The organism is Clostridium fermenticellae (assembly GCF_003600355.1).
GTDB lineage: Bacteria > Bacillota > Clostridia > Clostridiales > Clostridiaceae > Clostridium_AV > Clostridium_AV fermenticellae.
Map to the genome: position 1 here is coordinate 115,343 of NZ_CP032416.1, position 461,373 is coordinate 576,715.

414 protein-coding genes, 13 tRNA genes, 7 rRNA genes, 8 pseudogenes, 4 riboswitches and 3 other annotated features (2 of these 449 only partly in view) are annotated in these 461,373 nt (G+C 32.4%); of the genes and pseudogenes, 384 read left to right on the forward strand and 58 right to left on the reverse strand.

Annotated features, from left to right (window positions below; genetic code table 11):
• Positions 1–136, forward strand: partial view of a hypothetical protein gene (locus D4Z93_RS00575; protein WP_119969848.1) — the final stretch only. Its footprint begins 452 nt before the window's first position; the window shows 136 of its 588 coding nt (coding positions 453–588); its start codon lies beyond the left edge, outside the window; it ends in the stop codon at positions 134–136.
• Between the two features lie 112 nt (positions 137–248).
• Complete coding sequence (locus D4Z93_RS00580; RefSeq protein WP_423243037.1) at positions 249–1,088, forward strand: YhfM domain-containing protein; 840 nt, start codon at positions 249–251, stop codon at positions 1,086–1,088.
• Positions 1,089–1,118: 30 nt separating this feature from the next.
• Here the strand turns inward: D4Z93_RS00580 and D4Z93_RS00585 are convergent, their stop codons facing one another.
• Positions 1,119–1,310, reverse strand: coding sequence for a hypothetical protein (locus D4Z93_RS00585; RefSeq protein WP_119969849.1), 192 nt, complete (start codon positions 1,308–1,310; stop codon positions 1,119–1,121).
• 241 nt (positions 1,311–1,551) lie between these two features.
• Between D4Z93_RS00585 and D4Z93_RS00590 the strand changes: the two genes are divergently transcribed.
• The 3 genes from D4Z93_RS00590 to D4Z93_RS00600 all read left to right on the forward strand — a co-directional run bounded on the left by D4Z93_RS00590 (position 1,552) and on the right by D4Z93_RS00600 (position 4,636).
• The gene (locus tag D4Z93_RS00590; RefSeq protein WP_119969850.1) at positions 1,552–3,657 is read left to right on the forward strand and encodes an anaerobic ribonucleoside triphosphate reductase; all 2,106 of its coding nucleotides are present in this window, start codon (positions 1,552–1,554) and stop codon (positions 3,655–3,657) included.
• The gene (nrdG, locus tag D4Z93_RS00595) at positions 3,654–4,181 is read left to right on the forward strand and encodes an anaerobic ribonucleoside-triphosphate reductase activating protein (protein WP_243105960.1); all 528 of its coding nucleotides are present in this window, start codon (positions 3,654–3,656) and stop codon (positions 4,179–4,181) included. Before D4Z93_RS00590 ends, nrdG begins: the two co-directional genes overlap by 4 nt.
• A 62-nt stretch (positions 4,182–4,243) precedes the next feature.
• A complete protein-coding gene (locus D4Z93_RS00600) occupies positions 4,244–4,636 on the forward strand; it encodes an ArsR/SmtB family transcription factor (protein WP_279220942.1) in 393 nt (130 codons plus the stop codon).
• 95 nt (positions 4,637–4,731) lie between these two features.
• On the opposite strand, the gene D4Z93_RS00605 is transcribed toward D4Z93_RS00600, so the two are convergent.
• Positions 4,732–5,364 carry an MBL fold metallo-hydrolase gene (locus tag D4Z93_RS00605; protein ID WP_119969851.1) on the reverse strand — a complete coding sequence of 211 codons (633 nt, stop codon included), beginning with the start codon at positions 5,362–5,364 and terminating at the stop codon, positions 4,732–4,734.
• Positions 5,365–5,800: 436 nt separating this feature from the next.
• Positions 5,801–6,023: a binding site (T-box leader), on the forward strand.
• 94 nt (positions 6,024–6,117) lie between these two features.
• Here D4Z93_RS00605 and ileS point away from each other — a divergent pair.
• The 18 genes from ileS to D4Z93_RS00695 all read left to right on the forward strand — a co-directional run bounded on the left by ileS (position 6,118) and on the right by D4Z93_RS00695 (position 29,277).
• The gene (gene ileS / locus D4Z93_RS00610; protein WP_119969852.1) at positions 6,118–9,228 is read left to right on the forward strand and encodes an isoleucine--tRNA ligase; all 3,111 of its coding nucleotides are present in this window, start codon (positions 6,118–6,120) and stop codon (positions 9,226–9,228) included.
• Positions 9,229–9,375: 147 nt separating this feature from the next.
• The gene (locus D4Z93_RS00615) at positions 9,376–10,377 is read left to right on the forward strand and encodes a LacI family DNA-binding transcriptional regulator (RefSeq protein WP_119969853.1); all 1,002 of its coding nucleotides are present in this window, start codon (positions 9,376–9,378) and stop codon (positions 10,375–10,377) included.
• Between the two features lie 76 nt (positions 10,378–10,453).
• Positions 10,454–11,050: a DedA family protein gene (locus D4Z93_RS00620; protein WP_119969854.1), complete on the forward strand. Its 597-nt coding sequence runs from the start codon at positions 10,454–10,456 to the stop codon at positions 11,048–11,050.
• Between the two features lie 201 nt (positions 11,051–11,251).
• Positions 11,252–15,331: an AAA domain-containing protein gene (locus D4Z93_RS00625; protein ID WP_119969855.1), complete on the forward strand. Its 4,080-nt coding sequence runs from the start codon at positions 11,252–11,254 to the stop codon at positions 15,329–15,331.
• Between the two features lie 113 nt (positions 15,332–15,444).
• Positions 15,445–17,031 carry a sigma 54-interacting transcriptional regulator gene (locus D4Z93_RS00635; RefSeq protein ID WP_243105961.1) on the forward strand — a complete coding sequence of 529 codons (1,587 nt, stop codon included), beginning with the start codon at positions 15,445–15,447 and terminating at the stop codon, positions 17,029–17,031.
• 18 nt (positions 17,032–17,049) lie between these two features.
• Positions 17,050–17,223, forward strand: coding sequence for a helix-turn-helix domain-containing protein (locus D4Z93_RS13395; RefSeq protein ID WP_279220966.1), 174 nt, complete (start codon positions 17,050–17,052; stop codon positions 17,221–17,223).
• Between the two features lie 434 nt (positions 17,224–17,657).
• A complete protein-coding gene (gene prdC / locus D4Z93_RS00640) occupies positions 17,658–18,959 on the forward strand; it encodes a proline reductase-associated electron transfer protein PrdC (protein ID WP_119969856.1) in 1,302 nt (433 codons plus the stop codon).
• A 21-nt stretch (positions 18,960–18,980) separates the two neighbouring features.
• Positions 18,981–21,062: a D-proline reductase (dithiol) proprotein PrdA gene (prdA, locus tag D4Z93_RS00645; protein WP_119969857.1), complete on the forward strand. Its 2,082-nt coding sequence runs from the start codon at positions 18,981–18,983 to the stop codon at positions 21,060–21,062.
• A 15-nt stretch (positions 21,063–21,077) separates the two neighbouring features.
• The gene (locus D4Z93_RS00650; RefSeq protein WP_119969858.1) at positions 21,078–21,332 is read left to right on the forward strand and encodes a CBO2463/CBO2479 domain-containing protein; all 255 of its coding nucleotides are present in this window, start codon (positions 21,078–21,080) and stop codon (positions 21,330–21,332) included.
• Positions 21,332–22,057 carry a D-proline reductase (dithiol) protein PrdB gene (prdB, locus tag D4Z93_RS00655; protein WP_119969859.1) on the forward strand — a complete coding sequence of 242 codons (726 nt, stop codon included), beginning with the start codon at positions 21,332–21,334 and terminating at the stop codon, positions 22,055–22,057. The genes D4Z93_RS00650 and prdB overlap by 1 nt, the downstream gene beginning before the upstream one ends.
• Positions 22,058–22,158: 101 nt before the next feature.
• Complete coding sequence (gene prdD, locus D4Z93_RS00660; RefSeq protein WP_423243038.1) at positions 22,159–22,902, forward strand: proline reductase cluster protein PrdD; 744 nt, start codon at positions 22,159–22,161, stop codon at positions 22,900–22,902.
• Between the two features lie 21 nt (positions 22,903–22,923).
• Positions 22,924–23,403 carry a glycine/sarcosine/betaine reductase component B subunit gene (locus D4Z93_RS00665; RefSeq protein ID WP_119969861.1) on the forward strand — a complete coding sequence of 160 codons (480 nt, stop codon included), beginning with the start codon at positions 22,924–22,926 and terminating at the stop codon, positions 23,401–23,403.
• Positions 23,400–24,407 carry a proline racemase gene (locus D4Z93_RS00670; RefSeq protein WP_119969862.1) on the forward strand — a complete coding sequence of 336 codons (1,008 nt, stop codon included), beginning with the start codon at positions 23,400–23,402 and terminating at the stop codon, positions 24,405–24,407. The genes D4Z93_RS00665 and D4Z93_RS00670 overlap by 4 nt, the downstream gene beginning before the upstream one ends.
• A 39-nt stretch (positions 24,408–24,446) precedes the next feature.
• A complete protein-coding gene (locus tag D4Z93_RS00675) occupies positions 24,447–25,346 on the forward strand; it encodes a sulfite exporter TauE/SafE family protein (RefSeq protein WP_119969863.1) in 900 nt (299 codons plus the stop codon).
• Positions 25,347–25,431: 85 nt separating this feature from the next.
• Positions 25,432–25,659 (forward strand) — a binding site (T-box leader).
• Between the two features lie 157 nt (positions 25,660–25,816).
• The gene (locus tag D4Z93_RS00680; RefSeq protein ID WP_119969864.1) at positions 25,817–26,692 is read left to right on the forward strand and encodes a sulfite exporter TauE/SafE family protein; all 876 of its coding nucleotides are present in this window, start codon (positions 25,817–25,819) and stop codon (positions 26,690–26,692) included.
• Positions 26,693–26,780: 88 nt separating this feature from the next.
• Positions 26,781–27,845, forward strand: a complete 1,065-nt coding sequence (locus D4Z93_RS00685; RefSeq protein WP_119969865.1) for a mannose-1-phosphate guanylyltransferase — start codon at positions 26,781–26,783, stop codon at positions 27,843–27,845.
• A gap of 168 nt (positions 27,846–28,013) precedes the next feature.
• On the forward strand, positions 28,014–28,532 hold the full coding sequence (locus D4Z93_RS00690; RefSeq protein WP_119969866.1) for a ferritin: 519 nt from the start codon (positions 28,014–28,016) through the stop codon (positions 28,530–28,532).
• Positions 28,533–28,596: 64 nt separating this feature from the next.
• On the forward strand, positions 28,597–29,277 hold the full coding sequence (locus D4Z93_RS00695) for a flavin reductase (protein WP_119974170.1): 681 nt from the start codon (positions 28,597–28,599) through the stop codon (positions 29,275–29,277).
• Between the two features lie 79 nt (positions 29,278–29,356).
• On the opposite strand, the gene D4Z93_RS00700 is transcribed toward D4Z93_RS00695, so the two are convergent.
• Positions 29,357–30,757, reverse strand: coding sequence for a L,D-transpeptidase family protein (locus D4Z93_RS00700; RefSeq protein WP_119969867.1), 1,401 nt, complete (start codon positions 30,755–30,757; stop codon positions 29,357–29,359).
• Positions 30,758–31,160: 403 nt separating this feature from the next.
• On the opposite strand from D4Z93_RS00700, the gene D4Z93_RS00705 reads away from it, so the two are divergent.
• The 5 genes from D4Z93_RS00705 to D4Z93_RS00725 all read left to right on the forward strand — a co-directional run bounded on the left by D4Z93_RS00705 (position 31,161) and on the right by D4Z93_RS00725 (position 36,773).
• Positions 31,161–31,988, forward strand: coding sequence for a 5'-methylthioadenosine/S-adenosylhomocysteine nucleosidase family protein (locus D4Z93_RS00705; protein WP_119969868.1), 828 nt, complete (start codon positions 31,161–31,163; stop codon positions 31,986–31,988).
• Positions 31,954–32,964, forward strand: a complete 1,011-nt coding sequence (locus tag D4Z93_RS00710; RefSeq protein WP_119969869.1) for an SPL family radical SAM protein — start codon at positions 31,954–31,956, stop codon at positions 32,962–32,964. Before D4Z93_RS00705 ends, D4Z93_RS00710 begins: the two co-directional genes overlap by 35 nt.
• A 47-nt stretch (positions 32,965–33,011) precedes the next feature.
• Positions 33,012–33,893: a DMT family transporter gene (locus D4Z93_RS00715; protein WP_119969870.1), complete on the forward strand. Its 882-nt coding sequence runs from the start codon at positions 33,012–33,014 to the stop codon at positions 33,891–33,893.
• Positions 33,894–33,998: 105 nt separating this feature from the next.
• The gene (locus tag D4Z93_RS00720; protein WP_119969871.1) at positions 33,999–35,381 is read left to right on the forward strand and encodes a radical SAM/SPASM domain-containing protein; all 1,383 of its coding nucleotides are present in this window, start codon (positions 33,999–34,001) and stop codon (positions 35,379–35,381) included.
• 105 nt (positions 35,382–35,486) lie between these two features.
• On the forward strand, positions 35,487–36,773 hold the full coding sequence (locus D4Z93_RS00725; protein WP_119969872.1) for an ABC transporter substrate-binding protein: 1,287 nt from the start codon (positions 35,487–35,489) through the stop codon (positions 36,771–36,773).
• A gap of 141 nt (positions 36,774–36,914) precedes the next feature.
• Here D4Z93_RS00725 and D4Z93_RS00730 read toward each other — a convergent pair whose 3' ends face one another.
• On the reverse strand, positions 36,915–38,033 hold the full coding sequence (locus D4Z93_RS00730) for a glycosyltransferase family 4 protein (protein WP_119969873.1): 1,119 nt from the start codon (positions 38,031–38,033) through the stop codon (positions 36,915–36,917).
• A 171-nt stretch (positions 38,034–38,204) separates the two neighbouring features.
• Here D4Z93_RS00730 and D4Z93_RS00735 point away from each other — a divergent pair, with 171 nt between their 5' ends.
• The 4 genes from D4Z93_RS00735 to D4Z93_RS00750 are packed head-to-tail and all read left to right on the forward strand — an operon-like array spanning position 38,205 to position 41,239.
• Positions 38,205–39,212, forward strand: a complete 1,008-nt coding sequence (locus tag D4Z93_RS00735) for a CotS family spore coat protein (protein ID WP_119969874.1) — start codon at positions 38,205–38,207, stop codon at positions 39,210–39,212.
• A gap of 22 nt (positions 39,213–39,234) precedes the next feature.
• Positions 39,235–39,441 carry a hypothetical protein gene (locus D4Z93_RS00740; RefSeq protein ID WP_119969875.1) on the forward strand — a complete coding sequence of 69 codons (207 nt, stop codon included), beginning with the start codon at positions 39,235–39,237 and terminating at the stop codon, positions 39,439–39,441.
• 24 nt (positions 39,442–39,465) lie between these two features.
• A complete protein-coding gene (locus D4Z93_RS00745; RefSeq protein ID WP_119969876.1) occupies positions 39,466–40,221 on the forward strand; it encodes a spore coat protein in 756 nt (251 codons plus the stop codon).
• A 13-nt stretch (positions 40,222–40,234) separates the two neighbouring features.
• Positions 40,235–41,239, forward strand: coding sequence for a CotS family spore coat protein (locus D4Z93_RS00750; protein ID WP_119969877.1), 1,005 nt, complete (start codon positions 40,235–40,237; stop codon positions 41,237–41,239).
• A 62-nt stretch (positions 41,240–41,301) separates the two neighbouring features.
• Here D4Z93_RS00750 and D4Z93_RS00755 read toward each other — a convergent pair whose 3' ends face one another.
• Entirely contained in the window at positions 41,302–42,429 is a 1,128-nt protein-coding gene (locus D4Z93_RS00755) for a glycosyltransferase family 4 protein (protein ID WP_119969878.1), read from the reverse strand.
• A gap of 115 nt (positions 42,430–42,544) precedes the next feature.
• On the opposite strand from D4Z93_RS00755, the gene D4Z93_RS00760 reads away from it, so the two are divergent.
• The 12 genes from D4Z93_RS00760 to spoIIR all read left to right on the forward strand — a co-directional run bounded on the left by D4Z93_RS00760 (position 42,545) and on the right by spoIIR (position 56,449).
• A complete protein-coding gene (locus D4Z93_RS00760) occupies positions 42,545–43,558 on the forward strand; it encodes a CotS family spore coat protein (protein WP_119969879.1) in 1,014 nt (337 codons plus the stop codon).
• 141 nt (positions 43,559–43,699) lie between these two features.
• Positions 43,700–44,560, forward strand: a complete 861-nt coding sequence (yabG, locus tag D4Z93_RS00765; protein WP_119969880.1) for a sporulation peptidase YabG — start codon at positions 43,700–43,702, stop codon at positions 44,558–44,560.
• A 204-nt stretch (positions 44,561–44,764) separates the two neighbouring features.
• Positions 44,765–45,001: a Veg family protein gene (locus D4Z93_RS00770; RefSeq protein WP_119969881.1), complete on the forward strand. Its 237-nt coding sequence runs from the start codon at positions 44,765–44,767 to the stop codon at positions 44,999–45,001.
• 314 nt (positions 45,002–45,315) lie between these two features.
• Positions 45,316–46,875: a DUF3794 and LysM peptidoglycan-binding domain-containing protein gene (locus tag D4Z93_RS00775; RefSeq protein WP_119969882.1), complete on the forward strand. Its 1,560-nt coding sequence runs from the start codon at positions 45,316–45,318 to the stop codon at positions 46,873–46,875.
• 161 nt (positions 46,876–47,036) lie between these two features.
• Positions 47,037–47,849 carry a cyanophycinase gene (locus D4Z93_RS00780; protein WP_119969883.1) on the forward strand — a complete coding sequence of 271 codons (813 nt, stop codon included), beginning with the start codon at positions 47,037–47,039 and terminating at the stop codon, positions 47,847–47,849.
• Positions 47,850–47,902: 53 nt separating this feature from the next.
• Positions 47,903–50,533: a cyanophycin synthetase gene (gene cphA / locus D4Z93_RS00785; protein WP_119969884.1), complete on the forward strand. Its 2,631-nt coding sequence runs from the start codon at positions 47,903–47,905 to the stop codon at positions 50,531–50,533.
• Positions 50,534–50,717: 184 nt separating this feature from the next.
• Entirely contained in the window at positions 50,718–51,560 is an 843-nt protein-coding gene (gene ispE, locus D4Z93_RS00790) for a 4-(cytidine 5'-diphospho)-2-C-methyl-D-erythritol kinase (protein WP_119969885.1), read from the forward strand.
• A gap of 124 nt (positions 51,561–51,684) precedes the next feature.
• Positions 51,685–51,879, forward strand: coding sequence for a CLC_0170 family protein (locus D4Z93_RS00795; protein ID WP_119969886.1), 195 nt, complete (start codon positions 51,685–51,687; stop codon positions 51,877–51,879).
• A gap of 29 nt (positions 51,880–51,908) precedes the next feature.
• The gene (locus D4Z93_RS00800; RefSeq protein ID WP_119969887.1) at positions 51,909–53,369 is read left to right on the forward strand and encodes a spore germination protein; all 1,461 of its coding nucleotides are present in this window, start codon (positions 51,909–51,911) and stop codon (positions 53,367–53,369) included.
• A gap of 16 nt (positions 53,370–53,385) precedes the next feature.
• Positions 53,386–54,486 carry a GerAB/ArcD/ProY family transporter gene (locus D4Z93_RS13400; protein WP_243105963.1) on the forward strand — a complete coding sequence of 367 codons (1,101 nt, stop codon included), beginning with the start codon at positions 53,386–53,388 and terminating at the stop codon, positions 54,484–54,486.
• Positions 54,483–55,661: a Ger(x)C family spore germination protein gene (locus D4Z93_RS13405; RefSeq protein ID WP_243105964.1), complete on the forward strand. Its 1,179-nt coding sequence runs from the start codon at positions 54,483–54,485 to the stop codon at positions 55,659–55,661. Before D4Z93_RS13400 ends, D4Z93_RS13405 begins: the two co-directional genes overlap by 4 nt.
• 143 nt (positions 55,662–55,804) lie before the next feature.
• Positions 55,805–56,449 (forward strand): stage II sporulation protein R, encoded by a 645-nt coding sequence (spoIIR, locus tag D4Z93_RS00810; protein ID WP_119969888.1) that lies wholly within the window; start codon positions 55,805–55,807, stop codon positions 56,447–56,449.
• A 20-nt stretch (positions 56,450–56,469) separates the two neighbouring features.
• Here spoIIR and D4Z93_RS00815 read toward each other — a convergent pair whose 3' ends face one another.
• Positions 56,470–57,717 carry an MGDG synthase family glycosyltransferase gene (locus tag D4Z93_RS00815; RefSeq protein ID WP_119969889.1) on the reverse strand — a complete coding sequence of 416 codons (1,248 nt, stop codon included), beginning with the start codon at positions 57,715–57,717 and terminating at the stop codon, positions 56,470–56,472.
• A 223-nt stretch (positions 57,718–57,940) separates the two neighbouring features.
• Between D4Z93_RS00815 and ypeB the strand changes: the two genes are divergently transcribed.
• The 6 genes from ypeB (at position 57,941) to rho (ending at position 65,007) form a co-directional block, all read left to right on the forward strand.
• Positions 57,941–59,308 carry a germination protein YpeB gene (gene ypeB, locus D4Z93_RS00820; RefSeq protein WP_119969890.1) on the forward strand — a complete coding sequence of 456 codons (1,368 nt, stop codon included), beginning with the start codon at positions 57,941–57,943 and terminating at the stop codon, positions 59,306–59,308.
• A gap of 152 nt (positions 59,309–59,460) precedes the next feature.
• A complete protein-coding gene (locus D4Z93_RS00825) occupies positions 59,461–60,441 on the forward strand; it encodes a tRNA 4-thiouridine(8) synthase ThiI (RefSeq protein WP_119969891.1) in 981 nt (326 codons plus the stop codon).
• Positions 60,442–60,472: 31 nt separating this feature from the next.
• Entirely contained in the window at positions 60,473–60,889 is a 417-nt protein-coding gene (locus D4Z93_RS00830; RefSeq protein WP_119969892.1) for a YwiB family protein, read from the forward strand.
• Between the two features lie 122 nt (positions 60,890–61,011).
• Positions 61,012–61,314, forward strand: a complete 303-nt coding sequence (locus D4Z93_RS00835) for a ribose-5-phosphate isomerase (protein WP_119969893.1) — start codon at positions 61,012–61,014, stop codon at positions 61,312–61,314.
• A gap of 301 nt (positions 61,315–61,615) precedes the next feature.
• Positions 61,616–63,217, forward strand: a complete 1,602-nt coding sequence (locus D4Z93_RS00840) for a CTP synthase (protein WP_119969894.1) — start codon at positions 61,616–61,618, stop codon at positions 63,215–63,217.
• Between the two features lie 281 nt (positions 63,218–63,498).
• On the forward strand, positions 63,499–65,007 hold the full coding sequence (rho, locus tag D4Z93_RS00845) for a transcription termination factor Rho (protein WP_119969895.1): 1,509 nt from the start codon (positions 63,499–63,501) through the stop codon (positions 65,005–65,007).
• Between the two features lie 73 nt (positions 65,008–65,080).
• On the opposite strand, the gene rpmE is transcribed toward rho, so the two are convergent.
• Positions 65,081–65,299, reverse strand: coding sequence for a 50S ribosomal protein L31 (gene rpmE / locus D4Z93_RS00850; protein ID WP_119969896.1), 219 nt, complete (start codon positions 65,297–65,299; stop codon positions 65,081–65,083).
• 473 nt (positions 65,300–65,772) lie between these two features.
• Between rpmE and D4Z93_RS00855 the strand changes: the two genes are divergently transcribed.
• The 28 genes from D4Z93_RS00855 (at position 65,773) to mreB (ending at position 90,290) form a co-directional block, all read left to right on the forward strand.
• Positions 65,773–66,717, forward strand: a complete 945-nt coding sequence (locus D4Z93_RS00855; RefSeq protein ID WP_119969897.1) for a DUF1385 domain-containing protein — start codon at positions 65,773–65,775, stop codon at positions 66,715–66,717.
• Positions 66,710–67,585, forward strand: a complete 876-nt coding sequence (gene prmC, locus D4Z93_RS00860) for a peptide chain release factor N(5)-glutamine methyltransferase (protein WP_119974172.1) — start codon at positions 66,710–66,712, stop codon at positions 67,583–67,585. Before D4Z93_RS00855 ends, prmC begins: the two co-directional genes overlap by 8 nt.
• 92 nt (positions 67,586–67,677) lie before the next feature.
• Positions 67,678–68,751 (forward strand): peptide chain release factor 1, encoded by a 1,074-nt coding sequence (gene prfA / locus D4Z93_RS00865; RefSeq protein ID WP_119969898.1) that lies wholly within the window; start codon positions 67,678–67,680, stop codon positions 68,749–68,751.
• 260 nt (positions 68,752–69,011) lie between these two features.
• The gene (locus D4Z93_RS13410) at positions 69,012–69,398 is read left to right on the forward strand and encodes a hypothetical protein (protein WP_243105965.1); all 387 of its coding nucleotides are present in this window, start codon (positions 69,012–69,014) and stop codon (positions 69,396–69,398) included.
• Positions 69,399–69,533: 135 nt separating this feature from the next.
• On the forward strand, positions 69,534–70,196 hold the full coding sequence (locus tag D4Z93_RS00875; RefSeq protein WP_199798419.1) for a ZIP family metal transporter: 663 nt from the start codon (positions 69,534–69,536) through the stop codon (positions 70,194–70,196).
• A 70-nt stretch (positions 70,197–70,266) separates the two neighbouring features.
• On the forward strand, positions 70,267–71,319 hold the full coding sequence (locus tag D4Z93_RS00880) for an L-threonylcarbamoyladenylate synthase (RefSeq protein WP_119969900.1): 1,053 nt from the start codon (positions 70,267–70,269) through the stop codon (positions 71,317–71,319).
• Positions 71,320–71,338: 19 nt separating this feature from the next.
• Positions 71,339–71,797, forward strand: a complete 459-nt coding sequence (locus tag D4Z93_RS00885) for a low molecular weight protein arginine phosphatase (protein WP_119969901.1) — start codon at positions 71,339–71,341, stop codon at positions 71,795–71,797.
• A gap of 71 nt (positions 71,798–71,868) precedes the next feature.
• The gene (gene rpiB / locus D4Z93_RS00890) at positions 71,869–72,318 is read left to right on the forward strand and encodes a ribose 5-phosphate isomerase B (RefSeq protein WP_119969902.1); all 450 of its coding nucleotides are present in this window, start codon (positions 71,869–71,871) and stop codon (positions 72,316–72,318) included.
• A 15-nt stretch (positions 72,319–72,333) separates the two neighbouring features.
• Positions 72,334–72,963, forward strand: coding sequence for a uracil phosphoribosyltransferase (gene upp, locus D4Z93_RS00895; protein ID WP_119969903.1), 630 nt, complete (start codon positions 72,334–72,336; stop codon positions 72,961–72,963).
• Between the two features lie 106 nt (positions 72,964–73,069).
• Complete coding sequence (locus D4Z93_RS00900; protein ID WP_119969904.1) at positions 73,070–73,558, forward strand: deoxycytidylate deaminase; 489 nt, start codon at positions 73,070–73,072, stop codon at positions 73,556–73,558.
• 53 nt (positions 73,559–73,611) lie between these two features.
• Complete coding sequence (locus tag D4Z93_RS00905) at positions 73,612–74,640, forward strand: MraY family glycosyltransferase (protein ID WP_119969905.1); 1,029 nt, start codon at positions 73,612–73,614, stop codon at positions 74,638–74,640.
• Positions 74,641–74,697: 57 nt separating this feature from the next.
• A complete protein-coding gene (wecB, locus tag D4Z93_RS00910) occupies positions 74,698–75,846 on the forward strand; it encodes a non-hydrolyzing UDP-N-acetylglucosamine 2-epimerase (protein ID WP_119969906.1) in 1,149 nt (382 codons plus the stop codon).
• A gap of 212 nt (positions 75,847–76,058) precedes the next feature.
• A complete protein-coding gene (locus tag D4Z93_RS00915; RefSeq protein ID WP_119969907.1) occupies positions 76,059–77,237 on the forward strand; it encodes an acetyl-CoA C-acetyltransferase in 1,179 nt (392 codons plus the stop codon).
• Between the two features lie 455 nt (positions 77,238–77,692).
• Entirely contained in the window at positions 77,693–78,067 is a 375-nt protein-coding gene (locus D4Z93_RS00920; RefSeq protein ID WP_119969908.1) for an ATP synthase subunit I, read from the forward strand.
• A gap of 14 nt (positions 78,068–78,081) precedes the next feature.
• The gene (locus D4Z93_RS00925) at positions 78,082–78,771 is read left to right on the forward strand and encodes a F0F1 ATP synthase subunit A (RefSeq protein WP_119969909.1); all 690 of its coding nucleotides are present in this window, start codon (positions 78,082–78,084) and stop codon (positions 78,769–78,771) included.
• A gap of 30 nt (positions 78,772–78,801) precedes the next feature.
• A complete protein-coding gene (atpE, locus tag D4Z93_RS00930; protein WP_119969910.1) occupies positions 78,802–79,047 on the forward strand; it encodes an ATP synthase F0 subunit C in 246 nt (81 codons plus the stop codon).
• Positions 79,048–79,110: 63 nt separating this feature from the next.
• Entirely contained in the window at positions 79,111–79,590 is a 480-nt protein-coding gene (locus D4Z93_RS00935; protein WP_119969911.1) for a F0F1 ATP synthase subunit B, read from the forward strand.
• Positions 79,591–79,592: 2 nt separating this feature from the next.
• Complete coding sequence (locus D4Z93_RS00940; protein WP_119969912.1) at positions 79,593–80,126, forward strand: F0F1 ATP synthase subunit delta; 534 nt, start codon at positions 79,593–79,595, stop codon at positions 80,124–80,126.
• A gap of 16 nt (positions 80,127–80,142) precedes the next feature.
• Positions 80,143–81,657, forward strand: coding sequence for a F0F1 ATP synthase subunit alpha (atpA, locus tag D4Z93_RS00945; protein WP_119969913.1), 1,515 nt, complete (start codon positions 80,143–80,145; stop codon positions 81,655–81,657).
• Between the two features lie 27 nt (positions 81,658–81,684).
• A complete protein-coding gene (atpG, locus tag D4Z93_RS00950; RefSeq protein WP_119969914.1) occupies positions 81,685–82,536 on the forward strand; it encodes an ATP synthase F1 subunit gamma in 852 nt (283 codons plus the stop codon).
• Between the two features lie 12 nt (positions 82,537–82,548).
• Positions 82,549–83,940: a F0F1 ATP synthase subunit beta gene (atpD, locus tag D4Z93_RS00955; RefSeq protein ID WP_119969915.1), complete on the forward strand. Its 1,392-nt coding sequence runs from the start codon at positions 82,549–82,551 to the stop codon at positions 83,938–83,940.
• A 119-nt stretch (positions 83,941–84,059) separates the two neighbouring features.
• A complete protein-coding gene (locus tag D4Z93_RS00960; RefSeq protein ID WP_119969916.1) occupies positions 84,060–84,455 on the forward strand; it encodes a F0F1 ATP synthase subunit epsilon in 396 nt (131 codons plus the stop codon).
• A 249-nt stretch (positions 84,456–84,704) separates the two neighbouring features.
• Entirely contained in the window at positions 84,705–85,415 is a 711-nt protein-coding gene (locus tag D4Z93_RS00965; protein WP_119969917.1) for a YwmB family TATA-box binding protein, read from the forward strand.
• A 23-nt stretch (positions 85,416–85,438) separates the two neighbouring features.
• On the forward strand, positions 85,439–86,698 hold the full coding sequence (murA, locus tag D4Z93_RS00970; RefSeq protein WP_119969918.1) for a UDP-N-acetylglucosamine 1-carboxyvinyltransferase: 1,260 nt from the start codon (positions 85,439–85,441) through the stop codon (positions 86,696–86,698).
• A 149-nt stretch (positions 86,699–86,847) separates the two neighbouring features.
• Positions 86,848–87,903 (forward strand): stage II sporulation protein D, encoded by a 1,056-nt coding sequence (gene spoIID / locus D4Z93_RS00975; RefSeq protein ID WP_243105966.1) that lies wholly within the window; start codon positions 86,848–86,850, stop codon positions 87,901–87,903.
• Positions 87,904–88,009: 106 nt separating this feature from the next.
• Positions 88,010–88,735 carry a M23 family metallopeptidase gene (locus D4Z93_RS00980; RefSeq protein ID WP_119969919.1) on the forward strand — a complete coding sequence of 242 codons (726 nt, stop codon included), beginning with the start codon at positions 88,010–88,012 and terminating at the stop codon, positions 88,733–88,735.
• A 171-nt stretch (positions 88,736–88,906) separates the two neighbouring features.
• Positions 88,907–89,161 carry a sporulation transcriptional regulator SpoIIID gene (gene spoIIID, locus D4Z93_RS00985; protein ID WP_119969920.1) on the forward strand — a complete coding sequence of 85 codons (255 nt, stop codon included), beginning with the start codon at positions 88,907–88,909 and terminating at the stop codon, positions 89,159–89,161.
• A 100-nt stretch (positions 89,162–89,261) separates the two neighbouring features.
• Positions 89,262–90,290 carry a rod shape-determining protein gene (gene mreB, locus D4Z93_RS00990; RefSeq protein ID WP_119969921.1) on the forward strand — a complete coding sequence of 343 codons (1,029 nt, stop codon included), beginning with the start codon at positions 89,262–89,264 and terminating at the stop codon, positions 90,288–90,290.
• A gap of 38 nt (positions 90,291–90,328) precedes the next feature.
• On the opposite strand, the gene yyaC is transcribed toward mreB, so the two are convergent.
• Positions 90,329–90,868, reverse strand: coding sequence for a spore protease YyaC (gene yyaC / locus D4Z93_RS00995; protein ID WP_119969922.1), 540 nt, complete (start codon positions 90,866–90,868; stop codon positions 90,329–90,331).
• Between the two features lie 123 nt (positions 90,869–90,991).
• On the opposite strand from yyaC, the gene D4Z93_RS01000 reads away from it, so the two are divergent.
• From D4Z93_RS01000 to D4Z93_RS01075, 16 genes are all read left to right on the forward strand, one after another.
• Complete coding sequence (locus tag D4Z93_RS01000) at positions 90,992–91,594, forward strand: hypothetical protein (protein WP_119969923.1); 603 nt, start codon at positions 90,992–90,994, stop codon at positions 91,592–91,594.
• Positions 91,595–91,757: 163 nt separating this feature from the next.
• Positions 91,758–91,833: transfer RNA gene (locus tag D4Z93_RS01005), tRNA-Thr, on the forward strand.
• Between the two features lie 5 nt (positions 91,834–91,838).
• Positions 91,839–91,924: transfer RNA gene (locus D4Z93_RS01010), tRNA-Tyr, on the forward strand.
• A gap of 8 nt (positions 91,925–91,932) precedes the next feature.
• Positions 91,933–92,008: transfer RNA gene (locus D4Z93_RS01015), tRNA-Val, on the forward strand.
• 51 nt (positions 92,009–92,059) lie between these two features.
• A tRNA-Tyr gene (locus D4Z93_RS01020) sits at positions 92,060–92,145 on the forward strand.
• A gap of 48 nt (positions 92,146–92,193) precedes the next feature.
• Positions 92,194–92,297, forward strand: a riboswitch (SAM riboswitch).
• Between the two features lie 74 nt (positions 92,298–92,371).
• Positions 92,372–93,547, forward strand: a complete 1,176-nt coding sequence (gene metK, locus D4Z93_RS01025; RefSeq protein WP_119969924.1) for a methionine adenosyltransferase — start codon at positions 92,372–92,374, stop codon at positions 93,545–93,547.
• A gap of 136 nt (positions 93,548–93,683) precedes the next feature.
• A complete protein-coding gene (recD2, locus tag D4Z93_RS01030; protein ID WP_119969925.1) occupies positions 93,684–95,954 on the forward strand; it encodes an SF1B family DNA helicase RecD2 in 2,271 nt (756 codons plus the stop codon).
• On the forward strand, positions 95,911–96,903 hold the full coding sequence (locus D4Z93_RS01035) for a hypothetical protein (protein ID WP_119969926.1): 993 nt from the start codon (positions 95,911–95,913) through the stop codon (positions 96,901–96,903). The genes recD2 and D4Z93_RS01035 overlap by 44 nt, the downstream gene beginning before the upstream one ends.
• Positions 96,876–97,556 (forward strand): ComF family protein, encoded by a 681-nt coding sequence (locus tag D4Z93_RS01040; RefSeq protein WP_119969927.1) that lies wholly within the window; start codon positions 96,876–96,878, stop codon positions 97,554–97,556. The genes D4Z93_RS01035 and D4Z93_RS01040 overlap by 28 nt, the downstream gene beginning before the upstream one ends.
• A gap of 396 nt (positions 97,557–97,952) precedes the next feature.
• Positions 97,953–98,027, forward strand: a tRNA-Asn gene (locus D4Z93_RS01045).
• A 272-nt stretch (positions 98,028–98,299) separates the two neighbouring features.
• The gene (locus D4Z93_RS01050; RefSeq protein ID WP_119969928.1) at positions 98,300–99,691 is read left to right on the forward strand and encodes a glycine--tRNA ligase; all 1,392 of its coding nucleotides are present in this window, start codon (positions 98,300–98,302) and stop codon (positions 99,689–99,691) included.
• Positions 99,692–100,135: 444 nt separating this feature from the next.
• Entirely contained in the window at positions 100,136–101,515 is a 1,380-nt protein-coding gene (gene murD, locus D4Z93_RS01055) for a UDP-N-acetylmuramoyl-L-alanine--D-glutamate ligase (RefSeq protein ID WP_119969929.1), read from the forward strand.
• A gap of 521 nt (positions 101,516–102,036) precedes the next feature.
• Positions 102,037–103,549 (forward strand): 16S ribosomal RNA (locus tag D4Z93_RS01060).
• A 449-nt stretch (positions 103,550–103,998) separates the two neighbouring features.
• A 23S ribosomal RNA gene (locus D4Z93_RS01065) occupies positions 103,999–106,899 on the forward strand.
• A 161-nt stretch (positions 106,900–107,060) separates the two neighbouring features.
• Positions 107,061–107,177: ribosomal RNA gene (rrf, locus tag D4Z93_RS01070) — 5S ribosomal RNA — on the forward strand.
• 16 nt (positions 107,178–107,193) lie between these two features.
• A tRNA-Asn gene (locus D4Z93_RS01075) sits at positions 107,194–107,268 on the forward strand.
• A gap of 121 nt (positions 107,269–107,389) precedes the next feature.
• Here the strand turns inward: D4Z93_RS01075 and fsa are convergent.
• Complete coding sequence (gene fsa, locus D4Z93_RS01080; protein ID WP_119969930.1) at positions 107,390–108,037, reverse strand: fructose-6-phosphate aldolase; 648 nt, start codon at positions 108,035–108,037, stop codon at positions 107,390–107,392.
• Between the two features lie 425 nt (positions 108,038–108,462).
• Here fsa and rrf (D4Z93_RS01085) point away from each other — a divergent pair.
• From rrf (D4Z93_RS01085) to disA, 18 genes are all read left to right on the forward strand, one after another.
• Positions 108,463–108,579, forward strand: a 5S ribosomal RNA gene (gene rrf, locus D4Z93_RS01085).
• Between the two features lie 6 nt (positions 108,580–108,585).
• Positions 108,586–108,662, forward strand: a tRNA-Ile gene (locus D4Z93_RS01090).
• Between the two features lie 5 nt (positions 108,663–108,667).
• Positions 108,668–108,743: transfer RNA gene (locus D4Z93_RS01095), tRNA-Ala, on the forward strand.
• A 271-nt stretch (positions 108,744–109,014) separates the two neighbouring features.
• Positions 109,015–110,527: ribosomal RNA gene (locus tag D4Z93_RS01100) — 16S ribosomal RNA — on the forward strand.
• An 87-nt stretch (positions 110,528–110,614) separates the two neighbouring features.
• Positions 110,615–110,690: transfer RNA gene (locus D4Z93_RS01105), tRNA-Ala, on the forward strand.
• 3 nt (positions 110,691–110,693) lie between these two features.
• Positions 110,694–110,770: transfer RNA gene (locus tag D4Z93_RS01110), tRNA-Ile, on the forward strand.
• A gap of 248 nt (positions 110,771–111,018) precedes the next feature.
• Positions 111,019–113,919 (forward strand): 23S ribosomal RNA (locus D4Z93_RS01115).
• 98 nt (positions 113,920–114,017) lie between these two features.
• Positions 114,018–114,134: ribosomal RNA gene (rrf, locus tag D4Z93_RS01120) — 5S ribosomal RNA — on the forward strand.
• Together the 16S, 23S and 5S rRNA genes with 6 tRNA genes alongside form the textbook arrangement of a ribosomal RNA operon.
• A 17-nt stretch (positions 114,135–114,151) precedes the next feature.
• Positions 114,152–114,226, forward strand: a tRNA-Asn gene (locus D4Z93_RS01125).
• Between the two features lie 227 nt (positions 114,227–114,453).
• Positions 114,454–116,535 carry an elongation factor G gene (fusA, locus tag D4Z93_RS01130; protein WP_119969931.1) on the forward strand — a complete coding sequence of 694 codons (2,082 nt, stop codon included), beginning with the start codon at positions 114,454–114,456 and terminating at the stop codon, positions 116,533–116,535.
• A gap of 139 nt (positions 116,536–116,674) precedes the next feature.
• Complete coding sequence (locus D4Z93_RS01135; RefSeq protein WP_119969932.1) at positions 116,675–116,914, forward strand: hypothetical protein; 240 nt, start codon at positions 116,675–116,677, stop codon at positions 116,912–116,914.
• A gap of 70 nt (positions 116,915–116,984) precedes the next feature.
• The gene (locus D4Z93_RS01140) at positions 116,985–117,929 is read left to right on the forward strand and encodes an ROK family protein (protein WP_199798420.1); all 945 of its coding nucleotides are present in this window, start codon (positions 116,985–116,987) and stop codon (positions 117,927–117,929) included.
• 380 nt (positions 117,930–118,309) lie between these two features.
• Positions 118,310–118,774 (forward strand): CtsR family transcriptional regulator, encoded by a 465-nt coding sequence (locus tag D4Z93_RS01145; RefSeq protein ID WP_119969934.1) that lies wholly within the window; start codon positions 118,310–118,312, stop codon positions 118,772–118,774.
• A 23-nt stretch (positions 118,775–118,797) separates the two neighbouring features.
• Positions 118,798–119,316 (forward strand): UvrB/UvrC motif-containing protein, encoded by a 519-nt coding sequence (locus tag D4Z93_RS01150; protein ID WP_119969935.1) that lies wholly within the window; start codon positions 118,798–118,800, stop codon positions 119,314–119,316.
• 16 nt (positions 119,317–119,332) lie between these two features.
• Positions 119,333–120,361, forward strand: a complete 1,029-nt coding sequence (locus D4Z93_RS01155; RefSeq protein ID WP_119969936.1) for a protein arginine kinase — start codon at positions 119,333–119,335, stop codon at positions 120,359–120,361.
• A gap of 22 nt (positions 120,362–120,383) precedes the next feature.
• Positions 120,384–122,828 (forward strand): ATP-dependent Clp protease ATP-binding subunit, encoded by a 2,445-nt coding sequence (locus tag D4Z93_RS01160; RefSeq protein WP_119969937.1) that lies wholly within the window; start codon positions 120,384–120,386, stop codon positions 122,826–122,828.
• Between the two features lie 207 nt (positions 122,829–123,035).
• Positions 123,036–124,391, forward strand: coding sequence for a DNA repair protein RadA (gene radA / locus D4Z93_RS01165; RefSeq protein WP_119969938.1), 1,356 nt, complete (start codon positions 123,036–123,038; stop codon positions 124,389–124,391).
• A 15-nt stretch (positions 124,392–124,406) separates the two neighbouring features.
• Positions 124,407–125,465, forward strand: a complete 1,059-nt coding sequence (gene disA, locus D4Z93_RS01170; RefSeq protein WP_119969939.1) for a DNA integrity scanning diadenylate cyclase DisA — start codon at positions 124,407–124,409, stop codon at positions 125,463–125,465.
• A gap of 53 nt (positions 125,466–125,518) precedes the next feature.
• On the opposite strand, the gene D4Z93_RS01175 is transcribed toward disA, so the two are convergent.
• Positions 125,519–125,923: a nucleoside triphosphate pyrophosphohydrolase family protein gene (locus tag D4Z93_RS01175; protein ID WP_119969940.1), complete on the reverse strand. Its 405-nt coding sequence runs from the start codon at positions 125,921–125,923 to the stop codon at positions 125,519–125,521.
• Positions 125,924–126,410: 487 nt separating this feature from the next.
• Here D4Z93_RS01175 and D4Z93_RS01180 point away from each other — a divergent pair, with 487 nt between their 5' ends.
• The 63 genes and pseudogenes from D4Z93_RS01180 (at position 126,411) to rpsI (ending at position 170,439) form a co-directional block, all read left to right on the forward strand.
• Entirely contained in the window at positions 126,411–127,520 is a 1,110-nt protein-coding gene (locus D4Z93_RS01180) for a PIN/TRAM domain-containing protein (protein ID WP_119969941.1), read from the forward strand.
• Between the two features lies 1 nt (position 127,521).
• Positions 127,522–128,235, forward strand: a complete 714-nt coding sequence (gene ispD / locus D4Z93_RS01185; protein WP_119969942.1) for a 2-C-methyl-D-erythritol 4-phosphate cytidylyltransferase — start codon at positions 127,522–127,524, stop codon at positions 128,233–128,235.
• A gap of 157 nt (positions 128,236–128,392) precedes the next feature.
• The gene (cysS, locus tag D4Z93_RS01190; RefSeq protein WP_119969943.1) at positions 128,393–129,790 is read left to right on the forward strand and encodes a cysteine--tRNA ligase; all 1,398 of its coding nucleotides are present in this window, start codon (positions 128,393–128,395) and stop codon (positions 129,788–129,790) included.
• A gap of 44 nt (positions 129,791–129,834) precedes the next feature.
• Complete coding sequence (locus tag D4Z93_RS01195) at positions 129,835–130,275, forward strand: Mini-ribonuclease 3 (protein WP_119969944.1); 441 nt, start codon at positions 129,835–129,837, stop codon at positions 130,273–130,275.
• Positions 130,259–131,002 carry an FAD-dependent thymidylate synthase gene (gene thyX / locus D4Z93_RS01200; protein ID WP_119969945.1) on the forward strand — a complete coding sequence of 248 codons (744 nt, stop codon included), beginning with the start codon at positions 130,259–130,261 and terminating at the stop codon, positions 131,000–131,002. The genes D4Z93_RS01195 and thyX overlap by 17 nt, the downstream gene beginning before the upstream one ends.
• A gap of 42 nt (positions 131,003–131,044) precedes the next feature.
• Positions 131,045–131,797 carry a 23S rRNA (guanosine(2251)-2'-O)-methyltransferase RlmB gene (gene rlmB / locus D4Z93_RS01205; protein ID WP_119974176.1) on the forward strand — a complete coding sequence of 251 codons (753 nt, stop codon included), beginning with the start codon at positions 131,045–131,047 and terminating at the stop codon, positions 131,795–131,797.
• Between the two features lie 16 nt (positions 131,798–131,813).
• On the forward strand, positions 131,814–132,326 hold the full coding sequence (locus D4Z93_RS01210) for an NYN domain-containing protein (protein WP_119969946.1): 513 nt from the start codon (positions 131,814–131,816) through the stop codon (positions 132,324–132,326).
• Between the two features lie 76 nt (positions 132,327–132,402).
• Positions 132,403–133,044, forward strand: a complete 642-nt coding sequence (gene sigH / locus D4Z93_RS01215; RefSeq protein ID WP_119969947.1) for an RNA polymerase sporulation sigma factor SigH — start codon at positions 132,403–132,405, stop codon at positions 133,042–133,044.
• Between the two features lie 70 nt (positions 133,045–133,114).
• A tRNA-Gly gene (locus D4Z93_RS01220) sits at positions 133,115–133,189 on the forward strand.
• Positions 133,190–133,194: 5 nt separating this feature from the next.
• Positions 133,195–133,270: transfer RNA gene (locus D4Z93_RS01225), tRNA-Thr, on the forward strand.
• A 72-nt stretch (positions 133,271–133,342) separates the two neighbouring features.
• Positions 133,343–134,536: an elongation factor Tu gene (tuf, locus tag D4Z93_RS01230; protein ID WP_119969948.1), complete on the forward strand. Its 1,194-nt coding sequence runs from the start codon at positions 133,343–133,345 to the stop codon at positions 134,534–134,536.
• A 182-nt stretch (positions 134,537–134,718) separates the two neighbouring features.
• Positions 134,719–134,868, forward strand: coding sequence for a 50S ribosomal protein L33 (gene rpmG / locus D4Z93_RS01235; RefSeq protein WP_119969949.1), 150 nt, complete (start codon positions 134,719–134,721; stop codon positions 134,866–134,868).
• Between the two features lie 42 nt (positions 134,869–134,910).
• Entirely contained in the window at positions 134,911–135,141 is a 231-nt protein-coding gene (gene secE, locus D4Z93_RS01240) for a preprotein translocase subunit SecE (RefSeq protein ID WP_119969950.1), read from the forward strand.
• Positions 135,142–135,188: 47 nt separating this feature from the next.
• Positions 135,189–135,710, forward strand: a complete 522-nt coding sequence (gene nusG, locus D4Z93_RS01245; RefSeq protein WP_162920226.1) for a transcription termination/antitermination protein NusG — start codon at positions 135,189–135,191, stop codon at positions 135,708–135,710.
• A gap of 56 nt (positions 135,711–135,766) precedes the next feature.
• A complete protein-coding gene (rplK, locus tag D4Z93_RS01250; protein WP_119969952.1) occupies positions 135,767–136,192 on the forward strand; it encodes a 50S ribosomal protein L11 in 426 nt (141 codons plus the stop codon).
• Positions 136,193–136,245: 53 nt separating this feature from the next.
• Entirely contained in the window at positions 136,246–136,935 is a 690-nt protein-coding gene (rplA, locus tag D4Z93_RS01255) for a 50S ribosomal protein L1 (RefSeq protein ID WP_119969953.1), read from the forward strand.
• Between the two features lie 34 nt (positions 136,936–136,969).
• Positions 136,970–137,105 (forward strand) — a sequence feature (ribosomal protein L10 leader region).
• A gap of 33 nt (positions 137,106–137,138) precedes the next feature.
• Positions 137,139–137,639: a 50S ribosomal protein L10 gene (gene rplJ, locus D4Z93_RS01260; protein WP_119969954.1), complete on the forward strand. Its 501-nt coding sequence runs from the start codon at positions 137,139–137,141 to the stop codon at positions 137,637–137,639.
• A gap of 42 nt (positions 137,640–137,681) precedes the next feature.
• On the forward strand, positions 137,682–138,050 hold the full coding sequence (rplL, locus tag D4Z93_RS01265; protein WP_119969955.1) for a 50S ribosomal protein L7/L12: 369 nt from the start codon (positions 137,682–137,684) through the stop codon (positions 138,048–138,050).
• Positions 138,051–138,393: 343 nt separating this feature from the next.
• Complete coding sequence (rpoB, locus tag D4Z93_RS01270; protein ID WP_119969956.1) at positions 138,394–142,131, forward strand: DNA-directed RNA polymerase subunit beta; 3,738 nt, start codon at positions 138,394–138,396, stop codon at positions 142,129–142,131.
• A gap of 17 nt (positions 142,132–142,148) precedes the next feature.
• Positions 142,149–145,685 (forward strand): DNA-directed RNA polymerase subunit beta', encoded by a 3,537-nt coding sequence (rpoC, locus tag D4Z93_RS01275; RefSeq protein ID WP_119969957.1) that lies wholly within the window; start codon positions 142,149–142,151, stop codon positions 145,683–145,685.
• A gap of 112 nt (positions 145,686–145,797) precedes the next feature.
• Positions 145,798–146,037 (forward strand): ribosomal L7Ae/L30e/S12e/Gadd45 family protein, encoded by a 240-nt coding sequence (locus tag D4Z93_RS01280; protein ID WP_119969958.1) that lies wholly within the window; start codon positions 145,798–145,800, stop codon positions 146,035–146,037.
• A 103-nt stretch (positions 146,038–146,140) separates the two neighbouring features.
• Positions 146,141–146,518, forward strand: a complete 378-nt coding sequence (gene rpsL, locus D4Z93_RS01285) for a 30S ribosomal protein S12 (RefSeq protein ID WP_119969959.1) — start codon at positions 146,141–146,143, stop codon at positions 146,516–146,518.
• Positions 146,519–146,673: 155 nt separating this feature from the next.
• Positions 146,674–147,144 carry a 30S ribosomal protein S7 gene (rpsG, locus tag D4Z93_RS01290; protein ID WP_119969960.1) on the forward strand — a complete coding sequence of 157 codons (471 nt, stop codon included), beginning with the start codon at positions 146,674–146,676 and terminating at the stop codon, positions 147,142–147,144.
• Positions 147,145–147,228: 84 nt separating this feature from the next.
• A complete protein-coding gene (gene fusA, locus D4Z93_RS01295) occupies positions 147,229–149,298 on the forward strand; it encodes an elongation factor G (RefSeq protein WP_119969961.1) in 2,070 nt (689 codons plus the stop codon).
• Between the two features lie 50 nt (positions 149,299–149,348).
• Complete coding sequence (tuf, locus tag D4Z93_RS01300) at positions 149,349–150,542, forward strand: elongation factor Tu (RefSeq protein ID WP_119969948.1); 1,194 nt, start codon at positions 149,349–149,351, stop codon at positions 150,540–150,542.
• Positions 150,543–150,919: 377 nt separating this feature from the next.
• Positions 150,920–151,228, forward strand: a complete 309-nt coding sequence (rpsJ, locus tag D4Z93_RS01305) for a 30S ribosomal protein S10 (RefSeq protein WP_119969962.1) — start codon at positions 150,920–150,922, stop codon at positions 151,226–151,228.
• A gap of 87 nt (positions 151,229–151,315) precedes the next feature.
• Complete coding sequence (rplC, locus tag D4Z93_RS01310) at positions 151,316–151,945, forward strand: 50S ribosomal protein L3 (RefSeq protein ID WP_119969963.1); 630 nt, start codon at positions 151,316–151,318, stop codon at positions 151,943–151,945.
• 26 nt (positions 151,946–151,971) lie between these two features.
• Positions 151,972–152,592 carry a 50S ribosomal protein L4 gene (gene rplD, locus D4Z93_RS01315; RefSeq protein ID WP_119969964.1) on the forward strand — a complete coding sequence of 207 codons (621 nt, stop codon included), beginning with the start codon at positions 151,972–151,974 and terminating at the stop codon, positions 152,590–152,592.
• Positions 152,592–152,885 carry a 50S ribosomal protein L23 gene (gene rplW, locus D4Z93_RS01320; protein WP_119969965.1) on the forward strand — a complete coding sequence of 98 codons (294 nt, stop codon included), beginning with the start codon at positions 152,592–152,594 and terminating at the stop codon, positions 152,883–152,885. The genes rplD and rplW overlap by 1 nt, the downstream gene beginning before the upstream one ends.
• A 58-nt stretch (positions 152,886–152,943) precedes the next feature.
• Positions 152,944–153,777 carry a 50S ribosomal protein L2 gene (gene rplB, locus D4Z93_RS01325; protein ID WP_119969966.1) on the forward strand — a complete coding sequence of 278 codons (834 nt, stop codon included), beginning with the start codon at positions 152,944–152,946 and terminating at the stop codon, positions 153,775–153,777.
• 78 nt (positions 153,778–153,855) lie between these two features.
• The gene (gene rpsS, locus D4Z93_RS01330; protein WP_119969967.1) at positions 153,856–154,140 is read left to right on the forward strand and encodes a 30S ribosomal protein S19; all 285 of its coding nucleotides are present in this window, start codon (positions 153,856–153,858) and stop codon (positions 154,138–154,140) included.
• Positions 154,141–154,162: 22 nt separating this feature from the next.
• A complete protein-coding gene (gene rplV, locus D4Z93_RS01335) occupies positions 154,163–154,498 on the forward strand; it encodes a 50S ribosomal protein L22 (protein ID WP_119969968.1) in 336 nt (111 codons plus the stop codon).
• A 17-nt stretch (positions 154,499–154,515) separates the two neighbouring features.
• The gene (rpsC, locus tag D4Z93_RS01340) at positions 154,516–155,187 is read left to right on the forward strand and encodes a 30S ribosomal protein S3 (protein ID WP_119969969.1); all 672 of its coding nucleotides are present in this window, start codon (positions 154,516–154,518) and stop codon (positions 155,185–155,187) included.
• Positions 155,188–155,204: 17 nt separating this feature from the next.
• Entirely contained in the window at positions 155,205–155,648 is a 444-nt protein-coding gene (gene rplP, locus D4Z93_RS01345) for a 50S ribosomal protein L16 (RefSeq protein ID WP_119969970.1), read from the forward strand.
• Entirely contained in the window at positions 155,638–155,850 is a 213-nt protein-coding gene (gene rpmC / locus D4Z93_RS01350; protein WP_119969971.1) for a 50S ribosomal protein L29, read from the forward strand. Before rplP ends, rpmC begins: the two co-directional genes overlap by 11 nt.
• Positions 155,851–155,876: 26 nt before the next feature.
• The gene (gene rpsQ / locus D4Z93_RS01355; RefSeq protein ID WP_119969972.1) at positions 155,877–156,131 is read left to right on the forward strand and encodes a 30S ribosomal protein S17; all 255 of its coding nucleotides are present in this window, start codon (positions 155,877–155,879) and stop codon (positions 156,129–156,131) included.
• Positions 156,132–156,162: 31 nt separating this feature from the next.
• Positions 156,163–156,531, forward strand: coding sequence for a 50S ribosomal protein L14 (rplN, locus tag D4Z93_RS01360; protein ID WP_119969973.1), 369 nt, complete (start codon positions 156,163–156,165; stop codon positions 156,529–156,531).
• A 24-nt stretch (positions 156,532–156,555) separates the two neighbouring features.
• Positions 156,556–156,873 carry a 50S ribosomal protein L24 gene (gene rplX, locus D4Z93_RS01365; protein WP_119974177.1) on the forward strand — a complete coding sequence of 106 codons (318 nt, stop codon included), beginning with the start codon at positions 156,556–156,558 and terminating at the stop codon, positions 156,871–156,873.
• A gap of 22 nt (positions 156,874–156,895) precedes the next feature.
• Positions 156,896–157,441, forward strand: a complete 546-nt coding sequence (rplE, locus tag D4Z93_RS01370; RefSeq protein WP_119969974.1) for a 50S ribosomal protein L5 — start codon at positions 156,896–156,898, stop codon at positions 157,439–157,441.
• A 12-nt stretch (positions 157,442–157,453) separates the two neighbouring features.
• Positions 157,454–157,639: a type Z 30S ribosomal protein S14 gene (locus tag D4Z93_RS01375; protein ID WP_119969975.1), complete on the forward strand. Its 186-nt coding sequence runs from the start codon at positions 157,454–157,456 to the stop codon at positions 157,637–157,639.
• Between the two features lie 30 nt (positions 157,640–157,669).
• Complete coding sequence (gene rpsH / locus D4Z93_RS01380; RefSeq protein ID WP_119969976.1) at positions 157,670–158,068, forward strand: 30S ribosomal protein S8; 399 nt, start codon at positions 157,670–157,672, stop codon at positions 158,066–158,068.
• Between the two features lie 25 nt (positions 158,069–158,093).
• Positions 158,094–158,636 (forward strand): 50S ribosomal protein L6, encoded by a 543-nt coding sequence (gene rplF / locus D4Z93_RS01385; protein WP_119969977.1) that lies wholly within the window; start codon positions 158,094–158,096, stop codon positions 158,634–158,636.
• A 20-nt stretch (positions 158,637–158,656) separates the two neighbouring features.
• Positions 158,657–159,016 (forward strand): 50S ribosomal protein L18, encoded by a 360-nt coding sequence (gene rplR, locus D4Z93_RS01390; protein WP_119969978.1) that lies wholly within the window; start codon positions 158,657–158,659, stop codon positions 159,014–159,016.
• A 17-nt stretch (positions 159,017–159,033) separates the two neighbouring features.
• Complete coding sequence (gene rpsE, locus D4Z93_RS01395; protein WP_119969979.1) at positions 159,034–159,531, forward strand: 30S ribosomal protein S5; 498 nt, start codon at positions 159,034–159,036, stop codon at positions 159,529–159,531.
• A 13-nt stretch (positions 159,532–159,544) separates the two neighbouring features.
• On the forward strand, positions 159,545–159,724 hold the full coding sequence (gene rpmD, locus D4Z93_RS01400; protein ID WP_119969980.1) for a 50S ribosomal protein L30: 180 nt from the start codon (positions 159,545–159,547) through the stop codon (positions 159,722–159,724).
• 22 nt (positions 159,725–159,746) lie between these two features.
• Positions 159,747–160,187, forward strand: a complete 441-nt coding sequence (rplO, locus tag D4Z93_RS01405) for a 50S ribosomal protein L15 (protein ID WP_119974179.1) — start codon at positions 159,747–159,749, stop codon at positions 160,185–160,187.
• Positions 160,188–161,474 (forward strand): preprotein translocase subunit SecY, encoded by a 1,287-nt coding sequence (gene secY, locus D4Z93_RS01410; RefSeq protein ID WP_119969981.1) that lies wholly within the window; start codon positions 160,188–160,190, stop codon positions 161,472–161,474.
• A gap of 21 nt (positions 161,475–161,495) precedes the next feature.
• Positions 161,496–162,146 carry an adenylate kinase gene (locus D4Z93_RS01415; protein ID WP_119969982.1) on the forward strand — a complete coding sequence of 217 codons (651 nt, stop codon included), beginning with the start codon at positions 161,496–161,498 and terminating at the stop codon, positions 162,144–162,146.
• Positions 162,146–162,465: pseudogene (locus tag D4Z93_RS01420) on the forward strand (type I methionyl aminopeptidase); the annotation flags it as partial. The gene D4Z93_RS01415 and the pseudogene D4Z93_RS01420, both read left to right, overlap by 1 nt.
• Before the next feature lie 22 nt (positions 162,466–162,487).
• Positions 162,488–162,769 carry a KOW domain-containing RNA-binding protein gene (locus D4Z93_RS01425; protein ID WP_162920227.1) on the forward strand — a complete coding sequence of 94 codons (282 nt, stop codon included), beginning with the start codon at positions 162,488–162,490 and terminating at the stop codon, positions 162,767–162,769.
• Between the two features lie 7 nt (positions 162,770–162,776).
• Positions 162,777–162,995 carry a translation initiation factor IF-1 gene (gene infA, locus D4Z93_RS01430; protein WP_119969985.1) on the forward strand — a complete coding sequence of 73 codons (219 nt, stop codon included), beginning with the start codon at positions 162,777–162,779 and terminating at the stop codon, positions 162,993–162,995.
• A 16-nt stretch (positions 162,996–163,011) separates the two neighbouring features.
• Positions 163,012–163,125 (forward strand): 50S ribosomal protein L36, encoded by a 114-nt coding sequence (rpmJ, locus tag D4Z93_RS01435; protein WP_021122033.1) that lies wholly within the window; start codon positions 163,012–163,014, stop codon positions 163,123–163,125.
• A 123-nt stretch (positions 163,126–163,248) separates the two neighbouring features.
• Positions 163,249–163,620, forward strand: a complete 372-nt coding sequence (gene rpsM, locus D4Z93_RS01440; protein WP_119969986.1) for a 30S ribosomal protein S13 — start codon at positions 163,249–163,251, stop codon at positions 163,618–163,620.
• A 23-nt stretch (positions 163,621–163,643) separates the two neighbouring features.
• Positions 163,644–164,042: a 30S ribosomal protein S11 gene (gene rpsK / locus D4Z93_RS01445; RefSeq protein ID WP_119969987.1), complete on the forward strand. Its 399-nt coding sequence runs from the start codon at positions 163,644–163,646 to the stop codon at positions 164,040–164,042.
• Between the two features lie 19 nt (positions 164,043–164,061).
• Positions 164,062–164,682 carry a 30S ribosomal protein S4 gene (rpsD, locus tag D4Z93_RS01450; protein ID WP_119969988.1) on the forward strand — a complete coding sequence of 207 codons (621 nt, stop codon included), beginning with the start codon at positions 164,062–164,064 and terminating at the stop codon, positions 164,680–164,682.
• A gap of 63 nt (positions 164,683–164,745) precedes the next feature.
• On the forward strand, positions 164,746–165,693 hold the full coding sequence (locus tag D4Z93_RS01455; protein ID WP_119969989.1) for a DNA-directed RNA polymerase subunit alpha: 948 nt from the start codon (positions 164,746–164,748) through the stop codon (positions 165,691–165,693).
• A 50-nt stretch (positions 165,694–165,743) separates the two neighbouring features.
• Positions 165,744–166,085, forward strand: a complete 342-nt coding sequence (gene rplQ / locus D4Z93_RS01460; RefSeq protein WP_119969990.1) for a 50S ribosomal protein L17 — start codon at positions 165,744–165,746, stop codon at positions 166,083–166,085.
• A 141-nt stretch (positions 166,086–166,226) separates the two neighbouring features.
• Entirely contained in the window at positions 166,227–167,072 is an 846-nt protein-coding gene (locus tag D4Z93_RS01465; RefSeq protein ID WP_119969991.1) for an energy-coupling factor transporter ATPase, read from the forward strand.
• Positions 167,057–167,926, forward strand: a complete 870-nt coding sequence (locus D4Z93_RS01470) for an energy-coupling factor transporter ATPase (protein ID WP_119969992.1) — start codon at positions 167,057–167,059, stop codon at positions 167,924–167,926. Before D4Z93_RS01465 ends, D4Z93_RS01470 begins: the two co-directional genes overlap by 16 nt.
• Positions 167,923–168,729: an energy-coupling factor transporter transmembrane component T family protein gene (locus D4Z93_RS01475; protein ID WP_119969993.1), complete on the forward strand. Its 807-nt coding sequence runs from the start codon at positions 167,923–167,925 to the stop codon at positions 168,727–168,729. Before D4Z93_RS01470 ends, D4Z93_RS01475 begins: the two co-directional genes overlap by 4 nt.
• On the forward strand, positions 168,729–169,463 hold the full coding sequence (gene truA, locus D4Z93_RS01480; RefSeq protein ID WP_119969994.1) for a tRNA pseudouridine(38-40) synthase TruA: 735 nt from the start codon (positions 168,729–168,731) through the stop codon (positions 169,461–169,463). Before D4Z93_RS01475 ends, truA begins: the two co-directional genes overlap by 1 nt.
• 121 nt (positions 169,464–169,584) lie before the next feature.
• The gene (gene rplM / locus D4Z93_RS01485; protein ID WP_119969995.1) at positions 169,585–170,019 is read left to right on the forward strand and encodes a 50S ribosomal protein L13; all 435 of its coding nucleotides are present in this window, start codon (positions 169,585–169,587) and stop codon (positions 170,017–170,019) included.
• Positions 170,020–170,046: 27 nt separating this feature from the next.
• Positions 170,047–170,439, forward strand: a complete 393-nt coding sequence (gene rpsI / locus D4Z93_RS01490; protein WP_119969996.1) for a 30S ribosomal protein S9 — start codon at positions 170,047–170,049, stop codon at positions 170,437–170,439.
• 125 nt (positions 170,440–170,564) lie between these two features.
• Here rpsI and D4Z93_RS01495 read toward each other — a convergent pair whose 3' ends face one another.
• Positions 170,565–171,098, reverse strand: a complete 534-nt coding sequence (locus D4Z93_RS01495) for a LexA family protein (RefSeq protein ID WP_162920228.1) — start codon at positions 171,096–171,098, stop codon at positions 170,565–170,567.
• A gap of 415 nt (positions 171,099–171,513) precedes the next feature.
• Here D4Z93_RS01495 and D4Z93_RS01505 point away from each other — a divergent pair, with 415 nt between their 5' ends.
• From D4Z93_RS01505 to D4Z93_RS01555, 11 genes and pseudogenes are all read left to right on the forward strand, one after another.
• Positions 171,514–172,383, forward strand: a complete 870-nt coding sequence (locus D4Z93_RS01505) for a HipA domain-containing protein (protein ID WP_119969998.1) — start codon at positions 171,514–171,516, stop codon at positions 172,381–172,383.
• Between the two features lie 17 nt (positions 172,384–172,400).
• A complete protein-coding gene (locus D4Z93_RS01510) occupies positions 172,401–173,114 on the forward strand; it encodes an HIRAN domain-containing protein (protein WP_119969999.1) in 714 nt (237 codons plus the stop codon).
• A 390-nt stretch (positions 173,115–173,504) separates the two neighbouring features.
• Positions 173,505–173,923: pseudogene (locus D4Z93_RS01515) on the forward strand (YnfA family protein).
• Between the two features lie 98 nt (positions 173,924–174,021).
• On the forward strand, positions 174,022–174,780 hold the full coding sequence (locus D4Z93_RS01520) for a sulfite exporter TauE/SafE family protein (RefSeq protein ID WP_119970000.1): 759 nt from the start codon (positions 174,022–174,024) through the stop codon (positions 174,778–174,780).
• A 203-nt stretch (positions 174,781–174,983) separates the two neighbouring features.
• Positions 174,984–175,691, forward strand: coding sequence for an N-acetylmuramoyl-L-alanine amidase CwlD (gene cwlD / locus D4Z93_RS01525; protein WP_119970001.1), 708 nt, complete (start codon positions 174,984–174,986; stop codon positions 175,689–175,691).
• A 110-nt stretch (positions 175,692–175,801) separates the two neighbouring features.
• Positions 175,802–176,761: a GntR family transcriptional regulator gene (locus tag D4Z93_RS01530; protein ID WP_119970002.1), complete on the forward strand. Its 960-nt coding sequence runs from the start codon at positions 175,802–175,804 to the stop codon at positions 176,759–176,761.
• A 153-nt stretch (positions 176,762–176,914) separates the two neighbouring features.
• A complete protein-coding gene (locus tag D4Z93_RS01535; protein ID WP_119970003.1) occupies positions 176,915–177,757 on the forward strand; it encodes a fumarate hydratase in 843 nt (280 codons plus the stop codon).
• Positions 177,758–177,776: 19 nt separating this feature from the next.
• A complete protein-coding gene (locus tag D4Z93_RS01540) occupies positions 177,777–178,334 on the forward strand; it encodes a Fe-S-containing hydro-lyase (protein ID WP_119970004.1) in 558 nt (185 codons plus the stop codon).
• A gap of 98 nt (positions 178,335–178,432) precedes the next feature.
• Complete coding sequence (locus tag D4Z93_RS01545; protein ID WP_119970005.1) at positions 178,433–179,146, forward strand: tetratricopeptide repeat protein; 714 nt, start codon at positions 178,433–178,435, stop codon at positions 179,144–179,146.
• A gap of 58 nt (positions 179,147–179,204) precedes the next feature.
• A pseudogene (gene ptsP, locus D4Z93_RS01550) lies at positions 179,205–180,820 on the forward strand (phosphoenolpyruvate--protein phosphotransferase).
• A gap of 79 nt (positions 180,821–180,899) precedes the next feature.
• Positions 180,900–182,132, forward strand: a complete 1,233-nt coding sequence (locus tag D4Z93_RS01555; RefSeq protein ID WP_119970006.1) for a tetratricopeptide repeat protein — start codon at positions 180,900–180,902, stop codon at positions 182,130–182,132.
• 372 nt (positions 182,133–182,504) lie between these two features.
• Here the strand turns inward: D4Z93_RS01555 and D4Z93_RS01560 are convergent, their stop codons facing one another.
• A complete protein-coding gene (locus tag D4Z93_RS01560; protein ID WP_119970007.1) occupies positions 182,505–183,887 on the reverse strand; it encodes an FAD-binding oxidoreductase in 1,383 nt (460 codons plus the stop codon).
• A gap of 391 nt (positions 183,888–184,278) precedes the next feature.
• Here D4Z93_RS01560 and trxA point away from each other — a divergent pair, with 391 nt between their 5' ends.
• Together trxA and D4Z93_RS01570 are read left to right on the forward strand one after the other, a co-directional pair.
• Positions 184,279–184,596 (forward strand): thioredoxin, encoded by a 318-nt coding sequence (gene trxA / locus D4Z93_RS01565; RefSeq protein WP_119970008.1) that lies wholly within the window; start codon positions 184,279–184,281, stop codon positions 184,594–184,596.
• Between the two features lie 11 nt (positions 184,597–184,607).
• Complete coding sequence (locus D4Z93_RS01570) at positions 184,608–185,471, forward strand: NAD(P)/FAD-dependent oxidoreductase (protein WP_119970009.1); 864 nt, start codon at positions 184,608–184,610, stop codon at positions 185,469–185,471.
• Positions 185,472–185,510: 39 nt separating this feature from the next.
• On the opposite strand, the gene D4Z93_RS01575 is transcribed toward D4Z93_RS01570, so the two are convergent.
• Positions 185,511–186,044 (reverse strand): cell wall hydrolase, encoded by a 534-nt coding sequence (locus D4Z93_RS01575; RefSeq protein WP_243105967.1) that lies wholly within the window; start codon positions 186,042–186,044, stop codon positions 185,511–185,513.
• Between the two features lie 2 nt (positions 186,045–186,046).
• A riboswitch (cyclic di-AMP (ydaO/yuaA leader) is annotated at positions 186,047–186,180 on the reverse strand.
• Positions 186,181–186,395: 215 nt separating this feature from the next.
• Between D4Z93_RS01575 and cdaA the strand changes: the two genes are divergently transcribed.
• Genes cdaA through D4Z93_RS01590 form a run of 3 tightly spaced genes read left to right on the forward strand, consistent with a single transcriptional unit; the run spans position 186,396 to position 190,031 of the window.
• Entirely contained in the window at positions 186,396–187,244 is an 849-nt protein-coding gene (gene cdaA / locus D4Z93_RS01580; RefSeq protein ID WP_119970010.1) for a diadenylate cyclase CdaA, read from the forward strand.
• Positions 187,214–188,443, forward strand: coding sequence for a CdaR family protein (locus tag D4Z93_RS01585; protein WP_119970011.1), 1,230 nt, complete (start codon positions 187,214–187,216; stop codon positions 188,441–188,443). Before cdaA ends, D4Z93_RS01585 begins: the two co-directional genes overlap by 31 nt.
• On the forward strand, positions 188,433–190,031 hold the full coding sequence (locus tag D4Z93_RS01590) for an NAD(P)/FAD-dependent oxidoreductase (protein WP_119970012.1): 1,599 nt from the start codon (positions 188,433–188,435) through the stop codon (positions 190,029–190,031). Before D4Z93_RS01585 ends, D4Z93_RS01590 begins: the two co-directional genes overlap by 11 nt.
• Positions 190,032–190,377: 346 nt before the next feature.
• Here D4Z93_RS01590 and D4Z93_RS01595 read toward each other — a convergent pair whose 3' ends face one another.
• Together D4Z93_RS01595 and D4Z93_RS01600 are read right to left on the reverse strand one after the other, a co-directional pair.
• Positions 190,378–191,016 carry a hypothetical protein gene (locus D4Z93_RS01595; protein ID WP_119970013.1) on the reverse strand — a complete coding sequence of 213 codons (639 nt, stop codon included), beginning with the start codon at positions 191,014–191,016 and terminating at the stop codon, positions 190,378–190,380.
• On the reverse strand, positions 191,013–191,516 hold the full coding sequence (locus D4Z93_RS01600) for a flavodoxin family protein (RefSeq protein WP_119970014.1): 504 nt from the start codon (positions 191,514–191,516) through the stop codon (positions 191,013–191,015). Before D4Z93_RS01600 ends, D4Z93_RS01595 begins: the two co-directional genes overlap by 4 nt.
• A 482-nt stretch (positions 191,517–191,998) precedes the next feature.
• On the opposite strand from D4Z93_RS01600, the gene D4Z93_RS01605 reads away from it, so the two are divergent.
• From D4Z93_RS01605 to D4Z93_RS01675, 15 genes are all read left to right on the forward strand, one after another.
• Positions 191,999–192,979 carry an asparaginase gene (locus tag D4Z93_RS01605; RefSeq protein WP_119970015.1) on the forward strand — a complete coding sequence of 327 codons (981 nt, stop codon included), beginning with the start codon at positions 191,999–192,001 and terminating at the stop codon, positions 192,977–192,979.
• A gap of 20 nt (positions 192,980–192,999) precedes the next feature.
• The gene (locus D4Z93_RS01610) at positions 193,000–193,458 is read left to right on the forward strand and encodes an Lrp/AsnC family transcriptional regulator (RefSeq protein ID WP_119970016.1); all 459 of its coding nucleotides are present in this window, start codon (positions 193,000–193,002) and stop codon (positions 193,456–193,458) included.
• A 14-nt stretch (positions 193,459–193,472) separates the two neighbouring features.
• Positions 193,473–195,110, forward strand: a complete 1,638-nt coding sequence (gene aspD / locus D4Z93_RS01615; RefSeq protein ID WP_119970017.1) for an aspartate 4-decarboxylase — start codon at positions 193,473–193,475, stop codon at positions 195,108–195,110.
• Between the two features lie 412 nt (positions 195,111–195,522).
• A complete protein-coding gene (locus D4Z93_RS01620) occupies positions 195,523–196,185 on the forward strand; it encodes a nucleotide-binding protein (protein WP_119970018.1) in 663 nt (220 codons plus the stop codon).
• 101 nt (positions 196,186–196,286) lie between these two features.
• Positions 196,287–196,496, forward strand: coding sequence for a 4Fe-4S dicluster domain-containing protein (locus D4Z93_RS01625; RefSeq protein ID WP_119970019.1), 210 nt, complete (start codon positions 196,287–196,289; stop codon positions 196,494–196,496).
• Between the two features lie 21 nt (positions 196,497–196,517).
• Positions 196,518–197,588 (forward strand): 3-methyl-2-oxobutanoate dehydrogenase subunit VorB, encoded by a 1,071-nt coding sequence (locus D4Z93_RS01630; RefSeq protein ID WP_119970020.1) that lies wholly within the window; start codon positions 196,518–196,520, stop codon positions 197,586–197,588.
• Complete coding sequence (locus D4Z93_RS01635) at positions 197,588–198,337, forward strand: thiamine pyrophosphate-dependent enzyme (RefSeq protein ID WP_119970021.1); 750 nt, start codon at positions 197,588–197,590, stop codon at positions 198,335–198,337. The genes D4Z93_RS01630 and D4Z93_RS01635 overlap by 1 nt, the downstream gene beginning before the upstream one ends.
• 1 nt (position 198,338) lies before the next feature.
• Positions 198,339–198,866, forward strand: coding sequence for a 2-oxoacid:acceptor oxidoreductase family protein (locus tag D4Z93_RS01640; RefSeq protein ID WP_119970022.1), 528 nt, complete (start codon positions 198,339–198,341; stop codon positions 198,864–198,866).
• Between the two features lie 207 nt (positions 198,867–199,073).
• Positions 199,074–200,426 carry a phosphoglucosamine mutase gene (gene glmM, locus D4Z93_RS01645; RefSeq protein ID WP_119970023.1) on the forward strand — a complete coding sequence of 451 codons (1,353 nt, stop codon included), beginning with the start codon at positions 199,074–199,076 and terminating at the stop codon, positions 200,424–200,426.
• A gap of 138 nt (positions 200,427–200,564) precedes the next feature.
• Positions 200,565–201,026 carry a hypothetical protein gene (locus D4Z93_RS01650; RefSeq protein ID WP_119970024.1) on the forward strand — a complete coding sequence of 154 codons (462 nt, stop codon included), beginning with the start codon at positions 200,565–200,567 and terminating at the stop codon, positions 201,024–201,026.
• Complete coding sequence (locus D4Z93_RS01655) at positions 201,023–201,679, forward strand: accessory gene regulator ArgB-like protein (RefSeq protein WP_119970025.1); 657 nt, start codon at positions 201,023–201,025, stop codon at positions 201,677–201,679. The genes D4Z93_RS01650 and D4Z93_RS01655 overlap by 4 nt, the downstream gene beginning before the upstream one ends.
• Position 201,680: 1 nt before the next feature.
• A complete protein-coding gene (locus tag D4Z93_RS01660) occupies positions 201,681–201,821 on the forward strand; it encodes a cyclic lactone autoinducer peptide (RefSeq protein ID WP_119970026.1) in 141 nt (46 codons plus the stop codon).
• An 87-nt stretch (positions 201,822–201,908) separates the two neighbouring features.
• Positions 201,909–203,783, forward strand: a complete 1,875-nt coding sequence (locus tag D4Z93_RS01665) for a PAS domain-containing sensor histidine kinase (protein WP_119970027.1) — start codon at positions 201,909–201,911, stop codon at positions 203,781–203,783.
• A gap of 552 nt (positions 203,784–204,335) precedes the next feature.
• Complete coding sequence (locus tag D4Z93_RS01670) at positions 204,336–205,388, forward strand: cell wall-binding repeat-containing protein (protein ID WP_119970028.1); 1,053 nt, start codon at positions 204,336–204,338, stop codon at positions 205,386–205,388.
• A 946-nt stretch (positions 205,389–206,334) separates the two neighbouring features.
• Entirely contained in the window at positions 206,335–210,138 is a 3,804-nt protein-coding gene (locus D4Z93_RS01675) for a cell wall-binding repeat-containing protein (protein WP_119970029.1), read from the forward strand.
• Positions 210,139–210,358: 220 nt separating this feature from the next.
• Here the strand turns inward: D4Z93_RS01675 and D4Z93_RS01680 are convergent, their stop codons facing one another.
• Complete coding sequence (locus tag D4Z93_RS01680; RefSeq protein WP_199798400.1) at positions 210,359–212,035, reverse strand: acetolactate synthase large subunit; 1,677 nt, start codon at positions 212,033–212,035, stop codon at positions 210,359–210,361.
• A gap of 254 nt (positions 212,036–212,289) precedes the next feature.
• Positions 212,290–213,249 carry an L-lactate dehydrogenase gene (locus tag D4Z93_RS01685; protein ID WP_119970030.1) on the reverse strand — a complete coding sequence of 320 codons (960 nt, stop codon included), beginning with the start codon at positions 213,247–213,249 and terminating at the stop codon, positions 212,290–212,292.
• A 151-nt stretch (positions 213,250–213,400) separates the two neighbouring features.
• Here D4Z93_RS01685 and D4Z93_RS01690 point away from each other — a divergent pair, with 151 nt between their 5' ends.
• Positions 213,401–214,549 carry a TolC family protein gene (locus D4Z93_RS01690; RefSeq protein ID WP_119970031.1) on the forward strand — a complete coding sequence of 383 codons (1,149 nt, stop codon included), beginning with the start codon at positions 213,401–213,403 and terminating at the stop codon, positions 214,547–214,549.
• A gap of 40 nt (positions 214,550–214,589) precedes the next feature.
• Complete coding sequence (locus D4Z93_RS01695; protein ID WP_119970032.1) at positions 214,590–215,753, forward strand: TolC family protein; 1,164 nt, start codon at positions 214,590–214,592, stop codon at positions 215,751–215,753.
• Positions 215,754–215,796: 43 nt separating this feature from the next.
• Here the strand turns inward: D4Z93_RS01695 and D4Z93_RS01700 are convergent, their stop codons facing one another.
• Positions 215,797–216,282 (reverse strand): C-GCAxxG-C-C family protein, encoded by a 486-nt coding sequence (locus tag D4Z93_RS01700; RefSeq protein WP_119970033.1) that lies wholly within the window; start codon positions 216,280–216,282, stop codon positions 215,797–215,799.
• Between the two features lie 89 nt (positions 216,283–216,371).
• Here D4Z93_RS01700 and D4Z93_RS01705 point away from each other — a divergent pair, with 89 nt between their 5' ends.
• From D4Z93_RS01705 to rfbD, 20 genes are all read left to right on the forward strand, one after another.
• Complete coding sequence (locus D4Z93_RS01705; RefSeq protein WP_119970034.1) at positions 216,372–217,331, forward strand: TDT family transporter; 960 nt, start codon at positions 216,372–216,374, stop codon at positions 217,329–217,331.
• 172 nt (positions 217,332–217,503) lie between these two features.
• Positions 217,504–219,351 carry an O-antigen ligase family protein gene (locus tag D4Z93_RS01710; RefSeq protein WP_119970035.1) on the forward strand — a complete coding sequence of 616 codons (1,848 nt, stop codon included), beginning with the start codon at positions 217,504–217,506 and terminating at the stop codon, positions 219,349–219,351.
• 96 nt (positions 219,352–219,447) lie between these two features.
• Positions 219,448–220,830: a tyrosine-protein kinase domain-containing protein gene (locus D4Z93_RS01715; RefSeq protein WP_119970036.1), complete on the forward strand. Its 1,383-nt coding sequence runs from the start codon at positions 219,448–219,450 to the stop codon at positions 220,828–220,830.
• A gap of 1 nt (position 220,831) precedes the next feature.
• The gene (locus D4Z93_RS01720; RefSeq protein WP_119970037.1) at positions 220,832–222,109 is read left to right on the forward strand and encodes a glycosyltransferase family 4 protein; all 1,278 of its coding nucleotides are present in this window, start codon (positions 220,832–220,834) and stop codon (positions 222,107–222,109) included.
• On the forward strand, positions 222,097–222,804 hold the full coding sequence (locus D4Z93_RS01725) for a nucleotidyltransferase family protein (protein WP_119970038.1): 708 nt from the start codon (positions 222,097–222,099) through the stop codon (positions 222,802–222,804). Before D4Z93_RS01720 ends, D4Z93_RS01725 begins: the two co-directional genes overlap by 13 nt.
• Positions 222,801–223,880 (forward strand): GHMP family kinase ATP-binding protein, encoded by a 1,080-nt coding sequence (locus tag D4Z93_RS01730; RefSeq protein ID WP_119970039.1) that lies wholly within the window; start codon positions 222,801–222,803, stop codon positions 223,878–223,880. Before D4Z93_RS01725 ends, D4Z93_RS01730 begins: the two co-directional genes overlap by 4 nt.
• A 13-nt stretch (positions 223,881–223,893) precedes the next feature.
• Positions 223,894–224,475: a D-sedoheptulose 7-phosphate isomerase gene (gene gmhA, locus D4Z93_RS01735; RefSeq protein WP_119970040.1), complete on the forward strand. Its 582-nt coding sequence runs from the start codon at positions 223,894–223,896 to the stop codon at positions 224,473–224,475.
• 1 nt (position 224,476) lies between these two features.
• Positions 224,477–225,037: a D-glycero-beta-D-manno-heptose 1,7-bisphosphate 7-phosphatase gene (gmhB, locus tag D4Z93_RS01740; protein WP_119974185.1), complete on the forward strand. Its 561-nt coding sequence runs from the start codon at positions 224,477–224,479 to the stop codon at positions 225,035–225,037.
• Positions 225,038–225,057: 20 nt separating this feature from the next.
• Complete coding sequence (locus D4Z93_RS01745) at positions 225,058–226,179, forward strand: glycosyltransferase (protein ID WP_119970041.1); 1,122 nt, start codon at positions 225,058–225,060, stop codon at positions 226,177–226,179.
• A complete protein-coding gene (locus tag D4Z93_RS01750) occupies positions 226,179–227,384 on the forward strand; it encodes a hypothetical protein (protein WP_119970042.1) in 1,206 nt (401 codons plus the stop codon). Before D4Z93_RS01745 ends, D4Z93_RS01750 begins: the two co-directional genes overlap by 1 nt.
• Positions 227,385–227,487: 103 nt before the next feature.
• Positions 227,488–228,378 carry a glycosyltransferase family 2 protein gene (locus D4Z93_RS01755; protein WP_119970043.1) on the forward strand — a complete coding sequence of 297 codons (891 nt, stop codon included), beginning with the start codon at positions 227,488–227,490 and terminating at the stop codon, positions 228,376–228,378.
• A 52-nt stretch (positions 228,379–228,430) separates the two neighbouring features.
• Positions 228,431–229,756 (forward strand): glycosyltransferase, encoded by a 1,326-nt coding sequence (locus D4Z93_RS01760; protein WP_119970044.1) that lies wholly within the window; start codon positions 228,431–228,433, stop codon positions 229,754–229,756.
• An 87-nt stretch (positions 229,757–229,843) separates the two neighbouring features.
• Complete coding sequence (gene wecB / locus D4Z93_RS01765) at positions 229,844–230,911, forward strand: non-hydrolyzing UDP-N-acetylglucosamine 2-epimerase (RefSeq protein WP_119970045.1); 1,068 nt, start codon at positions 229,844–229,846, stop codon at positions 230,909–230,911.
• Positions 230,912–230,976: 65 nt separating this feature from the next.
• Positions 230,977–232,158, forward strand: coding sequence for a glycosyltransferase (locus tag D4Z93_RS01770; protein ID WP_119970046.1), 1,182 nt, complete (start codon positions 230,977–230,979; stop codon positions 232,156–232,158).
• A gap of 42 nt (positions 232,159–232,200) precedes the next feature.
• On the forward strand, positions 232,201–233,901 hold the full coding sequence (locus D4Z93_RS01775; protein ID WP_119970047.1) for an asparagine synthetase B family protein: 1,701 nt from the start codon (positions 232,201–232,203) through the stop codon (positions 233,899–233,901).
• A 12-nt stretch (positions 233,902–233,913) separates the two neighbouring features.
• Complete coding sequence (locus D4Z93_RS01780) at positions 233,914–235,179, forward strand: oligosaccharide flippase family protein (protein WP_119970048.1); 1,266 nt, start codon at positions 233,914–233,916, stop codon at positions 235,177–235,179.
• A 126-nt stretch (positions 235,180–235,305) separates the two neighbouring features.
• Complete coding sequence (gene rfbB / locus D4Z93_RS01785) at positions 235,306–236,355, forward strand: dTDP-glucose 4,6-dehydratase (RefSeq protein ID WP_119970049.1); 1,050 nt, start codon at positions 235,306–235,308, stop codon at positions 236,353–236,355.
• Between the two features lie 100 nt (positions 236,356–236,455).
• Positions 236,456–237,019: a dTDP-4-dehydrorhamnose 3,5-epimerase gene (gene rfbC / locus D4Z93_RS01790; RefSeq protein ID WP_119970050.1), complete on the forward strand. Its 564-nt coding sequence runs from the start codon at positions 236,456–236,458 to the stop codon at positions 237,017–237,019.
• A gap of 127 nt (positions 237,020–237,146) precedes the next feature.
• Positions 237,147–238,007, forward strand: coding sequence for a glucose-1-phosphate thymidylyltransferase RfbA (rfbA, locus tag D4Z93_RS01795; RefSeq protein ID WP_119970051.1), 861 nt, complete (start codon positions 237,147–237,149; stop codon positions 238,005–238,007).
• A 265-nt stretch (positions 238,008–238,272) separates the two neighbouring features.
• Positions 238,273–239,154 carry a dTDP-4-dehydrorhamnose reductase gene (gene rfbD, locus D4Z93_RS01800; protein WP_119970052.1) on the forward strand — a complete coding sequence of 294 codons (882 nt, stop codon included), beginning with the start codon at positions 238,273–238,275 and terminating at the stop codon, positions 239,152–239,154.
• On the opposite strand, the gene D4Z93_RS01805 is transcribed toward rfbD, so the two are convergent.
• The 4 genes from D4Z93_RS01805 to D4Z93_RS01820 all read right to left on the reverse strand — a co-directional run bounded on the left by D4Z93_RS01805 (position 239,141) and on the right by D4Z93_RS01820 (position 240,773).
• Positions 239,141–239,737, reverse strand: a complete 597-nt coding sequence (locus tag D4Z93_RS01805) for a sigma-70 family RNA polymerase sigma factor (protein WP_119970053.1) — start codon at positions 239,735–239,737, stop codon at positions 239,141–239,143. The genes rfbD and D4Z93_RS01805 overlap by 14 nt on opposite strands.
• A gap of 386 nt (positions 239,738–240,123) precedes the next feature.
• On the reverse strand, positions 240,124–240,267 hold the full coding sequence (locus tag D4Z93_RS01810) for a YvrJ family protein (RefSeq protein WP_119970054.1): 144 nt from the start codon (positions 240,265–240,267) through the stop codon (positions 240,124–240,126).
• 12 nt (positions 240,268–240,279) lie between these two features.
• Positions 240,280–240,498, reverse strand: a complete 219-nt coding sequence (locus D4Z93_RS01815) for a DUF2922 domain-containing protein (protein WP_119970055.1) — start codon at positions 240,496–240,498, stop codon at positions 240,280–240,282.
• A 50-nt stretch (positions 240,499–240,548) separates the two neighbouring features.
• On the reverse strand, positions 240,549–240,773 hold the full coding sequence (locus D4Z93_RS01820) for a DUF1659 domain-containing protein (RefSeq protein ID WP_119970056.1): 225 nt from the start codon (positions 240,771–240,773) through the stop codon (positions 240,549–240,551).
• Between the two features lie 133 nt (positions 240,774–240,906).
• Here D4Z93_RS01820 and D4Z93_RS01825 point away from each other — a divergent pair, with 133 nt between their 5' ends.
• From D4Z93_RS01825 to D4Z93_RS01845, 5 genes are all read left to right on the forward strand, one after another.
• The gene (locus D4Z93_RS01825) at positions 240,907–242,352 is read left to right on the forward strand and encodes an undecaprenyl-phosphate glucose phosphotransferase (protein ID WP_119970057.1); all 1,446 of its coding nucleotides are present in this window, start codon (positions 240,907–240,909) and stop codon (positions 242,350–242,352) included.
• A gap of 92 nt (positions 242,353–242,444) precedes the next feature.
• Entirely contained in the window at positions 242,445–243,053 is a 609-nt protein-coding gene (locus tag D4Z93_RS01830) for a hypothetical protein (protein ID WP_119970058.1), read from the forward strand.
• Between the two features lie 139 nt (positions 243,054–243,192).
• Positions 243,193–244,266, forward strand: a complete 1,074-nt coding sequence (locus D4Z93_RS01835; protein WP_119970059.1) for an FAD:protein FMN transferase — start codon at positions 243,193–243,195, stop codon at positions 244,264–244,266.
• Between the two features lie 22 nt (positions 244,267–244,288).
• Complete coding sequence (locus D4Z93_RS01840; protein ID WP_119970060.1) at positions 244,289–245,404, forward strand: THUMP domain-containing class I SAM-dependent RNA methyltransferase; 1,116 nt, start codon at positions 244,289–244,291, stop codon at positions 245,402–245,404.
• Between the two features lie 154 nt (positions 245,405–245,558).
• Positions 245,559–246,737, forward strand: a complete 1,179-nt coding sequence (locus tag D4Z93_RS01845) for a zinc ribbon domain-containing protein (RefSeq protein ID WP_119970061.1) — start codon at positions 245,559–245,561, stop codon at positions 246,735–246,737.
• Positions 246,738–246,816: 79 nt separating this feature from the next.
• On the opposite strand, the gene sdaAA is transcribed toward D4Z93_RS01845, so the two are convergent.
• Genes sdaAA through D4Z93_RS01860 form a run of 3 tightly spaced genes read right to left on the reverse strand, consistent with a single transcriptional unit; the run spans position 246,817 to position 249,744 of the window.
• Positions 246,817–247,689: an L-serine ammonia-lyase, iron-sulfur-dependent, subunit alpha gene (gene sdaAA / locus D4Z93_RS01850; protein WP_119970062.1), complete on the reverse strand. Its 873-nt coding sequence runs from the start codon at positions 247,687–247,689 to the stop codon at positions 246,817–246,819.
• Positions 247,690–247,691: 2 nt separating this feature from the next.
• Positions 247,692–248,375: an L-serine ammonia-lyase, iron-sulfur-dependent subunit beta gene (gene sdaAB, locus D4Z93_RS01855; RefSeq protein ID WP_119970063.1), complete on the reverse strand. Its 684-nt coding sequence runs from the start codon at positions 248,373–248,375 to the stop codon at positions 247,692–247,694.
• A 31-nt stretch (positions 248,376–248,406) separates the two neighbouring features.
• Positions 248,407–249,744, reverse strand: coding sequence for an amino acid permease (locus tag D4Z93_RS01860; protein WP_119970064.1), 1,338 nt, complete (start codon positions 249,742–249,744; stop codon positions 248,407–248,409).
• 547 nt (positions 249,745–250,291) lie between these two features.
• Here D4Z93_RS01860 and D4Z93_RS01865 point away from each other — a divergent pair.
• The 6 genes from D4Z93_RS01865 (at position 250,292) to D4Z93_RS01890 (ending at position 255,578) form a co-directional block, all read left to right on the forward strand.
• Positions 250,292–250,861 (forward strand): hypothetical protein, encoded by a 570-nt coding sequence (locus D4Z93_RS01865; protein WP_119970065.1) that lies wholly within the window; start codon positions 250,292–250,294, stop codon positions 250,859–250,861.
• A 41-nt stretch (positions 250,862–250,902) separates the two neighbouring features.
• Positions 250,903–251,565 carry a YARHG domain-containing protein gene (locus D4Z93_RS01870; protein WP_162920229.1) on the forward strand — a complete coding sequence of 221 codons (663 nt, stop codon included), beginning with the start codon at positions 250,903–250,905 and terminating at the stop codon, positions 251,563–251,565.
• Between the two features lie 285 nt (positions 251,566–251,850).
• A complete protein-coding gene (locus D4Z93_RS01875; RefSeq protein WP_119970066.1) occupies positions 251,851–252,822 on the forward strand; it encodes an HlyD family secretion protein in 972 nt (323 codons plus the stop codon).
• A gap of 19 nt (positions 252,823–252,841) precedes the next feature.
• Entirely contained in the window at positions 252,842–253,495 is a 654-nt protein-coding gene (locus D4Z93_RS01880) for an HlyD family secretion protein (protein WP_119970067.1), read from the forward strand.
• A 12-nt stretch (positions 253,496–253,507) separates the two neighbouring features.
• Positions 253,508–255,121: a DHA2 family efflux MFS transporter permease subunit gene (locus D4Z93_RS01885; protein ID WP_199798401.1), complete on the forward strand. Its 1,614-nt coding sequence runs from the start codon at positions 253,508–253,510 to the stop codon at positions 255,119–255,121.
• A complete protein-coding gene (locus D4Z93_RS01890; protein ID WP_341466776.1) occupies positions 255,078–255,578 on the forward strand; it encodes a MarR family winged helix-turn-helix transcriptional regulator in 501 nt (166 codons plus the stop codon). Before D4Z93_RS01885 ends, D4Z93_RS01890 begins: the two co-directional genes overlap by 44 nt.
• A gap of 329 nt (positions 255,579–255,907) precedes the next feature.
• Here D4Z93_RS01890 and D4Z93_RS13415 read toward each other — a convergent pair whose 3' ends face one another.
• Positions 255,908–256,336, reverse strand: a complete 429-nt coding sequence (locus D4Z93_RS13415; RefSeq protein WP_243105968.1) for a hypothetical protein — start codon at positions 256,334–256,336, stop codon at positions 255,908–255,910.
• A 132-nt stretch (positions 256,337–256,468) separates the two neighbouring features.
• Here D4Z93_RS13415 and D4Z93_RS01900 point away from each other — a divergent pair, with 132 nt between their 5' ends.
• From D4Z93_RS01900 to D4Z93_RS01915, 4 genes are all read left to right on the forward strand, one after another.
• Positions 256,469–257,125, forward strand: coding sequence for a DUF2953 domain-containing protein (locus tag D4Z93_RS01900; protein ID WP_119970069.1), 657 nt, complete (start codon positions 256,469–256,471; stop codon positions 257,123–257,125).
• A gap of 2 nt (positions 257,126–257,127) precedes the next feature.
• Positions 257,128–257,493 carry a GerW family sporulation protein gene (locus tag D4Z93_RS01905; RefSeq protein ID WP_119970070.1) on the forward strand — a complete coding sequence of 122 codons (366 nt, stop codon included), beginning with the start codon at positions 257,128–257,130 and terminating at the stop codon, positions 257,491–257,493.
• Between the two features lie 113 nt (positions 257,494–257,606).
• Positions 257,607–257,900 (forward strand): SoxR reducing system RseC family protein, encoded by a 294-nt coding sequence (locus D4Z93_RS01910; protein WP_119970071.1) that lies wholly within the window; start codon positions 257,607–257,609, stop codon positions 257,898–257,900.
• A gap of 287 nt (positions 257,901–258,187) precedes the next feature.
• On the forward strand, positions 258,188–258,967 hold the full coding sequence (locus D4Z93_RS01915) for an Mrp/NBP35 family ATP-binding protein (protein WP_119970072.1): 780 nt from the start codon (positions 258,188–258,190) through the stop codon (positions 258,965–258,967).
• 499 nt (positions 258,968–259,466) lie between these two features.
• Here the strand turns inward: D4Z93_RS01915 and D4Z93_RS01920 are convergent, their stop codons facing one another.
• Positions 259,467–260,393 (reverse strand): response regulator, encoded by a 927-nt coding sequence (locus D4Z93_RS01920; RefSeq protein ID WP_119970073.1) that lies wholly within the window; start codon positions 260,391–260,393, stop codon positions 259,467–259,469.
• Between the two features lie 171 nt (positions 260,394–260,564).
• Here D4Z93_RS01920 and D4Z93_RS01925 point away from each other — a divergent pair, with 171 nt between their 5' ends.
• Complete coding sequence (locus tag D4Z93_RS01925; RefSeq protein ID WP_119970074.1) at positions 260,565–261,263, forward strand: arginase; 699 nt, start codon at positions 260,565–260,567, stop codon at positions 261,261–261,263.
• Between the two features lie 78 nt (positions 261,264–261,341).
• Here the strand turns inward: D4Z93_RS01925 and D4Z93_RS01930 are convergent, their stop codons facing one another.
• Positions 261,342–262,601, reverse strand: coding sequence for an Ig-like domain-containing protein (locus tag D4Z93_RS01930; protein ID WP_119970075.1), 1,260 nt, complete (start codon positions 262,599–262,601; stop codon positions 261,342–261,344).
• A gap of 162 nt (positions 262,602–262,763) precedes the next feature.
• Here D4Z93_RS01930 and D4Z93_RS01935 point away from each other — a divergent pair, with 162 nt between their 5' ends.
• The 4 genes from D4Z93_RS01935 (at position 262,764) to D4Z93_RS01945 (ending at position 264,115) form a co-directional block, all read left to right on the forward strand.
• A complete protein-coding gene (locus D4Z93_RS01935; protein ID WP_279220967.1) occupies positions 262,764–263,033 on the forward strand; it encodes an RNA-guided endonuclease TnpB family protein in 270 nt (89 codons plus the stop codon).
• A 240-nt stretch (positions 263,034–263,273) separates the two neighbouring features.
• Positions 263,274–263,444, forward strand: coding sequence for a hypothetical protein (locus tag D4Z93_RS13125; protein WP_162920231.1), 171 nt, complete (start codon positions 263,274–263,276; stop codon positions 263,442–263,444).
• Between the two features lie 8 nt (positions 263,445–263,452).
• On the forward strand, positions 263,453–263,806 hold the full coding sequence (locus D4Z93_RS01940) for a hypothetical protein (protein WP_119970077.1): 354 nt from the start codon (positions 263,453–263,455) through the stop codon (positions 263,804–263,806).
• 87 nt (positions 263,807–263,893) lie between these two features.
• Positions 263,894–264,115, forward strand: a complete 222-nt coding sequence (locus tag D4Z93_RS01945) for a YdbC family protein (protein WP_119970078.1) — start codon at positions 263,894–263,896, stop codon at positions 264,113–264,115.
• 294 nt (positions 264,116–264,409) lie between these two features.
• On the opposite strand, the gene D4Z93_RS01950 is transcribed toward D4Z93_RS01945, so the two are convergent.
• Positions 264,410–264,781 carry a hypothetical protein gene (locus D4Z93_RS01950; protein ID WP_119970079.1) on the reverse strand — a complete coding sequence of 124 codons (372 nt, stop codon included), beginning with the start codon at positions 264,779–264,781 and terminating at the stop codon, positions 264,410–264,412.
• 820 nt (positions 264,782–265,601) lie between these two features.
• Here D4Z93_RS01950 and dcm point away from each other — a divergent pair.
• Entirely contained in the window at positions 265,602–266,789 is a 1,188-nt protein-coding gene (gene dcm, locus D4Z93_RS01955) for a DNA (cytosine-5-)-methyltransferase (RefSeq protein ID WP_243105969.1), read from the forward strand.
• Between the two features lie 32 nt (positions 266,790–266,821).
• Here dcm and D4Z93_RS01960 read toward each other — a convergent pair whose 3' ends face one another.
• The gene (locus D4Z93_RS01960; RefSeq protein ID WP_119970080.1) at positions 266,822–267,982 is read right to left on the reverse strand and encodes a type II restriction endonuclease; all 1,161 of its coding nucleotides are present in this window, start codon (positions 267,980–267,982) and stop codon (positions 266,822–266,824) included.
• Positions 267,983–268,237: 255 nt separating this feature from the next.
• Between D4Z93_RS01960 and D4Z93_RS01965 the strand changes: the two genes are divergently transcribed.
• Entirely contained in the window at positions 268,238–268,906 is a 669-nt protein-coding gene (locus D4Z93_RS01965; RefSeq protein WP_119970081.1) for an HhH-GPD family protein, read from the forward strand.
• Positions 268,907–269,242: 336 nt separating this feature from the next.
• On the opposite strand, the gene D4Z93_RS01970 is transcribed toward D4Z93_RS01965, so the two are convergent.
• The gene (locus tag D4Z93_RS01970) at positions 269,243–269,554 is read right to left on the reverse strand and encodes a hypothetical protein (protein WP_243105970.1); all 312 of its coding nucleotides are present in this window, start codon (positions 269,552–269,554) and stop codon (positions 269,243–269,245) included.
• 1,286 nt (positions 269,555–270,840) lie between these two features.
• On the opposite strand from D4Z93_RS01970, the gene D4Z93_RS01980 reads away from it, so the two are divergent.
• The 20 genes and pseudogenes from D4Z93_RS01980 to D4Z93_RS02075 all read left to right on the forward strand — a co-directional run bounded on the left by D4Z93_RS01980 (position 270,841) and on the right by D4Z93_RS02075 (position 293,136).
• Positions 270,841–271,668: a YihY/virulence factor BrkB family protein gene (locus tag D4Z93_RS01980; RefSeq protein WP_119970083.1), complete on the forward strand. Its 828-nt coding sequence runs from the start codon at positions 270,841–270,843 to the stop codon at positions 271,666–271,668.
• 248 nt (positions 271,669–271,916) lie between these two features.
• The gene (locus tag D4Z93_RS01985; protein WP_119970084.1) at positions 271,917–272,267 is read left to right on the forward strand and encodes a DUF6514 family protein; all 351 of its coding nucleotides are present in this window, start codon (positions 271,917–271,919) and stop codon (positions 272,265–272,267) included.
• A 112-nt stretch (positions 272,268–272,379) separates the two neighbouring features.
• Entirely contained in the window at positions 272,380–272,796 is a 417-nt protein-coding gene (gene acpS / locus D4Z93_RS01990) for a holo-ACP synthase (RefSeq protein ID WP_119970085.1), read from the forward strand.
• Complete coding sequence (locus D4Z93_RS01995) at positions 272,756–274,255, forward strand: NAD(P)H-hydrate dehydratase (RefSeq protein ID WP_119970086.1); 1,500 nt, start codon at positions 272,756–272,758, stop codon at positions 274,253–274,255. Before acpS ends, D4Z93_RS01995 begins: the two co-directional genes overlap by 41 nt.
• A gap of 122 nt (positions 274,256–274,377) precedes the next feature.
• Positions 274,378–274,980 carry a germination lipoprotein GerS-related protein gene (locus D4Z93_RS02000; RefSeq protein ID WP_243105971.1) on the forward strand — a complete coding sequence of 201 codons (603 nt, stop codon included), beginning with the start codon at positions 274,378–274,380 and terminating at the stop codon, positions 274,978–274,980.
• 356 nt (positions 274,981–275,336) lie between these two features.
• Entirely contained in the window at positions 275,337–275,657 is a 321-nt protein-coding gene (locus D4Z93_RS02005; RefSeq protein WP_119970087.1) for a CopG family ribbon-helix-helix protein, read from the forward strand.
• Positions 275,617–275,967 carry a type II toxin-antitoxin system PemK/MazF family toxin gene (locus D4Z93_RS02010; protein WP_119970088.1) on the forward strand — a complete coding sequence of 117 codons (351 nt, stop codon included), beginning with the start codon at positions 275,617–275,619 and terminating at the stop codon, positions 275,965–275,967. Before D4Z93_RS02005 ends, D4Z93_RS02010 begins: the two co-directional genes overlap by 41 nt.
• Before the next feature lie 118 nt (positions 275,968–276,085).
• Positions 276,086–276,910: a transketolase gene (locus tag D4Z93_RS02015; RefSeq protein WP_119970089.1), complete on the forward strand. Its 825-nt coding sequence runs from the start codon at positions 276,086–276,088 to the stop codon at positions 276,908–276,910.
• Positions 276,910–277,854, forward strand: coding sequence for a transketolase family protein (locus D4Z93_RS02020; protein ID WP_119970090.1), 945 nt, complete (start codon positions 276,910–276,912; stop codon positions 277,852–277,854). Before D4Z93_RS02015 ends, D4Z93_RS02020 begins: the two co-directional genes overlap by 1 nt.
• A gap of 223 nt (positions 277,855–278,077) precedes the next feature.
• A complete protein-coding gene (gene ftsE, locus D4Z93_RS02025) occupies positions 278,078–278,764 on the forward strand; it encodes a cell division ATP-binding protein FtsE (RefSeq protein WP_119970091.1) in 687 nt (228 codons plus the stop codon).
• Positions 278,754–279,644: a permease-like cell division protein FtsX gene (ftsX, locus tag D4Z93_RS02030; protein WP_119970092.1), complete on the forward strand. Its 891-nt coding sequence runs from the start codon at positions 278,754–278,756 to the stop codon at positions 279,642–279,644. The genes ftsE and ftsX overlap by 11 nt, the downstream gene beginning before the upstream one ends.
• A 153-nt stretch (positions 279,645–279,797) precedes the next feature.
• Entirely contained in the window at positions 279,798–280,967 is a 1,170-nt protein-coding gene (locus tag D4Z93_RS02035; protein ID WP_119970093.1) for a S41 family peptidase, read from the forward strand.
• Positions 280,968–281,070: 103 nt separating this feature from the next.
• Positions 281,071–282,378 carry a PDZ domain-containing protein gene (locus D4Z93_RS02040; protein WP_119970094.1) on the forward strand — a complete coding sequence of 436 codons (1,308 nt, stop codon included), beginning with the start codon at positions 281,071–281,073 and terminating at the stop codon, positions 282,376–282,378.
• Positions 282,379–282,380: 2 nt separating this feature from the next.
• Positions 282,381–284,369: an excinuclease ABC subunit UvrB gene (uvrB, locus tag D4Z93_RS02045; protein ID WP_119970095.1), complete on the forward strand. Its 1,989-nt coding sequence runs from the start codon at positions 282,381–282,383 to the stop codon at positions 284,367–284,369.
• A 90-nt stretch (positions 284,370–284,459) separates the two neighbouring features.
• Positions 284,460–287,281 (forward strand): annotated as a pseudogene (gene uvrA / locus D4Z93_RS02050) (excinuclease ABC subunit UvrA).
• A 98-nt stretch (positions 287,282–287,379) separates the two neighbouring features.
• On the forward strand, positions 287,380–287,817 hold the full coding sequence (locus D4Z93_RS02055; protein WP_119970096.1) for an FHA domain-containing protein: 438 nt from the start codon (positions 287,380–287,382) through the stop codon (positions 287,815–287,817).
• A gap of 50 nt (positions 287,818–287,867) precedes the next feature.
• A complete protein-coding gene (locus D4Z93_RS02060; protein ID WP_119970097.1) occupies positions 287,868–289,070 on the forward strand; it encodes an FtsW/RodA/SpoVE family cell cycle protein in 1,203 nt (400 codons plus the stop codon).
• Positions 289,071–289,072: 2 nt separating this feature from the next.
• Positions 289,073–290,509, forward strand: coding sequence for a peptidoglycan D,D-transpeptidase FtsI family protein (locus D4Z93_RS02065; protein WP_119970098.1), 1,437 nt, complete (start codon positions 289,073–289,075; stop codon positions 290,507–290,509).
• 21 nt (positions 290,510–290,530) lie between these two features.
• Positions 290,531–291,427 carry an OB-fold nucleic acid binding domain-containing protein gene (locus tag D4Z93_RS02070; protein ID WP_119970099.1) on the forward strand — a complete coding sequence of 299 codons (897 nt, stop codon included), beginning with the start codon at positions 290,531–290,533 and terminating at the stop codon, positions 291,425–291,427.
• A 368-nt stretch (positions 291,428–291,795) separates the two neighbouring features.
• Positions 291,796–293,136, forward strand: coding sequence for an MFS transporter (locus tag D4Z93_RS02075; RefSeq protein WP_119970100.1), 1,341 nt, complete (start codon positions 291,796–291,798; stop codon positions 293,134–293,136).
• A gap of 403 nt (positions 293,137–293,539) precedes the next feature.
• On the opposite strand, the gene D4Z93_RS02080 is transcribed toward D4Z93_RS02075, so the two are convergent.
• The 4 genes from D4Z93_RS02080 to D4Z93_RS02095 all read right to left on the reverse strand — a co-directional run bounded on the left by D4Z93_RS02080 (position 293,540) and on the right by D4Z93_RS02095 (position 298,050).
• On the reverse strand, positions 293,540–295,486 hold the full coding sequence (locus tag D4Z93_RS02080) for an FtsX-like permease family protein (protein WP_119970101.1): 1,947 nt from the start codon (positions 295,484–295,486) through the stop codon (positions 293,540–293,542).
• Positions 295,479–296,246 carry an ABC transporter ATP-binding protein gene (locus tag D4Z93_RS02085; protein ID WP_119970102.1) on the reverse strand — a complete coding sequence of 256 codons (768 nt, stop codon included), beginning with the start codon at positions 296,244–296,246 and terminating at the stop codon, positions 295,479–295,481. The genes D4Z93_RS02080 and D4Z93_RS02085 overlap by 8 nt, the downstream gene beginning before the upstream one ends.
• A gap of 114 nt (positions 296,247–296,360) precedes the next feature.
• Complete coding sequence (locus tag D4Z93_RS02090) at positions 296,361–297,377, reverse strand: sensor histidine kinase (protein ID WP_119970103.1); 1,017 nt, start codon at positions 297,375–297,377, stop codon at positions 296,361–296,363.
• A 1-nt stretch (position 297,378) separates the two neighbouring features.
• Positions 297,379–298,050: a response regulator transcription factor gene (locus tag D4Z93_RS02095; RefSeq protein WP_119970104.1), complete on the reverse strand. Its 672-nt coding sequence runs from the start codon at positions 298,048–298,050 to the stop codon at positions 297,379–297,381.
• A gap of 684 nt (positions 298,051–298,734) precedes the next feature.
• On the opposite strand from D4Z93_RS02095, the gene cbiM reads away from it, so the two are divergent.
• The 22 genes from cbiM (at position 298,735) to D4Z93_RS02205 (ending at position 329,002) form a co-directional block, all read left to right on the forward strand.
• A complete protein-coding gene (gene cbiM / locus D4Z93_RS02100; protein WP_119970105.1) occupies positions 298,735–299,736 on the forward strand; it encodes a cobalt transporter CbiM in 1,002 nt (333 codons plus the stop codon).
• 13 nt (positions 299,737–299,749) lie between these two features.
• On the forward strand, positions 299,750–300,544 hold the full coding sequence (locus D4Z93_RS02105) for an energy-coupling factor transporter transmembrane component T family protein (RefSeq protein WP_119970106.1): 795 nt from the start codon (positions 299,750–299,752) through the stop codon (positions 300,542–300,544).
• A 4-nt stretch (positions 300,545–300,548) separates the two neighbouring features.
• The gene (locus D4Z93_RS02110) at positions 300,549–301,277 is read left to right on the forward strand and encodes an energy-coupling factor ABC transporter ATP-binding protein (protein WP_119970107.1); all 729 of its coding nucleotides are present in this window, start codon (positions 300,549–300,551) and stop codon (positions 301,275–301,277) included.
• A gap of 445 nt (positions 301,278–301,722) precedes the next feature.
• Positions 301,723–302,331 (forward strand): metal-dependent hydrolase, encoded by a 609-nt coding sequence (locus tag D4Z93_RS02115; RefSeq protein ID WP_119970108.1) that lies wholly within the window; start codon positions 301,723–301,725, stop codon positions 302,329–302,331.
• An 18-nt stretch (positions 302,332–302,349) separates the two neighbouring features.
• On the forward strand, positions 302,350–304,203 hold the full coding sequence (uvrC, locus tag D4Z93_RS02120) for an excinuclease ABC subunit UvrC (RefSeq protein WP_119970109.1): 1,854 nt from the start codon (positions 302,350–302,352) through the stop codon (positions 304,201–304,203).
• A 118-nt stretch (positions 304,204–304,321) separates the two neighbouring features.
• Positions 304,322–305,248: a UDP-N-acetylmuramate dehydrogenase gene (murB, locus tag D4Z93_RS02125; RefSeq protein ID WP_119970110.1), complete on the forward strand. Its 927-nt coding sequence runs from the start codon at positions 304,322–304,324 to the stop codon at positions 305,246–305,248.
• Positions 305,249–305,462: 214 nt separating this feature from the next.
• Positions 305,463–306,347, forward strand: a complete 885-nt coding sequence (gene rapZ, locus D4Z93_RS02130) for an RNase adapter RapZ (protein ID WP_119970111.1) — start codon at positions 305,463–305,465, stop codon at positions 306,345–306,347.
• Positions 306,344–307,675 carry a gluconeogenesis factor YvcK family protein gene (locus tag D4Z93_RS02135; RefSeq protein WP_119970112.1) on the forward strand — a complete coding sequence of 444 codons (1,332 nt, stop codon included), beginning with the start codon at positions 306,344–306,346 and terminating at the stop codon, positions 307,673–307,675. Before rapZ ends, D4Z93_RS02135 begins: the two co-directional genes overlap by 4 nt.
• 12 nt (positions 307,676–307,687) lie before the next feature.
• Positions 307,688–308,641 (forward strand): DNA-binding protein WhiA, encoded by a 954-nt coding sequence (gene whiA, locus D4Z93_RS02140; protein ID WP_119970113.1) that lies wholly within the window; start codon positions 307,688–307,690, stop codon positions 308,639–308,641.
• A 9-nt stretch (positions 308,642–308,650) separates the two neighbouring features.
• Positions 308,651–309,949: a DRTGG domain-containing protein gene (locus D4Z93_RS02145; protein WP_119970114.1), complete on the forward strand. Its 1,299-nt coding sequence runs from the start codon at positions 308,651–308,653 to the stop codon at positions 309,947–309,949.
• Between the two features lie 486 nt (positions 309,950–310,435).
• Positions 310,436–312,487, forward strand: a complete 2,052-nt coding sequence (locus D4Z93_RS02150; RefSeq protein WP_119970115.1) for a sigma-54 interaction domain-containing protein — start codon at positions 310,436–310,438, stop codon at positions 312,485–312,487.
• Between the two features lie 574 nt (positions 312,488–313,061).
• Positions 313,062–313,967, forward strand: coding sequence for a bifunctional enoyl-CoA hydratase/phosphate acetyltransferase (locus D4Z93_RS02155; protein WP_119970116.1), 906 nt, complete (start codon positions 313,062–313,064; stop codon positions 313,965–313,967).
• A gap of 64 nt (positions 313,968–314,031) precedes the next feature.
• On the forward strand, positions 314,032–315,816 hold the full coding sequence (gene iorA, locus D4Z93_RS02160) for an indolepyruvate ferredoxin oxidoreductase subunit alpha (RefSeq protein WP_119970117.1): 1,785 nt from the start codon (positions 314,032–314,034) through the stop codon (positions 315,814–315,816).
• A gap of 1 nt (position 315,817) precedes the next feature.
• Complete coding sequence (locus D4Z93_RS02165) at positions 315,818–316,387, forward strand: indolepyruvate oxidoreductase subunit beta (protein ID WP_119970118.1); 570 nt, start codon at positions 315,818–315,820, stop codon at positions 316,385–316,387.
• Between the two features lie 69 nt (positions 316,388–316,456).
• The gene (buk, locus tag D4Z93_RS02170) at positions 316,457–317,524 is read left to right on the forward strand and encodes a butyrate kinase (protein WP_119970119.1); all 1,068 of its coding nucleotides are present in this window, start codon (positions 316,457–316,459) and stop codon (positions 317,522–317,524) included.
• A gap of 9 nt (positions 317,525–317,533) precedes the next feature.
• The gene (locus tag D4Z93_RS02175; RefSeq protein WP_119974194.1) at positions 317,534–318,730 is read left to right on the forward strand and encodes a pyridoxal phosphate-dependent aminotransferase; all 1,197 of its coding nucleotides are present in this window, start codon (positions 317,534–317,536) and stop codon (positions 318,728–318,730) included.
• A 169-nt stretch (positions 318,731–318,899) separates the two neighbouring features.
• Complete coding sequence (locus tag D4Z93_RS02180) at positions 318,900–320,243, forward strand: amino acid permease (RefSeq protein ID WP_119970120.1); 1,344 nt, start codon at positions 318,900–318,902, stop codon at positions 320,241–320,243.
• A gap of 105 nt (positions 320,244–320,348) precedes the next feature.
• Complete coding sequence (locus D4Z93_RS02185; protein ID WP_119970121.1) at positions 320,349–323,822, forward strand: DNA polymerase III subunit alpha; 3,474 nt, start codon at positions 320,349–320,351, stop codon at positions 323,820–323,822.
• Between the two features lie 264 nt (positions 323,823–324,086).
• The gene (gene pfkA / locus D4Z93_RS02190; RefSeq protein WP_119970122.1) at positions 324,087–325,046 is read left to right on the forward strand and encodes a 6-phosphofructokinase; all 960 of its coding nucleotides are present in this window, start codon (positions 324,087–324,089) and stop codon (positions 325,044–325,046) included.
• 338 nt (positions 325,047–325,384) lie between these two features.
• Positions 325,385–327,142, forward strand: a complete 1,758-nt coding sequence (gene pyk / locus D4Z93_RS02195) for a pyruvate kinase (RefSeq protein ID WP_119970123.1) — start codon at positions 325,385–325,387, stop codon at positions 327,140–327,142.
• Entirely contained in the window at positions 327,139–327,831 is a 693-nt protein-coding gene (locus D4Z93_RS02200) for a DUF554 domain-containing protein (protein ID WP_119970124.1), read from the forward strand. The genes pyk and D4Z93_RS02200 overlap by 4 nt, the downstream gene beginning before the upstream one ends.
• A 781-nt stretch (positions 327,832–328,612) precedes the next feature.
• Positions 328,613–329,002: a DUF1540 domain-containing protein gene (locus D4Z93_RS02205; protein ID WP_119970125.1), complete on the forward strand. Its 390-nt coding sequence runs from the start codon at positions 328,613–328,615 to the stop codon at positions 329,000–329,002.
• 6 nt (positions 329,003–329,008) lie between these two features.
• Here the strand turns inward: D4Z93_RS02205 and D4Z93_RS02210 are convergent, their stop codons facing one another.
• The gene (locus D4Z93_RS02210; protein ID WP_119970126.1) at positions 329,009–329,332 is read right to left on the reverse strand and encodes a DMT family transporter; all 324 of its coding nucleotides are present in this window, start codon (positions 329,330–329,332) and stop codon (positions 329,009–329,011) included.
• Positions 329,333–329,813: 481 nt separating this feature from the next.
• Here D4Z93_RS02210 and rlmD point away from each other — a divergent pair, with 481 nt between their 5' ends.
• Both rlmD and D4Z93_RS02220 read left to right on the forward strand, forming a co-directional pair.
• Complete coding sequence (rlmD, locus tag D4Z93_RS02215) at positions 329,814–331,250, forward strand: 23S rRNA (uracil(1939)-C(5))-methyltransferase RlmD (RefSeq protein ID WP_119970127.1); 1,437 nt, start codon at positions 329,814–329,816, stop codon at positions 331,248–331,250.
• Positions 331,251–331,571: 321 nt separating this feature from the next.
• Entirely contained in the window at positions 331,572–332,084 is a 513-nt protein-coding gene (locus D4Z93_RS02220; protein ID WP_119970128.1) for a helix-turn-helix domain-containing protein, read from the forward strand.
• A 265-nt stretch (positions 332,085–332,349) separates the two neighbouring features.
• On the opposite strand, the pseudogene D4Z93_RS02225 reads toward D4Z93_RS02220, so the two are convergent.
• The 3 genes and pseudogenes from D4Z93_RS02225 to D4Z93_RS02240 form a co-directional block, all read right to left on the reverse strand.
• Positions 332,350–333,258: pseudogene (locus tag D4Z93_RS02225) on the reverse strand (recombinase family protein); the annotation flags it as partial.
• 266 nt (positions 333,259–333,524) lie between these two features.
• Positions 333,525–334,136 (reverse strand): annotated as a pseudogene (locus D4Z93_RS02235) (DUF2800 domain-containing protein); the annotation flags it as partial.
• On the reverse strand, positions 334,126–334,449 hold the full coding sequence (locus D4Z93_RS02240; protein ID WP_119970130.1) for a DNA ligase: 324 nt from the start codon (positions 334,447–334,449) through the stop codon (positions 334,126–334,128). The gene D4Z93_RS02240 and the pseudogene D4Z93_RS02235, both read right to left, overlap by 11 nt.
• A 1,200-nt stretch (positions 334,450–335,649) precedes the next feature.
• Here D4Z93_RS02240 and D4Z93_RS13420 point away from each other — a divergent pair.
• From D4Z93_RS13420 to D4Z93_RS02285, 10 genes are all read left to right on the forward strand, one after another.
• Positions 335,650–336,099: a hypothetical protein gene (locus D4Z93_RS13420; RefSeq protein ID WP_243105972.1), complete on the forward strand. Its 450-nt coding sequence runs from the start codon at positions 335,650–335,652 to the stop codon at positions 336,097–336,099.
• Positions 336,100–336,204: 105 nt separating this feature from the next.
• Positions 336,205–336,510: a hypothetical protein gene (locus D4Z93_RS13425; RefSeq protein ID WP_243105973.1), complete on the forward strand. Its 306-nt coding sequence runs from the start codon at positions 336,205–336,207 to the stop codon at positions 336,508–336,510.
• A gap of 23 nt (positions 336,511–336,533) precedes the next feature.
• A complete protein-coding gene (locus D4Z93_RS13670; RefSeq protein ID WP_423243042.1) occupies positions 336,534–336,761 on the forward strand; it encodes an ABC-three component system protein in 228 nt (75 codons plus the stop codon).
• Positions 336,761–336,985 carry an ABC-three component system middle component 7 gene (locus tag D4Z93_RS13630; RefSeq protein WP_119970131.1) on the forward strand — a complete coding sequence of 75 codons (225 nt, stop codon included), beginning with the start codon at positions 336,761–336,763 and terminating at the stop codon, positions 336,983–336,985. The genes D4Z93_RS13670 and D4Z93_RS13630 overlap by 1 nt, the downstream gene beginning before the upstream one ends.
• On the forward strand, positions 336,976–338,634 hold the full coding sequence (locus D4Z93_RS02260) for a DUF2326 domain-containing protein (RefSeq protein WP_119970132.1): 1,659 nt from the start codon (positions 336,976–336,978) through the stop codon (positions 338,632–338,634). Before D4Z93_RS13630 ends, D4Z93_RS02260 begins: the two co-directional genes overlap by 10 nt.
• On the forward strand, positions 338,618–338,854 hold the full coding sequence (locus D4Z93_RS02265) for a helix-turn-helix domain-containing protein (RefSeq protein ID WP_119970133.1): 237 nt from the start codon (positions 338,618–338,620) through the stop codon (positions 338,852–338,854). The genes D4Z93_RS02260 and D4Z93_RS02265 overlap by 17 nt, the downstream gene beginning before the upstream one ends.
• On the forward strand, positions 338,847–340,352 hold the full coding sequence (locus D4Z93_RS02270; protein ID WP_119974195.1) for a type I restriction-modification system subunit M: 1,506 nt from the start codon (positions 338,847–338,849) through the stop codon (positions 340,350–340,352). Before D4Z93_RS02265 ends, D4Z93_RS02270 begins: the two co-directional genes overlap by 8 nt.
• Positions 340,342–341,490, forward strand: coding sequence for a restriction endonuclease subunit S (locus D4Z93_RS13430; protein WP_119970134.1), 1,149 nt, complete (start codon positions 340,342–340,344; stop codon positions 341,488–341,490). The genes D4Z93_RS02270 and D4Z93_RS13430 overlap by 11 nt, the downstream gene beginning before the upstream one ends.
• A gap of 122 nt (positions 341,491–341,612) precedes the next feature.
• Positions 341,613–342,602: a site-specific tyrosine recombinase/integron integrase gene (xerA, locus tag D4Z93_RS02280; protein ID WP_119970135.1), complete on the forward strand. Its 990-nt coding sequence runs from the start codon at positions 341,613–341,615 to the stop codon at positions 342,600–342,602.
• Positions 342,603–342,615: 13 nt separating this feature from the next.
• A complete protein-coding gene (locus D4Z93_RS02285; RefSeq protein WP_119970136.1) occupies positions 342,616–343,173 on the forward strand; it encodes a restriction endonuclease subunit S in 558 nt (185 codons plus the stop codon).
• On the opposite strand, the gene D4Z93_RS02290 is transcribed toward D4Z93_RS02285, so the two are convergent.
• The gene (locus D4Z93_RS02290) at positions 343,170–343,751 is read right to left on the reverse strand and encodes a restriction endonuclease subunit S (RefSeq protein ID WP_162920232.1); all 582 of its coding nucleotides are present in this window, start codon (positions 343,749–343,751) and stop codon (positions 343,170–343,172) included. The genes D4Z93_RS02285 and D4Z93_RS02290 overlap by 4 nt on opposite strands.
• Before the next feature lie 107 nt (positions 343,752–343,858).
• Here D4Z93_RS02290 and D4Z93_RS02295 point away from each other — a divergent pair, with 107 nt between their 5' ends.
• The 5 genes from D4Z93_RS02295 (at position 343,859) to D4Z93_RS13130 (ending at position 349,809) form a co-directional block, all read left to right on the forward strand.
• On the forward strand, positions 343,859–346,999 hold the full coding sequence (locus D4Z93_RS02295) for a type I restriction endonuclease subunit R (protein WP_119970138.1): 3,141 nt from the start codon (positions 343,859–343,861) through the stop codon (positions 346,997–346,999).
• A gap of 4 nt (positions 347,000–347,003) precedes the next feature.
• Positions 347,004–347,264, forward strand: coding sequence for a DUF262 domain-containing protein (locus D4Z93_RS02300; protein WP_119970139.1), 261 nt, complete (start codon positions 347,004–347,006; stop codon positions 347,262–347,264).
• A complete protein-coding gene (locus D4Z93_RS02305) occupies positions 347,261–348,118 on the forward strand; it encodes a GIY-YIG nuclease family protein (RefSeq protein WP_119970140.1) in 858 nt (285 codons plus the stop codon). The genes D4Z93_RS02300 and D4Z93_RS02305 overlap by 4 nt, the downstream gene beginning before the upstream one ends.
• Positions 348,119–348,763: 645 nt before the next feature.
• A complete protein-coding gene (locus tag D4Z93_RS02310) occupies positions 348,764–349,666 on the forward strand; it encodes a UPF0236 family transposase-like protein (RefSeq protein WP_162920233.1) in 903 nt (300 codons plus the stop codon).
• 5 nt (positions 349,667–349,671) lie between these two features.
• Entirely contained in the window at positions 349,672–349,809 is a 138-nt protein-coding gene (locus tag D4Z93_RS13130) for a hypothetical protein (protein WP_162920234.1), read from the forward strand.
• A 17-nt stretch (positions 349,810–349,826) separates the two neighbouring features.
• Here the strand turns inward: D4Z93_RS13130 and D4Z93_RS02315 are convergent, their stop codons facing one another.
• Positions 349,827–350,378 carry a TetR/AcrR family transcriptional regulator gene (locus D4Z93_RS02315; protein ID WP_119970142.1) on the reverse strand — a complete coding sequence of 184 codons (552 nt, stop codon included), beginning with the start codon at positions 350,376–350,378 and terminating at the stop codon, positions 349,827–349,829.
• A 134-nt stretch (positions 350,379–350,512) separates the two neighbouring features.
• On the opposite strand from D4Z93_RS02315, the gene D4Z93_RS02320 reads away from it, so the two are divergent.
• The 5 genes from D4Z93_RS02320 (at position 350,513) to D4Z93_RS02345 (ending at position 354,502) form a co-directional block, all read left to right on the forward strand.
• Complete coding sequence (locus tag D4Z93_RS02320) at positions 350,513–351,151, forward strand: oxygen-binding di-iron domain-containing protein (RefSeq protein ID WP_119970143.1); 639 nt, start codon at positions 350,513–350,515, stop codon at positions 351,149–351,151.
• 576 nt (positions 351,152–351,727) lie between these two features.
• Positions 351,728–352,159: a flavodoxin family protein gene (locus D4Z93_RS02330; protein ID WP_119970145.1), complete on the forward strand. Its 432-nt coding sequence runs from the start codon at positions 351,728–351,730 to the stop codon at positions 352,157–352,159.
• A gap of 325 nt (positions 352,160–352,484) precedes the next feature.
• A complete protein-coding gene (locus D4Z93_RS02335) occupies positions 352,485–353,051 on the forward strand; it encodes a flavodoxin family protein (RefSeq protein ID WP_119970146.1) in 567 nt (188 codons plus the stop codon).
• Between the two features lie 413 nt (positions 353,052–353,464).
• A complete protein-coding gene (locus D4Z93_RS02340) occupies positions 353,465–353,908 on the forward strand; it encodes a GNAT family N-acetyltransferase (protein ID WP_119970147.1) in 444 nt (147 codons plus the stop codon).
• Positions 353,909–353,983: 75 nt separating this feature from the next.
• Complete coding sequence (locus D4Z93_RS02345) at positions 353,984–354,502, forward strand: GNAT family N-acetyltransferase (protein WP_119970148.1); 519 nt, start codon at positions 353,984–353,986, stop codon at positions 354,500–354,502.
• 105 nt (positions 354,503–354,607) lie between these two features.
• Here D4Z93_RS02345 and D4Z93_RS02350 read toward each other — a convergent pair whose 3' ends face one another.
• Positions 354,608–355,186, reverse strand: a complete 579-nt coding sequence (locus tag D4Z93_RS02350) for a TetR/AcrR family transcriptional regulator (protein WP_119970149.1) — start codon at positions 355,184–355,186, stop codon at positions 354,608–354,610.
• Between the two features lie 297 nt (positions 355,187–355,483).
• On the opposite strand from D4Z93_RS02350, the gene D4Z93_RS02355 reads away from it, so the two are divergent.
• The 3 genes from D4Z93_RS02355 to D4Z93_RS02365 all read left to right on the forward strand — a co-directional run bounded on the left by D4Z93_RS02355 (position 355,484) and on the right by D4Z93_RS02365 (position 358,580).
• The gene (locus D4Z93_RS02355; RefSeq protein ID WP_207666744.1) at positions 355,484–356,572 is read left to right on the forward strand and encodes a hypothetical protein; all 1,089 of its coding nucleotides are present in this window, start codon (positions 355,484–355,486) and stop codon (positions 356,570–356,572) included.
• A 178-nt stretch (positions 356,573–356,750) separates the two neighbouring features.
• The gene (locus tag D4Z93_RS02360) at positions 356,751–357,956 is read left to right on the forward strand and encodes an MFS transporter (protein WP_119970151.1); all 1,206 of its coding nucleotides are present in this window, start codon (positions 356,751–356,753) and stop codon (positions 357,954–357,956) included.
• Positions 357,957–358,118: 162 nt separating this feature from the next.
• Positions 358,119–358,580, forward strand: coding sequence for a GNAT family N-acetyltransferase (locus D4Z93_RS02365; protein ID WP_119970152.1), 462 nt, complete (start codon positions 358,119–358,121; stop codon positions 358,578–358,580).
• A gap of 36 nt (positions 358,581–358,616) precedes the next feature.
• Here the strand turns inward: D4Z93_RS02365 and D4Z93_RS02370 are convergent, their stop codons facing one another.
• Positions 358,617–359,393, reverse strand: coding sequence for a sulfite exporter TauE/SafE family protein (locus D4Z93_RS02370; RefSeq protein ID WP_119970153.1), 777 nt, complete (start codon positions 359,391–359,393; stop codon positions 358,617–358,619).
• 161 nt (positions 359,394–359,554) lie between these two features.
• On the opposite strand from D4Z93_RS02370, the gene D4Z93_RS02375 reads away from it, so the two are divergent.
• The 8 genes from D4Z93_RS02375 to D4Z93_RS02405 all read left to right on the forward strand — a co-directional run bounded on the left by D4Z93_RS02375 (position 359,555) and on the right by D4Z93_RS02405 (position 366,125).
• Positions 359,555–360,145 (forward strand): TetR/AcrR family transcriptional regulator, encoded by a 591-nt coding sequence (locus tag D4Z93_RS02375; RefSeq protein ID WP_119970154.1) that lies wholly within the window; start codon positions 359,555–359,557, stop codon positions 360,143–360,145.
• A 179-nt stretch (positions 360,146–360,324) separates the two neighbouring features.
• Positions 360,325–361,458, forward strand: coding sequence for an L-dopachrome tautomerase-related protein (locus D4Z93_RS02380; protein ID WP_119974197.1), 1,134 nt, complete (start codon positions 360,325–360,327; stop codon positions 361,456–361,458).
• Positions 361,459–361,820: 362 nt separating this feature from the next.
• Positions 361,821–363,074 (forward strand): transposase, encoded by a 1,254-nt coding sequence (locus tag D4Z93_RS13435; RefSeq protein WP_119970155.1) that lies wholly within the window; start codon positions 361,821–361,823, stop codon positions 363,072–363,074.
• Between the two features lie 416 nt (positions 363,075–363,490).
• Positions 363,491–363,613 carry a hypothetical protein gene (locus D4Z93_RS13580; protein ID WP_279220944.1) on the forward strand — a complete coding sequence of 41 codons (123 nt, stop codon included), beginning with the start codon at positions 363,491–363,493 and terminating at the stop codon, positions 363,611–363,613.
• Positions 363,614–363,817: 204 nt separating this feature from the next.
• Positions 363,818–364,573, forward strand: a complete 756-nt coding sequence (locus D4Z93_RS02390; RefSeq protein ID WP_119970156.1) for a C1 family peptidase — start codon at positions 363,818–363,820, stop codon at positions 364,571–364,573.
• 252 nt (positions 364,574–364,825) lie between these two features.
• Positions 364,826–365,062 carry a DUF2164 domain-containing protein gene (locus tag D4Z93_RS02395; protein WP_119970157.1) on the forward strand — a complete coding sequence of 79 codons (237 nt, stop codon included), beginning with the start codon at positions 364,826–364,828 and terminating at the stop codon, positions 365,060–365,062.
• Positions 365,063–365,276: 214 nt separating this feature from the next.
• Positions 365,277–365,540, forward strand: a complete 264-nt coding sequence (locus D4Z93_RS02400; RefSeq protein WP_119970158.1) for a hypothetical protein — start codon at positions 365,277–365,279, stop codon at positions 365,538–365,540.
• Positions 365,541–365,567: 27 nt separating this feature from the next.
• The gene (locus tag D4Z93_RS02405) at positions 365,568–366,125 is read left to right on the forward strand and encodes a hypothetical protein (RefSeq protein ID WP_199798403.1); all 558 of its coding nucleotides are present in this window, start codon (positions 365,568–365,570) and stop codon (positions 366,123–366,125) included.
• 133 nt (positions 366,126–366,258) lie between these two features.
• Here D4Z93_RS02405 and D4Z93_RS02410 read toward each other — a convergent pair whose 3' ends face one another.
• Positions 366,259–367,137, reverse strand: a complete 879-nt coding sequence (locus D4Z93_RS02410) for a LysR family transcriptional regulator (RefSeq protein WP_119970159.1) — start codon at positions 367,135–367,137, stop codon at positions 366,259–366,261.
• Between the two features lie 86 nt (positions 367,138–367,223).
• Here D4Z93_RS02410 and D4Z93_RS02415 point away from each other — a divergent pair, with 86 nt between their 5' ends.
• Both D4Z93_RS02415 and D4Z93_RS02420 read left to right on the forward strand, forming a co-directional pair.
• A complete protein-coding gene (locus tag D4Z93_RS02415) occupies positions 367,224–367,802 on the forward strand; it encodes a prolyl-tRNA synthetase associated domain-containing protein (RefSeq protein ID WP_341466777.1) in 579 nt (192 codons plus the stop codon).
• A gap of 71 nt (positions 367,803–367,873) precedes the next feature.
• The gene (locus D4Z93_RS02420; protein WP_119970161.1) at positions 367,874–368,401 is read left to right on the forward strand and encodes a methylated-DNA--[protein]-cysteine S-methyltransferase; all 528 of its coding nucleotides are present in this window, start codon (positions 367,874–367,876) and stop codon (positions 368,399–368,401) included.
• 16 nt (positions 368,402–368,417) lie between these two features.
• On the opposite strand, the gene D4Z93_RS02425 is transcribed toward D4Z93_RS02420, so the two are convergent.
• Positions 368,418–369,809 (reverse strand): amino acid permease, encoded by a 1,392-nt coding sequence (locus D4Z93_RS02425; RefSeq protein WP_119970162.1) that lies wholly within the window; start codon positions 369,807–369,809, stop codon positions 368,418–368,420.
• A 114-nt stretch (positions 369,810–369,923) separates the two neighbouring features.
• Positions 369,924–370,014: riboswitch (glycine riboswitch) on the reverse strand.
• Between the two features lie 191 nt (positions 370,015–370,205).
• On the opposite strand from D4Z93_RS02425, the gene D4Z93_RS13585 reads away from it, so the two are divergent.
• On the forward strand, positions 370,206–370,340 hold the full coding sequence (locus tag D4Z93_RS13585) for a hypothetical protein (protein ID WP_279220945.1): 135 nt from the start codon (positions 370,206–370,208) through the stop codon (positions 370,338–370,340).
• Positions 370,341–370,450: 110 nt separating this feature from the next.
• On the opposite strand, the gene D4Z93_RS02430 is transcribed toward D4Z93_RS13585, so the two are convergent.
• Complete coding sequence (locus D4Z93_RS02430; RefSeq protein WP_119970163.1) at positions 370,451–370,888, reverse strand: MarR family winged helix-turn-helix transcriptional regulator; 438 nt, start codon at positions 370,886–370,888, stop codon at positions 370,451–370,453.
• 321 nt (positions 370,889–371,209) lie between these two features.
• On the opposite strand from D4Z93_RS02430, the gene helD reads away from it, so the two are divergent.
• From helD to D4Z93_RS02445, 3 genes are all read left to right on the forward strand, one after another.
• The gene (gene helD, locus D4Z93_RS02435) at positions 371,210–373,459 is read left to right on the forward strand and encodes an RNA polymerase recycling motor HelD (RefSeq protein WP_119970164.1); all 2,250 of its coding nucleotides are present in this window, start codon (positions 371,210–371,212) and stop codon (positions 373,457–373,459) included.
• Positions 373,460–373,600: 141 nt separating this feature from the next.
• A complete protein-coding gene (locus tag D4Z93_RS02440; RefSeq protein ID WP_119970165.1) occupies positions 373,601–375,826 on the forward strand; it encodes an ABC transporter ATP-binding protein in 2,226 nt (741 codons plus the stop codon).
• Positions 375,823–377,679: an ABC transporter ATP-binding protein gene (locus D4Z93_RS02445; RefSeq protein ID WP_119970166.1), complete on the forward strand. Its 1,857-nt coding sequence runs from the start codon at positions 375,823–375,825 to the stop codon at positions 377,677–377,679. Before D4Z93_RS02440 ends, D4Z93_RS02445 begins: the two co-directional genes overlap by 4 nt.
• Positions 377,680–377,967: 288 nt before the next feature.
• Here the strand turns inward: D4Z93_RS02445 and D4Z93_RS02450 are convergent, their stop codons facing one another.
• A complete protein-coding gene (locus D4Z93_RS02450) occupies positions 377,968–378,357 on the reverse strand; it encodes a thioesterase family protein (RefSeq protein ID WP_119970167.1) in 390 nt (129 codons plus the stop codon).
• Positions 378,358–378,567: 210 nt separating this feature from the next.
• Here D4Z93_RS02450 and D4Z93_RS02455 point away from each other — a divergent pair, with 210 nt between their 5' ends.
• Both D4Z93_RS02455 and rd read left to right on the forward strand, forming a co-directional pair.
• Positions 378,568–379,113: an NADH peroxidase gene (locus D4Z93_RS02455; RefSeq protein WP_119970168.1), complete on the forward strand. Its 546-nt coding sequence runs from the start codon at positions 378,568–378,570 to the stop codon at positions 379,111–379,113.
• Positions 379,114–379,204: 91 nt separating this feature from the next.
• Positions 379,205–379,366, forward strand: a complete 162-nt coding sequence (gene rd, locus D4Z93_RS02460) for a rubredoxin (RefSeq protein WP_119970169.1) — start codon at positions 379,205–379,207, stop codon at positions 379,364–379,366.
• A 56-nt stretch (positions 379,367–379,422) separates the two neighbouring features.
• Here rd and D4Z93_RS02465 read toward each other — a convergent pair whose 3' ends face one another.
• Positions 379,423–379,749 (reverse strand): LiaI-LiaF-like domain-containing protein, encoded by a 327-nt coding sequence (locus D4Z93_RS02465; RefSeq protein ID WP_119970170.1) that lies wholly within the window; start codon positions 379,747–379,749, stop codon positions 379,423–379,425.
• Positions 379,746–380,240: a hypothetical protein gene (locus D4Z93_RS02470; protein ID WP_119970171.1), complete on the reverse strand. Its 495-nt coding sequence runs from the start codon at positions 380,238–380,240 to the stop codon at positions 379,746–379,748. Before D4Z93_RS02470 ends, D4Z93_RS02465 begins: the two co-directional genes overlap by 4 nt.
• A gap of 226 nt (positions 380,241–380,466) precedes the next feature.
• Between D4Z93_RS02470 and D4Z93_RS02475 the strand changes: the two genes are divergently transcribed.
• Together D4Z93_RS02475 and D4Z93_RS02480 are read left to right on the forward strand one after the other, a co-directional pair.
• Entirely contained in the window at positions 380,467–381,168 is a 702-nt protein-coding gene (locus D4Z93_RS02475; RefSeq protein ID WP_423243039.1) for a response regulator transcription factor, read from the forward strand.
• On the forward strand, positions 381,152–382,675 hold the full coding sequence (locus tag D4Z93_RS02480; protein WP_119970173.1) for a sensor histidine kinase: 1,524 nt from the start codon (positions 381,152–381,154) through the stop codon (positions 382,673–382,675). The genes D4Z93_RS02475 and D4Z93_RS02480 overlap by 17 nt, the downstream gene beginning before the upstream one ends.
• Positions 382,676–382,701: 26 nt before the next feature.
• Here the strand turns inward: D4Z93_RS02480 and D4Z93_RS02485 are convergent, their stop codons facing one another.
• Positions 382,702–383,094 carry a carbonic anhydrase gene (locus D4Z93_RS02485; RefSeq protein ID WP_119970174.1) on the reverse strand — a complete coding sequence of 131 codons (393 nt, stop codon included), beginning with the start codon at positions 383,092–383,094 and terminating at the stop codon, positions 382,702–382,704.
• A gap of 189 nt (positions 383,095–383,283) precedes the next feature.
• Here D4Z93_RS02485 and D4Z93_RS02490 point away from each other — a divergent pair, with 189 nt between their 5' ends.
• From D4Z93_RS02490 to D4Z93_RS02515, 6 genes and pseudogenes are all read left to right on the forward strand, one after another.
• Positions 383,284–384,366 (forward strand): Ldh family oxidoreductase, encoded by a 1,083-nt coding sequence (locus D4Z93_RS02490; RefSeq protein WP_119970175.1) that lies wholly within the window; start codon positions 383,284–383,286, stop codon positions 384,364–384,366.
• 221 nt (positions 384,367–384,587) lie between these two features.
• Positions 384,588–386,443, forward strand: a pseudogene (locus D4Z93_RS02495) (APC family permease).
• A 149-nt stretch (positions 386,444–386,592) separates the two neighbouring features.
• Positions 386,593–387,618, forward strand: coding sequence for a tRNA (adenosine(37)-N6)-threonylcarbamoyltransferase complex transferase subunit TsaD (gene tsaD, locus D4Z93_RS02500; RefSeq protein ID WP_119970176.1), 1,026 nt, complete (start codon positions 386,593–386,595; stop codon positions 387,616–387,618).
• A gap of 368 nt (positions 387,619–387,986) precedes the next feature.
• Positions 387,987–391,424 carry a pyruvate carboxylase gene (locus tag D4Z93_RS02505; protein WP_119974199.1) on the forward strand — a complete coding sequence of 1,146 codons (3,438 nt, stop codon included), beginning with the start codon at positions 387,987–387,989 and terminating at the stop codon, positions 391,422–391,424.
• Positions 391,425–391,571: 147 nt separating this feature from the next.
• Positions 391,572–392,681 (forward strand): M20 family metallopeptidase, encoded by a 1,110-nt coding sequence (locus tag D4Z93_RS02510; RefSeq protein ID WP_119970177.1) that lies wholly within the window; start codon positions 391,572–391,574, stop codon positions 392,679–392,681.
• Positions 392,682–392,846: 165 nt separating this feature from the next.
• Positions 392,847–395,774 (forward strand): insulinase family protein, encoded by a 2,928-nt coding sequence (locus D4Z93_RS02515; protein ID WP_119970178.1) that lies wholly within the window; start codon positions 392,847–392,849, stop codon positions 395,772–395,774.
• A gap of 193 nt (positions 395,775–395,967) precedes the next feature.
• On the opposite strand, the gene D4Z93_RS02520 is transcribed toward D4Z93_RS02515, so the two are convergent.
• Positions 395,968–397,758, reverse strand: a complete 1,791-nt coding sequence (locus D4Z93_RS02520) for a carbon starvation CstA family protein (RefSeq protein WP_119970179.1) — start codon at positions 397,756–397,758, stop codon at positions 395,968–395,970.
• Between the two features lie 321 nt (positions 397,759–398,079).
• Here D4Z93_RS02520 and D4Z93_RS02525 point away from each other — a divergent pair, with 321 nt between their 5' ends.
• From D4Z93_RS02525 to D4Z93_RS02540, 4 genes are all read left to right on the forward strand, one after another.
• Positions 398,080–399,723: a LytS/YhcK type 5TM receptor domain-containing protein gene (locus D4Z93_RS02525; RefSeq protein ID WP_119970180.1), complete on the forward strand. Its 1,644-nt coding sequence runs from the start codon at positions 398,080–398,082 to the stop codon at positions 399,721–399,723.
• Positions 399,723–400,490 carry a LytR/AlgR family response regulator transcription factor gene (locus D4Z93_RS02530; protein WP_119970181.1) on the forward strand — a complete coding sequence of 256 codons (768 nt, stop codon included), beginning with the start codon at positions 399,723–399,725 and terminating at the stop codon, positions 400,488–400,490. The genes D4Z93_RS02525 and D4Z93_RS02530 overlap by 1 nt, the downstream gene beginning before the upstream one ends.
• Before the next feature lie 62 nt (positions 400,491–400,552).
• Positions 400,553–400,954, forward strand: coding sequence for a bacteriohemerythrin (locus D4Z93_RS02535; RefSeq protein ID WP_119970182.1), 402 nt, complete (start codon positions 400,553–400,555; stop codon positions 400,952–400,954).
• A 26-nt stretch (positions 400,955–400,980) separates the two neighbouring features.
• Positions 400,981–401,271, forward strand: coding sequence for a thiamine-binding protein (locus D4Z93_RS02540; RefSeq protein ID WP_119970183.1), 291 nt, complete (start codon positions 400,981–400,983; stop codon positions 401,269–401,271).
• Positions 401,272–401,293: 22 nt separating this feature from the next.
• On the opposite strand, the gene D4Z93_RS02545 is transcribed toward D4Z93_RS02540, so the two are convergent.
• Positions 401,294–403,207 carry an ABC-F family ATP-binding cassette domain-containing protein gene (locus D4Z93_RS02545; RefSeq protein ID WP_119970184.1) on the reverse strand — a complete coding sequence of 638 codons (1,914 nt, stop codon included), beginning with the start codon at positions 403,205–403,207 and terminating at the stop codon, positions 401,294–401,296.
• Positions 403,208–403,533: 326 nt separating this feature from the next.
• On the opposite strand from D4Z93_RS02545, the gene D4Z93_RS02550 reads away from it, so the two are divergent.
• From D4Z93_RS02550 to D4Z93_RS02600, 11 genes are all read left to right on the forward strand, one after another.
• The gene (locus tag D4Z93_RS02550) at positions 403,534–404,166 is read left to right on the forward strand and encodes a redox-sensing transcriptional repressor Rex (RefSeq protein ID WP_119970185.1); all 633 of its coding nucleotides are present in this window, start codon (positions 403,534–403,536) and stop codon (positions 404,164–404,166) included.
• A 186-nt stretch (positions 404,167–404,352) separates the two neighbouring features.
• Positions 404,353–405,132 carry a short-chain-enoyl-CoA hydratase gene (locus D4Z93_RS02555; RefSeq protein ID WP_119970186.1) on the forward strand — a complete coding sequence of 260 codons (780 nt, stop codon included), beginning with the start codon at positions 404,353–404,355 and terminating at the stop codon, positions 405,130–405,132.
• Positions 405,133–405,144: 12 nt separating this feature from the next.
• Positions 405,145–406,287, forward strand: coding sequence for an acyl-CoA dehydrogenase (locus D4Z93_RS02560; protein WP_119970187.1), 1,143 nt, complete (start codon positions 405,145–405,147; stop codon positions 406,285–406,287).
• A 13-nt stretch (positions 406,288–406,300) separates the two neighbouring features.
• A complete protein-coding gene (locus D4Z93_RS02565) occupies positions 406,301–407,080 on the forward strand; it encodes an electron transfer flavoprotein subunit beta/FixA family protein (RefSeq protein ID WP_119970188.1) in 780 nt (259 codons plus the stop codon).
• Positions 407,081–407,101: 21 nt separating this feature from the next.
• Positions 407,102–408,103, forward strand: a complete 1,002-nt coding sequence (locus D4Z93_RS02570) for an electron transfer flavoprotein subunit alpha/FixB family protein (RefSeq protein WP_119970189.1) — start codon at positions 407,102–407,104, stop codon at positions 408,101–408,103.
• A gap of 47 nt (positions 408,104–408,150) precedes the next feature.
• Positions 408,151–408,999, forward strand: coding sequence for a 3-hydroxybutyryl-CoA dehydrogenase (locus D4Z93_RS02575; RefSeq protein WP_119970190.1), 849 nt, complete (start codon positions 408,151–408,153; stop codon positions 408,997–408,999).
• A gap of 274 nt (positions 409,000–409,273) precedes the next feature.
• A complete protein-coding gene (locus tag D4Z93_RS02580; RefSeq protein ID WP_119970191.1) occupies positions 409,274–410,164 on the forward strand; it encodes a sulfide/dihydroorotate dehydrogenase-like FAD/NAD-binding protein in 891 nt (296 codons plus the stop codon).
• The gene (gltA, locus tag D4Z93_RS02585) at positions 410,165–411,556 is read left to right on the forward strand and encodes an NADPH-dependent glutamate synthase (RefSeq protein ID WP_119970192.1); all 1,392 of its coding nucleotides are present in this window, start codon (positions 410,165–410,167) and stop codon (positions 411,554–411,556) included. It begins immediately after the preceding gene.
• 69 nt (positions 411,557–411,625) lie between these two features.
• Positions 411,626–412,537, forward strand: a complete 912-nt coding sequence (locus tag D4Z93_RS02590) for a DNA-3-methyladenine glycosylase family protein (protein WP_119970193.1) — start codon at positions 411,626–411,628, stop codon at positions 412,535–412,537.
• A gap of 735 nt (positions 412,538–413,272) precedes the next feature.
• Complete coding sequence (locus D4Z93_RS02595) at positions 413,273–414,754, forward strand: 4Fe-4S dicluster domain-containing protein (RefSeq protein WP_119970194.1); 1,482 nt, start codon at positions 413,273–413,275, stop codon at positions 414,752–414,754.
• 130 nt (positions 414,755–414,884) lie between these two features.
• Complete coding sequence (locus D4Z93_RS02600) at positions 414,885–415,577, forward strand: TVP38/TMEM64 family protein (protein ID WP_119970195.1); 693 nt, start codon at positions 414,885–414,887, stop codon at positions 415,575–415,577.
• A gap of 11 nt (positions 415,578–415,588) precedes the next feature.
• Here the strand turns inward: D4Z93_RS02600 and D4Z93_RS13675 are convergent, their stop codons facing one another.
• Both D4Z93_RS13675 and D4Z93_RS02610 read right to left on the reverse strand, forming a co-directional pair.
• On the reverse strand, positions 415,589–416,230 hold the full coding sequence (locus tag D4Z93_RS13675) for a TIGR01906 family membrane protein (RefSeq protein ID WP_119970196.1): 642 nt from the start codon (positions 416,228–416,230) through the stop codon (positions 415,589–415,591).
• 229 nt (positions 416,231–416,459) lie between these two features.
• Positions 416,460–417,953, reverse strand: coding sequence for an ISLre2 family transposase (locus tag D4Z93_RS02610; protein WP_119970197.1), 1,494 nt, complete (start codon positions 417,951–417,953; stop codon positions 416,460–416,462).
• Positions 417,954–418,343: 390 nt separating this feature from the next.
• Here D4Z93_RS02610 and groES point away from each other — a divergent pair, with 390 nt between their 5' ends.
• The 5 genes from groES to guaA all read left to right on the forward strand — a co-directional run bounded on the left by groES (position 418,344) and on the right by guaA (position 424,618).
• Positions 418,344–418,628, forward strand: coding sequence for a co-chaperone GroES (gene groES, locus D4Z93_RS02615; RefSeq protein WP_119970198.1), 285 nt, complete (start codon positions 418,344–418,346; stop codon positions 418,626–418,628).
• A gap of 59 nt (positions 418,629–418,687) precedes the next feature.
• Positions 418,688–420,322: a chaperonin GroEL gene (gene groL, locus D4Z93_RS02620; RefSeq protein WP_119970199.1), complete on the forward strand. Its 1,635-nt coding sequence runs from the start codon at positions 418,688–418,690 to the stop codon at positions 420,320–420,322.
• A 117-nt stretch (positions 420,323–420,439) separates the two neighbouring features.
• Positions 420,440–421,183: a prepilin peptidase gene (locus tag D4Z93_RS02625; RefSeq protein WP_119970200.1), complete on the forward strand. Its 744-nt coding sequence runs from the start codon at positions 420,440–420,442 to the stop codon at positions 421,181–421,183.
• Between the two features lie 178 nt (positions 421,184–421,361).
• Positions 421,362–421,459, forward strand: a riboswitch (purine riboswitch).
• Between the two features lie 113 nt (positions 421,460–421,572).
• Positions 421,573–423,027, forward strand: a complete 1,455-nt coding sequence (guaB, locus tag D4Z93_RS02630) for an IMP dehydrogenase (RefSeq protein ID WP_119970201.1) — start codon at positions 421,573–421,575, stop codon at positions 423,025–423,027.
• 58 nt (positions 423,028–423,085) lie between these two features.
• Positions 423,086–424,618, forward strand: a complete 1,533-nt coding sequence (gene guaA, locus D4Z93_RS02635) for a glutamine-hydrolyzing GMP synthase (RefSeq protein ID WP_119970202.1) — start codon at positions 423,086–423,088, stop codon at positions 424,616–424,618.
• Positions 424,619–424,698: 80 nt separating this feature from the next.
• On the opposite strand, the gene D4Z93_RS13635 is transcribed toward guaA, so the two are convergent.
• The gene (locus tag D4Z93_RS13635; protein WP_341466778.1) at positions 424,699–424,818 is read right to left on the reverse strand and encodes a small, acid-soluble spore protein, alpha/beta type; all 120 of its coding nucleotides are present in this window, start codon (positions 424,816–424,818) and stop codon (positions 424,699–424,701) included.
• A gap of 768 nt (positions 424,819–425,586) precedes the next feature.
• Positions 425,587–426,138, reverse strand: coding sequence for a hypothetical protein (locus tag D4Z93_RS02645; protein ID WP_119970204.1), 552 nt, complete (start codon positions 426,136–426,138; stop codon positions 425,587–425,589).
• An 802-nt stretch (positions 426,139–426,940) separates the two neighbouring features.
• Between D4Z93_RS02645 and D4Z93_RS02650 the strand changes: the two genes are divergently transcribed.
• The 3 genes from D4Z93_RS02650 (at position 426,941) to D4Z93_RS02660 (ending at position 431,082) form a co-directional block, all read left to right on the forward strand.
• Complete coding sequence (locus D4Z93_RS02650) at positions 426,941–427,420, forward strand: NADH-quinone oxidoreductase subunit NuoE family protein (protein WP_119970205.1); 480 nt, start codon at positions 426,941–426,943, stop codon at positions 427,418–427,420.
• Positions 427,421–427,492: 72 nt separating this feature from the next.
• On the forward strand, positions 427,493–429,328 hold the full coding sequence (locus D4Z93_RS02655; RefSeq protein ID WP_423243043.1) for an NADH-ubiquinone oxidoreductase-F iron-sulfur binding region domain-containing protein: 1,836 nt from the start codon (positions 427,493–427,495) through the stop codon (positions 429,326–429,328).
• A 29-nt stretch (positions 429,329–429,357) separates the two neighbouring features.
• Positions 429,358–431,082, forward strand: coding sequence for an NADH-dependent [FeFe] hydrogenase, group A6 (locus D4Z93_RS02660; RefSeq protein ID WP_119970207.1), 1,725 nt, complete (start codon positions 429,358–429,360; stop codon positions 431,080–431,082).
• 70 nt (positions 431,083–431,152) lie between these two features.
• Here D4Z93_RS02660 and D4Z93_RS02665 read toward each other — a convergent pair whose 3' ends face one another.
• On the reverse strand, positions 431,153–432,325 hold the full coding sequence (locus D4Z93_RS02665; RefSeq protein ID WP_119970208.1) for a SpoIIE family protein phosphatase: 1,173 nt from the start codon (positions 432,323–432,325) through the stop codon (positions 431,153–431,155).
• Positions 432,326–432,353: 28 nt separating this feature from the next.
• On the reverse strand, positions 432,354–432,605 hold the full coding sequence (locus tag D4Z93_RS02670) for a (2Fe-2S) ferredoxin domain-containing protein (protein ID WP_119970209.1): 252 nt from the start codon (positions 432,603–432,605) through the stop codon (positions 432,354–432,356).
• A gap of 277 nt (positions 432,606–432,882) precedes the next feature.
• Between D4Z93_RS02670 and D4Z93_RS02675 the strand changes: the two genes are divergently transcribed.
• The 20 genes and pseudogenes from D4Z93_RS02675 to brxL all read left to right on the forward strand — a co-directional run.
• Positions 432,883–433,302 carry an epoxyqueuosine reductase gene (locus tag D4Z93_RS02675; protein WP_162920236.1) on the forward strand — a complete coding sequence of 140 codons (420 nt, stop codon included), beginning with the start codon at positions 432,883–432,885 and terminating at the stop codon, positions 433,300–433,302.
• Between the two features lie 92 nt (positions 433,303–433,394).
• The gene (locus tag D4Z93_RS02680) at positions 433,395–434,138 is read left to right on the forward strand and encodes a hypothetical protein (RefSeq protein ID WP_119970211.1); all 744 of its coding nucleotides are present in this window, start codon (positions 433,395–433,397) and stop codon (positions 434,136–434,138) included.
• Between the two features lie 162 nt (positions 434,139–434,300).
• Positions 434,301–435,653 carry a glucose-6-phosphate isomerase gene (locus D4Z93_RS02685; RefSeq protein ID WP_119970212.1) on the forward strand — a complete coding sequence of 451 codons (1,353 nt, stop codon included), beginning with the start codon at positions 434,301–434,303 and terminating at the stop codon, positions 435,651–435,653.
• 11 nt (positions 435,654–435,664) lie between these two features.
• Positions 435,665–436,108: a YaiI/YqxD family protein gene (locus tag D4Z93_RS02690; protein WP_119970213.1), complete on the forward strand. Its 444-nt coding sequence runs from the start codon at positions 435,665–435,667 to the stop codon at positions 436,106–436,108.
• A gap of 69 nt (positions 436,109–436,177) precedes the next feature.
• Positions 436,178–438,181, forward strand: coding sequence for a triple tyrosine motif-containing protein (locus D4Z93_RS02695; RefSeq protein ID WP_119970214.1), 2,004 nt, complete (start codon positions 436,178–436,180; stop codon positions 438,179–438,181).
• Positions 438,182–438,290: 109 nt separating this feature from the next.
• Positions 438,291–438,962, forward strand: a complete 672-nt coding sequence (locus D4Z93_RS02700; RefSeq protein WP_119970215.1) for a lytic transglycosylase domain-containing protein — start codon at positions 438,291–438,293, stop codon at positions 438,960–438,962.
• Positions 438,963–439,070: 108 nt separating this feature from the next.
• Positions 439,071–439,787 (forward strand): pseudouridine synthase, encoded by a 717-nt coding sequence (locus tag D4Z93_RS02705; RefSeq protein ID WP_119970217.1) that lies wholly within the window; start codon positions 439,071–439,073, stop codon positions 439,785–439,787.
• A gap of 250 nt (positions 439,788–440,037) precedes the next feature.
• Positions 440,038–440,346 carry a YerC/YecD family TrpR-related protein gene (locus tag D4Z93_RS02710; protein WP_119970219.1) on the forward strand — a complete coding sequence of 103 codons (309 nt, stop codon included), beginning with the start codon at positions 440,038–440,040 and terminating at the stop codon, positions 440,344–440,346.
• 139 nt (positions 440,347–440,485) lie between these two features.
• Positions 440,486–442,735, forward strand: a complete 2,250-nt coding sequence (pcrA, locus tag D4Z93_RS02715; protein WP_119970221.1) for a DNA helicase PcrA — start codon at positions 440,486–440,488, stop codon at positions 442,733–442,735.
• Positions 442,736–442,751: 16 nt separating this feature from the next.
• A pseudogene (locus tag D4Z93_RS02720) lies at positions 442,752–443,687 on the forward strand (NAD-dependent DNA ligase LigA); the annotation flags it as partial.
• A 126-nt stretch (positions 443,688–443,813) separates the two neighbouring features.
• Complete coding sequence (ligA, locus tag D4Z93_RS02725) at positions 443,814–445,790, forward strand: NAD-dependent DNA ligase LigA (protein ID WP_119970224.1); 1,977 nt, start codon at positions 443,814–443,816, stop codon at positions 445,788–445,790.
• Between the two features lie 436 nt (positions 445,791–446,226).
• Complete coding sequence (locus D4Z93_RS02730) at positions 446,227–446,820, forward strand: DUF1819 family protein (RefSeq protein ID WP_119970226.1); 594 nt, start codon at positions 446,227–446,229, stop codon at positions 446,818–446,820.
• 44 nt (positions 446,821–446,864) lie between these two features.
• On the forward strand, positions 446,865–447,443 hold the full coding sequence (locus tag D4Z93_RS02735; protein WP_119970228.1) for a DUF1788 domain-containing protein: 579 nt from the start codon (positions 446,865–446,867) through the stop codon (positions 447,441–447,443).
• A 57-nt stretch (positions 447,444–447,500) separates the two neighbouring features.
• The gene (gene brxC, locus D4Z93_RS02740; protein ID WP_119970230.1) at positions 447,501–451,124 is read left to right on the forward strand and encodes a BREX system P-loop protein BrxC; all 3,624 of its coding nucleotides are present in this window, start codon (positions 447,501–447,503) and stop codon (positions 451,122–451,124) included.
• 85 nt (positions 451,125–451,209) lie between these two features.
• Positions 451,210–455,040, forward strand: a complete 3,831-nt coding sequence (pglX, locus tag D4Z93_RS02745; protein WP_119970231.1) for a BREX-1 system adenine-specific DNA-methyltransferase PglX — start codon at positions 451,210–451,212, stop codon at positions 455,038–455,040.
• Positions 455,041–455,059: 19 nt separating this feature from the next.
• A complete protein-coding gene (locus D4Z93_RS02750) occupies positions 455,060–456,013 on the forward strand; it encodes a DUF2971 domain-containing protein (RefSeq protein WP_119970233.1) in 954 nt (317 codons plus the stop codon).
• A 23-nt stretch (positions 456,014–456,036) separates the two neighbouring features.
• Complete coding sequence (locus tag D4Z93_RS02755; protein WP_119970235.1) at positions 456,037–456,282, forward strand: hypothetical protein; 246 nt, start codon at positions 456,037–456,039, stop codon at positions 456,280–456,282.
• A 462-nt stretch (positions 456,283–456,744) separates the two neighbouring features.
• A complete protein-coding gene (pglZ, locus tag D4Z93_RS02760) occupies positions 456,745–459,288 on the forward strand; it encodes a BREX-1 system phosphatase PglZ type A (protein ID WP_119970236.1) in 2,544 nt (847 codons plus the stop codon).
• An 18-nt stretch (positions 459,289–459,306) separates the two neighbouring features.
• A complete protein-coding gene (locus D4Z93_RS02765; RefSeq protein WP_119970237.1) occupies positions 459,307–459,795 on the forward strand; it encodes a hypothetical protein in 489 nt (162 codons plus the stop codon).
• 12 nt (positions 459,796–459,807) lie between these two features.
• A protein-coding gene (gene brxL / locus D4Z93_RS02770) for a protease Lon-related BREX system protein BrxL (RefSeq protein WP_119970239.1) crosses the window boundary here: on the forward strand, positions 459,808–461,373 show its 5' portion. 465 nt of this gene lie beyond the right edge of the window; the window shows 1,566 of its 2,031 coding nt (coding positions 1–1,566); its start codon is at positions 459,808–459,810; the stop codon falls past the right edge of the window.

Consider the following 461,373-nt stretch of genomic DNA (forward strand, 5'->3'; position numbering starts at 1 on the left):
TAATGGGTATGAATATTTTTTAAATCAAGATGGTAAATTTTTAAGATTTTCGTTTTTTACAAAAAAGGATAATTTTAAGGAGGATATGCCGATTATATTTGAAAATATAGTTAAAACACTACATTGTAGTAATTAAACAAAAAAATCCACTTCAGTATAAATGTGTGCAGTGGATTTTTTTATATATAAATATGCTATAATTAATATAAAATAATTAAGATACTTTATAATTCAGGAGGTAGCAGTAGTTGCATATAGGAATTAAAAAATTAAATAAGATTTTTTTATGTATATCTTTGATAGCGTGTTTATTGCTGTCAGGTTGTAGTAGTGTTCATGAAGCAGAAATTAAGTTAGGTATTAAAAATAATGATTTTGAATATATAAAGGACAATAAAGTGCAGAAGATAGTTATACAGAGTACTAGAGATGAGGGATTTAGATTTACACTTGAGGATAAAAATGCAATAGAAGATTTATATGATATTTTATCTAGTGCAAAATCCGTAAAAAATAAATCCTCACTTAAATCTGATTACATATTTGAAATATATCAAGGAAATAAAATTCATAAATTTAATTATATTGCAGGATTAGATAAAAGAGATCAGGGCAATCTGTATGGAGATAATAAGGTGTTTGCTGTATCTAAAAGGATAGATAACAGTATTATTCAAAACTTTTGGACAATTAAAGAACCGAAAAATTTTAATGATGTTTATTATAATTCCATAATAAGTGCAATAGATGATTATATTAAATCCCAGAAAAAACAAGGTAAGTCTATTGGCATAAATTTAAATGATGATGTAGAGGTTGCAAAATATATATTATCGATAGATATGGAAAGTTTTAAAAGCGATTTGAAAAGTAAGCTTAAAAATGTTGAGATTATAAGTAAGGATAAGCAAAGTTATGATATTGTAGCTACTATAAAAACTGAGGGTTATAAACTAACACTATATAAGGGCATAGTTACATTTTGGGATAAATCAAATAAGAGTGAAAAAAAATATTATATATATGACAAATATGAAAATGCACATTGGAATATTAAGGTTACAGATAGTAAACCGAGTAATTTTTAATTTATAGAGAGTGGAGTTATCATAACTAAATTATGATAACTCTCCTTTTAATATATGGTTGTCATTGTCATTTTTCATATTACATAAGGTTGGATTTATATTCACAGTACTGCCTATAGTACAATTTGAAGGAAGATGAGCCAGACCTATTTGTATTGTTCTGTTGTCTTGTAATGCTACAAATGCTTCACTTATATTCATATCTATAACTTTTCCGATCATTTATATCACCTCATTAGTTAGTCTTTCATTTTTTGTAGTGATTATTCAGGTAATTTGTTTCTATGAAAAATATAAATATCAAATCTTAATCTATAGCAAAAATCAATAGAATAACGAGATATGTAAAAGTAAATCCGTGTAATATATAATGAGTACTAATTTAAAAATTGCTTAAAAATTTTTTCCATAGTATAATATCAACGTAATAAACACAATATATTGTGGATAGGAGGTATTTAATATGCTATATGTTGTGAAAAGAGATGGCAGGAAGGTTGAATTTGATCCTGGGAAAATAAGAAATGCTATAAAAGGTTCTTCAGAGGAAATAGGATATGATCTCAAAGAAAGTGATTTTATAGACTTAACTCAAAAGGTTATAAAGAGGATAGAGGAACTTAACATAGATGAAATCGAAGTTGAAAACATACAAAATATAGTCGAAGATACTTTGATGAAAAATGATTATAGACAAATAGGAGTTGCTTATTCAAATTATAGAAAAGAAAGAACTGAGATAAGAGAAATAAAATCTGATTTGATGAAGGTTATAGAAAAAATAGGTGTAGAAACCGATAGAGATAATGCTAATGTTGGAAATAATTTTAGTTCTAAATTACTTAGAATAGCTAGTGAATCAAATAAGTGGCATAACTTAGCATCTATGCCCAAGTATTTGGCTAAAGCACATGAAAATGGAGATATTTATTATCATGATCTAGATAGTTATAATCTTACTATTAATTGTCTCCATATACCAACTAAAGAAATACTAGAAAGAGGATTCAATACAGGATATGGAACTATAAGAAAACCAAGGAGAATAGAATCTGCTGCTGAATTGTCTTGTATATTATTACAGTCAACTCAAAATGATATGTTTGGAGGCCAGAGTCATCCAGACTTTGATAATGATATGAGTGAATTTGTTGAACCTACAAGGGAAGAAATAAGGAATGAATTATTAGAGGTTGGCGTTAGTGAAAATATAGAAGAATTAGTTGATAAAAAACTTGAGAAAACAGTACATCAGGCAATGCAGGGGATAGTATATAATTTAAATACTATGCATTCACGTGCTGGTTCACAGGTCCCATTTTCATCAGTTAACATAGGAGTGCCAAATTCTAAAGATGCCGCCCTCATATGTGAAGTGTTTTTAATGGAATATGAAAAAGGACTTGGCAAGGGAGAACAACCTATATTTCCTAATATAATATTTAGAGTAAAAGAAGGGGTTAATAAAAACCCTGAGGATCCTTATTATTACTTATTTAAGTTAGCATGTAGGGTTGCTGCTAAAAGAATGAATCCAACTTTTATGAATTTGGATGCAGATTTTAATAAATACTACTATGATAAAGGAATATTACCAGCTACCATGGGATGCAGAACATATGTGATGTCGAATATAAATGGAGAAGCTGGTACAAAGGGAAGGGGGAATATTGCGCCTACTACTATAAATCTTCCTAGGCTTGGAATAATTGCAAAAGGTGATGTAGATAAATTTTTTAATTTGTTAGATGCAAAACTTGATATGGCTAAAGAATCACTTATCCATAGATATAATGTATTAAAAAGATTGAGGGTTAAAGATCTTCCATTTGTTGTAGGCCAAGGGCTTATGAAGGGATCTGAAGATTTAAAGCAGAATGATTCAATAGAACCAGTACTTAAGCAGGGAACTTGGGCAATTGGATTTATAGGTTTAGCCGAAACATTAATTGCCTTAACAGGACATCACCATGGAGAAACTAAAGAAGCTAGAGAACTCGGATTTAAGATAATATCATACATAAGAGAATATGTTGATAAAACTACAGAAGAAACTCACTTGAATTGGAGCTGTTATGCAACTCCGGCAGAAGGTCTTAGTGGAAAGTTTATAGTTCAGGATAAAAAAATATTTGGAGAACTCAAAGGGATAACTGATAAAGATTATTATACTAATTCATATCACATACCGGTAAGTTTTCCTATATCTATAAAGGATAAGATAGATATAGAGGCTCCTTATCATAAATTATGTAATGGTGGACATATAAGTTATGTGGAGTTAGATGATTATCCTTCTCAGGAAACAGTAATGGATATATTGAAGTATGCTTATACTACCAATATAAATTATTTGGGGATTAATTTTCATATAAGATATTGCAAGAATTGTGGGACATATCTTCATGGAGAAACTGAATGCCCTAAATGTGGGAGCAGTGATATACAGGGAATTTCAAGAGTTACAGGATATCTTTCATTGGATGAGAGGTTTGGATCAGGAAAGTCAGCAGAAAGATCAGATAGATTGTCACATTCTAGTCAGAAAAAGGTGTATGAAAGAATATGAAAACTCAAATGAAACAAACTAAAACTATAAGATTGGCAGGAATATCTTATGAAAGTCTTGTAAACGGACCTGGAATGAGGAGAGTATTTTTTTCTCAGGGGTGTAAACATAATTGTAAAGGTTGCTTTAATCCATCAACACATTCATTTGATGACGGAGAGTTAAAAGATATGGATGAACTTGTTAATGATATAAAGCAGAATCCAATACTTCACGGAGTGACATTTTCTGGAGGAGATCCGCTTGAACAGGCAGAAGAGTTTGCCTATATGGGTGAAAAAATAAAAGAATTAGGTCTTGATATATGGTGCTATACTGGATACAAATTTGAATATATTTTTGAAAATAGATTTGAAATAAAAGGTTGGAATAGACTCCTAAATTGTATAGATGTACTTGTTGATGGAAGATTTGAAGAAAAAAAATATAATCCTAAACTTAAATTCAGAGGATCCTCAAATCAAAGAATTATAGATGTGAAAAAAACTCTTAAATCTAAAAGTATTCAAATATTAAATTATTGAAAAAAGTTTAATTCACATATATAATTACATATGAATGTATTTTCATGTGTAGGAGTGATAAGATGAAAGAAGATATGAATAACATAGAAGTTTGTGATTGCAGTGGATGTGATGATTGTGACTGTAATGAAATTCATGAAGATTGTATAAAATGTGTTAGAGACAACATGCTTGAAGAAGAAACATTTTTAAAATTATCAGATTTATTTAAGGTACTCGGGGATAATACTAGAATAAAAATAATATATGCACTTTTTAAAAAGGAATTATGTGTTTGTGATATTGCACAAGTCCTAAGTATGAGTCAATCATCAATATCTCATCAGCTTAGAATCTTAAAATCTGCACATTTGGTAAAATTTAGGAGAGAAGGAAAAGTAGTTTATTATTCTTTGGATGATGAACATATATTCCAATTATTTAATGCAGGACTTGAACACATTCAACACAATTAGTCAAATCGTGGTAAGTGAATTTATATAAATACTGGTGAACTAAAGATATATAAATATCTTTGATTCAGCAGTATTTTATTTTGTTTCTAATATATTTATTTATAGTTTAAAATTTTAACTATATTTATTCCGCTAAGAGGCCCATTTAATACAAGAGTATTACTATTAACTCTTTCACCATTTTTCATATATAGTAGGAAATTTTCAAGGCCGTCTAATTTAAATGAAAGTAAGGGAGTTTTATAGTGCATGGGTATTAATATGTGACTCTTAACTAATTTTGCTAATTCCGAAGCTTCATGTCCATCTATTGTATAATTTCCTCCGATAGGTATAAGCAGTACATCAATGTTTCCTAATTTATTTATTTCATCGCTTGAAAGAATATAACCAAGGTCACCGAGATGGCATATTCTATATCCATCCATTTCAAAAATAAAGATTGTATTTTCCCCTCTTTTTGCACCCTTTACCTTATCATGATATGATTGAAGACCAGTTATTTTTATATTACATAAGTTGAAGCTGCCTGGTTTGTCAATTATATTATCATATTTCAAATTATCGACATAATCATGATCAAAGTGATGATGGCTTATTGATACTATGTCGACTTTTTCATTGCAGCACTCGTAACCAACTGTTTCATCAAATGGATCAGTAAGTATTTTTCTACCATTGGAGTCTTCTAATAAAAACGAAGAGTGTCCAAGCCATTTAATTATCATAAAATCACTCCTAACTTTTTAGGTAAAATCTATATAGGGTTTGTAACTGAAAGCTTAACTTATGCTCCGGCCGGGACTTTCAAAATATGTCACGTAAAAAATTTCTAGTAAGTCTAAGCTTGCATTCATAAAAATCTAAGCAGATTATATAAACTCGCTTTACTTAAACATATATAATCTACTAAGATTTTTAAGAACGCTTCGCTAAGACTTACTACAAAATTTTTTAATGTGCCTTAATTTTAGAAATCCCGGTCTACGCATAAGTTAAACTTAGAATTATAAATCCTATAATTGTATTTTAAATTTATATTATAATTATAAACATTGAATGAGAAAATATATACAATTATCGGTATTAAAAGCTTTAATTTTTAATTATTAAAAAAAATTGACAAGAAAAAAAGCTTATAATATAATGAAGAAAAGTTATAATTATAATATGTTGAACAGGAAAAGTATTTAAGGTAAATTACTTATAGAGAGTGGAGATGGTGAAAAACCACAGGATAGCCTTAAAGAAAATCACCTGGGAGTTGGGAAACTGAATATGCATTTATATTTAGTAAGTTTCTTCGTAATCCTGCGTTTAAGGATAGAGTATACTTGTACTTGAATTTTACCCATAGGTGGTATAGCGAATAAACTTCGTCCTATTTTGGATGGAGTCTTTTTTATTTAAAGTATTATAAATAACAAAAGAGGTTAAAATAGTAAAATATTACATATATGATTAGAAAGGGGCAGGTTTACATGTACAAAAAAGTTGATAATAACACAAGTTTTGTTGATATGGAAAAAAACGTATTGAAATTTTGGAATGATAAACAAATTGTAAAAAAGAGTTTCAATTTAAATAAAGGTGGAAAGTATTTTACTTTTTATGACGGCCCACCGACAGCAAATGGAAAACCACATGTAGGTCATATTTTAACAAGAGTTATAAAAGACTTAATACCAAGATATAAAGTTATGAAAGGATACCAAGTTTTGAGAAAGGCTGGATGGGATACTCATGGGCTTCCAGTAGAACTTGAAGTTGAGAAAGCTCTTGGTATATCTGGAAAGCCTCAAATCGAGAAGTACGGTGTGGAAAAATTTATTAAAAAATGCAAAGAAAGTGTTTTTACTTATGTAAGTGAATGGAAGGAAATGTCTGAAAGGACAGGATTCTGGGTTGATATGGAAAATCCATATGTAACATACCATAATGATTATATAGAGTCAGTGTGGTGGGCCTTAAAACAAATTTGGGATAAAGGGCTTTTATATAAAGGAGATAAGATAGTGCCATATTGTCCTAGATGTGGAACAGCATTGTCATCACACGAAGTGTCTCAAGGATATAAAGAAGTAAAAGAAGTCTCTGTATATGTAAAATTCAAGTTAAAGGATCAAGATAAATATATGCTTGCATGGACAACTACACCCTGGACTTTACCAAGCAATGTAGCTTTGGCAGTTAACAAAGCATATGATTATGTTGAAGTAGTTAATAATGGGGAACATTTAATATTGGCTGAAGCATTACTTAGTAAACTTGAGGGAGAATATGAAGTAGTTAGAAAATTTAAGGGAGAAGAATTAGTTGGCCTAGAGTATGAACAAATGTTCAATTTTGCGCAGCCAGAAAAAGATAAAAAGGCGTTTTGTGTTGTTCATGCAGATTACGTAACTCTGACAGATGGTACCGGTATAGTCCATACTGCACCTGCTTTTGGTGAGGATGACAGTAATACAGGGAAAAAATACAATCTTGCGTTTATAAATCTAGTAGATACACAGGGACGTTTTGTTGATGCTGTTACAGACTGGAAAGGCATGTTTGTAAAAGATGCGGATCCTAAGATTGTTAAATATTTAGAGGAAAAAGGTATACTATATAAAGCAGAAAAATTTAAACATTCATATCCATTTTGCTGGAGATGTGATACTCCATTATTGTATTATCCAAGAGATACCTGGTTTATAAGAATGTCTGCTTTAAGGGATAAATTAGTTAAGAATACTAATAACACTAATTGGTATCCAGATAATATAAGAACGGGAAGATTCGGAAACTTTGTTGAAAATGTAATAGACTGGGGTTTAAGTAGAGAAAGATACTGGGGTACACCACTTCCTATATGGCAATGTGAATGTGGCCATAAGGAGTGCATTGGAAGCATAAAGGAATTAAAAGAAAAAGGTATAAATGTTCCAGAAAATATAGAACTCCATAAGCCATATATAGATTCAGTTAAATTAAGATGTCCGCATTGTGGAAAAGAAATGACAAGAACAAGTGAAGTCATAGACTGCTGGTTTGATTCAGGTTCAATGCCTTTTGCTCAGCATCACTATCCATTTGAGAATAAAGAAGTATTTGAAAAGAATTTTCCTGCACAATTTATATCAGAAGCAGTTGATCAGACTAGAGGATGGTTTTATACATTAATGGCTGTATCAACAGTATTGTTTGATAAAAGTCCATTTGAAAATTGTGTGGTATTAGGCCATGTACTTGATAAATATGGACTTAAGATGTCAAAACATAAGGGGAATGTACTAGATCCTATGATAGTTCTTGAAAATGAAGGAGCTGACGCATCAAGGTGGTATTTTTATACAGCAAGTGCACCATGGCTTCCATCTAGATTTTATGAAGAAGCAGTACAAGAGAGTCAAAGAAAATTTTTGGGCACTCTTTGGAATGTATATTCATTTTATGTACTTTATGCTGAAATAGATAAATTTAATCCACTTGATTATGATAACTTCGTAAGCCAAAATGTAATGGATAAATGGATAATTTCAAGATTAAATTCATTAATAAAAGAAACAGAAGACCATTTGGATAATTATAGAATAACTCAGGCAGCTATTAATATAGGCGATTTTGTAGATGAGCTTTCCAACTGGTATGTAAGAAGAAATAGATCGAGATATTGGAGTGAAAGCTTAACAGATGATAAAATAGGAGCTTATGTAACTTTATACAAGGTACTTGTTACACTAGCTAAGATTTCAGCTCCATTTGTACCATTTATGACTGAAGAATTGTATCAAAGTCTTGTAGTAGCACTTGATAAAGATGCACCTGAAAGTGTTCATCTTTGCAAATGGCCAGAATATGATGAAAGAGTTGTAGATAAGCAATTAGAAACCGATATGGAAGAAGCATATAGAATAGTTAAGCTTGGAAGAAGTGCGAGAAATTCTGCCAACATCAAAAATAGACAGCCGCTTTCTGAAATGCTTGTAAGTGTAAAGAACCTTCCAGAATATTATGGTGACATAATAAAAGATGAGTTAAATATAAAGAAAGTAGTGTTTAATGCTGACTTATCAAAATACGTCAATTTTGATATAAAACCTAATTTACCTGTACTCGGAAAGAAATATGGTAAATTAATACCAGCTATAAGAAAACAAATATCATCAATGAACCAAATGGAATTAGCTCAGAAGATAAGAAATAGCGAGATGGTATTAATATATGTTAATGATATTGAGATAGAACTTAATGAAAATAATTTACTTGTGACTATGCAGGGATTAGAAGGTTTTGCATTTGCTGGTGAGGATAATGTTGGAGTAGTTCTAGATACAAATATAACACAAGATTTAAGAGAAGAAGGCGACTTAAGAGAGATCTTAAGTAAAATTCAGAATATGAGAAAGGAAAGTGGATTTGAAGTCGCTGACAAGATAAAACTTTATATTAATGGTAATAATGGATTAGAAGCTGTAGTTAAGAAATTTGAAGATAGGCTCAAAAAGGAAACCTTAGCAGTTGAGGTAATATATAACGAGAATAAGGATTACAGTAAATGTAAAATAAATGGTGAAGAACTTGGGATGCTTGTAGAAGTAGTTAAATAATATATTTAAATATTAAAGATGCGTGTAAAACTTAATTGCATTTACATGCATCTTTTAAGTTTATATAAATAATTTGGTAATAAACTTGTAATAAACAGCTTTTATAAGTATAATAATTTAAAAGAACACAGGTAGGAGTTGATAAAATTGCCAGCATCAATAAAAGACGTTGCTAAAGAAGCAGGAGTTTCTATTGCTACAGTATCAAGAGTTTTGAATGATGTAGACGTTGTAAATGAAGAAACTAAAAAGAAAGTATTAGAGGCTATAGATAAATTAGGATACAGACCTAATATAGTTGCAAGAAGTTTAAAAACACAAAAAACTAAAACAGTTGGAATAATAATACCAGATATATCAAGTCCTTTCTATCCCGAGATAGTAAGGGGAGCTGAAGATGTATCAAATATATATGATTATAACATGATGCTTTGTAATACAGATTTGGATTTCGAGAAAGAAATGGAATATTTAAGAGTTCTTAAGGAAAAAATGGTTGATGGAGTTCTTTATATGAGCAGTTCTCTTAAAAGCAATATATTAGAACTTATAAATAAACTTCAGATTCCTATGGTTATGGTTGAAACTACAAGTGAAGAGGGAAATATTCCAAGCGTAACTATAAATAATAAGCAGGCAGCAGAGGATGCCGTAGAGTATCTCATAAAAAAAGGAAGCAATAATATAGCTTACATAGGAACGGATAAGGATGAGATAAATGCCAGGGCATTAAGATATAAGGGATATCGATCCGCACTTAAAAATAATAATTTAACATTTAATGAAGATATAACTTGCTTTGGTGGTTTAAAAGCTAAAGATGGATACGAAGGTATGAAGAATATACTGGAGAAAACACAAAACATAGATGGAGTTTTTTGTACTGGCGATGAAATTGCTATGGGAGCAATAAACTTTTTAAGAGAAAAAAATATAAAGGTTCCAGAGGATATAAATGTTATAGGTTTTGATAATATTTACTCGGCTGCAACATTTTATCCTAAACTTACAACTGTTGCTCAACCTATGTATGATATGGGATCAGTTGGTATGAGAATGCTCATAAAGATTATAAATAAACAAGATCTTGAAAATCAAAATTATGTTCTGAAGCATGAAATAATAGAAAGAGATTCTTGTCGAAAATAATCTGAGATATTTAATATCATAGATTGTATGGAATGTTTATGGTAAATTTATAAGATGGGGTACGGTAAGGCAAAATATGGTAGAGAGTTTAATAAACTTAGTAATTTTTATATTAGATAAACTCGGATATGCAGGTGTATTCTTAGGTATGGCCCTGGAGAGTGCTTGTATTCCTATTCCAAGTGAAGCAATACTGCCATTTGGAGGATATTTAAGCTATACTGGTAGACTAAATTTAATTTCTACTATAATTATAGGAACGCTTGGTGGTACATTTGGTTCAATTGCTGCCTATTATCTTGGCAGATTAGGTGGGAGACCTTTAGTTGAGAAGTATGCAGATAAGTTAAGGTTGTCAAAATCAAAGATAGAAAAAAGTGATCAGTATTTTAATAAATATGGAGATAAGATAGTCTTTTATTCAAGACTTTTACCCATAATAAGGACTTTTATATCATTACCTGCGGGTATAAGTAAGATGGAATTTAAAAAGTTTACTGTATATACTTTTTTAGGTTCCCTACTTTGGAGTATTGTACTCGGATATGCGGGTTATAAGATGGGTGAAAATTGGATGAAAATTCATTCGCTATTTCATATAGCAGATATACTTGTAGTATTATTTATAATTGGATTTGTTATATATAAAATCGTAAAGAGATATAAGAAATAAAACATATGAGAGGTTTATCATTAGTCGATGATAAACTTTTTTGTATGTTTTTAGTTATGAATTATATAAAATAAGCTCTAAAAAGGGTGTCATTTAAATGTGAAATATGTTTAACGATTTTTTTGAACATCACACATATTAATGGTATAATTTAACATAAAAGGTAATATATTTATAAGTTATATATGTGGGGTGGAAAAAATGGATTACAAGGGTAGAATTAAAGACATATTTTCTTATCTTTTAAGTATAAAAAATTTGAATGAAAAAATTATAAGAAACGCGTATGAGTATGAAAAGATGTATTTTGAATATGACATATTGTCAATGGATGGGTGTACCGTAAACAGAAATCCAGATGTAGAATGGTGGCTTGAAGTAAATAAAAAATCTAAACAATTATATGATCAATTTTTTAAAACATATCTGGAAATGGAGAAAAATGGACAAGATATAGAGATTATATGGGGACATGGGCTTATTGTTTGGAAAATTAATGATCAAAAAATAATACACCCGGTAATAACTACTAGACAAAAATTAGAATTTAATGCTAAGGACAAGAGATTCAGATTGACTCCAAGTTCAAAGACGTCATTGGAAACAGGTATATTTGAAGGATTGGATCTAGTGAATTTACACAGTGTAATTCAGATGGAAAGTGAAATCAATAGTACAAATTTAGACCCTAGGAATATGAGTGATATTAAGGATATACTTCACGAGCTTGTATTTTATTTGAATTCTAATGGAAAAGTTGATTTAGGCAAATCATCAATTGAAAAGATAAGAATATCAAACTGTCCTGTAATATATGATATTCCTGTGATCATAATAAGAAAAAATACTATGAGGCTTTGGCAGAGGGAAATAATAAATGTAATAAATGAAATAGATAATGGGTACCCAATACCAGAGACTGTTAAGGCACTTGTATATGATAAGAAATTAGATCAGAGTAAAAAGGATCTTGATGATTGGAAAGATGTATCAAAGGATTTATTATTCCCGTTGTCATCAAATTATGAACAAAATCAGATAGTAAAAAGACTATGTGAAAATTATGGAGTTGTTGTTCAAGGACCACCAGGGACTGGAAAAAGCCATACTATAGTAAATTTGATATGCCATTTACTTGCTCATGGCAAGAGAATACTTGTAACTAGTCAAACGGATAGAGCACTTAAGGTACTTGTAAACAAAATACCTGATGATATAAAACCCTTATGCATAAATGTTTTGGGAAACGATTCAAATTCAATGAAGGAATTAAATGATTCAGTTAGGAATATAACGGATAATCTTTCTATTGAACCAGATAAATTACGCAATGATATTAAGGATTTGAAGGAGGAACTGGGTAAATGTACCGAAAAGCAGAGTGCACTTTATGAAAGACTTAAAGAGTTAGAAAGGGCTGAAAATAAAAATATACAGATTGAAAATCAGAACTATAGAATAATGGATGTATCAAAATGGGTTAGAAATAATAAAGATAAACTTGGAGTTATAGAGGATGATATAAAGTATAGTAAACTGCTTCCTATTTCAGAAAAAAGATTTAATGAATTGGTGTTATTAATGAATGATATAAGTAGGAATGACAAGGAAGAATATGACGGTATCAAAATTATGCTAGATAAGTTACCGGATATAAATACTATATGTGATAAGATGAAAAAACTAGATGAATTAAATGATAATCTAAAGGAATATAGAAGAGCATTAAGGGATTGGAGAATTCCAGATAAATATAAAATTGATTATAGTTCGATTATGGATATTCTACGTGAATCTGAAGATAAAATGAGTAAGATGGAAAATGGGGATATGAAGCATATAATGAAACTTCATTATGAAAGTAAGATATCACATGATAAGTTTCTGGATCTCGTATTTAAATTTAATAATTATATGGCTACACTGGGAAAATTAAAACATAAACTTAGTAATAATAGGGTTGAGATACCCAATGATATTGATGTTAAAAAAATTGGAGATGATTCTAATAATGTGTATGATTACTTAAATTCTAGGGGGAAGCCGGGAAGAATATTTAAAATGATGCATCCCGATTTAAATTATATATTTGAAGACTGTAAAGTCAATTTTAAAAAAATTGAGAATATAGAGCAGCTTTCAATACTCAGAATATTTATAAAAGAACAGCATGTAATGAAGGAAATAGAAATTTTATGGAATGATTTCGCAAAAGACTATAATCTGGAGGTTATAGATTGCAGCAAGGATAAAATGAGTATAGTAAAACTTGAACAAAAAATTAAGGAATTTAATGATATTGTTGATTGGGATATGAGATATAAGAATAGGATAATAGCTTTATTTGGAAGAATATCTATACCTCAAAATTTGGATTGGCACAAAAAGCAAACTTACTCTTATTTGATAGAGAGTATGGAGTGTATAAAAAAAATAGAGGATTATAATGAACTTAAGTCATATATGGAAATTCTTAAGAAGATAATAATATCTACAAAAAAAATGGACAATCTTTATAAGGCAATTGATAATTATGATATAGATGAAGTGAAAAGGTTATTTAGAAGGATAGAATATCTAAAAAGTATAAAAGGAAAGGTCGGGATATTAGAAGAGATTTTTAAGGATTTAAAAAAAGAATGTCCAATTACTTTAAGTAAATTATTAAAGAACTGGAAGATTAAAGCTCGAAACTTCGATGAATTGAATGAGGAATGGAAATGGGCAAAGTGTAATTGTTTAATTAAAAATATATATAAAATAAATCCTGAATTTATTGAGAGTGAAATAGAAGAACAGAAACAAAAAGAAAAATTGATTGTAAATGAACTAGTTGCTAAAAAAACATGGTATAATCAAATTCTTAAAACTACTGAGAGTGAGAAGAGAAGTTTATTTGCATGGATGCAGGCTGTTAAAAGAATAGGAAAAGGTACCGGTAAAATGGTCTCTCAATATAGAAATATAGCTCAAAATGAGATGGAAAAATGTAAAGATATAATTCCGGTTTGGATAATGCCGTTAAATAGGGTAATAGAAAATATAAGATTATCAAGAAGATTATTTGATGTGATTATATTTGATGAGAGCAGCCAAAGTGATATATTTTCTATATGTGGACTTATGCGTGCTAAGAAAGCTATAATTGTTGGAGATGATAAACAAATAAGTCCTGAGACAGTTGGAATAGATCAAACAGTTATACAAGGGCTGATTAGTAAATATCTTAAGGATATCCCTCAGAGTGAATGGTTTGATTTACAAACAAGTCTTTATGATACAGCGCTTAGGGTATTTCCAAATAGGCTTATTTTGAAAGAGCATTTTAGATCAGTTCCTGAAATAATAGGATTTAGTAATCAATTGTGTTATTCAAGAGAGATAAAACCTCTAAGATATCCAAATCAGTATGAAGCATTTGAACAGCCTATAGTTACAGTTAAGGTGAATGGATATAGAGATGAAAATAAACCTATAAATATTAAAGAAGCGGAGGCGATTTCAAATAAAATAGCAGAATGTTGTAATGATTCAAAATATAATGGCATGACAATGGGAGTTATATCGCTTCTTGGAGATGTGCAAAGTGATGTTATAGAAAATTTGGTAAAGCAGAAAATTGGAGAAGAGGAGATGATAAATAGGAGGTTAATATGTGGAGATGCATATTCATTTCAAGGAGATGAAAGAGATGTAATGTTCTTATCGATGGTAATATCAGATAATGTTAAATTTGCTCCATTAACAAGGGAATCTGATATGAGGAGGTTTAATGTTGCATCTAGCAGAGCTAGAGATCAAATGTGGTTGTTTTATTCTGTAGATCTTAATAATTTAAATAAATCATGTGTTAGATATAATTTTTTAAATTATTGTTTAAATTACAAAAAAATAAATAAAACTTCCCAAAAGGTAGAATACATTTTTCAGTCAAAGTTTCAAAAAGATGTCTATAATATGTTGATTGATGAAGGGTATTTTATAACACCTCAGGTTCAAGTAGGGGAATATAAAATAGATCTTGTAGTAGAAGATGAAAAAAGTAGAATGGCAATAATCTGTGATGGAGATGCTGCAGGTGATGGGCTAGATTGGAGGTCAAGTATAGAAAGACAACTTAATTTGGAAAGACTTGGATGGAAATTCTGCAGAATAAGAGGAACAGAATTTTATTATAATCCACAGAAAGCCATAGATAAAATATGTAAGAAATTAAAGTTTGCACAAATACGAAAATCGCCAAATAGTAAAATTATTTCTAAGGATCTTAAAGTAGTGTAAAATATATTACAATAACATCTATTTTTAATCTATAATAAGAATAGATGTTATTTTATTTTTATAGGCTAAACTTAATTTTATCTCTTATAGTATAAGAAGGATAGGTGATTTTAATGGGTATTTCTGAATTGGTATATAAAGTAAAAGATATAATGATTAAAGACTTTTTAATGGCAAATCCTGATGATAGCATTGAAATTGTTATAAATAAGATGCTAGGTGCTTTAAGGAGAGAGGTATTAATTGTAGATACGAATAATAAATTAAGAGGAATATTCACATTAAATGATGCTTCTAAAGTAAAGAAAATAGATAAATCATTGGACATACCTGTTAAAAAGGTTGCTTGTAAAAATGTTATAATTATAAGTCCTGATGATTCGACAAGGTATGCCCGTGATTTAATGATAAAAAACAAGATAAGTATACTTCCAGTTGTTGAGGACGATCATATTGTTGGTATAATTACTAATAATAAATTAAAAGATGCAGTTTATTTGAAAATGAATGAGTTGTTTGATCTTCAAGATAATATATTTGATAATCTGCATGAAGCAGTGTGTATATGTGATAAAAACGGTGTAGTAAATTATTGGAATAAAAGTTCTGAAAAGTTATATGGGATAGGAACTGATCAAATTGTGAATAATGATATAAGTAAATTTTTTCCGAATGCATTGATTTTAGAGGTTATAAACACGAGAAAACGAATAGATAATGTTTATCATGAACCTGTAAAAGGCAAAGGTGTAATATTGAGTGCCGTACCAATATATAATTCTGATGAAGAGCTTATAGCTGTTGTTTCTACTGATAGAGATATAACTGATGTTATAGATTTGACTAGAGAATTAGAGAATGAAAAAACAAAGGTTGAATTTTTAGAAAGTGCTTATAAGAATGAGATTTCTCTCAATTATAACTTTTCATCTATAATTGGTAAAGATAAGAAAATAATTGATGCAATTGCTATAGCACAAAAAGTAGCTCCAACATCTACTAGTGTTCTTATAACAGGTAAAAGTGGAACAGGGAAAGAAGTGTTTTCAAAAGCAATACATGCAGCAAGTGGGAGAAAGGGGAATTTTGTTCCTATAAATTGTAGTGCTATACCAGAAAGTTTATTTGAGAGTGAGTTGTTTGGATATGTGGGAGGAGCATTTACAGGAGCGGTTAAGAAAGGTAAGATAGGTAAATTTGAGTTAGCGGATAATGGAACCTTATTTTTGGATGAAATTGGTGACATGCCATTGGAAATGCAGGTAAAATTATTAAGAGTACTACAAGATGGTGTTGTAAGTAGATTAGGCAGTGAAAAGACTATAAATACAAATACTAGAATTATTGCTGCTACAAATCAGGATTTGAAAAAATTAATAAATGAAGGTAAATTTAGAGAGGATTTATTTTATAGGCTGGCAGTGGTTCAAATACAACTTCCTGAACTCAAGGACAGGAAAGAAGATATAAAAGATCTAACTAATTTATTTTTACAACAGATTTCAAAGCAGGAAGGAATATCTATAAATAAAGTTAACGATGAAGTATATAATATATTGACTAATTATAAATGGGAGGGAAATACAAGAGAATTAAGAAATGTGATTCAGAGAATGGTTGTTCTATCCGATAGTGGACAGATAAATGTAAATTCTATACCAAAGTATATTTTGGATAATGCATATGAGGTACGAGGATGAGATAAAGATGGTTTCGACCTGGAAAAGACGGTTGAAAAAGTTGAGAAAAAAACTATATTGGAGGTTATGCGCATGGTAAATGGAAACAAACGAAAAGCTGCGGATATGTTGAATATAAAGAGAAGTACTTTATATTATAAATTGGATAAGTACAATATAAATTCTAATAATTTGTATTATACAAATAAATAATTTTTTAACAACTTTTTACTTAAAAGTTATTTATATATTAAAAATCTCAGACTGCTGATAAATAATATTATCAATAGCATGAGATTTTTTGCTTTGTAAGATTTTGAATTTTATATGTGTCAGATTTTTGACCTTATAAATATCTTTTAACACATTGAAATAGAACGATATGTCAAAAAAAACTACACATACGTCAGAAAAATGTACATTAAAAACGAATATAGAATAATTTTATCAGATTATACTACATAAAGGAAAGCAGCTATTTGTATAATTTATAAGGATTTGTGTGATAATAAATTAGTATATAATCCTATTGGCATAAATATTGCTTGATAAATAGCAGAGGCTTATAAGATAGAGTTTAGAAGCTTGTTTATTAACAAACATATGAAAGGAGGTAGCTGCATTTTTAGTTTCATGCAGCGTATATTATGGGAAAAATATTTAATTTTCCTTTAAAAATGCATGTAGGAGCTCCTGATGTACCGATAGTTAAAGAAGGCCAAGAGGTTAAGAGAGGCGAATGTATTGCTGAACCTAAAGGACTTGGAGCAAAGATACACAGCAGTGTTTCAGGGAAAATTTCAAGAGTAACCGATAGTGAAATATTGGTTGAAGCATCAGATAATCAACCAAAAGATTATGTGAAGATTAAAGAATGTAGTAGTGTAATTGATTCAGTGTATGAGGCGGGAGTTGTAGGGGCTGGTGGTGCCGGATTTCCAACCCATATTAAGTTAAAAGCAGATATTCCTGATGGTTATATTATTGCTAATTGTGTAGAATGTGAACCTGTTTTAAACCATAATATAACAATGCTGGAGGAGAATCCAGAACTAGTTATAAAAGGCATAGAATATGCTATGGAGGCAACTGGTGCTAAAAAAGCCTATATAGGCATAAAAGGTATACATGAAAAAGCTATATCTTCTATAAAGAAAGAATTAATGGACAGAAAAGATATCTTGATAAAAGAGTTAGAAGATATTTATCCAAAAGGAGAAGAACGAGCACTTATACATGGAATATTTGGAGAATGGCTCAAGCCAACTCAGCTTCCACTTGATGCAAAGTGTGTTGTTTTGAATGCAGAAACTCTTAAAAATATTACAAGAGCTGTTGAAGATAGAAAACCTGTAATTGACAAAGATATAACAGTTGCAGGAAAACTCAAGAGCGGTACAGATTCCAATATATTTTTTGATGTACCTATAGGTACAAAAATAGAAAATCTTATTAATGAATGTGGCGGTATAGATGGCGAATATGGTGAACTTTTGATTGGCGGACCTTACACAGGAAAGGCACAAGAGATAGAATCTGCTACAGTTACAAAAATATCAGGTGGAGCAATTGTTACAATACCGTTCCCAGAGTATGATGGCCCAATTGGACTTCTTGTATGTGCCTGTGGTGCAAATGAAGAAAGATTAAGGGATGTAGCAGGTAAGATGCATTCAAAAGTTGTTGGAGTTCAAAAGTGTAAAAATGTAGAAGTTATAAAAGGCTCCAATAAATGCAAGACTCCAGGAGACTGCCCGGGACAGATAGCAGCAGTCATGAATTTAAAGAAGTCTGGTGCAAAAAGACTTTTAATTTCAAATTGCAGTGATTGTTCTAATACAGTTATGTGCTGTGCCCCAAAATTAGGGCTTCCAGTATATCATCATACAGATCATGTATTTAGAACAGTTGATCATACATTAACTAGAAGATTACCAATGGATGATTAAGAAAAAAAGGAGGTTTTAAGAATGTCAATGAGTGCTGAGCATGCAGAACAGTTAAAAAATGAAGTAGCTGTTGTATGCTGTAGAACAGAAGAGGGAACAATACTCTCAGCAGAAAATTTGGAAGATCCAGATATATTTCCTGATATGGTAGATTCCGGATTGCTGACAATACCTGAAGATTGCTTAAAGGTTGGTGAAGTTATAGGCGCAAAATTAACAAAAACTATAGATTCATTAACACCATTAACTCCAGCTATTGTGGAAGGAACTAAATCTATTGAAGCAGATTCTACTCCAAAAGAGGAAACACTTCATGAGGGAGATCAAAAAGCTGTCTTAAAGTATAATAAAAAGGCAGGAGAGACTATTTCAGCTAGTGATTTGGAAAATCCAATGAATTTCGAAAAACTTGAAGATTCTCTTCTTATAAAATTAGGAGATGAGGTTTTATCAAGAGAGGAAGCTATTGGTAAAGTAATAGCTATTGATACACCGGCATTGACTCCAGTAACTCCGGACATATTGGAAGGATATGAAGGAGAGAAAGCTGCAGAGGAATTACAGACAGAAGGAATTATGGCAGGTGGCACTTTAAAAATAAAAATAGCAGAAGGTAAGGGAATTGACATTGAATTACCTTTGGGAACAATGGGAAGTGCAGCATCTAAAATGAAGCTTCCTGCAGTTGCAAAGTCTAAAGAAGTACCAGATGTTAAGGAAAATGTGGCTGAACCTAAGGAAAAGGTCATAAGATCACTCACAAGGAAACATTATAAGATAGATAAAGTAGAATTTGGACCAGAAACAAAAATAGAAGGAACAACGCTTTATATAAGAGAGAATGTTTGTGATGATGCTGTTAAGGTAAGCGATCTCGTAAAGGATATAAAAATTGATATAATTACCCCGGATAAATATAACACTTATAGTAATACAATAATGGATGTTCAGCCAATAGCAACTAAAGAGGGAGACTCAAAGCTTGGAGCTGGAACAACAAGAGTATTAGACGGAGTTATAATAATGATTACCGGAACTGATGAAGATGGAGTTCAGATTGGAGAATTTGGTTCATCGGAAGGTATACTTGAAGAAAATATCCAATTTGGAAGACCAAGTTGTCCTGATAAGGGAGAAATATTTATAAAAACTAATGTTACAATTCAAGCTAAAACAAATATGGAAAGAAGAGGCCCTATTGCAGCGCATACTGCTACTGATACTATAACTCAAGAGATAAGGGAAGCTTTAAAGAAACTTGAAGATGATTCTCTTGTTGTAAACACAGAATTACTTGAGCAGAAGAGAAGACCTGGTAAAAAGAAGGTTGTAATAGTTAAAGAGATAATGGGTCAGGGAGCTATGCATGATAATTTTATACTTCCAGTTGAACCAGTTGGAGTACTTGGAGCAAAGCCAAATGTTGACCTAGGAAATGTCCCTGTAATGTTGTCACCACTTGAAGTTGTTGATGGAGGAATTCACGCTTTAACTTGTATAGGACCTGCATCAAAAGAATGTTCCAGACATTATTGGAGAGAACCTCTTGTTCATGAAGTTTTGAGTGATCCAGAATTAGATCTTTGCGGAGTATTGTTTGTAGGAAGTCCTCAAATAAATACTGAAAAATTCTATGTATCTGAAAGAATGGGTATGGTTGTTGAGGCACTAGATGTAGATGGTGCAATAGTCACAACAGAAGGATTTGGAAATAATCATATAGATTTTGCAAGTCATTTGGATCAAATAGGCCAAAGAGGAATTCCTTGTGTTGGTATGTCATTCTGTGCAGTGCAAGGTGCTTTAGTTGTTGGAAATAAGTATATGAAATACATGGTAGATAATAATAAATCTGAAGCCGGTATTGAAAACGAAGTTTTAGGTTGTAACACATTGTGCAAAGAAGATGCTATAAGAGCAATAGAAATGTTAAAGTCTGCTATGACAGAAGAAGAAGTAAAGACTGCCGAGAGAAAATGGAATGCTAATGTTAAAGAAAATAACCTTGAGCTTATAGAGGAAACTAAAAAGGTTGAAATTAAAAGGGCAGAAAATGAAAAAGCCGTTCCAATGAGCCAAAAAAGGCGTGAAAAATATTCTTAAAAAGCAGGCGAATTTATGGATCTCAAATATGGAGATAAAATAATAGAAATGCAGGGCATAATTGTTGAAGTAACAGATGGCTCTGTTGGGATAGATTTGAAAGGAAGACTTGGATATTTGTCAGTACCTTTGAGGATGCTTATAACAGATTATCCATTAAAGGTTGGGCAAGAGATAGGATTTAAAATGAGTTTCCCGGAAGTTTTATCTGGAGAGGCAAATGAAAAGTATGTAAGTAATATAAAAATCAGAAAGGAAGGTAGAAAATAATGAGCTTAGAAGTTGTTAAGGGATTGCAGTCAGAAATTTTTGTTCCTGTAACACCACCACCTGTTTGGGCTGAACCTAAAAAGCCACTTAAAGATATGAAAATAGCCATAGCTACAGCAGCTGGCGTACATTTAAAATCAGATAAGAGATTTAATTTAGCAGGTGATTCTACATTCAGAAAAATACCAGGTAATACACCATCAAGTGAATTAATGGTTTCTCATGGTGGTTATGATAATAGTGATGTAAATAAGGACATAAATTGTATGTTCCCTATAGACAGAGTAAGAGAACTTGTAGAAGAAGGATTAATAAAAGAAATAGCACCAACTCTTATAGGATTCATGGGAGGCGGCGGAGATCAGCAAAAGTTTAGAGAAGAAACTGGTCCGGCTATTGCTAAAATACTCAAAGATGAAGGAGTAGATGGAGTTATAATGACCGCTGGATGAGGAACCTGCCACCGCTCTGCAGTTTTGGTGCAGAGAGCAATAGAAAAGGTAGGTATACCTACTGTAATTATAGCAGCTTTACCACCAGTAGTTCGACAAACAGGAACTCCAAGAGCAGTTGCTCCACGTGTTCCTATGGGTGCTAATGTAGGTGAACCTAATAATCCAGTAATGCAAAGGGATATAGTAAGAGCTACATTAGAACAATTGATTGCTATAAAGACTCCTGGAACTATAGTTCCACTTCCATTTGAATATATAGCTAAAGTTTGATTTTATTTAAATATAGTTATAAGCCTTTTTAGGCTTATAACTATAAGATTTATTTTTTTAAGATTGTGATGTGATGATATTTAATGGAGAGTTGTAAAAAAATGAGGAGACTCGTTATAAAATGTTTTCATATAGATAAAGTGGAATTTTCGGAAAAGACTTATATACATGATAAGACCTTGTATATAAATAGTAAAATTCTAGATAATAAAAATATAAACTATGACTTAATAAAATCTATAAAAATTGACATAATAAATCCTGATAATCATGATTTATTTGTAAACTCTATTTTAGATTTCTCACCGATAGCGACAAAAGTATTGGGAAGATTGGGTGAAGGTATAACTCATGTACTTACTGGAGTTATGACAATGCTTACAAGTGTGGATGAAAATGGAATTCAAGTTGCTGAGTTCGGTTCATCGGAAGGCATATTGAAAGATCAAGTGTTTTTTGGAAGAGCAGGAACTCCTGATAAAACAGATATATTAGTTCATATAGATGTTACACTTAAAGCTGGAAAAGGAGCTAATAGATCTGGTCCAATGGCAGCGCATGAAGCTTCTGATATGATAATTCAAGAGATAAGAGATTTTCTTAAAAAAGTAAATGGAAGATTGTGTGATGAAAAACATGAATATTTTGACACGATCGATTCTAGTAAAAAAAAGATAGTTATTGTCAAGCAAGTTGCAGGACAAGGAGCTATGTATGATACTGGCTTATTTTCACGAGAACCAGGTGGTTTTACGGGATGCAGATCTATTATAGATATGGGGAATATGCCTGTAGTACTTAGCCCGAATGAATATAGAGATGGAGCACTTAGAGCTATGAATTAAGGTTAGGAGGACAGATATTATATGGGAATAGGACCTTCTACTAAAGAAACAACTTTACATCACTTTAGAGATCCTTTACTTGATGTTGTTTCTAATGATAACGATATCGACCTGCTTGGTGTAATAATAGTAGGTACACCACAGGAAAATCAGGATAAAATTTTTGTGGCACAGAGAGCAGCAGCATGGATAGAGGCTATGAGAGCAGATGGAGTTATAGTATCAATAGATGGATGGGGAAACAGCAATATTGATTTCGCATCATTAATACAAGAAGTTGGGGAAAGAGATATTCCTATAGTTGGAATGAGTTTTGTTGGAACTCAGGCCCAATTTGTTGTAACTAATAAATATATGGATACTATAGTTGATTTTAACAAATCTAAGGACGGTGTAGAAACTGAGGTTGTTGGAGAAAATAATATAGTTGAACTTGATGCAAAAAAAGCCTTAGCCTTTTTAAAATTAAAAATGAACAGAATTGGAGGAGAGAGAAAATGAAAATTGAAAAAAGCATATTTGCAGTTGATTCACATACGATGGGAGAAGCAACAAGGGTAGTAGTTGGAGGAGTGCCTAGCATTCCAGGAAAAACTATGCCGGAGAAAAAGGAATATCTGGAAGAACATATGGATTATTTGAGAACTTCAATAATGCTTGAACCGAGAGGACATAATGAAATGTTCGGATCAATTATAACACAGCCAACTATGGATGAAGCTGATCTTGGAGTTATATTCATGGACGGCGGCGGATATTTAAATATGTGTGGACATGGATCAATAGGAACAGCGACAGTAGCAGTTGAAGAAGGAATAGTACCTGTAGAGGAACCTGTTACAACTGTAATGCTTGAAGCACCGGCCGGACTTGTGAAAGCTAAAGTAAAAGTTGAGGATGGAAAAGCAAAACAGGTTTCACTGGAAAATGTACCTGCATTTTTATATAAGAGAGATATTGAAGTTGAGGTACCCGGTATCGGGAAAGTAAGAATGGATATATCTTTTGGCGGAAGTTTCTTTGCAATAGTTAAAGCAGAAGATCTGGGAGTAGAAATATGTCCCGCAAATTCACAAAAATTAATTGAAGTAGGCATGAATGTTATAAAAGCAGTTAATGACCGGGTTGAAATACAACATCCGACTCTATCACATATAAAGACAGTAGATCTTTGTGAAATTTATGGACCTGCAAAAAGTCCGGATGCAACTCTTCAAAATGCCGTAGTGTTTGGACAAGGACAACTGGATAGATCACCTTGTGGAACCGGAACAAGTGCTAAACTTGCAACACTCTACGCAAAAGGGAAATTAAAGATTAATGAAAAATTTGTGTATGAAAGTGTTTTAAAAACAAAATTTGTAGGCAGAGTATTAAAAGAAACAAAGGTTGGAGATTATGATGCTATAATTCCAGAGATAACGGGAGCCGCTTATGTAACAGGGCACAATCAATTATTTATAGATCCAGATGACCCGCTTAAACATGGATTTATATTGAAGTAAAAGAGTAACAAGACTATATAAATAAAAGGAGGGTTCCCGATGGTAAAAATAGTATTATTTACAATATTACTAGTAATGGTAGTATGTTTTGCATTTATATTCTTCAGGGATTATATAAAGACCGGTAAAGAAAACAAACTGGAAAAATCAAATTTTTTTGCCTTAGGTGCGGTTGGGTTTTTAACAAATTTCTTCGATACTCTGGGAATAGGAAGTTTTGCGCCTACTACCGCTTTACTAAAATTTTTCAAGTTATCAAAAGATAGAACTTTACCCGGAACTTTAAATGTATCATGCACTATACCGGTAGTAATAGAGGCACTTATATTCATAACAGTCATCAAAGTAGATCCCCTAACTTTATTTTTAATGCTTGCAGCAGGTGCTGTAGGCTCGGTAATCGGGGCGGATATAGTTTCAAAATTAGATGAAAAGAAAATAGAAGTTGCGATGGGAGCAGCACTGGTTATAGTAGCACTTGTAATGCTGGCTTCACAACTTAAACTTATGCCATCAGGAGGGACACAAGTAGGTCTTACTGGCTGGAAGCTTATTGTAGCTATAGCAGGTAACTTTATATTAGGTGCACTTATGACACTTGGAATAGGGTTATATGCACCATGTATGGCATTAGTTTTTGCCCTTGGAATGAGTCCTAGAGTAGCATTTCCTATAATGATGGGTTCCTGTGCATTTTTAATGCCGGTTGCATCTGTCAAATTTGTAAGAACAGGATCATATGACAGGAAGGCTTCGTTAGCTATAACAATATTTGGTGTTGTTGGAGTGCTAATTGCAGCATATATAGTAAAGTCACTTCCATTAAATATTTTGACATGGCTGGTAATAGTAGTTATTTTCTATACTGCAGTTACGATGTTTATGTCTGCAAATAAAAAAAGAAATGCAGGAAGTCAGGGTGAAAAGGCAGAATCATAAAATTTGAGGTTAAAATATTAACAAATATCGAGCAAATTATTTACAATCCTTTTTTTATATGATATAATAAAACACGCTATTATATTTAAGTATGAAGAAAAGGAAAAGTAAGAATACTAGTCTTTCTTAGAGAGGAAATAATGGTGAAAATTTCTAAGGACTGTTTCCGAACCTGCCTTGGAGTTTTGTATTGAAGTTGTATATTTATCAGCGTAAGATACAACGGAAAGTTTCCGTTAAATTAGAGAGAGTATGTTCTTTTTAAGAATATACTAATCAGGGTGGTACCGCCGATATGACCTCGGTCCCTTATTTGGGATTCGAGGTCTTCTTATACATTTTTATTAGACAGTTGTATACTCAATATACTAATATATACAATTGAGTGAAAATTTTTTATATACAGTTAATTAATGCTTTAATTTACAATACTTACAAACTAAAATACTTAAGGGAGGAAGAAATTAGTTATGCTTAAAGTTTTATTAATTTTACTTGCTATATTTGCAATATATTTTCTAGGTATATTTATAAAGGATTATAGGTATAAAATTAAAAATAATCGAGTTGATGATAAAAAATTTTTTACATTTGGATTAATAGGGTTCATAGTTAACTTTTTTGATACGCTCGGAATAGGGAGTTTTGCTATATTTACTGCAATACTTAAAAATTTTAAACTTACTCATGACAGAACCATACCGGGAACATTAAATGTTGCTTGTGCGATACCGGTTGCAGTAGAAGCGCTTGTATTTATAAATGTAATAAAAGTTGATGTTTTTTCATTGATACTTATGATTATTGCAGCTACACTTGGAGCTGTACTCGGGGCTGGTTTTGTATCTAAATTAGATGAAAGAAAAGTTCAGATTGGGATGGGAACGGCACTTCTTGTAGTTGCATTTATAATGTTTGCCGGGCAAGTGAATTTAATGCCATCTGGTGGAAATGCAACATCATTGTCTGGTGTAAAGTTGTGCATAGGACTTGTTGGAAATTTTATTTTTGGAGCGTTTATGACACTTGGAGTAGGTATATATGCACCATGTATGGCTTTGGTATTTGCTCTTGGAATGAGTCCTAGAGTAGCTTTCCCTGTGATGATGGGATCATGTGCATTTTTAGAAATAGCTGCTTCTATTAAATTTGTAAAAGAAGGAGCGTATGATGTTAGAGTACCGCTTCCTGTTATGATATTTGGTTCTATAGGTGTCCTTATAGCCGCGTATATAGTGAAACAATTGCCTCTTTTTATACTAAAATGGGTGGTTATAGTTGTTATAATTTATACATCAATAATTATGTTTATGTCTGCTTTCAAAAATACTAAGAATGAAGCGTAGTATTAAAATAGTAAAGTACTCTTCACATTTAATATGAATTAAACATATTATAACAATATAACAAGCATTTATATTTGGAGTGAAGTCATTGTTATATGCGCTAATTCTTGCTGGTGGAAAGGGAACAAGATTATTTCCATTATCAAGATCTAAGAATCCAAAGCAATTCTTAAAAATCATTAATGGCAAGAGTTTTTTAAGAAATACAGTTGATAGAATATTTCCTCTAGTTGATAAAAGTAATATTTATGTTGTGACAAATAAGGATTATATAGAAAAAGTTTATAAGGAGCTTCCCGATATCTCAAAAGATAATATATTTTCTGAACCGGAAAATAAAGAGACAGCAACTTGTATAGGATTTTCGGCAGTTAAATTGCTCAAAAAAGATAAAGATGCGATGATGATAGTTTTACCCTCCGATCATTATATTCATGATCAAAAGGTGTTTATAGATACAATTTCTCAGGGAGTTCAAATTGCTGAGAGAAGAAGGGGAATGGTAACTATAGGAGTAAAACCTACAAGACCAGAGACTGGATATGGATATATTGAAATGGGAGAAAGGATAAATGGTGACATTGCAACCTTCAAGGTCGAGAGATTTTTGGAGAAACCTAATATTGAAGTCGCTAAAGATTTATTAATAAAAGGAACATATCTTTGGAATAGTGGTATGTTTATATGGAGGGCAGATGTTTTTTTAAGAGAAATGCAAAAATATCTGCCTAAAATGTATAAGAGTATGATTAAGATATATGAGAGTATAGGTACAGAATCAGAAGCAGATGCTATATCAAATCAATATAGCATAATAGATGGGATATCTGTAGATTTTGGTATAATGCAGAGAACACGAAAGGCATATGTTATAAAGTGTGAATTCCTGTGGGATGATATAGGAACGTTTGCAGCTTTGGGGAGGTTTTTAAAAGAATATAGGGGAAATAATGTATCTGGCAATACATTTTTGGATTCGAGTCAAAATTGTATTGTGTTTGGTAAAGATAGATTAATCATAGCATTTGGTATAAAGGATTTGATTATAGTGGACACCGGTGATGTACTGTTAGTAATGGACAAAAACAAAGATCAGGAAATAAAATATCTTGTTAATCTATTAAGTGAAGATGGATTAGAAGGATATTTATAGTAAGTTAAACCTTTCATAAAAAACATGAAAAAGCCAGGCTTTTTCATGTTTTTTTGATTTACAGGAAACATTGAATATTTATAGAAAACATGTTAGAATATTATAAATTATTAGTAATAACCATTCTGGTTAATACTAATTAAATATCTTAGGAAGAAGGTATGTTTTATGTTAAGTGACAGACTTGTTGAAGCTATAAATGAACAAATAAATTTTGAGATGTACTCGGCGAATATATATTTTGCTATGCAGGCATACTGTGATTCTATTGATCTGGATGGATTTGCTAATTTCTTCAAAGTGCAGATTCAGGAAGAAAACTATCATACATCCAAATTTTATGATTTCTTAAAGACAATGGGAGCAAGAATAAAAATAGGTGCAATAGAAGGGCCTAGTAATGAATATAGCTCAATAAACGAGATATTTAGAATTGGTTTGGAACATGAAAAGAAAGTTACCTCCAGAATCTATAATTTAATGGATATGGCAACTGAAGAGAAAGAACATGCAACCATAAGCTTATTGAAATGGTTTATAGATGAGCAGGTAGAAGAAGAAGATACATTTAATAAACTTATTAAGAAGTTAGATAGAATAAAAGAAAATCAAGCAGGTATATATATGTTAGATACAGAATTACAAGCGAGAACTTTTGTTCAACCAACAGCTACAAATGGTAACTAATTTAATTAAGGGATAGGAGGATAGTACTTACATTTGATTTACACGGTAAGTATTGATAAATTTTATGATTGATAATAAGGCATTTTACAAATTAAGTTATGGTCTCTATGTTGTTAGTTCTATTGCAAGTGGTAGAAAAAATGGTCAAATAGCTAATACGGTTTTTCAGATAACATCAGATCCATTAACTGTTGCTGTTAGTATAAATAAATCAAATCTGACTCATGAATACATACAAAGGAGCAGACTTATAGGTGTATCTGCATTGTCGGAGAAAACACCTATTCCGTTCATAGGAAGATTTGGATTTAAATCAGGAAGGGATATAGACAAGTTTGATGGAGTAGATTTCAAAATGGGAGAAAGCGGAGTCCCTATAGTATTGGAAAACACAACATCATATTTTGAGCTGCAAGTTGAAAAAGAGGTAGATACTTCAACTCATACAATATTTATATGTAAGGTGTTAAATGCTGAAGTTATTGATGATTCTAATGCAATGACTTATAAATATTATCAGGAAGTAAAGCAGGGAAGAGTTTCTAGGCCTTCCGTAGAATCTGACGTAAAGACTTCTGATGGAAAGTCTAAGTATATGTGCCAAATATGCGGATATATATATAATCCGGCAGTTGGTGATGAAACTTCAGGGATAGCAGCTGGAACGGCATTTGAAGATTTGCCTAGCAACTGGCAATGTCCTGTTTGTAAAGTTAGTAAAGATGAGTTTAAAAAAATAGATTAGATCACTACTAAAAAAACATCTTTTTGGATCAATATTAAAGTCCAAAAGGATGTTTTTTATTGCTTATATATTTTTACTGTTAATAGTAACAAACAACAGGGGTACCAGCATCGATATTATTGTATAGAGTTTGTGCCAAATAATATGGGGCATTTACACATCCATGTGAACCCGATGTTAGATATATATTTCCTCCAAAGGAACTTCTCCAACTTGCATCATGTATGCCTATTCCTCCATTAAAAGGCATCCAAAAATTAACTGGAGAAGCATAACCTTCACCCTTTAGGGTTGCATTTCGCTCTTTATATTTTAATCTGTACACCCCGGCTGGAGTTGAAGTATTTAAACTCATATTGCCAGTTACAACATCACCTTGAGTTACTAGAGATCCTTTCTTATAGAACCATAAATGCTGGTTTACCATATCTATTTCAACATAAGTATTTCCAATATCATCTGAACTGTGTGATGCTGCAGTTTGGAGATATATGGGTTCTCTTGTAACAGTCCTTCCATTTTTTATATCATCAATTAATTTCTGAATATCTTCACTTGAATTAATATCCCATCCGTAATCTCCACCACCTATGCTTATTGTATTGCCAGAGGTTGTAACGAAATTTCTTGTTTTGCCAATTGTTTCATAGTTACTAAATAACTTGCGCATATATTTTGTTAATATGCTGTTGTCAAAAACAACTTCATAGTTATCATCAACATTAAGCCACTTATTTATTTTTGAGCCATCTATAACTTCCTTTTTATCACCGAAAGTATATATTATTTTTGATGAAACATACTTATTAAGAATATTCTTTATTTCTGAAGTCTTTTTTGATTTCACGGTATATTTTGGTTTCAGATAACAGTTTGTCGAATCTAGGTTTAATGTTGTAGTGCCAGTAGACAATGCATTTACAATATTCTTATATAAGACATCTTTATCTATCTTGTTACCATTTACTTCATTTAATACCACATATCCTGTGCTGGAATATTTAAAACTCGGATTTTTGGGTTCGATTATATTTTTACTATCTAAACAAGATAAGTTGTTAATTTTTTCCTGAAGTAGTTTATTACTATATATAATATTGGCTTTAAGTTTAGAGTTTTTCGAATCTAATGCTCCAAATATCCAATTGAAACTACCCTGCTTGTCTTTAAGTCTCTTAAATTCATCGTTTGAACTGAGTTTTAAATTAATTTCAGTTGATGTGATTTGCTCAGTTTTTCCACTCTTTTCTTTTAAACTTAGTTTATATGATTCCATTTGGGAAGTCATTTGTTTAGCTGCTTCTTTAATAGTCTTAGCTGAAACATTTACGCAGTTAATTTCAGTTCCAAAATAAAAATGAGTCCTAAAATATGTTGCCATTCCCAAGTATATAACAAGAAGAGTGCATATTATGCTTCCTACTATAACCTTGTTATTTTTATTTTTTTTCTCCTTTTCAGTTTCTGCGTCATTTTCCATGATACCCATCCCTTCTGACTTGCGATAAAATTTTAGAAGTTAATTTTTGTATTTTAATATTAATAAAATCCATGTTTAATTATAACATTAGATTACCAAATAATTAAATAAAAAATATATTAAATTTTTAGTTTATAGGAAGAAAATGAATTTTTTATTATGAAAAATATAATCACCTGCAAATATTAAGTATTTACTTAATATTTGCAGGCGGTTACATATTTTTAAAACAAATACTTTCCTACTTTATTTTACATTATTCTGGTTTTAATGTCCACATTTATTTGTAAATTTTTGAAAGTTAAATTATATTAATGGCGAAAATAATCGACTCATTTTTAACTTTTTAATGTCTTTTTGCAGTATTATAGATTAAACTATTAATATAAAAGGAGGTAGTTTGATGATATACATAATGACAGCAATGTATTACGAAGCACGGCCGCTTATAAAGACTTTTGGATTAAAAAAAGACTTGAATTATGATAAGTTTCAAGTTTTTAGAAACGATGATGTAGTTCTTATAATAAGTGGGGTAGGTGCTGTAAAGGCATCAATTGCAGTAACGTATATTCTCACTTCTTTAAGAAGAGATATATTAGATGACGATATTTTTATAAACTTTGGTATTTGTGGTTCGGCTTATAAGAAGAATGGAATTGTAATATGTAATAAGATAACTGACCATTGTACTGGAAGATCATATTATCCTGATATGTTGTTTAAGCATCCATTTTTAGAAGGAGAAATTGAAACCTTTCCTAATGTGATTAATGAAAGAAGAGATATGGAAAGTGATTTTGTAGATATGGAGGCATCCGGAGCTTTTCAAGCGGCTTCTTTATTTTTTTTAACTTGTCAGATGCATTTTATAAAAATAATTTCAGATTTTCTTGTTACGGATAATATAACAGGTAATAGCGTAGAGAAATTAGTAAATGATAATTTAGATGATTTTGTTAAATGGCTTAATTTAAGAAGAAATATATGTTTAAAAGAAAAGAAGATATTGACTAATTATGAAAATGTATATATAGAAAGTATTAGTCATAATTTGAATATTACAGATAGCATGAAACATGAATTTGTAGATTTATGTATTGATTATAAAATAAGATCTCATGATGATTTAAGCGGAGTTCTTGAATTATTTGAAAAATACAAGTGTCAATCTAAAAGGGAAGGGAAGATTTATTTTGGAAAACTCAGATCAAAGCTTATGGAATTGTAATTTTTCTCATATATATGTTGAGAAAGACGCTGTTAATAATGTAAATACAAAAACGATATTAAGATATTTTAAAGATGCTAATAAAATATACATAGACAGCTATAAAGAAATTTTTAATAGATCTCATCAAAGTTTTAATATTCAGAAGAAAAGTATTAATTTAATACTTGCAATAAAAAAGGATAATTTTATATATAAAGGCGCAGATGTATGTGAAAACTTTGGAAATAAGTATTTTTATTACACATCTTCAATAATGAATTGTATATATAATTGCGAATATTGTTATCTCAAAGGAATGTATCCTTCTGCTAATATTGTAATATGGGTTAATGTAGATGATACTTTTAAAGAGATATCGGAAATTTTGAAACAACATCCGATGTATATATGCATATCATATGATACTGATTTACTTGCACTTGAAACTGTAACATCCTTTGTGAATATGTGGATAGATTTTGCGAAAGATAGAGATAATTTAAAGCTTGAACTCAGGACTAAGAGTTCAAATTTTAATTCAATAGCGAATATTAAGCCTATAAAAAATATGATTATAGCATGGACACTTTCACCCGAATATATAATTGAAAGATTTGAAAAAGATACTCCATCCTTCAAGAAAAGGATTAGCAGCATAAAGATGGCGATAGATATGGGATGGAAGGTCAGAATTTGTTTTGATCCATTGATATATGTTGATAATTGGAGAGAAGTATATTCAAATTATTTGAATGAGTTGTTCAATTTAATACCTGCTGAGAAAATATATGATATAAGTATAGGTGTATTTAGAATATCAAAAACCTACTTTAAAAATATGAAGAAGCAGCATAGAAATTCTTATATACTTGCGTATCCGTTTGAATATACCGATGGTGTATATAGTTATAGAGAAAAAGATAAAAATGAACTTGTTGATTTCGTATACAATTTGTGTAAAAAGTATGTGAATAACTGCAAGATATATGTATAATAAAAGTTGTGTATTTAATTTTAGGGTATCGAGGTGATGTAATTAAAATGACGATGAGATCAAAAGCCGATTTAAGTTTATTATCCATTACAGTGTTTTGGGGTGCTAGTTTTCCAATAACAAGTGTTATATTGAAATATGTACCACCATATTCGCTTATGGTATTGAGATATCTTGCGGCAGGAATAATGCTCCTTATAGTAATTTATAAAAAATTTAAAAGTATGGATATTAAAATAATAAAGGCGGGAATATTAATAGGCATATCTTTATTTTTAGGATGTGCGCTTCAATTTGTTGGACTTGTTTACACAACTCCAAGTAAATCGGCATTTATAACAGGACTCAATGTTGCAATTGTTCCTGTAATTTTGGCATTTAAGCTAAAGAAATTACCAGATATGAAAACAACACTAGGAATTATATTATCTATAAGTGGACTTGCCTTTATATCCTTAAATGCTGGTGGCCCAATAAACTTGGGTGATTTTTTAACTCTACTTTGTGCAGTAGCATTTGCAGTTCAGATAATACTTGTAGATTCATATGTAAGAGATGCGGATCCACTTGTAATTACATGTATTCAGTTTCTTACTATTGGTATACTTTCAATTCCGCCTTCGATTTTTATTGAGCACTTTAGTGTTACATTTAATCGGTTTTCTGTTATAAGTTTACTGTTTATGATATTTTTTTGTACTATAGCTGCATATGGAGTACAGAATAAAATGCAGAGATATACAAGCCCTACTCATGCAGCAATAATATTTTTAGCAGAACCAGTATTTGGAGCTATAACATCTGTCTTTATAGGTGATAGTTTGACAGGAAAAACTTTAATTGGCTGTATAATGATTCTTGCCGGAATGGTTGTTATAAATTTGAAGATAAAAATGCCTCAGCTGAAATTAAATAAAGATAATAATTGATGAACGCTATTTCTTTAATAGCGTTTTCTTCATACATGTGGAATACTTCTCATATAATATTATAAGTAGAATTTAATACATAACTATTTATTAGGGGGAGTATATATGAAGGTTACAGAAAAAATAGAAAGAACAGCCAGAGAGGTTCTGATAAAAAAGGCAGTTGATCTATTAAGTAAAGATCCAGAAAAGAATGTTCATAAGTTGATTGAACTGGTAAAAAAATATGTTTATAAGGACGAAGATAATTTAAGTAGGGTAAAAGTGGTTGAAGATTTATATGATAATAATCCTCCTACAAATCAATTTATAAATAATATTTTAAAAACAACTGATATTAATTGTATGAAGAAATTTTTTATAAATTTTCTTGCTAATTCAGCGTGGTATGGAATGCCTAAAAGAGAAAAGTTTTTTGATAAAACTGGTATAAAAACACCATATGTAATACTTATAAGTCCTTCAATGAGATGTAATTTAAGATGTGGTGGCTGCTATGCGGCTAATTATAGTAAGGAGGACGATATACCTTTTGAGGAACTCGATAGAATTATAGGTGAGGCTAGGGAACTTGGCATATATTATTTTATAATCTTAGGTGGAGAACCGTTTATCAATAAATATATGCTTGATATATATAAAAAATATAGTGATTGTATGTTTACTCCATTTACAAATGGAACCTTATTTAATAAAGAACTTGCAGATAAGATTAGGGATCTTGGAAATGTTGTTCCTATGTTTTCACTTGAAGGTTTTGAAAAGGAAACTGATATGAGAAGAGGCAAAGGTGTATTTAATCAGGTAATGAAATCTATGGATTTACTTAAAGAAAGGGGAGTATTATTTGGAGTATCTACTGCAACAGGTAGGAATAATATAGATGCTGTAACTTCTGATGAATTTATAGATATGCTTATAGAAAAAGGTGCTAAGATGAGTTGGTACTTCATATTTATGCCAGTTGGCAGAGATCCTGATGTAAATATGATGCTCACACCTGAGCAGAGAATATATTTAGGAAAAAGAATTAGAAAGATAAGAAGTAGCAAACCGTATTTTGCAATAGATTTCTTTAATGATGCACCATACGTAGGAGGATGTATAGCTGGTAAGTATTATTGTCATATAAATTCTCATGAAGATGTTGAACCATGTATATTTAGTCATTTTGCAGCTGATAATTTAAAAGGAAGAAAGCTTGTTGAAGTATTTGATTCTAAGTTTTTCAAAGAACTTAGAAGTAGGCAGCCATATAATAAAAATTTATTACTTCCTTGTATGATGATTGATAATACAAATGTAATAAGAGAAGTAATAGAAAAAACAGGAGCAAAACCTACAGATGATGGAGCAAGAATGATGATATCAGACAAAAAGTTTCAAGATGAGCTTAATAATCTGGCTTATGATTTTAAACCTTATGCAGAAAAATCATGGAAAGAAGATTTTAATTGTAAAGGTAATTATAAAATGTCCAAGGGTTAATAAAATAGGATGATTAAAACATCCTATTTTATTTTTTATTGATTTTTTAAGTCATATGGTATATTTTATTAGTGTATTCTAATTAATAATTTTAGGAGAAATTTTATGATAAAAAGTAGAAGAATTCTTAAGTTAATAAATTGTTTTATTTTAATAGTCATTTTGACTTCATGTAGTAATATGAATACATCAAGTAGTAAGAGTAAAAAATTGACCGGTAAACTTACTATATTAACTGATAAAAGATATGAACCAATACTCAAACTGGCAGCGAATAACTTTGAGAAAGAGAATAAAAAGGTTAATATAGAAATAAAAACTGATGACAACTTATATAATGATTTAGAATCCAATATAAAGGCTAAAGATAAATCTATAGATATAGTGTCTGTTGAGGATCCTTATATAAAATATTATATAAGCAAATATATGAATTCATTTTTGAATGTTTCAAGTGATATATCATATTATAGTAGTAACATTATAAAGCATCAACTAAATAATGTTACTATAAAAAATAAAGTTTATGGATTTCCGTGGAGTACATCTCCAAGAGTAATAATTTATAGAAAAGATATTTTCAAGCGAGAAAATATAAATGTTGATGATATAAAAACCTGGGATGATTATATCGTATTAGGACAAAAAGTAACTTATGATACCGGTAAACAATTTTTAACCAATGTAAAAGATATTGATAATAATATGTATTTAGTTTTCGCAAATCAACTTGGTACATCTTATTTTAATAGTGATGATAAACTCGATCTTGATTCCAGTATTTCCATCAAAGCTGCCGATATGTTAAAAAAACTATATTCTGAGAACATATTATTTGATTTGAAATCAAGAAAAGAATCAGTACAATCTATTTTAAATGGAAATAGTGTATCTATGATAGCTGATTCACAATACATAAGTTATATAGAACGTAACTTTCCAGGTTACAAAGGTAAACTAGGAATAATGAAATTACCTGCATTTGAACCTGGTGGAAATAGAGATGTTTCGGTAGGTGGGTCTAATTTGCTTATAAATAATTTGGGTAAAAATGTTGATCTTGCAAAGGAATTTTGTAAGTTCTGTATAAGTGATGATCATACAATAATTGATTCTATGAAAAACTATGGATATTTTCCCGTATTCTTTAGAGATTATAACTTAGTTGAATTTAATAAAAATGATAGTTATTTCAATCAAAATATATGGCAGATACTTGGTAGAACTGAGAAAGGTAGTTTCCCTATAAATTATACACAAAATTTTATAAATATAAGACAAGAATGCAGTGAGGCTTTGAGTTCTGATAACTTAAAAGATAAACAAGCAAAAGACATATTGGATTCTCTTAAGAAAAGTCTGGAGGAAGGTAAGACTATAGAAAATAGATGAGTAAAAAATTATAAAACGTTTACAAAAACTAAAAATTAGTATATAATATTTCTGTAAGGGATTAATCATAGGGATTTTTTAACATACATGGATTGAGTCTTTTGATTGGGAACGGTAGCAATCAAGAGACTCTATTCGTATTTACATAATTAAAATATTCTCGTATGCTTTTAAAGTTTTTTCAGCTGTTTTTTTCCATGAAAATTTTGAGGATTGTTTTAGTGCTTTAGTTTTCATTTCTATCAATAAATTATTATTATTTAGCAGAACTTGAATTGATTTTGCTATTGAATCTAAATCAAATGGATCCACAAGCATCCCACCGTCGCCTATTACCTCTGGTATAGATGATATATTAGAGGATACAACAGCACATCCACAGCTCATTGCTTCGAGTGGAGGAAGCCCAAAACCCTCATAAGTTGATGGATATACGAATAAATCACATGCATTGTAGAATATTGGGAGATCATCCTCTGGAACAAAACCAACAAATTTCACAAAATCATTTATATTTAATTCGCTGCACAATTTTTTCAATATATCTGATTCATCGCATAATTTCCCTACTACAACCAAATTGTATTGTTCCGTTAAATTCCTATATATTTTTGAAAATGCTTTTATTAGTGATTTTACATTTTTTCTGGGACTAAAGCCACCTAAATATAATATGAATGGTTTATTTATATTATATTTTTTTGAGACAAATTCTCTGCATTTAATATTGTTCATGACTTTATATTTTGTGTCAGCAGCTAGAGGAATTACAAAGATTTTATTATCATCAATTGGAAAGAACTTAAGTATATCATTTTTAGAATATTCAGATACCGTTATTATCCCATCAGACATTTCTATTATATTTGGCATTTCTTTTAAAAATTTATTTAAGTATCCTCTGCCTACTGTTTCGGGGAGTATATATGGTATTAGATCATGTACTGTAACTACTTTTTTACATGTGATATTTTCAGAAATATCAATGCCATTCTGAGGAACATGATAAATATCTATATTTTCTTTTTTTAAATTAGTCGGTATATAAAAGTCTTCAAAGAATTTATGGTGTTTTTTAGAAGTCATTAAAATTTTTGTGTTAGATTTATCGATCTGATTATAGTTATCGCCAGACCAATATATATGATAATAATTTTCTGTATGTTCTTCAACCATATGTTTCAAAATTTTATCAGTATAAGTACCTATACCGGTACCATTATACCAATTGACACCTCTCGCATCTATGGCAATTCGCATAAATAATTTACCTCCATATCAAATAAGCATTAAAGGATTTAATGTACTAAAATTAGTAAAGTTCTAATTATAATATATATTATTAAGTTTTATTATAAAGTGTGCCATTTGGAACATACGTATGTATTAATTCATATACTACATATATAGTGATATTCTGGAGGAAGAAGGTTGCAGTTTGATGATGTAGAGCAGGTTCTTGAGAAGTATTATGATAAAGATGTCACTTCTATAGAAAAAATTAAAAATGTTTATAAAGTATGTTGTAATGATAAAAAATATTGCTTAAAAGTAATAAACTATAATTTTGGGCATTTTTTATTTATTATTTCCGTGATAAAACACCTTCAACAAAATAATTTTAAATATATACCTGAAATAATAAAAACTAATGAAAATAAAGATTATGTTTTCATTTCTAATAAATATGCATATCTTACTCTATGGATAGAATCACGGCATTGCAATTATGAAAATCCAATAGATATGATTATTGCAGCATCAAAATTAGCAGAACTTCATGATAAAAGTATTGAGTTTGAAGTTACTGACGATATGAATCCTAGAATTGGTTGGTTTAAATGGATTGAAACATTTAAAACTAGAAGGTATGAGATATTGGATTTTAAAGAGAAGATACTAAAAAAAGAGGATAAATCCGAGTTTGATATTCTGTATCTTGGTATGATGGATCATCAGCTTGATATAGCAACTAGTTCGATAGATAACCTTATAAGAAGCGATTATATAGAATGCATGAGTCAGGAGATAGAAGCTAAAGGATTTTGTCATCATGATTTTGCCAATCATAATATACTCATAAGTTCAGATGGAAAAATAAATGTAATAGATTTTGATTATTGTATACTTGACAGTTATTTGCATGATGTAGGCAGTTTACTTGTAAGAATGATGAAGGGTGGTAAATGGAGCATAAATAATGCACTTTTTATACTTGATGCTTATAATGTTTCGAATAGAATTAGACAAAATCATATACCTATATTGTCAGCTTTTATTGAATTTCCTCAGGATTATTGGCAAATAGGAATTCAGTATTATTGGGAAAAGCAGCCATGGAGTGAGGAGAGTTTTATAAAGAGGCTAAAAAAGATAGATACTGATGATGAGAATAAACAGGATTTTATAAAAAAATTTAGTTTTACAAAGTATAATTGATATTTTTAGGAGTGTGAAGAATATGTCTCATAAAAAGCATGATTATAAGTATCATGAGAATGATTTTGATAAAATAGATATTGAGGAATACGATAAGGAGCTTGACAGTTTAAAGAAAAGTGTAAAACTGCTCGAAAGGTTTAAGAAGAGAAATAAGGAGATAGTGAAACTTCAAAGAAAAAAACGAGAGATAATAAAGAACATCAATAGCAAAAGGAAGTCTAGATGAGGTTTCAAGAGGAGGTAAAAAGGTATGTTTAAAGATACAACGTGGGCATTTACAGAGTACCTCAATTTAAAAAACATAGAATGTACAGAGAATTTAAATATACCAGAAATAATTGATAATCGCATAATAGAGAGTCAGGTGTATGCTATAGCAGAATTTAATATAAGAACTTTGGGATACGATGAGGATATGAATAAAAAACTTAAGAGTAATGTTGGCAATATTATAGAGAGGAATAAGATATATATTAAAAGATTAAAAAGATTTTTAAATAAGCTTAAAGAGAAGCGTCCTAAAAGTGAATTTGAAAATAAATTATATAAAAATGGACTTGAGTGTCTTGATAGGGGCAGCAAGTGTATAGATATAATATATCAAAGCGATTATATAGGACTTATAAAGAGAAGTATGTATAGAAAGGAAGTATGCCTTGGGAGTACGTATTATAATAATTTAAACATAGATGCTGATGGAAAAATAAGAATAAGGTCTTTAGAAAAATGTTGTTATGATATGGTAGAAACTGATATAGTTTATTTTTTGAACAAACTTAAAAAAATGGACTCCAAAGTAAACTTGGTAAAATTAATAGATGATTTCTGTAATATGGAATCATTGGACAAGAGAAGCTTTAAATTCATATCAGCTCTTTTATCCTATCCATATTATTCTATGAAGTATTACAATAAATTTATAATTAATGCAGAAGATTACAGCGAGTTAAAAAGTCTTAAAAGTCTTTCGAGAGCAATCAAAAAGGATAGATATAACCTGATTTAGAGGGGTGTTTATAATGTTAGGAAAGAAATACTTATCAGAATATGATCTGTGTATAGATTTATTCAATAAATTTGACTTGAATGTGATTGATGTGGTTCCCGTAAGGAATGTATATATGGCATCTACAGATAAAGGAAATAAGATACTTAAAAAGGTTGAATATACAATAGAAGAACTTAAATATATAGATGACTTATTAAACTATATAAGAAATAAATTTGATAGAGTGATTAGTTTTGTGAGAAATAAAGACGGTAAAATTTATACGATATGGAACGGAGATATGTACTGCATTATGGATGTTGTACAGGGTAGTGAATGTAATTTTAGCAATCCTGTAGATATATCTATTGCAGCTAGGGCTCTTGGAGAAATGCATGCGGCCTCTGAAGGATTCAAGACTAGTCTATCTAATAAATACAATAATGGTAAATTAATCGATGATTTTAAGCGAAGAGTACAGGAAATGGATTTTTTTAAGAGTATAGCAATGTCACATGAAAGAAAAAATGAATTTGATGAAATGTTTTTAAAAAATGAAGAATATTATATAGATGAAATAAAGAATTGTGTAAGTCTTTTAGAAGATTCTTGTTATTATAAACTATGCAGTGAGGAAGATAAGGTTGTAGTGTGCCATCATGATCTGGCACATCATAATATATTAATACGTAATGAAAAAGCTTACTTTATAGATTTTGATTATGCTATTATAGATTTAAAGATACATGATTTATGCAATTTTATAAGTAAAGTGATAAAAAATTTCTGCTTTGATATTAATAAAGCGGATACCATAATAGAAAATTATTGTATCACTAATTCGTTGAATAAAAGAGAATTAGAAGTTTTATATGCGATGTTTACTTTTCCAGAAGACTTTTATTCGATATGCAAGGATTATTATACGAGACGAAAAGATTGGGGAGAAGATATATTTCTAAGTAGATTTAAAAAGAAAATATTATATAAAGAAGATAGGGAGGAATTCTTAAGGAATTTCAGAAAATTAATTTAATAAAGAATATAATAAAAACCTTTAAGTACTAAAAACTAAATGGATACTTAAAGGTTTTACGTTTATATCTTATTAAATACTTCATGATACGCCTTAAGGGTGTCCTCCGCAGTTTTTTGCCATGTTAACTCTGAGGCTCTAACTAAACCGGCTTTGATTAGTTTACTTTTAAGTTTGTGATCAAGTATTATTTTTAAAATTGAATCACTTAAAAGATCCGTATTATTTGGATCTACTAGTAAAGCACCTCCATTTGTAACCTCTGGAATTGAAGTAGTATTTGATGCGATTACGGGTATACCACATGACATAGCTTCAATTGGAGGAAGACCAAATCCTTCATAAAAGGATGGATATACAAATAGTTCAGCTGCATTGTATAAACAAGGTAGATGTTCTATTGATATAAAACCCGGGAAAATAACTTTATCATCAAGATTAAGCTCATGTACTCTTTTTTTATATATATCATAAGATAATCCTTTTTTCCCTGCTATCACAAGTTTTATTTTATTCTTATATCTGTTGGAAAATATACTGAAGGCATCAATTAAACCTAATATGTTTTTCCTGGGGCTGAAGCCGCCAACATAGAGTATAAAATCTTCATCTATTGAATAAAATTTCTTAATAATATTTTTACTGTATGATTTATCAATTGGTTTGTATATATCTTCTGCAGCAAGATGAGTAACATATATTTTGTCAGATGGAAAGTTAAAAGTTTTTACTATGTCATCTTTTGAGTAATTTGACACAGTAATTATTCCGTCACAATCATCAAAAATTTGTGGTATTTTTTCTCTAAATATTTTAAGATAATTTTTACTGACGGTTTCAGGCATTTTATATGGTATTATATCGTGTAGAGTTATAATAAAACTGCAATTTTTATCCTCTGGTAGTCCTATACCGTTCTGGGGAACATGATATATTTGTATATCTTTATCCTTTAAAATATTTGGGACATTAACTTCATCCCAAAAGTTATTTTTTTTATCATCAATGATGGCATTAACACAAAAATTATTTCTTAGAGATATGTTATAGGTACAATTTTTAGGTGAGAACAATAAGTATTCATTTATATTATCGATTTTATTAAGATAATTGATTAATTGATAAGTGTAAGTACCTATTCCTGTACCTCTATACAATTTTGCTGCTCTACTGTCAATCCCAATTTTCATAAAAATATTCCTTTCAAATTTGTGTTACATTCTATTATATTAAATAATATTTCAAAGTGTTAATATCCTTCTAAAATATAACGGTATTTCATATAAATATATAGGGGTGATTAACATGATGAGAGAGTTTGAAATAGAAAGACAATTTGGAGTTAAAATTGAAAGTATGCGACCTAATAAAGGGGTATATCTTTTAAAGACAAATATAGGAACCAAATGTTTAAAGAAAATAAATTATGGAGTTCAAAAACTTCTATTTGTATATGGTGCCAAGGAGCATTTGATAAAAAGTGGTTTCAATAAGGTCGATAAATATTCTTTAAACATTGAAGGGAAACCATTTGCACTTGTAAATGAGGATATATATACTCTTTCTGAATGGATAGATGGGAGAGAGTGCGATTTTAAAAACAATGATGACCTTACAAAAGCTGCAGGATGCCTGGCGGATATGCATTTAGCATCAAAGGGATACGAACCACCGGAAAATAGTAAATTAAAGACAGACCTTGGAAGATGGCCTACTCTCATGGAAAAGAGAATACGAGCACTTGATAAGATGAGAGATATGAGTAGAAGAAAAAACAATAAGGGAGATTTTGATTTAAATTATATACGTAATGTAGAATTTTATAAACAATTAGGTAAGAGAGCAATGGCTGTATTAATAAATTCAAAGTATATGGATTTATGTGAGATTGCTGAACAAGAAAAGTCTTTTTGCCATCATGATTTTACTTATCATAATATAATAATTGATAAAAATGATGATGTAAATGTAATAGACTTTGATTATTGTAAGAGAGAGCTTAGGGCTTATGATATATCTGCGTTTATGATGAAGGTACTAAAGAGATCAGATTGGAATATAGAATGTGCTAAACTGATACTTGATTCTTATAATAGTGTGAGCGAACTTGAGGATGATGAGTATAGAATAATATTTGCATTTTTGCTATTCCCTCAGCGTTTTTGGAGGCTCGCAAATAGATATTACTATAATGAAGTCAATTGGGCGTCCAATACTTTTAACAATAAAATGGAGGAATTGATTTCTGAGAAAGAAAAATATATTAATTTTATTGAACAGTTTAAAGAATTGTACAATCAAAAAGAAGAAACAATATAGTATAAGAAATAGATATATGGTAAATACATGAATCTATAAGTATTTATCATGTGTCTATTTTATGTTTTTATAAAATCACTATTTTATGTAGTATATCATAGTATGGATAATGAGCTTATATTTAAGTGGAGAGGATGATATATGAAAATAGGTGACATAGTAGTGCGAAAATCTTATGGGGAAGATATAACTTTTAAAATTATTGATATTATATATTCTAAAAAAAACACAATATATACTTTGAAAGGCATGAATCTTAGAATAATTGCAGATTCTCCAGAGGAAGATCTTAAGGTGGTTTCAGAAGAATCACTTACAAAGTATGAGCGATTATCTAACAAAAAAGTAGATAACTCAATTAAAAATATTTTGATGACTAGAGGGAATATAAAAAAAAAATTTAGAACTGTAAAAGAAACACAAAATAATGAGTTAGCGTTTGGAAGACCAGGTAGGATACTACATGTAGACGGTGATTCAGACTATTTAGATATATGCCTAAAGGTATATAAACAATTAATGCTTGAAGTAATTGGGCAGACTGTAAAGGAAGAAGATCAAGCAAAAACTGTTTTAGAATTAGTAAAAAAATTCAGACCGGATATAGTCATAATTACAGGCCATGATTCAATTATAAAAGGAACAACAGATTACATGAATATAGATAACTATAAAAACTCAAAATTTTTTGTTGAAACTGTATCAGCACTTAGAAATTATGAGGCGAATTATGATGATTTAGTTATATTTGCAGGTGCATGTCAATCATGTTATGAAGCCATACTGGATGCAGGTGCAAATTTTGCTAGTTCCCCAAGCAGGGTATTGATTCACTGCTTGGATCCCGTTTTTTTATGTGAAAAGATAGCATATACAAATATAAGCAATGTTGTTTCAATACAAGAAGCCCTAGAAAATACTATAACAGGCACAAAAGGAATCGGAGGCTTACAAACTAGAGGCAAATATAGAGAAGGATTTCCAAAGTCATCTTATGCTTAAAATTATAATAAGTATTAAAAAACTGTATATATGAGAAAGTATAAGGGAATAATACTTTATGTGGTATTAATCTAAATATTTTAGACCGTTTACAAAAAATTAATATTGACAAAACAATTTGTTAAATGTAAAATATAAAGTTTAGTTGACATTATATATATTAGGATATATAATATAAAATGTGGAAAGAGGGTGTTTAGATATATGCAGAGAGGAAATGTATTGGCCCTAATAAGAAAAGATATTGAAGGCCATGTTGGCGACAAAGTAACTTTAAAAGCAAATGGTGGTAGGAGAAAGGTATTTGTCAATAGTGGAATAATTGAGAAAGCTTATCCTAGTATATTTGTAATTAGGTTGGAAAATGACACCCAAAGGAAGGTCACCTATAGTTATTCTGATGTTTTAACGAAGACAGTACAACTGGTATTTTCAGCGTAAAGTTGGTACTTATTAGTACCAATTTTTTTGCTTTTAGATAAAAGAAAGATGGTGGGTATCCATCTTTCAACTATGGTATAAAAGGGTATTGAGAATTTATGAGAGGTTATATGGTCAACAACCACTCTTATAATATGTCAAAATTCATCAAATGTCAATATAGATAGATACTATAATATCAAGTTATTGGAAAATCTATAGATAACACTTTCAATTAAATAATCCTATAAATAATTTTTTATCATATTTACTTATAAAAGTATATATAAATAAATAGTAGTAGGTCTTTAATTGAAGGGAGATGCAATGTATACATGGATATAGTTAAAGAGAATATAGAATGTGAACAATTGCTGGGTGAAAATTTTTGCGATACGGTTGTTAAATCTGAATATGTAATACCGGATACTAATCCGGATGTAAGTGAAATTTTAATGCTGAAATCGAAGCCTCGTATTACTAATACTGAGGTTATGAAGGGAAAGGTTTTTATTGAAGGAGAAGTTGAATATACAATATTATATTCAGCCAAGGAAGAGGAGGAAGGTACAGGAATATATGGAGTAACATATTCGGGTAAATTTGCTAATTATGTTGAACTTCCAGAAGTAGACTATAGGATGCATTGTGATTCGAGTTGCTATATAGAGCATATGGAATGCATGGTGGTAAATGAAAGAAAGGTATCTATAGAAGGTATTATAAAGCTTAAAGCAGAGGTATATAAGAATTATGACTTTGAGGTTATAAAGGATGTTACGGGTTCTGAAGATGTTCAAATGCTTAAAAATCCAGCTGCAGTGGATAAAATAATGGGTACGGTATCGGGTGATCTTGTGGCAAAATGCAGTATAAAGGTTCCAATAGAAAATCCACAGATAGGAAGTATACTTGAAAATGATGTTAAGCTTCATAAAAAAGAAGTAAATATAATGGAAAACAAGGTAACTGTGAGTTTATACGCGTTAGTCTCTATATTGTACAGAGGAAAGGATACAAAGGATTTGGTTTATATGAGTGAGGATGTTCCTATATCGAAAGAATTGGATTTAGATGGTGTAAATCCATCTATGGAAAGCTATACTGATTTTAGAATTGATGCTGTAGAATATGATGTAAAAGAGGATGACCTTGGAGAGGATAGGATTATAGATATAGAAGCTTTGATAAAATCTGATACAAAGGTTATGTGCAAACAGGAGCTTGATATAATACAAGACGCATATTCACCTACAATATTTATGGATATGACTAAAAAAGATTATCAATTGAATGTAATGCATGGACAATCTACCTATCAGGATATAATAAAGGAAGATATAGAAATTGACAGTAACATGCCTAAGGCGTCAAAAATAATTATGTGTGATGCAGATGTATCTGTTACGGATAAAAAGTTAGTAGAAGATAAAGCAGTTGTTGATGGTGTATTGAATGTAAGAATATTATATAAGGCAAATGATGATGAAAAAGAATTCTATACAGTAAATGAAGAGATACCATTCAGTTGTGGGGTGGAGATACTTGAATGTAAAATAGACATGCAGTGCATAGCAAAGGTTTCGCTCGAAAGTATAGAAGCTTTTATAGAACTTGATAGAATAAGTGTGAAGGCAATAGTTAATGTTTATGCTAGAGTAAACTACTCAACTCATAGGGAATTTTTAGTTGATATAGTCCCAAAAGAAGAGGGAATACCTGAAAAGAAGGCTAGTTTAACTATATATGTTGTGGAGCATGGAGATACTCTTTGGAAGATAGCTAAGAAATATTATACTACAGTAGATTTATTGGTAAAGCTGAATGAAATAGAAGATCCCGATATTATAAAGGTCGGAGATAAACTCATAATACCGGGACGAGCAATTATATAGCTTAAAATTTGAAACGAGTTTTAATTATGTGTATAGCTAATTAAAACTCTATTTTTTTGCATTTAATAGTTCAAGGGCGCATTTTACAAGGCATATCGTCATGTATAATTATTAAAAGTATGGTAAAAATAAAGAATATCTATATGAAAGGATGTTGAACTTTGGATGAAAGAATCGAAGGCAATTTAATAATAATTGGTGGGGCTGAGGATAAAAATGGAAGTAAAACTATACTTAATGAAGTATGCAGTAAGATAGATAAAGAGAATGGAATACTTGTAGTTGCAACAGTGGCTTCAGAACTTCCTGAAGAACTGGGAGATGAGTATAAAAAAATATTTCAAGCATTAAACGTAAAGAATGTTGAAATATTAACTATTAGAAATAGGGAGGATTCTTATGATTCAAATAATATAAAAATTATAGAAGGTGCCTCACTTGTCTTTTTTACGGGAGGAGATCAACTCAGAATAACCAGCCTAATAGGAGGGACTCCTTTATATAAGAGCATACAGACGAAATATAATGAAGGTTGTATTTTTGTTGGTACTTCTGCAGGAGCGTCTGTTATGAGTGATACTATGATAGTAACAGGTCTTGATGATGAATCACCAAGAAAATGCACATTAAAAATGGCACCGGGATTAGGACTTATTAAGGGAGTTATCATAGATCAACATTTTGCTCAAAGAGGGAGAATAGGAAGGCTTATGGTAGGTATTGCTGAGAATCCGGAAAGTCTCGGTATTGGTATAGATGAAGATACAGCCATAGTAGTAAACAGTAAAGCTGAATTCAAAGTTATTGGTTCAGGTGCTGTCTATATAATAGATGGAAGCAGTATAGAACATAGTAATGTATCTGAACAGTATCCGGATGATATATTGTCCATTTTTAATGTCAAACTACACATACTTAAAAGCGGTGATCTGTACAATCTGAATCTAAAAAAGTGTTATAACGGTCTTAGATAATAAGAGTAACAAATTATATAGTTAACTGTAAGAGGAGGAAAACACATATAAAAATGAAGATTGAAAATTTTAGAGTTTATAGTGGTAGAAATATATATTCACATAAAAAGTGCATAAAGTTATGTGTGGATTTAGAAGGATATAGTAATATTGCTACTAAGGATATAAATAATTTTAATGATAGGTTATTACAGATAATACCTGACCTTAAGGAACATAGATGTGGTATAGATGAAAGAAATGGATTTGTAAAAAGGTTAAATGAGGGAACATATCTTGCGCATGTTTGTGAGCATATAATATTAGCAATTCAAAATTCGCTGGGAATTGATGTTGCCTATGGAAAGGCACGAGAGATAGATGGCGATAAGTATTATATTATATTCCAATATATATATAAAAATACTGCGGTGGAGTCTGCCAAAGTTGCAGTGGAACTAATAAATTCATTAATATGTGGTAAATATTTCAATACCGAAATGTATAGAAAGATGTTGAAGGATACTTTAAAAGGTGAGGAGCTTGGACCTAGTACAAAAGCTATAATAGATGCGGCCAGGAGAAAAGGTATTCCGGTGATGAGACTTGGAGATGAGGGAAGCATTTTTCAATTAGGCTATGGTAAATACAGTAGAATTATAGAGGCTACTATAACTAGTAATACAAAGGCAACAGCTGTAGATATATCATGTGATAAAATTCAAACTAAAGAAATACTGTATAATCAATGTTTACCTGTAGCAAGAGGAGGCGTGGTGAAAAATCCCTTAGAACTTTTATTTAAGGCGGAAAAAATAGGATATCCGGTAGTCTTAAAACCGAGATATGGAAACCAGGGTAAAGGTGTATATGTTAATATAAAAAATGAAAAAGAACTTATCAGCATATATTCTAGATTAAGCAAAACGTATGATCAAATAATAATAGAGGAGAATATAGAAGGAAAAGACTATAGAGTATGTGTTATTGATGGAAAAGTTGTAGCTGTTGCTGAGAAGATATTACCGTGTGTTATAGGTGATGGAGTAAGAACTGTAAGACAACTCATAGAAAAATTGAATAGGGATGATAAAAGAGGAGAAGGTCACGAAAAACCCCTTACAAAAGTTAAAATTGATAATGAGCTTAAGGCCTGTATATCAAGGAATGGATATATTTTAGATGACATACTTAATAATAAGCAAAAACTCGTATTAAGAGAAAGTGCGAATTTATCAACTGGAGGAGAGGCCATTGACTGCACAGATGATATATCACAAGAAAATATTGAAATATGTGAAAGAGCAGCAAAAGCTATTGGTCTTGATATATGTGGAATAGATATATGCTGCAGGGATATACAGAATTCTTTAAATGAAGGTGGTGCAATAATAGAAGTGAATGCAGCACCTGGAATTAGAATGCATCATTATCCAAGCACAGGTAAAAGCAGAGATGTGGCTGGAGCTATAGTTGATATGTTGTTAAAGGATATACCTAAAGATGGTATGCCAGTGGTTTCTATTACAGGTACAAATGGAAAAACAACTACCACAAGGCTTATAGGTCATGTCCTAAAATTGAAGGACTATCATGTTGGAATGACAACTACTGGTGGAGTTTATCTAGATGATAAATGCATAATTAAAGGAGATACTACAGGTTATGATAGTGCTGTTTCTGTACTTACCAATAAAGATGTTGATGCGGCAGTACTTGAAACTGCAAGGGGAGGGATAATAAGACGCGGACTTGCCTACGACCTGGCAGATGTTGCCGTTATAACTAATATTACTGAAGATCATTTAGGTATAGATGGCGTGAATACAATGGAAGATTTAGCTTATGTTAAATCACTTGTTGGTGAGGCTGTGAAGAAAGATGGATATGTAGTAATGAATGCCGATGACAAGATGAGTATGACTATAGTAAATAATATAAAAAGTAAATTAATTATGTTTTCCAAGGATAAATATAATTCTGCCCTCAGGGAGAATATAAGACTTGGTGGATATGGTGTATACGTGAATAATGAAACTATATATATAGAAAAGGATAATGAAGTGCTCCCAATAATAAATGTTGGTGATATAAAGATTACTCTGGGTGGTAAGTTAGAGTATAATATAGAAAATTCAATGGCTGCATGTGCAGCTCTTGTAGGGCTTGATGTTGATTATGATACTATAAAATTAGGTTTTAAAACATTTGAGTGTGATGGAAGGTTTAATCCTGGAAGATTTAATATGTATAATGTAAATGGCATCAAGGTTATTTTGGATTATGGTCATAATATAGCAGGATATAAAGCTGTTATTTCAGGATTAAATAATTTGGAACATAGGAGGCTAATTGGTATTATAGGTGTACCGGGTGATAGAACAGACGAAAGTGTAAAAAAGGTAGGAGAAATATCTGGAGAAAGTTTTGATCGGATATATATAAAAGAAGATAAGGATAGAAGAGGAAGAAAAGAAGGAGAGATAGCAGATATACTTAAACTTGGAGTATTAAATTCAGGTTTTGATAAAGATAATCTAGAAATAATTTTAGATGAAAAATCTGCTCTCGAAAAAGCAATAGACAATTCTAAAGAGGGTGACTTAGTTATAGTATTTTTCGAAAGATCTGAACCACTTATTGATCTTATAAGAAATAGGATTAAAGGTTCTAAATTAAAAGCAGAATCACAGGCTGTAGTTTAGAAATTTGATCAATTAATTAAAATTAAACATTATAATCTAAATTAGAAGCTATATTATAGGATTGAATTATATCTTATTATATGGCTTTTATTTTAATCTTGTATTATAATACTTACGTCAGTTAGTATAAATAAAAGTATTTATTATATTTTAGATGAATAATTTTTTAATTTGGAGGAAGAAAATGATAATAAAGGCTTTTGCTAAGGTTAATTTGTCTTTAGATATAGTTGGAAAAAGAAAAGATGGATATCATCTTTTAAAAACTATAATGCAGCAAGTTGAATTATATGATGTTATAGATATAAATAAATCCGATAAGGGAATAACTCTGACGTGTAATAAGAGTTATTTACCAACTGATAATAAAAACTTAGCTTATAAGGCTGCAGAACTTTTTTTGAATACGTATAATATTAGTTCAGGAGTAACAATAGATATTAAAAAGTTTATACCAGTATCAGCTGGGCTTGCAGGAGGTAGTACTGATGCTGCTGCTGTACTTAAAGGTATCAGAAGACTTTATAAACCTGAAATAAAGAATGATAAGCTCGCAAGTTTAGGCCTTAAAATAGGAGCTGATGTACCATATTGTTTAACAGGTGGAACAGCATTATGTGAAGGTATAGGAGAGAAGGTAATGCAGCTTAAGAAATTTAGAAATAAAATATTGGTTATAGTAAAGCCGCCATTTGGGACATCCACGGCAGAAGTATATAAAAAATTTGATCTAAGCAAATTAAGAAAACATCCTAATACAGACTTATTATTAAAATGCATTGAAAAAGATAATATGAAAGTACTTGCTAAGAATTTGGAAAATGTTTTGGAGAATGTAACTTTAAATAAGCATACAATAATAAAGAATATAAAACAACAAATGATTAAAGATGGGGCACTTGGAAGCCTTATGAGTGGCAGTGGGCCTACTGTATTCGCGTTTTTTGACGATATGCTTAAAGCACAGATGTGCTATGACGGAATGAGTAAGAAATATAAGGATGCTTTTATAACACGAACAATATAATAACTTTATGTAATGATTAGAGTCTTTGAAAAAATTTCAAAGGCTCTTTTGAATTATCACTTAACGCATAAATAAGTACGTTAATGCAAAGAATAAATTGAGAATATATGTGAGGAGTTTTTCGATGAGAATATTACATTTATTTGACAAGTATTTCTTAATATTGATGGTTATACAGGGAGGTCTTCTGGGGTTAATAGATTATGCAAAATTCAAAAGAGATGATAATTTTAAACTTGCTATAAGGGCAAAATTTGTTGGAATAGTTTCCATATTAGTTGCTATAATACTTTATTTAATAACAAATTTTATTTATTAGTGATATGTCATGACTAGGAAGTGATAATTTTGAAGGAAAATATTAAAGATGAAATTTCAGTAAACATTGATGAGAATAAGGAATATTTAAAAAAGGTGTTTGAAGGAAGTTCAGATACAGTCCTCAGACAATTTTATATTGGAAAATTCAAAGCCACTTTGACTTACATAGATGGTATGAGTGACAAGATACTTCTGGATGATTATATAATGGAAAATCTGATGCTTTTAGTAGATAAAGTTGAGGATGTCAAGAGCATAAAGGATACATTGCTTACAGTTACAGACCTTAGAGAAAGTGATAAGTTAAGCCAGGGAATAAATGCAGTTCTTTCTGGTGACACCCTTATGATGATAGATGGTTTGGATGTTTGCTATATTATAGCAACACGTGCATGGGCCAGTAGAAGTGTAGGAGAACCATCAGGTGAAACAACAATAAGAGGAGGTAGAGATGGGTTTACTGAAACCATAAGGTTTAATACAGTTTTGTTAAGAAGAAGAATAAGAGATACCAGGCTTAAACTAAATCTGAAGAGTATGGGAGTTAGATCAAAGACAGATGTTGTAATAGCATACATAGATGATATTGTAGATAAGGATATTTTAGATGAATTAAATTCTAGATTATCTAAAATAAACATAGATGCCATTTTAGATAGCGGATATATAGAACAACTTATAGAGGATGATAAATGGTCTATATTTCCTCAAATACAGAGTACGGAAAGACCAGATGTAGTGGCAGCTTCTTTATATGAAGGCAGAATTGCTATATTAGTGGATAATTCCCCATTTGCACTTATAGTACCAAGCACGTTTCATAGCTTTTTTCAGTCACCCGATGATTACTATCAAAGATGGATATATAGTTCGGCAGTTAGGATTATAAGATTTATTTCTATATTTATATCCCTCCTTATGCCAGCTTTATATGTGGCGGTTAGTTCATTTCATACATCTATAATTCCTGCTCAACTAACCTATTTTATAGCATCAACAAGAGAAGGAGTCCCATTTCCGGCGTTTGTAGAAGCAATTATCATGGAGGGAAGTTTAGCATTTTTACTTGAGGGTGTGGCTAGACTTCCAAAGGCTGTAGGTTCAACTGTAGGAATAGTAGGAGGACTTATAATAGGGCAGGCAGCGGTAAGTGCCGGGATAGTGAGCCCAATAATGATAATAATAGTATCTATTACAGCACTTACGAGTTTTACTACACCAAATTATGGAATGGCCTATGCCCTTAGAATTCTACGCTTTTTTTTAATTATAATGGCTGCAGTAACAGGACTTTATGGAATAATAGTAGGATTGATATTTATACTAATTCATCTTGTAAGGCTTAAAAGTTTTGGAATATCTTATCTTTCTCCGTTAGTAAAATATAATTCCAGTGACTTTAAAGACATGATTATAAGAGCACCTATTGAATACTTTAAGAAAAGACCTAATTATATGAAAACGCAGGATAAGATAAGACAAAGATAGGGGTGAAAATTAAATTATGCAAAGTATAGAATCTGTAAAACAGCATGGCTTATTTACAACTATTGTTGTTGCAATAATTGGCGTATCATCATTTTCTTATCCGCGAGAGGTCGCAGGTGCTGTTGGCACTAATGGTTGGATTATAGCAATAATAGAAGGTTTAATATGGTACATTATAGCATATATGACTTATAGAGTTATTGAAATTAACGACTATAATAGTTTTTATGATATATCAATAAATAATTTTGGAAAGATAATTGGATTTTTAGTCAGTATATTTTTTATAATGTATAATTTGGCTATTATATCTATTCAGATGAGGATGTTCGTTGAAGTATTAAAAATGTATCTGCTTGAAAAAACTCCTACGGAATTTATATTAATAGTAACTATACTTACCGGTGAATATATCATAAGATCAGATATTAGTTCCCTGGTAAAGTTTAATGAAGTGGCATTTTTGATTATGTCGTGTGCAATAATATTTGTAATGGTATTCAGCTTAAATAAAGCTGATTTTACAAATGTATTTCCAATACTGACCAGCAAACCAGTTGATTATATAAGAGCTTTTTGTACTACTATGTTTAGTTTTGCGGGAATACAGATATTATATTTAGTTTGTCCTTTTGTAAAAAATAAAAAAATCATACCTAAGACTATATTTAAAGGTATAGGATATGTTGTTGGATTTTATGTGTTTTTGGTGGTATTTACATTAGCAATACTTACAAAAGAACAAGTTAAGGTGATTTTATGGCCCACTATAGCTATGGTAAAATGCATAAATATACAGGGAGCATTAGTAGAAAGATGGGATGGAGTAATCATGTCCTTATGGGTTTTATTTTATTTTACAAACTTCGTAAATATATATTATTTAATATGTGATATAACCAGAGATGCATTAAAACTTAAAGATATAAGATTTTCATTAGTATTAATAGCACCTTTAATTTACTGTATTGCTATATACTATCCTAATGTAGTCAGTGTGCATAGTGCATTTGCAAGGGCCAATAATATATTTGGAATTATAGGACTCATTGTGATACCTATATTATTTTATTTAATTTCAATGTTTAAGGCAAAAAAGAAGGTGACAAATAAATGAAAAAAGTCTGCAGGGTTATTTGTTTACTGCTTATCGCAATTGTATCGACTGGATGCTGGGATAAGGTTGAAATAAATCAAAAAGGTTTTGTATCCGTAATGGGGATAGACTCGGGGGATGATATAGGCAAGGATAAAGAATTAAAAAAACTTAATCCTAATGAACCATATACAGGAATGGATTTAAAAAGGATACATGTAACATTTGGATTACCTGATATAAGTAAACTGGGACCGGAAAAAGGAGGAATTGGTGAAGATAATTATATTGATTCGGATGCATATTCTATGCAAGATGCTATAAGTAAAGCTAGTAATAAAACTAGTAGAGAAATTACATTTACTCATATAAAACTTCTTATGATAGGAAGCAATCTTTTAACATATCCTGAAACATTTAAAGAAGTGATTGATTATCTTCAAAGGCAACCAGCATTAGATAGAATGATGTATGTATGTGTGGCCCAAGGCAAGGCTGAGGAGTTTGTAAAATACAAACCGACAACAGAAAAAAGTTTAGAAAACTATATGGTTGGATTAATTGAAAATAGTCGTAGAAATAATACCTTTGTAATTGTAACCTTGAATGATTTTTTGAAACTGCTTGATCAAAATGGCAATTCGATATCACCAAGTTTCGAGATGGATAAGGATAAAAAGGAACTTAAAGTTTCGGGATCGGCAATAATTAAGAATTATGGTCTTAAAGGTTTTTTAACAAACAATCAAACTTCAAATATAAAGATTTTAAGAGGTGAATTTAAAGGCGGTACAAAAGTTGTATATAAAAATGGCCATCCTATAGATTTTGAAGTGGATAACTCAAGGAGAAAGATAATTGTCAAAAATACGAATAATAAATTAGTATTTTATATAAATGTAAATTTAGAGGGAGAGATAAAAGATTCTTATATGAAAAATCAACTGTTTTCAGCTAATAATTTAAGTACATTAGAAGATAACTTTAATAGATCAATACAGAAGGAGTGTGAACAAACGGTACAAATAACTCAGGATCAGTTTCAGGTAGATCCTATAGGTTTTAGAGAATATTTAGAAAAATATTATCCTAGGCTTTGGAGTCAAGTTGAAAATGATTGGGATAATGCATATAAAAATGCTGAAGTACATGTTGTTATAGATTCAAAAATTAGAAGAATAGGGGCTGTGAAATAAATATACTAAATTATATTTAAATGAATATAATTGAAAAAAATGTTAATAATACTAATATATTCAAGTAGAATTAAAATGGCCAAAAAAGTCTATATGTACAAGCTTGTAAACAATTTGAGAATCAGAGTTTGGGGGATTAAACAATGAGAAGGGTATTAAATATTTTTATATGTGTTATTATAAGTATTCTAGTTGTATTTGGATGCGCATTTGAAGGTAAAGCAAAAAGTCAAAATTTACAAAAAGATATAGCTTCCAAAATAATAAGGTTTCATGTAATAGCGAACAGTGACCTCGGAAATGATCAGCAGCTTAAATTAAAAGTACGGGATAAGGTATTACAGTATATACAACCAAAACTTAAGGGTTCTAAAAATATATATGAGTCGAGAAAAATATTACTTGCTAATAATGATGAGATAAATAAAATTGCAAATGATGTTGTTAAAAAGAATGGATATAATTATGAAGTTAAAACTATGTTATCACATGAAAATTTTCCAGTGAAAACGTATGGTAATATTACTCTTCCCCAAGGGAGATATGAAGCATATAGAATAATTATAGGAAGTGGAAAAGGACATAACTGGTGGTGTGTAATGTTTCCTCCATTATGTTTTGTTGATATAACTAAAGGAGAAGTATCGTATGAGGAAACAGAGAAGGATATGAGAAAGGTTTTAACTGATGAAGAGTATAAATCGATAGATAATAAAATAAATTCCACAGATAAAAGTATAAAAATTAAATTTAAATTATTAGAAATAATTAGAAGCAGGGGAATCTAGTAAGCTAAATACTGGATTCCTTAACTTTGTACAAAAATTTTACTTGCTGTTTTTATAAAATAATTCTCAACAGATTTAAAAAAAGTTTTTACTGAATTATCTTTAGATGGATTTTTATTTGGAGTCTCTACTGTAATTTTATTTGGTTTATTATGCATTAAATATTTGATTAATTTTACTATATCATTGCCGCTATTTGGTTTAGCAAACTTTTCACAATTATCTTTCATGGTTCTGAGCCTATTTGGCGAATTAAGAAGATTTTCTATCTTACTTTTACATGTATTTATATCACATATATTTATTGCTAGATTATTTTTTATAAGAAATTCTGCATTTTTTTCTTCATGGCCGGGTATTGGAGAAAAAATACCCATTGGTATTTTGCATATTAAAGCCTCTGTTACAGTAAGTCCTCCTGGTTTAGTCAATAATAGATCGCTAGCCTGCATATATTTATTTACTTTATTGGTAAAACCTATTATACGAATTTCTTTTGAAAATGCTTCTTTAGATTTTAATAAATCATCATATAGTTTCTGATTTTTACCGGTTATAACTATAATTTGTATATCCATTATAATCTTATCAAGTTGTTCACATATATCCTTAATTTTACCCATTCCTAAGCTTCCGCCCATAACGAGTATTGTAGATTTATTTTTATCTAGTTTTAATTCATGTAATGTATCATCCCTGTCGAATTTTTCCATAAAATCAGATTCAACCGGTATTCCTAAATTATATATTGTATCTTTGGGAATACCTCTTGATATCATTTCGTCTATCATGTCTTGATTTGATACGACATATGCGTCAATATTTGGATGAAGCCATGATGTATGAGGATAATAGTCTGTAATTATTGTGATGCACGGTGTCATTATATTATGTTTCTCTTTCATTATTGAGTCCATTTCAGTGGGAAATGGATGTGTGGATATTATCATATCAGGATTAAACTCTGATACTAATGGAGCCAATTTATAGGTCATAATCTTATTAAATTTTGAACTTATAGTAGAAGCAATTTTATTATAGTCTCCTTCAGAGTATGTATATATTTTGCCATATAATGCTGGAGTAATCTTTAAACTCTTCAAATAACTTCCAATAACAACTTTGTCTATTATTGGATTTATATATTTTAATGTATCAATAATTTTAATATCAGAATTAGGAACTTCTGATTCAATATAATTTCTTAATGCTTCCGCGGCATGGCCATGACCACCACCAGCAGAAACGGAAAGAATTAATATTCGCATTAAATCACCTTCTGGTTAAGTATGTAATAACATTATATAAGATATAAAGACAATAATAAACTAATTTAACAAACAATTAAGAAAAAATTAATATGAGAGTTCATATTTTTATTATTATTATGGATAAGATATGACGGATTAATGTATAACAAAGTAATTAAATATAGATAATATAAGTAATTTATGACTTTTGATAGCAATATAAATAGGAGGAGTATATATTATGAAGTTTTTTAAAAAAAGGATAGTTTATACTTTGATAGTTACACTTATAGTGGTATTTTCCAGCACATTTGCAATACTTATGACATTAGAAAGAACAGATTATAGGAATTATTTACAGGCTGAATATAGCAGAAATATGTATGATTTAATAAATTCGGTTCAAAATATAAGAATAAGTTTAGGAAAGGCAGCTGTAATAGGATCCAATGAACAAAATATAATTACATTTGACAATATATTCAGATATTCAAGTATGGCTAATGATAAATTACATTCACTGCCTATAACGGAACAAGAATCAGGATCAACAAGTAAATTTTTATCTCAGGTAGGTGATTTTTGTTATAGTTTAGCAAAGGTATCATCGGAAGGAAAAGAACTTACGGATAAGGATTATGCGACTATAGATAGGCTTAAAAATGAATCATTTTCTTTGGAACAGCAGCTTAAAAACATACTTGATCAGATAAACAAGGGGAATGTAAGATGGGGCGAAATAAGGAAAAATACTAGTTCAGTTCTTGCTAGCAATCAGGGTGAGCTTTTAGATCAAAAGTTTGCGACTATACAAAAACAGGTAACTGACTATCCTGCATTAATATATGATGGCCCATTTTCAGATAATACTATAAGCGCAGAACCAAAGATAAATTCGCAAAAAGAAGTTTCGAGTAAAGAGGCAGAAAATATAGCTAAAAATATTGTAGGAAAAAATAAAGTAAAAAGTATAAAGTTGGATAACAGTCAGGGCAATGAAAAAATAAACACATATAGATTTTCAATTTCAGATAAAAATGAAAAAAATACTAAGTCAACTGTATGTGAAATAACTAAAAAGGGTGGCAAAGTATTGTACTTGATTAATGATAGGGCGATTGGGAATAAGTCAATTGATGCGAATAAAGCCGTTACTATAGGCAGTAAATATTTGGAGGACATAGGATATAAGAATATGGTACCAACATATACTATGAATTATGGAACATCGCTTGTTATAAGCTATGTTTATAAACAACAGAACATAATTATATATCCAGATCAAATAAAACTTAAAGTAGCGTTAGATAATGGAGAAATAATAGGAATTGAATCACAAAAATATCTTATATCACATGAGGAGAACAGAAATATAGTTCTTCCTAAAGTAACACGAACTCAGGCGAAATCAAAAGTTGGTAAAAAACTCAAAATATCTAGTGAAAGACTTGCAATCATTCCAACTGAAGATAATAGAGAACTTTTGTGTTATGAATTTTCAGGAGTGTATGAAAATGACCAATATATTGTGTATATAAATGCTGAGACAGGTAAAGAACAGAAAATACTTCAGATTATAAATACGCCTAATGGATCATTGGCAATGTAAATAAACAGGGGTTTACAGTTGAAAGCTTAACTTATCCTCCGGATTGTATTTTCAAAATGCGTCCCATAAAAAATACATTTAAATATTATTTGTAAATAATTTATGTTATAATTTATAACATAAATTTATTTACAAATAGAAAGGTGATAGTGATGACAAAGGCACTTGCGATGATGTCGGGAGGATTAGATAGTACTTTGGCGGCTAAGCTCATAAAGGACCAGGGCATAGATGTACTCGGTTTATGCTTTAAATCATACTTTTTTGGACCTAAAAATGCGGTTAGAATGGCAAAACAAATTGATGTACCGTTAAAGGTTGTGGATTTTTCAAAGGAACATTTTGAAATGGTTAAGAATCCCAAACACGGATATGGAAAAAACATAAATCCATGTATAGATTGTCATGCGATGATGATGAGATATGCGGGGAATCTTCTTAAAGAGTATGATGCTCAGTTTATTATAACAGGAGAAGTATTAAATCAAAGACCCATGTCTCAAAATAAATCTTCGCTTGATGTAGTAAGAAAAGAATCTGGATTTAGTGATAAGATATTAAGGCCGTTATGTGCTAAGAATTTAAAGCCTACAGAAATGGAATTGAACGGAATGGTCAATAGAGAAAAGCTTTTGGACATATACGGAAGAAGCAGGAAAGCTCAAATGGAATTAGCAGATAGGTGGGGAGTAAAGGATTATCCATCTCCAGCCGGCGGATGTAAATTAACTGAACCTAATTATGCTAAAAGGTTAAGAGATCTATTAAGATATAATGAAATGCCAAATGAAAATGAATTGGAGTTACTCAAATTTGGCAGACATTTTAGAATATCTGAAAATGCTAAAATTATATCTACAAGAACACATGATGAAGCAGATGAGATAAATGAATTTTTAACGGAAAATGAGTTAATATTTTTTGCAGATGATTTTAATGGGTCAATGATAATAATATATGGCAAACCTACCGAAACTGATATCGAATTGGCTGCAAAAATAACTGGCAGGTATTGCAAAGGAAAAGACGAGGATAGTATTAATGTCAAATATGGATTTTTTAAGCATGAATTAGACAACCATATTGAGATAAAACCTGGAGTTGATGAAGAAATATGCAAATATATTATATAATATATCTTATATAATCTGAGGGTGGTTATTGTTGAAGAAAAGAGCAATTATAACAGTTACAAGTAAACAAACTAAAAATGATGATGATGTAGTTGAATCAGTTACTCCAGGATATTTTTATAGGAAAAGTGACATTTATTATGCCGTATATAAAGAAACAAAAATATCCGGTATGGATGGGACAACTACAATACTTAAAATATCTGATAAAAAGTTACTTTTAATTAGAATCGGTAAAACAACAGCTAAGATGGAGTTTGAAGAAAACAGGGAAAATGTTTCAATGTATAATACTTCATATGGCACTATAGAACTTAAAATAGATACAATTAAATATGAATCTGAAGTTACCGGGGATGGAGGAAATGTGACAATTGATTATAGAATAAGTGCAGCAGATCAGAGTCCTCAATATACGAAATTGTTTATAAATATAAAAGTACAGTGAGAAATTGTTTTTCACTGTACTTTTACTTGTAGACTTTATAATTCCAAACCCTATAAGTTTATAATTTTTAAAAGTGGATATTATTACAGCTAGGATAATTATTAATATAGAAGGTGATAATATTGAAGGGATATTTTGAGGATAAAGGTGTAAAATATGAAAGAATAATAGAAATATTATGTAGGTATAAAAATATAGGCAGAGGAGAACTTATGGAGATATTGAAGGATAAAGAATGTAAATATCTATTATTTTTGCTTGTAAAGAAATACAGATGTTGTGATATGAATATGCTTATTAGAGATTTCCCTGATATGGATAAAAAAAATATGAAGAATAGTATGAGAAAAGCAGAAGAGAAGTTGCTTATAAATAAAAGAATACGTGACATGTATTTTGAAGCAGAAGAGTTGATTGAAAAGTAAACTCGGTCAAGAAATATGGCTATTAATTTTAATTAAAAGTAAAAAAAAGTAGCATAAGAAACAAAAATATGTTAATATATTAAGTATGTTTTGACACAAAAAAATACCATTATATTTACTAAGGGTAATTTTTATTATAAATCTATTTGGACTTTCTGTCAATAATAAACAGAATAATTAGGATTTTTTTGCTAAACATTAATTTATATATATGCAGCATTCTAAAATTCAAATGAAGTTTATTTTTAATATACAATTTAGGGGGTGAAGACTGCTTTAATTTAAGAAAGCAGGATTTTTTATGAGTACAAAATATATATTTGTTACCGGAGGGGTAGTATCTTCTTTGGGAAAAGGGATAACGGCAGCTTCTTTAGGGAGACTTTTAAAAAATAAAGGACTTAAAGTTTCAATACAGAAATTTGATCCATATATAAATATAGATCCGGGAACAATGAGCCCATATCAGCATGGAGAAGTTTTTGTTACGGATGATGGTGCAGAAACTGATCTGGATTTAGGACATTATGAGAGGTTTATAGATGAAAATCTTGGGAAAAACAATAATGTAACTACGGGGAAAATATATTGGTCAGTAATCTCCAAGGAGAGAAAGGGTGATTACTTAGGGGGAACAGTTCAAGTTATTCCTCATATAACCAATGAAATAAAATCTAGAGTTTATAGAGTTGCCAAAGAAAGAGATATAGATGTTGTAATAACAGAAATTGGGGGAACAATAGGTGATATAGAGTCGTTACCGTTTCTTGAGGCTATAAGACAGATAAAATATGATGTCGGTACAAACAATGTATGTTTTATACATGTAACATTGGTCCCTTATTTGGGAAAATCCGGAGAACTGAAAACTAAACCAACACAGCATTCTGTAAAGGAACTAAGAGGAATAGGCATTCAGCCTGATATAATAGTATGCAGATCTGAGAAACCTTTATCCGATGAACTTAAAGGTAAAATAGGCTTATTCTGTAATGTAGATGGTGATTCAGTAATTCAAAATCTGGATGCAGAAAATTTGTATGAAGTGCCTTTAATGCTGCACAAAGAGGGCTTAGATGATTTAGCCTGTAACAAACTAGGAATTATCTGTAAAGAGAGCGATAATACTGAATGGTCAGATATGGTTACTAAAATAAAAAGTCTATCAAAGACTGTAACAATAGGTTTAGTTGGGAAATATGTTGAACTTCATGATGCATATATTTCAGTAGTAGAGGCATTAAATCACGGTGGATATGTAAATGATGCAAATGTAAAAATAAAATGGATAAATTCTGTAGATATTACTAAAGACAATGCAGAAGACTATCTTAAAGACGTAGATGGAGTACTAGTACCTGGAGGATTTGGTGACAGAGGAATAGAAGGTAAAATAGAAGCAATCAGATGGGTTAGGGAAAACAATATACCATTTTTGGGGATATGTCTTGGAATGCAGTGTGCTGTAATTGAATTTGCACGTAATGTTTTAGGGTATAAAGGAGCACATAGTTCGGAGATAGATCCTGATACAGAATTTCCTGTAATAGATCTTATGCCAGATCAAAAAGATATAGATGAAAAGGGAGGAACTATGAGACTCGGCTTGTACCCTTGTAAGTTATCTAAAGATACAAACTCATATAATGCGTATGAAGAAGAGATAATATATGAAAGACACAGACATAGATATGAGTTTAACAATGAGTATAGAAAAGCACTTGTAGATGCTGGACTTAATTTGGCTGGGATGAGCCCTGATTCAAAGCTTGTTGAAATAATTGAAATTGAAGGACATCCATGGTTTGTTGGAGTACAGTTCCATCCTGAGTTGAAATCAAGACCTAATAGACCACATCCGCTTTTTAGAGAATTTATAAAAGCATCTTTGAATAATAAATAAATCAATTAGATATATGGTGTTTTAAATGTCACCATATATCTTTACCTTAATTTACTTTTCTACAAATTCATATTTGCTTAAACTCATCCCATTTATTTCAGAATAATAAAGCAAGATATATGATACGGAAATTATGTGTTATAAACTAAAGAATTTTAGTAAGTTTTATGGATTAAATTAAAAAAAAGGGGTATAATGTATTTTAATAATGTAGCCTTTCAAAAAATTCTTTAAATATTCCCCAAAAGGTTATATAAACTAAATAATGTGAGGTGTTATTGTTGGGTAATAACGATATTGAAAGTATGACGTTAGCGCAATTAAGAGAAATTGCAAAAGGTTTAGGGGTTAGGAATATTTCTAAATATAGAAAGTTAGAGTTAATTGAGGAGATAAAAAAAGTATCTCCAGCTTACATAGAAAAAGATGGTATAGTACTTAGGGAAAAGATAACTTCTAAAATTGATATTGAAAATAACGATAAAAATGATGATGATAAAAAAGATACCAGCATTTCAAAGACTGAAATACATACCATAAAAAATCATAACAATAATAGTAATCGAGAAAAAAATAAACAACAAAGAGAAAATGAATATGTAAAAAATAATGAAGAAGATAAAAAAGAGAAACTAAAAGAAATGATAAATGAATCTGATTCAGCAAAAGGCGTATTAGAAATAATAGAGAATAATAATTATGGTTTTTTAAGAGGCAAAAATTATCTAACTGGACCAGATGATATATATGTATCCCCTTCGCAGATAAGAAGATTTAATCTGAAAACAGGTGATGAAGTTCAGGGAAAAGTTAGAACACCAAAAGAAGGAGAAAAATTCAAGGCTCTTTTGTATGTTGAAAAGATTAATGGAGAAAATCCCGAAAAAGCAGTTGGAAGAAGCCCTTTTGAAACTCTTGTTCCAATCTATCCAAATCAGAGATTAAGATTAGAGACTAGTCAATCAGACTTATCCACAAGGCTTATGGATATAATATCCCCGATAGGAAAAGGACAAAGGGGAATTATAGTTGCACCGCCTAAAGCTGGTAAAACAACTCTTCTAAAAAAGATAGCCCAAAGTATATCTAGAAATCATCCTAAAGTTAAATTAATAGTTGTTTTGATAGATGAAAGACCGGAAGAAGTTACTGATATGCAAAGATCTATAAAAGGAGAGGTAATTTATTCTACATTTGATGAAGAACCGGAACACCATACTAAAGTAGCGTATATGGTACTTGAAAGAGCTAAAAGGATGGTTGAACAGGGACAGGATGTAATCATATTATTAGATAGTTTGACTAGATTATCCAGAGCATATAATTTAACTATAACTCCTACTGGAAGAACTTTATCAGGAGGACTAGATCCAGGAGCCTTAATAATGCCTAAGAAATTCTTTGGAGCTGCAAGGAATATAGAACAAGGCGGAAGCCTTACTATATTGGCCACAGCGCTTATTGAAACTGGAAGTAGAATGGATGATATGATATTTGAAGAATTTAAGGGTACTGGAAATATGGAAGTACACTTAAATAGAAAACTTCAAGAAAGAAGAATTTTCCCTGCTATAGATATATACAAATCTGGAACTAGAAGAGATGATCTTCTATTGAAAGATCCGATGGAGAAAGAGGCAGCATTCAATATAAGAAAAGTTTTATATGATGAAAATAATACTCAAAATGTAACGGAGCAGCTTATAAATTTTCTCTCAAAGACTAAAGATAATGAGGAACTTGTTAATTTAATTAGTAAAATGGACATGAGCAAATCAAGTAACAATTAATTAATAAAAATAAAACCTGTCCTTATTAAATAAAGGACAGGTTTTATAACAAGATTAAATAAAATTTTTAATCTTATTTTGTGTCTTCAGCAGTTAGATTAAATTTCTTCATAAATTTATCAACTCTTCCGCCAGCATCAACAATCTTCTGTTTACCAGTGAAGAATGGATGGCATTTAGAACATATTTCCACTTTTAACTCTTTCTTTGTAGAACCAGTTGTAAAAGTGTTTCCACATGCACACTTAACTACCGCATCATGATAGTATTCTGGATGTATGCCTTCTTTCATGTTTTTCACCTCTTTCAAATAAAAACAAACAAAATTTCACACATTTACTAATTAACCATTGTATTATAGCACAATGTAAAATATTAAGTCAATAATGATTAATTACTGTCCATCAATACTTTAATACGTATTATTTGTTTGTTAAAATATATAGGAGCAAAACAATTATATAGGGTTTGTAAGTTTCAAGCTTAACTTATACTTCAGCTGACATTTCCAAAATTCGTCACGTAAAAAATTTCTAGTAAGTCTAAGTTCGTATTTATAAAAATCTAAGTAGATTTTATAAACTCGCAGGCTTAAACATATAAAATCTACTTAGATTTTCAAAAATACTTCACCAAGACTTACTAAAAAATTTTTTAATGTGTCTGCATTTTGGAAATGTCAGCTTACGTATAACTTAATCTTGGAATTACAAACCCCATAATAAAAGTTTAATATGAGATTTAAAAGAAAGATAAGGTGGTTGAATGACTAGAAAAACTTCGGTTGGTGGTCAAGCGGTAATTGAAGGTGTGATGATGAGAGGTGTTAATGGTACAGCTGTTGCCGTAAGAAAATCAGATGGTGAAATAGAAATAAAAAATGAGAAGGACGTACCATGGTCTAAAAGGAGAAGTTTTTTTAAGTTCCCAATAGTAAGAGGATTTGTTTCATTAATAGAATCACTTATAATAGGGATAAGGACTTTAAATTATTCGGCGTCTTTTTTTGACGAGGAAGATGAAGAACCTGGAAAATTTGAAATATGGTTCAAAAATGTATTTGGGGATAAGAGCGATAATATAATTATGGGGATAATGTTTTTAGTATCTTTGGGAATAGCCATTTCAATATTTTTTATATTTCCAACTTTTGCTGCTGGCATTTTTAAGAGAGTCCATCTCTATAATCCTATACTTCTTAATATAATTGAAGGAATTATTAGAGTAGGTATATTTTTGGTGTATATATACTTGATAGGCAAAATGGAAGATATAAATAGGGTTTTTGAGTATCATGGAGCTGAGCATAAAACTATATTTTGTTATGAGAATGAAGAAGAACTTACTCCAGAAAAAGCGAAGAAATTTAAAAGATTTCATCCCAGATGTGGGACAAATTTTTTATTTTTAGTTATGATAGTAAGTATAATATTATTTTCATTAACAGGTTGGCATTCGCTCTGGCAGAGAATACTTTATAGGATTATCCTTTTGCCGGTAGTTTCAGGAGTTACATATGAAATAATAAAATGGATGGGTAAGAGTAATAGTCTTTTGTCTAAAATAACATCATATCCTGGATTACTGCTTCAAAGACTTACTACGAGGGAACCTGATTTACAACAGTTAGAAGTTGCCATAGCAGCTTTAAAAGCAGCTGAAGGTATAGAGGATGGATTACAAAAAGGAACTGGAGAAAACTATGAGTAGACAAGTAACAAGTATAGCAAAATTATTAAAATATGGATATGAAACTTTAAGGAAAAGTAAAATAGACAGTTATGCGTTAGATACTGAACTATTGCTGGGAAAGGTTATTGGCAAGGATAGATTGTTTATACTGCTTAATGGAAATTATGAAGTGGATAACAGTGCTGCTGAGGAATATTTTAAACTCATAGACCTTAGAAGGGAAAGGATGCCTGTTAAATATATTTTTGGCAAATGCGAATTTATGGGGCTTGATTTTTATATTAAAGAGGGAGTATTGATACCGAGACCTGATACTGAGATTCTAGTCGAGCAGGCCATAAAAGAAATAAAAAAGAATAATTTTGAAAAGATATGTGATGTATGCTGTGGAAGTGGTATAATTGGCGTATCCATTGGCAAGTTTATAGATGATACTAAAATTGTGTGTACAGATATATCAGATATTGCCATTGATGTTACAAAAATAAATATTGATATGTTTAATTTGGGTGAAAAAGTATCTGCAAAGAAAGGGGATTTACTTAAAGGCTTTATAGAAGATAATTCGAAATTTGACCTGGTAGTTTCAAACCCACCCTATATAAGGATGAAAATTATACCAGAGCTTATGAGGGATGTAAGAGATTATGAACCTTATATTGCCCTATGTGGCGGTGAAGATGGACTGGACTTTTACAGGAAGATAACAGAGCAAAGTAAGAAAGTTTTAAATGATTCCGGAATGCTTATATATGAGATAGGATATGATCAAAGATTAGCTGTTTGTGATATATTAAGAGAGAATGGATTCCGAAATATAAATTGTATAAAGGATTTAGCAGGTGAGGACAGAGTTGTAAGCGCCCGGTACTCTGCACATAATTAAAATCTAAAAAATATAAGCAGGTTATTTGTTTGACAGGAGTAATATGATATAATTATCTATTGTGAATATATTGATACGGAGTGATAAAAAGTATGTTAGAAAGACTTAATTTTATAGAAAGTAAATATGAGGAGTTATCTGTAAAAATAAGTGATCCTACAGTTATGGCAGATCAGAAGGAATGGCAGAAATTGTGTAAGGAACACGCTGATATGGAGATAATAGTGACACAATTTAGGATATATAAAAAAGCACAACAGGATCTAGAAGCAGATAAGGAAATGTTAAGGGATAATATAGACAAAGAATTGAAAGAAATGTGTCAGGAAGAGATAAAGGATCTTGAGGAAACTGTTAAAGAAAAGGAAAATGAACTTAAGATATTACTTTTGCCTAAGGATCCTAATGATGACAAGGATGTTTTTGTTGAAATAAGAGCAGGTGCAGGAGGAGAAGAAGCGGCTTTATTTGCGGCAAATCTTACAAGAATGTATACAAGATATGCTGAGCGTAAGGGCTTTAAAATAGAGACTATAAGCATAAATGCAACTGATCTTGGTGGATTTAAGGAGATTGTATTTATGATAAAGGGAAAAGGAGCTTACAGCAGGTTAAAATATGAAAGCGGAGTACATAGAGTTCAGAGGGTTCCAGATACTGAATCAAGCGGACGAATTCATACATCAACGGCTACAGTAGCTGTGCTGCCAGAAGTTGATGATGTTGATATAGAGATAAGTTCAAATGATATCAGAATAGATGTATTTAGAGCATCAGGACATGGTGGACAATGTGTTAATACTACTGATTCCGCTGTAAGAATTACACATTTACCTACGGGAATAGTTGTATCATGTCAGGATGAAAAATCTCAGCTTAAAAATAAAGAGAAGGCAATGAAAGTTCTTAAATCAAGGTTATTTGATAAAGCAGAAGCTGAAAGAAGTGCAAGTATAGCCGAAGATAGAAAAAGTCAAGTGGGAACAGGAGACAGAAGTGAGAGAATAAGAACTTATAATTATCCTCAAGGAAGAATAACTGATCATAGGATAGGACTTACATTATACAAATTGGATTCATTCTTAGACGGAGATATAGATGAGGTTATAGATGCCCTTATTACTGCAGATCAGGCTGAAAAGATGAAAAATATAGGCAGGGATTAGTTTACATTATATTAAAGTCCGGAAAAGAGGGAGAACATGGATATAGATAAAGCTATCAAAAAACAAAAAAAATCATATGAGAGGTTTATGATATCTATGTGTTTAATTTTTTTTTTATTCTACCCGTTGTTTTTATACTTTCTAAAAAGTTTTATATATTTTATATATTATATTTAATATTTTTAGAAGTTTTAATACTTTTATATATGATCATAAGAACTAGTAAGGAAGCTCTAAAGTATAGATATGATGGGTATAGATTGAAAATTATACTTGGTATAACCTCAAAAAATATAAATATTATTTGTGATAAAGTCGTGTTTGTACATGTAGAAGAAGACGATGAGACTCATGACAGTGGAGATTTTAAAATAATCTTGATTGCTCTGTCTAAATTTAGAAGTGATAGAATGCTCCCTATTGATGAAAGGTTTTTAAAAAAACATGCTTATATAGCGCAAAAATATTATAAGCTTAAAACTAATTTTCTGGAAAATAGCTATTATTATACTATTATAAAAAGGGGAAAATTTAAAAAATATCCCTTATTGGATCTGATCTATCACTCATGTGTTTATGCCGATTTTAGTGAAGAAGCGATAGATACAATAAAATACTATAGAGATAATTCTAAAACCCATAATTAAAATGTCATATATGAACTCATATAACAATAAATATGTTATATGAGTTTATACAGTAATTTTTAATAAGGTGGTTTTTTGGGAAAGGATATTGGAAGTATAGTAGTTATAGGCAGTGTAGTTTCTTTAACGGGTACGATGATAGGTGCTTTTTTAGGTACAATACTAAAAGAGCCATCTAAAAAAATGCTTGGCACTATTATTGGTTTTGCAGCTGGACTTATGATGTCAGTTGTGGTTTTTGATTTAATACCGGAAGCCCTGACTAAATGGGATTTTGTGCAGACGTTAGTTTGGTGTATACTAGGTATTGGAATTATTATAATAATTGATAATGGAATAAAAATAGATAATATGAATACACATATTAAAGTTGCATTTATGACAGGTTTGGGACTTATGATCCATAATTTCCCTGAAGGTATGATAATGGGATGTGGTTTTGCAGCAGGAGGCAGTCTTGGAATAAAAATGAGTCTCATCATTGCAATACATGATATACCAGAAGGCATTGCAGTGGCTGCACCACTTATTGCATCAAAGGTCAAAGCTCCAAAAGTACTTTTGTATGCATTTATAACGGCCTTCCCTACGGCTATTGGGGCATGGATTGGAGCGTACATAGCTAACATATCATTAAATGTATTAGGGGCATGTCTGTCATTGGCATCGGGTATAATGCTCTATGTAGTGTGTGGAGAAATGATTCCTGAATCATCAAGATTATGGAATGGAAGAGCAAGTACATTAGGAATATTAACAGGAATCATAGTAGGACTTATAATGGTTAATGTATTTTAATATACCCATTGTGATGTGTATCGCAATGGGTTGTTTCAAATTCATATAAAATCAAAAGGTGGGGATAGTAATGAACACAAAGATAATTATGCTTAAAGAGGGAAGTTTAGATAAAAGTATGATAAAAGAGCCGGCTGAGTCGATAAAGAAAGGAAAACTTGTAATATTTCCAACAGAGACTGTTTATGGTTTGGGAGCAAATGCATTGGATTCTGATGCAGTTAAAAAGATATTTGAAGCAAAAGGAAGGCCTCAAGATAATCCTCTTATAGTTCATATATCTGACTTTGATGAAATAGAGCCTTTAGTTAGTAGTATACCGGATGTTGCAAGGAAACTTATGAATGAATTTTGGCCTGGACCTATGACTATGATTTTGCCAAAGGCTAATATAATACCTGATACAACAAGTGCATCGCTTCCAAGCGTTGGAATACGAATGCCATCTAATATAGTAGCAAGAGAGTTGATAAAGCAGGCAGGCGTTCCTATAGCTGCTCCATCAGCTAATATATCTGGCAGACCAAGTCCAACTGATGTTGAAAGATGTATTGAGGATATGGATGGAAAGGTTGACTATATACTTGGTGGAGAAATGTGTGATATAGGAGTGGAATCAACAGTAATAGATTGTACAGTAGATCCTATATGTGTATTAAGACCTGGCGGTATAACGATTGAAATGCTTAAAAGGATTGATAAAAATGCGTATATTGATCCAGCTATAATGAAAAAACCTGGTAAAGATTTTAAGCCAAAAGCACCAGGGATGAAATATAGGCATTATGCACCTAAAGCACATGTTAAAATTATTAATGGGGATTTGCAAAAAACTATTGCAAAAATCAACGAAATGATGCAAAATTATATAGATGGAAATAAAAAGGTAGGAGTTATGGCTACTGATGAGACAAAATTATTATACAATAATGGGCTTGTGAAATCTCTTGGAAGTAGAAAAGATATGCTTAGTATATCTAAAAATCTGTTTGAAACTCTAAGGAGTTTTGATGATGATAATGTTGATATAATATTGTCTGAAGGATTTGAGGAAATCGGTGTTGGTGTAGCTGTAATGAATAGATTAAAAAAATCAGCTGGCTTTGATATACTAACAGTTTAATCTTAAAAGGAGGTAGAAAATGAAGAACATACTATTTGTTTGTACAGGTAATACTTGTAGAAGTTGTATGGCAGAGGCTATTTTTAATTATTTTTGTGATATAAGTGGTTTTAAAGCTATTTCTGCTGGTTTATTTGTTATAAATGGTAGTACGACCTCCAAAAATGCAGCTGAAATTATAAAAAATAATATAAAAGAAGACATAAGGAATAGAAAAGCAGTTCAAATAAACAGGAATTTATTAGAAACCTCTAAACTCGTTTTCACAATGACATCAGGTATAAAAAATATATTAAGAGAAGATTTTGCTAGGTTTAAAAACAAAATATTTACGTTAAATGAATATGTTTCAGTGCATAGTGATATTATAGATCCATTTGGAAGTAATATTGAGGCATATGCAGAAACTTATGATCAATTAGTTTATAGTATAAAGTTATTACTGCAAAAGTTAAAAGGAGAAGCAGGCATTTTTTGATGCTACTATCTTCTTTTTTTGTGGACTTATAATCATTATCATAAATTTAATATTATTTGGAGGTGTTTTATATGAAAATCGCGTTAGGCAGTGATCATGCAGGATTGCCATTGAAAAAAGAGATAATAGACCATTTACATGATATAGAAGCTGAATTTGAGGATTTTGGAACCTTTACAAGTGAATCATGCGATTATCCTGATTTTGCATTAAAGGTGGCAGAGGAAGTTTCAAAGAAAAATTTTGAGTTTGGAATTTTGGTTTGCGGAACAGGAATAGGTATTAGTATAGCAGCTAATAAAGTGCCAGGTATAAGAGCTGCATTATGTAGTGATACCTTTAGTGCACATGCATGCAGAGAACACAATGATGCAAATATTCTCGCTCTTGGACAGAGGGTAATAGGCCCAGGCCTTGCACTAGATATAGTTGATATATTTTTAAATACCAAATTTCAAGGTGGAAGACATGAGAGAAGAATAGGCAAAATAACTGATATTGAAGATAAATATTTTAAGTAATTGGAGGAGAATAATATGAGTAAATTAACACAAATATCACACCCATTAATATTACATAAGTTATCACTAATAAGAGATAAGAATACAGGTTCCAAAGATTTTAGAGAACTTGTAGAAGAAGTCGCAATGCTTATGGCGTATGAGGTAACTCGTGATTTGCAGCTTGAAGAGGTTGAAATCGAAACTCCTATATGTAAAACTAAGTGTAAAATGCTTTCAGGAAAAAAAGTTGCTGTAGTTCCAATATTAAGAGCAGGACTAGGTATGGTCGGTGGAATGATAAAATTGATTCCAGCGGCTAAGGTCGGACATATAGGATTATACAGAGATGAAAAGACATTAAAACCAGTAGAATATTTTTGCAAACTTCCACAGGATATAGAAGAAAGAGAAATAATAGTTACAGATCCTATGCTTGCAACTGGTGGATCTGCGGCAGATGCTATAACATTACTTAAAAAAAGGGGAGCTAGAAATATAAGATTAATGTGTCTTATAGCAGCACCAGAAGGAATTAAACATGTAATGGATACACATCCGGATGTTGATATATATGTAGCTTCAGTGGATGAAAAATTAAATGACAATGGATATATAGTTCCTGGACTTGGTGATGCTGGTGATAGATTGTTTGGAACTAAATAAAAACAGCGATTATTCGCTGTTTTTATTTAGTTATAGAATCAGTCTTTTAATTATATGGTATTTGGTATAGAATAAATAAAGGATTAAAGTGTTTTTGGAGGGTATTATGCAGAGAATTGATAAAAAAAATTATTATTTAGATATATGTGAGACAATACTGGAAAGAGGTACGTGCCTTAGAAGAAATTTTGCAGCCATAATAGTGAAACATGACGAGATAATATCTACAGGTTACACAGGTGCCCCTAGGGGTAGAAAAAATTGTTCTGATATTGGATACTGTAAGAGGGAAGAATTAAAAGTGCCCAGAGGTACAAGATACGAACTTTGTAGATCTGTTCATGCAGAGCAGAATGCAATTATATCTGCAAGGCGGCAGGATATGCTAGATTCAACAATTTATCTTGTTGGAAAGGAAAATAAGACTCAAGAATATGTACATAATGCGTCTCCATGTTCATTGTGCAAGAGGTTTATAATAAATGCTGGTATTAAGAAGGTTATAATAAGGGAGTCAAAGACTGATTACAGAGAGATAGATGTTAGTGAATGGATTGAAAATGATGAATCATTAACAGGAGAAACTGTATATTAAGAAAAATTAATTTCATTAGGCACAATCTTTGATTAGTTAGAAGGATGATTTATATGGATAATTTATATATTTTGGCAGCTTTCGCAGTAGTATTTTCTGCACTGTTCACTCCCATAGTTAAAAGAATTGCTATATCAATAAATGTAATTGATGTACCAAAGGATGATAGAAGAGTGCATAAAAAACCAATTCCATTACTTGGAGGACTAGCGATCTATTTTTCTTTTATATTTACAATTATTTTAAAAGCAGGAGCACTTACATCTCAAGAAAAGGGAATAATTATAGGAGCTACTATAATAGTTATAGGTGGTTTTTTAGATGACAAATTTGATTTAAAACCATGGCAAAAACTATTATTTCAGCTTGGGGCATCAATAGCGCTGATACTATATGGAGTAATGATATTTCGTATAACTAATCCTATAGCGAATTCTAATCTATATATAAATGTAAAAGTATTTTCTATACCACTTACTATTATATGGGTAGTTGGAATTACAAATGCTCTTAATCTTATCGATGGACTTGATGGTCTGGCAGCTGGAGTAGCATTTATATCATGTATAACAATACTTATAATAGCATTATTAAATTCAAGAATAGAAGCTTCTGTACTTACTAGCATATTAGCTGGTTCTATTTTAGGATTTTTGCCTTATAATTTCAACCCGGCATCTATATTTATGGGGGATACTGGGGCACAACTATTAGGATTTTTATTAGCAGCAATATCAATAGAAGGGGCCGTTAAATCTGCTGCAGCATTTGCTATAGCAGTTCCAATTCTCGCACTTGGCATACCAATCTATGATACACTTTTTGCTGTAATAAGAAGAAAGATAAATGGTAAACCGATAATGCAGGCCGATAAGGGACACCTTCATCATAGATTGCTTGCTATGGGACTTAGCCAAAAACAGGTTGTGATGATAATGTATTTTATAAGTGCAGTACTTGGAACATTTGCGGTAATAGCTATGCAGGTAAATAGTCAGAGGTCATATTTTTTGCTTTTAATAGTTATGATTATATTGATAATTACAGCGTGGAAATGCGGCTTTTTTAAGCACAGGGAATAGATTATGAAAAATTTTTTAGTTGATGATTTTATTTATGTATAAGATGGAGGTAATTGTATGGATAGAATTAAAATAATAACAATATTCGGAACCAGACCTGAGGCTATAAAGATGGCTCCACTAGTAAAAAAAATGAGAAAAAAACCATGTATAGAAAGTAAAATATGTGTAACTGCACAGCATAGACAGATGTTGGATCAGGTACTTAATTTATTTGATATAGAACCTGACTTTGATCTAAATGTAATGAAGGATAAACAGAGTCTTACGGGAATAACAAGCAGAGTACTGATTGGACTAGAGGAAATATTCAAAAGTGAAAAACCTGATCTGGTTTTAGTTCATGGCGATACAACAACAACGTTTGCAGGAGCACTGGCTGCCTTTTATCAAAAAATTAGAGTTGGTCATGTTGAAGCTGGACTTAGAACATATGATAAATATTTTCCATTTCCAGAGGAGATGAACAGAAAACTTACGGGAGCTATAGCAGATATGCACTTTGCGCCGACTTTGGGATCAAAGCAAAATCTTTTAAGGGAAGGTGTAAATGAAAATAATATATATATAACAGGGAATACAGTAATAGATGCTATGGAATTTACGGTAGATAATAATTACACATTTAACAATAAAGAGTTAAATAATATTAAATTTGATAGAAGAAAAGTTATAATGGTAACAGCGCATAGACGTGAGAATTGGGGAGATGGTATTAAAAATATCTGTAAGGCACTTAAAAGTATTATAGAAGAAAATAAGGATACGGAATTAGTATATTTGGTTCATTTAAATCCTGTTGTGAGGGATACTGTTTATAGTATACTTGGTAATGTAGATAGGGTTCACTTACTTGAACCACTTGATACAAAGGAAACTCATAATTTAATGAATAAGTGCTATATGATTATGACTGATTCTGGTGGACTCCAGGAGGAGGCCCCACATCTTGGTAAACCTGTATTGGTACTTAGAAATGTTACGGAAAGACCGGAAGCGGTAAAAGCCGGGACTGTAAAACTTGTAGGAACAGATTTTAATAAAATAGTTGAATGTGCAAATGAACTCATAAGAGATAAGGATGAATATCAAAAAATGAGTAGAGCAATAAATCCATATGGAGATGGCAAGGCTTCATCTAGAATCGTAAAAGCTATATTACAATATTTTAATATTGAGCATGGAGAATTTAAAGAATTTAACTAGAGGCAATGCTTCTAGTTTATATTTTTTAATTTTTTAAAAAAGTTTGTCTTATTTTTAACAAAAACATTGATAAAAATTTAATTATCAAGTATAATTAAGTAGTAGAGAAAAGGTTACCAATTAAAGATTTTACTTTTAATTAACAATATTTATCGATTAATTATATATTACTTTATCATGTAAAAAAATTTTATTTTTAGGAGGATTTTTTTATGAAAGATGTAGTTATAGTAAGTGCTGTTAGAACAGCAATAGGCAAATTTGGAGGAACTTTAAAAAATACACCAACAACAGAGCTTGGATCAATAGTAATAAAAGAAGCTATAAAAAGAGCTGGAATTAAACCAGGTGATGTCGACGAGGTAATGATGGGAAATGTGCTTCAAGCAGGAGAAGGACAAAATCCAACTAGAATAGCTTCATTAAGAGCAGGAGTACCAGATACAGTACCAGCTTTCACTCTTAATAAATTATGTGGATCAGGAATGAGAACAGTTATATTGGCAGCCCAAGAAATAAAAGCAGGTGACGGAGATGTATTTGTAGTAGGTGGAATGGAAAATATGTCAAGAGCACCATATATACTTACAGGAGCTAGATGGGGTTATAGAATGGGCGAATCCAAGATATATGACCATATGTTAGCTGATGGATTATTCGATGCAATTAACAATTATCATATGGGAGTGACTGCAGAGAATATAGCAGAACAATGGCATATAACTAGAGAAGATCAGGACAAGTTCGCCCTGGAATCTCAGAAGAAATCTCAAGCAGCCATAGAAGCAGGAAGATTTAAGGATGAAATAGTTCCAGTAACAATAAAGAATAGAAAGGGAGATATTGTATTTGATACAGATGAATTCCCTAGATTTGGTTCAACATTAGAAGCACTTGCAAAATTAAAACCATCATTTAAAAAAGATGGAACGGTTACAGCTGGAAACTCATCAGGTATAAATGATTCAGCAGCAGCATTGGTTGTTATGAGTGCTGACAAAGCGAAAGAATTAGGTGTTAAACCACTTGCTAAAATAGTATCATATGGAACAGCAGGATTAGATCCAAAGATAATGGGATATGGTCCATATTATGCAACTAAAAATGCACTTGCTAAAACAGATTTAACAATAGACGACATGGAATTGATAGAATTAAATGAAGCATTTGCATCTCAAAGTTTGGCAGTTTCAAGAGATTTAAAACTTGATATGAGTAAAGTTAATGTAAATGGAGGAGCAATATCACTTGGTCATCCAGTAGGAGCATCAGGAGCAAGAATATTGGTAACATTACTTTATGAAATGGAAAAGAGAAATTGCAAGAGAGGACTCGCAACTCTTTGCATAGGTGGTGGAATGGGTGCTGCCACAATAGTTGAGCGTTTATAGGCTTAACATATTACAGCATAATAACAAATGATAAAACAAAGTAGACACATATTTATATTTTAGTGTCTGCTTTGTTTTTGTATGTGATTTAATTAGAATATAATAAAAAAAATTGAATGATACTTTTAAGTTAAATTAGGTAGTATTGAGTAGAAAATACAAGAAATATGAAATATAAAATAAAAGAAAACGTTTTTGTAAAGTATATGAAAATCAGAAAAAACTTGCTATAATATACTTGTTTGATCATAAATTCTGAAAAATATAATATTTATATAAAATTTATAGTTTTGTTAAGCATTTGATATAATATATTATAATAAAGCGGTTAAAATAAAAAAAGGTAGGTATTTTAACAAAAAATTAAACTTTTAGATTATATTTTAAAGATATATAATTATTATCAACCATTTTTATAGATAAGATAAAAAAACTTCTTTTCGGAGGAAATGACTTTGAACAAGGATATTTTGAGTATGGTAAAGGGCGTTGCTACAATTAATATTATAATAGGAATTATACTAACAGTTATTGTACAGATAATATTTAAAAGATATGGTCTCTTTGTGCTTGTTGGAATGATTATAGCAATACTTAATTTCTTTATAAATTGTGTGTTAAGTGATTTTGTTACAACAAAATTACAACATATTTCTGCAATTTTTTATACTGCAAATTTTATTTTGAGAGTTGTATTAGCAGCTGGAATAGGGTATCTTATATTTGAGTACAATAAATATAATTTGGCAGCATACCTATTTGGATATACTTCCCACATTGTGGGATTATATATATACACAAGCTTTAAAAATAGTCATAATAATCTATAAAAGGATGTGATGAAGTGGAAACTTTCGAGCCATTGTTTACAATAGCTATTGGAGGATTAAAAATAGGTATAACCTCCAGTATTATTGTCCAATGGATTATAATTATTGCTTTATTGATATTAGCGAAGTTTTTTACTGCTAATATGAAAAAAATACCTAATAAAAAACAAAGCGGTGTTGAAATTCTTGTTGGATTTCTAAATAATTTTGTTAAGGGAAATATGGGAGAAGAATATGTAAATTATATTCCCTATATCGGAACTTTAGGAGTATACATTATTGTCATGAATATTGTTCCGGCATCATTTGGAATAGCAGCACCAACAGAAGATTTAAGTGTAGCAGCAGGATTGGCTATTATAAGTTTTGTACTAATTCAGACTAATGCAATAAAAAAAGGTGGAGTTAGAGGCTATTTGTTAAAGTATGCTCAGCCCGCTATACCATTATTACCACTCAACATTATAGAGAGGATAGTTCTTCCTGTATCATTGAGTCTCCGACTTTTTGGAAATATGGTTGCTGGAGCTGTAATTATCTCCATGGTATATAAAGGATTGGCAGGTATGGCTTGGTTTAGCCAATTTATAATACCAATTCCTTTACATGCTTTCTTTGATTTATTTGATGGCTCAATACAAATGATAGTATTCGTTATGTTAACAATGATGAATATAAAAGTAGTAGCAGAAAATGAATTTTAATATTATTTTATTTAAGGAGGATTTTTTATTATGAATTTGGATGCACAATCATTTATAAAAGGTATGGCAGCAATAGGTGCAGGTTTAGCTGCTATTGGATGCTTAGGTGGAGGTATTGGAGTTGGTACTGCTGCTGGTAAGGCAGTTGAAGGAGTTTCAAGACAACCAGAGGCAAGTGGTAAAATATTAAGTACATTCTTTGTAAGTGCAGCTTTATCAGAGGTAACAGCTATCTATAGTTTACTTATAGGTCTTATTTTGGTATTTAAAGTTTGATTTGAATCAGTCAGTATGCCCTCATCGGTTTACATATTTTTAGAGGGGAGGATTAAAAGTTAGATGAAAATCGATTTAGGAACGATTATTATAACTATAATAAATTTCGGTATATTGTATCTTATCCTGGCGCATTTTTTCTTTAAACCTGTTAATAATGTTTTAGATAATAGAACTGAAGAAATTACCTCGAAAATCAAAAATGCTGATGATAATGAAAAGAAATCTCAACAGTTGTTAGCACAGCATCAGGAATTACTTAAAGATTCAAAAAAAGAAGGCAAGGGTATAGTAGCAGAATATAGAAATAAAGCGCAGAAAACTTCTGATGACATAATAAAAGATGCTGAACGCGAGGCTCAACTTATTATATCCCGAGCTAAAACAGAAGCTAAAAGAGAGAAAGAGAAAGCAGAAGCCGAAATAAAAGGTCAAGTCGTAGATCTTGCTGTGTTGGTTTCTTCAAAAGCATTAGAAGAATCAATAGATAATGATCAGCACAGGAAGCTTATTAAAGATTTTATAGCTAAGGTAGGTATCTAACTATGCATGAATATTTAGATAGAAGATACGCTCTTGCACTTTATAAGGTAGCGGAGGAAAAAGGACAGGTTAATGAATATTTGCAAGAACTAGAAGATGTAGTAGCTGCTATACATGCAAATGAAGATTTTTCAAAACTTATGAAACACCCTCAAGTAAGTACTTCAAATAAAAAGAAATTATTTGAGGCAGCTTTTAAAGGTAAAGTAAGTAATGATGTATTATCGTTCTTATTACTTTTAATAGAAAAAGGAAGGATTTCAGAGCTTGATGGTAAGCTTCTTGAATTCAAGAAGATTAATCTTGAAAGAAATAATACTGTAGTAGCTAAGGTTAAAACCGTTGTTCCATTATTAGAAGATGAAAGAAATTTATTAAAGGATAAACTTCAACGAAAATATTCTAAGAAAATTATTTTGAGAGAAGAAATTGATGAGGGTATAATTGGTGGAGTTTATGTTCAAGTAGATAATGAAGTAATAGATGGAACAGTAAAATCAAAAATTCAGGAAATGAAAAAATTAATGCTTAAATGAGGATAGAGGTGAGCCTATGAACATAAAACCTGAAGAAATAACTTCAATCATAAAAGAAGAAATACAAAAATATGAGAAGAAAATAGAAACTGTTGATTCAGGTACAATAATAGAAATTGGCGATGGTATAGCCAGAGTTTATGGTTTAAATAACTGTATGGCTGGAGAACTTTTAGAGTTCCCAAATGATGTTTTTGGTATGGCTCTAAATCTCGAACAAGATAATGTAGGTTGCGTTATATTAGGTTCAGAAGAGGGCATAAAAGAAGGCGATATAGTTAAAAGAACTGGAAAAGTTGTTGAAGTTCCAGTAGGAGATGAAATTATAGGTAGAGTTGTAAACTCACTTGGAGAGCCTATAGATGGCAAGGGACCAATTAAAGCTGATGAAACAAGACCAGTTGAGATAAAGGCTCCTGGTGTTATTGAAAGACAGTCAGTTAAACAGCCATTACAGACAGGTTTAAAGTCAATAGATTCGATGATACCAATTGGAAGAGGGCAAAGAGAATTAATAATAGGAGATAGACAGACGGGTAAAACGGCCATAGCTATAGATACTATTATTAACCAGAAGGGAAAAGATGTAATTTGTATATATGTTGCTATAGCTCAAAAACAATCTACTGTAGCAAACATAGTAAATAATCTTACAGAAGCTGGTGCTATGGATTATACGATAGTTGTGTCATCTTCTGCATCCGAGACAGCACCACTTCAATATATAGCCCCATATTCTGGATGTACTATGGGCGAATATTTTATGCATAAAGGAAAAGATGTACTTATTATATATGATGATTTGTCTAAGCATGCTGTTGCTTATAGAACAATGTCATTATTACTCCGTAGACCACCAGGAAGAGAAGCTTATCCTGGAGATGTTTTTTACTTGCATTCAAGACTTCTTGAAAGAGCAGCAAAACTTTCAGATGAATTAGGTGGAGGATCACTTACAGCCCTTCCTATAATAGAAACTCTTGCAGGAGATGTAACTGCATATATTCCAACAAATGTTATTTCAATAACAGATGGTCAAATATTCCTTGAATCTGAGTTATTTAATGCCGGTCAAAGACCTGCAGTTAATGCTGGTATATCTGTATCCAGAGTTGGTGGTAATGCGCAAATTAAAGCTATGAAGCAAGTTTCAGGAACATTAAGACTTGATCTTGCTCAATATAGAGAACTTGCTTCATTTTCACAATTTGGATCAGATCTTGATAAAGAATCATTAAGAAGGCTTGAAAAAGGTAAAAGGCTTACAGAAATATTGAAACAAAAACAATATTCACCAATGTCTGTTGAAAAACAAGTAATAATATTGTTTGCTGGTGTAAATAATTATCTTAATGATGTACCTGTAGAGAGAATTAAGGAGTTCGAAGAAGAATTCTTAGAATATGTTGATACTCATCATAAAGACATACCAGATGAAATAATTGAAAAAAAGGTTTTATCGGATGAGTTGACTAAAAAACTCGTAAATGTAATAAGTGAATTCAAAAAAATATTTTTAGCAGAGGCTTAAGCTTAAGGCTTCTGCGGGAGGTGAAATATGGCCGGAGGAGGACTTGTTGCAATAAAGAGAAGAATAAGGTCCATATCTAGTACTCAAAAAATAACAAAAGCCATGGGACTTATTGCCACCTCTAAACTCAGAAAAGTCAGAAAAAAACTAGAGGTAAATCAGAAATATTATGATGCTTTTAACCATATAGTGAATGATCTTGTAAAAAATATTGAAGATCGTAATATTTATGTTCACGGTAATGGAAGCAAAAAGAAGCTTTATATCACATTAAATTCTGATTCAGGACTTTGTGGCGGGTTTAATGCTAATATAGTTAACACAGCTGCCCCTATTATTTTAGAGGATAAAGAGAACAATCTTCTTATTTCGGTTGGACAAAAGGGAAGAATGTATTTCAACAGGATGAAGTGTGAAACTATATCAGAGTATGTAGATATACCAGATATTCCTACTTTAAAGGAATCTAGTACAATAACATATAAAATATTAGATATGTATAGGAAAGGTGAAGTTGGAGAGGTATATATTATATATACAAAGTTTCATTCAACTGTAAAACAGGACATTACAGTTGAGAAAATACTTCCTTTGGAAAATAAGGATGAGGAATCTCCTAATCACTTTGTAAAGTTTGAGCCTTCTATTAACCAAATGATAGAAGATGTAATAGTTATGCACTTAAAACAACAAATATTAAATTTTATGTTTAATTCGAAAGTTAGTGAACAAGGTTCCAGAATGTCAGCTATGGACGGAGCTACAAAGAATTCAAATGATTTGTTGGATAAATTGAATCTTAAATATAATAGAGAGAGACAAGGTGCAATAACTCAAGAGATAACTGAAATAGTTAGTGGAGCAGAGGCTCTAAAGTAAGGAGGGACATTAATGCCAAATATAGGCAAAGTTGTTCAGGTTATAGGACCTGTAATAGATATAAAATTTGATACAGAAAACCTTCCTAATATATACAATGCCTTAGAAATAGACATGAATGATGGTAAAAAACTTATTGCTGAAGTAGAACAGCATATTGGTGATGATATAGTAAGAACTATATCAATGGAAGGGACAGATGGCCTTGAAAGAGGAGTAAATGCTGTTGATACGGGAGCGCCAATAACTGTTCCAGTTGGCAAACCAGTTTTAGGAAGGTTATTCAATCTTTTAGGTCAGCCAATTGATGAGGCTGGCAGTGTAGAGGCAGATATAAAATATCCAATTCATAGAAATGCACCAACATTTGAAGAACAATCTGTTGAACCACAGATGTTTGAAACAGGGATAAAGGTTATAGATCTTATAGCTCCGTATCAAAAAGGTGGTAAGATTGGATTATTTGGTGGCGCAGGTGTTGGCAAAACAGTTCTCATTCAAGAACTTATAAATAATATAGCTACTGAACATGGAGGTCTTTCCGTATTCACAGGTGTTGGAGAAAGAACAAGAGAAGGAAATGACCTTTACTATGAAATGAAGGAATCAGGTGTTATAGATAAAACTGCCCTGGTATTTGGGCAAATGAATGAGCCACCTGGAGCTAGAATGAGGGTTGCACTTACAGGACTTACAATGGCTGAATATTTTAGAGATCAAGGTCAGGATGTTCTTTTGTTTATAGATAATATATTCAGATTTACTCAAGCTGGTTCTGAAATTTCAGCATTACTTGGAAGAATTCCTAGTGCTGTTGGATATCAGCCGACACTTGCAACTGAAATGGGTGCTCTTCAAGAGAGAATTACTTCAACAAAGCAAGGATCAATTACATCTGTTCAGGCTGTATATGTACCTGCAGATGACTTCACAGATCCTGCTCCAGCAACTACATTTACACATCTTGATGCTACAACTGTTTTATCAAGATCTATATCAGAACTTGGTATATATCCTGCAGTTGATCCGCTAGAATCAACTTCAAGAATATTGGATCCAAGAGTTGTAGGTGAAGAACACTATGAAGTAGCTTCAAGAGTTAAGAATATACTTGAAAGGTACAGAGAGCTTCAAGATATAATAGCAATACTTGGTGTAGATGAACTTTCAGAATCTGATAGATTAGCGGTTGTAAGAGCTAGGAGAATTCAAAGATTTTTATCACAGCCATTTGCTGTTGCAGAACAATTTACAGGAATGAAAGGTAAATATGTTCCAATAAAAGAAACTATAAGAGGTTTCAAGGAAATACTTGATGGTAAATATGATGATTTACCTGAACCTGCATTCTTATTTGCCGGAAGTATAGATGAGGTTGTAGAAAAAGCTAAAACTATGGAATAGATTTAGCTAATCAATTATGGAGTTAGACATGTATTTGTCTAACTTTATAATATAGAGAATAAATTATTATACTTTTTGAGTTAAGTGATATAATTTAATTTTGTAAGAAGGGGATTAATATGGCGGATGCTTTAAAATTAACTATAAATACTCCGGAAAAGAATTTTTATACTGGAGAAGTAGTTGAAATACTAACTGATAGTAGTCAGGGACGTATAGGAATTTTAAAAAATCATATACCTTTGGTAACAACTCTAGTGCCTAATATTACGGAAATCGTTGATAAGGATGGTAAAAAAATTAAAGCATTCACTTCGACAGGTATATTAGAGGTGAAGGATAACTCGGTAAATTTTTTATGCGATTCCTGCGAATGGCCCGATGAAATAGATTTTAATAGAGCTGAGGAAGCCAAGGAGAGAGCTGAGAATAGGTTAAAAGAGAAAGATAATGTTGATGTAAGAAGAGCAGAGTTGGCCTTGTCAAGAGCATTGGCAAGAATTAGTCTAAAATAATATGAATAAATAAAAGTGACATGAAATTAATTGTTTCATGTCACTTTTATTTATTCATATATTTCTTAAAGGCACATTTTATGTTTATAAGTTATATATTATTAGTGAGGAAATTAAAAATTAAAAAATATTACTACCCAAATAGTGAATTCTTATACTGAATATTAAAAATATATATGGTCATAATTTAAACAAAGGATGTTTGGGGGTGAGGTGACTCTATATTAAGTACCAATAGAGTTGTTAGTTATGTGGAAAAAGGGTAAATCATTTATAATTATAATTCTATCAATCTTTTTAGTATTTTTATTTGATGGATTTTGCAGTAAAAGTAAAATCTCCAATAGTAATATTTTATTCGATGAAATTTTAAAATCTACTAAGAGTACGGTTCAGGAGTGTGATGTTACAGCAAGTTTTGAAACAAGTTCAAATGGTGAAAGTATGTGCCAGACTATTTTTAAAACATTAAGTCAGAAGAAAGATTATAGTATTAACATAACCCAAAATAGAGAAATGTACCGTATAGAATTTAATAAAAAAAATGAGAATGGCTACATACAAAGTATAAAATATGGAAAATATAATATTATAACCATAGATATTGATGAACTGGTAAATAGGAATAAACTTGATGATCTAAAGACACGAATTAAAGATAGCTTAAAAGATGAAGAAGAAAGTGTAAAGTATTTTGAGTGTATAAAAGCTAGACTTGCAGATTATGAAACTATCGGTAAATGTAATTCGCAGGTGCTAAAATTGTTAAGATCTTATAATATTTATGATGTAGATACAGTAGATTTAGGAAATGGTTATACGTCAACTGCTTATACCGGTTTATGTAATAATGTAACTAAAATTAATAATAAATTGATAGATTTTAATTACAGCGTATGCAGATATTATTCAGGAAGTTATATGATTATTGCTACACCCGAAATAATTAAGACGTATTAGCAATTGTAGAATGGAGGATAAAAATGGATAAAATTTTGATAAGGGGAGGAAAAAGATTACGAGGAGAAGTAAATATAAGTAGTGCCAAAAACTCCGTTTTACCACTTATTGCAGCAACATTGTTAAGTGGAGATAAGTGTATTATAGATAATGCCCCTATGTTGGATGATGTATTTGTTATAAATGATTTATTAAGAAGTATAAATGCTGATGTAAAAATAGATGAAAAACTTCAAAGGGTAACCATTGATACCTCAAATATAAACAGATGTGAGCCAAATGGCGAATTAGTTAGAAAAATGAGGGCATCTTTTTTGATTATGGGCCCTATGATATCAAGATTCGGAGGATTTAAATTATCACTTCCAGGTGGATGCAATATAGGAACTAGACCAATAGATTTACACTTGAAGGGGTTCAATGCACTTGGAGTAAAAGTTAATATAGGTCATGGATATGTAGAGGCTTATGCTGATAGACTTAAAGGTGATAAGGTATACCTGGATTTTCCATCTGTTGGTGCTACTGAAAATATAATGATGGCAGCTGTTATGGCAGAAGGGGAGACAATAATAGAAAATGCAGCTGAAGAACCTGAAATAGAGGATTTAGGTAATTTCTTAAATAGTATGGGAGCTAATATAACAGGAGCAGGCAGTGGCAATATTCATATATATGGTGTAAGAAATTTAAAAGGAACAACCTATAAGCCAATATACGATAGAATTGAGGCAGGAACATTTATGGCTGCGGCAATAGCAACCAGAAGTAAGATAAAGATAAATGGGATAAAAGAAGAACATTTAAAACCAATAATAGCTAAACTTGCAGAAGCGGGAGTGTATATAAAAGTTGATGGAGAAAGTTTGATTATAGATGCTGATAGAAAGTTGAAAGCTATAGATATAAAAACTATGCCATACCCGGGTTTCCCTACGGATATGCAATCTCAAATGGCTGCAGTATTATCTACAGTTGAAGGCACAAGTATAATCACTGAGACTATATTTGAAAATAGGTTTATGTATGCGTCTGAAATGAAAAGAATGGGAGCCAATATAAAAATAGATGGCAGAAGTGCCATTATAGAAGGTGTACCCAAACTTACAGGAGCAGAGGTAAGAGCAACAGATTTAAGGGCAGGTGCAGCACTTATAATTGAGGGATTATCAGCTGAAGGAGAAACTCAAGTCTTAGATATATATCATGTTGATAGAGGTTATGTCTCTATAGAAGAAAAATTAAAAAAGCTGGGTGCAGATATAGAAAGAGTAAAACAGTAAGTTAGTATATAATTGTGTTCATATTAAATATTGGAGAAGATTAATAATGTGGTCTTCTCTTTTTTTATTTAGTAATATTTGAGTAGATACACAAATAAAATATAAGTAGATTTTCTATAAAAGCAAAGTATAAGATGATGGAGGTGAATATGATAAAAGTTTATGGAACTATACATATAAAAAGAATATTGATGATGATAGTTGCATGTGTGATATTAACCTTGGTTGGATCATTCATTATATTAGATTTTAGTTCCGCGAGTACTGATATTGCAAAATCTGTACCTGATTTTTTTATTAAGTCAAAGGATATAATATTTAATAATAATCAGTCATACAAAATAAATGTATATATGGAGAAGCAGAAGAAGATTCAAGCTATGGATTTAGAAGAGTATGTTACTGGAGTTGTTTGTGCAGAGGTACCGGCTAATTTCAATGTTGAGGCATTAAAAGCACAGGCAGTAGCTGCAAGGACCTTTGGAGCAGCACATATGGAGAGCTTAGGAGGTCAAAAATATAATAGCAATACAGGTGCAGATGTTTGTGATAGTGTTAAGTGTCAAGTATTTATGACTAAAGATGACAGATTCAAGTCATGGCCACAAAGTAAAAGGGAAGAATACTGGAATAAGATAAGTGATGCAGTAAAAGATACAAAAGGAGAAATACTGACATATAAAGGTGAATTAGTTATGGAACCTTATTATTTTTCATCTAGTAGTGGAAAGACAGAAGATGCAAAGGATGTGTTTTCGAAAGATGTACCATATCTAAAAAGTGTCAGTAGTTTGGGAGAACAAAATTCTTATAAATATAGAACTAGTGTAATATTAAGTTATTATGATTTTGTAAATAAAATAAATAGATCACATAGTAGATCAAAATTATCTGTAAATAATGTTAAGAATTCTGTATTTATAAAAAATAGGGATGAAAGTGGTTATGTAAAGGACATAAATGTAGGAAGTATAATACTCAAAGGGAGTCAATTTAGGAGTGCACTTGGATTAAATTCAGCTAATTTTGTAATACAATTTGAAGATAGGTATGTAAAAATAATTTGTACAGGATATGGACATGATGTTGGTATGAGTCAATCTGGAGCAAATGTCATGGCTGCGATTGGTAAAAGTTATAAACAGATACTAACTCATTATTATACAGGGGTAAATATAAATACTATACAGAAAATAAAGCCATAGGCTTTATTTTTTTGTCAAAAAATATCGCAAAAAAAGTATTAAAAATATATATAAAATATGTATTAATTAGTAATCTCTGGACAAACTAGAAATAGGAGGTGTTAGTATGAATAAAAATTTTCCAAATAAGGTAGTAAATTTCTTGAAAAAGGAGGGCTTTTACGTAATATTATTTGTTTGTTTGTGCATAGTTGCTGTAGTAGCTGCTGTAACTGTAAAAGATAGTAAACATTCAAACACTTCATCTGTCCAGCAAAGTAATGTAGCCCAAAATAACAATTTATCAAAGAAGACGGCTAAATCACAAGAAAAATCTTCAATGGGTTATGATAATGCTCTTCAGGTTAAAAAGTCTGCTAATTCGCAAAGCCAGAGTAAATCATCAAAAAGTAATTCACAAAGTGTATCTAAGACTGTTAGAACTTCATTTGAAAAACCTGTAAACGGAACATTGGCAAGGGGATATTCGGGAGATCCTGTGTATTGGGATTCTACAGCAAGTTATAGGCCTAATTTAGGATATGACTTAAAATGTGATCTGGGTACACCTGTTATGGCTGCTATGAATGGTAAGGTAGAAGAAGTTAATACTTCTACACAAGATGGAGTAGAGGTTATAATAGATCACCAAAATGGATTAAAGACTGTTTATTCAAATTTAGATCCTAAAGTTAAGGTTTCTAAAGGTCAAACTGTAACAGCAGGCACAGTTATAGGTTCGGTAGGAAAAACTACTCTTAGATCAGCCTATGAGAAATATGGAGATCATCTGCATTTTGCAGTTTTAAATGGAAATAATTTTGTTGATCCAGGTAAATATATTAAGTATTAATGGAGATTTTATATTTTAACTTTAGTTCATAGTATGATTTCTATGAACTAAAGTTAAATCCCGTAAAATTCATTTAAAATATGTAAATGAATATAAAATGGGGTTTAAAGATGAATTTAAGAATTTAAAAGAGCATATTTATAAATATAGAAGGTTAAGGAGGTAGCACTTTTGAAAGATTACATTGAAGAAAGAGTTTTAGAAGTTGCTAAGTATATCATAGGTTCAAAAGCTACAATAAGAAAGACAGCCAAAGTTTTTGGAGTAAGTAAAAGTACTATACACAAAGATATGACAGAAAGATTGCCCAAAATAAATCCTCAAATTGCAAAGGAAGCTAAGTCAATTTTAGATTATAATAAAGCTGAAAGGCATATAAGGGGTGGAAAAGCAACAAAAATGAAATATAAGGCTATTGAAGGTTAAAAACATTCCTATTATAATTATATTTAGTGAATTATAATAAAATTAGACAACTTTTTTATTAACATAAAATATCGTTTTAGAGTGGGAGTGAAAAAAGGGAATGTTTTTTAGTATAGGAACAGATATGGGCATAGATTTGGGTACGGCTACAGTGTTAGTTTATATTAAAGGAAGAGGAGTAATTTTAAAGGAACCTTCAGTAGTTGCTATAGAAAGAAGTAAAAACAGAGTATTGGCTGTCGGAGAAGAAGCATGGAATATGATAGGAAGGACTCCTGGAAATATTGTTGCAATTCGTCCTTTAAAAGATGGTGTTATATCTGATTATGATGTAACAGAAAAGATGTTAAAATATTTTATTTCGAAAGCTTGTGGAACTAAAAAAATGTCTTCACCAAGAATTGTTGTTTGTGTACCTTGCGAAGCTACAGAGGTTGAAAAGAGAGCTGTAATTGATGCAGCCAAAAATGCAGGAGCTAAGAAAGTGTTTTTAATTGAAGAACCATTGGCAGCAGCTATTGGAGCTGGACTAGATATAACTAAACCAAGTGGAAATATGGTTATAGATATTGGAGGAGGAACTACAGATATAGCGGTTATTTCTTTGGGTGGTATAGTTGTTAGATCATCTATAAAGATTGCTGGGGATAAATTTGATGAAGCTATCATCAAATTTATAAAGAAAAAGCACAAATTAATGATTGGAGAGAGAACTGCAGAGGATCTTAAAATAAACATAGGTTCTGCCTTTAAAAAAGAAGAAGTGACTATGGAAATAAGAGGAAGAAACTTGGTTACAGGTCTTCCCAAAAATGTTGTTGTGTCGTCTGATGAAATGAGAGAGGCTCTAAAAGATGCAGTTAATGCAATATCAGAAACTGCTCACGCTGTGTTAGAAAGAACTCCTCCAGAACTTGCAGCGGATATAGCTGAAAAGGGAATAGTTATGACAGGAGGAGGAGCTTTGCTAAGTGGTTTGGACACTCTGATAGAAGATTCAACTAAAGTACCAGTACAAGTGGCAGAAGAAGCCGTATCTTGTGTGGCTTTGGGAACTGGGAAGGTGCTGGAATATTTAGATAAGATGGAAGTTACATTTATAGGTGACGATATAACTCTAATAGATTAAAAGAAAAGTAAAATTCTTATATAAGAATTTTACTTTTTTTATAATGAGGATTTAGTATTATCGTAAAGATAGTATGAGTGTATAACAGAATGATATATCTCTTTAGCTATATTTAGAACTAAGTTTAGGCGTATAGTATTATTGTTGAATATTTTAGTATTGTAATTAGAACCAACTATTCCTATAATTGATGCGTCTCCAATTTCTGGTAGAGTTTTTCCTATGCCTTTTCCGGGATGAATAGGATAATCACGAGCTTGAATTTCTCCCATGCTTGATTCATCACCAAGGCATGCATCAATACCTATTATGTTATTGTAGGGATGAAGGGATTTGATTTTACTAAGCTTTTTTTGAATGTTTAGAGCATGTATAGGTTTTTCAATGGTACCATATACAGGTAAAGGGAAAGAACTAAATTTTAATAATGTGCCGACTAGTGGACCTAAGCAGTCGCCTATACATTTATCAGTTCCAACACATACTATTATTGAATTTTTGTTTATATAATCTTTTAGAAAGTCGGCTATTTTGTAATAACATAATGGATTTTTGTAACTAGATCTCACTTCATTCACAAACATACCTCCTGATAGATAATTCATCACTTATTTATATGATTTTAACAGTTTAAATATTATAAATATTGAATAAAAAATATTTATATGACGATAATGTGTAAATGACACGGAGGGATTAATATGAATAAAAAGATATTATCATTGATTATAATTTTGTGTACTATAATATCTGTGTTTATAATAAGACATACACCAAAGATAGATATCAATAATAATTTTATAAGTAATAGAATTAAAGTATTTTATTATAATCATCACAAACAGAAAGATGATGAAGGTAATAAAATGCAAAAATATTCATACCTCTTTACGGATACATCTTTTTTAAAAATGGGTGATGATTTTAAAAAAGGTAAATTGGATGAATTAGGACAAAAACTTGAAAGTGATAAGAAGGAGTTTTTTAAAGAGAATACTAAGAATATCAATATAGCAAATTTGTCAGATGTAAGTGACCTTTCAGCAAATCAGTTATCAAATAATAATGAGAGCAGTAAGTCTATTTCACATTCAAAGGTACAACAGAAATTAACTAATATTGACAAAGAAAAATTGCTTGCAATATCCGATAAATTATCAGCAATTGACTATGAGAAAGCCAGGAAATTGATTAATAGTAGTAAAATTAGTGATAATATAGAAGCTGTAAAATTATTAAAACAAAGATTATCTGATAGCGATTATGAGGAAATTAAGAATATATATGAAAAATTAAATATGTAATTTGAGGTACATATATGCAATATAGAGTAAATTAACGTAAGGTAGAGAAATTATAATATATTATCAAATAAATAGGACAATACACAGTTGAATTTGAAATCACAACAGAGTATACTGTTTGTTGTTGACGTTAGTGAAATTGAATAGTTTAAATGGTTTATATGCTGGCATAGCTCAGTTGGTAGAGCAACTGACTTGTAATCAGTAGGTCGAGGGTTCGAAGCCTTCTGCCAGCACCATATGTGGAGGAATTCCCGAGCGGCCAAAGGGGGCAGACTGTAAATCTGTTGTCATTCGACTTCGATGGTTCGAATCCATCTTCCTCCACCATAGAACTAGGGCGCATAGCTCAGCTGGGAGAGCATCTGCCTTACAAGCAGAGGGTCACAGGTTCGAGCCCTGTTGTGCCCACCACTATTGTTTTTATTAAAGAATAGTACAAAAAGATATTGTATTGTTAATTATGGAGGAATTCCCGAGCGGCCAAAGGGGGCAGACTGTAAATCTGTTGTCATTCGACTTCGATGGTTCGAATCCATCTTCCTCCACCATAAAGACACTAAATGTGTTTTATTTTTGTATAATCATTAAATATTTAACTCTTATCAAGAGAGGCGGAGGGAAATGGCCCGATGAAACCCGGCAACCAGCGTATAGGCTAAGGTGCCAATTCCTGCAGTATTATAAATCTGCAAGATAAGAGAGTTGTTAAGTAATTTAACCTCTTCTTATTGAAGAGGTTTTTTATTTTCTATGAAATTGGAGGGATGATTTAAAATGAAAAGACTATTTACATCTGAATCAGTTACAGAAGGACATCCAGATAAAATGTGTGATCAAATTTCAGATGCTATTCTCGATGCTATATTGGAAAAGGACCCTAATGGTAGAGTTGCTTGTGAAACAGCGACAACTACGGGGATGATTTTAGTAATGGGGGAAATATCAACTGATTGTTATATAGATATTCCAAAGGTTGTAAGAAAAACTGTAAAAGAGATAGGATACACTAGGGCAAAATTTGGATTTGACTGTTCAACATGCTCTGTAATAACATCGATTGATGAACAGTCATCAGATATAGCACTTGGCGTTGATGAATCATTGGAAGCTAAAAAGGGTAAAATGGATAAAATAGAGGCTATAGGAGCTGGAGATCAGGGAATGATGTTTGGGTTTGCAACAAATGAGACTCCAGAATATATGCCAATGCCCATTTCTTTGGCTCATAAGCTTTCAAGAAAGTTAGCTGAAGTTAGAAAAAATGGTATTTTAAATTATTTGCGACCAGATGGAAAAACACAGGTTACTGTTGAATATGATGATGATAAGCCTGTTAGAATAGATACAATAGTTGTATCAGCTCAACATGATCCTGATGTTTCACATGATCAGATAGAAAAAGATATTATAGAGAAAGTTATAAAGCCTGTTATATCACCTGAATTTTTAGATTGCAATACTAAGTATTTTATAAATCCAACTGGAAGATTTGTAGTTGGGGGTCCGCAGGGTGATTCAGGACTTACAGGTAGAAAGATAATAGTTGATACTTATGGTGGATATGGAAGACACGGCGGTGGTGCTTTTTCAGGAAAGGATCCAACTAAAGTCGATAGATCAGCTGCTTATGCAGCTAGATGGGTAGCTAAAAACTTGGTTGCTGCCGGAGTTGCTGATAAGCTGGAAATACAGCTTGCATATGCAATAGGAGTTGCACAGCCAGTTTCCATAACTGTTGATACATTTGGTACATCAAAAATACCAGAAGATAAAATTGTTGATATAGTTGAAAAGGTATTTGATTTGAGACCTGCAGCTATAATAAAAGAATTAAATTTGAGAAGACCTATATATAAACAAGTTGCTGCTTATGGTCATTTTGGAAGAACTGATATAGATTTACCTTGGGAAAAGTTAGATAAAGTTGCCCAGATAAGAAGATATATCTAATATAATTTTTGAGTTTGAAGAGGATTTAGTCTGATAGAAAATCTATTAGGCTAAATCCTTTAATAATATATATTATATTTACATAATTTAATGATATAATTATTGATAAATAAATAATACATTTAGGAGAGATTGTATGCAGGAGTTACAAGGTAATATTGACAGCATACTTTTTCAAAGTAACAAAGATGGATATGTAGTTGCAAAATTTAAAGAAAAAGTTAAATGTCGATGTATCACAATAGTTGGATATATACCATATATTACAGAGGGTGAGAGTTTAAAACTAAATGGAGAATGGATTACTCATCCGCACTTTGGAAGGCAGTTTAAAGTTGAGACATGTGAACAAATTGTCCCGGATTCTAAACTTGGTATTGAAAGATATCTTTCATCTGGGGTTATATCAGGTATAGGCCCGGTAACGGCAAGAAAGATTGTTGAAAAGTTCGGAGAAAACACTTTAGAAGTTTTGGATAGTGATATAGGAAAACTTCGCGAAATAGAAGGGATAGGAGAGAAGAAAATACAATTAATATGCAATTCCTATTCTAAACAAAATGAAATTAGAAATCTTATAATTTTTTTCCAAAATTATGGGATCAAGGTCAATCAGTGTGTCAAAATACACAAACAATTTGGAAATGATTCTATACGAATAGTCAAGGGAAATCCATATATTTTAACTGAAAAGATACCAGGGATAGGATTTAAAACAGCTGATAAAATAGCAAGAAGTACCGGGATACAATTAAATTCTCCTTTTAGAATACAAAGTGGTGTAAATTATATAATTAATAATTTTTGCGGATTGGGTAATACTTATATGCCCTTTGATCAACTTGTCAATAAGTCTATAGAATTTTTGGGGGTATCGAGAAAAGAAATTGAGGAAAATATCTACGAGAATTCAGCAAATGGAAAGATAAAATTGGAAGATGCTAATGGGAGAATATGTGCATTCACTCTTCCATATTATTATTGTGAAATGAATGTTACGAGAAAAATACTTTCTTTAGTATTGACTAAATATGAGGATATCAAGATTGATGTAAATGTTGAAATAGAAAAGTTTGAGAGAGATCATGGCGTTGAATTTGCAAGTTCTCAAAAAGAAGCTATAAATGGTGCTTTTAAAAATGGAGTAGAGATAATTACAGGTGGACCAGGCACGGGAAAAACAACCATTATAAATGCGATAGCTCAGATATTTGAAGAAATTAATTATAAAGTATTTATGGCTGCTCCAACTGGAAGAGCTGCGAAAAGGATGAGTGAAGCGACAGGAAGAGAAGCTAAGACAATTCATAGATTACTTGAGATGGGAATAAATGAAAATCAAGACGATGCATTATATTCGCGTGGTGAAGGAACACCTTTAGAATGTGATGTTTTAATAATAGATGAAGCTTCAATGATAGATATAATACTTATGAGCAATCTTCTGAAGGCAATTTCAATAGGCACAAGATTAATAATAGTTGGAGACGCAGATCAGCTTCCATCAGTTGGACCGGGTAATGTTCTTAGAGATTTAATAGAAAGTAAATGTGTAAAAATTGTAAGACTTAAAGAAATATTTAGACAGTCACGTGAAAGCTTAATAGTTGTGAATGCACATAAGATTAATAATGGAGAGATGCCTTTACTAAATAAAAAAGATAAGGACTTTTATTTTATAAGATGCAGTGAACCGGAGAACATATTAAATACATTGATACAACTTGTGGATAAAAGGCTTCCCAATTTTAATAAGACATGGGATAAAATGAAACATATTCAAGTACTGTCCCCTATGAGAAAGGGAATTCTTGGAGTAAATAATTTGAATTTAAAACTTCAGGAAATACTTAATGCAAAAAGTAAAATGAAGAAAGAAAAAGAATTTAGAGACATTACATTTAGAGTAGGTGACAAGGTTATGCAGATAAAAAATAACTACTCATTAAAGTGGACCAGGGTATCAGGAAATGGCGAACATGAAGGAGTGGGGGTATTCAATGGAGATGTTGGTTATATAGATGATATAGATGATGATAAAAATACTATATCTGTGATATTCGATAATGAAAAAAGAGTGATATATGATAATCTATGCTTTGATGAACTTGAACTTGCATATGCTATGACTATACACAAAAGTCAGGGAAGTGAATTTCCAGTTGGTATTATGCCTGTATTTATGGGGCCTCCCTTACTTATGAATAGAAATCTATTGTATACGGCTATAACTAGGGCAAAACAAATGGTGGTACTAGTTGGAAATTTAAGGGCTTTGAAATTCATGATAAGCAATGATAAAAGTTTTGAGAGATATTCTTTATTAAAATATAGAATAATGGATATAATGGAGAGTGGATTAGATGCCAATGTACCAGAAACTGAATTTGAGCAAACAGAAAAATAGAATTAGTGAATATATACTAGATTGGAGTACTAAAAATGGAAAAGTTCTAAATGTAATATCTCCGCCTTATAATTCAGTTGATATATTTATAAATGTTATATTATTTCATATATTTAATAATAAAAGAGTTATATATATTACTGACGAAAAGTGCGAAAATTTAAATATTATTAAGAGTTTAAAATCATATTTAAATGTAAAAACTATAAATAAATTGTTTAAAATATGTTGTTTCTATAATGCTGTAAATATTTCAGAAAATTATGATTTAATAATTTATGATAGTATAAGTACATTCTTATCACATAATAAAGATGAAATATATAATTTAATTTATAAATTATCAAATCATCATAGTAAAGTTATATTGTACTCTATAGAGGATATGTTTAATATTGGAAGCAAGATTGTTTTTCCGGCAAGGGATGATGAAAAACCATTGATTGAACCGAGGACTGTACTTACGAGAATTGACATAACTAGTGATATACCATTCCTTATATACGATTATTTGAAGTGTTCTATTATGTCTTCTAGAAAGGTTATAATATGTATTCCTGATAATTATAATATAGAGAGGATATATAGATATATATATAAATATTGCAGTAATATGACCCGGAATATAACATGTGTACATAAAATACATGATAGTAAAGTTATAGAAAATTTCAATAAATTTAAAAGAGGAGTATATATAACTGACAATTTTGATATATTTGATTATAGTATACAAGGTTCGGATGCAATAGTCTATTTCTCGGATAATTCTAAGTTTGACTATAAGAAATTAGTATATATTTGTGCAGCCGTAAATAGAAATAGAAAAAATTTAGAAGGAGAGGTTATATTTTTAGCTAATGAGGAAACATATGATATGGATAAGGCTAAAGATATAATGAGAAGTTTTAATAAAATAGCATGGGAACAGGGATTATTAAAAATTTAAAGTTTTTAAAAGAATGTTTATTATCAGTTATATATGCATCTGAGCAAAAATGTATTGTTTGTAATAAAGAGTTATATAATGACAGATTTATATGTTCTGAGTGTAGAGAGGATATAAAATTATGTAAAAATGCTTTTTGTATAAAAAAAGATGGTATGAGGTATGAAGTTTACAGTGCAGCATATTATTCAAAAACGGTAATGGAACTTATTATTTCTTTGAAATATAAAAATAATTTTGATTCTGGCAGGCTTTTAGCGAGTTATATGATAAATATTATAAAGCTTAATAACATACAGTTTGATTATATAACTTATGTTCCAATGACAAAAGCATCACTGAAGGACAGAGGATATAATCAAAGCAAATATATCTCGAAGATTATCTCTGATGAAATCGACATACCTGTAATCAACTGCTTGAAAAAAATAAAGTCGACAAAGGATCAAATAGGGCTCGGTGGTGTACAGAGATGGGCTAATATGAAAGATAGTTTTAAATATATAGCAAGATATGATATAGAAGGTAAGAATATCCTGGTAATTGATGATGTCATAACTACTGGTGCTACAGCGTATTATTGTGCAGAGCAGCTTACTATAAATGGAGCCAGAAAAGTTAGTATATTGACTGCTGCAAAAAGTAGAGTATAATCTTATTTATGAGTTAGGTTTGTGGTTGAAAGTCGATGCTAGTCGCAGGCGAAGCGATCCACGTAAGTTAAATAAAATGTTTAATGAGCATGGTGCGGTTTAGAAGTAAGTCCTGCCGTCTAAAGGCGAGAGAATAAATAGTGAGAGGTTAAATCCGGGTAGCAAAAATTCCAGCAGGCGAGTGTGGGGTCAAAGACCAGGTCAACTGATTCATGGATGCACTAGCGGTGCAGAATTAGCAGTCTTTTTTGAGGCTGCTATATTTATGCAGAATTAAAAATTCCCGACCTGCTCCATTTTATTGTTTTCACTAATCCATAGAGTTTTATGATAATTATAGTAAAAAAGTATATTGCATTATTGAAAATTCATGGTATAATAATATATGTAAGTTGTTCCGCGATAGCTCAACGGTGGAGCATTCGGCTGTTAACCGAAGGGTTGAAGGTTCGAATCCTTTTCGCGGAGCCATTTTTATTTTTTTGATAAATTTAATTGACAATTATAAATTTAATGTTAAAATATAAATAATTAAATATTTCGTGATGATAAAGAATAGTAATTATAATGTCTTTGAAGAGAGATTGTGGTTGGTGTGAACAATTAAGGCCTTATTTTGAATGGAACTTTTGAATGATATAAATGAGAGCAGGACTCATGTCAAAAAGGGTGGAACCGCGGAAAGAGTTTTCGTCCCTTAAGATAAGGGTCTTTTTTTTATATAATTTTAGGAGGTATTAGTAATGAAAAGTAAGAAGACTATGGATAAAGTAGTAGCTTTGTGTAAAAATAGAGGATTTGTATATCCTGGATCAGACATATACGGAGGACTTGCAAATACTTGGGATTATGGCCCTATGGGAGTTGAATTAAAGAACAATGTAAAAAAGGTATGGTGGCAGAAATTTGTTCAGGAAAGTAAATATAATGTTGGTATAGATGCGGCCATATTGATGAATAAAGAGGTGTGGGTTGCGTCTGGTCATGTTGGAAATTTTTCAGACCCCCTTATGGATTGCAAAGAGTGTAAAACGAGATTTAGAGCAGATAAATTAGTTGAAGAGCATATGACAAAAAGAGGAATAGAAAAGGCTAGCGCTGATGGATGGAGTAATGAAAAACTAAAAAAGTATATTGATGATAATAATATTAATTGCCCAAGTTGTGGGAAACACAATTTTACAGATATAAGACAATTTAATCTTATGTTTAAAACTTTTCAGGGTGTAACTGAAGATTCTAAATCAGAGACATTTTTAAGACCTGAAACGGCACAGGGCATATTTGTAAATTTTAAAAATGTTCAAAGAACAACAAGAAAGAAAATACCATTTGGTATAGCTCAAATAGGAAAATCATTCAGAAATGAAATAACTCCAGGAAATTTTACTTTTAGAACAAGGGAGTTTGAACAAATGGAGATAGAATTCTTCTGTAAACCGGGAACTGATCTCGAATGGCATGATTACTGGAAAAAGCATACCTGGGATTTTTTACTAGGGCTTGGTATTAATAAAGAAAATATAAGATTTAGAGATCATGAAAAAGAAGAACTATCGCATTATAGTAAAGCAACTTCGGATATTGAATACTTGTTTCCATTTGGCTGGGGAGAATTATGGGGTGTCGCTGATAGAACTGATTATGATTTGAAACAACATCAGGAACATTCAGGAAAAGATATGACATATCTTGATCCAACTACTAATGAAAGATATATACCATATTGTATAGAACCATCGGTTGGAGCGGATAGAATTGTTCTTGCGTTTTTGGTAGATGCATATGATGAGGAAGAACTAGAAGGAGGAGATGTGAGAACAGTTATGCATTTACATCCAGCTATAGCTCCATTTAAGGCTGCAATACTTCCACTTACTAAGAAATTATCTGATAAGGCATCAGAACTTTATGATGAACTTAGACGAGATTTTAGTGTTGATTATGATGAGGCAGGAAGTATTGGAAAAAGATATAGAAGAGAAGATGAAGCTGGAACTCCTTATTGTATAACAGTAGATTTTGACACGTTAGATGATAATACTGTTACAGTTAGAGATAGAGATACTATGGAACAGTTTAGAATTAAAATAGATAAGATAAAAGATTTCTTAAAAGAAAAAGTGGAATTTTAGTATTAACAGTCTGCCAAAACATTAGTGTTATATTTGGCAGACTGTTCTTATATAGGGTTCATAAATGAAAGCTTAACTTAGACTTGTAAACCATATAATTAAAAAAGAATTCAAAAAATAAAATTACCGGATTTAAAAATCCGGTAAAATAGGGTTTAATCATGGGGATATGTTATATGTTTAATTAAAACTTGGGGAATTATATTAATGTTTCCTTACGGCACAAATTTATTATAGCACATAACTTCAACAAATTTCAACAATATATATGTATTTGTTAAATTAAATATTTTCTAATAATTTTGATTTGACAATATTATATTATAAAAAGTGTCTAAAATCACTTTATATGTTGTACTAATTATAAATATTTAAACATTAATACAAAGTGGTATAATTAAATAGTAAATTTAATGAATATTAATGTCTTGGAGGGCTTATATAATGAAGGATAGCTTTATGGATTTTAAAAAGTTTGTAAAAGGAAAAAAGGTAGCTGTAGTTGGTATAGGAATTAGTAATAAACCCTTGATAGATTTATTATTAAATCTAGGTGCAGATGTCAGTGCATTTGATAAAAAAAATAAAGAACAATTAGGAAAAACGGCGGAAGAACTTAGTAAAAAAGGTGTTAATCTAGTTTTAGGCAACAGATATTTGGAAAAATTAAAGGATTTTGAAGTGATATTTAAAACACCTTCTATGAGAATAGATATGCCGGAACTTCAAGAGGCAAAGAGATCAGGTGCGTATATAACTTCCGAAATGGAGGAGTTTATAAGGTATTGTCCTGCTAAAATATATGGAGTTACAGGTAGTGATGGAAAAACAACTACAACAACTTTGATATATAATATTTTAAAAGAGCAGGGATACAAAACGTGGGTAGGGGGAAATATAGGAACACCTTTATTTAGTAAAATAGAACAAATAAGTAGAGATGATAAAGTAGTACTTGAATTGTCAAGTTTTCAATTAATGACAATGAATGTATCACCGGAAGTTTCAATTGTAACAAATCTGAGCCCTAATCATTTAGATATGCATAAAAATATGGATGAATATATTAATGCTAAAAAGAATATATTCAAATATCAAAAAAAGAATGATTTACTTATTTTGAATAAGGATAATAAAATTACAAATTCCATGACTGATGAAGCAAAAGGAAGATTAATGAAGTTCAGCATAAGGCAAAAGATTGATTATGGTGCTTATTTTGAAAGTGAGAAGTTGTATATAAATAATAAAGAAGTTTGTGAACTAAAAGATATAAAATTAAAGGGTATGCACAACGTTGAAAATTTATTGGCGGCATTTTGTGCTGTAAATGAAGATGTTGATATTGCAACTATGAAAAAAGTAGCTGCTTCATTTGCTGGAGTAGAACATAGATGTGAATTTGTTAGAGAACTAGATGGAGTAAAGTATTATAATGATTCGATTGCTTCGAGTCCTACTAGAACACTAGCTGGGTTAGTTGCATTTGACAGACCGGTAATTTTAATTGCAGGTGGATATGACAAGAATATACCATTCGAACCTTTGGCGGAAAAAGGATATGAGTATATAAAGACCTTGGTTTTAGTCGGAAATACTAAGAATAAGATAAAGGCCAGTTTTGAGAAAGTTATTGAAGATAAAAAAATCAAACTACCTATTTTAATGGCTGATGATTTTGAGGATGCTGTTTTAAAGGCGAGACAAAGTGCCAAAGGTGGGGATATAGTTACATTATCACCTGCTTGTGCAAGTTTTGATTTATTTCCAAACTTTGAGGTTAGGGGAAATAAATTTAAAGATATAGTTAATCATTTGGATTAATTGATAATGAAAATAAGGATTTATAAGTAAAATTTCTATATTATTTTTAGGGCTGATTTTTAAATTAGCCCTATATTTTTGATAAATATATCGTAAACTCAACATGGAGTGTCAATATGTAAAAAAATTAGGTATTAATAGAGAATTAAAGAATAATATATATAATTTTAGTTAATAATATGTTTGAAATGCTCATAAGTTAATAAAAGATGATAACATATTTAATGTCGCTTGAGGGAAGCTCAAGTGGTGGTCAGGAAAAGTTTTTAGAATAATTTTTAGTTGTATATAATGAAAGTTAAAATAATTAAAAAAATTTAAAAAATTTCTTGACAGTTTAGAGAGTACATGGTAAGATATATAAGTCGCTTGGATGAAGCGGCGATGAACCTTGAAAATCAAACAGAGAAGAGTAAAAATAAACCAGCAATTCTTTTGAAAGCTGTTTTAACAGCTTGAAAGTAAAGTAAATGAGCTTAAGTTGAACTCAAAACTCTGAATAAGAGTTTTATATAAGAAATTAAATTGAGAGTTTGATCCTGGCTCAGGACGAACGCTGGCGGCGTGCTTAACACATGCAAGTCGAGCGAGAGAAATCCCTTCGGGGATGGATCTAGCGGCGGACGGGTGAGTAACACGTGGGCAACCTGCCTCAAAGAGGGGGATAGCCTCCCGAAAGGGAGATTAATACCGCATAATGTTGTTTTACTGCATAGTAAAGCAACCAAAGGAGTAATCCACTTTGAGATGGGCCCGCGCCGCATTAGTTAGTTGGTGAGGTAATGGCTCACCAAGGCGACGATGCGTAGCCGACCTGAGAGGGTGATCGGCCACATTGGAACTGAGAGACGGTCCAGACTCCTACGGGAGGCAGCAGTGGGGAATATTGCACAATGGGCGGAAGCCTGATGCAGCAACGCCGCGTGGGTGATGAAGGTTTTCGGATTGTAAAGCCCTGTCTTTTGGGACGATAATGACGGTACCAAAGGAGGAAGCCACGGCTAACTACGTGCCAGCAGCCGCGGTAATACGTAGGTGGCGAGCGTTGTCCGGATTTACTGGGCGTAAAGGGTGCGTAGGCGGATATTTAAGTGGGATGTGAAAACCCCGGGCTTAACCCGGGGACTGCATTTCAAACTGGATATCTGGAGTGCAGGAGAGGAAAGCGGAATTCCTAGTGTAGCGGTGAAATGCGTAGAGATTAGGAAGAACACCAGTGGCGAAGGCGGCTTTCTGGACTGTAACTGACGCTGAGGCACGAAAGCGTGGGTAGCAAACAGGATTAGATACCCTGGTAGTCCACGCCGTAAACGATGAGTACTAGGTGTAGGAGGTATCGACCCCTTCTGTGCCGCAGTAAACGCAATAAGTACTCCGCCTGGGAAGTACGATCGCAAGATTAAAACTCAAAGGAATTGACGGGGGCCCGCACAAGCAGCGGAGCATGTGGTTTAATTCGAAGCAACGCGAAGAACCTTACCTAGACTTGACATCCCCTGAATTACCTGTAATTAGGGAAGCCCTCCGGGGCAGGGAGACAGGTGGTGCATGGTTGTCGTCAGCTCGTGTCGTGAGATGTTAGGTTAAGTCCTGCAACGAGCGCAACCCCTATCATTAGTTGCTACCATTAAGTTGAGCACTCTAGTGAGACTGCCCGGGTCAACCGGGAGGAAGGTGGGGATGACGTCAAATCATCATGCCCCTTATGTCTAGGGCTACACACGTGCTACAATGGTGAATACAGAGAGATGCAAACCCGCAAGGGTGAGCCAAACTTTAAAATTCACCTCAGTTCGGATTGCAGGCTGAAACCCGCCTGCATGAAGCTGGAGTTGCTAGTAATCGCGAATCAGAATGTCGCGGTGAATGCGTTCCCGGGCCTTGTACACACCGCCCGTCACACCATGAGAGTTGGCAACACCCGAAGTCCGTGGGGTAACCGTAAGGAACCAGCGGCCGAAGGTGGGGTTAATAATTGGGGTGAAGTCGTAACAAGGTAGCCGTAGGAGAACCTGCGGCTGGATCACCTCCTTTCTAAGGAGTCGTAAGATAGGTAACTCTATCTTAAAGACCGGTTTATACTTACTCTGTTTGATTTTGAGGGGTTAAAAACCTGAACGGTTTTTAACGGGTAATTTAGCTAAATGTAGTTTGGCGTTAAAATTACACCGGGCCGTAGGCTTAAATCTATAAGGTTTTTAACAGATAGCAGATGTTATCTGTCATCATTCTCATATTGTTCTTTGAAAACTGCACAGAGAAGAAAGTTAAAGTAAAGTTATTACTTTGTAAAATTGATTAAAGATTCTTAATTATTTGATATATATTAATGTATATTATTATTAATTAACCAGTAAAAATTGATAGAGACGGGTAGCTTGCGGAAAATGTCGGGCGAAGAGCGGAGCTTACTTAGGTAAGTGAGTGTCTGAGCGAAACATTTGACAGAAAGATACGGAGTTTATAGCAATTTTTACTTAAAAGGTCAAGCTACAAAGGGCGCATGGTGAATGCCATGGCACCAGGAGTCGAAGAAGGACGCGATAAGCTGCGATAAGCTTCGGGTAGGCGCAAATAGCCTGTGATCCGTAGATTTCCGAATGGGGCAACCCACATGACTAACGTCATGTACTGTAAACTGAATTCATAGGTTTATAGAGACACACCCGGGGAACTGAAACATCTAAGTACCCGGAGGAAGAGAAAGAAATATCGATTTCTTTAGTAGCGGCGAGCGAAAGAGAATGAGCCCAAACCAGGAACTTGTTCCTGGGGTTGTGGATAGATCACAATTACTTTTATTCTTTAATTGAAGAGAGCTGGAAGGCTCTGCCACAGAAGGTAAAAGCCCTGTAAGTAAAAAAGAATTTTAGTTAGATCTATTCCAGAGTACCACGAGACACGTGAAACCTTGTGGGAAGCTGGGAGGACCACCTCCCAAGGCTAAATACTACCTGGTGACCGATAGTGAAGCAGTACCGTGAGGGAAAGGTGAAAAGAACCCCGGAAGGGGAGTGAAATAGAACCTGAAACCGTGTGTCCACAACCGGTCGAAGCACATTTAAGTGCGACGACGTGCTTTTTGTAGAACGAGCCAGCGAGTTACGGTATGTAGCAAGGTTAAGTACTTATGGTACGGAGCCGGAGGGAAACCGAGTCTGAATAGGGCGACTAGTTGCATGCTGTAGACCCGAAACCGGGTGACCTATCCATGGACAGGATGAAGCGGAAGTAAAATTCCGTGGAGGTCCGAACCGCGTTGGTGTTGAAAAACCATGGGATGAGCTGTGGATAGCGGAGAAATTCCAATCGAACCCGGAGATAGCTGGTTCTCCTCGAAATAGCTTTAGGGCTAGCGTCGGGACTGAGTAATGGAGGTAGAGCACTGAATAGGCTAGGGGCTTTAAAAAGTTACTGAACCTTATCAAACTCCGAATGCCATTTACTTGTATCCCGGCAGTCAGACTGCGAATGATAAGATCCGTGGTCAAAAGGGAAACAGCCCAGATCATCAGCTAAGGTCCCAAAGTGTAAGTTAAGTGGTAAAGGATGTGGGATTTCTAAGACAACTAGGATGTTGGCTTAGAAGCAGCCACTCATTTAAAGAGTGCGTAATAGCTCACTAGTCGAGAGATCCTGCGCCGAAAATGTCCGGGGCTAAAACTTACCACCGAAGCTATGGACTCGTAAGAGTGGTAGAGGAGCTTCCTGTATGGATTGAAGCCGTACCGTAAGGAGCGGTGGACCGTACAGGAGTGAGTATGCTGGCATAAGTAGCGAGAAATAAGTGAGAATCTTATTGGTCGAAAACCTGAGGTTTCCTGGGGAAGGCTCGTCCTCCCAGGGTTAGTCGGGACCTAAGCCGAGGCCGAAAGGCGTAGGTGATGGACAATTGGTTGATATTCCAATACCGCCAGTTTGCGTTTGACAGATGGGATGACGCAGGAGGATAGGATGTGCACACTATTGGATGTGTGTCTAAGCACTTAGACGTGCCCGGAAGGTAAATCCACCGGGATTAGTTAAGGTGTTACAGGGATCTCTTTTTAAGAGAGAAGTATCCGGTTCCACGCTGCCAAGAAAAGTCTCTATGGAGTAAACCGGTGCCCGTACCGCAAACCGACACAGGTAGGTGAGGAGAAAATCCTAAGACCATCGGAAGAATTGCTGTTAAGGAACTAGGCAAATTGACCCCGTAACTTAGGGATAAGGGGTGCCATCTTTATTGATGGCCGCAGAGAATAGGCTCAAGCAACTGTTTAGCAAAAACACAGGTCTCTGCTAAAGCGTAAGCTGATGTATAGGGGCTGACGCCTGCCCGGTGCTGGAAGGTTAAGGGGAATACTAAGCCGTATGGCGAAGGTATGAACTTAAGCCCCAGTAAACGGCGGCCGTAACTATAACGGTCCTAAGGTAGCGAAATTCCTTGTCGGGTAAGTTCCGACCCGCACGAATGGCGTAATGATTTGAGCACTGTCTCAACAGCAAATCCGGCGAAATTGTAGTGCAAGTGAAGATGCTTGCTACCCGCAGTTGGACGGAAAGACCCCGTAGAGCTTTACTGCAGCTTAGCATTGAGTTTCGGTATTGTCTGTACAGGATAGGTGGGAGACTTAGATACCCGGGCGTCAGCCCTGGTGGAGTCACCCTTGGGATACCACCCTGACAGTACTGGAATTCTAACCGGAGGCCATTTATCTGGTCACGGGACATTGTTAGGCGGGCAGTTTGACTGGGGCGGTCGCCTCCTAAAATGTAACGGAGGCGCCCAAAGGTTCCCTCAGAACGGTTAGAAATCGTTCGCAGAGTGCAAAGGCAGAAGGGAGCCTGACTGCGACACATACAGGTGGAGCAGGGACGAAAGTCGGGCTTAGTGATCCGGTGGTACCTCGTGGGAGGGCCATCGCTCAACGGATAAAAGCTACCTCGGGGATAACAGGCTGATCTCCCCCAAGAGTCCACATCGACGGGGAGGTTTGGCACCTCGATGTCGGCTCGTCGCATCCTGGGGCTGAAGTAGGTCCCAAGGGTTGGGCCGTTCGCCCATTAAAGCGGCACGCGAGCTGGGTTCAGAACGTCGTGAGACAGTTCGGTCCCTATCCGCTGCGGGCGCAGGAAATTTGAGAGGAGCTGTCCTTAGTACGAGAGGACCGGGATGGACTGACCTCTGGTGTACCAGTTGTTCCGCCAGGAGCACGGCTGGGTAGCTATGTCGGGACGGGATAAACGCTGAAAGCATCTAAGCGTGAAGCCCACCTCAAGATTAGATTTCCCATAGCGTAAGCTAGTAAGACCCCTTGAAGAACACAAGGTTGATAGGTCAGAGGTGTAAGCATAGCGATATGTTCAGCTGACTGATACTAATAGGTCGAGGGCTTGACCAATTACTTTTCTTAATCAATTTCTTCTATCTTTACTGTGCAGTTTTGAGAGAACAATCTCAATTAGCCGGGATTTATTTATAAACCTCCGGTTAGTATAAATTTTATTAGAGTTTTAGTCAATGCATATTTATCTAAATCAAAGATTTAGAAGCAATCAGTAATCTGGTGGTTATTACATAAAGGTAACACTCCTTCCCATACCGAACAGGTAGGTTAAGCTTTATTGTGCCGATGGTACTTCAGGGGCAGCCCTGCGGGAGAGTAGGTCACCGCCAGGTATAAAACTTATATTGTTCCGCGATAGCTCAACGGTGGAGCATTCGGCTGTTAACCGAAGGGTTGAAGGTTCGAATCCTTTTCGCGGAGCCATTTTTATTTTTTGTGAAAATTTTTTATCTTTATAGAATAAGAAAATTCCCAAATAGTTGCTATTTGGGAATTTTTAGTATGTTTTATGTTAATTCAAAATTGAGAGACTTTTGTACGGAAATTATTTATTAAAAGCTTCCTTCCAGTCTTTCATAAATTTCTCTATTCCTTGATCAGTTAAAGGATGTTTGATTAATTGTTTTATGATTTTATAAGGTACAGTAGCAATATGTGCACCATAAATGGCAGCATTAACGACATGCATAGGATTACGTATACTTGCTGCTATTATTTGAGTTTTTATTTCATGAACTTTAAATATAGTACATATCGAAGATATTAGATCCATGGAATTATCAGATATATCATCAAGTCTTCCAAGAAATGGGCTAACATAAGAAGCCCCCGCTCTAGCAGCCAATAGTGCTTGACCAGCTGAAAAGATAAGTGTTACATTTGTCTGTATACCTTCTTTTGATAAAACTTTTACAGCTTTTAACCCTTCCTCAGTCATAGGTATCTTTACGACCATATTTTTATGAATCTTTGCTATTTTTCTGCCTTCCTTTATCATTCCATCTGCATCTGAAGCTATAACTTCTCCACTTATAGGACCATCAACAATAGAAGTGATTTCTTTTATTACCTCATTAAAATCGCGTCCTTCTTTTGCTATTAATGAAGGATTCGTAGTAACACCACAAATAATCCCCATGTCATTAGCTTCTTTTATTTCTTCTACATTTGCCGTATCTATGAATAGTTTCATAAAATTGCCTCCTTGTTATTCTGATTAAAGTTTTGTCTATAATCAAAATAACAGAGATAATAAGTAAATTTCAACTATAATATAAGGGTAAATTATAGCTGAAATCTGTTTTAAAGTATTATTTAATAGTTTCTCTTATGATATCTCGTAAATTTGTATTTTAATTTTACTATTCTAATGAAGGAATTAATTCAACTTTAGTATAGTAAGAGGAATAACAACTTTATCTGATGTATTAAAAGATGGGCAGAACAATATAGAAAAGGCTGTTGAAAATATAATGAAGCTCATTAATTTGGTATGATATACTTAGAAACTAAATATGACTAAAAATATAAAAAACTATTGACAAAGTAATATTACGCTAGTATAATTCTTAATTGTAGCCAATCGGGTTTTATAGATAGACTACATTGTGACATATATCTGGTGATTATTACATAAAGGTAACACTCCTTCCCATATCGAACAGGTAGGTTAAGCTTTATTGTGCTTATGGTACTTCAGAGGAGACTTTGTGGAAGAGCAAGTCGTTGCCGGATTAGTATGGATCTTTAGCTCAGTTGGTTAGAGCAACCGGCTCATAACCGGTCGGTCCGGGGTTCGAATCCCTGAAGGTCCACCAAATATGGGGGTATAGCTCAGTTGGGAGAGCATCTGCCTTGCACGCAGAGGGTCAAGAGTTCGAGTCTCTTTATCTCCACCATAAAAGATGAGGAAAATTTACTTTCCTCATCTTTTTTATACTAAAAAATAATATGTGAAGTTCTATTTTGTCTAAAATGTTTTCTTGACAGTATAAACTTAGTATGGTATTATATTAATCGTTGTAAATGTTAGTGAACCTTGAAAATCAAACAGAGAAGAGTAAAAAATAAACCAGCAATTCTTTTGAAAGCTGTTTTGGCAGCTTAAAAGTAAAGTAAATGAGCTTAAGTTGAACTCAAAACTCTGAATAAGAGTTTTATATAAGAAATTAAATTGAGAGTTTGATCCTGGCTCAGGACGAACGCTGGCGGCGTGCTTAACACATGCAAGTCGAGCGAGAGAAATCCCTTCGGGGATGGATCTAGCGGCGGACGGGTGAGTAACACGTGGGCAACCTGCCTCAAAGAGGGGGATAGCCTCCCGAAAGGGAGATTAATACCGCATAATGTTGTTTTACTGCATAGTAAAGCAACCAAAGGAGTAATCCACTTTGAGATGGGCCCGCGCCGCATTAGTTAGTTGGTGAGGTAATGGCTCACCAAGGCGACGATGCGTAGCCGACCTGAGAGGGTGATCGGCCACATTGGAACTGAGAGACGGTCCAGACTCCTACGGGAGGCAGCAGTGGGGAATATTGCACAATGGGCGGAAGCCTGATGCAGCAACGCCGCGTGGGTGATGAAGGTTTTCGGATTGTAAAGCCCTGTCTTTTGGGACGATAATGACGGTACCAAAGGAGGAAGCCACGGCTAACTACGTGCCAGCAGCCGCGGTAATACGTAGGTGGCGAGCGTTGTCCGGATTTACTGGGCGTAAAGGGTGCGTAGGCGGATATTTAAGTGGGATGTGAAAACCCCGGGCTTAACCCGGGGACTGCATTTCAAACTGGATATCTGGAGTGCAGGAGAGGAAAGCGGAATTCCTAGTGTAGCGGTGAAATGCGTAGAGATTAGGAAGAACACCAGTGGCGAAGGCGGCTTTCTGGACTGTAACTGACGCTGAGGCACGAAAGCGTGGGTAGCAAACAGGATTAGATACCCTGGTAGTCCACGCCGTAAACGATGAGTACTAGGTGTAGGAGGTATCGACCCCTTCTGTGCCGCAGTAAACGCAATAAGTACTCCGCCTGGGAAGTACGATCGCAAGATTAAAACTCAAAGGAATTGACGGGGGCCCGCACAAGCAGCGGAGCATGTGGTTTAATTCGAAGCAACGCGAAGAACCTTACCTAGACTTGACATCCCCTGAATTACCTGTAATTAGGGAAGCCCTCCGGGGCAGGGAGACAGGTGGTGCATGGTTGTCGTCAGCTCGTGTCGTGAGATGTTAGGTTAAGTCCTGCAACGAGCGCAACCCCTATCATTAGTTGCTACCATTAAGTTGAGCACTCTAGTGAGACTGCCCGGGTCAACCGGGAGGAAGGTGGGGATGACGTCAAATCATCATGCCCCTTATGTCTAGGGCTACACACGTGCTACAATGGTGAATACAGAGAGATGCAAACCCGCAAGGGTGAGCCAAACTTTAAAATTCACCTCAGTTCGGATTGCAGGCTGAAACCCGCCTGCATGAAGCTGGAGTTGCTAGTAATCGCGAATCAGAATGTCGCGGTGAATGCGTTCCCGGGCCTTGTACACACCGCCCGTCACACCATGAGAGTTGGCAACACCCGAAGTCCGTGGGGTAACCGTAAGGAACCAGCGGCCGAAGGTGGGGTTAATAATTGGGGTGAAGTCGTAACAAGGTAGCCGTAGGAGAACCTGCGGCTGGATCACCTCCTTTCTAAGGAGTCGTAAGATAGGTAACTCTATCTTAAAGATCGGTTTATATTTATCTGTTTGATTTATATTGTTCACAATTCTAATATATGGGGGTATAGCTCAGTTGGGAGAGCATCTGCCTTGCACGCAGAGGGTCAAGAGTTCGAGTCTCTTTATCTCCACCATGTGGGCTTATAGCTCAGCTGGTTAGAGCGCACGCCTGATAAGCGTGAGGTCGATGGTTCGAGTCCATTTAAGCCCACCATTTGTTCTTTGAAAACTGCACAGAGAAGAAAGTTAAAGTAAAGTTATTACTTTGTAAAATTGATTAAAGATTCTTAATTATTTGATATATATTAACATATATTATTATTAATTAACCGGTAAAAATTGATAGAAACGGGTAGCTTGAGGAAAATGTCGTGCAAAGGGTGGAGCTTACTTATGTAAGTGAGTATCCGGGCGAAACATTTGACAGAAAGATACGGAGTTTATAGCAATTTTTACTTAAAAGGTCAAGCTACAAAGGGCGCATGGTGAATGCCATGGCACCAGGAGTCGAAGAAGGACGCGATAAGCTGCGATAAGCTCCGGGTAGGCGCAAATAGCCTGTGATCCGTAGATTTCCGAATGGGGCAACCCGCATGACTAACGTCATGTACTGTAAACTGAATTCATAGGTTTATAGAGACACACCCGGGGAACTGAAACATCTAAGTACCCGGAGGAAGAGAAAGAAATATCGATTTCTTTAGTAGCGGCGAGCGAAAGAGAATGAGCCCAAACCAGGAACTTGTTCCTGGGGTTGCGGGTAGATCACAATTACTTTTATTCTTTAATTGAAGAGAGCTGGAAGGCTCCGCCACAGAAGGTAAAAGCCCTGTAAGTAAAAAAGAATTTTAGTTAGATCTATTCCAGAGTACCACGAGACACGTGAAACCTTGTGGGAAGCTGGGAGGACCACCTCCCAAGGCTAAATACTACCTGGTGACCGATAGTGAAGCAGTACCGTGAGGGAAAGGTGAAAAGAACCCCGGAAGGGGAGTGAAATAGAACCTGAAACCGTGTGTCCACAACCGGTCGAAGCACATTTAAGTGCGACGACGTGCTTTTTGTAGAACGAGCCAGCGAGTTACGGTATGTAGCAAGGTTAAGTACTTATGGTACGGAGCCGGAGGGAAACCGAGTCTGAATAGGGCGACCAGTTGCATGCTGTAGACCCGAAACCGGGTGACCTATCCATGGACAGGATGAAGCGGAAGTAAAATTCCGTGGAGGTCCGAACCGCGTTGGTGTTGAAAAACCATGGGATGAGCTGTGGATAGCGGAGAAATTCCAATCGAACCCGGAGATAGCTGGTTCTCCTCGAAATAGCTTTAGGGCTAGCGTCGGGACTGAGTAATGGAGGTAGAGCACTGAATAGGCTAGGGGCTTTAAAAAGTTACTGAACCTTATCAAACTCCGAATGCCATTTACTTGTATCCCGGCAGTCAGACTGCGAATGATAAGATCCGTGGTCAAAAGGGAAACAGCCCAGATCATCAGCTAAGGTCCCAAAGTGTAAGTTAAGTGGTAAAGGATGTGGGATTTCTAAGACAACTAGGATGTTGGCTTAGAAGCAGCCACTCATTTAAAGAGTGCGTAATAGCTCACTAGTCGAGAGATCCTGCGCCGAAAATGTCCGGGGCTAAAACTTACCACCGAAGCTATGGACTCGTAAGAGTGGTAGAGGAGCTTCCTGTATGGATTGAAGCCGTACCGTAAGGAGCGGTGGACCGTACAGGAGTGAGTATGCTGGCATAAGTAGCGAGAAATAAGTGAGAATCTTATTGGTCGAAAACCTGAGGTTTCCTGGGGAAGGCTCGTCCTCCCAGGGTTAGTCGGGACCTAAGCCGAGGCCGAAAGGCGTAGGTGATGGACAATTGGTTGATATTCCAATACCGCCAGTTTACGTTTGACAGATGGGATGACGCAGGAGGATAGGATGTGCACACTATTGGATGTGTGTCTAAGCACTCAGACGTGCCCGGAAGGTAAATCCACCGGGATTAGTTAAGGTGTTACAGGGATCTCTTTTTAAGAGAGAAGTATCCGGTTCCACGCTGCCAAGAAAAGTCTCTATGGAGTAAACCGGTGCCCGTACCGCAAACCGACACAGGTAGGTGAGGAGAAAATCCTAAGACCATCGGAAGAATTGCTGTTAAGGAACTAGGCAAATTGACCCCGTAACTTAGGGATAAGGGGTGCCATCTTTATTGATGGCCGCAGAGAATAGGCTCAAGCAACTGTTTAGCAAAAACACAGGTCTCTGCTAAAGCGTAAGCTGATGTATAGGGGCTGACGCCTGCCCGGTGCTGGAAGGTTAAGGGGAATACTAAGCCGTATGGCGAAGGTATGAACTTAAGCCCCAGTAAACGGCGGCCGTAACTATAACGGTCCTAAGGTAGCGAAATTCCTTGTCGGGTAAGTTCCGACCCGCACGAATGGCGTAATGATTTGAGCACTGTCTCAACAGCAAATCCGGCGAAATTGTAGTGCAAGTGAAGATGCTTGCTACCCGCAGTTGGACGGAAAGACCCCGTAGAGCTTTACTGCAGCTTAACATTGAGTTCCGGTATTGTCTGTACAGGATAGGTGGGAGACTTAGATACCCGGGCGTCAGCCCTGGTGGAGTCACCCTTGGGATACCACCCTGACAGTACTGGAATTCTAACCGGAGGCCATTTATCTGGTCACGGGACATTGTTAGGCGGGCAGTTTGACTGGGGCGGTCGCCTCCTAAAATGTAACGGAGGCGCCCAAAGGTTCCCTCAGAACGGTTAGAAATCGTTCGCAGAGTGCAAAGGCAGAAGGGAGCCTGACTGCGACACATACAGGTGGAGCAGGGACGAAAGTCGGGCTTAGTGATCCGGTGGTACCTCGTGGGAGGGCCATCGCTCAACGGATAAAAGCTACCTCGGGGATAACAGGCTGATCTCCCCCAAGAGTCCACATCGACGGGGAGGTTTGGCACCTCGATGTCGGCTCGTCGCATCCTGGGGCTGAAGTAGGTCCCAAGGGTTGGGCCGTTCGCCCATTAAAGCGGCACGCGAGCTGGGTTCAGAACGTCGTGAGACAGTTCGGTCCCTATCCGCTGCGGGCGCAGGAAATTTGAGAGGAGCTGTCCTTAGTACGAGAGGACCGGGATGGACTGACCTCTGGTGTACCAGTTGTTCCGCCAGGAGCACGGCTGGGTAGCTATGTCGGGACGGGATAAACGCTGAAAGCATCTAAGCGTGAAGCCCACCTCAAGATTAGATTTCCCATAGCGTAAGCTAGTAAGACCCCTTGAAGAACACAAGGTTGATAGGTCAGAGGTGTAAGCATAGCGATATGTTCAGCTGACTGATACTAATAGGTCGAGGGCTTGACCAGTTACTTTTCTTAATCAATTTCTTCTATCTTTACTGTGCAGTTTTGAGAGAACAATCTCAATTAGCCGGGGTTTATTTATAAACCTCCGCAATCAGCAATCTGGTGGTTATTACATAAAGGTAACACTCCTTCCCATACCGAACAGGTAGGTTAAGCTTTATTGTGCCGATGGTACTTCAGGGGCAGCCCTGCGGGAGAGTAGGTCACCGCCAGGTATAAAAACTTATATTGTTCCGCGATAGCTCAACGGTGGAGCATTCGGCTGTTAACCGAAGGGTTGAAGGTTCGAATCCTTTTCGCGGAGCCATTTTTATTTTTTGTGAAAATTTTTTATCTTTATAGAATAACTAGAATAATTTTACATAGTTATAGAATTAAGAAATAATATCTTATTCTATAACTTTTTATTTTTATAATATAAAAAAATTAATAATAATTTAATCTAATAATTTAGAAAATTTAATTAACTTAACAGGATTTTCAATATTAAAATAGAATTATATATCTAAGTGAAAGTAAGAGGAGGAATTACTCATGAAAAATTATGCAACTGGAAATTTAAGAAATGTAGGTGTAATAGGTCATAGTGGTTCAGGTAAAACTACTTTAACAGAAGCTATACTTTATTATACAGGAGGAACCGATAGATTTGGTAGAACAGAAGATGGCAATACTATTAGTGATTACGATACTGAAGAGAAAAAGAGAAGGATTTCTTTGGCTACATCAATAATACCATGTGAATGGAATGATATAAAAATTAATTTGGTTGATATGCCAGGATATTTTGACTTCGTGGGCGAGGTATATGAAGGATTAAAAGCTGTTGATGTAGCACTAATTGTTGCATCAGGTGTTTCTGGAGTACAGGTTGGAACTGAAAAGTCATGGGATTATGTAAATGAATATAAACTTCCTCGAGCATTTTATATAAACAAACTTGATAGAGAAAATTCCAATTTTGATAAAGTATTTTCACAGTTAAAAAGTAAATTTGGAATGTCAGTTATTCCTGTACAGTATCCTATAGGAAGTGAGGAAAGTTTTATAGGTGTTGTAAATATAATATCAGGAAGAGCACGAGTATTTGATAAAGACAGTAATTTTATGAAGGAGGTTAAGATACCTAAAGAACTTGTACCTAAGATTAAAGATTGTAAAAATATGCTTATTGAAGCTGTTGCGGAAACGGACGAAAAGCTTTTAGATAAATATTTTGAAGATGGGAGCTTAACAGATGATGAGATATACTCAGGCCTTATAAATGGGTGTGCAAATGGTGATATAGCGCCAGTTATGTGTGGTTCTGCTGTAAAGTCTATCGGAATTGAAACATTGATTGAGGATATAGTAGAATGTTTTCCTTCTCCAGAAAAATCATCAATTTTAGATGGATATGCTGATGATAATTTAAAAATGGAAGTTAAGATAGATGATAAGGCACCTCTGTCTGCTTTTGTATTTAAAACTATAGCTGATCCATTTGTAGGTAAACTTTCTCTTTTTAGAGTTATCACCGGTAAGATGAAATCAGATTCAATGGTATATAATTCTAATAAAGAGAAAAGTGAAAAAATAGGAAGCATGTATTACTTAAAGGGAAAACAGCAGATACAAACGGATGAAATTATAGCTGGAGATATAGGAGCGGTTTCAAAATTACAATTTACTTCTACAGGAGATACATTATGTTCTAAAGAGGATGCCATTGTTTTTAATAATATAAATTTTCCACAATCTGTAATATCCATGGCAGTAATACCTAAATCAAAAAACGATGAAGATAAGATATCAAATGGCCTAAATAAACTTGTTGAAGAAGATCCGACCTTTAAAGTATCACAAGATGTGGAGAATGCTGAAACTATAATTTCGGGTCTTGGTGAGACACATCTAGATGTAATAGCATCGAAACTTAAAGGCAAATTTGGAACTGAAGTTGAACTTAGATATCCTAAAGTCCTCTATAGAGAAACTATTAAAAAAGTATCGGATGTCCAAGGAAAACATAAAAAGCAGTCAGGTGGACATGGTCAATATGGTGATGTAGTGATAAAATTCGAGCCAAGGAATGATGGTGAGACAGATCTTATGTTCGTTGATAAAGTAGTAGGAGGAGTTGTCCCGAGACAGTATATACCAGCAGTCGAAAAAGGATTAAAGGATTGTGTAAAACATGGAGTGCTCGCAGGATATCCGGTTATAGGGCTCAAAGCCACACTACATGATGGTTCGTATCATTCAGTTGATTCGTCCGAAATGGCTTTTAAGGTTGCATCTTCGATAGCATATAAAAAAGGACTTGTGGCAGCAGAATCAATACTTTTAGAACCAGTAATGCATGCTGAAATAGTAGTTCCAGATGAATATATGGGAGATATAATAGGAGATATAAATAAGAAAAGGGGTAGAGTTTTAGGAATGGAGCCATGTGGCAAGGATCAAAGAATAATAGTGGAGGTTCCACAGGCAGAGATGTTTAAATATGCTACAGATTTGAGATCAATGACCCAAGCCAGGGGGAATTTTACAATGAGATTTGAAAGATATGAAGAGGTTCCAGAAATTGAAGCAAATAAAATAATAAATAGTACTGAATTAAAAATTACTGAATAGACTATAAAAGACACTATTATGATTAAATAATTCTAATAGTGCCTTTTTTTAGAGTTATAAATTGTTGAATATTTTAATAATATATAACGGAAAATAATATTATATTTAAATTGAAATTTCATATTTGAGGAGATGCTTTATGTCACAATACCAAATAAATATAAATGGCAAAATACGTCTAATGGACTACAGCAGTATTGACGATTATATGGCTATAGTTAATGAAAATGATAATCTTATAGTAACCTTAGATAGCGAAAATGATAGTGATGTCAACATGATTTATAAAATATTAGAAAAAAATAATTTTAATACGACACGAATGTCAAAAGGATCCAATGGTAGATATTATATAAATGCTAATAAGAAATATTTATAGAAGTAATATTAATTTATAGTATAATAAATAAAAGTCGACTTTTTAGAGTTGGGGGAATAACAGCATGAGTATAAATAGTTATGTAGTTGGCGTAGATCTAGGAGGAACTAGAATTAGGGGGGCAATTGCTGATAATAAAGGAAATATATTAAGTAAATATAAGATGGATACGAATTCACAGAAAGGCTCTGATGAAGTGTTTAAAAATATAAAGCTTGTTATTGATAATGTCATTCAAAATTCGAATAGCAAAATTATAGATATAGAATCTATATCAATAGCGGCTCCAGGGCCAATTGATATAAATAAGGGAGTTATTCTAAATACGCCTAACCTGCCATTTGAAAATTTCAATATTGTAAAGAAGATTCAAGATGCTTATGGAATAAGGACTTACCTTGAAAATGATGCCAATGCAGCTGCAATTGGTGAATTTATGTTTGGATCAGGAAAAGGAAGCAAAAATATGATTTATATAACTATAAGTACAGGCGTAGGTGGAGGAGCAGTTCTAGATGGGAAACTTTATCATGGAAGCAGCTATAATGCACTTGAAATAGGACATATGACTATTATTCCGGATGGTCCTAAGTGTAATTGCGGAAATTACGGTTGTCTTGAATCTCTATCATCTGGAACAGCTATAAGAGATCAAGCACTGAAATTTATAAGAGATGGTAAAGATACTTCCCTTTTAAAATATGATATAATTACCTCTGCTGAAGTTTTTAAGGAAGCTGAAAATGGAGATAAGATCTCCAAGGATATATTAGATAGAAGCCTTAATTTTTTAGGAATAGGGGTAGCTAATTTAGTTACCATGTTTAACCCTGATGTTGTAGTAATAGGCGGAGGTGTATCAAGGGGTGGAAAAATAGTTTTTGATAAAATTAGAAATGTGGTAAATAAGAGATGCTTTTTACCAATGTCTAAAACGTGTAAAATAGTAAAGGCAGGTTTAGGTGACGATAGTGGATTGATAGGGACAGTGGCGATTGCAATGATGCAAATTTAATAGGGTTTATAAATGAAAGCTTAACTTATACTCCGGCCGGGATTTCCAAAATACGTCACGTAAAAAATTTCTAGTAAGTCTAAGCTTACGTTCATAAAAATCTAAGCAGATTATATAAACTCGCTGCGCTAAGACTTACTACAAAATTTTTTAATGTGCCTAAATTTTAGAAATCCCGACCTGTGCATAAGTTAAGCTTAGAATTACAAACCCTATATTAAATAGAAGAAAACATCTAATGTATGATATATAAATGAATATAATTTTAAATTTTAAAATTATACTGCTGAATTTAGTAACATATATGTATTGAAATTATATAGTAAAAATAATATCATGTAATTAAGGTCAAAGAAAGGCAAAGTCAAGAAGGTGTTTTTATGGCAAGATTATCAGATGTAATAGAAGATTTTATAAAACAGATGATGGATGATAATAATGAAAGTGAACTTCAAATAGTTAGAAATGAACTTGCAAATTATTTTAGTTGTGCCCCTTCACAAATAAATTATGTCCTTACAACTAGGTTTACTGCAGATAAAGGGTATTACGTAGAAAGCAGAAGGGGTGGTGGAGGCTGTATAATAATCAGAAAGGTAGAATTAAATGACAATCAATCACTTAGTGAAATTATAAATGATAAAATTGGAGATAATATAACATATAATTCTGCCCTTCGAATAATAAGTGGATTATTTGAATCAGAAATTATAACTAAAAGAGAATTTTATATATTAAAGGCAGTTATAAATGACAGAACTTTAAGTTCATTTCAGGAAAATAAAAATCTGTTAAGAGCAAATATATTAAAATCAGCAATGTTAGTATTATTAAGTGACATATAACTTTATTTTTAAGAGGTGATATTATGCTTTGTGATTTTTGTAAAAAAAATGAAGCTACTGTTCATATAACAAGAGTAATAAATGGAGTCAAACAGGAATTTAATTTATGTGAAAAATGTGCACATGAAAATACAGAATTTAATTTTGTTCCCCAGGTAGATTTTTTTTCATCACCATTTACTTTCCAGAATGTATTAAGTGGAATGATGGACTATATATCTAATTCTAATAATGCAACTCAACGTAATTTTAATGTTACTTGCAGTAAGTGCAATTTAAACTTTGAAGAATTTAAAAGAACGGGATTACTTGGGTGTAGTGATTGTTATAAGAATTTTGGTTCAACTTTGATTCCTGTGATAAAAAGAGTACAGGGGAATTTAGAACATACGGGTAAGATACCTAAGAGGATAGGCAATAATATTATATGCAGAAAGAAAATAGAACAACTTAAACATGAACTGCAGAAATGTATAGAAAATGAAGAATATGAAGAGGCAGCTAAAATTAGAGATGAAATAAAAGAAATCAATAAGAAATAGGTGGTGACGGATTGTTATGGAGAATTGGATCAATTCAAATAGAACTGAGAATAAGCTTGTATTAAGTAGTAGAATAAGGCTTGCTAGAAATATTGGTGCAGTCCCATTTCCACACATGTTAAATGAAGAAAAGGGAAAAGAGATAGTAAATTTAGTAGAAGATGCTTTTTATAAATCTCAGATTATGAAAGATAAATTTACTACGAAATATTTGTGGGAAAGTGATCCTGCTTCTAATAGAGTATTTTTTGATAAACACCTTATAAGTAAAAATCTTTTAGATAATAGCTCAAAAGGTGCATTTATATTAGATGATGATGAAACTACTAGTATTATGATAAATGAGGAAGATCATATAAGAATTCAATGTATAACTGCCGGTTTTAATTTAGAAGGGGCATATGATTATTCAGATAAAATAGATGATTTATTAGAGCAAAACTTAAACTATGCATTTGATGAAAAACTCGGATATCTAACTGCTTGCCCTACAAATATTGGAACTGGTCTTAGAGCATCTGTTATGATACATCTTCCCGCATTGTCTATTAGCAACAAGATAGCAGGCATATTAAATGCAATAAGTCAAGTTGGTATGACTATAAGGGGACTTTATGGGGAAGGTTCTAAAATTTACGGAAATATTTATCAGATATCAAATCAAATAAGTCTTGGATTGGATGAAAGAGAAATAATAAATAATTTAAGTGGCGTCGTAAATCAGATTATAAATGAGGAAGTTATTGCCAGGGATACTATTTTTAAGACTTATAAGTATAATATAGAAGACAGAATATATAGAGCACTGGGGATATTAAAATCGGCTGTACTTCTAAACTCGGATGAATGTCTTAGGTTTTTATCTGATGTAAGGTTAGGAGTAGAAATGGGAATAATTAAGGACGTTGATTTGATTATGTTAAATAAATTATTGGTAAAAACTCAATGCCTTTTGATAAATGATTCAAAGCTTCAAAATTCAACTGAGGAAAAGAAAAGTTTTGATAGAGCAAAAATGGTTAGGGAAACTTTAATTAAAAAGTAGTTAAAAGGAAGGTGAAAAGATTATGATGTTTGGAAGATTTACTGAAAGAGCTCAAAAAGTATTGTTTTATGCACAAGAGGAAGCTCAAAATCTTAGACATGGATATGTTGGAACTGAGCATATACTTTTGGGAATATTAAGAGAAGATGGCATAGCTGAAAAATTAATGAGTAATATAAATATAACTGTGGATGATGTCAGAGGTTTAATAGAAGAATATGAAGGAAAAGGGGATATGGATTTATATAAAAATGAAATACCCCTTACTCCTAGAACAAAAAGGCTTCTTGAGTTAAGTTTGTTTGAAGCTCGCAATTTAAACCATAATTATATAAGTCCAGAGCATATATTACTTGCACTTATAAGAGAGGGCGAAGGAGTTGCCTTTACAATTCTAAATAATCTTGGAGCTGATTTTGATAAGCTTAGAAAAGATCTTATAGATGTACTTTCTGGTGAACAAAATACATCAGCTGGAGATGTAAATAAGAATGCAGGTGAACCTACTCCTACACTAGATCAATTTGGAAGAGATTTAACCAATATGGCTAAGGAAGGAAAACTTGATCCTGTAATAGGCAGAGATAAGGAAACGCAAAGAGTACTTGAAATATTATGCAGAAGGACTAAAAATAATCCATGTCTTATAGGAGATCCTGGAGTTGGAAAAACTGCTATAGCTGAAGGACTAGCTCAAAAGATTATATCTGGTAATATACCTGAAATTTTGAAGGATAAAAGAGTTGTGACTTTAGAGCTTTCGTCAATGGTTGCTGGTTCAAAATATAGGGGAGAATTTGAGGAAAGATTAAAGAAAGTTATGGCTGAAATAAGAAAATCAGGCGATATAATATTATTTATAGATGAAATTCATACTATAATAGGAGCAGGAGCAGCTGAGGGAGCAATAGATGCATCTAATATATTGAAACCTGCACTAGCAAGAGGAGAAATTCAGTGTATTGGTGCTACAACTATAGATGAGTACAGGAAATATATAGAAAAGGATTCAGCCCTTGAAAGAAGATTTCAGCCTATAGTAGTAGGTGAACCAACTAAGGAAGAGGCTGTGCTGATTTTAAAAGGGCTTAGAGATAAGTATGAGGCACATCACAGAGTAAAGATAACGGATAAGGCAATAGATGCAGCAGTTAATTTATCAGATAGATATATAACAGATAGATATTTGCCAGATAAAGCTATAGATCTAATGGATGAGGCAGCAGCTAAACTTAGAATTGAAAATTTGGTTGCTCCACCTGATTTGAAGAATTTAGAGTCTGATCTTAATAATATAACTAAAGAAAAAGAAGATGCTATAAGAGTTCAGGATTTTGAAAAAGCTGCAAAACTTAGAGATAAAGAAAAAGGAATGAAGAGTAAACTTGAGGATTTAAAGAAAAATTGGAAGACAGAAAAACAAGTATCGGCTCTTACTGTTGGAGAGGCGCAGATAGCAGGAGCAGTATCTAGATGGACTAATATACCAGTAGAAAAACTTACTGAAAAAGAATCAGAAAAATTATTAAAACTTGAGGAAATACTTCATAATCGAGTTGTGGGGCAGGATGAAGCCGTAAAATCTATAGCAAGAGCTGTAAGGAGAGCAAGAGTTGGATTAAAGGACCCTAATAGACCAATTGGGTCGTTTATATTTTTAGGACCTACAGGAGTTGGAAAGACTGAACTATCTAAAGCGCTTGCGGAAGCTATGTTTGGCGATGAAAATAATATGATAAGAGTAGATATGTCCGAGTATATGGAAAAGCATACAGTCTCAAGACTTATTGGATCACCTCCAGGATATGTTGGATTTGAGGAAGGAGGACAGCTTACAGAAAAGGTAAGGAGAAACCCTTACTCTGTAGTATTGTTTGATGAAATAGAGAAAGCTCATCCGGATGTATTTAATATATTACTTCAAATACTTGAAGATGGAAGACTTACCGATGGAAAAGGAAAGACTATAAATTTTAAAAATACTATAATAATTATGACTTCCAATGTAGGAGCATCTACTATAAAGAAGCAGAAATCTATGGGATTTTCGCTTGATGATAACTCAGCATTTATGGATGAATATGAAAAAATGAAGGATAATATTATGGAAGAACTCAAAAGATCCTTTAGACCTGAGTTTTTAAATAGAATAGATGATATAATAGTATTCCATCAACTTCAGGAAAATGATCTTCAAAAAATTGTCAAACTAATGTTAAAAACAGTTACTAAAAGACTTAAGGAACAGGATATAACGCTCGAATTTAGTGAAGACTCTCAGAAATTCCTTGCTGAGAAGGGAACTGACTTAACCTATGGTGCACGACCTTTAAGGCGTGCTATAACAAAAACTGTGGAGGATAAACTCTCAGAGGAAATGTTAAAGGGAAATGTTAAAAGAGGCGACACTGTTAAGGTGAAAGTTAGTGATAGCAATAATTTAGAGTTTATAAGTTGCGATAATTAATATTTATACTATCAAATCCATTATAATTTTTATGGGTTTGATAGTATTTTTGTGATTTTAAATTAATAGGTTTAAATAAAGCTAAAAATAAATTATAATAAAGGAAATATTTTTTTAAATTTTGATTATTATTAATATTTGATTATTATTAATAATAGAAGAAAATACAATAGATAATATTAAATTTAGCGATAGGTGGTAGGTTTAATGGCAAAGAGCAAAAGTGTTTTTGTTTGTCAGGAGTGTGGATATGAATCATTAAAGTGGCTTGGAAAATGTCCCAATTGTAATACATGGAACAGTATGGTGGAAGAAGTTAAAGAAGAAAAGATTTCTACGAAGCAGAGTGTAATTCTTAATAATGAACCACGTAGTATAGTAAGTATTAAATCAGGTGAATATGAAAGATTAGATACTGGAATATCTGAGTTAAACAGAGTTTTAGGAGGAGGAATAGTTAAAGGATCTCTTACTTTGATCTCAGGAGCACCTGGAATAGGGAAATCAACTCTTCTTCTGCAGGCAGCCAATAACATTGCGGGTAGATATGGTAAAGTTCTATATGTATCAGGAGAAGAATCTGAGGAACAGATAAAAATGCGTGGAGATAGATTAAATGTTCTATCAAAAGACCTTTACGTAATTTCAGAAACCAATATGGATAAAATAAAAGAACATATAACAAATACTAATCCTGTATTTGTTATTATAGATTCAATACAAACACTTTTCAAACAATCAATGACTTCAGCGCCGGGAAGTGTATCTCAAGTACGGCAAAATTCAAACGATATTATGAGTATAGGCAAAACTCAGAATATACCGTTTTTTATAGTAGCACACATAACTAAACAAGGAGAATTAGCAGGACCTAGGGTTTTAGAGCATATGGTTGATACTGTACTTTCCTTTGAAGGCGAGAGAACTCAGGAATTTAGAATTCTTAGAACAATAAAAAATCGTTTTGGTAACACTAGTGAAATTGGTGTATTTGAGATGTCGCAAGAGGGCCTTAAACAAATATTAAATCCGTCAGCTGTTTTTTTAGAAGAAGCGGGCTTTCAAAAAGAAGGCTCTATTGTAATAGGTGTAATTGAAGGAACAAGACCAATACTTGTTGAAATACAAGCTCTTGTAACTGAAACTAAGGCAGTTATGCCAAGAAGAACGGCTGTTGGTGTGGATAATTTACGACTTAATTTAATACTAGCAGTTTTAGAAAAAAAATTAAGAGTTTACTTCTACAATTGTGATGTTTATGTTAATGTAGTAGGAGGATTAAATATAGAAGGAACATTTGGTGACCTGGGATTGGCATTAGCTCTTTTGTCAAGTGTAAAGTCAAAGGCTATTTCACTTGAAAGGCTTATTGTAGTTGGGGAGATAGGTCTTACAGGAGAGGTTAGGCCTGTGACATTTTGTGATAGGCTGGTAAATGAGGCAGAAAAGATGGGATTTAAAAATGCTATAATACCATACAGAAATAAGGATAGAATAAAAAATAAGAATATTGACGTCATTAGTGTATCTTCCTTGGTTGAAGCAATAAATAAAGTTTTTTAGTATAGGGTGATAATATTGAGATTAGAAAAGGATAAAGAACTTAAGAGTATTCTTAAACTTTTGGCACCGGGAACTCAACTTAGAGATGGACTTGAAAATATATTAAGAGCTAAAACTGGTGGACTAATAGTACTAGGTGATAGTGAGCAGATATTAAAGATAGTGGATGGTGGGTTTAAGATAAATTCTGAATATAGTCCATCATATATATATGAACTTGCCAAAATGGATGGTGCAATAGTTTTAAGTAGTGATTTAAAGAGAATAATTTGTGCAAATGCACAGCTTATACCAGAATCAAATGTGCAAACTTTTGAAACTGGTACCAGGCATAGAACAGCAGACAGAGTTGCGAAACAGATAGGAGCAATAGTTATTGCGATATCGCAAAGAAGAAATATAATAACGGTATATAAAGGAAACATCAAATATGTACTTAGAGATAGCAGTGTTATTTTGGCGAAAGCGAATCAGGCGCTTCAAACTTTGGAAAAATATATATCTGTATTAGACAGAGTTGTTGTTAATCTTAATGTACTTGAATTTCAGGATCTAGTTACATTATTTGATGTTATGACAGCAATTCAGAGAACGGAAATGGTTATGAGGATAGTTTCAGAAATAGAAAGGTATATATGTGAACTCGGAAATGAAGGAAGGCTTATTTCAATGCAGCTTAATGAATTGATAAGAAGTGTTGAAGAGGATGGAATATTTTTAATAAGGGATTATTGTCAGGACAACATGGCTTATGATGAAATATATAAAAATATTCAGAAGATGACATCAGAAGAAATATTGAATTTAGATTATATATCTAGAGCTTTAGGGTATATAGGGGTTCCGCTTGTTGATACTCTGATATCTCCAAGGGGTTATAGGATGTTGAATAAAATACCGAGGATACCTTCAACTGTAATAGAAAACCTTGTGAAAAATTTTAAGCAATTAGAAGGAGTAATGAATGCCACATACGAACAGCTTGATAATGTTGAAGGTATAGGAGAGGCAAGAGCAAGAGCCATAAAGAATGGTTTGAGACGTTTAAGAGAACAAATAATGATTGACAAATAAAGTAGTAATTAGCACAAAGTGTTTATTTGTGCTAATTTGAGTTTTGAAAAATATCATCTGAAAGTATATTTACCGAGAGTGTTCATCTTATCATATTCCTTAAGTATAATGTCAAATAAATTTAAATTTAAAATATTACATAGGGATGTAAGATAAAATAAATTATTACCTATCTCTCTTTCTAATATATCTCTGCAATTATCACAAAGTTTTCCGTCTACATGTGATTTGAGATATTTTTTCAAATCTTTAATATCCATATCCTCTTTACCAGTTGGAAAGTATTGTTTAACAGCATTTACTTTTATACATCCGCAATTTGTAACTGATTTGGCAATTGCCCTATTAATTCTTCCATTAGATTCCTGAAATTTGGTCATTATATCAATAATACTCTTATGTCTGAGTAACGATTCATCTACTGCATTTTGAAAGTCATCAAAAATTACATCTTTCATCAGGTTCAACTCCTTATAAAGATTTAAGTTATTATCACAAGTTAATTATAATTTTTTTTAGATAATTTTGTCAATAAAGTATAGTACAATTTTGAATTCAATTTATATAATAAAACAATATAAAATTTATTAATAGGGGGATGAATGGAGTAATTGATAATAAGAATAAGAAATCCATTCAAAAATTGTACATATATTATTTATTATAATAATTGTAATATAAGAATGGAAATTTAGTGGCAGGAATTTACTGTTAATGTGTTATAATGGGAGAGTATTAAATAAATCCACGGAAGATTAGGGAAAAGTATTTTAAACTCTTTTAGATTAAAGCCAATAAAATGATGATTAAAATGAGCGGATTAGGTAAATAATTTATTAAATAGTTGGAGTTTTATTGAAAAGTTCAACTTATTAATATATATTAAGTATTGACGGATTTAAAATACAAAAATTGTTAATAATTAGAATAGAGGAGGTGAGGCTGTTGCTTAAGAAAGTTTTAAGAGGTCTTTTTACAATTATAGGTGCAATATTAGGATACCTTTCTGGTAATGGTATAATTCATACAAGCTATTTTGAAAGACTTGGATATTTTAGCAATAGTCCTATAAAAACATTATTATTTTTAATTTTGTGTACAGTTTTATTTGGAATTATTTTATTTCTGTTATCCCCCTGGATTAATCTTGCTATAACAAAGACTATGGATTATATAGAGAGAAGTCTACAAAAATTGCCAGCAACAGAGATACTAGCTGGAACATTGGGTGCAATAATTGGACTTGTTATTTCAGCTTTATTTGTAAATGTACTATCAAAAATTCCAGTCATAGGTGCACTGTTAGCTGTGCTTGTAGCAATACTTATGGCAGTTCTTGGGGCCAATATTGCGATAAAAAGAAGAGACGAATTGATATCGATGCTTTCAAATATAACATTGAAGAGAAACGTTACAGTTAAAGATAAGGAAAAGAAGAGCAAAGTTCAATATAAGGGTGATCCGAAGGTATTAGATACATCTGTAATAATAGATGGCAGGATATTTGATATTTGCCAGACTGGATTTGTTGAAGGTACATTAGTAATACCTAATTTTGTACTAGCAGAGCTTAGACATATAGCCGATTCTTCCGATGGACTTAAACGTAATAGAGGAAGAAGAGGATTAGATGTACTTAATAAAATTCAAAAAGAACTTAATGTGGATGTAAAAATATATGAAAAAGATTTTCCAAATATAGCAGAGGTAGATAATAAATTGTTAAAATTAGCGCAAGTTTTAAATGGCAAGGTTATAACTAATGATTATAATTTAAATAAAGTAGCAGAATTTCAGGGTGTACCTGTTTTAAATATAAATGAATTAGCAAATGCTGTAAAACCAGTAGTTCTTCCTGGAGAAGAAATGAAAATACAGATAGTTAAAGATGGTAAAGAATCTGGACAGGGAGTTGCTTATTTAGATGATGGTACAATGATAGTAGTTGAAGGCGGAAAAAAGCATATAGGTAAGACAAAAGATGTAATAGTTACTTCTGTATTACAGACAGCTGCTGGAAGAATGATATTTGCCAGACAAAAAGGTGAGGTGTAATATGAAAAAGAATTATGCCATTGTTTTGGCAGCTGGGAAAGGTACGAGAATGGGAAGCCGTGTAAATAAGCAGTTCTTAAATTTAGATGATAGGCCTGTCTTGTATTATTCACTACATGAATTTTCCAAAAATAAACTTATTCATGGGATAATTTTAGTCTGCGGAGAAGATAAAATAGAATACTGCAGAGAAAATGTAATAAAAAGATTTAAAATAGGCAAAATAGTAGATATAGTTAAAGGTGGTACTGAAAGGCAAGATTCAGTATTAAATGGTTTAGATGCAGTACCAAGTCATGAATGTAATATAGTTTTAATTCATGATGCTGCAAGGCCATTTGTGGAAGACAATATTATAAAAAATGGTATAAAGTATGCAGAAAGGTATGGAGCAAGTGCCTGTGGAATTAGGCCTAAAGATACAATAAAGATAGCAGATAAGCTTGGTTTTTCATTAGGTACTCTTGATAGAAGTAAGCTTTTCTGTGTTCAGACGCCACAGTGTTTTAATTATGATATGATTCTTGACTGTCATAGAAAATTAAAAGAAGATGGAATAAAGGTTACAGATGATACAGCTGTAATTGAGCACTATGGGAACAAAGTTTACTTGTATGATGGAAGTTATAACAATATAAAGATAACTACACCGGAGGATATGATTATAGCAAATAGTGTAATTGAAAAATATCAATCTCTTACTTTGAATGTATGATTTAAATATTATTTTAAGGTAAGAGATTAATTTGTTAAGTATATACTTATCTAAATTACTCTTAAATAAGTTATAATAATATGTTAAAATATTTAAGAGATTATTTAATTAATAATAAGCATGTATAAATATTATACGTGATAAGGGGGAAATACTGATGAAAGTTTTTAATACAATGACTAGAAAAAAAGAAGAATTTATTCCCTTAAAAAAAGGGCAAGTGTCAATGTATGTATGCGGCCCGACTGTATATAATTTTTTCCATATAGGTAATGCGAGGACATTTGTAGTATTTGATACAGTAAGAAGATATTTTGAATATAGAGGGTATAAAGTTAAATTTGTTCAAAATTTTACTGATATAGACGACAAAATGATAAAGAGGGCAAATGAAGAAAATATAACAGTAAAACAATTAGGGGATACATTTATAAAGGAATACTATAAAGATGCAGATGATCTTAATATAGAAAGAGCCACAGTAAATCCTAGAGCAACTGAGTATATAGACCAAATAATAGAGTTTGTATCTGATCTTATAGATGGAGGGTACGCTTATGATGTAGATGGTGATGTGTATTTCAGTACTAAGAAGTTTAAGGAATATGGTAAATTATCAGGACAGAATTTGGATGAACTCCAATTAGGGGCTAGAATAGATGTTGACAGTAGAAAGAAAGATCCTATGGATTTTGCAATATGGAAAAAGCAAAAAGAAGGAGAACCAGCATGGAAAAGCCCATGGGGTATGGGAAGACCCGGATGGCATATAGAATGTTCATGTATGGCTTATAATTTACTTGGAGAAACAATAGATATACATGCAGGTGGGGCAGATCTTGCATTTCCTCATCATGAGAATGAAATAGCTCAAAGCGAGGCAAGAAGCGGAAAGAAATTTGCAAATTATTGGATGCACTCAGCATTTATAAATGTAAACAATCAGAAGATGTCAAAATCACTTAATAATTTCTTTACTGCTAGAGAAATATTAGAAAAATACGATGCTGATGTTTTAAGGCTATTTATGCTTTCAGGGCATTACAGAACTCAAATTAATTTTAGTATGGAGCTTTTGGATTCCACAAAGTCAGCATTAGATAGGTTGTATAATGCTATAACAAATTTAGAAAGTTTGTTATCTAAAGCGGTTGTCAATGATTTATTAGAATGTGAAAAAGAATATGTTAAATCATTGGATGAATATAAGAAAAAGTATATAGAAAAAATGGATGATGATTTTAATACTGCAGATGCTATATCTGTAATATTTGATTTGGTTAAGGATATAAATACGAATGTTAATATAAATTCCTCAAAAGAACTCATGCAATATTGTTTGAACTTAATAAGAGAGTTAGGATCTCCTTTAGGTATTCTTCAAAAAACTAAAAAGGGGAATATTGAGGATGAAATTAAAGAATTAATAGATAAGAGAGAACAAGCTAGAAAAAATAAAGATTGGGCCCTTTCAGACAAGATAAGAGACGAATTAAAAGAGCAGGGGATAATATTAGAAGACACACCAAATGGAGTTAGATGGAAGAAAATGTAGTTATTTCTGTGCCATAGATTGATAGAATAGATTGGAGAAGTTAAATGAATTTTTCTTTAATAAAAGGTAAATTAACAAAAAAGGATATTTTGAATTTAAGTCCTCTTGTCCTTGCATTTGTTGGAGATTCAATATATGAGGTTTTTGTAAGAACATATCTTGTTGAAGAGAACACAGAAATGTCAGTACACAAATTACATGTAAGGACAATAGAATTTGTTAAAGCACATGCTCAGAGTGAATTTATAAAGAAAATACAAAGTGAACTCACAGAAGAAGAGTTATATATATTTAAGCGGGGAAGAAATGCTAAGTCTGGTACAGTGCCTAAAAATGCAGATGTGAGGGAGTACAGACTGGCAACTGGATTTGAAACTCTCGTAGGATTTTTATATCTAATGGAAGAAGAAGAGAGATTAAACTATCTGATGAATCGTGTAGTAGACTTAAAGATATCGGAGGGGAAAAATGAAACTAAAAGTTAAATTGATTGAACATACGCCTAATCCAGAGAAAGTTGTGGCTGAGGCGGCAAAATTATGTTATAGTCCTGTTGGAATAGATGAAATTGAGCAGAATTTAACAGATGAAAAAGTAGAGAAATTTTTAAATAGGTTAATGTCATATGGTCATGAGTCTGTAGTTGAGCATGTTTCTTTTACATTTGCAGTTGAAGGTGTTTCACGAAGCTTGACTCATCAACTTGTAAGACATAGAATAGCATCCTATTCGCAGCAAAGCCAAAGGTACGTCAGGCTTAATAAATTTGATTACATAATACCACCTGAAATAGAAAATGATGAAAAAGCCAGGGAAACATTTATAAAGACTATGGAGCATATAACACAATCATATGTTGAGTTATCGAACATATTAAAAAATAAATATATTGATCAAGGAATAAAAGCTAAAGATGCTGAGAAAAAAGCAATTGAAGATGCCAGATATGTATTTCCAAATGCATGTGAAACTAAAATTATAGTGACAATGAATGCGCGAAGTTTGTTTAACTTCTTTAAGCATAGATGCTGTAATAGAGCACAATGGGAAATAAGAGAACTAGCTTATAATATGTTTCTTGAAGTAAGGAAGGTTGCACCAACATTATTTAAATATTGTGGACCATCTTGTGTGAATGGCTCATGTTCTGAAGGCAATATGACATGTGGTAAAATTGAGGAAGTTAGAGCTAAGTATAAAGAAGGTGAGTAATTGCAGAAGAAAAAGGTATTTAGAAGTAGTAAATCTGAAGATATGAAAAATGATTCATTTAGGGAGGATATGATTGAAGGAAGGAACGCTGTAATTGAAACACTGAAATCAAATAAAACCATAGAGCAATTGTTTGTTGCAAATGGAGAAATCTCAGGTTCTATAAATACTATATTAAAGTTGGCTAAAGAGAAGAAAGTAGTAGTTAAACGCGTTGATAGAAAAAAACTGGATAGATTATCTCAAACAGGTTCACATCAAGGGGTAATAGCACAGGTTACTCCATACGAATATTGTGATATATATGATATATTAGATTTTGCTTCTCAGAAATCAGAGAATGAATTTATAATAATTTTAGATCAAATAGAAGATCCACATAATTTGGGTTCCATAATAAGAACTGCTGAAACATGTGGAGTACATGGAATTATAATACCTAAAAGGAGAAATGTAGGAGTGACTCCAATTGTTTATAAGACATCAGCAGGTGCTGTGGAACATATGAGAATAGCCAAAGTTTCAAATATAAATAGTACTATAGATGAGCTGAAGGAACATGGTATATGGATTTATGGGGCAGATATGAAAGGTGAAAATTATTGCTTTGAGTCTAAGCTAAATGGGCGGATAGCTTTGGTTATAGGTAGTGAAGGAAGAGGAATATCCAAGCTTACTAAAGAAAAATGTGATGTGCTTTTAAAAATACCTATGGTTGGAAAGATATCGTCTTTAAATGCCTCTGTCGCCGCTGGTATACTTATGTATGAAACTTTAAAGCAGAGAATAAAATAGGGTTATGTGATGTAAAGTGAAAAATATTTTTGTAGATGGATATAACGTTATAAATAGTTGGTCTGAGTTAAATAAAATAAAAGAATATAGTTATGAATCCTCAAGGAACAAGCTTATAGAAATTTTGAGTAATTATGCGGTGTATAGGAATTATAGAGTTTTTATTATTTTTGATGCACATATGGTAATTGGAAGCATAGAGAAAAAGGAAAGAGTCAATAATAATGTAATGGTAGTTTTTACTAAAGAAGGAGAGACAGCGGATAGCTTCATTGAAAGGACTGTAAATGATATAGGACGTTCAGTTGAGGTATGCGTTGTGACATCTGACTCACTTGAACAGCAAGTTATTTTTGGACGTGGAGCAATTAGAATGTCATCGATAGAATTTTATAAAGAAGTACAATCAACTCGAGTTAATATACAAAAAAGAATTCATAAAGGGTATTCAAAGAAAAAATTTGAATTAAAAGATTCAATTGATACGGATATACTGGAAAAACTTGAAAAAATTCGGAGAAGCGAGTGAAAATCTATTGACTGTTAATTTATTTCTAAGTATAATCAGTATTGTATGATACATTCTTGACTTGGAGGGGATTACCTTGAGTAAAAAAGGTTGTGCTAGTAAAAAAGTTTCCTCCTTTGGAGATGAAGTAGACGAGGAAGTTGTTATAAAGGCTAAAAATGGAGATGTTAAATCTCAAGAATATCTGATTAATAAATATGAAAATTTCGTAAAAGCGAAGGCAAAATCCTATTTTTTGATTGGAGCAGATAAAGAGGACATATATCAGGAAGGAATGATAGGATTATATAAAGCAATAAGGGATTTTAGAACCGATAAATTGTCTTCTTTTAAAGCTTTTGCTGAATTATGTGTAACAAGACAGATTATTACTGCCATTAAGACGGCTACACGTCAGAAACATATTCCTTTAAATACTTATATATCTTTAAATAAACCTATATATGATGAAGAATCGGATAGGACTCTTTTAGATGTATTATCTGAAGCGAAAGTTGCTGATCCAGAGGAATTGATCATAAGTAAAGAAGAAATAAGCCACATACATACTGAAATCGGAGAGGTATTATCTAATTTAGAAATGGAAGTTTTAATGTCTTATCTTGATGGAAAGTCATACCAGGAAATTGCGTGTGACCTGGATAGGCACGCTAAATCTATAGACAATGCTCTCCAAAGAGTTAAAAGAAAACTAGAAAAATGTCTAAGTGATAAATAATTGTATATTGACAAAGGATTATACTTGTATTAAAATTGATAATCGGTATATAACTTTTAAACTATTATAAGCAGGAGTAGTTCAGTGGTAGAACACCAGCTTCCCAAGTTGGCTGTCGCGGGTTCGAGTCCCGTTTCCTGCTCCAAAATTGCCCATGTAGCTCAGTTGGTAGAGCGTCACCTTGGTAAGGTGGAGGTCACCGGTTCAATCCCGGTCATGGGCTCCAGTAAAATAAATTTGCAAAACACTAGGGTGAGTTTACTTAAACCAAAAGTTAATAATTTAGGGAGGAATAAAAATGTCAAAACAAAAATTTGAAAGAAATAAGCCACATGTAAACATAGGAACAATAGGACACGTAGACCACGGAAAGACAACATTAACAGCAGCAATAACAACAGTTTTATCAAAAGAGGGAAAAGCAGCAGCAACAAAATATGATGAAATAGATAAAGCACCGGAAGAAAAAGAGAGAGGAATAACAATCAATACAGCACATGTAGAGTATGAGACAGATAAAAGACATTATGCACATGTAGACTGCCCGGGACATGCTGACTATGTAAAGAACATGATAACAGGAGCAGCACAGATGGATGGAGCAATCCTTGTAGTAAGTGCAGCAGATGGACCGATGCCGCAGACAAGAGAGCATATATTGCTGGCATCAAGAGTTGGAGTTGACTATATAGTAGTATTTTTAAATAAAGCAGATCAGGTAGATGACCCGGAATTAATAGAATTAGTAGAGATGGAAGTAAGGGAATTATTGAACGAGTATAACTTTCCTGGAGATGACGTTCCAATAATAGTAGGAAGTGCGTTAAAGGTATTGGAGAATCCAGATGACCCGGAAGCAACGAAATGTATACATGAGTTAATGGATGCAATAGACAGCTATATACCGACACCACAGAGGGCAACAGATAAACCATTCTTAATGCCGGTAGAGGATGTAATGACAATAACAGGAAGAGGAACAGTAGCAACAGGAAGAGTAGAGAGCGGAATATTAAAAGTAGGAGACGAAGTAGAATTAGTAGGACTTAAAGAAGAAAAGACTAAGACGGTAGTAACAGGAGTAGAGATGTTCAGGAAGACATTAGACCAGGCAATGGCAGGGGATAATATAGGAGCATTGTTAAGAGGAATACAGAGAGATGATATAGAGAGAGGCCAGGTACTGGCAAAACCCGGTACAGTACATCCGCACAAGAAATTTGTAGGTCAGGTATATGTACTAAAGAAAGAAGAAGGCGGAAGACATACACCATTTTTTAATGGATACAGACCACAATTTTATTTCAGAACAACAGATGTAACAGGATCAATAAAATTACCGGAAGGAACAGAGATGGTAATGCCGGGAGATCACATCAATATGGATGTTGAATTAATAACACCGGTAGCAATGGATGAAGGATTAAGATTTGCAATAAGAGAAGGCGGAAGAACAGTAGGTTCAGGCGTCGTTACTACAATTGTTGAGTAATTGAATTTATAGGACTGGGTTTCTAGACCTAGTCCTTTTAAAAATCATTTACTGTGTATATTTAGGACAATTTTATTGACATATAAGCTGACTTATGATAAATTATCTAAGTGATGCACAATTATGAGAGATTAAAATATTAATATAAATATTATATATGTAGTTTTCAGGAGGTGTAAGAAATGAGAACAAAAGTAACATTAGCTTGTACGGATTGTAAACAGAGAAACTACAATACAATGAAAAATAAGAAAAATGATCCAGATAGGTTAGAAATGAAAAAATATTGTCCTTTTTGCCATAAACATACATTACATAAAGAGACTAAGTAGTCCTTTAGAGTCATAAATAAAATTTAGAGGATGTGAACAAAAATGGCTGTAGATAATAATGTAAAAAAAGTTAAAGGTTCAGCAGCGTCCGGCAGTGGTTTTATTGGCTTTTTAAAGGAATTGTTATCAGAACACAAAAGAATAACTTGGGCATCTAAAGATAAAGTAAAGAAAGCCACGATTACGGTTATGATATTTTGTGTCGTATGTATTGTAATTGTAGGTGTATTAGATTTTGGTTTTAATAATTTATTTAAACTTGTTTTTAAATAAAATTAAAAAAGGAGGGAGGAAGGGAATTAGTTCCCATTCCTTATATTATGGCAGATAAAGCTAGATGGTATGTAGTTCATACATATTCTGGTTATGAAAATAAAGTAAAGGCTAATCTTGAGAAAATCATAGAAAATAGAGAACTCTATGATTGTATAGACGATATTCAAGTTCCTATAGAAGAACAAGTAGAAGTAAAAGATGGGAAAAAGAAAATCACGCAGAAAAAGATATTTCCAGGATATGTTTTAATACACATGATAATGACAGATGATTCTTGGTATGTTGTCAGAAATACTAGGGGAGTTACAGGTTTTGTTGGGCCAGGATCGAAACCTGTACCACTTACAGATCAAGAAGTTGAGTCTATGGGCATAAAAGAAAAGGTAGCCAATATAGATATTGAGATTGGTGAAAATGTTAAAGTAAAATCTGGTCCGCTTGAAAATTTCCCAGCAGTTGTCCAGGAGATAAATACTGAGAAGAGAAAGATAAAAGCTTCAGTTAATATGTTTGGCAGGGAAACTCCTGTTGAACTTGATTTTAATCAAATAGGAAAATTAGATTAATTTACAAAAGTGGAAGGACAAAAGTCCATATTACCACATCATAGGAGGTGTAAAACATGGCTAAAAAAGTAGTAGGAATGATTAAACTTCAACTTGCAGCAGGAAAAGCAACTCCAGCACCACCAGTTGGTCCAGCACTTGGTCAGCATGGTGTTAATATTATGGGTTTCTGTAAAGAATTTAATGCTAAGACTGCTAGTCAAGCTGGATTAATAATACCAGTAGTAATAACTGTATACCAGGATAGATCTTTTAGTTTTATACTGAAGACTCCACCAGCAGCAGTATTACTAAAAAAGGCAGCAGGAATCGAAAGTGGTTCTGGTGTTCCGAATAAACAAAAAGTTGCTAAAGTTACTAAAGATCAATTGAAGCAAATAGCTGAAACAAAAATGAAGGATTTAAATGCTGCTTCAGTTGAAACTGCTATGAAAATGATAGCAGGTACAGCAAGAAGTATGGGAATAACTGTAGAAGAATAATTTTTAAATTAGTGGGAGGCATAAAACCGTTAAAACCACAAGGAGGATTTAAAATGGGAAAAAATTATAAAGAAAGTGTCAAATTAATTGACAAAAATACATTATATACTCCATCAGAAGCTGTGGAGCTTGTATTAAAAACATCAAAAGCTAAATTTGATGAAACTATAGATTTAGCTTTAAGACTTGGTGTAGATCCAAGACATGCAGACCAACAGGTTAGAGGAGCAGTTGTACTTCCTCATGGAACTGGTAAAAAAGTAAGAGTCTTAGTATTTGCAAAAGGTGATAAAGCAAAAGAAGCTGAAGATGCTGGAGCTGATTATGTAGGGGCTGAAGAATACGTACAAAAAATTCAAAAAGAAAATTGGTTTGATTTTGATGTCGTAGTTGCAACTCCAGATATGATGGGTGTTGTTGGTAGATTAGGTAGAGTTTTAGGACCTAAGGGATTAATGCCAAATCCAAAGTCTGGTACAGTTACTTTTGAAGTTGCCAAAGCAATAGATGAGATTAAAGCTGGTAAGGTTGAATATAGAGTTGATAAAACTGCTATAATTCATGTTATGATAGGAAAGAAATCTTTTGAAGCTAAAAAGTTAGAAGAAAATTTCCACACATTAATGGATGCTGTAGTTAAAGCTAAACCAGCAGCAGCGAAAGGACAGTATTTGAAATCAGTAGTAATTTCAAGTACAATGGGACCTGGAATAAAAATAAATCCAGTTAAAGTTTTAGATTAATATTGACATATGTTATAGATTTGTATATAATCTTAACAGTTTAGTAAATATTCCATAGACAGTAGGTGCGAAAGCATAAAGGATTATCCAACCTACCGAGGATTCCAATAGACATATATTTTGAAATGTTGGTCTCTTCATGTTTATGGAGGGACTTTAAATTTTGTATAAAACAGTTTAAACTGTGAGGAGGTGGACACACAGTGGGAAAAAACAGAGAATTAAAAGAAGCAAAGGTTTTAGAAATAAAGGGAAAAATGGAAAAGGCTAAGAGTATTGTTATTTCTAAGTATCAAGGCTTAACCGTAGAAGAAGATACTACACTTAGAAGAAATTTAAGAGAAGCTGGTGTTGAATATAAAGTTTATAAAAATACTTTAGGTACATTAGCAGCAAAAGAGTTAGGTTATGAAGGATTAAATGATCTTCTTGAAGGACCAGTTTCAATTGCGTTTGGATATGAAGATCCTACTGCTCCAGCAAGAATTCTTAACGAATTTGCAGAAGACCATAAAAAATTAGAATTAAAAGGTGGAATAGTTCAAGGAGAATTCTTTGATAAGGATAAGATTATACAACTTGCAAAGATTCCGCCAAAAGAAGTTCTTATTGCAAAACTTCTTGGAAGCTTCAAAGCTCCATTATCAAAAGTTGTTTATTTATTAAATGCTATAAAAGAACAAAAAGAATCTCAAGAAGCATAATTTTGTATATTTAATGAAAGGAAATTTTGGAGGTGCCAATAAATGAATAAGGAAGAAATAATTCAAGCTATAAAAGATATGAGCGTTTTAGAATTAAATGATTTAGTAAAAGCATGTGAAGAGGAATTTGGAGTAAGTGCAGCTGCTCCAGTTGCAGTTGCAGGTGCTGCTGCAGGTGCTGCAGGCGCTGCAGAAGAAAAAACTGAATTTGATGTAGTATTAACAAGTGCTGGATCAGAAAAGATCAAGGTTATAAAAGCAGTTAGAGAAATAACTGGATTAGGATTGAAAGATGCTAAAGCATTAGTTGATGGAGCTCCTAAGACATTAAAAGAAGCTATAGCAAAAGATGAAGCAGAGGCTATGAAGTCAAAACTTTCAGAAGTTGGAGCTACTGTTGAATTAAAATAATAACCTTTAAAATTAAGAGACACTTTAAAAAAAGTGCCTCTTTTTTAAAATATAAAGTAAATAATTTGTACATTAAAAGGGTTGTTTATTATATTGCTGTGAAATTAAATATGTTTCCTGTTATTATTTTAGTACTCTAATATATGTTGACAGTATAATTAAATTGTGATAAAATAATAAATTGCATTGATTAATTGTAAAATTTATGTTTATTTTAAATTGAAAATTGTATTAATTATGCAAAATAGGTTATAATAATTTGATAGCAGTGAAATTAACCCAGAAATACATTTTAAAGTATGTGTTTTTGGTTATTTTTAGTTTATGCAAGGGGTGAAAGTCAATGGTACATCCTGTCCAAGTTGGTAAAAGAACAAGAATGAGTTTTTCTAGGCTTAATGAAGTGGCGAAAATGCCAAATTTGATTGAAGTTCAGTTAGATTCTTATAATTGGTTTCTGAACGAAGGTCTACAGGAAGTTTTTGATGATATTAATCCTATTCAAGATTATACAGCAAATTTAAATTTGGAATTTGTTGGATACAAACTTGATATGGATAATATCAAATATTCTGTTGAAGAGTGTAAAGAGAGAGATTCGACTTATGCAGCACCATTAAAAGTAAAGGTTATGTTACTTAACAAGGAAACTGGTGAAGTTAAAGAACAAGAAGTATTTATGGGAGATTTCCCTCTTATGACAGAACAAGGAACCTTCATTATAAATGGAGCTGAGAGAGTAATTGTAAGCCAGTTAGTTAGGTCGCCAGGTGTATATTACGATATGACAATCGATAAAACAGGGAAAAAACTTTTTTCATCGACGGTTATACCAAATAGAGGTGCATGGCTTGAATATGAAACAGATTCTAATGACATAATATATGTAAGGATAGACAAAACGAGAAAATTGCCTATAACTATTTTGATTAGAGCAATGGGCTATGGAACGGATGCTGAAATAGTTGATTTCTTTGGTGAAGATGAAAGATTAAAGTCTACTATAGAAAAAGATAATACAAAGACTCGTGAAGAGGCATTACTTGAAATATACAAGAGATTAAGACCGGGAGAACCTCCTACTGTTGATAGTGCACAGTCGCTTATTGAATCTCTATTTTTTGATGCAAAAAGATATGATTTATCAAGGGTAGGAAGATATAAATTTAATAAAAAACTAGCTTTATATCTTAGGATAATGAATAGAATATCAGCTTCTGATGTTGTCAATCCACAAACCGGTGAAATAATGGTTCAAAAAGGTGAAAAGATAACTAGAGAAAATGCACTTCAAATACAGAACTGTGGTATTAATGCAGTTGATATTGAACTTGAAGATAGAACAGTTAGAGTTATAGGAAATCACTTTGTTGACATACATAAAATTGTCAATTTTGACATTTCTGATTTAAATATAAAAGAACTCGTCTATTATCCAGCTTTAAAGGAAATATTGGATAATTATAGTGATGAAAATAGTATAAAGAATCAAATAAAGAAAAATATACATTCCCTAATACCAAAACATATTATAAGAGATGATATATATGCAACTATAAGTTACGAATTGGGACTTGTATACGATGTTGGTCATACTGATGATATTGATCATCTTGGAAATAGAAGACTTAGATCTGTTGGTGAACTACTTCAAAATCAGTTTAGAATAGGACTCTCTAGAATGGAAAGAGTGGTTAAAGAGAGAATGACTATTCAAGATCAAGAGGTAATAACACCACAGGCATTAATAAATATAAGACCTGTAGCAGCAGCTATTAAAGAATTTTTTGGTAGTTCACAGCTCTCACAATTCATGGATCAAACTAATCCTCTATCAGAACTTACTCATAAGAGGAGATTATCTGCTTTAGGACCGGGTGGACTTTCCAGGGAGAGAGCTGGATTTGAAGTTAGAGATGTTCATCATTCACATTATGGAAGAATGTGTCCTATAGAAACTCCAGAAGGACCAAATATAGGGCTTATAAATTCATTGGCAGCATATGCAAAGGTAAATGAATATGGTTTTATAGAGGCACCTTATAGATTAATTGATAAGGAAAATGGAGTAGTAACAGATAAAATAGTTTATATGACTGCAGATGAGGAAGATCAGTATTTGATTGCGCAGGCGAATGAGCCTATAGATGAGGATGGTCATTTTGTAGATAATAAGGTTACAGTAAGAGATAAGGAAGATGTCATTGTTGTTCCTCCAAAAGATGTAGATCTTATGGATGTTTCTGCAAGGCAGATGGTTTCTGTTGCAACTGCAATGATACCGTTTCTCGAAAATGATGATGCTAGCCGTGCACTTATGGGGTCTAATATGCAGCGTCAAGCTGTGCCTTTATTGAAGCCCCAGGCTCCTATAGTTGGTACTGGAATAGAATATAAAGCAGCAGTAGATTCAGGGGTATTACCTAAGGCTAGAAATGCAGGAACAGTTGTATTTGTAGGTTCTAATGAAGTAAGGGTAAAAAGAGATTCTGATGGAAGTATAGATACGTATAGGCTACTTAAATTTAAGAGATCCAATCAAAGTTCATGCATAAATCAAAGACCTATAGTTTCTAAAGGAGAACGAGTAGAAAAAGGTACTGTAATTGCTGATGGACCTTCCACAGATCTTGGAGAAATAGCATTAGGAAAGAATATTAGAATGGGATTTATAACATGGGAAGGTTATAATTACGAAGATGCCATGTTAATTTCTGAAGAATTGGTTAAAGAAGATGTATTCACATCGATTCATATAGAAGAATATGAAGCAGAGGCAAGAGATACCAAACTGGGACCTGAAGAAATAACAAGAGATATACCTAATGTTGGCGAAGATGCATTAAAGGATATAGATGACAGAGGAATAATAAGAATAGGTGCGGAGGTTAGAGCTGGAGATATACTTGTTGGTAAAGTTACTCCAAAAGGAGAGACCGAACTTACAGCTGAAGAAAGATTGTTAAGAGCCATATTTGGTGAAAAGGCAAGAGAAGTAAGAGATACCTCACTTAGAGTTCCGCATGGAGAATCAGGAATAATTGTAGATATAAAAGTATTTACAAGAGAAAATGGGGATGAACTCCCTCCAGGAGTAAATAAATTAGTTAGATGTTATATTGTTCAAAAGAGGAAGATATCGGTTGGAGATAAGATGGCAGGAAGACATGGTAATAAAGGTGTTATTTCGAGAATATTACCAGAGGAGGATATGCCTTTCTTACCAGATGGAAGACCTCTTCAGATATGTTTAAACCCATTAGGAGTGCCTTCACGTATGAACATTGGTCAGGTACTTGAGGTTCATTTAGGCTGGGCAGCGGCAGAAATGGGATGGCATATAGCAACACCAGTGTTTGATGGAGCAACTGAAGATGATATACTTAAATGTCTTGAAAAAGCAGGATATGATAAAGATGGTAAAACTGTATTGTATGACGGAAGAACAGGAGAACCTTTTGATAGTCGTGTAACTGTAGGATATATGTATATATTAAAACTTGCTCATTTAGTCGATGATAAAATACATGCGAGGTCAACAGGACCGTATTCATTAGTTACTCAGCAGCCACTAGGAGGTAAAGCCCAATTTGGAGGACAGAGATTTGGAGAAATGGAGGTATGGGCACTTGAAGCATATGGTGCAGCTCATACACTTCAGGAAATATTGACGGTTAAGTCTGATGATGTAGTAGGTAGAGTTAAAACCTATGAAGCTATTGTTAAGGGAGAAAATATACCTGAACCAGGAGTACCTGAATCATTTAAAGTTCTTATAAAGGAACTTCAGGCATTATGTCTTGATGTTAAAGTGTTAAATGATGATAATGAAGAGATAAAACTTAAAGAATCTGTTGAAGACGATATGGAAGATTTGGATGTAAATATAGAAGGAAATGAAGATTCTAATGATTCTAATGATTCTAATGATTCCAATGATTCTTCTAAGCAATTGCAACATCCAGACGGATATGGTCAATCTGATGAAAATGATGGTGAATTAGATCTCGATTATGATGATTTATCTTTAGATGATATTCAGAATAATTTAGAAATAGATGATTTTAATGACGAACATTAGGAAGGGAGGATGTACCCTTGTTTGAATTGAATAATTTTGATGCATTGCAAATAGGGCTAGCTTCGCCTGAAAAGATAAGAGAATGGTCAAGAGGTGAAGTAAAAAAACCTGAGACAATAAATTATAGAACTCTAAAACCTGAAAGAGATGGTTTATTTTGTGAGAGAATTTTCGGGCCTATAAAAGATTGGGAATGCCATTGTGGAAAATATAAAAGAATAAGATATAAAGGCATAGTTTGTGATAGGTGTGGTGTTGAAGTTACAAAGGCAAAAGTTAGACGTGAGAGAATGGGGCATATAGAACTTGCAGCCCCTGTATCTCATATATGGTATTTTAAAGGTATACCATCACGTATGGGATTAATTTTAGATATGTCACCAAGGGCATTAGAAAAAGTGCTTTATTTTGCTTCATATGTTGTTTTAGATCCTAAAGAAACACCGCTTTTGAAGAAACAGCTTTTGAATGAAAAAGAATATAGAGAAGCAGTGGATAAATATGGTGATGATAGTTTTTCAGCAGGAATGGGTGCCGAATCAATTAAAAAACTATTAGAAGAAATAGATCTTGATCAGCTTTCGGATGACTTAAAGAAGGATTTAAAGACTAGTACAGGGCAAAAAAAAGTAAGAATAATAAGAAGATACGAGGTTGTGGAATCATTCAAAAAGTCGGGAAATAGACCTGAATGGATGATTATAGATGTAATACCTGTAATTCCTCCTGATTTAAGACCTATGGTTCAGCTTGATGGTGGAAGGTTTGCAACATCAGATTTGAATGATTTGTATAGAAGAGTTATAAATAGAAATAATAGACTTAAGAAGTTATTAGATTTAGGAGCACCAGACATAATAGTAAGAAATGAAAAAAGAATGCTTCAAGAAGCAGTTGATGCTCTTATAGATAATGGAAGAAGAGGAAGAGCTGTAACTGGTCCCGGAAATAGGCCTTTAAAATCTTTATCAGATATGCTTAAAGGTAAACAAGGAAGGTTCAGACAGAATTTGCTTGGAAAGCGTGTTGATTATTCAGGACGTTCAGTTATAGTTGTTGGGCCGGAACTTAGAATGTATCAGTGTGGACTCCCAAAAGAAATGGCACTTGAACTATTTAAGCCATTTGTAATGAAAAAGTTAGTAGAAAGTGGATTATCTCACAATATAAAAAGTGCTAAGAGAATGGTAGAGAGAGTACAACCACAAGTATGGGATGTATTAGAAGATGTTATAGCAGATCATCCAGTATTATTAAATCGTGCACCTACGCTTCATAGACTTGGAATACAAGCATTTCAGCCTGTACTTGTAGAAGGTAGAGCAATAAAATTACACCCGCTTGCTTGCACAGCATATAATGCTGATTTTGATGGCGATCAAATGGCAGTGCATGTTCCATTATCAGTTGAGGCTCAAGCAGAAGCTAGATTTTTAATGCTTGCTGCACATAATATACTCAAACCATCAGATGGTAAGCCAGTAGTAGTTCCTACACAGGATATGGTGCTTGGTTCTTATTATTTAACAATAGATAAGGATAATGTAAAAGGTGAAGGTAGAATGTTCTCGTCCCCGGATGAGGTGATTATGGCATACCAATTGAAGCAAATAGATATACATGCTAAGATCAAAGTTAAGTTGACTAAGATTAAGGATGGAGAGAAAATTACTGGAATAATAGGAACAACTCCAGGTAAAATTATATTTAATGAATCAATTCCTCAAGATTTAGGCTTTGTAGATAGAACTATACCTGAGAATGAGTTCAAATTAGAAATAGATTTTCTTGTCGCAAAGAAGAATTTAGGAAAAATTATAAATAAATGTTATATGAAACATGGAGCAACTCAAACATCTATAATGCTTGATAAAATAAAAGCAAAGGGATATCATTATTCAACGATAAGCGCTATAACAGTTTCAACTTCAGATATGGTGGTTCCAGAAGCCAAGAAAACTTTACTTGCAGATGCAGATGCAGCTGTTGATAAAATTGAAAAAATGTACAGAAGAGGTTTTATATCAGAAGATGAAAGATATGAAAGAGTTATAGAGAAATGGACTAAGACAACCGAAGATGTAGCAGATGCTCTAATGGAAAATCTCGATAGATTCAATCCTATATTCATGATGGCAGACTCAGGAGCCAGAGGTTCAAAGAGTCAGATAAAACAGTTAGCAGGCATGAGAGGACTTATGGCTAATCCATCGGGTAAGATTATAGAACTCCCTATCAGGTCATCTTTCAGAGAAGGACTTGATGTTCAGGAATACTTTATATCTACACATGGCGCTAGAAAAGGAAATGCAGATACAGCACTTAAAACAGCGGATTCTGGATATTTGACAAGAAGGCTTGTTGATGTAAGCCAGGATGTTATAGTAAGAGAAGAAGATTGTGGAACTCATAATGGATTTGAAGTTTCGGAGATAAAAGAAGGAAATGAAGTTATAGAAAGTTTAGCAGAAAGGCTTACAGGAAGATATTCTGCAGAGGATATAATAGATCCTAATACAGGTGAAGTTGTAGTTCCAGGTGATACTTATATGGATATGAAGCTTGCTGAAAAAGTTGAAAAGACTGGTTTAAAAAAGGTAAAGATAAGATCAGTATTTACATGTAAATCCAAGCATGGTGTTTGTGCAAAATGTTATGGAATGAATATGGCAACTGCTCAAAAGATAAATATAGGAGAATCAGTTGGTATAATAGCAGCTCAAAGTATTGGAGAACCTGGTACTCAGCTTACGATGAGAACATTTCATACAGGTGGTGTTGCAGGATCTGATATAACTCAAGGTCTTCCAAGAGTTGAAGAATTATTTGAAGCAAGAAAACCAAAAGGTCTTGCTATAGTAAGTGAAGTTTCAGGCGTAGTAAGGATGGAAGAAACAAAGAAAAAGAGAACTGTAGTAGTTGTAACTCAAAGCGGTGAAGAAGTAACATACGATATACCATTCGGATCAAGACTTAAGGTATCTAATGGAGATGAAATAAATGCTGGAGATGAAATAACAGAAGGGTCCGTTAATCCACATGATATATTAAGGATAAAGGGTGTCCAGGGAGTTAAAAATTATCTTTTATCTGAAGTACAAAAAGTTTATAGATTACAGGGTGTTGATATAAATGATAAACACCTTGAAGTAGTAATAAGACAGATGACTAGAAAGATAAAGATTGAAAGTCAAGGAGATACTGAACTTCTTCCTGGAACTATGGTAGATATGTTTGATTTTGAATCCGAAAATGAAAGAATTGAAGCAGAAGGTGGAGAACCAGCTGAAGGGAGAGTTGCTTTACTTGGAATAACTAAAGCAGCACTTGCTACAGATTCATTCTTATCGGCAGCATCCTTCCAGGAAACTACAAGAGTACTTACAGATGCAGCTATAAAAGGCAAGGCAGATCCACTTTTGGGTTTGAAGGAAAATGTAATTATAGGAAAATTAATACCGGCTGGTACCGGGATGACTAGATACAGATCAGTAAAGATAAGTACTGATGGTGAGGAAGAAACAAAGCAATTGAATGATGAAATACAGGCTTAGAATTTAATTTATTGACATAGTAGTTTTAAAATGATAAAATACATCTGTGTGTTTTTTGACAGGGCAAAGTTTAAAGCTTTGACCCTGTAGTTATTGTAAGGAGGGACGTTTTATGGTTTCAAGACTTGAAGGCGATAAAGTTATTGGTATAAAACAGACAATTAAAGCTATAAAGAATTGCGAAGTGAAGACTGTTTATATAGCTAAAGATGCTGATGAAAAGTTAATAAGACCGGTTATTAATTTAGCTGAAGAAAATGCCCTTAAAATCATATATGTACCTACAATGAAGGAACTAGGACATTTATGTGCGATAGATGTAGGTGCATCAACAGTTGCTATTTTAAAGTAACACTAGCTTAAGTTTATATCATTAATTTAATATAAAGTTTATTATTCAGTTATACATCTTAATATAAGTTTTTATGTATAACATTTGATGAGGAGGTGTAGCTATGCCAACTATTAGCCAATTAGTAAGAAAAGGTAGAAAGACAGCAAGTGCTAAATCAACAGCACCAGCACTAAAAGAATGTCCTCAAAAAAGGGGAGTTTGTACAGTAGTAAAAACTACAACACCTAAAAAGCCTAACTCAGCTCTAAGAAAAATTGCAAGGGTTAGATTAACAAATGGTTTTGAAGTTACTGCTTACATACCGGGAGTAGGACATAACTTACAAGAACACAGTGTTGTTCTTATAAGAGGAGGAAGAGTTAAGGATCTTCCAGGTGTTAGATATCACATAGTTAGAGGTGCATTAGACGCAGCAGGAGTGGCTAACAGATTACAATCAAGATCAAAATATGGTGCAAAAAAACCAAAACAAAAATAATGCTTTGGTAATTTAAGTTGAAAATAGTGCTATGTCTTCAGCATTTATATATAGATTTTTGCAGAAGTACAGAGCACTTTACGGTAATTTTATATTCTTTATGATTATCGAGTACCGATGAACTTAAATTTAAAAATGTTAAGGAGGGAAGAAAAGTGCCAAGAAAAGGACATATACCTAGGAGAGATGTATTACCAGATCCAATGTATAATAGTAAAGTTGTTAGCAAATTGATAAACAACATAATGCAGGATGGTAAAAAAGGAGTAGCACAAAAAATATGCTACGGTGCTTTTGAATTAATTAAACAGAAGACTGATAAAGATCCAATGGAAGTATTTGAGGCAGCAATGAATAATGTAATGCCATTACTTGAAGTAAAAGCAAGGAGAATAGGTGGTGCTACATATCAGGTGCCAATAGAAGTAAGACCTGACAGAAGACAGACTTTAGGAATCAGATGGATTCTTGGAGCAGCAGCTAAAAGAGGAGAGAAATATATGAGAGAAAGACTCGCTTCTGAACTTATGGATGCAGCTAATAATACGGGTGCAGCTGTAAAGAAGAGAGAAGATACTCATAAAATGGCTGAAGCTAATAAAGCTTTTGCACATTATAGATATTAATATTCAAAACTGTTTTGGGTTATGCCAAAGCAGTTTTGTCAAATTTTAAATCCTAAACTTTACTTTTTAGAGGAGGAAGATTAAGTGGGAAGAGAATATCCATTAGAAAAATACCGCAACATTGGAATAATGGCACATATTGATGCCGGAAAAACAACTACTACTGAACGTATACTTTTTTACACAGGAAAGACTCATAAGATAGGAGAAGTTCATGAAGGTGAAGCCACCATGGACTGGATGGTTCAGGAGCAGGAAAGAGGTATAACAATAACTTCTGCAGCGACTACTTGTATGTGGAAGGATCATGTAATAAATATAATAGATACACCAGGACACGTGGATTTTACGGTAGAAGTTGAAAGATCACTTAGAGTTTTGGATGGTGCGGTTACAGTATTAGATGCAAAGGGTGGTGTTGAACCACAAACTGAGACTGTATGGAGACAGGCAGATAATTACAAAGTACCTAGAATGGTATATGTAAATAAAATGGATTCAACGGGTGCAGATTTTTACATGTGTGTAAACATGTTAAGAGATAGATTACATTGTAATGCAGTTCCAATTCAAATTCCAATAGGTGCAGAGGATAAATTCAAAGGAATTGTAGATCTTATTGAGAATGAAGCTATTATATATGAAGATGATCTTGGAACTGTTATGGATGAAGTTGAAATACCAGATGAATTAAAAGATAAAGCAGCTGAATATAGAACAACTTTAGTTGAAGCTGTAGCTGAACAAGATGAAGAATTAATGATGAAATATCTTGATGGTGAAGAGTTAACTGCAGATGAAATTAAATCTGTTCTTAGAAAAGCTACTATTTCAAATGAAATAGTTCCAGTTGTTTGTGGATCATCATATAAAAATAAAGGTGTTCAGCCAATGATAGATGCAGTTATTGCTTATATGCCATCACCACTGGATATACCACCAATAAAAGGAACAGTTCCTGATACTGATGAACCAGCAGAGAGACCTGCATCTGACGATGAACCATTGGCAGCATTAGCATTTAAGATTGCAACTGACCCATTTGTAGGTAAGCTTGCTTTTACTAGAATTTACTCAGGAATAATGAAGAGTGGTACATATGTATATAATTCAACAAAGGGTAAGAAAGAGAGAATAGGCAGATTAGTTAGAATGCATTCAAATCACAGACAAGAGGTAGAAGAACTTAGAGCCGGTGAATTAGGTGCAATAGTTGGTTTAAAGGAAACTTCAACAGGTAATACTCTTTGTGATGAAGAAAATCCAATCATACTTGAAAGTATGGAATTTCCAGAACCAGTTATACGTGTAGCTATAGAACCAAAAACAAAGGCAAGTCAGGAGAAAATGGGTATAGCTTTAGCAAAACTTGCAGAGGAAGATCCTACATTTAAAACATATACCAATCATGAAACTGGCCAGACAATTATAGCAGGTATGGGAGAACTTCATCTTGAGATAATTGTTGATAGACTACAAAGAGAATTCAAAGTAGAATGTAATGTTGGTGAACCACAGGTTGCATACAAGGAAACAATTAGAAAAACTGTTAAAGCTCAAGGTAAATTTGTAAGGCAGTCTGGTGGACACGGTCAGTATGGTGATTGTTGGATAGAAATGATACCGACAGAAGAAGGATATACATTTGAAAATGCAATTGTTGGAGGAGCTATTCCAAAAGAATATATTCAACCAATTGATAATGGTATACAAGAAGCCTCTAAAAGTGGTATTGTAGCCGGATATCCTGTTATTAATTTCAAAGTCAAATTATATGATGGATCATATCATGATGTCGATTCATCAGAAATGGCATTTAAAATTGCTGCTTCAATGGCATTTAAGAATGCTATGGGTAAAGCAGATCCAGTTTTGCTTGAACCTATGATGAAAGTAGAAGTTACAACACCAGAAGAATATATGGGTGATGTAATGGGAGATATTAACTCTAGAAGAGGTAGAATAGAGGGAATGGAACCAAGATCAGGTGCACAAGTGATTAGAGCATTTGTTCCACTTTCAGAAATGTTTGGTTATGCTACTGTTTTGAGATCAAGAACTCAAGGCAGAGGAAATTATTCAATGGAATTTGATCATTATGAAGAAGTTCCAAAGAGCATACAGGAAAAGATAACTGGAGATAAAAATAAATAAGTAACAAATTAATTTATATATAACGATTAAGTTATTAGGGAGGAATAAAAATGTCAAAACAAAAATTTGAAAGAAATAAGCCACATGTAAACATAGGAACAATAGGACACGTAGACCACGGAAAGACAACATTAACAGCAGCAATAACAACAGTTTTATCAAAAGAGGGAAAAGCAGCAGCAACAAAATATGATGAAATAGATAAAGCACCGGAAGAAAAAGAGAGAGGAATAACAATCAATACAGCACATGTAGAGTATGAGACAGATAAAAGACATTATGCACATGTAGACTGCCCGGGACATGCTGACTATGTAAAGAACATGATAACAGGAGCAGCACAGATGGATGGAGCAATCCTTGTAGTAAGTGCAGCAGATGGACCGATGCCGCAGACAAGAGAGCATATATTGCTGGCATCAAGAGTTGGAGTTGACTATATAGTAGTATTTTTAAATAAAGCAGATCAGGTAGATGACCCGGAATTAATAGAATTAGTAGAGATGGAAGTAAGGGAATTATTGAACGAGTATAACTTTCCTGGAGATGACGTTCCAATAATAGTAGGAAGTGCGTTAAAGGTATTGGAGAATCCAGATGACCCGGAAGCAACGAAATGTATACATGAGTTAATGGATGCAATAGACAGCTATATACCGACACCACAGAGGGCAACAGATAAACCATTCTTAATGCCGGTAGAGGATGTAATGACAATAACAGGAAGAGGAACAGTAGCAACAGGAAGAGTAGAGAGCGGAATATTAAAAGTAGGAGACGAAGTAGAATTAGTAGGACTTAAAGAAGAAAAGACTAAGACGGTAGTAACAGGAGTAGAGATGTTCAGGAAGACATTAGACCAGGCAATGGCAGGGGATAATATAGGAGCATTGTTAAGAGGAATACAGAGAGATGATATAGAGAGAGGCCAGGTACTGGCAAAACCCGGTACAGTACATCCGCACAAGAAATTTGTAGGTCAGGTATATGTACTAAAGAAAGAAGAAGGCGGAAGACATACACCATTTTTTAATGGATACAGACCACAATTTTATTTCAGAACAACAGATGTAACAGGATCAATAAAATTACCGGAAGGAACAGAGATGGTAATGCCGGGAGATCACATCAATATGGATGTTGAATTAATAACACCGGTAGCAATGGATGAAGGATTAAGATTTGCAATAAGAGAAGGCGGAAGAACAGTAGGTTCAGGCGTCGTTACTACAATTGTTGAGTAATTGAAATTTAAAATTGATCTATATTTTACTCATTAGCTAGCAAAGAGTTTGTATTAGAAAAGGAAGGAGAAATCCTTCCTCTTTTTTAATAAGATATAATTTTGTTATTAAATTATTTATAAGAATAAAAATTACCTTGTCAAAAATAAAAAATTAGTGTATAATTAAGGAGTTGTAATGTGATAACAGCGATGAGGCAAGAGGTTGCCGGGCTTCCGGGTAATTCTTGGCTGAGTATGTTAAGGTCTTTGAACCTGACGACGGTTATGCTATAAATGAGCTTTTGTGGTTGTATTTATGAAACACCCGGAACAGTTTATAGAACCAATCCGCTGTTGTACGTAAGAAGCAAGCGTGCATGAAAAGGAGGGAATAATATGGCAAAACAAAAAATAAGGATAAGATTGAAGGCTTTTGATCATAATATCCTGGATCAATCTTCAGAAAAAATTGTAGAAACAGCAAAAACTACAGGAGCTAAGGTGGCAGGACCAGTTCCACTACCAACAGAAAAAGATATTGTTACAATATTAAGAGCTCCACACAAATATAAGGATTCAAGAGAACAGTTTGAAATAAGAACTCACAAAAGATTAATAGACATAATAAGTCCTTCACCAAAAACTGTTGATGCGCTTATGAGACTTGATTTACCAGCAGGCGTTGATATTGAAATAAAACTATAATTAAAGTTGTAATAGATATGATACTATTACTGACTATTATGATCATATGCATGTATGATCCGCTAATATGTTGAGGAGGTGTAAAGTATGAAAAAGGGAATACTAGGAAAAAAACTTGGTATGACACAAATATTTGATGAAAATGGAAAAGTAGTTCCAGTAACAGTAATTGAAGCAGGACCTTGTGTAGTGGTTCAAAAGAAAACTGTTGAAAAAGATGGTTATGATGCTGTGCAAGTTGCTTATGCAGATGTAAGGGAAAAACTTTTAAATAAACCTAAGAAAGGACACTTTACAAAAGCAGGTGTTGCTTTCAAGAAATTTATAAGAGAATTTAGGTTAGAAGATATAGAAGGCTATGAAATCGGCCAGGAGATAAAGGCAAATGTATTCGAAGTTGGAGAAAAAGTAGATGTATCTGGAGTTTCAAAAGGTAAGGGATTTCAGGGCACAATAAAGAGATGGAATGCACATAGAGGACCTATGTCTCATGGTTCTAAATTCCATAGAGCTGTTGGATCAATGGGAGCATCATCAGATCCATCAAGGACATTTAAAAGCAAGAGAATGCCAGGACATATGGGAAATGTTAATACGACAGTATTAAATCTACAAATTGCAAAAGTTATGCCGGAAAAAAATATTATCTTGATAAAAGGTGGAGTACCGGGACCTAATAAAGGATTTGTAGTAATAAGAAATACAGTTAAAGCCTAATAATTTGGTAGAAAGGAGGATGCAGAATGCCTACAGTAGGATTATTTAATAAAGAAGGTCAAAGAATTGGAGATGTTCAACTTTCAGATAAAGTATTTGGAGTTGAAGTTAATCAGTATGCACTACATCAAGTAGTTGTTGCATTACTTGCAAACAAAAGACAGGGAACTCAATCAGCTAAAACTAGATCAGAAGTGTCTGGAGGCGGAATCAAACCTTGGAGACAAAAAGGTACTGGTAGAGCAAGACAAGGATCAATAAGGGCACCACAATGGATTCATGGTGGCGTTGTTTTTGCTGCAAAACCAAGAGATTATAGAATCTCAGTTCCAAAATCAATGAGAAGGGTTGCGATGAAATCAGCTCTTACAAGTAAAGTACAGGATCAGGAATTAGTAGTTGTAGATATTTTGGAGTTAGAAGCCCCAAAGACAAAAGAAATGGTAAAGATGCTTGATGCATTTGATGCTAAAAAAACTTTAATAGTTACAAAGAATTCAAATGAAAATGTATATAAATCAGCAAGAAATATTAAAAATGTATCAGTATTACCAGTAAATAATTTAAATGTCTATGACCTATTAAAATATGATAAACTCGTAATTACTAAAGAAGCTGTATCACAGATTGAGGAGGTGTATGCATAATGAAATTAACAAATTATGATATCATAAGAAGACCAATCGTAACTGAAAAGAGTATGGCTTCAATGAATGATAAGAAATACACCTTTATAGTTGACATACATGCTAATAAATCTATGGTAAAAAGAGCGGTTGAGGATGTATTTGGAGTAAAAGTACAGGAAGTCAAGACTGCAAGATACATAGGTAAGAATAAAAGAGTAGGTGTACACTTCGGAAAGAGGCCAGACTATAAAAAAGCAATTGTAAGATTGACTAAAGATAGTAAAGGCATAGAATTCTTTGAAGGAATGTAACTAATAAAAAGCAGGGTATTGGTTAGAAGCCAGATAAGCTAAAAAAGGAGGGAATACCATGGCAATTAAAGGATTTAAACCTACAACCCCTTCAAGAAGACAGATGACAGTTAATACATTTGAGGAAATAACTACAAGTGTACCTGAAAAATCACTTCTTGTTGCATTAAAGAGAACGGGTGGTAGGAATGCAAATGGAAAAATAACTGTTCGTCATATAGGCGGCGGTGCAAAGCAAAAATATAGAATTATAGATTTTAAGAGAACAAAAGATGGAATACCTGCAAAAGTATCTACAATAGAATATGATCCAAATAGATCGGCTTACATAGCACTTGTAGTATATACTGATGGAGAAAAGAGATATATTATTGCTCCAAATGGTTTGAAAGTTGGAGACGTTATAGTATCGGGACCAGATGCGGATATAAAAATAGGAAATTGTCTTCCAATAAAAAATATACCGGTTGGTACAATAATTCACAATATAGAATTATCAATTGGAAAAGGAGCTCAACTTGTTAGATCAGCGGGAAGCTCAGCACAACTTATGGCTAAAGAGGGAAATTATGCTACATTAAGATTACCAAGTGGAGAAATGAGATATGTTAGAATCGAATGCAGAGCAACTATTGGAACTGTTTCAAATCTAACACATGAGATTGTTAATCTTGGTAAGGCAGGAAGAAAGAGACATTTAGGAGTTAGACCTACAGTTAGAGGTTCTGTCATGAACCCTAATGACCATCCACATGGTGGTGGTGAAGGTAAGTCACCTGTTGGACACCCAGGACCACTTACTCCATGGGGTAAACCAGCACTCGGATACAAAACTAGAAAGCATAAGAAGTATTCAGATCGATTCATTATTAAGAGAAGAAATACTAAGTAGAGATAAATAGTATGAAGAGAATTTTTGATTCTCTTCACTTAACTATTAATTACATTGTTTGAAGGGAGGCCAACATAATTGAGTAGATCAGTAAAAAAAGGACCTTTTGTCCATGAAGGACTTTTAAAGAAAATAAATGAAATGAATAAAAGTGGCCAGAAAAAAGTTATAAAAACTTGGTCAAGAAGTTCAACTATATTCCCACAGATGATAGGTCATACAATTGCAGTACATGATGGAAGGAAGCATGTTCCTGTATATATATCAGAGGATATGGTAGGACATAAATTAGGAGAATTCGTTTTAACTAGAACATTCAGAGGACACGCAGGTAAAACTGAAAAAACATCTTCTGTAAAATAACCTAGGAAGGAGGTAATATACGATGGAAGCTAAGGCTATAGCTAAATATGTAAGAATGTCCTCAATGAAAGTAGGGATTGTTCTTGATTTGATAAGAAATAAAGATGTAAATGAAGCTTTTGCTATATTAAAATATACTCCCAAAACTGCGGCTGAGGTAGTAAATAAAGTATTAAAATCAGCTGTTGCGAATGCAGAGAATAATTTAAACTTAGATGTAAATAAATTGTATGTTGCTGAGGCATATGCTTGCCAAGGTCCAACATTGAAAAGATTTAGACCACATGCTCAAGGCAGGGCTTTTAGAATAAAAAAGAGAAGTAGTCATATAACATTAGTTGTTAAGGAAAGAGATTAAAAAAAGGAGGGAATTTGATGGGACAGAAAGTACATCCACATGGTCTAAGAGTTGGAGTAATAAAAGACTGGGATGCTAAATGGTATGCAAACGGTAAAAAATTTGCAGATAATTTAGTAGAAGACAATAAGATTAGAAAATTTGTAAAGGCTAAGACTTCTGCAGCTGGAGTTTCAAGAATACAAATTGAAAGAGCTGCAAAAAGAATTAAGTTAAATATATTTACTGCAAAACCTGGTATGATTATCGGAAAAGGTGGCCAGGGAATTAATGCACTTAAATCAAGCCTTCAGAAGTTAATAGGTAACAGAAACATATTAATAAATATTGTGGAAGTTAAGAGTGCAGAAGCAGATGCTCAGCTTATGGCTGAAAATATAGCAAGACAGCTGGAGAAGAGAATTTCATTCAGAAGAGCAATGAAACAAACAATTCAAAGAGCAATGAAGCACGGAATTAAAGGAGTTAAAACTTCTTGTTCAGGAAGACTTGGAGGAGCAGAAATTGCAAGGACTGAACAATATCATGAAGGAACAATTCCATTACAGACATTAAGAGCGGATATCGATTACGGATTCGATGAAGCAAATACTACCTATGGAAAAATAGGAGTTAAAGTATGGATTTATAAAGGAGAAATTCTTCCTACTAAAAAAGTTGTACAGAATAAGGAAGAGATTGAAGCGTAGAAAGGAGGAACAGCGTAATGTTAATGCCTAAGAGAGTAAAACATCGTAAGGTTCAACGTGGTAGGATGAAGGGCAAAGCTACAAGAGGCAATTTTATAGCATATGGTGATTTTGCACTTCAAGCTACAGAATGTGGATGGATTACTAATAATCAGATAGAAGCGGCCAGAATAGCTATAAATAGATATGTTAAAAGGGGAGGAAAACTTTGGATAAAGATTTTCCCGGATAAGCCAGTAACTGAAAAACCTGCTGAAACTCGTATGGGTTCTGGTAAGGGTTCACCAGAGTATTGGGTATCAGTTGTAAAACCAGGAAGAGTTCTGTTCGAAATAGCAGGTGTTAGTGAAGTTGTTGCAAGAGAAGCAATGAGACTTGCATCACATAAATTACCTATAAAGACTAAGTTTATAACTAAGAAAGATTTTGAAGAAATGGGTGGTGAAACCAATGAAGGCTAAAGAATTGCAAGAATTAAAACAAAGCAGCCCTCAGGATTTACAAGCGAAGTTAGGTGATCTTAAATCAGAATTATTTAATTTAAGATTTCAATTAGCTACAGGCCAATTGGAAAACCCAATGAGAATAAAAGAAGTTAAAAAATCCATAGCCCAAATTAAGACCATCCTCAGAGAAGAAGAGTTAAGGGCATTTGAACAGTAGTTTTCAGTTTGAAAGGAGGTTATCTTGTGGAAAGAGGTAATAGAAAGACAAGGATAGGAAGAGTTGTATCTGATAAAATGGATAAGACTATAGTAGTTGCTGTTGAAACAAAAGTACGTCATCCTCTATATGGAAAAACAGTTAATAAAACTACTAAGTTTAAGACTCATGATGAAAAAAATGAAGCAAAAATTAATGATAGAGTTTTAATAATGGAAACTAGACCGTTATCTAAAGATAAAAGATGGAGACTTGTAGAAATCGTCGAAAAAGCTAAATAGTTCGAAAAAGCTGAAAGGAGGATAATACACTATGATTCAGCAGCAGACGGTATTAAAGGTTGCAGATAATTCTGGTGCTAAGGAAATTATGTGCATAAGAGTATTAGGTGGTTCCAAAAGGAAATGGGGAAACATTGGTGATATAATAGTTGCTAGTGTTAAAGGTGCAACACCAGGCGGTGTTGTTAAAAAAGGTGAAGTTGTTAAAGCAGTTATAGTAAGATCTGTTAAAGGTGTAAGAAGAACGGACGGTTCATATATAAGATTTGATGAAAATGCAGCTGTTATAATAAAAGATGACAAACAGCCAAGAGGAACTCGTATCTTTGGACCAGTAGCAAGAGAGCTAAGGGATAAGGATTTTACAAAAATATTATCGTTAGCACCTGAAGTTTTATAGAATAAGGAGGTGGCCATAATGGCAATAGCGAAGTTACATGTAAGAAAAAAAGATAAAGTAATGGTTATTTCTGGTAAAGATAAAGGAAAAATAGGCGAAGTTCTCAGCGTTATTCCTAAATCAGGTAAAGTTGTTGTTAAAGATGTTAACATAGTGTCAAAACATCAAAAACCTAACAAAGCCAACATGCAGGGTGGAATAATAAAAAGAGAAGCTCCTATTTATAGTTCGAAAGTAATGTTATACTGTGACAAATGTAAGTCTGTTACAAGAATAAGCCATAAAATTTTAGAAGATGGAAGCAAAGTTAGAGTATGTAAAAAGTGCGGAGAAACATTCTAATCTTTGAAAGGAGGGCAAGTCAATGATGGTAAGATTACAAGAGAAGTATGATAAAGAAATAATCCCAGCTATGATGAGTAAGTTTGAATATAAAAACGTAATGGAAGTACCAAAATTGGAAAAAATAGTTATAAATATGGGCGTTAGTGAAGCTAAAGAAAATGTAAGAGTTTTAGAAGCTGCTGCATCAGATTTAGCCACAATAACAGGACAAAAACCAATTTTAACTAGAGCAAAAAAATCAGTTGCTAATTTTAAGATAAGACAAAATATGCCAATAGGCTGTAAAGTTACATTAAGAAGACAGAAAATGTATGAATTTGCGGATAAATTAATGAATGTTGCCTTACCAAGAGTAAGAGATTTCTCAGGAGTTTCGGATAAATCTTTTGATGGAAGAGGAAACTATTCATTAGGAATTAAAGAACAATTAATATTCCCTGAAATTGAATATGATAAGATTGATAAAGTAAGAGGTATGGATATAATATTTGTTACTACTGCAAAGACTGATGAAGAGGCAAAGGAATTATTAAAATTCCTGGGAATGCCATTCACTCATAAATAAGGAGGGAAAATTGTGGCACGTAAGGCTTTAATAGAAAAGTGGAAAAAAGAACCGAAATATTCAACTAGAGCTTATACAAGATGCAGAATATGTGGAAGACCGCACTCTGTATTAAAAAAATATGGTATATGCCGTATTTGTTTTAGAGAACTTGCATATAAAGGTGAGATACCTGGATGCAAAAAAGCTAGTTGGTAGAACAGATTGTTATGAAAGGAGGCACAATAAATGGTAATGACTGATCCGATTGCAGATTTACTAACACGTATAAGAAATGCAAATGTAGTTAAACATGAGACTGTGGAGATACCTTCTTCCAATATAAAGAAGGCTATTTTAAATATAATGCTTCAAGAAGGATATATAAAAAATTTAGAGGAATATAAAGATGGCTGTGTTAACATGGTAAGACTTTCAATGAAATATGGTCATGGTAATGAGAGAGTTATAACTGGTCTTAAGAGAATATCAAAACCAGGATTAAGAGTTTATTGCAGAAAAGAAGAGATTCCTAGAGTATTAAATGGTTTAGGAATAGCCATAATATCTACTTCAAGAGGAATTGTTACAGATAGAGAAGCAAGAAAATTAGGAGTAGGCGGAGAAGTACTTTGTTACATATGGTAGATAACAAAAAGCAGGAGGTGTAATTATGTCAAGAATAGGAAAACTTCCTATAGCTATACCAAATGGCGTAACTGTAGCAGTAACACCAGACAACGTTGTTACTGTTAAAGGATCCAAAGGTCAACTTGAAAAGGCTATGAGCAAAGAAATAAAAATAGCTGTTGAGGACAATTCAGTAGTAGTTACAAGAGATAATGATGAAAAAAGTGTAAGAGCACTTCATGGATTAACAAGATCATTAATAAATAATATGGTAATTGGAGTAACTGAAGGATACCAAAAAACTTTAGAATTAGTTGGAGTAGGTTATAGAGCACAGATGCAGGGCAAAAAATTAGTTATGAACCTCGGATATTCACATCCAATTGAAATTAAAGAAGTAGCTGGTATAACATACACGACTCCAAACACTACTACAGTTGTTGTAAGTGGTATAGATAAGGAATTAGTTGGTGCTGTTGCAGCAGATATAAGGACTTGGAGAAAACCAGAACCTTATAAAGGAAAAGGAATTAAGTATGCAGGAGAATTTATAAAACGTAAAGAAGGTAAAACTGGTAAGAAATAATAGAAGGGAGTGTGTACTCTATGTTTAATAAACAGGATAAAAATAAAACTAGAGTAAGACGTCATCTAAGAGTTCGTAAAAAGATCTTTGGAACAACAGAGAGACCAAGGCTTTCAATTTACAGAAGTGATAAGAACATATATGCTCAGATTATAGATGATATAAATGGAGTAACTTTAGTTTCTGCTTCAACTGTGGAAAAAGATTTTACTGATAAAGGGAATAATAAAGAAGCTGCAAAAAAGGTTGGAGAAAGTATTGCAAAAAAAGCTTTAGAAAAAGGAATTAAAGAAGTAGTCTTTGATAGAGGCGGATACTTATATCACGGTAGAGTACAAAGCCTTGCGGAAGGTGCAAGAGAGAGCGGTTTACAATTCTAAAAGAAGGAGGGAAATAAATGAGAATAGATCCTAGCACTTTAAATCTTAAAGAAAAAGTTCTATTTATAAACAGAGTTGCTAAGGTTGTTAAAGGTGGTAGAAATTTCAGATTTAGTGCCCTTGTAGTTGTTGGAGACGAAAACGGACATATTGGGGTAGGAACTGGTAAATCTATTGAAATACCTGAGGCAATTAGAAAAGCAGTAGATGATGCAAAAAAGAAATTAATAGAAGTTCCAATAGTAGGTACAACTGTACCACATGATATAGAAGGTTGTTTTGGTACTGGAAAAGTACTTATAAAGAAATCTGTAGAAGGTACTGGAGTTATAGCAGGAGGTCCTGCTAGATCTGTACTTGAGCTTGCAGGTTTGAAAGATGTCAGAGCTAAATCTTTGGGTTCTAATAATCCAAGAAATATGGTAAATGCTACTCTAAACGGTTTGTCTAGATTAAGAACAGCTGATCAAGTTGCCAGCTTGAGAGGGAAAACCGTTGAAGAGATTTTAGGTTAGGGAGGAATGAACCTTGGCTAAAATTAAAATAACTTTGTCCAAAAGCTTAATAGGAAGAAAAAAAGATCATATTGCTACTGTTAATGCTTTAGGATTAAAGAAAATAGGAAAAACAGTTGAACATGAGGATACTCCTCAAATCAGAGGTATGATAAATAAAGTTAGCTATCTTTTAAATGTAGAAGAAGCATAAGTAGAGGAGGTGTATGATAGAGATGAAACTTCATGAATTAAAACCAGCAGCTGGATCAAGAAAAGCACCAAAAAGGATAGGAAGAGGTACTGGTTCAGGATTAGGAAGAAATGCTGGTAAAGGTGAAAAAGGACAGAAGGCTAGATCCGGCGGTGGTGTAAGATTAGGTTTTGAAGGAGGCCAAATGCCTTTATTTAGAAGGCTTCCTAAGAGAGGATTTAAAAATCCATTTACTAAAGAATTTTCGGTCATAAATATTGATAGATTGAATGTATTTGATGAAGGTACAGAAGTAACACCAGAGTTATTATTATCAAAGGGTATCGTAAATAAATCCAAAAATGGTGTTAAAATACTTGGAAACGGTGAAATTGAAAAAAAACTAACAGTTAAGGCAGCAAAATTTTCAAAGTCGGCTGTAGAAAAAATTGAAGCAGCTGGAGGAAAAGTTGAGGTGATATAGGTGCTATCAACTTTGCGTAATACATGGAAAGTTCCTGAATTAAGAAAGAGAATAGTATTTACATTACTTATGATAGCAATTTTCAGGATGGGAAATTTTATTCCTGTTCCTGGAATTGATACTTCAAAGATTGCAAATTTAACTAAGAGTGGATCTTTATTTGGATTTTATGATTTGATATCAGGTGGTGCATTTAGTAGATTTAGCATATTTGCAATGGGAGTAGTTCCATTTATCAATTCTTCTATTATATTTCAATTGCTTCAGGTCGCTATTCCAAGATTGGAACAGTTATCTAAAGAGGGAGAAGAAGGAAGAAAGAAGATGCAGGAGTATACAAGATATGCTTCAGTACCACTGGGAGTAATTCAGGCATTTAGTACATATGTTATAATAAGTAAATATAATGCCCTCCAAAATCCATCAAGTAAGTTAAATATATTTATCATAATACTTACATTAACTACTGCTTCAACTTTCTTGATGTGGTTAGGTGATAGAATAACAGACAAAGGAATAGGAAATGGTGTTTCACTTTTAATTTTCTTTAACATTATTTCTAGATTTCCATCTACGCTTTATCAGTTAGTACAATTACAAAATGCAGAAACTGTTGATTTCATACAATTAATATTATTCATTGTAGCTGTGGTTGCATTACTTATATTAGTTGTAATTACCAGCTTATCTGAGAGAAGGATACCTGTTCAATATGCAGGAAAGATGGCAAGTGGTGGTAGATTGTATAAAGGTCAGTCCACCAATATACCAATAAATGTAAATGGAGCAGCTGTTATTGGAATAATATTTGCAATTTCAGTTATGCAGTTTCCAATCACAATTGGTATGTTTTGGCCAGATTCAGCTTTCTATAAGTTTGTGACTACAAGTCCATTCAGCCCGTTTAAAGAGAGCACTTGGCAGTATGCAATACTATACTTTGTGTTGACTATATTCTTTACGTGGTTTTATACAGAGGTAACATTTAAACCTGATGAGATGGCAGAGAATATGCATAAGTCTTCAGGGTTTATACCTGGCATAAGACCAGGAGAACCTACTGCAAACTATATAGAAAGTGTTCTTGCTAAGGTTTCAATAATAGGTGGAGCTTTTGCGGGTGTAATAGCTATAGCGCCTATATTGGCAGCGACGTATACCAATTTTAAGGATATATACTTTGGTGGAACTGGACTTCTTATCATAGTGAATGTTGCACTTGAAACTATGAGGCAACTAGAATCTCAATTGGTAATGCGTCATTATCATGGATTCTTGAAGAGTTAATATTTATTGGAGATGATGCAATTGAAAATGGTTTTGTTGGGTCCTCCAGGAGCTGGAAAAGGCACACAAGCAAAATTAATTAGCGAAAAGTATTCTATACCGCATATATCTACAGGCGATATTTTTAGAAAAAATATTTCTGAAAAAACTAAACTTGGTATTGAGGCAAAGAAATATATGGATAATGGTCAGTTAGTACCAGATAAAGTTACTATAGATATAGTTAAGGATAGATTAACAGAAGATGATTGTAAAGAAGGATTCCTACTAGATGGTTTTCCAAGAACAGTTAAACAGGCAGAAGCACTAGATGAATTTTTAAATAGTGCTGATGGTAAAATAGATGCAGCATTGCTTATAGATGTTGCAGAAGAGTTTATTTTAGAGAGAATGACGGGAAGAAGAGTTTGCTCATCTTGTGGAGCAAGTTATCATATAAAGTTTAATCCTTCTAAAATAGATGGAAAATGTGATCTTTGCAATGGTGATTTGATACAAAGAAAAGATGATACAGAAGCAACTGTTAAGGAAAGATTGGATGTTTACAGTAAACAAACTCAACCGCTTATTAATTATTACAAAAATCAAAATGTACTGCTTAAAATAGAAGGAACAAAAGAAATAAGTGAAGTATTTGATGAGATATGTAATTCATTAAAGGCGATTAAGTAATGATAATACTTAAAGATGATAATGAGATAGAATTTATGAGGCATGCAGGTAAGGTTGTTGCTGATACCCTACTTAAATTAGAAGAGGTAGTAAAACCTGGAATAACGACTGCGAAATTGGATAAAATAGCAGAAGAGTATATTAAAAATCAGGGAATAAACCATCTTTTAAAGGTTATCTTAAATGGTTATCAAAGAGATGCAGCAAGAACTTTTCCTGTAGGTAATATTACAAAAAAGGCACAAAAGCTTATAGATGTAACTAAACAGAGTTTTTTGAAAGTGCCAAAATGGCTATTGCCGGTAATAAACTAACTGAAAATTAATAGGAGTGATATTTTGGTGAAAAGTAATAGCTGTTTGGGAAAAGTAGTTTATTCAAAGGCAGGTCGTGATTCTAACAGATTTTTTATAATAGTTGGTATTTTAGATAGCAACTATGTCTATATATGCGATGGAGATCTTAGACTTATAGAAAATCCTAAGAAGAAAAAGATTAAACATTTAACATTTACAAATTCAACTGCAGAAGATATAAAAGATTTGTTACTATCGGGAAAGAAGATCAGCAATGCTATGATAAGAAAATTTTTGCAGTCTTACGACAACAATAAGGAGGTTTGATTACCTTATGTCAAAAGATGATGTTATAGAAATGCAGGGTACTGTTTTAGAGGCATTACCTAATGCAATGTTTGAAGTTAAGTTAGAGAGTGGACATAAAATATTAGCGCATATATCAGGTAAACTAAGAATGAACTTTATAAGAATTCTTCCTGGCGATAAAGTTACTGTGGAATTATCTCCATATGATTTGACAAGAGGAAGAATAACTTGGAGAGCAAAGTAAATAAGGAGGGTTAGCTATGAAAGTAAGACCATCAGTTAAGCCTATGTGTGAAAAATGTAAAGTTATAAAAAGAAAAGGAAGAGTAATGGTTATCTGTGAAAATCCTAAACATAAACAAAAGCAAGGTTAATTTTATAGAGTTTCTAGTGCGGCTGAAATAGAGCTCTAATACTGCTCTATTAGCTGGAAACTTTATATATAAATAAATTTAATTAATCCTTACCAATTAGATACTCAGGAGGTGTAAATTTTAATGGCAAGAATAGCAGGTATTGACCTACCAAAAGAAAAAAGAATAGAAATAGGTCTGACATATATATATGGCATAGGATTATCGACTTCTCACAAGATTCTCAAAGAAACTGGAGTTAATCCTGATACAAGAGTTAAGGATTTGACTGAGGGAGAAGTTAATACATTAAGAGATTATGTAACTAAAAACATAATAGTTGAAGGTGACTTAAGAAGAGAAACAGCTCTTAACATAAAGAGATTAATAGAGATAGGTTGTTATAGAGGAATAAGACATAGAAGAGGTCTTCCGGTAAGAGGACAAAAAACAAAGACAAATGCAAGAACAAGAAAAGGTCCTAAGAAAATGATAGGAGCTAAAAAGAGAAAGTAATATTGGTATAAGGAGGGAAAAAGATGGCAGCTGGATCAAAGACTAAAAAGACAAGAAGAAGAAAAGAAAGAAAAAATGTTGAACATGGATGTGCACATATAAGATCAACTTTTAACAATTCAATTGTTACTATTACAGATGCATTTGGAAATACATTATCATGGGCTAGCGCAGGTGGATTAGGATTTAGAGGATCAAGAAAAAGTACTCCATTTGCAGCACAAATGGCCGCTGAAACATCAGCAAAAGCAGCAATGGAACATGGTTTAAAGAGCGTAGAGGTGTATGTTAAAGGACCAGGAGCAGGTAGAGAAGCTGCGATTAGGTCATTACAAGCTGCTGGATTAGAAGTTACATTGATAAAAGATGTTACTCCTATACCACATAATGGCTGCAGACCACCAAAGAGAAGAAGAGTCTAGTTAAGGAGGTGTAAGATTAATGGCAAGATATACTGGATCAGTATGTAGACTTTGTAGAAGAGAAGGTTTAAAGCTATTTCTAAAAGGAGATAGATGTTATACAGATAAATGTGCATTTACAAGAAGAGGATATGCACCAGGACAGCACGGACAAAGCAGAAAGAAAATATCTAACTATGGTGTTCAATTAAGAGAAAAGCAAAAAGCTAGAAGAATATACGGAATACTTGAAGGACAATTTAGAAATTACTATGAAAGAGCTGAGAAGCTCAGAGGTATAACAGGTGAAAACTTGTTAAGATTATTGGAAATGAGACTTGATAATGTAGCATTTAGATTGGGATTTGGAAATTCAAGAAGTGAGGCAAGACAATTAGTAACTCACGGGCATTTCCTCGTAAATGGTAAGAAAGTAGATATTCCTTCTTATCAGGTAACTGTTAATGATGTTATAACTGTTAGAGAAAAAAGCAGATCAGTAGAAAAATTCAAGACATTTGCAGAAAATCCAAAGACTTTACCAGCATGGTTAGAGGGAAGTTCAGAAAACTTTGAAGGAAAGGTTCTTAGAGATCCTTCAAGAGAAGATGTAGATGTTCCTGTTAATGAAACATTAATAGTAGAATTCTATAGTAAATAATAGTTAGTATAGAATCAGTTGCCCTCAAAATATTAATAAATCAATTAGAGGAGGGTTATATTCATGTTAGAAATAGAAAAGCCCAAAATAGAATGTGTAGAAACTAGTGAAGATGGCACTTATGGTAAATTTGTAGTTGAACCGTTAGAAAGAGGCTATGGTATTACTCTCGGTAATGCATTGAGGAGAATTCTTCTTTCCTCGTTGCCTGGAGTTGCTGCTAATAATATCAAGATAGATGGAGTACTTCATGAATTCTCTACAGTTCATGGAGTAAAAGAGGATGTTGCTGAGTTAATATTGAATATCAAATGTCTGGCTTTAAAGATGGCAGATGATGGTCCTAAAACTATATATATAGATGAACAGGGGCCTGGTGAGGTTACTGCAGGAGATATAAAAACAGATGGATCTGTTGAAATAATTAATAAGGATTTACATATAGCCACTTTGGATGACGATAGTAGATTGTATATGGAAATTCAGGTTAATACAGGTAGGGGTTATGTTACTCAAAATAAGAATAAGTCAGAAGATATGCCTATAGGAACTATAGCTGTAGATTCGATATATACTCCTATTAAAAGAGTTAACTTTGTTGTAGATAATACAAGGGTTGGCCAAATCACTGATTATGATAAGTTATCTCTTGAGGTATGGACTAATGGTACAATAATGCCAGATGAGGCTATAAGTCTATCAGCTAAGATTTTAATAGAACATTTTAAGCTGTTCATGACTTTAACAGATCATGCTAACAATGTTGAAATAATGGTGGAAAAAGAAGAAGATAAAAAAGAGAAAGTCTTAGAAATGACTATTGAAGAACTTGATCTTTCTGTTAGAAGTTATAACTGCTTGAAAAGAGCTGGTATAAATACTGTTCAGGAGTTAACAGAGAGAACTATGGATGATATGATGAAGGTTAGAAACCTTGGAAAGAAATCCTTGGAAGAAGTTCAACAAAAGCTTGAAGTATTGGATTTATCACTAAAACAGAGTGAGGAATAAGTACTGCAGGCAATGCTTAAAGAATTGTAGTGATAAGGAGGTATAGAGAGATGGCAAGACAACGTAAATTAGGTCGTCCGACTGATCAGAGAAAAGCAATGCTTAGAAATCTCGTTACTAGTTTTCTAAAGCATGGGAAAATACAAACAACTCAAACTAGAGCAATAGAAACAAAAAATTTAGCTGAAAAAATGATCACTCTTGCAAAAAGAGGAGATCTTCATGCTAGAAGACAGGTTCTTTCTTTCATAACTGAAGAAGAAGTTGTTAAAAATCTATTTAATGATGTAGCTGCTAAGTATGCTGAAAGAAATGGTGGATATACTAGAATGTATAAAATGGGACCAAGAAGAGGCGACGCTGCAGAATTAGTTATACTAGAGTTAGTATAAGATTTAGGGATTAAGTAAACTAGCTTAATCCCTGTTTTTATTAATATTAATAAGATGATGTATATACTATTTTGTATATACATTATTCATATATAGAGTTATACTATTATAAACTTTATATTAATTTAGTGGGGTGTTTCTATGGATGAAAATATGATAACATGTAGAGATCTATCATATGAGTATCAAGGTAGTAGTGAAAATAAGATTAAACTAGCACTAGAAAATATTACTCTTGAAGTAAAAAAAGGTGAATTTTTAGTTATCCTAGGTAGAAATGGATCAGGAAAATCAACTGTGGCGAAACTCATGAATGCACTCTTGACTCCATCATCCGGGAAAATGTATATAGATGGTTTAGATACATCGAAAGAAGAAAATGTATGGAAGGTTAGAAATAAAGCCGGTATGGTTTTTCAAAATCCAGATAATCAGATAGTTGCAACAATAGTTGAGGAAGATGTAGCTTTTGGACCTGAAAACTTAGGAGTCCCATCGGAAGAAATTAGAAAAAGGGTAGATCAGTCACTAAAAAGGGTTAATATGTATGAATATAGAAGACATGCACCACATCTTTTATCTGGTGGACAAAAGCAGAGGGTTGCAATAGCTGGAGTATTAGCTATGATGCCTGAATGTATAATATTTGATGAATCGACAGCAATGTTAGATCCATCTGGTAGAAAAGAAGTAATGAATACTATAAAAGATCTCAACAAAAATTATGGTATAACTATTATATTCATAACTCATTATATGGAGGAAGCGGCTGAGGCCGATAGAATAATAGTTATAGATGAGGGAAAATTAGCACTGGAAGGTTCCCCTAGGACAGTATTTAGTCAAGTAGAGAAGATGAAGTCTTTGGGACTTGATGTACCTCAAGTTACAGAATTATCATATGAACTGAGGAGAAATGGTGTTAATTTAAGTAAAGATATATTAACTATAGATGAGATGGTGAATGAATTATGTCAATTAAGATAGAAAATTTGACTCATATATACATGAAAGGGTCACCCTTTGAGAAAAAAGCACTTGATAATGTAAATATAACTATAAATGATGGGGAATTTGTTGCGTTAATAGGGCATACTGGTTCTGGAAAATCTACATTGATTCAACATATAAATGGACTTTTAAAACCTTATTCCGGGAAAATAATAATAGATGATACGGATATAACTCAAAAAAATGTAAATCTCAACTTTATTAGAAAAAAAGTGGGACTTGTATTCCAATATCCTGAATATCAGCTTTTTGAAGAGACTGTTGAAAAAGACATTGCTTTTGGTCCAAATAACTTGGGACTAAGTAATGATGAGATAAACGTAAGAGTAAAAAGGGCTATGGATATGGTAGGACTTAATTATGAAAAATATAAAAGTAAGTCACCATTTGACTTAAGTGGTGGACAAAAGCGTAGGGTAGCTATAGCTGGTGTAGTTGCTATGGAGCCAAAGATTCTTATTTTAGATGAACCTACTGCAGGACTTGATCCAAAAGGAAGAGATGATATTTTAGGACAAATAAAAAAACTTCATAAAGAATACAATATGACTATCATATTGGTATCACATAGTATGGAGGATGTTGCTAAGCTGGCAGATAGAATACTTGTTATGGATAAAGGGACCTGTATACTTGATGGAACACCTTCAAAGGTATTCAAAGAAATTGATACATTAGAAAGCGTTGGTCTTGCTGTGCCGCAAGTGACGTATCTTGCAAGAAAACTTAAGGGTAAGGGCTTCGATGTATCAGATAATATATTTACTGTAGAACAGGCAAAGAATGAGATATTAAGGATATTAAAAAATGATGGGAGAGCTAAAAAATGATCAAAGATATTACAATAGGCCAGTACATACCGGGCAATTCTTTTATTCATAAACTAGATCCAAGAGTTAAAATATTAATATCTTTAGTTTATATAGTTGATCTGTTTTTAGTAAATAACTTCAAAGGATATGCATTCATAGTGTTATTTACATTTATAACTATATACATATCTAAAGTACCTATTAGTTATATTTACAAAGGATTAAAGCCTGTATTTATTTTGGTTTTGATAACTGCATTACTGAATTTATTCATGACTGGAGGAACCGGTACCCCTTTATATCACTGGAAATTTATATCTATATATAAAGAAGGAGTGGTACTTGCAGTATTTATGGTTTTAAGGCTTGTATTCCTCATAATTGGAACATCACTTTTAACACTTACTACATCGCCAATTGAGCTCACGGATGGAATAGAGAAATTGCTCAGTCCATTTAAAAAAATAGGAATACCAGCACATGAACTTGCAATGATGATGACAATTGCACTCAGATTTATACCAACTTTAATGGATGAAACAGATAAAATAATGAAGGCCCAGATGGCAAGAGGGGCTGATTTTGAGTCTGGAAATCTTGCTCATAGAGCTAAAAGTTTGATACCCATACTTGTACCACTTTTTATAAGCTCTTTCAGAAGGGCAGATGAACTTGCTATGGCTATGGAGGCAAGGTGTTATAGAGGTGGAGAAGGCAGAACGAGGATGAAACAACTAAAGCTCTCAAATAGGGATTTCTCTGCATCATTTTGTGTTTTTGTGTTAGTGTTTATTTCTATATGGAGCAGGATGTGGAAGTAATGAGGAATATAAAACTTACACTCGAATATGATGGAACAAATTATGCGGGATGGCAGAGACAGACAAATGCAGTTACTGTAGAGCAAAAAGTAGAAGAAGCTATAGAAAAACTCACCGGGAATCATTGTGAAGTAATAGGATCAAGTAGAACGGATTCTGGAGTACATGCCAGGGCATATGTGTGTAACTTTTTTACAGATAGTGCCATACCGGAGAATAAGCTAAAGGGAGCAATAAATAATTTTTTGCCAGAAGATATAGTTGCACGGGAATGCGAAGAAGTTTCACTTGATTTTCATGCCAGATTTTGCAGTAAGGGTAAGAGGTATATATACACAGTCTTTAATGGAAGACAAAGACCTGTCATTTTAAGAAATTATACCTATTATTATCATAGAGAACTCAATATAGAAAATATGAAGAAAGCAGCTAAATATCTGGTTGGAACATATGACTTTTCTGCATTTAAAAATAAAGGAAGTAAACCAAGAAACTCAATTAGAACTGTAACTGAGGTAGGTATAGTTAAAAAAGGAGACTTTGTAATATTTACGGTAACAGGTAATGCATTTCTATACAATATGGTAAGGATAATAGTTGGAACACTTTTGGATGTTGGATGTGGAAGATTTGAGGTTGATTATATCAAGTATATACTTGACTCTAAAGACAGAAGTAAAGCCGGTAAATCGGCGCCGGCTGCAGGGCTTTTATTAGATGAAGTTTTTTATTGACACGCCCGGCAGATTGTATTATAATATATAATGTTTGTATCTTAAGTATGTAAGATCCACTAGCCCCGGGTCTTTAAGATAGAAGTAGTATTTCTTATAGAATAATTAGGGAGGTAAAATGATGAAATCATACATAGCAAAACCGCAAGAAATTGAAAGAAAATGGTATGTTATTGATGCTGCTGGAAAGCCACTAGGAAGAGTAGCAAGCCAGGTTGCTTCAATATTAAGAGGAAAAAATAAACCTATATTCACACCACACGTTGATACAGGAGATTTCGTTATAATAATTAACGCAGAAAAAGTTGTTTTAACAGGAAAGAAATTAGATCAGAAGATGTTAAGACATCACTCATTATATCCAGGTGGATTAAAGGAGACCCCTTATAGAGAGGCTTTAGCTAAGAAACCTGAATTTGTATTTAAAGAAGCAGTTAGAAGAATGCTTCCAGATGGAGTATTAGGAAGACAGATGCTTAAGAAACTAAAAGTATATAAAGGTGCTGAGCATGCTAATGAAGCTCAGAAACCAGAAGTTTTAGAATTAAGATATTAGAAGAGTGAGCTGGAAGGAGGATAAATAATGGCTAAAGTACAATATTTTGGAACAGGAAGAAGAAAAAATTCGGTAGCTAGAGTAAGACTTGTACCTGGTGAAGGTAAAGTAACAATAAATAAAAGAGATATTCAAGATTATTTTGGATTGGAAACTTTAAGGGTTGTAGTAAATCAACCTTTAGTATTAACTGAAACTAAGAGTAAATATGATGTTTTAGTAAATGTTCATGGCGGTGGATTCACTGGTCAGGCAGGAGCTATTAGACACGGTATATCAAGAGCTCTTTTAAAGGTTGATCAAAATTTAAAACCAGAGCTTAAAAAAGCAGGATTCTTAACAAGAGACCCAAGAATGAAAGAAAGAAAGAAATACGGTCTTAAGAAAGCAAGAAGAGCTCCACAATTTTCCAAAAGATAATATTTGGATTTTTAAAAACCTCGCAGGCATTGAGTTTGTGGGGTTTTGTTTTATATGGAGATTTATGAAAATGCATTGTTTTTTATTTATAAGTAACAAGTAAGTGACATACAAGTAACAAATTATTATATTAATTCTATGGCTTTTCTAAGCTCTTCAATATCCTTGTGTGTGTAAATTTTCTCTGTTGTAGTAAAACTGTTATGACCTATAAGCTTTTTGATTGATGTTGGATTTGCATCAGCATTATTCATAAGTGTTGCAAAGGTATGTCTACAGTCATGAGGTTTATGTTTCATATTCAATAAAAGTTCATTATGACTTTCTATGAAATTGGAAGGTAAGGGAAAAGTTTCTTTTATATTTTCTGGGGATAAAATAGAATTAATATCGTCAATGTTATTAATAACAGATATATCTATCATTTCTTTTCTATTTGAAGAATTTTTTATAATTTCTATAGATCTAGAACTAATAGGGTTTCTCTTTATAGATCCATTCTTTTCTAGTCTTTTTAAATGAGCATATACAGTGGCTGTTGAAGTTAGTCCTACAGTTTTACAAATTTCTCTAATAGTAGGTGGATATCCTTTAGTGCCAATTTGACTTTTTATAAATTCATAAATTTCTTTTTGTTTTATACTTTTTAGTGTTTTCATAAAGTTATTCTCCATAAATCACTTAGTGTGGATTATATCACATTATAAAAAATATGGCAAACTTATGTTCGCAAATATTTCCTATATGCTAATATCATAAAAGATATAGAAGAGAATTAATAAAATTGATTCAGGATAACACTATGGATTATTTTTTAAAGGTTGTTGAGTATCTTGGAATAAGTAAATAGAGGTTATCTGATATGAATAGGCAAGGTAAACTCGTAGCGGTAAAAAAGGGAATATATCTAAAAGTAGATGTTGAGAAAAGAAAGTTAGAACAAAATGACCTTAGGAAGAAGTATTATAAAAGATGAGACTACTTTATTTATTTTGTTATTGATAGAATAAAAGCAAAAAAATATAATATAGTATGGTATAATTAGAGTTAAGAATTAAAAAGAGGATAATTTTTATGTATAAGAATTTTGACGAATGGGACGTATATGAAGGACTTGATGCTGGAAGTGGACGAAGTGAGAAACAATGGTTAATAAATAGGAAAGGTGATAATCAAATAGGTCTATTTAAGTTTCCTAAAAGCGAATATACGACAGAACATTTTTCGGAAAAGATTGCTGCAGATATAGCAAGTATAATCAATTTTCCATGTGCCAAAATTGATTTGGGAACTTATAATGGTAGAGAAGGAGTAATGAGTTATCGAATCAATTCAGATAGAGAGCCTTTAATTGAAGGTGTGTCATTGATAATAAAATTATACAATCAATATGATGTTAATAAATTGTTTGATTGTAAGTCTAATGAATATTATTCATTGGATATGATAATGAAATCATTACAAGAGTTTAAACTAGAAAAGGAATTTTTAAAAATTCCGATATTTGATTTTTTGATAGGAAATTCTGATAGACATCAGAATAATTGGGCAATAATTAAAAGTGATACTGGTGTTAAAATAAGTCCTTTATATGATAATGGATCTTCTCTCTGTTGTTATGAGAATGAAGAAAATTTACAGGGATGTATTAAAGATACATTAAAATTTAAATCTATAGTAGATACAAAGTCGAAGTCTATGATAAGAATAGATAAGTATAAGAAGAAAAAACCTACTCATTTACAAGTTATACAATATATAAGAAATGAGTATTATAGAGATACTATCGATTTTGTAGTAGATATAAATAGATTATTTACATATAATAAATTAGATGATTTAATGAATACATATGACGGATATATTAGTAATAATAGAATAAAACTCATAAAGAATTTTTTGAAATATAAATTAAAAGAATTAACACAAGTATATAATTTGTGAAGGGAGGAGGAGAAAGAATGACGGTGAAGAATGACAGAGATTATTTGTATGTAATTTGGAAAGATCCTGAGAGTAGAAGACAGTATGTTATTGGAGAACTAAGTGAAGATAAAAGTGGTAAGTATGAATTTTGTTATTGTCATGAAATTGATGATGCTAGAGAGAATGGGTTTGAGTTATTGATATCTTTTGATGATGTTAGTAAGAGATATATTAGCAATAGATTATTTCCTCCGTTTGCAAGTAGATTGCCAGATAGAAAGAGAAAAGATATTGGCAATATTTTGAGGAAGTATAGTATGACAGAATATGATGAATATAGTCTTTTAAAAAGAAGTGGTGGGGCATTGCCAATAGATAATATAAAATTTATTGAACCGATTCTTCAAATTCCAAAGGATGGATTAGAAAAAACATTTTGTATAGCAGGTGTAAGACATTGGGCTTCTTGTGGTGGTGAAGAATGTTTTAAGTTTAATAATGTGCATGAAAATGACGATTTGAGACTTGAATTGGAGCCAGCTAATGTACATGATAAGTATGCTGTAAAAGTAATGGATAATAGTATATTAATAGGGTATATCCCAAGATATTATAGTAAAGAATTAAGTTATTTGATTAATAGCGGTTTTAGTTATAAGTGTGTGATTAGCAAAGTTCAAAAAAATCATGAATGCGATGAGTGTATACAAGTTTCCTTGAAAATTCAAAGAGAAAAGATTTACGCATAGAATACAAATAAAAAACTCCAATTGATTAAACCGGAGTCTTTTATTTTATATTTGATGTGTAGGTTTATATATTGGACTTTTTTAATGCTTATATAAATATATGTATAATTAACATACAATAAACAAAATTGCTTTAAACCATTGAATTTTCAGTGGTTCAAATTCTTCAAAAGGTAATATTTGGATTTTTAAAAACCTCGCAGGCATTGAGTTTGTGGGGTTTTGTTTTATATAGGATTTGATTCAAAGTTATAATGGTTTGTACTAAAAGCAGCTAAATCAGAATAAGGTTCAGAAGTGAGTTGTTATTTTTGATTTGTTTAATTAAAGTATGCTAATATTAAAGCAGCGAAATAAGTACTTATTTTAAAATAAAGGGAGAAGTTACTATTGGCAATAATTAAATCAATATTTTATTTTATATTAGCTGGAATATTTGAAATAGGTGGAGGGTACCTTGTGTGGTTATGGCTGCGGGATGGTAAAAGTATATTGTTTGGCTTAGTAGGCGCTATAAGTTTAATAATTTATGGAGTAATACCAACATTACAACCTCCAAGATCCAATTTTGGAAGAGTGTATGCAGCTTAGGAGGTATTTTTATAGTTCTTTCAATCTTATGGGGATGGAAAATAGATAATAAAGATGAGGAAAGATTTGATGGAATTGTTAAGTCCTATGAATTTATTGCTGATTATGAAGGCTGGAAGGATATAGGAGAGTTGATTATTCCTGGTGTAAGTAATAAAGGTGACATTAAAAATACCAATGCATTAGAAAGAGCAAGAAAATTAGGATTAAACTTGTAAAATCCCTATATAAAATTTTAAATTGATAATATAATAAATATTGCATGTGATAAAGTATTTTATTGAAGTTTACAACTTGTAAGAAAGGTGTCTTGATTTTGGCTATACAAATTATATTTACTATGCTTTTAGTTGGTACGCTGCTTGGATTTGTAGGGGCAGGTGGTTCAGGATTTATAATATCTGTACTTACCATAATATTTGGATTTCCTATACATACAGCACTTGGTACGGCTCTTGCTGCAATGATATTTTCTTCAATATCAGGAACTGTAAGTCATTACAGAGAAAATGATATACTAGTGAAAGTGGGAATTGCGACAGGTATATTTGGAGCAGTTGGTGCCTGGATAAGTTCTAACTGTTCAACTTTTATATCACCCAATAGTTTGAGATGGATGACTTCCGGTATGCTTTACTTGTCAGCACTCATATTATGGATTAGGATGGTTATTATTTCAAGGCGGGGAGAAAGCATGCACTACGACAACCTTCCAGAAGGAGCTAAGTTTTGGATTTACTGTGCTTTAATAGGTTTTGTATGCGGTGCAATATCCGGCATATTTGGAATAGGCTCAGCTGCCTTCATACAAATAGGGTTCTTGTTTATAATGGGTATGTCTATAAGAAAATCCGCAGGAACAACAATGCTTGTAATAATACCTATAGCGCTTGCAGGAGGAGCCGGATACTATCATCTTGGGTATCTTGATATAAAACTTCTTTTCGAGGTAGTTGCGGGAACTATGATAGGCACATACATAGGAGCGAAATTTACAAAACGGGCTCCGGAACCAATTTTAAAATTTGCAATGGTAATGGTTCCTGTAATGGCAGCTACAATACTTTTACTTTAATATAAAATTAAAATATAGGATTAAAAGTTTTGGAGAAATCCAGGACTTTTTTTATATGAAAAAATATTTAATGAAGGTGCTTAATAAATGACATAAGTGTATTGGTAAAAAAGAGGATAAATTCCTTTCATTTTTTTATTAAAAATTAGTTTAAAGCACAAAATATGTTTGAAGTTATTTTGATTTTGGGAGGTAAATACAAGATGAAATTACAGAATAGAAGAAAATTGATTACATTAATGACTATTATAATTTTATTGACTTCAATACTTTTTACGGATGTTAAAAGTTGTGTTTCAGCACATGAAAACGGAAGTAAAAAAACAATACTTATAGATCCAGGACATGGTGGGATAGATGGTGGAGCACAGTCTAAAAGTGGGATATGCGAAAAAGATATTAATTTAAGTATAAGTAAAAAATTAAAAGACATGCTTGAAAATAATGGATATAAGGTAATAATGACAAGGGAAAAAGATATTGGATTGTATGATGATAACAAAACTATAAGGCAGAAAAAAGTTCAAGATTTAAGTAGAAGGTGTCAGCTTAAAAAGGACAGTAATTGTAACTTATTTATTAGTATACATCTTAATATGTTTTCAGAAACAGCCTATTCAGGGGCACAGGTGTGGTACTCTAGGAATCCGGAAAGTAAGGGAATAGCTGCTATAATTCAGCAAAACCTAAAAAGGGATTTAGATCCAAATAATAATAGAAAAGAAAAGGCGGCACTTGATTCATATAAAGTACTTAGATGTAACGATTCTATGCCATCAATTATCGTTGAATGTGGTTTTCTATCGAATGTATCTGAAGAACAAAAATTAAAAACAGATGAATATCAAACAAAGATAGCTAAAAGTTTATTCAATTCCATTGACCAGTATTTTAATTCTAGTAAGCAGTAGATTATTCTATAATGACAAGCTTGAAATTGAGTATAAATTATGATAATATTTAGCTGTATAATGGATTAGTCCATTAGTCCAATAAAAGCAAGGGGTGAGAGGTTAGTTCTATGCAGATTAGAGTTAATAAGGAGAGTGGAATTCCTCTCTATTTACAGGTAAAAAAGCAAATAATGGGTTTAATAAGAAGTGATACCTTAAATGTCGGAGATAAGATGCCTACTGAACGTGATCTTTCTGAAAGATTAAAGGTAAGTAGAAATACTGTAAGTACAGCTTATAATGAACTGGAACAAGAAGGTGTATTAAAGTCTTATCAAGGGAGAGGTACTTTTGTAGCTGAAGATGCAAATCCATGGAAAGTACAAAGTATAAGAGAAAAGATTGGTAAGTTTATTGATCTCGGATTTGAAGAAGCTCTTGAAGCAGGAATGGATGCTGATGAGTTTTTGGAAATAGTCAACCAAAGAGTAAGAGAAAAAAAGGATATAATGAGAAAGATAACGGCGTTATATATAGAATGTAATATTGAACAGTCCAGAACTTTCAGTAAAGAACTGATGGATAGCACGGATATGAATGTAATCCCTCTTACACTTCAGGACATAAAAAATATAAAAAAAGAGACAGAAGAACTTATCAAGAAAAGTCAGGTTATTATTGCTACATTTAATCATGTAAATGAAGTTGCACGAGTCCTTAAACCATTTAAAAAAGAAGTCATTGGAGTTGCTATAAATGTTGATTTGGAAACCATAGTAAAAATAGCAAGATATCCAGAAGGTACCCGTTTTAGTTTTGTTTGCATGTCCCAGGAATTTATGTTTAAGGTAAGAGGAGCTCTTGAAAAGGCGGGACTTGGAGATATAAATATTCAGTATAGTAATACCTGGGATAAAAACGAACTTAAAAAGATTATAAATAATTCTGATGTAATAATAGTTTCACCTGGAAGATATGACAATGTATCTAAAAATCTGACACCAGGAAAACAGATAATGAAGTTTCTATATAGTTTAGATGATAATTCTATAAAGACGCTTAAATCCAAAATGGTAGAAAACCAATAGCCTTTACTCAGGCTTTTGTATATATTGTATATAACAAAAAACAAACATCAGCGAAAAAATAGTGTATAATTATGTTATAAAAGGCAGTTTAAAGGCAGTTTAAAAACTGCCTTTTATACATTTTAAATAAGGAAAAAAGGAGTGAAAATTGTCATGAGAGATATAAGCACAGATGAAATAATTGAAGCTGTAAGAAAACTATGTATAGACTCGAATTATTATCTTTCAAAAGATGTTAGGGATAAAATTGAAAAAGCTCAAGCAGATGAAGACTCAGATATAGCTAAGGAAATACTTGATAAAATACTGGAAAATGCTGATATTTCTAAAAATGAAAATATGCCTATGTGTCAGGATACTGGCATGGCATGTGTTTTTGTAGAAATTGGACAGGAAGTACATATAGTCAACGGAAATATTGAGGATGCTGTAAATGAGGGTGTTAGAAGAGGATATATGGAAGGATATTTAAGAAAATCAGTGGTTAAAGATCCAATAAGGAGAATAAACACAAAGGATAATACACCTGCAATTATATACTATGATATAGTACCAGGAGATAAATTAAAGGTAACAGTTGCCCCAAAGGGATTTGGTTCTGAAAATATGAGTCAGATAAAGATGCTGAAGCCAGCAGATGGACTTGATGGTGTAAAAAAATTTATATTAAATGTCGCAAAAGAAGCTGGTCCTAATCCGTGTCCTCCAATGGTACTTGGAGTTGGAATAGGTGGAAATTTTGATAAGGCTGCTTATTTAGCTAAAAAATCACTTACAAGACCAATTAATGTGCGTAATTCTGATAAGTTTTATGCAGACTTAGAAGAAGAACTTTTAGATGAAATTAACAAACTTGGCATAGGGCCTCAGGGATTTGGTGGAAAAACTACAGCCCTTGCTGTTAATATTGAAACTTATCCAACACACATAGCGGGACTGCCAGTAGCAGTTAACATAAGCTGCCATGTAACCCGTCATGGGGAAGTAGTATTATAAATTTTTAGGAGGTAATAGAATGGAAAAACATATAACAACTCCATTTACAAAAGATAAAGCGATGTCTTTGAAAGCCGGAGAAAGTGTTTTAATATCCGGTATAATATATACTGCAAGAGATGCGGCACATAAAAGACTTGTTGAGCTCTTAGATAATGGACATGAATTACCTATTGATGTAAAGAATCAAATAATATATTATGCAGGACCAGCACCCGCAAAACCAGGAATGCCAATAGGATCAGTAGGCCCTACTACAAGCTATAGGATGGATCCATATGCTCCGAGACTAATTGATATAGGACTTACAGGTATGGTTGGAAAGGGAGTAAGGTCTGAGGAAGTAATAGAATCAATGAAGAAAAACAAAGCTGTTTATTTCGGCGCAATAGGTGGTGCTGGAGCACTTATAGCAAAATCAGTAGAAGAAAGTGAAGTTGTTGCATATGAAGATCTGGGATCAGAAGCTATAAGAAAACTTAAGGTAAAAGATTTTCCAGCAGTGGTTGTAATAGATAGTTTTGGGAATAACCTATATGAAATAGGAAGAAAAAATTATCTTGAATCAAAACTATAAGAAAAACTTATCCACATTTTTTGAATCATGTGAATAGATTTAGTGTTTGTATGTGGATAATAATAACACATGAGGTCTAAAAGGAGAGTGTAAAATATATGAAAATAGACTCTGGACATGGATTATTTGGCAGGCTATCACTCAAGAAAAAAGTAATATTATTTTGTGTATTATCTCTTATAGTAATTGGCATAGTAGTTAAACAGGCAGTTTATAATCATAATTTAAATGGGCAAAGCAAGATGCTTAATAAATTAGATGATAAAACTTCAAGTGAGAAAGGGAGAATAACTTCTAAAAACGCTGCGAAAACTGATAATAAAGACAAAATATATGAAGAAAAGTATAATCAAAGTTATAAGTATTTTAGTGATAAAAATTATACCGGGTGTATAAAAACAGCAGATGAAATAATAAAAGAAAGACCCGGTTTCTATAAAGCATATAATATAAAGGGAATAGCACAGTGTTATAGTAACAATTACACTGAAGGTATGAATAATATAGACGAATCACTTAAAATAAAACCTGATTTTGGATATGCTAGATTTAATAAAGCGCTGGCGTATGAACTTTATGGGTACTATGAAGATGCTCTTCTCTGGTATGATAAAGCACTTGAAGTTGAAAAATATGTATGGAGTTATTACGGTAAGGCTAGTATATATGGAAGACGAGGAGATGTTAAAAATGCAGTTAAGTATTTAAAGATTGCTATTAGTATGTCCTCTGATATAAAATCAATTGCTGCACAAGAAAAGGATTTTGCTCCAATAGAAAATTCAAAAGAGTTTCAGGATTTGATAAAGTAGATTAGGATAAAATTTTCTTATACATGTATCTATAGTAATATGGTAGGGAGGATTGGTTATGAAGAAAGGCATAGCGGCATCGAAGGGATATTCTATAGGTAAGGTTTTAATAAAAGAAGATATTGATTTGGAAATTGAAGAAAAAAAATAGATGATATAGAACTTGAAAAAGATAGATTAAATAAAGCACTTAAAAATTCTAAAGAACAGCTTATTAAAATAAAAGAGAAGACTAAACGAGAATTAGGTGTAGATAAGGCTGCAGTTTTTGAAAGTCATATAATGCTTTTAAATGATCCTGAGTTTGCGGGAACTGTAAAATATGGAATTGAAACAAAAAAAGTAAATGCTGAAAAGGCTCTCTATGATGTAATGAAGATGTATGAAGATATATTTGAATCTATGGAAGATGAATATATGAAAGAAAGAGGAGCGGATATAAAGGATGTTGGTAAAAGAATACTTGCCAATCTTTTAGGGGAGATTTCCATGTCATATGGAGATATGGAAGAGAACACAGTAATAGTTGCACATGATTTAACCCCATCGGATACTGCTAATTTAGATAAGAGCAAGGTAATAGCTTTTTTAACTGATATAGGTGGAAGAACCTCGCATAGTGCAATTATGGCAAGAACGCTTGAAATACCGGCAGTAGTTGGAATTAATGATATAACAAAATGCGTTAAAAATGGTGATATTGTAATTGTTGATGGTGTAGAAGGGATTGTAATAGTAAACCCGGATAAAAATACAATAAAAGAGTATCAGGCAAATAGACAGAAATATTTAGAGGAGAATGAAAAGCTTAAGAGGTTTGTAAAAGTTGAGACAATAACTAAAGAGGGAAAGAGAGTAGAAGTCTCAGGAAATATTGGAAGACCAGAGGATATAAAACAGGTTATAAAAAACGGTGGGGACGGAGTAGGCCTTTTCAGAACAGAATTTTTGTATATGAATAGGGATGATGCACCTAGCGAAAATGAACAATTTGAGGCATATAAATATGTAACTCAAAAAATGAATGGAGGACCAGTTGTTATAAGAACCCTTGATATAGGAGGTGATAAGAAACTTCCATATCTTAATCTGCCTGAAGAAATAAATCCATTTTTAGGATACAGGGCTATAAGGCTGTGCCTTGATGAAAAGGAACTATTTAAAATTCAATTAAGAGCAATGCTCAGAGCTTCCGCTTTCGGGAATTTGAAGATAATGTTTCCTATGATATCATCTTTAGATGAATTCTTAAAGGCCAGGGAAATTTTAAAAGAGTGTATGATGGAGCTCCAAAAAGAGGGTGAAGCATACAATGAAAATTTAGAGGTTGGAATAATGGTTGAAGTGCCATCGGCTGCTATATGCGCCGATGAACTTGCAAAGTATGTTGATTTTTTCAGTATAGGAACTAATGATTTAATACAATATGTATTTGCGGCAGATAGAATGAATGAAAGAGTAGCATATCTGTATAATCCGATGCATCCAGCAGTACTAAAACTTATTAAAATGACAATAGATGCAGCACACAGGGAAGGAAAATGGTGCGGAATGTGCGGAGAAATGGCAGCAGATGAAAAAGCAGTACCTACACTTGTTAAATATGGGCTCGATGAATTTTCTATGAGTGCGTCATCAATACTTAAGGCAAAGCAGCTTATAATTCAGGGCTAGAATTAATCTTTGATTGTTAGGAAAGGGTAATTTGTTATATAATAGTAGTAGAATTAATCGAATTAAGGAGAAATATCTTATGGATAAATCTAGAAGATTATATGCCAGAGCTTTAAAAATATATAATCAAGGTTGTATCTATAAAGCTATCAATTTGTGTGAAGAAAGTATAAGCCTTGATGCAAGTAATGTTGCTGCTTTAAATCTTAAGGGATTGTTATATTATTTAAACGGGGATCTTGAACGTGCACAAAAAACATGGAAAATTAATGCTCGTGTAAATAAAGACAGCGTAGCTCAAAAATATCTTGAAGATAGCAAAAAAGATAAAGTCAATCTTGAAAAATACATAAATGCCGTAAACGCAGTGAAAAACCTGAAAATAAATGAAGCACTTGAACTTCTTAAAATGTGTTCCGAAAGTGATTATAATTGCATAAATGTAAATAATTATAAAGCTTTATGCTATATAAAAAAAGGCGAGTACATAAAAGCACAGGAGTGCATAGATAAAGTGCTTAGTGTGGATAAAAGAAATTCAATGGCTAAAAAGAATATTAAAATGCTTGCAGAATATGATTTTACAGGAAAAGGGTATAATTTCAGAAAAATAGGAAAAACAATTTTGGCTGTTGTAATCATAGTCATATTCATCGGAGGAGTTTCTTTTGGAGTAAAAAGTATTATCACAAGGGAAAAAATAAAAGCGAGTAATGATAAGAAGGTAAACAGTGTAAATGTAAAAAAGACACAAATATCTAAAGAAAAAAAGAAGCCCTCTAAAGAAAATATAGAGAAATTTTCTGCAGGTACTATGCAGGAATACATAAATAATAAGGATTTTGAATCAATGTATAACTATTTTGAAAAATGGAAGGATAAAAATCTATCCGGTACAGATAAGGAACTTGTTCAGAATGCAGCTCAAATACTGTCAGGTGATGAGGCGGTAGAGTATTTTTATAATAGTGGATATAGTCTTATAAACAGTCAGGATTATGAAAAAGCCAAGAGTGGGTTATACAAGGCATATCAGTTTGGTTCTAATAATTATTTATATCCGCATATAATATATTTGCTTGGATTAAGTTATAACTCGACAGATGATAAAGCTAGTGCTGTAAAGTATTTTAATGAGTATGACGAGAATTTTTCAAATGGTGACTATGAAGATGCAGTATTATATGATTTAGTTATCATATATAAGGATACCGAGATAGCCAAGGCAAAAATGTATGCCCAAAAACTCACAAAAAATTATCCGTCATCCATATATAATAACTCTATAGTTAACTCCGTAATAAATCAGTAGCAGCATTCCTAATTAGTATAGGAGTTGTAGTTAAAAGTTAGTTTATGCCTGAGAGAGATGCTGACAAAATCCAGTACTATAAATGCTTTTAGTAATTCTAAAGCCCGGTATTTTGAAAATCTAATAAAGATTGATAAACTCGTACACTCAGACATATCAATCTTTATATATTTTCTAAAATACCGGGCTAAGAATTACAATAAAAGTATTTAATGTATCTATATTTTGTCAGCATCTCTCTCAGGCATAAACTAACTTTAAAATTACAAATCTTATAGGGTCAAGTCTAAGCTTACACTTACTAGAAATTTTTTACGTGACGTATTTTAGAAATCCCGGCCTGTGCATAAGTTAAGCTTTCATTTGTAAACCCTACACGATATTACCGCAATTTAATATGTTATTTGGATCAAAGACTTTTTTTATTCCTTCCATGATTTTAATTTCTCTGTCTGTATATTGAAGTGACATATAATTCTTTTTTGTTTTTCCAGTTCCGTGTTCGGCAGTTATAGTGCCGCCGTATTTTAAAGCAGTTTTATATAATTCCTTCTTGAATTCCTCATAATAAGAAGGCAGATTTCCATTCTCATCGGTTAAAATAAAATTATGGATGTTTCCATCACCTATGTGGCCAGCTGAAGGTATTTCTGTATTGTATTTTTTGGCGATTCTAGTTATATCATCTATGAAATCAGGTATGGATGAAGGAGGAACAGCCATATCGAGACCATCAGCTACATGTTCCTTGTAAGGAGTGTATACATTACTTCTAATATCCAAAATACGTTTCTGTTCCTTGCTGCTTTCTGCTATTATACTATCTACAGCATTATTAGCCTCACATATTTCAACTATTTTTTCGCTCGTATCATATAACTCATCCTCACTAGAACCATCAATTATAAAAATGAGGTCAACAGAACCATTTTCAGAAGGCCATGTAGTTCCTATATGTTTTGCAGCTTTAATTGCTATACTTCTCTCAACATATTCGATGGCACGTGGAGTGATACCGGATTGGAGTATAGCTGGAACGGAGTTTGCAGCATCTCTGGTTGAATCAAATGATACGACCAGAGTTCCGCTGTAGTTGCTTTTTGCATAAAGTCTTAAAGTCACCTTTGTTATGATTCCTAAAGTGCCTTCACTGCCAATTATCAAATGTAGAAGGTCGTATCCCATATTGTTTTTTAACAGTTTTCCACCAAGGGTCACCAGTTCGCCAGTAGGCAAAACAATCTCGAGTGCCTTTACATGATTTCTCATTATTCCATGTTTTACAGCACCGGTACCACCGGCGTTTGTTGCGACCATTCCTCCTATTTGTGCGCCTTCATCCCCGGGATGAACCGGAAAAAATAAATCACTGCTATTGCTCAAAATTTCCAGTAGGGATGCAAGAGTTACTCCAGATTCTACTGTGATCATCAAATTTTTTTCATCAAGTTCAACTAATTTGTTAAGTCTTTCAAGAGATATTATTATACTTGGTCTTGTAGGAATAACACCACTAACAACTCCAGTACCACCACCTCGTGAAACTACGGGTATTAGTTTTTCGTTTGCATATTTTAGAATTTCTGATATTTCTTCTGATGATGATGGCTTTACAACAATACACTCCTTCGAAGCTTCAGGACGAATCAGATTTTCAGTTTCATCGTATAAATACCCCTGTATTTGAGATAAATCATTTGTTGCAAAATCATTTCCGCATATTTGTTTTAATTTTTCAATTACTTCAGTTTTCAAAAGTTAGCCCCCTCTAATTATTAAAATTTAAATTTATTAATCTATTGTATAAAAAAACAGACGATCCGCCTTTGGACGAATGTCTGTTCACGGTACCACCCAAAATTTTTTACTTAATTGAATAATTATTTATAAAAAATCTACATAATTTTTAATATTTTATTAGAAAGCTTACTATAAATTTTAATGTATGTCAATAAATACTTTAAAAAATTTTTGACATCCTAAATTTAAAGTACATATATATTATTATAAAAGCAAAAAATATATATACAAAATTCAATCTGGTTTTTATTAATAATAATTATTAAAAACTATTGACTAAATACAATGGTTAATATAAAATAAAATTATAAAAATACCCCATAAGGGTATAAGGAGGTAGAAAGTTATGGTAAATGAAATAAAAGATACTAATTTTTCAGAAGTTATTGAAGAAAAAAAGGTTCCTGTAATAGTAGATTTTTGGGCACCTTGGTGCGGACCTTGTAAAATGCTCGGACCTGTTATGGAGGAAATTTCAGATGAATTAGATGGAAAATCGAAATTTTATAAATTAAATGTAGATGAGAATCCAGTTTCATCAATGGAATATAATGTAGCAAGTATACCTACAGTTATTATATTTAAAGATGGGAAACCAGCAAAAACTCTTGTTGGCTTCAGACCAAAAGACGCTGTAAAAGGTGTTATAGAAGATTATATCTAGAGGTGAATATTGTGGATGATAGATATGATATAGCAATAATAGGAAGTGGTGTGGCAGGATTATCAGCGGCTGTAAACTCAAAGATTAGGAATAAAAATATTATAGTGTTTGGAAATGAGAATTTGAGTAATAAGCTTAATATGGCTCCACGAATTAATAATTATCTTGGCTTTTATAATATAAAAGGAAGCGACCTTAAAGATAAAGTTAAAAACCATATAGATTCAATGGGTATAAGTATAACGTATGAAAGAATAAATGCAGTATATGCTATGGGAAATTATTTTGTAATGTCTGTAAATCAAAAAAATTATGAGTCTAGAGCACTTGTAATAGCAACCGGTGTACAGTCTGTGAATCTACTGAGAGGTGAACAGGAATTCCTTGGCAGAGGTGTTGGATATTGTGCTACGTGTGATGCACCTTTATATAGAGGAAGAGTCGTGACAATTGTAGGCTATAATAAAGAAGCAGAAAAAGAAGCCAATTTTGTCGGTGAACTTGCATCAAAATTGTACTATGTACCTATGTATAATAAGGATTTAAAGCTCAACAATAATATAGAAATAGTATTGGATAAACCAGTTGAAATTGTAGGAAATAATAAAGTAGAAAAACTTGTATTAAAACATAGAGAAATAAATACAGATGGAGTTTTTATACTAAAAGACAGTATAGCACCCGATCAACTTGTTCCAGGAATAGAACTTGATGGAGGGCATATAAAAGTGGATGCTAATATGAAGACAAATATACGCGGTTGTTATGCTGCCGGAGATTGTGCCGGAAAACCATATCAGTATATGAAAGCAGCTGGTCAAGGTCAAATTGCAGCTTTAAGTGCTGTGTCATATATAGATTCTCTACAAAAATAAAAATATCCCTGAATTTTAAAATTCAGGGATATTCATATGTTAATTTACAACGAAGAATACATGATTTCCTATTGCTTTTACATTCTTTTTATTTATATCTTTCATCCATCTTGATGTCGCTATTTGTGGATTATAGAAAAAAACTGCTTTTCCTGTTGGATCATATCCTTTTAAGGCTTCTAAAACTGCTTTGTAACAGGTATCTGTCTTAGGTGCATTGATTGTTCCATTACTATTTACACAAGAGAAAGCACCTTTTTGAGTTACCACTCCTTCTATTGTCTTTGGAAATTCGGGATATTTTAATCGGTTTAAAATCACAGAAGCAACTGCAACCTTTCCTTCAAATGGTTCACAATTACTTTCTGCATATACCACTTTTGACATTAAATCTAGATCGTTTTGGGTAATATAAAGTTTTTTATCATAGTAGTTGAAAACTTGAACCACCTGTTCTTTTTCATTAAACAAGTTAGTTTCAGAAGTAGTGTTTTCCACTGCGCTTACTTTAAATGGAACAAATATTAAAAGCCCTAAAAAGATAACCATAAAAATAAAAAGTTTTCTTTTCAAATAAATCATCTCCTTTTACCTACGAGGTTAGCTGACGGGTTCGGTAAAGGCATAACCTACGAATAAACGATTCACCCCAAGATACTGGTTTCCCCGCGTTTTAAATATAATTTGAAAACTTAGGCTAGTAGTATTGTAACCATTAGTTAAAAAAAATTCAAGAGACTTTATTATTTTTATTAATATTTTATAAATTAGATTTTCTTTTGATATAAAGAAATATTAAATAGTGTATAATTAAAGATAAGGCGAAATTTTATATTAATTCAAGGCATATCCCCTTTAATTTAGTCATAAGAGTTATTATTAGGACATTAAAGTGATAGTGCACTTAATAAAGGAGTGAAATAGGTGGAGATATTAGACATTGTAATCAATTCGGTAAAAAATATAAGTATATTTTCGGTAATGGACATATTAGTGGTTTCATATATTTTTTATAAAGGTTACATGCTAATGAAGGAGACTAGAGCTGAACAACTTTTAAAAGGTATCGTATTAATTTTATTTCTTATTCCTGTAAGTGATCTTTTAAACCTTACCATGCTTAACTGGATATTATCAAAGACGATTACAATAGGTGTGTTATCTCTTATAATTATATTTCAGCCAGAAATACGAAGTGCACTCGAACACCTTGGAAGGACAGCTTTTACTGACAGACAGATATTTGCAAATGAGGAAACTGTACAAAAAGTAGTTAATGAAATCGTAACTGCAATTGGAAATTTATCAGTTTCAAGAACAGGAGCCCTTGTAATAATAGAGCAATTTACAGGACTTGAGGATATAATAAAAACAGGAACAAGGATAGATGCGATTGTATCGTCTGCTCTTCTTGAAAATATATTTGTAGTTAATACTCCACTTCATGATGGTGCAACTATAATTAGAAATGACAGGGTAGTGTCTTCAGGATGTTTTTTGCCGCTTACAGAAAATAGAGAATTAAATAAAAAACTCGGTACAAGGCACAGGGCAGCAATCGGAATTTCAGAAAAATCTGATGCTATTATAATTGTTGTATCAGAAGAAACGGGAACTATTTCGCTTGTTTTAAATGGTAATATGACTAGAAATTATACAGAAGAGAAACTCAGAAGTACGCTTACAAAAATTATAAAGAAAAGGCAGCATAAAAAGTTAACCTTTAGAGAGCGGGTGATTCAATGGATAAAAAACAAAAAAGACACCAGGTGATAGTGAAGGTATGCTGTGTAATAGTTTCATTTATATTGTGGCTTTTTATATATAACGTTGAAAATCCTGTAAGAGAGAGGAAAATAGTAGTACCTGTTCAGGTTATAAATAGAAATGTACTTATGCAGTCAAATATAATATCAGTGGATGATGAAAATTTAACTGTAAAATTGACTATAAAAGGAAATGCATCAGACTTGTATGCTGTTAAATCATCTCAATTTGAACTGACATCAGATTTGGGATCTTACGTAGTAAAAAAAGGTAAAAATAAAATACCGGTTCAAATAAAGAAAAGCCCAAGTTCAGTCAGGGTTGTAAATAGTGACAATCTGTGGGTTAATATAAATATTGAAGATTTAAAGAGTAAAGTGGTTCCGGTTAAATTAACGCTTTTGGGAAAAGCGAAAAGCGGCTTTTACGCCCGGGAACCAAAACTAAGTTCGACAAAGGTTACAGTTAAAGGTGCTAAAAAAGACATAGAAAAGGTTGCAAAAACTGAGACAATGTATAATATACAGAACATTTCAAAAGATGTTAATAGAAAAGTTTACTTAAAAGCAGAAGATTCCCAGGGAAATATAATAAAGAATGTAGAAATAGAACCTAAATATTTAGATATGTCTATTCCTGTTGTGAGAGTTAAAAGTGTACCGGTAAATGTAAATTTATCAGGAAACTTAAGTGATTATGGAATAAATTCAATACTTCCAATGAATTCAAATGTGGATATAACTGGTAGTGATGCAGAAATAGCTAAAGTATCTAAAATAGATACAGAGGGAATAGATATAAGCAGTATAAATGGCAGAGATTCAATAGATGTAAAAGTAAATCTTCCTTATGGTGTTACGCTTTTAAACGGAAGTGATACAGTAAGATTAAAGGTGGATTTTGATAAAAGCTCTCAAAAGCAAGTGAGCGTTAATATACAAACTGTAAATCTTGATAGTTCATACAGTGCAAGTTTAAGTGCAAGTACTGTTAATGTAGTGGTTTCAGGTTCCAAATATGCAGTAGATAATCTTAAAGATGGTGATATATCAGCTTCTGTAGATTTGAAGGGAGTTAAGCAGGGACAAAATACAGTTCCTATAAATATAACTTTGCCATCTGGAATAACTGAAGTTTCACAAGATATAAATCAGGTTACAGTTACGGTGAGTGAAAGGAATGGGGAAACAAAGAATGCCGGTTAAAATAAATAATATAATTTTAGATATAAATGATGATCTAAGTGAAATAAAAAATAAGGCAGCTAAGAAAGCGAAAATAAGAACAGGTGATATAAAGAATCTGAAAATAGTAAAGGAATCTATAGATGCCAGAAGAAAAAATACAATAAAATTTGATTATGCCGTTGAAATAGAATGTGAAGATGAAGAAAGGGTAGTAAATAGTGCCAGGTCTTCAGATGTTAGAATTGCAAAACAGGAGTTTAAGGAAGATTTTGAATTCGGGAAAAATAAAATGGAACATAGACCTATAATAATAGGAATGGGGCCTGCAGGAATGTTTGCAGGTCTTTTAATGGCTGAGAATGGATATAGGCCTCTTATAATTGAAAGGGGAGAAAATGTAGATAAAAGAACAGAGGAAGTTAATAAGTTTTGGGAAAGCGGTAAGCTTAATTTAGAGAGTAATGTCCAGTTTGGAGAGGGAGGTGCGGGAACATTTTCCGATGGGAAACTCACATCCAGAAGTAAAGATTCAAGATGCCGTTTTATAATTGATGAGTTTGTAAAAAGTGGTGCACCTCAGGAGATAATGTACACAAATAAACCTCATGTAGGTACTGATGTCTTAAAAGGAGTAGTTAAAAATATAAGAAAAAGAATAATAAGCTTAGGTGGAGATGTGAGTTTTAATAGCAAACTTGAAGATATAGTTATAAAAAATAGCAGAATCAGAGCTGCAATTATAAATGGAGAAGAAATTCCATGTGAAAATCTTATACTTGCACCCGGTCATAGTTCCAGAGATACTTATGAAATGCTCTATAAAAGAGGAATATTTATGGAAGCTAAAGACTTTGCAATTGGAGTTAGAGCAGAACATCTTCAGGAAATGATAAATAGAAATCAATATGGCAAATATGCAAATCATCCAAGGCTTAAGGCAGCAGATTACAGGCTCACATATACAACAAAGTCGGATAAAAGGGGAGTTTACAGCTTCTGTATGTGTCCAGGAGGAGAAGTTGTTGCGGCAGCTTCAGAGGATAAACGACTTGTAACAAATGGAATGAGTAATTTCAAAAGAGACAAGAAAAATGCAAATTCCGCAATTGTAGTATCAATTAGAAAGGAAGATCTTGGTGGAAATGGGCCCCTGTCTGGAATGGAGTTTCAGAGGCATTACGAAGAACTTGCATACAATCTTGGTGGAGGAGAATATTTTGCACCGGTTGAGATGCTTGGAGATTTCTTAAAGGATACATCTTTAAATAAAATCGGGAAAATAATTCCTACATATAGACCGGGATGGGAATTTAAAGATCTTAGAAAGTGTCTTCCAACATATGTAGTAAATGCATTAAAAGAAGGATTTACTAATTTTGATAAAAAGATAAAAGGATTTGCAGATAACGATGTAGTGCTAACGGGTATAGAAACGAGAACATCGGCTCCAGTTAGAATTACTAGAAATGAAAGACTTCAAAGTATATCTCTTGAAGGGTTGTACCCATGTGGTGAAGGAGCAGGATTTGCAGGTGGTATAGTGTCAGCAGCAGTAGATGGTATTAAGGTTGCAGAAAGCATAATGAGGGAATACGCACCTTATTAGAGTATATTGTGTATTAAGCGTTGTTGTAAGTACATAAGTATAATTCTTACGTAGTGGAATACTGTAAGGCTTTGATACGTTAAAACTTTTTATAAATCTAAGACTTGTGCTGTGAAGAATCTAAAAAACCTGGATAAACTCGTACCTCAAACAGTATCCAGAACTTTAAGATTTTTCACAGCACTTCGTCAAGATTTATAGAAAAAGTTTTAAATGTGTCTTCAGCCTTACAGCATTCCACTACGTAAGAATTATATTTATGTTTGCAAGAGATAACTCTATATTATATTCATGTATCTATGATCAATGCTTAATACGAATGTATGTATTTTTGAGGCAATATGTGTTATCTCTTCAAAAATAGGTCTTTTTTCTGCAAACCATTTTTCTTAATTAATTGCTTCCATCCCATTTCTGCCGAAAATTTGTATAAAAATCTTGGAAAATTTGCTGTAATAAATATATTTTGTCCTGGAGAATTTTTTAATATATTTTCTGATATTTTCTTTAGTGCCTTTCCTAAATTTTTCTTAGGGCCATGACCGAGTGGAATACTTTCTGTTGCTGTAATCATTCCGCCTGCTCCGATTCCAATGCCCTGTTTCCAATTAAGGCCTGCCTTAAAAGACCAGTTCTCCATAATTTCAAGTGCTATTCTGTTTTGATGCCCTTCATAGAATCCACAATTGACCAGTGCATATACATTAATGTCTTTTTCATTTAATTCTGAAAATATTTGTTCTAGCTTTATAAAGCAGCTGATAAGATGAGATGGAATAGCATCTACATATAAAGGAAATGCAAAAATTAAAGTATTGCACTTAGTTAATTCAGATATTTCTTTGTCATCCAACTGAGGTTTTCTAAAACAGTATTCATAAATTGTATTATCATCATTTTTTAAAAGATTTTTAAGTTCCTTTAATATGTAACCAGAGGCGCTGTTTTTAAATTTAGGACTCCCATTTATAAGAGCTATTTTCATATTATACCTGCCTCCAATTCTGTAATGTCATGAATAAATGTGATTCCTGTGACATTGCAATACAGATTGATTGAATTTGCTTTTATTAACTTTTTAGCAGTTTGTTTTTCTTTTTTTGTCATAGCATTGCTATAAAAATATACTCTCATATTTATATTATTCTGATATCTTCTCATATGATGCATTTCTTTATTTCGTATTACAAAATTAGGCAGTATATAAGATATACTTCGATCTAATACATTCTTAATGAATGGACTAAACCCGCCATAACAACATTTGCTTATGATAATTAATTCATTACATTTTGACAGAAGCTCTCCCATATCTCCATAATTATCACGTATCACACAAGCTGCAGGTGTTTTTACCCAGCAGCCAAAACATCCTGTACAATTATGGATTATTCCGTCATTCGAAATAATCTCTGTATCTTTTAATGGATCCGGAAATAATTTTTGAAAGTCACTTATTTCCAAATCATGTATTATTAATTTCATTTTCAATACCTCGTTTATTTATAATTATACCATTTAAACTCCATTATGGTTACTAACTTTTGTAAACCATTTTATTTATAGGGTTTGTAATTACAAGCTTAAATTATACTTCAGTTGACATTTCCAAAATTCGTCACCTAAAAAATTTCTAGTAAGTCTAAGTTTGTATTTATAAAAATCTAAGCAGATTTTATAAACTCGCAGACTCAAACATATAAAATCTACTAAGATTTTCAAAAATGCTTCACTAAAACTTACTAAAAAATTTTTTAATGTGCCTACATTTTGGAAATGTCAGCTTACGTATAACTTAATCCTGGAATTACAAACCCCATAAATAAAGACATTTTTAAAAATAAGCAGATATGGAGTAAATAAGTAATTAAATAAAGTAAGGCTGGCAGATGACCTAACTTTATACATGTACACTTAAAAAATCGTATGCTAAAATTAAGTTAATTTAAATGAGAAGGGGCAGGTCAATGAAAAGAGTTATTGTTATATTTACCGGCGGAACGATATCCATGAAAAAAAATGAGAGTAATAGATCAATGCCATCTATGAGTGGAGAGGATATATTAAAAATTATTCCGGGAATAGATGAAGCTGCCAATGTGGATTGCATGGATTTTTCAAAAATATCAGGTCAGCAAATGCCTCCAGAAAAGATGTTTGAGCTGTCCGGTGTAATAAATAAAAAGATTAAAAATGGAGGATATGACGGAATAGTTGTTACTCATGGTACCGATTCAATTGAAGAAACTGCATATCTTGTGGATTTAACCTATAATGAATCAAAACCGGTAGTATTTGTAGGGGCAATGAAAATAAGTTCTGATCCCGGATGGGATGGGGCAGGCAATTTGATAGATGCAGTCAAGGTAGCAGCATCAGATGATGCAAGAAGTAGAGGTGTTATGCTTGTTATGAATAAAGAAATACATGTGGCATCTCAAGTTACAAAGACTAATACATGTTCTCTTAATACATTTAGAAGTTTGGATTTCGGACCAATAGGATATGTGGACAATGGAAAGCCATATTTTTACTATAAATATACTAAAAGGCAATATATTGATACAGATAAAATTGATACTAAAGTAGATCTTATAAAGACATGCTGTGGTATGGATGATAAAATGTTAAAATTCTGTATTGATTCAGGAAGCCATGGAATAATAATTGAAGGAATGGGAAGAGGCAATATTCCTCCAAAAATGGTAAGAGGTGTTGAGTACGCAATAGAGAAAAATGTTCCTGTAGTTCTAGTATCGAGATGTATATCAGGAAAGGTCACCGATGATTATGGTGATGAGGGTTCAGGAGGAGAACTTAGGGAAAAAGGAGTGATCTTTGGAGATAACCTTCCCGGACAAAAAGCTAGAATAAAGCTGATGGCTGCTCTAGGATATACAAAAAATGTGGCTGAAATAAAGAAGATTTTTGAGGAAAATTATTATTAATAATAGAAGGTGAGCCGGCAGTGGATAGTACTGATTACAATATAATAAAAATATTACTCGAAGATGGAAGAATATCTATGAAAGAACTGGCAAAAAAAGTGTCTTTAAGTCCTCCGGCAGTTGCAGAAAGAATGAAAAGACTTGAAGATGCAGATATTATATCCGGATACAAGGCAGTTATAAACTATAAGAAACTAGGCAAAACTATCGATGTACTTATAAATGTAGACATGAAGGTTCAGAAAACGGCAAAGTTTATGGAATTTATAAAGCATGAGGATTCTATAGTTGAATGTCATCATGTTACAGGACCTTATTGTAAAATATTGAAGGCAAGGGTAAGTGATATCAAAAGTCTTGAGATACTTGTTGAAAAAATACAGAGATTTGGGAACACAGAAACGTTTATAGTGCTCTCTTCAGTTGTAAAAAATCAGATAGAATTTGGTTCTGACGAAAAATTAGATAAAGATAAATAATTAGGAGGGAAATTATGGGAAATTGTAATCTTCAACGTGAGGAAATAGAAAGAGTTTATGGAAAAATAAGTCCTTTTGAACTTAAAAACAGGCTTATAAACCTGGCAGGAGAGGCAAAAAAAAGAGAAGCTCATACACTTTTAGATGCCGGAAGGGGAAATCCCAATTGGATTGCGGCATCACCAAGGGAAGCTTTCTTTACATTTGGACAATTTGCTGTAGAAGAGAGTAGAAGAACCTGGAACGATAATGATTTAGGCGGTATGCCTAAAAAAGATGGAATTGCAAAACGTTTCCTTGAATTTATAGATAGAAGTAAAAATGCAAAGGGAACTGAACTTTTGAAGAAAATGATAAACTATGGTGTTACAATAAAAAGATTTGATCCAGATGATTGGATATATGAACTTGCAGACGGAATAATAGGGGATAACTACCCTGTTCCGGATAGAATGCTTAAGCATGTAGAGAGTATTGTACATGATTATTTAATTCAGGAATTATGTTATAATGAGCCGCTTGAAAGAAAGTTTGATCTCTTTGCGGTAGAAGGTGCTACTGCGGGAATGTGTTATATTTTTGACAGTTTGATTGCAAATAATATATTGTCAAAGGGAGATAAAATTGCAATTATGGCTCCTATTTTCACCCCTTATCTCGAGATACCACACCTTCCAAGGTATAATTTTGAAGTCGTGGAGGTGGTGGCAAATGAGGAATATAAAGATGGCACGTGCAGTGGACAGTATTCCGATGAAGAACTTCAAAAATTGTGCGATCCAAATATAAAAGCACTATTTGTTGTAAATCCAAGCAATCCACCATCTGTTGCAATTAAACCTCAAATAGTAAGTTACTTAAAGGAGATAGTTGAAAAACATAATCCTGATCTTATGATCATTTCGGACGATGTTTATGGTACATTTGTAGATAATTTTCATTCTTTAATGGCAGATCTGCCTTATAATACAATAGGAGTTTATTCATTCTCAAAGTACTTTGGAGTGACTGGCTGGAGACTTGGAACAATAGCATTATATGAAGACAATGTATTTGATAAACATTTAAAAGAACTTGACTGCGATAAAAAAGAGAGGGCGGCAAGGAGATATGCAGCGTTATCAACTAACCCGGAGACAATACCATTTATTGATAGAATTGTCGCAGACAGCAGACAGGTTGCATTAAATCATACAGCAGGATTGTCAACGCCCCAGCAGGTTCAGATGGCATTTTTCTCATTATTTGCATTGGTAGACAAAGGAGACAGGTATAAAAAACTCACAAGGAGTATATGTCACAGACGCCAAAAATTATTGTTTGACGGACTTGGACTTAAAGTGAATGATAATCCTTATGACGCTGCTTATTACACGCAGTTTGACCTCCTTGAATGGGCAAAACATAATTATAGTGAAGAATTTGTGAGATATCTTGAAAGCAATTACAAACCGATTGATGTGTTAATGAAACTTGCAGAAGAATCATCAATTGTACTTTTGGGTGGAAGTGGTTTTCACGGACCAGAGTGGTCTATAAGAATATCACTTGCAAACCTCAGTGACGAGTCCTATTCTGTCATCGGAGAGGTAATTCACAAGATACTGGAAGGTTATGCACAGGAGTGGAAAAAATCAAAACCTATTTTATAATAAAATAGGTGGGGCGAATTTATTACCCGCTAAGTAGTTACTTATTAAGGTTTATGTTTAAGAATTTTTAATTAAAAAAATGCACACTTCCGCAAGTAGAGTGCATTTTTAGTTTTTTGAGTTTTTTCTTTAAATACGAAGAAAATAGGAGCATATAAGATATATTATAGTTAATTGAACTTATGCAATTAAATACTAAAGTTAAAATATATTAGAAAATGTTTTCAGGTTATGATATAATATAGATGAAAATAGAAATAATTCATCGAAGCCAAAAAATGAATAAAAAAATTCATACACTCAAAATACTGCATTATTTGAATTGGCTTTTTTGAATGGATTTCTATTAAATTATATAAAATTAATTGAATACGTTTACTTGAAATGTTTCTTAATGTAAGAGGTGATTTATATGAGCCGTATAAATATTTTAACGGGACATGCTGGCAGTGGAAAAACTGAGATAGCCATAAATTGTGCAGTTAACTTAGCTAAACGCGGGGAAAAAGTTGCAGTTGTAGATATGGATATTGTAAACCCGTATTTTTGTATCAGAGATATAAAAAAAGAACTTGAAGACACCGGCGTAAGGGTTATAGCTGCAGATGCAAAGCTTTCAAATGCAGAGCTCATGGTAGTGCCACCAGAAGTCATATCGGTATTTGACGATAAAAGTTATAAAGTCATTATGGATGTAGGTGGAGATGATAGAGGAGCCATAGTCTTAGGCCAGTATAACGGATATTTTAAAAAAGAAGAGTATTCAATGTATTTTGTTATAAACAATAACAGGCCATTAACCATTCAAAATAAAAGCGTAGAAGATTATATGCAATCCATAGAAAGAGCTTCAAGGCTCAAAGTAACACACCTTATATCAAACACAAATATGTCATATGAGACGACCCCGTTAGATATAATAAAAGGGGACGGGAAAGTTTTAGAATTGTCTCAAAAAATCAATATACCATACAAATATGTAGTTTGCTTAAAGAAGCTTGAAGAAGAAGTAAAAAATAAAGTTCATGCAGAATTACTTACAATAGATACTTATATGAAGCCGCCTTGGGCGTAAAATATAATTTTATTTCGACTGTTTCGCGGATATATGTAAAAGTATATTTGCGAAATTATATAAATAATATGTTTTATAAAATTTAGGGAGGGAGTTTTGTTATGCCAAAAGTAACTTTTAGGGAAGAAAGATGCAAAGGCTGTGGGCATTGTATAAATGCGTGTCCTAAGAAAATCATAGATTTTTCAAGTAAACTTAATTCCAAAGGATATCATCCAGCAGCAATAATTAAAGACAAAGCTAAAGAGTGTATAGCATGTGCATCATGTGCAAGAATATGTCCTGACTGTGTAATAACAGTTGAAAAGTAAATAAAAGGAGGGTTCTTTTATATGGGAGATAAGGTATTAATAAAAGGTAGTGAAGCAATTGGCGAAGCTGCAATAAGAGCTAACTGCAAAGCATTTTTTGGTTACCCTATAACACCGCAGACAGAAGTTGCGGCTTATATGTCAAAGAAAATGCCTAAAATAGGAAGAATATTTATACAGGCAGAGAGCGAAATAGCTGCTATAAATATGGTATATGGAGCAGCAGGAAGTGGAGTTAGATGTATGACTTCATCAAGTTCCCCTGGAATAAGTTTGAAATCAGAAGGAATATCATATATTGCGGGAGCAGAACTTCCATGTGTAATAATAAATATAGTAAGAGGCGGTCCTGGACTTGGAAGTATACAGCCTGCTCAGTCAGATTATTTTCAAGCAACAAAAGGTGGAGGCCATGGTGATTACAGGATGCCCGTATTTGCACCATCATCAGTACAGGAAATGGTTGATGTACTTCAGGATGCTTTTGATGTAGCAGACACTTATAGAACTCCATGTATGGTAATGGGTGATGGAATGCTTGGACAGATGATGGAACCAGTAGAATTCAAAGAGAGAAAACAAAGAAAACTGCCGGAGAAAGATTGGGCAGCTAATGGACTTGGAGGCAGAAAAGAGCATAATATCATAAATTCCTTGTACCTCTCACCAGAAGTACTTGAGCAGCACAACATACATCTTCAAAAGAAATTCAAAAAAATAGAAGAAGAAGAAGTAAGATATGAAACATTCAACTGTGACAGTGAGTGTGATCTTATAATGGTTGCGTATGGAACAACCTCAAGAATATGCAGAAATGTAATAAAGCTTGCAGAGAAAAAGGGAATAAAACTAGGACTTATAAGACCTATAACTCTTTGGCCATTCCCGAATGAAGCATTTGAAAAGACAGTAGATAAAACTAAATATGGCTATCTCTCAGTAGAGATGAGCTGTGGACAAATGGTCGAAGATGTAAGGCTTAGTGTAAATGGGAAAAAACCTGTATATTTTTATGGGAGAACTGGAGGAATGGTTCCAGATCCTCAAGGTATATTTGAGAAGGTTGAAAGTATAATAGGAGGTGTGAAATAATGACTGTAGTATATGAGCCACCTAAAGCATTACTTGATGTACCAACACATTATTGTCCTGGATGTACTCATGGAATAATTCATAAGTTGGTAGCTGAAGTTATTGATGAACTTGGAATACTTGATAAAACAATAGGAGTTGCACCTGTTGGATGTTCTGTACTTGCCTATAACTATTTTGCATGTGATATGTTTGAAGCTGCCCATGGCAGAGCACCTGCATGTGCTACAGGTATAAAGAGAACAAATCCGGATAAAGTTGTATTTACTTATCAGGGAGATGGAGATCTTGCAGCCATAGGTACTGCAGAGATAGTACACGCAGCTACAAGAGGCGAAAATATATCAACTATATTTGTAAACAACTGTATATATGGTATGACAGGAGGACAGATGGCACCGACAACACTTCCAGGACAGGTTACAGAAACGACACCATATGGAAGAGATACAGAGTTAGCTGGATATCCGATAAGGGTTTCGGAAATGATATCCACATTAACTGGTGCTTGTTATGTTGAGAGAGTTTCTGTAGACACTGTACCTAACATATTAAAAGCAAAGAAAGCAATAAAAAAAGCATTTCAAAATCAATTGGACGGAAAAGGTTTTTCACTCATAGAAGTACTTTCCATATGCCCAACTAACTGGGGACTTGCACCTTCAGAGGCAATGGACTGGCTCAGGGATAATATGATTCCATACTATCCGCTTGGAATAAAAAAAGATACAACTTCGGAGGTGAAATAATATGGCATCGCAACAAATAATTTTTGCCGGTTTTGGAGGACAGGGTATATTATCAATGGGAAAATTCTTAGCATATGCAGGGATGGATGCTAACTTAAATGTTTCATGGCTTCCATCATACGGACCTGAAATGAGAGGAGGAACTGCCAACTGTTCTGTAATACTCACGGAAGATGCGATAGGTTCACCTATAGTTACAATGGCTAACAGCATAGTTGTAATGAACAGGCCGTCACTTGAAAAATTTGAAGATAAGCTTGAACCTAACGGAGTTGTGATCTTGGATTCTGATTTGGTTGATGTAATGCCTAAGAGAAAAGATGTAAAGGTAATAGCAATACCTGCCCAGTCTGTAGCTGAAAAAATAGGAAGCAAAAAGATTGCAAATATGGTTCTTTTAGGAGCACTAGTTAAGCAGACAAACATAGTTTCAATGGATTTGCTCTTAAGTGCACTAAAAGCTCACGGAAAAGAGAAGTTCTTTGAGTCAAATAAAGAAGCAGTTTTAAAAGGAACTGAATACGTATAGGGTTATACTTAAGTAAAAGTTAATTTACCCTTCGGGACGTGTCGCCAAAGTTCAGTACTATAAGTACTTTCGTATTGGTAACATGTCCCTTTACATATTGTCGCATTCTAATAATTGTAATATAATAATATAATGTGGTTTATAAATTAAACTATACTTGAATATTACAAAACGGTATACTAATAAAAAAGAGAGGTATTGTTCGTTATGCATAGAATGTTTGGAACTGATGGAGTAAGAGGAATTGCGAATAAGGAACTAACATCAGGGTTAGCCTATAATTTAGGAAGAGCGGGAGCATATGTACTCACAGAGGGGGCTCACAAGCCAAAGATATTAGTAGGAATGGATACAAGAATATCAAAAGATATGCTCGAAAGTGCTTTGGTGTCTGGTATACTTTCGGTTGGAGCACAGGCTTTATGTGTAGGAATTATTCCCACTCCAGCAATTGCTTATTTAACTAGAAAATACGGCGCTGATGCCGGCGTAGTTATATCTGCATCACATAATCCAGTTGAATATAATGGAATAAAATTTTTTAACAGTAAAGGTTATAAATTGTCAGATGAATTAGAAGACAGGATACAAAACGTTATCGAAAGTGACTTTGAAGAAGTTCCACTTCCTACAGCTTGTAAAATTGGAAGAAAAATAGAAGAATCCTGTGAAGCTATAAGAGATTATATTGATTTTGCAAAATCAACTATAGATGTTGACTTGAGCGGACTTAAGGTGGCACTTGATTGTGCAAATGGTGCTTCATATATAACTTCTGTCAGGGCATTTGAAGAGCTTGGGGCAGAAGTATCAATTATAAACGCTGAGCCGGACGGAACAAATATAAATAAAAATTGCGGTTCAACTCATCCGGAGGGACTTATGCAGTATGTTGTAGAAAACGGATGTGATTTTGGACTGGCATTTGACGGAGATGCCGACAGATGTCTTGCAGTAGATGAAAAGGGAAATCTTATAAATGGCGATTTTATAATGGGCATAATAGGAAAATATTTAAAAGATCAGGGAAAGCTTGATAGAAATGTAGTAGTTGTCACCGTAATGAGTAACCTTGGACTTGATATAGGACTTAAAAAAGAAAATATAAAAACTGTAAAGACAAAAGTCGGTGATAGATATGTGCTTGAAGAAATGATAAAAGAAGGATACAAATTAGGGGGAGAGCAGTCAGGTCATATAATAATGCTCGATCATAATACAACAGGTGATGGATTGATTACAGCACTTCAAATATCTGCAATAGTAAAAAAGAGCGGAAAGAAGTTATCTTCTCTTGCATCCATGATGAAGGAATTTCCGCAGGTGCTTGTAAATGCAAAAGTTCCAAATGATAAAAAGGATATCTATCTTAATGACAGCGAAATAGCAAGTGAAATTAAAAAATTAGAAAAAACTTTAGATGGAAGTGGAAGAGTGCTTATAAGACCATCAGGCACAGAACCTCTTGTAAGAGTAATGCTTGAAGGTGAAGTGCAGAGTGAATTGAACAGCATGGCACAAAATCTTGCTGGTTTAATTGAAAAAAAGGCTAATTTATAGAAAATGTGAGAAAAATAAACTATCAGTTATATTAATTGATAGTTTATTTATTTTTATGTAAAAAAAGATATTTACTTATTATTGAGCAAATGCTATAATTTTACTCATAAGAACATATTTTTGAAGGGGTAGCATATTATGCTAAAATTAACGGGAATAGATATATTATTGCGAACAATTCCAGAAGCTTTTTTATTTGTCCTTTCTGCTTATTTATTTAGTTTCAAAAAGATAAATAAAAAGGACTTTAGTATATCAGTTTTATTATTAAGTATATGTACATATTTGGTAAGGGAACTCCCAATACATTATGGGGTTCACATAATAATAAATATAGCTGTATTTGGTTTAATAATGGTATTTATAGATAAGATTGACCTTGCTAAAGCAATGACGTATTCTTTTGGCGTAATGATGATTCTTTCAATATGTGAGTGGCTAAACTTGTTTGTACTTGATATCTTAGCAAAAAATAGTGTGCAGTATATATTAAAAGATCCAATAATTAAAAATTTATGTTTTTTACCATCCTTAGTTTTGTTCTTGATAATTGTACTTTTAATTAGATTTTTAATAAAAGAAAGAGTTGACTGTGTATGAATATAAATTTCATACAAAAAATTTCAAGTTTGATTGGTCTTAAGATTTCTTATAGTTTAAGTTTAGATGATGATGTGAAAGATATAATAATATATGGTGCATATAATTTATTTCAAATGGTATGGAGTTTGCTATGTGTACTGATATTAGGCATTGTATTTAATGTTGCTGCTCAAGCCATTTTAGTATGTGTTTCGATAGCTATTCTAAGGAAATATTCTGGAGGTGTACATGCACCATCATCTAATAGTTGTGCTGTGATCGGTGCGGTGATTTCGGTTGGAATTGCATTTATTAGTCAATTAAAATTATACTTATCAATTCAAAATATATTTTTAATTGAGGTATTTGTGTTTTTAATATCTTATTATTTTGTTTATAGACTTGTTCCGGTAGACAGCGAAGCTAAAAGGATAAATAATATTAATACAAGAAAGAAATTTAAAAAATACTCAATATTAGTGTTAAATCTATTTGCAATCGTAATTATGATATTGGATGTATGTTATATAAAATATAATAAAGAATACTTTTTTATATTAATTAGGTGTATATCTTTGGGAATGTTATGGCAAGTATTTACATTAACTTCTGTAGCACATAAGTTGATGTCCTGTATAACTAATATTTTAAATTTACAAAGGAGTGATTAAATTGAAAAAAAATTTGAGAAAGAAGAGTGCAATTATATGTGCAAAAGTTTTAAAACATTTTGCGGTATCAACATCTGCGTCTGCTTGTAATTTGAGTTTATATCAACCTAAAGAACCAGAATGTTTGAGAAAAGACAAATAGACTTATGACATAAATATAAGGATCGTTTACCGGTCCTTATATTTATGTAGCTGATTTACATAATTAAATTTTTATGAAAAAAGGTAGATGGATGTGAGTTTTATGGATTTTACCCGGGGGAGCAGACAGAAAAATGTATGGGATATGATATTTATAGTTAAAATCTTATCACTGCTTTTTTGTGGGATTATAGTTTGCAGTCAGTTCTTTATGAAAAATAAATATATAAACTCGACGGATCTAAAAAATTATAATATGGGAACCTTTGGATTTATGGTATGTGTGACATTGGCAATATTTTGCTTATGGATATTAATTTTAAAAAACATGGATAAATGGAAAGGAAAAAAAGTGTTCGTTACTATAGAAGATATATGTTTTATGATTATATTCTCAGCTATAGTATTAAAAACACAACCTTACTCTGATCAGTACAATTTTATATTTTTATTTATCATAATAATATCGACTATACAATCCGGTAAGAAGTATGGAATGACATTAGCATTTATGTCATCTGTCATAATATTTCTTGTAGACATACTTTCTAAGAAGAGTCCGCTTGATGCAAATACTTATTTTGAAAGTGATATGATTTTGTCATCTATATTTATGGTAATATCATGGATAATCGGCCATTATGTGGAGATTGAAAATAGAAATATAAGAGAAAAAAATATTCAGCTCTCCAGATTAAACAGTAAATTGAATAAACAAAAGGAACACCGCAGAAATATAGAGAAAATACTTTTAAAGAATGAGAAATGTTATAACTTATTGATAGATAACTCAAATGAGGTAATATTTATTCATGATTTTAACAGAATAATATTTGGAAATGAAAGTGCTGCAAAAATTGTTGGACTTTCTACGCCGGATGATCTGGGTGGAAGATCTATATTCGAATTTATACCTAAGGATGAAAGAGAAGCTATAAGAAAAAAGTTCTCGAGGTTATACAGAGAGCACGAGATAACACTTGTGTTTAACCAAAAAATAGTTAATAAGGATTCTACTGTAAGTTTAGTTGAAAATTCATCTACTTATATAATGTATGATGGAAGACCGGCAATACTTACTATAATTCATGATATAACACCCGAAGAAGAAGTCAAAAAGCTTAAACACGATGTTGAAGAAAATGTTAAACTTTTAAATGAAAGCAGGGAATTCAATAAACTTATTACTCAATTCTTTACTAATATATCGCATGAACTTAAGACACCTTTAAATGTGATATTTTCAGCAATACAGATGCTTTCTATATATAATTCGGAAAGTAGAAATGATAAGATGGAAAAATATATAACGGTTGTGAAACACAATTGTTATAGACTGATGAAACTAATAAATAATTTACTTGATGTTACTAAACTTGATTCCGGATTTTTAAAATTAGGACTTAAAAATTATGATATAGTGAGTGTTATTGAGGAAATATCATTATCTGTTGGTCCTTATTTAAAAGCAAAGAATATGTCGATAACCTTTGACACCAATGTTGAGGAAAAGATAATGGCTTTTGATTTAGAAAAACTCCAAAGAATAATTTTAAATATAATATCAAATGCAGTTAAGTTTACAAACAAAGGCGGAAGCATATTTATAAATTTAACTGACAAGAAAGATGTAATGTGCATAAGCATAAGGGATACGGGGATAGGAATACCAAAAGATAAATTAGATGTCATATTTGAAAGATTTGGACAAGTTGATAAGACCTTAAATAGAAATTGTGAGGGAAGCGGAATGGGACTTTATCTTGTAAAGTCTTTTGTAAATATGCATGGCGGTAAAATACATGTTAAAAGTAAAGTTGGAATAGGAACAGAGTTCATTATAGAACTTCCGGTAGTTATATCAGATGAAAGTGACGTGTCCGGCAGAACACTGTGCGAAGACAACATTGAAAAGGTAAGTATAGAGTTTTCTGATATATACTATGATACAGCTGTAAATTAAATATATATAGGGTTTGTAATTTCAAGCTTAAGTTATACTCCAGCTGACATTTCCAAAATTCATCACGTAAAAAATTTCTAGTAAGTCTAAGTTCGTATTTATAAAAATCTAAGCAGATTTTATAAACTCGCAGGCTCAAACATATAAAATCTACTAAGATTTTCAAAAATACTTCACTAAGACTTATCACAAAACTTTTTAATGTGCCTACATTTTGGAAGTGTCAGCTTATGCATAACTTAAGCTTGGAATTACAAACCCTATATGCATTACTGGTATGGGGCTTATAAATAAAAGCTTAAGTTGTACGTAAACTTAGACTTGTAAACCCTAATATTTTTAGATAAAGGTTTATTTATTCTTTTGTATAAACTAACTTTAAAGTTAATTCATAAACCCTGGCTTGAAGAAAAAAATAAATTGCCCGCTAGAACTTGACACAAACGAGAGAAACGCAGAGGTGGAAAAAATCTTAAAATTAATATATAATATGATAATATAGTGTATAATGTTGAGATATGTTAAACTAATATAATTATAGGAGGTTTTCATATGATAAGGAAAAGGAAATGTTTGAGTTCTGCACTTGCAGCACTTGTTCTTTCTGCTGCATTTTCGCTTGGTACAACTGTACAAGCGGCAGATGTAACCAGGACTGATGGTGGTGCAGGTGGAAGAATAGGAACAGCGGATAGTGTTGCTCTAAGTGCATTTGGAACAGCTAAGAATGTAATACTTGTAAATGGATATGGATACGCTGATGCTGTAAGTGCAACACCTCTTGCAAAACAGTTAAATGCACCTATACTTTTGACGGCAGGAGGTACACTTGAATCAGAGGTAGCCTCAACAATAAAAAGTCTTGGTGCAACAAATGTATACATAGTTGGAGGAACGGGAGTTGTATCTGATGCAATTGAAAATACATTAAAATCATCATATACCGTACAGCGTATAGCAGGGGTTACAGATACCACAAGAATGGGAACAAACTCAGAGGTTGCTAAAAAAGTATTAAGTCTAAGCGGACAAAAAACAGCAGTACTTGTAAATGGACAAGATGGATATGCAGATGCACTGTCAGTTGCATCACTTGCTGCGCAAAAGGGATACCCGGTTTTATTTTCAACATCACAGAATATAGCATCTGTAGTTAAAGATGTCGTAAATTCAAATTCACTTAGCATATTAGCTGTAGGTGGAAACGCAGTTTTACCTCAATCTGTTGTAGATAGTGTTTCAGGTAAAAAAATAACTCAAAATACTGCAGATAGATTTGCAACTAATCTTGCGGTCTTAGATTATTTTAAAAATAATGGTGGAATAGATTTCAGTAATGTTTACATAGCAGCAGGCGGAGCAGAAGAGGATCAATTTGCAGATGCATTAGTTGCTTCAGCCGCTGCAGCAAAGACAGGATCACCACTAGTACTTACAGGACTTGGAGCAAATACAGATCAGATAGCAGCAGCACAGGATTATATAGCATCTAATGCCAGCGAGGATTCAAAGCTTATCGTTGTTGGAGGAACAGCTTCTGTATCTGATGCTATACTAGAACAACTTAAAAATTCTGACACACTTGAAGTTATAGGAATAGAATAATATGAAATCAACGTATTTGTATGCGTTGATTTTTTATATTATGGGGTTTATAAGTTAAAAAGTTAGTTCATCCCCCGGGAGATACTGCCAAAATCTGGTACTATAAATGCTTTTAGTAATTCTAAAGCCCGGTATTTTGAAAATCTAATAAAGATTGATAAACTCGCTATGCTCAAACAGTATCAATCTTTATATATTTTTTAAAATACCAGGCTAAGAATTATAATAAAAGTATTTAATGTACCTATATTTTGGCAGTACCTCCCTCAGGTATAAATTAACCTTTAAAATTACGACTCCCTATAACTATATAGGAGTTAAGCTTAGATCCGTAAACCTTATAATTATAAATTATATTTTGTCATTTTTTTATATTTAAAGAGGATATTTAAAATAAATGTAGAATAATATAAAAGAATATTTTTATGTAAATTTTATTAAAATTAACTTTATGGTTTTATATACATTAAAATCCTTAAATTACTAGTGACAAAGGTATGGAAAATCTAAAAAAACTGTTGTATAATTTATTTATAACTTAATATTGTTAAATAATATAGTTTTTTCTCGCATAAATATATTTATGAATATTAAACATACTATAGAAGTAAATCCATATATATGATATAATAAAGTTTGAATTTGAAATGGAAGTAAATAAATGGGATGTTTATTTACATAATTTAAAATTCGGAGAAAAAAATATAAAAATTTATATAATATACTGGAAAAGTGTTGTACAAGTATGGTATAATAAATTTTGTTTCTATATCATGGAATTACCATGATGATTTTGAATTGACAAGCTTAACATTTTAAGTCAAATTGCTATTTAAAATACATTAAGTAAAAAATGTATTTTTAAATATTTAAAAATGTATATATTAAAAAATATATATAACTAAGAATTCAATTAAATTCACTTAATCGAGGAGGGTATTACAATATGAGTAAAAAAGGTACAAAGGCACTTGCTAGTGCTACACTTTTGTCCTTAGTTTTAACTACAGCTTTATCAGCTGGTCCAGTTAAAGCTGCAGCAACAGGACAAACTACAAGAATCGCTGGTGCTGATAGATATGCAACAGCAGCAGCAGTTGCTACAAAAGACGGAAAGACTAATGACAATGTAGTTTTAGTATCAGGTGAAGGATATGCAGATGCTGTAAGCGGATCTGTATTAGCAAAGACAATAGATGCACCAATACTATTAACTCAATCAAACACTCTTAGTGCAGATACTACAAAAGCTTTAAATACATTAAAACCAAAGAACATATATGTTATAGGTGGAACAGCTTCAGTATCCAAGTCAATAAGAGATCAACTAAAAGATGGCGGATATAACCTAGTAGAATTAGGTGGAGCAAACAGATATGAAACTAACGTAGCAGTTGCTAATGAATTAGTTAAAAATCATGGAATAAGTGCTGACAAAGTAATGGTTGTTGGCGGAGAAGGTTTCTCTGATGCTCTTTCAGTAGCACCAGTTGCAGCTGCAAAAGGACAAATCCTTTTACTTGGAAGCAATAATCAGAATGACATGAAATCAGTTATTGATTTCGTAAATACAAATAAATCAAATGCTACAGTAGTTGGAACAAGCAATATAATGAATGATTCAATACTAAAAGCTTTAGGTGTAAATCCATCCACAAGAATAAACGGTGGAGCAGACAGATTTGCAACTAACTTAAATGTATTAAAAGCATTCAGCAGCGATTTAAAAGCTGACAGCATTTATGTTGCAAATGCAACAGCAGATGATGGATATGCAGATGCATTAGTTGCTTCAGCATTAGCTGGAAAAACAGCATCACCATTAATATTGGTTGATACTGATGATTCATCAGCTACATCAAATGCTTTAAGTTACTACAACAGTGAAAAAACAGATTCTACAAGCACTTACGTTGTAGGTGGAGAAGGAGTTATTTCAAAAGATTTATATGTAAAATTTGGTGGAACTGATAACTCTACACCTGGTACAGGTGAATCTAGTGTTAAATCAATAGATTCAGTTGATTTGAATCAGATTAAAATTGTGTTTGGTACTGACGTTGATAGTGATTCAGCTGAAGCTATTGGAAATTATAAAGTAGATGGTACAACTTTAACTAATAAGGATGCAGTAGCACAGTTACAAGATGATAATAGAACTGTTTTGATTACATTAAAACAACCCAAAGAACAAAATAAATCATATACAGTTTCAGTTAAGAGTGGAATTTTAACTGCAGATAAGACTGGTAATATTGATTCTAAAGAACAGTCTATTACATTTGGTGATACAGCTGCTCCAACAGTGACTTCTGTTACTCCACGTGGAGGCAATAAATTAACTGTTAAGTTCTCAGAACCAATAAAAGTGCCTGTAAAGAGTCTTACTAAATTTGGTGATAATAATGATGATGTTATTGCTAAGGATGGTAAATATAATCCAGCAACTGATTTTACATCGAAGTTTAAGATTAATGGACAGAACATTGCAAGTTTTGGACTTAGTTCAACAAATACGGTTACTAAGTATGCTGTCCCAACAACTACAGGGACATCAGTTTGGGCAGATGAAGTAGATTTTTATTTTTCATCACAGCTTCCTTCAGGAAGTAATACATTGGAAATTAATGATGGAACTTCAGATGCTAATTCCAGCAATAATAGTGGTGTGTTAGTGGATTCTGCTGGCTATATATTCAAAGATTCGACTCAAAGTTTTACTATAGATTCAGTTACTAGTAAACCTACAGTTAAATCGGTTGATGCCGAGGCAGATGGAACAATCTGGGTAAGATTTGATAGACCTATGGATGATGTTACAGCAAGAAATAATACTAACTATGAAGTAAATAGTGAATCAATAAGTTCAGGTAATAATAAATATGGAAAAGGAACTATTAGTTTAAAGGAAGGAGATACTGCAGTTAAAATAACTGGATTAACCTCATTACCTTTTGGATCCAATTCAATATATATTAAGAACAATGTGAAAGATGCTTATGGGAATACAGTGGATGATGATACAAGAAAATCATTTGATGTTGAAAAAGATGAAACTAAGCCAACAGTCAATAGCGTAACTATGGTTGATAGTGAGACTATTAGAATTGTATTTAGTAAGGATATAAATAAAGATTATGCTGAGAACCATAGTAACTACACTTTGAAGGATTCAGATGGTGTAGATATAACTGATCGTATAAGACTTATAAAACCAGCTAAAATGAGTGATGTAGATAGTGATACTCAGACTGATATAAATAATAGTAGTGATAATGACAATGATAGTGTATGGGATATAAAGATGAAAAAGCATGATCCAAACAATCAAAATGATGATTGGAGATTAACAGGGTCTAAGTATACTTTAACTATCAAAAATTTAGTTGATACTACATTCAAACAAAATGTTATGGATGATAAAACAGTAACATTAAATGGTTCTGATGATGTATCACCTAGATTGACAGGAGCTTATAGAAAAACTAAAGATGCTGACAGCAATGATAATAGTTATAAGCATAAGGTTGTTTTAACTTTTTCAGAAGCAATGGATAGCAGTACTTTAAACGATATAAGTAACTATCAATATAAAAATGGAGCTAATGATAGTAAAACTCTTCCTTCGGGAACAACTGCTACTCCAGGAAATGATAATAAGAGTGTAACATTAGAATTCCCAACGAGTTATTATATATATGATGGCAAGGACACTACTACTACAGTAGACAGTAGTTCTACCCTTATTAAAGATTTAGACAATGATGATTTAGTAAAAGGTATTCTTGCTTCTGGATTAAAAGATGTTGCTGGAAATTCTATAGATTCATTTAATAATAGTTTTGGTGTTACTTATGACAATACTAGTAGTTCTTTTGCATATAAGAATAGTACTTATACTATGGAGAATTCAGGAGATGACTTGTTAGTAAAAGTTCAGTTTGCAAGTGCTTTGGATTCAAATAGTCTTATACCGGAAAACTTCAAAGTAGCAGGACAGAAACCTGATGCTGTATATATGGATGGATCCAATGTTGTATTAAGATTCAATAAAGGCACAGCTTCAGATAAGAAAGCTAAAGCATTATATAATTTACCAGATGAACAAGCGAATAAAGAAGATCCTCTTGACAGATGTGATGTTGTTAGACATGCAGGTGCCAATGCTGTGCTTTCTGTAAATGGAAATGTTAAAGACATAACTGGTGCTAGTATTTCAAATGCAACTACTGGTGGAGCTATAAGTGTTGATCCTAGTGATTCTAAGTGGTATACTGTTTCTAATAATATTGGACATGACAGTACAGCTAATAAGGATGTTCAAGTATATTCATATAATGCAGCTCCAAAAACTACTTCTGATTATTGGTATGCAACAGCTGATCAGAATATTGCTTCAGGAACAAGCCAAGCTGCTATTGTATTAACTTTCGATACTCAACTTGATCAAGTTTATTCTAGTGTTTCACCTGATAACTTTAGGTTTAGTGCTTCAAATGGTGAATTAATACCTTCATCTATGAAGATTAAAGGAAATTCATTAGTATTCTTATTTAATAATGATGATGTTAAGAAGGCTAATTCTATTAATGTATCTGTTAAGAATGATGATTCATTAAAATTAAAATCATTAAGAGATGCTAACGGTGGAAATGCTACTTATGTTCCAACTGATAGTGATACAGGTACAAGAAATGTTAAAGTTATTTCATCTTCTTCAACATTTATAAATGACTTATTAAATAACTAAGTTCGGAAACATTTCAAGACAGAACCACATCAAATTTCATAAAATAATCAGGTCATATTCTGATTGAAAACTAAATAGTCATATCTAAGGAAATAGAGTATCCACCGGGGATACTCTATTTCTTTTAGATTTTCTATATTCTCTGTAACATAAAAAATCCAGTCTACTTATAAAAGCAAACTGGGTTTTTATTATGGAGTTTACAAATTTAAGCTTTCATTTATAAATCTTTTATTCTGTATTTTAATTTTAAGTTTTCAGAGTAATCAACACGGCAGTCGATAACAGCAGGAATTTTTTGCTTAAATGCATCTTCAAGAGTAGGAATAAGTTCATCACTCTTGTGAATTGTGTAGCCTTTAAGTCCCATACTTTCTGCTAAAGCCTCAAAATCTGGATTGTTGAAGTTTATGAATTCTGAGTTACCAAACTTTTCTTCCTGTTTCCATTTTATAAGTCCATAGTTGCTGTCATTAAATATAAGTGTTACAAAAGGTGTTCCTATTCTTAGGGCTGTTTCAAGTTCCTGTGAGTTCATCATGAAACCGCCGTCTCCTGTTACTGCAAGTACCTTTCTGTTTGGATGGACAAGTTTTGCGGCAACTGCACCCGGGATGGAAATACCCATTGAAGCAAAACCATTTGATATTATGCAGGTATTTGGCTTGTAACAGTGATAATTTCTTGCAACCCATATTTTGTGTGCGCCAACATCCGATATTACGACATCATCTTCTCCCATGAATTTTCTTACATCATAGAGTATTTTTTGAGGCTTCATGGGGAAAGATTCATCATTTGCGAATAATTCGTAATCTTTTTTCATATTTTCTCTAAGTTCAAAGGCATAATGAGGCTCACTCTGTCTGTCAGAACGCCTTAATATTTCGTATATTGAATCAGAAATATTTCCAACGACCTCAACCATAGGCTGATAATTTTTATTTATTTCTGCTTTTTCAACTCCTACATGAATTACCTTTATCTCTCCATTAGGGTTCCACTTTCTAGGAGAGTACTCTATAAGATCATAGCCGACAGCTATAACGAGATCCGTCTTTTCAAATATTTTATTAATATAGTCTTTTTGGAAAAGCCCTATACTCCACAGTGAATATTTGCTTGTGAAGGGAACTATTCCTTTACCCATAAAGGTGTTTGCAACAGGTATTTTAAGTCTGTTTGACATTTCATTTATGGAACTGCTTGCATTTGCCCTTATTGCTGCGTTGCCAACCAGTATTATTGGATTTTTTGCTCTAGATATTGCAACGGAAGCTCTTTCTATACTGCTGTAATTTGCAAAACTCTTTTCAAGTGTTGGTTTTTCAAGAGGTTTGCCGACTACCGGCATAGCTGCGATATTCTCAGGGAGATCTATATGAACTGCGCCTGGTTTTTCACTTACAGCCTCCTGAAAGGCTTTTCTTACTATTTCCGGAGTTGTATCCGGCCTTACAATTTGTTTATTCCATTTTGTTACAGGTCTAAACATTGAGACAAGGTCTAAATATTGGTGGGAGATTATATGCATTCTATCTGTACCAACCTGACCTGTTATAGCAATAAGTGGTGCACCATCCAAATTTGCATCTGCGACACCTGTCATTAAATTTGTTGCTCCAGGTCCCAGAGTTGAAAGACATACACCTGGTCTACCCGTAAGTCTTCCATATACATCTGCCATAAATGCGGCACCCTGTTCATGCCTTGTTGTGATAAATTTTATGGAAGAGTTATGGAGGGCGTGTATCACATCAAGATTTTCCTCTCCAGGTATTCCAAAAATATATTGAACTCCCTCGAATTCAAGACATTTAACGAGGAGCTCTGCTGTACTCATAGTATTTTTTTCATCCTTATTTACTTTGGATTTTTGGTTCGATTCCGTTGACATAACGAAAACCTCCATTCAATTTTGTATACTTAATTCAAAATTATGCATGAAATCATTCAATATCAAAATTATTATAGCACAATAACCTAAACTGAGGAATAAAATTTAAAAAAAGTTTTGGTATCAGGGTTTAAAAATATAATAAATATAGGATTTACAAGTTTAAGCTTAAACTTACTAGAAATTTTTTACGTGACGTATTTTAGAAATCCCTGCCGGAGCATAAGTTACGCTTTCATTTGCAACCCTATATATTATTTTTCAAAACCGGCAACCTCTATGGTGCTTTTTATACTCTCAGCACTTGCCTTTAACTTTTTAACCTCGTCAGGAGTTAGTGGGACATCAAGTCTTTTTTCGACACCGTTTTCTGAAATTATACAGGGAAGACTCAAGGCAATATCTGTAATTCCATATTCACCTTCAAGAGTAGTTGAAACTGGTAAAATACTATGTTCGTTTAAGACAACTGCTTTTGCAAGTCTGCATGCAGCCATGGCTATTCCAGAACTTGTAAAACCTTTTAATTTGTTTACCCTGTATGCAACATCAACTGTTTCTTCTGCTATTTTATCCCGGTCTAAAGGTTCCTCTGCCTTAAAGTATTTATCAAAATTATCTGAAGTTATTCCCTGAATATTTAAAAGACTCCAGGCAGGAAAAGCTGTATTTCCATGTTCCCCGAGCATATATCCTGTAACATCTTTAGGATCTACTCCGTATTTATTTGCAATTGTTCTCTTAAGACGTGAAGAGTCAAGTGTTGTTCCTGTGCCAAATATTTTTTCTTTAGGGTATCCAAAGAAGTTTTGGGCATAATACACCATCGTGTCTAAAGGATTGGTTATAAGTATTATAACTGCATCCTTAGTGTATTTTACAATTGAACTCATTACGTCTTCAATTACTGATGTGTTTGTTTTTGCAAGGACGGTTCTGTCTTCTATATCTCCACCTATACTTGGACCTGCTGCTACAATAATAACTTTGGCATCCGTACATTCTTCATAGTCCCCGGAATGAATGTATGTATTAGGATTATAAGTGAAAGGTGTTGTATGGGTTGAGTCAAGTGCTTCACCCTCTGCAACCTCTTTGATTTTGTCAATGGTTACTATTTCAGAAAATATTCCAGGTGAAAGAGCAGTATTGAGTACCGCCGATCCTACATGACCTACACCTACAACCACAAGTTTGTTTTTCTTATTATTCATATATATATGCCCCCTTTAATTTTGTATTTTATTATAGTAAATAAAGGGTTAATTTACAAGTGGCAATTAATATTTTTATATGGTAAAATTATAATACTATTGATATTTTAATATACCTAAGAAAATAAAACCATTGGGGGGAGGAAAAGGATTGAAAAAATTAAGGATTTTTGTTGCTGCACTTATTATAGCATTTTCAACTGGTAGCACTGTTTTTGCAGATAGTATAACCCTGGATATAGATTCCCGGATGGAAAATGCGGTAAATAACAATTACAATGTAAAAACTGCAGATATAAAAATACAGCAGAATCAAAATTCATATGACAAGTCCCAAAAAGATGCGGCTATTATAGATGAGGAGCTTTCAAGCGGAACTATTCCTGAAAATCAAGTGCTTCAATATGTACAGCAGAGGGATTATCCTCAGATGCAGTATAAGTATGCCATATACGAGTATACAAATACTAAAGAGGTAGCTAAAAATCAGGCAAAGTTCTCAATATACAGGGAATATGAAACCCTTTTGAATTATAAGGACAATCTGGATCTTGAGCAGGTAAAGCTTAATAACGCAAAGGATAACCTAAATACTGCAAAGCTTAAGCTTAGTCTTGGAACAATTTCTGCAACAGATGAAAAACAGGCAGAGGCAGCTTATACGGCAGAGCAGGCACAGTTTAATACAGTTCAAAGGCAGTATCAAAGTGAGGTTTTAAACATGAATAAGACCTTAAATCTTCCACTTGATACCACATATAAAACTCTTTTGAAGGACAAACTTACTCCATCACCGTATATAAGGTCATATGATAACTATAATGCCGACGCAGTTAAAAATAGAGTTGAAGTTTTAAATGGTAATGAGTATATAAAACTTATGAAGTCTGAGTTTGATACTACAAGTGGAATAGATCCATATACCATGGATGCACCGTATAAAATTGCAAAGTACAACTGGGACATGTCAAAAGAACAGCTCGACATCGAAAAAATAAATATTTCCCTAGAAATAAACAGTCTTTATAATGACCTTCAAAACAAATCACAGCAAATTGACTCATTAAACGACAGTTATAATCTGGCAGAGGATCAGTATAACAAGGCACTTTTAAAATATAATGTCGGTGTAATGAGTAAAATAGACAAGGATCAGTATTATATAAAGGTACTTTCAGCACAGAACAGCTTAAAGGCTGCACAAAGGGAAGTTTGGCTTGCCCAGATAAAAATCAACTATGCGTGTGGACCTGGATATGATACTTCAAGCTTACTTGGAAGTGGAAGTACAGCACAGTAAAATTTTAAATGTGCAATATATTTTGTGAGGAGTGAAATAAGTGATAAATAAGAAATTGGCAGCTGCACTTGCACTGACCTTTGTTATGAGTACAGGGGGGGCATGCTTTGCAGCTGATGCAAGTACAAGCACAGGAACATCGCAGAGTACTACAGATGTTTCAAATCCATCGACGGTCAATTTAACGTTAGATGATGCTTTAAACAGCATAGAGAAAAATAATAGAAGCATTGGACTATTGGATCAGCAGATAGATTTATGTAATAAACAGTATGACAGTGCACATTCAAACTCTTTGGGGCTTCAGGCTTCAAATTTAAATCAGGCAACTGCAGGAAATCAGTATGCGGCTTTAAAAATACAGGAAGACGTTGTTCCACAGCAGGCAGCACTCGCAATTGAGGATGCAAAACATAAGAGAAATAATACTTTAAAGACATTAAAGTTTACGACAGAACAGCAATATATGGCAGTTGTTAATCTTAAGTCTCAAATAGAAAATATAAATGAAACAATAGCTAATGTAAATGATCAGATAAAAGATACCACTTTAAAAATACAGCAGGGTTTGCTTACTCAGGATGCATTAAATGCACTTGAAGTTCAGAAAAGTCAGCTCGAGGCATCTTTAAATACGCCAAAATCTCAAATGCAGCAGGCACTTTTGGGTATAAAACAGGCATTAAATCTTGACTTAAACACAAATCTTGTACTTGCACCAGCTCAAAGAGACTTTGCAAAGTATGATGATTCTGATATTAGTGATAAAATAACTAAATCTGTAGCTGATAATTATGATTTGTACAGTCTTCAGAAGAATATAGATTTTATGGCTATGGAACAGGATATTTATTCCAAATACTACCATAATGATAATTCAAATGAAGTCCAGGCAGGACTAAATGTGCAGAATCTTAAAAATCAACTTGATGAAACAAAGTTAAATAAGACAATAACTCTCTGGAATTCTTATTATGATTTAAAGAACAAAGAGGATGCTGTACAAACTGTGCAAGCAACAGTAGATGCTGATCAGGCATCATACAATTCTACAGAAGCAAAATTAAATCAGGGTATAGTGACGAAGCTTGAGCTCGATTCAGCACAACTTACACTAAATAAGGATAAGTTAAATCTTGAGATGGCTGTGAACGACTATATGGTTGCAGTTGACACATATGAATATAATTTAAGTAATGAATAATACAAGAATACCTAGATTTGTATAATCAAACCTAGGTATTTTTTTATTTTACCTGTATTTTATTATCTTCAATAAGTTCATTTGCAACCCATCGTGCAACTTTTCCTGTTATTTTTATGCAGTGATTTTTTCTGCCCTCACTTTTAAAGTCATCGCCGGTCCATTCTTTTGTTATTACTCTGCAGCATGTTGATTTATATTCATTTTTAATGTAGTCATGGAGTTTCTTGGATTCTTCAAACATTTTGTCATCCATAGGTTGTCCCTTAACTCTGCCGTATACCATACCCAAAGCTATCTGACCACCGGAGATTGCACCGCATACGCAGCCGGATTTACCCATGCCTACAGGAAATCCACCTGCCAGTTTAACAACATCCTGATTAAATGGTTCACCTAATAGATCATTAATGGTACTTACTACTGATTCACTGCAAAAGAATGTACCATTTCTGAAAAGCTCTTCTGCATCAGCCTGAACTTTATCAAGAAGTTCTTCTTTTGTAAGTTTTTCTGTGCAAATTGTCATTATATATCCCTCCTAACATTGTCTCAAATTTAGTATAACATTTATGCTATACTATTGTTAAGACTTTTAAGATATACGGAGGTGTCTTTATGAATCAAATTTTAAAAAAATGTCCGGTGCCTATAGCAGGACTTATACTGGGACTGGCAGCAGCAGGAAATCTTATACAATCTTATGGGCAGATATACCACAATTTATTTGGGTTAATATCAGCAGTATTATTTATTATAATGCTTGTAAAGATTATAAAGTACCCTAAGGGTGTAGCAAAAAGTTTGGACAACCCGGTGGTAGCAAGCGTATTCCCTGCATTTTCTATGGCAATTATGTTATTGGCGGCTTATTTAAAACCGTATATGGCATCAGCAGCCTTTATAATGTGGATTATAGGACTTGTTCTACATATTGCACTAATTATATGGTTTACTAAGAAATTTGCATTTAATTTTAAAATCAAGCAGGTATTCCCGTCCTGGTTTATTGTCTATGTTGGTATAGTCGCTGCAAGTGTATCAGGGACTGCTTTTAAAATGACAGGTATCGGACAGATAGCTTTTTGGTTTGGTTTTGCTGCATATTTAATACTTCTGCCTATAGTTGTTTATAGGGTTGTAAAGGTTAAGCAGATACCAGAACAGGCATTACCTACATTTTGCATATTTGCGGCACCTGCAGGTTTACTTCTGGCAGGGTATATGAATTCATTTGCAGTAAAAAGTACAGCATTGATTTATTTCTTAACGGTATTATCACTTGTTATGTACATAGTGGTTATTATTAAATTATTTGGACTTTTAAAATTAAAATTTTATCCAAGCTATTCGGCATTTACATTTCCACTTGTAATAAGTGCAATTGGAGTAAAGCTTGTAAATAGATTTTTGGTTAAATCCGGGCAGAATATTTTGGCTTTAAAATACCTTGTGAAATTTCAGGAGGTAATAGGAATAGTAATAACATTATATGTTTTAGTCAGATATATTCAATTTCTTTTATCTAAAGATAATGCTGCCATAAATGTAGAAAAAGATAAATCTGCTGCAAGATAAAGTTTTAACTGCAATATTAATTTTATTAATGAATAAAGTGTTACCTTTGTAAATATTTTATTGTACATCCTAAAATACACTTTTAACTCTATGTAAGTTATTGTATAATTAATGTAGTTTTGATATTTAAGGTGAAAAATATGTTTACTTGTGTAATATTGGAGGTAAAGTAATGCAGGACGATTTATATAAGGAATTTTACGGAGAAGAATACGATGATAAAAAGTGGTACTCTGTAATTCCAATAGCACTTTTAGTATTTTTAATACCGATTATAGTATACGGAAAACAGGTCAATCTAACTGGAAACTATTATAGGTTTTGGAATGGAGCGTCTCAGAGTTTAGACTTTTTTTCATACTATAAGTCTATGTGGATTGTAATTTTAACAGTTCTGTTGTCTGTTGTATTTTTAGTAAGTGTATTAAGAAAGTCAATTAAAATACAAAAGATGAGTATATACATTCCTATAGGAGTTTATTCACTTTTTGTTATTTTGTCTACTATTTTTTCAAAGTACAAGGATATAGCTGTATTTGGATTTGTTGAAAGATATGAGGGAATGATAGTTCTTTTATGTTATATGGCTATATTATTTATTACAATAAATATGGTTAACCACAAGTCTGCAGTAAAAGCAGTTTTAATAGCTCTTATAGCATCTGCTGTAGTAATAGGACTTATTGGTATTTTTCAGTATTTTGGACATGATATATTTAAGAGCGTAAGTGGTAAAAAACTGATTTTACCGGCAAGCCTTCAAAGTATGGCAGGCAAACTTAAATTTCAGTTTGGAGACAAGATAATATATTCGACGCTTTACCATTATGACTATGTTGGAAGTTATATGGCAATGCTTTTTCCACTCACATTTACAATGCTTCTGCTTGTAAAAAACAAGATATATAAATTATGTCTTATCCCTGTAACGATACTTATGTTTTTGAATTTACTTTTATGCCATTCACGTGCAGGTGTTTTAGGAGGAATTATTTCTTTAATAGTACTTGCCATAATTTTAAGGAAACATTTAATTAAAAATTATAAAATAACAGCAGCCGCATTAGTTGTAGTCATAGCAGGCGGTATTGGATTTAACATATATTCAAAGGGACTTTTAAGCGACAGAATAGGTTCGCTTTTTAAAGATGCAGGGCAGCTTATGAGTTCATCAAAAAAGGCAAAAACACCTTATCTTAAAGATGTAACGCAAAATAACAATGAACTTAATCTGGCATTTTCAGATAACACCTTAAAGGTTATAAGCAATAAAGGAAAGCTTACTTTTAAAGATGCATCAGATAATACAATAAAGTCTAGTTTGAACAGTAAAAATGGACAAGAAGTATTAAATGATAAGAGGTATAAGGATTTTAATATAGTTGTAACAGATTATTCGGATACATCTTCAAATAAATATGGCATACAAATAAACAGAAATAATTTAAAAATGCCATTTTTATCTTACAATGATCACTTTACATTTACAGATGAAAAGGGCGATTCAGTTGAAATAAAGGATGTACCTAAACTTGGGTTTGAAGGGAAGGAACAGCTGGGATCTGCAAGAGGATACATATGGTCGAGAAGTCTGCCTCTTTTGAAGCACACAATTTTATTTGGATATGGGCCGGATACATTTGCAGCAGAATTTCCACAGAATGATTACATAGGAAAATTAACTGCATATGGAACTTCAACAATGCTTGTAGATAAAGCCCATGATTTATATCTTGCAATGGGACTCAATACCGGAATTGTGAGCCTTATAGCTTTCATAGCAATAATTGTAATGTACTTTAAATCCAGCATAAAGCTTTATTTCACAAATGATTATGAAGAATTTTTCTCGATAGTTGGCCTTTCAGTATTTATTGCAGTTATAGGATATCTTGGGGCAGCATTTTTTAACGACAGCATAGTATCAGTTGCACCTGTATTCTGGACACTTTTAGGGTTAGGGATAGCTGTGAATGCTGTGTTAAAAAATGATAAAGCTAAAGCAGAAGAGCAGCTTTAATTTATAAGTTTAAGCTTAACAGAGCTTTATTTCAGAAAAGTTTATTATATCCGATAAGATATTATAAAAGCATATTTAGTTTAGCAGGAGGAAGCTATGGAAGAAGAAACTTTGGATTTAAGAGACCTTTGGAAGATTATAAGAAGGCGAAAATGGATCATTATAAGTATAACAGTTGTATTTTTAATCTTAGGATTAATTATGGGATTTATGATGCAAAAACCAGAAGAAATAAATAGTAATGGTGATGTATATGAATCCACCGCGAGCATACTTATTACAAATTTTTCGGATGAAAAAGGTAAAAGTGTAAAAGGTCAGGTAGAGCTAAATCAGCAGTTAACAAATATATATGGAACTATTGCAAATTCGGCAACTGTAGCAGGGAAAACTATAAAAGATATGAAGCTGAACATAAAGACGGATGAATTTACTAATGATATAAATGTAATAGCAGATGCTAATTCGCAAGTGATTAAAATATACTATTCAGGAGATAAGAATAATAATCAGCAGAAGGTATTGACTGCCTATGTTAAAAACTTTATTGAAGAAGCGGATAAGGTATATCCACAGGGTAAACTCAAGGTATTGGATGAACCTTCCGAAACTCAGGAAATTTCACAAGATGATTTTACCAAGTTAATTACTCCTGTGCAGCAAAGTGGGCAGCAGACAACGACAACAAGCAAAACAACACCGAAGGCCAAAAGTAAAAAACTGATTTTAGCGGTAGCACTGTTTTTAGGACTTATGGTTGGATTCGGAGCAGCTTTTGTAGTTGAATATTTGGATAATACGGTTAAGAAAAGGGAAGAAGCAGAAAGAATACTGAATCAGTCAGCAATTGAAATTATTCCTTATGATAAATTAAGAAGTGGTGAAGTTTATAAGGAAGCTTTCAGAAGTTTAAGAACTAATCTTAAACAAAAGGGTAAGGAAAATGTATTTGTAATCACAAGCCCGTCAGGTAAAGATGGGAGGACTTCTATATGTTTGGATTTGGCAAAGTCATTTGCAGTTATAGGGCATAAAGTACTTATAATAGACGCAGATGGAAGAAATCCAAAAGCAGGTTCAGAATTTAACCTTAAAAGTGATTTTGGATTAAGTGATATATTAATGGATAGTAAATATAAATTTGACAACATCAGCAGATTTAAAATTGATGAGGAAAATATATATACACTGTGCTGGGGAAACCAAAAGGATAATCCATCAGATTTACTTGATAATGGCAGGCTTAAAAATATCTTGGAAGATATTAAGAATCAATTTGATTATATAATAATAGATACACCGGCATTTACAAAGTATTCTGATGCCCAGATTATTGCAAGGGTGTCAGATGATATTAGTGTTTTAGCTTTGATTACAGAAGGAAATACAAATGTAGATGACATAAAAAGATTTAAAGAAATTATTGAGTTATCACAGATAAAGTTAAGTGGATTGATTTGGAGGAAAGAGGGGATTTAGTGTGAAAAAAATACTGTTTTTTACTACAAGATCTCCTATAAAACCTTCATCAGGTCGAGAAATTAGTCTTTATTATTATATAAAGTACTTGCATGAATTATATAATTATGAAATTGTGGTTTTTACATTTGGCAGAGAGAAAAAATGCATAGTTAGACCTGCTGATTTTATACATAAGTTATATACCGTGAAATCTCCGAGCAATATGGATATATTCAAAAATGTTATAAAGAAAGTTATTTTTGGTAGATATCCACTTCAAGTAGCTATATTTTATTCTCTAAAAATAAAATATAAATTAGATGAGATTATAAAAAAAGAAAGTCCTGATATTTTAATATCGGATATGGTTAGAACAAGTGAATATTTTAAGGATTATAAAATGACTAAAATTTTTGATATGGATGATATGTTGTCTTTGAGATATAAAAGTCAGCTTGAATCAGAAGGTGAGTTAATAAACCCTTTTGGGGCTTATTTTGATAAATTGCCGGGAGTATTAAAAAAGATCTTAGATAAAAATTATGTAAAGATATTTATACTAAAATATGAGCAGATGGCATTACAGAAATATGAAGTTAATATATCTAATAAATATGATGCAGTCGTATTAGTATCACCAAAGGAAGTTAATTATTTAAATGAAAAAATGGATACTAAAAAAGCATTTGTTGTTTCAACGGGAGTGGATTGCAAATATTTTGAAGATAAAATAATAAATAGGGATGAAAATATCATAACTTTCCTGGGAGTATATTCAGCACCACATAATGAAGATGCAGTATTATATTTTTATAGGGATATATTGCCAGCAATAAAGAAAACTAATCCTAATTTAAAATTGAGATTGGTAGGGGGCAATGTTACAAAAAAAGTGGAAAAACTTAAAATGGATGCTTCTATTGAATTAGTTGGAAGAGTGGAAGATGTGAGAGATTATATAAAATCAAGTAAAGTATTTGTAGCACCACTTAGATTTGGAAGTGGTATAAAAACTAAAATATTGGAGGCAATGGCTATGGAAGTACCTGTTGTTACAACTTCAGTGGGAGCAGAAGGTATTGGATTAGAAAATTATGAGAATGTAATAATTCAAGACGATCCTAATAAATTTGCCAAGGCTGTGTGTGAATTGGTAGCGGATAATGGTTTATATAATAGGATAGCTAAAAATGCAAAAGAATTTGTAATGAATAATTATGATTGGAATGTTCAAATGAAATCTTGGAAAAATGTATTTGATTTTGTAGAGAAGGATGATAATAAATGCAGGCAGTAATCCTGGTGGGTGGACTTGGCACTAGATTAAAAGGGATAGTGAATGATAAACCTAAACCAATGGCACTTGCGAATAATAGGCCATTTTTGGAGTATCTTATCAATAAATTAAAGAACAGTGGAATAACAGATATTGTTTTGGCTGCAGGATATATGGCAGAGTATATAAAAGATTATTTTGAAGATGGAAAAGATTTTGGTGTTAGTATAGGTTACTCTATTGAAAGTAAACAGTTGGGCACAGGCGGTGCATTAAAGAATGCGGAAAGACTTTTGCATAGTGAGGATATTCTTATTTTAAATGGCGATACATATTTTAATATAAATTTTAATGATATGTATGCTTTTCATAAAAGAAATAAGAGTTATTTTACTATGGCATTAAGGAGAGTTGATGATGTATCTAGGTATGGTACTGTTGAGTGTAATTATAAAAATGTAGTAACTAAGTTTATTGAAAAGGATGATTATTTGCATTCCAATTATATAAATGGCGGTATCTATATAATAAACAAAAAAATTTTAAAGTATATAGCTGCTGATAGGAAAGTATCCTTAGAAAATCAAGTTATTCCTAAAGTAATGAAATATGAATATATATACGGATTTAAAAGTAAAGATTATTTTATAGATATAGGTATTCCGGAAGACTACTTTAAATTTTGTGAGGATATGAAAAGAGGAATGATAAAATGATTATAAGATCAAAGGCACCTCTTAGAATAAGTTTTGGTGGTGGAGGAACTGATGTGTCACCTTATTGTGACGATCATATTGGAGTTGTTTTAAATAGTACAATAAATAAATATGCTTATTGTTCAATAGTTCCTAATGATACAAATGAAATAGTAGTAAATTCACTGGATTTTGATATGACTGTTAAATACAATTGTAGTGAAAATCTTGTTTATAATGGCAAACTTGACTTGGTTAAAGCTGCATTAAAAAAAATGAATATAACTCAAGGATGCGAAGTTTATCTTCAATGTGATGCTCCTGCCGGATCAGGACTTGGAACATCGTCAACAGTTGTAGTTGCACTTTTAAGTGCTATGGCAAGATGGAAGGGTATAATTCTGGATCAATATGCATTAGCACATATTGCTTATGAGGTTGAGAGGAAGGATTTAGGGATATCTGGAGGATATCAAGATCAATTTGCCGCAACTTTTGGAGGATTTAATTTTATGGAAATAAACGGTGATGATATAGTAGTGAATCCCCTTAAGATAAGAAAAGATATAATAAACGAATTGCAGTATAATGTACTTCTGTGTTATACAGGTAATATACATATTTCAGCAAACATAATTAATGATCAAGTCAATAATTATGAAAATAAAGATGTAGAGGTTATAAGTGCTATGCATGAGATAAAAGCATTGGCATATGCGATGAAAAAAGAACTACTTAGAGGAAACCTAAATAATTTTGGCATGCTTTTAAATTATGGTTGGGAATGTAAGAAGAAAATGAGTAATAAGATATCAAATTCTCAAATAGATAAATTATATAAAGAAGCATTAGAAGCTGGAGCATTAGGTGGAAAGCTTCTAGGAGCAGGTGGAGGAGGATATCTTCTTGTGTATTGTCCATACAATAAAAAACATATGGTAGCCGAGAGATTAGAGGAACTAGGTGGACAACTTATGGATTGGAATTTTGATTTAAGAGGAGTTCAAAATTGGGTCGTTGATGATAAAAGATGGGTTTATGATGAGATTGCAATAACTACAACTGAGGGAAATTTTAAATTTGATCTTTCAAAGTAGGGGGACTAAAATGATGAATAAATTAATAAAGCAACAGATAATGGATAGCATAGGAGTTAAACAAGAAATTCTGGCTGATGATAAATATATAGACCTTATTCAAAATATATCAAGAGTTATAATAAATACATATAAAAATAATGGCAAGGTACTTATCTGTGGAAACGGTGGAAGCGCAGCAGATTCACAACATATAGCCGCAGAATTTGTAAGCAAGTTTAAGTTGGATAGAAAGCCGATTTCTGCAATAGCTTTAACAGTTAATACATCGATTTTGACTGCTGTATCAAATGATTATAGTTATGATAATGTATTTAAAAGACAAGTTGAAGCATTTGGGAAAAAAGGTGATGTACTTATTGGAATAAGTACAAGTGGAAATTCAAGAAATATATCATTAGCTCTAGAAAAAGCAACAGAATTAGGTATGATATCTGTAGCACTCCTTGGATGTGATGGAGGAGAAAACAAAAACTTTGCTGATTTATCTATAATAGTTCCATCCAACGATACTCCCAGAATACAGGAATCACATATAATGATAGGACACATAGTATGTGATATAGTTGAGAAGGAACTGTTTGGTAAAAAGTAAAATGAATAAAGCTGTTTTTTTAGACAGAGATGGAACTATAAATGTAGAAAAAAATTATCTTTATAAGATTAAAGATTTTGAGTTTATAAATGGTGCACCTGAAGCAATAAAGATATTAAATGACAATAAATATAAAGTTATAGTAATAACAAATCAGGCAGGTGTAGCAAGAGGATACTATACAGAAAATGATATAAAAATATTGCACAGCTATATTCAGTCACAATTAAGAAAATATAATGCACATATAGATGCCTTTTATTATTGCCCACATCATCCAACAGCTGGTATTGGTGAATATAGGATTGATTGTGAATGCAGAAAACCTAAAAATGGCCTATTTAAAAAGGCAATTAAGGACTTTAATATCGATGTCCATGAATCTTTTGCTTTAGGGGATAAAGTATCTGATTTGAAACCAGCGTTAGAATTGGGAATTAAGTCTATACTGTTGAAGACAGGTTATGGTATTAGAGAAAAAAATTATATTCATAATTTTGATGTCTTATTAAAGGAAGATATATTAGATGCAGTTAATTATATATGTGAGAAAACTACTTGATTAATTTAGGAGATTTTTATATGAAAGTATTATTGATAACACCAAATGATATTTTAAAAAGTGATGGTGGTGGTATTGGAGTAAGGAAATTTTATTTTGCTTTAAAAGATATGAATTTAAAACTTTACGTTTATTCTCCAAACGAACTAAATGAATCATATATTGTGGCAAATAAAAATAGAATAAATGATATAATGTCTAGAATTAAAGGACATTCCAATTATATGTATGTTGACTATAAGGTTAATAGGGACAAAGTTTTAAAACTTAATCCAGATGTAATAATACTTTCAAATAGCAGACTTGGATTTATTGCAAAAGATATATCATTAAATTTAAAAAATACAAAAATAATAACTCATGTTGACAATATAGAATATGACTATTGTTGTGATTATATGAATAAATATAAAGGTATGAAAAGATTTTTATTAAAAAAGATTGAGAAAAAGAATGTAAAATCAGATGAGGGTATGGCTTTTAAATATAGTAACCATATAATTTTTTTAACGAAAAGAGATAGAGAAAGGGCAAAGTATATTTATAATAATAGGATTAAAAATTCCACTATACCAGTCTGCCTAGAAAAAAAGAACATTAAATTTAAATCTAATAATTATAAGGTTAACTTTGTATTTTTGGCTTCATTATGGTATAAACCCAACTGTGATGGAATTATATGGTTTATTGAAAATGTATGGAAGAAAATTGATTATTCAGATTGTAGCTTAATTATAGGTGGTAGAAATCCTTATCAAGAATTAACAAATTATAATGGAAAATTTAATATAAAAGTATATCCTAATTTTAATTCTATAGAGAATATTGTATATAAAAATAGTGTTTTTATATCACCGATATTTGATGGCTCAGGAATGAAGGTAAAGGTTGCAGAGGCGTTATCTATGGGATTTTCTATCATTGCTTCAAATGAATCTTTGGTAGGATATGAAGAGATAATTGATAGAGACAATAAATGTATTTATCATGCGAATAATTCTCAGGAATTTATTAAACAGATAAATAATTTTATATCGAATTTTGAAAATATAGATAATGACGCTATTATAATGTTCGAAAAATATTATTCCTATAATAGAGTTAAGAATGATTTAATTAAAGTATTAGAGGAGAATAGCTGATGAATATATTAAAATTGAAATCTGATATAATAAATTATTTGTTCATTGTAGCTATTTTTTCTGCATATTCTTTATTTAAAATATCAAGCTTTTATGTACAAATTGTTTTTGTGTGTATGATAATAATATATTTTTTAAGTATTTGTTTCATTTCTTTTAATAGAGAAAAAATGGATACTTATATAATTACATTATGTTTTATGATATATTTATTGTTAAATTGGTTAACTAAAAGCAATGCTACAGTTACAAGTTTAATTTTGGTGAGTTTTTACTTTGGGTTAATATTTTTAACTTATAGAGATATAGAAGAAAATAAGTTCAACAAATTAATAGATATTTATATTAAAGTTGTATCAATTTTAGCTATATATGGTATATATCAGTTTTTTGGACGTAAATATGGATTACCATTTTCGGATTTAAGAATCTCACAACATATGGTAGGTGGGTTTAATTGGTCTAATAAAATTAATATCGCTAACAACACATATTATCGAAGTAATGCTATATGTCTGGAGCCAAGCTTTTTCTCACAGTATTTAGCTATGAATATTGGATTTTTACTTGTAAAATTTGACAACAATTTAAAAGACTATAAGATTATTTTTTTAATGATTATTAATTTTATAGCTTTAGTAATGAGTTTTTCAGGAAGCGGTGTATTATTGTTAATTACAATATTATTATGGTATTTTATTAAGAACATTTCGATAAAACATATGCTAAAATATTTACTAATAGGAGCTTTAACTATTACCATAATAATTATGATTTGCTTGATACTAAATAAGGTATATTTGATAAATAACATCATATCTTACTTTTTAAGTAGAATTAATGAATTCCATAAAAGTAAGATGTCTGGTTCAGTAAGATTTAGAGAGTCGTACCTTAATATGATGGGGTTAATTTCTCAGTATCCGGTATTTGGGAAAGGTATTGGATCAACTTTTAATTGGTTTGAAATAAGAACTTCAACTATAGCTAGAGTAACAAGTGAAATTGGAATTTTGGGTATAGTATTATGGATATTATTTTTAATATCATTAGTAAATAAAAATAATATTAAAAATAAGTATTACAATATAATACTTATTTTTATATTTTTGGGCAATATTTTGGGAGAAAATTTTGCTACTGCTTTTTATTGGGCTTTTATATATTTAGTTAATTGCAAAATAGTATTTAAGAACAAAAAATAGTATAGAGTTTTTAATAGGAAGTAAAAACTATAGCGATTTAATTAATTTTATATAGTTAAGTAATTTTTAATATAGAATAAGTATTAATAAGAGGAATGATATAATGCCACTAATATATATAATTTTAATTAATTATAATGGTTACAAAGATACGATAGAATGTGTAAATAGCCTGAAGAAAATAAATTATAACAATTATAGAGTACTGATAGTGGATAATGCTTCTATGAACGATTCTTTAGAAATTTTAAAACGAACCTTAAAGGATTGTATTATTATAGAATCAAAAAAAAATTTAGGATTTGCAGGTGGAAACAATTTAGCTATTAAGTATGCACTTGATAACAATGCTGATTATATATTATTATTAAATAATGATACTTTAGTAGAGCATAATTTTTTAGAAAATATGTTATGCTCTTTTAGTAAAGATAGCAGCATAGGTTTAGTTGGATGTAAGATAATGTATTATCCTGAAAGAAATATAATATGGTATGGTGGTGGGTATGTGGATTGGTTTAAATTCACGGGTATCCACTATGAAATGGGTAAGGCTGATGTAAAGTGTGATGCGGAGAAGGAAATAAATTTTATGACAGGATGCTCCATGCTTATAAAAAGAGATGTTTTTGAAAAAGTCGGACTATTATCTGAAGAATATTTTATGTACTATGAAGATGTAGATTTTTGTGTAAGAGTAAATGATGCTGGTTATAAAATTTGGTACAATCCTAATGCTGTTATTTATCATAAAATTGGATTATCAGCAGGTGGAGAAGAGTCACCTTTTTCTATAAAATGGTGTACAAGGAATAGGATTTTATTTATGAATAAGTACAAAAATAAGGTTTCTAAAGCAGAATTTATTTTTTCAAGATTATTTTTTTATGTTACTAGGATTATAAGATATTTTCAGTATAAATTTCAAGGTAGAAGTGATAAAGCAAAAGCTATTATAGATGGTATTAAGGAGGTCAGATCTACAATTTTATGATTTTATTTATTGAATAATAATATAAGATTCTTAATTTTGTTGGAGTTTTGAGATGAAAAATGTATTAATTATAGCATATGATTTTCCACCTATGGGTGGAGGCGGAGTAATGAGGGTGGCAAAATTTATAAAATATTTGCCTATGTACAATTATAATCCAATAGTTTTAACAGTAAAAAAATTAGATTATAGTCCTATTGATAAAATTTTATATGATGAAGTAAGATATAGCAAAATTTATAGAATTAGAGATGGAATATGGTTTGAAAAATTTAAACAAATAATTAAAGAAAAAAATAATATTGATAAAGAACAGCCGTTAGAAAATTATAAGAAAAAATCTATAAAAATAAGTTTATTAAAAATAGCAAAACGAGTAAAACAAGCGTATGTTAATAATTTAGTAATTCCAGATTTAAGTATTAATTGGGTTAACAATTCAATTAGTAAAGCTATTGATATTATTAAAAATGAGAATATTGATATAATTTTTGTTACATCACCTCCACATGGAGTACAATTATTGGGCATAAAACTAAAAAAAATGTTTCCAAATATGCCTTTGGTTGTAGACTTTAGAGATGGATGGACAATTAATCCTCTATGTAAGCCATCAAATAAAATCAAAGAAAAAATAGAAAAAAAGTATGAAAAAACTCTAATTAAGTTAGCTGATAAAGTAATTTGTGCAACTAATCCAATTGAAGTTGAATATAAAAATATATATAAAGAATTTTCAAATAAATTTATAACTATAACGAATGGATATGATGGAGAAAATTATAATTTTAATGAAGATAATTATATTAAAGATAATAATTTTACAATAATTTATTCTGGAAGTATAGGTGGTAAACAAAGACCAGCAAAATATTTTTTAGAAGCATGTAGGAATATTATAGTTGATAAAGATATAAAAAAGGTATTAAAAATAGTATTTATAGGTACTTTCTTCGAGGATAAAATTTATTGGATTAAACAGTTAGGCAAAAATATCAAGTTTATTTCTCATATGCCTCAAAGCGATGTAATAAAGTTTACCGAGAATGCTGAATTGTTAATGGTAACATTTTTACCGGAGCAAGGTGGTAAAACAGTATTAACTGGTAAAATATTTGAATATGCTGCATCAAGGAGACCAATCATTGGATTGGTACCAGATAGTGCGGCGAAGGATTTTATATTAAATAATAATTTAGGATTTTGTTGTGAACCTACAGATATTCATGCTATTGAGAATGTTATAAAGAAGACTTATGAGTTATGGAAAAATAACCAACTCTATATTAATAATTCTAATGTAAAGTTTATAGAACAATATGATAGAAGAAAATTAGCTAAAAAATTAGCTTATTTATTTGATGAGTTGTTAAGATAATTGATAGAAAGTATTCTATTATATATGAAGCAATTTTACTAAAATATGATTTTAAGTTATATAATTTGTGAAAGTTATGGTGGTAATATGAGAGTAAGTACAATTTTAGGAGCGAGGCCTCAGTTTATAAAAGCAGCGGTAGTTTCTAAAAAAATAAGAGAAAAAAATAAAGAAATTATTATACATACTGGCCAGCATTATGATGATAATATGTCAAAAATATTTTTTGATGAGTTAGAAATTCCTAAGCCTGATTATAATTTAAATATTGGTTCGGGATATCATGGATTTCAAACGGGTAATATGCTTATAAAAATAGAAGATATACTTTTAAAAGAAAAACCAGATATTGTTCTTGTATATGGTGATACAAATTCTACCATAGCAGGCGCATTGGCGGCAAGCAAATTGCTTATACCAATAGCACATATAGAAGCAGGTCTTAGGAGTTTTAATAAAAACATGCCTGAAGAACAAAATAGGATTTTAACAGACCATATATCTGACTATTTATTTGCACCAACGGAAACATCAGAAATTAATTTAAAAAAAGAAGGCATTAGCAGAAATGTGTTTAAAATTGGTGATGTTATGTATGATGGTATTCTGCATTTTAGTAAATTAGCCTCAGTAAAAAGTATGATAATTTCTAGATTGAATATAAGGGATAAATATATTTTGGCAACTATACATAGGGCAGAGAATACGAATGATATAAGTAAATTAAAGAATATTGTACAAGCTTTAAATGAGAGTGGTAAAAGGATAATATTGCCTTTACATCCTAGAACACAAAAATATATATCACAATATAATTTAAAAATTTCATCAAATGTAAGTATAATCCATCCAATAGGATACTTAGATATGTTAATGTTAGAGAAAAATGCAGAGAAAATATTAACTGATAGTGGTGGTGTGCAAAAAGAAGCTTTTTTCTTGGGGAAACCCTGCATTACATTAAGAGAAGAAACTGAATGGATAGAAACAGTAAACAATGGATGGAACATATTAGTAGGATCTAATGCAAAAAAAATTATTCAATCTATAAATGAATTTTTGCCTCAAAAAGAAAGAAAAAATTATTTTGGAAATGGTGATGCGGCAGATAAAATAGTAAATATATTAAATAAAGGATTATTTATTAATAAGTAAAATATTTAATAAAATAATTATATTGTCAAAAATATAGTTTCAAATTTAGGATGTGAGAGCACTATATGAAACAAAATAATCGTATAAAAGTATTAGTTATACCATCATGGTATCCATGTCAAAATAATATCATTAATGGTGTTTTTTTTAAAGAACAAGTAGAAGCATTATCAGGATATGGAGTTAATGTTGGTGTTATTTATGCTGAAACTCAGTTAGGACTTAGAAATATTAGTTTATCAAAATTAAGGAGTTACCATTTTCAGACAATGAAAATTTTAGAGGATGGAGTTTTCACATATAGGTTTATGGGCTATAGCTTTCCACCTAAAATTAGAGTATTGAAAAATAAATTTTGGATAGATAGAATGGTAAAACTAGCGGATAAGTATATTGGCAACAACGGAATACCAGATGTAATTCATGCACATAGTGTATTGTGGGGAGGATATGTAGCCTATATAGTTTCAAAAAAGTATTCTATACCATATATTGTAACAGAACATTTTTCAGGACTAGCACGTGGATTAATATCCAAACGGGAAAAATTATATGCCTTTAAAGTATTTGATAATTCGAGAAATATTGTTTGTGTTTCAAATTCGCTTAAAAACTTGTTAGAAAATCAATATAGTGTTCATAATTCTATTGTAATTCCTAATATGGTAGATACAGAGTTTTTTTATAAAGGTTCACGGAAATGTGATTCTGAGCACATATTTACATTTTTAGATGTATGTTTTTTAACAAAAAACAAGGGTGTTGATGTGCTAATAAATGCATTTTATAGGGCATTTAGATATGATAATAAAGTTGTCTTACATATAGGTGGTAATGGAGAAGAACTTCCGAAGTTAAAGGAACTTGTTAAGAAGTTAAAGATAGAAAAAAAGGTTATATTTTTAGGTGAGTTAGATAGAGAAAAAGTAAGGCATGAGATGCAAAAAGCTAATTGTTTTGTATTGTCAAGTCACTTTGAAACATTTGGTGTAGTTGTTATAGAGGCATTAAGTACAGGATGCCCAGTAATTGCTACAAAGTGTGGTGGACCAGAAGAAATTTTAAATAAGGATATTGGAGTATTAACTGAAAAAGGTGATGTAGAAAAATTAAGTCAAGCTATGAAATATGTTTATAATAATTATAATAAATATAATAGCGATTCTATAAGGAAGTATACTATTAAAAATTATAGTAAAGAGTCAGTTTGTAAAGAAATAGTTAATTTATATAGAAAAATAATCTAAGATTTAATATTATTTCAGAAATATATTAAGAGGGGTGAAAGTATGCCTGGTTTTGTGACAATTGTATCAAATAGTATAAATTTTAATAAAATTAATTTGAATTATAGATCACTGAAAGAATTTAAACTAGATGAAATTACTATTAATAAAACATATATAGCTAGATATACTAATAAAAAATTCTTAGATGATAAAATGTTTGAGGAAACTAATGATTTTTTTATAGTCATAGAGGGTGTTATATTTAATAAAAAAGATCTGATGAATTCATTTGCATCTTCATCTTATTTAGATTTGATACATAAGCTTTATGATAATTATGGTGAAACTTTTTTTAAATATTTTAAGGGCGAGTTTAGTGGGATGCTTTATGATAAAATTAATGGGAAATATATAATTTTCACAAATGAAACAGGAAGCAAACCAATTTTCTATTATAATTTTAATAGTACATATATTTTTAGTTCAGAATTGAAAGTGATAACAGATATATTAAAATTTAATAATATAGATTTTAATTTAGATGAAATAGGAGCATATTTTTTGTTAACTTATGGTTATATGCTTGAGGATTATACATTAATACGTCAAGTGAAAAAGTTACAAGCAGGAAATTACATTGTTTTAGATAAAGATAAAATGAAAATTCATTCTTATAATACTATTAAAAATCAGCCGTACAATTCAGAATCTTATGAGAAAACAATAGGAAAACTTGATGAATTATTTAAATATGCAGTAAAAACTCAATATGAAAAGGATGATGAATATCAATATAAACATATATCTTCATTAAGTGGTGGATTGGATTCTAGGATGGAGGTAATGATTGCACATGAGCTTGGATATAGTAACTGCTTAAATTTAACATTTGGTCAAAATGGATGTCTTGATGAGATTGTAGCTAAAGCTATATCTAGTGATATTAATAATGAATTTGTTTTTTATTCCTTAGATAATGGAAATTATTTAATGGATATTGATGAAATGCTTATTTGCAATGATGGTTTAATTTTGTATTCAGGTGCAGCTCATGTATTATCTGCATTAAAAAATATTAATTTTGAGGATTATGGTATATATCATACTGGACAAGTTGGTGATGCTGTTTTAGGATCTTTTATTAATAATGTTAATATTAATAATAAATCAAAAATAGGAGATGGGGCATATTCTTATAGGTTACTAGATAGGATATCTGATGTAGTCTATAATATACAATATAAGTACAATGATGAAGAAATTTTTAAATTTTATAATAGAGCTTTTAATGGTGCTATAAATGGTGATTGGGTGGCAAATCAGTTTACTGAATTTTCATCACCATTTTTGTATAAAGATTTTTTTGATTATGCACTTAAAATACCACGTGAGTATAAATATGAAGAAAGAATTTATATTGATTGGATAAATAAACTACATCCAAATATAGGAAATTATAAATGGGAAAAAATAGGGATAAGGCCAACAAATTCATTAATTAAGGTTAAACTATATAACAAGATTATTAGAAGGATATTTTTCAAAAATAGAATAGAGTCTATGAATCCTTTTGATTATTGGTATAATAACAATCATAATTTAAAAAAATTTTTATATTCCTATATTAATAAGAATATGTACTTATTGGATTCTTATAATCAATTAAAAAAGGATTGTATAAGTTTATGTGATTATGGAACATTTTTTGAGAAAACACAAGTAATGACTTTACTTGGAGCGTTAAGACTCCATTTTAATTAAAAGAGGTTAGTAATGGAAAGAATATTATATCATATAAATAGTATACTTAAAAAAGGATTTTTTAGTATATTTGGCGCAGGTGTAATCAATAAAATAGTTCAATTTGGTATGGTAATTGTTATTGTAAGAATTTTACCAAAAGATATTTATGGAAGTTATGCATATGCTCAAAATATATTGAGCTTATTTATGGTTATACAAGGGTTAGGTGCAGTACCTGCAATATTACAATTTGTATCTGAAAGAGATGATGAAACTGAAAAATTAAGATATTTTAAATATGGTTTATACTTTGGGATATGTGCGAATTTTATTTTATGTTTTATAATTATAATCTTTTCACTTAAATACGAATTTCCTATAAAATATAGTAATTATATACTTTTAAAACTTAGCTTTTTACCACTGCTTTCAATTTTATATGATATTTTTCAAGTATACTTTAGGGCTACATTGAGAAATAATGAATTTTCTTTTATTTCTATAGTAAATACTATATTATGTTTTATTGGAAATGTAGTATTAGGTAGAATGTTAGGATTAACAGGAATTATAATAGGAAATTATATTGCGTATTTCTTATCTATTTTAATAAGTATGTATTTATTGAAAAGTACTTTATGCAAATTTAAAAGTATTAAATTTCTGAGTTTAAGTGAAAAAAAGGTATTTAATACTTATGCCATAATAACCTCATTAACTAATTCTATATCTCAAATTTTATATATAATTGATACATTTCTAGTTGGTATGATTATAAAAAATCAAGAGATAGTAGCATCATATAAAGCGGCAACTCAGGTGCCATTTGCATTAAACTTTATACCATTATCAATAATGATGTTTGTATATCCCTATTTTGCGAAAAATTATTTAAACAGATTATGGATAAGGGAAAAATATAAGATGATACAAATATACTTATCTATTTTAAATGTTATTATAGTGGTCCCAAGTTGTATATTTGCACCATATATAATAAAAATTATATATGGTAATAATTATTCAGATTGTGTATTTATATTTAGAGTATTAATGTTTGGATATTTCATAGCAGGTACATTCAGAATTCCTGGGGGAAATGTATTAGCAAGTATAAGAAACGTCAAAATTAATTTTTATAATTCAATTATATCTGGTATCGTTAACGTATTACTAGATATATATTTAATAAAAAAATATGGTGCAATAGGTGCTGCATATACAACATTAATTGTATTCATAATATCATCTATAATTTCTAATTTATTTATTTACAAGTATTTAAGAGATAAGTAATGAATAATTACAATAAATCAAATTGATATTATCTAAAAAGAAAAATAAACACATTAAAATGTATGTTCTAACACCCACAATAGTAAAAAGTAATATGCAAAATAATTCAATACTGAGGAGAATATTATGGATACTTATTTAGTAACTGGCGGAGCAGGTTTTATAGGCTCTAATTTTATTCATTATATGTTAAAGAAATATGATGATATTAAAGTCATAAACTTAGACAAGCTCACTTATGCAGGTAACCTTGAAAATTTAAAATCATTAAATGAGAATTCAAATTACACCTTCGTTGAGGGTGATATATGTGATTCAAATATTGTGAATGATTTATTTCAAAAATATGATATAGATTTTGTTGTAAACTTTGCAGCTGAATCTCATGTTGACAGAAGTATACTTGAACCTGAAGTGTTTATTAGGACAAATGTCCTTGGTACTGTAATATTATTAAATGCTGCAAAAAGTGCATGGTCTGATGGAAATAACTTTAAGATTGGCAAAAAATATATTCAAATTTCGACTGATGAAGTGTATGGATCACTTGGGAAAACAGGATATTTTAAAGAAAACACACCGCTTTGTCCTCACAGTCCATATTCTTCAAGCAAGGCATCTGCTGATCTTATGGTAAAAGCTTATTATGATACATATAAAATGCCGGTTAATATAACAAGGTGTTCAAATAATTATGGACCATATCAATTTCCAGAGAAACTGATACCGCTTATTATAAACAATTGTTTAAATAAAAGTGAACTTCCCGTTTATGGAGATGGACTTAATATAAGGGATTGGCTTTATGTAGAAGATCACTGCAAGGCAATAGACATGGTTATTAATAAAGGGAAACTCGGACAGGTTTATAATATTGGAGGTCATAATGAGAGGACAAATATACATATTGTAAAAACTATAATATCTTATATACATGATAAAGTGGATTCTTTAGTAACAGAAGATTTAATAAAGTATGTACAGGATAGAAAAGGTCATGACAGGAGATACGGAATAGATCCGTCTAAAATAAAAACAGAACTTGGCTGGTACCCGGAAACTAAATTTGAAGACGGAATAGTAAAAACAATAGAATGGTATCTTCAAAATAATGACTGGATGGAGAGTGTTACATCAGGAAACTATCAGAAATATTATAAAGAGATGTATTCTTAGGTAAAGCATTATAGGGTTTACAAGTCTAAGTTAAACTTGCATACATAAAACCCTATATTGTATTTATAAATAGTTAAAATATTTTTAAGGAAGAGATTGTATGGGAAAATTTAAGATAGTTAATACAAATATAGATGGCTTGGTAATCATTGAAATGGGAGTTTTTGGAGACAACAGGGGTTACTTCATGGAAACATATAATGAAAAGGAATTTAAAGAACTTGGACTTGATATGTCTTTTGTACAGGATAATCAATCTAAATCAAGAAAAGGAGTTCTTAGAGGACTGCATTTTCAAAAAAATCATCCTCAGGGAAAACTTGTAAGAGTGATAAGGGGAGAAGTATTTGATGCTGCGGTCGATTTAAGGGAAAACTCTAAAACCTTTGGAAAATGGTATGGTGTTATATTAAGTGAAGAAAATAAGAAACAATTTTATATACCGGAAGGATTTGCACATGGCTTTTTAACTTTATCAGATGAAGCAGAATTTACATATAAATGCACAGATTTTTATCATCCGGAAGATGAAGGTGGGGTTATGTGGAAGGATACTTCTATAGACATAAAATGGCCTATTAAAGATATTAAAGAATTAATATTATCGGATAAAGATAAAAAATGGCCAGTACTTTCGAAACTTAATTTTGCGTTTAAATTATAATAGGGTTTGTAATTCCAAGCTTAGACTTACTAGAAATTTTTTACGTGACGTATTTTAGAAATTCCGGCTGGAGCATGAGTCAAGCTTTCATTTATAAATCCTATAAATAAAGTTTGGGGGATAAAAGATGAAAGGAATAATACTTGCAGGAGGGTCCGGTACAAGGCTTTATCCAATGACTAAGGCAATTTCAAAACAGATAATTCCAGTGTATGATAAACCCATGATATACTATCCGCTTTCTGTACTCATGCTTGCGGGAATACGTGATATTTTAATTATATCAACTCCAAGGGACATAAAGGCATTTGAAGAACTTTTAGGAGATGGAAATCAGTTTGGACTTAATTTTGAGTATAGAATTCAGGAGAAACCAAATGGACTTGCAGAAGCGTTTATACTTGGAGAAGAATTTATTGGACAAGATAGGGTTGCTTTGGTGCTTGGTGATAATGTATTTTATGGATATGGTTTTACAGAAAGACTTGAAAGGGCAGCAAATAGACCAGATGGGGCTACCATATTTGGGTATCATGTAAGTAATCCAAAAGCTTTTGGTGTGGTTGAATTTGATTGTAATTCAAACGTTATGTCCATAGAAGAAAAACCTGAAAATCCAAAATCCAACTATGCCGTTCCGGGACTTTACTTTTATGACAACGATGTAATTGGCATAGCAAAAAACTTAACACCATCAAAAAGAGGAGAACTTGAGATAACAGATGTAAACTTGGAATATTTAAGAAGAGGAAAACTCAAGGTAGAATTATTCGGAAGGGGAATGGCATGGCTTGATACAGGTACACCACAGGGACTATTAAATGCAGCAAACTTTGTTGAAGCAGTTCAAACAAGACAGGGGCTGTACGTTGCCTGCATAGAAGAAATAGCATACAGAAAAGGATTTATAAATGAAGATAAGCTTATAAAATTGGCAGAACCACTATCGAAAGTTGATTATGGTAAATATCTTTTAAGCCTGATATAGGGTTTATAAATGAAAAGTTAATCCATACCCCGGGAGATGCTGCCAAAATCCGGTATTTTGAAAATCTTAGTAGATTTTATATGTTTGAGCCTGCGAGTTTATAAAATCTACTAAGATTTTTATAAATACGAACTTAGACTTACTAGAAATTTTTTACGTGACGAATTTTGAAAATGTCAAATGGAGTATAACTTAAGTTTTCATTTATAAACCATATAAAAGGTGAATAGTATTGTAAAAATTTATGAATTTGGAGTGAAGCTTAGTGAAACTATTGATTACGGGTGCAAAAGGACAACTTGGAAGACAGATAACTTCAATGATAGAAAATAAAAGATCAAGACTTGGAGATATAGATAAGATTTATTATGATGCAGAGCTTAAAAGTTTAAGCTCAAAGGAACTTGACATAACCAGATTAGAGGATGTATTAGAACTTACACATGATTTTAAACCGGATGCAATCATAAATTGTGCGGCATATACAAATGTTGACAAATGTGAGACAGACATGGATAACGCATTTAAAGTAAATGCACTTGGTGCCAGAAATTTAGCAATAGCGGCGGATAAGATACATTCTAAAATATTACAGGTGTCTACTGACTATGTGTTTGATGGAAATTCAAAATCACCTGTACGAGAATATGAAGTGCCTTCACCCGAAAGCGTATATGGGAAAACAAAACTTTTGGGTGAAGGATATATTAGAAATTTCTGCGGACAGTATTTTATAGTAAGAACGGCATGGCTCTATGGAAGATATGGTAAAAATTTTGTGTATACTATAATGAATGCTGGTAAAGATAAAGGACATCTGAATGTTGTGAATGATCAAATTGGAAATCCTACTAATGCCGAGGATTTAGCATACCACATTCTTAAAATAATACGTACTAATGAATACGGTATTTATCACTGCACCGGGAAAAATGAGTGCAGCTGGTACGACTTTGCATGTAAAATTATAGAATACAGTAGAATAAATTGTAAGGTCTATCCTATGACATCTGACAAACTGGATAGAGCAGCCAAAAGACCGGCTTATTCCTCACTGGATAATATGATGCTGCGTTTAACTGTTGGAGATGAAATGCGTCCATGGGATATGGCATTAAAGGATTTCATAAATACTAATATACTTTAGTCATTATCTTTTTCAATTTTAAAAGACACAATTTCTTCTTTTGTTTAACTGAAGGGTATGTTAAATTATTACATCTGGCATACTCTTTTAAATTTTTTCTGTCAAAATAAAACCATTTAATTAATTTCTTTTCGTCGGGAGAAAGAAATTCTATTGCTTTGCTTAAAGCAGCAGCCTCTTCTTTAGATATGAATTCGTTTTCTATATTTTGTGAAGAAGATATGCAGTCAATAAGTGCCGTATCTTCGCAGACATTGATATACAGGCTTGTCTCAAATTTTTCTTTATTGTTTTTCAGTGTGCAGTTTCGAAGATTGTATTTTAAAGAATTTAATATGCACCTGCAGGCATAACTGCTAAAGTTTGTCGTAGAAGATTTTTTTAAATCGTATTTTCTTACGGCATTTATAAGAGATAAATTGCAAATTTGAATTAAATCATTTAAATCATAACCGTTTATATAAAAAGAAACGGCCGTCTTGTGGATAAAACCCTTATACATGTCTAAAATTGCTGTCATAGCTTCCTTGTTGCCATTTTGAGCCTCAAATAATGAGGCTTTTAATATCTTTTTATTATTCATAGAAAATCATCTCCTATCTTAAATTGTAATATATCGACATAGATATATTAACATGGATTGGGTAAAAAATACAACAATTAAAGGAAAAAATTCAAAAAAAGATAATATTGTTATAAAAAGTAGCATAAATTTAAAATAATATCAAATATTTTGAAAAATAACTTGCAACTTGTTAACAAAACAGAATAATATGTAAAATATATACTTGGATATAGGCGAATTTATTATAGAGTTTACAAAATCTAAGCTTAACTTATGCATAGGTCGAGATTTCTAAAATTAAGGCACATTAAAAATTAAAAAATTTTGTAGAAATTTTTTACGTGACGTATTTTGGAAATCCCGGCCGGGGCATAAGTTAAGCTTTCATCCATAAACTCTATATGTTATTTTTTACTTATGACATTGGAAAGATTATTTATACTGTTTGTCAGAATTTCGAGCTTGCCCTCAAATCTTACAAGAAGATAGATGGACACCGCTATTGGAAAACCAACATTACCTATTATACTAACCAGATCATTCCCCATAAAATTCTCTCCTTACTTTATATCAAGTTGAGTTGTTGTTCTGTCAATTATAGAAGCGGAATCAACTGCCTGTATATCACCATTCTTAGTCGAAAAAATGTTCTTTGCAACAATTATATCCATAGTAGATTTAACCTCAGCCTGGCTTACATCGTCCTTAACATTACCAACACTTATAGAAGACTTTTTCCCTTCAGTAGTTAAAAAACTCATACTTAATGTTTTACTCATAAAAACATACCTCCAATAATTTAAATTTTTATTTATAAACCCAATAAGACTTATGCGTTGATGAGTACACTTTCCTGTTCTACAAGAAGTTCATTTAAAGTCACTCCAAGAAGTATCTCAAACTGTTTTGCCACATCGTACATGTCTTGATCTGCTGCATTTGGCTTTATGTTTGCGAAGCTTTGCCTTTTAATTATGTCCTTTCCATTTTTGTTCACACCTGCCTTGTATTTTAAAACAAGTGTGTTTTGAAGTTTAGTTGAATTTGCTGCCATATTTAACATCCCCTTTCACTTAATATATAGGCTGTAATTTTAAAAAGGTATATAATTTAATGGTAATTTAGAATAAAAATTGTTATAATTGTTATATTAAGTGCGTTTATTTAAGTGCTTTGGGGGAATTTGAATGATAAGAGAAAATCAGAAATATATCAATAAACTTTTAGTAGTATTAGATGCTGTGACTTTGCTTTTGTCTGTCAGAATTGCCTGGTATATAAGATTTAATACTGGTTTGCTGATGAGATATAAAGGTGAGTATCCGCTGGAAAGATATTTTGTACCTCTAGCACTTATGGTTCCTGTGTATATAGTTTTGTACTATCTTTTTAAACTTTATTCTGCATATAGACACAGATCTATTTTTGAAGAGACATTTAACCTTTTAAAAGCAAATATAGTAGGTGTACTTATATTTACTATGATACTTTATATATTTAAGTATGTGGATTATTCGAGATATATGATTGCAGTTTTTTTCATTGTAAATATTGTAATGACCTCTTTTGAAAGATGTATTATAAGATATGTATTAAGGTGTATTAGAAAAAAAGGTTATAATTTAAAACATATATTGTTTGTTGGATTGAACTATGACACAGTTGATTTTATAAATAAAATTAAATCAAATAGACACTGGGGTTATAGTATACTTGGAATATTGAGTGACTATTATGATGAAGATAAGGCAGATAGTAATAGTTACATGGCATTTGAAGAAGCTGCTGCGTGTTTAGACGGAGGCAGTATATTTGGAAAGATAAATGAGCTTGACAGGTATCTTTCATCCTATGACGTGGATGAAGTATTTATAACACTGCCTTTTAAGGAGTATAACAAGCTTAATTCAATAATAGAGGTATGTGAAAAAAATGGTGTAAAGGCACAGATAATACCGGAGTTTTCTAAGTTTCTGTCTTCCAAGCCTTATATAGAAAACATAGACGGAACTGCAGTTATAAGTATGAGATATATACCACTTGACAATATATTGAATAAAACATTAAAAAGGATATTTGATATAGTTCTTTCTGTATTTTTTATACTCTTGACCCTGCCAATAACTATTCTTACGTGTATAATAATAAAATTGACATCACAGGGGCCTGTGATATTTAAACAGGAAAGGGTAGGACTTAACAAAAAGTCATTTACAATGTATAAATTCAGGTCCATGAAAATCCAAAATAAAGAAGAAGAGAAATCTGAGTGGACAACTAAGGATGATTCACGTAAGACAAAATTTGGAGCATTTATAAGAAAGACAAGTATAGACGAGCTTCCGCAGTTTTTTAATGTCTTAAAAGGTGATATGAGCCTTGTTGGTCCAAGACCTGAAAGGCCATATTTTGTAGGAAAATTCAAAGAAGAAATTCCTAAATATATGGTAAAACATCAGGTTCGCCCGGGAATAACGGGATGGGCGCAGGTAAATGGCTGGAGAGGTGATACATCAATCGAAAAGAGAATAGAATGTGATATATTTTATATAGAAAACTGGAATTTTTGGTTTGATGTTAAGATAATGTTTTTAACTGTGTTTAAAGGGTTTGCAAACAAAAATGCATATTAAAATACTTTTATGCATAAATTGGTTTTAAGTGGGAAATAATATTTTCTGACAGAGGAATAATATTTCCTAAATTTTAAGAGTGAGGAATAATAATGAGTAAATCTAATGGAAAAAAAGGATTATTAGTATTTATAGGTATTTTGATTATTGCAGTAGTTGTATTTATAGGTATGCTTTTTTCAGGAGCTTCGTATACTGCGAGTAAAGTTGGTTTATCTTCGGGAGTTATAGATAAACTTCAAACTGCCATACTTCAGACGGGTACTGTTGATTTAAATAGTGATGAATTGAACCAAATAATAAATATGAATTTTGAGGCTAAAAAGTATTCTTCATTGACGGTTAAAGGTATAAAATCTGAGATAGAGGGAAGCAATGTAAATTTTAATATACCTGTAAACTACAAGGGCATTAATTTACTTGTACGGGTTAAGGGAAATTTGACTTATGACTCGGGAATAAACTACAAGGTTTTAAAAGTGTATGCCGGGAAAATACCTGTATCTAAAAAATTGTTATTAGAAAAAATAGATAATAAACTTGGAAGTAAAGCTGCTGTAAAAGATGATACTATACACATAAATAGCGTCAGTATACCTGTAACAATAAAGTCGATAGATGTTAGAGATTCAAAAATCACAGTAAGTGTTGAAAAATTGACAGATCAAATTAAGAATAAACTGCAGTCTATGGAAAGGTAGCTCTACTAAATTTAATATTAAAACAAAAAGCTGTCAGTAGTGAAAATACTGATAGCTTTACTTGTATTTGGGATGATATAATAAAATAGGTGTTTTTATTTGCAAATTAAAACCGTACGGATTGGAGTGAATTAGCATAATGAAAAGGATTATATGCATTTTTGTATGCGCCCTGCTTATTGTTCCTCTTGGGGGATGTTCTGCGTCAAGTATATTTGGCAGTAAAAACAAAATGTATAAAGAAGATTTTATGACAATGGATACTTCTATGGAACTATCCGCTTCAGGAAAAAATGCTGAGAAAGCAGTTGAAGAGAGTAAAAAGAGATTATTTAAGCTCAATGATATGGCAAGTACCACTATAAAGACAAGTGATATAAGTAAAATCAATGATGCCGCAGGGAAAGAATATGTCAAAGTTCATCCTGAGGTAATTAAAATGATTTTAGCATCTAAAAAATATTCTGAAATAACAAGCGGAGAATATGATATAACTGTTGGACCTATAGTAAACCTCTGGGGGATAGGTACCGATGATCAGAAAATACCAGGCGACAGTGAAATTAAAGCCAGGCTTCCTTTGATTGATTATAAGAAGATTAGTGTGAATGAAAAAGAAAGCAGTGTAATGCTTAAAGATCCTGATATGGCTATAGACCTTGGTGGTGTTGCAAAGGGTTTTGCGGGAGATGAAGTGCTCAAGATATATAAAAAGTATGGGATAAAAAATGGACTCATAAATTTAGGATCCAGCTCCATATATGCAGTTGGTAAAAATGAGGATAATGGAGACTGGACGGTTGGTGTAAAGCATCCAAGGAGTGAAGCAAGTCAAAACTTCCTCGGAATATTAAGTGTATCGGATAAGGGAATTTCTACATCCGGTGATTACGAGAGATTTTTTATAAAGAATGGAAAGAGATATTTTCACATAATGAATCCCAAAACGGGATATCCTGTGGATAATGGAATAATGAGTGTTACAGTAGTAGTTGACGGCAGTGTAAAGGATGCTAATATGCTTGCGGATATACTATCCCTTGTGGTGTTTGAACTGGGAGCTGAGAGGGGAATAAAATTGATAAACAGTATGTCTAATGTTTCCTGCGAAGTCACCATGACAAATTATAATGTTTACACATCTAAAGGATTTAAAAATATAATGTCGGATTTAAACAAAGATTTTAAATATAAGAATTTGCCTAGTAAATAGGCTGTTTGCTATAGGAGGAAAAATGGAATATACATTAATTGCAACATCGACTTTTGGACTTGAAGGAGTCGTAGCTAAGGAACTTAAAGACCTCGGATATGAAGACTTGAAGGTTGAAAATGGAAAGGTCACTTTCGCAGGTGACGAAATGGATATAGTTACATGTAATTTATGGCTCAGGACGGCAGACAGAGTCCTTATAAGTATGGCAGAATTTAAAGCTGAAAGCTTTGAAGAACTTTTTCAGGGAACCTTAAAGGTTAACTGGGGAAATCTTATGCCTGAGGATGCTTTTATGCATGTTACTGGAAAGTCAGTTAAATCACAGCTGCACAGTGTCCCTGACTGCCAGTCTATAGTAAAAAAAGCTGTAGTTGAGGCTATGAAAAGAGAGTATCCATCAGGTGTATTTGATGAAACAGGAGCCGAGTATAAGATAGAAGTTGGGATACTAAAGGACATAGTAACACTTACAGTTGATACCTCAGGTGCGGGGCTGCATAAGAGGGGATACAGGGAAAACGCAGGAGGAGCACCTATCAAGGAAACTTTAGCGGCAGCTATGGTTCTTCTTAGCAAATGGGATTTGTCACATGTACTTGCCGATCCTATGTGTGGTTCTGGTACCATTTTAATAGAGGCGGCAATGATAGCTAAAAATATAGCCCCGGGATTAAATAGAAGCTTTGCTGCCGAAAATTGGGATATAATTGATAAGAATCTGTGGAATGATTTAAGAAAGCATGCGAGAAATTCTGTAAATGATAGTGAGGTTAAGATACTTGGATCTGATATAGACGGAAGGGTTATAAGAACTGCCAGAGAAAATGCTGAAAAGGCAGGGGTAAGTAAATACATAGCTTTTCAGAAGCTTCCCGTTCAGGAATTTAGTTCAAGTAAGAAAAATGGATTTATAATAACTAATCCTCCATACGGGGAAAGACTTGGAGAAATTGATGAGGTAGAAAAGTTATACGAGGATATGGGAAAGGTATTTTTTAATCTTGAGAAGTGGTCATATTTTATAATAACAGCACATGAGGGTTTTGAAAGACACTTTGGAAGAAAATCTGACAAAAATAGAAAACTCTATAATGGAAGACTGAAGTGCTACTATTATCAATATTTTGGTAAATAACTATTGAATCATTATAGGGTTTATAGATTAACTTTAAAATTACAAACCCTATATAAAGTTGAAATATTTTTATTGAATATAGTGTTAGAAAGAAATAGAATAGGTACTAGAAGGATAGAGTAAAGTGATAGAATAATAGGAAGGGGGTTTAGCAGTGAAATTTAATTTGAGGAAAAAAGATTATTATATATGTCCGTATTGTTTCTCTAAGCATAAATTGAATGAAGTTAATTTTATATGCAGTAATGATCCTGATGTATGCCTAAATGCCAGAAACTTAAAACCAATTGTTCCCAGGAGTGCAGAAGATAAAAATGAGATGCCGGAGTCTATTTTCTGTAATGAGTGTGGTCAAAAAACCAATATAAAAATATGTCCAACCTGCAGCACCGAACTTCCATACTCAATAGGGGAGTACGATAATTTGATTTTTACTGTAATTGGAACAAAGGGAGCTGGAAAGAGTCACTATATTGCTGTTTTAATAGATAAGATAATGAATGAGATTGCATCTGCTTTTGACTATAGTTTCTCGGCAGTTGACGATGCAACGATGAAAAGGTATAGGAATGATTTCTATAATCCGGTATTTAGGAGAAATGAAATAATAGGTGTAACACATTCCGCAAAGACGGATTTTTCTGTGAAACAGCCTTTGATATATAACTTGACGTTCAGGGAAAGTGGATTTTTTGGAATGCTCTTAAAGAGCAGGATGATAAGTAATACTGTTACAATTACTTTTTTTGATACCTCAGGTGAAGACCTTGATTCAGAGGATATGATGAAGAACGTGAATAAATATATATACAATTCATCGGGTCTAATATTTTTGATTGATCCACTTCAACTTGAAAGTGTAAGGCAAAGACTGCCAGAAAATATTAAACTCCCAGAACAGAATACTGAAATAGAGGATCTTTTATCGAGGACTGCAAATCTAATAAGAAAAGAAAACGGAATAAAGGTGGATAAGCCAATAGATATTCCTGTAGCTGTAGTTTTTTCGAAGATGGATGCCCTTGAATCACTTATAGATTCTTCAAGCTGTATAAATTATCCGAGCAGTCATGCACGTAACGGGTATTTTGATTTGTCAGATTTTGAAGATGTAAATGATACGATAGAATCGCTTATTAGAAGTTTTGGAGAAGAAAACTTTGTAAATCAGCTTAGTTCAAATTTCAAGGAATATGCTTATTTTGGAATGACAGCGCTTGGATGCAGCCCTGAAGAAGGGAAAATTACAAAATTAAAACCCCATAGAGTTGAAGATCCATTTCTCTGGCTTTTATATAAGTATAAATTTATAAAAGGAGAAAAGAAAAAATAATGTATGGAGTTTGAAGTTTTAAGCTTAACTTATGCTCCGGCCGGAGCATAAATCAAGCTTTTAACTATAAACCTTATATTTATTTTCCAAAAACTTGTTTCTTTAATTTGAGACCTGTTTTTGTTATTGCGAGTCCTCCGAGAGCTGTTTCTCTCAATTCGCAAGGAAGTTGTTTTCCAACTCTGTACATTGCATCTACTGTATCATCAAATGGTATTTTACCTACAATGCCTGACATTGCCATGTCTGCAGTAGTGAGTGCACTTACTGCACCGGATGAATTTCTCTTGGCACAAGGTATTTCTACCAGTCCTGCTATAGGGTCACATACGAGACCTAATATATTTTTTATAACTATAGCAGCGGCGTTTAGTGCCTGAGTTGGTGTTCCGCCCATCATTTCTACAACAGCTGCAGATGCCATTGCTGCTGCAGAACCACATTCTGCCTGACATCCTCCCTCAGCACCTGCCATAGTTGCATTCTTTGCTATTATTACTCCGACACCTGATGCTGTGAACAATGCTTTAACCATATCGTCTTCTGACTTATTTAATTTTTCTCCTGCACTTATTATTGCAGCAGGAAGTATTCCACAAGAACCTGCAGTAGGTGATGCAACTATCTTTCCCATTGCAGCGTTTACTTCAGCACATGAAAGAGCTCTTGCCATTACTTTTACCATAAATTTGCCAGTAAGAGTATCTTTTGTTTCAGCATACTCGTTTATCTTATAGGCATCTCCGCCTATTAAACCGCTGACTGATTTAACCTTATGAGTCAAACCATATTCTGCAGAATCCTGCATTACTTTTAAATTGCCTCTCATTTTTTCAAAAACTTTTTCTTTAGGAAGATTGCTCGATTTTGCTTCTTCATTTAATGTATATTCCCATATGCTTAAATTTTGTTCTTCACATACTTTTAACAGTTCATCTCCATGGTTTACCATGATTATTCCTCCTCACTTACAGGATTTATAGCTATTACCTTGTGTATATTGTGTACTTTTCGTATTTCTTCTATGACTTCATTACCTATTTTGTCATCAACTTCAAATACCATAGCTGCTGCTGCGCCTTTTACATTCTTCCTGTATACTCTCATGAATGCTATATTTATGTTGTATTTGTACAATATATCAGATACTTTAGCTACCATGCCAGGTACATCAATGTGATTAATTAGTATAGTTGGATACGTACCGGAGAATTCAACTTTATCACCATCAACTTCTGTAATGAGTATGTTTCCTCCTCCTATAGAACATCCCATGACCTCAACTTCAGTGTCATCCTGTTTTGTTATAATAAATTTTACTGTATTAGGATGCATGTCCCCTAGGTTAGTTTCAATGAATTTATATTCAAGACCCTTTTTCTTTGCAATGTCCATAGAATGTTTTAAATTTTCATCCCACGGATTCATTCCAAGTATACCTGCTACAAGTGCTTTATCTGTACCGTGACCTTTATAAGTCTGAGCAAATGAACCATGAAGTAAAAATTCTACTTTTTTAATGCTCCCGCCTGCTATGGTTCTGGCAACCTTTCCTAGTCGTGCTGCACCGGCAGTGTGAGAACTTGAAGGGCCTATCATTATTGGACCTAAAATATCGAACGCACTATATTCTCTCATTTTATTAGTACTATCTTCCTTTCATCAGAAATTATTTTTCATCATCGTTAACTTTTACAAATTTACTTTTTCGTGATAGATATACAGGTAAACCTATTAAGGTTACGATTAAGCCTATTCCTGCATTCATAGGTTGAGTAAATAATGTATTTAGTACTATATATAAACCTCCAAGTATTGCTATTATAGGTACTATTGGATAAAGAGGTACTCTATATGGCCTGTAAAGATCCGGCTGTTTCTTTCTTAATACAAATACTGCAAAGAAAGTCATAGTATAGAAAATCCATATTACAAATATTAATAAGTCTGTAAGCTGGTCGAATTTTCCAGAGAATATAAATAATATTGATATTACTAGTAGTAATATTCCACTGTTGACTGGCACTTGTGATTTTGGACTTAATTTTGCAAGCCATTTACTGAATGGCAGTTTATTTTCTACAGCCATTGCATATGGTATTCTCATACCTGTAAGTGTGTATCCATTTATTGTTCCAAAAACTGATATGAGTATGCCTATAGTTACTATCTGTCCGCCAAGTCTTCCAAATATTATATTGGCTACTGCTGCAGCTGGTGTTTTTGTTGCTGCAAGAGCACTTGCTGGTAATACGAATAAGTAAGCTACATTAATTAATAGATAAACAGCCATTACTAGTGATAAACCACCGACAATTGCTTTTGGTAAGTCTTTACCTGGATTTTTCATTTCTCCAGCTATAGCACCTACGTTTATCCATCCATCATAAGCAAACATTGTTGCTACGAGGGCAGAGCCTAAGCTTGTACCAATTGGGTGACTTGCTACTGATATCGGGAAAAGTCTTGCAGTTCCACCATTTCCAGTTGCTAGACCTACTATTATTATTAAGAATAGAGGTATAAGCTTACATATTGTTGAAACCGTTTGTATAGCTGCACCAGTTTTTGCTCCCAGGGAATTCATTAAGAATAAAAATACGGCAACTAAGATTCCTATTATTACTATCCATGAATCAGACAATCCAAGTAATGAAGCTGCCTGAGTTCCAAATATTATTGCGAGTGCGGCAACATTAGCCGGGAAGTATATTAAAGTTTGAGCCCATCCAAGAAGATAAGACCACATATCTCCATAAGCTTCCTCGAGATAGGCAAGCATACCGCCTGTTTTTGGAATTGCGGCAGATACTTCAGCTGCTGTAAGTCCTCCTGCGATAGTTACAATTCCTCCAAGGATCCAAGCTATAAGACCAAGACCTGGAGCTCCTGATGCTGTAAATACGGCTGTAGGTTTGAAAAATACGCCTGCACCAATAACTGTACCTATAACGGTAGCTAAAGCAGCGAGTAAACCTATTTCTTTTTTTAGTCCATTTTTACCCATTTTTTTTAGATCTCCTTTCAATATTATATATGATTGCTTGACAATATTCACTCGCAAGGATTTTTTTGCGAGAGAAATTAGAAGTTATATTTTTAACTTCAAGAGACATGCATGAAGTTTTTATAATGTGTAATGTCATAAATATGCAATGCCATAATGAAGTTTTAAGCATATTTGATTTATAACTAAATTAACGAAATATGTAAAAAATAGTTATTATTTCATACATTTATACGTATACAGAAAACATATACAAATAAGTGTTTTTATCATTAAAACAAATTGACATATTAATCACAACTTCATAATAACATATGATAGGATTTTGTACAATAAATTTTATAAAATAAGAGGCACATATATTAATGTTTTAAAATTATTGAGATATAAGTTGCAATTTTGTTCCTTTTTGTAGTAAATTGTAGGAAAACTTATTTAAGCATTTTAGTAGTTATATTTACAAAATTTTAATGTGAACAGATAAAACTATAGTATATACTATTACTAGAAAGATATACACAGAGAAAAATAAGAGGTGGCATTTGCCGTGAAAAATAGAATTCGTATAATAATTGTTGTTGTTTTTTCATTTTTATTTCAGTTAGTTTCTGCTTCAATATCAAAAATATATGCTGCATCATATCCAAACGCCGACGTTGTTAATGATGGTTTTTCAAATAATGCATTAAACTTTAAGAATCCTATTGCAATTGGGATAGTTGGTATTTTGGTATTACTTTTCATTGGGGCTGTTGTATTTAAAAAACTTAAGAGAAAATATATACACGGTTTTGGAAGGATTGAACTCAATATAATGGATGAAGATACAAGTGAAGTTCTTAAAGCTCAGTTTAGAAATTTGAATAATTACAGTGGAAGTTTTACACTTTTTGAGGTTTTAGAATTTAAGGAGGAATACGAGGAAGCGAAAAATCTGAAGTTTGTATTTAGAAATGATGATGGAATAGAAGTTGTGAATAAATCGGAATGTATTGTTGAGAGGTCAGGAAGAAGATTGGACTCTGGTTACAGGGTAGTTCTTTATGATAAGAATAGAATTACAGTTTTATTGAATAAAATACCTAAGAGTATAATAGTTGAATTTCATACAAAATAGATTTATATATGAAGGATTATTTTATATTAGAGGTGATATTTGTGATAAGATGCACAAAATGCGGTACTGAATTGAATGATACTGATAAATTTTGCGTTTATTGCGGTGCAAAACAAGAACATATTAATTATTATAATAAGACAAATGATCAAGATGATAACAGTGATAATGAGGATACCTATAAATTTAATGATTACGATGAAGATGATTATGAAAATGAGGATGATGAAAAGGTTGGATCTTCAGTAGGAAAATTTAAAATAATAGCTATTGTATGTGCAACTATATGTGTATTTGTTCTTTCTTTTAAAATTACTTCTTCATTTTTAAAGAGCAGCCCGGGCAGCAGTACATCAAAGGTTGAATCAAGTAAAAATATTAGCAAAAGTGATTCAGATAGTGGTGATTATATACTTCCATTCAGCAGTAAAAGAGAAGTTAAAGTCAGTGATTTAAAAGGACTCACTAAAAAACAGCTTCTGCTTGCAAGTAATGAGATATTTGCCAGACACGGATATAAATTCTCTAAAGATCCATACAAAAGTTATTTCGAAAGTAAGTCGTGGTATAAGGTTAATTCTAATTATACAAATGATGCAGAAGAACTTTCACCGCTTGAAAGGCATAATGTAAAGACAATACTTAAAGCAGCCGGAAAACATGTGGCATCAAGTTATGATGATGACTATTATAAAAATTCATAAAAAAGAAGTGATAACAGCAGATTGTTATCACTTTTGGCTTTTTTATGAATAACTTTACACTACAATTAATTGAAGTTTCTGTATTTATAAAGAATGATAATTTTTGTACTGAAAATAATTATAGCACGCATAGATAACGTTTTCAATAGTATACAGAATTTTCTAAGAATTTTATATATTTTGATCCGGAAATATATTATTGAAAGTGTATAAAAATTAGTATATAATGGTATAGTTAATAAACGAACAATACGTATAGAAATAATTTTAGCAAGGGGGATTAAAATGAAAAAAACTGCTTCATTGTGTTTAATTGCAGCAATGCTTCTAACTGGATGCAGCTTTGGAAGCTCAAATCAAAATGCAAATTCAACAGCAAATGTTCAAAAAAGTACAAGTAATAAATTTATAATGGGAGGTAAGATAGCGTCAAATGAACAGGCAGATATAATGTCAAAGATTTCAGCCAAAGTTACTGATATATCTGTTGATGTTGGATCAAGCGTTAAGGAAGGTGATGTTGTAATAAAATTAGATACTAAGGATTTGCAGGCACAGGTAGATCAGGCACAGGCGGCTGTAAATACTGCAAAGGCAAGTCTTGTAAATGCTCAGAATACTACACGCCCCGAGCAGATAGAGGAAGCCGAGGCTTCATTAGAAAGTGCCGGGCAAACTTATGATACAGCTAAGAAAAATTATGATCGTATAAAGGCATTAGTTGATTCAGGAGCTGAAACACAAGCTCAGCTTGATACAGCAAATCAACAGCTTGCAGTTGCAAATGGTCAATATAAAAATGCACAGGCAGCTCTTGAAATGTTAAAAAACGGTCCTACAAAGTCAAGTATAGATGTATTTAGTGCACAGGTAGATCAGGCAAATGCTGCGCTTAAAACAGCTCAAGTGGCTTTAAGCAATGCGACAATAACTTCACCTATTTCTGGTTCTGTAAGTGCTAAAAATATAAATGTCGGTGAAATGGCAACTGCTGGTGCAAAGCTTATTTCTATAGTAAATTCAGGGAACTTATATGTTGATTCATATGCACCGGTTGATATTGCAAACAAGCTTTCTGTTGGACAAGGTGTTATTATAAAAGTTTCGGAACGTGATGGAAAAGAATATAAAGGTAAGGTATCAGTTATAAATTCAAAATTGGACACGCAAAGTACTGATGTTTTGGTAAAGGTAACTATTACAGATAAAGATCCTAAATTAGAGCCCGGTATGTTTGCTGAAATCGGATTAGAGTAGTTTGGAGGGTGAAACTATTATGAAGGATAAACGAAAGATTTTAATTATTAGTATACTTGCAGTTATTGTAATTGCACTTAGTAGTATTGGTATTTATTATTGGTATCAAAATACATATTATATTTCAACAGACGACGCAAGGGTTAGTGCTGACCTTGTAAGCGTAATTCCCCAAATTCAGGGAAAGCTTTTAGAACAGGATGCAGAGGAAGGTGACACAGTTTCAAAAGATGAAATACTAGCGCGTCAGGAGATGAGTGGACTTCCAGATACGAGTGTTGATAAATCACTTATAAGATCGCCAATAGATGGCATAATAGTAAAAAAACAAGGAACTGTAGGTGAAATGTGGGGTCCGAGTCAGACTATGTTTATACTTATAGATCCTGATAAAATGTATATAAGTGCTAATATAGAGGAAACTAAACTTGGCAAAATAAGAGTTGGACAGAAAGTTAATGTAACTATAGATGAGTATTCATCAAAGAAGTTTACAGGTAAGGTAAAGTCCGTTGGAGAGGCTGCGAATTCTGCACTTTCCATGCTGCCTGCGTCAACCAGTGGAACGTTCACAAAGGTAGTGCAGAGAATACCTATCAAGATTTCGCTCGATAAATTCAATAACAAAATACTTCCAGGAACTAATGCTGATATTAAGATTCACGTCAAGTAATGGGGTGATCTAATGGGAGAAAACAATAATAAATCACTGGAAAAAGATAATGGCAGTTTAGCGTTAAGCTGGCTTGCACTTATAGTAGTTGTAATCGGTACATTTATGTCAGCACTTGATAGTAGTATAGTAAACATTGCTGTGCCAAAGATGATGGCTGTTTTTGGAATGTCAATGAATAGTGCAAAGTGGATATTAACCGGATATACACTTGCACTTGGAGCAATTATACCTCTGACCGGGTATCTTCAGGAGGTGTTTGGTTCAAAGAGAGTGTACATGTTTGCACTCAGCGTATTTACCATGGGATCTATGCTCTGTGGATTTGCATGGAGCAGTACAACTATAATATTATTTCGTGTAATACAGGCAATTGGCGGTGGTATGATAATGCCGGTTGGTATGTCAATGATATATGAGATATTTCCAAGGGAAAAAATAGGTCTTGCACTTGGAATCTGGGGTATATCATCCATGGCAGCTCCTGCTATAGGACCTACTCTTGGTGGTTATATAATACAGAATATGGATTGGAGACTTATATTTAACTTAAATGTCCCTATAGGTGTAATTGGAGTAACATTAGCTGGTATTTTACTTAAGAGTTCTGAGATAAAACTATCCAAATCGTTTGATGTTATAGGATTTTTGTCGTCAACGGTTGGATTTGTAAGTTTGCTTTACGTACTTGGAGAGTCATCATCAATTGATTGGAATAATGTAAAATACCCGATACTTATTGTACTTGGAGTTTTAAGTCTTGTGTTGTTTGTTGTAAATGAACTTACACATCCTGATCCGCTTTTGGACTTAAGTATATTTAAGCTTTTTAATTTTACTGCAAGTCAGATAATAGGATGTATACTGACATTAGCACTTATGGGTGGAATGTATGTAATGCCTCTGTTTTTGGAAAATATAAGAGGATATACTGCAATGCAGACCGGAATGATAATGTTTCCCGCCGCGGTTGTAGTTGGACTTTTGATGCCTATAAGCGGAGCTTTGTTTGATAAGGTTGGTGTAAAGCCAGTTGCTGTACCCGGACTTATAATACTTGGAGTAGCTTCTTTTATGCTCGGGTCGGCATTAAATATGAATTCAAGTAAATCGTATATAATACTTATATTATGTGTCAGGTCTGTTGGAATGGGAATTGCGATGATGCCTATAAATACTATTGGTATGAATGCTGTACCTAATGAACTTGTTGGAAATGCATCAGCTCTTGCAAGTACAATAAAACAGGTGTCTGGTTCGGTGAGTGTAACTATAATGTCGACAATAATGGATTCTAGAACCAATTATAATTATTTAAAACTTTCAGAGCAGATAACCTCTTTTAATAAATCTGCCATGGATACCATAAATTCTTTTTCTTATGCCTTTATGCATGCGGGTCAGCCACAGGGAACTGCACATGCAACGGCAATATCATATATAGCTCAACTTATACAAGGGCAGGCTACTCTGGATGCTATGGCGTATGCCGTTATAGTTACTTCTTCTGCTGTAATTCTTGCACTTGTGTTAACATTTATAATAAGAGAAGAGAAAAAATCAAAGAAACCGAGCAAGGAGGGTGCTTTTAAAGAAAATGAAAAAAGGGGAACAGTTACAGAATAATGAATTAACGGCACAACAGGCGGACAGAATAATTAAGGCATTTAAAAGTATTGGTACAACTTTTAGAGATAAGTTCAGTAAAAGTGCAAAGATGTATGGTTTTACAGCTCCTCAAATTTTAGTTATATTTCATCTTTATAAAATGCCGGAAATAACTTTAAATAAATTAAGTCAGCATGTAATGCTTACTAAGAGTACTGTGTCCGGCATAATAAATCGTCTTGTAAATCAAGGGGTTGTTGTAAGGGAAGTACCTAAAAATAATAGAAGAATTGTAAAGTTGTCTCTATCTGATGAATTTAAAAAGAAAAATAACGTTATAAAGATGAAGAAAGATTTTGTTACTAATATTATATCTGATGCGTTAAAGAATGTTGAACCGGAAGAACTGGCGGAAATAGTATACGCACTTGAGAAACTAAATTCATTGATGCAGAGTAATGACAGCGACGAATAAATATATTCTATAGGCTTTTACTAAAAATTGGTTTATTCGCAGGGATACGTTACTAAACTTCAGTATTATAGGGTTTGTAAATGAAAGCTTGACTTATGCACAGGCCGGGATTTCCAAAATACGTCGCGTAAAAAATTTCCAGTAAGTCTAAGCTTGCATTCATAAAAATCTTAGTGGATTATATAAACTCGCTTTGCTCAAACATATATAATCCATTAAGATTTTTAAGAACGCTTCGCGAGTATTACTACAAAATTTTTTAATGTGCCTTAATTTCAGAAATCCCGGCCTGCGCATAAGTTAAGCTTTCATACATTAACCACAGAGATTTAGCACCTATTATCTTCTATAGTAAATCTTTCATCTTTTACTCTAACTACAGCATTCATTCCTATAGAGAGTACCTCTTTTATCCATGTAGACTTACAATACAAAGCATCAGCTGCAATGATATCTGCAAAGTGATGATATTTTTTATATAGCTTTTTAATTAAACGTTTGCCAGCAGTAATTTTTCCTTCATCTTTACCTGAACTATCTTTTTTGGGTTCAAGCATTTCCTGATCTAAAACAATATGTGGATCACAATCAACCATTGCACAAACTACTGATCTGTGAAAATAATGCGTTATATCATTTTTAAATTTATTCTTTTCGATCCAATGTTCTAATCTATTGAAATTTCTTATTTGAAGCATGAATACAAATAATACTGCGAAAACTATTGTTGAAACTTTTGCTGGAGATTTTATTAGCATCCCCCGGGGTATGGATTAACTTTTCATTTACAAACCCCATAATATAGGGCTTTAAATTTGATGGATAATTTGGTAATATGGTTAATAAATAGAATGTGTATGGATAAATAATTTGAAAGGATATAAACTAAATTGGGAGTATTTATAGTATTTAAAGTATTAGGGATTATCTTGATCTGTATATTTTTATTAATTTTGATTGTATTGGTACTGCCTTGTAAATATAATTTTAGTGTGGCTATTAATGATAAAGATGCATATTTTCATGGAGAGGTTTATCTTATATGTCATCTTTTAAAGCTAAATATATTATTAAAATCACCCGAAAATAGAATTGAGATAAGTATTTTAGGTAAAAAATATCCTTTAAAATTTGATAGGAAAAGTCATAATAATCACGTCAGTCAAATTAAGATTAAAGATGTATATGATTTTTTGGATTTCGACTTTTTAAGCTCAGGTTTATCTTATATAAAGCAGATAGTTCATATATTGAAACCTAAATATGTGGGAGTAAAAGGTACATATGGTTTTTATGATCCAGCGGAAACTGGTTTTCTGTGTGCATTTATTTCTATGATTCCACAGATTATGATGGAAGATTGTATACATATTTGCCTTAATCCTAATTTTCAAGATGAAATTATTGATATAAAGATAGATATATGTGGGAAATTAACTACATTATCTATAGTAGTTAGAACTATTAAGTTTGTAATGAAAAAAGAAGTTAGACAGGTACTAATAAGTAATTTCAAGGTAAATAATTATGTAAATGGGGAGGAATAATAATGGGATCAGTTCCGGAAAATTTGGACATGTTGTTTAGTAAATTACAGGATTTTTTTAATACAAAGACGGTTATAGGTGAGCCTATTGAGGTTGGAGATACAACTTTGGTTCCAATAATATCAGTGTCATTTGGATTTGGAACAGCTGCAGGTGAAAATCAAAATGTTAAGAAGGATAAGGATAATTCTGCTTCAGGAGTTGGGATGGGTGCTAAAATTGCATCTGACGCATTAATTGTTGTAAAAAAGGATGGATCCGTTAAAGTACTTCCTATAAGGGGCAAAGAAAATCTAATGAACCTTATAGAAAAGGTACCGGATATAGTTTCCAGGCTAAATATCAAGAAACCAGAAAGTAAAAAATAATTATAGATTTGCACCAGAAATTTTATTTAAAAAATAATTGTAGGGTGATATAATAAAAATATAAGTAGCTTTTTAGGTGGAAGATTAAATTAAATTTAAGGAGTTCGGTTAAAATGTATGATGAAAATGAAAAGTATGAGTTAAATAATGATAAAAAAGCTCCTGAACCAAAAAAGCAGACGAGTATGCTGTCAGCCGCGTTTATGTTATTTGTTTTGCCGATAGTATGCGTATTTTTAGGAGTTTTTTTAGGCGGATATGTGGCAGGGTTCATGAATAGTTATTTTCTTGCTTTTAAGATTGCAGGGGGAGTAATTGGTTTTGTACTTGCCGTTGTTATAATGAGGATATTTGATAAAAAAGCGAAAAATGACAAACCTGATAGATATTATTGGGAAAGTATGTAGAGGATATAATAAAAAACAGTATGCTGATAGCACTCTGATATATAATTCTAGTTGCTAAGGCAACTCTAGTAAAACTGAACTTATAAAAAAGTAACCATACCAATTGTGTCGGTAGGCTGCTTTTTTATTTTATCAATTAGTATGTTATAGGGGTTATAAATGAAAGCTTAAATTATACAATAAGAACAATACTATACTTAATAGAAAACAAATTATTGACAGCGAAAATCTACAGAATTATAATTAAAATGGCAAATGCCAGTAAAATAGAATAGAAGGTGATTAAAATGCCACAAGATGATAGTGCTAAAGAAAGTGTTAAGTGTAAGAATAATATAAAAAAGGTAATAGCAGTTATGAGTGGAAAGGGTGGAGTAGGAAAATCAACAATCTCAGTAATGATTGCAAAAGGCCTCAATAAAAAGGGGTTCAAGGTTGGAATCCTTGATGCCGATATAACTGGACCTAGTATACCTAATTTATTGAATCTGGATGATAAACTTGCAATGGCTGTTAATGAAACTATTATACCTGTAGTAACTAAAGACGGTATAAAAGTAATGTCTCTTAATTTGCTTATAGAAAACAAAAATGAGCCTGTAATCTGGAGAGGTCCTGTAATATCAAGTGCTGTTAAACAATTTTGGACTGATGTAGATTGGGGAGATTTGGATTATTTAGTTATTGATATGCCACCTGGAACAGGTGATGTGGCTCTTACTGTTATGCAGTCAATACCTATTGATGGAATTGTAATGGTATCCATTCCTCAGGACTTGGTTTCAATGATAGTTTCAAAAGCTGTTATTATGGCCAAGAAAATGGGAAATGATATACTGGGTGTTGTTGAAAATATGAGCTATATAGTGTGCCCTGATTGTGGTAAAAAAATCAAGATATTTGGAAAAGAAAATACGGATAAATTTTTGAAGGATATGGGATTAAAGCTCCTTGGAGAATTGCCTATGTCAAATAGCATAAGTAACATTTCTGATTCAGATAAAAATAATGCTTCAACTGAAGTTTTTGATCCTATAGTTGAAAATATACTAAAAAAATTGAATTAATGAAAGCTTAACTTATGCTCCGGCCGTGATTTCCAAAATACGTCACGTAAAAAATTTCTAGTAAGTCTAAGCTTGCGCTTAAAAAAATCTAAGCAGATTTTATAAACTCACTTTGTTCAAACATATAAAATCCACTAAGATTTTTAAGAACGCTTCGCTAAGACTTACTACAAAATTTTTTAATGTGCCTTAATTTTAGAAATCCCGGCCTGCGCATAAGTCAAGCTTAGACTTGTAAAACCTAATAAAGTTTGTAGTTTTAAAGTTAATTTGTACCTGAGGGAGATGTTGACAAAATATAGGTACATTAAATACTTTTATTGTAATTCTTAGCCCGGTATTTTAGAAAATATATAAATATTGATACTGTTTGAGCACAGCGAGTTTATCAATCTTTATTAGATTTTCAAAATACCGGGCTTTAGAATTACTAAAAGTATTTATAGTACCGGATTTTGTCAGCATCTCCCGGGGGATAAACTAACTTTTAACTACAAAGTTAGTTAGTGTATTCTTTTTTTGATTCGAGATATAAAACACGTACAAACTTTTTTATGTTTATGTGGACGTGTGATATAGAGGGTTTTATGTTATTTTGCATGTCCATCATAAGCTTTCGTATCTCTATAAAGTCAAAAAATTTAGTCGCGTATTGTTCAAATTTTGGATTTGAGTAGTCGGTAAGTCCAAGGGATGAAAAGTGGTTTAACCCCTGAAAAATTGCCCTTCTAACTCTCTGTTCTGATGCTTTGATTTCTTTTTTTAACTCGTTATCAGATGCATTTTCACCTAATTTTCTAATAGCTACAGTTGAGAGTATATTTTTCATTGATGGAAATTCATTTTCAAATGGATTTTCATTTTGATATTGAAAGAGATATTCAACCATATTAATTAGATCTTTGCTGCCGCTTTCGCCAATCATACCCAATTCAGTTAAGAGGTATTGACTGTATGTCACTATATTTTCGTCTGTAAACTTATCTTTAGTATCGTAATTTACAGGCTTATACTCAAGTATATTTAAAGCTTTTTCAATATCCTGCACAGACTTTTGCAGACGTATATTTTCAATAACCTTCTTTATAACACTAATTACCTCAAGTCTATTTATAGGTTTTGTTATATAATATTCGATTCCAAGAAGATAAGCCTTACCGACCATATCTTTGTCCTCTACTTGTGAGATCATTATTATTTTCCCGGTAAAGGAAGAACCTAAATCACGAATTGTTTGAAGCCCATCGCGTACCGGCATTAGTAGATCAATAATAAGTATATCAACTTTCTTTACAGCAAGTAAGTTTTCATCTATCAAAGAACCATTAGAAGCTTCACCTACAACGCTTCCAAGGTCATAGTCTTCAATTATATCGATTAGCATTGAGCGTACAGCTTCATCATCATCGATAATGAATAAATTCATATTATCACCTTCAATCTTATAAAGTATATAATATTATCTCTATAAAGATAATAACAAAAAATTTATAGCAGCACTAGTATATCTATATTGGATATTATGGGATTATATTGATTTTATGTAAAGTGATATAATTATATTATAAAATATTTTATAGATGGAGGTATTTTCTAAATGAAAAATGTACTGTTGAGTATAGATTGGGATTATTTCATGCCATATATAAAAAACTGGAATGGATCTTGCATTGAAAATAACAGAGGTTTTATAAAACAATGGTATATAAAATATTTTGAGGGCAAAATGCATGGAGTTGATGTGATAGAAAGATTCAATGTAGGTAGGCAATTGTCATATTTTTGGGACTTAATATACAGGCATTTTAAATTTACCAGAGATGTTAAGGTTATTGTTTCTGACTCTCATAAGTTGTCATATGATATAGCAAAGAAAAATTCATGCAGTGAGGTATTTTTATTCGACTCACATTCCGATCTTGGATATGGCGGGTTGAATTCATTAAAATTTGAAATAAATTGTGCGAATTGGCTTGGAAAATTGTTAAGTGAAAGTGTTATAGATAAAGCTCATATTATATATAGTCCATATACGAATGAGAATCCTGAAGATTTTAAGGATATAAATAGTAAATTTAATGTAAAATATCAAGAGACAGATGAACTTAAAAGTGACATAAATATTAATGTAGTACATATATGTAGATCGGGAGCGTGGACTCCCCCCTGGCTTGATGGTAAATTTATCACCTTTATAAAAAGTTTCTGCCATTCTTTTAAAATTATAGAATGTCCTAAAAGAGAGTGGAAGCCAGAAAAGTTGAATTTAGCATCTAAAATAGATTTAATGTTTTAAGCATGGGGATTATTAGATTAAAAAAATAGGCAATACTCGTAATGAAGTACTGTCTATAATAAATCACAAAATATACTTTTAAGTTTGCGGTAAATACATAAAATAACTTAAGGCATCTTTTGCTGCGGTGGCAAAGTTTATATTTCTTATATGGAATGGACTTCCATTATACTCGTCACCTTGATTGTCACATATATATCCATATTCATGATAATCTGGATCTACCCATTTCATAAATGTATATGTGTGAGTTGGACCATTACCATATGAAGTTGTAAAGCAAATATCGCCAGGAAGCAATTTTGATAAATCGTAACATATTTGCCATCCGAATGATAGTAGCTTTTGGGTTAATTGAATAGTATTGGCTACCCATTCAGGTAATGATGTTAACCCGGCTCTTCTTAAAGATTCACTTGCAAAGTATGCACAGTTATTACTGGTTACACCGCCATGCAATTCGATTGCTCTTGTCCAGACAGATTGTCTATTATCTTCGTTCATAAGATAATTATAAAGGTTAACTTGTACGCTTGACTGAGTTCTATATGAATTTGATATAGAAGTTACAGGCTCAAAAGGGTTTAATGTAAAAGTCAATGTTACTAGTTTGGAATAACCCTTTACAGTACCATGATATATGTATGTACCTACCGGTGCACCAGTATCAAGTGCTTTGTCCCAAGTTACACTTACTTGTTTCTTTTGACCATCTGACATAGTTGCTGTTAATGTAGTTGGCAGTCTATAATCATCACATTGATTTACAGATACATTCAGGTCGTCAATAGAAGTTATTACTGAATCTGTTTTAAAGTTCATGCTTACAGCTTGTGGTAAATGTTTATTGTACCTTGAAACTAGATCTGTAGATATAAATAGCCTATAGTCACTTCCAGGATTATATTTGTCTGTTACTGAAACAGTTATATATAGACCTTGTCCACTTATTGAAATATCAATAGGAACTTCTTTGTTTGTTTTTTTATCTATAACTTTTATACTGTTTCTTGCAGAAGATATATCAACTGGCTGACTCAATGTTATAGTCCACTTTTTATCTACTTCTACATTGCATACACTAGTAATTTCTCTAACAGAATTGCCGCTGGTATCATTTACTGTTGATGAAGTACTGTCTTTTTCTATTGCAGAATTAGTAGTACTTTGTGATGTATCATAGTCGTTATCAATTTTGTTTTGAGTTAAAGTTACCGCAGAGCTTGAAGTTACTTGAGTATTATCTACGCTGCTGGCTAATACTAGATTATGTGAACCTAACTGGTAAAATGCAATAACGAATACAAACAACAAAAACTTTTTTAAGTTTTTAGTCAATTATAACTTCCCCCTTTCTATAAAAAATTCAACACATTATAAAGTTTACTATAGTTTAATGTCGATTTCAATATTCTATTTCAATTTGCAAGTATTGCATATCGGGCATTGTTATAAGATATACGGATATAAGGACAAACTAGGCTTATACCCCGTGGTGCAATAACAAAACTCAAGAAGGATGATTTAAAAAATAAAATATTGGAGAATTGGTCATACTTTCAGCTTCAAAAAATGATAGAATATAAGGCTGAAAATGTAGGAATAAAAGTAAGATATATTAATCCAGAATATACGTCTCAAAAATGTTCAGTATGTGGCCATGTAGATAAAGAAAATAGGGAAAGTCAGAGTAAGTTTATTTGTAAGAAGTGCGGATTTACAGCAAATGCGGACTATAATGCATCACAGAATATTGCTAAAAGTAATTAAAAATATATAATATATTTCTTAGAAAGATGATATGTACCAAAATAAATTTTATAAAAGATTTTAATTATATATATATTGATTTAAATGTAATAATATTATACAATATAACCATTAAAAATAAAGTTTGAGGCGTTTGTCGGAAGTGCCTGGCTAAATAAAAACCGAAAAAAGTGAATCTATAGGAACATCATTCATTATATGATGTTCCTTTTATATTATACAGTTAGGGTGTGAAATATAGTGGGCAAATTAGATGATAATATTTCATATGTTCATTTGGACAAGCAGTATTTTGAGGAAAATTCTGATTTTGTAGAAATGTTAGATCCAAATAATCCAACAAAGCAGTTCAAAAGAATGTATTTGTTTCTAAGTGTTATTTATGATGGAAATACTTTTTTAGTTCCTTAAGGAGCACCATGGAAGGAGAAAGGAAATTTGGTATTATAGATTATCCTGTGCCTTCTAATACAAGACCCAATGCTGGTTTGGATTATAGAAAGATATTGATAGTAAATGATAGTAAATATATAGTAAATGTAGGTATTGAAGATAGTGATGGAGTTTCAAAGAGTCAACAGAGAATTATAAGAAATAACTATCTCATAATATGCAAGCAAATTATTGCATATGTTAAGAGATATGTTTATTCAGCAATAAAGGAACGTGAAAAAATAGAAGCTAAATATCGTTTTTCAACACTACATAATTTTCATAGTGAATTGAAAATTATTGAGGGAAGAGAAAAAGGAAAAACAAAAAAGAATAGTTAAATTAAAAGTTAGGAAAGTAAATTTGCTATCTATAGCATTACTTGATTTAAGTTTAATATCAATAGAAGATTAAATGGAGGTATACATATGTCAGATATAAAATATGAAATAAAAGAAACTATAGGAGCCTTTTCAGAATCGCCAAAAGGCTGGAGGAAAGAGTTAAATCTAATAAGCTGGAATGATAAAGCACCTAAGTTTGATATTAGAGATTGGGATCCAGAACATAAGAAAATGGGTAAGGGAGTAACTTTAACAAATGATGAATTAAAGAAGTTAAAAGATATTTTGAATGAGATGGAACTGTAAGATTACAAATTAAAACTAAAAAAAGCATTGTATAAGCATTATCCGAATTATGATCAAAATGATATTGACAATTGGGTAAATAAGTTTTGTGGAACTGTACATACATTTCAAGGGAAAAAGGCGAATGAAGTAATAATTTTGTATATAAAACTTTGTGTAGAGGTTCTTTTTGATAGCTCCCCATATTATCGGGGAGCTATATATCCAATACTTCTATGCAACCTTTTATTATCGTCTTTTTTCATGAGGGGTAAGTTATTTTGATTTTAAAATTTGATCATACAACTTTATCTTTTAAGAAAGCCTATTATTTTTAGTATTTTTGTGACTTAAATTAAATGATAATTTTTCATTTTTAAATCCCAAAGTAAATGACAAACAAAATCCCACTAAAACAAACCCTGCTAGGGCCAATACTGCTGCACTAAATCCAGCAGCAACAGCAGTTTGAGTTGAAACTGAATTATTTAAAGCTTTTTGTTGTGAAGCTGACATAATGCCTATAAATAATGATGAACCAATTGCTGCGTTCATTTCATTCATTAGGATATTTAACGCAATATTTAATATAGTTTCGTTAAATAAAGCTATAAATGCACTAAATGCTAATACTGCTAAAATTGCTGTTGTGTTAATTTTTGTCTTGAATTTTACTGTTTTTTTCATTAAATTTTCTTTCCTCCTTATTATTAATTCCATAATAATTAGAATAAAAAAAGCAGCTCTAATAACTGGATTTACGTTATTAAAGCTACTCGTTATGTAAATATTGTACAATAATTATTGCATAGTTTGCAAACAATTTTATATAAAAAGTTTTAACAGTTCTAAGCTTGTATTTTGGAAATTTAAGCAGATTATATAAATTCGCAGGGCTCAGACAGTATCTATCTATATTTTAATGTATTCAGTTTTTTATGTCTCCAAAATTATATTAGCAACAAATCAGTGGATGACTGAAAATGGGTCAAAAACAATAGTAAATATGCATCTGGTGATGTTATAATTTATGACAATAAATATGTAGTATACAATAATCAGCGGAGTGTTATAAAATTAAATTATAGGCAGACTTCTTTCTTTGTATAAAAGAAGGAAGTTTTGATAAAAATAAAAGTGAGGTTATTTGAAAATAACTTTTTAAAAGAGGTACTTTTGCACCTGGACCGGAGGTTAATGCTTTATTTCAAGAACAGAACGGAATATGGTTAAATATACAGAGAAAAGATAAACCCGGAAAGGTAAATCAAAAAAGAAAGAACTTAAGCCTGGAATAACTTATGAAGGATGAAAAAAAGGAAATGGCAGTAAAGACGCCCATGTAGTTGAGAACAAAATAGCATGTGCCAGTTTTAGTACCGGTAAAAAATTTAAAAAATAAATTGCCCACTAGAACTTGACACAAACGGTTGAAAAGTTCTATTTGACTTACTGGGTTAAATTATAGTATTATTAGGTATACTATAATTCCCAGGAGGTGAATTTTGTGAAACAAATACATTTAAGAGTTGATGAGGAACTTTATAGTAAAATAAAAAGTATGGCAAAGATTAAGAAAAGTACAATGCAAGAATACATATTAGAAAATATAGAAAAGAATTTTACTTTCAAAGATCATCCGTATGATGATAGTGTAGAGGCTGAAAAGCATAAATTTACATTTATTGATTTGTTTGCAGGAATAGGTGGAACAAGAATTGGATTTGAGAAAGTTGGAGGAAAATGTGTTTTTTCATGTGAATGGGATAAGTACTGTCAGATTACTTATGAAAAAAACTTTGGTAGTAAGCCGGTTGGAGATATAAGAACGGTTGATGTAAAAGACATACCTCCATATGATATTCTTGTAGCGGGGTTTCCATGTCAGCCATTTTCTCTTGCAGGTGTATCAAAGAAGAATAGTCTGGGAAGACCTACAGGATTTCTGGATAAGACACAGGGAACGTTATTTTTTGAAGTTGCTAGAATTTTAAAAGGATATATTGATAAAAATACAAATAGAACGGTAAAACCTAAAGCTTTTTTGTTAGAAAATGTCAAGAACCTTATTACACATGATAAAGGAAGAACATTTAATATAATACGTAATACACTTGATGAACTCGGATATAAAGTATTTTATAAAGTTATTGATGCTGCTGATTATGTTCCACAGCATAGAGAACGTATTTTTATAGTTGGATTTAATACAGAAATTTATGGGGAAGATATTAAATTTAGTTTTCCTGAAAAACCGAATATACCTCAACCTATATTAAAAGATATTTTAGATGAAAAAATTGATGACAAATATACATTAAGCGATAGGTTGTGGAGCTATTTACAGGAATATGCAAAGAAGCATAAAGCAAAAGGAAATGGATTTGGATATGGCCTGGCTGATATTAATGGCCATTCAAGAACGTTAAGTGCTAGGTATCATAAAGATGGATCCGAGATATTGATACCACAGGAGGGAAAAAATCCTCGAAAATTAACTCCGAGAGAATGCTCCAGATTGATGGGATTCCCAAAAGATTTTATTATCGAGGTATCAAATACACAGGCATATCATCAATTTGGTAATTCTGTTGTAGTTCCAGTAGTTGAAGTTGTTGCTGGTAAAATAATAGATGTACTTAATGATGAAAAATTAAATAATAATTTGCAAAAACAATTGCAGGAAGCACTTTAACAGTAAGTCTCTGAATCAGGGACTTATTGTTTTTATAAAGTAAGTATTTTTTTTATATAGTCGATAAAATTTTTTAAACTCATAATCCTATTTTGGAATTCCCTGGGATAGGTTTTTATATAAGGGTCAGGAACAATAAGTACCACATTACTTTCATACATTTCATTTAGTTGATTTGAAGATATACCTTGTTGAAGTGTGATTAAATGTTTTGTACTTATTCTGTTAGCTTCATTTAATATCTGTCTCCACCTATCTTTACATGTAGTTTTAGCTGCAAGTGAAATAAGCCTGTCCTCATTAAAATCGGGTTCATGATATTCTTTCTGCCCTGGAAAAATAAAATCAGGTTTTTTATTTTGTTCTGTAATAGCCTGCTCGGTAAATTTTAAACCATTAGCCATAAATATGGTTTTTAAATGATGTTCTAGAGATTTTCCTGCACGGCTTTTTCTTCTATTTAAAAGTGTATTTGCACAGGTTATAAATTCCTGAATAGAATCAAATGATTTTGTTAAAATATAATTATATCTATCACTTTCAATTGCTTTAAATATCCTGTATTCCATGCTAATTAATTCAATTAATATATTGTCCGGATCTTTAATCATTTCAGTATCTTTTTTCATAAGTTTAAATAGAATATTCTGAGCTTCGTCAGATATTTCTTGTGTAGAGGGAAAGTCAACGGCTAAATTATTAACATATTCCTTAAGTATATCGTCTATATCTACATCAACGTTTGCCTTTATAATAGCATTTGTATTGACTGGTGATAAATTAAAGTTAGAAAGAAAACTATTAATATCATTTTCAGTTTCTAACATGTAGGCTATATAAAAATCTTCAGATTTTTTACATATAATAAATAGATCACCTAGATGATCATCTTTTAAATAAGGAAATCCACGGCCGAATCTTGTTATTCTATATTCATTTCTAGTTTTTTTGCCATAGTATTTAAAGCAACTTTCAGTATGAAATGTATCCTGCCAGTATATTTTTACAAATCTTTCACGATTGCTACCTTTTATTCCGGGTTTATCAAAAAGTAATTTGTAAGAATGTTTTGGTATATAAATACCGCATTGATGTCCACCTGTTAATCCACAATCGTTAGGAGAAATAAATTTACAGAATGATAGTTTTGATTCAGAACATATTTTTATAGCATTTTCTAAAACTGTATCCATAATACCCCCTATATTTTAATAAAAATGGAATCTTATTATGTATTAGTATATCAGAGTTATATCTAAAAATCTATTGATCAATATAATGCTATAATTGGTAATCAGGAAATAATCTAAAATTATATTGTTTAAATTTCATGTCTTAAAGGTATTAAAGTGCGGCATATGAAAATTGTATATTATGAGTTAAAGATATAATATAGTAATTGTTATCATAGAAAATATTTTATAAATTTTAGAAAGGGAAAATAAGCTTTGAAAGAATATGTATTTAATATTTATGAAACAATAGATATGTTTAAATATCTTATATACGAGTGGTGGCATAGTAATGAAAGGAAGTTCCCCTGGAGAAAAACAAATAATTCGTATTTTATCTTAGTATCTGAAATGATGCTTCAAAGGACGAAAGCTGAGCAGGTTGAAGATGTATATAAAAGATTTATAGAAGTCTATCCGGATATATATTCTCTGGCAAAATCAAAGCCACAGCAAGTTAATTGCATTGTAAAATCTTTAGGATTAAAGGATAGATACAAAGTTTTTATAAATGCTGCAAGTTTTATTATTCATAATTATAATGGCAAAATACCTGATACGAGGGATGATCTTTTATGTATTCCAGGTGTCGGAGAATATGTTTCGGGAATGGTAATGAACTGTGCTTTTAAAAAGAGAGAATATGTAGTTGATACCAATATTGCAAGAATTTTTAATAGAATTCTGGATTTGAATTTGAAAGGTGAAATTCGAAGAAAAAAAGAAATTATAGAATATTCCTCTGCATATTTTGATACTGAAAATTCCAGACAGTATGCATATGCTATACTTGATTTTGCAGCGGCTATATGCAAAAGTATTAATCCGTTATGTGGTATATGTCCTGTAAATAAATATGGAATATGTAGATTTGCAATCTCATAAAAAATTAAAATCTAAAATAGATAGGCTGTGAAAAACCTGGCAAGATATATGGATGAGTTCACAGAAGAGGAAATACTGAAAGTAATAAAATCATATTTAGTTGATGGGTTAAGTTATAGAAAATTCAATCATAAATACTAGGATTACCTGCACTTGATAATGGTGCTAAATCTCTGTAATCTCACTCATTTTCTTGTGTAGTATTTGCCAACTTACATTATAATTTCCATGATTGTATTCTCTTTATAAAGAAATTATGTAGATACTAAGGCTAATAATATTGATAAAAATCATAGAGAAATATAAAATATCTTCCTATGATTTTTATTTTAATATTTAACCTCCACCAGTACCAGCAGGGTTTACATACCAATATTTAATTTTCCCAAAATATTTATATTTCATATTGATTTTATATGAATCCGGACCAATGGCTGGGTTATTACAAATATATAGAGTACCATATTGAGGATCCGGAATTGGTCTTTTAGATATTTTTGTCTTAAATGCTTTAACAATATATCCTTTAAAAAATAAATCTGCTCTTATAGTTCTTTCAATTGTTGAATGAGTAAAAATATCTGATATAATATATATTACTATAACAATGAAACACGCAAATATTACTTTAATATGTTTATGCTTCATATATTTCACCTCTCCACAATTGGTATATTTTATATAAATAGTATAAAATAACATTTATTTAATTATATACTATAATTCAACTAAGAGGTAGACATCATCAATATGATTTTGATAAAAATAAAAGTAAGTTTAAGACTCCATAATTACTGATAATATAGTAGTACAATGTATTTACGTGCTGAAGGGTGAAAACCTCAAGCAATCAATAATATTTACAGTTATGGATTACTTAAAGTTTTATCGTGTTTACCTATAGTCCTAAGTAGTATAGCATCATTTATATATTGCCAGGTTATTCTAATTCCCATAGCAATAGTCATTTCAAAAATATTATTAGTACCTTGTATTCTCTTTATAAAGGTTTTACGGACGTAGTCCTTGTATATATAACATTAATCCCGGAGGGATATTTTAAAACTACAGAAATTATAATAAATAACGAAATTTTTCCCGGTAAAAGATTAAATATATTTAAAACTAAAATAACCTGCCTTTCATAAGAAGGACAGAGTACCCTAACGGGTTTGAAGGCTTACAGCCTTCCTTTTTTAAGTTTATAGTAATGACTGTACTAATTTAATTATTAGGACATTAACTTCCCGGGTATATAGTAAAACTCACATTTAAATTTAAATAATTCAATAGGACTAACCGTCCTGGAATCATTTCATTTATCTAAAATTTAAGTTAAATATCTTTTATGCCCAAAAAGATCTTAAGGTTCTGAATATACTATCTGAATTACAGGTTATTCAGACTTTTTTAGTTATCTTAACAGATGTCTAAAAACTGCAATTATAGTATAAATCAATATGGCTATCGCCATAAACCCTTAAAGGAGAAATCATATTTATCAAGTTTACATAAAGTTATATAATTATTTATATACTTTTATTAATATATAAAGCATTTATTGATTTAAGTATATAACTTATAAGGACAAACTTAACTCACACCGCAGAGGTATACCTGGAAACTGAAGGCACATCTAAAAAGTTTTTTACATCTCTTAGCGAAGCCTTTTAGAAAAATTTTAGTAGATTATATATGTTTGAGCGAAGCTAAGTTTATATAATCTGCTTAAATTTTTAAAAGGCAAGCCTAGAGATGTTAAAACTTTTTTAGGGTGCCAAAGTTTGTGAGTATACCTCTGCGGTGTGAGTTAAGTTTGTCCTTATAACCGTATATCTATGATCAATGCTTAATCGCAATATATCCATTTCATGTTGGTATTGAAATGATGTTATTTACACATAATAGTTAAAAATAGGTTTTGGGAGGAAAATGTGAAAAACATAAGTGTTCAGTGTATTAAAAATTTAATTTTTAGATTTTTTGATGATGACATATTGGCACTGTCTTCTCAGCTGGCATATGGTTTTATATTTGCCTTTTTTCCATTTATGATATTTCTTATGACACTTATTGGATATAGTCCAATAAGCAGTGGAAATGTATTGGATGGACTCGATAGGCTGCTCCCGGACGAAGCACTGTATCTTATAAAAACTACTGTTATTGAAGTTGTCGATTCGAGGAAAAGCAATTTGATGTCATTTAGCTTGATTTTTACAATATGGTCTGTGTCATCAGGTTTTGATGCAGTTATAAAGGGAATTAACAAGGCATATGATGAAAAAGAAAATAGAAGCTATTTTAAACTTAAATTAATAAGTATATTGTTTACATTTGAACTTACTGTAATGATATTAATTTTAATATTTTTATTGGTGTTTGGACAAATAATAGGGAATTCAATTGCAAGTAAATACGGTTTTTCATACCAATTTAAAGTAATTTGGAATTTTGCAAGATATGCAATAATTATTTCAACTACTATATTTATTTTTGCATCGCTGTATCATTATACTCCCAGTAAACGACTTGCCTGGAGTGATGTTATGCCGGGTTCATTTTTTGCTACAATAGGACTTATATTAGTATCAATTGGATTTGCATATTATGTTAATACATTTACTAATTATTCACTTTTATATGGCAGTATTGGTGCAGTTATTGTATTTTTAACATGGCTTTTTTTGATGTCAATCATAATATTGCTCGGTGGAGAAATAAATGCGATTTTTGTTTCCAAGTGTGGGACTAAAGAGTAAGAATTTCATCAATTTATTCACTAAAAAAAATTATAGTCTATATAATTTTTAATTTCGACAGAAGATTATAATAAAAAAAAGTAAATAGTTGTATTAACAAAATATTAAAAATGACTGATATGATAATAGATAATTTTTGATGTCATATAAGATAGATAATCTTATAATTTTCATTATCATGAAATGACATATTTTTTTTAGATGTTGTGATAATATTATTTTATCACTTAGTCATGGGGGGAAAAAATATGGTAATAGAAAGTTTGGTTAAGGTTAATGAATTTGAGGGGATAAAGTATAACTATATTTATAAATTATTAAAAGATAAGGTGATGATTACATATAAGAAGCAAGCTTTGGAACTAGAATGTTATGGTATAGAAATTGAGAGACAGGATTTAAAGGATAATAAAATTATAAACTCGGAGAAAGATTTTGTTAAAAATATAAGTCCACAAAAATACAAGGTATATAATCTTCTTAAAATGCTGTATAATAATGGCGTTTCTCCTATACATCTTATAGATGTACTTGGAGAATATATTGATGAATATATAATAGATTTTGATGATAAGATAAACATGTGTATTAATTATTAATATCCAATAAATAAAAAGAGGGCAAGATCCTCTTTTTATTTTATACTATTATAAATTTGGCTTTTAAAATAACTGATTTTAATTTATTATAGTAAATATGGGGGTGAATATTTTGATATTTGGTGTTGGAATCGATATAGTTGAGATTAGAAGAATTAAGGAAGTATTAGAAGAACATTCGAATTTTCTAGAAAAAAATTTTTCTAAAAATGAAATGGAGTACTTCAAAAGAAGGAATTTGAGACCGGAGTTTGTTGCAGGAAGATTTGCAGCTAAAGAGGCCGTTTCGAAAGCTCTTGGTACTGGATTCAGCGGCTTTGAGATCAAAGACATTGAAATCGATAGGACTGCTTCTGGAAAACCTACCGTTGTATTAAAAGGAAAGGCAAAGCTTATAGCACAAAAATATGGAGAATACAAGATACATGTAAGTATATCTCATGGTTTAGATAGTGCTGTAGCCTATGCTGTAATGGAGGTTGATAAACTTGAAGATTGCGACTGTAAATGTAATGAGGAAGATAGATAGTTATTGCATAGAGGAACTAGGGATACCGGGTATAGTTCTTATGGAGAATGCTGCCTTAAAAGTTATAGAGAATCTTAAGCTGGATAAGTTTGATAGATTCTGTATAATTTGTTCAAAAGGCAATAATGGTGGTGACGGATTTTCTGTAGCAAGACATCTTACTATTATGAAAAAGTGCGTAGATGTATTTTTAATTGGAAATAGTGATAGGATGAGTCATGATTGCAAAGTTAATTATAATATTTTGAAAAACATTGGAGTAAATGCAGTAAATGTAAGTTCTAAGGAAAATATTGATGTTTTAGGGAAAGCAATACTTCAAAGTGATATTGTTGTTGATGCTATGTTTGGTACAGGCCTTTCGAGGGATATAAGTGGAATTTTTGACTCTGTTATAACACTTGTCAACGAATATGGCAAGTATATTGTAGCTATAGATGCTCCTTCCGGATTTGAAAGTGATACAGGCAAAATACTTGGGAATTGCATTAAAGCAGATGAGACTGTGACATTCGGGTTATATAAAAAAGGATTTTTAAGCTATGGAGCAGACAAATTTACCGGGAAGATAAGTGTTAAGAATATAGGAATACCACAGTTTGCAGTTGATAAATTTACAGAAGATGATTTTATAACAAATCGCTATATGATAAAGAGGGATCTTAGAGTTAGAGATAAATACTCCCATAAAGGCGATTATGGAAGAGTTATGATTTTTGCAGGTTCTGCCGGATTTACAGGTGCAGCTTATATATGTACACAAGGAGCAGTTAGATGTGGCTCTGGACTTGTAACATTATGCTGCAGTAAAAACATTCAGGAACTTTTGTCCTCTAAACTTATTGAAGCTATGACAATTTCAACTGATGATGATCAAGATATGTTAAAACTCTTAAAAAAATGTGATGCTGTTGCTTTTGGACCGGGACTTAAAAATAGTGAGGCAACTTTAGATCTGCTTAAAAAGGTCATATTTAACTATGACGGTGATGTTGTATTAGATGCAGATGGCCTGAATGTTTTGAGTGGAAAGCTTAATATAATAAAAAAAAGTAAATGTAAATTTATATTTACCCCGCATGCAGGAGAAATGTCTAGAATTACAGGACTCAGTGTGGAATACATAAATGAAAACAGAATTGATGTTTCAAAAAAATTTGCAAGAGATAATCATGTAGTAGTGCTTTTGAAAGGATATAATACTGTGGTTACCGATGGATATAGAACTTTTATAAATCCTACAGGTAATAGTTCTATGGCATCGGGAGGAATGGGCGACTGTTTAACTGGTATTATAGTATCACTTTTAGGACAGGGATATGACCCTCTTGAGGCTGCATATATTGGAGCATTTTTACATGGATATTGTGGGGATAAATTATCCAGGAATATGTATTCTGTAAATGCAAGTCATATAATAGATCAAATTCCGTTTGCAATTAAAGAACTTCTAAGCTGAATAACTCATCTTTAGAATATAAAGACACATAACATAATATATATTAGTAATAAAAGATATGAGAAGTTATTGTAGGTTGATTTTGGTAGTTTATACTATAGTAATTTTTTTGGAGGAGTAGGGTGAAAAGAGTATTATTAATTAGTTTGTGTCTTTTAATTGCAGTATTTCAGATTGGATGTGAAAATAAAGATAGGGATGCTGAAAAAAATTTAAAGTATATCAGAAACCTGGACAGCTATGTTTGCAATGTTAACATAAGCATGAAAAATGATAAGCAAACAGTGACTTATAGTGGAAAGCAATTCTATGATAAGACATATGGATTAAGGTTCAACCTTGGAAATAACAGAATATATATTTATAAAGATGAGAATGTGTTTGTAAAAGACTTAAAAAGCAATAATGAATATACTACCAGAAAAGATTCCGATAGTATATTCAAATTAAGTTTTGTTGCATATTACATAACTTTATTGTATACAGATGAAAATATAAAGAATTCATTTAAAAAATTGAATAATGAGGAATATCAAATCGTGAGTCTGGACATTCCTGGAAACAATAAAAATGTGAGCAGCGCTGATTTATATATTAGATTGTCTGATAAGGTTCCTAAGTATTTGTATGTTTATGGCTTAAAGGGTAAGGAAAACATCAAAGTGGAATATTTATCATTTGATCCTAATAGGAAGCTTAGTAAGCGTATTTTTGATACTAAATAAATTTGATGAATTCAAGCTTACGGGGAGACCTGCAGATCTTAAAATTTGGCTTAGATGATATTATATTTAGTATGTATATAATAACCATTGAATGTGTAATATAATAATATGGTTAACTGTATTATTATATTATACTTTATTATAAATACAGCCTTCATTAATTTAACACAGCGAATACATATTGTTTTTGTGTAAAGATACATAACGTAAATGGTAATATAAGTGATTTATATATTAAATTACAAGTAGAATAATGTAGAAATTAGTTATAATTTCTTTGACATGCTTGTAACCCTGGATATATAATTTATATGTATATATTTTCGCTTAAGTTAATAGGAGGTATTAATTTTTATATGTCAAATTCAAAAAGATTAGTAGTCGACCTCTCAGAAACACTTTACAATGAATTTAATAAGGCACTAAAAGAAGATTGCAAAAAAAGAAGTGAATTTATTAGAGAAGCCATCATATTATATATTAAAGAGAAAAAAAGATTAAGTAAGATAGAGCAAATGGAAAGTGGTTATAAAGAAATGGCAAAACTTAATTTGGAATTTGCAGAAATGGGCTTTGCAAGTGACATGAAGGAATTAAAAGAATATGAAGCAAAGCTTTCGGAGAGTGATTTGGCAGATGACAACGATAGTGAAAAGAGGAGATATATTCTATGCTGATTTAAGCCCTGTAGTTGGCTCTGAACAAGGTGGGATAAGACCTGTAATTATAATTCAAAATGATGTAGGTAATAAATATAGCCCCACTGTAATAATATCAGCAATTACGTCGCAGATAAATAAGGCAAAGCTTCCTACACATGTGGAGATTTCATCAGAGGCCTATGGACTTAATAAAGATTCTGTAGTTTTGCTGGAACAGATAAGAACTTTAGATAAGAGAAGATTAAAAGAAAGAATAGGTCATATGACAGAGTCAGACATGAAAAAGGTTGATGATGCACTTTTGATAAGCATAGGGTTACAATAGCAAATTAATGTAAGGGTTTATGTTTCATAAACCCTTATTTATGTGCCCGGTTTATATATAAAACTTTTGTTTTGTGATAAAATAATACTTGATTGTATGCTTTAAGGAGGTTAGGATTGTGAAAAAAAGTATAGAAGAATTAACTCAAATGGCTAAGGTTATTAGAAAAGATATAATAACTATGCTAACAGAATCAGCTTCAGGTCATCCAGGAGGTTCATTATCTTCTGTAGAGATTTTAACTACACTATATTTTAACGAAATGAATATTGATCCTGAAAATCCAGGGGATCTTGATAGAGACAGATTTGTACTTTCTAAAGGTCATGCAGCACCAGCACTTTATAGTGTGCTTTGCAGAAGAGGATTTTTTGACGTTAAAAAATTAAAGACACTAAGAAAGATTAATTCTACTTTACAAGGACACCCTAATATGAATGAAGTTAGTGGAATAGATATGTCTACTGGTTCACTAGGACAGGGAATTTCGGCTGCAGTTGGTATGGCTATAGCCGGAAAAATAGATGGAAAAAATTATAGAGTGTACTTCATACTTGGTGATGGAGAACTTGAAGAAGGTCAAGTTTGGGAAGCTTCGATGGCAGCTGCTCAATACAAATTAGATAATCTTACAGCTTTTGTTGATCATAATGGACTTCAAATTGATGGACCATGTGAAGAAGTTATGTCAGCTGAACCAATAACAGATAAATTTAAAGCATTTAGATGGAATGTTATAGAAATTGATGGACACGATTTTAATCAGATAATTGATGCTATAGAACAGGCTAAGAAGACAAAGGGAAAACCAACTGTTATCGTATGTAAAACCGTAAAAGGCAAAGGCGTATCATTTATGGAAAATCAAGTTGAATGGCATGGCTCCGCACCTAATCAGGAACAATGTGATATAGCTTTGAAAGAAATCGGAGGTGAAGAGTAATGGGTAATAAGATAGCTACAAGAGAAGCTTATGGTAAAACTCTCGCTGAAATAGGACTAAAAAATAAAAAGATAGTTGTACTCGATGCAGATTTATCTAAGTCTACTAAAACTGCAGAATTTAAAAAAGTATGTCCTGAAAGATTTGTAAATATGGGGATAGCAGAGGCCAATATGATGACGGTAGCAGCTGGCATTTCAACTTGTGATAAAATACCATTTGTAAGCACATTTGCTGTATTTGCAACTGGAAGAGCTTTTGAACAGATAAGAAATTCGATTTGCTACCCTAGGTTAAATGTAAAAATATGTGCAACTCATGCTGGATTAACTGTAGGTGAAGATGGAGCATCTCATCAGTCAGTTGAAGATATATCCCTTATGAGGAGTATTCCGAATATGACAGTAATTTGTCCTAGCGATGCTGTTGAAACCGAAAAGGCAATTAAAGCAGTGACAGAGTTTAATGGACCTTGCTATGTTAGACTTGGAAGATCAGCAGTCCCCGTTATAAATGATAATCTTAACTATGATTTTGAAATCGGTAAGGCTGTTACTTTAAAAGAAGGCAGGGATGCAGTTGTTTTTGCAACAGGTATAATGGTAAGTGCTGCTCTAGAGGCTCATGATATATTGGCTGAGGAAGGCATTGAAGCTAAGGTTGTTAACATACATACCATAAAACCTATAGACAGAGAAGCAGTTATAAATTCAGCTAAAGAAACTCATTTGGTGGTAACTGCGGAAGAACACAGCATAATAGGTGGCTTAGGCTCGGCTGTATGCGAGGTTTTAAGTGAAGATTGCCCGACTCCAGTAATAAGAGTAGGTATAAAAGACACATTTGGAGAGAGCGGAAAACCGGCAGAGTTACTAGAAAAGTATGGCTTAACTGCTAAAGATATAGTTAATGCTGTTAAAAAAGGATTAACACTTAAAAAATAGGATAATGGATTATAAATTATAGATAAGGATAGGATGTATTACCTTAAAATGCTATGGTGATGTATCCTATTTTTATTTATGAATGCATTATATGCTATATATGCGATTTATTATTAATAATAAATTTATACATTGTGGGTTAATTTAATACACTGTTATGTTATAATACATATGTGACTGTAAAAAACAGTCGGTTTTTATATAAGTATAAGGAGAGGTTTGGATGATACAATTTAAAAATGTAAGTAAGATTTACAATAATAACGTATTTGCATTGTCTAATTTAAATGTAGAAATAAAGCAAGGTGAATTCGTATTTTTAGTTGGACCAAGCGGAGCTGGTAAATCTACTTTTGTAAAAATGCTTTTAAAGGAAACTCAGCCTACTAATGGACAGATTATAGTAAATAATATGGATATAACAAATTTAAATAGAAGGGAAATACCATATTACAGAAGAAAGATTGGAGTTGTATTTCAAGATTTTAGATTGATTCCTACTTTAAATGTTTATGAGAATGTAGCTTTTGCTATGAGAGTAGTACAGGCACCTGCAAAAGAAATAAGAAAAAAAGTTCCACTGCTTTTATCTCTTGTTGGATTAGCCAATAAGTATAAGGCTTTTCCGAATCAGTTATCTGGAGGAGAACAGCAGAGGGTTTCACTTGCAAGAGCTATTGTAAATAGTCCGTCTATATTAATTGCAGATGAGCCAACAGGAAACTTGGATCCGGAGACTGCCATGGGAATAGTTGATACAATAAATGACATAAACAAGGCAGGAACTACAGTAGTTATGGCTACACATGCCAGGGAAATTGTTAATAGTATGAAGAAAAGAGTAATAGCATTAGAAAAGGGCGTAGTAATCAGGGACGAGCAAGGAGGTGTTTACGGATATGATGATTAGTACATCTAAATTTTTTGTATCTGAAGCATTAAAAAGTTTAAAGAGAAATAAAACTATAAGTATTGCATCTGCAGCAACTGTTGCAGCAACCCTTTTTATTTTGGGAATATTCCTGATATTAGTACTTAATGTTAAACAGGGGATTCTTCAAGTTGAATCTAAGGTTGAAGTTAAAATATATCTGAAGGATAACATAACTATGACTGATCAGCAGAATTTGGAAAACAGGCTTAAATCAGTAAATGGTGTAGTTGATGTAAACTATGAGAGTAAATCTGATGCAATGCAGAAGTTTAAAACGCAGCTTGGCGAACAAAATAAAGGATTGCTTGATGGATTAGATAAAAATAATCCAATGCCTAGTTCTTATATAGTTAGAGTTAATGACCCTGAAGTAGTTTCAAATGTTGTACAGAGTGTAAATGGAATGAGTGGAATAGACAGCATTAAGGATGGAAGAGATATTGTAAATAAACTTATATCCATAATAAGGACCATAAAATGGGTGGGAAGTATAATATTTATAATATTGGCCGGTGTTTCGCTATTTCTCATAGGAAATACTATAAGGCTTACAGTTTATTCAAGAAGAAGAGAAATAGGGATAATGAAATATATAGGTGCTACAGATTGGTTTATAAGGTGGCCTTTTATAATAGAAGGTATAATTATAGGTATAGCTGGAGGAATAATTTCAGATGTTGTACTGTTCTATTTATATAGATTGGCATATGCTAAGATTTCATCAGGACTTATAGTAATGAATTTAATAAGTCCAACTTATGTAATAACAACTGTATTACTTTTATTTATTGTAGTTGGAGCCGTTATTGGTTCAATTGGAAGTATTATTTCTATGAGAAAATTTCTTGCAGTATAGAAGAAGAGCAGAAAAATATAATTTCTTTACAAATGAAAGGAGGCTTTTTGGCCTTCTTTTAATTTATTACAAAAATATTTTTTTTAATGTTATAATTATTTAAGGTTTATATAAATAATATACAGTAGAAGGTTATAGTGAAGAGGTGTAAAAATGAATAATAAAAAGAAATGGATATCATTAGCTGTAGCTATAGTAATAGTAACTAATGTTATAACTATGCTGGGAACTGGAGCTTACATAAAAAGCAACTATGAAATTGACAAATTTCAAAAACTATTTCAAGTTAAAAATGCACTTTATAAATATTATGATGGGCCAATTAATGAGTCTGATTTAGTTGAAGGAGCAGTTAAAGGAATGACATCAGCATTAAATGATCCTTATACTGTATTTATGAATAAGGAAGAAAATGAGGATTTTAATACAGAAACTGAAGGAAAATATAGTGGGGTTGGAATTGTAGTTCAGGCCAGTGGAGATAAAGTAATAGCGGCAGATGTTCTTGATGATTCCCCGGCGAAAAAAGGAGGAATATTGCCTAAGGATGAAATCCAAAAGGTAAATGGCAAGGCTGTAAGTGGAAAAAATTTGGATAAAGCGGCTTCGATGATGAAGGGAAACGAAAATACGGAGGTTACTTTGACTATATATAGATCAAGTAAGGGAACCTTTGATGTTAAATTAAAGAGAGCTAAATTAAATACAGTCACTGTGAAGAGTGAGATGATAAACAATAAAGTAGGATATATACAGGTTTCTATGTTTGATGAAAATACAGCAAATAATTTTAAGTCAAATTTGAAGAAACTTCAGGATAAAGGTATGAAGTCACTTATAATTGATTTAAGAGGAAATCCAGGTGGACTGCTTAATGAGTGTGTTGATATGGTTTCAAATTTCGTTCCTAAAGATAAAGTAATAGTTTCGACTGTAGATAAATATAAAAGTAGTAAGAAATATAAATCAACAGGAGGAGAAGCTATAGGAATGCCAGTTACAATACTTACTAATGCCGGTACGGCAAGTGCTTCAGAGATATTTTCAGGTGCCCTTAAGGATTATAAACTTGCAACTTTAGTTGGAGAAAAGACATTTGGAAAAGGAGTAGTTCAGACTATGTTTAATACTGGCAATGGAACTTCACTTAAAGTTACAATTGCAAAATATTATACTCCAAATGGGGTAAATATAAATCATATAGGAATAAAACCAGATGTAAATGTAAAATATCCAGAGGAACTTCTTAAAAAGCAATATAACAGAAGTGAAGATCCTCAATTTTCTAAGGCTCTTGAAATAGCCGAAAGTAAAGTTAAATAGATTTGACTATTTTTGTTAGGCAGATGTACTTTCTGTCTAACTTAATTTTAATATTCATAAATGTGTTATGGGTATTATTTTAAGGAGAGGGGAAATAATTTTAATGACAATTTTATTATATACATTAAAGGCAATTGCATTTGCACTTACAAATCCATATTATATTATTATATTGACTATACTCGGAATACTTTTATACAGAAAAAATAAGAGAACAACTGTCATGCAGAAAATGATAATAGGTTCACCTATAAATTCCTCGCTGGAACTTACCATATCACAGATAGTAATGGGGATATTTGCCGGAGCTTTAGCTAGTATAATAATGTCTTACTGCGGAATAGTATTTGATGAAAATTCGCCGATTGATTTAATATTTTTATTGTCAATAGTTTTAATGTTTTTTAATCCGAAATTTATATGTTTTTCGTATTCAGCATCGCTGCTTGGAGCAATCAGTCTTATTCTTACATATGCATCATATCTTACTCAAAATCAGGACTTGAATTTTATAAATTTGGATATAGTATCTGTAATGAGTATGGTAGCGGTACTGCACTTTGTAGAGGGAATTTTGGTATTTATAGATGGTAATACCGGATACATACCTGTATTTACAAATAAAGATGGTAGAATAATAGGAGGATTTGCTCTCCAGAGATATTGGATTATTCCAATTGCAATATTATTTATGTTACATAATGTAGATCCAAATACTTTGAATTCAGCTTCTCATACGCCAATGCCAAATTGGTGGCCTATTTTAAAGGGATCCATTTCAACAGATGTGTTGAAAAATGCAATAATTTCACTTATACCATTTTATGGGGTCCTTGGATATAATAGTGTGACATTTACCAGGAATAAAAAACAAAAAGCACATATGTCTGGTGGGATTACGTTATTATACAGTTTAATTCTATTTGGACTTGCACGATTAGCGGCTTTTAATATCTTTTTTAAGATATTAGTAATTGTATTTGCACCTGCTGCTCATGAGGCAATGATTATATTACAACGATACCTTGAGGTAAAGGGTAAACCAAAGTATATAAGCAGTGAAGATGGAATAATGGTACTTGAGGTAGCTCCTAATTCTCCTGCAAATGAAATGGGAATAAAAACTGGTGATTTATTAATAGAAGTGAATAATATGAAGATAGAAGATGAAAATAAGGTATTTGAGGCTATTAGAGAAACATCAAGTTTTGTATGGTTTAAGGTTAAAAGGGTAACAGGTAAAATAGAGGATTTGACATATAATAAAATGAATCCTCAAAAAAGACTTGGAATAGTATTTGTACCTCGTTCCATTCCTAGAGACAGTACAGTGATTAAGGTGGGTGAATCCAAATTTGATACTATACTTGAAAAGATTAAGAATAAGAAAGATGGGGATGATGATAGATAGTTATGAACGAATTTAAAATACACTCTAAATTTAAACCTATGGGTGATCAGCCTAAGGCTATAGATAGTATAGTGAATGGTATAGTTAATAAAAAGGATAAGTTTCAAACGCTTCTTGGAGTTACAGGTTCCGGAAAAACATTTACTATGGCTAATATTATAGAAAGAGTTAAAAAACCAACATTAGTACTTGCACATAATAAGACTTTAGCAGCCCAGTTATGTTCAGAATTTAGAGAGTTTTTTCCAGAAAATTGCGTTGAATATTTTGTATCATATTATGATTATTATCAGCCGGAAGCGTATGTACCCCAAACTGATACCTACATAGAAAAAGATGCTTCAATAAATGATGAGATAGATAAGTTAAGACATTCAGCTACTTGTGCTTTGTTTGAAAGAAAGGATGTTATTGTTGTAGCATCTGTATCTTGTATATATGGTCTTGGTAATCCTGAGGAATATAGTAAACTTACAATCTCTTTAAGGCAGGGAATGATAAAAGATAGAGATGATATAATAAAAAGGCTTGTGGAAATACAATATGAAAGGAACGAGATAAATTTTGTCAGGGGAACTTTTAGAGTAAAGGGTGATGTACTAGATATTTTTCCGGCTTCCTTTACTAATAAAGCTGTTAGAATAGAATTTTTCGGAGATGAAATAGATAAGATAAAAGAGTTTGATGTTGTAACAGGAAAAGTTACAGGAAAAAGAAATCATGTACATATATTCCCGGCATCTCACTTTGTTACATCAAGAGACAAACTTGAAATAGCTATAGAGCGCATAGAAGAGGAACTTGATGATAGATTAAAAGAACTTGTATCTAATGATAAACTTCTTGAAGCGCAGAGGTTAAAGCAGAGAACTAATTTTGATATAGAGATGATGAGAGAAGTTGGTTACTGCAGTGGAATAGAAAATTATTCAAGGATACTAGATGGAAGGGCAAAGGGAAGTCCACCTCAGACACTAATTGATTATTTCCCGGATGATTATCTTTTATTTATAGATGAAAGCCATGTTACTTTGCCTCAGGTAAGGGCTATGTATGCTGGTGACAGATCAAGAAAAAATTCACTTGTAGATTATGGATTCAGGCTTCCTTCAGCTTTTGACAATAGACCCCTGCAGTTTAGTGAGTTTGAGAAAAAATTGAATCAGGTAGTCTTTGTAAGCGCCACACCATCGGATTATGAACTTAAAAATTCTCAGAATATAGCAGAACAGATAATAAGGCCCACAGGTCTTTTGGATCCTGAAATCATAGTTAGACCTATTAAGGGACAGGTAGATGATTTGTATTCAAGTATAAAGGAAACTACTAAATGTGGGTTTAGAACTTTGGTTACAACTCTTACAAAAAAAATGGCAGAGGATTTAACTGATTATTTTAAAGAACTTGATATAAAGGCAACATATTTACATTCAGATATAGATACAATAGAGAGGATGAAGATTGTAAATGAACTCAGGAAAGGCGAGGTAGATGTACTAATAGGTATAAATCTTCTTAGAGAGGGATTGGATATTCCTGAGGTTGCCCTTGTTGCAATACTTGATGCAGATAAAGAGGGCTTTTTAAGGTCTGAAAGGTCACTTATTCAAACTATAGGCAGAGCTGCAAGAAATTCAGAGAGCAGAGTTATAATGTATGCGGATGTGATTACAGATTCAATGAATAAGGCAATAACGGAAACCAGAAGAAGAAGAGAAATTCAGATGGAATATAATAAGAAAAATGGGATTACTCCTACTACAATAAATAAAGGTATAAGGGATATAATTGAAGCAACTACTGTTATTCGTGAAAAAGAGGAGTATAATACCTTAGAAGATGCGGTAAAGGCGAATAATGAAGATATAGATACACTAATCAAGAAATATGAAAGGGAAATGAAACAGTTTGCTAAAGAGCTTCAATTTGAAAAGGCAGCTGAAATTAGAAATATTATATATAAACTTAAAAAGCAGAAAAAAGTCGAGTGAAAAAATACTTTTACAAAGAACAAATGTTCTTATATAATATAGAGAGATAACTAAAAGGTTAAATCTTTATAATGAGGTGTATAGGTCAGTATGAGAGATAAAATTGTAATAAAAGGTGCTAAAGTTAATAATTTAAAGAATGTAAACCTTGAAATACCAAGAGATAAACTTATAGTATTTACCGGGCTTTCAGGCTCAGGGAAATCATCTCTTGCGTTTGATACTCTGTATGCTGAGGGTCAGAGAAGATATGTTGAGTCACTTTCAGCTTATGCAAGACAATTCCTTGGGCAAATGAATAAACCGGATGTGGAGTACATAGAAGGATTGTCACCTGCTATATCAATTGATCAAAAAACAACCAGTAGGAATCCACGTTCTACAGTTGGAACAGTTACTGAGATATACGATTATTTAAGACTTCTATATGCTAAAATTGGAATTCCGCATTGCCCGAAATGCGGTAAAGAAATAAAACAGCAAACTGTAGATCAAATGGTTGATAAAATTATGGAGATACCTGAGAAAAGCAAGATTCAGGTGCTTTCTCCTGTTATAAAGGGCAGAAAAGGTCAGCATGTGAAGGTTATAGAGCGTATAGTCAAAAACGGATATATTAGAGCCAGAATAGATGGTCAAATTTTTGACCTTGAAGAAGACGATGTCAAGCTTGAAAAAAATATAAGACACACCATTGAGGTTGTAATAGACAGACTAATAGTTAAGGATGGTATGCAGGGCAGACTGTCTGACTCTATTGAAACTGCATTAAAATTATCTGATGGTATTGTAATTATAAATATTATAGGTGGTAAAGACATGCTTTTTAGTGAGAAATTTGCATGTCCTGATTGTGGTATAAGTATAGATGAAATTGCCCCAAGATTGTTTTCATTTAATTCCCCTTATGGAAAATGTGATATGTGTGATGGACTTGGTACTCTTATGGAAATAGATGAAGATCTAGTTGTTCCAGATAGGAGTAAGAGTATATTAGAAGGCGCATTTATGCCACTTGGAAGTGGAAGCTTAAAGGAGGATTCATGGACCTTCAGCGTTCTCAAGGCTTTGTCTAAAAAGTATAAATTTAAGCTTACGACTCCTCTGGATAAACTCGGAAGAGATGTTCTTAATATATTATTTTATGGACTTAATGGCGAAAAAATAAAAGTTACATATTCAAAAGAGGGAAGAACTATGGAGTTTAACCACTCATTTGAAGGAATAATAAATAATCTTAAGAGAAGATATATGGAAAGCAATTCAGATTATATAAAAAGGGAAATAGAAAATTATATGAGTGACAATCCATGTCCTAAATGTAAGGGAGCAAGATTAAAACCCGAAGTTCTTGCAGTAACTGTGGGAGGTTTAAATATATCCGGGTTCTGTAAAATGTCAATAAAGGATGAACTGGTATTTTTAAAGGGATTAGAATTGTCTGAAAAAGATGAGATTATAAGCGGTCAGATACTCAAGGAACTGGAGGGCAGGCTGAATTTTTTGATAAATGTAGGTCTTGATTATTTAACATTAGCAAGAGCAGCTGGAACACTTTCAGGTGGTGAATCGCAAAGAATAAGACTTGCAACTCAAATAGGTTCAGGACTTGTTGGAGTACTTTATATACTTGATGAACCTAGCATAGGACTTCATCAAAGAGATAATGACAAGCTTATAAATGCACTTAAACACTTAAAAGATCTTGGAAATACTCTTATTGTTGTTGAACATGATGAGGATACTATAAGAGAAGCTGACTATATTGTTGATATAGGACCTGGAGCTGGAGAACATGGTGGAGAAGTTGTGGCAAAGGGGACTCTTAATGATATAGTAAAAAGTGAAAAATCATTAACAGGGCAGTATTTAAGTGGCAAAAAGAAAATATATGTTCCGGACAAAAGAAGAATTGGGAATGGAAAAAGTATAGTCGTAAAGGGTGCAAGGCAGAACAACCTTAAAAATATAGATGTAGAATTTCCTCTTGGTTTATTTATATGTGTTACAGGAGTTTCTGGATCCGGTAAGAGTACTCTTATAAATGAAATATTATATAAGGGATTAAACAAGAGGATAAATGGATCCAAGAAGAATCCCGGGCTGTTTAAGGATATAACGGGAATAGAAAATATTGATAAGATTATAAATATAGATCAAAGTCCGATAGGAAGAACTCCTAGATCAAATCCTGCAACTTATACCGGTGTATTTGACATAATAAGAGAAGTATTCGCAAGTACATCTGAATCAAAGATGAGAGGGTATAAGCCTGGAAGATTTAGCTTCAATGTAAAAGGCGGCAGATGTGAGGCATGCAGGGGCGATGGTATTATAAAAATAGAAATGCAGTTTTTATCCGATGTATATGTACCTTGTGAGGTCTGCAAGGGCAAGAGATATAACAGAGAGACGCTTGAAGTAAAATATAAGGATGAAAATATCAATGATATTTTGAATATGACTGTTGAAGAAGCATTTAAGTTTTTTGAAAATATACCTAGAATAAAGAATAAATTACAGACACTCATGGATGTTGGATTGGGTTATGTAAAATTAGGTCAGCCTTCAACTCAGTTGTCAGGTGGAGAAGCTCAAAGAATAAAGCTTGCTTATGAATTGTCAAAAAGGAGTACCGGGAAAACCCTATATATATTAGACGAACCAACCACTGGACTTCATATAGATGATGTAAATAAGCTTATAAATATACTTCAGAAGATTGTTGATGGTGGAAATACAGTTGTTGTTATTGAACATAATTTGGACGTTATAAATGTTCTGATTATATAATTGACCTGGGACCTGAGGGAGGAGAAAAAGGTGGTACTGTTATTTGCAGTGGAACACCGGAACAAATAGTTGAAAATCACAGTTCTTATACAGGACAATATTTAAAAAAAATGTTATAATTTAATATAAGGCTAGCTAAATATACTCTATATTACTGCTAGTCTTTTGTTTGTTATTATTGATATATAGAAAAACAAAGTGTAAGAAGGTGATTTATATGGATTTGAGTAGTTTGAGTTTGATATTTAAAATTGTAATAATTGCTATTATATATATCATAATCATGGTAGCTCTTAGGATAATGTATAAAGACATAAAGAATGGCGGAAGAAAATCCAAAAGACTTACCAGGAGATCTTTTGGTCTTGAAATAGTAAATCCAGGGAATAATAATAATTTAAGAAAAGGTGCAGTTATTCCAATAAGAGGTGAGATTAGCATAGGAAGAAAAAGTAATAATTTACTGGTACTTGATGATCCTTATGCATCCGGTTATCATGCAAGAGTTTATTCAAGAAACAATGCTCATATATTAGAAGATCTACATAGCACAAATGGTACGTTACTTAATGGAACAAAAGTTACTGGAAAAACCTATATTAAGGCCGGAGATGAGGTTAGAATAGGTAACACCTCGTTTAAGGTTATAGGGTAGAATAAGTTTTTGTATAAAACATTTCATTAATTAAAGTTGGTGGTGATAAATTGGATACTAGCAAGGATGAAAAAAAACTTCTCAAGTATACGTATCTTTTATGTATAGTTTGTTTTGCTAATCTGGCTATTTTAAAACAGCCATATGATAAGGGAGCCATTGTTATGGCTGTAGTCACGTGTATACTTATTGGTTACTCATATTTTATAATAAGGAAATTTTTCTCCGATGGAGATAAATACATATTTATTTTTTCAAGTATATTATCTGTTATAGGTATGGTTATGATTTATAGATTAAATATAATGTATTCTATAAAGCAGATTATATGGTTTGCAGTTGGTGTAACCGGGTTTATATTAATTGTAGTTTTATTCCCCAGTTTAAAAAGTTTTGGTAAGTATAAGTACTTTTATCTTATAGTTACAGTATTATTTATGTCATTAGGAAGTTTAATGGGCAAAGAGATAAACGGATCTAAGAACTGGATTGTAATAGCAGGCTATCAATTTCAGCCATCTGAGTTTGGAAAATTGTTTTTAGTTGCATATCTGGCGGCGGCACTTAAGGATTATAAGTCGTTTAAAAATCTTATAGAACCTGGAATAGTAGTTATGGTATGTATTGGTTTTATGGTATTACAAAAGGATCTTGGATCTGCTTTGATATTCTTTGGAATTTCAATAACGATGCTTTATATAGCTACTTCCAAATTTAAATATGTTGCTATATGTTTCGGGCTATTTTGTGTTGGAGCGTTTGTGAGTTATCATATTTTTGATCATGTTAGGGCAAGAGTTCTTATATGGGAAAATCCATGGCCGTATGCAAGTGGTAAGAGTTATCAAGTTGTTCAGTCAATGTTTTCTATTGCATCCGGCGGATTTACCGGGTCGGGTCTAGGACTTGGACACCCTGAATATGTACCAGTTAATACAACTGATTTTATATATGCCGCTTTATGCGAGGAATTGGGAATACTAATGGGCTTTGCTATAATAATATTGTTTTTTTTATTGTTCTATAGGTGTATGAGGGCAGCTGTATATGGCAGTGATGTGTTTTCAAGGCTTTTAGCAGTAGGATATAGTGCAATGATAGCTTCTCAGGTACTTGTTATTGTAGGAGGAGTTATGAATGCAATTCCACTTACAGGTGTAACATTACCTCTTGTAAGTTATGGTGGAAGTTCCATGTTAATAACGTTTTTCTCGCTCGGAATAATTCAAAAGATATCAGAAGAGGGTAGGTAGATATGAAAGAGAAGGATAATATATCAAACAATATAAAAAAGGTTCTTTTGGTCTTTCTTTTATGCTTTATAGTACTAATATCTTATATAACATATTTTGAGATGGTAGTAGGACCTAAAATAGTTGATAATCAGGCTAATAGAAGACTTTGGGTTAAGAGAAACGAGGTACTTAGAGGCACTATTTATGATAGAAATGGTAAGGCTCTTACACAAAGTGAGAGAGTTGACAAGGAAACTCAGAAAAGAATTTATACCGGTGGAGAGATATTCTCGCATATACTGGGGTATGTTGATATAAAATATGGTATAACAGGTCTTGAGAGAAAGTATGATGCAGAACTAATGTCTACGGATATAAAAGACAATATAAAGAGTCTGATAGAAAATAAAGGTAAAAAGCAGGAGAAATTAGGCGATAGCTTAAAAACCACACTGGATTATGATGTGCAGAGCAAGGCGTATGAATTATTAGGTGATAATAAAGGTGCTGTAGTTGTTCTTAATCCTAAAACCGGAGCTGTTATAGCTATGGTTTCAAAACCGTCATTCAATCCAAATAATTTGCAGGAAATATGGAGTTCTGTAAATTCTGATAAAAGTATGCCATTGCTTAATAGAGCCACTTCCGGACTATATCCGCCTGGTTCCACATTTAAGACAGTAACAGCTATAAGTGCACTTGAAAATTTAGGAGGAATTCAAAGCAGGTCTTTCAATGATAATGGAGAATTATATATAAGCAGTGGGTATTCTCTTCATGATTTTGCAGGAGAGTCGTTTGGTAACATATCATTTAAGGATGCATATGTCAAATCAAGTAATGTAGTATTTGGAACCTTGGCCCTGGAGCTAGGAAATGACAAGTTAAAGCAAACAGCAGAGGAATTTTATTTTAATAAGGCAATTCCAACAGATGGTATTGCAGTTGAACCCAGTCGATTTCCTACATTGAAATCCAATGAAAAAGGTAATATTGCACAGAGTGGAATAGGTCAAAGCAGCGATCTTGCAACACCTCTTCAGATGGCATTAATCGCAAGTACTGTTGCAAATGATGGAGCTATGCCTAAACCGTATTTAGTAAATCAGGTTATTACAAGTAAAGGTAAAGTAGTCAAAGATATACAACCTGAGAATATAGGACAAATAATAACTCCAAATGTAGCAAATACTATGAAGAATTTTATGAGATCTGTTGTTCAGGAAGGTACTGGTGTCAATGCTGCAGTTGATGGAGTGGAAGTTTGTGGTAAGACTGGAACAGCCGATCATCAGGAAAATGGTGTAGATGCAACACCACATTCGTGGTTTATAGGATTTGGACCATATAATGATCCTCAAGTTGCAGTCGCAGTAATAGTTGAAGATGGAGGTCAGGGAGGTATAGCAGCTGCAAGTATAGCTTCTCAAGTTATGAGAATGGTAATAAACAAGTAAGAAAGGAGACTTAAACTTTTTATGAAGATAGAAGATATATCTAAATTATCCAATGGTGACAGTGTTGAGGTTTTGGGGATGATAAGTGACAAGAGAATAGGGCACAAAAAGGATGGAAACCCATATATTATAATGATAATTCAAGATGACACCGGATCAGTAGCATTTCCAATTTGGGATAACTATCAAAAACTAATGGATTCAACAAAAGAAGGAATAATTGTGAGAGTGAAAGGCTATGCGGGGAGTTTTAACGGCAATATGCAGATAAAAAATCCCGTTATTCAAGTTGTTACTGAAGATATTAATTATTCAGAATTTGTACCTTCTTATGATATACCACATGAACTTGTAACTTATTTTATAAATACTGTAAATAAGCTTGAGGATAAATATAAAAAGATTGCTGTAGCGGCTACGGGGGTCTCCGGATATAATAATGATAGATGGAAGGCATTTCTGACATGTGTTGCGGCTGAAAAATTTCATGGAAATAAGCGCGGAGGCCTATTTCTACATACTATTGGTGTGATGAAAACAATGGAAAGTATTTTAAGCAACTATATTGATAATCCGTTTTACATGGATGCAAAAAGTGTTATAAGTAAAGATAGACTAATGTTAAAGGCAATAATACATGATGTTATGAAAATTAAAGAATATGATTATAGTGGAATAATACGAAGGAAACCTATCAAGCTCGATCATATAGTGATGGGAGCGGCCTATATCATTGAAATAAATAATGAGGTTGGAAATATACTTGATGATGACGAACTGGATGATATATGTTATTCTATTTTATCTCATCATGGAGAATATGGAAAATTTGAAGCTAAGGGAGTAGAAGATATACTCCTAAATATAGCAGATACGGTAGACAGCCAAATTGTGAATGCAATAGAAAATAAAATATGAATCTAGAATAGAATTTATAGGGCTTATAAAAGAAAGCCTAACTTATGCGCAGGCCGGGATTTTTAAAATTCGTCACGTAAAAAGTTTCTAGTAAGTGTAAGCTTGCATTCATAAAAATCTAAGCAGATTTTATAAACTCGCTTTGCTCAGACAAATAAAATCCACTAAGATTTTTAAGAATGCTTCGCTAACACTTACTACAAAATTTTTTAATGTGCCTACATTTTAAAAATCACGGCCTGCGCATAAGTTAGGCTTGAAATTATAAACCCTATATTTAGTTGTTGCATTTACAAGTGTATATACATTATAATATACATAGTGCACTTTTAAATAAAATAGATATTTAAGAAAGTGGTGTATATTAAATGAGTAGTATATCATTAAGAATTGAAAAATTACCGGTTACTCCTATGCTTTGGAAAGTATTATTCTTGTCGGGAATAGGGTGGTTATTTGATGCAATGGATCAGGGGATGATGGCAGGTGTAATGGCCTCCATTGGAAGGTCATGGCAGCTCACTTCTGCTGATCTGGGTCTGCTTGGCAGTGCCTCGGCTGTAGGAATGGCAGTTGGTGCTGCTGTTGCTGGAATGATTGCTGATAGATATGGTAGAAGAACAGTCATTACTTTTACACTTATATTATATGGATTGGCTAGTGCTGCATCAGGAATTGCTCCTAATTTTGCTGTATTACTATTTTTGAGGTTTTTAACTGGATTAGGTCTTGGTGGAGAACTTCCTGCAGCTTCTACTTTAGTCAGTGAGTTTTCACCTACTAAAGTTCGTGGACGTATGGTTGTTCTGCTGGAAAGCTTCTGGGCCTGGGGATGGATTGCTGCAGCTTTAATTGCTTATCTTTTGATTCCTATTTATGGATGGCGTATTGGATTTTTCCTAGGTGGTGTACCAGCATTGTATGCAGCTTACCTTAGGAAAGGTATTCCTGAGTCACCTAGATATTTGGAACAAAAAGGATATTTTAAAGAGGCGGATGCGATTGTAGGCAAAATGGAAAAACAAGCAGGAATAAATAGTAAACACATAGATACAAGCCCTTTATCAGGAGATAAAAGATCAAAAGGTGGCAGACTTGCTGATTTATGGTCAAAAGCTTATTTTAAACATACTATTGTTCTCTGGGTTTTGTGGTTGGGTATTAATTTCGGATATTATGGATTTGTTTTATGGACTCCAACTTTGCTTGTTGGTAAAGGCTTCAGCCTGGTAAAGGGTTTTGAGTTTACATTAATTATGACTATTGCTCAATTACCCGGATATTATAGTGCTGCTTATTTAATAGAGAAGATTGGACGTAAGAAAGTATTGGTGATATATCTCATAGGTACTGCTGTATCAGCATATTTATTTGGACAGGCTGCATCTTCTAATTCTGTACTTACTTTTGGATGCTTATTATATTTCTTCAGTCTTGGAGCATGGGGTGCAGTATATGCTTATACGCCGGAAGTTTATCCTACGAGTATCAGAGGCTGTGGAACTGGCTGGGCGGCTGCAATTGGTCGTATTGGAGCTATTGCTGCTCCTTATGTTGTTGGACTTATGTATGGAGCAAAAGGCAAGGAAATTGGATTTACTTATGTATTTATAATGCTAACTATAGTGTTTGCAGTAGTAGCAGCAGTAGTAGCATTAATTGGAGTTGAAACAAAGGGCAAAACTCTTGATGAAATCAATGTAGCTTAGATACCACAGGGTTTATAATTTCAAGTTTAACTTATACCCCGGGAGATGCTGACAAAATCCGGTACAATAAAAGTATTTATAGTACCTATATTTTGTCAGCATCTCCCTTTGGTATAAGTTAACTTTAAAATTACAAACCCTATTAGAGTTTACAAGTAGAAGCTCAACTTAGCCCTTAGCCGGGATCTCCAGAATTAAGGCACATTAAAAAATTTTGTAGTAAGTCTTAGCGAAGCGTTCTTAAAAATCTTAGTAGATTTTATATGTTTGAACAGAGTGAGTTTATAAAATCTGCTTAGATTTTTTTAAGCGCAAGCTTAGACTTACTAGAAATTTTTTACGTGGCGTATTGTGGAGATCCCGGCTAAGGGCTAAGTTAGGTTTTTATTTATAAACCTTAGGGTTATTCAACAATTTTGTAGTATACTCTTGCAGTTAATGCAAATACAATTGTGTAGATTGCTGCAAAAATTAGTATTGTTATTACGGTTGAAAGTATAAATAAATTTATATTTGTCAGACCTAAAAGGGCTAGAAGTTTTGTCATCATTGGAAATACAAAAGCAACATGGATTATTGTAAATACAAGGGGAAGAAAGAATACCATTAATACCTGACTCTTTATAGTTTTCTTTATTTCTGTTTTGTCCATGCCAACCTTCTGCATGATTTTAAAACGTTCCTTATCTTCATAGCCCTCTGATATCTGCTTGTAATAAATAATAAGGACTGTAGCCATTAGGAATAATATTCCTAGAAATATTCCTAAGAAAAATAATCCTCCATATAAGGAAAGAAAATCATTTCTACTAGATGCAGCACTTTGAATATTGGCATTTATTTTATTTTCTGAAAATGCTTTATTAAGCTTGTTAGATATGGATAATATATTTTTATCCGTGCCATTAATATTAAATTCGAATGTGTACTCATTAAAACCATTTTTGCCAATGGAACTTATATCATTTGCAAATATTACATAAGTGTCTACTACATCATTTGTAATATTTTTACCCAGGCCATTTGGGAGACTAGAAAGCTTTTGTTTGATTTTCAATGTTTTATTATCAATATTTATCTTACTACCATCAAAGTTTTTTATATTTGAGAAAAGAAGGATTTCATCATTTGTAAGGGTAATATTTTTTCCTTCTAATCTATTGTAATCTGAAATTGGAAGGGCTGTTATTACGGCAAAATGTCCACTACTATTGTTTTTGTCGGCAGATAAAAATTTTCCTTCCTTTTCTATAAATTGAGAACTATTATCGGAATAATAGAATTTATCCTGTATAACTACATTGTTATTTTTTGTGATAGCTTCTAAAATTTGATTAACCTTTTTTGCATGGTCTTTATCTGTTTTATCTGTAGTTACAATTATGTCTCTTGGATAGTTTGCTTTTAAAGTGCCTTCCATGCCAGCATATAGAGAAACAGTAGTTGAAATCATTATAAGCACAGCAGTACTTAATATACAAATATTTGCGAGACCAACTGCATTCTGCTTCATTCTGTACATCATGCCTGAGACAGATATAAAGTTACTTGTTTTGTAATAAAAGTTTTTTCTTTTTCTTAAAAGTTTTAATACAACAATGCTTCCTGATGTAAAAAGTGCATAAGTTCCTATCATAACCAAAATAACTGCACCAAAGAACAAGGTAAAAGCAGTAAGTGGTGATTTGACATTCAAAGCTATACCATATCCACTACAAAGAGCTACAACACCTATAAAGGTTATAAGCCATTTGGTCTTCGGCTCTTTTTCTCCATGCTCTGAACTCTTTAAAAGCTCAATAGGTTTTAATATTTTGATTTGAAACAAGTTTGACAATAATGTTGCAAAAAATATTATTCCAAACAAGATTAAGGTGTGTATAATAGATGGTACTGAAATAGAAAATCCGAGGGACACCTTAAAATTAAGTAATTTTATTAGTAAAAGAAATATCAATTTATCTAGAATAATTCCAAGTAAAAGCCCGGTTATTAAACTAATGGCTGATGTAAAGATACATTCGAGGAATAGTACTTTTGCAATATGTTTTTTTTCAAGTCCCAGTATATTGTACAGTCCAATCTCCTTTTTACGTCTTTTAATAAGAAAACTATTTGTATAGAAAAGAAATATGGCTGAAAAAATTCCAATTATTATTGTTCCTAAATCCAGAATTGTTTTTATGACTTCAGTTCCTCTTATTTTATTTAGACCATCGTTTAGTGAAAGTGACTGCATTATATAAAACATCATAACAGTGAATATACATGTGAGTATGAATGGAATATATGTTTTACTATTTTTTCTTATGTTTATTAATGCAAGTTTTGAGTAAAATGGTTTACTCATTTCTAGCACCTCCAGTGGTAATAACCGTGAGTGTATTTGAAATTTTTTCAAACATCTCCTCATTTGACATTGATCCCCTATAAAGTTGATGAAAAACTTCTCCATCCTTTATGAAGAGAACTCTTCCTGCATGACTTGCCGCCTTAGTACTGTGTGTAACCATAACAATTGTCTGTCCATCATTATTAATCTCAGAAAATAGTTCTAATAATTGGTCTGTTGATTTCGAATCAAGGGCACCTGTAGGTTCATCTGCTAAAATAAGCTCTGGATCTGTAATCAAAGCCCTTGCAACGGCTGCCCTTTGTTTTTGACCTCCGGATACTTCATAAGGAAATTTCTCCAGTATGTTTTCTATTCCTAATTTCTTTGTAATAGGTTTTAATTTTTCACTCATCTCTTCATATGATTTTCTGGATAGAACAAGCGGCAGAAATATATTGTCCTTTAAGGAAAAGGTATCAAGCAGATTAAAGTCTTGAAATACAAAACCTAGGTTTTTTCTGCGAAATGCGGTAATTTCCTTTTCTTTAATTGTCACTATATTTTTACCCTGCAGTAGAACTTCACCACTTGTTGGTTTATCTAAAGACGCCAATATATTAAGTAATGTAGTTTTTCCTGATCCTGATTCTCCCATGATTGCTACATATTCTCCCTTTTCCACTGAAAAGGTTACATTACTTAATGCCTTAACTTGATTTCCGCCAAATCTTGATGAATATATTTTTTTTAAGTTATTTACTTCTAATAATTTCATTTTTTCCTCCTTGCTTGTTTTGAATATACTATAATTATAAAAAAAAACGAAATGTTCAGCCATAACTTTGGCTTACATTTCTTATGTTAATCTTACATATTTGTAAGATTAGATTTATTCGATTATAGTTTTCACAGAAGAAAGATTGATTTTTACCTTTGTACCTTTATCTATCTCGGAAGTAATAGTTATAGTATGTGAAAGCTTATTTAGTATTTTTTTGCAGAGATAAAGACCTATTCCTGTTGCTTTTTTATCCATTCTTCCATTATAACCGGTAAAACCTTTTTCAAAGATTCTTGGGAGATCCTCTTCTGCAATGCCGATTCCTGTATCTTTGATTACAAGAATTTTATCCTCACCATTTTCCATGTATATTGATATCTTTCCGCGTTTTGTATATTTTAATGCATTCCATAATATTTGTTCAATTACGAATACAAGCCATTTTTCATCTGTAAGTACAGTACAATCTATTTCTCCTAAATCGAGAGTTATATTTTTTCGAATAAATATGTGTGCATACTTTCTTATAACCTGTTTTATAATTTGGAGTAGATCATAATTTTTTAGAACCAAATCTGATGTACTGCTGTCAATCTTTAAATAACTTAATACCATTTCAACATACTGCTCAATTTTAAAAGTTTGCTCTAGTAATTCTTTATTTTGTTCAGTATACTCATTATTTTGCAATATTAATCTGATTGCAGCTATCGGTGTTTTAATTTGATGGGCCCAAAGTGTATAGTAATCTATTGTTTCTGTTTGTTTAATATCTATTTTAGAAATAAGTTCTGCAGTTTGTGCGTAAGATCTTTTTAGTATGGATTGATAATCATACTCAATTGAATTACTATACTCCGGTAATGTATCTAAATTTATATTTGTTTGATTCTGGATCATATAAAGACGTTTATGTTTTTTTAAATAGGTAATAAAATTGTGAGTAGCAAAAACAGACGCTGCAATGATTGATAATAAAAAAGCATATAAAATTGGTTCAAGTTGTATAGAATACAATAAGAAAACTATAACAAAAATCGTAGTAAATATAATATATGCCATTATTGTTTTTCTATTATCTTTGATATAGAATAGTATAATTTGTGTAAGAGAATTTTTTTTCATATTATTCCACCATATATCCAATACCTTTTTTTGTTTTAATAAGATCATGAATACCTATATCTGAAATCTTCTTTCTAAGACGTGTCATATTGACAGTTAAAGTGTTGTCATCTATGTAACTATCGCTTTCCCAGAGTTTTGTCATAATGACATCCCTAGAAATAATATGCCCGATATTTTTAAATAAGATTTCAAGTATCTTAAATTCATTTTTTGTAAGTTCGAGTTTTTGACTGCCAAGTTCAATTGTAGCATTGTTTAAATTTAGTACTATACCATTATGTTCAATTATATCCATTTCACCACTAAAGGAATATGTCCTTCTTATTAATGCCTGCACTTTTGCAACAAGGACATTTAAATCAAATGGTTTGGATATGAAGTCATCACCGCCCATATTTACAGACATAATAATATTCATATTTTCCGACATAGATGAAATAAAGATTATGGGAACTTTTGATATTTTGCGGATTTCACTACACCAGTGGTAACCATTAAAAAATGGTAATGATATATCCAAAAGGACAAGATGTGGATTAAATTTTATGAATTCAGCAGTAATATCTTTAAAATCTGTTATAAATTCAGTTTTATAGTTCCATCCATCTAAACAGCTTTTTATTGACTTTGCAATTGTCATATCATCTTCAACAATTAAAATTTTATACATTTTTTACTCCTGTATATAGGGTTTGTAAATGAGAAGTTAATCCATCCCCTGGGAGATGTTGCCAAAATCCGGTACTATAAATGCTTTTAGTAATTCTAAAGCCCGGTATTTTGAAAATCTAATAAAGATTGATAAACTCGCTGTACTCAAACATATCAATCTTTATATATTTTCTGAAATACCGGGCCAAGAATTACAATAAAAGCATTTAATGTACCTATATTTTGTCAGCATCTCCCAAAGGTTAAATTAACTTTAAAATTATAAACCCTATAAAATCTACTAAGATTTTCAAAAATACTTCATTAAGACTTACTAAAAAATTTTTTAATGTGCCTACATTTTGGAAATGTCAGCTTACGTATAACTTAAGCCTGGAATTATAAACCCTATAGGTTAAATTCTAAGACCCGATTTTGAAAAATTATATTATTGTTAATTATATCATATTTTTGACCTGAACGTAAAAATTAAAGGATTGTAATGGATAAAAAAGGAAAAACAACGTTTACAAAGTGTTTGGTTTGTAGTATTATTAATTTATATACTACGAGGGTATATGTTTATAAGTGAAGGTTTTTATATTTACATATTGATTATGATTAATAACCACGAAGGTTGATTGCTTTATTAAGCGTCAGTTTTTGTGGTTTTTTATTTGTATATTGAGGGGGAGGTAATTATATGCATATTCCAGATAATTATTTAAGCCCTGCAACATGTGCTGTTATGGGTATAATAATGATTCCAATATGGATAAAATCAATTAAAAAAGTAGAGAAAGAGGTCAGCAAAAAGAAGATGCCCCTTATGGGTATAGGAGCGTCGCTTTCATTTTTAATAATGATGTTTAATATACCACTTCCAGGCGGGACTACCGGACATGCTGTTGGGGGAACTTTGCTTGCAATTATTTTAGGACCTGAAGCTGCATGCATTTCGGTGACAATAGCACTCTTAATCCAGGCATTGTTATTTGGTGATGGTGGTATACTGGCATTTGGTGCAAATTCATTTAACATGGCATTTATAATACCGTTTACAGGATACTATATCTATAAATTTTTGAATGAAAAAATAAAAATAAGGAAAGGTAAATCTGTTTCAACATTCATTGCTTCGTATATGGCGATAAATGTTGCTGCATTATGTGCATCAATAGAACTCGGGATTCAGCCCTTATTGTTTAAGGATGCTTTAGGTATTCCACTATATTGTCCATATTCATTATCCATTACAATACCGTCTATGTTAATTCCACATATTTTGGCTGCGGGGATATTAGAAGGTATTATAACTGTTGGAGTACTAAATTTTATAAGAAAAGTTTCTCCAGGGATTATATATGAGGGTAAAGAGACTAAAACTAGATCTATATACGCCTTTATAATAGGACTTATATGTTTGACTCCATTAGGACTTTTAGCTGCAGGTACGGCATGGGGCGAGTGGGGGTCAGATGAGATAAGTTCTGTAGTTACAGGTGGAAAGGCCCTAGGGTATATACCTAAAGGGATGAAAAGCGGTTTTAATTTTAGTTCGCTTATGCCTGATTATTCCGTTAAAGGACTTCCAGATAATATAGGATATATACTGTCTGCTGTTGCTGGTGTTGCCATACTTTTGATTGTATTTAGATTAATAGCTAACATCAAAAAGAATAATAGCATTCACAGTTCACATTAAAGGGGAAATTAATATGCCGGAGTGGCTTTTGAAAAAAGATGATTATACGCCACCTAAGGATAAAGATGCTTTCATAGATAAGAGTATTTTTTCTATTTTAGGTGTTTTGAATAAATTTATGAAGCAAACTGAATGTAAGCAGAGTAAATTTAAGTGTAATGCTTTGCTTAAACTTATTACTACATTTGTATTGATTGTTTTTATCTCTTTAACGAGAAGTTTTACATTTGTATTTTTAGCTAATGTGTTAATACTGATTCGGCTTAATTTTCTTAGAATAGATGAGATAAAGCATATTCTGAAGGTTAGTTTAGTTATAGCTTTATTTAGTTTTATAATTTTATTGCCATCTGTTTTTTTAGGATACGGTAACAATTCTTTAATGATTACCTTGAAAATTTTTGTTTCGGTTGAAACTGTCAATATTTTAGCTGTTACTACACAATGGAATGAATTGATTTCAGCCTTAAAGTTATTTAAAATTCCTGATATGTTTATTTTTGTCTTCGATACGACTATAAAATATATTTTGATTTTAGGCGAGTTTTCTTTAAACATGATTTATGCACTTAAACTGAGATCTGTTGGAAAAAGTAAAAATAAAACTTCATCGCTTTCTGGTATATTAGGTACCATATTTATAAAATCTAAAGAAATATCGGATGAAATGTATACTGCAATGGAATGTAAGGGATTTACCGGGAAATATGTTGTGTATAATAAGTTTAAATTGAAACTGCAGGATTATGTCTGTATAATATTTAATGTGATTTTCATATTAATATATTTTTATTTTGATAGGTTGTGATTTTGTGATTGATATAAATGATGTTTATTATAAATATGATGATGAATTTATTGCACTTAAAAATATAAATCTTCACGTTAATGAGGGTGAGTCGATTGCACTTGTGGGTGTTAATGGCAGTGGGAAATCCACACTTATGAAGCTGATAAATGGACTTATATATCCTGATCATGGAAGCTATAGATTTGAAGGAGATGAGATTAACTATAAAAAATTGCAGAATGAAAAGTTTTCAAAGCAATTTCACAAAAAAATAGGTTTTGTTTTTCAGAATTCAGAAGTGCAGCTTTTCTGCTCAAATGTTTATGATGAGGTTGCATTTGGACCGAGGCAGATGAGTATGGATGAAAATGAAGTTAGAGAAAGAGTGGAAGATACCTTGAAGTTACTAAAAATAGAGAAACTAAGATATAGACAGCCATATCATTTGAGCGGAGGAGAGAAGAAGAAAGTAGCTATTGCATCTGTTGTTGTGCTAAATCCGGATGTTTATATTTTTGATGAACCAATGAGTGGGCTTGATCCAAGGACTAAAAGGTTTTTAAGAGAGTTTATGATAAATATAAATGCTGCAGGCAAGACAATTATATGTTCCACACATGATTTTGAATATGTAAAAGGTGTTTTCAAGAGGGCCGTTGTCTTTTCAAAAGGTCATACGATTATTAGAGATGGAGCTTACGACGAAATTATGTGTGATACAAGATTCTTGTATGATAACAATATTATTTAATACGATTGTAGGGTTTGTAACTGAAAGCTTAACTTATGCTCCGGCTGGAATTCCCAAAATACGTCACGTAAAAAATTTCTAGTAAGTCTAAGCTTGCGCTTAAAAAAATCTAAGCGGATTTTATAAACTCACTTTGTTCAAACATATAAAATCCACTAAGATTTTTAAGAACGCTTCGCTAAGACTTACTACAAAATTTTTTAATGTGCCTTAATTTTAGAAATCCCGACCGGAGCATAAGTTAAGCTTCTACTTGTAAGCTTTAAAATTACAAACCCTATATAAAAAATAAGGGAAATATCCCTTATTTTTTTATAGTCACAAGAAATGGTAGTATTTCCCGGAAAATTTTGTTGTAAAAAGTAAAAAAATTATAATTTTAGTGATATAATATATATAATTAGCTATATTGCGATAAATTTTGATCAGTTGACGAGGTAAAAGTATGAAGGGAAAGACTCATGTTGGAGTAGGAGTAGTTACTTTTTTATCAATTTGCAACAGTTTACCTGGAAATTTCAATTTTATTGGGATTATAGTGGTGATTTTTGCATCACTTCTTCCAGACATAGATCATCCTAAGAGTATAATAAATAAATATATTTTACCTTTTAAAAATAAAAATGCAAAAGTTGTTACATATTTATGCCTGGGTGTAATAGTTTTATGGTATGATTATGTTTACCTTAAACAGCCTGCATTTAGGGCTTTAGGGGTATCTCTCCTAATAATATCTCTATCATCTCATAGAAATGGATTGACTCATAGTTTATCAGGAATGATACTATTCTCATTCATTGCCGCATATATAGGGAACATGTACCATGTACATTATATGGTTTATTACTTTATAATTGGTTATGGCATGCATCTTTTATGTGATATGGCAACAAGTAAAGGTATACCTGCTTTTTATCCATTTAGGAACAAAAAGGTAAGGCTGCCAATCACATATAAAAGTAATTCTAAAATTGGTTCTACAATTGAGGAACTTATAATGATATTTGGACTGTTGTTTACTATATACAGGCTTCCGCTAATTTTTTGTAAGTGAATTTTTAGAGGTGATTTTGTGTTCGATTTTAAATATCAATTAAAAATGCTGCCTGAAAAACCGGGTGTTTATATAATGAGAAATAATCTTAATGAGGTTATATATGTTGGAAAAGCTAAAATATTAAAAAATAGAGTTAGGCAATATTTTAGACATTCGAAGAATCATTCAAAGAAAGTTAAGGCAATGGTGAGCAATATAGCTGAATTTGAATATATAGTAACTGATTCTGAAATAGAGGCTTTGATTCTGGAGTGTAATCTTATAAAAAAATACAGGCCTAGGTATAATATTTTATTGAAGGATGATAAGCACTATCCATTTATAAAGGTAACTGTTAACGAAGATTTTCCACGAATATTTGTAACAAGAATACTTGCGAAGGATGGATCAAAGTATTTTGGGCCATATACAGATGTTTCAGCCGTATATGAAACTATGGAATTATTAAAAAAAATTTTCCCTATAAGAACGTGTAAAAAATTTATAAAGGAAAATGGGGATAAGATAAGACCATGTTTAAACTATCAGATGGGACTATGTAAGGCTCCTTGTTCTGGATATATAAGTAAAGCAGAGTATCAGGATATAGTTAAAGGCATAATTGACTTACTATCTGGAAGAGATGATTTTATAATAAAAAAGCTCAAAAATGATATGGAAAGGGCATCAGAAGATTTAGAATTTGAAAAAGCGGCAAGAATTAGAGATAGGATATTTGCTGTTCAGAAGGTTGTTGAAAAACAAAAGATAATAACGGGTAATTTTGAAGATGAAGATTTCATAAATATGTATTGTGATGATAAAGATACGTGTGTTCAGGTTTTTTTCCTTCGAGGAGGAAAAATAGTGGGCAGAGAGCATTTTATAATAGAAGATAGTGCAGATGATGAAAAATCTCAAGTTATGGCAGATTTTATAAAGGAATTTTACGGGGGAACTGCATTTGTACCAAAATACATATTTTTACCATTTGTTTATGATAGAGAGCTTCTTGAAGAATGGCTTTCAATGAAGAGAGGATCCAAAGTGCTTATAAAGATACCTAAGAAAGGTGAAAAAAAGGATACTTTAAATTTAGTTGAAGAAAATGCGGGGATTACTCTCAAGCATTTCAAAATTAAAATTATAAGAGATAAGAAGCTTTATGAGTCAGTATTAAAGGATCTTAAAGAAGTTTTGAATCTTGACTTAATTCCAGAGAGAATAGAAGCCTATGATATATCCGACATACAGGGAGTAGATTCAGTTGGAAGTATGGTCGTATTCGAAAATGGAAAGCCAAAAAACAGTGATTATAGAAGATTCAAAATAAATACTGTAAAGGGTGCTAATGATTATGACAGCATGAAAGAAATTTTGACAAGAAGATTTAAACATGGATTTGATGAAATAAAAGGTATACAACAGAGAAAACTCAATTTTGCATCCGGGAAGTTTTGTGTTTTTCCGGACTTAATAATGATGGATGGCGGGAGAGGCCAAATTAATATTGCATTAGATGTTTTAAGGAAATTTGATTTAGATATACCTGTTTGTGGTATGGTTAAGGATGAAAATCATAATACTAGAGGTCTTATATATAACAACATTGAGTTAGATGTTAATTCAAAGTTGATTAAGTTCATAGCTCGTGTGCAGGATGAAGTGCACAGATTTGCAATAACTTATCACAGAAGTTTAAGAAAGAAACGAGTACTTCATTCTATATTAGATGATATACCTAATGTAGGTGATAAGAGGAGGAAGGAGCTTTTAAAACACTTTGGAAGCATAGAAAATATAAAGTTAGCAACTTACGAGGAGCTTATAAATGTTCCTTCGATAGATAAAAGAGCAGCTGATAGTATAATACAGTATTTTAAAAGTTAAAAGTGATAACCATATTTGTTTTAAGAATAGGGAAAGTTAATTGATGTTAATCTTGATTAAGCCTATTACATACATTATACTAAATATGGATAAATTTTAAGTTTGAGGAGATTATGTCATGGATGAATTTAGAGATATCAGCAGAAATTTGTATAGTATATTGGAAAGAGAAGATATAAAGATAGATGAACCTATGAAGAACCATACTTCATTTAAAGTAGGGGGTCCTGTAGATGTATTAGTTACTCCAGTAAGTTTTGAGCAAGTTATAAGTGTAGTTAAATTATGTAATTTAAGTAATATTCCATATTATATAATAGGAAATGGTTCTAATTTATTGGTAAAAGATGGTGGAATAAGAGGAATAGTTATAAAGCTTTGTAAATTAAATAAAATATCTGTTTTAGAAAATAAGGTCACGGTTCAAGGAGGAGCAACTCTGAAGGATGTATGCAAAGTTGCCCTTGATAACAGTTTGACGGGTCTGGAGTTTGCATGTGGAATTCCTGGAAGTGTAGGCGGAGCTGTTACTATGAATGCAGGAGCTTATAATGGGGAAATATCTCAGGTTGTAGAAAGTGCAAAGGTAATAGATAAAGAGGGCAATGTAAAATTGCTTGATAAGAAAAATTTAGCACTTGGATACAGAATGAGTTCTATATTAAAATATGGGTATACGGTGCTTGAAGTTACTTTCTCATTAGAAAAAGGTGACTATAATCATATAAAAAATAGGATAGATGAGTTAAATACTAGAAGAAGTGATAAACAACCTCTTGAATATCCATCTGCCGGAAGTACTTTTAAGAGACCGGAGGGACATTTTGCAGCTAAACTTATAGAAGACACTGGACTTAAGGGATTAAGTGTTGGAGATGCAGAGGTATCTAAGAAACATTCTGGTTTTGTGATAAACAAAGGAAATGCAACTGCAAAGGATATATTGGATTTAATAAGGCTTATACAACAGAAGGTAAAAGAAAAGTTTGATGTCGACCTTTATACTGAAGTAAGAATAATAGGTGAGGAAAGGGCAAGTAAATAATATATATGTTTTTTATTGATATGGAGGATCTAAAATACTTTAAGGTATTAGGTTCTCCATATTCTCTGCCATATTTCTTATTGCAATATGTTATGGTATAATAAGAAATAAAATTTGATTAAAAAATTTTTCTGTGATTGTAGTGTATGTAGTTGCTGTTTAAATAAAATTTAAGATAAGCAGGCATAATAATTTTATTACTGGAGGTTTAGTTATGAGATTTGTCATAGTAACAGGTTTATCAGGTGCTGGAAAAACTCAGGCAATACGAAACCTAGAGGATTTAGGATATTTCTGTGTAGATAATCTTCCGCCTACATTAATACCTAAATTTGCGGAAGCTTGTTATCAAACTGATGGCAGAATAGATAAAATAGCATTAGTTATAGATATAAGGGGCGGAAAGTTTTTTGATGATTTATTTGAAAGTCTAAATTATTTAAAAGATGAAGGATATAAATATGAGATTTTATTTTTAGATGCCTCAGATGAGGTGCTTGTAAAGCGCTTTAAAGAATCTAGAAGAAAGCATCCTCTGGCACCAGATGGGAGAATATTAAATGGCATATCAATGGAGAGGAATAGATTAAGAGAAGTAAAGAACAGATCAAATAATATTATTGATACTTCTAAACTTGCAACGCGTGAGCTTAGAGAGGAAATAACGAGAATCTATTCTGAAGAGGGGCAGATTGAAAATGAATTAATGGTCACTGTAGTGTCATTTGGATTTAAATATGGAATACCTGTAGATTCAGATTTAGTATTCGATGTCAGATTTTTACCTAATCCATATTATATACCTGAATTAAAGAGGTTTTCTGGAAAAGATGAACCTGTAAATAAATATGTAATGGACTTTGATGAAACTAAAAAATTTATATCTAAGTTATATGATATGTTGGATTTTTTGATTCCCCATTACCTGAAAGAAGGTAAGAGACAGCTTATTGTGTCAATTGGATGTACCGGAGGAAGACATCGTTCTGTTGTTATCGCTAACAGAATTTATTCTAAACTTAAATCTCATGGATATAAAGTAAATATAGATCATAGAGATATCGAAGAGGATGTCAATAAAGGTGGTAAAAAACTATGAAAATAGTAGACTGGTTTAGGCCCGGGATAAAAGTTAAAAGGTGGATTGTACTTGGTGCTATGGGTATACTGTTTATAATATTTGGTGTAATTGAATTTATAAATAGAAGATTTTATAGCATATATTATATATCATTTTATATATTCTTGATGCTGACAGGAGTGTTTGTGCTTTATATTTCAATAACACAAGGCATGCGCTCGATAATAGCTTTAATTAATAAAGGATATTTAAATGTGTCTATTGATTCTAAAAAACTTGAAAGTTTGATATATGAAAAGAGACTTCTTGTAAAAGGACCTAAAATTGTCGTAATTGGTGGAGGAACAGGGTTATCCACTATGCTTAGAGGACTAAAATATTATACATCTAATATAACTGCTATAGTTACTGTTGCGGATGATGGAGGAGGTTCTGGAGATTTGAGAGAGGATCTTGGGATGCTGCCTCCAGGTGATATAAGAAATTGTATACTTGCGCTTGCGGATACAGAGCCTTTAATGGAAGAACTTCTTCAATATAGATTTAAGGATGGAAAACTTAAAAATCAGAGTTTTGGGAATCTATTTTTGGCTGCTATGGATGGAATTTCAAGTAATTTTGAGGAAGCTGTCCATAAGGTGAGCTCTGTTTTGGCTGTAACAGGAAAAGTAATACCAGTCACACTGGATAATGTAGTATTAAAAGCAAAATTAAAAAATGGAATGATAGTAGAAGGAGAATCAAATATTCCAAAGGCTGTTATTGAAAATAAAAGTTCGATTGAAAAAGTTTTTATAGATCCACCTAATGCCAGAGCATTAGATGAAGCAGTTCAAGCCATAATGGAAGCTGACGCCATAATACTTGGCCCTGGAAGTTTATATACAAGCGTTATTCCTAACATAATGGTCAGAGATATAGCAAATAGTTTAAAAAGAACTCAGGCGGTAAAATTATATGTTTCGAATATAATGACGCAGAATGGTGAGACAGATGGATATACTGTTGGAGATCATATCAAGGCAATATTTAATCATATTGGAGAAAACGTACTTGATTATGTAGTTGTAAATGTTGGAAATATTGATTCCAATTTGAGTCATAAATATAAACAGGGAGAATCTCATCTTGTAAAAATAGATGAAGAAGAAATAAAAAAATTAAATGTTGAAATAATCAAAGGTAATTTTATAACAAATAAACATGGACTTGTAAGACATAATTCAGAAAAACTGGCATCTATTTTAATAGAAACAATAATGGATAAAAAGCTTTTATTTGACAGAAAGAAAATTATTGAATACTTCTATTTATCAGAAAGATTAAAACAAAATAAAAGTAAATAGGGGGAATAAACTATGTCATTCTCACTTAAGGTAAAAAATGAAGTTTGTAGGCATTCAGATATGAGTAAGATGGAAGCTATATCAGAATTATCTGCTATAATGAAGGTTAGTGGTACTTTAATGCTTGGAGGAAATAAACAATTCAGTTTTAAAGTAATGACTGAAAATCCAGCTATTGCGAGATTTATATTTACGCTTTTAAAGAAACATTTTGATATACATACACGGATAATGGTAAAAAAAAGCAATTCTCTCAAAAAAAACAATCTTTATATGGTTTACATAACTGAGGAAATGGGCGTAAAAGATCTGCTCAAAAAAGTTGGACTTTTAAAGGAAGAAAATAGTATTTTTGCACTTGATTATAGTATTCCTAAAGATGTTATAAGTGATGAAAAAAGCAGAAGGGCGTACATAAGGGGAGCTTTTTTAGGTGGTGGAAGTGTGAGTAATCCTGAAAAAACATACCATCTTGAATTTGTAACACATGATAATGATTATGCAAAAGATCTGAGTAAACTCATAAATGGATATGACTTGAATTCAAAGGTTATAAAGAGAAAAAACAGTTATATTGTGTATTTAAAAGAAGGTGAACAGATAGTCGATCTTTTAAATATAATAGGCGCTCATGCAGCACTTTTGAAGCTTGAGAATGTAAGAATAATGAAAGAAATGAGAAATAATGTTAATAGACTTGTGAATTGTGAGACTGCAAATCTAAGTAAGACTGTAAATGCTGCAGTTAGACAGGTTGAAAGTATAAGGATAATACAAAGGGAAATAGGACTAAATAGATTGCCAAAAAATTTAAGGGATATAGCAGAGCTAAGATTGAATTACCCTGATGAATCTTTAAAGGAATTGGGAGAAATGTTAAATCCACCTGTTGGTAAGTCAGGTGCAAATCACAGACTTAGAAGGATAGAAAAGATTGCAGAGGAACTTAAGAAGGAAGGAAGGTAAAAAGTAATTGTGTCAAAGCATGAAGATATAATTAAATACATACTTTCGCTTGACGTTGGTACTAAAATTTCGGTTAGGGGTATAGCCAATGGTTTAGGGGTTAGCGATGGAACAGCGTATAGAGCTATAAAGGATTCGGATACTCTTGGGATAGTTACTACAATTCCAAGAGTTGGAACGGTAAGGATAGAAAAAGTAGAAAAGAAGAATATTGAAGTTTTAACATATGGACAGGTAATAAATATAGTTGATGGCACACTGCTTGGTGGCAAGGACGGTGTTTATAAAACGCTTCATAATTTTGTAATAGGAGCGATGACTATAGATGCAATGGTAAAATATATAAATCCAAATTGTCTTTTAATAACTGGAAATAGAGAAGAGACACACAGACTTGGTCTTATGAATGAATGTGGCGTCTTAATAACTGGTGGATTCGGTTGTAGTGATGAAATCAAGAGGCTCGCCAATGAGAAATGTTTGCCTATAATATCTACGAGTTATGACACATTTACTGTTGCAAGTCTTATAAATCGTGCTATTTCCGAAAATCTTATAAAAAAGGATATTGTTTTAATAGAAGATATTATGATAAGTGAGCCTAGTTCACTTAATGTAAATAATACTATCAGTGATTGGAAGGAATTAATAAAATATACTCAACATCAGAGGTATCCTGTTGTAGATGATGAGAATAAAGTGGTTGGTATGGTTACATTAAAGGAGTTATCTGATAATGATGATGAACGTTTAGGTAATATAATGGAAAAGGATTTTCTAACGCTAACTCCAAAGACTACTGTTGCATATGCTGCACATATAATGACATGGGAAGGTATAGAGATGTTTCCGGTTGTAAATGGAAAGGAACTAATTGGTGTAGTAACGAGAAGGGATGTTATAAGAGCACTTCAATATATGAGCAGACAGCCCCAGTCAGCTGAAACCTTAGAAGATTTGGTACTTAAAAATTTTGAATTCAGACATGATGGAGATAAATCGTATTTTCTAGGAAAGATAACGGCGGAAATGCTTGACCCTATAGGGATCGCGTCATGGAGTTCTCTTAATATGCTTGTGTCCACTATGGGCATAATGACGCTTAGACAAAAAAACAATATAAATGTGTTTGTGGATAGTATAAATACATATTTTATGAAAGCAGTCCAAATAGATACTGTTATAGAGATATACACTGATATAATAGATTTAGGAAGAAATGCTTGTAAAGTTCAAATAGATATGTATGATGATAAAAAGGAAATCATATCAAAGACATTTTTATCAGCAAACGTACTTAAAGAATAAGTGAGTTTTTTGTACCAAAAATCCAGCAAAAAGTTTGCTTTTGCTGGATTTATATTTTTTGCACTGCATATCCCCTTTGTCTATAGGGTTTGTAATTCTAGGCTTAAGTTATACGTAAGCTTTCATTTCCAAAATACGTCACGTAAAAAATTTCTAGTAAGTCTAAGTTCGTATTTATAAAAATCTAAGCAGATTTTATAAACTCGCAGGCTCAAACATATAAAATCTACTAAGATTTTCAAAAATACTTCACCAGGACTTACTACAAAATTTTTTAATGTGCCTACATTTTGGAAGTGTCAGCTTACGTATAACTTAAACCTGGAATTACAAACCTTATAAAATATTTTATACTCTTTACTATAATGATATAATTTACATGTTGAGCAAAAATGATTTAATTACAAAAAAGTAATAAGGTGGTTATATACAAAACTTGAAACCAGTGTTATTTGCTTAAAAAGTTATATGGGGATGTGGGTGTAAATGAAAAAAAAGTTGGTTATTATAGGTTATAGTGCATTAACAAATGGTATATATCGTGAACAAATCACCAGTTTATTTTCAGATGCCATAATTGTAGATGAATTTTGTGTTGATGATGAAAAGATCAGGCAGGGTTTAAATGCAGATCTGGTATTAGTTCAATCTTATTACATCTTTAAAAGGATCAGGCAGTATGTTCAAGAGAAGAGTAAAATTATAGTAGCAAATAGAACAATATCCAAAGCCGGATTAGAAGAAATTATGAAAATTCCGAAAGGTACGAAGTTAATGCTTGTAGATGAAGATGCGGAAATGGCTACACAAATGGTTTCAGTAATATATCGATTAGGAGTAAGGCATATAGAATTAACGGCATTTTATTCGGGAAGTAATAGTTCATCTGAAGGAAAAAATTTAATTATGCTTGGAGAATCGAAATATATTCCCAGGTCTCCAACGAAAATTATTAATATTGGAAGCAGTCTTCTGGATATTAGTACAATAATGGATATAGCATCGGTGTTAGGATTGGTTCATATCTTAGAAAGTCAAAATATTCAAAAAAGCTACAAGGAAATTGTTACAACAAACTTTGGATTATCGGGTTTAATTGGAGAAACTAATTTATTTGAAAAAGAATTAGATATTTTACTCCAGGTTTTAGAAGATGGTATTATAGGGGTAAATTATAAAGGATTAATATGTACATATAATGAAGGAGCAGAAAAAATTATAGGGTATAGAAAGCGGGATATCATATATAAATATGGATTAGATATATTAGGAAAGATTCCTTTTAAGTATGTACTTGAAAATTCACAATCAGTTAAAGAAAAATTGATAAAAATAAATGGTTATGATGTTGTTACTTCAGTTCACCCAATAATTCATTCTAATAGATTATATGGAGCAGTTGCTATTATAAAGAAATTTAGCGATATAGAGAAAAAACAGCATCAATTGAGGTCGCAGCTTATTAGTAAGGGACATAGAGCTAAATATAGATTTCAGGATATATTAGGCAAAAGTGAAGCAATAAAAAAATGTAAAAGTAATGCTATAAAAATGGCAAAATCCAATGCTACAGTTTTAATAACCGGAGAGAGTGGAACGGGGAAAGAATTATTCGCCCAGGCAATACATAATAGATCAAAAAGAAAAGATTATCAATTTGTAGCGATTAATTGTGGAGCTCTGCCAGAAAGTCTTTTAGAAAGTGAACTTTTTGGGTATGAAGAAGGTGCATTTACAGGTGCGCGAAAAGGGGGAAAACTAGGCCTTTTTGAACTGGCACATAAAGGTACTTTATTTTTAGATGAGATTGGAGAAATGTCAAAGAATATTCAAATGAAACTTTTGAGGGTTCTGCAGGAAAGACAAGTTATGAGAATAGGTGGAGATAGATTAATAGATATAGATATTAGATTGATAGCTGCTACAAACAGGAATTTGAATGATATGGTTATTAAAGGAGATTTCCGGGAAGATTTATTTTATAGATTGAATATACTCAGATTAAAGATACCAAATTTAAATTCCAGACGGGAAGATATATTTTTTCTTATTAATCACTTTAAGGATGAATTTAATGGAAAATTTGAAATAGATGAAGCTGCTAAAAATGCACTTTTGAATCATAATTGGAGAGGAAATGTAAGGGAATTAAAAAACTATGTTGAATATATAATAAGTCTCGAGATAGAAAAGGTTTACACTAAGGATCTGCCATTCCAGGATGAAGAGGTATCAGGAAAAAACATACCATATCAGGAAAAGGTTCTAATGGATGAATTTATAGATATGGCAGACAGAAATATAAAAAAATATATTTTTGTTTTGAAGGAACTGGAGAAGGCATTTAGAGTAAATAGGAGAGTAGGAAGAAGGAGTATTTTTCAAAAAGCTAAAAAGGAAGGTATTTTTATTAGTGAACAAGAAGTAAGAAGTATTTTAGTTAATTTAGAAAAGTATCAGATGGTAGAGATATTTAAAGGAAGAACAGGCACAGTAATTACTGAATACGGAAAAAAGTTACTTCTATATTTAAAATAACACATGGGGTTTATACGTGTAAACTTAACTTAGCCCTTAGCCGGGATTTCTAAAATTAAAGCACATTAAAAAATTTTGTAGTAAGTCTTAGCGAAGCGTTCTTAAAAATCTTAGTGGATTTTATATGTTTGAACAAAGTGAGTTTATAAAATCTGCTTAGATTTTTATGAACACAAGCTTAGACTTACTAGAAATTTTTTACGTGACGTATTTTGGAAACCCCGGCTAAGGGCTAAGTTAAGTTTCTACTTGTAAACCCTATAGTTGTGGTGCAAAAGCTCTGTAAAAGGGTTAATAGGTATTTAAGGTATGCCCTATTAACCCTTTTACAGAGCTTTTTTTGATATCAGAGCGCAGTAAATTTGGATTTGTGAATTAATTTGTATTTTGGGAAATGTATAAAAATATAGAATGATCTCAATATTATTCAAAGGGAAGATGTGTATATATTTCCCCAAATATCGATTAAATTTTGAATTAACAATTTTATAATCTTCGAATTGGCACACTATTTGCTCAATATAAATAATGGCTAATATGTGGTATTTTATATAATACTCAAAGGAGGATAGAGATGATATTCAAAAGTTTTGAGGATTTAATTAAACATGTTCAAAATAATAAATCAAGGAAAAGAGTAGCAGTAGTTGCAGCGCAGGATGAGCATACCTTAAAGGCTGTATTTAAAGCAAAACAAAATAATATTGTTGATCCCATATTAATAGGAAATATGGCAAAAATAAAAGAAATTCTAAGAGATATAAAAGAGGAGCCAGATGATAGTGTAATTGTGGAGGTAGAAAATGATGCTGCTGCAGCAGAGAAAGCAGTAGAATTTGTACATCATAATAAGGCAGATTTTATTATGAAGGGGAAAATACAAACTGCAGATATTTTAAAGGCAGTAGTAAACAAAGAAAAAGGGCTTGGAATAGGAAATGTTATGTCACATTTTGTCTTTAATGAAGTACCTAACTATCATAAGCTACTAGTAACTACAGATGGTGGAATGATGATGTACCCGAATTTAGATGAAAAAAGACAAATCATTGAAAATACTGTTAATACACTCCTTACTATGGGATATGAAAATCCTAAGGTTGCTGTTTTAGCTGCCGTTGAAAAAGTTAATATTAAGATGCCTGAGTCCGTTCAAGCAGATCTATTAAAGAAAATGAATCAAAAAGGAGAAATCCAAAATTGTACCGTTGAAGGACCTATTTCATATGATTTGGCTGTCAGTAAAAAATCAGCTGAATTAAAAGGTTACGTAAGTCCTGTGGCGGGAGATGCGGATATTCTGATTGCCCCTAATATTACAGCAGGAAATATATTGGGGAAATGTTTGCTGTGCTCTGCAGATGCCAAAATGGCGGGATTTATTGTTGGGGCTAAAGTTCCTATTGTTTTAACGTCAAGAGGGTCATCGGCTGAGGAAAAGTATTTATCTTTAGTATTATCTGCTTCAGCTGTTAAATAATTAATTGAATACTTAAATTTAAAGATTTTATCACAATGAATAATAAATAAAGGAGAAGGGAAATATGAAAAAGCTTTTAACAGGAAATGAATCTATTGCACGTGGTGCTTGGGAAGCAGGAGTAAGGTTTGCATCTGCATATCCGGGAACACCAAGTACGGAAATATTGGAAAATGTTGCATTGTATAAGGATGATATTTTGGCAGAATGGGCTCCAAATGAAAAAGTTGCCTTAGAATCTACGATTGGAGCATCTTATGCAGGTGCCAGAGCCATGGCTTCAATGAAGCATGTTGGACTTAATGTTGCCGCAGATCCGCTTTTTACTTCGTCATATACAGGAGTTAATGGAGGACTTGTTGTGGTTACAGCAGATGAACCAGGAATGCATTCATCTCAAAATGAACAGGATAATAGAAATTATGCTAAAGCTGCAAAATTACCGATGTTTGAACCATCAGACAGCCAGGAAGCAAAGGACATGCTTAAGGAAGCTTTTGAATTAAGTGAAAAATATAAAACACCAGTACTTTGTAGGCTTACCACCAGGCTTTGCCATTCTAAAGGCATAGTTGAGTGTGATGACAGAAAGGAAGTTCCAATAAGGGAGTATGTTAAAGATGCAGAGAAACACGTTCCAGTTCCTGCATTTACAGGAAAAATGAGAATAAGAGTAGAAGAAAGGCAAAAAAATTTGGAGGAGTTTTCAAATAACACACCTTTAAATTATATAGAAATGCATGATACTAAGATAGGTATAGTTACATCAGGATGCTGTTTTGCATTTGCAAAAGAGGTTTTTGCAGACAATGCATCCTATCTAAAGTTGGGATTTACAAATCCATATCCAGATAAATTGATGAAAGAATTTGCATCAAAAGTAGACAAGATTTATGTAATTGAAGAAAACGATTCCATAATTGAAAATGAGTTAAAAATGCTTGGAATAGAATGTCATGGCAAAGATACATTCCCGTTTCATAACGAACTTACCCCGGATGTAATAAGAAAATCGATTTATGGTAAATACAATGAAACAATAGAATATGATGAGAGTAGAGTGGTTCCAAGACCGCCAAGTCTTTGCTCAGGATGTCCTCACAGAGGTTTCTTCTATGAAGTTGGCAAGAGAAAGGATGCTGTTATATCAGGAGATATAGGATGTTATGCATTAGGCGTTTCCGAGCCATATAATGCTACAGATTTTTCACTGTGCATGGGCGCAAGTTTTAGTATGGGTCATGGAGCACAGCAAGTATTTAATATGAAGAAGGACAATGATAAAAGAATTGTAGCGGTACTTGGGGATTCTACCTTCTTTCATACAGGAATAAATTCACTTATAGATGTTGTATACAATAAAGGTAATTCCATAAATGTAATTTTAGATAATAGAATCACTGGAATGACAGGACATCAGCAGAATCCTGGAACAGGATATACACTTCAGGGTTTAGAAACAGAAATTATTGATATAGAAACGCTGGTAAAGGCTTGTGGAATTAAAAATGTAAGGGTAATAAATCCAAATAATTTAAAGGAAGTAAGAGAAACTTTAGACTGGGCTTTTAATCTTGATGAGGCATCAGTAATTATAACAAGATGGCCATGTGTACTGAAAAAGTTATCCAAAGAGGATAAAGAAGAATTTAATGAGGTATTTAAAGATAAATGTAAAGTAGATAAAGAAAAGTGTATAGGATGCAGAAGTTGTATACGCACTGGCTGCCCATCATTATCTTTTGATAAGGCTCAAAAGAAAGCATCAATTGATGCTTCATCATGTGTTGGATGTGAAGTATGCAAGCAAGTATGCCCTGTAAATGCAATTGAAAAGGAGGCAAAATAATATGACTAAAAGTATATTGTTAGTTGGAGTAGGTGGACAAGGTACAATTCTTGCCAGCAAGATTTTGACTACTGGTTTAATGCAAGAGGGTTATGATGTAAAGATGAGCGAAATACATGGAATGTCCCAAAGAGGGGGTTCTGTTTCATCACAGGTAAGATACGGAGAAAAGGTTGAATCACCGGTTATAGAGATTGGCGGAGCAGATATATTAGTATCATTTGAAAAAATGGAGGCATTAAGGTGGCTTAAATACTTAAAACCGGAAGGAAAGATAGTAGTCAATGACTGCCGAATGGATTCAATGCCTATTATTGGCGGAAAGGCAGACTATCCGGAAGGAATAGTAGAAGAACTTAAAAGTAAAGTTCCTACAACTGTTATAGATGCAGATGGAGAGGCTGATAAGCTTGGCAATACTAAGGTAGCTAATATTATATTGTTGGGAGCACTAGTTAAGAAAATGGGACTCGAAGACATAGATTGGAAAAAGATTATAAGTGAAAATGTAAAAGAAAAGTTTATTGATTTAAATATTAAGGCGTTTAATATCGGATTAAACCTAGCATAAAGTACTTCAATAAATTACATGAGAGAGGAGTGTAGCTGCATATATCAGGATATATGCAGCTAGGTAAAGATGGGTTATAAAATACTAGTAATCAATCCGGGTTCTACTTCTACAAAGATAGCTTTATATGAAAATGAGAAAGAATTATTTAATGTAACGCTGGAACATCCAATTGAGGAAATTGAAAAATACAATAAAATTGCGGATCAATTTGATATGAGAAAAAAAGTTGTTTTGTCCTTCTTAAAAGAAAAAGGGATTGAGATTAATAAATTGGATGCAGTTGTAGGAAGGGGCGGAATGCTTCCTAAGGTACAGTCAGGTGCCTATAAAGTTAATAAATTAATGATAAATAGACTAAGAAATAATCCTGTTGTTGAGCATGCTTCTAATCTGGGAGCACTGGTTGCCTATGAAATTGCAAATTCTATTGGAGTATTGGCCTATATATATGATTCAGTAAGGGTAGATGAGATGAATGATATAGCACGTATATCAGGTATGAGTGATATACCCCGCGAGAGTACAAGCCATGCGTTGAATTCAAGGGCAATGGCAATAAAGGCTGCAAAAAAGTATGGGAAAAAATATAAAGACATGAATTTTATTGTTGCCCATTTAGGTGGAGGAATATCATTAAGTGTTCATGAAAAAGGGAAAATGGTTGATGTAATGCCAGATGATGATGGACCATTTTCCCCTGAAAGAGCGGGTAAATTACAATGTAAGGCTCTTATAGATCTCTGTTATTCGGGAAAGTTTGATAAAGAAACCATGCAAAAAAAGCTCAGAGGAAATGGTGGATTAAAAGACTACCTTGGAACTAAAGATGCCAGGGAAGTTGAAAAAATGATTAAAAATGGAAATAAAAAGGCAAGGTTAGTGTATGAAGCTATGGCCTATCAAATTGCAAAGGGAATAGGTGAACTTGCGACAGTAGTAGAAGGTAAAGTGGATCTCATTATTATAACGGGAGGTATAGCCTATTCAAATATGCTGACAGACTGGATTAAAAAAAGGGTAGAGTTTATTGCACCAGTTGAAATTATGCCGGGAGAGAATGAAATGGAGTCCTTAGCTTTAGGTACTTTAAGAGTGCTTAAAGGAGAGGAAAATGCCAGAGAATATAAGGAGTGAGAGAGAATGATAGTATCAAAGGAAATGCATGAATTAGGAGCAAAACGATCTGTAATAAGAGAATTATTTGAATATGGAAAGCAGCAGGCTGCAGTTGTTGGAAAAGAAAATGTGTATGATTTTAGTATTGGAAATCCAACTATTCCAGCACCAAAATGTGTAGAAGAATCGATAATAGAATTGATAAAAACAGTTGATCCAGTCGAAATCCATGGTTATACTTCTGCACAAGGTGACTTTGAAGTCAGAAAAGGTTTAGCTGACTACATGAATGGTACATTTAATTGTAATCTTGGAGCAGAAAATTTTTATATGACATGCGGTGCAGCAGCGTCACTAACTATTACACTTAAGGCACTTACTGTAGATTCTACTGATGAATTTATTATTATTGCACCTTATTTTCCAGAGTATCAGGTATTTATAAAAAATGCGGGTGCAAAGGTTGTAGTGATACCGGCAGATACAAAAAGTTTCCAAATTCAGATGAATTTACTTGAAGAAAGTATTAATTCGCATACAAAGGGAATTATAATAAATTCTCCTAATAATCCATCTGGAGTTGTTTATTCGGAAAATACATTAAAATCTTTGGCAGATTTATTAAAAAAGAAATCTAAGGAGTATAATAAACCTTTGTATCTCATATCAGATGAACCCTATAGAGAAATTGTCTATGATGGTATAAAAGTACCATATGTCCCATCTTATTATGAGAATACAATTGTATGTTATTCATACAGCAAGTCACTTTCACTTCCTGGAGAAAGAATAGGATATATTTTAGTTCCTGACTGCGTGGAAAATGATCAGGATATATATACAGCTATATGTGGAGCAGGACGTTCTCTTGGATATGTATGTGCCCCAAGTTTATTCCAAAAGGTGATTTTAAAATGTATGGGAAAAACATCAGATATGGCTTTATATGATGATAACAGGAAGTTACTGTATGATGGACTTAGTAAAATGGGTTATCAATGCGTTAGACCGGATGGAGCATTTTATTTATTTGTAAAATCACTGGAAGGTGACTCTGTTAAATTTTCCGAAAATGCAAAAAAATATAATCTTCTTATTGTGCCGGCAGATGATTTTGGATGTCCGGGGTATGTAAGGGTATCCTATTGTGTTGATCCAGAAATGATAAAAAGATCTTTCGATGCATTTCAGAAATTAAAAGATTTATATAAGACAGAAAAGTAGTAATAGAAAAGTTTTTGTAATAACAAAAAAGTTTTTAACGAAGCCGAAAACTTTTATAGCATAAAGTACAAAGTTTTCGGCTATGTTTTTAAAAAATATTAAAAGGAGAGTTTAATATGGGGAAAAAACACAACACAAGAAAGCTAACCTGAAAAAAAGACATTTAAATATGATTGTACTTGGAAGTGCAATTGGAACCGGTATATTCATGGTTTCTTCAGAAACAATTCAAATGGCAGGACCTGCAGTTTTGTTATCTTATGCTATAGCCGGGTTTGCTGTATTTTTAATTTTGAGAATGCTTGGTGAAATGACAATAGAAAATCCGGATTCTGGTTCTTATTGTGCATATGCTGAAAAATATTGGGGCAAACTCCCGGGATTTATTGTCGGATGGAATTGGTGGTATACATGCATTGTCGTAAGTATGCTTGAACTCACAGCCTCCTGTGTTTTTATGGATTATTGGTTCCCGAATCTGCCACATTGGATTACAGTTTTTGTGTTTTTAGTAATTATTTATGCTATTAATATGATTAATGCAAATGCTTTTGGTGAGTTTGAATTCTGGCTCTCATGTATAAAAGTATTCTCAGTACTTTTAGTAATAGTTTTAGGTATTGCTGTTATTTTAGGAATTAAAGGCGGTAAAGCTATTGGATTCAGTAATCTTTGGGCCTATGGAGGTTTTTTCCCAAAGGGTGCCAAAGGTTTATTATTTGCTCTTTTATCAGCTGCATTTGCTTTTGGCGGAATTGAATCTGTAGGTACGACAGCCGGAGAAGCTGATGATATAGAGAAAACGCTTCCAGAGGCGATTAACAAGATATTTTGGTTAAGAGTTTTTATATTTTATATAGGTGCTATTGGAATTATAATAGCTATTTGGCCCTGGACTAAAATTGCACTGAATACCAGTCCGTTTGTTATGGCTATGGATGGATTGGGAATAAAAGCAGCGGCATTCATTATGAATATAGTTTGTATAACTGCTTGTCTTTCAGTTTTTAACTGCATGGTTTTTAGTAATCCGAGGATACTGTCAAGCCTTGCTGAAAGCGGAAGTGCACCTAAGTTTTTAACCAAAAAGAATGAAGCTGGTGTACCAACTACAGGTCTAAAAATAAATGCAGCTATAACTTTACTTGTAGTAGTTTTAAACTACTTTTTTGCAAATCTGTTTAACTATCTTGTGTCGATAGTACTTGTGTCGGAGATTATTACCTGGGGAGCAATTGCTATTACTAATATGCGTTTTCATAAGAAAATCGGAAAAGAAGCTTCCAGTAAATTAAAATTTAAGGTTCCATTCTATCCGCTTTCTAATTATTTTTGTCTGGCCTTTTTAGCTTTGTTATTGATTTTGATGACAATGGTACCGGGTTATAAAACTGGACTTATTGCCCTGCCAATATGGCTTTGTGTACTGATTGTAGGTTATGCATGCAAACAAATGTATTCTAATAAAAAGAAAAAAATAAGTTCGGACAATTTAAATAATTATTCTAAGTAACATTTTCAGATTACTTAATTTTATATTCTATACTCTTCGTTACAATGATATAATTAATGTATTAGTAAAAATGATTTAATTACAGAAAGAGAAGAAGGTGGGTATGTGGAAAAAAAGTATGAATGGATAAGTTTACATCAGCATACGGAGTATTCACTTTTGGATTCCTCGGCTAAAATTCATAATCTCATAGCGAGAGCAAAAGAACTTGATATGAAGAGTATAGCAATAACAGACCATGGAGTAATGTATGGGTGTGTGGAGTTTTACAAGGAAGCAAAAGAGCAGGGAATAAAACCTATAATAGGCTGTGAAATATATGTTGCTCCAAAGTCTATGTATATAAAGCAAAATGATAGAGAGAATGAAAATTATCATCTGGTTCTCCTTGTAAAGAATGAGGTAGGCTATGACAATCTGATGAAGATAGTGTCTAAGGCGTCAATTGATGGATTTTATTATAAACCGAGAGTCGATCATGATTATTTAAAAACTCATAGTGATGGAATAATAGCATTAAGTGCTTGTCTTGGCGGAGAGATACAGTCATATATACTAAAAAATAGAATAGATAAGGCTAAAGAAACAGCCCTTTTTTATAAAGATATATTTAGTGATGGTTTTTATCTGGAGCTCCAGTATCATGGTATGGAAGAGCAGCTTAAGGTAAATGAAGAACTTATAAAAATGTCAAAGGAACTTCAAATACCACTTGTAGCAACTAATGATGTACATTACATATGTAAAGAGGATTTTAAGGCTCACGATGTACTTTTATGCATACAGACTGGAAAAACAGTTTATGAAGAGAATAGAATGAAATATCCTTCTGATGAGTTTTACTTAAAATCTCCTGAAGAAATGTATAAAATATTTTCCTATGTGCCAGAAGCACTAGAAAATACAGTTAAAATCGCAAATGAGTGCAATTTTGATTATGAGTTTCATAAATCGAAACTGCCAACGTTCCCACTTCCAGAGGATGTAGATCCTTTTGAGTATTTAAAAAATTTATGTTACAGCGGATTAAAAGAGAGATACAGTGATGTAACGGGTAAATTAAAGGAAAGACTTGATTACGAACTTGGTATAATAAATCAGATGGGTTATGTAGATTATTTTTTGATAGTGTGGGATTTTATAAGATTTGCACGTGAGAGTGGTATAATGACAGGGCCTGGAAGGGGATCTGCTGCGGGATCAATAGTTGCGTATACACTTGGAATAACTAAGATAGATCCTATAAAATACGGACTTATTTTTGAACGATTTTTAAACCCGGAACGTGTGTCAATGCCTGATATAGATTCTGACTTCTGTTATGAGAGACGAGGCGAAATGATAGACTATGTTGTCAAAAAATATGGAGAAGACAATGTCTCTCAAATTATAACATTTGGGACAATGGCCGCAAGACTTTGTATAAGAGATGTTGGAAGGGCAATGGATTATCCATATGGAGAAGTTGATAGAATAGCAAAGATGGTTCCAACTGTTTTAAATATAACTATAGATAAAGCTCTTGAATTAAGCAGTGATTTAAAGGAAGCTTACGACAGCGAGCAAAGAACAAAAGAACTTATAGACATAGCAAGATCGCTTGAGGGTCTTCCAAGGCATACTTCCACACATGCTGCAGGTGTTGTTATATCGTCTAAACCTCTTGTAAGTTATGTGCCGCTTCAAAAAAATGAAGGTAATATAGTTACCCAATTTACTATGGGAACACTTGAGGAACTCGGGCTTTTGAAGATGGATTTTTTAGGACTCAGAACGCTTACCGTGCTTAGAGATACTGTTAATATGGTGAAATCTAATAGGAATATATCAGTAGATCTGGATAAGATAGACTATGATGATCAAAAAGTTTACAATATGATAGGTAAAGGGAAAACTGTTGGTGTATTTCAGCTTGAATCTGCTGGAATGACATCATTTATGAAGGAATTAAAACCAGATTCCTTTGAGGATATAATAGCAGGAATCAGTCTTTATAGGCCGGGTCCTATGGCAGAAATACCGAAATATGTTAGTAATAAAAATAATCCCGGTAATGTTGAGTATGAGACACCTGAACTTGAATCTATACTTTCTGTAACATATGGGTGTATGGTTTACCAGGAACAGGTAATGGAGATAGTGAGAAAGCTTGCAGGCTACTCTATGGGAAGAAGTGACCTTGTAAGACGTGCTATGTCCAAGAAAAAACACCATGTTATGGAAGAAGAAAGAAAAAATTTTATATACGGTATAGTTGATGAAAATGGAGAAGTTACGGTACCTGGATGTATAAGAAATGGCATATCTTATGATATAGCAAATAGTATATTTGATTCAATGATGGATTTTGCATCATATGCGTTTAACAAAAGTCATGCAGCTGCATATGCAGTCATTGCATTTCAGACAGCTTACATGGTGTATTACTATCCAGCAGAATATTTTGCCGCTATGCTTAACAGTGTAAAAGGTGACAATGATAAAGTTGCATATTATATAAGATTTGCAAATGAAATAGGAATAGAGGTTCTTCCGCCTGATATAAATGAGAGCTATGCAAAATTCACAGTCAAAGAGGATAAGATAAGGTTTGGCCTTTCTGCAATTAAAAATGCGGGAGATAATGTAATAGACAGCATAGTTAGATCAAGAGAGGAAAAGGGAGAATTTAAGGACTTGATGGATTTTTGCAATAAGATAGATGTATCGTGTATAAATAAGAGAGTTGTAGAAAGCTTGATTAAAGCTGGTGCATTTGACTGTTTTAATGTGTATCGTTCAAAGATGCTTTCTGTTTATGAGAGAATATTGGATGGGATAAGTAGTTCTAGAAAAAAAAATATAGAAGGCCAATTGAGTCTTTTTTCTGATATAAGTAATTCCGGGGTTGCAATTCAATATCCAGATGTAAAGGAGTTTGATAAGAAAAACATTTTATCGATGGAAAAGGAAATGACAGGACTTTATATAACTGGTCATCCACTTGATGAATATAAAAAGACACTTAAATTACAAACAAGTGTAAAAATATCAGATATAATCGGAGATAAATCTTTAGAGAGTGATTTGACAAATCACATCAAGGTAGAAGATGGTACGAAGGTTATTATAGGTGGAATAATAACTTCCGCAAGTAAGAAGATAACTAAGAATAATGAAATGATGGCATTTATAAATGTTGAAGATTTGTACGGTGATATAGAAGTAATTGTTTTTCCAAAAACATTTAGTAGATATAGAAACCTTATATATGAAGATGATATTATTCTTGTAAAAGGAAGAGTTAGTATAAGGGAAGATGAACCCTCTAAGATTTTATGTGAGAGTATAGAGCCTTTAGTCAAATTAGAAAGTCAAAAGTTATATATACTAATAGACGAAGAAGCTTTAATGAAGTCAGCAATTGGCAGGGTGAAAAATATTTCGCGTGAGTTTAATGGAAATACTCCAGTATATATATGCACTAAGAAGGAAAGAAAAAAATTTAGATTGGATAGTGAATACTGGGTAGATTCCAATAATGACTTTATGTATGATATAAGAAAAGAATTTGGTGATCAAAATATAAAATTAATTTAGATTTATAAATTTAGAGTATATTTTTTTGATAATAAACAAGAATATAAAATAAGAAAAGAAGTTTTTAAATACCGGATAGATTTTATTATTAGTTTATCCGGTATTTAATTAAATTTAAAGGTATAATATGTCGATATATAAAAAATTTTCATTTAATTAAATTTGGTATAATGAAAAACCTAATATTGTATGATATAATAAACCTATAGGGCGTGTAACCAATGTGGGACATAAATTGTCCATGCGGTCATAGGAGGTATAAATATGAGAACAATAGCTGTATTGACAAGTGGTGGGGATGCACCTGGAATGAATGCTGCCATAAGAGCAGTAGTTAGAACTGGTCTGGATAAGGATCTTGAGGTTATGGGAATACAAAGAGGCTACAGTGGTTTATTAAATGGAGAAATATTTAGAATGGATAGACGCAGTGTAGCTGATATTATACAAAGGGGAGGAACCATGCTTAGAACTGCACGCTGTGAGGAATTTAAAACAGAAGCGGGAAGAAAGAAGGCTTATAATATACTAAAAACGTTCAGAGTTGACGGACTTGTAGTTATAGGCGGGGATGGTTCATTTAGAGGTGCTCAATTGTTATCAAAGTTAGGTATAGCTACAATTGGACTTCCTGGTACTATTGATAATGATTTACCATATACGGATTATACTATAGGATTTGATACAGCAATAAATACTGTGCTTGATGCGATAAATAAATTAAGGGATACATCCACCTCTCATGAAAGGGTAAGTGTTATAGAAGTTATGGGAAGAAATTGCGGGGATATAGCACTTTATTCGGGTCTTGCCGGTGGTGCTGAGAGTATAATAGTCCCTGAAAAGGGATATGATCAAAATACTCTGTGCAGAACTATACTTGAAGGAAAAATGAGGGGAAAGATGCATAATTTAATAGTCCTTGCAGAAGGAATAGGTGGAGCTGAAGAGCTCGCAAAAAAGATAGAAGAAATTACTGGAATGGAGGCAAGGGCCACTAAACTCGGGCATATACAAAGAGGGGGAAGCCCAACTTGCATGGATAGAATTTTAGCTTCCAGAATGGGGTATAAGGCAGTTGAACTTCTATCTCAGGGAAAATCTTCAAGAGTTGTGGGGATAAATGGTGGAAAGATAGTTGATATGGATATAGATGAAGCTTTGGCTGTCCCACGTAAATTCAATGTAGAGCTGTATAAAGTAGCAAATGTATTATCATATTAATTTATATGGTTTATAAGTGAAAGTTTAACTTATGCTCCGACCAGGATTTCTAAAATATGTCACGTAAAAAATCTCTAGTAAGTCTAAGCTTGCGCTTAAAAAAATCTAAGCAGATTATATAAACTCGCTTTGCTCAAACATATATAATCTACTAAGACTTTTAAGAACGCTTCGCTAAGACTTACTACAAAATTTTCTAATGTGCCTTAATTTTAGAAATCCCGACCTGCGCATAAGTTAAGCTTATAATTACAAACCCTATAATTACTTGTAAATAAATTTTTATTAGATAAATAGATTTTATTATAAAAAAATAAATTTATATAAGGAGAGTAATTATGCAAAAGACTAAAATGATTTTTACAATCGGACCTGCCAGTGGAAGTGAGGATGTTCTGTCAAAGCTTATTGAAGCCGGAATGAATGTTTCAAGACATAATTTTTCCCATGGTGACCATTCAGAACACAAGGTGAGGATGGATCTTGTTAAAAGACTCAGAGAAAAATATAATAAACCAATAGCTATAATGCTTGATACAAAGGGACCGGAAATAAGAACCGGTAATTTTAAGGATGAGAAGGTTGAGCTTAAAGAAAGAGATAAGTTCACTATATATTGTAATGAAGAGGTTGTTGGTGATGATACAAAATGTTCAGTAACTTATGCTGGATTGTGCAAGGATGTAAAAAGTGGAGATACTATATTAATAGATGATGGTTTGGTAGGACTTGAGGTTGAAAGTGTTGATGGAAATAAAATTCACTGTGTAGTAAAAAATGCCGGAATGGTAGCAAATCATAAAGGTGTAAATGTGCCCGGTGTATCAATTGATCTTCCGGCTATAACCGAAAAAGATGAAAGTGATTTGATATTTGGCTGTGAGCAGGATGTAGATATGATAGCTGCTTCATTTATAAGAAAGGCGGCAGATGTACTTGCAATAAGAAAAATATTAGAAGCAAATGGCGGACATGATATATTGATATTTTCCAAAGTTGAAAGTCAGGAAGGTGTTAATAATATAGATGAGATAATAAAATTTTCTGATGGTATAATGGTGGCAAGAGGAGATATGGGAGTTGAAATTCCCATGGAGGAGGTTCCTCTTATACAAAAATCTATAATTTACAAATGTAATAAAGCAGGTAAACCTGTAATAACTGCAACTCAAATGTTGGATTCAATGATAAGGAATCCTAGACCAACCAGGGCAGAAGCTTCGGATATAGCAAATGCTATATTTGATGGAACAGATGCTATAATGCTTAGTGGAGAATCTGCAAATGGCAAGTATCCGGTTGAGGCTGCACAGACAATGGCAAGAATAGCTCAGACAGTTGAAGCTAAACTTGATTATGAAACTATACTTAGAAGAAATAAAGAACTTCATATTCAAAATGTACCTAATGCAATAAGTTTTGCAACTTGTACTACTGCAGAGGAATTAAATGCTTCTGCAATAATTACAGCTACGCAGAGTGGCCATACGGCGAGGATTGTATCGAAGTATAGACCGTCTTGTCCTATAATAGCTGTTACATCTTATGAGAGTGTTGCAAGAAAGCTGGCACTTAACTGGGGTGTGTTTGCAATACTAACTGAAAAGGTTAATTCGACAGATGAATTAATAGAAAAATCAGTTGAAATATCTCTTAAAACTAATTATGTTAAGAAAGGTGATCTGGTTGTAATCGCAGCAGGTATACCTGTAAGTTATTCGGGAACTACGAATATGCTTAAGGTTCATATAGTTGGAGATATACTTGCCCAGGGCAGAGGAGTAGGTACCCATCCCGGATATGGTACAGTTAAAATTGTGAATAGTGCCAGGGAAGCTTGCAATAGTATTGAAAGAGGAGATATTCTTGTAATAAAGAATCTTGATAAAGAGTATATATCAGTTTTAGACAGGGTTGCCGGAGTAGTTGCTGAGGATGGAGGATTGACTTCACACCTGGGAATAGAGTGTATATCAAAAGATATTCCACTTATCTGTAATGCCGGTGCTGCAACAGAAGTATTGAAAACGGGGTCGTTTGTAACTCTTGATGTGATAAGAGGAATTGTATATAGTGGAAGAGCCAACATAAAATGATAGGTGTAATTGTTAATTCTATAGCTATTATTTCAGGAAGCATTATTGGTCTGTTGTTTAAAAAAGGAATTTCTAAAAAGATTACTGATGCAGTTATGGTTGGAATAGGTTTATGTACTATTTACATTGGAATATCAGGGACGTTAAAGGGTAAAAATACTTTGATACTTATAGTTTCCATTGTTATAGGTACTATCATCGGTGCATGGATTGATATTGACAAACAGATAACTATTTTAGGTGAATGGATTGGAAGAAGATTTAAATCATCTTCTGATAACTCTATTTCAGTTGCCCGGGGTTTTGTTGCAGCAAGCCTTTTATCTTGTGTAGGTGCGATGAGTATTGTAGGCGCATTAAATGCAGGACTTTCTGGAGATAATACTATGCTTTTTACAAAATCTGTACTTGATTTTATATCATCAGTGGTACTATCTGTAAGTCTCGGAATTGGTGTATTGTTTTCAGCTTCTTTTGTTTTCTTATTTGAGGGCGGCATCGTTTTGCTGGCACAGTTTTTACAGCCAATTTTGACTAGTGCAGCTATTGGAGAAATCACATGTACAGGTTCCATAATGATAATAGCACTTGGATTAAATATAATTGGTATTACTGAAATTAAGGTGGCAAATTATTTGCCTGCAATTATTATAACTCCTATTCTGTGTTGGATGGTAACACTAATATAGGGTTTGTAACTGAAAGCTTAACTTATGCTCCGGCCAGGATTTCCAAAATACGTAACGTAAAAAATTTCTAGTAAGTGTAAGCTTGCGTTCATAAAAGTCTAAGCAGATTTTATAAACTCGCTTTGCTCAAACATATAAAATCCACTAAGACTTTTAAGAATGCCTTGCTAATACTTACTACAAAATTTTCTAATGTGCCTAAATTTTAGAAATCACGACCTGCGCATAAGTTAAGCTTAGATTTACAAACCCTATATAGAGCGCTAAAATTCCTCTGAAGCATAAAAAATTATAATTTTTTATGCATTTGCGCTGTTAATAAGCAGGGAACCTATTGAAATTTTATTAGAAAATAATGTATAATATTCTACACTATGGGTAAAATATTATGATGGATAAAAAAAGAGACAACTGATTCTATTTTTGCACCTTTAATGGTGCTTTTTTTTATTTTCTATTTGATTAGATATGTATAGATTTTTTAATTCCAAGCTTAAGTTATACTCCAGTTGACATTTCCAAAATTCGTCACGTAAAAAATTTCTAGTAAGTCTAAGTTCGTATTTATAAAAATCTAAGCAGATTTTATAAACTTGCAGGCTCAAACATATAAAATCTGCTTAGATTTTCAAAAATACTTCACTAAGATTTACTAAAAAATTTTTTAATGTGCTTACATTTTGGGAATGTCAGTTTACGTATAACTTAAGCCCGGAATTAAAAACCCTATAGTATAAAATTTGTTCTATGTAAAAAAATATAAACATAGGAGGTATTTTATATGGAAACTAAATTGAGTTGTGATGTTAGAAATTGTGTAAATAATATAAGTGGGCTGTGTGATGCGTATATGATTAATATTATTGGAAGTAACGCACGCGAAAATTCTTCAACGGAGTGTGAAACATTTGCAGATAAAAATATTTTAAATATGGCGAAATCACGATTTATAAACTCAAATTTGGATGGAGAATTTAAGCAGATATTTACTAATGAATCTATAGAAATGAGTCCAAAGATAAAATGTGAGGCAAAGAATTGTGTGCATAATGCAAATGGCGACTGTAGTGCTGCAAATATTCAAATACATGAATCCAGGACTAAAGATGGAAATTTATCACAATGTCAGACTTTTAAATCATATAAGCAATTTAATAATGTGCTGGATTAAAAAAGCTTAGTGGCTAACACCACTGAAATTTAATCCTATAACACCTAATATAATAAAAAGTATAGATACTATTTTTAAAACATTAATGTTTTCTTTAAAAATAAGAATTCCTATTATTGATATAACAGTGATTCCTGCTGCACTCCATATAGCATATGCAACACTAATAGGTATTTTCTTCAATGACATTGCAAAAAAAGTAAAACATATGGTATATGTTAAAAATGTTCCTACAACTGGCAAAGGTTTTGTAAATCCATTTGATATTTTCATACAAGTCGTTCCTGCAAGTTCGAATACAATAGCTACAAATAAATAAACCCATTCCATAATATAAGCCTCTTTTCTATTACATGGTATCAGTATAATAGAAAAAAAGATTTTAATCAATAATATAACCAGAGATTTTGGGGAAAATATTCTCTATGTGTAGTTTAAATGCACAATCTCTTAGGTATAGGGTTTGTAACTGAAAGCTTAACTTTATGCTCCGACCGGGATTTTCAAAATACGTCACGTAAAAAATTTCTAGTAAGTCTAAGCTTGCGCTTAAAAAATCTAAGCAGATTATATAAACTCGCTTCACTCAAACATATATAATCTGCTTGGATTTTTAAGAACGCTTCACTAACACTTACTACAAAATTTTTTAATGTACCTAAATTTTAAAAATTCCAGCCTACGCATAAGTCAAGCTTAGAATTACAAACCCTATAAACATCTTGCTGAATTAAAGTTTTAGATTTTATGGACAAATATGTGTGTAAAATGTAGAATGGTTAGGTAAGATTTTGATATAGTAGGTGAAAACATGAAAAAAAATATTCCTGTAATTAAAAATCAGCAGTATGTTTTAAATATAGATAGTTCAGGCTATGAGGGAGAAGGTATAGGCAAAGTACAGGATTTTACTGTATTTGTACCGGGAGCTATGCCAGGTGAAGAGGTCACTGCAAAAATTGTCAAGGTAAACAAAAACTTTGCATTTGGTAAGTTATTGAAGGTTATAACTCCATCAAAGAATAGAGTTGAACCGATATGCAGCTTGTATAAAAAATGTGGTGGATGTCAGCTTCAGCATTTTTCATATGAGGCTCAGCTTGAGTTTAAGAAACAGAGGGTAAAAGACTGCTTGGAGAGAATAGGCAAGCTCTCTGTTAAGTTATATGAAGATAATTTAAATTATGATAAGGATATTATGAACAAGGATAATACAGTGATTTTATATGATACTATTGGTATGGAGAATCCTTATAATTATAGAAATAAGGTTCAGCTTCCGGTAGGAAAAGAGAAGGGTGAAGTCAGTATAGGATTTTATGCAAAGAGAAGTCATCAAATAATAAATATGAATACATGTGCAATTCAAAATAAGGAATCAGATCTAATACTTAAAATAATTAAAGATTGGATGAATGGATATGAAATAGAGCCTTATGACGAACGGAGCGGTACAGGAAATGTAAGGCATGTAATGATTAGAAAGGGTTTTAAAACAAATGAAATAATGGTTGTTATAGTAACTAATAGCAGAGAATTTCCACATAAAGATGAACTTGTTGAAACTCTAATAAATGAAATAAAATCTGTTAAGAGTATAGTTCAAAACATAAATATGAAGAAAACGAATGTGATTTTAGGGCAGGAGTGCAGAACCATATGGGGGAATGATTATATAAGTGACTATATAGGAGATTTTAAGTTTAATATATCTCCGCTGTCATTTTTTCAGGTGAACCCGGTGCAAACGAAGATGTTATATGACACGGCACTCAAATATGCTAACTTAACCGGCAGCGAAATAGTATTTGACGCTTACTGCGGGACGGGTACAATATCTTTATTTTTATCTAAAATGGCAAGAAAGGTATACGGTGTTGAAATAATACCTGAGGCGATTTATAATGCTAGAATAAATGCGGTTCAAAATGGTGTGAAAAATGTAGAATTCATAGTTGGCGAGTCTGAGAAAGTCATACCTGATCTTGTTAACAGAGGTGTGAATGCTGATGTTATTGTTGTAGATCCGCCGAGGAAAGGATGCGACAGGAAGCTTTTAGATACAATTGCTATAATGAAGCCAAAAACTGTTGTATATGTTTCATGTGACCCAAGTACTCTTGCAAGGGATTTAAATATACTTGGAGCTTCAGGTTACAAAGCTGTAAAAGCTCAACCTGTTGATATGTTCCCGCAGACGGCGCATGTGGAGACTATAGTGTTGATGTCAAGAGTCGAAGGGAAATAGTCGCGAAAGCCCAGTATTACTGCAGTTTTTGGGGATTCGAGCAAATTTGGTATCGAATAAGACAAGCGCTCTGTGGTAACTTATCTAAGAGTGCTTTGGCTCGAAAAGTGTAGGTTTGAGTAGCTGATTTAGATGTCACAGAGTTGAAGCTGTGGATTAGATGTCAAGGAGTTGTGTGTCCAAGATAGATGTCAACACCGTATTATGTTATTTTCAAGTAACATTCTATCTTACAGACCAAATGTTAATCCGCGTTGCTTGTGGCAACGGCCTGCTGTTCATACAATGAGGATAACAACTGAAGAAAGGAGGTTATCCTCGATGCTAAGCGAAAACATACAATCCATTAGAAAGTCAAAAGGGCTTTCGCAAGAAGAACTTGCAATTAAGCTAAATGTTGTGAGACAAACAGTATCCAAATGGGAACGAGGTTTATCGGTTCCGGATTCTGAAATGTTGATCACTATTTCAGATATTCTTGAAACACCGGTGAGTGCTTTACTCGGTGAGACTTACACTGAAACACCGGGCGATGATTTGAAAGTGATTTCTGAAAAATTGGAGATCATAAATCTGCAGCTGGCACGCAGTAAGGCTACTAAACGAAAAATGCTTCATTGGCTGTTTATTATATTGTGTATGCTCATTGTAATAACTGCTGCGGTTTTGATTTCACGTAATAGTCTCTACTTGAGTTGGGATTTCAATGATCCGGAAACTGCAGTAGTAGGAACGTTCCTTCATGCATTTGAATGGTTCTTTTTCAGATTAGCACCTATTGCGTTGATTGGAACTGTCGTCGGAATTGTTTTAACAAGAGAAAAAAGAAAATAGACAGACCAAGGCTCCTCACTACTAGCAAATGTGTCAGTGGCGAGGAGCCTTTTTATGCCTCGATCTCAATGCTTACACCGGACTTGAATTCTACGGTGAAGTGGTCTGCGAAGACGTTGATTTTCTCGATGAGTCGTCTGACCAGAGCCTTGTTAAATTCTGTGATGTTGGTTTCTTGTTGACCTATGAAGTTCTGCAGTTCTTTGATTCGGTTCATGGTTTCTTCTCGACTGTAGCTGTCAGCTTCGGACTTTCCCTTCTGTTCGCGGAGGCGGACAAGTTCGGCCTGCACCTGCAGGAAGAGTTCTTTCGGAATGATCGCCTCGTGGTCATCCTCGACGTAGTACTTGAGGTACCGTGCCGTTGTTTTTGATTCGCTTCTTGGTGAGAAAATCGACGGTGTAGGTCTTCTGCAGCAGAGCATCCCCCACGTACTTCTCGTTTCGGAGAATCTTGTTGATGGTGCTAGTGTGCCATTTTGTCTTTCCGGCACCGGCGAGGATGCTGTCTGCCTCAAGGCTAGCTGAAATCTTGTCCATGCTGGAGCCTTCGAGGTACTCTCGGTAGATTCACTTTACAATTTCTGCCTGCTCTGGGTCGATGATCAGGTGACCGTCTTTGTCCTTAGTGTAGCCGAGGAAGCGACTGTGATTCACCTGAACTTTTCCTTGCTGGTAACGGTACTGGAGATCGAGTTTCACGTTCTGCGAAAGACTCTGGCTTTCCTGCTGGGCAAGCGATGCCGTGATCGTGATCAGTACTTCGCTCTTGGCATCCATTGTATTGATGGACTCCTTTTCAAAGTTAGACTGGAATGTTTTTGTCTTTCAGCTGTCGGATGTACTGCAGGCAGTCGAGCGTGTTGCGGGTAAAACGGCTGATCGATTTGGTGATGATCATGTCAATGTTCCCGGTCATGCATTCATCGATCATGCGGTTGAACTCGTCTCGCTTTTTGGTGTTGGTTCCGGAGATGCCGTCGTCGGCAAAGATGCCCGCCAGCATCCACTCCGGATTGCTCTGAATGTACTCGGTGTAGTGGGTGACTTGAGCATCATAGCTGGTTTCCTGCTCATCGGAGTCTGTACTGACTCGACAGTAGGCGGCGACGTGAAGCTTGGGCTGCTCAGATTGCTTGATGGCGTCTGGCAGGAATAAACATGACATTGCCCATCAGTTCACCTCGCTTTCAATGAGACTGTATAGGTATTCTGCCTGCAAGCCTTGGGTCTTCATAGTGCTGAACAGCTTCGACAAGATGGAAGCGTGTCGGAACTGTAGCTTGCTTCATGGCTTTCTTGTGGTTCAGCCTGCCAAGCTTATCAAGCACGTCTGATACATTCCTTTGCAGCGCTGTCGAAAGTCTCCTGATCGATGATGGCGGTAAGAGGTTATTACCAAGATAGTGACTATTCTCCATCAGGCGTTTTGCTTCACCGTGGTAGGCTTCAAGACCTCATCTGACCAGTGGTAAAGATCGGCTTTATTGATTTCAAAAGTGCTGATATTTTGCTGCCTTGGCTGGTAGATGGTAATGGAAATTTGATCGATGTCGTAAATATCATCGAAAAGCTCCAAAGCTCCGAGGGCATAACATTTCATCTGCGGATTCTCATCTGTCAAGACTAGAACACCGAGTCCGTGCTTGTAGTCGATCACCCGAAGTGTGCCGTATGCGATAATGATGCAGTCAGCAGTCCCGAAGCCTTGTTCTACCCAGCGGGAGAAGTCCGCACGCTGCTCGATCAGGATGACCGGATCAGCACAGGTTTTCTTGGCGGCTTCGAATTGCTCCAGAACATATTTGGCATAGCCGGTTGTGCAGTCCTTCATCTCCTTGGAATACTAGGAAAGGTTTTCAGTCGGATCTTCGGTTGAAAGTCCCAGTGCTGACTTGAGTTTATGTTCCGCAAGTGAATGGGCATCGGTGCCTTCTGCAGCGTAGTCACTTCCCTTATCTTTATAATTTTCGGAGAGCCTTGCTGAAGGTGGACAGTGGAGCCAGCGGTTGGAGCTGGATGCAGAGAGGATCGCATGTGCTTTAGCTGCCATTTGCAATTACCTCCGCGTTCTTAAGCAGGGCTTCATAGTTTGCTGGATCGACTAACGAGAGCTTCGCGGCGCCGTATTTCTTGAGCAGGGCGCGTACCTCTGCGGTATGACCGGCGCGGGAGAGATTTGCGAGAACGGGCATTACATCTTTAAGTTTCAGCTTCCTCTTAGGCTCCGACTGTTTCTTAATAGGTGCTTCGGGTTCCTCTACTCCTGAAAATTGCTGGTAAAGCCAGTCGGCTGCGTCGTTAATAGTAGCAGCGGCATCCCGCAGGTCTTTTATGGTCTGATCTATTTCTGCCATCTTTGACATTCTGTTTTCCTCCTTTCTTGGATTGACATTGTGCGGCAAGGATTGAAAGGTTCCTTGCCAGTCTGGCAGATACACGACTGATGGAGTTCAAGAGTTTGATCTCCTCATTGATGTTCCCGTCGGTGTTTGTGTAAGTGCGGTACATTCTGTTCACCTCCATTTCTGAAGGCTTGTATCTCGTGCCTTCACCTTCCACTGGAGATGCACAGGTAATTTGAGCGGAGAATTTTAAAAGAAAATATTCCGGCCATCATCCCGAAGTGGGACAGTGGCTGGAAAGAGCAAGATATTACTTACTTTCTATCTTATGGAGCTCGGTGCGATACCTCTTCATCTGGTCGGCAAAAATGCGCTGTGGTCTGCCAAGAACTTTGGCAATCTTGCGGTCAGAGATACCTTCCGGGTTGTCTATCCAGAGTTGGATGATCTTGTCTGTCTCTAGGTCAAGTTGGCGCAAGATGTGCGATGAGCCGGGTAAGAAGTTGTCTGTCTGCTACAACGTCTTCAATAGATGGACTATTGTCGGTAATGTTCTCCCCGAGGGATACTGTGTTGGGTGCATGATATTCGCATAAATCGCACTGGCCATCGCATTTCCATAAGTAGCACTTAGGACACATGCAACAGCCGTGGTTCTGTTCGCGGGGATACGCCAGATTTCTGGGTAGAGAGAGCGGTACTGCTCCTCTGTGATAGGTACGAGAGTAATCCTGGATGGATTCTCCGGGTTACGAAGTGGATAAAAACGATTTTTACTTGTGTTTGTCATTTTGAGACCTCCGATTTTCGATTTCTCGAACCGGAGGTCTCAAAAAGGCGCAGCTATCCTATAGAAAGAGAATGCAGTCTTTCGGATTACTCCGATTCGGATTGCAGCTTTCCTGCTCATCAGTTAGCTGTGTTACATATTTACTTGTCCACCGAATAACATGAGCCATCGTTGATCGGACGATGCGTTATCCGGGGGGTTCGCTTCGTTCAAATTACAAACTAAAAATTCATATCTCGAATATAATGTTTGATATCTGGAATGTCGCGTGATATAATATACGTGGAATTTTTATGCGTTCACGGTATGTACACACACGTTTTCTTAAAGCTGTATTCAGTATATAAAATGGGTACCTTCGACTTGGGCCTTGTTTGGTTCAACGTGGTTCAGTGTGGTTCCAATCTTACGGAGGAAGGAGACGGTTAATCTTGGGATTTAAAACGCTTTTTTCAATATTGAAGAAGCATATGTCCGACGGCGATGATGTGCCGTATTTTTTTCGTGAGATTATGGCTATGATTACAACCGTTACAGAAGATGAGTGGAGTTCCAACAAAGACCCATCTGTAAAGACTAAGGACAATACCTTGCGCAATTATGTAAAACGCGGAATCTCAAAGAAACTGGCACAGGCGATTGTTTACAGACTTACACCGGAAATATTGACAGAACGGGTAAATGAGAAGAATGAAATTCAAAGATCGCTGATGGCTGATGATCTTCGTGGATATGATCCTTCAATTGATTTAGATAATGTCGGAGAAAAGGTTGCTGAATGGATGGTGGAGATCATTCAGACAACAGCAGGACTTGCTCAGCAGGACGCACTGGAGAAACAGAAGCAGCAAAAACTTGCTATAGAACTAAAGGATAAATAATGGTGAGTATCTTCTTACAGAGTCAACAGGTTTTTGCCCGAATTGTGGTAAAGAACTGACAGCTTCAAACAATGGCAAGACGAAAAGGTATATGAGGTCAGTCTTGTGGATCAAAATGCCGATGTGAAGCCTGAAAATCTTATAGCAATGTGCCCGATGTGCTATGCCACATATTTAATTGATGATAATAAAAAACTCTGTAAAGAGTTGCAGGGCAAGAAAAATGTCCTTACAACGCATAAGCAGAGCGTTCGTTTGCTGGACGACTTTCCGCTTGAAAAAGGAATTACAGGAGTAATTACAAAAATTAAAAAGTTGAAGGAAAAAGATCTGGTGCAGGCAGTACTTGATCCTAAGGAGCTTAATAAAAAAATCGATCCTTCTCAGAATCTGGCTTATACCTTTCAGTAAATAATTATGTAACTACATGTTTTCTGAAAATACATGAAATCATGATGAATCTGGACAATCGTAAAGCTATTGATTATGAAAAAGTTCAGGATCAGATGAAGTCAATTTACAGACGCCTTAAAAAGGCGAATAAGAGTAAATTGGAAATTTTCACTGAGATTTCAGATAAGATTCATCGCGTTACGCTTCAGGACGATATCTTCTGCCAGATTGTGGTTTCATACTTTATACAAAGTTACGAGGTGTTTTAATGCAATTACCAAATAAATTATATTCATATGAGAATAGCACCTTAGATTTGATACCAAAGGTGCTGACAGAACTACAATATGGGTCGAAAAAGGTAAAGGATTTATATAGCATAATTAAGCCTTTCCTTGATGATCCTACAGATTTTTTGGTTGTGATGGATTGTCTTTATGCCCTTCGAGCAGTTGAAATTAACAATAATGGGGAGGTCTATAAATGCTTATAGAAATGAGTTCTCCCGTGTTCATAGAGAAAGGAGTTGTAAGACCTCCAATTGTATTTAAAGAAGGACTTAATGTTGTTCTTGGAAGAGAGGATGGTACGAATTCTATAGATAAATCGTCCGTGCTGCTTGCTATCGACTTTGTATTCGGTGGAAACACCTATATTGCAAGTGATGGTGTCAAGCACATCGGTGATCATACTATTTTCTTTACTTTTAAATTTGAAGGAAAAGAATATTACTTTGCCAGAAATACTGCTTCAGCGGAGGAAGTGCAGATTTGCTCAAAAGGCTATAGTCTTACCGGAAAGGTAAAAACTCGTCAGGAATTTGTTGATTGGCTCAAGAAAAAATACCAGATGGATTTTCCGGGGCTGTCATTTCGCTCTACGCTTAGTAGTTTCTTACGTGTATATGGTAAAGATAATACAAATGAACGCAAACCGTTATATGGAATTCCCGGAGACGGTATGCAGAAATCAATAGATCGACTGGTTAAACTCTTTGACCGATACAGGGATATCGAGGACTTCACAAGCAGACTGGAGGAACAAAAGAAAAAGCTATCTGCGTATCGAGAAGCTCGTAAATATCATTTTGTATCAGACCTCGTCGGTGGAAAAGAAAAATACGATGAAAATCTTGCAGAGATTCATTCTCTACAAGTGGAACTTGATATATTGACTTCTGAACGAGTTTCAACCTGTTCAGAAGAAGACATAGAGAAAAATAAACTTAAATCCGATTTGAAGGATAAAAAATTTCGTTTAGAGGAAAGCATAGAATCTAAAAAACGCAGGTTGAATCTGCTTGATATGAGCTTAAGCTATGGCTTATATCCAACAGAGGCTGATCTGTCCGGATTGCAAGAGTTCTTCCCTGATGTGAATTTGAGAAAATTATATGAGGTGGAAGGATACCATAAAAAATTATCCACCATATTGGATGGGCAATTTGCTGCAGAGCATGAAAGCGTGCAACATGAGATAGAGAACCTTCAATCGCAAGTGGAGAGCGTTGAAGTTCAAATTAGAGAACTTGGAATGGTAGGCAATCTATCTAAGGAATTCCTTGATAGACATTCAGAGATTAAAGGGAAAATAGATGCACTCAAGACACAAAACAAAGCATATCTCACATTGACTGATCTTCAAGATGCTCGAAAAAAAGCGGACGATATGCTAAAAGGTGCAATCGAGACAATACTTGCAGACATAGAGCAGGCTATTAACGATAAGATGAAGGAGTATAATGATTCGCTATTTCTTGAACCACACAAGTGTCCGCATCTGCATTTTAATGAATATAACAGTTATCGTTTTGAAACACCGGATGATACCGGAACCGGCTCAAACTACAAAGGAATGGTGATATTTGATCTTGCGGTATTGAACCTAACAGCATTACCCGCAATAACTCATGACTCGCTGATTCTTAAGAACATAAGCGACGGTTCCATCGATGGCATTATGAAGATATACGCCAACAGTAAGAAACAAATTTTTATAGCTTTTGATAAACAGGATGCATATACACCGGAAACAAGGAAGATTGTATCGGATAATAAGATATTGAAACTATCAAATAACCATTGTGAGCTTTATGGTCAGTCATGGAATGTAGAGGAGGCTCAAAATGAAGACAAGTTATAAGAAATTATGGAAGCTGTTAATTGACAGGGATATGACGAAAACTCAGCTGCGAGAAGCCGCTAAGATTAGTTCGTCATCTCTTGCAAAACTTGGCAAGGACGAAAATGTAACCACAAGCGTTCTTGCAAAGATTTGTGATGTACTGAATTGTGATGTCTCCGACATTATGGAGATGATCCCTGATGAAAATACTGAAAGCGAGGATAAAGATAATGGCTGATAAAAATACTGCCAACATTGGTTTTGAAAAACAAATCTGGGATGCGGCTTGTGTACTCTGGGGACATATTCCAGCTGCGGAATATAGGAATGTTATTATAGGACTTATCTTCCTGAGATATATTTCCACTGCCTTTGATAAAAAATATAAACAGCTTGTAGCAGAGGGCGATGGCTTTGAAGATGATCGGGATGCATATCTGGAAGATAATGTATTCTTCGTACCGGCAGAGGCACGTTGGGAAAAGATTGCGGCTGCAGCGCATAAACCGGAAATCGGTACTGCTATCGATGAGGCTATGCGTGCAATCGAAGCTGATAATAAAAAATTGAAAAATGTTCTGCCCAAAAATTATGCAAGCCCGGATCTGGATAAGAGTGTTCTCGGCGATGTTGTCGACCTCTTTACAAATATGGATATGGGCGAAACTGAGGGCAATCGTGATGTGCTCGGCAGAACTTATGAATACTGCATTGCTCAATTCGCAGCCAAAGAAGGTAAAGGTGGTGGAGAATTCTATACACCTTCAAGTGTTCTTAATACACTTGTTGCTGTATTGAAGCCTTATTCTAACTGCCGAGTATATGATCCCTGCTGCGGAAGCGGTGGTATGTTTGTTCAGTCTGCAAAATTTATTCAGGCACATTCCAACAATCGAGATGCAATCTCTATTTATGGTCAAGAGGCAAATTCGGACACGTGGAAGATGGCTATTATGAATCTAACTATTCGGGGGCTTGATGCTGATCTTGGTTCCTATCATGCAGATACATTTACGAATGACCTCCATCCCACATTGAAGGCAGACTTCATTCTTGCAAATCCACCGTTCAATTACAAACCATGGGGACAGGAAAAACTCAAGGATGATGTTCGCTGGAAATATGGACTTCCTCCGGCAAGTAATGCCAACTTTGCATGGATTCAGCATATGATTCATCACCTTGCTCCGAATGGAAAAATCGGACTTGTACTTGCAAATGGTGCACTTTCTTCACAGAGCGGTGGCGAAGGTGAAATAAGGAAGAAAATTATAGAGGATGATTTGGTTGAAGGAATCATTGCGATGCCTACTCAGCTTTTCTATAATGTAACGATTCCTGTCACGCTGTGGTTTATCACAAAGGGTAAAAAGCAAAAGGGTAAGATTGTATTCATTGATGCCCGTAAGATGGGACATATGGTAGACCGTAAGCACAGAGACTTTTCTGATGAAGATATTCAGAAACTTGCAGAAACTTTTGAGGCATTCCAGAATGGAATCTTAAAGGATGAGAAGGGCTTTTGCGCTGTTGCATCCCTGCAGGATATCGAGAAGCAGGACTATATCCTAACACCGGGACGTTATGTTGGAATTGAAGAGCAGGAAGATGACGGCGAGCCGTTTGAAGAAAAGATGACACGTCTGACATCAGAGCTTTCGGAGCTGTTTGAAAAATCTCATGAACTTGAAGGCGAGATAAGAAAGAATCTGGGGGCGATTGGCTATGAAATCTAAGCTTTCAGATATTTGCCATTATGTAATGGGTAAGGTTGATGTCTCCGAACTCGATAATTCAACCTATATCTCAACAGAAAATATGCTTCCAGACAAAGGTGGAGTGACTGAAGCTGCAACGTTGCCCACTATAGCACAAACTCAGATATATGAGCAGGAAGATGTTCTTGTATCGAATATCAGACCGTATTTCAAGAAGATCTGGTTTGCTAATCGGGATGGCGGATGCTCCAATGATGTGCTTGTATTTCGGGTAAATGAAGGAGTGGAACCGGATTTCTTGTACTATGTACTTGCCGACGATAAATTCTTTAATTATTCGATGGCAACTTCAAAAGGCACAAAGATGCCTCGAGGAGACAAAAAAGCACTGATGGAATATGAAGTTCCAGATTTAAATATAGATACACAAAGAAAGGTGGCAAGTCTACTCGGAGATATTGATGAGAAAATCAAAATTAATAATGAGATAAACAAGAATTTAGAGCAGCAAATGGATATTCTTTATGCTAGATTATTTATCCGGAATGCTGATCCAGCATGGACAACAGGAACAATATCAGATCTTGGTGATGTTGTGGGAGGTAGTACACCTTCTAAGAAGGTTGATGCCTACTATACCGACCACGGTATTGCATGGATAACACCAAAAGATCTTTCTCGAGATCATTCAAAATTCTTATCTCATGGAGAAGTCGATATAACAGAACTTGGACTATCCAAAAGCAGTACTGTTATAATGCCTGCAGGTACTGTGCTATTCAGTTCACGCGCACCCATTGGCTATATTGCTATTGCAGCAAATGAATTGTGCACGAATCAAGGCTTTAAATCTGTTATTCCTCATGATGGAATTGGCACAGCTTTCATATATTGCTTCCTTAAGGCTAACCTACAAACTATCGAAAGTATGGCGTCTGGATCGACATTTAAGGAGGTTTCAGGAAGTACGATGAAGTTAGTACCTACTGTTATTCCAGATCAACGAACCATGTCCCAATTCAATGAATTCGCAATGCCTCTGCTTCAACAGCAGCAGAATTTAGAAGCCGAAAACCGTTGTCTTGCCAATCTTAGAGAATCGCTGCTTCCAAAATTGATGTCTGGTGAGATAGATGCATCGAAACTCGCTCTTTAAGCTGCCACATCATATAAATTCTTGTTTAACATACAACCATAACTCTTGCGAGTGGCAGGAGCTAAAACAAGGGACTGCCACTCCGTAGTCATTCTCTACGATTAATTAAAGGAGAAATGACTATGAAACAGAAAATAATTAATGAAGTTATGCAAGGAATGCTCGGTTGCCTCAACAACGCGCAACTCGGACGGTTGCAGGAGGTATTGGAACATGCACTGTTCCATAAGAAAATAATAGAAACGGAGCAGGAAGTAGACACTGAAGTGTCGAATGGACAGCTTTTGGAGTCATTCCTATCGGCAAAGCGAATTGAGGGATGCTCAGAAAAGTCGCTGACATATTATCGGACAACGATTGAGACGATGCTTACTAAAGACGGGAAGAACATTCGTGAGATGACGACCAATGACCTTCGTACATATCTGACCAATTATCAGAAGGAGAAGAATTCCAGCAGGGTTACGGTGGACAATATTCGCCGCATACTTTCGAGTTTTTTTTCGTGGTTGGAGGACGAGGACTATATCCTGAAGAGCCCGGTACGCCGGATTCATAAGGTGAAGGCCGCCTCCACGATAAAAGAAACGTATACGGATGAAGCACTGGAGAAGATGCGCGACAGCTGCGAGAAATCCAGAGATCTGGCACTAATTGATATGCTGGCATCTACCGGAATGCGTGTAGGAGAACTGGTTCTTCTAAACCGTAACGATATAAATTTTGAGGAGCGGGAATGTGTGGTATTTGGTAAAGGCAGTAAGGAACGAATGGTTTATTTTGATGCTCGGACTAAAATTCATCTGCAGAATTATCTGCAAGAACGTATCGATGATAATTCAGCGCTCTTTGTAACACTTCGGGCACCGCACAACAGATTGAAAATCGGTGGTATCGAGAGTAGACTCAGAGAACTCGGACGAATGCTAGAAATCCCAAAGGTACATCCACATAAGTTTCGTAGGACGCTTGCCACGATGGCAATAGATAAAGGAATGCCTATTGAGCAGCTACAACAGCTTCTCGGGCATAAGAGAATAGACACAACGCTTCAGTACGCTATGGTTAAGCAGAGCAATGTGAAGCTGGCACATAGAAAATACATAGGTTAGGAAGGTGCAGTTCATGAACGAATGGAAGACAAAGACTCTCGGTGAAGTCACATCCTACATTGCAAAAGGAATTCCTCCAAAATATGTTGAGGGAGAGAGTGAAGATACAATTAGGGTTTTGAACCAGAAATGTAATCGAGATTTCCGAATTTCTTATGCAGATTCTCGCTTGCATAATAATGCTGTGAAAAAAACTCCGGAAGTAAAGATGCTAATTCCAGGAGATGTATTGATAAATTCCACTGGAACAGGGACAGCCGGAAGGGTTGCTCAGATTTGGAATATTCCGACACCAACAACAATAGACGGTCACATGATTTTAATGCGGCCTACTGATGAGGTGGATGCTTTGTACTATGGTTACGCTATTAAAGCCTACCAGACTGCAATTGAATTATATGCTGAAGGGTCGACTGGACAAACTGAGATTAATAAAATTAGACTAAAAAATGAAACAATTATTAGCTTTCCTGACGACAAGGACGAACAACATAGAATTGGGAGGATGCTTGCTGATTTAGATGAAAAAATACTCGAGAATGAAGCTATAAACAAGAATTTAGCGGCTTAGAGGTTGATGTCAGAAACATCAAGTTCTCCGGACATAAGTTTTGGTAGCAATGAATCACGAATTTGAACAAGATTTTCGTTTTCAAATTCATTAGCTTGGATTGCTTCGGTAAGACTTTTGAATATTGGCAAATAAGTAGCAAATGTTTCCTCATTGTAAATGAACTCAAATTTAGCTAAATCATTCATAACGATATAAGGAATTGCAGAGCCACGAGTTCCGCCCATAATCTTCTTACTAAGTTCTAATTTTACGAACCAATAAAGAGGAAATATGAAATCGGGATTCACATTATCAAGTAAAGTACAAGCGTAAGTTCTTTGGTAAAGGTCAAACTTACCATTATAAAAACGAGTTCGACCAGTATAAGCTCCATTTCCTGATACAATGATTGCATTCCCATCATAAATATAGCTATCAATTTGAAGTGCGTCTGGAGCACAAGTGAAGAATTTGTATTTGCCACCATCAACCGAAGCATTGGCATTCTTTTTGCCGGTAAAAATAGAACAGTATTCATCAAGGGTGACAAACTCGCCCTGAGTTCCTAATTTGGGTGAAAAGAATGTCTGATACAAAGCGTCTGCTTGCTGCTCTAAATTCTTGTTTGAAACGGGGCAATTATGAATAAAAACCACCTCTGATAAGAGGATAACATAAGAAACTATAAAAAGGAGTGAGACTCATGTCAGGATTTTATACGGAAGCGGACTATGAAAATTCTATCATAGAGCTATTTGAAAACATGGGCTATCGTCATGTGTACGCGCCTGATTTAGAGCGTGATTTTCACAGCCCATTATTTGAAGAAGAACTTGAGTCCGCATTACATAGGCTGAATTCCAACGTGCCGGAAGATGCAATAGCGGATGCCTTGTTTAAACTAAAAAATTTTGAAAATGCAGAGCTCGTGCAGAAAAATGCCTTATTTATGGATTATATTCAGCACGGTATTGAAGTGCGTTATTATGTCAAAGGTGAGGAGCGCTCCGGACTGGTCTATCTTGTGGATTACAAAAATCCTGAGAAAAACTCCTTTATCGTAGCAAATCAGTGGACATTTATTGAGAATAGCAATAAGCGTCCGGATGTTATTCTTTTTTTGAACGGCGTACCAGTTGTTTTGATTGAACTTAAATCTCCTTCACGAGAAGAAACCGATGCTTCCGAGGGCTATTTGCAGATCAGAAATTATATGCAGGAAATACCTTCGATGTTTATTTACAACTGCGTCTGTGTAATCAGTGATCATTTAACAAGTAAAGCAGGAACCATCACATCCGGTGAAGATCGCTTTATGGAATGGAAAACAAAGGATGGCAGTTACGAGAACACGCAGTATGCTCAGTTTGATACTTTCTTTGAGGGAATGTTTACTCAGGAGAGGATTCTCGACATTATTAAGAATTTCATATGCTTCTCAAATGAAGGATTGAAGCGGTTCAAGATATTAGCAGGATACCATCAGTATTTTGCCGTTAACAAAGCAATAGAATCTACAAAACATGCTACCGTTACAGATGGTAAGGGTGGTGTTTTTTGGCACACACAAGGCAGTGGAAAATCCCTATCAATGGTATTTTATGCGCATTTGCTTCAGGATGCATTAAACAGCCCGACTATTGTTGTTATCACAGATAGAAATGATCTTGACGACCAGCTTTACGGGCAGTTTGCCAAGTGTAAGGATTTCTTGCGTCAGGATCCGATGCATGCTAAGAGTCGCGAAAATCTGAAAGATTTGCTCGATGGTAGACAGGCAAACGGCATCATATTTACAACAATGCAGAAATTCGAGGAATCCTCTGAAGCACTGTCTGAGCGTAGAAACATTGTGGTAATGGCAGATGAAGCGCATCGCAGCCAGTATGGACTTAAGGAAAAAGTTGATGCTAAGACAGGTGAAATCAAAATCGGGTCGGCTCGTGTTATAAGGGATAGTCTTCCAAGTGCTACATATATCGGATTTACCGGAACACCTATTGCTGCTAAGGATAGAAATACCCGAGAAGTATTCGGTGATTATATTGATATCTATGATATGACCCAGGCCGTAGAAGATGGAGCAACCAGACCTGTTTATTATGAAAGTCGTGTTATCAAGCTAAAATTCGATGAAGCTACGCTGCACATGATCGATCAGGAATATGACACCATGGCGAATAATGCTGATCCTGAGGTTGTTGAGAAGAGCAAGAAAGAACTCGGACAGATGGAAGCAGTTCTAGGAAATGATGCAACAATAGATTCACTTGTAAGCGATATTATTGATCATTATGAGAATTACCGTGCTGACCTCCTGACGGGTAAAGCAATGGTAGTAGCTTATTCTCGCGCTATTGCCATGAAAATGTATAACCGATTCTTGGAGCTGAGACCTGGTTGGAAAGAAAAAGTCAAAGTTGTAATGACAGAGAGCAACAAGGATCCGGAGGAATGGCGTGCAGTTATCGGCAATAAACGTCGCCGTGATGAACTTGCTAAAGAGTTCAAAGATAATAATAGCGAGATGAAGATTGCTATTGTTGTAGATATGTGGCTGACCGGTTTTGATGTACCCTCTCTCGCAACAATGTATGTTTACAAACCGATGCAAGGCTATAACCTGATGCAGGCTATTGCACGCGTTAACCGTGTCTTCCGTGATAAGGAAGGTGGTCTGATTGTAGATTATGTTGGTATTGCTTCTGCACTGAAGCAGGCAATGAATGATTACACTGTGCGTGATAAGAAGAACTATGGGGATACAGATGTTGCAAAGGTGGCATATCCAAAATTCCTCGAAAAGCTTTCTATCTGCAGGGATCTATTCCACGTATACAATTACTCCAAATTTACGAACGGAACTGATCTTGAAAGATCAAAGGCTATTACCGGAGCGGTTAACTTTATCGTTGCTACAGACAAAGAACGTGAAAGAGAAGACTTCATCAAGGAAGCCTTGCTGTTACGTCAGGCACTTTCATTGTGTTCTTCTATGGTGGAACGTGATTTGAGAGTCGAAGCGGCTTTCTTCGAATCAACCCGTGTATTTGTTATGCATCTGATAAACAAGGGTGAGGGAAAGAAAATCTCTCTTCCTGAAATGAATGCACACATCAATGAACTTTTGAAATCCAGTATTAAGAGTGACGGTGTTATTAATCTGTTCTCTGATGTGAAGCAGGAGTTTTCGCTTTTCGATCCGAAGTTCCTTGAGGAAATTTCAAAAATGAAAGAAAAGAACCTCGCAGTTGAACTCTTGAAAAAGTTGATTGCTGAGCAGGTACAGATATACAGACGCACGAATGTTGTTAAGTCTGAAAAATTTAGTGAGATTATTCAGGGAGTTATGAATCGTTATCTTAACGGGATGCTCTCGAATGAAGAAGTCATTGATGAACTGCTTAAGATGGCAAAGCAGATACGCGATGCTAGAGACGCAGGAGATGAGTTGGGGCTTTCCGAGGAGGAACTTGCCTTTTATGATGCATTGACTAAACCACAGGCAATTAAGGACTTCTATGAAAATGATGAGCTCATAGCGATTACGAAAGAGCTAACAGAGGCGCTACGAAAGAACCGTTCTATTGACTGGCAGAAGCGTGAGTCTGCAAGAGCAAAAATGCGAATGATGATTAAGCGACTTTTAAGAAAACATAAATATCCGCCAGAAGGTATGGACGATGCAGTTCAGACTGTAATGTTTCAATGCGAGCTATGGACTGATAATAATGATATGGATAGGCGTGTTGTGAGCTATGCCGAGACGCTGAAGAAGAATGACCAGGATTTGACGATGGTAGCGGAAGATTCTGTCCCATACGGAATTAAGAAGGAGGACTGAAGATATGGATGTGACAAAGGGTAACATCTACGATATCTTGAATGGTAATAGGTGGTTTTTGATCCCGGGATATCAAAAATATTACAGTCTGGAAATTGAACAGTGTAGCCGCCTTTGGAAGAGCATCGTAGAAATGCGGAAGAAGGCTGAGATTGGATATTTTGTAGGTTCAATTGTAAATATCGTAGTGCCTGCAGGGGTTCAAGAATATATGATTATAGATGGACAGCAGAGGCTTATGGCATTGAGGAGGTGCGTAATGTGACCTATGGTAAATCAATCGAACTATTTCTTGTAAATGGTACTGCGGACAGCATCATTACCGCTGAACTCTCTAATTGGAACGGTAAAGCCATAAAGATACCAAGGATAGAGCTTTCATCATGTGCTCGGGATGATATAATACAAGCTGGAATCTATTTTTTGTTCTGTAAGGAAGATGATGGAAGAGATTCCGTTTATATTGGCGAATCCGAGAACGTGAAGGATCGACTTATACAGCACCTTCGGGATTATCAATCAGAAAAAGAAAAATACTACTGGAATACAGCCGTAATATTCACGGGTAGGGATCTTAATAAGGCTCTTATACGCTATCTGGAGAATCGTTTTGTAGAAATAGCAAAAAATAGCAAACGTTATACCATTCTCACAAAGAACACCTATCAGAACACGGTTATGAAAGAATCCCAAAAGGCCATGATGGAAGAATTTATCGATAATGTGAGGATTCTGATAAATGTGCTTGGATTTAAGGTCTTGGAGCCAGTGCTGCAGAAAGATTCTGTTGGTTCAGCTTCAGATGAGGAACTTCTCTACATTTCGACTGGAAGAGCAAACGCTACTGGTAAAACGACAACAGAGGGCTTTGTAGTTTTACAGGGTGCGACGGTTAATGGGAAAGTATCAGAGAAGTTAAACGTGGGCATAGTCAAGCTTCGCAAGAAAATGGTTGGCAATGGTAAAATAAATGATCTGATTACGACAGAAGATCTCTTATTTTCCAGCTCGTCGGCGGCCGCAGATTTTGTTCTTGGCTACAGCGCGAGTGGTCCGAGGACATGGAAAGCAAAGGATGGTCGCTCTCTTAAAGATATCGAAAGCAGAAAGACAGAATGACAAGAGAAGAATTCAAGCAGAAAATTATATACTAACCGTATTTATCGGGATCTGTTAGACACTCTCTAGGTTGAGACGATAACATTTCAGACTTGTTTCCTCAAAGCGTAGTTTTGAGACATTCTCGGAGATTCAGGTCGTCTGCGTTTAGTAGATAAGACGGGCTCTATGACCTGTTTTCACGAACAGGCGAGGTTATAAAGGCAGCCGATTTGGGTGTATTTTTACTTTGGATATATTCCTGCGAACAAACAGACCTAAAAAACAGAGGTCCATGGAAACAGATCAATACCCAGACATTCATCAGCACGTATCGAGCCACATGGAGTGTGTAGTTAAGCTTAAAAGGAAAGACAGTTAGAGATATTGTTATAGCTGGGATTAGAAAATGGTAAAAACTGTGTATGTTTGGTGATACGGGAGTAGGAAACAGGAAGAAATGTTAAATTAGGTATATAGAAAAACAATCAACCAATTATGTTAGTTGATTGTTTTTCTATATACTTAGAGTATAATTTTAGTAAGCAAAGATAGTATTGATTACTATTTAGAGAAATTAAAAAGGAGATACAAAAAGTATCTCCCTTGTACATAAAAATCCATTATAATATAAGTTGACAAGACTATATAGAAATGGGTGAGATTATGTACATTCTAAGTTTAAATGATAAAGAGATAACTTTCAATAACTTAGAGAAAAAAATATATAAATATGTGTGTGACGCGGCATGTAACTTTTTAAAAGAGGTGCTTTCGCACCTGGACCGGGGGTTAATGGATGAAAGAGATACTAAAATATATAGAAATAAAGGATTAAAGTCTACATGTATAAAAATTATTATGGGAAATATTGAATTTGAAAGACGTTTATACGAGTTTAAAACAGAAGATGGGAAAAAGGCATATAAATTTTTATTGGATGAGTACCTGCAAATGGACACTATAGGCCATATTTCAAGTACTTTAGTAGAAAAAATAGTCAATAATGTGACAAATGTATCTTATAGAAATACTGCCAGTAATATCGAAGAACTAACAAACCAAAGAATCAACCATACGGCAGTATGGGACGTAGTACAAAAGTTAGGTTCTAAAATAGAGGAAAAAGAAGAAAGAAAAATATTATTAAATAAAAAAGGAAAGTTAAATGGGTCAAAGGAGGTTAATGTTTTATTTCAAGAACAGGATGGAATATGGTTAAATATACAGGGAAAAGATAAACCCGGGAAAGGCAAATCAAAAAAGAAGGAACTTAAACTTCGAATAACTTATGAAGGATGGAAAAAAAGAAATGGCAGTAAAGACGCCTATGTAGTTGAAAACAAAATAGCATGTGCCAGTTTTAGTACCGGTAAAAAATTTAAGAAACTAAGTGATGCTACTATTGCAGAAGTGTATAATACAGATGAAATAAAAGTAAGAATTTTAAACGGAGATGGGACATCATGGATAAAGCAAGGTATAGAAGATGAAGGAGTATATTTTCAATTAGATCCATTTCATAAAAGCCAGGCTGTATTAAGAAATATTCAAGATAAAAAGGAGTAGGATATATGAGTAAATTTAGAATTGTTCGTTTGTGTGAAAAATTTGAGTTAAAAGAAACAATGACAAAATGGTTCTGCGAGAAATGGCATGTCCCGATTGATGCTTATTTAGAAAGTATGGATATGCGCCTGGAGGAAGTATGATATGTGCCCAATAACTGCTAATCAGTTGAAACGTTCAGCATGGTTAGAGATTCTTCCGTCTTAAACGACTGTGCGATTTTTGACATTTGTTCCGGAGTTTCTTTCATGCCGCGGGAAAACCACAAAATGCAGTTGTTATAAATGCCGCCGATGGTATAGGAGATTTCATACTGTTTTTCAACTGTTGCGTTCTTCGTAAATTCATCAAAAAGGAATCGTTTGGACAGCACATTGAGGAGCAGATAGGACTGCCCTGTTCGGTGGATGAGCAACAGATTATCCTTATGCAGATAAATGGTGCGAAAAATTGTCAGGATATACTGCGTGAAATCAGTACTACCGGATTTTTGATAGACATCCAGAAACTCCTGCATAATAGAATCCAAATATTTTGAGATGATCTCTTCTTTTGAAGAAAAGTGGCGGTAGTAGGTCGTTCGGTCTACACCGGCCCTTTCTGTGATCCCGGCTATCGTGATTTTAGCATATGGTTCACTCCTCATCAGTATCAAAAGTGCCTGTGTAATATAAGACGCAATGCGTTCTCCAGTCAAGTTTTTTCTTCTCATAAAGCAACAATTCTCCTTATGTGTTGCAGATAAGACGCTCCTTATTGAAAAACGGGATAATCTCTGCTATTATAACAACGAATGTTGCTTTCATATTATTAAAAAAACAAGGTATTGTCAAGGAGGAATTAATCATGAAGAAGATCACAGACAAGCTTTATCAGTTTTCTATTTATATACCGCCGATGGATTTTACGATTCATCAGTATTTGCTGGATACCGATCCGGCAATCCTTTTTGCAACTGGAACTGCGCAGCAGGCGCAATCAACGCTGTCTGATATTAAAAAGGTGCTCGGAGATAAACTTCTTAAGTATATCTTTATCTCTCACGTGGAATCCGACGAGTGCGGCGGGATTTCGGTTTTAAAAAAAGCATATCCTGACATAACCGTCATCTGCGGGGAGCTTGCGGCGAGGGAACTTCCAGGGTACGGATATACGGGAAAGATACAGATGAAAAAGGGCGGAGAAACACTTACAGACGGCTATCTGAAACTGAAGTTCGTGGATTATCCTTCGGAGGTTCATCTGCAGAATGGCATCCTGTGTCTTGAAGAGAACAGCGGAATATTCTATTCTGCAGACATCGCTTTGCGTTTTGGCAATGGCGTCGGAAAAATAATCAAGGGAAGTTGGAGCGATGAAGTGAACGCGATAGACGCCGAAAGGGTTCCGAATGAGAAAGCATGTGAAAAGTTGAAGGAGGATCTCGAAGCAATTTCCCCGAACCTGATTGCGGTTGGGCATGGCTTCTGCATTGACTGCAGGTAAGAAAGACATAGCTCCAGCAGTGTATGTTCCGGACAGATTCAAGAATTGTATGACACGGTCATATCCTCATCTTGCTATTGCCTGGTTAATGATTTCCGCGAATAGTTTATTGCCGGTATGATTTGGATATACGCTATCTCTGAACCAATCGGGATGATCTATGATAGCGCATTGTACAGACCCTATCACTGGGAGGCCCATTTGCAGTTCCACATCCAAAATGATGTTTCTAATCTCACCGGAAACCACTTTTGGATTGATATCATATACAGCTAACTCACTATCTTCCTTTAGAAATGCTGCCGACGGCGTCATTAAATAAATGTCGGGATTACTGGGAAGGTTTTGGTATTTTGGGATCAGAATTGCTTGAAAAAAACATGAAACCAGTATAAAACTAATTAATGCACAGCCCCTAACAGTACCAGAATTATAATGAAATATCATTATCCTCTCAAACTCTATTTTAGTAGTGTATATGCTATAAATGTATGTACTTGTTTCAATGACATCCATAGAATATAATATATTTGTAAATAAGTCAATGACTTTAATGTTCAGGAGACGAATGAAACTATGAAAATCATGGTTATAACCGGAAGCCCACATAAAGAAGGGACTACAAATCTTCTTGTGGAGCAATTTATAAAAGGTGCTGTCGAGGCTGGACATGAAGTTTTTCGTTTTGACAGTGCATTTGCCAGGATTAATACCTGTATTGGCTGTGACAGATGCTTGACCGGGAAAAATGACTGCGTATTCAAGGATGATATGTTTACTGTATTTCCAAAAGTGATTGAAGCTGATTTAATTGCTTTTGTAACGCCGCTTTATTACCATAGCTATTCAGCACAACTGAAAACTGTCATAGACCGTTTTCATGGAATAGATGATCTAATTCGGGGTACGGGAAAGAAAGCTGTTTTACTTGCTGTTGGAGCGAACCCTCATACATGGATAATGTGGACGGACTTACAGCAACATACCATACAGAATTGCGCTATTTAGGATGGGAAGATTGTGGAATGTTGCTGGCAACTGGATAAGAGAAAATAATATTCAGCACCCTTGCGGTACATTGGGATTTGGATGTATTATCTCCAAACGATTTCAGATCTATTTATCCTGGGAAGCCATATGTAGACATAAATAATTTTTTTGCAGCTGTTGGGGACCTGACCTTACAGAATGTCGGCAATCTCTTGAACCACATTTCAGCGGAGACGGAAATTGTCGGTTTGAGTATTGCGGAACATCTGCCCTGGGATGCAATGAACCTGCGGAAAACGTTTGCGTCCATTCCGATATTTCAGCATTGATTGGGGGTAATAAATTGAAAACAGTAATCGTCTGGTCAAGCCCGAATCAAAAGGGGTTGACTGGTACAGCAAAGGAACAATTCTTATCTGGCTTGAAAATAGCAGACACAGATTATTTGGAAATTCATCTGAATAAAATGAAGATAGAACACTGCCGGTCGTGCGGAAATGGATGGGGGCTTTGTGCCTCGAAAGGTCAGTGTGTTATCAAAGACGATTTTTCGGACATCTATCAAGAACTGATAAATGCAGACGGAATTGTTTTTGTTTCCGCTGTATATTGGCATGACATGACCGAACACATGAAAGCTCTAATTGACCGACTCCGCAGATGTGAAACTGCTCATAATCATTTTTTGTCAGGGAAACGCTGCTTCTTGATTGCGTGTGCAGGCGGAACCGGATTAGGAGCGGTTGAATGTCTGCACAACATGGAAGAGAGCATAAAACACATGGATATGAGGGCGTATGACCGTATCCCCGTTACCCGTTTCAACAAAGACTATATTCTTCCTGCTTTACAACGAGCAGGCGAACTATATGGTGTCAGGCTCAAAGAAGGATTTGATATGCAGTATTAACAGACAGAAACTGTTGAAGCGCAAGGAGCGGCTTTTTATTTGTGGAATGCTCTTGACACTTTGCCGGAGATCCAGAATTGCCGTGTAGATTATCATCTCATTCTCGAAAAAACTTACAGGGAGATCACTCTGGAGGAAAGCATGGATAAAAGTGCCATCCAGTACATGAAAAAGTATTTGCAGGAAAATTTGTGATTAGATTCTCGAAAGACTTTACTATAGCCTGATAAAAAGGTTTATGCTAGAAAAGCCTGGATTAAACAGTTAAAATATATATTAATTTAAAGGAAACTATTATAATTTGCAGAATAATGTAATGTATATTAGGTACAATTTATAATACAATTACCATGTGTCTATAACAGCAAATTGAAAAGATTGAAGACGGATACAAAATATTAGGGGGAAAAGAGATGGATATCGTATATAAGAAAATCAGTGAGGATATGCTGGATGAAATTATAGAATTATTTATAGAAACTTTCAATTCAGAACCCTGGAATGACAATTGGACGATTCAGACATCTTTTAAAAGATTACATCCTATTGTTCTCACGGAAGAATTTCTTGGACTAAGTGCATATCAGGACAATAGAATATGTGGTTTTGTTATGGGATTTTTTGAACAATATTGTGATGAAAAAGAGTTTTTAATCAAAGAATTTGCCATTAAAAATACAGATAGAGGTCGGGGATTTGGTTCTCAGTTACTTATGGAATTTGAGAGAAGATTAAGAGAAAAAGGTGTAAAAAAAATAACGCTGCTTACGTTAAAAGGAAATTTGACAGAACATTTTTATGAAAAGAATGGTTTTAAAACCAATCCCAAAATGGCATTTATGGATAAAGTCATTTAGATCATAATCATGAAGCTGACAAATTCAAATTTAAGGCTAGTAATATAAATAATAAATTTGTAGAGGAGAATAATAATGATTAGAGTTGCTAAGGCAGATGATATTTTGGAAATAGAAAATATATATAATGAAATATTGGATTATGAAGAACAAACAGTGTCTTATACTAACTGGCAAAAAGGACTTTATCCGACAGCTGATTATGCTAAAAATGCTATTGATAATAATACAATGTTTGTTGGAGAAAATGAAAAAGGAATATATGGCTGTGTAGTACTTAACAGTATTCAACCTAAAGAGTATGATAACATTTCATGGATTACAAAGGCAAAGCCAGGCGAAGTCATGGTCATTCACACTTTGTGTATTAGGCCTTCTGAAAGAGGTAAAGGTAAAGCAAGAATGATAATGGAATTTAGTGAGAAACATGCCAAAGAGCAAGGATATAAAGTTATTAGGCTTGATACCTATGAAGGTAATACTCCAGCTGGAACTCTATATCCTAAGCTTGGATACCTTTATGCAGGTACGACAAAATTTCATTTTCAAAATGTAATATGGGAGAATTTAAAGTGTTTTGAAAAATCATTATAGCGTCAAGTTCTACTTTAAAGTCGGGTATGTGACATGAATGTAAAGTTAGAAAGGATAAATGCAGCTGATTCTCTAAAAGATTCAAATCATGCTATTTATACTTATTTATTCCTTACTGATTTCGTACCTATCTAACTTTTCAATCACATTCTCCATTAACATAGCTACGACAGTTTTGGAAATCTCTAATGGAGATTCTTTTGCACCATCTTCCAACCATTGAATCAGTACATTGAGGATTGCTCCGGTCATAAAATATAACAGGTAACGGTCAATGGAACGATAGGACATTCCACCCATCATTTCTTCACCGTATTTATTAAAAATGTCCTGAATCATGCTGCCAAAACCATTGTGATATAAAGCCAGCAGATAGGATTTATTTTTAAGACCACAGGTAAAGGAATGGTTAAAAGCTGTAATCAGATTTTCTTTCAGATATATGCTGTTGCTGTCAGCATAGGGGGTGACTGAGCGGAGTTCATCATGCAGCGATTCTATATATAATTCAATGATTTCCTCAATTGTTTTAAAATTACGATAATAGGTGGATCTGGCAACGCCAGCTTCCTTGATAATATCGGAAACTGTAATTTCCGAGAAACCTTTCTTTTTCAAAAGAGTAAATAATGCTTCTATGGTTTCACGTTTTACTCGTTTATTTTCCATGGTTCCGCGATACATATTAACATCTCCTTCTTATACATGATTTATTACATCCATATAAGTGCTAAGAATTTTATAATTAAGATTAAAGGCAAAATTTCAAAAAGGTACATTTTAGGATAATATTACATGAGATAAAGTGTAGCATAAAAACATTAAAATATCAATGAAAATGCTTTTGAAAGGACATTTGTGGGTAAATTGTCCCGGTAAATATTATTGAAGCAAATAAAGCCTAATGGTATATTTTAATTAAACAAAGCAAATTATATATTGTGAAAGGAACAGGTGACTATTATGATGAAAGCAAGAATTATGGATCGCCCGGAGGATTTCAAAAAGTTAGGAATTAGACCAAATGAAGTGGAACTATGGGAGGAAAGCCGTCGTATGCCGGAGGGTACTCCAAATGCAAATGAAGTTTGGTATTTTGATGCAAATTTTAAGGACGAAAGTAAGGTTATTGTAGCATTCAGACCAATTGATGTACGTGCAGCTATATCAGGAGGACAGTCTGAAGCAAAGGATGGACCAAATTCAAATATTATGATTACGCCACCTGATGGCCGTGAACTTGGTGATTTTCACTTCTTTAAGGAAGGAATAACCGCAACATCAGGCGGTTGCAATTTAAAATATGGAAAAGATTATGCAAAAGGTGATTTTAAATCCTATGATGTTTACTTTGAGCCTACCAATGGCATAGGTGCAGAGCTTCATTATGAGGCATTGGTAGAACCATTCCGCCAGGGAACGGGCATTGTAGCTTTTGGAGAGAATGATGAGATTATCCATACGGATTTATCCGTTCCGAAAAACCGTGTCACAGGACGAATTTTTTATGATGGCGCATGGCATGAGATATCTGGCGTAGGATATCATGATCATCAATGGATGAATACAAATCCAATGGCAATCTATCATCACTGGCTCTGGGGACGTATGTACACAGATGAATTTACTGTTTATATTTATGATTTTGTTGCATCAAAACAGTATGGATATAAACGTTTGCCAATGTTTGGGCTCATGAATAAAGAGGGCAGAATTATTTTCAAAACGGACGGAAATATGCAGATAGAAACCAGATTACAATATAACGAAGTCATGAAACGAGATTTTCCTAAAACAAGCTGCTATACCTTTGAAAATGCTGATGGTTCAAAGGCTGTTTTTGAAGTGACATGGGAACAGGAAATAGAGAAACGTAATACCTATGAAGCAAGTGGCGAGAAAGGCAAGGCACACTTTGATGTAATTGGTATTGCTCCTGTATATATGAGATATTTTGCTAAGGGCGGAGTTACCTTCACAGATGTAAATGGCGACACAACAAGAAGCAGCGGTGATATGATCTATGAGTACAGCTATATGGGAAAACCGGATCCCAATGCAGGAGTTTAAAGATTGATTGAAAAATGGGAAGCATTTAGAGTGTAAAAACCTTTAAATGCTTCTTTTTTTAATAAAAATGATAAAAGTATGATAATATTAACTCATAGGATTATCATATGAATTTGCAGAAGCAGTGTGATAATTTATCTAATGATGAAAATAAACTGTAATTGACTAGGAGGAGTTTATGAATTACATTCAAAAAGGTACAAAGGAATTTCGTATGGCTAGTATTGCCTTATTTGCGGGAGGCTTTAATACTTTTGCCATCTTATATAGCACACAACCTTTAATGCCGTATCTAGCGAAAGAATTTGCTATTTCGCCAACTGTGGCTAGTTTATCATTATCGGTGACAACTTGTGTTTTAGCAGTAAGCATGTTGATTTTTGGCTCATTATCAGAAGTACTGGGACGGAAACCAATAATGTCATTTGCCATATTTACATCATCAATTCTGGCGGTGTTAACTGCATTTGTTCCTAATTTTTATAGTTTACTTATACTGAGAGGCTTACAGGGTTTTGTTTTGGCAGGATTACCGGCAATTGCTATGGCTTATATAAGCGAGGAAATTGATAAGGCAAGCCTGGGTATGGTTATGGGATTGTACATCAGTGGAAATTCTATTGGTGGAATGAGCGGGCGTATTATTATTGGAGTTATTACTGGTTTCTTTAATTGGAGAATTGCATTAGCCTGTGTAGGGGTTTTGGGACTTTTAGCCAGTGTTATATTTTGGATCAAGCTACCGGCATCCAAACATTTTAGGCCACGTTCTTTTGAAATAAATGAATTACTAAAATCTATGGGCAGTCATCTGAAGAATCCTGATTTGATTTGCTTATATTGTATTGGTTTTTTGATTATGGGAAGTTTTGTTGCTTTGTATAACTTTATTGGTTTTCAGCTAGTTGAACCTCCATATAGCCTTAGTTCAGCTTTAGTTAGTTTTATTTTTGTTATTTATGTTGTCGGAACATTTAGCTCTACTTTTATGGGACATCTGGCAGATAATCATGGGGAATATAAAGTTCTTTGTACTGCGCTTTTAACAATGTTTGTTGGGATAATTATAACATTGAATATGAAACTGGTATTAAAAATTATTGGCATTGCCCTTTTGACGTTTGGTTTCTTTGGATGTCATTCGATTATTAGCAGTTGGATTGGTAAAATAGCAACGCACGATAAGGCACAAGCTTCATCGTTATACTTGCTGTTTTATTATGTAGGCTCTAGTGTTGGAGGAACTGCAGGTGGAACCTTCTGGTCGTCTTATGGATGGCATGGAGTTGTTGCCATGATTGTATGCTTTTTAGTATTAGCTTTCTTTATCTCGATTCGACTGTCATCAATTACAAGAGTTGTTAATATACAAAATCACAGATAAGTATAAAGGAAATTTAACAGAACATTTTTATGAAAAGAATGTTTTTAAGACCAGTCCTAAAATGGCATTTATGGATAAAATCATTTAAATCATAATCACGAAGCTGACAAATTCAAATTTAAGGCTGGGTAATATAAATAATAAATTTGTAGAGGTGATTTTATGTTGTATAGAAAAAGTACTTTAGAGGATTGTAGAATCGTCTATGATCTAATATGTGACATGGAAAATAAGAAACTTCCATATGATAAGTTTGAAAAAATCTATCATAATCAAAATAATGATGATCATTATTACTGCCTTGTTTGTAAACAGGATGGCATGGTAATTGGCGTTTTGAATATGCGATTTGAAGAACAACTGCATCATGCAGAGAGAATAGCTGAAATTCTTGAATTTGCAGTTGATACTACACATCGAAACATGGGGATTGGAAAAGAAATGATTTCTAAGAGTTGTAAGATTGCAAAAGATAAAGGTTGTTCACAAATCGAAGTGGCCTGTAATCAACTGCGCAAAGATACACATCGTTTCTATATTAGAGAAGGTATGCATAATTTCCATTTCAAATTTTCAACGCAGTTAATTAATAATGATGGGCCAGAGAATATTTTAGGTAGATAATAACAAAGGATTTATAAACAGTATTTTCAGTGGTGCCTATTTGAACAATTGTGCAATCCCCATTGCTAAATTTCCAATAATAATGATTAAGTCGATGCTTTTGTTATTCTTAGATCCTTTGTTTTTAAAAATGACTTTGCTTAAGACAAAAGAACCGACAAGTGCTCCTACAATGGCACTGATTGCGAGTAAGACCGCTAACTGACAATCGACAGTACCAACGCCTGCTCGTACGGCAAGACCAACAAGAGAAATTCCTGCCAGGATAAACACGGAGGTTCCCACTACCTGCATTGTGCTGCAGCCTAAAATGGTCAATCCGGCGATAATTGCAGTGGTGCCACTTGTTCCGACTAAACCAGAAAGTAGACCGCCAATCAAGCCGAAAATACTAGCCTGAACGAACCCTTTTTTATTTTTCGAAACAACATCCTTTTCCTTTTTAGTTGGAACAAGTTTTCTAATGATCATCATGACGGTGAGCAAAATAATGACGATACCAATTAATTTGTTATAACTGTCTGCAGGAATCTTACCGGAAAACAGTGAACCAATAATGGATCCCAAGGCACCCCATGCAAGCATGATCCAACCCATTTTATAATTAACATTCGAATTCTTTGCATGAGAAAAAGCACTGACGGCTGCGGTGGGAAACATGGTTGCAAGTGAAGTAGAGGTAGCGATTGCAGGTGAAACATTAAAAAATATAGTTAAGATGCTGACGTATACGGAACCTGCACCACCGCCAAAAGCCACTGTCATCATTCCCATAAAAAATCCGACTATGATCAGTATGAAAAATTTTAACATTGTATTTAGTCTCCTTTGTTCAAATTTGTAATGCTATAGTAAGAATTATAATTATTCTGCAATTCGTTATCAACCGATAATTTAATGGCAATTGTCGGGCAATAAAGCATGATAAAATAAAAGAGGAGAACCATTTATAACTAAATTTGGAGGAGAGAAAAATGAATCGTCAACCTGAAATTACTGCACAGACGAAGAAGGAAATCACACAGGCTTTCTGGCAGATATACTGTAGAAAGCCAATCAATAAAATCACTGTTCGAGAAATAGTTACTCTTGCAGGGTACAACCACAGTACTTTTTATGCTCATTTTCTGGATGTTTATGATGTTTTAGAGCAGCTTGAAAACAAATTGCTGCCTGACTTAAACAGCCCACAAGCGCAAAGTTTGATTGAAAAATCAGATATTCGACTATCTGTTGAGCATTGTTCAGATATTTATAAGCGTTATAACAAGTATTATGTAGTGCTGCTTGGCCCGAAGGGTGATCCGGCCTTTCGAGAGAAACTTGTCAGCATTTTTGGCGAATTTATTAAAAAACATTTAAAGCAGCCGTCTGATGTTTCTAACTTTGAACTAGATTGCGTAGTGACTTATGCTGCTTCCTCATTACTTGCAGTGCTGACATTTTATTATCAGAGCAAAGAGAAACCCTCTGCTCAAGGAATTATAAATTTGATTATTGATTTGATGAATCATGGTGTTGCTAAGAAGTTAGGATGGGAAATTGCTATTAAAGAAAATTCGTAATCAGCTACTGTGCTGTCATCGCCGTTGGGCATTATTTGTCATTATTATTGCCATTTTAACCTGCTTTGAATAATCCTATCTTTTAGGAGATGCAGTAACATTGAATAGATTTATTTCATATTATAACCTATAACTATAAACTAAGTCTATAAGGAGGATATCACTACATGAACTATCAAATGTTACTGTCCTGGAACCGATTGAACTGGAATTTCCCGGATGAAGCTATGAAGTATCAGTTTGAAGCAAATCAATATTGGAAACATGCTATCCCTACAGGGGTAAAGATAGACAAAAATGGTACCATATACGTTGCGGTACCTCGTTGGTCTGAGGGAATTCCTGCAACTATGAATCGTGTTGTGGTAAAAGACGGAAAAGCAATTCTTGATGCATTTCCTAGTTGGAAATGGAATCAGGCTGGAAATATTGATTTACTGCAATCAGTCATGGGATATGAAATAGATGAGTGCAACAGAATGTGGATTTTAGATCAGGGAAAGATTGCATATGCACCTTCTAAACCTGGTTCTCAAAAATTAATAATATGGGATTTGAATTCCAATAAAATGATTGATTGTATAAGAATCCCGGATAAAATAGCGTCTTACCGAACATCTTTTTTAAATGATATCGTTGTGGACAATAAAAATGGCTTTGCCTATATTACTGACTCAGGAAATGGATGGCCAAATCATCCGATTGTAGGTGGAATTATCGTTTATAATATGAAAACGAAAACTTTCAGGCGTGTACTTGATCAAAACTTCAGTACACAGGATTTTCCTAACTTCCAGTTTGATATTGACAACAGACCGGTAAATAATAAATTTGGTGTAGATGGTATTGCCATGTCGGCAGATCGATCTACTCTTTATTATAGTCCACTAACAGGCCGAAATTTATATGCCATTGACACAATGGTACTACGCGATTACACAATACCTTTAGAAGAAATTAGCTGCCATGTTCAATCACTTGGAAGCAAAAGTACGACAACTGACGGCATGTGCGCCGATAATAATGGAAATGTTTTTTATACTATGTTGGAAGGTAAAGGTATTGGATTCTATAATTCCAGGAATGGTCAATTTCATAAAATTATCTCTGAGGACAGGATGGTATGGGTAGATGGTGTGTCTTTCGATCAGAAAGGATCTATCATCTTTAACAATAACCGCTTTAATCAGGTTTATGAAAATCCTCAGACCCAAATTGATTGGAGTTATCCTTACAATCTGGTTATCTGGAGAGCCTTCCTTGATAAGAATATAAAATCTTATTTGTATGGATCATCATCACAATGCTATTAGACGTTCACTCTGTCAACTATTTTCGAAAATGTCTTAAAATGTTGTAAATATTAGCACCAATAACAATTGGTACTTGGATTGATTATAACCCCAAATGTTTTTAAAACATTTGAGGTCAATTTATCGATTATTATATTATTCAATAGCATTTGTTATAAAATCTCTGAAATTTCTGCAGAAGTTTAGCACTTAAAAAATTTTTAGGACAATAGTCCTTTGGATTATAAAGCCTTATGAATATTTACAGTAGAATTAATAGATTCCGATTTTTACTGGAAATTATACGGAAAAAATTTGCATAATAAAAGCATCCTTTTTATAATGGTTTTGCTAAAAACTAAAAATAAAAGGATGCTGATAAAATGAGTAAAAGTTATTTGAAACAGCTACTCACTTATATTAACAGGGTATATGATATAGGTGAAAAAATCAATAGTTTAAAAAATAAAATAATAAAATCTCCAGCAAAAGTTTCAACAATAGCTTTCGTAGTATTATTTGGATTCATGCTTCAAATAAGAAGTTTCAATAGATTAGAACATTGGATTGAAAAGAATAAATTTAAAAAGGTATTACCTAAAAATACTAAAATGCTACGCATTGACGCCGTTAGGCGTTTCTTGAATGATTTTGATCTTGATGGCTTAAAAAATATCAACAAGCACATAATAAAAACTACTGCGAAGAATAAAGTATTTAGAAATGGTACTATAGATGGTTTAAAGGTAGCTGCCATAGATGGTGTAGAACTATTTGACAGTATTAAAAAATCTTGTAACAACTGCCTTACAAGGGTTGATAAAAATGGTATAACGCATCATTTTCACAGATCAGTAGTTTGTGCAATGGTTGGTTGTGATCCACATATTGTTTTAGATCAGGAAATGCTTGAATCCCAAAAAGATAGTTCAGGTAAAGATGAAGGAGAAATTACTGCCGGCAAACGTTTAATTAAAAAGCTATATAAAAAATATCATCACTTTGCGGATATTATTGTAGCTGATGCTTTGTATTGTAATGCTACATGGATAAAAGAAGTACTCTCTATAGGAATGAATGCTGTAGTTAGAGTAAAAGATGAACGTCTTCACATTGTAAAAGACGCATTAGCTTTATTTAAATGCCGTGAGGCAGATAAGAACTGGATTGTAAGAAAAAATACAAATATCTACACAAAGATTAAGGTATGGGAAGATGATAATTTTGAAATGTCTGATAAGGATATAAAAGTAAGGTTCTTGAGGTTTGTAGAAGAAATTCATACTGGAGACAGAATAGAGATTAAAGAAGGATGGATCATAACAACAGATAAATTTACATCAGTAGAAAGCCTGTGGAAGATAGTGCATAAAAGATGGGACATTGAAAATAATATATTTCATCAACTGAAGACGGAATGGCATTTAGATCACTGTTTTCTTCATAGCCCTACGGGCGTAGAAACAGTTTTAATGTTTATAATAATAGCATTTAATTTAATGCAGTTATACTTTTTTAGGTGTATAAGGGGTTTTAGAGAAAAGAATATGCTTCAAATGGATATTATTGAAGATATAAAAGATGAAAGATTTACTATAGAAAATAATTGGAATAACCCTATATTTGGAAAGACATAATTCAAAATTAAAACTGGAAATTGATTATATAAATTTATCGGGGTAAAGAGGTATTATAATTATTTTTTCGACCTAACGGTCTCCGGGCTTACCAGCCCTTTAAATAAATGTAATTGAATACAATTCCAGTAAAAATAAAATTTTTACTGGAATTTAGGTGCTAAATCTCTGAAATTTCTGTGGAATATTTGACATTGTGTTAATAAAGTTATATACTTAATAAGTTGTATGAAACTATTTATTTAAATGATAGTGTAGAAAATCACACTAAAGGGGAAATTATGAAACTAAATTTTATGTCTGCGGTTGTAGGGCATATAAAATATAAATATGACTACCATTAAATTTTTAGATATCTATTAATTTAGATATCTGTTTTTATATAAAAGTAAATTTTATATAAGGGAGTGATTTATTTGGGACGTAAAAATGGCAAGGGTAAAAAGAAGGATTTAACCGATTTTAGTTATTTGCTTGATAAGGATAAAGAAGAAAAGAATGTTGACAATAAAATAGATAAAAAGAAAAAAGAAGAATAGTGATCTCTGTTTATACCAAAAAATAATGGATATGGATTAATTTCATATCCATTATTTTTTTAGGTATAAATGCTAGTTATTAACATTATAGGGTTTGTAAATTAACTTAACAAATGTTTTTTATTTTGTCACATATACGTTTTATTGCATATTATGTAGAGATAGAAATAAATATTTTTATCAATAAAACAAAGGAGAAATAGAATGATAAAAAGAAGTTATAAGTTAAAGCCTGATAAACAAGATATGAGAGATAAGATTTATTACTCTTCAACTATAGAGAAAATTACAAGTCTTCCTGAAGAAGTTGATCTTAGAAAATATATGTCGCCAATAGTTGATCAAGGTGAACTTGGAAGTTGTACTGCTAATGCTATTGTTTCAGGATTGCGTGAGTATCTTGAAAATATATCTGATGAACCTTATAAACAGTTAAGTCGTCTATATTTGTATTGGTGGGAGAGATTTATAGAAGATACTGTGGATGAAGATAGTGGAGCTTACCTTAGAGATGGTATGAAAGTGCTTAAAAAACTTGGAGCTTCTTTTGAAAGTGATTACCCTTATGATATTAATAAGTTTAGAGAAGAACCAACTCCTAAGGCTGTATTAAATGGAGTGTCATATACAATTGATGAGTATAGACGTATTAAAGATTTAGATAATTTAAAAATAGCCTTGACAGAAAAGATGCCAGTTGTTACAGGAATGAAGGTATACTCGAGTTTTGAATCAGAAGATGTAATGAAAACTGGAGTAGTTCCTATGCCGGATATAACAAAAGAGCAGCTTTTGGGTGGACATGCAGTATTGGCAGTTGGATATAATGATTGTAAATCAGAAGTCATTATGCGTAATTCTTGGGGTAAGGATTGGGGAGATAACGGTTATTTTTATCTTCCTTATAAGTATTTTACAGATGATAATAGTTATATTATAGATATGTGGGTTGGAAAATAACTATAAGATTGTTTACAGAAAATGTGAAAATATAAAACTATTGAGCAGAACTGTGCTACTGTTAGTTAAATAGTATAAAAAATAAGATAGAATTTTATAAAATGGCTAATGTTATTTTACAATTTTAATTCTATCTTATTTCGTTTTTATCTTCCATCTGATAGAATTATATTATAGGGTTTGTAATTCCAAGCTTACGTATAACTTAATTTTGGGATTATAAATCCTATATTATAAATTATGGAGGATAATATGAGAGGAAAAAGTAAAATAAAATTGAGTGAAGAAACAAAGAGAGAGATGAGTTATAAAATAAAGAGTTATTTCTTAAAAGAGAGAGACGAAGAATTGGGCGATCTTGCTTCAAGTTTGATTTTGGAGTTTGTTATAGAAGAATTGGCACCCGAATTTTACAATCAAGGGGTTTATGATTCCTATAAATATATGGGTGAGATGGTTGATGATTTACTGTCAATTCAAAAATATTAAGAACTTTAGATAAATCTGAAGTTCTTTTATTTTGTCTTTTTTCGGGTTCTGTGTTTATTTGTTGGAACTACATTTAAAATAAATAAATATAATAAAAAGACAGGGATTGAACAATCAGCATGAATATTGTTAGATATGCAGATAATTCTTTTGTTATTGAGAGGAAACTTACAGGAAGTACTTTTAGATAATATTAAAAATGGAGGTAAATAGGATGGCAAAATACAGAAAGAAGCCAATTATGGTTGAAGCTGTTGTATTTTATGCTGAAGCATCTTATATGATGAAGTTGTCAAAATTCCTACCTTTCAAAATAGAGGTATTCGAAAAAGATGGAAAAAAGCATTTTATAATTCCAACATTGGAGGGACCTATGAGAGCGACTGAAGGTGACTATATTATAAAGGGTATAGGTGGAGAATTTTATGCTTGTAAACCGGATATATTTGAAAAGACTTATGAGTTTGTAGAAAAATAAATAAGAATTATATGGGGGTAAATAAATGTGGATATGAATAATGTTGTAGCTATAGGCGGAATTTTGATAGGAATTTCGGGAGTTACACTCTTTCTTTTTCCAAAACTAAAAGAAAAGAAAGTAAATGTTTCTAAGGCCATAAATGCTATACAGCAGGGTACAGACACTGCAGACTTGGTTTTATCTGCAGTTAATAAGATGATTCCCGGGAATCCTGTAATAAATGTTCTTGAAATAATAAACAAATGGGGCAGAATTGCGGCAGGGTATGCAGAGCAGTTGTATCATGCGGGAGATATTAAAAAAAATGAAAGAGAACAAGTTGCTGAGACAGTTGCTTTAAATGTTTTGAAGGAGCTTAATATTCCTGTGGATGATAATAAAAAAACTCTAATAGATGCGGCAATAAAGAATGCTGTCAATGATCTTGGACATGCGTCTTTAAGCGAAGAAGAAAAGAATGCTCAAATAGAAAAGATAAAGCAGGATTTAGCTTTAGTACAAACTGAAAATGCTGAATTGAAGCAGACCATTTTAAAAATGCAAAGTAAATTGATATCTGGTAGAACCACAAGCATAAAATGACCCGATTCAGATAGCAGATAGTATTTGAATGAAAATTTAAGCCCGGTGGATAAATAAAAAACTGCCGGGCTCTATTTATTCACTTAAATAAAAAAGGTAGCTATCTTTAATTGAATTTTATCCTACTAATTTTTTAGATATTAGGCTGTCTATACTTTATGTAGTTTAAAAATCGTTTAACTGCAAGTGATGTACTCTTTTTATTTTTCAATGCCAATCCAATTCTTCGATAAGCAGGTACTTCCAATTCTTTTGTAATAACATGATAAGGAATACGCTGTAAAATAAGTTGTGGCAAAATACTAATGCCCAGACCGCTTTCCACCATAGACATAATGGCATAATCGTCCCATGTTGTAAAACGGATTTTAGGATAAATTTCACATTGATCAAATATCTTTGAAACATCTGCTTTTTCACTCTTTTCTAGCAGCATAAAAGGGTAATCACATAATGCCTTGACCGGGAAATATTTACAATTAACAAGAGGATGGTTTTCGGGTAAAACCACAAGTAGTTTATCCTGCTTTAAAAAAATTGTTTCAAATTCCGGAAGTGTAGGAAGCCTAAGAAAGCCGCAATCTACGCGTCCTTCTAGAATCCAGTTTTCTATTTCTGTATAGTCTCCAAGTAGCAATTCGTAATTAATGTTGGGATAATCTTTTTGAAATTTTTTAATTATATTCGGGAGCCAATGGGTTGCCACACTTGAAAATGTACCTATACGGATAAGTCCGGATTGCAATCCATTCAATTCTTCAATTTGCACCTGTAATTTCTGATATTCAGTACATACATTTTTAGCAAATGGTAATAATTTTAAACCGTCAGAAGTTAATCGTACACCAGAGTGTCGGCGTTCAAGAAGTGATACACACCATTCTTTTTCTAGATCATTAATCATACGGCTAATGCCAGACTGGGAATAATTCAGCATCTCTGCCGCTTTTGTAAAGCTGCCATATTCAACAGTCTTAATAAATGCCATATATTTTTGAATATTCATGTCCATACTATGTTTACCTCATATATATCTGATTTTATCATCTTTATCATGATAAACATTCATTTTTGTAATTTATAGGTTTATGATACACTATGCCTGTAGAGTTTTCAAGAGAAGGGAATGAAATAAACATGTTTTATGTAAGTGATATTTATACAACGCCGCCAAACAAGTTTGACACCCTACTGCAAAAGAAAACATATGAAGTATTACAAAGCTTACATATTCCGTTTGAACGTGTTGATACAGATAAAGCAATTACGATGGAGGATTGCGTTCAAATTGATAAGAAATTAGATATGAAGATGGTAAAAACTTTGTTTCTTTGCAACCGACAGCAAACAGTTTTTTATATGTTCATTACAACAGGTGATAAGAAGTTCAAATCAAAGGATTTCAGTAATGCATTAGGAGTAGCACGTGTTTCCTTTGCTCCTGCAGATTTAATGGAAAGGATGTTGGGAACTGAAATCGGTGCGGCAACTGTTTTCAGTGCCATACTTGATAACAATAGTACTGTACAAATTATTTTTGATAAAGATGTTGTTAACGAAGAATGGTATGGGTGCAGCGATGGTACAACTACTAGTTATATGAAAATCAAAACGGAACAAATTATTTACAATTTTTTGCCTTTTGTGAAGCATACGTTATCTGTTATTGAGATGTGATAAAGTAGTTTTTACCTGAAAACACCATAACATTAACTCTATTATAATTAAATAAAAAGGGGTGTTGATGAATGGTTTATACAACTGTAATACAGACTCCACTTGGAATGGTTAGAGCATCAGCAGAAAAGAATGCTCTTAAAGGATTGTGGTTTATTGGACAAAAGTATTATCCGAAGAATGTGGAGTTATGGATAAATAAGCCAGATTATAGAATTTTTAAAGAGACTGACAGATGGCTAAAAAACTATTTTTCCGGTAGAAAGAATTTATGCTTACCTAAGCTTGAACCTGAGGGAACAAAGTTTCAAAGAGATGTTTGGAATGTGCTTCTACAAATTCCGTATGGAAAAGTTATTACTTATGGAGAAATTGCAAAAAAAATAGCAGAGTTAAGGGCAATAGGTTCAATGTCAGCACAAGCAGTTGGTGGAGCTGTCGGACATAATCCTATATCAATTTTAATTCCATGTCATAGAGTTATCGGTTCTAATGGTAACTTAACTGGTTATGCTGGAGGAATCCAAAAAAAGAGGGCTCTTCTCATGCTTGAAAAGGCCCAAATTTATAATGCAACATCTCAGGAAAATAGTTTATAAATTATGTAGTATGGTTTTATGCTAAGTACTGTTTAGCATTTTCTTTAGAATTATTATTCTTTTTTTTAGATTTAAGTATTTTAAAAATTACAGCGAGAATTAAAAACCACACAGGTGTTACAAATAGAGCTACACGAGTTTCATTGTTGAGGGCAAGTGTAAATATAACAAAAGCAAAGAACGCTAAAATCATATAATTTATAATTGGATAAAACGGCATTTTGAATTTATTGTTTTTAGCAAGTTCTGGTTTGGTTTTACGGTATTTTATATGACAAATAACTATTATTGCCCAAATGAATATATAACAGAAGGTTGATATACTTGTGATAAGTACAAATACTCCTTCCGGCATAATGTAATTTAAAATAACTGCAATTAATATAATACAGGCAGAAAATATTGTTGCATTACATGGTATATGATTAGAAGTTAATTTTTTCATTGATTTAGGTGCATTATCTTCTTTAGCAAGTGAGAAAACCATACGGCTTGTACTAAATATGCCACTGTTACAAGCAGATGCGGCAGATGTTAATACAACAAAATTTACAATACTTGCAGCTGCAGCAATTCCAATTGCAGAAAATACTTGTACAAAAGGACTCTTGGCCGGATCGATCGAATTCCAAGGATATATTGCCATAATAACAGCAAGTGCTCCAACATAGAAAATTATAATTCTTATTGGAATATTATTTATAGCTCTTGGGATAACGTGTTCCGGATTTTCAGTCTCACCAGCAGTTAGACCAACTAATTCAATACCAGTAAAGGCAAATACAACCATTTGAAAAGATAGAATGAAACCATTCAGACCATTTGGAAACCATCCACCATGTCTCCAGAGATTAGAAAAGCTTGATGCTCCAGCGTTTGTTGAAAAACCTTTAATGATCATAAAAGTACCACCTATAATTAAAGCTAGTATTGCTATTACTTTAATTAGTGCAAACCAGAATTCCATTTCCCCAAATAGTTTTACAGCAGTAAGATTCATAATTAGTAAAATTACAAGAACTACAAGGCTTGGAAGCCATCTTGATATATTTGGAAACCAGTATTGTACATAGAGCCCTGATGCAGTTACATCAGCCATAGCAAGTGAAATCCAGCAGAACCAATATGTCCATCCAGTTATGAAAGCAGTACTTTCACCAAGATAATCGTAGACGAATTCCACGAAAGAATGGTAATTTGAATTTGAAAGCAGCAGTTCACCAAGTGCACGCATGACAAAAAATAGCATTATTCCTGTTATTGAGTATGCCAATAGAATAGATGGACCTGCTAGATGAATTGATCTGCCAGAACCGAGAAACAATCCGGTACCAATGGCACCACCTATTGCAAGCAATTGAACGTGTCGATTTTTTAAACCTCTTGATAAATTTTGATTTTCCTCCATATGTATTCCGCCTTTCTTATTTTGTATAAGTTTTTATTATTGGAGATACAAATGGGAATAGATAAGATACATACAAATGAAGTAATTTTTAAGTATTACTTTTATAAGATAAGTTATCTTTCCCTTGTCCTTTTACCTGAGAGTTTCGTCATATATAGACTTGCTCCTTCGGTTCTCTTTGTAGAGTCTCTCCAAGGGTTCATCCAATAGCGGTCATCTCTAATAAATAGGTACCTGAAAGATTTACTTCTTCGGTGAATGACTTTTCGTCATAACTCTCCCACTATCTTCATCTGAACGAATAAATTTCACCCTTATATCGTAATATATATCAGGAGAAATTGCAATATTTTTTTAGTTTCTGACAAAAATCATTATAAAAAGGATGCTTTTATTATGCAAGTCTTAAAGATGGATTTAGTTACAATTATGAAACCATATTTAAAAGAACTTATGGGAAAAAACAATGATGCTGTTCACCTTGTTATTAATGTACCTACATTTGACAGCATCTTCCTTAGATATAAATGATCTGTTTAGATTTTTATGAATGCAAGCTTAGATTTACTAGAAATTTTTTACGTGGCCAATTTTGGGAATCGCGGCCGGAGGATAAGTTAAACTTTCATTTATAGATCCTATTACTCTGTCACACCTTTTAACATTTTATAGAGAAGCTTATAAAGTGTCTTTATTTCTTCTAAATCAAGTTTAACACACTGACCGATTTGAGATGGAATCTTGACTGCTGTTTCCTTAAGTTTGTTACCTTCTTCAGTCAACGTAACTATTAAATTTCTTTCATCATCTTTTGATCTTACACGTGTAATATATCCTTTCGATTCTAACTTTTTCAAAACCGGTGTTAGTGTACCAGAATCTAGATACAGGTATTCTCCGAGTTCTTTAACATTTAATTCTATCTTTTCCCATATTACCATCATGGTAATATACTGAGTATATGTTAAATCTATTTTTTCAAGAAAAGGCTTGTATTTTTTAACAACCTCTTTTGCACATGCATAAAGTGGAAAACACAATTGATTTTCTAATTTTAAGATATCATATTTATTTTTCATGTTTTATACTCCTTTATGAATAATTATATCGTACACAATTAAATTTATCACTTTTCTTATAATTCTTCAATAAAATATTACAGAACAGCTCATTGATGATATTAAGAAAATTATATAGCCTTTTTAAAGGAGTGATGAAATGAAAAAAGGTGTATGACCATTGACACACCAAAAGAGAAATGATAATATAATTCTACTGATAATATATGTATATAAACAACATACATCCAATTATATTATACTACTTTCTAAAAGCGATGTCAATGCTTTTTTTATGGTAATGTTATTGAATTATTCATTACAAGGAAAGGATGGGATTAATTGAATAACTTTGAATGGAAGTTGGAAAATGAATGGCTGCAGGAAGTACTCAAAGAAGTTCGAAAACAGTTTAATGAAAAACATGATTTTAAAGAAAAATTTAGAAAAGATTCTATTGAAACACAAAAGCAGCTTTGGGAGGATATAGGCTCTTTGTCCATAACTAATGGATTGGATCAGGTTGTAGATTTTATGGAATACATCACAACATTGAAAATGCAAAAAAGAAGACATGAATTTGTCAGAAAACTTGAAGAAAAATATGAAAAAATGCTTTTATCCCCATACTTTGGGAGGATGGATTTTCTAGAAAGAGGAAATGATAAAGCTCAAAAATGTTATATTGGAAACTTCAATCTTATCAATGACAACTTTGATTTTCTAGTATATGATTGGAGAGCTCCAATTTCCAGCATGTACTATGATTACGAAATTGGAAAAGCTAATTATATATGCCCTGAAGGAAGCATTTATGGTGAAATCACTTTAAAAAGACAGTATAAAATCAATAATGGTAAAATTGAATATATGTTTGACAGCAATCTAAATATTGATGATGAAATACTTCAGGATATCTTGAGTAAAAGTACTGATAGTAAAATGAAGAACATAGTAACAACTATTCAAAGAGAGCAAAATAAAGTAATTCGTAATGAGGATTATAAAAATTTGATTGTTCAGGGCCCTGCGGGAAGTGGGAAAACTTCTATTGCTCTTCACAGGATTGCATACATCTTATATAAGCATAGAGATAAAATAGCATCACAAAATATAATAATATTTTCTCCAAATGAAATTTTTAATGAGTACATTTCCGATGTACTTCCTCAGCTTGGAGAAGACAATATGTGTCAAACTACATTTAAAGAATATATGCAAAAAGCCTTAGAATCTGATTTTAAAAAGGAAAGTTACAGTGAAATGATGGAAAATATTCTTGCAGCTAATAAAGACCCAATGTATCAAAGAAGAATAGTAAGTATAAAATATAAATCTTCCATACAATTTATAGATATATTAAAAAAATATGTAGACTATGCCGAAAAAAAAGATAGAAGCTTTAAAGATATTATTTTAAGAGGCAGATTAATAATTTCCTCTAAGGATTTGCAGGAACTGTTTCTTAAAGATTATATACAGTTTCCACTAAAAAGGAGACTTCATAAGATAAGGGAAAGAATATTATTTCTTATGGAACCTTATGAAAAAGATTGGGTTAACGAAGTAACCAGTAAATTTATGGAATCTGATCCTTATCTGGATAAAACAGAAGTTAGAAATCGCAGTATAGCTATTGTAAAAAATGAAATGAAGGATATATATTCTGAAATCAATAGAATGACAGAGTTTGATTTAATAGATATTTATAAAAAGCTTTTTATGAAATTGGAGTCTTTTTCTGCAAATTTTAATACCGGGTACAGCGAGAAGGAAATTGATGAAATAAAAAGCTATACTTTGGACAATTTGAAGGCTGAAAAGCTTAATTATGAAGATCAACCTCCTCTTCTATATCTCAAAGGTGTACTAGAAGGAATTCCTAAAACCTCAGAAATCAAATATGTTATTATTGATGAAGCGCAAGATTATACACCATTGCAGTATGAAATCTTTTATCAGCTTTTTAAGCATGCTAATATAACTATACTGGGTGATCTTGATCAATCCATCAATCCATTTATGAATGTAGGGGATTATAACAACATCTCTCATATATTTCCGAAAGATAATACCTTTATAATAAATTTAACCAAAAGTTACAGATCAACAATGGAAATTACTAAGTTCTCAAGAAGGCTGCTTGGCAAGGATATTACTTACGGATGTGTAGAGAGAAGTGGAGCTGAACCTTTAATTCTTGGCTTTTCAGATGAAAAATCTATAAAAGAAAAACTTCTTGAGGATGTAAAAAAATATAAGGAGAAAGGTTATAAATCCATTGGTATTATAACAAGGACTGTAAAGGAAGCAGATGAAGTATACAATTTTTTAAAAGAAAGGGTTCATGTTAGAGCCATATTGAAGGATGATGATGAATATGTAAGTGATACATTGGTAATTCCAGCATACCTTGCTAAAGGATTAGAATTTGATGTAGTGCTTATATATAATGCAGGAAATGAAAATTATTGCTGCGAGGAAGAAAGGCTGCTGCTATATACTGCCTGCACTAGAGCTCTTCATATTTTGTGCATATATTATTCAGGGAACTGCACTCCATTATTGATAAGTGCTAAATCTCTGATATAATGTAAATTTTATTTACAATAATTTAATAAGAAGATATATTGATTAAAAAAATTTTTTGAGGTACAATATCCTTTGTAACAAAGTTCTTATACGAAATGTTCCTATACAAAATATTTTTGATTTTATACAAGGAGAATTAGAATGGTCAAGTTATTAAAGTATTTAAAACCTTTTTTAGGTATGATTTTAGGTGCTGTATTACTTTTATTTATTCAAGCTATGTGTGATCTTACACTTCCAGATTATACATCTAATATTGTAAATAATGGAATACAACAGGGCGGTATTGTAAATGCTGTTCCGAATGCATTAAGAAAAAGTCAAATGGAAAAAATAAATGTTTTTGTTAATGAAAATGATAAAAGTGAAATATCCAAAGATTATATATTTATTGACAAATCAAGTAAGGATTATTCATATTATTTAAAACGATATCCAAATTTAAAATATGAACCGATCTTTGTACTTAAAAAAATCAGCAAAACGGAAGAAAGTAAATTGAATCCTATTATGGGTAAAGCAATGCTTGAGGTGTCAGGCATTGACAAAATCAAATCTACTGCAAAAAATGGTGTTATTAATTTTAATGGAATGAATATACCATCAAATACAGATTTATTTGCAGTGATTTCTAAAATGTCGGGCAGTCAGAAAAATAAAATTATTGATGTTATGAATAAAAAAATATCTGGTTTAGGTGACAACATGATTACTCAATCTGCTGCCCCACTAGTTAAAAATGAATATAAGGCACTTGGAGCAAATACAGACAAACTTCAGAGCAGATATATAGTAAAGACCGGAATTGCTATGCTTATAATATCTCTTATTGGAGGAGTATGTGCAGTTGCAGTTGGTTATTTGGCATCTAAAACTGCCGCTGGTCTTGCAAAAAATTTACGTAAAAGTATATTTGACAAAGTTGAACATTTTTCAAATGCAGAATTTGATAAATTTTCAACAGCATCACTAATAACGAGAAGTACCAATGATATTACACAGATACAAATGTTAATAGTAATAATGATAAGAATGATATTTTACGCTCCTATAATGGGAATTGGCGGAATAATGAGAGCCATGGGAAAGAGTCATTCTATGTCATGGATTATAGCGCTTGCGATTATAGTCTTGCTTGGATTAATTTTAGTTGTATTTTCAGCCACAATTCCTAAGTTTAAAATAATACAAAAACTTATAGATAAGCTGAATCTTGTAACTCGTGAAAATCTTTCAGGAATGATGGTAATAAGAGCTTTTAATACACAGAAATTTGAAGAGAATCGTTTTGATAAAGCAAATCGTGATGTTACAAATACCAATTTATTTGTAAATCGCGTAATGGTAACTATGATGCCAGCCATGATGCTTATAATGAATGGAATTACATTGCTTATAGTTTGGGTTGGAGCTCATAATATTGCTGATTCTACAATGCAGGTTGGTGATATGATGGCATTTATGCAATATGCAATACAAATAATTATGGCATTTCTAATGCTTGCTGTGATGTTTATACTTGTACCAAGAGCATCTGTTTCAGCAGGACGTATTAGTGAGGTTCTTGAAACTGATTTGTCTATTGTAGATGATAAAAATCCTAAAAGTTTTGATATGGATAAGTCCGGTGTTATCGAATTTAGGAATGTATCTTTTAAATATCCTGGAGCTTCAGAGTATGCTCTTAAAGGTATAAATTTTAAAGCACTGCCTAATAAAACCACAGCCTTTATAGGTTCTACCGGTTCAGGTAAAACTACTTTAGTGAATTTGATTATGCGTTTTTATGATGTTACAAATGGTGAGATATTTGTAGATGGTGTAAATATAAAGGAAGCATCTCAGCACGAACTAAGAGATAAAATTGGTTATGTGCCTCAAAAAGGATATTTATTTAGTGGTACAATTGAATCTAATTTGAAATATGCCGATGAAAATGCGAATGAAAAGCAAATTTTAAATGCAGCAGAAATTTCACAGTCGATGGAGTTTATAGAGCAAAAACCTCAAAAGTTGAAAACTGAAATATCCCAAGGTGGATCTAATGTTTCCGGTGGACAAAAGCAAAGACTTTCTATTGCTCGTGCTCTTGTTAAGAAACCTGAAGTTTATATTTTTGATGATAGTTTTTCAGCTCTTGATTTTAAAACGGATGCTGCACTTAGAAGGGCTCTTAAAAAAGAAACTTCAGCGAGTACGTTTCTAATTGTTGCACAGCGTATTTCAACAATTATGGATGCAGATCAAATAATAGTTTTAGATAATGGACGTATAGTTGGAAATGGGACACATGAAGAACTTATGAAAAAATGCAGCATTTATAGAGAAATTGCAGTGTCACAATTTTCAGAGGAGGAGTTAGCATGAGTAGTGAACGTAAAGTAAATAGAACTAAAATGCGTAGAGGCCCGGGTGCTGCGATGCAGGGCGGAGAAAAGGCAAATGACTTTAAGAATACTATGAAAAAACTTATAAAGTATATGAGTGAATATAAAATTTCTATAATTATTGTTTTTATATTTGCGGGTGCAAGTGCTATATTTTCTATAGTAGGGCCGAAAATACTTGGACGTGCCACGACAAAATTGTTTGAAGGTGTTATGAATAAAATTTCTGGAAATGGAAATGGTATAGATTTTAATTATATTGGTAAAATATTAGTTCTACTTATTTTTCTCTATATTATAAGTGCGGCCTTTAGTTATGTGCAAGGTTTAATAATGTCGAAAGTATCTATGGAAGTCAGTTATAAGATGAGAAAAGAAATTTCTCAGAAGATAAACAGGATGCCTCTTAAATATTTTGATACAACTAATCATGGAGAAGTCTTATCACGTGTTACAAATGATGTTGATACAGTGAGTCAAACTTTAAATCAAAGTCTAACTCAAATTATAACATCTATTACAACTGTTATTGGAGTGCTTGTTATGATGTTTAGCATAAGTTTTACAATGACACTTACAGCACTTTGTATAATACCTTTGTCATTTGGCATAGTTATGCTTATAGTAAGAAAATCTCAAAAGTACTTTAAGCAGCAGCAAGATTATTTAGGTCATGTAAATGGGCATATAGAAGAAATGTATGGTGGACATATTGTGATGAGGGCATTTAATGGTGAACAGGATAGTATTGAAAGATTTGATAAGCTAAATAATACACTTTATAAATCAGCCTGGAAATCACAGTTTTTATCCGGAATGATGATGCCTGTTATGAATTTTGTAAGTAATATTGGATATGTGGGAGTATGTGTCCTTGGAGGATGGCTTACAATTAAGAAAGCTATTGAAGTTGGAGATATCCAAGCATTTATACAATATGTAAGATCATTTACTCAGCCAATAACTCAGATAGCAAATATATCTAATATATTACAGCAGACAGCGGCATCTGCTGAACGTGTGTTTGAATTTTTAGATGAAGAAGAAGAGAGCAGAGAAGTTGATAAACTCAATATAGATACTAATAATGTAAAAGGATATGTTGAGTTTAAGAATGTCCATTTTGGATATAATCCTGAAAAAATTATCATCAATGATTTTTCAGCTAGAGTTAAACCAGGTCAGAAAATTGCTATTGTTGGACCAACAGGAGCAGGAAAGACAACAATAGTAAAATTACTTATGCGTTTTTATGATGTAAACAGTGGCCAGATTCTCGTAGATGGGAATGATATAATGGATTTCAAAAGAGAAGATTTAAGATCTATATTTGGAATGGTTCTTCAGGACACCTGGTTATATAATGGCAGTATACTTGAAAATATAAGATATGGCAGACTAAATGCATCCGATGAGGAAGTAAAATCAGCGGCAAGAGCTGCACATGTAGAAAGTTTTGTATCTACACTTCCAGCAGGATATGATATGATTCTAAATGAAGAGGCATCTAATGTTTCTCAGGGACAGAAACAGCTTGTTACAATTGCCAGAGCAATACTTGCAAATCCAAAAATTTTAATTCTGGATGAAGCAACTAGTTCTGTTGATACACGTACTGAAGTCATGATAAAAAATGCCATGGATAATCTTATGAGTAATCGAACAAGTTTTATTATTGCACATAGGTTATCTACAATAAGGGATGCTGATCTAATACTTGTAATGGATCATGGTGATATTGTAGAGCAGGGGACACATGAGGAACTTATAAAGAAAAATGGTTTTTATTCAAATCTCTATAAAAGTCAATTTGAAGAATCAGAAGCAGTATAGTTTTATAGGGTTTGTAATTCTAAGCTTAACTTATGCGCAGGTCGGGATTCCCAAAATACGTCACGTAAAAAATTTCTAGTAAGTCTAAGCTTGCATTCATAAAAATCTAAGCGGATTATATAAACTCGCTTTGCTCAGACATATATAATCCACTAAGATTTTCAAGAACGCTTCGCTAAAACTTACTACAAAATTTTTTAATGTGCCTAAATTTTAGAAATCCCGACCTGCGCATAAGTTAAGCTTAGAATTACAAACCCCCATATTTGATTTAAAGTCTGGTTTGTCTTATTTAGCCTTATCTAGAAACCTTTCAAGGTTTACAACGCACTGTTCATATGTTCCAAATCCTATTTTACAAGTTTCATTGAATACTTCAATATTATATAATATTTTTCTTCCATTTATTGCGGCGATTTTTACTTTAATTTTAATCTCTGAATTTACAGAGGTCGGATTTATATGTTGAACATTAATTTTGGTGCCTACAACTCTACAATTTTTAGGTAGTTTATCAATTACTAAATTTGAACATGCCTTTTCTATAAATTTAATCATACTTGGAGTAGATAGCATGATTATATCTTTATTTCCTATAAAATCAGCTGTATCATTATTTTCTACTATATAATTATCAGTATGTGTTAAGCCCACTTCTAAAATATTGCTAAGTTCCATATAAAGATATTTCTCCTTTCGCTGTAATGCAATAATTTAATTTATGAGTTAATTATACCATGATTTACAAATTTAAATAAATTATAAAAAATGTATTGACAAATAATATTTGAAATAGTAAACTAAAAATATAATAAATAATAATTATTAAATAAAAATAAATATTAAAAAATAAATTAAGATCATAAATGATTTGGGAGGAATATTAATATGAAAAAATTTGTTTGTTCAGTATGTGGATATGTTTATGAAGGAGAAGAGGCACCAGAGAAGTGTCCTCAATGTGGAGCAGGAAAAGATAAATTTACTGAAAAAGTAGATGGCGAAATGGCATGGGCAGATGAGCATAAGATAGGTGTAGCACAGGGAGTGGATAAAGAAGTAGTAGAAGGATTAAGAGCTAACTTTACAGGAGAATGTACTGAAGTTGGAATGTATCTTGCAATGAGCCGTCAGGCAGACAGAGAAGGATATCCAGAAGTGGCAGAAGCATATAAGAGAATAGCATTTGAAGAGGCAGAGCATGCATCCAAATTTGCAGAAATGCTGGGAGAGGTAGTAGTACCTGACACAAAGAAGAATCTCGAAGTAAGAATTGAGGCAGAATATGGTGCCTGCAAGGGTAAAAAGGATTTAGCAGTATTGGCAAAGAAATTAAATTATGATGCAATACATGATACAGTTCATGAAATGTGCAAGGATGAAGCAAGACATGGTGCTGCATTTAGAGGACTATTAAATAGATATTTTAAATAAACACATTTTATTATGGATAAAATATTGAGAAATAATTAAAAATAATACTAAGATATAGTTCTTATATTGATAATGAATTGGAGGGATTGCTTTGGAAAAGTATGTTTGTACAGTATGCGGATATGTATATGATCCTGAAGTTGGGGATCCAGATAATGGAGTGAATCCAGGAACATCTTTTAAAGATTTACCAGAAACGTGGGTTTGTCCTCTTTGTGGAGTTGGGAAAGATCAATTTGAAGTAGAAAAATAAATGTATATAGAAATGTTTCAAGTTAAAGTAAACTTGAAACATTTTTATATTTTAATTTAAATATATCCGCCAATTGTTAATGCACTTTTTAAGTAGGGAATATAATATATTAATTTATTTGCTGTATATATGCCGAAACAGAAGAATATCATTATAATTATTAGAAAAAAACTTAACAAATCATATTTTAATTCAATATTGTTTTTTATACTTAGCTTGTTTAATGTCAATGTTTCTATTCCAAGTGATATTAGTATAATGGGCCAAAATTTCAATATATACTCTTCAATGTGAATATTGAAGACAGTTATAAGTAGATAAAGTATGCCTAAAACTATCATAAGAAGACCAAAAGTCAACGTTCCAACCCTTCTTTGTATCATTTTTGATCACCTGATTCTACATTCTTTTTTTTACTTTTTATCAGAAAAAACCCTGTACCAATTAAAATTATTGAAATGATTAGATCTTTTATAAGTCTTATTATTTCATAATCACAATATCTGCTTATAAAAGGCACAACGATATTATCAATTAATGAAAAAACACCCATAATTATTAGCACATAAGCTATATATTTTTCTGCATTATTGTTAAAAAATGATTTGCTGAAGTTAGTTGATTTAAATATTGGTAAATCATCATCTTGTACATTATCCTCTTGTGTTATTTTTAGTTTTAAGTCAAATATACTGTAGCACCATATTACTGGTATAAAAATACCAAGAAATCTAAAATCAAATGAGTTTGATATAAAAAGTAAAAGAAAAAATAAAAGCATAAGTTCCGAACCCTGCCTAATAAGGCCTATATACATATGTCCTGCACCAGGAAATAATGAAAAAAATATAGCTGTTTTTCTTGAATATTTCAATTTATAAGTCTCCCCCTCTATTTACAGGATATATAATATTAAAATCCTGTATATTTGTTCTATGTTAAAATCATATTGTATAAACCTTAAAATAAACCTTGTAAAATTCTTAATTTTTTCTTAAATGATACTTGTATACGTGTTAAAGGTATCATGAATTATAGTAAATAGGGAGGCATTCTTATATAATATAAAAGGAAGTCTGTTTAAGAGAAAGGATGTAATGATGGCTCAGAAAATTTTGGTCGTTGATGATGAAAGAGAAATAAGAAATTTAATGGAAATTTACTTAAAAAATGAAGGATTTTGTATCATTAAGGCATCTAATGGCATAGAAGCTTTAAATATACTTGATCGAAATGATATATGTCTTGTTATACTTGATATAATGATGCCTAAAATGGATGGAATTGAAACGTGCATAAGAATAAGAAAAACTAAAAACATGCCTATTATAATGTTGTCTGCCAAAGGAGAAGATATGGACAAGATTTTGGGACTTACAACAGGTGCTGATGATTATATAACAAAACCTTTTAATCCACTGGAACTCATAGCTAGGGTAAAATCCCAAATAAGGAGATATACAAAACTAAATGCTGTCTACAATCCTAAAATTGAAAAAACGATTGAAATTGATGATCTATCAATAAATACAGATACGCATGAAGTTATTGTAGGTGATAAAATTGTAAATCTAACAAAAAGAGAATTTGATATACTTAAGCTGCTTGCAGAAAATAGAGGGATGGTTTTTAGTACTGAAAAAATATATGAAAGTGTTTGGAAAGAAGGATTTTATGATTCTTACAATACAGTTATGGTGCATATTAGAAAAATACGAGAAAAGATAGAACAGAATCCTAGGAAACCTAAGTATATTAAGACTGTTTGGGGAGTTGGTTATAAAATTGAAAAAGCTCTTTAATTTTATCTTTAGATTTTATGGTTTTATAAAAGATAATGTAAGCAAAAGCATAAGACTTGAACTAGTAGTTACTTTTGCAATATGTTTAATTTCTGCATTTATTGCTGGAAGTTGGTATAATGGTCATTATAAAGAGCAGCATATGATAGCTCAGATTGATTACAGTAATGGAATTCAGGAACTTTCCTCCAAACTTTCAGAAATAAAATCAGAGCTTGAAAATTTAAATACTTTGAATAAAAATTATATAAACCAAAAAATAGATGAATCTCTTTCAAAAAAAGATGGTACAGTTAAAATATATCTGGCAGACATGGATGGAAATGTAATTTGTAAATCCAAAAGTGCATATCAGAAGAAGCTTGATATATATAGTCTTGTAAATAAGGCAGAAGATTTTAGAAAAGAATATGATAAGTCTATTGTTATAGATACTGATAATGGAATATTAAAGAAAAGGGTTGTACTTGACAAAGTTCAGGAGTATGTGGAGATAGATGGCTTAAATATATCAAATAGAAAATTATATCTTATAATAATGGGAGTACCTGAACAAAAAACTACATATATAAGATCCAATGGTTCAATTTTTTCAGTAATTGAAGCTATAGTAGTATTTATAGGTTTATTCTACTTTATGACAATTAAAAAAATGGGCTATATAGAAATAGTTTCAAGAGGGCTTGTTGAGATATCTAAAAATAATCTTGATTACAGAATAAAAATTTATGGTAAGGATGAGCTGGCTAAGCTTGCTAATAATATAAATTTTATGGCTTCGGAGTTAAAGAAAAGGGTTGAAGGTGAAAGGGCAGCAGAAAAGACTAAAAATGATCTTATAACAAATGTTTCGCATGATTTGAGAACACCTCTTACATCAATAAAAGGCTATTTGGGATTGATAAAGGATAAAAAATACAAAGATGAAGTTCAGATGGGGGAATTTCTTGATATAGCATATGCTAAATCTGAAAAACTAGAGATACTAATAAATGATCTTTTTGAATATACAAAACTAAGCAATAAGGTTATAGAAATTCACAGGAAAAAAATATATATAGATGAACTTTTAGAACAACTTTCCGAGGAATTACATGTTATATGTGAGGAAAATAATGTAAAGCTGCATAAAAATTTTCATGGAAGCAGGATTTATGCATATGTTGATCCAGATAAAATAGTTAGAGTATTTGAAAATTTAATTATGAATGCTATAAGATACAGTTTAAAACCTGGAGGTATAAATCTTGAACTTAAAGATAATGGTAAATGCATTCTGATTTCTGTAGAAAATAGATGTGATCATATAGATGAAAGTGATTTAAAAAAGTTATTTAACAGATTTTTCAGGGTTGATAAGTCACGATCAGAAGCAACAGGAGGAAGTGGCTTGGGTCTTGCCATAGCCAAGAGTATAGTTGAATTACATGATGGAAAAATATGGGCTGAAAGTATTGAAGACAGGGTTATTTTTTATGTGGAACTAAAAAAAGACATTCAATCCTGAATATTGGATGTCTTTTTAAGTGCAGATTATAGAGTAGAATCTTCACAGCATACTTCAACTTCAAAATTTTCATCTATCCAAAGACCTATAATCTTAACATCATCATGAAGTTTCTTTAATATTTTTACTGATGCCTTAATGTGTTTTATATGTTCGGATTTATTTGCATCGTTTGCAGCACAATCATAGTGACCTGCAATAAATATGATGTCTGAGTTGTGCTTTTTTAGAGATATAAATAGTTTATTCTCTATGGATTTTAAAAAATCTTTATTTTTGAGATATATGAGTTTGTCTATTCCAGGTTCAGATATTATGTCTACGTATTCTACATTAAAATTATTTCTTATCCAATTTATTGCTGGAAGTTGAGTTCTTCCATCCATGCAGTTTAGCAATGTTCCGAAATTCTTATTCATAATATAATTTAACCCTCCTATAAAATTTGAGTTAATTATATCATTTTCCTATCCAGTTGAAAATTCTTCTCTTTTCTTGACATTCTTTAGAGCATATATTAATATTTTATCAATATGAATGACTTATAGGGTTTATAAGTTAAGATTTCATCCATAAATCCTATAATGCTTGTTATTGGGGGAATAAATATGAGTTATAAAAAATGCGATTATAAAAATTTAAAGGAACTTTGTAATAATGTGTTTGAAAGGTTTGGCTATAATAAAGAAGATAGTAATATTATAACAGATGTTCTTCTTATGGCCGATTTATATGGTATAGAATCCCATGGAATTCAGAGACTTGTATTGTATTATAACGGAATAAAGAATGGGAGAATAAAAGTAAATTCAAAAATGAAAGTTATAAAAGAAACACCATTATCAGTTCTTGTGGATGGTAATAAGGAAATGGGTCAGCTGGTAAGTAAAAATAGTATGGATATTGCTATTAATAAAGCTAAAATATCCGGGTTTGGAATGGCTGTTGTTAAAAATTCCAATCACTTTGGGATATCAGGATATTATGCAAAAATGGCAGCTGATCAGGGATTTATAGGAATTTCAATGACAAATACTCAGGCAGTTGTGCTTCCTACTTATAGTAAGAGAAGAATGCTTGGAACAAATCCTATAGCCATATCAATGCCGGCTAAACCCATCCCATTTCTTTTAGATATGTCTACAAGTGTTGTTACAAGAGGAAAGATGGAAGTGTATAGTAAGAATAATGAACCTATTCCAGAAGGATGGGCATTGGATGAAGAAGGTAAAATTATCACAGATTCTAAGAAAATTATTGAAATAACAGATAGAGAAGGATTGGGTGGTATACTCCCGCTTGGTGGCCATTCTGAAAAATTTGGAGGACATAAAGGATATGGACTTGGACTCGCCGTTGAGATGTTTACGTCAATTTTGTCTGGTGGATTTACAAGTGATAATGTGAGGTTTTCTAAGGGTGTTGATGGAGTAAGCCATACATTTATAGCGATAGATTATGGAATGTTTGGTGATAAAAATGAAATTGAGAAAAGAATGTCAGATTATATGCAGAAATTGAGGGATTCTGAGAAGGTTCAAGGAGCTTCAAGAATATATACTCATGGAGAAAAGGAGATAGAAGCATATAATGACAGAATTAAAAATGGTATTCCAGTAAATCAAAATACGATAAAAGAGATAGAGGATATATGTGATTATTTAAAGCTAGATATAGCAAGGTATAAATAGGTGTTTGCCTATTTATACTTAAAATTTTTGAAGGTACAATGAATATGGCAGAAAAAAGTATAAATAATAGGAAATAATATATAGAAACAAGTAGTGTAATCGTATTCATTGAAAAGGCTGTTTGTTTATCCTAATATATATGACAATTACAGTATTGCAGTGGTTAATAGTATTGCTATACAATGTTTTGCATAATATGATGTAGATGCGGGGGGTAAACAATGCTTAAAAAATTTTTAGATGTTTTATTGGGTGAACCTTTAGCAAATGAACAGGGAAGCAGTGAAAAATATAATGTTCCTTTTGGACTTGCAATAATGGCAAGTGATGCCATATCGTCTGTTGCATATGGTGCCCAGGAAATTCTTTTTGTTTTAATAGTTTTAGGAGCATCGGCTTACAAGTGGCTTACATTAACTTCATTTATGATTATAGGATTACTTGTGATACTTACTATTTCTTATGTTCAGATTATAAGGGCATATCCACAGGGTGGAGGATCATATAAGGTTGCAAAAGAAAATATAGGAGACAAAGCGGGACTTTCTGCTGGTTCAGGACTAATAATAAGTTATATACTTACGGTTGCAGTTAGTGCCAGTGCCGGTGCAGATGCCATTGTTTCGGCATTTAATGGATTGACTCAATATAGGGTGATATTTGTTGTATCAATAATTATTGTCTTAATGATTTTAAACTTAAGGGGATACGTGATTCATCTAAGATATTTGCGATACCTACTTATATATTCATTTTTAGTATGCTTTTTATGATTCTGTATGGATTGTTTAAATATTTTATACTTAATATTCACCCGCAGCCAATTTATGCTGTGCCGGAGGCCACAGAGGATTTGTCGATATTTCTTATTTTAAAGGCATTTTCTTCTGGATGTTCGGCTTTGACAGGAGTTGAAGCAGTAAGTAATTCTGTGCCGAATTTTAAAGAACCCGGTCAGAGAAATGCGAAAACTGTAATGATACTTTTGGCAATATTAATACTTTGTATATTCGGAGGTACATCTGTACTTGCAATATTTTACACAGCTGTACCAATAACAAATGGACCTACAGTTATATCACAGATAGCATCAGCCATTTTTGGAAGTGGAGTGATGTATTATGTAATTCAATTCAGTACTGCGGTGATACTTTTAATGGCATGCAATACAGCATATACCGGATTTCCTATGCTTATGTATATAATGGGAAAGGACGGATTTGCACCGAGACAATTTACAATAAGGGGGAAAAGGCTGAGCTTTTCATTTGGAATTGGAGCACTATCGTTGATAGCATGTCTTTTGGTTATCATATTTAAGGCAGATACGCACAGACTTATTCCATTATATGCAGTAGGTGTATTTATATCATTTACACTGGGGCAGTTTGGAATGGTAAATCACTGGAGAAGGGTTAAAGATAAAGGCTGGAGGAAAAGAGCTGTTATTAATGGCTTTGGCGCATTTGTCACACTCTTTACGACTGTGATAATTTTAGTTGAAAAGTTTAGTGACGGAGCATTTATAGTTGCAATACTTATACCTATGATAATTTATCTTCAGTTAAAGATTAAATCTCATTATAGTAAGGTTGCAGAAGGACTCAGTGTCAGCAATATAAAATTAGAAAAAGTCAACTTTAAGATTAAATACACACACATTGTGATAGTTCCAATAGCGAGTTTAACCAAAGCGACAATAGGAGCGCTCCAATACGCACAAAGCATAAGTGATAATGTAATTGCACTCAATATTTCGACAGATAAAGAAGCAATGGAAAAGTTGAAGAAGAGATGGAGTAAACTTGATACAGATATATTGCTTGTAAGTAAGTATTCGCCATACAGGATGGTTCTTAATCCGCTTATAAAGTATATAGAGCTTATTGCAAGTGCAGCTGGTGAAGATGAAAAAGTAACGGTTGTAGTTCCACAATTTATAACACACGGACGTTTTGGTGATATTTTGCACAATCACACAGGATTTTTTATTAGGGAAACTTTATTAAAAGATGATAATATAGTTGTATCTACATTTCCGTATGAGTTATTAGATAAAGATGATAATGAAGTATAGATTTTTGTATCAAAAATTGATTTACCCTCCGGGATTTGTTACTGAAATTCAGTACAATAAACCCGGAGGGTAAATTAACTTAATTGCCAGCGTGATTGATGTTAGTGTATAATTATTGTGGTATTTGACTAAAAAGTGAGGTAAGAATTATGAATGAAAATATAAAAATACTTGCTATAGAGAGTAGTTGTGACGAAACATCTGCAGCTATCGTAATTAATGGAAGAAAAGTACTGTCAAATGTAATTTCATCTCAAATAGATATACACACAAAATTTGGAGGAGTTGTACCTGAAATAGCATCAAGAAAGCATATAGAAGTTATAGCATTGGTTGTTCAACAAGCACTTGAAGAAGCTCAAGTTGAACTTAAAGACGTGGATGCAATTGGTGTAACATATGGTCCCGGACTTGTTGGGGCTCTCCTTGTTGGAATGCAGTATGCTAAATCACTAGCCTATGCGATAAAGAAACCGTTGATAGGTGTAAATCACATAGAAGGTCATATAAGTGCGAATTTCATACAGTATAGTGATTTGAAGCCTCCATTTATGTGCCTTGTTGTATCTGGAGGACATACATTTATTGTATATATGAAGGATTATGGAGAATTTGAAATGCTTGGTCAAACAAGAGATGATGCAGCTGGTGAAGCATATGACAAAGTTGCAAGAGCAATTGGACTTGGATACCCAGGTGGACCTAAGATAGATAAAATTTCTAAAGATGGAGATGAGAATGCTATAAAATTCCCAAGGGCCAACTTTCATGAGAATGATTCCCTTGATTTTTCATTTAGCGGTGTTAAATCTGCGGTTTTAAATTACCTGAATAAAAAACAGATGAAGGGCGAGAAAGTAAATACAGCTGATGTAGCCGCATCATTTCAAAAAGCTGTAGTTGGTTTTCTGGTAGATAATGCAATTAAAGCTTGTAAACTAAAGAAGGTAAATAAAATAGCTGTCGCTGGTGGTGTTGCTGCAAATACATATTTAAGAAAAACTCTTATAAAGGAAGGAGCGCTAAATAACATAAATGTTCTGGTTCCAGAAACTGTATTATGTACTGATAATGCTGCAATGATAGGCAGTGCAGCATATTTTGAGTATAAAAAAGGCAATTTATCGGATTTAAGATTAAATGCAGTTCCAAACTTGAAACTTGGTCAAAGATAATAAAATGTATGCAATAAGTAAACCAAGGATGTAAAAAGTATATAATATATAAATATATAAATAGCATATACTATATAGCATATAAATATATTATAGTATATGCTATTTACATATTTACATTATATTTTTTAGAATATATAGGTTGATAATAGTATAATTTATGTTAAAATAATATTATATATTTCCAAAGTGGTATGTTAATTAAATGACAAGGTTTTTTTGAGAAATTATTAAAAATGCAAGTTAAAAAAAACAACAATTGCAATTGAAATAATTTTGATACTTATATATAATAATATTATCGTTATTTTAATTAATAAATATTCGCTATATACAATATTATACAATCTAAGAAGGGGTTGGTGGACTTGGTTAAAAAATTTAAGAGAGTTCTTGTTGCAAACAGAGGAGAAATTGCCATAAGAATTTTCAGGGCTTGTAATGAATTGGGAATAAGAACGGTGGCTATATATTCAGATGAAGATAAACGCTCATTGTTCAGAACAAAAGCTGATGAAGCATATTTGATAGGTAAAAATAAAGGTCCTGTTGAGGCTTATTTAAATATTGACGAAATAATAAGCCTTGCACTTAAAAAAGGTGTTGATGCTATACATCCTGGATATGGATTTTTATCCGAAAATGCTGAGTTTGCAAAGAAATGTCAGGAAGCTGGTATTGAATTTATAGGACCTACAGATGAAATGATGAATAAGATGGGAGATAAAATTCAATCCAAGATTATGGCTGAAAAGGCTGGAGTAAAAACTATTCCTGGAGTACAAGAAACTATAAAAACTGATGAGGAAGCCTTAAAATTTGCAAGAATATGTGGATATCCAGTTATGCTAAAAGCTGCAGCAGGCGGCGGCGGCAGGGGAATGAGAATTGTGTATGAGGAAAAAGATCTTATTCAAGCATATAGAAGTGCTAAAAATGAAGCTAAAAAAGCTTTTGGCATAGATGATATGTTTATTGAAAAGTATCTTGAAAGCCCTAAACATATAGAGGTACAAGTATTAGGGGATAAGTATGATAATATAGTGCATCTATTTGAAAGAGATTGTTCAATACAAAGAAGACATCAAAAAGTTATAGAATTTACACCTGCAGTAGCAATTCCAGAGGAAATAAGAAAAGATATATGTGAGGATGCACTTAAAATAGCTAAATCTGTAAACTACAGAAGTGCTGGTACATTAGAATTTTTGGTTGACAAAAATTTAAATCATTACTTTATAGAAATGAATCCAAGAATTCAAGTTGAACATACTGTAACTGAAATGGTTACCGGTATAGATATTGTACAAAGCCAGATACTTATAGCTGAAGGGTATAGTTTAGATTCTAAAGAAGTTGGAATACGCTCACAGGAAGATATAAAACCTAGAGGATACGCAATACAATGCAGAATAACAACAGAAGATCCAATGAATAATTTTGCACCTGACAATGGGAAGATAGATGTATATAGAACTGGGTCAGGGTTTGGAATAAGACTTGATGGCGGAAATGGATTTACAGGTGCAGTTATAAGTCCTTACTATGATAGTCTGCTTGTTAAGACAATAGCTTGGTCAAGAACATTTAAAGATGCAATAAGAAAGTCAATTCGTTCAGTAAAAGAAACTACAGTTTCAGGAGTAAAAACAAATGTTGATTTCCTGATAAATGTTTTAAATCATAAAGACTTTGCAGAAGGAAAGTGTGATACTAATTTTATAGCTAATAACCCAGAATTATTTGAAATATCACCAAAAGCAGATGAAGAACTTAGAATATTAAAATATGTAGGAGATATAGTTGTAAATAAAACAAAAGGCGAAAAAGATGATTATGATGTTCCTGTAGTTCCTAAATTTGAACCTACTGAATCATTGTATGGTACAAAACAAATATTGGATGAAAAAGGTCCTCAAGGATTGGTTGATTGGATAAAATCTCAGAATAAATTGCTTATAACAGATACTACAATGAGAGATGCACATCAATCCCTTATGGCAACAAGAATGAGAACAATTGATATGCTTAAAGCTTCTCAAGCTCAATCAGTCCTTGGAAAGGATATATTCTCACTTGAGGTTTGGGGTGGAGCGACATTTGATGTTGCATATAGATTTTTAAAGGAATCTCCTTGGGAGAGACTTGAAGAACTTAGAAAGAGAATACCTAATGTATTATTTCAGATGCTTTTAAGAGGAGCAAATGCTGTTGGATATAAAAATTATCCTGATAATGTAATAAGAAAGTTTATACAGCAGTCAGCAAAATCTGGAGTAGATGTTTTTAGAATATTTGATTCATTAAACTGGTTGAAAGGCATGGAAGTTGCAACTGATGAAGTATTAAATCAGGGTAAAATTGCTGAAACTTGTATGTGTTATACAGGTGATATACTTGATGAAAGTAGAGATAAATACAGCCTTAAATATTATGTAGATCTTGCTAAGAAAATAGAAAAGACGGGAGCTCATATACTTGGAATAAAGGATATGTCGGCTTTACTTAAGCCATATGCAGCATTAAAACTTATAAGGGCATTAAAACAGGAAATATCCATACCTATACATCTTCATACACATGATACTACAGGAAATGGAGTAGCAACAGTATTAATGGCAGCTCATGGAGGTTTGGATATAGTTGATACAGCACTTAGCAGTATGTCTGGACTTACAAGTCAGCCTTCTTTAAACTCTGTAGTTGCAGCATTAAAGAATACTGAAAGAGATACAGGCATTGATTTAGACGATATGCAGGCACTATCAGATTACTGGAGTGCAGTAAGACCTGTATATAAGGAGTTTGAATCAGGTTTGAAAACTGGAACTGCTGAGATATACAAATACGAAATTCCTGGAGGACAATATTCGAATTTAAAACCTCAGGTTGAAAGTTTTGGTTTAGGGCACAGATTTGAAGATGTGAAGGATATGTATAGAAAAGTAAATTATATGGTAGGAGATATAGTAAAAGTTACACCATCATCAAAAATGGTTGGTGATTTAGCAATATTTATGATTAAAAATGACTTGACTCCTGAAAATATATATGAAAAAGCTAAGAATATGCCTTTCCCTGATTCTGTGGTAACTTTCTTCAAAGGTATGATGGGACAACCGATGGGCGGATTTCCAGAAAAACTTCAAAAATTGGTGTTGAAAGATGAAAAACCTATTACGTGTAGACCGGGAGAACTTCTTCCAGATGATGATTTTGGAAAAATAAAAAAACATTTGGACGAAAAATTCAAGATGGATGCGAGTGATCAAGATGTTATAAGCTACTCTTTATATCCAGATGTATTTGAAGGATTTTTAAAATACGTTAAAGAGTATGGAGATTTAAGTCATATGGGAAGTGATGTATTTTTCCATGGACTTAAAGAAGGAGAAACTTGTGAGGTTGAAATTGCTGAAGGAAAAACACTTATTGTTCAACTTCTTCAAATAGGGAAGTTAGATGCTCAAGGATATAGGACTTTAGTCTTTGAAGTGAATGGCAATAGAAGAGAGATAAAAATAAAAGATAAAGTAAGTAGTGCAAAAATAGAGATCTCAGAAGCTAATGTTCAGTTTGCAGATCCGGATAATGAAAATGAAATAGGTGCAAGTATTCCAGGAACTGTATTGAAAACATTGGTTAATGAAGGAGCTAAGGTGGAGAAAGGACAAAGCCTGGTTGTAATAGAGGCTATGAAGATGGAAACAAATGTTACTGCACCTAAGAATGGTGTTATTGAAAAAGTGTTAGTAAAAGAAGGAAATCAGGTTAAGAGCGGAGAACTTCTCGTTAAGTTAAAATAAATTATAAATGATTGCTGTGTGAATTATTATATATCCACACAGCAATTTTTAGTTTAAAGTGAATATGTGTTGAATAAATACTATATTGGTGATAAAATATGAATAATTATTCAAAACAATGTTTTATTATGCAATGGGGGCTGTTTTATGAATTTGATAGAAGTAATAAAGGAAAATATGTCAGAGATAATAAGTGTAAGAAAAAGATTAAACGATAATGCCGAGTTATCATTTAAGGAGTATAAGACACACAATATAATAAATGATTTTTTAAATAGTATGGATATAAAAACATGTGATGTATTTAATACTGGCGTAGTAGGACTTCTAAATAGAGGGGATGAATGTACTGCCATAAGAGCTGATATGGATGCTCTTCCTGTCAATGGAGTATCACATGCATGTGGACATGATTACCATATGGCGGTTGTACTCGGGTGCGCACTAATATTAAAAAAGATTGGATTCAAGAAATGTATAAAATTTATTTTTCAACCAGCAGAAGAGGACAGCGGTGGAGCACTTCCAATGATAAGAGAGGGTGTTCTTAAAAATCCTAAAGTTACAAAAATAGTAGGATTTCATGTGTGGCCTGAGCTTAATGTGGGAAGTATAGAAGTAGCCTCGGGAGCATCTATGGCTTCTGTTGACGATTTTATAATGACATTTAGAGGTAAAGGTGGTCACGCTGCAATGCCGTATCTTTGTAATAATACGATTTATCCTGCTATGGACTTTATTCAAACGTCGAATGAAAAGTTTCACTTGAGAAATAATCCATTGAATCCTTTTGTAGCTACATTTGCTTCCATTAATTCTGGAAATGCACCAAATGTAATAAGTGATGAAACGAAAGTTATGGGAACGGTAAGAACTTTTGATAATAATCTTAGAAAGGTTTTAGAAGATGAAATAGAAAGTACAGCAAAAATCTGTGCGGAAAATTTTAAATGTAAGCTTGATATTGAATATGAATATGGATATCCTCCTTTAATAAATAATGCTGAACTTACAGATAAATTTATAAAATTAACTAAAGGCATACTTGGAAGTGAAAATGTTTCTGGTCTTGAAAAGAGCTTCACGGCTGAGGACTTCGCTTTTTTTGCTGAAGAGTGTCCATCAGTACATTTTAGGCTTGGAATAAGCGATAAGATAAAGGGAATGAATGCACTTCATTCAAGTAACTTCGATGCATCTGATGAGGCCCTGTTCTATGGGGTATATGTTATAGTTAACTTTATATTGAATATGTAATTTTGTATATAGATTCGGATTATCGACCTTCAATTTGATCAGTTTTTATGTATTGTTTTATTTAATCGCTATTTTGTATATAATTATATATATAATTGTATGAAAATAGTGTATAAGTTAGTTAAAATTTGATAAAACTATAATAATTTGAAGGGAGATAAATACATGGAGTTACAGATAGGAAAAGAATATAGTGGTTTTAAACTTTTGGAAAGAAAGCAGATAGATGAGATAAATTCTTGTGGAATGATATTTGAGCATCAAAAAAGTGGAGCTAGATTATTTTACCTTGAAAATGATGATGACAATAAGGTTTTTGCAATAAGTTTTAGAACACCTCCGGAAGACAGCAAAGGAACACCACATATATTGGAACATTCTGTATTATGTGGATCCAGGAAGTTTCCTGTTAAGGAGCCATTTGTAGAACTTATAAAGGGATCTTTAAATACTTTTTTAAATGCTTTTACATTTCCAGATAAGACTATGTATCCTGTGGCAAGTACAAATGATAAGGATTTTTCAAATTTAATGGATGTATATCTAGATGCAGTTTTTTATCCAAACATATATAAAACTTCTCAGATCATGATGCAGGAGGGATGGCATTATGAGATTGAAGATAAGGATGCTCCTATAAATTATAAGGGGGTAGTTTATAACGAGATGAAAGGTGCTTTTTCATCTCCAGAATCTATTCTTTTTAGAAAAATATCAGAATCCCTTTTTCCTGATACACAATATGGACTTGAATCCGGTGGAGATCCATATGTAATACCGAGTTTAACGCAAGAACAGTTTGTAAATTTTCATAAAAAGTATTACCATCCTTCTAATAGTTATATATACTTATATGGCAAGATGGATATATTAGATAGGCTTAATTTTCTGAATGACAATTATCTTAGGAATTTTGACAGACAAAATATAGATTCTAAAATAGATATTCAACTTCCTTTTGATATTCAAAGGCAAATGGTTATTAAATATCCTATATTGGGTAATGAGAAAGAAGAAGATAAAACATTTTTAAGTATGAATTTTGTTATAGGAAAAGCAACTAATTCAGAAGAATATCTGGCATTTGATATACTTGAATTACTATTATTAGAAATGCCTTCGTCACCTTTAAAGAGAGCTATAATTGGTGCTAAAATTGGTAAGGATGTATTCGGCAGCTTTGAATCGAGTATGCTTCAAACTGTATTTTCTATAATTGTTAAGAATTCTAATAAGGATAAAGCGGAAGAGTTTAAAAAAGTTGTTGTAAACTGTTTAAGAAAATTAGTACATGACGGAATAGACAAAAAACTTATAGAGGCAGCTATAAATATAAAAGAATTTGGACTTAGAGAGGCTAATTATCAGGGATATCCAAAGGGATTAGTATATGGAATGAAATGTATGGATAGCTGGTTATATGATGAAAAACCGTGGATCCATCTTGCATATGATGCAAATATACAGAAAATAAAGTCTGCGTTAACCACATCATATTTTGAGAGCCTTATAGAAAAATATATATTAAATAACGATCATAGTTCAATACTTATAGTAGAGCCAGAAAAAGGATTACTTGAAAAGAATGAAAAGCAAGTAAGAGAAGAGCTTGAAAAATTTAAAAACAGTTTGTCTGAAAATCAATTAGAAGAACTTATAAGGAATACTCAGGAATTGAAAAAGAGACAGAGTACTCCCGATTCACCAAAGGATCTAGAAAAAATACCGCTTATTTCTATAGATGATATAGATCATAAAGCTAAGAAACTTGAGTTTGAAGAAGATGAAGAATGTGGTGTAAAAGTAATTTACCATCCTGTATTTACAAATAAAATTGTATATACAAATTTGTATTTTAATACATCTTCTGTAAAGCAGGAACTTATACCGTATTTATCTCTTCTTAATACTGTATTAGGGAGAATAAATACTGAAAATTATAATTATGAGGATTTATCAAAAGCTGTTGATATATACACTGGCGGCATAACATATTCGGTTGAAACATTTTCAAAAAATGATAGTGTAGATAAGTTTGAAGCTATGCTATCAATAAAAACAAAGGTTTTAATTGATAATTTGCCTAAATTAGTTGAACTTTTAGAAGAGATAATTAAGAGAAGTAAATTTGATGATAAAAATAGAATAAGAGAAATAATTGATGAAACAAAATCAAGAATGGAAATGATAATTTTTGATAGAGGACATATTGTAACGGCAAATCATTTACTATCATATTTTTCTAATGTAGGTAAATATCAAGATGTCGTAAATGGAATTGAATTTTATAACTTCATCGTTGATCTTGATAAAAACTTTGAACAAAAAGCTGAAGAGATAACTAATAATTTAAAGGAAGTAGCACATAGTGTATTTAACAAAAATAATTTGATTACAAATATAACGCTTGACAAAGAAAATTATGATAAAAATAGAAAGTTTTTAAACACATTATACGATAACCTCGATTCGGGTAAAGTTTGTCACAATAACTATAAGTTTGATTTGACTCCTCTAAATGAGGGAATAATGACATCTGGCAAGGTTCAGTATGTATCCAAAGCATATAATTTTATAGAGCTTGGATATAAATACAGCGGAAGTTTACAGGTGCTCAAAGCAATTGCAAATTATACGTATTTGTGGAATAAGGTAAGAGTACAGGGTGGTGCCTATGGGTGCTTCTCTTCATTCCAGAGAAATGGAAATATGTTTTTTACATCATATCGTGATCCGAATTTGAAAGATACTTTGAAGGTTTATGATGAAGCTGGAAAGTTCATAGAAAATTTTAATGCAGATGATAGAGAAATGAGGAAGTACATAATTGGAGCCATATCTGACTTAGATTACCCATTGACTCCTTCAGTGCAAGGTGAAAAAGTTTTTGAGAGATATATAAAAGGCATTAAATATGAAGATATACAAAGAGAAAGAGATGAAGTTCTAAATACAGATGTTAATGAAATTAAAAAATACAGCAGTTTAATAAATGATGTAATGAGTAAAAATTATATTTGTGTGCTTGGAAATGAAGAAAAGATAAAACAGGATAAAGACTTGTTTAATAGACTTACAAATGTATTCGATTAAGTAATGATAAAAAATGTGGATGGTTATAATAAACCATCTACATTTTTTATTATAATTATATGGTTTGTGATTCCAAGCTTAAGTTATACTTCAGTTGACATTTCCAAAATTCGTCACCTAAAAAGTTCCTGGTAAGTCTAAGTTCGTATTTATAAAAATCTAAAACCATATAAATTGAATGTTAAATTTAAGACTATAATGATTGATTTGGTATTTCAGTTTTATCTGAAAATTTACCCCAGTCTCTCTTCCAAGCTTTTACACTCTCGTACATTATAGATATAAGAATTAGTATGAGTATTATAGACATTATACATAATAATACCTTGTGTCCTGGTATATAATTTGTTGTGATATTTTCTATTGATGCAGTTAGGGTTACTACACTTATAAATATCATTGGAATAATGGTTATAGGTACATACTTTTGTTTTCCTTTCCTTATTAGTACAGTGGTACCTATTGCAAATGCCACAGCTGCAAGTGTTTGATTTGCAGTACCAAATAATGGCCAAATTGTTGATATATTTCCTGTATATAGAAGGTAACCCCAGGTAAATGACATAAGGCCACTAAAGAATATAATATTAAATTTTGAATTTTTATCAGCAAGTGGTTTGCAAACAGGGCCTATTAAATCTTGAAGCAGATATCTTCCGATTCTTGTACCGGAGTCTATAGTTGTTAATATGAATAATGCTTCAAACATTATGCAGAAATGATACCAATAGGCCATTAATCCTTCAAGTCCAGGAATCTTATAGAATACATAGGACATACCTACTGCAAGTGATACAGAACCACCAGGTCTTCCGGCTAGATTTTCACCAACCATATGTGATAGCATTGGAAGTTCATGAGGAACCATTCCAAGCTTTGCAAATACAGCAGGTGCTGAGTTTATAGCAAAATAATCAGCGGTTGGAAGGCAAGTTGCGGCTATTAATGCCATAAGAGCTATAAATGATTCTATAAGCATTGAACCAAAACCAATAGGAAGCACATCTTTCTCGTTTGCAATCAATTTTGGTGTAGTACCCGAACCTATAAGTGAATGGAAACCGGATAATGCACCACAGGCTATTGTAATAAACAGGAATGGAAATACTTTACCGTTTACTATTGGACCTCCACCGGATACAAATCGAGTTAAAGCCGGCATCTGTATAGTAGGTCTAACAAGTATTATACCAACAACAAGTAATGCTATAACACCAAGTTTCATGTATGTGCTCAAATAATCCCTGGGAAGTAATAAAAGCCATACAGGAAGTGCAGCAGCACAAAAACCATAGATTGCAAGTATCAACGACATTTGTTTTGTGTTGAATGTCAGGTATGGTGCAAGTACAGTACTCTGTATATAGGGTCCTAAAATAACGCCTACCAGTATGAGAACCATACCTATGATAGTTCCTTCTACAATTTTACCTGGTCTTATAAATTTTAAATATATTCCAATAAATATAGCGACAGGAATTGTGAAACCAACTGTAAATGTACCCCAGGGGCTATTATATAGTGAGTTTACAACAGGAAGTCCGAGACCTGCCATTGTTATTATGAGAATGAACAATATCGATATAGAGGTCAATATTCCCATTTTTTTACCGAGATTGGCCTTAGCAATTTCGGCAATTGATTTTCCATCATATCTGACAGATGCACAAAGTATAACCATATCGTGTACAGCACCGGCAAAAACACCGCCGATTAAAATCCAAAGAGTTCCAGGAAGATAACCATATTGGGCTGCAAGAACAGGTCCTATAAGTGGACCGGCACCAGCGATTGCTGCAAAATGATGCCCGAGTAATACCCACTTATTTGTAGGTACGTAGTCATGTCCATCTTCATAAATTTTTGATGGAACTTCCGTGGTATCCCTTAGAACTAATACTTTTGCTGCTATGAAAGCGCCATAAAGTCTATAACCTAAAACTAATACTAAAGCAGCAATGATGACTAAAACTATAGAGTTCATATAGATTCCCCCCTAATAAAATAATTATTTATGAATCTTATAGTTGTATAAAACGATTACATTTGTTATGTTAATACTTCAAATATGATTTATATATAGATACACGTTTAAAAGATAAAATTTAGGAATGAAGTGCAAAAATTAAAACCTGATTAGCAATACTCGTTATTTACAAAAAATATCTTATTTAAATATTTTTATTTTGTTATATAATATATATTAAAGCCGCTTGTGAAAAGAATATTTGCATTCAATTGTTTGTCGATTTCGTTGATTAATAATGTTTTATATTTAAAATATAATAGAAATAGGGGGGATAAATTGCTTTATATTCAATTATTAGAGCGAATGGCTCTAATAGCACTAGCTGCTTATATATATAATCAATCACATATCTTTAAGAATCTTATAAAAGATAGGCTTGAAATTTCGGATAAAATAATTATGGTGGTATTTTTTAGTCTTCTTGCAATAATTGGAACATATACAGGCGTGAGTTTAGAACCTTATGCTATCGCTAATACTAGACCAATTGGTGCAATTGTTGCAGGATATGTTGGAGGACCTATTATAGGAATAATAGTTGGAACTATTGCTGGTATACATAGATATTTCATGGGTGGTTTTACCGGACTGGCATGTGGAATAGCGACAATTGTTGAAGGAATAGTTGGAAGTTTAGCTAGAAAATACTCTAAGGAAGGTACTTTTAGTGTTAAAAGTGGTTTTATAGGGGCTGTGATAGCAGAATGTTTACAAATGATAATACTTTTAGTCGTTGCAAGACCACTTGTAGATACGATACGATTGGTAAAGATTATAGCGTTTCCTATGATAATTATAAATTCATTAGGTGTTGTTTTATTTATTAATATAATACAAAATGCTAGAAATGAATATGACAGAATTGGAGCTATACAGGCCCAAAAAGCACTTAACATTGCCAAAAGAACTATTGTTCATATGAGAAAAGGATTAAATATGGATACTGCTAAAGATGCAGCTGAAATTATATATGAGATATCAAATATAAATGGTGTATTTATTGCTGACAAGAGCAAGTTGTTAACATATTGTGGGCAAAAGCTGGATAAGGATAAACTAAGTAGCCTTTTAGATGATTATTATAAACATCCAAGTTATACTATATTAAAGCTTGAGTATAATAAAAAAATGTTGTACTTTGTTTGTGCACCTCTTTTTATTTCTGGTGTGAATTTTGGAGGAGTACTGGGGCTTGAGGTTAAATCGAAGGCAAATATAGATGTATATTTCTGGCAGTTCGTAAAAGAATTAAGTGATCTTTTATCGATGCAGATAGAATTGTATAATTTAAATAAATTGGCAGAGGAAGCATCAACTGCTGAATTTAGAGCCTTGCGCGCACAGATTCAACCTCATTTTTTATTTAATGCTTTAAATACTATAGCATCCTTTTGTAGAACTGATCCACTGGAAGCAAAAAGGCTTATTATAGATCTTTCAAACTATTTTAGACAGACTCTGAATCGAGAAGAAGATTTTGTACCATTGAGAGATGAAATTGATTTTATAAATTCATATTTATCCTTAGAAAAAGCCAGATTTGGAGAGAGACTCAAGTTAAGTATAGATATACCTGAAGATATGTTGGATTTAAAAATGCCAGTATTTATATTACAGCCAATTATAGAAAATTCAATTAAACATGGCATACTTCCAAAACCTATGGGAGGAAGCGTTACAGTTATGGCGCTTTATAATGAAGATCATGAAGTAGAGTTTTCAGTTGAAGATACTGGTGTAGGTATGAATAATGAAAGATTAAATCAAATTAAATGTAGCTCACCAGGCATAGGACTTAAAAATGTAAATGAAAGATTAAGGCTCTTATATGGGGAAAATAATATGCTTAAAATTGAAACTGTTTTAAATAAGGGTACTAAAGTTAGTTTTTTAATACCAAAAGGGGGTAAAATCAGTTAATGAATAAAATTAAGTGTATAATCGTAGAAGATGAAGTTCCTGCAGCACAAGAGTTAAAATATATAATATCTAGGTATGACTCTATTTATGTTTCGAATATAGCCTATGATGGTGAAACAGGGATGGATTTAATAAAAACGGAACTTCCAAATGTAGTGTTTTTGGATATAAATATGCCCGTTAAAAATGGTATGGAACTTGCCAGAGCAGTGAAGGAATATAATAAAGAAATAGATATAGTTTTTGTAACAGCGTATGAAAAACATGCAGTACAAGCATTTGAGGTAGGAGCTATGGATTATATTTTAAAGCCATTTGATGATATGAGAATATCAAAGACTATTGACAAGATAGTAGATAAGTGGCAAAAAATATCCGAACAAAGTGAACTCCCGAAGATGATTGATACATTGATTAATGAAATTGATAAAGAAAAAAATATGGTTAAAAGGATACCATGCGATAGAAATGGAAAAATAATACTTGTTGATGTTAGAAATATTTATTACTGTTATATAGAAAATGAAAAAACTTATGTTAGAACAAAAAGTAATAAATATTTTGTTGGATATACATTACATCAAATAGAAGAAAGAACTAATTTTTTTAGGGCTCATAGAAGTTATCTTGTGAATATGGATAATATAAGAGAATTATATTCATGGTTTAATGGCACTTATAAATTGGTCATGAATGATAGTGAAAAATCAGAAATACCTATTAGTAGAAATAATGTAAAAAGATTAAAACAAATACTCAAAATATAAGCAGATTTATTATTAAACTATTTTAAACAATTATATATTTATTAGTTTTTGGGAGGAACGTTATGCTAGGTTTATTCACAGATAGATTATTAATATGTGTAGATAAAATTGATGAACAGCATATTAAACTTTTTAATGCTATAGAGCAATTTCGAGAGGCGTGTAATGATAGGGATTGGGATGAAGTAATTAGGGTGTTTAATTTTCTAAAAGTATATTTTGAAAATCATTTCAAAGATGAAGAAGAATATATGGTTAAATACATGTATTCAGGATATGAGGAACATAAGGCAGAGCATAATCTTTTCTTAAGAAAAATATACGCATTTGATAGCGTGCTTAAGATGAATTATATTTCAATTACTAAAATAATGGAGATGAATGAATTTTTTACTGAAAATTTTGTAATGCATTTATCAGAAGTTGATAGTAAACTTGGGGTATTTTTAAATGATAAATTATAATTTTATTTATGGCAAGGAGTGATAAAATGTCAGCGATTAATGTCAGCTTGCAGGTGTTACCATCAGTTAAAGATAAGGATTTATATAAAGTTGTTGATAAGGTTATAGATTACATAAAGTCAACTGGTGTGAAATATGAAGTGGGTGCTATGGAAACAACAATGGAGGGTGAACTTGATGAATTACTTGATATCGTAAAAAAAGCCCAACAAATATGTGTGGAAAATGGTGCAGAAAGAGTAGCATCTATAGTTAAGATAGACTATAAGCCAGATGGTGTTACTATGAATGAAAAGATCGGGAAGTACAGAAAATAAATTAAATGTAGGGTTATAATCCCTACATTAATTTTTCCCATTTTTCATATAAACTATCTAGCTTAGATTGCTTTTCAATCAACATCTTGTTTATGGTTTCACTTTTTTGAGGATCTGAATAAATATCCTCCCTGCACAAATCATCTTGAAGCTTTAATATTAAATTTTCAATATTTGATATACTGTCTTCTAGATTTTGGATCTTTAATTTCTGTTCTTTTTCTAATTTCTTGATTTCCCTTTTTTTCTTCTTTTCATTGTTTATCTGAGTTTTAGTTTTCTCTGATAATTCGCTATTATCCTTTTTGAATCTTAATGGATTCTCCTTTTTTTCGATATAATAACTATAATTACCCAAATATTCGTTAGCACCATTTTCAGTAAGTTCGTATATCTTATTGATGACTTTGTTTAAAAAATATCTATCATGTGATATGACAAGTACAGTTCCATCATAATTGAATAAAGCATCTTCTAAAGCCTCTCTTGACATTATATCTAAATGATTTGTCGGTTCATCAAGTAAAAGAAAATTTGATTTTGAAAGCATTAATTTTAGTAGATTTATTCGACATTTTTCGCCTCCACTCAGATCCGACACTTTTTTTAATATGTCATCATTTTGGAATAGAAAAGCAGCAAGATAACTTCGTATTTCGGTTGTAGTTAATTCGGGAAAATCATCCCAAACCTCATCTAGCACAGTTTTGTTTAAATTAAGATTTGATTGTTCCTGATCATAGTATCCTATAAATACATTTTTACCAATAGAACAAGTTCCAGAATCTGCTTTTAGTTTATCCATTATTATTTTAAATAAAGTAGTTTTTCCTCGCCCATTTTCGCCTATGATAGCTGTTCTTTCTCCTCTTTTAATATCTAGATCTAAATTTTGAAATAAGACTTTGTTAAATTTTTTACTTAAGTTTTCGATATGCAGAACATCATTTCCACTTTTAATTTGTGTTTCAAATATTATATGATCAATTTTTTGTTCTTTGTCAGGTTGTTCTATTCTTTCAATTTTGTCTAATGCTTTCTGTCTGCTTTCAGCAGCTTTTATACTTTTTTCTCTGTTAAAAGATTTGAATCTTTTGATTATTTCCTCTTGCCTTTTGATCTCAGTTTGCTGTAGATTATAAGCTTTTAATTGTGTATCATAATTTTTTTTCTTTAAATCAATATATTGAGTATAATTACCATTATATGAATTTATATGACCATTTATTAATTCCAGTGTTTTAGAAGTTATAGCATCTAAGAAATATCTATCGTGGGATATTATTAAAACTGTGCCTTTGTACATTTTCAGGTAATCCTCGAGCCACTCTATAGCATCTAGATCAAGATGATTTGTAGGTTCATCTAATAATAAGATTTGTGGTTTCACTAGAAGCAGTTTACAAAGAGCAATTCTGGTTTTTTGACCACCACTTAATATACTTATATTTTTATCATAGTCATCCTGATTAAATCCAAGTCCGCTCAAAACTTTTCCTATTTCAGCTTTATATGTGTATCCACCTTTATTATTATATATTTCAGTATATGTAGTATAATCTTTAATTGCTTTGTCATATTGTTTCTTATTATTATCATTATATGGTTGATTCATTATATTTTCCAAAGTTGATAATTTTTTTTCCAATTTTAAAAGTTCTCTAAATACAGTAAGCATTTCATCATATATGCTATTAGAAGATTCCAAAGATAAATGTTGTGAAAGGTAACCTATTGATTTATTTTTGTCAATAAATAAATTACCAAGGTCTTCTTCTAACTGACCGGTTATAATCTTAAAAAGTGTTGATTTACCGGCTCCATTTGGACCTATTAAACCTACCTTTTCACCTTCATTTAAATTGAGATTTATATCGTTCAATATAATATCAGTTCCATAGCTTTTATGAATATTTTTACAGCTTAAGATAATCATGTTTTCACCTTCCTTAATTTGACCAATACTATTTTACTATGACAGCGAATTTTTTTGTAGTGCAATTTTTAGTATGAAAGAGAATATTTTAATATAGTATAACAATTTAAAGTAGAAAAAATTATTTTATATAATTTTTAATTACATAAAATATTTATAAATACATATTATTATATTATAAATTAAACATACTTTTGAATATATTTGATAAATATTGCATAGTTGTGATTAAAAAGGTATAATAAAAAATTGACGTATAATATTATTAAATGATAATGTGACTGAAGAATAAATATATAATAAATATATATAATAAGAGGTGCGGTATGGACAAGAAAAAAAATATATCAATGGCTGTTATAAAGAGATTACCTAAGTATCACAGGTATTTAACAGAATTATTGAAGAATGATGTTGATAGAATCTCTTCCAAGGAATTAAGTGAAAAAATAGGTTTCACGGCTTCTCAAATAAGACAGGACTTAAATTGTTTTGGAGACTTTGGACAACAAGGGTATGGTTATAATGTAAGTGAGTTATATAATCAGATACGGAATATATTAGGACTTACTAAGGCATATGGAACAATTATAGTAGGAGCTGGAAATATAGGTCAGGCTATAGCAAACTATATAAGATTTGACAAACTTGGATTTAAAATTCAATCATTATTTGATGCCAATCCAAGGTTATTTGGGCTAAGGTTAAGGGATATAGAAATAAGAGATGTGGATTTATTGCCGGAGTATTTAAAAGAAAACCACATAGACATTGGAATTATATGTGTTCCTAGAAATAGCGCCCAGAAGGTATGTGACGTTTTAGTTAAAAATGGAGTTAAAGGGATCTGGAATTTTGCTCCTGTAGATTTAGTTGCCCCGGATGATATAAAGATTGAAGATGTTCATCTAAGTGATAGTTTACTTACTTTAAGTTGCTTATTAAATGATATAGAATAATTGTCTGAATAGAAGGTAAAATTTATAAATATTTGACTATTTTATATTGAAATATTGTATGCTAAGGTTTATAATAATAATTGAGCTCACGTAGTTCAATTATTTTTTATATTATTTTGTTATATTATTAACAAAATGCGTTAATTATATAACATTGATTATTTCATTAATGAGGAGGAGCAAGCGATGGAATTTAAAAATCTTACCTTTGAAAAGGATGGGAAAATAGCTATAGTTACAATTAATAGGCCTAAAGCACTTAATGCTCTAAACACTGAAACTTTTGTAGAAATTGGTAATGTTGTTGATGAAATTTCTAAAGATAATGAAATACTGGTTGTAATAGTTACAGGAGCAGGTAGAGCTTTTATTGCAGGTGCCGATATAACTGAAATGAAAGACATGAATACAGAAGGCGGAAGAGGATTTGGAATGCTTGGGAATGAAGTCTTAAGAAAACTAGAAAATCTTGAGAAACCTGTAATAGCAGCAGTAAACGGTTTCGCACTTGGTGGCGGTTGTGAATTGTCAATGGCATGCGATATAAGAATAGCTTCAAGTAAAGCTAAATTTGGACAACCTGAGGTAGGTCTTGGAATAACACCAGGAGATGGTGGAACTCAAAGGCTTCCAAGGATAGTTGGAACAGGAATGGCAAAGGAACTTATATATACAGCTAAAATGATTGATGCAAAAGAGGCATACAGAATAGGTCTTGTAAACAAGGTTGTGGAACCAGATGATTTGATGAAGGAAGCAAAAGATCTTGCAAATTCTATAGCAGTTAATGCACCTATAGCAGTTAAAATGTGTAAGGCGGCAATAAACAAGGGAATGCAATGTGATATAGATACAGGTCTCTCATATGAATCAGCAGTATTTGGACTCTGTTTTGCAACAGAAGATCAAAAAGAAGGTATGACTGCATTTGTTGAAAAAAGGGACAAATCTTTTAAGAATAGATAGGAGGTTAATATAATGAATTTTGGTTTGACAAAGGAACAAGAATTAATAAAACAGATGGCAGCTGAATTTGTAAAAAATGAGGTAGAGCCACTTGCAAAAGAAGTTGACGCAGAAGAAAAATACCCGATAGAAACAATGAGAAAAATGGCAAAATATGAGATGCTGGGTATGCCTTATCCTGAAGAATTAGGCGGAGCCGGTGCCGATTATTTAAGTTATATACTGATAGTAGAGGAACTTGCAAAAGCATGCACAACTACTTCAACAGCGTTTTCAGCACATACATCACTATGCTGCTGGCCAATATATAACTTCGGAACAGAGGAGCAGAAGAAAAAATTCCTCCCGGATCTATTAAGCGGAAAGAAAATAGGTGCATTTGCATTAACTGAGCCTAATGCAGGAACAGATTCTGCAGCACAGCAGACAACGGCAAGAAAAGAAGGAGACAGTTACATATTAAATGGCTCCAAGATATTTATAACAAATGGAGGATATGCAGACACTTTTGTAACTTTTGCAATGACAGACAAGAGCAAGGGCACAAGGGGAATATCAGCATTTGTAATTGAAAGGGGAATGCCCGGCTTCACAATAGGAAAAGTAGAAGACAAGATGGGAATCAGGGGATCTTCAACAACAGAACTTATATTTGAAGATTTAAAAGTACCGGAAGAAAACCTTTTAGGAAAAGAAGGAAAAGGTTTTAAAGTTGCGATGACAACACTTGACGGCGGCAGAATAGGAATAGCCGCACAGGCTCTTGGAATAGCAGAAGGGGCACTTGAATATGCTATAAACTATATGAAGGAAAGAAAACAATTTGGTAGACCTATAGCAGCATTCCAGGGACTGCAGTGGTATGTAGCTGAAATGGACACTAAAGTAGAGGCAGCAAAATATCTTGTATACAAAGCAGCATGGAGAAAGCAGGAAGGGCTTCCATTTACAGTAGATGCAGCACAGGCAAAATTGTTTGCGGCAGAAACTGCAATGGCTGTAACAACTAAGGCAGTGCAGATTCTTGGTGGCTATGGATACACCAAGGATTATCCGCTTGAGAGAATGATGAGAGATGCCAAGATAACAGAAATATATGAAGGAACATCAGAAGTTCAAAAGATGGTTATCTCGGGCAATTTGTTAAAGAAATAGGAGGGTTAAACATATGAATATAGTAGTTTGCTTAAAACAGGTACCTGATACCAACGAAGTTAAGATAGATCCAAAAACCGGGACACTTATAAGAGAAGGAGTTCCATCTATAATAAACCCCGATGATAAAAATGCACTTGAAGGTGCTATTGAGTTAAAAGAAAGTCAGGGGGCAAAAGTAACAGTAATAAGCATGGGACCTCCACAGGCCGACAGGGCTTTAAGAGAGGCTCTCGCAATGGGTGCAGACGAGGCAATATTGATCTCCGACAGGGCATTTGCAGGAGCAGATACTTTAGCAACATCAAATGCACTTGCAGGTGCACTCAGAAAACTTGACTATGACATAGTATTTGCAGGCAGACAGGCTATAGATGGAGATACCGCACAGGTAGGACCTGAAATAGCAGAGCACCTCGGAATTCCTCAGGTAACATATGTAGAGGATGTAAAGGTAGACGGGAACGAACTTACTGTAAAGAAATCACTTGAAGATGGATATGAAATGATAAAAGTAAAGACACCGGTTCTTTTGACTGCAATAAAAGAATTGAATGAACCGAGATATATGTATATGTCAAAGATATTTGATGCTTACAAGAGGGAAGTAAAATTATGGACGGCAGATGATATTGATGTAGATAAATCCCTTCTTGGACTGAAAGGCTCACCTACAAAGGTTAAGAAATCCTGGCCAAAAGCAGCAAAAGGAAAGGGAGAAATTGTAGATAAACCATTCAAAGAAGCAGCTGCATATGGAGTTGCAAAACTTAAAGAAAAACATTTCATCTAAATTTATAGGAGGGATTTAAACATGAGTATAGCAGATTATAAAGGTGTATGGGTATTTGCTGAACAAAGGGACGGCAAGCTTCAGAAAGTAGCCCTTGAATTAGCAGGAAAAGGAAAGGAACTGGCAGATAAATTAGGAGAGGAAGTAACTGCCATTCTTCTTGGAAGCGGAGTGGAACATCTGGCAGAAGAACTGGTATCTTACGGTGCAGACAATGTTATATGTGTAGACAATCCAAACTTGAAACAGTATACGACAGACGCATATGCAAATGTTATACATGAACTTGTTAATGCAAGAAAACCGGAGATACTTTTAGTTGGTGCAACATTTATAGGAAGGGATCTCGGACCCAGGGTATCTGCAAGACTTTCAACAGGACTTACAGCAGATTGTACGGGACTTGATATAGACGAAGAAGGAAAGAACCTTCTTATGACAAGACCTGCATTTGGAGGAAACCTGATGGCAACAATAGCCTGCACGGACAACAGACCCCAGATGTCAACAGTAAGACCCGGTGTATTTGAAAAACTTGATAAGGATACATCAAGAAAAGGAAAAATAGAGAAAGTAGATATAGATGTTAAAGAAGAAGATATAAGAACAAAAATACAGGAAGTAGTAAAATCGGCTAAAAATATTGCAGATATAGGAGATGCAAAGGTTCTTGTATCGGGCGGAAGAGGACTTGGCGGACCTGAAGGCTTTGACATGCTTAAAGAACTTGCAGACGTACTGGGCGGAACAATATCAGCCTCACGTGCGGCAGTAGATAATGGCTGGATAGATAAGGCATATCAGGTAGGACAAACAGGAAAAACTGTAAGACCTAATCTATATATAGCCTGTGGAATATCCGGAGCAATACAGCATCTTGCAGGAATGCAGGATAGTGATTATATAGTTGCCATAAACAAGGATGATTCAGCTGCAATAATGCAGGCTGCAGACCTTGCTATAGTTGGTGATTACACTAAGGTAATACCTGAGATGATAGCACAGATAAAGGCTATGAATTAATTTTTAATTTATTTTGATTGTAATCTAAATTGAAAGGGGAAAGAAATATGAAGAAAGTATGCGTACTTGGTGCGGGGACTATGGGATCAGGAATTGTTCAGGCTTTTGCATCAAAAGGTTGCGAAGTAGTAGTAAGAGATATAAAGGATGAGTTTGTAGAAAGAGGAATTTCAAATATAAAGAAAAATCTTGATAGATCAGTAAAAAAAGGCAGGATGTCACAGGAAGATTGTGATGCTGTAATGTCTAGAATAAAAGGAACAGTTGACCTTAATATGGCAGCTGATTGCGATCTAGTTGTTGAAGCAGCAATAGAAAATATGAAAATAAAGAAAGAAATATTTGCAGAGCTTGATAAAATCTGTAAGCCAGAAACAGTTCTTGCATCAAATACATCATCACTTTCAATAACGGAAGTTGCTTCTGCTACAAATAGAGCGGATAAGGTTATAGGAATGCATTTCTTTAATCCTGCTCCTGTTATGAAATTAGTAGAGGTAATTAGAGGAATTGCAACTTCACAGGAAACTTTTGATACTGTTAAGAGTATAGCTGTAGAGATAGGAAAAGAGCCTGTAGAAGTTAAAGAAGCTCCAGGATTTGTTGTAAATAAAATATTGGTTCCAATGATAAATGAAGCTGTTGGACTTTTGGCAGAAGGAATAGCAAGTAAAGAGGATATAGATAAGGCTATGAAACTTGGTGCAAATCATCCAATGGGACCTTTAGAACTTGGAGATCTTATAGGACTGGATATTTGCCTTGCTGTAATGGAAGTACTATATAAAGAGACAGGTGATTCCAAGTACAGAGTTCATCCATTACTTAGAAAATATGTAAGAGCTGGATGGCTTGGAAGAAAGACTAAAAAAGGATTTTATGATTATTCAAAATAATGAAAATTGAGTAGTTTAATAGCTGTTGAAATGTAATTTGTTTCAACGGCTATTTTTATGAGGAATTTATGAAATGTTAAGATGGAATAATTTTTTATAATTAAGGATAATATATATGCGACAAGTGTGCTTTTTTTATATTGTATTAGATATATAGTGTTAAAGAAAGTTGGATTTATAAATTGTCTTAATAAAAAAGATATTCTATAAATTATGATATTTGTTATGTTATAATATAAACAGTAAAATTATTATAAATTATGGGGGAGTAAAAATGTATAAAATTCTAGATAAAAGAGCTCTTGCACCTAATATATTTTTAATGGATGTAGAAGCGCCAAGAGTTGCAAAGTCATGTTTGCCGGGTCAGTTTGTTATAGTTAGAATGGATGACAAAGGAGAGAGAATCCCTCTTACTATTTGTGATTATGATGCTGACAAAGGTAGTGTAACTATAGTATTTCAGACAATAGGCGGTTCTACACAAAGAATGGCTGATTACAAAGTGGGAGATGAATTTAAAGATTTTGTTGGACCATTAGGTAAACCTTCGGATCTTGTGACCTGTGATATCGAAGAAGTAAAGAAAAAGAACATAATTTTTGTAGCTGGTGGAGTTGGAGCAGCACCAGTGTATCCACAGGTCAAATGGTTACATGAACATGGAATTGATGCCGATGTAATTGTTGGATGCAAATCAAAGGAGTATTTACTCCTGGAAGATGAAATGAAGGAAGCAGCAGGAACTTTGTATGTTGCAACTGATGATGGAACTTATGGATATAAAGGATTTGTAACAGATTTATTAAAAGAACTCATAGATAATAAAGGAAAGAAATACGATTATGTAGTGGCTATAGGACCTATGATAATGATGAAATTTATAACGAAACTTACAAAAGGATATGGAATAAAGACAGTTGTCAGTCTAAATCCTATAATGGTTGATGGGACAGGAATGTGTGGAGCATGTAGGGTAACTGTTGGAGATGAAACTAAGTTTGCATGTGTAGATGGACCAGAATTTGACGGCCATCTGGTTAATTTTGATGAAGCCATGAGAAGACAAGCTATGTACAAGACTGAGGAAGGAAAGGCAAAACTGGATCTTGAAGAGAAAAAGGAAGGTCATAAGTGTCATGTAGGATTGGAGGGTGAAGAATAAATGGCTAATGATAGAATGATGAAAACACCTATAAAAGAACAAGAACCGGGTGTGAGAGCACATAATTTTAAAGAGGTTTGTTTGGGATATACTGAGGATGAAGCAGTTAAGGAAGCTGGCAGGTGTTTAAATTGTAAAAAACCTATGTGCGTTACACAGTGTCCGGTAACCATAAGTATACCTGATTTCATAGCCAGGGTTAAAGAAAAAGACTTTGAAGGAGCAGCTAAAATAATAGCTAAGTCAAGTGCACTTCCTGCGGTATGTGGAAGGGTATGTCCCCAGGAAAGCCAATGTGAAGGAAAATGTGTACTCGGGATAAAAGGAGAGGCTGTTTCTATAGGAAAGCTTGAAAGATTTGTAGCTGACTGGTCAAGAGAACATAATATAGACTTATCAGAGAAAAAACCAGACAACGGTAAAAAGGTTGCAGTTATAGGAAGTGGACCTTCTGGACTTACTTGTGCAGGTGATCTTGCCAAACTCGGATATGATGTAACAATTTTTGAAGCATTACATGAAGCAGGTGGTGTTCTGGTTTATGGTATACCTGAATTTAGGCTTCCAAAGGATACAGTAGTTAAACATGAGGTTGAAAATGTTAAGAAATTAGGAGTAAAGATAGAAACAGATGTAATAATAGGTAAAACTATTACTATAGATCAGTTGATAGAAGATGAAGGATTTGAGGCTGTATTTATAGGTTCCGGGGCAGGACTTCCAAAATTTATGGGTATAAATGGAGAAAATTTGAATGGAGTATTTTCTGCAAATGAATTTTTAACTAGAAATAACTTGATGAAAGCGTTTAAAAATGACTATGATACACCAATCAAGATTGGAAAGAAGGTAGCAGTAGTAGGCGGTGGAAACGTTGCAATGGATGCCGCTAGAATGGCCTTGAGGCTGGGAGCAGAGGTACATATAGTTTATAGAAGATCAGAGGAAGAACTTCCGGCTAGAGCTGAAGAAGTACATCATGCAAAAGAAGAAGGCATTATATTTAATCTGCTGAACAATCCGGTGGAGATTTTAGGTGATGAAAAAGGCTGGGTTAAAGGCATGAAATGTATAAAGATGAAACTCGGTGAACCAGATGCTTCTGGAAGAAGGAGACCGGTGCCAATAGAAGGATCGGAATTTATAATAGATGTTGATACAGTTATAATGTCACTTGGAACCTCGCCAAATCCATTAATTTCGTCGACAACGAATGGTTTAGAGGTTAATAAGCGTAAGTGTATAATAGCAGAAGAGGATACTGGATTAACTACTAAAAAAGGTGTATATGCAGGAGGAGATGCTGTAACTGGAGCTGCTACAGTAATACTTGCTATGGGTGCAGGAAAGAAAGCTGCTGTTGCGATTGATAAATATTTAAGTAGCAAATAGCCTGATATTAAAAGAGCTGTACTTGTACAGCTCTTTTAATAATTAATAAATTGATTGGAGCGTGAACTAATGGATTTTAATTGTGTAGAAAGTTTTGAACATGGTGTTATTTTGAAGAATGTTAGAAGTTTTGAATTGAATCATATTTTTGACTGTGGACAATGCTTTAGATGGCACAAACAAAAAAACGGGAATTACATAGGTGTAGCATTTGAAAAAGTCATAGAAATTGAAAAAAAGGATAATGATGTAATTATATACAATACCACTGAGAATGATTTTAAAAGTATATGGTCTGATTATTTTGATTTGTATAGGGATTATTCTGAAATAAAGAGTATACTGAAAAAAGATGATATATTGAAGAAATCTGTTGAATTTGGATATGGTATGAGATTACTGAAACAGGACCCTTTTGAACTTGTTGTATCTTTTATAATATCTGCAAATAATAGAATACCAATGATAAAAAAAGTCATAGAAAATATAAGTAAAAATTGGGGTGAAAAATTACTATATAAAGAAAAAACATATTATTCATTTCCTGATATAGAGACTTTAAGTAATGTTTCAGAAGAGGATTTTGAAAAGTGTGGGGCTGGTTTTAGGGCTAAATATATAAAAAATACAGTAAATGATATATATGCGAAAGGAACATTTAAAGACGAAAATTATGATGAGCATTATGATTTAAAATGGATAAGTGACCAAAAATATGATGTGTGTCATAAGGAATTACAGAAGTTTATGGGAATAGGACCAAAGGTTGCAGATTGTATAATGTTGTTTTCAATGCAAAAGTATTTTGCATTTCCTGTAGATGTTTGGGTAAAAAGAGCAATGCAGTATTTCTATTTAGCACCAGATGTTTCACTAAAGAAGATAAGAGATTTTGGAATAAATAAGTTTGGTGAATTATCTGGGTTTGCGCAGCAGTATCTTTTTTATTATGCAAGAGAGAACAATATCAATGTAGGATGATTAAATATATTATTGTATTGAAACTTAGGCCCCACATAGGTTATATAGGGTTTGTAATTCCAGGCTTAACTTATGCGTAAACTGCCACTTCCAAAATTCGTCACCTAAAAAATTTCTAGTAAGTCTAAGTTCGTATTTATAAAAATCTAAGCAGATTTTATAAACTCGCAGGCTCAAACATATAAAATCTACTAAGATTTTCAAGAATACTTCGCTAAGGCTTACTAAAAAATTTTTTAATGTGCCTACATTTTGGAAATGTCAGCTTACATATAACTTAAGCCTGGTATTACAAACCCTATATTTACCTGCATATGATTCAATACATTAAGAGAAGTTCTTATAGATATAATAGTTATAAATTTAACATTTTTATTTTGCTTATGAATATTCATAAATGTTAATATATTCCATTAGTGAGTAAAACAATCTAATATAATAAAATAAAAAAATGTGTTAATCACTGAATAATTATAATTAATATAGAAATTTATTTGATGTGGAAATATTATAATTTATAAATTTAATAATTTTACATGATTTTTTTAATGCAATTGTTATAATTTTAACATATATATTTTAATTTACTAATAGTTGACTATTTCTGTTACAATACCCAATGCAATCTGTTATAATATCTTATGTCAGTTAATTTGTAATTTTAACATCTGTATTATATAAAAATACTGATTTCAATAATTTAATGTAATTTAATATAAAGAGAGGAGAAATAACATGATAAAATTTGAAACTCCACTAAAAGAATTGAAATTCCTAGTATTGAAGGAAATAGTTCATTTGGCTAGAGAAGGAAAATTCACGAAATCAGAATTGGAAAAGATACCTTTTAAAGTAATACCAGGTGATAAAGCACAGTATAGATGCTGTGTTTATAAAGAAAGAGCTGTTGTTTATGAGAGGGCAGAATTGGCAGCTGGTTTTGTACCAGATGGATCTGCTTTTGAACTTGAAGAACTAGAAGGTGATCAAATAATTCATGTTTTACCAGCAGCCTGTGATAAGTGTCCTATTCATAAATATACTGTTACAGAGGCTTGCAGAGGATGTATTCAGCATAAGTGTATGGAAGTATGTCCAGTTGGTTCAATAACCAGGGTTGATGGTAGATCATATATAAATCATGAGATATGTAAGGCGTGTGGGATGTGTAAAAAGGTTTGTCCTTATAATGCAATAGCTGAGGTTATGAGACCTTGCAAAAAAGCATGTCCAACTGGTGCACTGGAGATAAATCCTGAAAATAGAAAGGCTATTATAAAAAAAGATGAATGTATAAATTGTGGGGCTTGTATGGCAGCATGTCCATTTGGAGCTATATCTGATAAAAGTTTTATAATACAAGTGGCCAAGGAATTAATAAATAATAAAAAAGTATATGCAGTAGTTGCTCCTGCAATAACAGGTCAGTTTGGAAACAAGGTAAGTGTGCAAAAAATAAAAAATGCATTTAAGAAAGCTGGATTTTTTGGTATGTTTGAAGCCGCATGTGGGGCCGATGCAGTGACAGTACATGAAGGTGATGAGTTTGCAAAGAGAATGCAGGATGGAGACGAATATATGACTAATTCATGCTGTTCTGGATTTGTAAATTATATGGAGAAGATATTTCCTGATCAAATTGAAAGGATTTCTGGAACTGTATCACCTATGATAGCTGCCGGAAGAATGATAAAAAAACTTGATAAAGATGCAGTAGTTGTGTTTGTAGGACCTTGTACAGCAAAAAAGACTGAAGTACAAAGGGAAAGTGTAAAGGATGCAGTTGATTATGTATTGACATTTGAAGAACTTGCAGCACTTATGGCTGGTTTTGATGTGGATCCAGAAGAATGTGATGATGTTTCAGTAAATGATGCTTCATCATTTGGGAGAGGATTTGCACAATCAGGAGGAGTTGCAGCTGCCATAGAGAATTATGTTAATAATAAAAAAATGAATATAAATTTTAACCCGATTAAGGTGAGTGGACCAGATGAAATAAAAAAAGCTGTAATGATGGCAAAGGTTGGAAAGCTTTCGCAAAATTTTATAGAAGGCATGATGTGTGAAGGTGGATGCATAGGAGGTCCTGCAACTATGATTTCGATGATGAAATCAAAACCGCAGCTTATTAAATTTAAAAATCAGTCGGATAAAAAGTCTGTACTTGACAATGATAATATTAAAAAATTTGAAGAGGTAGATCTAGAAAGATAAAAATGTATTAAGCACATTAAAATTTTTTAATGTGCTTAATACATTTTTATCTTAATATAAATTAAATATATTGAATTATTTAGCAATATCGTTTATAGTATAAACTATTATATGTTTAGGAATGATAAAAATGATGAAAAAACTATATGAAAAGATAATAAAATACAAAACTTATATAGGATTATTTATGTTGATTGTACTCATTGTTTACTCAGGATATGAATATTATAATAAGTATTTCTATATATTTAAAGATCCAATTAAAATTAAAAATATAATAATGTCATATGGTAAGTATAGTATTATTGCCTTTATAGTACTTCAGATTATACAAGTGGTTGTCTTTTTTATTCCGGGAGAAATAGTCCAAATTTCTGGAGGCTATATATATGGTACAACTTTAGGAACTGTGATTTCATTTTTAGGCATAACTATTGGAACTATAGCTGTTTATGGTATTTCATATTTTTGTGGAAGACCTCTTGTTCATAAAATAGTTTCTAAGAAGGATTTTAAACATTTTAATAGACTTCTAAATCTTAAAAATAAAAAGTTAATAGTTTTTTTACTTTATTTAATACCAGGAATACCAAAAGACATACTTGGATATATATGTGGTATTTCTGAAATAAATATTAAAGATTTTATAATCTACTCTTCGCTTGGAAGAATACCAGGAATAGTAATATCAGCTTATTTTGGTTCTAAAATGTATTCTAAAAATTATACTTTAATGGCTTTTATAGCTATTATAATGACACTTCTTTTTATAGTTGGAGTATTTAAAGGTGAAAAAATAGTGGGTAAGTTAACAAAAAAATAATATGTTAAAGGTTATTTATGATATTTTACTTTTGAATAGTATAATACTTTTAATATTAATGCTATTACAACTATTATAGATACTATTAAAATTGCACAGTGAAGAAAAAACCTTTCTGGAAATATTGTTATTATGGGATCTTTGTTTGGATCAAAAAGCCAATATGTGTTTGGAAATACTATTTTATGAAATAGAGTAAAAATAGTGTCAAAATTTAGAAATAATATTAAAAATATAAGTGTACATATACTTAACAGTAAATTTGAAGATGAGTTCAGTATACTATAAGTATGAATTATATAATTCATACTTAACATAGAAAAAAGAGTAAATATGAATAATAACTTTCTTATATATAAAAAAATATTTCTCACTTCTATAAAATGTAGCTGTGCTTTAATTGAATAGGGTAGTATGGGCAGTGTAAAGGTTTTATTCTCATTAGAATTTATGAAATTTAGTATATGATTATAGATTAATATTATTTGAGTTTTATTTAGACCAGAAGTTTTTTCTATATTCAAATGTATTATATCAAAATAGTAAAGCCCTTTAAAAATTAATGTTATTTCTATAGCAAATAAGATTATAGTAAAAGATAAAATTAGACTAATAATACAATTTTGGAATAACCTTACGTTACTTTTAGTAATATTAACTCACATCCTTTTAAATTAAAAAATTCCTTATATTAATTATATCCATGAATAGAATAAAATTAAACTATTGTTCTAAATCCAGTTTGTGTCAAGTTAAAGTGGGCAATTTTATTTTTTAAAATTTCCATTGTAAATTCAGTTGATATTTTTCTTCCCGTATGGCCCCGTCCACAGCCCGGAAGGGCGCACTTATCCTGTTAACTTTTTATCCCGAGTTTTTAAATTATCTATAAACCAGTTCACTGAGATTTCTTTCCTGAAAAAAGCTCTGTATCGCTTTTCTGCCATTGGTTACGGCGCAGCCTGTAAATGGTATCCCTGCTTTATGTATATGGTAATACCTGCTCTTCTTAGGTTTCTTGTTAACATCAGCTGCCGTTAATGTTATAACCTCTTTTATTTTCTCCAGTTTATCATCTGAAATAGAACCTGAACATATCTCATCGATTGTTTGGTATATTCTTTTACCAGCTTTTTCTGCCAGTATTTTTGCCAGATTATTTGCACCCTTTATAGACCAGCTCATTTTTCTCCCTTTCATCCTCTGGGCCAGTATGTCACAAATATTATGCTCCATTGTGCCTAAATTCCTATATTCCAGTCCTTCAGGTGCCTCCGGCATCTTTATCTCTTCTCTTAAGTGATATGGCACTAATCCTGCCTTATTTTCAAAGAGATATGTATACAGTTTTTCTAATTTCTTAAACTTTTTTTCGTTATTAGTATACTTAACCATAAGACCTGTTAAGTATTCAAAACTCTTATCTATTTTTCCGTCATGCAGCATTTTCATGAGTTTATATGCTTCCTTTTTATCCTCCATATTTCTCAGTACTGCCTGACTTTTATGGAATGGATCTAACTGAAAATATACGCCTTCTCCACCCATGCTCTGTTTTATCCATGGGGCACCATCCCCATTCAAAATTCTTACTTCTATTTCATCTGTGTTATATACTTCTGCAATGGCGGCATCACTAAGTTCCTTGAATTTTTTACTTGTTCCAAAGCTGGCGCATGCTGTTTTATTATGAACTACATAGCCGTCTTTTCTGCCACCTCTCTTTTTCCAGCCCTCATAAGTTACTCCCAGCTTAAGTTCTTTCTTTTTAGACTTCCTTCCTTTAGGTTTATCTTTCCCCTGAATGCTTAACCAGATGCCGTCCATCTCCTGAAATAAGGCCTTAACTTCCCTTGAGCCCTTTAATTTTCCCATTTTATTCAGCAGTATCTTCCTCTCTTCCTTTTCTTCTATTTTAGAACCTAATTTTTGTACTACATTCCATACTGCCGTATGGCTGATTTCCTGGTTTGCCAGTTCTTTAATATTATTTGAAGTGTTCCTATAAGACACATTGGTTACATTGTCTACTATTTTTTCTACTAAAGTGCTTGAAATATGGCCTATTGTATCCATTTTTAAGTATTCATCCAGTAAGAATTTATATGCCTTTTTCCCTTGATCAGTTTTGTATTCATATATACGTCTGTCAAATTCTACATCTCCCATAATAGTTTTTATACACGTATGCCTTAATCCTTTATTTCTATATATTTCGGCATCTCTTTCATCCATTAACCTCCGGTCCAGGTGCGAAAGCACCTCTCTTAGAATTTCACATGCTGTATCACACGCATATTTATATATTTTTTTCTCTAAACTATTGAAAGTTATTTCATTATCATTTAAACTTAAAGTATCGTTTAAATTGTACATAATCTCACCCATTTCTATATAGTCTTATCAACTTATATTATAATGGATTTTTATGTACATGGGAGATACTTTTTGTATCTCCTTTATTATTTTAACCAGTAATTATTACTACCTTTGCCTACTAAAATTATACTCTAAGCTAAATCCATATTTATCGACTAAAAAATAGAAAAAACATGGAATCATTAGAAATAAAGAGAAATCAAAAGTTAAATTAATATTATTGAAATATTTATGAGTAAATAATTTAATAAGTATTAAATTGGAATTTGAAAATATATAGACTATTCATTATTATAATAATTGTATTAGCACTCGAAAGTAATGAGTGCTAACAAAGAATAAATAATTTTATTAAATATATAAAGTAATTTTTAAGGAGGGGTTTTAATGAATATTAGACCACTTGGAGACAGAGTTGTCATTAAAAGGTTAGAAGCAGAGGAAACTACAAAGAGTGGAATCGTATTACCAGGAGCTGCAAAAGAAAAACCTCAAGAAGCAGAAGTTGTTTCGGTAGGACCTGGTGGATTAGTTAATGGAAAAGAAGTAAAGATGGAAGTTAAAAAAGGAGATAAGGTATTATTCTCTAAATATTCAGGAAATGAAGTTAAAATAGATGGAGAAGAATATACTATTTTGAGACAGGATGATATATTAGCGATTGTAGAATAGTTTATATTATTAATACATCTATTAAGTACTATTGTTAATTCGTTGGGAGGTAAGTTTTTATGGCAAAGAGTATTTTATTCGGTGAAGAAGTTAGAAGATTGATGCAAAATGGTGTTGATAAACTTGCAGATACAGTAAAGGTTACGCTTGGACCTAAAGGAAGAAATGTTGTTCTTGATAAAAAATTTGGTTCACCACTTATAACTAATGATGGTGTTACTATAGCAAGAGAGATAGAATTAGAAGATCCGTATGAAAATATGGGTGCTCAATTGGTTAAAGAAGTTTCGATAAAGACAAATGATGTAGCAGGAGATGGAACAACTACAGCTACTTTACTTGCTCAGGCTATTATAAGAGAAGGATTAAAAAATGTTACAGCAGGAGCTAATCCAATGCTTGTAAGACAGGGAATAAAGATGGCAGTTGATAAGGCAGTTGATGAAGTTAAGAAAATTTCAAGTCAGGTAGAAGGTAAGGAAGATATAGCTAGAGTTGCATCAATATCGGCTTCTGATAAAGAAGTAGGTACACTTATAGCAGATGCTATGGAAAAGGTTGGCAATGAAGGTGTTATAACTGTAGAAGAATCAAAATCTATGGGAACTGAACTTGATGTTGTTGAAGGTATGCAATTCGATAGAGGATATTTGAGTCCATATATGGTAACTGACACAGAAAAAATGGAAGCATTACTTGATGATGCATATATATTGATCACAGATAAGAAGATATCAAATATTCAAGAAATATTACCGGTTCTTGAGAAGATAGTTCAGCAAGGAAAGAAGTTATTAATAATTGCTGATGATATAGAAGGAGAAGCATTAGCAACTTTAGTTGTCAATAAATTAAGAGGTACATTTACTTGTGTTGCAGTAAAAGCCCCAGGATTTGGAGACAGAAGAAAGGATATGCTTCAGGATATAGCAATACTTACTGGTGGTCAGGTAATATCAGAAGAATTAGGAAGAGACTTAAAAGAAACTACACTAGATATGCTTGGAAGATCAGAATCTGTTAAAATAACTAAGGAAAATACTACAATAGTAAATGGAAGAGGCGACAAGACTGCTATAAAAGATAGAGTCGGTCAAATAAGAAAACAAATAGAAGATACAACTTCAGATTTTGACAGAGAAAAATTACAGGAAAGATTAGCAAAACTTGCAGGTGGAGTAGCCGTAGTCAAAGTTGGAGCAGCGACTGAAACTGAACTTAAAGAGAGAAAATTAAGAATTGAAGATGCTTTGGCAGCTACAAAAGCCGCAGTTGAAGAAGGTATAGTTCCAGGCGGTGGAGCTTCATATATAAATGCAATTCCTGAAATAGCAAAATTAACATCAGATGTTCCAGATGTTAAAGTTGGAATTGAGATAATAAAGAAGGCTCTTGAAGAACCAGTAAGACAGATAGCTGCCAATGCTGGTGTTGAAGGATCAGTAATAATTGAAAAAGTTAAAGATAGTAAACCAGGTGTAGGTTATGATGTATTAAGTAATGAATATGTAGATATGATAAAAGTTGGAATAGTTGATCCAACAAAGGTTACAAGATCAGCTCTTCAAAATGCTGCATCAGTAGCTTCAACTTTCTTAACTACAGAAGCTGCAGTAGCAGATATACCTGAAAAAACTCCAGAAGCTCCAGCACCAGGTGGAGCACCAGGAATGGGAATGGGTGGAATGTATTAATTTTTATAAAAATGCTGCGTTTTTACGCGGCATTTTTTATATTATCTGGAAAAGTGGATATCATTTATTATAGTGTTAAGTGAAAGTTATGAATTTATTATTAGGAGATACTATATAATGGTAGGTTTTTTTATCTTTATTTTGGGTATGATTATAGGAAGTTTTTTAAATGTATGCATATATAGAATTCCAAAGGGTGAGTCATTAATTTGTCCGGCATCTTACTGTGAAAATTGTAGGACTAATATTATGATGTATGATATGATACCGGTTTTTAGTTATATAATATTACATGGAAGATGCAGAAACTGTAATGGTACTATTCCAGTTAGATATGCTATTATAGAGTTTTTGTCAGGATTAGTATTTTTATTAATGTTTCATATTTATGGTTTAGGCATTGTTTTTCTGAAATACTGCACATTAGTAAGTATATTGATTGTAATAGCAGTCATAGATTATGATACTACAGATATATATTTATCTACAGTAGCTTTAGGAATAGTATTTTCTATAGTTTTTATACTGATATATATTTATATTGGAATACCTGTTAAAAGTTACATATTGGGTGGAGTTTTTGGAGGCAGTATTTTTTTATTATTAATTATATTGACGCGAGGAGCAATGGGACTTGGAGATATGGAAATCATTACTTTTTGTGGTATGTTTCTAGGTATTAAACTTACAGTGCTTTTAATTTTTTTATCATTTTTAATTGGTTCAATCTGTGGCACTATACTCATATTGATGGGTAAGAATACTATGAAGGATTATATACCGTTTGCACCGTATATTTTAATAGCAACTGTAATATGTGCATCCTTTGGAACAAATATTTTTAATTTTATTGTATATTAATATTAATTTCTGCTATTAAATTAATATTATTAATGTAAACGTATATATTAGGTTTAAATGTATGTAATGTTTATACAAAATTATTGACAAAGTAGTAAAAATTGAATAGAATAGTGTAAATACTTTAAATTAAAAAGAAATATATGTTGCAATTTATAATTTGCATGAATTTTTGAAACCAAAAATATTTATTTAAACTCATATATCCCCTGAATATGGCAGGAAGTTTCTACCGGAAACCTTAAATTTCTGACTATGAGTGAAATTATTATAGTATTAGCATATTAATTTCACTTATATGTGTATTAATATGCTTTTATTGTATATATCTGTTGATTTATTCTATTATTTAATATTAAAAATTTTATTGTGAAGGGAAGTTGATGTAAATGGCAAAAATATTGAAAAATGCATATACATTTGATGACGCACTTTTAGTACCAAATAAATCAGAAGTATTACCGAGAGAGGTAACGTTAGCTACTAACTTGACAAAAAAAATAAAATTAAATATACCTCTAATGAGTGCAAGTATGGATACTGTTACAGAATCGAAAATGGCAATAGCAATTGCAAGAGAAGGTGGCATTGGTATTGTACATAAGAATATGAGTATAGAACAACAGGCTATGGAAGTTGATAAAGTAAAGAGACAGGAAAATGGAGTAATAACTGATCCCTTTTATCTTTCACCAGATAATACAATAAGCAAAGCTCTTGAACTTATGAGTAAGTATAGAATATCAGGTGTACCTATAACTTTAAATGGAAAACTAGTAGGAATAATTACTAATAGAGACATTGTATTTGAAACCAATTATGATAGAAAAATATCAGAAGTTATGACAAAGGATAATCTTATAACTGCTCCGGAAGATACAACCTTAGAGCAGGCAAAGGAATTATTAAAAAATCATAAAATAGAAAAATTGCCTTTAGTCGACTCACAAAATAATTTAAGAGGGCTTATAACAATAAAAGATATAGAGAAAGTGAAGAAGTTTCCAAATAGTGCAAAAGACTCGAAAGGAAGATTGCTATGTGGTGCTGCAGTTGGAGTTACAAAAGATATGATGGAACGTGTAGCTGCTCTTGTAAAAGCAAACGTTGATGTGATAACTATTGATACAGCTCATGGTCATTCTCATGGCGTTATTGAAGCAGTGAGAAAAGTAAAAGAAACATATCCTGATCTTCAGATAATTGCAGGAAATATTGCAACAGCTGAGGCAACAAGAGATTTGATAGCTGCAGGAGCAGATTGTGTAAAAGTTGGAATAGGACCTGGATCAATCTGTACTACTAGGATAGTAGCAGGGGTTGGTGTTCCTCAGCTTACAGCTGTTATGGATTGTGTAGAAGAAGCGAATAAGTATGGCGTTCCAATAATTGCAGACGGTGGTATAAAATATTCAGGAGATGTAGTTAAAGCTTTAGCTGCTGGAGCTAAGGTTGTTATGATGGGTTCGTTACTTGCAGGATGTGAAGAAGCTCCTGGCGAAATGGAAATATATCAAGGCAGAAGTTATAAAGTTTATAGAGGAATGGGATCACTTGCAGCCATGGCATGTGGAAGCAAAGATAGATATTTCCAGGAAGGAAACAAAAAATTAGTTCCAGAAGGTGTTGAAGGAAGAGTGCCTTATAAAGGAGCTGTAACTGAAACAATATTTCAACTTTTAGGTGGAATTCGTTCAGGAATGGGATATTTAGGTGCAAAAACCTTGCAAGATTTATATGAAAATGCTACATTTGTTATACAGACATCAGCAGGGTTAAGAGAAAGTCATCCACATGATATTTCAATCACTAAGGAAGCACCAAATTATAGTGTAAATCAGTAATATGTATTTTAAATCATTATTCCTCAATTAAATATGTTTTGGAGGTATTATTATAACTATGGAAAGAGAATTGGTTCTTGTAGTTGACTTTGGTGGTCAATATAATCAACTTATTGCTAGGCGGGTTAGAGAAAATAATGTTTATTGTGAGATTATTCCGTACACATATTCATTAGATAAGATAAAAGCAAAAAATCCTAAAGGAATAATATTTACAGGTGGTCCAAACAGTGTTTACGGAGAGGGAGCACCCAGGATAGATAAGGGGATATTTGAACTTGGTGTTCCTATACTTGGAATATGTTATGGAGAACAGCTTATAGCTTATACTTTGGGTGGAAAAGTCAAAAGCCCTGAGGTAAGAGAGTATGGTAAAACTTCTGTGAAGTTATACAGCAATTCTGAATTATTCGATGGTATAGAGGAAGATCAGACTTGTTGGATGAGCCATACCGATTTTGTATCGGAGACACCGCAAGGTTTTGATGTTGTGGCAGTAACATCTCAATGTCCTGTTGCTGCAATGCAGAATACCCCAAAAAAGATATATGGAGTTCAATTTCATCCTGAGGTACAGCACACTCCATTCGGCAAGAAGATGCTTTCAAACTTCTTGTTTAGAGTCTGCAAACTTAAAGGTGACTGGTCAATGGCATCTTTTGTGGAGGAGAAAGTTAAGGCTATAAAGGAAATAGTAAAGGACAAAAAAGTTATATGTGCATTATCCGGTGGAGTTGATTCATCTGTTGCAGCTGTATTAGTACATAAGGCTATAGGTAAACAACTTACCTGTATATTTGTAGATCATGGTTTACTTAGAAAAGATGAAGGTGATCAAGTAGAAAAGGTATTTAGGCAGCAATTTGATATGAATCTAATAAGAGTAAATGCCAGGGATAGATTTTTAGGAGAGTTAAAAGGTGTATCGGATCCTGAAAAGAAAAGAAAGATAATAGGAGAAGATTTTATAAGAGTATTTGAAGAAGAGTCAAATAAGCTCGGTGATATAGCATTTTTAGTACAGGGAACAATTTATCCTGATGTTGTTGAAAGTGGAACTAAAACATCAGCTACTATAAAGAGCCATCATAATGTGGGAGGACTCCCTGAAGACATGAAGTTTAAACTTATAGAACCTCTTAGAGAATTATTTAAAGATGAAGTAAGAGCAGTTGGAGAAGAGCTTGGAATACCACATAAACTGGTTTGGAGACAACCTTTTCCGGGACCTGGTCTTGCAATAAGAATTCTTGGAGAGATCACAGAAGAGAAGCTTGAAATTGTAAAAGAAGCGGATGCAATTTTTAGGGAAGAGATAGCAAATGCCGGCCTTGATGAAAAAATATGGCAATATTTTGCATGCCTTCCTAATATACAGTCAGTTGGCGTAATGGGGGATGAAAGAACCTACTGCCATACAATAGCTCTTAGAGCGGTAACTTCAAGTGATGCTATGACTTCAGATTGGGCAAAAATACCTTACGATGTATTAGATAAGGTAAGCAGAAGGATAGTTAATGAAGTTAATGGCGTAAACAGGATTGTTTATGATATAACAAGTAAACCACCTTCTACTATCGAGTGGGAATAAGATATCGTATTTTTATCAGCCTAAGAAGAAAGGCAACATAGGTGAAGTATTGTATGATGCAGATAAAAAAACTTTAGAAATTATAAAATATGGTTTTTATTATATGTGGTTAATTCTTCTGCAGATTCAATTTTTAATTTCTCAAGGCCTTGTCGAGCTTCTGGTACTAATATTTTATTTTTCCTGGACAAAAAAATCATCTCCTCTTTGATTATTTTGTGTATTTAAAATAATCATATACAAGAGATTAAAAGGAAAATTATCGGATAAAAATAAATTTTTAGGTTATGTATGAGGATTAGAAGATGATGGAATAAGGTTGAAGATAGCTTTCTATTTTTATTATTGATACTAAAAAATAAGACAGAACTTTAAAAAATGGCTAATGCTATCTAAAATTTAAATTCTATCTTATTTTTTATCATTTATTATGTGGGATTTATTAGTGAATTATATTTTAAGAAAGTACTAATTATATTGTAAACATAATTAAGAAAAATATACGGAATAAAATATTTTTATGAATTAAACGCAAAGCAAAATAAGTGTTATAAATAGTTTTACTAATATTTGTTTTAGAATAATTACTCTCGTCAGCATTCACAATATAATCTGCCTCAACCAGGATCTGATAGTTCAATCCGGTAATATTCTTAAGAGTATGATGGTGACCAACTAAAAAAATAATTCGATTGATAAATTCTTCAGAATATCCGGTATCCTTTAGAAACCCAGCAACTAAAATTTCACCTTCTTTTTCCTGATACTCACCATTTGTATTTTTGCTTATAATCGTATTACTTTTGTTTTTAATATGATGTCACAATGGGGCTGTTGCACTAAAAAATGATTGCTCCTTCCTAAGTAAACAAGTTTTATTATTTCACTTGTCTACCCTAGAAGGAAACATATCAAAATTTAGTGCGATAGCTTTTTCATTTTATAAATTTTACTTGGCTTCTATATAATTATAATTCACTTAAAATTGAGCTATTAGAATCATTGTTCTGTTGATATAAATCTGAGTCTAAATATAACTCGGGGTTATTTGATAATACAGGATTTTCGGATATTAATTGAGCTTGTTTTTGCATATTCTGGCTGCTGGCAGAGAGTAAAGCATCTTTAATCGAATTTTCCTGATCCTGAGTAATAGTACCACTTGACACAAGACTATCTAATGGAGATTGTGAATTAATGTTTGAATAAGTTGAGGATGTAGTATTTAATGAAAAAATGGTATTTTTAATAGAGCTTTCCTGATCCTGAGTAATAGTGTTATTCTCTGCCAGACTATCTAATGTAGAATTGAGTATGTCATTGGTATTGGAAGTCTGCAGTGAACTTAACGTGCTCAATGCTTCAGGACTAAGTTGAATTGAATCTAGTCCCAAACTTGAAATTGAATCATCCGTGTTATCTGAATCATCATCTGAATTTAAGAATGGATCTTGAGAAATTTGATTATTTGTATTTATACTGTATAAGTATGAAATTAACGAACTAATGTCATTAGACATAATTACACTTCCTTTATATATTATATGTACAAGGTATTGTAAGCCCCATGTCATGGCTATTAATAGTTGTATCTATTGTTTTGTACAAATGAAATTACCATATCCTCCTTTCGATATTTTTATTATATGGTTTATAAATGAAAGTTTAACTTATGTTTTGGCCGGGATTCCCAAAATACGTCACGTAAAAAATTTCTAGTAAATGTGAGCTTGTGTTCATAAAAATCTAAGCAGATTTTATAAACTCGCTGTGCTCAGACATATAAAATCCACTAAGATTTTTAAGGAGACCTCGCGAGCATTTACTACAAAATTTTTTAATGTACCCAAATTTTAGAAATCTTGGCCTGTACATGAGTTAAGTTTAGAGTTACAAACCCCATATAATTTTAAATATGATTTCTTAATATTTTCTTAAATTACATAAAAGTTTAAATAAAAATATCAAAAATATAATTAAATTCCATACTAATATGAAGAATATGAATACAATTAATAACATATTTCAGAATTTTCAATTAATTATATAAGATAAAATTATAACAATAATAAGTATATTTTTTAACAATAAATATTTGCTTATTTTTACTTTTTTTTTCACAAATACTTACAGAAAAAAATTTATAATACCTTATATGTTGATATTACTGGAATTTGGAGCAATTGTAATAATACTAATTTCAACATTTTTTATAATATATACAGTTTTTTTAGAAAAATATCTTTAATTTTCAAAAAAGTTTGCTATAATTTATAAGTATAAAAAATTTTAAAAATTAAAATATTAGAAGGAGGCATAAATATGTGTTGCAATAATGTGGAAAAAGAATATCTTAATGAACTTGATGGATTCATAAATAATCTTGAAGAAAAAAAAGGATCGTTAATATCGGTTCTTCATAAGGCACAAAATTTATTTGGCTATTTGTCAAAAGATGTTCAAGGGTTTATTGCTAATAAATTGGATATGCCGGTATCTGAAGTTAATGGAGTTGTAACATTTTATTCTTATTTTACAGAAGAACCAAATGGAAAATATGTAATAAATGTATGTCTTGGAACTGCTTGTTTTGTTAAAGGATCAGGTGAAATACTAGAAGAATTTGAAAGGAGACTTAATATTAAAGTTGGAGAAACTACACCTGATGGAATATATACTATTCAGGTTTTAAGGTGTGTAGGTGCCTGTGGACTTGCTCCTGTGGTCACTGTTAATGATAAAGTCTATGGTCATTTTACTAAAAAAATGGTTGATAAAATATTGGACGAGTATAGAGAATAGGGGGAGTAGACATTGGACAAGATAAATTCTTATGAAGAACTTCAAAAATTGCATTTAAATTATTCTAAAAAAATAAAAATTAGACAGTATTCTGCAAATAGGGAGATTAGTTCAGAAGGTAAAAGGTGCAATCGTTATATAACTGTGTGTGGAGGAACTGGTTGTAAATCTTCAGATAGTGAACTAATAGTGTCTAATCTAAGATCGGAAATTGAAAAAGCAGGTCTTTCAAAAGAAGTCGTTGTTGGCATAGCGGGATGTTTTGGTTTCTGTGAAAAAGGACCTATTGTTAAAGTAAGCCCGGATAATGTATTTTATGTTCATGTTACACCCGAAGATGCCAGGGATATAGTTAATAAACATTTATTAAAAGGCCAGGTGGTTGAAAATTTATTGTATGAGGAACCATCTATGAGCAAAAAGGTAAAAAGGCAGGATGAAATATCATTTTATAAAAAACAGCATAGAATAGCGCTTAGAAACTGTGGATTTATAAATCCCGAAGATATAACTGAAAGTATTGCAACAAAAGGATATATGGCTCTTGGAAAATGTATTACAGAAATGACTCCTGAAGATGTTATAAAATTAATTATGGATTCAGGATTAAGAGGAAGAGGAGGAGGAGGTTTCCCTACAGGTAAAAAATGGTCCTTTGCCAAAGCATACGATGCAGATCAAAAGTATATAATTTGTAATGCAGACGAAGGAGATCCAGGGGCGTTCATGGATCGATCCATACTAGAAGGAGATCCTAATAGTGTATTAGAAGCCATGGCGATTGCTGGATACGCAATAGGAGCGTCAAAAGGTGTTATATACATAAGGGCGGAATATCCTCTTGCAGTCAACAGACTCAGAATAGCAATTGATCAGGCAGTTAAATGTGGACTCTTAGGAAATAATATTTTGGGAACTGAATTCAGCTTTAAAATAGATATAAGATATGGAGCAGGAGCTTTTGTATGTGGAGAAGAAACAGCTTTAATTCATTCGGTAGAAGGCTGTCGTGGTGAGCCTACAAATAAACCTCCATTCCCTGCTGAAAGTGGTCTTTGGAATAAACCAACCTGTGTAAATAATGTTGAAACTCTGGCAAATATTCCGGCTATAATTAATAATGGTGCTGAATGGTATAGTTCTATAGGTACAGCGACTTCCAAAGGAACAAAAGTTTTTGCTTTAGCCGGGAAAATAAATAACGTGGGACTTGTAGAGGTTCCTATGGGGACAACCTTAAGAGAAATAATATATGATATAGGCGGCGGTATTAAGAATGGACGTAAATTTAAAGCAGTTCAGACAGGTGGACCATCAGGTGGATGTATACCTGCTTCAAATTTAGATATACCAATAGATTATGAATCATTAAAGTCAATAGGGTCCATGATGGGATCTGGTGGAATGATTGTTATGGATGAGGATAATTGTATGGTTGATATAGCGAAGTTTTATCTTGAATTTACTGTGGAAGAATCATGTGGAAAGTGTACTCCATGCAGAATTGGAAATAAACGTTTACTTGAAATACTTACAAATATAACTAATGGACAAGGAACCGAGGAAGATCTGCAAAAACTAAGAGATCTAGCGGAGACAATAAAAGATACTTCCCTTTGTGGACTTGGACAAACTGCACCGAATCCTGTATTGAGTACTATGAAGTATTTTATGAATGAATATGATGCTCATGTAAAGGAAAAATCGTGTCCTGCAGGGGTGTGTAAGAGTTTACTCAGCTATGAAATCACAAATAAATGCATAGGATGTACTAAGTGTGCACGAAATTGCCCTGTAGGTTGCATTGATGGTAAGGTAAAACAGATGCATGTAATAGATGAAAGTAAGTGCATAAAATGTGGAACATGCTTTAGTGGATGTCCAGTTGGAGCCATAATAAAAAAATAGACGTTAAAATTAAAAAAGAGGTGAAAGTTTTGAATTTGATTACTCTTACTATAAATAATAAACAAGTACAGGTTGAAGAAGGTTCTACTATTTTACAGGCGGCAAAACTTTTAGGTATAAAAATACCAACATTATGTTATTTAAAACTTCATGATGGATCAGAAAATAAACCTGGTTCGTGTAGAGTTTGTGTAGTTGAGATAGATGGGAGAAGGAATCTTGCGCCTGCATGTACAACCACTGTAACAGAAGGTATGGTAGTAAAAACTAATTCTATAAGAGCTATGAAAGCTCGTAGAAATGTAGTAGATCTTATTCTTTCAAATCATCCGCAAGATTGCCTGTTGTGTGAAAAAAATACTGATTGTGAACTTCAGGCACTGGCAGCTGATATGGGAATACGTAAAATTAAGTATAAAGGTGAGATGTCTACCCATTTAAAAGATACATCTAGTCATTCTATAGTCCGTGATTTGGATAAGTGTATATTATGCAGGAGATGTGAAACTGTATGTAATGAAATTCAAACTGTTGGAGTATTGTCAGCAAAAAATAGAGGTTTTAATACTACTATAGCTCCTGCTTTTGGTGACAATATAGCAGATACAGATTGTACATTTTGTGGACAATGCGTTTCAGTATGTCCAACAGGTGCTTTATCAGAAGTTAATGATACAAATAAGGTGTGGAAAGCATTAAATGATGATGAGAAATTTGTTATAGTTCAGACAGCACCAGCTGTAAGAGCATCACTTGGAGAGGAATTTGGGATAAATAGTGGAAAGGCCGTTACAGGTAAAATGGTAGCAGCATTACGAAATCTTGGTTTTGATAGGGTTTTTGATACAGATTTTGCTGCCGATTTAACTATAATGGAAGAAGCAGCAGAGTTTATGGATAGAATTACGAATGGTGGCAAGTTACCAATGTTAACAAGCTGCTGTCCTGGATGGATAAATTTTGTTGAACATGAATTCAGTGATTTACTCGATTCACCATCAACTTGCAAGTCGCCACAGCAAATGTTTGGAGCCATAGCCAAAACTTACTTTGCAGAAAAAATGGATATGGATCCTAAAAATATTGTATTGATTTCGGTCATGCCTTGTATTGCAAAAAAATCTGAAGCTGCAAGACCTGAGATGAACAATGATGTAGATATTTCTATAACAACCAGAGAACTTGCAAAAATGATAAAAGAATCAGGAATAGATTTTGGTGGACTCAAGGATGAAAATTTTGATAGTCCTCTTGGGGAATCTACTGGTGCTGGCGTTATATTTGGAGTAACAGGCGGTGTTATGGAGGCAGCTTTACGTACAGCCTATGAATGGATTACAGGAGAAAAATTAGAAAAATTGGATTTTGAAACTGTTCGAGGACTAAATGGAATAAAAGAAGCTGTGATAAAAATTAAAGATATGGAAGTGAAAGCTGCAGTTGTAAGTGGACTTGGAAATGCACGTAAAATTCTTAATAAAATACGAGAAGGAAAGGCTGATTATCAGATAATTGAAATAATGGCCTGCCCTGGAGGATGTATTGATGGTGGAGGGCAGCCATACATACATGGTAACTATGAAATCTTGAAATCAAGAATGAACATTTTATATGAAGAAGATAGAAATAAGGTTTTAAGAAAATCTCATGAAAATCCTGAGATTATTAAGCTGTATGAAGAATTTTTAGGCAAACCAAGCAGTGAAAAGGCTCATAAATTACTTCATACTAAATATATGAAAAAAGATTACTAAAATAAGGTTTGCTGCATTAAGTAATTTAAGGTTAATATATATTTATTCTTAGTGCAGCAAACTTTTTTGGTCATATGTGATTTATTGTGACTTCTTTTCCTAGTGCCTTCATATAATTGCTTAGTCTTTTTACCAGTTGCGATTTTGAATTTAAACCTGTAGGGAGGTTAAGGTTTCTGTGTGCTGGATTTTCAGCTTTCCCTACCCATAAATTTAAATGAGTACATTCTTCTAAAAGAATTTTAAGTAAAGCATCCGCCCCATTTTTATTATTAGAATAAATATAGTCCATTTTTTCATATGAGGTATCTAAATACTTTTTTAATGTTTCAACAACTGCTTTTAATGTTAAAACTCCTTCTGTTATTAGATCTATTCCATCCATTGTGGCTGTTGGAGGGAGATCAGTATCAAGAAAATCCAGATTGACCTTTAGATTTCTTTTAAGTTCTCTTTGGGCAATATTAGCAGCAGTTCCTCCGCATATAATTTTTTTACCCTTACTGCTCATAAATTTTTCTATAAAAATCCCATCATCTTTTTTATTTTCGGGTGGGCCTGTGAATATATTTACAACAGAAGGTTTTATAACTTTAATAGATGCAACAGTAGTATCATCACCGGGTTTATAAGAGTAGAGATTTAAACAGGCATTGAGCAAATCTTTATTCAAAGCTTGAACATTTAAAGTATTGCAGTTTTTTCGTGTTAAATAATTTTCAACATCTTCTCTTTGCCAGCCAAAATCAAGTACGTTATCGAGCCCTGCATGTAGTACTCCATCACTTACAATAGTAAGTAAATCGTCTTCTTGCAAGAATAAAGTACTTTCTTTTATAAGTTTACCGTTAATGTTAACCTCATTCATATTTATATTTATGCTTTTGCTATTTCTCATAGCGAAGATAGACGGATTATTATATTCAGCTATATATGTTTGACCATTATTATAAATTTTAATTATAGTAAAAGTAGAATATGGAATTTTTCTTGTAGCAGATACAGGAAGCATATTAGCGACAGCATCTACAGTTTCATACATATTAGCACCATTTTTTAGCATGTTAGATGCAATTCTAGAGGTCAAGCTAGCAATAGTATTGGCTTTTACTCCGCTTCCAAGGCCATCTGCCAAAATTATTATTGTACAGTCTTCGAGTTTTTCTATGTTGACTATATCTCCAGATAGTTCCTCACCATATTTTTTTAAGGTACCATAAGCTGCATCTATGAAGAAACTCATTAACTATCACATCCCTCTTTTAGTTTAGTCAATGCATTTTAGAGATAATTTTATTTTTAAAAAATTGGTTTACATTTTTGTCCTTAATTGAATATATCTTTTCTTCTCCAATAATTCTTACAGAAACTCCATCTGAACAATGTCTAAGACAAAAGGATCCTTTTAGCTCAATTGAATCTTCTAATTTATATTGTGAAATTAATTTTTGCAAGTGTTTTATGATGTTATTGGCTCCTTTTAAGTAACAGGCAGTCCCCATACAAACTTGTATAATTATCACAATATCAACTCCCTAAAGACTTATAGTAAATATCATAAAATATTGTATAAAATATATAATTGTTAAATAATAGACATACTATAATATAATCTTACATCACAAAGTGAAAAAATACTATGATAATTTATATTTGATGAAGTATATTTGTTAAAAAATTAGTTTAAATGAGATTAACAATGTTATTGTTAAAACAGAGATTGCCAAAGGTAAATCAGTTGTACCTATACTTCAAAATATTTGCCGATGGTCAAGGACTTATAAAAAAATTGATGTATTGGTGAAGAATTCAAATGCTGCATTTTCACATGTTATTTCCGCTTATTATGCAGGAATAGGTACTATTGGAGATAGTCATAACCTGATTACAAAAGAATTTGGACCGGGAGTCCGCATTGTATCTGTTTTGACAGATGCACCGATTGAACCTGATCCAAAGCTTGAAAAAAATTTGTGTATTCATTGTAAGAAATGCTTGAGGTCTTGTCCAAGCCAATACTTCAAGGAAGTAAAGGGAAGCATTTATGATATGGATAAAGTTAAATGTACAGAATATCATGTAAAATTAAAAAATGAGCATCACTGGCCATGTGGTATTTGTGCTAATATATGCCCAATTGGAGATGATTTAAAAATATATCGTAAGGTAAAGGACGTAACCTTGAAAGGTATTAAACATTGTCAAGCTTTTGGTTCCTGAAATTATTAACAAATCATATGTTTAATAAGTAATATAAATATATGGTATATATTTATATACTTTATGCAAAACAAATGAGGAGGATTATAATTATGTTTTTATGGATACGGCAGTTGCAAAAACAGGTAAATAAATTTGGAAGTATAAATGCTTTAATAGATATATTGAAAAGACTTTCTATAAGCGATGTTTGTATAAAATATCATGAAGGATCAAAATTTGCAGATGAAGGCATAAATTTTAAGGAAGCTTATATGAGTTATGCAAATGATTTTAAAAATGCTGACTTTAGAGTAGGAACATGGGGATATAATTATTTTAATAATGTCGCAGATGAAATAAATTGCATAAAATCAGCTATAGATAATTCTGATTATTATATATATAATCCAGAGGTGGATGTGGCAAATGAGAATTCTGCTGCAGAGATGGTATGTAGTTCTATAAGGAATAGATATCCTGATACGATTATAGGATATTCAACATTCCCGATAATAAGTTATCATGAGAATATACCTTATTTAGTATTTAATAAATATTGTGATTTTGCTTCACCAAAGTGCTATTGGGGAGAGATGAAATGGAATGTTGATGTATGTATTGATAGAACCTTTAAGGAATATAGAAAATATAATTTAGATAAACCTATTTATCCAAGTATTCAGATTTATAATGTAGTTTATAATGACCTTGCAAGATATATTGGATATAAGTTTAGTTATACGGGACTGTGGAATTTGGATGACTGGAGTTCAACGTTTGTTGATTTTCTATCAAATAAATGCTCAGAAATAAACGGGCAGGAAAATGCATTTAATTATTATGAAGAGTACTAGATGTAGTTATGAAAGAAAAATTTAAACCCAAAGGACATGTAGTCCTATGGGTTTTTAAATAAAAAAATGCACATAAAATTCCCATAAATTTCTTGTTTTTTAAAACCTTGATAGTATATACTATGTATTGTACGTGCTTATATTATTTTGGAGGTGAAGGGTATGTCTGATAAACAATTGAATTTGGATTTAGAAGGCTGTAAAGATTTTTTGGGGGGACATGAAATAGATTTAATGCAGTCTTTTGTAAATGAGGCTCATTATATGCTTCATAAAAAAACAGGCATTGGGAATGAATTTACAGGATGGATTGATCTTCCGAAAAATTATGATAGGGTAGAATTTGATAGAATAAAGAGGTCTGCTAAAAAAATTAGAGATAATTCAGATGTATTTATAGTTATAGGAATAGGTGGTTCATATCTTGGAGCGAGAGCTGCTATAGATATGCTTTCACATACATTTTATAATGACTTACCAAAAGAAAAGAGGAATGGTCCTAAAATATATTTCTTAGGAAATAGTTTAAGTTCAACATATATAGCAGATCTTCTCGAAGTAATTGAAGATAAAGATATTTCTGTAAATGTAATATCAAAATCAGGTACAACAACAGAACCAGCAATAGCTTTCAGAATTTTAAGGGAATTACTTGAAAAAAAATATGGTAAAGCTGAAGCAAGAAATAGAATATTTGCTACGACAGATAAAAAAAATGGAGCACTTAAGTCTCTTGCTGATACGGAAGGATATCGAACTTTTATAATTCCAGATGATATTGGTGGAAGATTTTCAGTACTTACAGCGGTTGGAATTTTACCTATAGCAGTAGCTGGAATAGATATAGATAATTTAATGAAAGGTGCAGAGGATGCATCAGTTATTTACAGCACATCGAAATTGAGTGAAAATGATGCTTATAAATATGCGGTAGTAAGAAATGTTTTATATAGAAAAGGAAAAACTACGGAGATACTTGCAAATTTTGAACCGTGTCTTCATTATTTTGGAGAATGGTGGAAGCAATTGTATGGAGAAAGTGAAGGTAAAGATCATAAAGGCCTATTTCCGGCATCAGTAAATTTTTCAACAGATCTTCATTCAATAGGGCAATTTATACAAGATGGAAGTAGAAATTTGATTGAAACATTTTTAAATGTAGAAAAGCCAAAAAAAGATTTTGAAATAAGGCCGGATAAAGAAAATTTAGATAAACTAAATTTTATTCAAGGAAAGACAATAGGATTTGTAAATCAACAGGCTTTTAGAGCTACAGTTTTAGCCCATATTAGTGGATATGTCCCATGTATGGTTCTAAACATTCCAGAAATAAGTCCATATTATTTGGGACATATGATTTACTTCTTTGAAAAAGCTTGTGGTATAAGCGGATATTTATTAGGAGTTAATCCGTTTAATCAACCCGGAGTTGAAGAATATAAGAAGAATATGTTTGCATTTCTTGAAAAACCGGGATATGAAGAATTGACAGCTAAAATTAAAGAAAGAATGTAAAGGAATAAATTATGAGAATTTTAGTAGATGCAGATGCATGCCCAGGAAAGAAATTAATAGAAAAAGCAGCAAGGGAAAATGATATTGAACTTATTTTTTATTGTGATATAAGCCATATTATAGAAAGTAGTTATGCTAGTGTAAATTATGTGGATCAGTGTTTTCAAAGTGTAGATATTGTTTTGACAAATAAGTGTAAAAAAAATGATTTAATAGTGACCCAGGATTATGGTGTGGCAGCCATGGTTCTAGGGAAGGGTGCATATGCAATAAATCCAAGAGGATATATATATGATGATCAGAATATAGATAGACTTCTATTTGAAAGGCATATATCAGCTAAAATAAGGCGGAGTGGTGGTAAGACTAAAACAATTAGAAAGAGAGCGGTAGATGATGATAATAGACTTTATAATAATATATTAAAATTAATTTATAAAATAAAATGTCAATAACCCCTATTACAGAATATGTAAATATAGTATAATATATGGTGAAGATACTGTTTCAGGGGATGAAAGCATATGAATGAATTATTAATAGGATATAATTTGAAAAGCCCACAGGATAAAGACACTAAAATAAATATAAATGTTATGAATTCTAAAAAAGAGGACTTACTCTTTAAATACATGATTGGATGTAATGGAAAGTGGAATACATTAAAGGATTTTAGTGGAAACAACAATGTTGAATGGATACCTAAACAAGATGGCAGGTATATAGTTATGGTACAAGCCCGTAAAAAGGATAGCCCAAAAAGTTTTGATTATGTATCTAGAGATAACTATGTGATAGGAGATATCGAAGAAAAGTTAATAAGTGATATTTCAATTAATACTAAGAATTTGTGTATAGGTGAGAAGTTGAATTTAACTGTGAACGTGAATAAGGTACCTCTTATGTTTAGATATTGGATTAAGATAAACAATGGTTGGGAAGTAGTAAAAGATTATTCAGCAGATAATACACTAACATGGGTTGCAAAATCAGATGGTAAGTTTGAAATACTTGTTGAATGTAAAAATGTTGATTCTGAAAATAATTTTGATGATTTTGAAACTATTGAATTTGAAGTTGAACCTCTTAAAGAAATTCAAATAGAAGACTTTAAGTGTCTGGCAGGTAATCTTATAAAAGGAGAGGAGTTTGTATTTCAAGTTACAACAGTACATGAAGAGGGAAGGGATATACTATACAAATTTGTTAAAATATATGAAAATGGCAAATTTGAATGTATTCAAAATTATTCTACCAGAAGCATAGTAAATTATGTGGAAAATGAAAGTGGAAATTACAAGCTTTTATGTTTTGTTAAGGACATGTACTCTATAAGTGACTTTGATGATAGGGCCATAATTAATTTTGATGTAAAGGACTATAAAGATATAGTCATTAAGGATTTTACTTCTGATTTAAATTCACCACAGCTTTGTGAAACAGATGTGGTATTTAAGGCAGATGTAGAAGGAGGAAAGGAATTATTATACAGATATATAGTAAAAGGAGCTTATGCTGAGGATTCTGGTTATATAAGAAGCAGTTCTTATATATGGACAAGCAGGATTCCTGGAAAGTACAGCATATCATTATGGGTAAAAGACAGGGCTTTTAGTGGAAACTATGAGGCATGTAAAAATCTTGAATTTATTATAGATGAAAAAAGCAGCGAACCTGTTAAAATTGATAAAGTATTTATTGATAAAAAGGATAAAGTACTTATAAATGAGGAGATAAATGTCATAGTGAAGGCTTCAGGTGGTACTGATTTAAGATATTCATTTATATTAAGTAAAGATAGTATTGAGGTTAAAAAGATTGACTATGATGTTTCAAACTATGCTAAATTTTTGCCAGACTCATGTGGAGTTTATAAACTTGAAATAAGGGTTAAAGATAAATATTCGGAGAGGGAATTTGATTCGCATAAATTATTCAATATAGATGTCTTAAGGTTCATACCAGCTAATATTAATTATATACTAATTCCTACGAAAGACTATTTTGTAGTGGGTGATACTGTTTCATTAGAAATTGTATCTCAAAATTCAAGTGATACTTTGATAAAATATATACTTAAGATAAATAATCATAAAGTTGAAGAAACCAATTATGTAGGACAAAAGAGATATATATTTGTACCAAAGTACAGCGGAAAATATACTGTTGAGATACTGGCTAAAAATAAAAAGAGTGACAAGTTTTTTGATTGTAAAAGGGGAGTTAGTATAGATATCCATGAATGTATTCAACTATCAAATACGAAGATAAGTTGTAACAAATTGGAGTTTAAATGTAACAATTCAATAACATTTACGGTTTCGAGTGAACATGGAAAGGATGTTTTATATGAGTTTTTTATAAAGGAAAATGATGATTGGAATATAGTTCAAGATTATAGCAAAAAGAATTATTATACATTTATACCTTTTGCAAAAGGTGAATATAAAATACTTGCTCTTGCAAAGAGTCAGTACTATAAGGGTTCATATGAAGATTATGATGTTTTAAAGTTTAATGTTTTATAAATCTGTGGAGTTTTTAGATTAAAATAACTTTAAAATTATAAACCCTATATATAAAGTTATTTTAGATTAAGACGATAAAACTATTAAAAATTATAAAGTTGGTGAGAAAATGCAGGTAAATGATAGTGATGACCAAGCTAAGAAAATACTAGAATTGCAACTTATGACTCAAATGTTTAAGGAAGTTGCTTCAAGTTCAGGGGCATCAGATTATTTTGATATTATGATGGAAGGTTTAATGAATTCTGTAACGGATAGTAGTGGCAATATAGATTTAAGTAAACTTGGACTTGAGGATGAGGATTTGAGCAAATTGGGTTATGGTGCTGGTCAGAGGTTTAATTCTATATATAATGATGTGAGTAGTGATGTGAACAGCGGAAATTCAAGTATAGATGCAGCTGTAGAGAAGGCAGCAAAAAAGTATGGTGTTGATGCATCACTTATAATGGCAGTTATAAAGCAGGAGTCTGATTTTAATCCGAATTCTACTTCTGGTGCAGGCGCTGAAGGGCTTATGCAGTTAATGCCAGGTACTGCAGCAGAACTTGGAGTATCCAATCCATACAATGTTGATCAAAATGTAGATGGTGGAACTAAATATTTAAAGTCTCTATTAAATATGTATGGAAATAATAAAGAATTAGCTCTGGCAGCTTATAATGCCGGACCTGGAACTTTGAAAAATAGAGGTGTGACAGATGACTCCGGCATATCGAAATTGCCATATGAAACAAGAGATTATGTCACAAAAGTAATGAAATATTATTCTGATAAATAAAAATGGTCTTCATAGGCTGTTTTTATTTTTTTATTATTAGAGGTTATAATAGAATTTAAGGTAGTTTTCTATTAAATGTTGTGACTACATTATATAAGGAGGATTTTAATGGAAAGATTGGATAAGATATTGTCAAACCTCGGATATGGAACTAGAAAAGAAATTAAAGCTATTGTAAAGCAGGGAATGGTTGAAGTGGATAATTTAGTTATTAAGGATAGTGCAACAAAAATAGATCCGAATATTAATCGTATAAAAATTGCTGGGGAAACTGTAATATATAGAAAATATATTTATATTATGATGAATAAGCCAGATGGAGTTGTGTCTGCAACGTTTGATAAACATGATCAAACGGTTATAGATTTATTGGAACCTGAACATCAAGCGTTTAACCCATTTCCGGTTGGAAGACTCGATAAGGATACGGTTGGACTTCTTTTAATAACCAATGACGGAAGTTTAAACCATAAACTAATTTCTCCTAAAAAACATATTGATAAAGTCTATTATGCCGAAATTAATAAAAAAGTTACAAAAGAAGACGTAGAAGCATTTGAAAAGGGTATTACCTTGGATGATGGGTATAAATGTCTTCCCGGAATCCTTGAGATTTTAAATGCAGATGAGGAATGTTCTAAAGTTAAGGTTACAATACATGAGGGTAAATTTCATCAAGTAAAAAGGATGTTTGAGAGTCTTGGAAAGAGTGTTGTTTATTTAAAGAGAATAGAATTCGGAGGACTTATTTTAGATTCGGATCTTGATGAAGGACAATACAGGGAATTAACCCATAATGAGACAAAAAGTCTTAAATATAGTTAAATTTTTATATATTTATACGGATTGTACGAACATTTTTGTAAATTTACTTGAAATTTGTAATCGTCTTTAATATAATAGTCTTGCAAGGATAAATAAAAGGATAATAGCCCCCTTTTTATTTATTAGCAAGCAGTTCATGCCCCAATGAACTGCTTTTTTGATTTTGAAATTAAAGTTTTATAGATTAATGCGTTAAATCGTGATAGAATTATAGTTAAGTTATACATTGAATTGATAAGGAGTTGAGCTTGTGGGAAAGTATGAATCTAAACTTCAAAGTTCACAGATGGATTTTTTGTGTGATGCTCTGCTTTGTCTTAAAACAAGGGAGGAGTGTTATAGATTTTTCGATGACATATGTACTATAAATGAGATAAAATCACTTGAACAGAGACTTCAAGTTGCAAGGATGCTTAATGATAAAAAGACATATATTGATATAGCATCTGAAACTGGAGCAAGTACGGCAACTATAAGTAGAGTAAATAGATGTTTGAATTATGGAAGTGACGGATACAAAATAGTTCTTAAAAGACTTAACCAAATAAAACAAAAATAGATGAAGATGTGCTGATATTATAATATTTTGATTTTTAAATGTATCAGCACATTTTTTATGCTTTGATGATTAAATAAGTTGTTAAAATGATATAATATTAAAAGTAAAGTTAACTAAAGAGACCAGGGAGTTGAAAAATATGGATTTAAAAGAATTTTTAAATAATGAACAGTATGAAGCGGCAATGACTGTGGAGGGTCCACTGCTTATTCTGGCTGGAGCTGGCTCGGGGAAGACAAGAGTATTAACTTATAGAATAGCTCATATGATAGAAAATTTGCATATATATCCATCTAAAATTCTAGCTATAACTTTTACAAATAAAGCAGCTAATGAAATGAAGGAGAGAGTCAGAAAATTAGTTGGAAATAAAGTAGATAATATGTGGATTTCAACATTTCATTCGTCTTGTGTGCGAATCTTAAGAAGAGAAATAGATAGACTTGGATACAATAAAAATTTTGCAATATATGATTCATATGATCAGAAGGCTTTAATAAAACAGTGTATGCAGGAAGTGGATATAAATGATAAAAATATAACTGATAAGGAAATAATAAATAGAATATCAGATCAAAAAGACAACTTGATATCTCCTGAAGAGTATAAGAAGAAAAACGAAAACAATTTTAGAATAAGCAAAATTGCAGATGTGTATTTGCTATACCAAAAAAAATTAAAAAATAATAATGCACTTGACTTTGATGATTTGATATATAAGACAGTTGAACTTTTCAAGAAAAATCCGGACGTGCTTGAGTTCTATCAAAGAAAATTTCAATACATAATGGTAGACGAGTATCAGGATACTAATAGATGTCAATATGAATTTCTTAGATTATTGGCCGCCGAGCATAACAATATATGTGCAGTTGGCGATGATGATCAGTGTATTTACCAGTGGAGAGGTGCTGATATAAGAAATATACTTGATTTTGAGAAGGACTACCCTAATACAAAAATTGTAAAACTTGAGGAAAATTATAGGTCAAAGGCAAATATATTAAATGCAGCAAATGATGTTATAAAGAATAATGTTAATAGAAAAATAAAGAAGCTTAGAACTGAAAATGGAAGCGGGGAAAAAATAAAGATATACAGGGCACAGTCAGATATAGATGAGGCAGTATATGTAAGTTCTAAAATAAAAAAAATGGTTGAGAGCAAAAGAAAGTATAAGGATTTTGCAATACTTTATAGGACGAATGCTCAATCACGTATTTTTGAAGAGGTATTTATAAAGGAAGGAATTCCATATAGAATAATAGGCGGACTTAAATTTTATGATAGAAAAGAAATAAAAGATATAATGGCATACTTAAAGTTTATAAACAATCCACTAGATGATGTAAGTCTTAGAAGAATTATAAATGTTCCTAAGCGTAATATAGGTAAAACTACTGTAAAAAAAGTCCAGGATTTTGCAAATTCTATGGATGAATGTATGTATAGTGTTTTGCTTGATGTAGATGAAGTGCTGAATCTTTCTTCAAGAAGTATATCTTCAATAAAAAAATTTGTAAGTATCATAAATAGCTTTATAAAGAGCAAGGATAAACTTCCTGTTTCAAATTTGATGGAAGAGATACTTGAAGCTACAAATTATATTGATAAAATAAGCGAAACAAAAGACCCTGAAATGCTAAGCAGAATAGAAAACTTGAATCAGCTTATGATTTCTGCAAAAGAGTTTGAAAGCAGCTCAGAAGATAAATCATTGTCTGCTTTCCTTGAAAATGTTGCATTAGTATCTGATATAGATAATTTTGATGAGGATTCTGATTCTGTAGTTATGATGACAATACACAGTGCAAAGGGTCTGGAGTTTCCGGTAGTATTTATGGTTGGAATGGAGAATGGAATATTTCCAAGCAGTATGTCTTTGGATGATGAAAATCAAATGGAGGAATCAAGAAGATTATGTTATGTTGGTATAACTAGAGCTAAGGAATTGCTATATATGACATCGGCAGAGAGAAGAAGAACTTTTAAAAATACAGTATTTAATCCTGAATCGGACTTTATATATGAAATATCTGATAGTTTAAAAGATCTTGAAGAAGTTCAGATGAAGCCAAGATGGAGTTCCAATGGATTTAAGAGAAAAGAGTCATCAGGTAATAAAGCTATAGACGAAAAACCTCACTTCATACAAAATGGTATTGAACCGAGAAATGTGAAGATAGAAGTTAAAACATCATCTAAAAATGATATAGGATTAAGGGCAAATGAAATAAAGATGGGTATGAAAGTTAAACATGCAAAGTTCGGAGTTGGAACTATTGTAAGTATTTCAAATAGTGGAGGAAATGTTAAACTCACCATAGCATTTGATAAGATGGGCATTAAGAATTTGATGTATGGTGTAGTTCCATTGGAAGCAGTATAGGGGGGCAAATCTTAATATGGATAAGAATAAGGAAAATCGAATATATGAACTTGTAGAAGATTTGAACAAGTATGCATATCAGTATTATGTACTTGATAATCCTGAAATTTCTGATAAAGAATATGATTTAAAGTATGATGAACTGAAAAGGCTTGAGGATGAGACGAAGTTTATTTTGCCGTATTCTCCGACTCAGAGAGTAGGAGATGTTGTGCTCCCGGAATTTAAAAAATATACACATAAAGCAAGTCTTTGGAGCCTTGATAAATCACAGAATGTAGAAGGTATTAGAGAATGGCATGACAGAAATAAAAAGGCGGTAGAACAGTATAATTCAGTTCATGAGGATAAGCTTCCGCCGCTTAGGTATGTATTAACTAAGAAATTTGATGGACTTACTATAAATTGTACATATGATGAGAATGGTATTCTTGTAAAGTCAGCTACAAGAGGAACTGGAGTAATTGGAGAGGATATAACGGCTCAAGCAAAAACTATAAGAACTCTTCCATTGAAGATTAGCAATAAGCATGTTTTAGAAGTTCATGGTGAAGCTGTAATGACTAAAGAGGCATTTGAAGAATATAATAGGACGGCTCAAGTACCACTTAAAAATTTGAGAAATGGTGCGGCCGGTGCTATCAGGAATTTAAATGTTTTAGAGACGGCAAGGAGAAAACTATCGGCCTATTTTTATGATGTAGGTTATAATGAGGGACCTAAGTTTAATACATATATAGAGATGATGAAATTTATTAAGGACATGGGTTTTCCACAAGATCCTTACATAAAAGTCTGCACATCAATAGAAGAGATAGAGGAACAGTTTGAGTATGTGAAAAGCATAAGAGATGATTTGAATTATGATATAGATGGTGTGGTTATTGTAGTAGATGATATGAAAACCAGGGATGTTCTTGGGTATACGATAAAATTTCCAAAGTGGGCTATAGTTATATGTAGTTTATTAGTATATGTATTTTATGTAATTAGAGTAAGGAATATTATCTGCAATTGTAATGTGTATTCTAAGTAGATTACTATAATTAAATATTGTAATCGAATGAAGGAGTAAAGTATGAAAGATAGATATAAAGAGTTAATTAAAATTATAAGATATCATAATAATAAATATTACAATCTGGATGCACCAGAAATTTCAGATTATGAATACGATCAACTTATGCAAGAGTTGAAAAAAATAGAATCGAAACACCCGGAATGGATAACATCTGATTCTCCAACTCAGAAGGTTGGAGGTAAAGCAAAACGTGAAGCAGGGGTAATTGTAACACATAATGTACCAATGTTGTCTATACAGGATGTGTTTACAAAGGAAGATGTTATTGCATGGATACGTGATGTTAAAAAAATTCATCCAGATGCAAAGTTTTCTGTAGAACATAAGATTGACGGACTCTCGATGAGTCTTCGATATAAAGATGGAAAATTACAACTTGCAGAGACACGAGGAGATGGTTTTGTTGGAGAAGATGTTACTTTAAATAGTCATGAAATTTTAGATGTAAAAAGTAAATTAGATATTCCGTATGAATATTTAGAAATTCGTGGAGAAGTTTATATGACACATAGAGATTTTGAAAAGACAAATGAAAACCAAGAGATACTTGGGAAAAAAGTTTTTGCAAATCCAAGGAACTGTGCTGCCGGAACCTTAAGACAATTAGATCCCAGAGTTACAAAAGAAAGAGGTCTTAAAATGTTTGTATTTAATATTCAAGATGGAGATAAAAAATTGATGTTAGAGCATACAAAGGGACTTGATTATTTAGCTTCTAAGGGTGTAACTGTGGTACCGCATAAATTATGCGAAATAGAAGAAGAGGTTATTAGAGAAATTGATCGAATTGGTGAAAATCGTGGAATATTAGAATATGATATAGATGGTGCAGTCATCAAAATTGAACAATTGGAATACAGATCAGATTTTCCTGCTGGAAGTAAGTATTCTGCTGGGCATATTGCTTATAAATATCCACCGGAAGAAAAGGAAACCGAAATTCTTGATATTGAATTAACAGTAGGGCGTACAGGTAAGATTTCTCCGAAAGCTATTCTAAAAGAAATTTCTTTGTGCGGAACTTGTGTTCAGAGAGTTACTCTTCATAATCAAGATTATATCAATGAGAAAGGTGTTGGCATTGGAGCAAAAGCTATTATTTTCAAAAGTGGAGAAATTATCCCAAAATTGAAAGAGATAACTGTGAAGCCAAAAGAAGTTTTTCAAATTCCTAATAATTGCCCGGCATGTGGACAGCCGGTTGTAAAAGAAGAAGATACAGCTGATATTAAATGTGTTAATCCAAGCTGTCCTGCACAACTTGAGAGAACCATCCAGTACTTTACAAGTCGTAATTGTATGGACATAAAAGGATTTGGTGATAATTATGTAAAAGCTTTAATTGATGAAGGCTATCTCCATAATTATGCAGATATATATCACCTTAAGGAATATCGTGAAGAATTAATAGACAAAGGTATAATGGGTAAAGATAAAAATACAGATAAAATTCTTGCGGCAATTGAAAATTCTAAATCAAATGATCCTGTAAAATTACTAACAGCATTGGGAATTCAGAATGTTGGGAAAGCATCATCTAAGGAAATTATGAAACACTATTCGAGTATTATAGAATTATCTAATACTACGGAAGAAGAACTGATTGCAATTCAGGATATCGGAGATGTAACAGCAAAAGCAATTGCAGATTTTTTTACTAATCCTGCAAATAAAGCAATTATAAGTTCATTACGTTCCTCAGGTGTTAATATGGATGTTAAAAAAGATGAGGATGCTACAGACAAATTAACAGGTTTAACATTTTGTATTACAGGAACCTTACCAACTATGAAGAGGAAAGATGCAGAGAAACTTGTAGAATTAAATGGTGGTAAAGTTTTGTCTGGAGTATCAAAGAAGTTGAATTATCTCATTGCTGGAGAAACTTCAGGTTCAAAGCTAGATAAAGCTAAAACGTTAGGCGTAAGTATAATTTCTGAAGAAGAATTTTTAGATATGTTAAGTAAGAAGTAATTGAAGAAATTAAAAATTTGAAACTATATGAAAGTTTTATAGTTAAAAATGTATATAAAGGTTATGTGTGAAACAATTTTCACAGATATGAAAAGATATTACTTGGAACTTTTATTAGCTAAAATATATTAAAGGAAAAAAAGCCAGCAGTATCCTCTAGAGAGGAAAAATTTATTAAGGAGACATAAATGTATAGTTTTGAAGAGGAGTAAATGATTATACTGTTGAACTTAGGTAACATTTAATCATTTAACAAAGAATATTAGCAACTAATGATATATAAGTTTCATTAGTTGCCTTTTATATTTTTACTTGTAATGATCAAATTTTTTATAATACTTTAAGAAATGGTGGTACAGATTATGTCTTTTTCAAGGAAAGAATTTATTGTGATATAATATACGTATAAAACTGGACCATGGAGGTAAGCTTATTTATGGAATATAAATCAACTATTAAGTCTAGACCTTACCTATATAAAGAAACAAAAAAGGCTGCAAAGCTTATAAAAGAAGGGCTTGCAGTAAATGACATAAAAAAGAAATCAATAGAAGATAATATTTTTCAGCTTGAAAGTGAAGCTAGAAAAAAGGAGATTGCATCAATTATTACTACAAGGCTTAAAGGTTTAGATGAATTTATAATACATAAGATATCAGAAGGTAGTATAGAAACATCAAAAATACTTGTTTTGTATTCCATTGTAAAAACTGATAGATTATTTTTCGAGTTCATGAATGAAATTTACAAAGAAAATTTATTATTAAAAGATTTATTCATAAGAGATAAAGATTTTAATATGTTTTTTCAAAGTAAGAGAGAACAAAGTGATAAGGTAGCTTCATGGACTGAATCTACTTTTAAAAAGCTTAAACAGGTCTATATTAGAATTCTTTTTGAAAGTGGACTTATTAAAAATCAAAAAGGTGATAGAGAGATAAGCACTCCTATATTGGAAAGAGAAGTAAAAGAGCATATTTATAAAATAGGTGATAAAGTATATATAAATGCAATAATTGGATATGAGTAGTAGCAGTGAGCAGTGGATGGTGAATAGTGAAAGGAGGGCAGAGTATGAAAAATATATATGTAAGACTTGATGAAATATTACCTAAGATAGCAGAACCTGAATTTAGATTAAATAAAGGCTTAGGCAATGAGATTGGATTTTACATCTTTGATTATCAGCCAGAATATGAACTTTTAGTTAGGGATAGAGTAAAATTTATAAAAGAAAAGGCTAAGAGTGCATATGGTTTAAATATAGTTGAATTTGATCTTTATGATATTGTTTTAGAAATTTTAGATTCCAAAGGATATCTTAAAAAAAATTTTGCAATGGAACAGAAAAAGGGCAGCAAGCAAGTATTCAATGCTACTAAAAAAGCTTTGAGATTAACACTGGATAATGATTTGGTAATTAGCTATATTGCGGAAAGATTGGATGGCACAGATATAGTATTCTTAACTGGAATAGGTAAGGCATGGCCTATAATAAGGTCACATACTATTTTAAATAATTTGCATAGAATTGTAGAAAAACAGCCATTGGTTATGTTTTTCCCGGGGAAATATGATGGTGGTTCCCTTATGCTTTTTAATGTTCTAAAAGATGATAATTATTACAGGGCATTTCCGTTAGTGGATGGATAAATAGTGGAGAGTATATAGAGATAGTGGATAGTAAAAAATTTGTAGGGGGAAGATTATATGAATTTTGCACTAAAAGATATGTTTTATAAGAAAATAAATAGGGATATTAAAGGTGTTATAAAAGTAGGCCAATCGGATGAGGAAAATGTAAAACAAGAATTAGATGAATATGTTGTAACAGAAGAGTTAAGTAAGCATATTGATACATTCTTTGATGCATATAAATTAAGCATAATAGGAAATACAGATAAAAATGGTGTATGGATCTCAGGATTCTTTGGTAGTGGTAAATCTCACTTCTTAAAGATACTTTCTTACCTTTTAGAAAATAGAGAGGTTGAAGGGAAAAAAGCTATTAATTATTTTGATGATAAGGGCTTGGATAACTTCACACTGGCGAATATGAAACAAGCGACAGATGTATCCACGGATGTTATTCTTTTTAATATAGATTCAAAGTCAGATTCTGATTCAAAGTCCAATAAAGATGCTATTGTTAACGTATTCAACAAGGTATTTAATGAAATGCAGGGATTTTGTGGTTCCATGCCATGGATAGCAGACTTAGAAAGACAGATGAATAAAGATGGTGTTTATGAAGAATTTAAGAAAACCTTTGAAGAGTTATCAGGAACTTCATGGATAGAGGCAAGAGACGACTTTTTTTATGAAGAAGACTCGATTGTAGAAGCTTTATCTAAGGCAACTAAAATGAGTAAAGAAGCAGCAAGAAATTGGTATAACAGGTGTGAAGAGAATTATTCTCTAAGTATAGATAAATTTGCTTCTAAAGTTAAAGAATATAGTGATACCAAAGGAAAGAATCATCATGTAGTCTTTTTAGTAGATGAAATTGGCCAATACATAGGAGATAATACTCAGCTTATGTTAAATCTCCAAACTGTTGTAGAAGATTTAGGAACCAAATGTGGAGGCAAATGCTGGGTAATAGTTACATCACAAGAAGGTTTAGATGAATTTACTAAAGTTAAAGGAAATGACTTTTCTAAAATTCAAGGTAGATTTAACACGAGACTTTCATTATCCTCAGCAAATGTAGATGAAGTAATTAAAAAGCGTATACTTAAGAAAAAGGATGCAGCAATTAGCCATTTAAAAGCATTGTATGTGCAGAAAGAATCTATAATAAAGAACCTTTTAACTTTTTCAGGTACTGCTGAGATGAAGTTGTATAAAAATGCGGAAGATTTTGCGGAAGTTTATCCTTTTGTACCTTACCAATTTAATTTATTGCAATCAGCTTTTAATGGTGTTAGAGAACATGGAGCTTCTGGCAAGAGTTTGTCTAAGGGAGAAAGAAGTTTATTAGGTGCATATCAGCAAGTAGCTGTAGATTACATGGATAAAGATACTAATATACTTATACCATTTTCAGCCTTTTATAGAACTATAGAAACTTTTTTGGATTCTTCTATTAGATCGGTTATTATTCATGCAGAAAAAAATAGTAATTTGAATTCTTATGATGTAGAGGTTTTAAAACTATTATTTTTAATTAAGTATGTAAAAGAAATCAAAGCTAATATAGAAAATTTATCTACATTATTAGTAAGTGAGATAGATGCTGATAAACTTGAGATAAAGAAAAATGTTCAAGAATCTTTAAATAGGTTGATAAGGGAAACTTTAGTTCAAAAAAATGGAGATGAATATGTATTCTTAACTAATGACGAGCAAGATGTAAATAAAGAAATTAAAAATATGCCAGTAGATAGTGGAGAAACTATTCAGAAAGCTTCTGAAATAATTTTTGATGATATATATGGTGATTCTAAATTCTCATATTCAAAAAAATATCAATTTGCATTTAATAAAATAGTAGATGATAGAACTAGAGGCCCTCAAACTAATGAAGTAGGAGTTAAAATTATAACTGCAAATTTTGATTTAGTAGGTGGCTCTAGTGAAGGTGAATTAAAAAATTTATCTATTAGAGAAAATAATGTAATCATAAACATCTCAAAGGACGTTAAATATTTAGATGAAATAGAAAATGTATTGCAGATAGATGCATATCTCAGAGTTAAAAGTGGAACAAAGTCCAGTGCAGCTATAGAGGATATTAAAGTAAAGAAAAGTAGGGAAAGAGAAGAAAGAGCCAAGAGAGCAAAATTTTTAATAGGGGAAGCTTTGAAAACTGCAGAAATATATGTTAATGGTAATATACTGGATATAAAAGAAAAAGATGGTATAGATAGAATAAACGAAGGTTTAAGAGCTTTAATAGACTCTCAATATAATAAGATTGGTTATATAAAGAAATTTAAAGAAAGTGTTAAAGACCTCTATGATATTATGGATTCAAGATTAAATCAAATGGAGATTGTAGATAGTAATCCTAATAGGTTGGCAATAGATGAAGTTAACAATCATATACAGAATAGTTCTGCAAGAAACCTCCAAGTAACAGTAAAAAGTGTATTAACTAAGTTTTCTAATTCACCATATGGTTGGAAGGATATCGATATACAGGCTATAATAATAACTTTATTTAAAAAACAGGATATAAAAGTTATATTAAATGGTGAGGTGTTAACTCCTAATAATAGAGAAATAGTTAATTATGTTACTAAAAGAGATTACCTAGAAAGAGTTATATTAAAAACTAGAAAAAAGGTAAATATCAAGTATATAAACGTGGTAAAAGATTTAAACAAAGATTTGTTTGGATTTTCTTCCTTACCGACAGATGAAGATGGAATAATGAGTATATTTAAAGATGAATGTAGAAAAGAACTTTCAAGAATAAATGGGATGCTCGTAAATTTCAGTTTTAAGAACTCTTATCCAGGAGAAAAAACTTTAAAAGATGGTAAAATTTTATTTAGTAAAGTTATAGATATTGCAGATACAAATGAATTTTTTAAAGAAGTTTATAACTTAGAAGATGATTTCTTAGACTATGCAGACGATATTGATCAAATAAAAGGATTTTTTTATAAAAAAGAGAATGGAACAATAGATTTTTCATCTAAAGGTGAGCAGAGGATTATATTTGACAATGCGCTAAATACTCTGGATAACTATGAAGATAACAAAGAATATATAGTAAACGATGATATAAAAGATATTATAGAAGAAATAAAGACAATACTTAGAATGGATAAACCATATGGTGAAATACCTAAAATACCTCTTTTAATAGATAAATACAATAGTAAGGTATTGGCACTATTGGAGGAAGAGAGTATTCCTGTAAAGGGATTTATAGAAAAGTGTAGAAAAGAAGTTTTTGAAACCTTAGATAATTATGATTTTAAAGATAGATTTAATGATAAGGTAATTGAAGCTTTTGAGAATCTCTATAACAGGGTAGAAAGTGCAAATAGTTTTGCTGTACTTTCATCAATGTCAGACCTTACAGAGAAAATTAAGATAAAGTGGATCAAGGAAATAATAGAAGAAAGTGAGAGACAAAAGAGAGTAAAAGCTAAAGAAATACAAAATGCAAATAAGGTAGCAGAAGATAACGGTGGAGAAACCAGTAAGGTAGACGATACACCGGAAGTTGTTATAAAAACCAAGACTTTAAGTATGAGAGAATTGGTAAAAGGTCAAAAGACTATAAAAAATGATAAGGATATTGATGAAGTTGTAGAAGTACTTAGAAAGAAATTAAAAGAGGAATTAAAGAAAGATACAATAATCAGTTTAGTTTAGAAGTGGGTAGTGACAAGTTATAAGTGACAAGTTGGTGTTGTATAGTTTATTGATGAAATAGGTGTAGAAGGGAATAAAACGAATTATGGATAAGAATAAAATAAAAACTTTTGCCGTATGGGCTAGAAGAAATTTAATAGATGCAGTTGAAAATAGAGCAAGGTATATAGGAATATTCATAGATAATCGTGGAAAGTATAATGAACTAAAAGCTGAATCGGTTCAAGGAGGATTTAAACTTGAAAGTGTTGATGGCGTTTTTAAATTATCTTACAATGATCGAAAAGCTTTAATTAATAGAATTAATTCTTATGAGGATAAGAAAAAAGGCTTTGAGCAGGTAATGGAAGAAGTGGCTTATACCTGGTTTAATAGATTTATAGCACTTAGATACATGGAAGTAAATGATTATCTTCCCGGTGGTATAAGGATGCTTTCTTCAAAAGATAAAGAAAAGCCAGAGCCAGATGTTTTAACTAAAATACCGGAGATTATAGAAGAGTTAAATTTAAATGGAGAATATATATATGGACTTTTAGACAGTGGCAATACAAAAGACAGGGAAGAAGCTTACAGGCATATATTAGTAAAGCAATGCAATGAGCTAGGAAAAATAATACCTCAAATGTTTGAAAAGATAAGTGATTATACAGAGTTACTGCTACCGGATAATCTTTTGGGAGAAGGATCTGTAATAAGGAAGATGGTAGAAGATATACCTGAAGGAGACTGGAAGGAAGAAGTTGAAATAATAGGATGGATGTACCAATATTACATATCTGAAAAAAAGGATGAAGTATTTGCAGCTTTAAAGAAGAATGTAAAAATAACAAAAGAAAATATACCTGCAGCAACTCAATTGTTTACTCCAAAATGGATAGTTAAATACATGGTAGAAAATTCATTAGGCAGACTATGGCTTGAAGGACATCCAAATGAGGAACTTCAAAAAGAATGGAAATACTACTTAGAAGAAGCTGAGCAGGAACCGGAAGTCGAAGAAGAATTAAATAAAATAAGAGAAGAGCACAGCAAATTAATACCTGAAGATATAAAAGTGCTAGATCCATGTATGGGATCAGGACATATTTTAGTTTATGCCTTTGATGTACTTTATAAAATTTATCAAAGTACAGGATATCCTGAAAGAGAAATACCAAGGAGGATATTGCAAAATAACCTTTATGGATTGGATATAGATGATAGGGCAGCACAGCTTGCATCTTTTGCACTAATAATGAAGGCAAGACATTATAATAGAAGATTATTTAGGGAAATAGAAAGAGAACATTTGAAATTAAATCTTTGTTCAATACAGGAAAGCAATGGGATAAGTAAAGAGGCGATTGATTATTTTGTAAACGTAGATAGTGAAAAGAGGCAAGTGACAGGTGACAAGAGGCAAGTGACAGGTGACAAGTTAAGAGAAGATGTGGAATATTTAATTGAAACTTTTAAAGATGCTAAGGAATATGGTTCTATACTTGAGGTTAAAGAAGTAAATTTTGAAGCATTGAAACAAAGGTTGAAGGAAATTGAAACTTTTGAAAACCAAGATAATCATCAAATAAATAGTTTTGAATTTAAATATAGAGAAATCATTTTAGATAAACTTCCTGCGATAATCAAACAAGCAGAGATAATGAGTAAGAAGTATGAAGTTTGTATTACTAATCCACCATATATGGGAATAAGAAACATGGGGCATAAATTAGCAAATTACTTAAGAAAAAAATATTCAAACACAAAGAATGATATAAGTATTGTATTTATGGATAAATGCATTGAATATAATAAAACTTTAGGCTTTACTACAATGATAAATATTCCTTCTTGGATGTTTTTGTCATCTTATGATGAAATGAGAAAATGTTTAGTAAGTGAAATTGATATAGTAAATTTAATTCATTTAGGAAGAGGAATATTTGGCTCGGATTTTGGAACAGTAACTTTTACTATGAGAAAATCTAGAGTAAATGGTTATTTAGGGGAATATAGAAAACTTTTTAAAAAGCAAGGAGAAGTATCAAAAACATGGAAAATTCACGAAATGTTTTTTGAAGGATTAAATAATTATGAAGTAGATCAAAATTTATATTTAAAAATAGAAGGAACACCTATTGTTTATTGGGTTAGTAAACAAACAATAGAAACTTTTGATAAGGGCATAAAACTTGAGGAGATAGCACAACCACGTCAAGGTATGGCTACATCAGATAATGATAGATTTTTAAGATTATGGTATGAAGTAGATAATAGTAAAATTGGACTAAACTATGCAACAAGAGAAGAGGCCAATAATAGTAAATTAAAATGGTTTCCATATAATAAAGGTGGAGCATTTAGAAAGTGGTATGGAAATAATGAATATATAGTTAATTGGGAAAATGATGGTGAAGAGATTAAATGTTTTAGAGAATATAAAAATTCAACATTAACATCTAATATGGGTGTAGCAGGATTGCCATTTATTTTTAAGCCTAATATAACGTGGTCAAAAGTTACGATAGGAAACTTTTCAGTTAGATATTTACCAAAGGGATATTTATTTGATGTTTCAGGATGTTCAATATATGCAGAACAAAAAACAAACATAAAATTGCTTGCGTTACTTAATAGTAAAGTAATAACTAATTTAGTGAAAGGAATTAGTCCTACAGTAAATTATGAAGTTGGAACTATAAAAAAATTACCAATATATAACTTAGAACATTATAAAGGAAAATATGTTAATGAGTGTATAAAATTAGCAAAAGAAGACTGGGATTTCTTTGAAACTTCATGGGACTTTAAAATGCATCCACTTTTGCTAGTTGATAGTGGAAAGTTGACAGTAGACAGTAGTGGAAATCAAAAAAATATTAATAACTATCCATTAAAAATTACTCACTTATCAGATGCATTTGATATTTGGAAGTCGTTTACGAATAAGCAGTTTAATCAATTGAAGAGCAATGAAGAGGAATTAAATAGAATTTTTATTGATATTTATGGGCTGCAAGATGAATTAGTTCCTGAAGAAGATGATACTGATGTTACAATAAGAAAAGCAGATAGAGAGCGTGATATAAAATCATTGATTTCATATGCTGTAGGGTGTATGTTTGGTAGATATTCTATTGATGTAGAAGGACTTATATATGCTGGGGGAGAATGGAATAATAAGTGGAGAATGATAAGTGACAAATTACAAGCTGCAAGTGATAAATGGCAAGTTAGAAAAGTTATTAAGGATGATGACGGAAATATTGTTTTTGATAAATGGGCAGACGTTACATTTGCGCCTGATAAGGATAATGTCATTCCAATAACAGAAGATGAATACTTTGAAGACGATATAGTTTCAAAATTTATTGATTTTATTAAAACAGTATATGGTGCTGAAACTTTAGAAGAAAATTTAGATTTTATTGCTGATTCAATAGGGAGAAAACCATCTGAAACCGCTAGACAGACTATTAGAAGATACTTTATCAAGGATTTTTATAAGGATCATTTAAAAGTTTATCAAAAGAGACCTATTTACTGGATGTTTGATTCAGGTAAAAATGATGGCTTTAAGGCTTTAATTTATATGCATAGATACAATGAGCAAACTATTGCAAAAGTCAGAACGGATTATCTTCACACCCTCCAAAGAAAGTATGAAGCAGAGATAGAAAGGCAACAGTTAATAGTGGATTCAGGGGAATATACAGCAAAAGATAAAACTGCTGCTAAAAAGAAAATAAATAGAATAGTAAAGCAGATGGAAGAGTGTAGGGAGTATGATCAAGTAGTGGCACATTTAGCTAATGAAAGGATTTCTATTGATTTAGATGATGGAGTTAAGGTCAATTATGCTAAGTTCCAGGAAATTAAGGTAATTAACTCCAAGGAAAAAGAAGTTAAAATGAATCTTTTGGCAAAGATATAATTGGAAGGTATGATTATAAATGATGGATGATAAGCAAACTTTAAAAGATAAAATTATAGAAATAGAAGGTACTTGTATTAGTGTCTCTCAATTTCCAGATAGTATATATCATTATACAGATGTTAATGGAGTGTATAACATAATTAATAACAAATGTTTTTGGCTTACTAAAAGTGATTTCTTAAATGATGAGAGGGAGCTTGTGTATTTTTATGATATTTTAAAAAATGTTTTAGAAGAAAATAAATTTAGCAATATAAATTTTGATTTTGTTGGTTGGTTAAGAGCAATAGCGCATGACAAACTAAAGAATACTTTTATTCTTAGTTTTTCTACAGACAAAGATTCGTTGCCATTATGGGAAATGTATGCAAATGGAAAAGGATATAATATTGGGATGCAATGCGAGCAAGTTTCGGATGAATTTTGGGATGAAAATATATTTATAACTAATGCTAAAAATCAAAAAATTTATATGACTAGAAAAAATGATACAGGACAATTTTGTGGAGTTTCAAAATTTGTTATATATGATGATAAAATACAGAAGGATAGAGTAAAAGAACTTTTGGATGGAATAGATTTATCAATAGAATTTATAAGAAGGTATAAAGAAGATACATCTGCATGCAATTTAGTAAGAGCTTTGGAATGTAGAATAGCTAGTGAATTTATAAATTGTATGATGTTATTTAAAGATAAATCTTTTTCATATGAAAGGGAATTTCGAATTGTTTATAACATTATTAATTGTGATGAATTAGATATTGTAAAGTACAGAATAAAAAATGATATAATCGTTCCTTATATTGAATTAGGTTTTGAAGATGTTATTATAAAGTCTATAAGACTAAGTCCTAGATTAAAGAACGATACTTTAGCTGTAAAAGGATTAAACTCATTTATAGATACAATTAACATGGAAAATACTTCAAATATAGAAGTGCTATTTTCACAATCTTCTATTAGATAGTAGGGAAAGTTATAAAATGTATCATGAAAAAAGAAATTAGTTTTTATCCTCCAAAAGCACCTAAAGATAGTGGAAATATAAAAGTTAAATATAATAATGGTAAGTCAGGAAAAAATCCAGATGTTTTTTGTATAAAGTTTTCAGTAATATTAGCTCAGATATCAAATAAAATGCTGCTAGGTTATAAAAAGTATGAAGGAAATTTAAGATATATAAATATAGTTATTGGAGATTTGAAAAATGTGTTATTTTTAAATCCTATTCTATAATAACCACTCATAACTCAGCTTTATTAAATGCAATTTCAAAAAATGATTTAATTGGTGTAGTTGTAGCCTATAGAAATGAAGAAGATGCTGGCAGTAAATTTATATAATTTATAGATATAAAAAAAATATCTTAAATTATTAGCTAAAGGTAATCTAGGTGATTTAGTAATTAGTAATGACTTGCTGAAATCTATGAAAGAAAAAATGGAAATAAACATTATTTATGCCTGGAGGATAAGTAAATGAATATAAGAATCATTAATACTCCCGTACTTGTTAATATACTTGATATCCCAAATATGAATGAAAATCATGATGAGGCAATAGAGTAGTTTAAGTCATTGATTCAAAGTCAAGAACATACATTAATACTTTCATTGGCTACAATGATAGAAATAGGTAATCATATAGCACATATATCAGGTGGAAATATATGCTAGATGGTGAAATAGAGGTGGACATATGAATTTACAGGAAATAAGAAATTTTCTTAAAGAGTTATTTTCAAAACCTTTAGGTGACGGAAAAAAACGTCATATTGTATTTTGGTATGATGGCAGTGGAGATTTTGTTGAAGATATAGATAGCTTTGATGTTGAAGGTGTTAACCTCATTAAACTAACGAATAATAATGCCTTTTGGGTCAAATATCATATAGAAAAAGAAGATATAACTAGCAATATACTTGTTTATTCGAATATGGAAAAGCCGGTACCTTCAGAAAATTGGCTTTACGATATTTTAAGTTACAGTGAAGAATTTTCTACGGATAGAGCAACTGCAGTAATGAGAGAATTAAAGATTACAGATCCTCAACTTAAGGAAGTATTTAAGATTTATAATATATTTTTTAGAAGAAAAGATAGATTTGCAGCTTTTAAGGAATTAAATATACAGGATTATACGGAAGAAAAAATTCATGTTGGAGTTTTGGCGGTTTTGACCAAAGTAAAGATCATGGATGTTGAGGAAATATTAAAGGCAATACTAAAAGAATATTTAGATGGACAGAGCAAGATGTATGAGAATATTGATAAGTTTGGTAATTTGGATTCATTATGGAATTTGATAATTAAGTATTATGGCTATGAATTTGAAGAAAGAAGTTTAGAAAGATTCATGGCTATGCTCTTGATAACAAATATGAAGGAAACAATAAAATTTGAAATGCCAAAGAAATATGCTCCATTTATATCTTCTAAAGTTACAAACTGTATTGTATTTATAAATCATTTTATGAACAGTACAAAAGATAGTATTTATTATGATAAAATGCAGCAGCTTATAGGTGATAAGATGAAGATAGCAAAACTGTTGGGTAGCAATAGTTCTGACACTTTTATTAGCTGTGATGTTTTTGAAGAAACTGATAAAATAATTCTTAAAAGAATTATTAATCTTTTAAATGATGAAGTTGGAGAATACAGTGATTATTTGAAACTAATAGATTCACGAAAAACTACACATTTCTATAAGAAGTATGAAAGAGAATATAAAGCAGTAAAGTGGGCTATAAATTTACTTAGTAAGAAGAGAAAACTTGATTCAAATATAAAAACAGAATCATCTTATGATATGTTTAAAACTTATGCCAAGGAATATTACTATATAGATAAAGCTTATAGAAAATTTTATTATCATTTTGATAGTTGTGAAGAAAAAGACCAATTGGTTAATTTGGCAGAGCTGATTGAAAATACATATAGTAATTGGTATTTGCAGGAGTTATCAATAAAATGGTTTAATTCATTAGAAAAAGAACATTCGTGGAGGATAGAAGGTTTAAGATATCAGGATAATTTCTATAAAGAGTTTGTTGAATATACAAAGGAAAGGGTTTTTGTAATAATTTCTGATGGATTGAGGTATGAAAGTGCTGAGGAATTAAAAAATAGACTTGTAAATGAAAGAAAAGGCAAGGTAGAAATAGATTATATTGAGGGAGTACTTCCTTCGTATACCAAATTGGGAATGGCATCGTTACTACCACACAACAATATAGAAATTAATGATGATTATGATGTAGTCGTAGATGGAATTAACAGCAGTGGAACTCAAAATAGAGATGCTATTTTAAAAAAAGAAAATCCTAATTCACTGGCAGTTAGATATGATAAGGTTATGGATATGAAACCTGAAGAAATATTAGAGACCTTTGGAGGAAAGGATGTAGTCTACATTTATCATAATGCTATAGATGCTATAGGTGATTATGCAGCTACTGAAAGGGATGTATTTTCAGCTGCGGAAACGGCCTTTAATGAAATTATTGCTTTAGTCAATAAGCTTGTAAATAGAGTAAGCGCTTCTAGCATAATTATTACAGCAGATCATGGATATCTATATAAGAGAAGTGTTCTAGAGGAAAGTGACAAGTTATTAGGAGTTAAGTTGAATGACGGAGAGGATGGCAGAAGATTCATATTGACATCTGATGCTCAAAGTGTAGAAGGAACAGTAGGTTTTAGTATGGAATATCTTCTAGGCGAAGGTTCACACAAAGAAGTTATTACACCGAGGGGAACATCCAGATTTAAAGTACAGGGTGCTGGTGCAAACTATGTACATGGTGGGGCAATGCTGCAGGAAGTAGTTATTCCAGTAATCAAATTTAAGAATGATAGAAGTGTTTCATCACTAAACGATATAAGAAAAGTTAGAATATCTTTGACGAGTATTACGAGAAAGATAACTAATATAATAACTTATCTTGAATTTTTCCAGGAAGAAAAAATACAGGATAAAGTTATAGTACAGAAAATTAGATGTTATTTTGAAGATGAAACTGGCAATAGAATATCTAATGAAAATATTATAATTGGAGATTCAAGGTCAGAAAATCCACAGGAAAGAACTTATAAAGAAAAGTTTGTATTAAAGAGTATGCCTTATGATAAGAGAAAACAATATTTCTTAGTAATGGAGGATGCAGAAAATAGTAATGGTATGTATGAGAGAATACCTTATAACATAGATATTGCTATAATTGATGATTTTGGATTTTAAATAAAGGGGGAGTAATAAATGAAACATATGTTAATTACATATAGTGACGAATGTGCACGAAATGGTCATGTTGATCCTAATTTTACACAATTAGTGTATGGAGATGGTGGCAATAAAGGAGAAGCATTGAAGAATAACTTAAGTGAGGGGTCTTATCTTTTCTTTAATACAAGAATCGGGAATAAAAGATATATTACTGCATATTTTTATATAGAAAAAATTTTATTAAAAGGCAAGAATAATATTGAAATAAGCGCTTTAAATTGTGATGCTAAAAATGATAATGTTATCTTTATAGGGAGCAGGCAGTTTTCAAAAATATTGACTATTCCATTAGAGTTAAATAAATCTTTATTATTAAAACTTAAATCCTATAAAGCAACTGATGAATATTTTGCAAGTAAGAGTTCGGAACTGGTAGCAATAAAAGATAAAACACTTAATCCAACAGTTATTACAGAAGATGAAAAAGAATTTCTAATGGAATTATGCAATAATAGAGGATAACAGGAGGATAAAATGGATGAATTAAGTGTAAAACTTAATACTTATTTTGCAGGAAAAGTTGTTAGAAAAGATTTGACGCAAAAGTTAAAACAAGGGGCAAATGTTCCAACTTATGTACTTGAGTACTTGCTTGGAATGTATTGTGCTACAGATGATGAAGACAGTATAAATGCAGGAGTTGAAAGAGTTAAGAATATTTTAGCTGACAACTTCGTAAGACCGGATGAAGCCGAAATGGTAAAGTCTAAAATAAGAGAAATGAGTAGGTATACAGTTATTGATAAGTTAACAGTTAAGTTAAATGAAAAGAAAGATATTTATGTAGCAGAGTTTTCAAATTTAGGTTTAAAAGATGTTGAAATAGATGCAAAATACGTTAAAGATTACGAAAAACTATTAGGTATTGGAATTTGGTGTATAGTTAAACTTCAATATCTTTATGATGAAACTACAAAGAATATATCTCCTTTTTTAATAGATCAGGTAACACCAATCCAAATGCCTAATATGGACCTGGAAGAATTAATAGAAGGAAGAAAGCATTTTACTAAGGAAGAGTGGATTGATATTTTAATAAAATCTATAGGAATGGAACCAACTCAGTTAAAGTATGAGACAAAGTGGCATATGTTACTTAGAATGGTTCCACTTTGTGAGAATAACTATAATATGTGTGAGCTTGGACCTAGAGGTACGGGCAAATCTTATTTATATAAGGAGATATCTCCAAATTCAATATTAGTATCTGGAGGACAAACTACTGTTGCAAATCTCTTTTACAATATGTCTCAAAGAAAAATTGGTTTGGTTGGGATGTGGGATGCTGTGGCTTTTGATGAAGTGGCAGGTATTACTTTTAAAGATAAAGATGGAATACAGATAATGAAAGATTATATGGCATCAGGTTCTTTTGCCAGAGGCAAAGAAGAAAAAGCAGCTTCGGCATCTATGGTGTTTATTGGTAATATAAATCAAAGTGTAGATGTTTTATTGAAAACTTCACATTTATTTGAGCCTTTTCCAGAGGCGATGGCCTATGATTCAGCCTTCTTTGATAGAATTCATTTTTATCTGCCAGGTTGGGAGATACCTAAAATGAGACCGGAATTTTTTACAAACAGCTTTGGTTTTATTACTGATTACCTTTCAGAATATTTGAAAGAAATGAGAAAGAGGACATTTGGCGATGCCATAGATAAATACTTTAAATTAGGTAATAACTTAAATCAAAGAGATGTTATAGCAGTTAGAAAAACAGTATCAGGTTTAATTAAATTAATATATCCCCATGGAGAATTTGATAAAAAAGAATTAGAAGAGATATTGAGATATGCTTTAGTAGGCAGAAGGAGGGTAAAAGAACAGCTTAAGAAGATAGGAGGAATGGAATTTTATGATGTCCATTTTTCTTATATAGATAATGAAACCATGAGTGAGGAGTTTGTATCAGTTCCAGAGCAAGGAAGTGGTTCTCTTATACCGGAAGGTGCTATGAAAGCAGGACAGATATATACTATAGGCGTAGGCGATTCTGGAATGATAGGAGTATACAAAATAGAAACAGAAGTAGTTAATGGT

Bases quoted from the DNA above. Each gene is read 5' to 3' on its own strand.
- D4Z93_RS00625 (WP_119969855.1), top strand. From the start codon at position 11,252: ATGGATTACAAGGGTAGAATTAAAGACATATTTTCTTATCTTTTAAGT.
- D4Z93_RS02680 (WP_119970211.1), top strand. From the start codon at position 433,395: ATGTTTTTATGGATACGGCAGTTGCAAAAACAGGTAAATAAATTTGGA.
- D4Z93_RS01960 (WP_119970080.1), bottom strand. From the start codon at position 267,982: ATGGATACAGTTTTAGAAAATGCTATAAAAATATGTTCTGAATCAAAA.
- rpsD (WP_119969988.1), top strand. From the start codon at position 164,062: ATGGCAAGATATACTGGATCAGTATGTAGACTTTGTAGAAGAGAAGGT.
- D4Z93_RS02155 (WP_119970116.1), top strand. From the start codon at position 313,062: ATGATATTCAAAAGTTTTGAGGATTTAATTAAACATGTTCAAAATAAT.
- D4Z93_RS01630 (WP_119970020.1), top strand. From the start codon at position 196,518: ATGGGAGATAAGGTATTAATAAAAGGTAGTGAAGCAATTGGCGAAGCT.
- D4Z93_RS13415 (WP_243105968.1), bottom strand. From the start codon at position 256,336: ATGCTAATAAAATCTCCAGCAAAAGTTTCAACAATAGTTTTCGCAGTA.
- rplW (WP_119969965.1), top strand. From the start codon at position 152,592: ATGAAATTAACAAATTATGATATCATAAGAAGACCAATCGTAACTGAA.
- D4Z93_RS01705 (WP_119970034.1), top strand. From the start codon at position 216,372: ATGAATCAAATTTTAAAAAAATGTCCGGTGCCTATAGCAGGACTTATA.
- D4Z93_RS02555 (WP_119970186.1), top strand. From the start codon at position 404,353: ATGGAATTTAAAAATCTTACCTTTGAAAAGGATGGGAAAATAGCTATA.
- D4Z93_RS02580 (WP_119970191.1), top strand. From the start codon at position 409,274: ATGTATAAAATTCTAGATAAAAGAGCTCTTGCACCTAATATATTTTTA.
- D4Z93_RS01760 (WP_119970044.1), top strand. From the start codon at position 228,431: ATGAAAAATGTATTAATTATAGCATATGATTTTCCACCTATGGGTGGA.
- D4Z93_RS01510 (WP_119969999.1), top strand. From the start codon at position 172,401: ATGACGGTGAAGAATGACAGAGATTATTTGTATGTAATTTGGAAAGAT.
- D4Z93_RS00620 (WP_119969854.1), top strand. From the start codon at position 10,454: ATGGTAGAGAGTTTAATAAACTTAGTAATTTTTATATTAGATAAACTC.
- D4Z93_RS01600 (WP_119970014.1), bottom strand. From the start codon at position 191,516: ATGAAATTAATAATACATGATTTGGAAATAAGTGACTTTCAAAAATTA.
- D4Z93_RS01950 (WP_119970079.1), bottom strand. From the start codon at position 264,781: ATGAAAAAAACAGTAAAATTCAAGACAAAAATTAACACAACAGCAATT.
- D4Z93_RS13435 (WP_119970155.1), top strand. From the start codon at position 361,821: ATGAGTAAAAGTTATTTGAAACAGCTACTCACTTATATTAACAGGGTA.
- D4Z93_RS01840 (WP_119970060.1), top strand. From the start codon at position 244,289: ATGGAATATACATTAATTGCAACATCGACTTTTGGACTTGAAGGAGTC.
- D4Z93_RS13400 (WP_243105963.1), top strand. From the start codon at position 53,386: ATGCAAAGTATAGAATCTGTAAAACAGCATGGCTTATTTACAACTATT.
- D4Z93_RS02150 (WP_119970115.1), top strand. From the start codon at position 310,436: ATGAAAAAAAAGTTGGTTATTATAGGTTATAGTGCATTAACAAATGGT.
- D4Z93_RS00705 (WP_119969868.1), top strand. From the start codon at position 31,161: ATGATATACATAATGACAGCAATGTATTACGAAGCACGGCCGCTTATA.
- D4Z93_RS02465 (WP_119970170.1), bottom strand. From the start codon at position 379,749: ATGATACAAAGAAGGGTTGGAACGTTGACTTTTGGTCTTCTTATGATA.
- D4Z93_RS02095 (WP_119970104.1), bottom strand. From the start codon at position 298,050: ATGTATAAAATTTTAATTGTTGAAGATGATATGACAATTGCAAAGTCA.
- D4Z93_RS01670 (WP_119970028.1), top strand. From the start codon at position 204,336: ATGATAAGGAAAAGGAAATGTTTGAGTTCTGCACTTGCAGCACTTGTT.
- D4Z93_RS01150 (WP_119969935.1), top strand. From the start codon at position 118,798: ATGCTTTGTGATTTTTGTAAAAAAAATGAAGCTACTGTTCATATAACA.
- D4Z93_RS01470 (WP_119969992.1), top strand. From the start codon at position 167,057: ATGTCAATTAAGATAGAAAATTTGACTCATATATACATGAAAGGGTCA.
- rplF (WP_119969977.1), top strand. From the start codon at position 158,094: ATGTCAAGAATAGGAAAACTTCCTATAGCTATACCAAATGGCGTAACT.
- D4Z93_RS01985 (WP_119970084.1), top strand. From the start codon at position 271,917: ATGGTAATAGAAAGTTTGGTTAAGGTTAATGAATTTGAGGGGATAAAG.
- upp (WP_119969903.1), top strand. From the start codon at position 72,334: ATGAGTAAATTAACACAAATATCACACCCATTAATATTACATAAGTTA.
- D4Z93_RS00935 (WP_119969911.1), top strand. From the start codon at position 79,111: ATGAAAATCGATTTAGGAACGATTATTATAACTATAATAAATTTCGGT.
- D4Z93_RS01860 (WP_119970064.1), bottom strand. From the start codon at position 249,744: ATGGGTAAAAATGGACTAAAAAAAGAAATAGGTTTACTCGCTGCTTTA.
- rpmJ (WP_021122033.1), top strand. From the start codon at position 163,012: ATGAAAGTAAGACCATCAGTTAAGCCTATGTGTGAAAAATGTAAAGTT.
- D4Z93_RS00875 (WP_199798419.1), top strand. From the start codon at position 69,534: ATGATAGGTGCTTTTTTAGGTACAATACTAAAAGAGCCATCTAAAAAA.
- D4Z93_RS01605 (WP_119970015.1), top strand. From the start codon at position 191,999: ATGAAAAGAGTTATTGTTATATTTACCGGCGGAACGATATCCATGAAA.
- D4Z93_RS00855 (WP_119969897.1), top strand. From the start codon at position 65,773: ATGACTAGAAAAACTTCGGTTGGTGGTCAAGCGGTAATTGAAGGTGTG.
- D4Z93_RS02200 (WP_119970124.1), top strand. From the start codon at position 327,139: ATGATAGGTGTAATTGTTAATTCTATAGCTATTATTTCAGGAAGCATT.
- D4Z93_RS02105 (WP_119970106.1), top strand. From the start codon at position 299,750: ATGCCGGAGTGGCTTTTGAAAAAAGATGATTATACGCCACCTAAGGAT.
- D4Z93_RS01455 (WP_119969989.1), top strand. From the start codon at position 164,746: ATGTTAGAAATAGAAAAGCCCAAAATAGAATGTGTAGAAACTAGTGAA.
- D4Z93_RS02370 (WP_119970153.1), bottom strand. From the start codon at position 359,393: ATGTTAAAATTTTTCATACTGATCATAGTCGGATTTTTTATGGGAATG.
- D4Z93_RS13635 (WP_341466778.1), bottom strand. From the start codon at position 424,818: ATGATTTTTTTGTCCAGGAAAAATAAAATATTAGTACCAGAAGCTCGA.
- D4Z93_RS00915 (WP_119969907.1), top strand. From the start codon at position 76,059: ATGAAAGATGTAGTTATAGTAAGTGCTGTTAGAACAGCAATAGGCAAA.
- D4Z93_RS02550 (WP_119970185.1), top strand. From the start codon at position 403,534: ATGGACAAGAAAAAAAATATATCAATGGCTGTTATAAAGAGATTACCT.
- D4Z93_RS01640 (WP_119970022.1), top strand. From the start codon at position 198,339: ATGGCATCGCAACAAATAATTTTTGCCGGTTTTGGAGGACAGGGTATA.
- rplV (WP_119969968.1), top strand. From the start codon at position 154,163: ATGGAAGCTAAGGCTATAGCTAAATATGTAAGAATGTCCTCAATGAAA.
- D4Z93_RS00695 (WP_119974170.1), top strand. From the start codon at position 28,597: ATGATTGATAATAAGGCATTTTACAAATTAAGTTATGGTCTCTATGTT.
- rfbC (WP_119970050.1), top strand. From the start codon at position 236,456: ATGGGAAAATTTAAGATAGTTAATACAAATATAGATGGCTTGGTAATC.
- rplO (WP_119974179.1), top strand. From the start codon at position 159,747: ATGAAACTTCATGAATTAAAACCAGCAGCTGGATCAAGAAAAGCACCA.
- D4Z93_RS01135 (WP_119969932.1), top strand. From the start codon at position 116,675: ATGTCACAATACCAAATAAATATAAATGGCAAAATACGTCTAATGGAC.
- D4Z93_RS01035 (WP_119969926.1), top strand. From the start codon at position 95,911: ATGCCAATGTACCAGAAACTGAATTTGAGCAAACAGAAAAATAGAATT.
- D4Z93_RS01475 (WP_119969993.1), top strand. From the start codon at position 167,923: ATGATCAAAGATATTACAATAGGCCAGTACATACCGGGCAATTCTTTT.
- D4Z93_RS01620 (WP_119970018.1), top strand. From the start codon at position 195,523: ATGAGCCGTATAAATATTTTAACGGGACATGCTGGCAGTGGAAAAACT.
- D4Z93_RS02380 (WP_119974197.1), top strand. From the start codon at position 360,325: ATGTTACTGTCCTGGAACCGATTGAACTGGAATTTCCCGGATGAAGCT.
- cbiM (WP_119970105.1), top strand. From the start codon at position 298,735: ATGCATATTCCAGATAATTATTTAAGCCCTGCAACATGTGCTGTTATG.
- D4Z93_RS02360 (WP_119970151.1), top strand. From the start codon at position 356,751: ATGAATTACATTCAAAAAGGTACAAAGGAATTTCGTATGGCTAGTATT.
- D4Z93_RS00980 (WP_119969919.1), top strand. From the start codon at position 88,010: ATGAATAAAAATTTTCCAAATAAGGTAGTAAATTTCTTGAAAAAGGAG.
- D4Z93_RS02440 (WP_119970165.1), top strand. From the start codon at position 373,601: ATGGTCAAGTTATTAAAGTATTTAAAACCTTTTTTAGGTATGATTTTA.
- prmC (WP_119974172.1), top strand. From the start codon at position 66,710: ATGAGTAGACAAGTAACAAGTATAGCAAAATTATTAAAATATGGATAT.
- D4Z93_RS00755 (WP_119969878.1), bottom strand. From the start codon at position 42,429: ATGAAAATTGGGATTGACAGTAGAGCAGCAAAATTGTATAGAGGTACA.
- D4Z93_RS01755 (WP_119970043.1), top strand. From the start codon at position 227,488: ATGCCACTAATATATATAATTTTAATTAATTATAATGGTTACAAAGAT.
- D4Z93_RS02645 (WP_119970204.1), bottom strand. From the start codon at position 426,138: ATGTCTAATGACATTAGTTCGTTAATTTCATACTTATACAGTATAAAT.
- prdC (WP_119969856.1), top strand. From the start codon at position 17,658: ATGGGAAAAATATTTAATTTTCCTTTAAAAATGCATGTAGGAGCTCCT.
- D4Z93_RS00715 (WP_119969870.1), top strand. From the start codon at position 33,012: ATGACGATGAGATCAAAAGCCGATTTAAGTTTATTATCCATTACAGTG.
- D4Z93_RS02475 (WP_423243039.1), top strand. From the start codon at position 380,467: ATGGCTCAGAAAATTTTGGTCGTTGATGATGAAAGAGAAATAAGAAAT.
- murA (WP_119969918.1), top strand. From the start codon at position 85,439: ATGGATAAAATTTTGATAAGGGGAGGAAAAAGATTACGAGGAGAAGTA.
- pfkA (WP_119970122.1), top strand. From the start codon at position 324,087: ATGAGAACAATAGCTGTATTGACAAGTGGTGGGGATGCACCTGGAATG.
- D4Z93_RS00650 (WP_119969858.1), top strand. From the start codon at position 21,078: ATGGATCTCAAATATGGAGATAAAATAATAGAAATGCAGGGCATAATT.
- D4Z93_RS02285 (WP_119970136.1), top strand. From the start codon at position 342,616: ATGAACGAATGGAAGACAAAGACTCTCGGTGAAGTCACATCCTACATT.
- D4Z93_RS01685 (WP_119970030.1), bottom strand. From the start codon at position 213,249: ATGAATAATAAGAAAAACAAACTTGTGGTTGTAGGTGTAGGTCATGTA.
- iorA (WP_119970117.1), top strand. From the start codon at position 314,032: ATGAAAAAGCTTTTAACAGGAAATGAATCTATTGCACGTGGTGCTTGG.
- D4Z93_RS00885 (WP_119969901.1), top strand. From the start codon at position 71,339: ATGAAGAACATACTATTTGTTTGTACAGGTAATACTTGTAGAAGTTGT.
- tuf (WP_119969948.1), top strand. From the start codon at position 149,349: ATGTCAAAACAAAAATTTGAAAGAAATAAGCCACATGTAAACATAGGA.
- D4Z93_RS02310 (WP_162920233.1), top strand. From the start codon at position 348,764: ATGTACATTCTAAGTTTAAATGATAAAGAGATAACTTTCAATAACTTA.
- rplK (WP_119969952.1), top strand. From the start codon at position 135,767: ATGGCTAAAAAAGTAGTAGGAATGATTAAACTTCAACTTGCAGCAGGA.
- recD2 (WP_119969925.1), top strand. From the start codon at position 93,684: ATGCAGGAGTTACAAGGTAATATTGACAGCATACTTTTTCAAAGTAAC.
- D4Z93_RS02735 (WP_119970228.1), top strand. From the start codon at position 446,865: ATGAAAAATATATATGTAAGACTTGATGAAATATTACCTAAGATAGCA.
- D4Z93_RS01495 (WP_162920228.1), bottom strand. From the start codon at position 171,098: ATGAAAACACTAAAAAGTATAAAACAAAAAGAAATTTATGAATTTATA.
- D4Z93_RS02705 (WP_119970217.1), top strand. From the start codon at position 439,071: ATGGAAAGATTGGATAAGATATTGTCAAACCTCGGATATGGAACTAGA.
- D4Z93_RS02085 (WP_119970102.1), bottom strand. From the start codon at position 296,246: ATGAAATTATTAGAAGTAAATAACTTAAAAAAAATATATTCATCAAGA.
- ileS (WP_119969852.1), top strand. From the start codon at position 6,118: ATGTACAAAAAAGTTGATAATAACACAAGTTTTGTTGATATGGAAAAA.
- D4Z93_RS02365 (WP_119970152.1), top strand. From the start codon at position 358,119: ATGTTGTATAGAAAAAGTACTTTAGAGGATTGTAGAATCGTCTATGAT.
- D4Z93_RS02210 (WP_119970126.1), bottom strand. From the start codon at position 329,332: ATGGAATGGGTTTATTTATTTGTAGCTATTGTATTCGAACTTGCAGGA.
- D4Z93_RS00600 (WP_279220942.1), top strand. From the start codon at position 4,244: ATGAAAGAAGATATGAATAACATAGAAGTTTGTGATTGCAGTGGATGT.
- rpsJ (WP_119969962.1), top strand. From the start codon at position 150,920: ATGGCAAAACAAAAAATAAGGATAAGATTGAAGGCTTTTGATCATAAT.
- D4Z93_RS02295 (WP_119970138.1), top strand. From the start codon at position 343,859: ATGTCAGGATTTTATACGGAAGCGGACTATGAAAATTCTATCATAGAG.
- D4Z93_RS01000 (WP_119969923.1), top strand. From the start codon at position 90,992: ATGAATAAAAAGATATTATCATTGATTATAATTTTGTGTACTATAATA.
- D4Z93_RS01880 (WP_119970067.1), top strand. From the start codon at position 252,842: ATGAAGGATAAACGAAAGATTTTAATTATTAGTATACTTGCAGTTATT.
- D4Z93_RS00815 (WP_119969889.1), bottom strand. From the start codon at position 57,717: ATGCGAATATTAATTCTTTCCGTTTCTGCTGGTGGTGGTCATGGCCAT.
- nrdG (WP_243105960.1), top strand. From the start codon at position 3,654: ATGAAAACTCAAATGAAACAAACTAAAACTATAAGATTGGCAGGAATA.
- D4Z93_RS01145 (WP_119969934.1), top strand. From the start codon at position 118,310: ATGGCAAGATTATCAGATGTAATAGAAGATTTTATAAAACAGATGATG.
- D4Z93_RS02590 (WP_119970193.1), top strand. From the start codon at position 411,626: ATGGATTTTAATTGTGTAGAAAGTTTTGAACATGGTGTTATTTTGAAG.
- rpoB (WP_119969956.1), top strand. From the start codon at position 138,394: ATGGTACATCCTGTCCAAGTTGGTAAAAGAACAAGAATGAGTTTTTCT.
- rpsK (WP_119969987.1), top strand. From the start codon at position 163,644: ATGGCAGCTGGATCAAAGACTAAAAAGACAAGAAGAAGAAAAGAAAGA.
- D4Z93_RS01905 (WP_119970070.1), top strand. From the start codon at position 257,128: ATGGGATCAGTTCCGGAAAATTTGGACATGTTGTTTAGTAAATTACAG.
- D4Z93_RS02005 (WP_119970087.1), top strand. From the start codon at position 275,337: ATGTCAAATTCAAAAAGATTAGTAGTCGACCTCTCAGAAACACTTTAC.
- D4Z93_RS02595 (WP_119970194.1), top strand. From the start codon at position 413,273: ATGATAAAATTTGAAACTCCACTAAAAGAATTGAAATTCCTAGTATTG.
- rplN (WP_119969973.1), top strand. From the start codon at position 156,163: ATGATTCAGCAGCAGACGGTATTAAAGGTTGCAGATAATTCTGGTGCT.
- gmhB (WP_119974185.1), top strand. From the start codon at position 224,477: ATGAATAAAGCTGTTTTTTTAGACAGAGATGGAACTATAAATGTAGAA.
- guaB (WP_119970201.1), top strand. From the start codon at position 421,573: ATGGCAAAAATATTGAAAAATGCATATACATTTGATGACGCACTTTTA.
- D4Z93_RS02065 (WP_119970098.1), top strand. From the start codon at position 289,073: ATGAAAGAGAAGGATAATATATCAAACAATATAAAAAAGGTTCTTTTG.
- D4Z93_RS00750 (WP_119969877.1), top strand. From the start codon at position 40,235: ATGTTAGGAAAGAAATACTTATCAGAATATGATCTGTGTATAGATTTA.
- D4Z93_RS00680 (WP_119969864.1), top strand. From the start codon at position 25,817: ATGCTTAAAGTTTTATTAATTTTACTTGCTATATTTGCAATATATTTT.
- D4Z93_RS13130 (WP_162920234.1), top strand. From the start codon at position 349,672: ATGAGTAAATTTAGAATTGTTCGTTTGTGTGAAAAATTTGAGTTAAAA.
- buk (WP_119970119.1), top strand. From the start codon at position 316,457: ATGGGTTATAAAATACTAGTAATCAATCCGGGTTCTACTTCTACAAAG.
- tsaD (WP_119970176.1), top strand. From the start codon at position 386,593: ATGAATGAAAATATAAAAATACTTGCTATAGAGAGTAGTTGTGACGAA.
- rpiB (WP_119969902.1), top strand. From the start codon at position 71,869: ATGAAAATCGCGTTAGGCAGTGATCATGCAGGATTGCCATTGAAAAAA.
- D4Z93_RS02755 (WP_119970235.1), top strand. From the start codon at position 456,037: ATGAAAAAAGAAATTAGTTTTTATCCTCCAAAAGCACCTAAAGATAGT.
- D4Z93_RS02765 (WP_119970237.1), top strand. From the start codon at position 459,307: ATGAAACATATGTTAATTACATATAGTGACGAATGTGCACGAAATGGT.
- groL (WP_119970199.1), top strand. From the start codon at position 418,688: ATGGCAAAGAGTATTTTATTCGGTGAAGAAGTTAGAAGATTGATGCAA.
- D4Z93_RS02055 (WP_119970096.1), top strand. From the start codon at position 287,380: ATGGATTTGAGTAGTTTGAGTTTGATATTTAAAATTGTAATAATTGCT.
- cwlD (WP_119970001.1), top strand. From the start codon at position 174,984: ATGAAATTACAGAATAGAAGAAAATTGATTACATTAATGACTATTATA.
- D4Z93_RS02080 (WP_119970101.1), bottom strand. From the start codon at position 295,486: ATGAGTAAACCATTTTACTCAAAACTTGCATTAATAAACATAAGAAAA.
- D4Z93_RS01625 (WP_119970019.1), top strand. From the start codon at position 196,287: ATGCCAAAAGTAACTTTTAGGGAAGAAAGATGCAAAGGCTGTGGGCAT.
- D4Z93_RS02425 (WP_119970162.1), bottom strand. From the start codon at position 369,809: ATGGAGGAAAATCAAAATTTATCAAGAGGTTTAAAAAATCGACACGTT.
- D4Z93_RS02165 (WP_119970118.1), top strand. From the start codon at position 315,818: ATGACTAAAAGTATATTGTTAGTTGGAGTAGGTGGACAAGGTACAATT.
- D4Z93_RS02415 (WP_341466777.1), top strand. From the start codon at position 367,224: ATGCCTGTAGAGTTTTCAAGAGAAGGGAATGAAATAAACATGTTTTAT.
- uvrB (WP_119970095.1), top strand. From the start codon at position 282,381: ATGAACGAATTTAAAATACACTCTAAATTTAAACCTATGGGTGATCAG.
- prfA (WP_119969898.1), top strand. From the start codon at position 67,678: ATGTTAGAAAGACTTAATTTTATAGAAAGTAAATATGAGGAGTTATCT.
- D4Z93_RS02515 (WP_119970178.1), top strand. From the start codon at position 392,847: ATGGAGTTACAGATAGGAAAAGAATATAGTGGTTTTAAACTTTTGGAA.
- D4Z93_RS01780 (WP_119970048.1), top strand. From the start codon at position 233,914: ATGGAAAGAATATTATATCATATAAATAGTATACTTAAAAAAGGATTT.
- D4Z93_RS00825 (WP_119969891.1), top strand. From the start codon at position 59,461: ATGACAAAGGCACTTGCGATGATGTCGGGAGGATTAGATAGTACTTTG.
- D4Z93_RS02330 (WP_119970145.1), top strand. From the start codon at position 351,728: ATGAAAATCATGGTTATAACCGGAAGCCCACATAAAGAAGGGACTACA.
- rplA (WP_119969953.1), top strand. From the start codon at position 136,246: ATGGGAAAAAATTATAAAGAAAGTGTCAAATTAATTGACAAAAATACA.
- D4Z93_RS01155 (WP_119969936.1), top strand. From the start codon at position 119,333: ATGGAGAATTGGATCAATTCAAATAGAACTGAGAATAAGCTTGTATTA.
- whiA (WP_119970113.1), top strand. From the start codon at position 307,688: ATGTCATTCTCACTTAAGGTAAAAAATGAAGTTTGTAGGCATTCAGAT.
- D4Z93_RS02340 (WP_119970147.1), top strand. From the start codon at position 353,465: ATGGATATCGTATATAAGAAAATCAGTGAGGATATGCTGGATGAAATT.
- D4Z93_RS01920 (WP_119970073.1), bottom strand. From the start codon at position 260,393: ATGAATTTATTCATTATCGATGATGATGAAGCTGTACGCTCAATGCTA.
- D4Z93_RS01650 (WP_119970024.1), top strand. From the start codon at position 200,565: ATGCTAAAATTAACGGGAATAGATATATTATTGCGAACAATTCCAGAA.
- prdA (WP_119969857.1), top strand. From the start codon at position 18,981: ATGTCAATGAGTGCTGAGCATGCAGAACAGTTAAAAAATGAAGTAGCT.
- D4Z93_RS01830 (WP_119970058.1), top strand. From the start codon at position 242,445: ATGAGTAAATCTAATGGAAAAAAAGGATTATTAGTATTTATAGGTATT.
- trxA (WP_119970008.1), top strand. From the start codon at position 184,279: ATGGTAAATGAAATAAAAGATACTAATTTTTCAGAAGTTATTGAAGAA.
- rplP (WP_119969970.1), top strand. From the start codon at position 155,205: ATGTTAATGCCTAAGAGAGTAAAACATCGTAAGGTTCAACGTGGTAGG.
- rfbA (WP_119970051.1), top strand. From the start codon at position 237,147: ATGAAAGGAATAATACTTGCAGGAGGGTCCGGTACAAGGCTTTATCCA.
- D4Z93_RS01655 (WP_119970025.1), top strand. From the start codon at position 201,023: ATGAATATAAATTTCATACAAAAAATTTCAAGTTTGATTGGTCTTAAG.
- D4Z93_RS01825 (WP_119970057.1), top strand. From the start codon at position 240,907: ATGATAAGAGAAAATCAGAAATATATCAATAAACTTTTAGTAGTATTA.
- rplE (WP_119969974.1), top strand. From the start codon at position 156,896: ATGATGGTAAGATTACAAGAGAAGTATGATAAAGAAATAATCCCAGCT.
- rpsL (WP_119969959.1), top strand. From the start codon at position 146,141: ATGCCAACTATTAGCCAATTAGTAAGAAAAGGTAGAAAGACAGCAAGT.
- nusG (WP_162920226.1), top strand. From the start codon at position 135,189: ATGGCAGATAAAGCTAGATGGTATGTAGTTCATACATATTCTGGTTAT.
- sdaAA (WP_119970062.1), bottom strand. From the start codon at position 247,689: ATGGTAAACCATGGAGATGAACTGTTAAAAGTATGTGAAGAACAAAAT.
- D4Z93_RS00740 (WP_119969875.1), top strand. From the start codon at position 39,235: ATGTCTCATAAAAAGCATGATTATAAGTATCATGAGAATGATTTTGAT.
- D4Z93_RS02490 (WP_119970175.1), top strand. From the start codon at position 383,284: ATGAGTTATAAAAAATGCGATTATAAAAATTTAAAGGAACTTTGTAAT.
- D4Z93_RS02445 (WP_119970166.1), top strand. From the start codon at position 375,823: ATGAGTAGTGAACGTAAAGTAAATAGAACTAAAATGCGTAGAGGCCCG.
- ispD (WP_119969942.1), top strand. From the start codon at position 127,522: ATGAAAAAGAATTATGCCATTGTTTTGGCAGCTGGGAAAGGTACGAGA.
- D4Z93_RS00880 (WP_119969900.1), top strand. From the start codon at position 70,267: ATGAACACAAAGATAATTATGCTTAAAGAGGGAAGTTTAGATAAAAGT.
- D4Z93_RS00770 (WP_119969881.1), top strand. From the start codon at position 44,765: ATGCAGAGAGGAAATGTATTGGCCCTAATAAGAAAAGATATTGAAGGC.
- rfbB (WP_119970049.1), top strand. From the start codon at position 235,306: ATGGATACTTATTTAGTAACTGGCGGAGCAGGTTTTATAGGCTCTAAT.
- ftsX (WP_119970092.1), top strand. From the start codon at position 278,754: ATGATGATTAGTACATCTAAATTTTTTGTATCTGAAGCATTAAAAAGT.
- pglZ (WP_119970236.1), top strand. From the start codon at position 456,745: ATGAATTTACAGGAAATAAGAAATTTTCTTAAAGAGTTATTTTCAAAA.
- rplR (WP_119969978.1), top strand. From the start codon at position 158,657: ATGTTTAATAAACAGGATAAAAATAAAACTAGAGTAAGACGTCATCTA.
- D4Z93_RS02355 (WP_207666744.1), top strand. From the start codon at position 355,484: ATGGATCGCCCGGAGGATTTCAAAAAGTTAGGAATTAGACCAAATGAA.
- D4Z93_RS02750 (WP_119970233.1), top strand. From the start codon at position 455,060: ATGATGGATGATAAGCAAACTTTAAAAGATAAAATTATAGAAATAGAA.
- rplC (WP_119969963.1), top strand. From the start codon at position 151,316: ATGAAAAAGGGAATACTAGGAAAAAAACTTGGTATGACACAAATATTT.
- D4Z93_RS01815 (WP_119970055.1), bottom strand. From the start codon at position 240,498: ATGAGTAAAACATTAAGTATGAGTTTTTTAACTACTGAAGGGAAAAAG.
- D4Z93_RS01775 (WP_119970047.1), top strand. From the start codon at position 232,201: ATGCCTGGTTTTGTGACAATTGTATCAAATAGTATAAATTTTAATAAA.
- D4Z93_RS02510 (WP_119970177.1), top strand. From the start codon at position 391,572: ATGAATTTGATAGAAGTAATAAAGGAAAATATGTCAGAGATAATAAGT.
- D4Z93_RS01280 (WP_119969958.1), top strand. From the start codon at position 145,798: ATGGTTTCAAGACTTGAAGGCGATAAAGTTATTGGTATAAAACAGACA.
- D4Z93_RS01810 (WP_119970054.1), bottom strand. From the start codon at position 240,267: ATGGGGAATGATCTGGTTAGTATAATAGGTAATGTTGGTTTTCCAATA.
- D4Z93_RS00745 (WP_119969876.1), top strand. From the start codon at position 39,466: ATGTTTAAAGATACAACGTGGGCATTTACAGAGTACCTCAATTTAAAA.
- D4Z93_RS02545 (WP_119970184.1), bottom strand. From the start codon at position 403,207: ATGATTATCTTAAGCTGTAAAAATATTCATAAAAGCTATGGAACTGAT.
- D4Z93_RS00670 (WP_119969862.1), top strand. From the start codon at position 23,400: ATGAAAATTGAAAAAAGCATATTTGCAGTTGATTCACATACGATGGGA.
- radA (WP_119969938.1), top strand. From the start codon at position 123,036: ATGGCAAAGAGCAAAAGTGTTTTTGTTTGTCAGGAGTGTGGATATGAA.
- D4Z93_RS02450 (WP_119970167.1), bottom strand. From the start codon at position 378,357: ATGGAACTTAGCAATATTTTAGAAGTGGGCTTAACACATACTGATAAT.
- pglX (WP_119970231.1), top strand. From the start codon at position 451,210: ATGGATAAGAATAAAATAAAAACTTTTGCCGTATGGGCTAGAAGAAAT.
- D4Z93_RS01545 (WP_119970005.1), top strand. From the start codon at position 178,433: ATGAAAATAGACTCTGGACATGGATTATTTGGCAGGCTATCACTCAAG.
- D4Z93_RS02575 (WP_119970190.1), top strand. From the start codon at position 408,151: ATGAAGAAAGTATGCGTACTTGGTGCGGGGACTATGGGATCAGGAATT.
- D4Z93_RS01915 (WP_119970072.1), top strand. From the start codon at position 258,188: ATGCCACAAGATGATAGTGCTAAAGAAAGTGTTAAGTGTAAGAATAAT.
- ypeB (WP_119969890.1), top strand. From the start codon at position 57,941: ATGAAGTTTTTTAAAAAAAGGATAGTTTATACTTTGATAGTTACACTT.
- D4Z93_RS02685 (WP_119970212.1), top strand. From the start codon at position 434,301: ATGTCTGATAAACAATTGAATTTGGATTTAGAAGGCTGTAAAGATTTT.
- wecB (WP_119969906.1), top strand. From the start codon at position 74,698: ATGGATAGAATTAAAATAATAACAATATTCGGAACCAGACCTGAGGCT.
- D4Z93_RS02135 (WP_119970112.1), top strand. From the start codon at position 306,344: ATGAAAATAGTAGACTGGTTTAGGCCCGGGATAAAAGTTAAAAGGTGG.
- ispE (WP_119969885.1), top strand. From the start codon at position 50,718: ATGATAATAAAGGCTTTTGCTAAGGTTAATTTGTCTTTAGATATAGTT.
- D4Z93_RS13405 (WP_243105964.1), top strand. From the start codon at position 54,483: ATGAAAAAAGTCTGCAGGGTTATTTGTTTACTGCTTATCGCAATTGTA.
- D4Z93_RS02700 (WP_119970215.1), top strand. From the start codon at position 438,291: ATGCAGGTAAATGATAGTGATGACCAAGCTAAGAAAATACTAGAATTG.
- D4Z93_RS01505 (WP_119969998.1), top strand. From the start codon at position 171,514: ATGTATAAGAATTTTGACGAATGGGACGTATATGAAGGACTTGATGCT.
- rpsI (WP_119969996.1), top strand. From the start codon at position 170,047: ATGGCTAAAGTACAATATTTTGGAACAGGAAGAAGAAAAAATTCGGTA.
- D4Z93_RS01540 (WP_119970004.1), top strand. From the start codon at position 177,777: ATGGAAAAACATATAACAACTCCATTTACAAAAGATAAAGCGATGTCT.
- D4Z93_RS01675 (WP_119970029.1), top strand. From the start codon at position 206,335: ATGAGTAAAAAAGGTACAAAGGCACTTGCTAGTGCTACACTTTTGTCC.
- D4Z93_RS02625 (WP_119970200.1), top strand. From the start codon at position 420,440: ATGGTAGGTTTTTTTATCTTTATTTTGGGTATGATTATAGGAAGTTTT.
- cysS (WP_119969943.1), top strand. From the start codon at position 128,393: ATGAAAGTTTTTAATACAATGACTAGAAAAAAAGAAGAATTTATTCCC.
- D4Z93_RS02690 (WP_119970213.1), top strand. From the start codon at position 435,665: ATGAGAATTTTAGTAGATGCAGATGCATGCCCAGGAAAGAAATTAATA.
- D4Z93_RS01555 (WP_119970006.1), top strand. From the start codon at position 180,900: ATGGATAAATCTAGAAGATTATATGCCAGAGCTTTAAAAATATATAAT.
- spoIID (WP_243105966.1), top strand. From the start codon at position 86,848: ATGATAAAAGTTTATGGAACTATACATATAAAAAGAATATTGATGATG.
- truA (WP_119969994.1), top strand. From the start codon at position 168,729: ATGAGGAATATAAAACTTACACTCGAATATGATGGAACAAATTATGCG.
- D4Z93_RS01535 (WP_119970003.1), top strand. From the start codon at position 176,915: ATGAGAGATATAAGCACAGATGAAATAATTGAAGCTGTAAGAAAACTA.
- D4Z93_RS02035 (WP_119970093.1), top strand. From the start codon at position 279,798: ATGAATAATAAAAAGAAATGGATATCATTAGCTGTAGCTATAGTAATA.
- rplQ (WP_119969990.1), top strand. From the start codon at position 165,744: ATGGCAAGACAACGTAAATTAGGTCGTCCGACTGATCAGAGAAAAGCA.
- ligA (WP_119970224.1), top strand. From the start codon at position 443,814: ATGAAAGATAGATATAAAGAGTTAATTAAAATTATAAGATATCATAAT.
- D4Z93_RS02570 (WP_119970189.1), top strand. From the start codon at position 407,102: ATGAGTATAGCAGATTATAAAGGTGTATGGGTATTTGCTGAACAAAGG.
- D4Z93_RS02455 (WP_119970168.1), top strand. From the start codon at position 378,568: ATGAAAAAATTTGTTTGTTCAGTATGTGGATATGTTTATGAAGGAGAA.
- D4Z93_RS02520 (WP_119970179.1), bottom strand. From the start codon at position 397,758: ATGAACTCTATAGTTTTAGTCATCATTGCTGCTTTAGTATTAGTTTTA.
- gltA (WP_119970192.1), top strand. From the start codon at position 410,165: ATGGCTAATGATAGAATGATGAAAACACCTATAAAAGAACAAGAACCG.
- fusA (WP_119969931.1), top strand. From the start codon at position 114,454: ATGAAAAATTATGCAACTGGAAATTTAAGAAATGTAGGTGTAATAGGT.
- D4Z93_RS00795 (WP_119969886.1), top strand. From the start codon at position 51,685: ATGAGAATATTACATTTATTTGACAAGTATTTCTTAATATTGATGGTT.
- aspD (WP_119970017.1), top strand. From the start codon at position 193,473: ATGGGAAATTGTAATCTTCAACGTGAGGAAATAGAAAGAGTTTATGGA.
- xerA (WP_119970135.1), top strand. From the start codon at position 341,613: ATGAAACAGAAAATAATTAATGAAGTTATGCAAGGAATGCTCGGTTGC.
- D4Z93_RS01585 (WP_119970011.1), top strand. From the start codon at position 187,214: ATGGATAAAAAACAAAAAAGACACCAGGTGATAGTGAAGGTATGCTGT.
- brxC (WP_119970230.1), top strand. From the start codon at position 447,501: ATGAATTTTGCACTAAAAGATATGTTTTATAAGAAAATAAATAGGGAT.
- D4Z93_RS01875 (WP_119970066.1), top strand. From the start codon at position 251,851: ATGAAAAAAACTGCTTCATTGTGTTTAATTGCAGCAATGCTTCTAACT.
- D4Z93_RS13630 (WP_119970131.1), top strand. From the start codon at position 336,761: ATGCAATTACCAAATAAATTATATTCATATGAGAATAGCACCTTAGAT.
- D4Z93_RS02535 (WP_119970182.1), top strand. From the start codon at position 400,553: ATGCTAGGTTTATTCACAGATAGATTATTAATATGTGTAGATAAAATT.
- D4Z93_RS00775 (WP_119969882.1), top strand. From the start codon at position 45,316: ATGGATATAGTTAAAGAGAATATAGAATGTGAACAATTGCTGGGTGAA.
- D4Z93_RS01040 (WP_119969927.1), top strand. From the start codon at position 96,876: ATGGGAACAGGGATTATTAAAAATTTAAAGTTTTTAAAAGAATGTTTA.
- D4Z93_RS02540 (WP_119970183.1), top strand. From the start codon at position 400,981: ATGTCAGCGATTAATGTCAGCTTGCAGGTGTTACCATCAGTTAAAGAT.
- D4Z93_RS02600 (WP_119970195.1), top strand. From the start codon at position 414,885: ATGATGAAAAAACTATATGAAAAGATAATAAAATACAAAACTTATATA.
- D4Z93_RS02565 (WP_119970188.1), top strand. From the start codon at position 406,301: ATGAATATAGTAGTTTGCTTAAAACAGGTACCTGATACCAACGAAGTT.
- D4Z93_RS01465 (WP_119969991.1), top strand. From the start codon at position 166,227: ATGGATGAAAATATGATAACATGTAGAGATCTATCATATGAGTATCAA.
- D4Z93_RS00720 (WP_119969871.1), top strand. From the start codon at position 33,999: ATGAAGGTTACAGAAAAAATAGAAAGAACAGCCAGAGAGGTTCTGATA.
- gmhA (WP_119970040.1), top strand. From the start codon at position 223,894: ATGAATAAATTAATAAAGCAACAGATAATGGATAGCATAGGAGTTAAA.
- sdaAB (WP_119970063.1), bottom strand. From the start codon at position 248,375: ATGAGAGAATATAGTGCGTTCGATATTTTAGGTCCAATAATGATAGGC.
- D4Z93_RS01175 (WP_119969940.1), bottom strand. From the start codon at position 125,923: ATGAAAGATGTAATTTTTGATGACTTTCAAAATGCAGTAGATGAATCG.
- rlmB (WP_119974176.1), top strand. From the start codon at position 131,045: ATGAAAAATGATTCATTTAGGGAGGATATGATTGAAGGAAGGAACGCT.
- D4Z93_RS02090 (WP_119970103.1), bottom strand. From the start codon at position 297,377: ATGAAAAAAAATTCTCTTACACAAATTATACTATTCTATATCAAAGAT.
- D4Z93_RS02070 (WP_119970099.1), top strand. From the start codon at position 290,531: ATGAAGATAGAAGATATATCTAAATTATCCAATGGTGACAGTGTTGAG.
- D4Z93_RS02220 (WP_119970128.1), top strand. From the start codon at position 331,572: ATGCTAAGCGAAAACATACAATCCATTAGAAAGTCAAAAGGGCTTTCG.
- D4Z93_RS00900 (WP_119969904.1), top strand. From the start codon at position 73,070: ATGCAGAGAATTGATAAAAAAAATTATTATTTAGATATATGTGAGACA.
- D4Z93_RS02410 (WP_119970159.1), bottom strand. From the start codon at position 367,137: ATGGACATGAATATTCAAAAATATATGGCATTTATTAAGACTGTTGAA.
- D4Z93_RS01805 (WP_119970053.1), bottom strand. From the start codon at position 239,737: ATGAATAATAAAAAGATATTAAAAGCCTCATTATTTGAGGCTCAAAAT.
- D4Z93_RS02485 (WP_119970174.1), bottom strand. From the start codon at position 383,094: ATGAATAAGAATTTCGGAACATTGCTAAACTGCATGGATGGAAGAACT.
- D4Z93_RS00905 (WP_119969905.1), top strand. From the start codon at position 73,612: ATGGATAATTTATATATTTTGGCAGCTTTCGCAGTAGTATTTTCTGCA.
- D4Z93_RS02375 (WP_119970154.1), top strand. From the start codon at position 359,555: ATGAATCGTCAACCTGAAATTACTGCACAGACGAAGAAGGAAATCACA.
- wecB (WP_119970045.1), top strand. From the start codon at position 229,844: ATGAGAGTAAGTACAATTTTAGGAGCGAGGCCTCAGTTTATAAAAGCA.
- D4Z93_RS01820 (WP_119970056.1), bottom strand. From the start codon at position 240,773: ATGGCAGCAAATTCAACTAAACTTCAAAACACACTTGTTTTAAAATAC.
- infA (WP_119969985.1), top strand. From the start codon at position 162,777: ATGTCAAAAGATGATGTTATAGAAATGCAGGGTACTGTTTTAGAGGCA.
- D4Z93_RS01835 (WP_119970059.1), top strand. From the start codon at position 243,193: ATGAAAAGGATTATATGCATTTTTGTATGCGCCCTGCTTATTGTTCCT.
- D4Z93_RS01750 (WP_119970042.1), top strand. From the start codon at position 226,179: ATGAATATATTAAAATTGAAATCTGATATAATAAATTATTTGTTCATT.
- D4Z93_RS02390 (WP_119970156.1), top strand. From the start codon at position 363,818: ATGATAAAAAGAAGTTATAAGTTAAAGCCTGATAAACAAGATATGAGA.
- D4Z93_RS00960 (WP_119969916.1), top strand. From the start codon at position 84,060: ATGGCGGATGCTTTAAAATTAACTATAAATACTCCGGAAAAGAATTTT.
- rplD (WP_119969964.1), top strand. From the start codon at position 151,972: ATGCCTACAGTAGGATTATTTAATAAAGAAGGTCAAAGAATTGGAGAT.
- D4Z93_RS01160 (WP_119969937.1), top strand. From the start codon at position 120,384: ATGATGTTTGGAAGATTTACTGAAAGAGCTCAAAAAGTATTGTTTTAT.
- D4Z93_RS02395 (WP_119970157.1), top strand. From the start codon at position 364,826: ATGAGAGGAAAAAGTAAAATAAAATTGAGTGAAGAAACAAAGAGAGAG.
- D4Z93_RS02010 (WP_119970088.1), top strand. From the start codon at position 275,617: ATGACAACGATAGTGAAAAGAGGAGATATATTCTATGCTGATTTAAGC.
- D4Z93_RS01195 (WP_119969944.1), top strand. From the start codon at position 129,835: ATGAATTTTTCTTTAATAAAAGGTAAATTAACAAAAAAGGATATTTTG.
- D4Z93_RS00940 (WP_119969912.1), top strand. From the start codon at position 79,593: ATGCATGAATATTTAGATAGAAGATACGCTCTTGCACTTTATAAGGTA.
- D4Z93_RS01970 (WP_243105970.1), bottom strand. From the start codon at position 269,554: ATGAAGCATAAACATATTAAAGTAATATTTGCGTGTTTCATTGTTATA.
- D4Z93_RS02350 (WP_119970149.1), bottom strand. From the start codon at position 355,186: ATGTATCGCGGAACCATGGAAAATAAACGAGTAAAACGTGAAACCATA.
- D4Z93_RS02730 (WP_119970226.1), top strand. From the start codon at position 446,227: ATGGAATATAAATCAACTATTAAGTCTAGACCTTACCTATATAAAGAA.
- D4Z93_RS00665 (WP_119969861.1), top strand. From the start codon at position 22,924: ATGGGAATAGGACCTTCTACTAAAGAAACAACTTTACATCACTTTAGA.
- D4Z93_RS01940 (WP_119970077.1), top strand. From the start codon at position 263,453: ATGGAAGGAGAAAGGAAATTTGGTATTATAGATTATCCTGTGCCTTCT.
- D4Z93_RS13585 (WP_279220945.1), top strand. From the start codon at position 370,206: ATGCAAGTCTTAAAGATGGATTTAGTTACAATTATGAAACCATATTTA.
- spoIIR (WP_119969888.1), top strand. From the start codon at position 55,805: ATGAGAAGGGTATTAAATATTTTTATATGTGTTATTATAAGTATTCTA.
- D4Z93_RS02530 (WP_119970181.1), top strand. From the start codon at position 399,723: ATGAATAAAATTAAGTGTATAATCGTAGAAGATGAAGTTCCTGCAGCA.
- D4Z93_RS02040 (WP_119970094.1), top strand. From the start codon at position 281,071: ATGACAATTTTATTATATACATTAAAGGCAATTGCATTTGCACTTACA.
- atpA (WP_119969913.1), top strand. From the start codon at position 80,143: ATGAACATAAAACCTGAAGAAATAACTTCAATCATAAAAGAAGAAATA.
- D4Z93_RS01665 (WP_119970027.1), top strand. From the start codon at position 201,909: ATGGATGTGAGTTTTATGGATTTTACCCGGGGGAGCAGACAGAAAAAT.
- D4Z93_RS01910 (WP_119970071.1), top strand. From the start codon at position 257,607: ATGTATGATGAAAATGAAAAGTATGAGTTAAATAATGATAAAAAAGCT.
- D4Z93_RS02300 (WP_119970139.1), top strand. From the start codon at position 347,004: ATGGATGTGACAAAGGGTAACATCTACGATATCTTGAATGGTAATAGG.
- rpmC (WP_119969971.1), top strand. From the start codon at position 155,638: ATGAAGGCTAAAGAATTGCAAGAATTAAAACAAAGCAGCCCTCAGGAT.
- D4Z93_RS00840 (WP_119969894.1), top strand. From the start codon at position 61,616: ATGAGTACAAAATATATATTTGTTACCGGAGGGGTAGTATCTTCTTTG.
- rlmD (WP_119970127.1), top strand. From the start codon at position 329,814: ATGAAAAAAAATATTCCTGTAATTAAAAATCAGCAGTATGTTTTAAAT.
- rpsM (WP_119969986.1), top strand. From the start codon at position 163,249: ATGGCAAGAATAGCAGGTATTGACCTACCAAAAGAAAAAAGAATAGAA.
- D4Z93_RS02665 (WP_119970208.1), bottom strand. From the start codon at position 432,325: ATGAGTTTCTTCATAGATGCAGCTTATGGTACCTTAAAAAAATATGGT.
- D4Z93_RS02320 (WP_119970143.1), top strand. From the start codon at position 350,513: ATGAAGAAGATCACAGACAAGCTTTATCAGTTTTCTATTTATATACCG.
- pcrA (WP_119970221.1), top strand. From the start codon at position 440,486: ATGGATTTAAAAGAATTTTTAAATAATGAACAGTATGAAGCGGCAATG.
- D4Z93_RS01715 (WP_119970036.1), top strand. From the start codon at position 219,448: ATGGAAGAAGAAACTTTGGATTTAAGAGACCTTTGGAAGATTATAAGA.
- thyX (WP_119969945.1), top strand. From the start codon at position 130,259: ATGAAACTAAAAGTTAAATTGATTGAACATACGCCTAATCCAGAGAAA.
- D4Z93_RS02115 (WP_119970108.1), top strand. From the start codon at position 301,723: ATGAAGGGAAAGACTCATGTTGGAGTAGGAGTAGTTACTTTTTTATCA.
- D4Z93_RS02430 (WP_119970163.1), bottom strand. From the start codon at position 370,888: ATGAAAAATAAATATGATATCTTAAAATTAGAAAATCAATTGTGTTTT.
- D4Z93_RS02205 (WP_119970125.1), top strand. From the start codon at position 328,613: ATGGAAACTAAATTGAGTTGTGATGTTAGAAATTGTGTAAATAATATA.
- D4Z93_RS01595 (WP_119970013.1), bottom strand. From the start codon at position 191,016: ATGAAAATAGCTCTTATAAATGGGAGTCCTAAATTTAAAAACAGCGCC.
- D4Z93_RS01680 (WP_199798400.1), bottom strand. From the start codon at position 212,035: ATGTCAACGGAATCGAACCAAAAATCCAAAGTAAATAAGGATGAAAAA.
- yabG (WP_119969880.1), top strand. From the start codon at position 43,700: ATGAAAATAGGTGACATAGTAGTGCGAAAATCTTATGGGGAAGATATA.
- secE (WP_119969950.1), top strand. From the start codon at position 134,911: ATGGCTGTAGATAATAATGTAAAAAAAGTTAAAGGTTCAGCAGCGTCC.
- prdD (WP_423243038.1), top strand. From the start codon at position 22,159: ATGAGGAGACTCGTTATAAAATGTTTTCATATAGATAAAGTGGAATTT.
- D4Z93_RS00675 (WP_119969863.1), top strand. From the start codon at position 24,447: ATGGTAAAAATAGTATTATTTACAATATTACTAGTAATGGTAGTATGT.
- rpsE (WP_119969979.1), top strand. From the start codon at position 159,034: ATGAGAATAGATCCTAGCACTTTAAATCTTAAAGAAAAAGTTCTATTT.
- rapZ (WP_119970111.1), top strand. From the start codon at position 305,463: ATGAGATTTGTCATAGTAACAGGTTTATCAGGTGCTGGAAAAACTCAG.
- rpsC (WP_119969969.1), top strand. From the start codon at position 154,516: ATGGGACAGAAAGTACATCCACATGGTCTAAGAGTTGGAGTAATAAAA.
- D4Z93_RS00760 (WP_119969879.1), top strand. From the start codon at position 42,545: ATGATGAGAGAGTTTGAAATAGAAAGACAATTTGGAGTTAAAATTGAA.
- groES (WP_119970198.1), top strand. From the start codon at position 418,344: ATGAATATTAGACCACTTGGAGACAGAGTTGTCATTAAAAGGTTAGAA.
- D4Z93_RS01050 (WP_119969928.1), top strand. From the start codon at position 98,300: ATGAAAAGTAAGAAGACTATGGATAAAGTAGTAGCTTTGTGTAAAAAT.
- D4Z93_RS01745 (WP_119970041.1), top strand. From the start codon at position 225,058: ATGAAAGTATTATTGATAACACCAAATGATATTTTAAAAAGTGATGGT.
- D4Z93_RS00590 (WP_119969850.1), top strand. From the start codon at position 1,552: ATGCTATATGTTGTGAAAAGAGATGGCAGGAAGGTTGAATTTGATCCT.
- mreB (WP_119969921.1), top strand. From the start codon at position 89,262: ATGTTTTTTAGTATAGGAACAGATATGGGCATAGATTTGGGTACGGCT.
- D4Z93_RS02260 (WP_119970132.1), top strand. From the start codon at position 336,976: ATGCTTATAGAAATGAGTTCTCCCGTGTTCATAGAGAAAGGAGTTGTA.
- D4Z93_RS02240 (WP_119970130.1), bottom strand. From the start codon at position 334,449: ATGTCAAAGATGGCAGAAATAGATCAGACCATAAAAGACCTGCGGGAT.
- fsa (WP_119969930.1), bottom strand. From the start codon at position 108,037: ATGAAACTATTCATAGATACGGCAAATGTAGAAGAAATAAAAGAAGCT.
- rpmE (WP_119969896.1), bottom strand. From the start codon at position 65,299: ATGAAAGAAGGCATACATCCAGAATACTATCATGATGCGGTAGTTAAG.
- D4Z93_RS01725 (WP_119970038.1), top strand. From the start codon at position 222,097: ATGCAGGCAGTAATCCTGGTGGGTGGACTTGGCACTAGATTAAAAGGG.
- D4Z93_RS00730 (WP_119969873.1), bottom strand. From the start codon at position 38,033: ATGCGAATTGCCATAGATGCGAGAGGTGTCAATTGGTATAATGGTACC.
- D4Z93_RS02270 (WP_119974195.1), top strand. From the start codon at position 338,847: ATGGCTGATAAAAATACTGCCAACATTGGTTTTGAAAAACAAATCTGG.
- D4Z93_RS02610 (WP_119970197.1), bottom strand. From the start codon at position 417,953: ATGTACAATTTAAACGATACTTTAAGTTTAAATGATAATGAAATAACT.
- D4Z93_RS01590 (WP_119970012.1), top strand. From the start codon at position 188,433: ATGCCGGTTAAAATAAATAATATAATTTTAGATATAAATGATGATCTA.
- atpD (WP_119969915.1), top strand. From the start codon at position 82,549: ATGCCAAATATAGGCAAAGTTGTTCAGGTTATAGGACCTGTAATAGAT.
- atpE (WP_119969910.1), top strand. From the start codon at position 78,802: ATGAATTTGGATGCACAATCATTTATAAAAGGTATGGCAGCAATAGGT.
- D4Z93_RS01730 (WP_119970039.1), top strand. From the start codon at position 222,801: ATGATTATAAGATCAAAGGCACCTCTTAGAATAAGTTTTGGTGGTGGA.
- ftsE (WP_119970091.1), top strand. From the start codon at position 278,078: ATGATACAATTTAAAAATGTAAGTAAGATTTACAATAATAACGTATTT.
- D4Z93_RS02560 (WP_119970187.1), top strand. From the start codon at position 405,145: ATGAATTTTGGTTTGACAAAGGAACAAGAATTAATAAAACAGATGGCA.
- atpG (WP_119969914.1), top strand. From the start codon at position 81,685: ATGGCCGGAGGAGGACTTGTTGCAATAAAGAGAAGAATAAGGTCCATA.
- D4Z93_RS01770 (WP_119970046.1), top strand. From the start codon at position 230,977: ATGAAACAAAATAATCGTATAAAAGTATTAGTTATACCATCATGGTAT.
- D4Z93_RS02315 (WP_119970142.1), bottom strand. From the start codon at position 350,378: ATGAGAAGAAAAAACTTGACTGGAGAACGCATTGCGTCTTATATTACA.
- murD (WP_119969929.1), top strand. From the start codon at position 100,136: ATGAAGGATAGCTTTATGGATTTTAAAAAGTTTGTAAAAGGAAAAAAG.
- D4Z93_RS01710 (WP_119970035.1), top strand. From the start codon at position 217,504: ATGCAGGACGATTTATATAAGGAATTTTACGGAGAAGAATACGATGAT.
- D4Z93_RS02075 (WP_119970100.1), top strand. From the start codon at position 291,796: ATGAGTAGTATATCATTAAGAATTGAAAAATTACCGGTTACTCCTATG.
- murB (WP_119970110.1), top strand. From the start codon at position 304,322: ATGGATGAATTTAGAGATATCAGCAGAAATTTGTATAGTATATTGGAA.
- D4Z93_RS01635 (WP_119970021.1), top strand. From the start codon at position 197,588: ATGACTGTAGTATATGAGCCACCTAAAGCATTACTTGATGTACCAACA.
- D4Z93_RS02695 (WP_119970214.1), top strand. From the start codon at position 436,178: ATGAATGAATTATTAATAGGATATAATTTGAAAAGCCCACAGGATAAA.
- D4Z93_RS01700 (WP_119970033.1), bottom strand. From the start codon at position 216,282: ATGACAATTTGCACAGAAAAACTTACAAAAGAAGAACTTCTTGATAAA.
- metK (WP_119969924.1), top strand. From the start codon at position 92,372: ATGAAAAGACTATTTACATCTGAATCAGTTACAGAAGGACATCCAGAT.
- D4Z93_RS01925 (WP_119970074.1), top strand. From the start codon at position 260,565: ATGAAAAATGTACTGTTGAGTATAGATTGGGATTATTTCATGCCATAT.
- cphA (WP_119969884.1), top strand. From the start codon at position 47,903: ATGAAGATTGAAAATTTTAGAGTTTATAGTGGTAGAAATATATATTCA.
- D4Z93_RS00700 (WP_119969867.1), bottom strand. From the start codon at position 30,757: ATGGAAAATGACGCAGAAACTGAAAAGGAGAAAAAAAATAAAAATAAC.
- D4Z93_RS13430 (WP_119970134.1), top strand. From the start codon at position 340,342: ATGAAATCTAAGCTTTCAGATATTTGCCATTATGTAATGGGTAAGGTT.
- D4Z93_RS00965 (WP_119969917.1), top strand. From the start codon at position 84,705: ATGTGGAAAAAGGGTAAATCATTTATAATTATAATTCTATCAATCTTT.
- rpsH (WP_119969976.1), top strand. From the start codon at position 157,670: ATGGTAATGACTGATCCGATTGCAGATTTACTAACACGTATAAGAAAT.
- D4Z93_RS01945 (WP_119970078.1), top strand. From the start codon at position 263,894: ATGTCAGATATAAAATATGAAATAAAAGAAACTATAGGAGCCTTTTCA.
- guaA (WP_119970202.1), top strand. From the start codon at position 423,086: ATGGAAAGAGAATTGGTTCTTGTAGTTGACTTTGGTGGTCAATATAAT.
- D4Z93_RS02650 (WP_119970205.1), top strand. From the start codon at position 426,941: ATGTGTTGCAATAATGTGGAAAAAGAATATCTTAATGAACTTGATGGA.
- tuf (WP_119969948.1), top strand. From the start codon at position 133,343: ATGTCAAAACAAAAATTTGAAAGAAATAAGCCACATGTAAACATAGGA.
- rplM (WP_119969995.1), top strand. From the start codon at position 169,585: ATGAAATCATACATAGCAAAACCGCAAGAAATTGAAAGAAAATGGTAT.
- pyk (WP_119970123.1), top strand. From the start codon at position 325,385: ATGCAAAAGACTAAAATGATTTTTACAATCGGACCTGCCAGTGGAAGT.
- D4Z93_RS00585 (WP_119969849.1), bottom strand. From the start codon at position 1,310: ATGATCGGAAAAGTTATAGATATGAATATAAGTGAAGCATTTGTAGCA.
- D4Z93_RS02180 (WP_119970120.1), top strand. From the start codon at position 318,900: ATGATTGTACTTGGAAGTGCAATTGGAACCGGTATATTCATGGTTTCT.
- rpmG (WP_119969949.1), top strand. From the start codon at position 134,719: ATGAGAACAAAAGTAACATTAGCTTGTACGGATTGTAAACAGAGAAAC.
- D4Z93_RS00605 (WP_119969851.1), bottom strand. From the start codon at position 5,364: ATGATAATTAAATGGCTTGGACACTCTTCGTTTTTATTAGAAGACTCC.
- D4Z93_RS00635 (WP_243105961.1), top strand. From the start codon at position 15,445: ATGGGTATTTCTGAATTGGTATATAAAGTAAAAGATATAATGATTAAA.
- D4Z93_RS00690 (WP_119969866.1), top strand. From the start codon at position 28,014: ATGTTAAGTGACAGACTTGTTGAAGCTATAAATGAACAAATAAATTTT.
- rplL (WP_119969955.1), top strand. From the start codon at position 137,682: ATGAATAAGGAAGAAATAATTCAAGCTATAAAAGATATGAGCGTTTTA.
- D4Z93_RS02420 (WP_119970161.1), top strand. From the start codon at position 367,874: ATGGTTTATACAACTGTAATACAGACTCCACTTGGAATGGTTAGAGCA.
- D4Z93_RS00725 (WP_119969872.1), top strand. From the start codon at position 35,487: ATGATAAAAAGTAGAAGAATTCTTAAGTTAATAAATTGTTTTATTTTA.
- D4Z93_RS02400 (WP_119970158.1), top strand. From the start codon at position 365,277: ATGGCAAAATACAGAAAGAAGCCAATTATGGTTGAAGCTGTTGTATTT.
- D4Z93_RS02345 (WP_119970148.1), top strand. From the start codon at position 353,984: ATGATTAGAGTTGCTAAGGCAGATGATATTTTGGAAATAGAAAATATA.
- D4Z93_RS01530 (WP_119970002.1), top strand. From the start codon at position 175,802: ATGCAGATTAGAGTTAATAAGGAGAGTGGAATTCCTCTCTATTTACAG.
- D4Z93_RS02265 (WP_119970133.1), top strand. From the start codon at position 338,618: ATGAAGACAAGTTATAAGAAATTATGGAAGCTGTTAATTGACAGGGAT.
- D4Z93_RS01885 (WP_199798401.1), top strand. From the start codon at position 253,508: ATGGGAGAAAACAATAATAAATCACTGGAAAAAGATAATGGCAGTTTA.
- rplB (WP_119969966.1), top strand. From the start codon at position 152,944: ATGGCAATTAAAGGATTTAAACCTACAACCCCTTCAAGAAGACAGATG.
- D4Z93_RS02020 (WP_119970090.1), top strand. From the start codon at position 276,910: ATGGGTAATAAGATAGCTACAAGAGAAGCTTATGGTAAAACTCTCGCT.
- glmM (WP_119970023.1), top strand. From the start codon at position 199,074: ATGCATAGAATGTTTGGAACTGATGGAGTAAGAGGAATTGCGAATAAG.